The organism is Pleomorphomonas sp. T1.2MG-36, assembly GCF_950100655.1.
Classification (GTDB): Bacteria; Pseudomonadota; Alphaproteobacteria; order Rhizobiales; family Pleomorphomonadaceae; genus Pleomorphomonas.
In genome coordinates this window covers 173015-627623 of the sequence record NZ_CATNLY010000012.1, presented here as the reverse complement: position 1 = coordinate 627623, position 454609 = coordinate 173015, and the positions used below count along the sequence as shown (strand labels likewise).

At 64.9% G+C, this 454609-nt stretch carries 400 protein-coding genes, 7 tRNA genes, 1 other RNA gene, 6 pseudogenes and 1 riboswitch (2 of these 415 cut by a window edge); of the genes and pseudogenes, 269 read left to right on the top strand and 145 right to left on the bottom strand.

What is annotated here, in order from left to right; genetic code table 11:
- Both QQZ18_RS09810 and QQZ18_RS09805 read right to left on the bottom strand, forming a co-directional pair.
- Positions 1-82: the start of a metallopeptidase family protein gene (locus QQZ18_RS09810; protein ID WP_284540548.1), read on the bottom strand. The gene continues 350 nt to the left of window position 1, outside the view; only the first 82 of its 432 coding nucleotides appear in the window; the start codon lies at positions 80-82; its stop codon lies beyond the left edge, outside the window.
- 75 nt (positions 83-157) lie between these two features.
- Positions 158-1285: a PA0069 family radical SAM protein gene (locus QQZ18_RS09805; protein WP_284540545.1), complete on the bottom strand. Its 1128-nt coding sequence runs from the start codon at positions 1283-1285 to the stop codon at positions 158-160.
- 193 nt (positions 1286-1478) lie between these two features.
- On the opposite strand from QQZ18_RS09805, the gene QQZ18_RS09800 reads away from it, so the two are divergent.
- The 3 genes from QQZ18_RS09800 to QQZ18_RS09790 all read left to right on the top strand — a co-directional run bounded on the left by QQZ18_RS09800 (position 1479) and on the right by QQZ18_RS09790 (position 4124).
- Positions 1479-2180 carry a glycosyltransferase gene (locus tag QQZ18_RS09800; RefSeq protein ID WP_284540544.1) on the top strand — a complete coding sequence of 234 codons (702 nt, stop codon included), beginning with the start codon at positions 1479-1481 and terminating at the stop codon, positions 2178-2180.
- Between the two features lie 103 nt (positions 2181-2283).
- Entirely contained in the window at positions 2284-2790 is a 507-nt protein-coding gene (locus QQZ18_RS09795; RefSeq protein ID WP_284540542.1) for a DUF1993 domain-containing protein, read from the top strand.
- 173 nt (positions 2791-2963) lie between these two features.
- Positions 2964-4124, top strand: coding sequence for a site-specific DNA-methyltransferase (locus QQZ18_RS09790; RefSeq protein WP_284540540.1), 1161 nt, complete (start codon positions 2964-2966; stop codon positions 4122-4124).
- 271 nt (positions 4125-4395) lie between these two features.
- Here the strand turns inward: QQZ18_RS09790 and mutY are convergent, their stop codons facing one another.
- Positions 4396-5505 (bottom strand): A/G-specific adenine glycosylase, encoded by a 1110-nt coding sequence (mutY, locus tag QQZ18_RS09785; RefSeq protein ID WP_284540538.1) that lies wholly within the window; start codon positions 5503-5505, stop codon positions 4396-4398.
- Positions 5506-5564: 59 nt separating this feature from the next.
- On the opposite strand from mutY, the gene QQZ18_RS09780 reads away from it, so the two are divergent.
- The 8 genes from QQZ18_RS09780 (at position 5565) to QQZ18_RS09745 (ending at position 13435) form a co-directional block, all read left to right on the top strand.
- A complete protein-coding gene (locus tag QQZ18_RS09780) occupies positions 5565-6092 on the top strand; it encodes a DUF721 domain-containing protein (RefSeq protein ID WP_284540535.1) in 528 nt (175 codons plus the stop codon).
- Positions 6093-6188: 96 nt separating this feature from the next.
- Positions 6189-6839 (top strand): DsbA family protein, encoded by a 651-nt coding sequence (locus tag QQZ18_RS09775; RefSeq protein WP_284540533.1) that lies wholly within the window; start codon positions 6189-6191, stop codon positions 6837-6839.
- A 141-nt stretch (positions 6840-6980) separates the two neighbouring features.
- Positions 6981-10439: a chromosome segregation SMC family protein gene (locus QQZ18_RS09770; RefSeq protein ID WP_284540531.1), complete on the top strand. Its 3459-nt coding sequence runs from the start codon at positions 6981-6983 to the stop codon at positions 10437-10439.
- A gap of 246 nt (positions 10440-10685) precedes the next feature.
- Positions 10686-11060, top strand: a complete 375-nt coding sequence (locus tag QQZ18_RS09765) for an AtpZ/AtpI family protein (RefSeq protein ID WP_284540529.1) — start codon at positions 10686-10688, stop codon at positions 11058-11060.
- 69 nt (positions 11061-11129) lie between these two features.
- Positions 11130-11888, top strand: a complete 759-nt coding sequence (locus QQZ18_RS09760) for a F0F1 ATP synthase subunit A (protein ID WP_284540528.1) — start codon at positions 11130-11132, stop codon at positions 11886-11888.
- Positions 11889-11953: 65 nt separating this feature from the next.
- Complete coding sequence (locus tag QQZ18_RS09755) at positions 11954-12181, top strand: F0F1 ATP synthase subunit C (RefSeq protein WP_026789496.1); 228 nt, start codon at positions 11954-11956, stop codon at positions 12179-12181.
- Positions 12182-12326: 145 nt separating this feature from the next.
- On the top strand, positions 12327-12941 hold the full coding sequence (locus QQZ18_RS09750) for a F0F1 ATP synthase subunit B (protein WP_284540524.1): 615 nt from the start codon (positions 12327-12329) through the stop codon (positions 12939-12941).
- Between the two features lie 11 nt (positions 12942-12952).
- Positions 12953-13435 carry a F0F1 ATP synthase subunit B family protein gene (locus tag QQZ18_RS09745; protein ID WP_284540522.1) on the top strand — a complete coding sequence of 161 codons (483 nt, stop codon included), beginning with the start codon at positions 12953-12955 and terminating at the stop codon, positions 13433-13435.
- 51 nt (positions 13436-13486) lie between these two features.
- Here QQZ18_RS09745 and QQZ18_RS09740 read toward each other — a convergent pair whose 3' ends face one another.
- On the bottom strand, positions 13487-14179 hold the full coding sequence (locus tag QQZ18_RS09740) for a ribonuclease HII (RefSeq protein ID WP_284540520.1): 693 nt from the start codon (positions 14177-14179) through the stop codon (positions 13487-13489).
- Positions 14180-14326: 147 nt separating this feature from the next.
- Between QQZ18_RS09740 and aroC the strand changes: the two genes are divergently transcribed.
- The 3 genes from aroC (at position 14327) to QQZ18_RS09725 (ending at position 18334) form a co-directional block, all read left to right on the top strand.
- The gene (gene aroC / locus QQZ18_RS09735) at positions 14327-15445 is read left to right on the top strand and encodes a chorismate synthase (protein ID WP_284540518.1); all 1119 of its coding nucleotides are present in this window, start codon (positions 14327-14329) and stop codon (positions 15443-15445) included.
- A gap of 9 nt (positions 15446-15454) precedes the next feature.
- Entirely contained in the window at positions 15455-15982 is a 528-nt protein-coding gene (locus QQZ18_RS09730; protein WP_284540516.1) for a GNAT family N-acetyltransferase, read from the top strand.
- A gap of 222 nt (positions 15983-16204) precedes the next feature.
- Complete coding sequence (locus QQZ18_RS09725; protein WP_284540514.1) at positions 16205-18334, top strand: methyl-accepting chemotaxis protein; 2130 nt, start codon at positions 16205-16207, stop codon at positions 18332-18334.
- A gap of 91 nt (positions 18335-18425) precedes the next feature.
- Here QQZ18_RS09725 and QQZ18_RS09720 read toward each other — a convergent pair whose 3' ends face one another.
- Positions 18426-18884 (bottom strand): Lrp/AsnC family transcriptional regulator, encoded by a 459-nt coding sequence (locus tag QQZ18_RS09720; RefSeq protein ID WP_101289600.1) that lies wholly within the window; start codon positions 18882-18884, stop codon positions 18426-18428.
- A 167-nt stretch (positions 18885-19051) separates the two neighbouring features.
- Here QQZ18_RS09720 and ald point away from each other — a divergent pair, with 167 nt between their 5' ends.
- Positions 19052-20167 carry an alanine dehydrogenase gene (gene ald, locus QQZ18_RS09715; RefSeq protein WP_284540510.1) on the top strand — a complete coding sequence of 372 codons (1116 nt, stop codon included), beginning with the start codon at positions 19052-19054 and terminating at the stop codon, positions 20165-20167.
- Positions 20168-20254: 87 nt separating this feature from the next.
- Here the strand turns inward: ald and QQZ18_RS09710 are convergent, their stop codons facing one another.
- The 3 genes from QQZ18_RS09710 to QQZ18_RS09700 all read right to left on the bottom strand — a co-directional run bounded on the left by QQZ18_RS09710 (position 20255) and on the right by QQZ18_RS09700 (position 23638).
- On the bottom strand, positions 20255-21487 hold the full coding sequence (locus QQZ18_RS09710; RefSeq protein ID WP_284540508.1) for a class I SAM-dependent RNA methyltransferase: 1233 nt from the start codon (positions 21485-21487) through the stop codon (positions 20255-20257).
- Positions 21480-22214: a TlyA family RNA methyltransferase gene (locus tag QQZ18_RS09705; RefSeq protein WP_284540506.1), complete on the bottom strand. Its 735-nt coding sequence runs from the start codon at positions 22212-22214 to the stop codon at positions 21480-21482. Before QQZ18_RS09705 ends, QQZ18_RS09710 begins: the two co-directional genes overlap by 8 nt.
- A gap of 128 nt (positions 22215-22342) precedes the next feature.
- Complete coding sequence (locus tag QQZ18_RS09700) at positions 22343-23638, bottom strand: MFS transporter (protein ID WP_284540504.1); 1296 nt, start codon at positions 23636-23638, stop codon at positions 22343-22345.
- A gap of 216 nt (positions 23639-23854) precedes the next feature.
- Between QQZ18_RS09700 and QQZ18_RS09695 the strand changes: the two genes are divergently transcribed.
- Both QQZ18_RS09695 and QQZ18_RS09690 read left to right on the top strand, forming a co-directional pair.
- The gene (locus tag QQZ18_RS09695) at positions 23855-24274 is read left to right on the top strand and encodes a hypothetical protein (RefSeq protein WP_284540502.1); all 420 of its coding nucleotides are present in this window, start codon (positions 23855-23857) and stop codon (positions 24272-24274) included.
- 109 nt (positions 24275-24383) lie between these two features.
- Positions 24384-25223: an MBL fold metallo-hydrolase gene (locus QQZ18_RS09690; RefSeq protein ID WP_284540500.1), complete on the top strand. Its 840-nt coding sequence runs from the start codon at positions 24384-24386 to the stop codon at positions 25221-25223.
- A gap of 1 nt (position 25224) precedes the next feature.
- Here the strand turns inward: QQZ18_RS09690 and QQZ18_RS09685 are convergent, their stop codons facing one another.
- Complete coding sequence (locus QQZ18_RS09685; protein ID WP_284540497.1) at positions 25225-26007, bottom strand: DUF1499 domain-containing protein; 783 nt, start codon at positions 26005-26007, stop codon at positions 25225-25227.
- The gene (locus tag QQZ18_RS09680; protein WP_284540495.1) at positions 26004-26996 is read right to left on the bottom strand and encodes a DnaJ C-terminal domain-containing protein; all 993 of its coding nucleotides are present in this window, start codon (positions 26994-26996) and stop codon (positions 26004-26006) included. Before QQZ18_RS09680 ends, QQZ18_RS09685 begins: the two co-directional genes overlap by 4 nt.
- A 244-nt stretch (positions 26997-27240) precedes the next feature.
- Between QQZ18_RS09680 and pdxH the strand changes: the two genes are divergently transcribed.
- From pdxH to QQZ18_RS09620, 12 genes are all read left to right on the top strand, one after another.
- A complete protein-coding gene (gene pdxH, locus QQZ18_RS09675) occupies positions 27241-27849 on the top strand; it encodes a pyridoxamine 5'-phosphate oxidase (protein WP_284540493.1) in 609 nt (202 codons plus the stop codon).
- A 20-nt stretch (positions 27850-27869) separates the two neighbouring features.
- The gene (locus QQZ18_RS09670; protein WP_284540491.1) at positions 27870-28115 is read left to right on the top strand and encodes an exodeoxyribonuclease VII small subunit; all 246 of its coding nucleotides are present in this window, start codon (positions 27870-27872) and stop codon (positions 28113-28115) included.
- Positions 28116-29282: 1167 nt separating this feature from the next.
- Complete coding sequence (locus QQZ18_RS09665) at positions 29283-30203, top strand: carbohydrate ABC transporter permease (RefSeq protein WP_284540489.1); 921 nt, start codon at positions 29283-29285, stop codon at positions 30201-30203.
- Positions 30200-31054, top strand: coding sequence for a carbohydrate ABC transporter permease (locus QQZ18_RS09660; RefSeq protein WP_284540487.1), 855 nt, complete (start codon positions 30200-30202; stop codon positions 31052-31054). The genes QQZ18_RS09665 and QQZ18_RS09660 overlap by 4 nt, the downstream gene beginning before the upstream one ends.
- 64 nt (positions 31055-31118) lie before the next feature.
- Positions 31119-32399 carry an extracellular solute-binding protein gene (locus tag QQZ18_RS09655; protein ID WP_284540485.1) on the top strand — a complete coding sequence of 427 codons (1281 nt, stop codon included), beginning with the start codon at positions 31119-31121 and terminating at the stop codon, positions 32397-32399.
- Between the two features lie 62 nt (positions 32400-32461).
- Positions 32462-35173, top strand: a complete 2712-nt coding sequence (locus QQZ18_RS09650) for a sugar-binding domain-containing protein (RefSeq protein WP_284540483.1) — start codon at positions 32462-32464, stop codon at positions 35171-35173.
- On the top strand, positions 35170-36237 hold the full coding sequence (locus tag QQZ18_RS09645) for an ABC transporter ATP-binding protein (protein ID WP_284540481.1): 1068 nt from the start codon (positions 35170-35172) through the stop codon (positions 36235-36237). Before QQZ18_RS09650 ends, QQZ18_RS09645 begins: the two co-directional genes overlap by 4 nt.
- A gap of 222 nt (positions 36238-36459) precedes the next feature.
- Positions 36460-36918 carry a hypothetical protein gene (locus QQZ18_RS09640; protein WP_284540479.1) on the top strand — a complete coding sequence of 153 codons (459 nt, stop codon included), beginning with the start codon at positions 36460-36462 and terminating at the stop codon, positions 36916-36918.
- A 120-nt stretch (positions 36919-37038) separates the two neighbouring features.
- A complete protein-coding gene (gene dxs, locus QQZ18_RS09635; protein WP_284540477.1) occupies positions 37039-38961 on the top strand; it encodes a 1-deoxy-D-xylulose-5-phosphate synthase in 1923 nt (640 codons plus the stop codon).
- A 127-nt stretch (positions 38962-39088) separates the two neighbouring features.
- Positions 39089-39793 carry a GNAT family N-acetyltransferase gene (locus QQZ18_RS09630; RefSeq protein ID WP_284540475.1) on the top strand — a complete coding sequence of 235 codons (705 nt, stop codon included), beginning with the start codon at positions 39089-39091 and terminating at the stop codon, positions 39791-39793.
- 68 nt (positions 39794-39861) lie between these two features.
- The gene (locus tag QQZ18_RS09625; RefSeq protein ID WP_284540473.1) at positions 39862-41814 is read left to right on the top strand and encodes a bifunctional 2',3'-cyclic-nucleotide 2'-phosphodiesterase/3'-nucleotidase; all 1953 of its coding nucleotides are present in this window, start codon (positions 39862-39864) and stop codon (positions 41812-41814) included.
- Between the two features lie 177 nt (positions 41815-41991).
- On the top strand, positions 41992-43035 hold the full coding sequence (locus QQZ18_RS09620; RefSeq protein ID WP_284540471.1) for a helix-turn-helix domain-containing protein: 1044 nt from the start codon (positions 41992-41994) through the stop codon (positions 43033-43035).
- A 364-nt stretch (positions 43036-43399) separates the two neighbouring features.
- Here QQZ18_RS09620 and QQZ18_RS09615 read toward each other — a convergent pair whose 3' ends face one another.
- Positions 43400-44377, bottom strand: coding sequence for a magnesium transporter CorA family protein (locus tag QQZ18_RS09615; protein WP_284540469.1), 978 nt, complete (start codon positions 44375-44377; stop codon positions 43400-43402).
- Between the two features lie 211 nt (positions 44378-44588).
- Between QQZ18_RS09615 and QQZ18_RS09610 the strand changes: the two genes are divergently transcribed.
- Both QQZ18_RS09610 and QQZ18_RS09605 read left to right on the top strand, forming a co-directional pair.
- Positions 44589-44978 (top strand): DUF2946 family protein, encoded by a 390-nt coding sequence (locus tag QQZ18_RS09610; RefSeq protein ID WP_284540467.1) that lies wholly within the window; start codon positions 44589-44591, stop codon positions 44976-44978.
- A gap of 111 nt (positions 44979-45089) precedes the next feature.
- Positions 45090-45650 (top strand): copper chaperone PCu(A)C, encoded by a 561-nt coding sequence (locus QQZ18_RS09605; RefSeq protein WP_284540465.1) that lies wholly within the window; start codon positions 45090-45092, stop codon positions 45648-45650.
- Positions 45651-45904: 254 nt separating this feature from the next.
- On the opposite strand, the gene QQZ18_RS09600 is transcribed toward QQZ18_RS09605, so the two are convergent.
- From QQZ18_RS09600 to QQZ18_RS09580, 5 genes are all read right to left on the bottom strand, one after another.
- Complete coding sequence (locus QQZ18_RS09600) at positions 45905-46096, bottom strand: hypothetical protein (RefSeq protein ID WP_100081086.1); 192 nt, start codon at positions 46094-46096, stop codon at positions 45905-45907.
- A gap of 511 nt (positions 46097-46607) precedes the next feature.
- Complete coding sequence (locus QQZ18_RS09595) at positions 46608-47537, bottom strand: histone deacetylase family protein (protein ID WP_284540462.1); 930 nt, start codon at positions 47535-47537, stop codon at positions 46608-46610.
- A gap of 91 nt (positions 47538-47628) precedes the next feature.
- The gene (locus tag QQZ18_RS09590; RefSeq protein ID WP_284540460.1) at positions 47629-48618 is read right to left on the bottom strand and encodes an L-threonylcarbamoyladenylate synthase; all 990 of its coding nucleotides are present in this window, start codon (positions 48616-48618) and stop codon (positions 47629-47631) included.
- Positions 48619-48708: 90 nt separating this feature from the next.
- Positions 48709-49068 (bottom strand): DUF4406 domain-containing protein, encoded by a 360-nt coding sequence (locus QQZ18_RS09585; RefSeq protein ID WP_284540458.1) that lies wholly within the window; start codon positions 49066-49068, stop codon positions 48709-48711.
- Positions 49062-49676 carry an NUDIX domain-containing protein gene (locus tag QQZ18_RS09580; protein WP_284540456.1) on the bottom strand — a complete coding sequence of 205 codons (615 nt, stop codon included), beginning with the start codon at positions 49674-49676 and terminating at the stop codon, positions 49062-49064. Before QQZ18_RS09580 ends, QQZ18_RS09585 begins: the two co-directional genes overlap by 7 nt.
- A gap of 92 nt (positions 49677-49768) precedes the next feature.
- Here QQZ18_RS09580 and QQZ18_RS09575 point away from each other — a divergent pair, with 92 nt between their 5' ends.
- From QQZ18_RS09575 to QQZ18_RS09555, 5 genes are all read left to right on the top strand, one after another.
- Positions 49769-50524 carry a DeoR/GlpR family DNA-binding transcription regulator gene (locus tag QQZ18_RS09575; protein WP_284540453.1) on the top strand — a complete coding sequence of 252 codons (756 nt, stop codon included), beginning with the start codon at positions 49769-49771 and terminating at the stop codon, positions 50522-50524.
- Between the two features lie 178 nt (positions 50525-50702).
- A complete protein-coding gene (locus QQZ18_RS09570) occupies positions 50703-51653 on the top strand; it encodes an ImuA family protein (RefSeq protein ID WP_284540451.1) in 951 nt (316 codons plus the stop codon).
- Positions 51654-51672: 19 nt separating this feature from the next.
- Positions 51673-53148 carry a Y-family DNA polymerase gene (locus tag QQZ18_RS09565; RefSeq protein ID WP_284540449.1) on the top strand — a complete coding sequence of 492 codons (1476 nt, stop codon included), beginning with the start codon at positions 51673-51675 and terminating at the stop codon, positions 53146-53148.
- A gap of 15 nt (positions 53149-53163) precedes the next feature.
- Complete coding sequence (locus QQZ18_RS09560) at positions 53164-56523, top strand: error-prone DNA polymerase (RefSeq protein WP_284540447.1); 3360 nt, start codon at positions 53164-53166, stop codon at positions 56521-56523.
- 68 nt (positions 56524-56591) lie between these two features.
- On the top strand, positions 56592-57227 hold the full coding sequence (locus QQZ18_RS09555) for a LysE family translocator (protein WP_284540445.1): 636 nt from the start codon (positions 56592-56594) through the stop codon (positions 57225-57227).
- Positions 57228-57241: 14 nt separating this feature from the next.
- Here QQZ18_RS09555 and QQZ18_RS09550 read toward each other — a convergent pair whose 3' ends face one another.
- The 3 genes from QQZ18_RS09550 to QQZ18_RS09540 form a co-directional block, all read right to left on the bottom strand.
- The gene (locus QQZ18_RS09550) at positions 57242-58729 is read right to left on the bottom strand and encodes a UxaA family hydrolase (protein WP_284540443.1); all 1488 of its coding nucleotides are present in this window, start codon (positions 58727-58729) and stop codon (positions 57242-57244) included.
- Positions 58730-58855: 126 nt separating this feature from the next.
- Complete coding sequence (locus QQZ18_RS09545) at positions 58856-60325, bottom strand: tagaturonate reductase (protein WP_284540441.1); 1470 nt, start codon at positions 60323-60325, stop codon at positions 58856-58858.
- Between the two features lie 16 nt (positions 60326-60341).
- Positions 60342-61355: a zinc-binding alcohol dehydrogenase family protein gene (locus tag QQZ18_RS09540; protein ID WP_284540439.1), complete on the bottom strand. Its 1014-nt coding sequence runs from the start codon at positions 61353-61355 to the stop codon at positions 60342-60344.
- Between the two features lie 225 nt (positions 61356-61580).
- Between QQZ18_RS09540 and QQZ18_RS09535 the strand changes: the two genes are divergently transcribed.
- The 3 genes from QQZ18_RS09535 (at position 61581) to QQZ18_RS09525 (ending at position 63090) form a co-directional block, all read left to right on the top strand.
- Entirely contained in the window at positions 61581-62090 is a 510-nt protein-coding gene (locus tag QQZ18_RS09535) for an HXXEE domain-containing protein (protein WP_284540437.1), read from the top strand.
- 134 nt (positions 62091-62224) lie between these two features.
- On the top strand, positions 62225-62707 hold the full coding sequence (gene fldA / locus QQZ18_RS09530) for a flavodoxin FldA (protein ID WP_284540436.1): 483 nt from the start codon (positions 62225-62227) through the stop codon (positions 62705-62707).
- Positions 62686-63090, top strand: a complete 405-nt coding sequence (locus tag QQZ18_RS09525; protein WP_284540434.1) for a DUF2023 family protein — start codon at positions 62686-62688, stop codon at positions 63088-63090. The genes fldA and QQZ18_RS09525 overlap by 22 nt, the downstream gene beginning before the upstream one ends.
- Positions 63091-63099: 9 nt before the next feature.
- Here QQZ18_RS09525 and QQZ18_RS09520 read toward each other — a convergent pair whose 3' ends face one another.
- The 3 genes from QQZ18_RS09520 to QQZ18_RS09510 all read right to left on the bottom strand — a co-directional run bounded on the left by QQZ18_RS09520 (position 63100) and on the right by QQZ18_RS09510 (position 66691).
- Positions 63100-63819: an LrgB family protein gene (locus QQZ18_RS09520; protein ID WP_284540431.1), complete on the bottom strand. Its 720-nt coding sequence runs from the start codon at positions 63817-63819 to the stop codon at positions 63100-63102.
- Complete coding sequence (locus tag QQZ18_RS09515) at positions 63816-64202, bottom strand: CidA/LrgA family protein (protein ID WP_284540429.1); 387 nt, start codon at positions 64200-64202, stop codon at positions 63816-63818. The genes QQZ18_RS09520 and QQZ18_RS09515 overlap by 4 nt, the downstream gene beginning before the upstream one ends.
- A 107-nt stretch (positions 64203-64309) precedes the next feature.
- Positions 64310-66691, bottom strand: coding sequence for a putative bifunctional diguanylate cyclase/phosphodiesterase (locus QQZ18_RS09510; RefSeq protein WP_284540427.1), 2382 nt, complete (start codon positions 66689-66691; stop codon positions 64310-64312).
- Between the two features lie 260 nt (positions 66692-66951).
- Between QQZ18_RS09510 and QQZ18_RS09505 the strand changes: the two genes are divergently transcribed.
- The 5 genes from QQZ18_RS09505 to QQZ18_RS09485 all read left to right on the top strand — a co-directional run bounded on the left by QQZ18_RS09505 (position 66952) and on the right by QQZ18_RS09485 (position 70119).
- On the top strand, positions 66952-67305 hold the full coding sequence (locus QQZ18_RS09505) for an ArsR/SmtB family transcription factor (RefSeq protein ID WP_079403087.1): 354 nt from the start codon (positions 66952-66954) through the stop codon (positions 67303-67305).
- A 121-nt stretch (positions 67306-67426) separates the two neighbouring features.
- Positions 67427-67765 (top strand): rhodanese-like domain-containing protein, encoded by a 339-nt coding sequence (locus tag QQZ18_RS09500; protein ID WP_284540424.1) that lies wholly within the window; start codon positions 67427-67429, stop codon positions 67763-67765.
- A 135-nt stretch (positions 67766-67900) separates the two neighbouring features.
- On the top strand, positions 67901-68701 hold the full coding sequence (locus QQZ18_RS09495) for a transporter substrate-binding domain-containing protein (protein WP_284540423.1): 801 nt from the start codon (positions 67901-67903) through the stop codon (positions 68699-68701).
- A gap of 7 nt (positions 68702-68708) precedes the next feature.
- Positions 68709-69533 (top strand): amino acid ABC transporter permease, encoded by an 825-nt coding sequence (locus QQZ18_RS09490; RefSeq protein ID WP_284540421.1) that lies wholly within the window; start codon positions 68709-68711, stop codon positions 69531-69533.
- A 73-nt stretch (positions 69534-69606) separates the two neighbouring features.
- Positions 69607-70119, top strand: coding sequence for a dihydrofolate reductase family protein (locus tag QQZ18_RS09485; RefSeq protein ID WP_284540419.1), 513 nt, complete (start codon positions 69607-69609; stop codon positions 70117-70119).
- Positions 70120-70281: 162 nt separating this feature from the next.
- On the opposite strand, the gene QQZ18_RS09480 is transcribed toward QQZ18_RS09485, so the two are convergent.
- The 4 genes from QQZ18_RS09480 to panE all read right to left on the bottom strand — a co-directional run bounded on the left by QQZ18_RS09480 (position 70282) and on the right by panE (position 76365).
- The gene (locus tag QQZ18_RS09480; RefSeq protein ID WP_284540417.1) at positions 70282-71901 is read right to left on the bottom strand and encodes a methyl-accepting chemotaxis protein; all 1620 of its coding nucleotides are present in this window, start codon (positions 71899-71901) and stop codon (positions 70282-70284) included.
- Positions 71876-72400 carry a PAS domain-containing protein gene (locus tag QQZ18_RS09475; protein WP_079402874.1) on the bottom strand — a complete coding sequence of 175 codons (525 nt, stop codon included), beginning with the start codon at positions 72398-72400 and terminating at the stop codon, positions 71876-71878. The genes QQZ18_RS09480 and QQZ18_RS09475 overlap by 26 nt, the downstream gene beginning before the upstream one ends.
- A 283-nt stretch (positions 72401-72683) precedes the next feature.
- The gene (locus tag QQZ18_RS09470; protein ID WP_284540414.1) at positions 72684-75128 is read right to left on the bottom strand and encodes a GH36-type glycosyl hydrolase domain-containing protein; all 2445 of its coding nucleotides are present in this window, start codon (positions 75126-75128) and stop codon (positions 72684-72686) included.
- Positions 75129-75441: 313 nt separating this feature from the next.
- Positions 75442-76365 (bottom strand): 2-dehydropantoate 2-reductase, encoded by a 924-nt coding sequence (gene panE, locus QQZ18_RS09465; RefSeq protein ID WP_284540412.1) that lies wholly within the window; start codon positions 76363-76365, stop codon positions 75442-75444.
- Between the two features lie 216 nt (positions 76366-76581).
- On the opposite strand from panE, the gene QQZ18_RS09460 reads away from it, so the two are divergent.
- Complete coding sequence (locus QQZ18_RS09460; protein ID WP_284540410.1) at positions 76582-77421, top strand: aldo/keto reductase; 840 nt, start codon at positions 76582-76584, stop codon at positions 77419-77421.
- Positions 77422-77517: 96 nt separating this feature from the next.
- Positions 77518-78687 carry an AI-2E family transporter gene (locus QQZ18_RS09455; RefSeq protein ID WP_284540407.1) on the top strand — a complete coding sequence of 390 codons (1170 nt, stop codon included), beginning with the start codon at positions 77518-77520 and terminating at the stop codon, positions 78685-78687.
- 29 nt (positions 78688-78716) lie between these two features.
- Here QQZ18_RS09455 and QQZ18_RS09450 read toward each other — a convergent pair whose 3' ends face one another.
- Positions 78717-79313 (bottom strand): deaminase, encoded by a 597-nt coding sequence (locus QQZ18_RS09450; RefSeq protein WP_284540405.1) that lies wholly within the window; start codon positions 79311-79313, stop codon positions 78717-78719.
- A gap of 140 nt (positions 79314-79453) precedes the next feature.
- Positions 79454-79789 carry a hypothetical protein gene (locus QQZ18_RS09445; RefSeq protein WP_284540404.1) on the bottom strand — a complete coding sequence of 112 codons (336 nt, stop codon included), beginning with the start codon at positions 79787-79789 and terminating at the stop codon, positions 79454-79456.
- On the opposite strand from QQZ18_RS09445, the gene QQZ18_RS09440 reads away from it, so the two are divergent.
- The gene (locus tag QQZ18_RS09440; protein ID WP_284540401.1) at positions 79775-80608 is read left to right on the top strand and encodes a sensor domain-containing diguanylate cyclase; all 834 of its coding nucleotides are present in this window, start codon (positions 79775-79777) and stop codon (positions 80606-80608) included. The genes QQZ18_RS09445 and QQZ18_RS09440 overlap by 15 nt on opposite strands.
- A gap of 115 nt (positions 80609-80723) precedes the next feature.
- Here the strand turns inward: QQZ18_RS09440 and QQZ18_RS09435 are convergent.
- Positions 80724-80798 (bottom strand) — tRNA-Gln (locus QQZ18_RS09435).
- A 220-nt stretch (positions 80799-81018) separates the two neighbouring features.
- Here QQZ18_RS09435 and QQZ18_RS09430 point away from each other — a divergent pair.
- A tRNA-Pro gene (locus QQZ18_RS09430) sits at positions 81019-81095 on the top strand.
- 210 nt (positions 81096-81305) lie between these two features.
- Here the strand turns inward: QQZ18_RS09430 and QQZ18_RS09425 are convergent.
- Positions 81306-82097 (bottom strand): sugar phosphate isomerase/epimerase family protein, encoded by a 792-nt coding sequence (locus QQZ18_RS09425; protein ID WP_284540399.1) that lies wholly within the window; start codon positions 82095-82097, stop codon positions 81306-81308.
- A 295-nt stretch (positions 82098-82392) separates the two neighbouring features.
- Positions 82393-83730: a guanine deaminase gene (gene guaD, locus QQZ18_RS09420; RefSeq protein WP_284540397.1), complete on the bottom strand. Its 1338-nt coding sequence runs from the start codon at positions 83728-83730 to the stop codon at positions 82393-82395.
- A 166-nt stretch (positions 83731-83896) separates the two neighbouring features.
- Here guaD and QQZ18_RS09415 point away from each other — a divergent pair, with 166 nt between their 5' ends.
- Both QQZ18_RS09415 and QQZ18_RS09410 read left to right on the top strand, forming a co-directional pair.
- A complete protein-coding gene (locus QQZ18_RS09415) occupies positions 83897-85570 on the top strand; it encodes a formate--tetrahydrofolate ligase (RefSeq protein ID WP_284540395.1) in 1674 nt (557 codons plus the stop codon).
- 113 nt (positions 85571-85683) lie between these two features.
- A complete protein-coding gene (locus tag QQZ18_RS09410; RefSeq protein WP_284540393.1) occupies positions 85684-86070 on the top strand; it encodes a winged helix-turn-helix transcriptional regulator in 387 nt (128 codons plus the stop codon).
- 16 nt (positions 86071-86086) lie between these two features.
- Here QQZ18_RS09410 and QQZ18_RS09405 read toward each other — a convergent pair whose 3' ends face one another.
- The 3 genes from QQZ18_RS09405 to QQZ18_RS09395 form a co-directional block, all read right to left on the bottom strand.
- A complete protein-coding gene (locus tag QQZ18_RS09405; protein ID WP_284540391.1) occupies positions 86087-86395 on the bottom strand; it encodes a PilZ domain-containing protein in 309 nt (102 codons plus the stop codon).
- A gap of 98 nt (positions 86396-86493) precedes the next feature.
- Entirely contained in the window at positions 86494-87423 is a 930-nt protein-coding gene (locus QQZ18_RS09400; RefSeq protein ID WP_284540389.1) for a carbohydrate kinase family protein, read from the bottom strand.
- A gap of 97 nt (positions 87424-87520) precedes the next feature.
- Positions 87521-88789: a D-amino acid dehydrogenase gene (locus QQZ18_RS09395; RefSeq protein WP_284540387.1), complete on the bottom strand. Its 1269-nt coding sequence runs from the start codon at positions 88787-88789 to the stop codon at positions 87521-87523.
- Between the two features lie 252 nt (positions 88790-89041).
- Between QQZ18_RS09395 and QQZ18_RS09390 the strand changes: the two genes are divergently transcribed.
- Positions 89042-89632: a DUF1131 family protein gene (locus tag QQZ18_RS09390; RefSeq protein WP_284540385.1), complete on the top strand. Its 591-nt coding sequence runs from the start codon at positions 89042-89044 to the stop codon at positions 89630-89632.
- 98 nt (positions 89633-89730) lie between these two features.
- Here the strand turns inward: QQZ18_RS09390 and xylA are convergent, their stop codons facing one another.
- From xylA to QQZ18_RS09370, 4 genes are all read right to left on the bottom strand, one after another.
- A complete protein-coding gene (gene xylA, locus QQZ18_RS09385) occupies positions 89731-91047 on the bottom strand; it encodes a xylose isomerase (protein ID WP_284540383.1) in 1317 nt (438 codons plus the stop codon).
- Between the two features lie 37 nt (positions 91048-91084).
- Positions 91085-92548, bottom strand: a complete 1464-nt coding sequence (xylB, locus tag QQZ18_RS09380) for a xylulokinase (protein ID WP_284540381.1) — start codon at positions 92546-92548, stop codon at positions 91085-91087.
- Positions 92549-92596: 48 nt separating this feature from the next.
- Positions 92597-93619, bottom strand: coding sequence for a LacI family DNA-binding transcriptional regulator (locus tag QQZ18_RS09375; protein ID WP_284540379.1), 1023 nt, complete (start codon positions 93617-93619; stop codon positions 92597-92599).
- Between the two features lie 177 nt (positions 93620-93796).
- On the bottom strand, positions 93797-95182 hold the full coding sequence (locus QQZ18_RS09370; RefSeq protein ID WP_284540377.1) for a M20/M25/M40 family metallo-hydrolase: 1386 nt from the start codon (positions 95180-95182) through the stop codon (positions 93797-93799).
- A gap of 707 nt (positions 95183-95889) precedes the next feature.
- Here QQZ18_RS09370 and QQZ18_RS09365 point away from each other — a divergent pair.
- Positions 95890-96600, top strand: a complete 711-nt coding sequence (locus QQZ18_RS09365; protein WP_284540375.1) for a helix-turn-helix transcriptional regulator — start codon at positions 95890-95892, stop codon at positions 96598-96600.
- Between the two features lie 158 nt (positions 96601-96758).
- Positions 96759-98405: a helicase HerA-like domain-containing protein gene (locus QQZ18_RS09360; RefSeq protein ID WP_284540373.1), complete on the top strand. Its 1647-nt coding sequence runs from the start codon at positions 96759-96761 to the stop codon at positions 98403-98405.
- Positions 98406-98459: 54 nt separating this feature from the next.
- On the opposite strand, the gene QQZ18_RS09355 is transcribed toward QQZ18_RS09360, so the two are convergent.
- The 3 genes from QQZ18_RS09355 to QQZ18_RS09345 form a co-directional block, all read right to left on the bottom strand.
- Complete coding sequence (locus QQZ18_RS09355) at positions 98460-98924, bottom strand: GNAT family N-acetyltransferase (RefSeq protein WP_284540371.1); 465 nt, start codon at positions 98922-98924, stop codon at positions 98460-98462.
- Between the two features lie 16 nt (positions 98925-98940).
- Positions 98941-100926 carry a 4-alpha-glucanotransferase gene (malQ, locus tag QQZ18_RS09350; RefSeq protein ID WP_284540369.1) on the bottom strand — a complete coding sequence of 662 codons (1986 nt, stop codon included), beginning with the start codon at positions 100924-100926 and terminating at the stop codon, positions 98941-98943.
- Positions 100927-101117: 191 nt separating this feature from the next.
- On the bottom strand, positions 101118-101777 hold the full coding sequence (locus QQZ18_RS09345) for a haloacid dehalogenase type II (protein WP_284540367.1): 660 nt from the start codon (positions 101775-101777) through the stop codon (positions 101118-101120).
- 202 nt (positions 101778-101979) lie between these two features.
- On the opposite strand from QQZ18_RS09345, the gene QQZ18_RS09340 reads away from it, so the two are divergent.
- Both QQZ18_RS09340 and QQZ18_RS09335 read left to right on the top strand, forming a co-directional pair.
- A complete protein-coding gene (locus QQZ18_RS09340; RefSeq protein ID WP_284541020.1) occupies positions 101980-102837 on the top strand; it encodes a branched-chain amino acid aminotransferase in 858 nt (285 codons plus the stop codon).
- Positions 102838-102938: 101 nt separating this feature from the next.
- Complete coding sequence (locus QQZ18_RS09335; RefSeq protein WP_284540365.1) at positions 102939-103250, top strand: hypothetical protein; 312 nt, start codon at positions 102939-102941, stop codon at positions 103248-103250.
- 3 nt (positions 103251-103253) lie between these two features.
- Here QQZ18_RS09335 and QQZ18_RS09330 read toward each other — a convergent pair whose 3' ends face one another.
- From QQZ18_RS09330 to QQZ18_RS09305, 6 genes are all read right to left on the bottom strand, one after another.
- Positions 103254-104015: a response regulator gene (locus QQZ18_RS09330; RefSeq protein WP_284540362.1), complete on the bottom strand. Its 762-nt coding sequence runs from the start codon at positions 104013-104015 to the stop codon at positions 103254-103256.
- Between the two features lie 193 nt (positions 104016-104208).
- The gene (locus tag QQZ18_RS09325; protein ID WP_284540360.1) at positions 104209-104805 is read right to left on the bottom strand and encodes a superoxide dismutase; all 597 of its coding nucleotides are present in this window, start codon (positions 104803-104805) and stop codon (positions 104209-104211) included.
- A 153-nt stretch (positions 104806-104958) separates the two neighbouring features.
- Positions 104959-107046, bottom strand: coding sequence for a S9 family peptidase (locus QQZ18_RS09320; RefSeq protein WP_284540358.1), 2088 nt, complete (start codon positions 107044-107046; stop codon positions 104959-104961).
- An 83-nt stretch (positions 107047-107129) separates the two neighbouring features.
- Positions 107130-107483 carry a DUF1491 family protein gene (locus QQZ18_RS09315; RefSeq protein WP_284540356.1) on the bottom strand — a complete coding sequence of 118 codons (354 nt, stop codon included), beginning with the start codon at positions 107481-107483 and terminating at the stop codon, positions 107130-107132.
- A 102-nt stretch (positions 107484-107585) separates the two neighbouring features.
- Complete coding sequence (locus QQZ18_RS09310; RefSeq protein WP_284540354.1) at positions 107586-108488, bottom strand: peptidoglycan-binding domain-containing protein; 903 nt, start codon at positions 108486-108488, stop codon at positions 107586-107588.
- 3 nt (positions 108489-108491) lie between these two features.
- Positions 108492-110399: a sensor histidine kinase gene (locus QQZ18_RS09305; RefSeq protein ID WP_284540353.1), complete on the bottom strand. Its 1908-nt coding sequence runs from the start codon at positions 110397-110399 to the stop codon at positions 108492-108494.
- A 379-nt stretch (positions 110400-110778) separates the two neighbouring features.
- Here QQZ18_RS09305 and QQZ18_RS09300 point away from each other — a divergent pair, with 379 nt between their 5' ends.
- Complete coding sequence (locus tag QQZ18_RS09300) at positions 110779-111153, top strand: DUF5330 domain-containing protein (protein WP_284540351.1); 375 nt, start codon at positions 110779-110781, stop codon at positions 111151-111153.
- Between the two features lie 161 nt (positions 111154-111314).
- Positions 111315-111731, top strand: coding sequence for a SufE family protein (locus QQZ18_RS09295; protein WP_284541019.1), 417 nt, complete (start codon positions 111315-111317; stop codon positions 111729-111731).
- An 82-nt stretch (positions 111732-111813) separates the two neighbouring features.
- Here QQZ18_RS09295 and QQZ18_RS09290 read toward each other — a convergent pair whose 3' ends face one another.
- Complete coding sequence (locus tag QQZ18_RS09290; RefSeq protein ID WP_284540349.1) at positions 111814-112233, bottom strand: MucR family transcriptional regulator; 420 nt, start codon at positions 112231-112233, stop codon at positions 111814-111816.
- Between the two features lie 470 nt (positions 112234-112703).
- Entirely contained in the window at positions 112704-113837 is a 1134-nt protein-coding gene (locus tag QQZ18_RS09285) for a DUF2336 domain-containing protein (protein ID WP_284540347.1), read from the bottom strand.
- A gap of 480 nt (positions 113838-114317) precedes the next feature.
- Between QQZ18_RS09285 and QQZ18_RS09280 the strand changes: the two genes are divergently transcribed.
- Positions 114318-115193, top strand: coding sequence for a hypothetical protein (locus QQZ18_RS09280; RefSeq protein ID WP_284540345.1), 876 nt, complete (start codon positions 114318-114320; stop codon positions 115191-115193).
- Between the two features lie 9 nt (positions 115194-115202).
- Here QQZ18_RS09280 and QQZ18_RS09275 read toward each other — a convergent pair whose 3' ends face one another.
- Genes QQZ18_RS09275 through QQZ18_RS09265 form a run of 3 tightly spaced genes read right to left on the bottom strand, consistent with a single transcriptional unit; the run spans position 115203 to position 118558 of the window.
- Entirely contained in the window at positions 115203-115739 is a 537-nt protein-coding gene (locus QQZ18_RS09275) for a hypothetical protein (RefSeq protein WP_284540343.1), read from the bottom strand.
- Positions 115736-116320, bottom strand: coding sequence for a DUF1214 domain-containing protein (locus QQZ18_RS09270; RefSeq protein ID WP_284540341.1), 585 nt, complete (start codon positions 116318-116320; stop codon positions 115736-115738). The genes QQZ18_RS09275 and QQZ18_RS09270 overlap by 4 nt, the downstream gene beginning before the upstream one ends.
- Before the next feature lie 12 nt (positions 116321-116332).
- Positions 116333-118558, bottom strand: coding sequence for a transglycosylase domain-containing protein (locus QQZ18_RS09265; RefSeq protein ID WP_284540339.1), 2226 nt, complete (start codon positions 118556-118558; stop codon positions 116333-116335).
- 81 nt (positions 118559-118639) lie between these two features.
- Between QQZ18_RS09265 and QQZ18_RS09260 the strand changes: the two genes are divergently transcribed.
- Positions 118640-119146 carry a YcgN family cysteine cluster protein gene (locus QQZ18_RS09260; protein ID WP_284540337.1) on the top strand — a complete coding sequence of 169 codons (507 nt, stop codon included), beginning with the start codon at positions 118640-118642 and terminating at the stop codon, positions 119144-119146.
- Positions 119147-119242: 96 nt separating this feature from the next.
- Here the strand turns inward: QQZ18_RS09260 and QQZ18_RS09255 are convergent, their stop codons facing one another.
- On the bottom strand, positions 119243-119452 hold the full coding sequence (locus QQZ18_RS09255; protein ID WP_284540335.1) for a TOBE domain-containing protein: 210 nt from the start codon (positions 119450-119452) through the stop codon (positions 119243-119245).
- 258 nt (positions 119453-119710) lie between these two features.
- On the opposite strand from QQZ18_RS09255, the gene QQZ18_RS09250 reads away from it, so the two are divergent.
- Both QQZ18_RS09250 and QQZ18_RS09245 read left to right on the top strand, forming a co-directional pair.
- A complete protein-coding gene (locus tag QQZ18_RS09250) occupies positions 119711-120328 on the top strand; it encodes a YitT family protein (protein ID WP_284540333.1) in 618 nt (205 codons plus the stop codon).
- Positions 120329-120472: 144 nt separating this feature from the next.
- Positions 120473-121507: a serine hydrolase domain-containing protein gene (locus QQZ18_RS09245; protein WP_284540331.1), complete on the top strand. Its 1035-nt coding sequence runs from the start codon at positions 120473-120475 to the stop codon at positions 121505-121507.
- Between the two features lie 159 nt (positions 121508-121666).
- Here QQZ18_RS09245 and QQZ18_RS09240 read toward each other — a convergent pair whose 3' ends face one another.
- Positions 121667-122413: a helix-turn-helix transcriptional regulator gene (locus QQZ18_RS09240; protein WP_284540329.1), complete on the bottom strand. Its 747-nt coding sequence runs from the start codon at positions 122411-122413 to the stop codon at positions 121667-121669.
- 2087 nt (positions 122414-124500) lie between these two features.
- Positions 124501-124752 (bottom strand): YdcH family protein, encoded by a 252-nt coding sequence (locus tag QQZ18_RS09235; RefSeq protein WP_284540326.1) that lies wholly within the window; start codon positions 124750-124752, stop codon positions 124501-124503.
- A gap of 248 nt (positions 124753-125000) precedes the next feature.
- Between QQZ18_RS09235 and QQZ18_RS09230 the strand changes: the two genes are divergently transcribed.
- From QQZ18_RS09230 to QQZ18_RS09170, 13 genes are all read left to right on the top strand, one after another.
- Positions 125001-125390, top strand: a complete 390-nt coding sequence (locus QQZ18_RS09230) for a PepSY domain-containing protein (RefSeq protein WP_284540324.1) — start codon at positions 125001-125003, stop codon at positions 125388-125390.
- A gap of 15 nt (positions 125391-125405) precedes the next feature.
- On the top strand, positions 125406-126068 hold the full coding sequence (locus QQZ18_RS09225; protein ID WP_079402956.1) for a response regulator transcription factor: 663 nt from the start codon (positions 125406-125408) through the stop codon (positions 126066-126068).
- Positions 126065-127447 (top strand): sensor histidine kinase, encoded by a 1383-nt coding sequence (locus tag QQZ18_RS09220; protein WP_284540321.1) that lies wholly within the window; start codon positions 126065-126067, stop codon positions 127445-127447. The genes QQZ18_RS09225 and QQZ18_RS09220 overlap by 4 nt, the downstream gene beginning before the upstream one ends.
- Before the next feature lie 164 nt (positions 127448-127611).
- Positions 127612-128073 carry an RT0821/Lpp0805 family surface protein gene (locus tag QQZ18_RS09215; protein ID WP_284540319.1) on the top strand — a complete coding sequence of 154 codons (462 nt, stop codon included), beginning with the start codon at positions 127612-127614 and terminating at the stop codon, positions 128071-128073.
- Positions 128074-128224: 151 nt separating this feature from the next.
- Positions 128225-129622 carry a hypothetical protein gene (locus QQZ18_RS09210; RefSeq protein WP_284540318.1) on the top strand — a complete coding sequence of 466 codons (1398 nt, stop codon included), beginning with the start codon at positions 128225-128227 and terminating at the stop codon, positions 129620-129622.
- 132 nt (positions 129623-129754) lie between these two features.
- Positions 129755-130867 (top strand): c-type cytochrome biogenesis protein CcmI, encoded by a 1113-nt coding sequence (gene ccmI / locus QQZ18_RS09205; RefSeq protein ID WP_284540316.1) that lies wholly within the window; start codon positions 129755-129757, stop codon positions 130865-130867.
- A gap of 8 nt (positions 130868-130875) precedes the next feature.
- A complete protein-coding gene (ccmE, locus tag QQZ18_RS09200; RefSeq protein WP_284541018.1) occupies positions 130876-131346 on the top strand; it encodes a cytochrome c maturation protein CcmE in 471 nt (156 codons plus the stop codon).
- Positions 131347-131459: 113 nt separating this feature from the next.
- The gene (locus tag QQZ18_RS09195) at positions 131460-133442 is read left to right on the top strand and encodes a heme lyase CcmF/NrfE family subunit (protein ID WP_284540313.1); all 1983 of its coding nucleotides are present in this window, start codon (positions 131460-131462) and stop codon (positions 133440-133442) included.
- Between the two features lie 13 nt (positions 133443-133455).
- Entirely contained in the window at positions 133456-133929 is a 474-nt protein-coding gene (locus tag QQZ18_RS09190) for a cytochrome c-type biogenesis protein (protein ID WP_284540311.1), read from the top strand.
- Positions 133930-134069: 140 nt separating this feature from the next.
- Entirely contained in the window at positions 134070-135590 is a 1521-nt protein-coding gene (locus QQZ18_RS09185) for a Do family serine endopeptidase (RefSeq protein WP_284540308.1), read from the top strand.
- A gap of 117 nt (positions 135591-135707) precedes the next feature.
- Positions 135708-136427 carry a response regulator transcription factor gene (locus tag QQZ18_RS09180; RefSeq protein WP_079402970.1) on the top strand — a complete coding sequence of 240 codons (720 nt, stop codon included), beginning with the start codon at positions 135708-135710 and terminating at the stop codon, positions 136425-136427.
- Positions 136406-137815: a HAMP domain-containing sensor histidine kinase gene (locus QQZ18_RS09175; RefSeq protein WP_284540305.1), complete on the top strand. Its 1410-nt coding sequence runs from the start codon at positions 136406-136408 to the stop codon at positions 137813-137815. The genes QQZ18_RS09180 and QQZ18_RS09175 overlap by 22 nt, the downstream gene beginning before the upstream one ends.
- 191 nt (positions 137816-138006) lie before the next feature.
- Positions 138007-140955 (top strand): bifunctional [glutamine synthetase] adenylyltransferase/[glutamine synthetase]-adenylyl-L-tyrosine phosphorylase, encoded by a 2949-nt coding sequence (locus QQZ18_RS09170; RefSeq protein ID WP_284540304.1) that lies wholly within the window; start codon positions 138007-138009, stop codon positions 140953-140955.
- A 3-nt stretch (positions 140956-140958) separates the two neighbouring features.
- Here the strand turns inward: QQZ18_RS09170 and QQZ18_RS09165 are convergent, their stop codons facing one another.
- Together QQZ18_RS09165 and pepN are read right to left on the bottom strand one after the other, a co-directional pair.
- Complete coding sequence (locus tag QQZ18_RS09165; RefSeq protein WP_284540301.1) at positions 140959-143406, bottom strand: sensor histidine kinase; 2448 nt, start codon at positions 143404-143406, stop codon at positions 140959-140961.
- A 273-nt stretch (positions 143407-143679) separates the two neighbouring features.
- Complete coding sequence (gene pepN / locus QQZ18_RS09160; protein ID WP_284540300.1) at positions 143680-146325, bottom strand: aminopeptidase N; 2646 nt, start codon at positions 146323-146325, stop codon at positions 143680-143682.
- A gap of 353 nt (positions 146326-146678) precedes the next feature.
- Here pepN and QQZ18_RS09155 point away from each other — a divergent pair, with 353 nt between their 5' ends.
- The 4 genes from QQZ18_RS09155 (at position 146679) to QQZ18_RS09140 (ending at position 153113) form a co-directional block, all read left to right on the top strand.
- Positions 146679-148889, top strand: a complete 2211-nt coding sequence (locus QQZ18_RS09155; RefSeq protein ID WP_284540298.1) for an anthranilate synthase component I — start codon at positions 146679-146681, stop codon at positions 148887-148889.
- Between the two features lie 885 nt (positions 148890-149774).
- Positions 149775-151109, top strand: coding sequence for an NAD(P)-dependent oxidoreductase (locus QQZ18_RS09150; RefSeq protein WP_284540296.1), 1335 nt, complete (start codon positions 149775-149777; stop codon positions 151107-151109).
- A gap of 17 nt (positions 151110-151126) precedes the next feature.
- Entirely contained in the window at positions 151127-152434 is a 1308-nt protein-coding gene (gene preA / locus QQZ18_RS09145; RefSeq protein ID WP_284540294.1) for an NAD-dependent dihydropyrimidine dehydrogenase subunit PreA, read from the top strand.
- 124 nt (positions 152435-152558) lie between these two features.
- Positions 152559-153113, top strand: coding sequence for a class I SAM-dependent methyltransferase (locus tag QQZ18_RS09140; RefSeq protein WP_284540292.1), 555 nt, complete (start codon positions 152559-152561; stop codon positions 153111-153113).
- A gap of 57 nt (positions 153114-153170) precedes the next feature.
- On the opposite strand, the gene QQZ18_RS09135 is transcribed toward QQZ18_RS09140, so the two are convergent.
- Positions 153171-153842: a TetR family transcriptional regulator C-terminal domain-containing protein gene (locus tag QQZ18_RS09135; RefSeq protein WP_284540290.1), complete on the bottom strand. Its 672-nt coding sequence runs from the start codon at positions 153840-153842 to the stop codon at positions 153171-153173.
- Between the two features lie 87 nt (positions 153843-153929).
- Entirely contained in the window at positions 153930-154478 is a 549-nt protein-coding gene (locus tag QQZ18_RS09130; RefSeq protein ID WP_284540288.1) for a cupin domain-containing protein, read from the bottom strand.
- Between the two features lie 189 nt (positions 154479-154667).
- Here QQZ18_RS09130 and QQZ18_RS09125 point away from each other — a divergent pair, with 189 nt between their 5' ends.
- The 10 genes from QQZ18_RS09125 to QQZ18_RS09080 all read left to right on the top strand — a co-directional run bounded on the left by QQZ18_RS09125 (position 154668) and on the right by QQZ18_RS09080 (position 164281).
- Positions 154668-155987, top strand: coding sequence for an aspartate aminotransferase family protein (locus QQZ18_RS09125; RefSeq protein WP_284540286.1), 1320 nt, complete (start codon positions 154668-154670; stop codon positions 155985-155987).
- 149 nt (positions 155988-156136) lie between these two features.
- A complete protein-coding gene (locus tag QQZ18_RS09120; RefSeq protein WP_284540284.1) occupies positions 156137-156517 on the top strand; it encodes a VOC family protein in 381 nt (126 codons plus the stop codon).
- Between the two features lie 173 nt (positions 156518-156690).
- Positions 156691-156921 carry a hypothetical protein gene (locus QQZ18_RS09115; protein WP_284540282.1) on the top strand — a complete coding sequence of 77 codons (231 nt, stop codon included), beginning with the start codon at positions 156691-156693 and terminating at the stop codon, positions 156919-156921.
- Positions 156922-157178: 257 nt separating this feature from the next.
- Positions 157179-158429, top strand: a complete 1251-nt coding sequence (locus QQZ18_RS09110; protein ID WP_284540280.1) for a Zn-dependent hydrolase — start codon at positions 157179-157181, stop codon at positions 158427-158429.
- Positions 158429-158917, top strand: coding sequence for a GNAT family N-acetyltransferase (locus QQZ18_RS09105; protein WP_284540279.1), 489 nt, complete (start codon positions 158429-158431; stop codon positions 158915-158917). Before QQZ18_RS09110 ends, QQZ18_RS09105 begins: the two co-directional genes overlap by 1 nt.
- Before the next feature lie 3 nt (positions 158918-158920).
- Positions 158921-160375 carry a dihydropyrimidinase gene (hydA, locus tag QQZ18_RS09100; protein ID WP_284540277.1) on the top strand — a complete coding sequence of 485 codons (1455 nt, stop codon included), beginning with the start codon at positions 158921-158923 and terminating at the stop codon, positions 160373-160375.
- A 297-nt stretch (positions 160376-160672) separates the two neighbouring features.
- Positions 160673-161452 (top strand): ABC transporter ATP-binding protein, encoded by a 780-nt coding sequence (locus tag QQZ18_RS09095; protein ID WP_284540275.1) that lies wholly within the window; start codon positions 160673-160675, stop codon positions 161450-161452.
- Between the two features lie 30 nt (positions 161453-161482).
- On the top strand, positions 161483-162382 hold the full coding sequence (locus QQZ18_RS09090; RefSeq protein ID WP_284540273.1) for an ABC transporter permease: 900 nt from the start codon (positions 161483-161485) through the stop codon (positions 162380-162382).
- A complete protein-coding gene (locus tag QQZ18_RS09085; RefSeq protein ID WP_446728633.1) occupies positions 162379-163251 on the top strand; it encodes an ABC transporter permease in 873 nt (290 codons plus the stop codon). Before QQZ18_RS09090 ends, QQZ18_RS09085 begins: the two co-directional genes overlap by 4 nt.
- Positions 163252-163297: 46 nt before the next feature.
- A complete protein-coding gene (locus QQZ18_RS09080) occupies positions 163298-164281 on the top strand; it encodes an ABC transporter substrate-binding protein (RefSeq protein WP_079403012.1) in 984 nt (327 codons plus the stop codon).
- A gap of 107 nt (positions 164282-164388) precedes the next feature.
- Here the strand turns inward: QQZ18_RS09080 and QQZ18_RS09075 are convergent, their stop codons facing one another.
- The 4 genes from QQZ18_RS09075 to QQZ18_RS09060 all read right to left on the bottom strand — a co-directional run bounded on the left by QQZ18_RS09075 (position 164389) and on the right by QQZ18_RS09060 (position 167661).
- Positions 164389-164712, bottom strand: a complete 324-nt coding sequence (locus QQZ18_RS09075; RefSeq protein ID WP_284540272.1) for an ArsR/SmtB family transcription factor — start codon at positions 164710-164712, stop codon at positions 164389-164391.
- 479 nt (positions 164713-165191) lie between these two features.
- Positions 165192-165707 (bottom strand): transglutaminase-like cysteine peptidase, encoded by a 516-nt coding sequence (locus QQZ18_RS09070; protein WP_284540269.1) that lies wholly within the window; start codon positions 165705-165707, stop codon positions 165192-165194.
- Positions 165708-166280: 573 nt separating this feature from the next.
- On the bottom strand, positions 166281-166898 hold the full coding sequence (locus QQZ18_RS09065) for a PilZ domain-containing protein (RefSeq protein WP_284540267.1): 618 nt from the start codon (positions 166896-166898) through the stop codon (positions 166281-166283).
- 97 nt (positions 166899-166995) lie between these two features.
- The gene (locus tag QQZ18_RS09060) at positions 166996-167661 is read right to left on the bottom strand and encodes a PAS domain-containing protein (RefSeq protein WP_284540265.1); all 666 of its coding nucleotides are present in this window, start codon (positions 167659-167661) and stop codon (positions 166996-166998) included.
- 483 nt (positions 167662-168144) lie between these two features.
- On the opposite strand from QQZ18_RS09060, the gene QQZ18_RS09055 reads away from it, so the two are divergent.
- The 3 genes from QQZ18_RS09055 to QQZ18_RS09045 all read left to right on the top strand — a co-directional run bounded on the left by QQZ18_RS09055 (position 168145) and on the right by QQZ18_RS09045 (position 169867).
- Entirely contained in the window at positions 168145-168876 is a 732-nt protein-coding gene (locus QQZ18_RS09055) for a rhomboid family intramembrane serine protease (protein WP_284540263.1), read from the top strand.
- Between the two features lie 125 nt (positions 168877-169001).
- Positions 169002-169436 (top strand): CBS domain-containing protein, encoded by a 435-nt coding sequence (locus QQZ18_RS09050; protein WP_284540261.1) that lies wholly within the window; start codon positions 169002-169004, stop codon positions 169434-169436.
- A 224-nt stretch (positions 169437-169660) separates the two neighbouring features.
- Complete coding sequence (locus QQZ18_RS09045; RefSeq protein ID WP_284540259.1) at positions 169661-169867, top strand: hypothetical protein; 207 nt, start codon at positions 169661-169663, stop codon at positions 169865-169867.
- A 65-nt stretch (positions 169868-169932) separates the two neighbouring features.
- Here QQZ18_RS09045 and QQZ18_RS09040 read toward each other — a convergent pair whose 3' ends face one another.
- The gene (locus QQZ18_RS09040; RefSeq protein WP_284540257.1) at positions 169933-170199 is read right to left on the bottom strand and encodes a hypothetical protein; all 267 of its coding nucleotides are present in this window, start codon (positions 170197-170199) and stop codon (positions 169933-169935) included.
- A 271-nt stretch (positions 170200-170470) separates the two neighbouring features.
- On the opposite strand from QQZ18_RS09040, the gene radA reads away from it, so the two are divergent.
- From radA to QQZ18_RS09000, 8 genes are all read left to right on the top strand, one after another.
- A complete protein-coding gene (gene radA / locus QQZ18_RS09035) occupies positions 170471-171886 on the top strand; it encodes a DNA repair protein RadA (protein ID WP_284540255.1) in 1416 nt (471 codons plus the stop codon).
- Positions 171887-172008: 122 nt separating this feature from the next.
- A complete protein-coding gene (locus QQZ18_RS09030) occupies positions 172009-172704 on the top strand; it encodes a CvpA family protein (protein ID WP_284540253.1) in 696 nt (231 codons plus the stop codon).
- 284 nt (positions 172705-172988) lie between these two features.
- Entirely contained in the window at positions 172989-174461 is a 1473-nt protein-coding gene (gene purF / locus QQZ18_RS09025) for an amidophosphoribosyltransferase (RefSeq protein WP_284540251.1), read from the top strand.
- A 22-nt stretch (positions 174462-174483) separates the two neighbouring features.
- Entirely contained in the window at positions 174484-175215 is a 732-nt protein-coding gene (locus tag QQZ18_RS09020) for an SDR family NAD(P)-dependent oxidoreductase (RefSeq protein ID WP_284540250.1), read from the top strand.
- Positions 175212-175967, top strand: a complete 756-nt coding sequence (locus tag QQZ18_RS09015; RefSeq protein ID WP_284540248.1) for an N-acetylmuramoyl-L-alanine amidase — start codon at positions 175212-175214, stop codon at positions 175965-175967. The genes QQZ18_RS09020 and QQZ18_RS09015 overlap by 4 nt, the downstream gene beginning before the upstream one ends.
- Positions 175968-176116: 149 nt before the next feature.
- Positions 176117-176719 (top strand): lytic transglycosylase domain-containing protein, encoded by a 603-nt coding sequence (locus tag QQZ18_RS09010; protein WP_284540246.1) that lies wholly within the window; start codon positions 176117-176119, stop codon positions 176717-176719.
- A gap of 420 nt (positions 176720-177139) precedes the next feature.
- An RNA gene (rnpB, locus tag QQZ18_RS09005) (RNase P RNA component class A) lies at positions 177140-177520 on the top strand.
- A 285-nt stretch (positions 177521-177805) separates the two neighbouring features.
- Positions 177806-178360, top strand: coding sequence for a flavodoxin family protein (locus tag QQZ18_RS09000; protein WP_284540244.1), 555 nt, complete (start codon positions 177806-177808; stop codon positions 178358-178360).
- A 220-nt stretch (positions 178361-178580) separates the two neighbouring features.
- Here QQZ18_RS09000 and QQZ18_RS08995 read toward each other — a convergent pair whose 3' ends face one another.
- The gene (locus QQZ18_RS08995) at positions 178581-179489 is read right to left on the bottom strand and encodes a uracil-DNA glycosylase (RefSeq protein ID WP_284540242.1); all 909 of its coding nucleotides are present in this window, start codon (positions 179487-179489) and stop codon (positions 178581-178583) included.
- A gap of 213 nt (positions 179490-179702) precedes the next feature.
- Here QQZ18_RS08995 and QQZ18_RS08990 point away from each other — a divergent pair, with 213 nt between their 5' ends.
- Genes QQZ18_RS08990 through QQZ18_RS08980 form a run of 3 tightly spaced genes read left to right on the top strand, consistent with a single transcriptional unit; the run spans position 179703 to position 182737 of the window.
- On the top strand, positions 179703-181376 hold the full coding sequence (locus tag QQZ18_RS08990; RefSeq protein WP_284540240.1) for an electron transfer flavoprotein-ubiquinone oxidoreductase: 1674 nt from the start codon (positions 179703-179705) through the stop codon (positions 181374-181376).
- A 34-nt stretch (positions 181377-181410) separates the two neighbouring features.
- Complete coding sequence (locus tag QQZ18_RS08985) at positions 181411-182094, top strand: LuxR C-terminal-related transcriptional regulator (protein ID WP_284540238.1); 684 nt, start codon at positions 181411-181413, stop codon at positions 182092-182094.
- 40 nt (positions 182095-182134) lie between these two features.
- Positions 182135-182737: an NUDIX hydrolase gene (locus tag QQZ18_RS08980; RefSeq protein ID WP_342398916.1), complete on the top strand. Its 603-nt coding sequence runs from the start codon at positions 182135-182137 to the stop codon at positions 182735-182737.
- A gap of 95 nt (positions 182738-182832) precedes the next feature.
- Here the strand turns inward: QQZ18_RS08980 and QQZ18_RS08975 are convergent, their stop codons facing one another.
- The 3 genes from QQZ18_RS08975 to QQZ18_RS08965 all read right to left on the bottom strand — a co-directional run bounded on the left by QQZ18_RS08975 (position 182833) and on the right by QQZ18_RS08965 (position 187115).
- A complete protein-coding gene (locus QQZ18_RS08975; protein ID WP_284540236.1) occupies positions 182833-183483 on the bottom strand; it encodes an HD domain-containing protein in 651 nt (216 codons plus the stop codon).
- Between the two features lie 200 nt (positions 183484-183683).
- Complete coding sequence (gene glyS, locus QQZ18_RS08970) at positions 183684-185723, bottom strand: glycine--tRNA ligase subunit beta (RefSeq protein WP_284540235.1); 2040 nt, start codon at positions 185721-185723, stop codon at positions 183684-183686.
- Between the two features lie 156 nt (positions 185724-185879).
- Positions 185880-187115 carry a cell wall hydrolase gene (locus tag QQZ18_RS08965; RefSeq protein ID WP_284540233.1) on the bottom strand — a complete coding sequence of 412 codons (1236 nt, stop codon included), beginning with the start codon at positions 187113-187115 and terminating at the stop codon, positions 185880-185882.
- 228 nt (positions 187116-187343) lie between these two features.
- Here QQZ18_RS08965 and QQZ18_RS08960 point away from each other — a divergent pair, with 228 nt between their 5' ends.
- Positions 187344-188339 (top strand): MDR family oxidoreductase, encoded by a 996-nt coding sequence (locus tag QQZ18_RS08960; protein WP_284540232.1) that lies wholly within the window; start codon positions 187344-187346, stop codon positions 188337-188339.
- Positions 188340-188438: 99 nt separating this feature from the next.
- Complete coding sequence (locus QQZ18_RS08955; protein ID WP_284540230.1) at positions 188439-189329, top strand: DMT family transporter; 891 nt, start codon at positions 188439-188441, stop codon at positions 189327-189329.
- 3 nt (positions 189330-189332) lie between these two features.
- Here the strand turns inward: QQZ18_RS08955 and QQZ18_RS08950 are convergent.
- From QQZ18_RS08950 to apbC, 6 genes and pseudogenes are all read right to left on the bottom strand, one after another.
- Positions 189333-190275: pseudogene (locus tag QQZ18_RS08950) on the bottom strand (IS481 family transposase); the annotation flags it as partial.
- Between the two features lie 34 nt (positions 190276-190309).
- Positions 190310-191002: an IS630 family transposase gene (locus QQZ18_RS23795; RefSeq protein ID WP_446728622.1), complete on the bottom strand. Its 693-nt coding sequence runs from the start codon at positions 191000-191002 to the stop codon at positions 190310-190312.
- Positions 191003-191165: 163 nt separating this feature from the next.
- Positions 191166-191255: pseudogene (locus tag QQZ18_RS23790) on the bottom strand (helix-turn-helix domain-containing protein); the annotation flags it as partial.
- A gap of 579 nt (positions 191256-191834) precedes the next feature.
- Positions 191835-192791: a class I SAM-dependent methyltransferase gene (locus tag QQZ18_RS08940; RefSeq protein WP_284540228.1), complete on the bottom strand. Its 957-nt coding sequence runs from the start codon at positions 192789-192791 to the stop codon at positions 191835-191837.
- 156 nt (positions 192792-192947) lie between these two features.
- Positions 192948-193891: pseudogene (locus QQZ18_RS08935) on the bottom strand (IS630 family transposase).
- Positions 193892-194040: 149 nt separating this feature from the next.
- Positions 194041-195168 carry an iron-sulfur cluster carrier protein ApbC gene (gene apbC, locus QQZ18_RS08930; RefSeq protein ID WP_284540226.1) on the bottom strand — a complete coding sequence of 376 codons (1128 nt, stop codon included), beginning with the start codon at positions 195166-195168 and terminating at the stop codon, positions 194041-194043.
- A gap of 113 nt (positions 195169-195281) precedes the next feature.
- Between apbC and mobA the strand changes: the two genes are divergently transcribed.
- From mobA to QQZ18_RS08910, 4 genes are all read left to right on the top strand, one after another.
- Positions 195282-195929 carry a molybdenum cofactor guanylyltransferase MobA gene (gene mobA, locus QQZ18_RS08925; RefSeq protein ID WP_284540224.1) on the top strand — a complete coding sequence of 216 codons (648 nt, stop codon included), beginning with the start codon at positions 195282-195284 and terminating at the stop codon, positions 195927-195929.
- A gap of 285 nt (positions 195930-196214) precedes the next feature.
- Positions 196215-196994, top strand: coding sequence for an ABC transporter substrate-binding protein (locus QQZ18_RS08920; protein ID WP_284540222.1), 780 nt, complete (start codon positions 196215-196217; stop codon positions 196992-196994).
- Between the two features lie 138 nt (positions 196995-197132).
- Positions 197133-197843 (top strand): ABC transporter permease, encoded by a 711-nt coding sequence (locus tag QQZ18_RS08915; RefSeq protein WP_284540220.1) that lies wholly within the window; start codon positions 197133-197135, stop codon positions 197841-197843.
- Positions 197843-198670, top strand: a complete 828-nt coding sequence (locus QQZ18_RS08910) for an ABC transporter permease (protein ID WP_284540215.1) — start codon at positions 197843-197845, stop codon at positions 198668-198670. The genes QQZ18_RS08915 and QQZ18_RS08910 overlap by 1 nt, the downstream gene beginning before the upstream one ends.
- Before the next feature lie 111 nt (positions 198671-198781).
- Here QQZ18_RS08910 and QQZ18_RS08905 read toward each other — a convergent pair whose 3' ends face one another.
- Positions 198782-199057: a glycine zipper domain-containing protein gene (locus tag QQZ18_RS08905; protein ID WP_079403050.1), complete on the bottom strand. Its 276-nt coding sequence runs from the start codon at positions 199055-199057 to the stop codon at positions 198782-198784.
- A 175-nt stretch (positions 199058-199232) separates the two neighbouring features.
- Between QQZ18_RS08905 and QQZ18_RS08900 the strand changes: the two genes are divergently transcribed.
- Both QQZ18_RS08900 and QQZ18_RS08895 read left to right on the top strand, forming a co-directional pair.
- Positions 199233-200102, top strand: a complete 870-nt coding sequence (locus QQZ18_RS08900) for an NAD(P)-dependent oxidoreductase (RefSeq protein ID WP_284541015.1) — start codon at positions 199233-199235, stop codon at positions 200100-200102.
- 229 nt (positions 200103-200331) lie between these two features.
- Positions 200332-200504: riboswitch (yybP-ykoY riboswitch) on the top strand.
- Positions 200461-201072, top strand: coding sequence for a manganese efflux pump MntP (locus tag QQZ18_RS08895; RefSeq protein ID WP_342398915.1), 612 nt, complete (start codon positions 200461-200463; stop codon positions 201070-201072). (Overlaps the previous riboswitch by 44 nt.)
- A gap of 7 nt (positions 201073-201079) precedes the next feature.
- On the opposite strand, the gene QQZ18_RS08890 is transcribed toward QQZ18_RS08895, so the two are convergent.
- From QQZ18_RS08890 to QQZ18_RS08875, 4 genes are all read right to left on the bottom strand, one after another.
- Positions 201080-202258, bottom strand: coding sequence for an MFS transporter (locus QQZ18_RS08890; protein WP_284540212.1), 1179 nt, complete (start codon positions 202256-202258; stop codon positions 201080-201082).
- Positions 202259-202317: 59 nt separating this feature from the next.
- On the bottom strand, positions 202318-202863 hold the full coding sequence (locus QQZ18_RS08885; RefSeq protein ID WP_079403053.1) for a helix-turn-helix domain-containing protein: 546 nt from the start codon (positions 202861-202863) through the stop codon (positions 202318-202320).
- 42 nt (positions 202864-202905) lie between these two features.
- Positions 202906-205623, bottom strand: a complete 2718-nt coding sequence (locus QQZ18_RS08880; protein ID WP_284540209.1) for a DUF2339 domain-containing protein — start codon at positions 205621-205623, stop codon at positions 202906-202908.
- Between the two features lie 116 nt (positions 205624-205739).
- Complete coding sequence (locus QQZ18_RS08875) at positions 205740-207281, bottom strand: sensor histidine kinase (protein ID WP_284540207.1); 1542 nt, start codon at positions 207279-207281, stop codon at positions 205740-205742.
- A 217-nt stretch (positions 207282-207498) separates the two neighbouring features.
- Between QQZ18_RS08875 and QQZ18_RS08870 the strand changes: the two genes are divergently transcribed.
- Positions 207499-207984 (top strand): Lrp/AsnC family transcriptional regulator, encoded by a 486-nt coding sequence (locus QQZ18_RS08870; RefSeq protein WP_079403056.1) that lies wholly within the window; start codon positions 207499-207501, stop codon positions 207982-207984.
- Positions 207985-208355: 371 nt separating this feature from the next.
- Complete coding sequence (gene moaA / locus QQZ18_RS08865; protein WP_284540202.1) at positions 208356-209363, top strand: GTP 3',8-cyclase MoaA; 1008 nt, start codon at positions 208356-208358, stop codon at positions 209361-209363.
- 33 nt (positions 209364-209396) lie between these two features.
- On the opposite strand, the gene QQZ18_RS08860 is transcribed toward moaA, so the two are convergent.
- Entirely contained in the window at positions 209397-211001 is a 1605-nt protein-coding gene (locus tag QQZ18_RS08860; protein ID WP_284540200.1) for an ABC transporter substrate-binding protein, read from the bottom strand.
- Between QQZ18_RS08860 and QQZ18_RS08855 the strand changes: the two genes are divergently transcribed.
- From QQZ18_RS08855 to QQZ18_RS08835, 5 genes are all read left to right on the top strand, one after another.
- Positions 211000-211149, top strand: a complete 150-nt coding sequence (locus QQZ18_RS08855; RefSeq protein ID WP_158522091.1) for a hypothetical protein — start codon at positions 211000-211002, stop codon at positions 211147-211149. The two genes, QQZ18_RS08860 and QQZ18_RS08855, sit on opposite strands and share 2 nt — an antisense overlap.
- Positions 211150-211289: 140 nt before the next feature.
- Positions 211290-211967 carry a phosphoribosyltransferase gene (locus tag QQZ18_RS08850; protein WP_284540196.1) on the top strand — a complete coding sequence of 226 codons (678 nt, stop codon included), beginning with the start codon at positions 211290-211292 and terminating at the stop codon, positions 211965-211967.
- A gap of 110 nt (positions 211968-212077) precedes the next feature.
- Entirely contained in the window at positions 212078-212470 is a 393-nt protein-coding gene (locus QQZ18_RS08845) for a COG4315 family predicted lipoprotein (RefSeq protein ID WP_079403060.1), read from the top strand.
- A gap of 9 nt (positions 212471-212479) precedes the next feature.
- A complete protein-coding gene (locus QQZ18_RS08840) occupies positions 212480-212986 on the top strand; it encodes a sigma-70 family RNA polymerase sigma factor (RefSeq protein ID WP_079403061.1) in 507 nt (168 codons plus the stop codon).
- Positions 212983-213762, top strand: a complete 780-nt coding sequence (locus QQZ18_RS08835) for an anti-sigma factor family protein (RefSeq protein ID WP_284540191.1) — start codon at positions 212983-212985, stop codon at positions 213760-213762. The genes QQZ18_RS08840 and QQZ18_RS08835 overlap by 4 nt, the downstream gene beginning before the upstream one ends.
- Positions 213763-213811: 49 nt before the next feature.
- On the opposite strand, the gene QQZ18_RS08830 is transcribed toward QQZ18_RS08835, so the two are convergent.
- Positions 213812-214051: a hypothetical protein gene (locus QQZ18_RS08830; protein ID WP_094182690.1), complete on the bottom strand. Its 240-nt coding sequence runs from the start codon at positions 214049-214051 to the stop codon at positions 213812-213814.
- A gap of 149 nt (positions 214052-214200) precedes the next feature.
- Here QQZ18_RS08830 and QQZ18_RS08825 point away from each other — a divergent pair, with 149 nt between their 5' ends.
- Both QQZ18_RS08825 and QQZ18_RS08820 read left to right on the top strand, forming a co-directional pair.
- Positions 214201-214815 carry a TetR/AcrR family transcriptional regulator gene (locus QQZ18_RS08825; protein WP_284540187.1) on the top strand — a complete coding sequence of 205 codons (615 nt, stop codon included), beginning with the start codon at positions 214201-214203 and terminating at the stop codon, positions 214813-214815.
- Positions 214808-215983 (top strand): DUF418 domain-containing protein, encoded by a 1176-nt coding sequence (locus tag QQZ18_RS08820; RefSeq protein ID WP_284540185.1) that lies wholly within the window; start codon positions 214808-214810, stop codon positions 215981-215983. Before QQZ18_RS08825 ends, QQZ18_RS08820 begins: the two co-directional genes overlap by 8 nt.
- A 110-nt stretch (positions 215984-216093) precedes the next feature.
- On the opposite strand, the gene QQZ18_RS08815 is transcribed toward QQZ18_RS08820, so the two are convergent.
- Positions 216094-216178 (bottom strand) — tRNA-Tyr (locus tag QQZ18_RS08815).
- A gap of 213 nt (positions 216179-216391) precedes the next feature.
- Here QQZ18_RS08815 and QQZ18_RS08810 point away from each other — a divergent pair.
- From QQZ18_RS08810 to QQZ18_RS08765, 10 genes are all read left to right on the top strand, one after another.
- A complete protein-coding gene (locus tag QQZ18_RS08810) occupies positions 216392-217231 on the top strand; it encodes a TrmH family RNA methyltransferase (protein ID WP_446728632.1) in 840 nt (279 codons plus the stop codon).
- 62 nt (positions 217232-217293) lie between these two features.
- A tRNA-Thr gene (locus QQZ18_RS08805) sits at positions 217294-217368 on the top strand.
- Between the two features lie 556 nt (positions 217369-217924).
- Positions 217925-218551, top strand: a complete 627-nt coding sequence (locus QQZ18_RS08800; protein WP_284540180.1) for a hypothetical protein — start codon at positions 217925-217927, stop codon at positions 218549-218551.
- Positions 218552-218973: 422 nt separating this feature from the next.
- Positions 218974-219963, top strand: coding sequence for an ABC transporter permease (locus QQZ18_RS08795; RefSeq protein ID WP_284540179.1), 990 nt, complete (start codon positions 218974-218976; stop codon positions 219961-219963).
- On the top strand, positions 219960-220787 hold the full coding sequence (locus QQZ18_RS08790; RefSeq protein ID WP_284540177.1) for an ABC transporter permease: 828 nt from the start codon (positions 219960-219962) through the stop codon (positions 220785-220787). Before QQZ18_RS08795 ends, QQZ18_RS08790 begins: the two co-directional genes overlap by 4 nt.
- A complete protein-coding gene (locus tag QQZ18_RS08785; protein WP_284540175.1) occupies positions 220784-221566 on the top strand; it encodes an ABC transporter ATP-binding protein in 783 nt (260 codons plus the stop codon). Before QQZ18_RS08790 ends, QQZ18_RS08785 begins: the two co-directional genes overlap by 4 nt.
- Positions 221563-222345, top strand: coding sequence for an ATP-binding cassette domain-containing protein (locus QQZ18_RS08780; protein ID WP_284540173.1), 783 nt, complete (start codon positions 221563-221565; stop codon positions 222343-222345). The genes QQZ18_RS08785 and QQZ18_RS08780 overlap by 4 nt, the downstream gene beginning before the upstream one ends.
- Positions 222342-223379, top strand: a complete 1038-nt coding sequence (locus QQZ18_RS08775; protein ID WP_284540171.1) for an aminotransferase class V-fold PLP-dependent enzyme — start codon at positions 222342-222344, stop codon at positions 223377-223379. Before QQZ18_RS08780 ends, QQZ18_RS08775 begins: the two co-directional genes overlap by 4 nt.
- A gap of 37 nt (positions 223380-223416) precedes the next feature.
- Positions 223417-223490: transfer RNA gene (locus QQZ18_RS08770), tRNA-Gly, on the top strand.
- A gap of 442 nt (positions 223491-223932) precedes the next feature.
- On the top strand, positions 223933-224937 hold the full coding sequence (locus QQZ18_RS08765; protein ID WP_342398914.1) for a VirK/YbjX family protein: 1005 nt from the start codon (positions 223933-223935) through the stop codon (positions 224935-224937).
- 19 nt (positions 224938-224956) lie between these two features.
- Here the strand turns inward: QQZ18_RS08765 and QQZ18_RS08760 are convergent.
- Positions 224957-225061 (bottom strand): annotated as a pseudogene (locus QQZ18_RS08760) (IS5/IS1182 family transposase); the annotation flags it as partial.
- A gap of 476 nt (positions 225062-225537) precedes the next feature.
- Positions 225538-226188 carry a TetR/AcrR family transcriptional regulator gene (locus QQZ18_RS08755; protein WP_284540167.1) on the bottom strand — a complete coding sequence of 217 codons (651 nt, stop codon included), beginning with the start codon at positions 226186-226188 and terminating at the stop codon, positions 225538-225540.
- A gap of 92 nt (positions 226189-226280) precedes the next feature.
- On the opposite strand from QQZ18_RS08755, the gene QQZ18_RS08750 reads away from it, so the two are divergent.
- The 3 genes from QQZ18_RS08750 to QQZ18_RS08740 all read left to right on the top strand — a co-directional run bounded on the left by QQZ18_RS08750 (position 226281) and on the right by QQZ18_RS08740 (position 228536).
- Positions 226281-226973: a DAPG hydrolase family protein gene (locus QQZ18_RS08750; RefSeq protein ID WP_284540165.1), complete on the top strand. Its 693-nt coding sequence runs from the start codon at positions 226281-226283 to the stop codon at positions 226971-226973.
- Positions 226974-227314: 341 nt separating this feature from the next.
- The gene (locus tag QQZ18_RS08745) at positions 227315-228136 is read left to right on the top strand and encodes a hypothetical protein (RefSeq protein WP_284540163.1); all 822 of its coding nucleotides are present in this window, start codon (positions 227315-227317) and stop codon (positions 228134-228136) included.
- 7 nt (positions 228137-228143) lie between these two features.
- Positions 228144-228536 carry a hypothetical protein gene (locus QQZ18_RS08740; protein ID WP_284540161.1) on the top strand — a complete coding sequence of 131 codons (393 nt, stop codon included), beginning with the start codon at positions 228144-228146 and terminating at the stop codon, positions 228534-228536.
- 68 nt (positions 228537-228604) lie between these two features.
- Here the strand turns inward: QQZ18_RS08740 and QQZ18_RS08735 are convergent, their stop codons facing one another.
- Positions 228605-229033: a MucR family transcriptional regulator gene (locus QQZ18_RS08735; protein ID WP_284540159.1), complete on the bottom strand. Its 429-nt coding sequence runs from the start codon at positions 229031-229033 to the stop codon at positions 228605-228607.
- Between the two features lie 483 nt (positions 229034-229516).
- Between QQZ18_RS08735 and QQZ18_RS08730 the strand changes: the two genes are divergently transcribed.
- Positions 229517-229675: a DUF3563 domain-containing protein gene (locus tag QQZ18_RS08730; RefSeq protein ID WP_284540158.1), complete on the top strand. Its 159-nt coding sequence runs from the start codon at positions 229517-229519 to the stop codon at positions 229673-229675.
- Between the two features lie 124 nt (positions 229676-229799).
- Here QQZ18_RS08730 and QQZ18_RS08725 read toward each other — a convergent pair whose 3' ends face one another.
- A complete protein-coding gene (locus QQZ18_RS08725; protein ID WP_284540155.1) occupies positions 229800-230111 on the bottom strand; it encodes a VHL beta domain-containing protein in 312 nt (103 codons plus the stop codon).
- A 325-nt stretch (positions 230112-230436) separates the two neighbouring features.
- On the opposite strand from QQZ18_RS08725, the gene QQZ18_RS08720 reads away from it, so the two are divergent.
- A complete protein-coding gene (locus tag QQZ18_RS08720) occupies positions 230437-230595 on the top strand; it encodes a DUF3563 domain-containing protein (RefSeq protein WP_284540153.1) in 159 nt (52 codons plus the stop codon).
- Positions 230596-230881: 286 nt separating this feature from the next.
- Complete coding sequence (locus QQZ18_RS08715; RefSeq protein WP_284540151.1) at positions 230882-231034, top strand: DUF3563 domain-containing protein; 153 nt, start codon at positions 230882-230884, stop codon at positions 231032-231034.
- Between the two features lie 259 nt (positions 231035-231293).
- Here QQZ18_RS08715 and QQZ18_RS08710 read toward each other — a convergent pair whose 3' ends face one another.
- Positions 231294-231716 carry a hypothetical protein gene (locus tag QQZ18_RS08710; RefSeq protein ID WP_284540149.1) on the bottom strand — a complete coding sequence of 141 codons (423 nt, stop codon included), beginning with the start codon at positions 231714-231716 and terminating at the stop codon, positions 231294-231296.
- A 519-nt stretch (positions 231717-232235) separates the two neighbouring features.
- Here QQZ18_RS08710 and QQZ18_RS08705 point away from each other — a divergent pair.
- The gene (locus QQZ18_RS08705) at positions 232236-233855 is read left to right on the top strand and encodes a sensor domain-containing diguanylate cyclase (RefSeq protein WP_284540147.1); all 1620 of its coding nucleotides are present in this window, start codon (positions 232236-232238) and stop codon (positions 233853-233855) included.
- A gap of 82 nt (positions 233856-233937) precedes the next feature.
- Positions 233938-234609 (top strand): TIGR02117 family protein, encoded by a 672-nt coding sequence (locus QQZ18_RS08700; protein ID WP_284540145.1) that lies wholly within the window; start codon positions 233938-233940, stop codon positions 234607-234609.
- 175 nt (positions 234610-234784) lie between these two features.
- On the opposite strand, the gene zwf is transcribed toward QQZ18_RS08700, so the two are convergent.
- The 3 genes from zwf to QQZ18_RS08685 all read right to left on the bottom strand — a co-directional run bounded on the left by zwf (position 234785) and on the right by QQZ18_RS08685 (position 239706).
- Complete coding sequence (gene zwf / locus QQZ18_RS08695; RefSeq protein ID WP_284540143.1) at positions 234785-236182, bottom strand: glucose-6-phosphate dehydrogenase; 1398 nt, start codon at positions 236180-236182, stop codon at positions 234785-234787.
- A gap of 1 nt (position 236183) precedes the next feature.
- Positions 236184-237179, bottom strand: a complete 996-nt coding sequence (gene gnd, locus QQZ18_RS08690; protein ID WP_284540141.1) for a phosphogluconate dehydrogenase (NAD(+)-dependent, decarboxylating) — start codon at positions 237177-237179, stop codon at positions 236184-236186.
- 334 nt (positions 237180-237513) lie between these two features.
- Positions 237514-239706 (bottom strand): putative bifunctional diguanylate cyclase/phosphodiesterase, encoded by a 2193-nt coding sequence (locus QQZ18_RS08685; RefSeq protein ID WP_284540139.1) that lies wholly within the window; start codon positions 239704-239706, stop codon positions 237514-237516.
- A 435-nt stretch (positions 239707-240141) separates the two neighbouring features.
- On the opposite strand from QQZ18_RS08685, the gene tuf (QQZ18_RS08680) reads away from it, so the two are divergent.
- The 47 genes from tuf (QQZ18_RS08680) to QQZ18_RS23785 all read left to right on the top strand — a co-directional run bounded on the left by tuf (QQZ18_RS08680) (position 240142) and on the right by QQZ18_RS23785 (position 282443).
- On the top strand, positions 240142-241332 hold the full coding sequence (tuf, locus tag QQZ18_RS08680) for an elongation factor Tu (RefSeq protein WP_284540137.1): 1191 nt from the start codon (positions 240142-240144) through the stop codon (positions 241330-241332).
- Positions 241333-241539: 207 nt separating this feature from the next.
- A tRNA-Trp gene (locus QQZ18_RS08675) sits at positions 241540-241615 on the top strand.
- A gap of 93 nt (positions 241616-241708) precedes the next feature.
- A complete protein-coding gene (gene secE / locus QQZ18_RS08670; RefSeq protein WP_284540135.1) occupies positions 241709-241906 on the top strand; it encodes a preprotein translocase subunit SecE in 198 nt (65 codons plus the stop codon).
- Positions 241907-241932: 26 nt separating this feature from the next.
- Positions 241933-242463 (top strand): transcription termination/antitermination protein NusG, encoded by a 531-nt coding sequence (gene nusG / locus QQZ18_RS08665; RefSeq protein WP_100083497.1) that lies wholly within the window; start codon positions 241933-241935, stop codon positions 242461-242463.
- Between the two features lie 167 nt (positions 242464-242630).
- A complete protein-coding gene (gene rplK, locus QQZ18_RS08660; protein ID WP_284540132.1) occupies positions 242631-243059 on the top strand; it encodes a 50S ribosomal protein L11 in 429 nt (142 codons plus the stop codon).
- A 5-nt stretch (positions 243060-243064) separates the two neighbouring features.
- Positions 243065-243766, top strand: coding sequence for a 50S ribosomal protein L1 (gene rplA / locus QQZ18_RS08655; RefSeq protein WP_284540131.1), 702 nt, complete (start codon positions 243065-243067; stop codon positions 243764-243766).
- A 418-nt stretch (positions 243767-244184) separates the two neighbouring features.
- Positions 244185-244703 carry a 50S ribosomal protein L10 gene (gene rplJ / locus QQZ18_RS08650; protein WP_284540130.1) on the top strand — a complete coding sequence of 173 codons (519 nt, stop codon included), beginning with the start codon at positions 244185-244187 and terminating at the stop codon, positions 244701-244703.
- Positions 244704-244760: 57 nt separating this feature from the next.
- On the top strand, positions 244761-245138 hold the full coding sequence (gene rplL, locus QQZ18_RS08645; protein WP_134179838.1) for a 50S ribosomal protein L7/L12: 378 nt from the start codon (positions 244761-244763) through the stop codon (positions 245136-245138).
- A gap of 213 nt (positions 245139-245351) precedes the next feature.
- The gene (gene rpoB / locus QQZ18_RS08640) at positions 245352-249488 is read left to right on the top strand and encodes a DNA-directed RNA polymerase subunit beta (RefSeq protein WP_284540128.1); all 4137 of its coding nucleotides are present in this window, start codon (positions 245352-245354) and stop codon (positions 249486-249488) included.
- Positions 249489-249760: 272 nt separating this feature from the next.
- Positions 249761-253981, top strand: a complete 4221-nt coding sequence (gene rpoC / locus QQZ18_RS08635; RefSeq protein WP_284540126.1) for a DNA-directed RNA polymerase subunit beta' — start codon at positions 249761-249763, stop codon at positions 253979-253981.
- 328 nt (positions 253982-254309) lie between these two features.
- On the top strand, positions 254310-255539 hold the full coding sequence (locus QQZ18_RS08630) for a sensor domain-containing diguanylate cyclase (protein WP_284540123.1): 1230 nt from the start codon (positions 254310-254312) through the stop codon (positions 255537-255539).
- A gap of 601 nt (positions 255540-256140) precedes the next feature.
- The gene (gene rpsL / locus QQZ18_RS08625) at positions 256141-256512 is read left to right on the top strand and encodes a 30S ribosomal protein S12 (protein ID WP_026782429.1); all 372 of its coding nucleotides are present in this window, start codon (positions 256141-256143) and stop codon (positions 256510-256512) included.
- A 67-nt stretch (positions 256513-256579) separates the two neighbouring features.
- Positions 256580-257050 carry a 30S ribosomal protein S7 gene (gene rpsG / locus QQZ18_RS08620; RefSeq protein WP_284540120.1) on the top strand — a complete coding sequence of 157 codons (471 nt, stop codon included), beginning with the start codon at positions 256580-256582 and terminating at the stop codon, positions 257048-257050.
- Between the two features lie 21 nt (positions 257051-257071).
- A complete protein-coding gene (gene fusA, locus QQZ18_RS08615; RefSeq protein WP_284540118.1) occupies positions 257072-259147 on the top strand; it encodes an elongation factor G in 2076 nt (691 codons plus the stop codon).
- A 51-nt stretch (positions 259148-259198) separates the two neighbouring features.
- Positions 259199-260389, top strand: a complete 1191-nt coding sequence (gene tuf / locus QQZ18_RS08610; RefSeq protein ID WP_284540116.1) for an elongation factor Tu — start codon at positions 259199-259201, stop codon at positions 260387-260389.
- A 65-nt stretch (positions 260390-260454) separates the two neighbouring features.
- Positions 260455-260763: a 30S ribosomal protein S10 gene (gene rpsJ, locus QQZ18_RS08605; RefSeq protein ID WP_026782425.1), complete on the top strand. Its 309-nt coding sequence runs from the start codon at positions 260455-260457 to the stop codon at positions 260761-260763.
- 29 nt (positions 260764-260792) lie between these two features.
- Complete coding sequence (gene rplC / locus QQZ18_RS08600; RefSeq protein WP_166900302.1) at positions 260793-261500, top strand: 50S ribosomal protein L3; 708 nt, start codon at positions 260793-260795, stop codon at positions 261498-261500.
- Positions 261500-262120: a 50S ribosomal protein L4 gene (gene rplD, locus QQZ18_RS08595; protein WP_100080740.1), complete on the top strand. Its 621-nt coding sequence runs from the start codon at positions 261500-261502 to the stop codon at positions 262118-262120. Before rplC ends, rplD begins: the two co-directional genes overlap by 1 nt.
- Positions 262117-262410 (top strand): 50S ribosomal protein L23, encoded by a 294-nt coding sequence (locus QQZ18_RS08590; protein WP_284540110.1) that lies wholly within the window; start codon positions 262117-262119, stop codon positions 262408-262410. The genes rplD and QQZ18_RS08590 overlap by 4 nt, the downstream gene beginning before the upstream one ends.
- A gap of 19 nt (positions 262411-262429) precedes the next feature.
- Positions 262430-263269: a 50S ribosomal protein L2 gene (gene rplB, locus QQZ18_RS08585; RefSeq protein ID WP_284540108.1), complete on the top strand. Its 840-nt coding sequence runs from the start codon at positions 262430-262432 to the stop codon at positions 263267-263269.
- 15 nt (positions 263270-263284) lie between these two features.
- The gene (rpsS, locus tag QQZ18_RS08580) at positions 263285-263563 is read left to right on the top strand and encodes a 30S ribosomal protein S19 (RefSeq protein WP_026782420.1); all 279 of its coding nucleotides are present in this window, start codon (positions 263285-263287) and stop codon (positions 263561-263563) included.
- Between the two features lie 3 nt (positions 263564-263566).
- Positions 263567-263947, top strand: coding sequence for a 50S ribosomal protein L22 (rplV, locus tag QQZ18_RS08575; protein ID WP_284540106.1), 381 nt, complete (start codon positions 263567-263569; stop codon positions 263945-263947).
- Entirely contained in the window at positions 263947-264726 is a 780-nt protein-coding gene (gene rpsC / locus QQZ18_RS08570) for a 30S ribosomal protein S3 (RefSeq protein ID WP_284540086.1), read from the top strand. The genes rplV and rpsC overlap by 1 nt, the downstream gene beginning before the upstream one ends.
- Positions 264727-264748: 22 nt before the next feature.
- Positions 264749-265162 (top strand): 50S ribosomal protein L16, encoded by a 414-nt coding sequence (gene rplP / locus QQZ18_RS08565; protein ID WP_284540084.1) that lies wholly within the window; start codon positions 264749-264751, stop codon positions 265160-265162.
- Between the two features lie 88 nt (positions 265163-265250).
- A complete protein-coding gene (gene rpmC, locus QQZ18_RS08560) occupies positions 265251-265451 on the top strand; it encodes a 50S ribosomal protein L29 (RefSeq protein ID WP_284540082.1) in 201 nt (66 codons plus the stop codon).
- An 11-nt stretch (positions 265452-265462) separates the two neighbouring features.
- The gene (gene rpsQ / locus QQZ18_RS08555) at positions 265463-265705 is read left to right on the top strand and encodes a 30S ribosomal protein S17 (protein WP_284540080.1); all 243 of its coding nucleotides are present in this window, start codon (positions 265463-265465) and stop codon (positions 265703-265705) included.
- 446 nt (positions 265706-266151) lie between these two features.
- The gene (gene rplN, locus QQZ18_RS08550; protein WP_026782414.1) at positions 266152-266520 is read left to right on the top strand and encodes a 50S ribosomal protein L14; all 369 of its coding nucleotides are present in this window, start codon (positions 266152-266154) and stop codon (positions 266518-266520) included.
- A 2-nt stretch (positions 266521-266522) separates the two neighbouring features.
- Positions 266523-266840: a 50S ribosomal protein L24 gene (rplX, locus tag QQZ18_RS08545; RefSeq protein ID WP_284540076.1), complete on the top strand. Its 318-nt coding sequence runs from the start codon at positions 266523-266525 to the stop codon at positions 266838-266840.
- Positions 266833-267390, top strand: a complete 558-nt coding sequence (rplE, locus tag QQZ18_RS08540; protein WP_284540074.1) for a 50S ribosomal protein L5 — start codon at positions 266833-266835, stop codon at positions 267388-267390. Before rplX ends, rplE begins: the two co-directional genes overlap by 8 nt.
- Positions 267391-267410: 20 nt before the next feature.
- Entirely contained in the window at positions 267411-267716 is a 306-nt protein-coding gene (gene rpsN, locus QQZ18_RS08535) for a 30S ribosomal protein S14 (protein ID WP_101286921.1), read from the top strand.
- 13 nt (positions 267717-267729) lie between these two features.
- Positions 267730-268125 (top strand): 30S ribosomal protein S8, encoded by a 396-nt coding sequence (rpsH, locus tag QQZ18_RS08530; protein WP_251725449.1) that lies wholly within the window; start codon positions 267730-267732, stop codon positions 268123-268125.
- Between the two features lie 26 nt (positions 268126-268151).
- A complete protein-coding gene (gene rplF, locus QQZ18_RS08525; RefSeq protein ID WP_284540068.1) occupies positions 268152-268688 on the top strand; it encodes a 50S ribosomal protein L6 in 537 nt (178 codons plus the stop codon).
- 10 nt (positions 268689-268698) lie between these two features.
- Entirely contained in the window at positions 268699-269058 is a 360-nt protein-coding gene (gene rplR / locus QQZ18_RS08520) for a 50S ribosomal protein L18 (RefSeq protein WP_026782408.1), read from the top strand.
- Between the two features lie 30 nt (positions 269059-269088).
- Positions 269089-269667 carry a 30S ribosomal protein S5 gene (rpsE, locus tag QQZ18_RS08515; protein WP_100080729.1) on the top strand — a complete coding sequence of 193 codons (579 nt, stop codon included), beginning with the start codon at positions 269089-269091 and terminating at the stop codon, positions 269665-269667.
- A gap of 66 nt (positions 269668-269733) precedes the next feature.
- The gene (gene rpmD / locus QQZ18_RS08510) at positions 269734-269937 is read left to right on the top strand and encodes a 50S ribosomal protein L30 (protein WP_284540063.1); all 204 of its coding nucleotides are present in this window, start codon (positions 269734-269736) and stop codon (positions 269935-269937) included.
- A 28-nt stretch (positions 269938-269965) separates the two neighbouring features.
- On the top strand, positions 269966-270436 hold the full coding sequence (gene rplO / locus QQZ18_RS08505) for a 50S ribosomal protein L15 (protein WP_284540061.1): 471 nt from the start codon (positions 269966-269968) through the stop codon (positions 270434-270436).
- Positions 270437-270706: 270 nt separating this feature from the next.
- Positions 270707-272041 (top strand): preprotein translocase subunit SecY, encoded by a 1335-nt coding sequence (gene secY, locus QQZ18_RS08500; protein ID WP_284540059.1) that lies wholly within the window; start codon positions 270707-270709, stop codon positions 272039-272041.
- Positions 272038-272616 carry an adenylate kinase gene (locus tag QQZ18_RS08495; RefSeq protein WP_284540057.1) on the top strand — a complete coding sequence of 193 codons (579 nt, stop codon included), beginning with the start codon at positions 272038-272040 and terminating at the stop codon, positions 272614-272616. The genes secY and QQZ18_RS08495 overlap by 4 nt, the downstream gene beginning before the upstream one ends.
- Positions 272617-272938: 322 nt before the next feature.
- Positions 272939-273307, top strand: a complete 369-nt coding sequence (rpsM, locus tag QQZ18_RS08490; protein WP_284540055.1) for a 30S ribosomal protein S13 — start codon at positions 272939-272941, stop codon at positions 273305-273307.
- 251 nt (positions 273308-273558) lie between these two features.
- Positions 273559-273951 carry a 30S ribosomal protein S11 gene (rpsK, locus tag QQZ18_RS08485; protein ID WP_026782401.1) on the top strand — a complete coding sequence of 131 codons (393 nt, stop codon included), beginning with the start codon at positions 273559-273561 and terminating at the stop codon, positions 273949-273951.
- Between the two features lie 115 nt (positions 273952-274066).
- Positions 274067-275089, top strand: coding sequence for a DNA-directed RNA polymerase subunit alpha (locus tag QQZ18_RS08480; RefSeq protein WP_026782400.1), 1023 nt, complete (start codon positions 274067-274069; stop codon positions 275087-275089).
- 90 nt (positions 275090-275179) lie between these two features.
- The gene (gene rplQ, locus QQZ18_RS08475) at positions 275180-275614 is read left to right on the top strand and encodes a 50S ribosomal protein L17 (RefSeq protein ID WP_284540048.1); all 435 of its coding nucleotides are present in this window, start codon (positions 275180-275182) and stop codon (positions 275612-275614) included.
- Between the two features lie 132 nt (positions 275615-275746).
- Positions 275747-277168, top strand: coding sequence for a DegQ family serine endoprotease (locus QQZ18_RS08470; RefSeq protein ID WP_284540046.1), 1422 nt, complete (start codon positions 275747-275749; stop codon positions 277166-277168).
- Complete coding sequence (locus QQZ18_RS08465; protein ID WP_284540044.1) at positions 277165-278478, top strand: replication-associated recombination protein A; 1314 nt, start codon at positions 277165-277167, stop codon at positions 278476-278478. The genes QQZ18_RS08470 and QQZ18_RS08465 overlap by 4 nt, the downstream gene beginning before the upstream one ends.
- Positions 278479-278707: 229 nt before the next feature.
- Positions 278708-279673, top strand: coding sequence for a hypothetical protein (locus tag QQZ18_RS08460; protein WP_284540042.1), 966 nt, complete (start codon positions 278708-278710; stop codon positions 279671-279673).
- A gap of 320 nt (positions 279674-279993) precedes the next feature.
- A tRNA-Val gene (locus QQZ18_RS08455) sits at positions 279994-280068 on the top strand.
- Positions 280069-280343: 275 nt separating this feature from the next.
- The gene (locus QQZ18_RS23785) at positions 280344-282443 is read left to right on the top strand and encodes a CRISPR-associated endonuclease Cas3'' (RefSeq protein ID WP_446728621.1); all 2100 of its coding nucleotides are present in this window, start codon (positions 280344-280346) and stop codon (positions 282441-282443) included.
- On the opposite strand, the pseudogene pdxR reads toward QQZ18_RS23785, so the two are convergent.
- A pseudogene (gene pdxR, locus QQZ18_RS08445) lies at positions 282428-283828 on the bottom strand (MocR-like pyridoxine biosynthesis transcription factor PdxR); the annotation flags it as partial. The gene QQZ18_RS23785 and the pseudogene pdxR sit on opposite strands and share 16 nt — an antisense overlap.
- A 219-nt stretch (positions 283829-284047) precedes the next feature.
- Positions 284048-284719, bottom strand: coding sequence for a pyridoxamine 5'-phosphate oxidase family protein (locus QQZ18_RS08440; protein WP_284540036.1), 672 nt, complete (start codon positions 284717-284719; stop codon positions 284048-284050).
- Between the two features lie 770 nt (positions 284720-285489).
- Here QQZ18_RS08440 and QQZ18_RS08435 point away from each other — a divergent pair.
- The 13 genes from QQZ18_RS08435 to QQZ18_RS08375 all read left to right on the top strand — a co-directional run bounded on the left by QQZ18_RS08435 (position 285490) and on the right by QQZ18_RS08375 (position 301709).
- On the top strand, positions 285490-286539 hold the full coding sequence (locus QQZ18_RS08435; protein WP_284541013.1) for a methyltransferase domain-containing protein: 1050 nt from the start codon (positions 285490-285492) through the stop codon (positions 286537-286539).
- A 46-nt stretch (positions 286540-286585) separates the two neighbouring features.
- Positions 286586-287770, top strand: a complete 1185-nt coding sequence (locus QQZ18_RS08430; protein WP_284540034.1) for an FprA family A-type flavoprotein — start codon at positions 286586-286588, stop codon at positions 287768-287770.
- Between the two features lie 14 nt (positions 287771-287784).
- Positions 287785-288057, top strand: a complete 273-nt coding sequence (gene moaD / locus QQZ18_RS08425) for a molybdopterin converting factor subunit 1 (protein ID WP_284540032.1) — start codon at positions 287785-287787, stop codon at positions 288055-288057.
- A gap of 400 nt (positions 288058-288457) precedes the next feature.
- Positions 288458-289306 carry an XdhC family protein gene (locus QQZ18_RS08420; protein WP_284540030.1) on the top strand — a complete coding sequence of 283 codons (849 nt, stop codon included), beginning with the start codon at positions 288458-288460 and terminating at the stop codon, positions 289304-289306.
- A gap of 41 nt (positions 289307-289347) precedes the next feature.
- Positions 289348-292107, top strand: coding sequence for a molybdopterin-dependent aldehyde oxidoreductase (locus QQZ18_RS08415; RefSeq protein ID WP_284540027.1), 2760 nt, complete (start codon positions 289348-289350; stop codon positions 292105-292107).
- A gap of 112 nt (positions 292108-292219) precedes the next feature.
- The gene (locus QQZ18_RS08410) at positions 292220-294556 is read left to right on the top strand and encodes a pyridine nucleotide-disulfide oxidoreductase/dicluster-binding protein (protein ID WP_284540025.1); all 2337 of its coding nucleotides are present in this window, start codon (positions 292220-292222) and stop codon (positions 294554-294556) included.
- Positions 294553-294756 carry a DVU_1557 family redox protein gene (locus QQZ18_RS08405; protein ID WP_284540023.1) on the top strand — a complete coding sequence of 68 codons (204 nt, stop codon included), beginning with the start codon at positions 294553-294555 and terminating at the stop codon, positions 294754-294756. The genes QQZ18_RS08410 and QQZ18_RS08405 overlap by 4 nt, the downstream gene beginning before the upstream one ends.
- Positions 294753-295424, top strand: coding sequence for a DVU_1556 family methyltransferase (gene trsM / locus QQZ18_RS08400; RefSeq protein WP_284540021.1), 672 nt, complete (start codon positions 294753-294755; stop codon positions 295422-295424). Before QQZ18_RS08405 ends, trsM begins: the two co-directional genes overlap by 4 nt.
- Complete coding sequence (locus QQZ18_RS08395; RefSeq protein WP_284540019.1) at positions 295421-295876, top strand: DVU_1555 family C-GCAxxG-C-C protein; 456 nt, start codon at positions 295421-295423, stop codon at positions 295874-295876. The genes trsM and QQZ18_RS08395 overlap by 4 nt, the downstream gene beginning before the upstream one ends.
- Complete coding sequence (locus tag QQZ18_RS08390; RefSeq protein WP_284540017.1) at positions 295873-297039, top strand: DVU_1551 family NTP transferase; 1167 nt, start codon at positions 295873-295875, stop codon at positions 297037-297039. The genes QQZ18_RS08395 and QQZ18_RS08390 overlap by 4 nt, the downstream gene beginning before the upstream one ends.
- Positions 297036-298430, top strand: coding sequence for a radical SAM (seleno)protein TrsS (gene trsS, locus QQZ18_RS08385; RefSeq protein WP_284540015.1), 1395 nt, complete (start codon positions 297036-297038; stop codon positions 298428-298430). Before QQZ18_RS08390 ends, trsS begins: the two co-directional genes overlap by 4 nt.
- Positions 298427-299731 (top strand): DVU_1553 family AMP-dependent CoA ligase, encoded by a 1305-nt coding sequence (locus QQZ18_RS08380; RefSeq protein ID WP_284540013.1) that lies wholly within the window; start codon positions 298427-298429, stop codon positions 299729-299731. The genes trsS and QQZ18_RS08380 overlap by 4 nt, the downstream gene beginning before the upstream one ends.
- 376 nt (positions 299732-300107) lie before the next feature.
- Positions 300108-301709 (top strand): helix-turn-helix domain-containing protein, encoded by a 1602-nt coding sequence (locus tag QQZ18_RS08375; protein ID WP_284540011.1) that lies wholly within the window; start codon positions 300108-300110, stop codon positions 301707-301709.
- A 51-nt stretch (positions 301710-301760) separates the two neighbouring features.
- Here QQZ18_RS08375 and QQZ18_RS08370 read toward each other — a convergent pair whose 3' ends face one another.
- Positions 301761-302471, bottom strand: a complete 711-nt coding sequence (locus tag QQZ18_RS08370; protein ID WP_284540009.1) for an HAD family hydrolase — start codon at positions 302469-302471, stop codon at positions 301761-301763.
- Positions 302472-302569: 98 nt separating this feature from the next.
- Between QQZ18_RS08370 and moaC the strand changes: the two genes are divergently transcribed.
- Both moaC and QQZ18_RS08360 read left to right on the top strand, forming a co-directional pair.
- Complete coding sequence (moaC, locus tag QQZ18_RS08365; RefSeq protein ID WP_284540007.1) at positions 302570-303085, top strand: cyclic pyranopterin monophosphate synthase MoaC; 516 nt, start codon at positions 302570-302572, stop codon at positions 303083-303085.
- Positions 303082-304287, top strand: coding sequence for a molybdopterin molybdotransferase MoeA (locus QQZ18_RS08360; protein WP_284540004.1), 1206 nt, complete (start codon positions 303082-303084; stop codon positions 304285-304287). The genes moaC and QQZ18_RS08360 overlap by 4 nt, the downstream gene beginning before the upstream one ends.
- A gap of 6 nt (positions 304288-304293) precedes the next feature.
- Here the strand turns inward: QQZ18_RS08360 and QQZ18_RS08355 are convergent, their stop codons facing one another.
- A complete protein-coding gene (locus QQZ18_RS08355; RefSeq protein WP_284540003.1) occupies positions 304294-305112 on the bottom strand; it encodes a HesA/MoeB/ThiF family protein in 819 nt (272 codons plus the stop codon).
- Positions 305113-305260: 148 nt separating this feature from the next.
- Positions 305261-307453: a methyl-accepting chemotaxis protein gene (locus QQZ18_RS08350; protein WP_284540001.1), complete on the bottom strand. Its 2193-nt coding sequence runs from the start codon at positions 307451-307453 to the stop codon at positions 305261-305263.
- 452 nt (positions 307454-307905) lie between these two features.
- Here QQZ18_RS08350 and QQZ18_RS08345 point away from each other — a divergent pair, with 452 nt between their 5' ends.
- Positions 307906-308391: an MgtC/SapB family protein gene (locus QQZ18_RS08345; protein WP_284539999.1), complete on the top strand. Its 486-nt coding sequence runs from the start codon at positions 307906-307908 to the stop codon at positions 308389-308391.
- Positions 308392-308550: 159 nt separating this feature from the next.
- Positions 308551-309189 (top strand): DUF6766 family protein, encoded by a 639-nt coding sequence (locus tag QQZ18_RS08340; protein WP_284539997.1) that lies wholly within the window; start codon positions 308551-308553, stop codon positions 309187-309189.
- Between the two features lie 4 nt (positions 309190-309193).
- Here the strand turns inward: QQZ18_RS08340 and gph are convergent, their stop codons facing one another.
- Positions 309194-309862 (bottom strand): phosphoglycolate phosphatase, encoded by a 669-nt coding sequence (gph, locus tag QQZ18_RS08335; protein ID WP_284539995.1) that lies wholly within the window; start codon positions 309860-309862, stop codon positions 309194-309196.
- 372 nt (positions 309863-310234) lie between these two features.
- Between gph and QQZ18_RS08330 the strand changes: the two genes are divergently transcribed.
- Together QQZ18_RS08330 and gor are read left to right on the top strand one after the other, a co-directional pair.
- The gene (locus tag QQZ18_RS08330; RefSeq protein ID WP_284539993.1) at positions 310235-310741 is read left to right on the top strand and encodes a DUF2059 domain-containing protein; all 507 of its coding nucleotides are present in this window, start codon (positions 310235-310237) and stop codon (positions 310739-310741) included.
- A gap of 71 nt (positions 310742-310812) precedes the next feature.
- On the top strand, positions 310813-312180 hold the full coding sequence (gene gor, locus QQZ18_RS08325) for a glutathione-disulfide reductase (RefSeq protein ID WP_284539991.1): 1368 nt from the start codon (positions 310813-310815) through the stop codon (positions 312178-312180).
- 40 nt (positions 312181-312220) lie between these two features.
- Here the strand turns inward: gor and QQZ18_RS08320 are convergent, their stop codons facing one another.
- The 7 genes from QQZ18_RS08320 to QQZ18_RS08290 form a co-directional block, all read right to left on the bottom strand.
- Positions 312221-313048 carry an AraC family transcriptional regulator gene (locus tag QQZ18_RS08320; protein ID WP_284539989.1) on the bottom strand — a complete coding sequence of 276 codons (828 nt, stop codon included), beginning with the start codon at positions 313046-313048 and terminating at the stop codon, positions 312221-312223.
- A gap of 135 nt (positions 313049-313183) precedes the next feature.
- Complete coding sequence (locus QQZ18_RS08315) at positions 313184-314185, bottom strand: ABC transporter ATP-binding protein (RefSeq protein ID WP_284539988.1); 1002 nt, start codon at positions 314183-314185, stop codon at positions 313184-313186.
- A gap of 5 nt (positions 314186-314190) precedes the next feature.
- Entirely contained in the window at positions 314191-315249 is a 1059-nt protein-coding gene (locus QQZ18_RS08310; protein WP_284539986.1) for a Gfo/Idh/MocA family protein, read from the bottom strand.
- Positions 315246-316085 (bottom strand): carbohydrate ABC transporter permease, encoded by an 840-nt coding sequence (locus tag QQZ18_RS08305; protein ID WP_284539984.1) that lies wholly within the window; start codon positions 316083-316085, stop codon positions 315246-315248. Before QQZ18_RS08305 ends, QQZ18_RS08310 begins: the two co-directional genes overlap by 4 nt.
- Positions 316086-316096: 11 nt before the next feature.
- Entirely contained in the window at positions 316097-317047 is a 951-nt protein-coding gene (locus QQZ18_RS08300) for a carbohydrate ABC transporter permease (RefSeq protein WP_284539982.1), read from the bottom strand.
- A 92-nt stretch (positions 317048-317139) separates the two neighbouring features.
- On the bottom strand, positions 317140-318396 hold the full coding sequence (locus QQZ18_RS08295; RefSeq protein ID WP_284539980.1) for an ABC transporter substrate-binding protein: 1257 nt from the start codon (positions 318394-318396) through the stop codon (positions 317140-317142).
- A 49-nt stretch (positions 318397-318445) separates the two neighbouring features.
- Positions 318446-319348 (bottom strand): N-acetylmuramic acid 6-phosphate etherase, encoded by a 903-nt coding sequence (locus QQZ18_RS08290; protein ID WP_284539978.1) that lies wholly within the window; start codon positions 319346-319348, stop codon positions 318446-318448.
- Between the two features lie 233 nt (positions 319349-319581).
- On the opposite strand from QQZ18_RS08290, the gene QQZ18_RS08285 reads away from it, so the two are divergent.
- Genes QQZ18_RS08285 through nagA form a run of 3 tightly spaced genes read left to right on the top strand, consistent with a single transcriptional unit; the run spans position 319582 to position 322396 of the window.
- The gene (locus QQZ18_RS08285) at positions 319582-320466 is read left to right on the top strand and encodes a BadF/BadG/BcrA/BcrD ATPase family protein (protein ID WP_284539977.1); all 885 of its coding nucleotides are present in this window, start codon (positions 319582-319584) and stop codon (positions 320464-320466) included.
- A complete protein-coding gene (locus tag QQZ18_RS08280; protein ID WP_284539975.1) occupies positions 320463-321227 on the top strand; it encodes a GntR family transcriptional regulator in 765 nt (254 codons plus the stop codon). The genes QQZ18_RS08285 and QQZ18_RS08280 overlap by 4 nt, the downstream gene beginning before the upstream one ends.
- Positions 321228-321253: 26 nt before the next feature.
- The gene (gene nagA / locus QQZ18_RS08275) at positions 321254-322396 is read left to right on the top strand and encodes an N-acetylglucosamine-6-phosphate deacetylase (RefSeq protein ID WP_284539973.1); all 1143 of its coding nucleotides are present in this window, start codon (positions 321254-321256) and stop codon (positions 322394-322396) included.
- A 9-nt stretch (positions 322397-322405) separates the two neighbouring features.
- Here nagA and coaA read toward each other — a convergent pair whose 3' ends face one another.
- The 3 genes from coaA to hisF all read right to left on the bottom strand — a co-directional run bounded on the left by coaA (position 322406) and on the right by hisF (position 324565).
- A complete protein-coding gene (gene coaA / locus QQZ18_RS08270) occupies positions 322406-323359 on the bottom strand; it encodes a type I pantothenate kinase (protein WP_284539971.1) in 954 nt (317 codons plus the stop codon).
- A gap of 97 nt (positions 323360-323456) precedes the next feature.
- A complete protein-coding gene (locus QQZ18_RS08265) occupies positions 323457-323786 on the bottom strand; it encodes a phosphoribosyl-ATP diphosphatase (RefSeq protein WP_284539969.1) in 330 nt (109 codons plus the stop codon).
- Between the two features lie 5 nt (positions 323787-323791).
- Positions 323792-324565 (bottom strand): imidazole glycerol phosphate synthase subunit HisF, encoded by a 774-nt coding sequence (hisF, locus tag QQZ18_RS08260; RefSeq protein ID WP_284539967.1) that lies wholly within the window; start codon positions 324563-324565, stop codon positions 323792-323794.
- Positions 324566-324983: 418 nt separating this feature from the next.
- On the opposite strand from hisF, the gene QQZ18_RS08255 reads away from it, so the two are divergent.
- Positions 324984-326459 carry a methyl-accepting chemotaxis protein gene (locus QQZ18_RS08255; RefSeq protein WP_284539965.1) on the top strand — a complete coding sequence of 492 codons (1476 nt, stop codon included), beginning with the start codon at positions 324984-324986 and terminating at the stop codon, positions 326457-326459.
- Positions 326460-326622: 163 nt separating this feature from the next.
- On the opposite strand, the gene QQZ18_RS08250 is transcribed toward QQZ18_RS08255, so the two are convergent.
- Positions 326623-327495 (bottom strand): SDR family oxidoreductase, encoded by an 873-nt coding sequence (locus tag QQZ18_RS08250; RefSeq protein ID WP_284539963.1) that lies wholly within the window; start codon positions 327493-327495, stop codon positions 326623-326625.
- A 158-nt stretch (positions 327496-327653) separates the two neighbouring features.
- Here QQZ18_RS08250 and hslV point away from each other — a divergent pair, with 158 nt between their 5' ends.
- From hslV to QQZ18_RS08235, 3 genes are all read left to right on the top strand, one after another.
- Positions 327654-328208, top strand: a complete 555-nt coding sequence (gene hslV, locus QQZ18_RS08245; protein WP_284541012.1) for an ATP-dependent protease subunit HslV — start codon at positions 327654-327656, stop codon at positions 328206-328208.
- 66 nt (positions 328209-328274) lie between these two features.
- Positions 328275-329570 (top strand): ATP-dependent protease ATPase subunit HslU, encoded by a 1296-nt coding sequence (gene hslU, locus QQZ18_RS08240; protein ID WP_284539961.1) that lies wholly within the window; start codon positions 328275-328277, stop codon positions 329568-329570.
- A gap of 341 nt (positions 329571-329911) precedes the next feature.
- A complete protein-coding gene (locus QQZ18_RS08235) occupies positions 329912-330994 on the top strand; it encodes a LacI family DNA-binding transcriptional regulator (RefSeq protein ID WP_284539958.1) in 1083 nt (360 codons plus the stop codon).
- A gap of 67 nt (positions 330995-331061) precedes the next feature.
- Here the strand turns inward: QQZ18_RS08235 and QQZ18_RS08230 are convergent, their stop codons facing one another.
- Complete coding sequence (locus QQZ18_RS08230) at positions 331062-332111, bottom strand: aldo/keto reductase (protein ID WP_284539956.1); 1050 nt, start codon at positions 332109-332111, stop codon at positions 331062-331064.
- Between the two features lie 152 nt (positions 332112-332263).
- Here QQZ18_RS08230 and QQZ18_RS08225 point away from each other — a divergent pair, with 152 nt between their 5' ends.
- Together QQZ18_RS08225 and gmk are read left to right on the top strand one after the other, a co-directional pair.
- Positions 332264-333148, top strand: a complete 885-nt coding sequence (locus QQZ18_RS08225) for a YicC/YloC family endoribonuclease (protein ID WP_284539954.1) — start codon at positions 332264-332266, stop codon at positions 333146-333148.
- A 5-nt stretch (positions 333149-333153) separates the two neighbouring features.
- Positions 333154-333798, top strand: a complete 645-nt coding sequence (gmk, locus tag QQZ18_RS08220; RefSeq protein ID WP_284539952.1) for a guanylate kinase — start codon at positions 333154-333156, stop codon at positions 333796-333798.
- Between the two features lie 3 nt (positions 333799-333801).
- Here the strand turns inward: gmk and rsmA are convergent, their stop codons facing one another.
- The 6 genes from rsmA to QQZ18_RS08190 form a co-directional block, all read right to left on the bottom strand.
- Complete coding sequence (gene rsmA / locus QQZ18_RS08215) at positions 333802-334644, bottom strand: 16S rRNA (adenine(1518)-N(6)/adenine(1519)-N(6))-dimethyltransferase RsmA (RefSeq protein ID WP_284539950.1); 843 nt, start codon at positions 334642-334644, stop codon at positions 333802-333804.
- Positions 334641-335669, bottom strand: coding sequence for a 4-hydroxythreonine-4-phosphate dehydrogenase PdxA (pdxA, locus tag QQZ18_RS08210; RefSeq protein WP_446728620.1), 1029 nt, complete (start codon positions 335667-335669; stop codon positions 334641-334643). The genes rsmA and pdxA overlap by 4 nt, the downstream gene beginning before the upstream one ends.
- Positions 335670-335680: 11 nt before the next feature.
- Positions 335681-336646: a SurA N-terminal domain-containing protein gene (locus QQZ18_RS08205; protein ID WP_284539946.1), complete on the bottom strand. Its 966-nt coding sequence runs from the start codon at positions 336644-336646 to the stop codon at positions 335681-335683.
- A 105-nt stretch (positions 336647-336751) separates the two neighbouring features.
- Positions 336752-339130, bottom strand: a complete 2379-nt coding sequence (locus QQZ18_RS08200; RefSeq protein ID WP_284539943.1) for an LPS-assembly protein LptD — start codon at positions 339128-339130, stop codon at positions 336752-336754.
- A gap of 2 nt (positions 339131-339132) precedes the next feature.
- Positions 339133-340227, bottom strand: a complete 1095-nt coding sequence (lptG, locus tag QQZ18_RS08195) for an LPS export ABC transporter permease LptG (protein WP_284539941.1) — start codon at positions 340225-340227, stop codon at positions 339133-339135.
- Positions 340224-341375, bottom strand: a complete 1152-nt coding sequence (locus QQZ18_RS08190) for an LptF/LptG family permease (protein ID WP_284539939.1) — start codon at positions 341373-341375, stop codon at positions 340224-340226. The genes lptG and QQZ18_RS08190 overlap by 4 nt, the downstream gene beginning before the upstream one ends.
- Positions 341376-341605: 230 nt before the next feature.
- Here QQZ18_RS08190 and QQZ18_RS08185 point away from each other — a divergent pair, with 230 nt between their 5' ends.
- The 9 genes from QQZ18_RS08185 to cimA all read left to right on the top strand — a co-directional run bounded on the left by QQZ18_RS08185 (position 341606) and on the right by cimA (position 351261).
- Complete coding sequence (locus QQZ18_RS08185; protein WP_284539937.1) at positions 341606-343099, top strand: leucyl aminopeptidase; 1494 nt, start codon at positions 341606-341608, stop codon at positions 343097-343099.
- A gap of 55 nt (positions 343100-343154) precedes the next feature.
- The gene (locus QQZ18_RS08180; RefSeq protein ID WP_284539936.1) at positions 343155-343607 is read left to right on the top strand and encodes a DNA polymerase III subunit chi; all 453 of its coding nucleotides are present in this window, start codon (positions 343155-343157) and stop codon (positions 343605-343607) included.
- Between the two features lie 85 nt (positions 343608-343692).
- A complete protein-coding gene (gene gltX / locus QQZ18_RS08175) occupies positions 343693-345069 on the top strand; it encodes a glutamate--tRNA ligase (protein ID WP_284539934.1) in 1377 nt (458 codons plus the stop codon).
- A gap of 31 nt (positions 345070-345100) precedes the next feature.
- Entirely contained in the window at positions 345101-345874 is a 774-nt protein-coding gene (locus QQZ18_RS08170) for a GDSL-type esterase/lipase family protein (protein ID WP_284539932.1), read from the top strand.
- A gap of 90 nt (positions 345875-345964) precedes the next feature.
- On the top strand, positions 345965-346486 hold the full coding sequence (locus QQZ18_RS08165) for a CreA family protein (protein WP_284539930.1): 522 nt from the start codon (positions 345965-345967) through the stop codon (positions 346484-346486).
- A gap of 280 nt (positions 346487-346766) precedes the next feature.
- Positions 346767-348131: a cysteine--tRNA ligase gene (gene cysS / locus QQZ18_RS08160; RefSeq protein ID WP_284539928.1), complete on the top strand. Its 1365-nt coding sequence runs from the start codon at positions 346767-346769 to the stop codon at positions 348129-348131.
- Between the two features lie 28 nt (positions 348132-348159).
- A complete protein-coding gene (locus QQZ18_RS08155) occupies positions 348160-348639 on the top strand; it encodes a GFA family protein (protein ID WP_284539926.1) in 480 nt (159 codons plus the stop codon).
- A 3-nt stretch (positions 348640-348642) separates the two neighbouring features.
- Positions 348643-349593: a prolyl aminopeptidase gene (gene pip, locus QQZ18_RS08150; protein WP_284539924.1), complete on the top strand. Its 951-nt coding sequence runs from the start codon at positions 348643-348645 to the stop codon at positions 349591-349593.
- 63 nt (positions 349594-349656) lie between these two features.
- Positions 349657-351261, top strand: a complete 1605-nt coding sequence (gene cimA, locus QQZ18_RS08145; RefSeq protein ID WP_284539922.1) for a citramalate synthase — start codon at positions 349657-349659, stop codon at positions 351259-351261.
- Between the two features lie 6 nt (positions 351262-351267).
- Here cimA and QQZ18_RS08140 read toward each other — a convergent pair whose 3' ends face one another.
- The gene (locus tag QQZ18_RS08140; RefSeq protein WP_284539920.1) at positions 351268-351870 is read right to left on the bottom strand and encodes an LOG family protein; all 603 of its coding nucleotides are present in this window, start codon (positions 351868-351870) and stop codon (positions 351268-351270) included.
- Between QQZ18_RS08140 and QQZ18_RS08135 the strand changes: the two genes are divergently transcribed.
- The 3 genes from QQZ18_RS08135 (at position 351851) to QQZ18_RS08125 (ending at position 355953) form a co-directional block, all read left to right on the top strand.
- Entirely contained in the window at positions 351851-352063 is a 213-nt protein-coding gene (locus tag QQZ18_RS08135; protein ID WP_284539919.1) for a hypothetical protein, read from the top strand. The genes QQZ18_RS08140 and QQZ18_RS08135 overlap by 20 nt on opposite strands.
- A gap of 233 nt (positions 352064-352296) precedes the next feature.
- Positions 352297-353910: a LysM peptidoglycan-binding domain-containing protein gene (locus tag QQZ18_RS08130; protein ID WP_284539917.1), complete on the top strand. Its 1614-nt coding sequence runs from the start codon at positions 352297-352299 to the stop codon at positions 353908-353910.
- Between the two features lie 123 nt (positions 353911-354033).
- Complete coding sequence (locus tag QQZ18_RS08125; RefSeq protein WP_284539915.1) at positions 354034-355953, top strand: ABCB family ABC transporter ATP-binding protein/permease; 1920 nt, start codon at positions 354034-354036, stop codon at positions 355951-355953.
- Positions 355954-355970: 17 nt separating this feature from the next.
- On the opposite strand, the gene QQZ18_RS08120 is transcribed toward QQZ18_RS08125, so the two are convergent.
- On the bottom strand, positions 355971-356183 hold the full coding sequence (locus QQZ18_RS08120) for a hypothetical protein (protein WP_284539913.1): 213 nt from the start codon (positions 356181-356183) through the stop codon (positions 355971-355973).
- Between the two features lie 226 nt (positions 356184-356409).
- On the opposite strand from QQZ18_RS08120, the gene QQZ18_RS08115 reads away from it, so the two are divergent.
- Together QQZ18_RS08115 and QQZ18_RS08110 are read left to right on the top strand one after the other, a co-directional pair.
- Entirely contained in the window at positions 356410-357444 is a 1035-nt protein-coding gene (locus QQZ18_RS08115; protein ID WP_284539911.1) for a YeiH family protein, read from the top strand.
- Positions 357445-357460: 16 nt separating this feature from the next.
- Entirely contained in the window at positions 357461-358375 is a 915-nt protein-coding gene (locus QQZ18_RS08110; protein WP_284539909.1) for a LysR family transcriptional regulator, read from the top strand.
- Here the strand turns inward: QQZ18_RS08110 and QQZ18_RS08105 are convergent.
- Positions 358365-358565, bottom strand: a complete 201-nt coding sequence (locus tag QQZ18_RS08105) for a hypothetical protein (protein ID WP_284539907.1) — start codon at positions 358563-358565, stop codon at positions 358365-358367. The genes QQZ18_RS08110 and QQZ18_RS08105 overlap by 11 nt on opposite strands.
- Before the next feature lie 264 nt (positions 358566-358829).
- Positions 358830-359009, bottom strand: a complete 180-nt coding sequence (locus QQZ18_RS08100; RefSeq protein ID WP_284539905.1) for a hypothetical protein — start codon at positions 359007-359009, stop codon at positions 358830-358832.
- Between the two features lie 182 nt (positions 359010-359191).
- On the opposite strand from QQZ18_RS08100, the gene QQZ18_RS08095 reads away from it, so the two are divergent.
- The 3 genes from QQZ18_RS08095 to QQZ18_RS08085 all read left to right on the top strand — a co-directional run bounded on the left by QQZ18_RS08095 (position 359192) and on the right by QQZ18_RS08085 (position 362012).
- Positions 359192-359626: a DUF1489 family protein gene (locus QQZ18_RS08095; RefSeq protein ID WP_284539903.1), complete on the top strand. Its 435-nt coding sequence runs from the start codon at positions 359192-359194 to the stop codon at positions 359624-359626.
- Between the two features lie 497 nt (positions 359627-360123).
- A complete protein-coding gene (locus QQZ18_RS08090; RefSeq protein ID WP_284539901.1) occupies positions 360124-361506 on the top strand; it encodes a class II 3-deoxy-7-phosphoheptulonate synthase in 1383 nt (460 codons plus the stop codon).
- Between the two features lie 77 nt (positions 361507-361583).
- On the top strand, positions 361584-362012 hold the full coding sequence (locus tag QQZ18_RS08085; RefSeq protein WP_284539899.1) for a GNAT family N-acetyltransferase: 429 nt from the start codon (positions 361584-361586) through the stop codon (positions 362010-362012).
- A gap of 6 nt (positions 362013-362018) precedes the next feature.
- On the opposite strand, the gene QQZ18_RS08080 is transcribed toward QQZ18_RS08085, so the two are convergent.
- A complete protein-coding gene (locus tag QQZ18_RS08080) occupies positions 362019-363290 on the bottom strand; it encodes an NAD(P)/FAD-dependent oxidoreductase (RefSeq protein ID WP_284539896.1) in 1272 nt (423 codons plus the stop codon).
- Between the two features lie 475 nt (positions 363291-363765).
- Between QQZ18_RS08080 and eno the strand changes: the two genes are divergently transcribed.
- Positions 363766-365043 (top strand): phosphopyruvate hydratase, encoded by a 1278-nt coding sequence (eno, locus tag QQZ18_RS08075; protein ID WP_284539894.1) that lies wholly within the window; start codon positions 363766-363768, stop codon positions 365041-365043.
- Positions 365044-365129: 86 nt separating this feature from the next.
- Here eno and QQZ18_RS08070 read toward each other — a convergent pair whose 3' ends face one another.
- The gene (locus QQZ18_RS08070) at positions 365130-367181 is read right to left on the bottom strand and encodes a methyl-accepting chemotaxis protein (RefSeq protein WP_284539892.1); all 2052 of its coding nucleotides are present in this window, start codon (positions 367179-367181) and stop codon (positions 365130-365132) included.
- Between the two features lie 273 nt (positions 367182-367454).
- Here QQZ18_RS08070 and QQZ18_RS08065 point away from each other — a divergent pair, with 273 nt between their 5' ends.
- From QQZ18_RS08065 to QQZ18_RS08055, 3 genes are all read left to right on the top strand, one after another.
- Positions 367455-368033 (top strand): DJ-1/PfpI family protein, encoded by a 579-nt coding sequence (locus tag QQZ18_RS08065; RefSeq protein ID WP_284539890.1) that lies wholly within the window; start codon positions 367455-367457, stop codon positions 368031-368033.
- Between the two features lie 65 nt (positions 368034-368098).
- Positions 368099-369940, top strand: a complete 1842-nt coding sequence (gene recJ / locus QQZ18_RS08060; RefSeq protein ID WP_284539888.1) for a single-stranded-DNA-specific exonuclease RecJ — start codon at positions 368099-368101, stop codon at positions 369938-369940.
- Between the two features lie 143 nt (positions 369941-370083).
- A complete protein-coding gene (locus QQZ18_RS08055) occupies positions 370084-375561 on the top strand; it encodes an alpha-2-macroglobulin family protein (RefSeq protein ID WP_284539886.1) in 5478 nt (1825 codons plus the stop codon).
- Between the two features lie 109 nt (positions 375562-375670).
- Here QQZ18_RS08055 and QQZ18_RS08050 read toward each other — a convergent pair whose 3' ends face one another.
- The gene (locus QQZ18_RS08050) at positions 375671-376828 is read right to left on the bottom strand and encodes an iron-containing alcohol dehydrogenase (RefSeq protein WP_284539883.1); all 1158 of its coding nucleotides are present in this window, start codon (positions 376826-376828) and stop codon (positions 375671-375673) included.
- Between the two features lie 192 nt (positions 376829-377020).
- Between QQZ18_RS08050 and QQZ18_RS08045 the strand changes: the two genes are divergently transcribed.
- Positions 377021-378016 (top strand): aldo/keto reductase, encoded by a 996-nt coding sequence (locus QQZ18_RS08045; RefSeq protein ID WP_284539881.1) that lies wholly within the window; start codon positions 377021-377023, stop codon positions 378014-378016.
- 9 nt (positions 378017-378025) lie between these two features.
- Here QQZ18_RS08045 and QQZ18_RS08040 read toward each other — a convergent pair whose 3' ends face one another.
- Together QQZ18_RS08040 and QQZ18_RS08035 are read right to left on the bottom strand one after the other, a co-directional pair.
- Positions 378026-379036 (bottom strand): LLM class flavin-dependent oxidoreductase, encoded by a 1011-nt coding sequence (locus tag QQZ18_RS08040; RefSeq protein ID WP_284539880.1) that lies wholly within the window; start codon positions 379034-379036, stop codon positions 378026-378028.
- A gap of 119 nt (positions 379037-379155) precedes the next feature.
- On the bottom strand, positions 379156-380556 hold the full coding sequence (locus QQZ18_RS08035) for an amino acid permease (protein ID WP_284539878.1): 1401 nt from the start codon (positions 380554-380556) through the stop codon (positions 379156-379158).
- Positions 380557-380915: 359 nt separating this feature from the next.
- Here QQZ18_RS08035 and QQZ18_RS08030 point away from each other — a divergent pair, with 359 nt between their 5' ends.
- Positions 380916-381542 carry an exopolysaccharide biosynthesis protein gene (locus QQZ18_RS08030; protein ID WP_284539873.1) on the top strand — a complete coding sequence of 209 codons (627 nt, stop codon included), beginning with the start codon at positions 380916-380918 and terminating at the stop codon, positions 381540-381542.
- Between the two features lie 6 nt (positions 381543-381548).
- Positions 381549-382418 (top strand): lipid kinase, encoded by an 870-nt coding sequence (locus QQZ18_RS08025; RefSeq protein WP_284539865.1) that lies wholly within the window; start codon positions 381549-381551, stop codon positions 382416-382418.
- Positions 382419-382436: 18 nt separating this feature from the next.
- Here QQZ18_RS08025 and QQZ18_RS08020 read toward each other — a convergent pair whose 3' ends face one another.
- The 3 genes from QQZ18_RS08020 to QQZ18_RS08010 form a co-directional block, all read right to left on the bottom strand.
- Positions 382437-383564, bottom strand: a complete 1128-nt coding sequence (locus QQZ18_RS08020; protein WP_284539861.1) for a tlde1 domain-containing protein — start codon at positions 383562-383564, stop codon at positions 382437-382439.
- A 127-nt stretch (positions 383565-383691) separates the two neighbouring features.
- The gene (hemG, locus tag QQZ18_RS08015) at positions 383692-384249 is read right to left on the bottom strand and encodes a menaquinone-dependent protoporphyrinogen IX dehydrogenase (RefSeq protein WP_284539859.1); all 558 of its coding nucleotides are present in this window, start codon (positions 384247-384249) and stop codon (positions 383692-383694) included.
- A 123-nt stretch (positions 384250-384372) separates the two neighbouring features.
- A complete protein-coding gene (locus QQZ18_RS08010; RefSeq protein WP_284539857.1) occupies positions 384373-385449 on the bottom strand; it encodes a GNAT family N-acetyltransferase in 1077 nt (358 codons plus the stop codon).
- Between the two features lie 146 nt (positions 385450-385595).
- Between QQZ18_RS08010 and aat the strand changes: the two genes are divergently transcribed.
- Positions 385596-386279, top strand: coding sequence for a leucyl/phenylalanyl-tRNA--protein transferase (gene aat, locus QQZ18_RS08005; RefSeq protein ID WP_284539855.1), 684 nt, complete (start codon positions 385596-385598; stop codon positions 386277-386279).
- Positions 386280-386369: 90 nt separating this feature from the next.
- On the opposite strand, the gene QQZ18_RS08000 is transcribed toward aat, so the two are convergent.
- The 4 genes from QQZ18_RS08000 to QQZ18_RS07985 form a co-directional block, all read right to left on the bottom strand.
- Positions 386370-386978, bottom strand: a complete 609-nt coding sequence (locus tag QQZ18_RS08000) for a DUF2155 domain-containing protein (RefSeq protein ID WP_284539852.1) — start codon at positions 386976-386978, stop codon at positions 386370-386372.
- Positions 386979-387075: 97 nt separating this feature from the next.
- Positions 387076-388020: a nucleoside hydrolase gene (locus QQZ18_RS07995; RefSeq protein ID WP_284539850.1), complete on the bottom strand. Its 945-nt coding sequence runs from the start codon at positions 388018-388020 to the stop codon at positions 387076-387078.
- Positions 388021-388216: 196 nt separating this feature from the next.
- Positions 388217-388609, bottom strand: coding sequence for an NADH:ubiquinone oxidoreductase subunit NDUFA12 (locus QQZ18_RS07990; protein ID WP_284539848.1), 393 nt, complete (start codon positions 388607-388609; stop codon positions 388217-388219).
- A 119-nt stretch (positions 388610-388728) separates the two neighbouring features.
- Positions 388729-389451, bottom strand: coding sequence for a response regulator (locus QQZ18_RS07985; protein WP_284539846.1), 723 nt, complete (start codon positions 389449-389451; stop codon positions 388729-388731).
- Between the two features lie 665 nt (positions 389452-390116).
- Between QQZ18_RS07985 and QQZ18_RS07980 the strand changes: the two genes are divergently transcribed.
- The 10 genes from QQZ18_RS07980 (at position 390117) to ligD (ending at position 410125) form a co-directional block, all read left to right on the top strand.
- On the top strand, positions 390117-393821 hold the full coding sequence (locus QQZ18_RS07980) for a vitamin B12-dependent ribonucleotide reductase (protein WP_284539844.1): 3705 nt from the start codon (positions 390117-390119) through the stop codon (positions 393819-393821).
- A 699-nt stretch (positions 393822-394520) separates the two neighbouring features.
- Positions 394521-397148: a S1C family serine protease gene (locus QQZ18_RS07975; RefSeq protein ID WP_284539842.1), complete on the top strand. Its 2628-nt coding sequence runs from the start codon at positions 394521-394523 to the stop codon at positions 397146-397148.
- Positions 397149-397433: 285 nt separating this feature from the next.
- Complete coding sequence (locus tag QQZ18_RS07970) at positions 397434-398330, top strand: alpha/beta hydrolase family protein (protein ID WP_284539840.1); 897 nt, start codon at positions 397434-397436, stop codon at positions 398328-398330.
- A 476-nt stretch (positions 398331-398806) separates the two neighbouring features.
- Positions 398807-399961 (top strand): efflux RND transporter periplasmic adaptor subunit, encoded by a 1155-nt coding sequence (locus QQZ18_RS07965; RefSeq protein ID WP_284539839.1) that lies wholly within the window; start codon positions 398807-398809, stop codon positions 399959-399961.
- 12 nt (positions 399962-399973) lie between these two features.
- Entirely contained in the window at positions 399974-403096 is a 3123-nt protein-coding gene (locus QQZ18_RS07960) for a multidrug efflux RND transporter permease subunit (protein ID WP_284539836.1), read from the top strand.
- On the top strand, positions 403093-403791 hold the full coding sequence (locus QQZ18_RS07955; protein ID WP_284539835.1) for a response regulator: 699 nt from the start codon (positions 403093-403095) through the stop codon (positions 403789-403791). Before QQZ18_RS07960 ends, QQZ18_RS07955 begins: the two co-directional genes overlap by 4 nt.
- Complete coding sequence (locus QQZ18_RS07950; RefSeq protein WP_284539833.1) at positions 403781-404863, top strand: sensor histidine kinase; 1083 nt, start codon at positions 403781-403783, stop codon at positions 404861-404863. Before QQZ18_RS07955 ends, QQZ18_RS07950 begins: the two co-directional genes overlap by 11 nt.
- Complete coding sequence (locus QQZ18_RS07945) at positions 404860-406641, top strand: ABC transporter ATP-binding protein (RefSeq protein WP_284539831.1); 1782 nt, start codon at positions 404860-404862, stop codon at positions 406639-406641. Before QQZ18_RS07950 ends, QQZ18_RS07945 begins: the two co-directional genes overlap by 4 nt.
- A gap of 110 nt (positions 406642-406751) precedes the next feature.
- On the top strand, positions 406752-407585 hold the full coding sequence (gene ku / locus QQZ18_RS07940; RefSeq protein ID WP_284539829.1) for a non-homologous end joining protein Ku: 834 nt from the start codon (positions 406752-406754) through the stop codon (positions 407583-407585).
- A gap of 2 nt (positions 407586-407587) precedes the next feature.
- A complete protein-coding gene (gene ligD, locus QQZ18_RS07935; protein ID WP_284539826.1) occupies positions 407588-410125 on the top strand; it encodes a DNA ligase D in 2538 nt (845 codons plus the stop codon).
- A gap of 6 nt (positions 410126-410131) precedes the next feature.
- Here the strand turns inward: ligD and ku (QQZ18_RS07930) are convergent, their stop codons facing one another.
- The 4 genes from ku (QQZ18_RS07930) to QQZ18_RS07915 all read right to left on the bottom strand — a co-directional run bounded on the left by ku (QQZ18_RS07930) (position 410132) and on the right by QQZ18_RS07915 (position 413608).
- The gene (ku, locus tag QQZ18_RS07930; RefSeq protein ID WP_284539825.1) at positions 410132-410941 is read right to left on the bottom strand and encodes a non-homologous end joining protein Ku; all 810 of its coding nucleotides are present in this window, start codon (positions 410939-410941) and stop codon (positions 410132-410134) included.
- A 90-nt stretch (positions 410942-411031) separates the two neighbouring features.
- The gene (locus tag QQZ18_RS07925; protein ID WP_284539823.1) at positions 411032-412615 is read right to left on the bottom strand and encodes a copper resistance CopC/CopD family protein; all 1584 of its coding nucleotides are present in this window, start codon (positions 412613-412615) and stop codon (positions 411032-411034) included.
- Positions 412616-412667: 52 nt separating this feature from the next.
- A complete protein-coding gene (locus tag QQZ18_RS07920) occupies positions 412668-413192 on the bottom strand; it encodes a YcnI family copper-binding membrane protein (protein ID WP_284539821.1) in 525 nt (174 codons plus the stop codon).
- A gap of 11 nt (positions 413193-413203) precedes the next feature.
- Positions 413204-413608, bottom strand: coding sequence for a hypothetical protein (locus QQZ18_RS07915; protein ID WP_284539819.1), 405 nt, complete (start codon positions 413606-413608; stop codon positions 413204-413206).
- Positions 413609-413833: 225 nt separating this feature from the next.
- Between QQZ18_RS07915 and QQZ18_RS07910 the strand changes: the two genes are divergently transcribed.
- From QQZ18_RS07910 to QQZ18_RS07885, 6 genes are all read left to right on the top strand, one after another.
- The gene (locus tag QQZ18_RS07910) at positions 413834-414778 is read left to right on the top strand and encodes a lysylphosphatidylglycerol synthase domain-containing protein (RefSeq protein WP_284539817.1); all 945 of its coding nucleotides are present in this window, start codon (positions 413834-413836) and stop codon (positions 414776-414778) included.
- Positions 414779-414893: 115 nt separating this feature from the next.
- Positions 414894-415136: a hypothetical protein gene (locus QQZ18_RS07905; RefSeq protein WP_284539815.1), complete on the top strand. Its 243-nt coding sequence runs from the start codon at positions 414894-414896 to the stop codon at positions 415134-415136.
- Between the two features lie 141 nt (positions 415137-415277).
- Complete coding sequence (locus tag QQZ18_RS07900; RefSeq protein WP_284539813.1) at positions 415278-415865, top strand: acetate uptake transporter; 588 nt, start codon at positions 415278-415280, stop codon at positions 415863-415865.
- A gap of 120 nt (positions 415866-415985) precedes the next feature.
- Positions 415986-416936, top strand: coding sequence for an AEC family transporter (locus QQZ18_RS07895; protein WP_284539811.1), 951 nt, complete (start codon positions 415986-415988; stop codon positions 416934-416936).
- Positions 416937-417151: 215 nt separating this feature from the next.
- Complete coding sequence (locus tag QQZ18_RS07890) at positions 417152-419650, top strand: FAD-dependent oxidoreductase (RefSeq protein WP_284539809.1); 2499 nt, start codon at positions 417152-417154, stop codon at positions 419648-419650.
- A 173-nt stretch (positions 419651-419823) separates the two neighbouring features.
- Positions 419824-421122, top strand: a complete 1299-nt coding sequence (locus QQZ18_RS07885; RefSeq protein WP_284539807.1) for an NAD(P)/FAD-dependent oxidoreductase — start codon at positions 419824-419826, stop codon at positions 421120-421122.
- A gap of 70 nt (positions 421123-421192) precedes the next feature.
- On the opposite strand, the gene QQZ18_RS07880 is transcribed toward QQZ18_RS07885, so the two are convergent.
- A complete protein-coding gene (locus QQZ18_RS07880) occupies positions 421193-422557 on the bottom strand; it encodes an amino acid permease (RefSeq protein ID WP_446728631.1) in 1365 nt (454 codons plus the stop codon).
- A gap of 177 nt (positions 422558-422734) precedes the next feature.
- Positions 422735-424123 (bottom strand): tryptophanase, encoded by a 1389-nt coding sequence (locus QQZ18_RS07875; RefSeq protein WP_284539803.1) that lies wholly within the window; start codon positions 424121-424123, stop codon positions 422735-422737.
- A 413-nt stretch (positions 424124-424536) separates the two neighbouring features.
- Between QQZ18_RS07875 and QQZ18_RS07870 the strand changes: the two genes are divergently transcribed.
- Complete coding sequence (locus QQZ18_RS07870; protein WP_284539800.1) at positions 424537-425250, top strand: helix-turn-helix transcriptional regulator; 714 nt, start codon at positions 424537-424539, stop codon at positions 425248-425250.
- A gap of 106 nt (positions 425251-425356) precedes the next feature.
- Here the strand turns inward: QQZ18_RS07870 and gtfA are convergent, their stop codons facing one another.
- The 6 genes from gtfA to QQZ18_RS07840 all read right to left on the bottom strand — a co-directional run bounded on the left by gtfA (position 425357) and on the right by QQZ18_RS07840 (position 433267).
- Positions 425357-426820, bottom strand: coding sequence for a sucrose phosphorylase (gene gtfA / locus QQZ18_RS07865; RefSeq protein ID WP_284539798.1), 1464 nt, complete (start codon positions 426818-426820; stop codon positions 425357-425359).
- Between the two features lie 207 nt (positions 426821-427027).
- Positions 427028-428125 (bottom strand): ABC transporter ATP-binding protein, encoded by a 1098-nt coding sequence (locus QQZ18_RS07860; protein ID WP_284539795.1) that lies wholly within the window; start codon positions 428123-428125, stop codon positions 427028-427030.
- Between the two features lie 85 nt (positions 428126-428210).
- Positions 428211-429302, bottom strand: a complete 1092-nt coding sequence (locus QQZ18_RS07855; RefSeq protein ID WP_284539793.1) for a carbohydrate ABC transporter permease — start codon at positions 429300-429302, stop codon at positions 428211-428213.
- Entirely contained in the window at positions 429302-430420 is a 1119-nt protein-coding gene (locus QQZ18_RS07850; RefSeq protein WP_284539791.1) for a carbohydrate ABC transporter permease, read from the bottom strand. Before QQZ18_RS07850 ends, QQZ18_RS07855 begins: the two co-directional genes overlap by 1 nt.
- A gap of 348 nt (positions 430421-430768) precedes the next feature.
- On the bottom strand, positions 430769-432094 hold the full coding sequence (locus tag QQZ18_RS07845) for an ABC transporter substrate-binding protein (protein ID WP_284539789.1): 1326 nt from the start codon (positions 432092-432094) through the stop codon (positions 430769-430771).
- A gap of 90 nt (positions 432095-432184) precedes the next feature.
- Positions 432185-433267, bottom strand: coding sequence for a LacI family DNA-binding transcriptional regulator (locus tag QQZ18_RS07840; RefSeq protein WP_284539787.1), 1083 nt, complete (start codon positions 433265-433267; stop codon positions 432185-432187).
- Between the two features lie 566 nt (positions 433268-433833).
- Here QQZ18_RS07840 and QQZ18_RS07835 point away from each other — a divergent pair.
- Positions 433834-434769 (top strand): hypothetical protein, encoded by a 936-nt coding sequence (locus QQZ18_RS07835; RefSeq protein ID WP_284539785.1) that lies wholly within the window; start codon positions 433834-433836, stop codon positions 434767-434769.
- Between the two features lie 9 nt (positions 434770-434778).
- On the opposite strand, the gene QQZ18_RS07830 is transcribed toward QQZ18_RS07835, so the two are convergent.
- A complete protein-coding gene (locus QQZ18_RS07830) occupies positions 434779-435906 on the bottom strand; it encodes an MFS transporter (protein ID WP_284541011.1) in 1128 nt (375 codons plus the stop codon).
- Between the two features lie 182 nt (positions 435907-436088).
- Here QQZ18_RS07830 and QQZ18_RS07825 point away from each other — a divergent pair, with 182 nt between their 5' ends.
- From QQZ18_RS07825 to QQZ18_RS07810, 4 genes and pseudogenes are all read left to right on the top strand, one after another.
- Positions 436089-436973 (top strand): LysR family transcriptional regulator, encoded by an 885-nt coding sequence (locus QQZ18_RS07825; protein ID WP_284539782.1) that lies wholly within the window; start codon positions 436089-436091, stop codon positions 436971-436973.
- A 172-nt stretch (positions 436974-437145) separates the two neighbouring features.
- Positions 437146-438750 carry an ABC-F family ATP-binding cassette domain-containing protein gene (locus QQZ18_RS07820; protein ID WP_284539779.1) on the top strand — a complete coding sequence of 535 codons (1605 nt, stop codon included), beginning with the start codon at positions 437146-437148 and terminating at the stop codon, positions 438748-438750.
- Between the two features lie 594 nt (positions 438751-439344).
- Positions 439345-441168: pseudogene (locus QQZ18_RS07815) on the top strand (phosphoenolpyruvate carboxykinase (GTP)); the annotation flags it as partial.
- 712 nt (positions 441169-441880) lie between these two features.
- Positions 441881-443176 (top strand): SAM-dependent methyltransferase, encoded by a 1296-nt coding sequence (locus tag QQZ18_RS07810; protein ID WP_284539778.1) that lies wholly within the window; start codon positions 441881-441883, stop codon positions 443174-443176.
- Between the two features lie 57 nt (positions 443177-443233).
- Here the strand turns inward: QQZ18_RS07810 and QQZ18_RS07805 are convergent, their stop codons facing one another.
- The gene (locus tag QQZ18_RS07805; protein WP_284539775.1) at positions 443234-444037 is read right to left on the bottom strand and encodes a TrmH family RNA methyltransferase; all 804 of its coding nucleotides are present in this window, start codon (positions 444035-444037) and stop codon (positions 443234-443236) included.
- 93 nt (positions 444038-444130) lie between these two features.
- On the opposite strand from QQZ18_RS07805, the gene QQZ18_RS07800 reads away from it, so the two are divergent.
- The 4 genes from QQZ18_RS07800 to rpsI all read left to right on the top strand — a co-directional run bounded on the left by QQZ18_RS07800 (position 444131) and on the right by rpsI (position 446692).
- Positions 444131-444484: a DUF423 domain-containing protein gene (locus tag QQZ18_RS07800; protein WP_284539773.1), complete on the top strand. Its 354-nt coding sequence runs from the start codon at positions 444131-444133 to the stop codon at positions 444482-444484.
- Between the two features lie 93 nt (positions 444485-444577).
- Positions 444578-445525 (top strand): ACP S-malonyltransferase, encoded by a 948-nt coding sequence (gene fabD, locus QQZ18_RS07795; RefSeq protein WP_284539771.1) that lies wholly within the window; start codon positions 444578-444580, stop codon positions 445523-445525.
- A 225-nt stretch (positions 445526-445750) separates the two neighbouring features.
- The gene (gene rplM, locus QQZ18_RS07790; protein ID WP_251725712.1) at positions 445751-446212 is read left to right on the top strand and encodes a 50S ribosomal protein L13; all 462 of its coding nucleotides are present in this window, start codon (positions 445751-445753) and stop codon (positions 446210-446212) included.
- A 3-nt stretch (positions 446213-446215) separates the two neighbouring features.
- Positions 446216-446692, top strand: a complete 477-nt coding sequence (rpsI, locus tag QQZ18_RS07785) for a 30S ribosomal protein S9 (protein ID WP_284539767.1) — start codon at positions 446216-446218, stop codon at positions 446690-446692.
- Positions 446693-446779: 87 nt separating this feature from the next.
- Here the strand turns inward: rpsI and QQZ18_RS07780 are convergent, their stop codons facing one another.
- Positions 446780-447703, bottom strand: a complete 924-nt coding sequence (locus QQZ18_RS07780) for a pirin family protein (RefSeq protein ID WP_284539765.1) — start codon at positions 447701-447703, stop codon at positions 446780-446782.
- A gap of 675 nt (positions 447704-448378) precedes the next feature.
- Here QQZ18_RS07780 and proS point away from each other — a divergent pair.
- From proS to hflX, 6 genes are all read left to right on the top strand, one after another.
- Positions 448379-449701, top strand: coding sequence for a proline--tRNA ligase (gene proS / locus QQZ18_RS07775; protein ID WP_284539763.1), 1323 nt, complete (start codon positions 448379-448381; stop codon positions 449699-449701).
- Positions 449702-449900: 199 nt separating this feature from the next.
- On the top strand, positions 449901-451169 hold the full coding sequence (locus QQZ18_RS07770) for a lipoprotein-releasing ABC transporter permease subunit (RefSeq protein ID WP_284539761.1): 1269 nt from the start codon (positions 449901-449903) through the stop codon (positions 451167-451169).
- Positions 451170-451177: 8 nt separating this feature from the next.
- Positions 451178-451882 carry an ABC transporter ATP-binding protein gene (locus tag QQZ18_RS07765; protein WP_284539759.1) on the top strand — a complete coding sequence of 235 codons (705 nt, stop codon included), beginning with the start codon at positions 451178-451180 and terminating at the stop codon, positions 451880-451882.
- 38 nt (positions 451883-451920) lie between these two features.
- Positions 451921-452784 (top strand): D-amino-acid transaminase, encoded by an 864-nt coding sequence (locus QQZ18_RS07760; protein ID WP_284539757.1) that lies wholly within the window; start codon positions 451921-451923, stop codon positions 452782-452784.
- A gap of 197 nt (positions 452785-452981) precedes the next feature.
- On the top strand, positions 452982-453224 hold the full coding sequence (hfq, locus tag QQZ18_RS07755) for an RNA chaperone Hfq (protein ID WP_026791804.1): 243 nt from the start codon (positions 452982-452984) through the stop codon (positions 453222-453224).
- Between the two features lie 107 nt (positions 453225-453331).
- Positions 453332-454609: the 5' portion of a GTPase HflX gene (hflX, locus tag QQZ18_RS07750; RefSeq protein ID WP_446728619.1), read on the top strand. 123 nt of this gene lie beyond the right edge of the window; the window shows 1278 of its 1401 coding nt (coding positions 1-1278); its start codon is at positions 453332-453334; the stop codon falls past the right edge of the window.

Below are 454609 nucleotides of genomic sequence, written 5' to 3'. Positions count from 1 at the left end.
CTGCCATCGTCTCGAAATCATCGAGCTCGGGCGCCTTGAGGTCTTTCCAGTCGAACTTGGCGCTCCCGCCGAAGAGTCTCATCGTTCTCTCCCTTGCCTTCCGTTGCCCTCACAAGTGTCGGCGGCGGAGGAGGGCGTCAAGGGGAGAGGCGCTCTTTCAGAACAGGCTCAGCTGAACGCCGCCGTTGCCCGGCTTCAGGAACTTCTCCGTATCGAGCTTGATCCGATGCTTGTTGAGGCCGAGGCGCTTGGCGGTCAGCTCGAACCTACGGCCGATCTGCCAGGCATAAGGACCGGTTCCGCGCATGCGCTTGCCCCATTCGGCATCGTAGTCCTTGCCGCCGCGCATCGACTTCAGGACGTTCATGACGTGCCGATAGCGGTCGGGCAGTTCGCGCAGCAGAAACTCGCGGAAGATCTCCGAGACCTCGAGCGGCAGACGCAGCAGCACGTAGCCGGCTTCGCGGGCGCCAAAGGTGTGGGCCGCTTCCAGGATGCGTTCGATCTCGCTGTCGGTAACTGCCGGGATGACGGGCGCCACCATGACGCCGACCGGAATGCCGGCTTCCGTGAGCTTCTGGATGGCGTCCAGGCGACGCTGAGGGCTGGAGGCGCGAGGCTCCATGGCGCGCGCCAGGCGGCGGTCGAGCGTGGTGATCGAGATCGCCACCTTGACGAGGCCCTGGGCGGCCATCGGCTGAAGAATGTCGATGTCGCGCAGGACGAGTGCCGACTTGGTGATGATCAGCGCCGGATGCTGGGTCTTTGCCAGCATCTCCAGCACGCGCCGGGTGACCTTCTGCTCCTTCTCGATCGGCTGGTAGGCATCGGTGGCCGTGCCGATGGCGATCACCTTGGGCTGGTAGGACGGAGCGCCGAGCTGGCGTTCCAGCACTTCGGCGGCATTGGTCTTGGCGTAAAGCCGGGTTTCGAAATCGAGCCCTGGCGACAGGCCGAGATAGGCGTGGTTCGGTCGGGCGTAGCAATAGATGCAGCCATGCTCGCAGCCCCGATAGGGGTTGAGGGACCGATCGAAGGCGATGTCGGGGCTGTCGTTGCGGGTGATCACCGATCGCGCCGGCTCGATCTGCACCGTCGTCTTGAACGGCGGCAGCTCCTCACCGTCGCCCCAGCCGTCGTCGAAGCCCGTCCGGGCATAAGCCTCGAACCGACCCGATGGGTTGATGCCCGCGCCCCGGCCGCGCCGGCGCCCGGCGACAATCGCCGTGTCGGCGATCTCCGGCGCCGGAATGGGCTCAATGGGGTGTTGGCATGCGATGTTCATGGTTTGATCTTATGCCCGAATGAGAACAGGTCAAGAACATTCTCGAGGTATCCACGGCCAAGGGTGCTTGGGAGGTTTGACGCCGGCCGTCTGTCGTTCGGGCGCGGGCGTCACGGCTCTGCCGGAGGCGGCTATTGCCTGTCAGCGTTAGGACGGGCTCGCACTTCCCAGGAAAACCAGCTAGAACGAAAGTATGATTTCGGTCGTCATTCCTACCCGGAACAGCGAGGAGGCCCTCGCGCGCACGCTTTCGACGCTGGTTACCGCCGCCGCCGACGGTACGGTGCGCGAGGTGGTCGTGGTTGACGGCGGCTCCGACGACCAGACGCGCCTCGTCGCCGAGGGGACGGGCTGCGATCTGATATCCGGTTCGGGCGGTGCCTGGTCGCGTTGCGCCATCGGTGCGGCCGCCGCCCAGCGTGGCGACTTTCTGATGTTCCTGCGTCCCGGCGTGCTGCTCGATCCCGGTTGGGAGAGCGACTTCCAGGCGATGGCCGAGCGTCGTCTCCGGCATGGCGATAGCCGTTTCGCCGCCGTTTTCCGTCTCGCGTCCGACGATGACACGCTCGGCGGAAGCCTGAAGCACTATCTTCTGCGTCTGTTCAGCCGCTGCGCCGGCGTGACGCACCCCGATCAGAGCCTGATCATTTCCCGGAGTTATTTTCGGGAACTCGGCGGGTTCAGCCGTCGTGACGGTCTGGCTGGCGTCGATCTTATTCGTCGCGTCGGGCGTCGGCGCCTTTTGCGCCTCAGGACGCCGATCGTGCGAGTGACCGCCGATGGACAGAGCGATACGCTGACGGGCGGCGGCGCCGCCGGCGCATTGGCGGCCTTGCTGCTCGCCATCCGTCTGCCGGTCGGCGTCGTCGCTGGGCTCACCGGCCGGCGGGCCTGACCCCCTCTCCGAGAGTTGACTGGTTATGACGGCGGCGGCTCGCTAATCAGTCACACCGAACCGGGCGCCTATTGAAGGCGTTCCGCCAGCCGGGGGGAATCCCATGACCATCGAACTCCATGCCATCTCCGCGCCCATCTTCACGGCGCGTCTCAAGTCCCTTGTCCATCTCCTGAAGATCGGCGAGGCCGAAGGTCCGGCTCGCGGCCTGTCGGAAGAGGCGCTGCTCGGCGCCCGGCTCGCTCCGGATATGTTCGAGTTGAAGCGGCAGGTTCAGATCGCGACGGATCACGCCAAGGGCGCCATGGCCCGTCTCGCCGGGCTCGACGTTCCCTCCTTCCCAGATAACGAACAGACCTTCGCCGAGCTTTACGCCCGCATCGACAAGACACTCGCCTTCGTTGCATCGGTTCAGGCGACTTCGGTTAATGGCCGCGAGGAAACGATCGTCACGCTGAAGCTCCGGCAGGAAACGATGGAGCTTACGGCGATCGATTATCTTCAGGGTTTTGCCTTGCCCAACTTCTATTTTCACCTGACTACCGCCTACGACATCCTGCGGCATCTCGGCATGCCCGTAGGCAAGCGCGATTTTCTCTGGCGCGAGTGAGGGGAGGGCGCCTGCCCGCCCCGGACGTCGGATATGGTTAACAAACCATTGAAATAATTAATCAATGACGAGACTCGTCGCTTAACTCCGAATTTACCCTGCCGGAGCAGATTGGTTTCCGGCAGGGGCGTGAAGACCCCCTCCTGTTTGTTTTGCGTCGGAGTGGGAGAGCCATGAGTGTACTGCGTCAGCGGGCGGCTGCGTCGTCGTCCGAGGTTTCTTTCCACTCCCCTGCCGCGTTCGCCGCGCCCGACTGGCTCGACAGCGTCATCGTCGGCGACTGCGTCGCCGCGCTGGAACGCCTGCCGAAGGCATCGGTCGATCTGATTTTTGCCGATCCGCCCTACAACCTGCAACTCGGCGGCGACCTTACCCGTCCCGACCAGTCGAAGGTCGATGCCGTCGACGACGACTGGGATCGCTTCGACAGCTTCGAGGCGTACGACGCTTTCACCCGCGCCTGGCTGCTTGCCTGCCGTCGCGTGCTGAAGCCGACCGGCACCATCTGGGTAATCGGCTCGTATCACAACATCTTCCGTGTCGGTTCGATCATGCAGGACCTCGGGTTCTGGGTGCTCAACGACATCATCTGGCGCAAGGCCAACCCGATGCCCAACTTCAAGGGCAAGCGCTTCACCAACGCGCATGAAACGCTGATCTGGGCGTCGCGCGACCGGGAGGCCAAGGGCATCACGTTCAATTACGAGGCCATGAAGGCCTTCAACGACGACCTTCAGATGCGCTCGGACTGGCTGCTGCCGATCTGCACCGGCGGCGAACGGCTGAAGACGGCCGATGGCGACAAGGTCCATCCGACACAGAAGCCGGAAGCGCTGCTCTGGCGCGTGCTGACGTCATCGTCCAAGCCCGGTGACGTCGTCCTCGATCCGTTTCTCGGCACCGGCACCTCGGCTGCCGTGGCCAAGAAGCTCGGCCGCCATTACGTCGGTGTCGAGCGCGACAGCACCTATGCCAATTTCGCCAAGGTGAGGATCGCCTCCGTCGAGCGGGCGCCGGACGAGGGGCTCGCCGTGGTCACGCCGAAGCGGGCCGAACCGCGCATCCCCTTCGGTTCGCTGATCGAGGCGGGCCTGATCCGTCCGGGCGACAGGCTGTGCGACGCCCGCCGCCGCCACGTTGCCACGGTTCGCGCCGATGGCTCGATCTCAGCCGGCACCGTCGCCGGGTCTATTCACAAGGTGGGCGCGTCGCTGCAAGGGCTCGAAGCCTGCAATGGCTGGACCTACTGGCATGTCGAGACCAAGGGCGCGCTGGTGCTGATCGACGAGTTGCGCGGTCGCATCCGCAGCGAACTCGCGGCTGCCGGCGCCTGAAGAGAGCCGTTAACGAAAGAAGGCTCCCCGATCATTCGGAGAGCCATTTCTTTAATGGCGCCTGTTTTTCAAACCCGTGCCATTCGGCATGCGGGGTTGGCATACCCTCAAAATCTGTATCGTTCGACCTGTCACGCCGGATTAGCCCAACCCGACGCGGGCCGACCTAATGACTGTCGGGTCACGCCCTAATGTCGAGAATTATCGCACTTCTGCGGTTAATCTCAAAGTAACCTTTTATGCAACAATGGTCGTAGTTAATAGCAATTATTCAACCCTCAGGTGAGAGCTTGAGCCGGGGCGCTATCGTGGGGCGTCGCAACACCCGCCGCGCCGGCACTCCCGTCGCCGCCTCGACAACCTTGCGCATGACCGTTGGCAGGGCCTCGCCCGCCACGGCAGCGGCATCGAGCCAGAAGCAGTCCGCAGGCGGCGGGCGGTCGCCCACCTCGGTGGCCTTGACCGTCAGCACGAGATGGAAGTGCGTGAAGGTATGCTCGATCTCGCCGACGGTCTTCCAGGCGGCCTGAAACGGCTCTGCGGTCTCTGGCGCCGCCCCCTCGCACCATTCGCCACCGGGTACCTCCAGCATGCCGCCGAGCAGTCCCTTGTCGGCTCTGCGGCGAACGAGGAGCGCGCCGTCGTGCCGGCGGGCGACGAAGGCGACGCCGTGACGGGTCGGCCGCTCCGGCTTGGCCCGTCGGCGAGGCAGGGTCTCGGCATCGCCGCGTCGGCGAGCCATGCAGGACTCCGACCACGGACACAAAGCGCAAGCCGGTCGCTTTGGCGTGCAGATGGTGGCGCCGAGGTCCATCATCGCCTGGGCGAAGTCGCCCGGGCGCTCGTCCGGCGTCAGCGTTGCGGTCAGGCGGCGGATCTCCGGCTTGACGTCCGGTAGCGGCGTCTCAAGGGCGAACAGGCGGGCCACCACGCGTTCGACGTTGCCGTCGACGACCGCCGCCGGCACGTCGAAGGCGATGGCGGCGATCGCCGCCGCCGTGTAGGGGCCGATGCCGGGCAGCTGCGACAGGCCGTCCACCGTATCGGGAAAGCGGCCGCAATAGTCGCGGGCGACCGCCTCGGCGCAGGCCTTGAGGTTGCGGGCGCGCGAATAGTAGCCAAGGCCAGCCCAGGCGGCCATCACGTCGTCGCGTGGCGCGGCGGCGAGCGCCCGCAGGGTCGGCCAGCGTTCCAGAAAGTCTAGGAAATAGCTTTTGACGGCTGCGACCGTGGTTTGTTGCAGCATCACCTCCGAAAGCCAGACCCGGTAGGGATCGGGCAATATGCCCAGCGCCCTGTCTTCCGGCGATACGCGCCAGGGCAGTCGGCGGGCGTGGACGTCGTACCATTCGAGAAGGGCGGTGGCGGACGGCGCCGGCATGTGGGATAAACTGCGGTTCGAGGAACAGTCCCGATGGGATGCTGGAGGTTCCATAGCAGATGGCGCGCTTGAGAAAACCGGCTTTCGTCTACAAGGGAGTGCGGCCGCTCGCCGACATCATAGCCGCGCCGCTCAATGCCGCCTGCCGCAAGCGCGGTTTTGCCACGCTCGATCTCGTCGCTCACTGGCCTGATATCGTCGGTCCCGTCTATGCCGAAACGACGGCCCCCGACCAGCTCTCATGGCCGCGTCGGCCGAAGGGACTGATCGAGGAAGAAGAGCACGAGCCCGCCGTTCTGACGGTGCGCTGCTCCGGGGCGGCGGCCATGCGCCTGACGCTCGAGGCGCCGCAGCTGATCGAGCGCATCAATACCTTTTTCGGCTACCGCCTTGTCGGTCGCCTGAAGCCGCTGCAGCTTCCGCCGGTGAAGATCGGCCCAAGGCCCCGCCCGAGACCGGGGCAGCTTTCTCCCGAGGCCGAGGCCAGGGTGCAAACCCTCGCCGCCGGCATCGCCGACGATGGCTTGAAAGCGGCGGTGGAACGGCTGGGGCGGGCGGTCAGCGGCGATATCCGCGGTCGTCGATGACAGGAAAAAGCACTTCCTCTTTCCAATGACGTGGGCTTGCCATAATTTGCCGCCAATGACGGACCCTGTGGGGCCGGTTATCCGAAAGGGAACGACATGTTGACTCGCCGCCGCTTCCTCACGACCACAGCTGTAGCCGCGGCCGGCTTTGCCGCGCTTGCGTCTTTCCCCGGACTGGCTTTTGCCCAGGAACCGGCGGCCACCGTCGACGTGACCGAGCTGATGAAACCGGGCGTGCTGCCCGACATGGCGCTCGGTGATCCCAACGCCAAGGTGAAGATCGTCGAGTATATGTCGATGACCTGCAGCCACTGCGCTGACTTCCACAACAAGACCTTCGATGAGATCAAGACCAAGTATATCGACACCGGCAAGGTCTATTTCGTGATCCGCGAGTTCCCGCTGGATCCACTGGCCGCCGCCGGCTTCATGCTGGCGCGCAACGCACCTGGCGGCAAGTATTTCGAGGTCGTGTCCTATCTCTTCAAGACGCAGCGCGAATGGGCCTTCGTCGAAGACCCGCTCTCCGGTCTGCGCAATGTGTCCAAGCAGTTCGGTTATTCGCCCGCGACCTTCGAGGCGACGCTGACCGACCAGAAGCTGCTCGACGACCTCAATGCGACGCGCAAGCGTGGTGGCGACGAGTTCGGCATAACCGGAACGCCGACCTTCTTCATCAACGGTCAGCGCGAGGTCGGCTTCATGTCGGTCGACGAGCTGTCGGCCAAGATCGACCCGCTTCTCTGATTCTCAACTGGTGATAACCGCCGGATATCAACAGGGCCGCGATGCCCGCCCCTTGCCGGGGCGGCGTCGCGGCCTTCATGATATGGTGGTCCATGGTACGGTCACACTCTATGAATAGGGTGCTGCCGAAGCGGATCGCCAATGCAGTTCGAGCGGTTGAAGATACAGGGCTTCAAGTCCTTCGTTGATTTCTCCGAGTTCGTCATCGAACCCGGCCTGACCGGCGTGGTCGGGCCGAACGGCTGCGGCAAGTCCAATCTCGTCGAGGCCATGCGCTGGGTGATGGGCGAGAGCTCGTACAAGGCGATGCGCGCTTCCGGCATGGACGACGTCATCTTCTCCGGCTCCGGCAAGCGTCCGGCCCGCAATGCCGCCGAAGTGACGCTGGTGCTGAGAAACGATCTGCGCACCGCGCCTCCCGCCTTCAACGATGCCGATCTTCTGGAAGTCACCCGCCGCATCGAACGGCAGGCGGGTTCATCCTATCGCATCAACGGCAAGGACGTGCGCGCCCGCGACGTGCAGCTCCTGTTCGCCGATGCGTCCACCGGCGCTCGGTCGCCGGCCATGGTGCGGCAGGGGCAGATCGGCGAACTGATCGCCGCCAAGCCGACGCAACGGCGCACCATCCTGGAAGAGGCGGCCGGCATTTCCGGCCTGCATTCCCGCCGGCATGACGCGGAACTGCGTCTCAAGGGCGCCGAAACCAATCTCACGCGCATGGAAGACGTGTTGCGGGAGATCGAGACGCGGCTCGAAGGCCTGCGCAAGCAGGCCCGGCAGGCGGCGCGCTACCGCAATCTGTCCGCCGACATCCGCAAGGCCGAGGCAACCGTCGCCTACCTGCGCGTCGGCGACCTGATGACCCAGGTCGAGGAAGCCGAAGCGCAGATGACGGACAGCTTCGGCGCCGTCGCCGACGCCCAGGCCGCCCAGACCGAGGCTGTCCGCCGGCAGGCGATCATCGCCCACGATCTGCCGGGGCTACGCGACCGGGCCGTGGAAACGGCCGCCGCGTTGCAAAGGTTGCGGATCGCGCTTGCCGAATCCGAGGCCGAGGAGCGGCGCGCCCGCGAACGGCTGGCCGAACTCTCCCGCCGCGCCGAGGAGATCGCCCGCGACCGCGCACGCGAAGCGGCGCTGGTGGCCGAGAACGACGAGCGTCTCGCCGCCCTTGCGGACGAGGCCGAAGCGTTGGCCGGCGAGGAGCTCGGTGAGGAAGAGCGGCAGGCGGAGGCGGAGGCATCCGCCTCGGAGATCGCGGCACGCCTCGCCGACGTCGACGCCGAGCTGACCGCCGCCACGGCCGCCGAGGCCGAAGCTGCCGCGCTGAAAGGCGCGCTCGAACGCGAGATCCGCGAGGCGGGTCTTCGCCTCGATCGCCAGCTTCGCGAGCTTGAGGGGCTCGATGCCGAACTGGCGGAGCTCGATGAGCGACTCAACGCGGACGACGCCATCGCCGAGGCCCGCGAGGAGATCGAACTGGCGGCGGCCATGGTGTTCGAGGCCGAGACGGCGGTTGCCGATGCCGAGGCCGGGCGCCGCGCCGCCGAGGAGGAACGCCTCGCCGCGTCGGGGCCGTTGGCCGAGGCGGAACGCGAGCTTCAGAAACTCGATACCGAGGCGCGGACTCTCGCCAAGATGCTGGACATCGAGCACGGCCAGCTGTTTCCGCCGCTGGTCGATCGTCTTGCTCCGCAAAAGGGCTTCGAGACGGCGCTGGCCGCCGCCCTCGGCGAGGACATCGAGGCGCCGATCGACGATCGTGCGCCGGCCTACTGGACGATGCCCGGCGACGACGCCGACGACCCCGCATTGCCCGAGGGCGTTCCGGCGCTGGCCAAGTTCGTCGATGGCCCCGACCTCATCGGGCGTCGGCTGCGGCAGATCGGCGTCGTCAAGGCGGAGGATGCGGCTCGTCTGCAGCCGCTGCTCGCCACCGGCCAGATTCTGGTAACGCTCGAAGGCGCGGTCTGGCGTTGGGATGGCTACGCCGCCGCCGCCGATGCCCCCACTGCCGCCGCCCGCAGGCTCGCGGCCCGCAACCGGCTTGCCGAGATCGATGCTCTGCGCGAAACGGCGGGCGAACTCTGCACCGCGCGGCGTCAGGTGCTCGACGGAGCCGAGGTGCGCTTGCGCGAGGCCGAAGCTGAGGAACGCGCCGCCCGAGAAGCGGTCAAGGTCGCCGAACGGGGCGCTGCCAACGCGCGCGACCGGCTGCTGGTCGCCGAACGGGCGCTGGCGGAAACCGTCGCCCGCCGCGCCGCCGCCGCCGGCCAGCGCGAACGCCTCGCAGCCGATGCGGAGGATATGGCGGCGCGCAAGGCCGAGGCCGAGGAGAGATACGGCGAGCTCGCCGATGCCTCCGAACTGTCGGCCCGCGTTCACGCCCTGCGCGGCGAGGCGGCCGACACGCGCGCCCGCTTTTCGGAGGCGCGCGCCGCCGTCGACATGATCCGCCGCGAGGGGGAACTGCGCAAACGCCGCATCGAGGCGATCGAACGCGAACGCGCCGGCTGGGGCGACCGCGTGCGTCACGCCGCCGCCCATCTCGAGGAACTGGATGACCGCCTCGCCCAAGTGGAAGACGAACGGGCCGAGCTGATCGACCGCCCCGACGAAATCGTCGAGGCCCGGCGCGGCCTGATGCGGGCGGTTGCCGCGGCCGAGACTGCCAGTGCGGAGGCTTCGGACCGGCTCCGCGAGGGCGAGATGCAGGCCGGCGAAGCCGATCGCGCCGCTGCCGAGGCGCTTGCCCGCCTTTCGACCATTCGGGAAGGCCGCGTGCGTGCCGAAGAGCGGCTCGCCGCCGCCAAGCAGCGGCTTGAGGTGTATGCCGAGGAGATGCGTGATCGTTTCGATACGCCGCTCTACGCCTTGCGCCAGCTTGCCGAAATCGACGAGGCGGCGCCGCTACCGGATCTGGCTGGCGTCGAGACCCGGCTCGAAAGGCTGAAGGTCGAGCGCGACAAGCTCGGCGGCGTCAATCTCCAGGCGGAGGCGGAACAGGCCGAGCTGGAGGAGCGGCTGGATACCCTAGTCAACGAGCGTGAAGATCTGATCGAGGCGATCCGTCGCCTGCGCCAAGGCATCCAGAACCTGAATCGCGAGGCGCGCGAGCGGTTGCTCAATGCCTTCGGTATCGTCAATGCCCACTTCCAGCGCCTGTTCGTCCATCTGTTCGGTGGCGGCACGGCGGAGCTGCAACTCGTCGACGCCGAGGATCCGCTGGAAGCCGGCCTTGAGATTCTCGCTCGCCCGCCCGGCAAAAAGCCGCAGACCATGACGCTGCTCTCCGGCGGCGAACAGGCGCTGACGGCCATGGCGCTGATCTTCGCCGTCTTTCTGACCAATCCGGCGCCGATCTGCGTGCTCGACGAGGTCGACGCGCCGCTCGATGATGCGAACGTCGAGCGCTACTGCGATCTTCTCGAAGAGATGGCCCGTTCCACCGAGACCCGCTTCGTGGTCATCACCCACAATCCGATCACTATGGCGCGCATGAATCGCCTGTTCGGCGTCACCATGGCCGAGCGCGGCGTGTCGCAGCTCGTCTCCGTCGACCTTGAAACCGCCGAATCCTTCCGCGAGGCGAGCTGAACCGCACCTGCTTTCCAGGCCGTGTTGCGAGGCAATGGCAGCTTAATCGATTACGCCCGCCTCGACTAAAGTCGCAGTCTGGGAATGGCGGTGGTCTCACCGGTGGAAATGGCATATAAATCAATGAAATGTATAGGCCGTCGCCAATCTTGACAGGCATCCGTGTGAACACTATGGTGCCCGCCAAATCAGGGATTACCCCGATCTTGCAGGGCCTTGGCGACTGCGTTCTCGAGGATGCCGCCGATGGGTCAGAACGACGAACGGCCGGACGCCGCCGGAAGCGATCCCCGCCTTAGGGCGCTGGGTGAGAAGCTGGCCGAAGCCCGGCGTGGTCCGTCGACACCCGAGGGTGGTGCCCCGCAGTCGTCTGGACTGTCCGGTATCGGGCAGGCGATGAAGGTCGGCTCGGAATTCGTGGCCGGGGTGATCGTTGGGTTTGTGATCGGCTATACGATCGATCGCCTCTTCGGAACGACTCCGTGGGGCATGATCGTGTTTCTGCTGCTCGGCTTTGCGGCGGGAACGCTGAACGTGATGCGTGCGACGGGCGTGGCGAAGGATCCTTTCGCCGCCAAGGGGGGCAAGTCCTCACGTCGGGCGCCGGACGGCGAAGAGTGAGTTTGAACGGCCGGGCGTTTTGGTTCCAGGTCGTGTTGCGGGCGAGATCGAGCGAGGGAGCTCCTCAAGGTGGCTGACGTAAGAACCGATCCCATCCATCAGTTCGGCATCCACAAGCTGGTGGACATCAACATCGACGGATACGACGTCTCCTTCACCAACTCCTCGCTGTTCATGGTCCTGACGCTGGCTGCCATCGCGCTGGTGCTTCTGTGGGGCACCTCGTCGCGAGCCGTGGTGCCGGGCCGCGCCCAGACGGTAGCCGAGCTCTCCTACGAGTTTGTCGCCACCACGCTGAGGAATGCTGCCGGCGAGGGTGGCATGCGCTTCATGCCGCTGGTGTTCTCGCTGTTCATGTTCGTGCTGACGGCCAACATCTTCGGCATGGTGCCGTATTTCTTCACCGTCACCTCGCACATCATCGTCACGGCGGCGCTGGCGTTGCTCGTCATCTTCACGGTGACCATCTACGGTTTCTACAAGAACGGCACCCACTTCCTGAAGCTGTTCGTTCCCTCGGGCGTTCCGGCGGCGATCGTGCCGTTGGTCACCCTGATCGAGATCATCTCCTTTCTGTCGCGGCCGCTCAGCCTCGCCGTCCGTCTGTTCGCCAACATGCTGGCTGGCCACATCACCCTTAAGGTGTTCGCGGGCTTCGTGGTGACGCTGACCGGGCTCGGCGCCTTCGGCTTCCTCGGCGCGCTGCTGCCGCTGGTCATGGTGGTGGCCCTGACCGCCCTCGAATTCCTGGTGGCATTCCTCCAGGCTTACGTCTTCACGATCCTTACCTGCATGTACCTCAACGATGCCCTGCACCCGGGGCACTGAGGCCGGATCGACGAAGTTCACCCCATCAAAACCATCCAGGTCTTTGTTTCTCAAGGAGCATTACAATGGAAGCTGAAGCCGCGAAGTACATCGGCGCTGGCCTTTCGACCATCGGCATCGCCGGTGCCGCCATCGGCCTCGGCAGCATCTTCGGCAACTACCTGTCGAGTGCCGTCCGCAATCCGTCGGCCGCCGACGGCCAGTTCGGTCGCCTGATCCTCGGCTTTGCCGTGACCGAAGCGCTCGGCATCTTCTCGCTGCTGATCGCTCTGCTGCTGCTGTTCGCCGTCTGATCGCGAGACAGCCGAAGCGGGCCCTTTGGGCCCTATGCATGTCGCCGGCCGGTCTCCGGCCGGCCGAGACGAGCCGGCGCCTTGCGAGGTGGTTTCTGCCTCGGGGCGCCGCTTGGTCGTTATCATCCATGGAGCCTGAGCGTCGATGAGCTGGTTCATCAGCCAAGCCAACGCACAAGAGCCGGCGGTCGTTCCGGCGGAGGACGGCCACGCGCCGACGGACACCGCCGGCACGACGGTGGCGCACGGGGGCGGCGAGCACGGCGGCACCTTCCCGCCGTTCGATCCCTCGACCTTCCCTTCACAGCTCTTCTGGCTGGCCATCGTCTTCATTGCGCTCTACGTCCTGATGGCCAAGAAGGTCATCCCGCAGATTGCAGGCATTCTCGAAGCGCGTGCCGCGAAGATCGCTTCCGATCTGGTCGAGGCCGAGAAGGCCAAGGCGGATACGGACGCTGCCATTGCCTCCTACGAAGCGTCGCTCGCCGCCGCTCGCAACAAGGCCAATGCCATCGCCCACGAGACGCGCAGCAAGGTTGCCCGCGAGATCGACGGACGACGCCATGCGGCTGAAGCGCAGCTCACCGCTAAGCTGTCCGACACCGAAAAGCACATTGCTGACGTCAAGAGGATAGCGCTCGATCACGTGTCGACGATCGCTACCGAGACGACCGAAGCGGTTGTCGAGGCGCTGGTCGGCAAGGTGAGCCGTGACGAGGCCGCCGCGGCTGTTGCCGCCGTGTCGGTCGGTAAACACTGAGGAGAGGCCCGATGCTCGACAACACCACATGGGCCTTTGTCGGTCTGGTCCTGTTCTTTGTCGTGCTCGCCTATTACGGCGTGTTCGGCATGGTTGGGCGCATGCTCGACAAGAGGGCCGAGGAAGTCACGGCCGAGCTCGACGCGGCGCAGCGCCTGCGGAGAGAGGCGGAAGCTCTTCTGGCCGAATACCAGCACAAGCGGGTCATCGCCGAGCAGGATGCCGCCGAGATCATCGCCCATGCGGAAGCCGAAGCCAAGCGCATGACGGCCGATGCCGAAGTGGCGCTCAAGGAGCTGATCGAGCAGCGGACGCGCACGGTCGAGGCCAAGATCGCCCATGCCGAGGCGGCAGCGGTCGCCGAAGTCAGGGCCGTCGCCATCGATATGGCGATTGCCGCTTCGAAGAGCCTGCTTGCCGAGAAGGTGCAGGGCAAAGTGGCCGCGGATCTGATCTCCAGCGGCGTGGACGAGGTCAAGGCACGGTTCGGCTGAGTTTCCCGCCACAGGACCGATCCGGAACGAGGGGCCTTGGCGGCCCCTTTTTCATGGCCTCTGTCCGCCGGCTCTCGCCTCGATGCATTCGCGTACGGGCCGGAAGCTGCGGCGATGGATGGGCGTAGGCCCCAGCTCGGCAAGAGCCTTCAGATGCTTCGCGGAGCCGTAGCCGACATTGGTCTCGAAGCCGTAGCCGGGAAACTCGGCGGCGTGCAGCTCCATCATCCGGTCGCGCATCACTTTGGCGACGATGGACGCGGCGGCAATGGCGGCGACGCGGGCGTCTCCCTTCACGATGGCCGCTCCCCGATAGCCGGCTGCTGTCAGTGCCGAGGGTACGTCCCGGCCATCGACCAGCACGCCCACAGGCTGTTCGGCCAGGGACCGCACGGCGCGATCCATCGCCCAGAGATTGGCGGCGAGGATGTTCATCGCGTCGATGCGGGCGGCCGACGCCGAGGCGACGGCGACGATATGATCGCGGCAGATGACCTCGAACATCTGCTCCCGCGCGCCCGGCTTGAGCTGCTTGGAATCGGTGAGCCCTTCGGGCAGCGGCGCATCCGTGAGAATCACCGCCGCGGTCACCACCGGGCCGGCAAGCGGACCGCGGCCGACCTCGTCCACCCCGGCAACGGGGCCGCCCCAACGGCGCGCGAAATCCACTTCCATGCGACGGTCGCAAGCCTCGACGATGAGGCCGGCAAGAAGGTCGGGGGCAGGGGAGGCAATGCGGGGCATGGGCTCGGATCGGGACGGCGAATCGGTGTTTGGGCCATGATACGGCAGATTGGCGCCGCTGCCGCCATTTGACGTCGGCTTCCGCGCCCCATAAGAGAAATCCCAGACTGTCGCGGCTGCCGCCGCTCTTCAATTTCAGGCAAACCGATGTCGCACAACAGCTTCGGACATCTCTTCCGCATCACCACCTGGGGCGAGAGCCACGGCCCTGCATTGGGCGTCGTCGTCGACGGTTGCCCTCCGGGATTGCCGCTGACGGCCGAGTTCATCCAGACCTTTCTCGACCGGCGCAAACCCGGCCAGTCGCGCTTCGTGACGCAACGGCGCGAGGATGATCTCGTCGAGATACTCTCGGGCGTGTTCGAGGACGACCGCACCGGCGGTCCGGTGACCACCGGGACGCCCATCTCTCTCCTCATCCGCAACACCGACCAACGGTCCAAGGATTACGGCGACATTCGCGACAAGTACCGGCCCGGCCATGCCGACGTCGCCTATGATCTGAAGTATGGAGTTCGCGACTATCGCGGCGGCGGCCGCTCTTCGGCGCGCGAGACGGCGGCGCGCGTCGCCGCCGGCGCCGTTGCCCGCAGGGTGATCGATGGCGTCACCATCCGTGGCGCTCTCGTTCAGATCGGCACGGAAAAGATCGATCGTGCCAACTGGGACTGGAGCGCGGTCGACGACAATCCGTTCTTCTGCCCTGACCGCGAAGCCGTGCCGCGTTTCGAGGCCTACCTCGATCGCGTGCGCAAGGCCGGATCGTCGGTCGGCGCGGTGGTGGAACTGGTGGCCGAGGGCGTGCCGCCCGGCTGGGGCGCGCCGATCTACGGCAAGCTCGACCAGGACCTCGCCTCGGCGCTGATGTCGATCAACGCGGTGAAGGGCGTCGAGATCGGTGAGGGATTCGCCGCCGCCGAACTCACCGGCGAGGAGAATGCCGACGAGATGCGCATGGGCAACGACGGCGCCATCCTGCACGCTTCGAACCATGCTGGCGGCGTTCTCGGCGGCATCTCCACCGGCCAGCCGGTGGTGGCCCGCTTCGCCGTCAAGCCCACCTCATCCATTCTGACCGATCGTCGCTCGGTATCGGCAGCCGGCGAGGATGTCGACGTGATGACGCGCGGACGCCACGACCCCTGCGTCGGCATTCGCGCGGTTCCCGTGGGCGAGGCGATGATGGCCCTGGTCCTAGCCGACCACAAGCTGCGCCACCGTGCCCAGACCGGTCGCGACGGCGCCATCGCATTTCCGTTGCGCTGACATGTCGGCATGATTTCGTCCCCGGCCAGTCTTGCTGCGCTGCATCCGGCAGACGATTTCGCAGCTGTCGAGGCCGTCTATCGTGAGGCCGCTGATTATCTCCTCCTCGAAAGCGGCCTGACGCCGGAGGTGGCCGCGCGCGCGTTCTTCGAGGATCGACCGCCGACGGGTGATGAAACACCGCTGAAGTTCGGCGTCCTTGGCAACGCGGGAGACCTTGTCGCCATTGGCGATCTGGCATTCGGCTACCCCGAGAGAGGCGATGCCTATCTCGGCTTGCTCCTTCTGGTGCCCACCGCACGCGGCCAAGGCTTGGGCCCGGCGATCGTCGACGAGGTGAAACGCCTCGCTCGGGCGCGCGGAGCGACGCGCCTGCTGCTTGGCGTCCTCGATGGCAACGAAAGGGCGCGTGTCTTCTGGGAACGCCTGGGTTTCAGGTGGGTCAAGACCGGCGGGCCGCAGATTTTCGGTGAGCGGCAACACGTCGTGCACCGGCTCGAACTGCCACTGGCAGGTCCTTGGGAAGATCGCATATAGCGAATGCTTTTCCCTGGGATATCGCGAATTCTTCGTATTCGCTTTACGGCCTGTTTACGCGCGACCGCGCACAAACTCATACGAAAGTATCATTCGTGGCGGGAGCAGGTGTCGGCGAAAGCCGGGCCGGTCAGCCGATTCCGGATGGCGCCTTGGTGGTGTCATTCCGGCCTCGGTGTCGCAGAAACCGGCGGTCCCGCGCCAGTATTCGCGGGGACAGGTATGCTCAGATCGTTCACGGGGAGAATAGTTTTCGTCGTGCTGGCGTCCGCTTTGGCGCTCGCTGCCGTCCTGACGTTTGCGACGCAGCGGATGGCCGAAGAGACGGTCACCGACCTTTCGAGCGAGGCCATCGTCACGGCGGCCGGTGCCCGCGCCGCCGCGCTTCAGTCCTGGATCGACAGCCTCTCCAGCCAGGCGGCCGCCGTCGCATCCGCCTCCGCTTTGCAGGCGTCGGCTCGCGAGTTCAAGAGCGCCTGGAATCAGCTTCTGGACGACGATCCGGGCGCCCGGCTGCGCCAGGTGTTCGTCGACGCCAACCCGAACCCGCAGAATCGCGAAGAGATGGGTGCGGTGGACGACACCTCGGAGCGTTATTTCATCTACCACGCCATCGGCCACAAGGCGGTGGCCTCCGCCCTGAGCGACACCGGTTTCGACGATCTCGTCCTCTTCGATGACAGCGGCCGTGCCTACTATTCCTACGTGAAGGACGATCTGTTCGGCCGTCGCATCGCCGATGCCACCGGCAAGTCGGCGCTGGCCGACGTGGTGAAGGCGATGATCCCCGCGCCCGGCGCCAAGCCGGCCGACCTCAAGCCCGCCTTCACAAGCTTCATGCCCGACCCGTCCACCTCCGTCGGTCTCAGCGGCTACTTCGTCGCGCCGGTGATTATGGAAGGCCGCTTCGTCGCGGTCGTCGCCCTCCGGGTCAAGATGGCCCAGGCCACCAAGACCCTGACCGACAAGACGGGGCTCGGCGCGGCCGGCCGTTCCTTCCTGATCTCGTCCGGAACGGGCGCGGGCTTTACCTTCGGCCAGACGGCGAAAGGCGACATGCTGGTGGACCTCTCCGCCAACCCCTTGCTCAAGTCGCCGCAAGGCACCGCCTTCGAGATCGAGCTCAACCCCGGCGTGGTCGAGCTGGCGGCTCTGGCGCCGGTTCGTCCCGGCTGGCAGGTCTTGTCGCTGCATGACCGCAGCGCGGCCCTGGCTCCGGTGAAGCGCCTGACGTTGATCCTCATCGCGGTCGCCGCCGCAGTTCTGCTCCTGGTCGGCGGTCTCGCCGTTCAGCTCACACGCCGCCTGACACGACCCCTGGCGACACTGGCCTCCGACGTCCGCCGTCTCGGCGCCGGCGAGCTGGACACCGAGCTGTCGGGCCGGGATCGTAAGGACGAGATCGGCGACCTTGCCCGAGCCGTCGACGTGTTCCGCGCTGCCGCCATCGAGCGGTTGCGGCTTGAGGAGCAGCAGATCGAGGAAGGACGTCGGCGTGAAGCGCGGCAGCAGGAGATCGATCGTCTGGTCATCGAGTTCCGGGCCGAGGTACACAACACCATCGAGGCCGTCACGCGCCGCATGGCCGACATGACAGCCACCGCCGCCGACTTGACGCAGGTCGCCGAGGAAACGACGGTCCGTACCGGCGAGGCCTCGCATGCCTCGTCGACGGCCTCCGGCTCGGTCGGTTCGGTTGCCGCCGCCGCCGAGGAACTGGACGCCTCGATCCGAAATCTGGGCACCCAGGTCAACGCCGCCCGCGACGTGGTCGAGAGCGCCACCCAGGGCGCCAATGCCGCCAACGCCAAGGTCGGCGGCTTGCGTGTCGCTTCCGAGGAGATCGGCAAGATCGTCACGCTGATCCAGTCGATCGCCGGCCAGACCAATCTTCTGGCGCTCAACGCCACCATCGAGGCGGCACGAGCCGGCGCAGCGGGCAAGGGCTTTGCCGTGGTCGCCTCCGAGGTGAAGAACCTCGCCGGCCAGACCGCCAAGGCCACCGAGGAAATCGCCCACCAGATCGCCGCGATCCAGACCTCTTCGGAAGAGGCGGCCGAAGCCATCCAGGCGATCACCGACACCATGGCGACCGTCAATCGCTACACTGTCGCCATGGCCGACGCCATGGCCCAGCAGAGCGAGGCCACCACCTCGATCAGCGGCAACGTCCATGCCGCCGCCTCCGCCACCGGTTCGGTGCTCGGCATCGTCGAGCGCGTGGCCAGCGCCGCCGATGCCACCACCCGCTCGGCGCTGTCGGTGAAGGACAGTGCCGCCGAGGTCGAGCGCGAGACCAAGGCGCTGGAGGATCTGGTGGCCGGCTTCCTCACAAAGGTAACGGCCGCGTAAGACGATCTCGATCCGCCTTCTCAGGCCCGGAACAGCGTCGACCCGAACGGTCGATGTCCGTTCCGGGCCTTTCGCTTTTGAGGCGAAGCGTTCAGATCGGCAGCTTGGTGGAGCGCTTGACCGTCCGGAGCGTCAACTGCGACTGGACGCGTACGACGCCGGGCAGCGGCGTCAGGATCTCGCTGTGGATGCGTTCGAGGTCGGCGGCATCGCGATAGACGACGCGCAGAAGATAGTCGTGCTGGCCGGCCAGAAGGTAGCACTCGGTGATCTCGGGAATGGCGCGCACGGCGGCCTCGAACTTGTCGAGCGAGGCGCGGCCCTGGCTGTCGAGCGTCACGGAAACGTAGGCGGTGCCGGGTACGCCGGCTATTCGAGGATCGAGAATGGCGACGAAGCGGGCGATAAGGCCGCTTTCCTCAAGGAGGCGTGTGCGCCTCAAGCAGGCCGAGGCTGAGAGGTGGACCCGATCCGCGAGCTCGGCGTTGGTCGGTCGGGCATTGTCTTGCAAGGCGGTCAGGATCGCACGATCCGTCACGTCGAGGCGCATGGGCTGAATTTCCTGCGTTTCAAGGGGCGAATGGCAGAATTTTATGCTGTTTTCCGCCCATAGTCTGCTGAATCTGTGCAAGAAATTGCGCCAAGTTTGGCCAAATATGCATCATCTTGCCAAGCCGGGAGTCAACCCGGCGGCAGAACCAGCAGGGGACTATCGAAATGCTTGTCGGTACGCCGAAAGAAATCAAGGACCACGAGGACCGCGTCGGCCTCGTGCCCTCCTCGGTGCGCGAACTCGTCGCCGCCGGACACAAGGTCATCATCGAGAAGAACGCAGGCGCGGGGATCGGGATCGCCGATGCCGCCTACGTCAAGGCAGGCGCCGCCATCGTCGATGGTCCCGATGAGATATTTGCCACGGCCGATATGATCGTCAAGGTGAAGGAGCCGCTGGCCGTCGAGCGCAAGAAGCTGCGCGAGGGACAGACGCTGTTCACCTATCTCCACCTCGCGCCCGATCCGGAACAGGCCGAGGATCTCATGAAGTCTGGCGCCACCTGCATCGCCTACGAGACGGTGACGGCGCCCAACGGCTCGCTGCCGCTGCTCGCCCCGATGTCGGAAGTGGCCGGCCGCATGGCGCCGCAGGTTGGTGCCGCCGCGCTTGAGAACGCTGCTGGCGGCATGGGCATCCTGCTCGGCGGCGTTGCCGGCGTTGCTCCGGCTACGGTGGTCATTCTCGGCGCTGGCGTGGCCGGGACCAATGCCACCCACGTCGCGCTCGGCATGGGCGCCGACGTGACGCTGGTCGACAACTCGATCGACGCGCTGCGTCGCGCCATCGCCACCTTCGGCGTTCGCATCAAGACGGCCCATTCCAACAAGGACACGGTGGCCGACCTCGTCACCGGCGCCGACCTCGTCATTTCCACGGTTCTGGTACCGGGCGCCGGCACGCCCAAGCTGATCAGCCGCGAACTGATCGCTGCCATGAAGAAGGGCTCGGCCTTCGTCGACGTCGCCATCGATCAGGGTGGCGCTTCGGAAACGTCGCGCGCCACCACGCACTCGGATCCGACTTACATCGAGAGCGGCGTCGTTCATTACTGCGTCGCCAACATGCCCGGCGGCGTCGCCCGTACGTCGACCTTCGCGCTCAACAACGCGACGCTGCCCTTCGCTCTGGCGCTGGCCAACAAGGGCTGGAAGCGGGCTTGCCAGGATGACATCCATCTCGCCCATGGCCTCAACGTCCATGCCGGCAAGATCACCTACAAGGCGGTCAGCGATGCGCTCGGCTTCGCCTATCTCGACCCGGCCAAGGCGCTCGCCTGATTAAGGCAGCCGTCGCGACATCAAAAGGCCGGAGCGGGGAACCGCTCCGGCCTTTCGCATGGCGACCCCTCGTCCTTGCCGCCGACCTCATCGCCTGAGGGCAGCGACCACCTCGACGTGGCTGGACCAGAGGAACTGGTCGACCGGCGTGACGGTGTCGATGCGGTAGCCGCCGTCGACCAGCGTCCTGAGGTCGCGGGCGAGCGTGGCGGGATTGCAGGACACCGCGACGATCGTCGGCACTTTCGAGCGCGACAACCACTGGCTCTGCTCGGCGGCCCCGGCGCGCGGCGGGTCGAACACGATGGCGTCGATCTTCTCGAGCTCCTTGTCGATCAGCGGCCGGCGCGCGAGGTCGCGCCTTTCGGCGCTGATCCGATGGCGACCGGTCATGCTGCGCGCGGCCCGGTCGAGGGCCGCGACGGCTCCGGCTTCACCTTCGAGGGCCAGTACCTCGGCATGGCGGGCCAATCGTAGCGCGAAGGTGCCGACGCCGGAATAAAGGTCGGCAACTCGCTTGGCCTTGGCCGGAACGGCGGCTGTCACCAGTTCGCCCATGATCGCCTCGGCTTCCTCGGAAGCCTGCAGGAAGCCGCCAGGCGGCAGCGTGACCATGATGCCATCGATGTTGATCGTGGCGGCCCGGCGTTCGACGATCGCCTCGCCGCCGGCCGACAGACGGGCGAGATCGAAGCGCGCCGCAAGCTCGATGAATGGCAGGCGTAGCCGATCGACGTCGCGCGCGGCAATGCCGGCGACCGATACGTCCAGGCCGCCGGTGGTCAGCGTCACCGTGAGGTCGAGCCCTCCCTTGCGAGGGGCGATGAGACCTGTCAGCGCCGTCAGGGCTGGAAGCGCTGCGAGGATATCCGGCTTCATCACCGGACACTCGTCCAGGCTGACGAGGCGGTGGCTGGCCCGCTCGTTGAAGCCGACAAACGGGTGTCGACCGGCCATGATGCCGGCGAATGTCGCACGGCGGCGGGACTGTGCCGGCACGAGACGCGTTTCGCCGACCTCGGGCGTCAGGCCGCGATCGGCCAGCGCGTCGATGACCAGACGCCGCTTGAAGTCGCCATATGGCGCCGGTGCGACATGCTGCAGCATGCAGCCGCCGCAGGTGCCGAAATGCCGACAGGCGGCCTCGATGCGATCGGGCGAAGGGACGACGACGCGGTTGAGCCGCGCCGTTCCCCCTTGGAGGTCGACATCGACGGTTTCGCCGGCCAGCGCGTAAGGCACGAACAGCGACTTGCCGTCCGGCTGGAGGACCACACCGTCACCGCGGTGGCCGAGACGGTCGATCACGAGTTCAGTCAAGGCTCGCTCCAAGTAGGTATTCATGGTTGCCGTCGCCGCCGAGAATGGGCGACGGGACGAGATCGTGGACGCGCCAGCCATCGCGGCCGTCGAGCCAGGTCCGCACGCGTTCGGCGGCGATCCGGCCGGTCGCTTCGTCGACGAGCCCCCCCTTGCCGATCGCCTGCCGGCCCGCCTCGAACTGTGGCTTGACGAGAAAGACGCCGAACGCGGGCCGGCGTGTCAACGTCAGAGCCGGCGGCAAAGCCAAGGTCAGCGAAATGAACGAGACGTCGGAGACGATCACCTCCGGCCGAAAGGGCAGGTCGGTGGATGCGAGTTCGCGCGCGTTCATTCCTTCGATGTTGATGACGCGCGGGTCGGCGGCAATGCGGGGATGCAACTGGCCGTGACCGACGTCGAGCGCCACGACGCGGGAGGCGCCCCGCTGAAGCAGCACTTCGGTAAAGCCTCCGGTCGAGGCACCGATATCCAGACAGTCGTGACCGTCGACCGCAAAGCCGAAATGGTCGAGACCGGCGACGAGCTTCAGGGCGGCGCGCGAGACATAGGCGGCGGCGGGATCGGAAACTGAAAGCTCGGCATCCTCGTCGACGGTCAGGCCGGGCTTGTCGGCCACCCGCCCCGCCACGGTCACGTGGCCGCGCAAGATGGCGTCGCGGGCGCGAGCGCGGCTGTCCGCGAGGCCGCGGGCGACGAGAAGCTGATCGAGACGGATCCTTGCCATGGGCATGCTTTGGGGCAGGCGCCGGTCTTTGGCAAGGCCCGTTGGCGCATCGGGTCAAAAAGTCGACGGCGGCCGACAGCTCGGATGCGATTGCACCGGACGGGATTTCCGTCCGGAGCCTCGGCGAGCTAGGGAGAGTCCGCTTCCGCCTGCGCCTTGGGCTCGGGCGCCGGCACGATCGGCGTTTGAAGAATGGGATCGTCCGGCGACGGCGCCTCGGGCGGAATGGCGCCACCGACCGGGGCTGTGGAGTAGAGTTCGTAGGCTTCCTTCGGGTCGTCCGGCCGCGAGGGGCGGATACGCCAACGCAGCGCGATGAACGCGGCAAGCAGCAGCTCCACGACGGCCATGAACACGAACAGCGATCCGTCGCCCCAGCTCTCCATGGCGAAGGAGGCAATCAGCGGCCCGAACACCGCCCCGACGCCGTTGGCAAGCAAAACGCCTGTCGCCATCTCGACATAGGCGGACTTCTCGGCCCGATCGTAAGCGTGGGCGGCGGCCACCGAGTAGCTGGTGAGCACGACGGTGCCGAGCAGGAAGGCCATGACGAACAGGCCGGTGCCGCCGAGCGGCAGCAGGACAGTCATAAGGCTGGCTCCCGCCGACAGCACCATCACCCCGGCGAGCACCAGGCGTCGGTCATGGGCATCCGACAGCCTGCCCACCGGCCACTGCATCAAGGCGCCGCCAACCACGGCGATCGAGAGAAAAATCGCGGCTCCGTTCGCCGAGAGGCCGCGCCCGATGGCAAACACGGTGACCAGGGACCAGAAGGCGCCATTGGCGACGCCGATCATGAAGGTGCCGGCAAGGCCGACCGGCGCCATTTTCAGAAGCCGAAGAGGCCGGAACTGCACGATGGCGATGGGCGCCGGCTGCGCCGACGTGGTGAGCGCCACGGGGACGACGGCAAGCGACACCAGGAGAGACGCCGCGGCGAACAGCTCGAAATGCTGGATGGGCGCCAGCAATATCATCAGCTGGCCGGCGGTGGTGGTGAGGAAGTTGACGACGATGTAGACGCTCATGATGAGGCCGCGATTGTCGTTGGTGGCGCGGTCGTTGAGCCAGCTTTCGATGATGAGGTAGAGGCCGGCGAGACAGAAGCCGGTGATGGAGCGCGCGCCGATCCAGACCAGCGGATCGACGACCATCGGATGGACCAGCGTGGTGGCGGCGGCGAGCGAGACCAGCGTCGAATAGGCGCGGATATGGCCGGCTCTCAGGATCAGGTAGGGGCAGGCGAGACAGCCGACCACGAAGCCCAGATTGTAGGACGAGCCCATGAGGCCGATGATGACCGGCGTGAAGTGCTCGTAGAGCCCGCGAAGCGGGATCATCGTGCCCAGCAGTGCGTTTCCGCACAGCAGGAAGGCGACACCGGCCAGGAGCGAGACGAGTGGGGCAAAGGTCTTGGACAAGGACGAACTCGTGTGCAGGCGGATGGACGGTGGCTGCCGGCCGAGACCGACCGCGATAGCTGCGCCGACATCGGTATACCCGACCTCTGAGCGCGCAAGTTCGCGAACCTCTACGGCTTTTCCATGAACTTTGTATTTTGAATCGGTTTGAGGCAGTTCGTGTGGAAATGCAAGCAGGGCTCGGCCATATTCGGCCGGTTGTCGGGAGACTGCGACATGACGACGACAGCTTGGGCGACCGCTGACGGACAGTTCGAGGACGGCGACGGCCGCCGTCGGCCGGCGAGGGCGGAGCTTTCCCTCGACGGGCTCGCCATCTTCGCTCCGGAGGGACAGGCGATCGTCTCCTGGCGGTCGAAGGATCTCATTCGGACGATGGGTCCGGACGGCTTCATGATTGGCGCCCGGTTTCAGGCCGGAGCGTTCGTCTTCGACCCCGACGAGGGCGCTGACCTGATCCGGGTGTTGGCCTCGGTCCCCGATGCCGATGCACCGGTGATGCCCCGCGCCCTGGTCTGGACGATGGTGACGATCGTCGCCTTGTCGCTGGCTTCGATGTTTGCCCTGGGCTGGGGCTTTTTCTGGTTGATCGGCTGGCTCACGGCGCCGGGCGCCGGCACGGGGACACCGGGATGAGGGAGTCCATGCGGGGTCATCGGGAGTCAGGACGATTCATGCGATGTGCGGGGGAGTCATGTCAGCCCATGAGCCGACATGACGGCCCGCCGAAGCCGGGGAGGACGGCGTGAGCGACGATATTGCCCTTGAGTACGGGCCGGCATATGGCGTCGCCGAACCGGTCGCCAAGAGCCTCCGCCGGCTGACGGCCCGCAACGGCGGGCCGCTGACCTACCGTGGGACCAACTGCTATCTGCTGGGCGAGCGAGAGATCACGGTCATTGATCCCGGTCCCGACGACGAGGACCACATATCGGACCTTCTGGCGGTCGCTGGCGCACCGGTCCGGCGGATCGTCGTGTCCCACGGTCACGCCGACCACGCCGGGGCCGCGCGCCGCCTGTCCGCGTTGACCGGGGCCGAGGTGATCGGCGCCGCGCCCGACGCCACGCGTTCGTTCTATCGGCCGGACCGGGTGCTGGCCGACGGCGAGGTGGTGGAGACGGAGGTCGGATCTCTCAGAACCGTTGCCACACCAGGACATACGGCGGGGCATCTTTGCTACGACCTTGCCGGGCTGGACCTGCTGTTCTCCGGCGACCATGTCATGGCCTGGTCGACCAGTGTCGTCGTGCCTCCGGATGGAAGCATGGCCGACTACATGGCGTCCCTCGATCGTCTCGCAGCCATCGGGGCGCACATCTACCTGCCCGGGCACGGCGGTCCTGTGGTCGACGGCCCGTTCCGGGTGGCCGAACTCAAACGCCATCGGGAAGGACGCGAGGCGGCTATCCTGCGGGCGCTCGATGGCAAGGAACGAACCATCGAAGAGATCGTCGCCGCCGTCTACATCGGTCTCGATCCGGCGTTGGCCGGGGCGGCGGCGCTGTCGGTCAAGGCTCACGCCGACTGGCTGGAGGACCGTGGCCTCGTCAGGACGAGGGAGGGCCGGCTGGGCCGAAGCTGAGTCAGTTGGCCGCCTGTCGCCGCGACACATCGCCGAACCGGGCGATGAAGTCGCCGACGTGGCGGGCGTTCTCGCCAAGGTCGGGCATGGCGATCCGGCTCAAGGATCGAACGTCGATGCGGCTGCCGCTGTCGCCGGGGCGAATGCGGACGACGACGTCTTCCTGCGTGCCGAGCACCAGCGATCGGGCCTCGGCCTCGATGCGGCCGCTCGCCGCCTCGGTGTCGGGCTCCTCGGCCAGTCGGATCACCCAGCCGAGATCGTCGATGGTCTGTCGGGCCAGCGCATAGGCCTCGACCGTGGAAAGGTCGGCGGCTTGCGTCGTCAGGTCCGGATAGGCGTCCTCCTGCAAGGCCGCCGCTTCGCTGGGAGCGGCGCGCAGATCGATCGGCAGGACCACTTGCGAAAAGCCGGCCGGGGTGGCGGGCGGATCGTCCGTGTCGGTCGAAACGCTGTCTATGGCCGGGTAGGCCACATAGGCCGCAGCCGCGCCGATCAGTGGCGAGAAAGCGGCAATGATCAGCAGCAGAGTGCCGAATGCGCTGTCGGCACCGCCTCGTCCCTCTTGCCAGACGTCGCGGATGGTCATCGCCAGCACACCGAATGCCGCGAGGCCGAGCACGAGGCCGGTGCCGACCGCCACGTACATGGTGCCACTCGATATCAGATCGAGATGGCGGGAGACGATCCCCACCATCATCACCATGAAGGCGAGGCTGGCGACGAAACGCGCGGTACGGGCACCGCGCGCCGGCGGCAATGGCAGCGGGGGCAGGCGGCTCATGAAGAGAATTCCGGCCCGCGTACGTCGTAGGGGCGCACCTCGCGCCAACGCTCCATCAGCTTTTCGAGGCCGGCGTCGGCGCCATCCGGCAGTACGATGCGCGGCGTGACGAAGATATCGCCCCGAACACCCTTCTTGTCGGGCAGGCCCTTGCCGCGCAGACGGAAAGCCTTCGAACCGGTGACGCCGGCCGGAATGGTCATGTCGACGGCGCCCTCGAGCGTCGGCACCCGCACCTTGCCGCCCAGCACCGCCTCATCGAGTGTGACCGGCAGGTCGAGGCGCAGGTTGTAGCCGTCGGGCCGGAACAGGGCGTGCGGTTCGTAGACGAGAATGGCGATGGCGTCGCCCGGCGGCGTGCCTTCGCTGCCCTGGCCTTTGAGACGAAGCTGCTGGCCGGGCTCGAAACCGGAGGGTATCTTGGCGTCGAGCGACTTGCCGTTCGGCAGGGTGATGCGCACCTTGCCCGAGCCGACGATGTCTTCGAGGCGGACGCGCGCCGTCACCATGACGTCGGCACCCTTGGTCGATCCTGCGGCACCCGCGCCCGGGCCGGCTGCGCCGGCGTTCGCGAAGCCTTCAAATCCCGAGAATCCGCCGCCACGCCGGCTTCCGCGTCCACCGCGAGCGGCACCACCGCCAAAGTTGGCGAAGGCATCGCCGAAGATGTCGTGCAGGATGTCGTCGGTCGGCCGGCCGCCGGCCTGGCGGAACCCGCCGCCCATGCCGCCCGCACCGCCGAAGCCTTCGAAACCAGTGAATCGCGGCTTGCCATCGGCGTCGATCTCGCCGGCGTCGAACTGGCGGCGCTTGTCCTTGTCGCCCACGATCTCATAGGCCGAGTTCAGCTCGGCAAAGCGCTCCTTGGAGCGCGGATCGTTCTTGTTGGCGTCCGGGTGGTGCTGCTTGGCGAGCTTGCGGTAAGCCTTCTTGATCGTCGCTTCGTCCGCGCTCCTGGGCACGCCCAGGACCTCATACGGATCACGCATGCTGGTTGGCCCTCTTCAAATGGATGATGGCGCCCAATGGCGCCAAGGTTCTGCCAAGCATGTAATGCCCGATCACGTTCCGTTCCAGAGTGTGCCATTATACGGGTCGGACGACTTTGACAAAATCTTTTCAGGGGGCAGGCGCCCAAGAGGTTGTCGCCAGCCGGGATGTGGCTATATGCCGTCCGAACGCTTGCCCGAATCTGGCCGCCGGCCAGCCAGCATGACGAGGCGTCGACGAGACATGTCCAGTTCCGAGCCAGATTTCACCGGAGCGTCAGAACCGTACCAGTTGTTCGTCAGCTGGATGAAGGACGCCGAAAAGAGCGAACCGAACGACCCCAACGCCATGGCGCTCGCCACTGTCGACGAAGATGGCATGCCGGACGCGCGCATGGTGCTGCTGAAGGGGTTCGACGAGCGCGGCTTCGTCTTCTACACCAACTTCGGCTCTGCCAAGGGCGAGCAGATCCTGAAGAGCCGCAAGGCAGCACTGCTGTTTCACTGGAAGAGCCTCAAGCGGCAGATCCGCATACGCGGCGACGTTTCCGAGGTGTCGAAGGACGAGGCGGATGCCTATTTCCAGAGCCGCGATCGCGGCAGTCGCATCGGCGCCTGGGCGTCCAAGCAATCCCGCCCGCTCGAAAGCCGCTTCGCGCTCGAGAAGGCGGTTGCCGAATGGGGCTTGAAGTTCGGCGTCGGCGCCGTGCCGCGCCCCGACCATTGGTCAGGCTTGCGCATCGCGCCGACCGCCATCGAGTTCTGGCGCGATGGGTTGTTCCGCCTGCATGACCGCGTCCGCTTCCTGCCCGACGGCAATGGTGGCTGGACGCGCACCCGCCTCTATCCCTGACCGACGAAAGGCAGCCGAGAATGACCAACGCCATCGACGTCAGCAACCTCAGCTTCGAGCAGGCCCTGAAGGAACTCGAAGGCATCGTCGCCCGCCTCGAACAGGGTTCGGTGCCGCTTGAGGAGAGCATTTCCATCTATGAACGTGGCGATGCGCTTCGCAAGCATTGCGACGGTCTGCTGAAGGCGGCCGAAGCCAAGGTGGAGAAGATCCGAATTGCCGGTGACGGATCGGCTGCTGGCGTCGAGCCGCTCGACAGGGAATGAAAACGGGCAACGGGGAGATCGTCTGGAGTTCGCCATCGTAAGAGGGGGGGACTCCAGAACGGAGCCGGTCCCGGCCCCCGAGCTTCCGCCGGCTTGGCGGAGGCGCCGCTATCGGCAGCATTGAACGTGCGGGCGACCGCCCGGCATCGCTTGGCGAAGGGCTCGATCGGGGGCTCATCGTTCAGCCGGTTTGGACTGCGGGGCGCGGCGGCGCGCTGGATCGCGCCCCTGAAGAGCTCTAGGTCGATTACTCCTCATCCTCTGACGCGATGCCCTGATGTCAGAGGATACTCCATGCAGACCATCGCTTCGCCTGTCCTGCCAAAGCGGCAGGTCTGGTGCTCGAATGCAGGTCCATCTCGGGCTGCGGAGCGAGGAAACCCACCATGGGACGAGTCGATCTCTCCGTAACGTCAAAACCGCTGGCCGGTCCGTCCGACGCCGGTTTGGCGCGGTCGTTGATCTCATGTGCGCGCCGACCGCCGTTATCGGCGACCCGAGGGCGCTCCTCCGCACTCCAGGTCCATCCAGAAGAGACCATCGCGACAACTCCGGCAAGACCGACCATTTCTCAATTTTGCCGCTTGCCATGCACTCGCTGTCGGCTTGGAGGGGCTATCTGATTTCAGCCCCAGAGGCCGTAGATGATGGGCGCGCCGTGTGGGAACAGCTTGTGTTCCTCGTGGACGCTCGCTCGATCGGCTGAGGATGGTCCGCTGCTCGCATTGCATGATTTGCCTAGGCTTTCAGGTCATGTCGAGCTTTGCCGTCAAACGCATGCCGAGGGAGATCCGCTCCGGAAAGGGGGTGATCAAGGATCTGCCAGCCTTATCGTTGCCGTCGCCGGCTCAGGGGGCTTGGTCCGCCAGAGTCGCAAGCTAGGTCGCGCGGCCCCATAGAATCATCCATGCCGCTCAGTGTTTACGTCATTCCAGCTGCTCCGGGATTCGCTTAAAGAAGAACGTCGACACTGCGATCAAGCGCCCTCGCTTGGTCGCAAGCTTCGGTGAACCGTTGCTGTGGATCAAGCTTTGCGGGGCTCGAAGGTCTGAAACGGCGAGTCCCGGTCTATCGCGGCGGTGACTGACGGCTCGGAGAAGGCCGCGCGAACGGTGCGTCATCGCATCGCAGTGTCTATGAGATCCGAGGTCTCGGGAGGGGCGCCATATGGTTGAAACGGTAAGCCGAACACCAGCTTCCCAGTGGCGGCGCAACAGCGCCTTCTATATCTCGGTGCTGCCGTTCTTCACCATTTTCCTGGCCTTCTCCGTCTTCCCGGTGGTGTTCTCCTTCTACCTCGGCTTCTCGCGTTGGGATGGCTTTGGTTCCCCGGTCTTCGTCGGCCTTCAAAACTACGTCCGTGCCCTCCACGATCCGGTGTTCCAGAAGGCGGTGGCCAACACCATCTACCTGTGGTTCTGGTCGACCCTCCTGACGATCTCGCTTGCCCTGGCCCTCTCGGTCGCCATCAACGAGTATGTCGCCGCCGGCAAAACCTATTTCCGCATGGTGTTTCTGGTGCCGCTTCTGGTGGCGCCTGCGATCGCGGCGGTGGTGCTGCGCCTGTTCTTCTCGGCCAACGGCGGGCTCGTGAATCTCTTGACGGGGGCCGTGACCGGCACCCCGAGCTATTTCGACTGGCTCGGGTCGGAGGTCTGGATCAAGCCGCTGGTCGTCCTTCTGGTCATTTGGCGCTGGACCGGATGGTACATCATCATTTTCCTCGCCGGCCTGCAGTCGATCTCGCGCGACATTTATGAGGCGGCGCGCATGGACGGCGTCGGTCGCTGGGCGATCCTGTCCCGGATCACGCTGCCGCTGCTGATGCCATCCATCGCCTTTGCGGTCATCACCGCGACGCTCGGCGGATTGCAGATGTTCGACGAGCCCTTCGTGCTGACGCAGGGCCTCGGCGGCACGAACAACAGTGCCACCACGGTCGGCATGTATCTTTACGCCACCGCCTTCACCCAGCTCAATTTCGGTCTCGGCTCCGCCGTGTCCTGGTACATCTTCGCGGCAGTCGTCGTCCTTACGCTGGTCTACAGGGGCCTCATGCGCCGCACCAAAGCGGGAGAGGGAGCATGAGCAAAGGCATCCTCGGGCGCATGTCCAATCGCGAGAAGCGCTTCAACATCGGCGTGACGGCGGCGCTGGGTCTGTTGTCGCTGTTCTTCCTGCTGCCGATCTATCTGACGGCGGTCTTCGCGACACGGACGCTGAACGAAGTCTTCCAGTTTCCACCGCCCCTGTGGTTCGGCGACAATATCGTTCAGAACTATGCCAACATCGCCAACGTCTTCCCGCCGTTCCGGCCGATCCTCAACAGCCTTGCCGTGGCCCTGCCGAAGACGGCGGGACTGGTGCTGGTGAGTTCGCTCGCCGGCTACGGGCTGTCGCGCTACACGCGTGCGCCCGGTCACAAGACGTTGCTGGTGGTGACGTTCGCCACCTTGTTCTTCCCGCCGTCGCTGGCCCTCATTCCCTTTTTCCTGCAAATGAATGCCATCGGCTGGCTCAACACCTTCTGGCCGCTGATCGTGCCTGCGGTGGCGTCGGGATTCGGCGTCGTCTGGATGTACACCTATGTCGGCTCGACCGTTCCGCGCGAACTCTACGAAGCGGCGGAGATGGACGGCGCCGGCGGCATCGCGGTGTTCTTCTTCGTCGTTGTTCCGATCATCCGGCCGGGACTGGCCGCGCTGGCGGTCTGGACGCTGATCAGCACGTGGAACGACTTCCAGCTGCCCCTGGTGGTTCTCGGCGACGGAACCAAGTTCACCGTCCCGCTGGCGCTTACGACGCTGTCGACCACGCATTACTCGGACATGCCGGCGGTCATGCTGGCGACGCTGATGGGGCTCGTTCCCGTGTTCGTGCTGTTTGCGCTGTTGAGCAGGCAGTTCATCGCCGGCCTGACATCGGGCTCGGTGAAATAAGGCGGTCGCGTCGCGGACGGCAGGAGAAACGCCCCGGCAGCCGATTCAAGTGGAGGAGAGAACAATGGCAAAGGGACTGAGAATACTCGCCGCGGCGGCGCTGGCCGTGTTGGCCTCGACGTCGGCCTATGCCCAGGAGGCGCCTGACAGGACCATCTCAGGTTCCATCAGCGTGCTGACCTGGCCCAACAACGATCGAACGTTCCAGGCCCTGCTGCCGGCCTTCAATGCGGCCTATCCCAACATCAAGGTCAACGTGCAGGGCATCCCGCAGGCCAACAACGCCTATCTCAACGCCGTGCAGCGCGCGCTCCTGAGCGGCAACGGCGCCGACGTCGCCTGCGTCGAGATCGGCATGATGGCGCTTCTCCGGGACAAGGATCAGTGGGTCGACCTCGCCGAGGCGCCTTACGGCGCCAAGGAGCTGATGGCCAACTTCGCTCCGTTCACCGCCGCCAACTCGACGCTGCCCGACGGCCGCATCACCACGCTGCCCAAGCACACCGGCCCGGGCGGCATGTTCTATCGGCAGGACATCTTCGCCGAGGTCGGCCTGCCGTCCGACCCGAAGGCGGTGGCGGACCTCTTCAGCGACTGGGACGCCTTCATCCGCGAAGGCAAGAAGCTGGTCGTTCCGAACCAGCGCTGGGTCATCGGAAACGGTGAGGAAATCGTCCGCGCCATGATGGCCCAGGCCGGCGTCAGCTATTTCAGCGCCGACGGCAAGCTGCAACTCGACCATCCCGTCTTCAAGGCGGGGCTCGAGAAGGTGAAGGAAGCCTCCGAGGCGGGGCTGATTTCGCCCTTCTCGGCCTGGAGCCCGGAGTGGCAGGGCGCCTTCCAGCGCGGCCAGTTGACGACCGCGCTTTACGGCAACTGGTTCGGCGGCCTGCTCAAGCGCGCCTACGCCACCGACCAGGCGGGCAAGTGGTCCGTGACCTCGGCGCCCGCCTTCGAGGGCAAGCGCGCCTTCAATAGCGGCGGCGACTATCTCGGCGTTCTCAAGAGCTCGCAGAACAAGGAAGCGGCCTGGGCCTTCGTCCGCTGGCTGGTCACCGACAACGAGAGCCTGAAGCAGCAGTTCTCGGGCGACGACCTCTATCCTGCCTGGACGCCGGCAAGCAAGGCCGACTGGCTGAACGCGCCCGACGCCTATTACGGCGGCGAGAACGTCAACGCGGTGTTCGCGCCCGTGCAGGCGGAGATGACGCCGTTCACCCTCAACCCGCTCGACAGCGTCGCCTATACCGCCATGGGAACGGCGATCAATAACGTCGCGCGCAACGTCATGAGCGTCGATGAGGCCCTCGCGGGCGCAAAGGCCGAGATCGAAGCCCGGATGTAAGCGACCGGACAGGAACTCTCTCCGCGGGCGCCGCTGGTGCCCGCCCTTTTCCAGAGGCCGACATGCTGTTTTCGATTCCCCTTGAGGGACAATGGTCCTTTGCGCTCGATCCGACCGGCAGAGGCGAGGCGGAGGCCTGGCATGTCTCCGGGCTGAACGACACGATCGCCCTTCCTGGGAGCGTCGACGAAGCCGCCAAGACGCCGCTGACGACGACGCGGACGATGGCCCATCTCAGCCGCCGCCATCCCTATGTGGGCAAGGCCTGGTATGGGCGCAGCTTCAGCGTTCCGGAGGGCTTGGAGGACCACTTCTTCACCATCGCGCTGGAGCGGCCGCACGGCGAGGTCAACATCTGGCTCGACGGCTACAAGCTCGGACGGGACGAGAGCTTGTCCACGGCGGTGCGGATGATGGCCGGTCCGCTGAGTGCCGGCGAACACCGGATCGTCATGATGATCGACAACGGCCGCTTCGAGGCCGTTGGTGACGCCATCGTTCGCGACAGCGCCATGATGAAGGCCGTCGCCCACTCGAACACCGATCACACGCAGACCAACTGGAACGGCGTCGTCGGCTATCTGCGCGTGGAGGCCGCCAGAGCATCGATCGCCCGGCTGGACGTGCGTGCGCCCGACCGCCACGTGACGGTCAGGATCGAACTCGATGCCTTCGATGCCGACAACCGCTTCCCGTCCTTCTGGAGCGACCCGCACGACGATCAGTTGGTCCTCGAATTCGCCCTGGAGGGCGTTGCCGAACCGATCGTCATCCGGAAACCCATTGTTGTCTCAAGCGGTTTCACCCCGATTACCATCGACGCGGACCTTCCCGCCGAGACCGGCGTCTGGGACGAGTTTTCGCCCGTCGTCCATCGGCTCACGGTTCGCTGGATGCGCGACGGTGTCGAACTCGACCGGCGCGCGACCAGCTTCGGCATCCGGAGCTTCGTGCGGGACGGCCGGTGCCTGAAGCTCAACGGCCGCCCCGTCTTCCTGCGTGGCACGCTCGACTGCTGCATCTTCCCGCTGACCGGCTATCCGCCGACCGATCCGGAGGGTTGGGAGAAGGTCTTCCGCACCGCCAAGGCCTACGGCCTCAATCACATCCGCTATCACTCCTACTGCCCGCCGGAGGCCGCCTTCGAGGTCGCCGACCGTCTCGGCATGCTGCTGCATGTCGAGACGCCGGTCTGGCCGATGCTTGGTGCCGATCCGGCCCTCGACCGCTATATCCACGTCGAGGCGGAGCGCATCGTCGCCAGCTACGGAAATCACCCGAGTTTCGTCATGCTCTGCGTGGGCAACGAGGTGAACGGATCAGGCGTCCACGCCTTCCTCGAACGCTTCATCGACGACTGGCATGCCCGCGACGACCGTCGCGTCTACACCGGCGGGTCCGGCTGGCCGACCATCCAGCGGGCCGACTACATCTCGAAGCCCGAGCCGCGCAACCAGCGTTGGGGCGAGGGCCTTGACGGTCGCCTCAACGCCCGGCCGCTAGAAACGCGCACCGACTGGAGCGACTGGGTCGACGCGGCTCCGATGGCGCTGGTCAGTCACGAGACCGGTCAGTGGTGCGTCTATCCCGACCTTGCCGAAATCAGCAAGTACGGCGGCGTTCTGGAGGCGCGCAACTTCATGATGGTGCGCGACGACCTCGCCGCGAAAGGGCGGGGCGCGCTCGCCCGACGGATGATGCTGGCCAGTGGTGCGTTGCAGACCCAACTCTACAAGGAAGAGATCGAGGCGGCGCTACGCACGCCGGACATGGCCGGAACTCAACTCCTTGGATTGCAGGACTTTTCCGGCCAGGGTACGGCGCTCGTCGGTGTTGTCGACGCCTTCTGGGACCCAAAGCCCTATGTCGATGCGGCGGAGTTCCGCGAGTTTTGCGCTCCGATCGTGCCGCTCCTGCGGGCCGACGGCTTTGTGAAGATTGCGGGCGAACGGTTTGTCGCGACCGTTCAACTGGCGCAGTTCGGTCCGACTGCACTCGAAAACCCGACGATCGTCTGGCAGCTCTGCGACGATCGTGGAACCGTGGTGGATGAGGGACATGTCGACGGCCTTCGGCTCGAAAGCGGATACCTGCATACGCTCGGTGACATCGAGATCGATCTGTCCGAACGTCCTGCGCCGGCTCGCTATGACATCGTGCTGACGCTCGAGGGGACCGACTATCGCAATCGCTGGGGATTGTGGGTGATGGGTGGCGCTGTCGCCACGGACCCCGTCCTGCCACTTGTCGAGACGCTCGACGAGGCCACGTTGGCGCGCGTCGCCGACGGCGAGACGCTGGTGCTATCACCGCCGCCGGAGGCCATGAAGCCGAACGCCGTCCTCGGACATACCGCCGCCTTCTGGAACACGCTCTGGACCAGCGGTCAGGCGCCTCATACGCTCGGACTGCTGGTCGAAGCCGACAACCGGCTTTTCGAGCATTTCCCGACAGCGAGCCATTCCGACTGGCACTGGTGGGAGCTGACCCACCGCCGCCGGGCCTTCGACACGGCGGATGTCGGCTTTGCACCCATTGTGCGGGTCATCGACGACTGGAACGCCAATCGCGATCTGATGCTGGTCGCAGAGGCCAGGATCGGACGGGGACGTCTCATCCTCTGCGCGGCCGACGTCGCGACCGATCTGGACGCCCGGCCGGTTGCGCGCGCCTTCCGCAAGGCGCTTGCCGAATATCTGGCGGCGCCGTCCGGCCCGGTGCCGACGTTGGATCAGGCAACGGTTCTTGGGTGGTGGAAGGCGGTGTCCGTATGAGCGCGATCGAGTTGCGGCAAATCACCAAGGCTTTCGGAGCGGCGAAAGTCATTCATGGCGTGGATCTGGCGATAGAAACGGGGGAGTTCTGCGTCTTCGTGGGGCCTTCCGGATGCGGAAAGTCGACGCTGCTGCGGATGATCGCCGGCCTTGAGGATGTGACGAGCGGCGACCTGCTGATCAACGATCGCATCGTCAACAATGTCGCGCCCTCCGAGCGCGGCCTCGCCATGGTGTTTCAATCCTACGCGCTCTATCCGCACATGACCGTGGCCGGGAACATGAGCTTCGGCCTGCGCATGACCGGGACGTCGAAGATCGAGACGGAGCGGCGCGTGCGGGAAGCGGCCGCCATCCTTCAGTTGGAGCCTTTGATGGGGCGCAAGCCGTCGCAGCTTTCGGGCGGTCAGCGGCAGCGGGTTGCCATAGGCCGGGCGATCGTCCGGCAGCCCACCGCCTTCCTGTTCGACGAGCCGCTCAGCAACCTTGACGCCGAACTGCGCGTCCAGATGCGCATCGAGATCGCCAAGCTGCATCAGCAACTCGGCTCGACGATGGTCTATGTGACCCACGATCAGGTCGAGGCCATGACGCTGGCCGACAAGATCGTCGTGCTGCGCGCCGGTGTGGTCGAGCAAATCGGCCGCCCTGTCGATCTCTATCGGGATCCGGACAATCTGTTCGTGGCCGGCTTCATCGGTTCGCCGAAGATGAACATGCTGCCTGCCACGATCCAGGCGGACAATAGCGCAGCGGTTGCCTCAACGACTGCGCGCCTGCGGCTTACGACGATGCCGCCGCTGGGCGCGAACGTGACGCTCGGTATCCGACCGGAGAGCCTGGGCATCGGCGACGACGCCGGCGACGTTGTTTTTCAGCTCGATGTGTCCGTCGTCGAGAATCTGGGCGGCGAGTCCATTGTCCATGGCCGCCTGGCCGACGGAACCGTCATTCGCTTCGCGCAGCGGGGCGATCACCGGTCCAGGGTGGGCGAAGTGCTGTCCTTGCGCTGCCGGGCGGATGACATACTCGTCTTTGACGCCGATGGTCGTCGGCTGCGCTGATACCGTTCCCCCAGCCACGATGGCCAAAGTTGGAAAGTCCGAGCCCGATGGCGCCGGATCGGCGAGTGGCGCCGAACCGCTCGACGGGAAATGAGGGCAGGCGAGGGTACGATTTTCCAATCGGCCTTTGCTTTGCCGTCTGGGTTGGAAAGGAATTCTCATCCCGCCTCTTGGTGCCGATCGATTCCCCGGTAGCTTGCCCAGAGAAGCAAGGGGAGCCGGATGAACATCGTCGAAACGCAGGACATGTGGGTGCTGAGCGCGGCCCGGAGGATTTGCATCCGGGACGTGGCGGCGGTCTCGGCCGAGCTGTCGCCGGTCATGATGGCCGAGGTGGAGGAGTTGGGATTGGTCGTCGCCGGTCCCTGGATTTTCATCGCCAACAACCTGCCGCGTGATGGAAAGACCCCGTTCGACTGGCGGATCTGCCTGCCGATCGAGCGGCCGCCGGCCTATTCCGGGCGGTTCGAACTGGCCCATCTCGAACCCATCATCGCCGCTTCGGCCCTGCATCGAGGCTCCCTGCGGACGCTGTTTTCAAAGGGTTATGGACCGCTGATCTCGGACATCGAGCGGTCGCGGCACGTCTTTTCCGGTGAAAGCCGGGAGGTCTATCATGACTGGCGGGGACCGGGTTCGCCCTACCATCTCATCGAGATCCAATTCGGTCTCGCTCGATGAGTGTCCCAGCATCTGCCGCAATTTAGCTTGATAAACACATCGCTTGCGAATTGAAGAGACTGTGATTGACTGGTATCTGAGGGTAAGGGGCTTGCCCTCGTAATTTCACGGATTTTTGGATTGCCGCGTCCCGCCACCCCGCTCCTCGACAAGGTGTCGTCGCCTGACGACCTCAAGATGCTGTCGATCACCGAGCTTGAGCAACTCGCCGCCGAGGTGCGCGCCGAGATGATCGACGCGGTGTCCGTGACCGGTGGCCATCTCGGCGCCGGGTTGGGTGTCGTCGAATTGACCGTGGCGTTGCATGCCGTATTCGACACGCCGCGCGACCGGCTGATCTGGGACGTCGGTCATCAGGGCTATCCGCACAAGATTCTCACGGGGCGGCGCGGCGACATCCGCACCTTGCGTCAGGGCGGCGGTCTCTCCGGCTTCACCAGACGTGCCGAGAGCGTCTACGATCCGTTTGGGGCCGGTCATTCCTCCACCTCGATTTCGGCCGGCCTCGGCATGGCCGTGGCGCGCGATCTCAAGGGCGACGACAACCAGGTGATCGCCGTCATCGGCGATGGCGCCATGTCGGCCGGCATGGCCTACGAGGCGATGAACAACGCCGGTGCCATGGACAGCCGGCTTGTCGTCATCCTCAACGACAACGACATGTCGATCGCTCCGCCGACCGGCGCCATGAGCGCCTATCTGGCGCGCCTCGTTTCCGGACCGACCTATCTGACGCTGCGCGAAGCCATGAAGCAGCTCGCCTTCAACCTGCCGAAGGGCCTTCGGCAGAAGGCGCAGCGGGCCGAGGAGTATGCGCGCGGCTTCCTGACCGGCGGCACGCTGTTCGAGGAACTCGGCTTCTACTACGTCGGCCCCATCGACGGGCACAATCTGTCCCATCTGCTGCCGGTGCTGCGCAATGTCCGCAATGCCAAGGACGGGCCGGTGCTTCTGCACGTCGTCACCAAGAAGGGCAAGGGCTATCCGCCGGCCGAGGCTGCGGCCGACAAGTATCACGGCGTAGGCCGGTTCGACGTGGTGACCGGTGCCCAGGTCAAGCCGAAGGCCAATGCGCCGAGCTACACCCAGGTGTTCGGCGAAACGCTGGTCGACGAGGGACGGCGCGACGAACGCATCGTCGGCATCACCGCCGCCATGCCGGCCGGCACGGGGCTCGATCTCTTCGCCGACGTCTTTCCCGACCGGATGTTCGACGTCGGTATCGCCGAGCAGCATGCGGTGACCTTCGCAGCGGGCATGGCGACGGAGGGGTTGAAGCCGTTCTGCGCCATCTATTCGACCTTCCTGCAGCGTGCCTATGATCAGGTCGTGCACGACGTCGCGCTGCAGAACCTCCCCGTTCGTTTGCCGATCGACCGTGCCGGCTTCGTCGGTGCCGACGGTGCCACCCATGCCGGCGCCTTCGATACGGCCTTTCTCACCTGCCTGCCCAACATGGTGGTGATGGCGCCGGGCGACGAGGCGGAACTCAGGCACATGGTGGCGACGGCGGCAGCCTATGACGGCGGCCCCATCGCTTTCCGCTATCCGCGCGGCGAGGGTGTCGGCGTCGATCTGCCGCTGCGCGGGCAGCCGCTTGAGATCGGTCGCGGTCGCATTGTCTCCGAGGGCGGCAAGGTGGCGATCCTGTCTTTTGGCACCCGTCTCGGAGAGGCGCTGAAGGCCGCCGAGGAACTGGCCACCTTCGGTCTCCCCGCCACGGTTGCCGACGCGCGTTTTGCCAAACCCCTCGATCGCGAACTGATCCGCCAGCTCGCCGCCAACCACGAACTTCTGATCACCGTTGAGGAAGGCTCCACCGGCGGTTTCGGCAGTCAGGTGGCGCAGGCGCTCATCGACGACGGCCGCTTCGACCGGGGCTTCCGGTTCCGTGCGCTGACGCTGCCCGACACCTTCGTCGATCACGACAGGCCGGAACGCATGTATGCCGATGCCGGCCTCGATGCGCAGGGCATTGTCCAGGCGGTACTCGCCGCGCTCGGGCGGAATCGGGTCCAGCTTGCCGGCGTGATCGGCAAATAGAGAGCCATTGCAAACGGCAGGCGCGTCGCGCGGAAACGCGAGACGGCTTTCCGCAAAACGATGTTACAACACAGAATTGAGCGGCGCCTTGCGCTCGCCGGATTGCGCGTTGTTCGGGGGGAAGGACATGGGCTTGCAGGAGATGACCGACCAGGGCGATCCCATCGGACAGGTGGTGGCGGGCTGGGTGCCGCGTCAGCGTCCGGCGCACATGGTGCTGGACGGTCGGACGGTTCGGCTCGAGCCGTTGTCCGTCGCTCACGTGCCGGATCTGTTCGCCGCCTACTCCGCAGACCAAGCCGGCCGGATGTGGACCTATCTGGCGGTTGGCCCCTTCGCTAGCGAATCTGAGTTGGCCGCCTGGGTCGGTCCTCTCGTGTCCTCGGAGGATCCGCTGTTCTTCGCGGCGGTCGACAGGTCGAGCGGGAAAGCGGTGGGCATCGTCTCCTACCTCCGCATCGATCCCGTCAACGGCTCGATCGAGGTGGGCTGGGTGACGTGGTCGCCGCTCATGCAGCGCTCGGCCATCTCCACCGAAGCGCACTACCTGCTCATGAAGCATGCCTTCGAAGGGTTGGGTTACCGCCGCTACGAATGGAAATGCAACGCCCTCAACGGGCCGTCGATGAAGGCGGCCGCGCGGTTGGGTTTTACCTATGAGGGCACTTTCCGCCAAGCCGTCATAGTCAAGGGACGCAACCGTGATACCGCGTGGTTCTCCATGATCGACAAGGAGTGGCCGACGCTGAGGGCCGCCTTCGAGGCTTGGCTGAAGCCGGACAATTTCGATGCCGATGGACGGCAGAGAAAGCGCCTGCAGGATTTCCGGTAGCGCGGACCCCGCGTCGTCGCCGGTACGTTTCGCCCGGTCGCGGGCGTTCATTTGGGAGACAAGTCGTTATGCCGATCCACCGTCTCAGCCGCCGCGAACTGCTTCTTGCTACCGCCGCCGGCGCGCTCGTCGCTTTTGTCCCCACGGTCGCCGCGGCCGCCGAACCTGCGGTTCGCCTTCGCCTGATGGCGACCACGGATCTTCACGTCAACGTCTACCCCTACGACTACTATCGCGACAAGGCCGACGACACCGTCGGTCTGGCCAAGACGGCGGCCCTGATCGCCGCCGCTCGCGACGAAGTGCGCAATGCCGTTCTGTTCGACAACGGTGACCTCCTCCAGGGCAGCCCGCTCGGCGACTACATCGCCTATGAGAAGGGGCTTGATGGCGGCAACAAGCACCCCGTCGTCGCGGCGATGAATGGCCTCGGCTACCTCTGCGGCACGCTCGGCAACCACGAGTTCAACTATGGGCTCGATTTTCTCGGCAAGGCGCTGTCGGGCGCCGAGTTCCCAGCCGTCTGCGCCAACGTTCTGAAGCCCGACGGCACGCCGCTCATCGAGCCGACCCGCGTCTTCGATGCCAAGGTGACCGATGCCACGGGCGCCGAACACGTGCTGCGCATCGGCGTCATCGGCTTCGTGCCGCCGCAGATCGTCCAGTGGGACAAGGACAACCTCGCGGGCAAGGCGACCACCATCGACATCGTCGATGCCGCGGGCAAGTATCTGCCGGCGCTGCGCAAGCAGTCGGACGTGGTCGTGGCGCTCTGCCACTCCGGCATTGCTGGCGGCGAACGGGCGGGGGGCGAGGAGAACGCGGCCCTGTTCCTGTCGCGGGTGCCGGGCATCGATGCGATCTTCACCGGCCATCAGCATCTGGTCTTCCCCGGCAAGGACTTCGCCGGCATCGACGGCGCCGACATCGAGAAGGGGACGCTCAACGGCGTGCCGACGGTCATGCCCGGCTTCTGGGGCAGCCACCTCGGCGTCATCGACCTCGATCTCGTCAAGGATGGCGAGGGCTGGAAGGTCAGTGGCTTCAAGGTCGAGGCGCGGCCGATCTACGAACGGACGGCCGACAAGAAGATCGTCTCGCGGGTGGATGCGATGCCGGCCGTGCTCGCGTCGGTGAAGGACGATCACGAGGCGACGCTGGACTATGTCCGCCGTCCCGTCGGCGAAACCTCGGCTCCGATCTCCAGCTACTGGGCGCTGGTGGCCGACGACCCGTCGGTGCAGATCGTCAGCCAGGCCCAGCTCTGGTATGGCGCCGCTCAGGCCAAGGCGGCGGGGCTGCCCGATCTGCCGGTCCTGTCGGCGGCGGCTCCGTTCAAGTGTGGCGGTCGCTCGGGGCCGGATTACTACACCTTCGTGCCCAAGGGGCCGATCGCCATCAAGAACGTTGCCGACATCTATCTCTACCCGAACACCATCCGCATCGTGAAGGTGACCGGGGAACAGGTGAGGGAGTGGCTGGAACGCTCGGCCGGCATCTTCAACCAAATCGATCCGACGAAGACCGACGAGCAGCCGCTGATCGACACGTCGTTCCCGTCCTACAATTACGACGTCATCGACGGCGTCACCTACCGCATCGATGTGACGCAGGAGAAGCGCTACGACAACGACGGCAAGGTGGTGGCGCCCGATGCGCACCGCATCGTGGACCTTGCCTACCAAGGCAAGCCGGTCCAGCCGACGCAGGAGTTCCTGGTGGTGACCAACAACTACCGTGCCGGCGGCGGCGGTCACTTCCCCGGCGCCGATGGCAGCACGGTGGTCTTCCAGGGACCGGACAGCAACCGCGACGTCATCGTCCGCTACATCATCGAGAACAAGACCATCAATCCGTCGGCGGATGGCAACTGGTCGATTGCCAAGTTGCCCGAGGGCGTCAATCTCATCTTCCCCAATTCGCCCAACGCGACGCTGGATACCGTGCCTGCCGGCGTGAAGGTGGAGAAAGTCGGCGATGCCGGCGAGGGATTTGCCAAGTATCGCCTGACGGTGGCCTGACGCGACCCCGATCAGGCTTGGAACCAGTTCGATCCGACGCCCGGCCTTGGAGCCGGGCGTTGTCACATGGGGTCGGACTCTGCCTTGCTCGGGCTGCTTGATATTCCGCCCTTGCCATGTATGGGTATTTCCCCAGATTGTCGGTTCCTACTCGACGAGCGGAGCGCCCGACTTCAGATGAGCGCGATATCCCCCGAAACGAAACTCCTTCGCTCTCGCTTCGACACCCGAGCCTTGCCGCCCCGCCTTGCGCAACCGGCCTGGGACGAGGCGATCGGCGTCATTTTCGATTCCCGTTTGCGAAAGAGCATCGAGGAAGGCTTCTTTGCCAATGTCGATGCGGCTTTCATGGGCGATGTCGCGCTCGGGCGCCTAAGAGGCACCGCTCAGGATTTTGACCGCTCACGTTACAAGATCGCCCGCGACGGCATGGACGGCTACCTGTTGCAGTTCTACCTCAGCGGACGAAGCGCTTCGCGCGGGGGCAGCAACTCGGAAGTCGCCAGCGAGGGCGACCTCTATGTCATCGACATGGCGCAGCCGCTTTCGACCACCACGACCGACCACGACCAGATCAGCTTCGTCGTTCCGCGCCGATTGATGGCGCCACGGCTCGAATGCGCGGATGCCGCGCATATGAGGGTCATTCCTGCGGGACAGCCGCTGGTCGCGCTGTTTCGCGAAAGTCTGAAGAGCTTTTACGGCCAGCTCGACAACATGACGCTTCGCGAGGCGGAGGTGGCGATTCCGCCGCTCCTCGATCTTGCCGCCGCCGCCATCAATGGACACGCGGACGAACGGGCCGCAGCCGGCGTGAACCTGGCCAGCTTCGTTGGTTTGCGCCGCCACGTCGACGACAATCTCCTCGACCCCGATCTCGGCCTCGACGGCTTGCTTGCGGCGTTCGGTCTGTCGCGACGGAAAGCCTACCGGCTGTTCGAGCCGGTTGGCGGCTTTGCCACCTACGTCAATCGGCGGCGTTTGCAGCGTGCCTTGCAGGCGCTGCGGTCGCCCGATTGGCGGCATGTGTCGATTGCCGAGATCGGCAGTGCCCATTGCTTCTCCAGTGCCGAGAATTTCAGCCGGGCCTTTCGCCGCGAGTACGGGCTGTCGCCTCGCGAGGTGCGGCATTTGGCCGATACGGGGCGAAGCTTGCCGGACGTAGCCTGGAAGCTGTCGGAAATGGGCTGGGCGCAATGGATCGAAAGCATCGGGCGATAGGCCGAGGTTCGATGGCACCCAGTCACGCCTTCATCGCGCGCGAAAAGCTGACACGGAATGCGGGATGACTGGCACGCGATGACCATTTGCGGGCTGCTACGTATTAGATCATAGGAATCCGCCGGGCTGCATGCGATGGAGCATCGGTCCCGAGATGATCGGGCTCATCGAGGCGGTTGATCACATGGCGATCCCTAAGAAGCCATTTTCAACGTAGATTTTTAAGTCTTACTTTCGGAATTTCGCCTGTCGCAAGCCCAAATCTGCGGGTGAGCCTGTGCAACCGCCTCGATTTCTTTTCTGGCCAGCGACGCGTCATAATATTCGTCGTTTGGGCTACCCTACATCAAACGCTACGCGCGCCTCATAGCCATCGTTTCCACCGGAAAAGGCCGTAGGTGCCGGCCGCCGACAGGATCATGGCGGCGATGCCCCAGAGATAACCGAAGGACCACTCGAGCTCGGGCATGTAGCGGAAGTTCATGCCGTAGAAGCTTGCGACCAACGTCGGCGGCATGAAGATCACGGCAAGAACCGAGAAGATCTTGATGGTGTCGTTCTGCTGGATCGAGATGAGGCCCAGCGTTGCATCGAGCAGGAAGGTGATGCGTTCTTCCTGGCCGCGGCAATGGTCGGCGAGCGCGGTCACGTCGCTCTTCATCGGCTTCAGGCGGGCCACGTCTTCCTTGGAATAACGCGGTCCTTCCATCTTGGCGGTGAGGAACAGGAGGAGGCGGGAGAGGGAGATCAGGCTCTCCTGAAAATGGCCGAGACGCAGGCCTTCGCGGCCGATGCGTCGCAGCGAGCTCTTGTAGCGGTCGCCCGACGGCGAGGTGCGCGAGTCGTCCTCGAATACCCGGCGGGCGATCGTCTCGATACGGGCGCCGGATTGCTCGATGACGTCTGCCAGCCGATCGATGGCGGCCTCCAGAATGGTCAGCAGCGCGCCATGCGGCGTCGTCACGTTGGCCCCCGCCGTCGTCACGTTCTTGATGGCAAGAGGGATGGTGCCCGGCTCATCGTAGCGCACGGTGACGAGATGCTTGTCGGTGAGCACGAAGGTGACGACGGTAATGCCCGGATCGTTGCTGCCGGCGCGGCAGGGCAGGGCGGCAGTGAGGTAGAGGACGTCATTGGCGACCGATAGCCGGCTCGACGGCTCGATCTCTTCCATCTCGGCGCGGGTGGGAAGCTCTGCGCCGATGAGCTGCTCGACCGCCAACTCCTCCGCGCGCGTCGGCGTCATCAGGTCGATCCACAGCGTCTTCTGGTCGGGCACCAGGGTGCCGCAATTGGGGGCGTATTCGAGTTTGTCGCCGACAGGATGAAACGTGTTGAGCATGGGCGACGTCCAGAACTCTGGCCTTCGCGAGGCCGGTTCGCATGGCGATGGGCAAATTCTCCGAATGCGGCGACTCCTGCCAAAAGAAGGAGGCGTTGCCGTCTGCCGCTTCTCTATACGCGGGCGTGCCGCTGGTCGAGTCTTTCCCGTTGGACATTGCACTGCCGAGACGATCTGGTAAGTGTTTCGTCGGATATGCCTGTGGGGAGCCATGACCGGTAACGATCGGCGGCAAGGGCTGGCGGGGTTGGCGTGCAGCCTGCTGCGCGTCCTGTTCGTCTATGCGCTTCTCTTGCAAGCGCTGGCCCCGCTCGCCATTGCGCGTGCCGAAGCGCGCGACGGTATCGGTGGCGACCTCGTCCTGTGTTCGGCGATGGCTGGAGCCGGTGCGGCGCAGCCCGGCGAAGAGCCGGCCCGGATCGCTCACGATTGCCTCTCCTGCTGTCTCGGCAGCATCGTCGCCGACCTGCCGGCGCCAGTCGGCTTGCCGGAACGGGCACGTTTTGCCTTCTGGCTTAGGCCTGCCGCGCCGGAGACCGTTCTTCGATTGACGCCAGCGGGTGGGCCTCCGCCGCAACGGGCGCCACCCGGCTTCGCCTGACTTTGCTGCCCGCCAAAGATAGGCGGCCTCTTTCATGCGACGGATCGACCCGCAACCGGGTATGCCGCGCCTTGGCAGGCGGCCGCAACACCATCATCTTCGAGGTTCCCCATGATCCAGTTTTCGTCCACCTTTCTGCGCGCCGCCCTGATCGCCGGCATTTTCTCGGTTTTGCCCGCCGCCGGCGGACTGGCAGTCGAACAGGCGTCGGCCCATGAATTCAAGGCCGGTACGCTCACCCTCAATCATCCCTGGACACGCGCCACAGCAAAGGGCGCCGAAATGGGCGGTGGCTTCGTCACCATCGTCAACACGGGCAACGAGGCCGACAGGCTGATCGGCGGCAGTTTTGCACTGGCCGGTCGCACGGAAGTCCATGAAATGACCATGGATGGCGATGTGATGAAGATGCGGCAGTTGGAGGATGGTCTCGACATTCCCGCCGGGGCCACCGTCGAGCTGAAGCCCGGGTCCTACCACCTGATGTTCATGAAACTAACGGCGCCACTCGAGGCGGGCACCAAGGTCAAGGGATCGCTGAAGTTCGAAAAGGCCGGTGAAGTTCCGGTGGAGTTCGCCGTCGAGGCGATGAGTGCCGGGGCAAAGGGCCACATGTCCGGTGGACACGACGCCATGCCCATGGGCGGCACCGGCATGAAGCACGGGGGCTGACCTCGGGCATTGCCGGCCAGACCGAGGTGTCTGGTCGGCAACCGACCTGACGCCCGCGAATCCAGGGTACACAAGGTACAAATGTCGACGGCCGAAGCAGAACGCTCCGGCCGTCGACGAATTCAGCGCCTTGGTCCAAAGACACGAGCCCTACCTCACGCGCCAGACCATGGCGGTCCGTCGCGCTGAGCCTTTGGAACAAGCCTGAAAGGGGATCATCGCCGGGCCGGCCGTAGCCAGCCCCGAACGATCGATCAGTCCTCGTACGAGAACATGGGCGCGGTCTGCTGGACCGTCGTGTAGTCCTTCTGCTGCACCTGGCGGCGCATTGCGCGTGCCGCAGCATTCACAGCGGGAATGCCGATCTCATGATATTGGGCATCAAGTTCCAGCTCGCTGCCTTGTTGGATCTGGCCCTTGTTAACAGCATCAGCCTGTTTGACCATCTGGGTACCGTCCTACCCCCGTTGCCGGGTACGTGGTTTGTCTTATGTATTCGTTCGGGAGTGCCGTGTCTAAATCACGTCTTCCACGATCATATATTAATCCTGCGAATGGGGCCGAACAAGGGCAGGCAGCATTCATGCGGTTCGGATTTCTCGCTACGTCGAACTAGATTTTTGACTGCGTGGCGAAAATGCGACATTTGCTTTGCCGAAAGCAGAGATCAAAAGCTGATCAAGTATTCAAAGCAGTGCACGACAAGTGATCACGCCAAGAAAATCTTAACATCTCGTTAAGCATAATTTGGGTCGGAGCTTGGATTGACCGCCGCTCGGAGCAGCACCTGACGACAAAACAAGGCCTTCGTCAGGCGAAGGTGGCGCTTGGCGCCCACCAAGTCCGCATGAATTCGGGCTGCATGGCCGCAAACACTGAACCTCGCCGGTGGGCTCGGATCGTTGAACTCCGGCGCCTTGTCGATTACGCGACGACCGAAGGTGTTGTTCGTTCGCCTCAATGCCCCATCAGCGCCGAGATGTGGGCGGCGGCCGAGAGGCCGAGGGCGTCGATGTCATAGCCTCCCTCGAGAAGGGAGACGATTCGGCCGCCACAGATGCGGTCGGCGGCGTCCACGAGTGTGCGGGTCAGGACGGCATAATCGCCTTCGACGAGATTGAGGTCGCCGAGCGGGTCGCGATAGTGGGCGTCGAAGCCGGCCGAAAGCACCAGAAGATCGGGACGGAAGGCGGTGATCGCCGGCACGATGGTTTCGGTTATCGCCGCGAGAACGACCGCGCCGTTGGCGCCTGCGCCAAGCGGCACGTTGAGGATGTTGTCGGCAACGCCCGTCTCCGACGCCTCGCCCGTGCCGGGGAATAGGTGCGCCTGGTGGATCGAGGCGTAGAACACCGTTTCGTCGGCATAGAAGATGTTCTGCGTGCCGTTGCCATGGTGGACGTCGAAGTCGACGATGGCGACGCGCTCCGCCCCATGTGCCGCCTGGGCGTGACGGGTGGCGATGGCGGCGTGATTGAAGAAGCAGAACCCCATGGCCTGGCGGGCGCTGGCATGATGACCGGGCGGACGGGCGGCGGAAAAGGCGTTATCGACGAGTCCGGTCATCACCTCGTCGACGGCGAAGCAGGCGGCGCCGGCGGCAAGCCGCGCCGCCTCGTAGGTGCCGTTCGAAAGGATGGTGTCGCTGCTGATCGACAGCAGCCCGTCGTGCGGCGCCTGGATGCGGATGTGATCGACATAGGCGGCCGGATGGACGCGCTGGATTTCCGTGTCGGTGACAGGCCGCGCCGTGTCGCGGATCAGGTTCTGGAACGCTTCGCCTTCAAGTTGTCGCTCGATGGCGACGATTCGGGCCGGCTGCTCGGGGTGGTTCTCCGGGGCGAGATGGTCGCGATAGCGCGGGTGGCTCAGGAAAAGTGTCCGCATGCACCGCTCTCCGCATGACGCCTCGCGGCGTCCGTGAAAATCCTGAGACAGAGGATGCCGCTACAACCGAGCCGTCAAGTAGCAGGAAGGTTTAGCGAGGTGCCGCGGCCCGCGTCAGCCGGTCGCGGATCGCTTCACCGAGCCCGTGGGGGGGGATCGGCGCCACGGCGATTCCGGCGACGTCGTCGCCATCGGCCCGGCGCAGCATGTCGAACAGATTGGCGGCCGCTTCTCGCAAGCTGCCCGACGGGCTGAGGTTGAAGATGCGCTTCGCCTCCTGGGCGCCATGGATCGAGGCGCCGCCAAAGGCAAGCAACGCCTCGTTGGGGTCGACGCGGCGGGCGTCGAGCCGGACGCGGGCGCGCGGCGCGTAATGGGAGGCGAGCATGCCCGGCGCCACCGGCGCGGCGGACGGATCGCCTTCCGATCGGACGACGGCGACACCGGCCGCTGCCTCGATGTCCTCGCGGGCGAGGCCGCCCGGCCGCAGGAGATAGGGAATGTCGTCGCGGACCTGCAGAATGGTCGATTCGAGGCCCACTTCGGTGCGGCCGCCATCAAGGATCAGCGGCACGCGGCGTGAGAGGTCGCCATAGACGTGGGCGGCGGAGGTCGGGCTGACATGACCCGAGGTGTTGGCGCTGGGGGCGACGATCGGCACACCGGCGGCGCGGATCAGGTCGAGCGCCACCCGGTGCGCCGGCATGCGTACGGCGAGCGTGTCGAGCCCGGCGGTGGCCAGCGACGACACCGGGCAATCCGGCCTTGCCGGAAGCACCAGCGTCAGCGGACCCGGCCAGAAGGTTTCGGCCAGCCGCCGCGACAGCGGATCGAAGACCACCAGCGTCTCGGCCATGGCAATGCTGTCGACATGGGCGATCAGCGGGTTGAAGGAGGGGCGCCCCTTGGCCTCGTAGATGGCGGCGACGGCTTGCCCGCGCGTCGCGTCGGCACCGAGGCCGTAGACGGTCTCGGTGGGAAAGGCGACCAGCTCGCCTTGCCGGATGCGTTCGGCAGCGAGACGGATAGACTCATCGGTTGCCGCTTCGATGCGGGCAAATTCTGGAGAACGGTTGGGCACGGAGGATCCTGGTGGTGGACAGTCTTGGCGCTTCGCCCGACCAAGCCTGTGTGAGACCAATCCGTGGCAACGTCAAGGCAGGGGGAAGGATCAGTTTCCGACCCCTGGCACGTCCTCCAGACGGTAGTAGATCGGCAGGCCCCGTTCCCTGGCCATGCGAACGTCATTGTCCGCCCCATTGGAGTCTCCCGGCAGGCGGAGAACCGCGTCGCACATCGACAACAGGCGCTCGGCGGCCGGATAGAAAATCCGGTCGTAGAGCGCGTCGCCGAGCGTTGTCCCGCCGGCCGACCGCCAGACGGGTAGGGCCACCCATTCGCCGATCATCGGAACGTGTCCGGCCTCGAACAGCGGCCAGGAGGCTTGCTCCAGGCGGCGGAGATTGTCGGCCATCTTCCGGGGATCGTCTCCGGTTCCGGAGCGGTAGGGGCCGGCGATGAGGATCAGCATGCGATGGTTGCCTTGTTCGGAACCGGTTGGGGGAAAAGATGGAGAGCGGCGTATTGCAGCAGCATGATCGTCTTACCGTCGCGAATGACGCCCGATCCGATCATCGACAGGGCCTCGTCGATGCCGACTTCGAGAACGGCGATATCCTCGCCTTCGATCTCGTTGCCGCCGCCGGCGGAGATCCTGTCGCCGGGTTCGTACCGGCCGACGAAGAAATGCAGCCGCTCGGTGACCGAGCCGGGGCTCATGAAGGCATCGAAGATCGGACGGACGTCGCGCACGCGAAATCCCGTTTCCTCTTCCGTCTCGGCGCGGATGCGAACCTCGGGCGCGGCGTCGTCGAGAAGACCGGCCGGCGCCTCGATCAGCAGGTCGTCGTGGCCGTTGACGAAGGCGGGATAGCGAAACTGGCGGGTCAGGATCACGGTGCGGCGGCTTGGGTCGTAGAGGAGGATCGTCGCACCGTTTCCCCGGTCGTAGGTCTCGCGCGATTGGCGCTGCCAGCTTCCGTCGCTGCGTCGGAAGGAAAAGGTCGTCTTCTTCAGGATGTACCAGTCGTTGGAGAGGACGGTGACGTCTTCCACGCGAACGCGATCGGCTATGCTCAAGATCGTATCCTTGCCTTCGAGGACTCTGGACCTGTTCTTAGTTTCGTGCAATATCGTGCATAGTCAAGAAATTTCGTGCAAACGAGGACTGCATGCTCACGTCGGAACGCAAGACCTTGATCCAACAGGTGTTGAGGCAGGAAGGCCGCCTCGTGGCCAAGGATTTCAGCCAGAGGCTGGGCGTGTCCGAGGATACGATCCGCCGCGATCTGCGCGAACTTGCCGGTGAGGGACTTCTGCAGCGCGTGCATGGGGGAGCCCTGCCGGCTTCGTCGGCGGTTGCCGATTTCGCCTCGCGCGAGCAGGTCGGCTCGTCGGTGAAGGCGCGGCTCGGACAGGCCGCCGCCCGCCTGATCCAGCCCGGACAGATCGTCTTTCTCGACGGTGGAACGACGAACGTGCAACTGGCGCGTCATCTTCCTCAGGATCTCAGGGCGGTCGTCGTGACCCACAGCCCGAGCATCGCGGTGGAACTCGTCCGCCATCCCCATGTGGAGGTCGAACTCATCGGTGGCAGGCTGTTCAAGCATTCCATCGTCGCGGTGGGGGCGACATCCGCCGAGGCGATCTCGCGCATCCGCGCCGATCTGTTCTTCATGGGTGCCACCGGCATTCATCCGGAAACCGGCGTCACCACCGGCGACCGGGAGGAGGCGGCGATCAAGCGCCTGATCGCCCGCCAGTCGGCGGAAACCGTCGTGCTGGCGACGCGCGAAAAGCTGGGGGCGGCGTCGCCCTACCAGATCATGCCGCTTGGCGATGTCGGCACTCTCGTGACGGTGTCGGACCTTGGCAAAGAGGTGCTCGCCCCCTTCAGATCCTCCCACTTGACCGTGGTCGAGGCATGAGCGCGGCTGCCAGGGAAGCGGCGATTTTCCGAGTCCGAACAGAAGGATCCCGATGGGTTTCCGTCGCATCCCCGTTGACTCTTCGGATGCCCCTCCTATACTGGAACATATAGAGAACAAAACCACGGAAACGGGGGTTTGAACCGTGCTCGCCAGCGAGTCGACGGACAGGATCGCTATGCTTCGACGGCAGGTCGCCCAATTGGAACGGGCGCGCGGCCGGCGCGAGGATCGTGCCGATCCTGAAACGGTGGAAGAGTTGGCCGGCGTGCCGGTGCACGACATCGCGCCCGCCACAATCCGCGCCGCGCCGACCTCCGTCTTTCGCGGTGGCCGGGTCGCGAACGCCTGGGCGGGCGCGGAGACGACGGCGCTTCCCTTCGGCCATCCGGAAGTCGATGCGGCAACCGGCGGCCTCAAACGTGGCGCGCTGCACGACGTGAGCCCGGTCGGTGCGCCCGACATGGCCTCGGCAACCGGCTTCGCACTGGCCTGCGCCGGACTGCTGCTGAGAGCGGCCGGGCGGGACAGTCTCTGGCTCTGGGTGCGCGCCGAGATGGCCGGGCGCGAGGCAGGCGAACCCTATGGCCCTGGCCTTGCCGCCTTCGGCCTCGATCCGTCGCGGCTCGTCGCGGTGACGGCCGGCGACACCGCCGACGTGCTGCGCGCCGCCGAGGAAGGTCTTGCCGCCCGTGCCTTCGCGGCGGTGCTGATCGAACCCTTCGGCGACGACCGCCGGCTCGATCTGACGGCCTGCCGCCGTCTGTCGCTGATCGCCGATGGCGGACGGGCCACCGGCATCCTGCTCAGGACGGGCGGCGTGCCGGGGCCGACCAGCGCCGTCACGCGCTGGTGCATCTCGGCCGCCCCGAGCAATGGCGGCGGCCGGCACCCCGGTAATCCGGTTTTCGCGGCCGACCTTGCGCGTAACCGTCTCGGTCCTGTCGGCGCGTGGATGATGGAGTGGCGTATCGATGAACAATCCTTCCGAGCCCCGCGCGCCAAGCCCAAGACCGAAGCGACCGGCCCCTTGGCAGTCCCGCTATCTGGTCGCCTGGCTGCCGCATCTGGCGACCGATCGTCTCGCCCGTCTGGACCGGGAGCGGTCGTCCCCTTCCGCATCGACTGAGGTCGCGGCGCGCCCGCCCATGGTGCTGACGGCAAAGCATCGGAGCGCCGCGCGTCTCGCCCATGTCGACGGGGCGGCGGTGCGGCTCGGGTTGCAGCCGGGGCTTGGGCTGGCCGATGCCCGCGCCCGCGTGCCCGGTCTTGACGTCCGCGCCGCCGATCCCGAGGCCGACGCCGCCTTCCTCGATCGCCTGTGCGATTGGGCGCAACGCTATACGCCGCTGGCCGGCCGCCGTATCGGCACGTCGTCCGTCGACCTGGAGTTTCCATATCCGGAGGATTTCACGCTGGTGCTCGACATCGCCGGCTGTGCCCATCTGTTCGGCGGCGAGGAAGCGCTGGCGGCCGACATGGCGCGGCGGCTCGAGCGGCAGGGCTTGACGGTCAGCATCGGCATCGCCTCGACCATCGGCGCCGCCCATGCGCTCGCCGCCTTCGGGCGAGGCGGGCGTTTGCAGGCCGGCGAGGAGCGGCGAGCGCTGGCGGGCCTGCCCATGGCGGCACTGCGGCTCGACGCGACGACTGTGGATGCGCTCGCCCGCGTTGGCCTCAAGCGCATCGGCGATCTGATGGACGGCCCGCGCGCGCCGCTTACCGCCCGCTTCGGCCGCACCCCGCTCATTCAGCTCGATCGGGCGCTGGGGCTGGCCGACGAGGCCTTCTCTCCACGGCTGCCCGTCGCCCCCTATTGTGCCGAGCGCCGCTTCTTCGAGCCGATCGCCCGTGAGGAAGACGTGCGTGCCGTCGCCCTGTCGCTGATCGGCGCGCTGGCCGAGCGGTTGGAGGCGGCCGGCGAGGGGGCGTTGCGTCTTCGCCTCAGCCTCTGGCGCGTCGATGGCGCGCTCGCCCATGTCGAGGCAGGTCTCAGCCGTCCGAGCCGCGAGGCGACGGTCATGCAGGATATTCTCTGCCGCCGGCTCGACAGCCTCGCCGAGGATTTCGACGCCGGTTATGGCTTCGACTGCGTCACCGTTGCCGTCACCGAGGCGAGCCGACGCGACGCCGAGGTGCTGTCGCTTGCCGGGCCCGACATGGCACTGGAGCTGACGCGCTTCGTCGACCGGGTCGGTGCCCGCATCGGCCGGGGCCGGGTGCGGCGTCTCAAGTTCTATGCCAGCCACATTCCCGAGCGGGCGAGCGGCGCAGTGCCGGCTCACGTGGCTGGGGAGGGGGCTTTTCCGGCAACCGAAGTCCTGCCCGGTGACCCGCCCGAGCGGCCGATCCGCCTGTTCGCACAGCCGGAACTGGTGGAGGCGATGGCCTCGGTGCCGGACGGCCCGCCGCTTCGCTTCCGCTGGCGGCGCGTCACCCATGAGGTGAAGCGCGCCGAGGGGCCGGAGCGGATTGCCGGTGAGTGGTGGCGGCAGGAGGCGCCGACGCGCGACTATTTCCGCGTCGAGGATGCCGAGGGGCGCCGCTTCTGGATGTTCCGCGAAGGCCTCTTTCAGGTCGAAACCACACACCCGCGCTGGTTCGTGCACGGGCTGTTTGCCTGAGGAGCGGAGGCGATCATGACCGCCTATGCCGAGCTTGCCGCCGTCACCAACTATTCCTTCCTGCGCGGCGCCTCCCATGCCCTGGAGATGGTGGGAACGGCCGGGCAGCTTGGCTATGCCGGCATCGGCATCGCTGATCGCAACACGCTGGCCGGCGTCGTGCGCGCCCATGTGGCAGCCAAGGAATACGGCGTGCGGCTCGCCGTCGGCTCCCGCCTCGTCTTCACCGACGGCACGCCGGATATCCTCGCCTATCCCAGGGATCGTGCCGCCTACGGCCGGCTCTGCCGCCTGCTGACCACCGGCAACATGCGGGCCGAGAAGGGCGATTGCATCCTGACGGCTGTCGATCTTCTTGAGTTTTCCGAAGGCCTCCGGCTGATCGTCGTGCCGCCGCGCCGCCTTCTGCCGGCCTTCGGCGCCCAGGTGAAAAAGCTCGCCGCCGACCTGTCCGGCCAGCTCTGGCTCGGCATCACCATGCCGCGCCTCGGTGACGACCGGCGCCGGCTTGCCGCCTTCGCGGCGCTGGCAAAATCGGCTGGTCTCAAGCCGATCGCCCTCGGCGACCCGCTCTATCACACTCCCGAACGGCGACCGCTGCAGGACATCGTCACCTGCATCCGCGAACACGTCACCATCGACGAGGCCGGCTTGCGCCTCGAACAGAATGCCGAGCGTCATCTCAAGCGGCCGGAGGAAATGGAGCGCCTGTTCGCCGACCTGCCGGAGGCCGTGAGCGAGACGGTGCGCTTTCTCGACGGGCTCGGCTTCTCGCTCGACGAACTCAAGTACGAATATCCGCGCGAAGCCTTCGCGGGCTACGCCACGGCTGCCGAGGCGTTGAGAGCCCTGGTCGAAGAGGGGGTGAAGCGACGTTTTCCGGAAGGAGTTGACGAGGCAATTCGCAAGACCATCGAGCATGAACTCGCCATCATCGCCGAGAAGGAATACGAGCCTTATTTCCTCACCGTCTACGACATCGTCCGCTATGCGCGCTCGCAGGGCATCCTCTGCCAGGGGCGTGGCTCGGCCGCCAATTCCGTCGTCTGCTATTGCCTTGGAATTACCGACGTGGACCCCAGGCGCGGCGATCTGTTGTTCGAACGCTTCATCTCGGTCGAACGTGACGAGCCGCCGGATATCGACGTCGATTTCGAGCATGGCCGGCGCGAAGAGGTGATGCAGTACATCTACCGGCGCTACGGTCGGGAGAAGGCTGGCATCGCCGCCACGGTGATCACCTATCGCGGCCGCAGCGCCGTGCGCGAGGTGGGCAAGGTGTTCGGCCTCACCGACGACGCGGTGACGGCGCTGTCCGGTTCGGTCTGGGGTTCGCCATCGAAGGGACTGAAGGACGACGACGCCCGCCGCACGGGCTTCGATCCCACCGAGGCGCGGCTTGCCATGGTGCTGAAATATTCCCGCGAGCTCTCGGGCTTTCCGCGGCACCTCAGCCAGCACGTCGGCGGCTTCGTATTGACGGCCGGCCGGCTCGACGAAGCCGTACCAATCGGCAATGCCGCCATGGACGATCGCACCTTCGTCGAATGGGACAAGGACGACCTCGACGCCCTGGGCATGCTGAAGGTCGATATCCTGGCTCTGGGCATGCTGACGGCGCTCGCCAAGGCATTGAAAATGCTCGGCGAGCATTATGATCGGCACTGGACGCTGGCCAGCCTGCCGGCCGAGCGGAAGGCGGTCTACGCCATGATCCAGCGCGCCGACACGCTCGGCGTGTTCCAGATCGAGAGCCGGGCGCAGATGAGCATGCTGCCGCGCCTCAGACCGAACCATTTCTACGATCTCGTCATCGAGGTGGCGATCGTTCGCCCCGGCCCCATTCAGGGCAACATGGTCCATCCCTATCTCAGGCGGCGGCAGGGGCTTGAGACGGTGAACTATCCTTCTCCCTCGCCCGAGCACGGCCCTAAGAACGAACTGGAACAGGTGCTTGGCAAGACGCTGGGCGTGCCGCTGTTCCAGGAGCAGGCGATGCGCATCGCCATCGTCGCCGCCGGCTTCACGCCGGGCGAGGCGGACAAGCTTCGACGCGCCATGGCCACCTTTCGCCGCATGGGCACCATCCACACCTTCCGTGACAAGATGGTGGAGGGCATGGCCGGGCGCGGCTACGACCGCACCTTTGCCGAGAACTGCTTCCGGCAAATCGAAGGTTTCGGCGAATACGGCTTTCCCGAGAGTCATGCCGCGAGCTTTGCCCTGCTGGTCTACGCCTCGGCTTTCATCAAGTGCTACTATCCGGACGTCTTCGCCGCCTCGCTGCTCAACGCCCAGCCGCTCGGCTTCTACGCACCGGCCCAGATCGTTCGCGACGCGCGCGATCATGGCGTCACCGTGCGGCCGCCCGACATCAACCTCTCGGATTGGGATGCGACGCTGGAGGCCGGCGCGCCGGAGGTGACACCGCATCCGCGCCACGCCTCGATGGCCGGACATATCCGGACGACCCATGCCCTCCGCCTCGGTCTCCGCGAGGTGGAGGGTCTCAAGGAGGCTGACGGCCGGCTGGTCGCCGAGCGCCGGGGCAGGGGATACGACTCCATCCGCGACGTCTGGCTCCGCACCGGCCTGCCGAGCTCGACGCTGGAACGGCTTGCCGACGCCGATGCCTTCGCCTCGCTCGGCCTCAGCCGCCGCGACGCGCTCTGGGCGGTGCGTGGTCTCGGTAGGGCCGGCGACAAGGACGACTTGCCGCTGTTCCTGGCGGCCGAGGAGGCGGGGCGCGAAACCGAGCCGGACATGCACTTGCCGCCTATGCTGCCGGGCGAGGAAGTGGTGATGGATTATCGCCACCTCCGGATGTCGCTGCGCGCCCATCCCGTCAGCTTCCTGCGCTCCCATCTCGACCGGTTGCGCGCCATGCCCTGCGACGATCTGACGCGCACCGCCGACGGCCGCCGCGTCACGGTGGCCGGTCTCATCGTGGTGCGTCAGCGGCCGGGCACGGCCAAGGGCACCATCTTCCTGACGCTCGAAGACGAGACCGGCATCGCCAACATCGTCGTCTGGGCCAAGGTGTTCGAGGCGCACAGGGCCATCGTGCTCGGCTCCCGCATGGTGTCGGTGACCGGCCGCATGCAGTCCGAAAGCGGCGTCATCCACGTGGTGGCCGATCGTATCGTCAACCTGACGCATCTGCTCGGCCATCTCGCGGCCGACAACGCGGCGGCGGCGCTGACCCCGCCCGGCGAGGCGGTCCGCGCCACCGACAAGGGCGGCGGGCTGCCCGACCCCATCTACCAGCCGCCGCACCCGGCCAACGCACCCCTGCCGCCCGAACCGGATGTGGCCGCCGACCTCGACGTGCCCGCCCGTGCCACGCGACACGTGCCGGCCCGGCGGCGGGCATGATGGCGTTTCCACATGCATTGCGGCTGCCGACCGGATAGATCTGAAGCCGTTAGGATATGGGGACGGACATGTTGGGCTACGATCTGGCGCACTGGGCGACCTTCTTTGCGGCGGCTTTCCTGCTGAACGTGTCGCCGGGGCCGGATATCGCCTTCATCCTCGGCCATACGGCGCGCGGCGGCCGCCGACAGGGGCTAGCCGCCATGTTCGGCCTGTGGGCCGGCGCCTTCTGCCATGTGCTGTTTGCCGCCATCGGTCTGTCGGCCATCGTCGCCACCTCGGCAGCCGCTTTCTCGGTCGTGAAATGGGCCGGCGTCGTCTATCTCGCCTACCTTGGCATCTCCGCCCTGCGATCGAAGGCGAGCGCCTTCGACGTCAAGGCGGCCAAGGTCGAGAGCCGCCTGTCGGCCGTCTTTCTTCAAGGCATGCTGGTCGACATCCTGAACCCGAAGGTGGCGATCTTCTTCCTCGCCTTCCTGCCGCAATTCGTCGTCGACGGCGCGGGGCCGGTACCGCTGCAGCTCCTGCTGCATGGCGTACTGATCATCGTCGTCGCGGCGACGGTGGAGCCGCTGGTGGTGCTCGGCGGCGCCTGGCTGACGGCGCGCTTGCGCGCCAGCACGCGGCTGGTCCTATGGCTCGACCGCTCGCTGGGCGCGCTATTTCTGGGCCTTGCGGCAAAGCTCGCCGCCCTGCAGCGATAAGCGGCTTTTCCCGCCTAAAGCGTGACTCCCGTTTTGAATATGACGATTTCCTTGATTTGGTTCGTTTCGTTTCTGGTTGGCTTTCCGGAGGCGATCTGGAGGACGGCGTCTGCGAAGCTGTCGCGGAGGCCCTCGACGGTGGTCTGTCCGGTGGCGATGGGGCCGGCGTCGAAGTCGATCCAGTGCGGCTTGCGCGTTGCAAGGTCGGAGTTGGTGGCGATCTTCATGGTGGGGACGACGCCGCCGAGCGGCGTGCCGCGTCCGGTGGTGAACAGCACCATGTGACAGCCCGAGGCGGCGAGCGCTGTGACGGCGACGCCATCGTTGCCGGGCGCCGACAGAAGGTTGAGGCCGGGCTTTGAGATCCTGCCGGTGTAGCCGACCACGTCGCGCACCGTGGAGAGGCCGGCCTTCTGCGTGCAGCCGAGCGACTTCTCTTCGAGCGTCGAGATGCCGCCCGCCTTGTTGCCCGGCGAGGGGTTCTCGTAGATCGGCTGGTTGTTGTCGACGTAGTAGCGCTTGAAGTCGTTGATCAGCGCCACCGTCTTGTCGAACACCTCGCGGCTTTCCGAGCGCTCCATGAGCAGCTGTTCGGCGCCGAACATCTCCGGCACCTCGGTCAGCACGGTGGTGCCGCCGATGCCGGTCAGCCAGTCCGAGAAGGCGCCGAGCAACGGGTTGGCGGTGATGCCGGAGAAGCCGTCCGAGCCGCCGCACTTGAGGCCGATCCTGAGGCGGTCGGCACCAACCTCGGTCCGCTGGTCGGCCTTCATCTTGGTGGTCAGCTCGCGGCAGAGGGCCAGCGCCTCGGCCATCTCGTCGCCGGCCTCCTGGCTGGTCAGGAAGCGGACGCGATCGGGGTCGGGCAGCTCCAGGCCTTCCCGGAAGTAGGCCTTGGTGTTGTTCTCGCAGCCAAGACCCAGCACCAGCACGCCACCGGCATTGGGGTGCGCCACGTAGTTCTGCAGGATGCCGCGCGTGTTGGCGAGGTCGTCGCCGAGCTGCGAGCAGCCATAGGGGTGGGAGAGGACGGTGACGCTGGAGCCCTCGGGCAGCATGCTCTCCTTCTCCACCGCCTTGGCGATGTTGTCGGCAAGGCCGTTGATGCAGCCGACCAGCGGTACGATGAACAGGTCGTTGCGGATGCCGATGTCGCCGTTTGCTCGCTCGTAGGCCGATATCGTCGGCACCGGACCGCCGTTCTGGGGACGGGCCGAGACATTGCCGGCGTAGCTGTAGTCGAGAATGTCGCCGAGCGCGGTCTTGAGATTGTGGACGTGGACATGCGCGCCCTTGGGAACCGCCTCGCGGGCGAGGCCGATCACCGCGCCATACTTGATCACCTTGTCGCCGGCGGCGATGTCCTTCAGGGCGAACTTGTGCGCCTGCGGCACGTCGTCGAGAAGCTTGAGACCGAAGGCGGGGATGTCGGTGCCCTTGGCAAGCGGCTCGAGGGCGACGGCGACGCTGTCATCGGGGTGGATCTTGAGAACGCGCGGCATGGCTGTCGTCCTGGGGTCTGAGGCAAGGGAGCCGGTGCGGGGAGGGCGCCGGCCATCTCTGGCATATGGGGGCGGAAGGCCGCCCCCATCAGTGGGGTTGTTCAGTGGCCTCGCCGAGCGACTCGCTCAGCGGGCGTCGATCAACTGGCCCAATCGTTCGATGCTCATCGGCGCGGCGGTGAGGTCGGCGACATCGGCGAGGACGGCTGCCCTGAGCGCCGGCGTGTCGATCGACCGGCCCCAGAAGGCGCTCTCGCCGAGATAGGCCGCAACCATCGCCTCGCGACCCTTCGGAGTGCCGTCGTCGAGGGCGCCGATCGCCGTGATCTTGGCGATGATGTCGGCGCCGTCACGCGGCGGATAGGCCTCCGAGCCCTGGAAGCGGCCGAGGTAGAACACCAGCCAGGAGGCGAGCGCCAGCGTCATCAAGGGCGCAGGCTTGCCGTGGCGATCGATGTAGGCGAGGAGCCGGTCGAGGTCGCGCGTCTGGTACTTGACGAGGCCGTTCAGCGAGATGTCGTACCAGAGGTGGCGGATGTAGGGATTGGCAAAGCGCCTCAGCACCGCATCGGCAAAAGCCTGGAGCTCGTCCCTGGGCAGGCTCAGGAAGGGAATGACCTCCTCGTTGAGCAGCCGGTCGAGGAACTTCGCCCCCACCTTGGTGGTCACCGCCTCGCCCACCGTCGCAACGCCGGAGATCAGGCTCAGGGCGCAAAGCGCGGTGTGGGCGCCGTTGAGGATCGCCACCTTGCGCGCCTTGTAGGGCGTGGCGTCGGGGACGACGACGGTGTCGGGATCGTGGATGGCCAGCGGCAGGCGCAGCTCCGGCTGGCCGGGCTGGCGCTCGATGACGAAGAAGTGGAACAGCTCGCCGGTGGTCATGAAGCGGTCGGTGTAACCGAGCTCCCGCTCGATCGCCTCGGCATCGGCGCGTGGGTAGCCCGGCACGATGCGGTCGACCAGGGTGTTGTAGAAGGCGTTGGCCTCCTTCACCCAGGCGATGAAGGCAGCCTCCAGCCCCCACTCCTCGGCGTGGCGCAGCACGATGCGGCGCAGTTCGTCGCCGTTGTGGTCGATCAGCTCGCAGGCGATCATCTGCCAGCCGGCATCAGGCTTGCCGCCGAAGGCCGTCCAGCGCTCGTGCAGGAGGCGCGTCATCTTGCCCGGGAAGGAGGCCTGCGGTGCGTCGGCGTACTTGACCGTCGGCACATAGGCGATGCCGGCGTCGGTGGTGTTGGAGATGACGACGGTGATCTCCGGATCGCGGGCGAGAGCCAGCACCTCGGTCCAGTGCTGGTGGGCGCCGATCTCCTTCAAGACCGAGCCGACGACGCGGGCCTCCGACACCTTGGAACCATCGTCGGCGACGCCGCGCGACAGCACGGTGTAGAGCCCGTCCTGCTCGTTCAGCCAGTGCGGGTTGCCCTCGGCGATCGGCCGGACGATGACGACGCCCCAGTCGAGGCCGCCGGCCTCGTTCATGCGGTCGATCTTCCAGTCGACGAAGGCGCGCAGGAAGTTGCCTTCGCCCCATTGCAGGATGCGGGCTCGCGGCCGGGGGCGGCCGTTGAGGGCGGATGCGTCGATGCTGTTCATGATGGTGTCCTCGCCCTCAGCACTCGATCAGGATCTTCAGGGTCGAGGCGCGGGCTTCTGTCCAGTAGGGCAGGGCCTTGTCGGCGTCCTTGAAGGGGAACACCTTGGAGATCAGGTCGTCTGGGGCATGGTCGAGCCCCTCGAGATAGGCGATCACCGCCTTGAAGTCGCCGATGGTGGCGTTGCGGGAGCCGTGGATGTCGAGCTCCTTCATGTTGAAGTACTTGGTGTCGTAGGTGACCGGCGCCTTGGAGTAGCCGATGTAGACGATCCTGCCGGCAAAGCAGGCGAGGTCGACGGCCTGGGTGAAGGTGGCCGGCAGGCCGACCGCCTCGATCACCACGTCGGCGCCGTCGCCGCCGGTCAGCTCGTTGACGCGCGCCACCACGTCGTCCTTGCCGGCGTCGATGGCGTGCCTGGCGCCGTACTTCAGCGCCATGGCCGTCTTGTCGCCGAGATCGACGGCGATCACCTCGGCGCCGCGCGCCACCGCGCCGGCCACCGCGCCCATGCCGATCATGCCGCAGCCGATCACCACCACGCGGTCGCCCGCCTCGACGCGGCCGCGGTCCACCGCGTGGAAGCCCACCGACAGCGGCTCGACCAGCGCCAGATGACGCGGCGCCAGGGTGTCGTTGAGGATCAGCTTGCCGTAGGGCAGCACGATCTTCTCGGCGAGGCCGCCTTCCTGCTGGACGCCCAGCGTCCGGTTGTAGCGGCAGGCATTGACGCGGCCCTTGCGGCAGGACGAGCAGGTGCCGCAGGCCGTGTAAGGCACGACGATGACCCGCTTGCCCGGCGCATACTCGGCCGGCACGTCCACCCCGGTGCAGACGATCTCCGCCCCGATCTCGTGGCCGGGAATGCGCGGCAGGCTCACCAGCGGATTGAGGCCGGAGAAGGTGTTGAGGTCGCTGCCGCACAGACCAACGTGCTTCACCGCCACCACAACCTCGCCAGCCCCCGCAACCGGCTCCGCGATCTCGTGAAACGAACTCAATCCACTGCCGTCGATCTTCAGTGCAAGCATGGCCGCCTCCCGCCGAAACGCGATCCGCCGGCAATCGATCATGGCGTGCGATTCTGTCTATTATCGATATCTAGACAAACTAACCTTGCGTTGTCAAAGCGTATTTTGGGGCGTTGGCCACCCCATTCGCTCTCTCGGGCTCAGCGTGCTACTATGGGCCGACGCCGCCAAGACCGCCGTCGCATCCTTCCGCCCGGCCGGTCAGGTCCAGCAAGGAGGTGTGTCATGACGCCCGCCGCGCTCTATTGGCTGTTTGCGCTTGCCATTACGGTTCACAATATCGAGGAGGGGCTGTTCCTGCCGACCTATGCGGGCAACACCTCGCGTCTGTCCGGTCGGGTCACCCCGTTCGCCTTCCGCTTCGCGTTGGTGGTCCTGACCGCCGCTACCTACGTGGTGGTGGCTCTCGCCGTCGCCGGCAGTCACCAGGCCACCCAACTGCTGGCCGGCCTCGCCGTGGTGATGGTCGTCAATGCGGTGGTTCCACACCTCGCTCTGACCGTGGCGTTCCGCCGCTATGCGCCGGGAACGGGCACGGCCCTATGCATCATGCTGCCGCTGTCGTTGCTCGTCATCGCCAACGGCCTTGCCGCCGATGCCATGAACGGAAGGAGCCTGTTGATCGCCGCGGTCGTGGTCGCCGTGGCGCTGATCGTGGCCATCCCCTTGCTTTTCCTGGCCGGACGCTTCGTCGAACGGCACGTTTCCTGGGTGTCGGCGAACGGGGCGGCGTAGCTCCTGACCGTACCGACCGCCTCGCCGGAGGGGACTCTGCGGGATTGCCCTAATTGCAAGTGCATCGCAACTGCAATTAGGTTTCATCAAGGTCGAGGCCGCAAGGCTCCGTCGCAGCAGAGAGGAAAAGGGAAATGACCGTTCACGTGATCTATGGGTCGGACTCCGGCCGCACCAAAGCGGCTGCCGGCAAGATCGCCGCCAAGCTCGACGCCAAGGTCATCAACATCGGCGATGCGACGGCGGCTGACTTCGAGGGGTGCGATCTCCTCGTGCTCGGCTCGCCCACCTACGGAGAGGGAGATCTCCAGGCGGATTGGGAAAGCGGCGTCGATGTGCTCGGGGAGGCCGATCTCTCGGGCAAGAAGGTGGCGCTGTTCGGTCTTGGCGACCAGAACACCTACCCGGACAGTTTCGTCGATGCCATGGGCACGCTCTATGACGCCGTGCTGGAAAAGGGCGCCGAAGTCGTCGGCTTCACCGACACCAAGGGCTATGAGTTCGAGGGATCGACCGCCGTTCGCGACGGCCAGTTCGTGGGCCTCGTTCTCGATCAGGACAACCAGGCGGGCAAGTCCGAGAAGCGGATCGCGGCATGGACCAGCCAGATTCTCTGACCTCCGTCAGCGGCCGTATCGTCAACCACTCCCTCTACGAGTTGGACAAAGGCGTGCGGCACTTGTTCATGCTGACCGTCTCCTGGGCGGACCTGCCGGGCGTCATCGCCCGGCTGGCCGCCGACCGGGTGGATCACTACGTCCACCGGCTCAACGACAGCCGCGTCAACCTGTTCTTCGGGCGGGCAGCCCTGGTGGAGACGGTCCGCCGCTTCGTCGACAAGCCGCTCTGCGAGCTGACGGCGGAGGAGGACTTCATGCTCGGCACGTTGCTCGGCTACGATCGCGAACAGCAGTGCCGCCGCTATCTCGAAAGGACGGCCATATCCGAGCGGCAGCCCTATGTCGGCGACGGGATCTCCGTATTGGCGCCCCTTTGCTGAGCGATAGCCTCAGCCACCGATCAGCGAAGCCGCCAGCGGCACCAGGACGGCCGTCAGTAGGCCGTTCAGGCTCATGCCGACACCGGCGAAGGTGCCGGTAAGCGGATGCACCTGGAAGGCGCGGGCCGTGCCGACGCCATGGGCGGCGAGGCCAACCGCGAAGCCGCGTGCCCGGCGGTCGGTGATGCGCAAGACGTTCAGCAGCGGTGTCGCCATGACGGCGCCGGCAATGCCGGTGGCAACCACGATGATCGCCGTCAGCGACGCATCGCCCCCGACCGACTGCGAGATGCCCATGGCGACACCGGACGTGGCCGATTTCGGCAGCGAAGAAATGGTGATCACCGCGGGAAGATCGAACAGCGCGGCGCAGACGATCACCGAGCCGATGGTCGCCGCCGAACCGACGACGAGCGCGGCGACGATGGGCACCAGCGAGCGCAGCACGACGCGCCGGTTTTCGTACAGCGGCAGGGCAAGGGCGACGGTCGCCGGTCCGAGCAGGAAGTGGATGAAGTACGCGCCGTCGAAATAGGTCTCGTAGGGCGTGCCGCTGGCCACGAGGATGACGCCGATCACCCAGACCGAGTGCAGGACCGGATTGGCGAGCGGGTTGCGCCGGGCCAGCAGCGAAAGACGGTCGGCGATCGTGTAGACGACGAGTGTCAGCGTCAGCCAGAGCAGTGCGCCGCCGGAAAGGTGGGCCCAGAGGCCTTCTATCGTACTCATTCCTGGCTCTCCGTGGGGGCGGGGAACCAGCGCGAAACGAACCGGAAGGTATAGGCCGTCACGGCGATCGAGAAGCCCGTGGTCACCACGATGATCGCGAGAACGCCAACGACGTTTGCCTCGAGAATGCCGAGGCGCTGCACGATGCCGACACCGGCCGGGACGAACAGAAGCGCCATCTGCTGCACCAGCGTTTCGCAGGTCTTGTCGATCTCCTCGCTGCGAAGCGAAAAGGGCAGCCATTCCCAGTGGTCCCGCACCAGAAAGAAGCCGAACAGCAGCACCAGTCCGACGACCGGAGCGGGGACGGGCAAATGCGTCAGATAGGCGAAAATTTCACCGAAGAGCTGGCAGAGCAGCACCACCGCGAGTCCGACGACCATGGGAGATCCTCAGGGCAGAATTCAACGTGCACCCGAATAGTCGACCTTGCCGATCTCGTCCAATGCGTAGTTTGCGACGCAGCCGCGCGTGCCCTGGCCCGGCGAGGTCAGGCGCCGCGCCCGATCGACTTCAGCACTTCCTCGCCCGTCAGCCGGGCGGGGCGGCCGAACAGGAAGCCCTGTGCCTCCTGACAGCCTTCCTCTTCGAGAATGCTGAGCTGGCCGGCCGTCTCGACGCCTTCGGCCAGCACCGGCACGTCGAGGCTGCGGCCCAGCGCCACCACCGCCTTGACGATGGCCCGCGAGTCTTCCTTCTCCTCGGCTTCCGAGAGGAACGAACGGTCGATCTTGATCTTGTCGAAGGGGAACGAGTTCAGCGTGTCGAGCGAGGAGTAGCCGGTTCCGAAGTCGTCGAGCGCCACGGTGATACCCAACGCCTTGAGCTGTCTCAGCACATGCAGGGCGTGCGCCTTGTCGCCGATGATGGTCGACTCGGTGATCTCAAGTTCGAGCCTTTGCGGCGCCAGGCCGCTTTCGAGCAGCGTCTCGTGAACCAGCTTGACGATGTCGTCGTTGGCGATCTGCACCGGCGACAGGTTGACGGCGACCCGGAGGCCGTCGCTCCAGGCCATAGCGTCCAGGCAGGCGCGCTTCAGCACCCAGCGGCCGATCGGCAGGATGGCGCCGCATTCCTCGGCAATGGGGATGAACACGTCCGGCGGAATGGCGCCGCGCGTCGGATGCGTCCAGCGGATGAGGGCCTCGTAGCCTATAGTTTCGCGAGAGCGGATGTTCTTCTGCACCTGATAGGTCAGGTGGAACTCCTCGCGGTCGAGCGCATCCCAGAGATCGCGCGCCATGGTCCGTCGCTCGCGCGAGGCCTCGTCCATGTCCGCTTCGTAGAAGCAGACGTTCTGCGTCACCGACCGTTTGGCGCGATACTTCGCGAGATCGGCGTTGTTGACCAGTTGCTCGGCGTCGATCGCGTCGTCGGGGTAGATGGCGACGCCGATCGACACGCTGACGGAAATATCGTTCTCCTCGACGCGTATGGGCGCCTGGAAGCAGCGCTCGAGGCGGCCGAGAAATTCGCCGACCTCCGTCTGAAGGCGGAACTTCTTGAGCGCGCAGTATTCGTCGCCGCCGATGCGACCGACGAACTCGCCGTCCTGCGCCGTTCTTTCCAGGCGGCGGCCGATCTCCACGAGAACGGCATCGCCGGCGCTATGGCCGCGCTGGTCGTTGATTTCCTTGAACTGATTGAGATCGAGGCCGATCGCGGCGAGCTTGATGCTGTTGTCGGCGGCCCAGGCGAGGTCCAGGGCAAGGCGATCGTTGAACTGCGTGCGGTTCGGCAGGCCCGTGAGGGCATCGAAGCGCGACAGATAGGCAAGCCGCGCTTCCTGCGCCCGGCGCTCGGTTACGTCTTCGACGGTGGTGACCCAGCCTCCCTCGCCGGTGATCACGTGCGTGAAGGAAATGATCCGGTCGCCGAAGGTGTCCTCGCCCGATACCGGCTCGGCCTGCGTGAACAGGCGGCCAAGATGACGGCCGAACAGCTCGGCGGTGGAAAAGTGGTGCTTGAGGTCGGGTGCCGCGGCGATCTGTTTGGCGATCAGGTCCTCGACGTCTTGCGCCGACAGCGTCGCCCCGAACGGGTCTTCGGCCAAGTCGAAGATCTCCAGGAAGCGTTCGTTGACCAGCAACAGACGGTATTGCGCATCGAACAGGGCGAGGCCCTGGGTCATCGCGCGGAGGGCCATGTCGAGGTTGCCGGTCGCCCGCTCGAGCTTGCGCAACGCGACCTCGTTGGTGGCCTCCAGCTTGTTCTTTTGGGCCAGGTTGTTTCGAAACACCACCAGCGCTTCGGACAGGTCGCAGATTTCGCGGGCGTGATCGACCGGTTCCGGCACTTCGACCAGTTCGCCCGCTGCAAGGCGGCGCGTGAGGCCGCTCAGTCTCTCAAGGGGGCTGACGACGATTACCCGCATCAGGAGCACGGCGAGCATCAGCACCGACAGGACGATGAAAGCGGCAAGCTGGATCCGGTCCAGGATGCTTCTGTGCCAGCCGACATAGTCGCCGCTGAGATCGATGCGCGCCGAGAAGAACCCGGAGATACGCTTGGCGCCGTCGTCGAGAACGAACCCGCGCCGTACGCCGAGATCGTTGTCGCCCCAGGCGACGATATCGTCGCTCGCTATGGCGGCTTGATCGCTGGCGGGGCCGCCGGTTTCGATTTGTATCGTTTCGCCTGGATGGTTGCGAGCATAAATGTCGGCGATGGAGCGAAGGGAACTCAGCGCGGCTTCCGCGTCGGGGCCGTTCTGGCCAGTCTCCGCCGTGCCGGCTGGAATGGCGGCGAGCAGATCGAGGCCGGCCTTCGCCCGATACATGGCGTCGGATTTTATGCCGTCAAGCTGCCGGGCGGTTTCTGTCACCCCCACGGCCAGTTGCAGGACAACCAGCATCAAGCCGACGATGGCCACCACGATCGCCTGCAGCGACAGGACGAGAGGCCTGCGAGACGGCCTTTCCTGAGGAGGCCGTATTTCCGACAACGTTTTCATTACAACGGCGCCCGCCACCCGACCGAGCTATCGGACGTCGAAAATAACCGGGTCTTTGATAATATTTCGCTAAGTCGCCAAGGCGGGGTTCTCTACTCGACCAACGGCCTCAGGATTCGAATTGCCAAATTGCGTATATTTGAATATTATGAGATTGCTAAAGCATGAGGGTGCACATCATGGCGGCTTCGGTCGAATCCAACCTTTGCGAACCGTTTGAAAATCCGGTCGAGGTCATGGAGTCGCGGGCCGAGGAGGCAGCGCGGCTGCTGTCGGCCCTGGGCCAGTCCAAGCGACTAATGGTTCTCTGTCGTCTTGTCGATAACGAGATGTCCGTGGGCGCGCTCGCCGAATCCGTGGGGCTTGGCCAATCGGCGCTGTCGCAGCACCTTGCCCGCCTGCGCGATCTCGGCATCGTGGCGACGCGCCGCGAAGCGCAAACCATCTACTATCGTCTCGCCTCCGACAACGCGCGGCGGCTGATCGGCCTGCTGTACGAACTCTACTGCGCCCCAACGGCCCAAAAGGGCTGACGCCGTCGGCGGGCACGATCTTCGGAAATGGACAGAGCGGATACGTGTTTTCCTTGACGAGCATATTATATTAGTATATTCGCACTTAATATAAAAACTCGTCATATGATTGGAGTTTCCCATGCTCTCCTTCTTTAGTCGTAACGCTGCCAAAACGCTGTCGCCGCAGGAGATCAAGGACCTGCTCGACAGCGATGCCATCCACCTCATCGACGTGCGCGAAGCGCACGAGTGGAACGAGGGGCACATTCCCGGCGCGGTTCATCGGCCGCTTTCGAACCTGTCCGCCTGGGGCGGCGAGCTGCCGACGGACAAGCCCGTCGTCTTCTACTGCGTGTCGGGAGGGCGGTCGGGCCAGGTACTCTCCTGGTGCAAGTCGTCCGGGCACGCGGCGGAAGGCCATCTGGGCGGCGGCATCAGCGCCTGGCGGATGCAGGGATTGCCAATAACGCGAGACTGACGAGAGTCGGTCATCGGCGGCGCCTAAAGAGAAGCAACCCCTTGCCAGCCTTGCGCGAAACAGCCAATAGTGGCCTTCACGCGCCGGTGACGGAGGGATCTCGTTCCGGCTACCTCAGCGACGGAGGATCCTTTCATGCAGATTGTTGCGAAGGCGGCTGTTGCCGCCACTGTTTTGCTGTCCGCTTTCGTGTCCCAGGCTGGCGCTGCCGAGCTCCCCGATCTCAAGGGACGCGCCATCATCGCGGTCACCGAGAATGCCTACGTTCCGCTCAACTTCGCCGATCCGAAGACGGGCGAGGGCATTGGCTGGGAATATGACGCCTTCAACGAGATCGCCAAGCGTCTCAACGCCAAGGTCGAGTGGAAGCTGACGTCGTGGGATGCGATGATCCAGGCGGTGCGCGACGGCCAGTTCGACGTCGGCATGGATGGCATCACCATCAACGACGAGCGCAAGCAGCAGGTCGATTTCTCCGAGCCCTACATGATCTCCGAGCAGCTCATGCTGGTGCGCGCCGACGAGAACCGCTTCACCGACGGTCCGTCCTTCGCGGCTCTCAAGGATGGCCTGGTCGGCGCCCAGCCCGGCACCACCAACTTCTACGTCGCCATCTACAACGTGCTCGATGGTGACGAGAAGAACCCGCGCGTCAAGCTGTTCGAAACGTTCGGCGCCTCGGTGCAGGCGCTGAAGGCCGGCGACGTCGACACCGTGCTGATGGACAAGACCTCGGCCGATGGCTACATCGGCGCCCAGCCCGGTGCCTTCAAGGTCGTCGGTGGTCCGCTTGGCCGCGAGGAGTTCGGCTTCATCCTCAAGAAAGGCTCCGACCTCACCGCCCCGATCAGCGCCGCCATCGCCTCCATGAAGGCCGACGGCACCATCGATGCGCTCAACAAGAAGTGGCTCTACGACTACAAGAGCCAGAACTGAGCCGACCTTGAGTTCCAAAGAGACCCGTCGCCGCGAGCTGCCCTTTTGGCTGATCGCGGCGATTCTCCTTGCCATCGCCTTCGGTCTCGTCATCGGTTCCGACGAGAGCTACCGCGTCATCTTCGGTGCCGTGGCGACCGGCATTTGGGTGACCGTCTTCGTGACGGTCATCGCCTATGTATTTGCCTGCCTGATCGGTCTCGGCGTCGCCTCGGCCAGCCTGTCGAAGCATCGCATTCTGCGCGAGGTCGCCACCTTCTACGTCGAGATCATTCGCGGCGTGCCGGTGCTGGTCCTCCTGTTCTACATGGCATTCGTGGCCGCGCCGGCGCTGATCGCCTTCTGGAATCTCATCACCGCTCCGTTGCAGGCCGCCGGACTCCTGGGGGCGGCCAGCGTCCGCGATTTCGATCTCCTGTGGCGGGCCGTGGTGGCGCTGGTCATTTCCTACTCGGCGTTCCTGTCGGAGATCTTCCGAGCCGGACTGCAATCGGTCGATCGCGGTCAGATCGAGGCGGCAAAGGCGCTCGGTCTCAGTCGCTTCAAGGTCTTCCGCCTCATCATCATGCCCCAGGCGTTCCGAACGGTGCTGCCGCCGCTCGGCAACGATTTCGTGGCGATGATCAAGGACTCGTCACTCGTCTCGGTGCTCGGCGTGCAGGACGTGACGCAGCTCGGCAAGGTCTACTCGTCGGGCACCTTCATGTTCTTCGAGACCTACAGCGTCGTCGCCTATGTCTACCTGCTGATGACCGTCTCGCTTTCGCTGGCCGTTCGCGGGTTGGAGAGCCGTCTGCAACGTCACCGCGATTTCATCGGCGACCGGCGCTGACGACGACAGGCTGCTGACGGGACCGGGCAAGGCTGTCGATATCATGCGGCTCCCGAAACCGGAGAGCCACACAATGATCTGCGGGTACATCGCTTCGACGCTCGACGGCTATATCGCCGCTCCCGACCACAGCTTCTCCTTCCTCGATCCCTATCCGGCCGAGGACGCCGGCTACGAGGAGTTCTACGCCGGCATCGGCACGCTGGTGATGGGGCGCATGACCTACGACGTCTGCCGTCGGACCATGCCGTCCTGGCCTTACGCGGGAAAGCGGCTGATCGTCGTTACCTCGAGCACGATAGCCGACTTGCCGCCCGATGCCGAAACCTGGTCGGCCGGCGTCGACGCCCTGATCGACCATCTCCGCGCCAACGCCAAGCAGGATGTGTGGATCGTTGGCGGCGGCCGGCTGCAACAGGCTTTCATCGACCGCGACGCGCTTGATCGGCTCGACCAGTTCATCGTTCCGGTCGTCCTCGGCGATGGCATCCCGCTTTATCCCGATGTGGCGCAGCCCCGAACGCTGAGGCTTGCCGAGGTCGGGCGCTTCGGCCAGATCGCCCACCTCCGGCTCGAGCGGCAGTGAACGAAAAACGGCGCCGAACAAGGCCGGCGCCGTCAATTCATTCTCTAGGCGCAGTTCCAGCAAAAGTGGGTACCGGTTTTGCGTCCGGAACTGCGTCTCGACAAGGAAATAGAGCTTTTCCAGCGAACCAGAGTTCACCGGAAAAGCTCTAGGCGGAAAATCTCAGGCTGCGTTCGCCATCGATCGGCCCTTGCCTACCAGGTAGCGAAGGCGGTTCGAGGCGGCCGCCGTCATTTCGGCGACCTTGAACTCGACGCCGATGTTGTCCTCTCGGATCCAGCGCACGGTGCCTGGTATGGCGATGTTCTTCTCGCCGGTGATATGCACCTCGTCGCCGACTTGCAAGGGCGGCAGTTGCCCGGCAAACCGGGCGCCGGTCATGGATATATCGACGCAGGTGGCTGTTCCCGTTCCCCTTGCCGAGGCGATGGTGACCGCGTGCCCGCCGGGTACGCGCTCGGCGGCTTGACGACGATCGAGCGGCCCGCGCCTCAACCTGACCAGGAACTCGCGGACGGTGACCGAGAGGCGATCGCCCTCGGCAGAGAGCGCGCCGGAGGTCGAGAACAGGCTCTGCGCCAGCGTCGACGTTTCGCGGGCGATGCCGGTGATGCCGGAAATCCGGTCGGACACCTGCCTCGTCCCCTCGGAGGCATTGCTGACGCCTTGGGCGATCTCCGTCGTGGCATGGATCTGCGCCTCGATGGAGCCGCGCATGTCTGCGGTGATGGCGTTGATCTCGGCGATGGTGCCGCCGATGCCGATGATGCTGCCGACAGCCGCGCGCGTCGCCGACTGAACGTCCGAAATATGCCGCGTGATCTCGCCGGTCGCGGCTGCGGTCTGCGAGGCCAGCGCCTTCACTTCCTGGGCGACGACCGCAAATCCCTTGCCTGCCTCGCCGGCTCGTGCCGCCTCGATGGTGGCGTTCAGTGCCAGAAGGTTGGTCTGGCCGGCCACTTGCTCGATCAGCCCGATGACGGCACCGATCTTCTCGGCGGCTTCCGACAGGCCGCCGACGATGCGCTTGGTTTCCTCGGCGCGGTTGACGGCGTCCTGGGCGATGGCCGCCGAGCGTTCGATTTCCCTGCCGACGTCACGCGCCGAACCGGTGAGCTGCGTCGCGGCATGGGCGACCCGCTGCACGTCGGAGGAGGCCATGTTCGAGCTGGACGCGGCGTCGCTGGCGCGCTGGTCGGTCGAGTTGGCGCCTTCGCCGAGGCGCGTCGCCGCACCGCCCATGTCGTGCGAGGCGTTGACGAGGCTATCGACGATCGAATTGATGGTGGCGCCGAACTCGTCGGTCGAGATCTCGAAGGCCTCGACGCGATCCTGGATCATGTCGGTGGCTTCGTTGATGGTCGAGGAGGCGCGGAGCAGGGCGCCTTCCATGCCGTTCGGCAGGATACGGCGGTAGTAACGATTGAGGCGGACGGCCTCCATGGCGGCGCTGGCTTCGCGCACGAAGGCATCGATGTGGTCGGCCATGTCGTTGATGGCTTCGGTGAGTTCGCCGGCTTGGCCCCACTGGTCGAAAACCAGGCCACGGGTCTCGAAGTCGCCCTTTCCGAGCGCGCGGGCCACCCGGATCGACCGCCCGACGGCCGCGTGAAGACGCAGGGCAATGACAAGGGCCGCCGCTGCGCCGACAATGCCGATGCCGATCAGCGCCAGCGCCAGGGTGGGCATGCCCGCTGCCAAGGCACCTGCCGCACCTGCGAGGAGCAGGATGACCGCCGTGCCGGGGGCGAACGCTTCAAAGCGAGAAGATGAGTTCGTCATAGCTGGCGGCTTTCGATTTCACGATGCTCATGAGCTGGGCGAAAGAGGCGACCAGCCCCTCCTTGGGGCTGGCATGGGCGGCTTCCGTTCGTAGCAATTCTCCATAAAGCGGCTCGATAACCTCACGCACGACGCGGCGATCGGGCACCCGTCGGCTGGAGTGGTAACCGGTCACTTTGCCATCGTTGTCAAACGACGGAGTGACATGAGCGAACACCCAGTAGAAGGCGCCGCTGCGCGTCATGTTCTTAACGTAGGCGAAGATCTCGCGTTCCTCGCCCAGCTGATCCCAGAGCAGCTTGAAGACGCAACGCGGCATGTCGGGATGGCGAATGATGGAATGCGGCGCATTCATCAGCTCTGCGCGGCTGTAGCCGCAAATCTTGGAGAACGTTGAGTTCGCGTAGGTAATCCGTCCCTTGAGATCGGTCTTGGAAACAATGATTTCGTTGGGAAGAAACGTGATTTCCTCGGAGGTCGGCTGAACGCGCGGCTTCATGAGCTGCACCTCGATGCACCAGGCTATAATCGCTCAACCATGGAGGGGTAGTCGTAAATAAAGAATAACACGCCAGAAATATGACGAATGATGGAGCGAAAAAGGTAATTTTGCGTATATATCCCTGCGTGTTCTTCTGGAGTGGTGCGCGGATATTTCCATCCGTTTAAATAACTACCCTCGCTACTCGTCCGCAATCGGGTGTTGAGCGAACCGGTTCGGCGCGCAAGAAAAAGGGCGCCGCGGAGGGCGCCCTTTCCGGGGTGGTCTTGAAGGTCGGTCGTCAGCCCAGAATGGCTTCGACCTTGACGGTCTTCACGCCCTGGGCCGGAGGCGGTACGATGTCGCCTTCGATCGGCTTGCCGTCGACCGTGAGCGACACCTTGTTGCCGGCGCCATTCCGCTTCACCGAGATATCGTAGGTGACGCCCCGGAAGGTGCGGCTCGCCGTGAAGTTGGTCCAGCGCTCGGGCACGACCGGCGCGACGCGCAGGCCGTTGTACTCGGGCCGAATGCCGAAGATCCACTGGGTGATCGCGTAGTAATTCCAGGCGGCGGTGCCGGTCAGCCAGGAGTTCTTGGCCTCGCCATGGGTCGGCGCGTCACGGCCGGCAATCATCTGGGCGTAGACGTAAGGCTCGAGCCGGTGAACGTCCGAGATCCCCTCGCGCGCCGACGGGCAGATGCGGCTGTAGTAGTCGAAGGCCGCGTCGCCGTTGCCCAGCACCACTTCGCCGATGATCACCCACGGATTGTTGTGGCAGAAGATGCCGGCGTTTTCCTTGTAACCGGGCGGGTAGGTCGAGATCTCGCCATACTCGATGTAGTAGCGGCTGTAGGCCGGCTGCTGCAGCACGATGCCGTGCGGCGTGGCGAGATGCTTGCGAACCGCATCGAGCGCCGAGCGGGCCTTGCCGTCGTCGATGCCGATGCCGGCCAGCGCGGCGAAGCCCTGGGACTCGATGAAGATCTTGCCTTCCTCGTTCTCCTTGGAGCCGATCTTGCGGCCGAAGTCGTCGTAGGCGCGAACGAACCATTCGCCGTCCCAGCCGTGGGTGCGGACGGTCTCGTCCATCTTCTTGGCGACGTCGGCGTAGAAGGTCGCGTCGTCAGCCTTGCCGATCTGCGCCGCCAGAGCGGACAGCTCGCGGGCCGACAGCACCATCAGCGCGCCGATGAACACCGACTCGGCCACCTTGCCGTCCTTGCTGGTGGTCGTCTGGAACGACTGGCCTGGCGTGTCGGAGAAGCAGTTGAGGTTGAGGCAGTCGTTCCAGTCGGCGCGGCCGATCAGCGGCAGGCCGTGCGGGCCGAGACGGTCGAGCGCATACTGGATCGAGCGGCGAAGATGCTCGTAGAGCGGCGCCTCGGTGCCCGGCTGGTTGTCGAACACCACCGGCTCGTCGAGGATCGAGAAGTCGCCCGTTTCCTTGAGATAGGCGGCGACGCCGATGATCAGCCAGTGCGGATCGTCGTTGAAATCGCCGCCGATGTCGTTGTTGCCCTTCTTGGTCAGCGGCTGGTACTGGTGGTAGGCGCCGCCGCTCGACAGCTGCGTGGCCGCGAGGTCGAGGATGCGCTCGCGGGCCCGCGACGGCACCATGTGCACGAAGCCCAGAAGATCCTGGTTTGAATCGCGGAAGCCGAGGCCGCGGCCGATGCCCGTCTCGAACGACGAGGCCGAGCGCGACATATTGAAGGTAGCCATGCACTGGTAGGCATTCCAGATGTTGACCATGCGGTCGGCATGTTCATCCGGCGAGGTCACCTGATAGACGCCGAGCAACTGGTCCCAGTGCTTGCCGAGGGCTTCGAAGGCCGCCTCGACGTTCTTGGCGTTGCGATACTTGGCGATGATCGGCTTGACGGTCGTCTTGTTGACGGTCTGCGAGCCCGGCGGGTCGAACTTCAGCTCGTTCGGGTTCTCGTGATAGCCGAGCACGTAGATGATCTCTCGGCTTTCGCCGGGGGCGAGCGTCATCTTCACGTGGTGCGAGCCCACCGGCGACCAGCCGTGCGCGATCGAGTTGCGCGACTTGCCTTCCTCGACGGCGACCGGGCGGTTCCAGCCGCGCCAGGGGCCGAGGAAGCTTTCGCGCTGGGTGTCGAAGCCGGCGAGCGGCTCCGAGCAGGAGAACCAGGCGAAGTGGTTGCGACGCTCGCGGTACTCGGTCTTGTGGTAGATGACCTCATCTTCCACCTCGACCTGACCGGTCGAGAGGTTGCGCTGGTAGTTGGTGGCGTCGTCGTTGGCTTCCCACAGGCAGAATTCCACCGACGAGAAGATCGACACATCGGCCGGCGTCAGACGTTCGTTGGTGATCGTCGTCTGCCAGATCTCCAGCGTCTCATCGAGCGGCACGAAATAGCGCGTGGCGGCGCGGATGCCCGAGCGCTTGGCCGAAATGGTGGAGTAACCCATGCCGTGCCGGCAGCTGTAGTCCTCGACATCCGACTGGGTCGGCATCCACGACGGCGACCAGTAATCGCCGGTGGCGTTGTCGCGGACGTAGACGTAGCGGCCGCCGAAGTCGGCCGGCACGTTGTTGTAGCGGCCGCGCGTCAGGCGGCGCAGGCGGGCGTCACGATAGTAGGAGTAGCCGCCACCGGTGGCGGACAGGATGCCGAAATAGCCCTGGCAGCCGATGTAGTTGATCCACGGCAGCGGCGTGTCCGGCCGCGTGATCACATACTCGCGGGCCTTGTCGTCGAAATAACCATACTTCATGGCGGCATCCTGCTTGTCGATGCTATGCTCCCGCCTGCGCGGGCAGAGAATTCGAGGCGAACGCCTCCTCCCCGGGCGCAACCCGGTCAGCGTTCGGGGCACCTCTTAGCACAGTTGCGCGAAAGGCAGAAGCGTAACGTTTCGAATTTGACAAACCTTAGGACTTCTACCGGGTCGTGTTTGCCTGAAAGCCTCCGGCGCCTTCCGGATTCGGCGGAAGAGGCGGAAAAACAGAACCGCCTCCGCCGTTGGCGAAGCAGACGTTTGCCAAGCTGCGTCCTGAACACTGGAAACGTTCAGGGTGGTGCCGCGCCTATTCGGAGCGCCGCCGGGCTGCGTAGACCCCGAGATGAATCGCCGCCAGATGGAAATAGGGCGTCTTCACGCCGACGGAGGCTGCGCGGTCGAGCAGATCGTCTATGATTTCATCGTTCTCGACCGGCAATCCCTTGACGAGGTCTCGATACATGGAGGCCGTCATCGGCGAGTCCGGGGTGGTGAGCAGTTTGCGCGTCGTTTCGAGGTAGGCCGGATCAGGCGCTTTTCCGTGCGCGGTGGCGACGGCGGTCACCTCGCCCAGCAGTGCCTCGATGAAGGCGCGTCCGCCCGGACGGGCCACGATGTCGCCGATCGTGCCGCGCATCAGGCAGGTGGCGGCTCCGAGGCTGGCAAGCAAGACCCATTTCTCCCACAGCTCGCGGCCGATGTCGTCGGAGAGACGTGCATCGAAACCGGCCCCCTTGAAGAAGGCGTCGATCGCTTCGATGCGGGGGCTGCGGCGGCCGTCATATTCGCCATAGATCAGGTCGTGCAGAGGGGACATCTGGACGATGCGGCCGTGGTCGTCGAGGCGGGCATTGATCTTGCAAAAGCTGCCGATCACCCGTTCGGCGCCGAAACGCTCCGACAGTACGTCGAAATGCTTGAGACCGTTCAGCACGGGCAGGATCAGCGTGTCGGGGCCGATCACCGGAGCGATGTCGTCCATCGCGGCCAGAAGCGAGTAGGCTTTCACGCTCATCAACACGAGGTCGTAGCTACCCCGAAGCGCATCGGCCGTGACGATTTTCGGCTCGATCCGGGTCTCGCCCTTGGGATCGGCGATGACGAAGCCGTTCTTGGCGATTTCGGCCGCTCGTTTGGGGCGGATGAGGAAGGTCACATCGCGGCCGGCGGCAGCCAGCCGTCCACCGAAATAGCCGCCGGTGGCGCCGGCGCCGACCACGAGAAGTCGCATGAAGCATCCTTTCAAGACAAACTGACGAGCGTGCAGGCGCGAAAGTGGCGGCAGGATAGAGGATTTCACCCGCCGCCGTCACGTGTTCGAAATCCGGCACCCAACGAAAACAGCGGCGATCGCCCATTGGGGCGAGGGGGCTGCTATACTTCTGGAGCGCTCGCCGATCAGGGTCGGATCGATCTGGCCGGCACATGCATTGACGAACCAAGGGAGATGCCGATGAAGACCGTCCGCTTGCCGAGTGGCGAAACCGTTCCGGCGCTGGGCCTCGGCACCTGGATGATGGGCGACGACCAGAGCCGGCGCGCCGAGGAAATCGCCGCGCTTCGTCGCGGGCTCGACCTCGGCATGACGCTGATCGACACCGCCGAAATGTATGGCGAGGGTGCCTCCGAGCGGTTGGTGGGCGAGGCGATCGCCGGTCGGCGCGACGACGTGTTCCTCGTGTCCAAGGTCTATCCGCACAATGCCTCCAAGGCGGGAACCGTCGCCGCCTGCGAGCGATCGCTCAAGCGCCTCGGTACCGACCGGCTCGATCTCTATCTGCTGCATTGGCGCGGGAAATACCCGCTTGCCGAAACGGTCGAGGCTTTCGAAGGGCTGAAGGCGGCCGGCAAGATCCGCCACTGGGGCGTCTCCAACCTCGACAGCGACGACATGGACGAACTGCTGGCCGTTCCGGGTGGCGAGGCGGTCGCCGCTAATCAGGTGCTCTACAATCTCTCGCGGCGCGGCATCGAATGGGATCTGCTGCCGTCCCTTCAGCGGCGCGGCATCCCGGTCATGGCCTACTCGCCGGTCGAGCAGGCCAAGCTCCTCAGGGAGCGGCGCCTGGCGGCGCTGGCCGCCGACCACGGTGCCAGCATTGCCCAACTGGCGCTGGCCTTCGTGCTCGATCGCGACGGCGTCATCGCCATTCCGAAAGCCGGGCGGGCCGCTCACGTCGAGGATAACGCCGGCTCTCTCGATGTGGTGGTCACCGACGAGTTGCGGGCATCGCTTGATGCACTGTTTCCGCCGCCCCGGCGGGCGACGCCGCTGGAGATGATCTGACGGATCGTTTACGGCGACGGGACGAGGTCATTGCGGCTTCCAAGGCAATGGCCCATAAATTCGGCTATCCTTGATACTCCGACGAGAAGTGCGCCCTTGACCGACCCGCGACATCCCCCGCAGAAAGATCAGCCGCGCTGGCTCGGCGCCGTATCCTCCGGCCGTGCTCCCATCGTCCCCCTGATCGCCGCCGCCCGCTGGCTGCTGTTGCTGGTCGTCATCGCCGGCATCTATTTCTTCAGCGGGTTCGTCGTTCCGGTACTTGCCGCGCTGGTCATCGGTTTCGCCACCTGGCCGCTGTTCCGCGACCTGACGCGGTTCTGCGACGGCAATACCAAGCTCAGCGCCTCGATCGCGCTCGTCTGCATCCTGCTGTTCCTGATCGTGCCAATGCTGGTGGCGGTCAGCTTCGCGCTGGAAGAGTTCAGGGGCTGGTTCAGCTGGCTTCTGGAGGCCAACCGCAGCGGCGTGGAAGTGCCGCCGTGGATTGCGACGCTTCCGATGGCCGGAGACTGGCTCGCCGAGCAATGGAAGCTGCATGTCGGCCCGCCGGGCGCCATCGGCGAACTCATCCAGATCGTGTCCGGCGCCAATATCGGCAACATCTACAGGGCGGTGATGACGGCCGGCGGCGAAGCCTTCCGGCTGCTGCTGCTGCTACTGTTCATGATGATCGCGCTGTTCTTCGTCTACAAGGACGGCAGCGCCCTCGTGGAGCAGATCGACCTTGTTGGCGAGCGCATCCTGCCCACCCGCTGGAGCCGCATTTCCCGTATCGTTCCGGCCACCATCAGCTCCACCGTGACGGGCATGACCCTGATCGCCATCGGCGAGGGCATCGTCCTTGGCATCGCCTACTGGATTGCCGGCGTGCCGTCGCCAGCCATCTTCGGCGTCGTCACCGGCGTCATGGCGCTGATCCCCGGCGGGGCTCCACTCAGTTTCACTCTGATCTCGATCTATCTGGTGGCCAGCGGGAATGTCGTCGAGGGCGCCGCGCTGTTCACCTGGGGAACGGTCGAGTTGTTCATCGTCGACAAGACGTTGCGGCCGCGCCTCGTCGGCGGTCCGATCAAGCTGCCCTTCCTGCCGACCTTCTTCGGGCTGATCGGCGGCGTGAAGACCATGGGGTTCCTGGGACTGTTCATCGGGCCGGTTCTGATGGCGCTGCTGGTGGCCATCTGGCGTGAATGGCTTGCCGAACTGCGCAACGAGGACAAGGCGCCCGTCCTGGCGCCGCCGCAAGAGCCGCCGACAGCGGCCTGACGGCCTGCCGTGCGGCTCTTTGGTTGCGGTCAATTTAGGGGAATGGCGTTTCCCGATTTGCCGCCCTGGTAGACGCCCGACAGTCTCGCATAATCCGCCCGGATGGCGTCGGCGCGCGTCTGGAACGCAGCCTTGGCCGTGTCGTCGCAGACGGCGATCAGGTCGGCGATGTGCTCGCTATGCCAGAACGCGTTGCTTCTTCGATAGCCACCCGGCTCCAGGGTGAAGACTTCCTTCAGTATCCTGAGGTCATGCGGGATGGAAAAGGCATCCCGCGAGTCCTCGTGGCTGAAGAAATAGAAGAAGTTGTCGAAGCCGGCCCAGGTGATCGCCGACAAGCACATCGAACAGGGTTCATGTGTCGACAGGAAAAGCAGGTCGCCCGGACCCGGCCGCTCCTTCATCTCGTAGAATTTCTTGATGGTATGCACTTCGCCGTGCCAAAGCGGGCTCTCGATCTCGTTGTTGGTTCCGGCGAGCACGAGGGAGTAATCCCTCTTGTCGAGCAAGGCGGCGCCGAACACCTTGTTGCCCGCGGCGACACCAGCGCGCGTCAGGGGCAGGATATGGCGCTCAATGGCTGCCAGCAGCGCGTCGACGAGGCGTTCCTGTCGTTCCTCAGTCATGTAGCTACCCCTCAATCTTCCGGACCTGCCGCGATCATCGCTCGTACCCTTCGAGAGCACAAGAAAGAGGTGGGCGTTCGCTTGCCCCCGATCCGGCGGACTGGTTCGCTTGGCTCCGGGCTTCTTAAGTTGAGTGCTATCTACAGGAAAGCATGGCGGATTGCTTGAAGCGAAAAGCATTTCTTGAAAGCAATATTATCCATCCAGCTTATTGCGTGCGGCAGTGGATTTTGTGAACCATGAATTGGTGGGGAAAAGCAAACTGACTGACCCATCAATACGTTATTCTTCTTACTTGGGGCAAAACTGCAATGCGCTGCAGGCTGAATGCAGGGGAGAGGCTGGAAGTCGGTTTTGGTCCATCCGAAGAGTTTGAAGAAGGTGAGGTGACCTCGCTGTGTCGCGACGCGGATGTCTTGCTCGAGAGAATTCGCTTCCTGGGGGACAGGGTCGACGCGCTGATGAACGTCCATCATGCGTCCATCCTCGTCATCGACCCTCGAACCGGAAAAATCATCGACGGCAACAAGGAATCCGTCGCTCGTTATGCCGGAAGCCGAGAGCGGCTCCTCTCGATGTCGGTCGGCGAGATCAATACGCTGTCCAGATCCGAGATTTCCGCCAGAATGAAGCAGGCCGTCTCCAACCGGCATCATTTCGAGTTCAAGCACAGGCTGATCACCGGCGTCGTGCAGGACGTCGACGTCTATAGCGGACCGATCATGTTCGACGGTCGGCAGGCCCTGATATCGTTCATCCACGACGCGACCCGCCGAAAGGCGACGGAGCGCAAGCTTCATCTGCTCACCACCACCGACCCGCTGACCAAGTGCTTCAACCACAGGCACTTTCTTTCGATCTTTAGCCGCGAGTTCCGGCTTGCCCGGCGACGGCAGGGCGCACTCGGTTTTGCCATGGTCGATCTCGATCATTTCAAGCGCATCAACGATACGTTCGGGCATCTGGTCGGCGATCGCCTGCTGCGAAAGATCGCCGATACGCTGCGAAAGCGGCTCGCCGGTCTGGGTGGGCTCGGACGGCTGGGTGGGGAAGAGTTCGGGATCGTCCTGTCCGAGGCGTGCCTGGGGCGTGCCGACAGCATTTTGAACGAGCTTCGAGCGATGGTGTGTGCCGTCGGCGTTCCAACCGACCGCGGGGCGGCCTCGTGTACCGTCAGCATCGGCGCGGCCTTGCTGTCGGCTGCCGACCAGAACGAGCTATCGCTCATGGGGCGAGCCGACCGGGCGCTCTACAATGCCAAGGCGGCGGGCCGCGACCGCGTCGCGATTATCTGACCTCACCTCGCTCTGCCGTTCGGAAACGATCATCGATTCCCGACCGTGCCTGGGCGCGGGGCGATTACGCTGCGCTGTCCGGCATTCGGCCGTCATCGGGTGGAAAAGAGGGAAATGGCTGGGGTGGCAGGATTCGAACCTACGGATGGCGGAATCAAAATCCGCTGCCTTACCACTTGGCGACACCCCATCCGGCGGCCTCGGCCGCAGTTCGCACGATATAGCCGCAACATCGGCGGACTGCAACAACGCCGGTACGACAGAATTGGAGGCACGTGGAGCTTCCGGGGCAGCCTCTCGGCTCATTTTGGGGCCTAAGCAAGGGGGCGCAAAATACCCGATCCACAAGTGTGATTTTGGGGCTTGCGGAGGCGGGGAGGGGACGCTATACACCGCCCCACCGACGGTTACGGAGTGTAGCGCAGCCTGGTAGCGCACCTGCTTCGGGAGCAGGGGGTCGCGTGTTCGAATCACGCCACTCCGACCAATCTTCCCGCAAAATCAGTATATTGCGAAAGTCTCGGCACTCAGTGCCGGAAGGCTTTTGTCGTGTCCGGCCCTGCCGGATGCTTTGACGCATTTGCAATTTGGTTTGGCGCGAGTTCCGGACTGGGGCGTTGCCCTCTTTCGTGGAGCCGCCTCCAACCGGGATCGTCGCCGTATGCCCGCAGGGGGAAGCCGGGCGTCGCACTGTCACCTATCTTGCTGGCGACGAAGGCTCCACCTTGGTCATGGCGGCAAACGTCCGCATGGCATCGATGCTCCGGCGTGCGAAGCGGTCGAAGTCGCTGGGATTATCGTGCTCGGCGACCAGTAGCGAAGCGCCGGCCGTGATGGCGGTTTTCCACAGCTTGGGCCAGGGGACGATGCCGGCTCCTATGTCCGCCCATCCGTCCTCGCCGGACCGGCCGCCGCGCGGAGCGATATCCTTGACGTGGATGGCGGCGATACGGCCAGCGTAGCCCTCCAGCCATGGCTGTGGATCTATACCGGCCAGTGCCACCCAGGCCACGTCGACTTGAAGATGTACGACCGGGTCGGCGGCGATGTGCTGGATGGGCATCGACCCGTCCCTGAGGGGGCGAAACTCGTAGTCATGGTTATGCCAGGCGAAGCCGAAGCCGCGCGACCGCAACAGGCGGGCGATCGCCGCCAGACGGTCCCCGAAGCGCCGCCACTCGTCGGTGACGACAGGGCGCGCCTCCACCGGCGCAAACGGGCAGACGAGAAGACGCATGCCCAACGTTTCGGCGATGCGGCATGCCGCATCCGGGTCGGTCTCCAGCATGTGCAGCGAGAAGTGGCCGCTCAAGGCCGTGAGATCGCTTTCATCGAGTGTTTCGCGCAGCGCCGAGGGATCGTCATAGAGGGCTTCGGTGGGTTCGACATTGGTGTAGCCGAGCGCGGCAAGGCGCGGCAGATGATCCGTCACCGGCGGGAACAGCCGCGCCGAATGCAGCTGAATCGAAAACGGCAGATCACGCGCCACATCGTCCTCCCACGAACGACCCGTTGCCCCGGAGCCGAACCTTGCTGGTCGCGATCCGGAAGCCTCCCCTCCCAAATCGCAACAGCAAAATCGAAACGTTGCCGAACGCTAGCCATCAATCGGATGGTGCCATCATCCGCGCCGAAGAGCGGAATCCTGGACTCCAAAATCCGGGCGAGCGCCGATTTCAGCAATCGATTTCATCGATGCTAACTTGGGGCGACGCACCGAGGCAAGCTATTCTTTGTAGGGGTCGAAAAAAGGGCGTCCGCTGGCGCGGCGTCCGCGCTTGTCGCTACGGGGTGGTCCGAAGGCCCTGCGCTTTTCCGCCGACGAACACCTCATGCACATTCCGTTCGCCACCCAGCGTCATGAGAACGAACAGTTCTTCCTCAAGGTCGCCGTTTCCGGCTGCCAGACGATGCGCCATTGCCGGCGTGGCGGCACTGTCGAGCACTACCAGATCGGCGTGTGCACCGGGAGCGATCCGCCCCAGATCCGGCTCGCCGAGCGCCTCGGCATTGCCGCGCGTCATCAGATGGAAGGCCTCGATGGCCGACAGCTTCTGCCCCCTGAGCTGCATCACCTTGTAGGCCTCGGCGGCCGTCGCGAGCATCGAGTAGCTGGTACCGCCACCGACGTCGGTGGCCAGCGCGATGCGAACGGGGTGCTCGCCGCCCTCGAGGCCTTTGTAGTCGAACAGCCCCGAGCCGATGAACAGGTTCGAGGTGGGACAGAACACCGCAACGGCGCTGCTGTCCGACATCCGCCGAACTTCGCGGGGCGTGAGATGGATCGCGTGCCCCATCAGGCTCTTGGGGCCTACGAGGCCATAGTGGTCGTAGACGTCGAGATAGTCGGTGCGGTCGGGGAAGAGGCGCCGGACCGTGTCGATCTCCTCCTGGTTTTCCGACAGGTGCGTCTGAACGAGGCAGTCCGGATGCAATCGCGCCAGGCTGCCCAGCGCTTCCAGTTGCTCCGGCGTCGAGGTGATGGCGAATCGCGGCGTGATCACCACCTTCTGGCGGCCTTGTCCGTGCCAGGTGGAGATCAGGGCCGCCGTATCGTCGAACGCCGAGCGAGCGCTGTCGAGCACCTCCGGCGGCGCGTTGCGATCCATCGCCGTCTTGCCGACGAACATCGCGGTGCCGCGCCGCTCGCTCTCGGCCAGCAAGGCCTCGGCCGATCCCTTGTGGACCGAGCCGTAGCAGACGGCCGTCGTGGTGCCGTTCCTAAGCAGCTCGTCGATGAAGAAACGCGCCTGGGCCGCCGCGAAGGCGGGGTCGCCATAGCGCGACTCGGCCGGAAAGGTGTACCTCGTCAGCCATTCGAGCAGGCGCTCTCCGTAGGAGGCGATCACCTGCGTTTGTGGAAAGTGGATATGGGTATCGATGAAGCCCGGCAGGATCAGCTTGCCGGAAAAGTCGTGCACGACGGCCCCTTCGCCGTCGCTCCGTGCGATAAGGCCGGCGTCGGCGACCTCGACCACTCTGCCGCCTTCGACGACGACGATACCGTCCTCGAAATAGGTGTAGGCGTCGGCATCGCCGGCGCCGTGCGGGCGCCGCTTGAAGCTCAGCACGCGACCGCGTACGAGGGTGCGGTCGGAAGGAAGTCGATCGGAAGAAGTCAACGGGGGCTCCGTCAGGGAGTGCGAGGGGCAGGGGCCGTCTCGCCGCCCAGAAAAGACGAGATGCCCGGTCGAGACAACAGAAAAGTCGGATCCGGCTACATCTTTTCACTTACCGGAGGCTGGATGGCGGAGTGGCCGTCGGTCGCTGGAAACCACGAGTGCGCCCATGCTTGACGACATCGAGATTGCTCGCGCTGCCCGCCTCAGGCCGATTGGGGAGGTGGCGGATCGTTTGGGCATCCCCGGCGACGCACTCATCCCCTATGGCCGCCACATTGCCAAGATCGAGCATGGCTTCGTGTCCGACGCGCGCCGTCGGCCGCGCGGCAAGCTGGTGCTGGTCACTGCCATCACGCCGACGGCGGCTGGCGAGGGCAAGACGACGACCACCGTCGGCCTGGGCGACGCGCTCTCCCGGCTCGGCCGCAGGACGAGCATCTGCCTTCGCGAACCCTCGCTCGGTCCGTGTTTCGGCGTCAAGGGCGGGGCGGCCGGTGGCGGTCATGCGCAGGTGGTGCCGATGGAGGCGATCAACCTCCACTTCACGGGCGATTTCCACGCCATCACCTCGGCCCACAATCTTCTGTCGGCGATGATCGACAATCACATCTACTGGGGCAACGAGCCGCGCCTCGACGGACGGCGCATGACCTGGCGCCGCGTCCTCGACATGAACGACCGCATGCTGCGTCACCAGGTCAACGGTCTCGGCGGCAGTGCCAACGGCTTTCCCCGCGAGGACGGCTTCGACATCACCGTCGCCTCGGAGGTGATGGCGATATTCTGTCTGGCGACCGACCTTGCCGATCTCGAGCGGCGTCTGAAACGCATCGTCGTCGGCGAACTCGATGCCCGCTCGTATGCGACGGCCGACATGGTCAACGCCGGCGGCGCCATGGCCGTGTTGCTGAAGGATGCCTTGCAGCCCAACCTCGTGCAGACGCTGGAAGGCACGCCGGCCTTCGTTCATGGCGGCCCCTTCGCCAACATCGCCCACGGCTGCAACTCGGTGATCGCCACCGAGACGGCGCTTGGCCTGTCCGATATCGTGGTCACCGAGGCCGGCTTCGGCGCCGATCTCGGTGCGGAGAAGTTCCTCGATATCAAGTGCCGCAAGACGGGGCTTCAGCCCGACGCGGCCGTGCTGGTCGCCACCATCCGCGCGCTGAAGATGCATGGCGGCGTCGCCAAGGAAGATCTTGGGATCGAGAACGTGGCGGCCCTGGAAGCGGGCTTTGTCAACCTCGACCGCCACCTGCATAACCTGCGCAAGTTCGGCCTCGACGTGATCGTCGCCATCAACCGCTTCGGCAGCGACACCGACGCCGAAGTTGCCCGTCTCGGCGCGCTGTGCGCCGAAGCCGGCGCGCCGGTGGCCCTCGCCACCCATTTCGCCGATGGCGGCCGGGGCGCGGAGGATCTGGCGCGGGCGGTTCTGGAGGTGCTCGATGCGCCGCGGAGCCGGCCGTTCGGTCTGCTTTATCCCGACGAGATGCCGCTTGCGGCCAAGATCGAGACCGTGGCCCGCGAAGTCTATGGCGCCTCCGCAGTGGAATACGATGGCCGTGCCGCGCGCAAGCTGGCCGAATACGGCGAGCGCGGCTTCGGCAACCTGCCCGTCTGCATCGCCAAGACGCAGTCCTCCTTCAGTGCCGACCCCCAACGCAAGGGCGCGCCGAGCGGCCATGTCCTGCCGGTGCGCGACGTGCGTCTGGCTGCCGGAGCCGAGTTCGTCGTTGCCATATGCGGAACAATCATGACCATGCCGGGTCTGCCGCGCGTGCCGGCCGCCAATCGCATCGGTCTCGACGCGGAGGGACGGGTGGTTGGCCTGAGCTGAGGCACGCACGCTCTTGTGATGAGGGGCGCGGCGGTTTGCGCTTTCGCGACAGGGGCTCAGCCCCTATTTCAAGGAATAACAGTATACTTTTCGGATGTGATTTGGAGAGTGCGATGTCTTTCGACCTGGGGCCTGAGTCCGCGCAGTCAGGCCGGCTCAACTGTTCGGTCGAGCTGCAGGAGTACCTTACCGTTGTCCAGCGTGGCCTCAAGGCCATTACCGGCAAGTGGAAGGGCGAGATCATGTGCCTTCTCTCGGAAGGCCCGAAGCGCTTCAACGAGCTGAGAAGGGGCATCCCCGGGGTGACCCAGCACATGCTGGCGGCGCAGTTGCGCGATCTTGAGAAGTCCGGCCTCATCATTCGCCACGACTACGAGCAGGCGCCGCCGCGCGTGGAGTACGAGCTGTCGGATGCCGGCAAGGCGCTGCGCGCCGTCGGTGATGCGCTGCACGACTGGGCAAAGGTCTACACGCCGGATTTCGAGCCCAACAGGCACTGATCCCTTCGCCGCCCGCTCACATGAAGCGGAAGCGGGCGTGCCTGGGATCGTGGCTTTCGTGGATGTAGATCGGGTCGCCGGTGAGTTGCAGCCCGAGCTCGTTCTCGCGCCGCCACATCACTTCGGCCCGACGCAGGGACTGTTCCGTCGGGTCGAAGATGAAGAAGTCCTGCGGTATCTCGCGGGCATGGTCGCAACGGATGCGCATGCCGCCCGAACTGGTGTCGCGCACGACGCAGTCGACGATATAGCGATAGTCGCCATAGACGATCTTCGCCGCTCTCAGCGTCCTCCGCCTGACTCCATTTCTCTGTTCAACCGACATCGCACATGTCCCACCTGTCGCAGGAATGTTCGCAGTCACAGGTTAAGATTTGCCGAAGCCCGCAAGCTCGTCGTGCGCAGGAGCTTTGCGCCGAACGACTATTCCTTGAGTTCGGCCCGCCACGGCGGGTTGGCGCCGGCACGCGAACAGGTGATGGCGGCGCAGCGCGTGCCGAAGGCGAGGGCGGCGGCGAGTTCGTCGCGGCTGATCGCCTCCAGTGCCGGCCGTGCGATTCGACCCGCTTCCTTGAGCGCCACCAGGAACGAGCCTTGGAACGTGTCGCCCGCGCCAATGGTGTCGACCACCTTGGTGGCGGGGGCCGGAACCTCGACGCGACCGGCCGTCGCGTGCCAGGCGATGACGCCGTCACCGCCGCGCGTGACGATGACCAGCGCTGCCCCGCCGGCCAGAATCTCCTGGGCCTTGGCTTCGAAGTCGTTGCCGCCGAACAGGAAATCGAAGTCCATGTCCGACATACGGACGATGTCGGCCGTTTTGGCGAACTCGGCCATGCGCGCCGTATAGGCGGCCTTGTCGTGCGTCAGCGTCGGCCGGCAGTTGGGATCGAAAGACAGCGTCGTCTTGCCCTTCGCCGCCTTGAACATCGCAAGATACTCGGATGCCACCGGCTCGTTGATCAACGTGGTCGATCCGACGTGCAGCACCTCGATGGCGGGGAAGGGGATGCTGCCGGGCTGGTAGGTCCAAAGGCGCGCGGCGGTCGTCTCGTCGTAGAAGGCATAGTGCGGCTCGTTGCCCACGAAGCGGACAAAGGCCAGCGTAGTTTCGTCGTCGGAGCGGCGAACATAGCGAAGCGACGCGCCCGAGGCCGCCAGATGATCGGCGATCATCGTTCCGAACATGTCCGAGGAGATGCCGCCGACGAAGCCGGTGAGCGCGCCGAGGCGCGACATGGCGACGGCGATGTTGAGGCAGGAGCCGCCGACGGCCGGCACGTAGGCATCCCGGCCGTCGGCCGACTTCACAGGCACGAAATCGATCAGCGCGTCGCCGCAGGCCAGTAACATGTGATTCCCCCGAGTGCTGCTGGGTATTCCGATCTCAGTGCTAGCCAATCGCCGGGGCGGCTTCAATCTCTCCGATGGGCATGGGGGGAACTTCTGATCACGTTGATGGGCGGCTCGTCCGGTAGCGGTCGATCGACAGGTCTTCCGTTTCGATGTCGGGCTTCCGTCCCGAAATCAGGTCCGAGAGGGCGCGCGCGGAGCCGCAGGCCATCGTCCAGCCGAGCGTCCCGTGGCCCGTGTTGAGCGAGAGGTTGGCATACCGCGTGGCGCCGATGATCGGTGTGCCGTCCGGCGTCATCGGCCTCAGGCCCGACCAGTAGCTGGCCGCCTTGAGATCGCCGCAGGGGAACAGGCTGCCGGCGACATGTTCCAGCGTGTCGCGCCGGGTGGGCGGTAGGTCGGCGCTATAGCCGCCGATCTCGGCCATGCCGCCGACGCGAAGCCGACTGCCGAGCCGGGTGAGCGCAACCTTGTAGGTCTCGTCGAGCACGGTGGATACCGGCGCGCGCGTCTCGTCGCTGATGGCGGCGGTCAGCGAGTAGCCCTTCACCGGATAGACCGGCAGCCTGAGGCCGATGTCACGGCCGAGGACGGCCGACCAGGAGCCGAGCGCCAGCACGTAGTGATCGGCTTCGATGCGTCCGTTGGAGGTGATCACCCCACGCACTGCGCCGGCGTCCGCATCGATCCGCGAGATCGAGGTGTCATAGCGGAAGCTGACGCCCAGCCCCTCGGCGATCTTCGCCAGCGCGTTGGTGAACAGGTAGCAATCGCCCGTCTCGTCGAGCGGCAGGCGGAGGCCGCCGACAAAGGTGTCCCTGACCGCCGAGAGAGCGGGTTCGGCCCGCGCTACGCCATCGCGGTCGAGCAGCTCGAAGGGAACGCCATCGGCGGCGAGCACTTCGGTATCCCGGCCGGCGTGGTCGAGCTGCTTCTGGGCGCGGAAGAGCTGTACCGTGCCTTGCGAGCGATGATCGTAGGCGATGCCGGTTTCCTCGCGCAGCGCAATCAGGCACTCGCGCGAGTAGCCGGCGACGCGCAGCATGCGGCTCTTGTTGCGGGTGTAGGCGGCCGACGTGCAGTTCGCGAGCAGAGACAGCATCCAGGGCAGCACATGCGGATCGAGCGTCGGCCGGAGGATGAGAGGCGCGTGCCGCATGAGCAGCCACTTCACCGCCTTGAGCGGGATGCCCGGCGCGGCCCACGGCGTCGAGTAGCCGGGCGAAATCTCCCCGGCGTTGCCAAAGCTGGTTTCCAGCGCCGGACCGGGCTGGCGATCGTAGACGGTGACCTCGTGGCCGGCCTTGGCAAGATAGTAGGCGGTTGTGGTGCCGATGACGCCGGCACCGAGCACGGCAATTTTCATGTGAATATCCCTGCTTCACAAGTTCTGACGCGGTGGGGTGGGGCGCGATCGCCGTCTTGTGCGGCGTCTCTTTCATCGCGCGGCTCGGCCGCCGCATGTGCCTGAAGTCTAGGTAGAAGGCCGGAGTGGGTCCACATGAAAAAGACTGCTGCTGGCGCTTGGGAGGGTTGCGCGAATTCACGGTCCGCACCGGATGTTGTCGGTGCCGTGCCCCTCGCTTCTATCGTTGAGGCGCCTGTGCTATCGAAGGGCATGATTCAAATTCGTGACCTTCTGCGCCTGTCCGGCGTTCTGATGTCGGCGGCCCTTGTTGGCTGCTCCATCCTCGGCTCCGACTCGGACTTCGCACCGCCGCCGTCGCGCGCCGCCACGTTCCGCATCACGTCCGCCGGCGTGCCGGGGCTGCCCCCCGGGACCGCCTTTTCCAAGAAGGCGATCGAGGCGCTCGAACCCGGCTATTCGGTGTCTTCGGTCACCATGGCGACCGAGCAGAGCGAGAGCGTCGCGGCCCTGGCCCTGTTCCGCGACGGCTTGCAGGTGTTGCAGGTGCTGCCCGGCCCCGGCGGGCGTATCGGCGCTGTTCATGGCGTGTCTGAGAGCCTCGTCGGCCCTGGCGGCGAACGCATCGGCATGACCTTCCGCGAGGCGCGCGTCGACCGCGCTTCCTGTCGGGAGGGGCAGGGGAACTGGCTCGGCATGCCGATCTGCACGGCACGCGGAGCCTCCAATGTCACCTTCGTCTTCGCCATTCCCGGCTATATCGCGGCTGGTGCGCTGCCGGACGACGGAACGTTGGCCGGCGCCACGCTGCAGCGCATCATCTGGGTGCCGCCGGTCGAGTGATCCCTCAACGCGGTGTGGTTCGGCGTTGAAATGACATCGAAATGAAAGAGGCCGGGACTGCCCGGCCTCTCGTGTTTCAAGCGACGCTCGCGCGCCGATCAGCAGAACTGGTTGACGAGCGCTTCCAGCTGTTCCTGCTTGCCGCTCTTCGGTTCGGGATTGATGTTGTTCTTGGCAACATAATCCGCGAGATCATCGAGCGAGCGCTTGCCGGCGAGGATGGCCTGTCCCTCGGCGCCCTTCCAGCCCGCGTAGCGGGTCTCGAGGTTCTTGGCGAGGCGGCCGTCCTCGATGATGGCGGCGGCGTTGAGCAGCGCCTTGGCGGCGGCGTCCATCGACGCGGCGTGCGCGATCACCAGATCTTCCGGGTCGAGCGACTGGCGGCGAACCTTGGCGTCGAAGTTGAGACCGCCGGTGGTGAAGCCGCCCGCCTTGATGATCTCCAGCATGGCCAGCGTCAGCTCGGGCACGTTCATGCCGAACTGATCGGTGTCCCAGCCGAGGCGATCGTCGCCGCGGTTGAGGTCGACCGAGCCGAAGATGCCGAGAGCGCTGGCGAGCGCCAGTTCGTGCTCGAAGCTGTGGCCGGCGAGGATGGCGTGGTTCTGCTCGATGTTGACCTTGACTTCCTTCTCAAGACCGTAGGCCTTCAGGAAGGAGTACACCGTGGCGACGTCGAAGTCGTACTGGTGCTTGGTCGGCTCCTTCGGCTTCGGCTCGATCAGGATGGCGCCGTTGAAGCCGATCTTGTGCTTGTAGTCGACGACCATGGTCAGGAAGCGGCCGAGCTGGTCCTGCTCCTGCTTGAGGTCGGTGTTGAGCAGCGTCTCGTAGCCCTCGCGGCCGCCCCACAGCACGTAGTTCTGGCCACCGAGCTCCTTGGTGATGTCGAAGACGTTCTTCACCTGCGCCGCCGAGTAGGCGAACACGTCCGGATCGGGATTGGAGGCGGCGCCCGCCATGAAGCGACGGTGGGAGAACAGGTTGGCCGTGCCCCACAGGAGCTTGATGCCCGTCTCTTCCTGCTTCCTGGCCAGGATGTCGGCGATGGCGCGGACGTTCTTGTTGGACTCGGCGAGCGTCTTGCCTTCCGGCGCGATGTCGCGGTCATGGAAGCAATAGAAGGGCACGCCGAGCAACTGGAACAGGTCGAAGGCCACGTCGGCCTTCACCTTGGCCAGCTCCAGTTCGTCGGAGCCGTTGAACCACGGGCGCAGGAACGTGCCGTTGCCGAACGGATCGCCGCCACCCCAGGCGAAGGAGTGCCAGTAGGCGACGGCGAAGCGCAGATGGTCTTCCATGCGCTTGCCGAGAACCACCTGGTCCTTGTTGTAGTAACGGAAGGCGAGCAGGTTGCGGCTTTCCGGCCCCTCATACTTGACGGGCTTGATGTTGCCCCAGAACGGGTGCGTCATAGTCTTTCCTCTCTTTTTGTAACTCTGATGGGGAAACTCAGGCGAGCGCGTCCCGGACGGCCGGGTAGAGCGCGCGATACTTGGCGTAGCGGTCGGCATAGGCGGCAACGAGCGTCTTGTCCGGCTCGACGGTGCGGGCAACCGGCGGCGGGGTCAGCGTCTCGAACGGATCGTCGCCAGTGGCGGCGATGCGGCCCATGCGGGCGGCGCCGAAGCCACCGCCGTAGTCGCCTTCGGCAGTGATGTCGAGCGGACGGTCGAGCACCGCCGCCATGATCTGCAACCAGGCTTCCGACCGCGAACCGCCTCCGACCGCGAAGGCGCGATCGATGTCGGTGCCGGCGTCGTTGAGCACGCGCAGGCAGTCGCGGAAGGCGAAGGCGACGCCTTCCAGCACCGCCTGCGTCAGCTCGGCGCGGCCGGAGGTGTGGCTGAGGCCGACGAACACGCCACGGGCGGCGGCGTCATTGTGCGGCGTGCGCTCGCCGGAAAGGTAGGGCAGGAAGGTGACGGGCGACGGCTTGGCTGGCTTCGGGTCGAGGCCCTTGGTCAGCTCCGGTGCCGGCGTTTCCAGAAGATGCGACAGCCACTGCAGGCTGTCGGTGGCCGACAGGATCACGCCCATCTGATGCCAGGTGCCGGGAACGGCGTGGCAGAAGGCGTGCACGGCCCCCTCGGTGTTGGGCGAGAAGGAGGCGTTGGAGACGAACAGCACGCCCGACGTGCCGAGCGAGGCGAAGGCGGCGCCGGGTTTGACGGCGCCCATGCCGACGGCGCTCGCCGCGTTGTCGCCACCGCCGCCGGCCACCACCGGCGCCTTGACGAGGCCCCAGCGCGACACCAGGTCGGCGCGCAGATCGCCCGAGGACTCCGTGCCTTCTACGAGGCGCGGCATGTGGTCGAGCGTGAGGTCTGTGGCGGCGAGAAGCTCCTTCGACCAGGCGCGCTTGCCGACGTCGAGCCACAGCGTTCCGGCGGCATCCGACATGTCGGACACATAATCGCCGGTCAGCCAGAGCCGGACATAGTCCTTGGGCAGCAGTACCTTGGCCGTCTTGGCGAACAGCTCCGGCTCATGCTTCTTTACCCAGGCGAGCTTCGGCGCGGTGAAGCCGGGCATGGCGATGTTGCCGGCGATGGCGCGCAGGTCGGGGCAGCGGGCCTCGAGCTCGCCGCACTCGAGGGCCGAACGCACGTCGTTCCAGAGGATGGCGGGCCGGAGCGGCTTGTCGGCCTTGTCGAGCAGGGTCGCGCCGTGCATCTGGCCGGAAAGGCCGATGCCGGCCACGGCGGAAAGCTCCTTGGGATGGCTTGCCTTGAGCTGATCGATGGCGCTTTGCGTCGCGGCAATCCAGCTGTCGCCGTCCTGCTCGGACCAGCCGGCATGCGGCCGCGATACTTCAAGCGAGGCCGAAGCGGTGGCGATGATCTTCTCGCCATCGCCGACGAGAACGGCTTTCACCGACGATGTGCCTATGTCGAGGCCGAGATAGGTGGTCATGGACTCCTCCCAATATTGCTTAAGATCTGGCGTGTTTCGGGGCCGGCGCTACAGGAGATTGTCGCGCAGGAAGATGTCGATGCGGATGCGCTCCTGCTCGTCGATGATCTGCCAGTCCGACGTCAGCGACAGAAGCACGCGGGCAGCCGACCGCACTTCATGACCGGGGTCCTGGTTGATCACCGCGTCGATGGTCCCTCTCACCAACGCTTCGCGGTTTTCCTCGATGAGCTCATGGGCGATGTAGACGATGTCGCGTGCCCGCCCGCTGGCTTCGAGCGCGGAGATGACGCCGGCATTGCCGGCGCCGGCATTGTAGATGCCCGCAAGGTCGGTGTGCTGGCGCAGAAGATCCTCGACCAGCTTGTGAACGCGGGTCGGGTCGTCCCGTCCTTCGCGCAGGGCGATGACGTGAACCTCGGGAAAGTCCTGGGCGATCACCTGTTCGAAGCCGAAGCGGCGCTCGGCGTGGTCGCGCAACGCCAGCGAGCCGGCCACCAAGGCCACCTTGCCGGTCTGGCTCGGCAGAAAGCGGCCGATCAGCGATCCGGCGGTCCGGCCGGCGGCGGTGTTGTCGATGCCGATGAAACGATCGCGCCGGGAGCTTGGAACGTCCGACACCAGTGTCACCACCGCGACCCCGTCGGACTTCAATGCGTTGATCGCCTCGCGCACGGCAGGGTGGTCAAGCGCTGCGACGGCGATGCCCGCGTAGTCATCTTGCCGAATTTCCCTCAACGCCTCGGCAAGGACTTCGCCGTCGAATACGTCGACATGACGAATGTCGAAGCTGGCCCCCTTGTAGGGCAGCCAGTCGCTCAGGCGTTGAATGGCCGTCTCCAGCGCTTCGAAGAACGGATTGTGGCCGCGCGGCAGAACGAAGGCGAAATGGCTGGTGGCCGGCTGCACGCGGCCGGCGAGGCTAGAAGGCGCGTACCCCAGCTGGCGGATGGCGCTTTCCACCTTCTCGATGGTCACCGAACGCACGCCGTCGCGCCTGTTCAGGACTCGATCGACTGTCGCCACACTCACGCCAGCCGCCTCGGCGACCGTCCGCAGGGTGATCTTCATTGAGGGGTCCAGCCTTCCAAATGATTTTTTTCACTCAATAAGGCTATGCAATTCCCTCGTCAATGCGCAATGAGCCGGTTCAAACACTCATCCTTTGAAAGACGGCCCGGGACGAAAGCCACGGGAGCGGCGCGGCTGACGCCGGCAAAAAGCATTGCCGGCGTCGCTTTCAAAGCCTCAGGAGGCGAGGGCGTCGAGGACCCGAACCCACGAGCGAATGCCGCCGTGGTAGCTCGACACCTCATATTTCTCGTTGGGAGAGTGGATGCGGTCATCGTCGAGGCCGAAGCCGATCATCAGGCTGTCCATGCCGAGAATCGACTTGAAATGACCGACCACCGGGATGGAGCCACCGGAGCCGACCAGCGCCGGCGCCTTGCCCCACTCTGCCTCCAGCGCGATGCGCGCCTTGCCCATGGCGGCGCCATCGAGGGCCAGATGAACCGCCGGGCTGCCGCCGTGCTCGCGGAACTCGACCTTGGCGTCGGGCGGCAGCCGATCCGTCACATACTGGCGGAAGGCGACGCGGATCTTGTCCGGATCCTGTCCGGCGACGAGGCGGAAGGATACCTTGGCTTCCGCCGTGGCCGGTAGCACCGTCTTGAAGCCGGGGCCGGCGTAGCCGCCGGCAAGGCCGTTGATCTCGCAGGTTGGGCGCGACCAGATCTTTTCGAGCACGGTGCGGTCGACCTCGCCGGCCGGCGTCGTCAAGCCGGCACCGCCGAGGAAAGCGGCGGCGTCGAAGCCGAGGCTGTCCCAATTGGAACGCAGCTCCGGCGAGATGTCGGTGACGCCGTCATAAAAGCCGGGAACCGTGACGCGGCCCTGGTCGTCGTGCAGGCCGCCGAGTATTTTCGTCAGCACATGCAGCGGGTTGAGGGCTGCGCCGCCGAAGGCGCCCGAGTGGAGGTCGTGGCTGGCGCACCGGAGCGAGATCTCCTCGCCGACCAGGCCGCGCAGCATGGTGGTGACGGCCGGCGTCTTGCGATCCCACATCTCTGTGTCGCAGACGAGCGCCACGTCGACGGAGAGCTCGTCCTTGTTGGCCTCAAGGAAGGGAATCATCGAGGGCGACCCCGATTCCTCTTCGCCCTCCGAGAAGAAGGTGACGTTGACCGGCAGCGCACCCGTCTCGGCGATCAGGGCCCGGCAGGCTTCCAGGAAGGTCATCAACTGACCTTTGTCGTCCTGTGCGCCGCGGGCGAGGATGCGCTCGGTGCCGTCGGCGAGCGTCTTCACCACCGGCTCGAAGGGCGGCGAATCCCAAAGTTCCAGCGGATCGACCGGCTGGACGTCGTAATGCGCGTAGAACAGCACGTGGGGCTTGTCTGGGCCGGCCTTGGTGTAATGGCCGACCACCATCGGATGCTTGGGCGTGGGCCGTACCGACGCATCGAAACCGAGTGCGGTCAGCTCGTTCACCAGCCATGCCGCGGCGCGAGCGCACTCGTCCTTGTAGGACGGGTCGGCGGAAATCGAGGGGATGCGCAGGAAGTCGAACAGACGGTCGAGGCTTTTGGGGAAGTCGGTATCGACGCGGGACAGAACGGAATGAATGGACATCGGTGTCTCCAACCAAGGTAGCCCCTTATAGGCCATTCCTCCTCGATGAGACGAGCCCCGAGAGGTGCAAAGGCGATCATAGGATCGGGAGCAGTGTCCGGCGTAGCCCACGTTTTGGCCGATAGATGTGTCCTGCGACAAGTCCGACTTGGCCGCCGTCGGTATAGAGACATGCCTGCGGGTAAGTTTTTCTACGCGATAGGCTTTACCACCCCCTGTCTTTCCAAAATTCTGGGTGGTAAAATGCATGAGTGTAATCAGAGGGCGTGTTTTCCAATCTGCGGAAATGGAAGGGGGCGGTCAGGTAATTGAAACTGGGTGCGGTGGGTTCATATATGCGGTTGTTTCTCGGATAATACATTTATAATTTTTTATGTAATCTATAGATAAATTTCAAGTCTCAAGTTGATACTGAGAAACAGTCTCGGAAAACTGTCTCAATTCCATTAAAAATGGAGCGATGCGAAAGTTTATATCCGGCCATTAGGTAGGATAAATGAATCCCAGGTGCATTTTTTGCGGGAAATGGCATAACAATTCGTGTGATATTGTCCGCTTTTGCTCGCGGAGCCTTTATCTGGCTTCCAATGTGCTCTAGAAGGAACCTGTTCGGGTGGTCATGCGTTTTAATGCGAAAAGCAGCATAAGGCTGTGAGCGCATATGCCGAACTAACGACCTTAAGGGCGCCTGGAGGTAGGTCGAAACCATGAATACGCCTGATGACATCCTCGCTGACGCAGTCGGTCTCCGCACATATTCGAGCGCGAACAAGATTTTCGAAGTCATCGAGCGCCGCCTTCTGGGGCATGGTGCCAGCCACGTGCTGATCTCCGGCCTGCCGATGCCTGGGCGACCCGTGGAGCCATTGGTGCTCCATATCCGCTGGCCGGACATTCGCTCCGAACGCGGGCAGCTCATCACGATCTCGAAGGGCGATCCCGTATTGGAGCGCTGCCGCGTCGCCCATCGGCCCTGCCTCATCGACGGCGTCAGCATCTCCGGGCATTCCGACCTGGTTGCCGCCGCCGGTCCCGAGGCGTCCGCTCGCATCGTGGCGGTACCGATTACCTCGATCCCGCCGTATCAGGCGGCGGTCATCGGTCTCGGCGAGGCTCTGTCGTTGACGGAACTCGATCTCGTTGCCTTCGACTTCCTCTGCAATCAGGCTTTCCGCCGCCTGAGGGCGCTCGGCTATCTGATGGACTCCCGTCCCGGCGACCTGTCGGCGCGCGAACGGCGGGTTCTGGAGCTGACGGCTCTCGGCATGACGGCCCAGGACATCGCGGAGAACCTCAACATCTCTCAGCGGACCGTGCATGCCCATCTCCAGAATGCCGGCGAGAAACTCGATGCCACCAACAAGACCCAGGCGGTCGTCGAGGCGTTGCGCTATGGGCAGATCTCGCTCGCCAGCTGAAGTCGTTTCGCGATAGCATGGCCAAGGCCCGCCGGTTCGCCGACGGGCCTTTTCGTTGGTGCCTGGAGGAACGCCTCCGTCCTTCGAGGGCGTTGAGAGGGAACCCCGGGCCGGATAAAAGCCCGTTCAGGGCCAAGCGTACCGGGAAGGAGCCGTGCATGCTGGAAGAGGGCAAGGTCTATCTGGGAACGGGCACGAAGCCGGAATATCTGACTCTGAAGCTCGCCAACCGGCACGGTCTCATCACGGGCGCCACCGGCACCGGCAAGACGGTGACGTTGCAGGTGTTGGCCGAGGGCCTGTCGGATGCCGGCGTGCCGGTGTTCTGTGCCGATGTGAAGGGCGATCTCTCGGGAATTGGCGCTCCCGGCGAGGCAAAGGATTTTCTCGAAGAGCGGGCGCGGTCGATCGGCTTCTCCGGGGAGTACCAGCTCAGGGCGGCCCCGGCCGTCTTCTGGGACCTGTTCGGGCAGAAGGGACATCCGGTTCGCACGACGGTGTCGGAGATGGGCCCGCTCCTGCTGTCGCGTCTCCTGGAGCTCAACGAGACCCAGGAGGGCGTACTCAATATCGTCTTCAAGGTGGCCGACGACGAAGGTCTCCTGCTGCTCGATCTCAAGGACCTGCGGTCGCTGCTCGTCTACGTCTCGGAAAACGCCGACGCGGTGGCGACGAGCTACGGCAACGTCGCCAAGGCGACGGTGGGCGCCATCCAGCGGCAGCTCCTGGTGCTGGAACAACAGGGTGGAAATCACTTCTTCGGCGAACCGGGCTTGCAGATCTCCGATCTGATGCAGGTGACCGGGGATGGTCGAGGCGCCGTCAACATCCTGGCCGCCGACAAGCTGATGCAGACGCCTCGCCTCTACGCGACCTTTTTGTTGTGGTTGCTGTCGGAACTGTTCGAGGAACTGCCGGAGGTCGGCGATCTCGACAAGCCCAAACTGGTCTTCTTCTTCGACGAGGCCCATCTGCTGTTCGACGAGGCGCCGAAGGCGCTGGTCGACAAGGTGGAGCAGGTGGTCAAGCTGATCCGTTCCAAGGGCGTCGGCATCTATTTCGTCACCCAGAACCCGCTGGATATTCCCGAGAGCGTGCTCGCCCAACTCGGCAACCGCGTGCAGCACGCGCTGCGCGCCTATACGCCGCGCGAGCAGAAGGCGGTGAAGGTGGCCGCGGAGACCTTCCGGCCCAACCCCGCCTTCGACACCTTCACCGCCATCACCGAGCTCGGGCAGGGCGAGGCGCTGGTCTCCATGCTCGAGGGCAAGGCCGTGCCGTCGATCGTCGAGCGTACCCTGATCAGGCCGCCGTCCTCGCGGCTGGGGCCGCTCAAGGACGAGGAGCGAGCGGCACTGATGGCGGCGAGCCCTCTCGGGGGCGTCTACGATGAGGCGGTCGACCGGGAGTCCGCCTTCGAGGTGCTGAAAGCCCGTGCCAATGGCGCCCAGCAGCGTCGCGAGCCGTTGGATCCACCACGCACGAAGCGCGAGAGCCCCGGTTTCAGCGTGCCCGACTTCGGCTGGAGCCGCAGTCGGCCGAGTGCGCCGGCACCGGACAGCGGCTATGACGAGCCTCGTCGGCCTCGTCTCGACGAATATGAAGGTGCTGCCGAGCGCCGGCGCCGCGAGGAGCGCGAGGAGCGCGAGGAGCGTGCCGCCCGCCGCGATACCTACGGCTATGGAGGCCGGCAGACGGTGGCGGAGGCGGCCATCAAGTCGGTGGTGCGCTCGGTATCGAGCCAGGTCGGCTCGCAGATCGGCCGGGCGTTGGTGCGCGGCGTGCTGGGAAGCCTGCTGAAGTAGAAAGCTTTCCCGAACGGAGACCCTAGCGCCGGCGCCGGCATGATCGGCGTCAGCCTATGCAGATACGGCGTAGACCTTGGAAATCATGCCGGATTGGCAACGATAGGTCCGAAAGTCCATGGCCTCGTAATAGGCAAGACCAAGGGCATTGGTCTCGTCGATCGTGGCATCGATGCTCGCCACCGCTGCGTCTCGGGCTGCCTGTCGCGTGGCCGCGAACAGGGCCTTCCCGAGGCCTTGGCGGCCTGACGCGAGTTTCACATAGGTTCCGATGATCCCCCAGCCCGGCGGCACGTTCCAGCCACTGCCGTCCCTGGCAAGTTTCAGGGATTGAAAGCCCAGAATGACTCCGTCGTCAGATACCGCGACCGAACACTCGATCCGGTCGGGATGGTCGACATAGAACGAGCGCATGTGCCCGGCCGAGCAGGGGCGGTCACTTTTCCAAAGGGCGAGGATTTCCTGAAGGACGATGCTCATGCCCTCGGAATCCGTCGGCTCGGCAGGCCTGACCTTCATGCCGCGCCTCCCTTGTCTACCACCCGGCCGGTGGCTCCTTGCGGGCCGCGACCAGCGTGTCGATCCGCTGGGCGGTTTCGGGTTGAGCGAGCAACTCCTCTAGCGGCGCCTCCATGCGGCGGCGCCAGTTGGGGTGCTCGTTGATGGTGCCGGGCAGGTTGGGTTGCTCCTCCAGCGCCAGGATGTCTTCAAGCGGTGCGAGGGCGATGCGCGAACGTGCCCGTCCGATGTGGCGGAGCGCCGCTTCGACCACCGGGGCCGGCTCCTCGGGCGCCGGGCGCGGCTCGCTGCCGCCGAATGTCGCCCATAGCAGGCCGCGATCCCAGGCGCGTCGCTCGTCTTCCCTTTCGCGATTGGAAGTGGCCGGAAGACGGCCAAGCTCGTCGGCCCAATCGAGATCGCGCCCGGTCCACCAGCCGGCGACGGTGGTGGTGTCGTGGGTACCGGTCATCGCGACGCTGTCCGGCGGATAGTCCTGCGGCCCGATGAAGCCATGATCGAGCGCCCGCTCGAACCATAGGACCCGCATTCCCAGCATGCCCGTGGCATCGATCGCCTCGGCAAAGCCGCCCGGCTTGGTGCCGAGATCCTCGGCCACGATCAGCGCCTTGGCCCGATGCGATTCGAGCGCCGCCAGACGCGTGAGGTCATGGAAGGGATAGGTGAGATAGGCGCCGTCGCTCGACGATCGGCCCTCCGGCATCACCCAGAGGCGAGACAGGCCGAAGGCATGGTCGATCCTGAGCCCGCCGGCCCGGCTGAGAGCCGATCGCAGCGTGGCGATCCAGGGCGCGTAGCCGCTCTCCTGGAGGCCGCGTGGCGAGAAGGTGGTGAGCATCCAGTTCTGGCCGAGAGGGCCGAGCGGGTCAGGCGGTGCACCGATGGTGAGGCCGTCGAGAAGGTGGTCGCGCAGGCTCCAGCTGTCGCTGCCGCCGGTGTGGACGCCGACGGCGAGATCGGCCAACAGCCCCACCGCCATGCCCGCCGCCTTGGCGTGGCCCTGCACGGCGGCAAGGCTCTCGTGGGCCACCCACTGGACGAACAGATGAAAGGTGATCTCGTCGGGGTTCTCGGCCGCGAACTGGCGGACGGCGGCGCCGTCGGGATCGTGAAAGGGTGCCGGCCAGGTTCGCCAGCCGTCGAGGCCGCGCGCCCGGAAACGAAGGTCGAGCGCATCGAAAAGGGCGTGACGGCGGAGCGCGTCGCCTCCGGCGAGACTGTCGCTGACGACGCGCGAGCGAAACTCGGGGCCGAGGGCGTCGAACACCTTCCTGAGCTGGGCGAGGCGCTTTGGCAATGCGCCTTCCCAATCGATAAGGGCTTCGCCATTCTCGCCCGGTGGCAGCGGCGGCAGGCCGACCAGGGCCGGATCTCCCATGGCGCCGTTGAGGAAAAGTCGGCTCGACGGCGAGTAAGGGCTGAAGCCGACGCCATGGCCGGGGAACAGGGCATGGACGGGGTTGATCATCACCACGTCGGCGCCACAGGCGGCGAACTGCTTCACCGCGTCGTCGAGATGGCCGAAATGGCCGAAGGGCTGCGGCACGCGGCCGCGCAGCGAGGGTATCTGGACCGATGGTCCCCAGAGGCGGCGATCGGCGTCGAGGCCGTGACAACGGGGCGGAGCGACCGCGAGCGCCACCTCATGCGCTCCGATGGCAAGACGGTAGTAGCCCGGCTCAGCGATGGGCGGCAGATGGGCGCCCTCGATCCGGAGCGCCTGGCTCGTGCCGTCTTCGGCAACGAGATCGGCACGGGCAAGGCTCAAGGGCAGGGGAATGGGCTGTCCCGCGTCGGCGACGAGCAGGGTCGGCGGTCGCCGCCGCTCTTCCTCGATCTGTGCGAGGCTGAGTGCTATGGCTGCCGCGCTGTCGGCGGGATAGCCGAGCGCGGTCGCAATGGCGCCGAGCGCCTCGTCGCTGACCGTCTGCGGTTTGCCGGCAACGTCCCACCAGTTTCGCACCAGGCCGATTGCCGCGGCGAGCGCGTGAAGCTCGGTCATGTCTGCCTCCCCTAGGCGGCGATGGAGCGGGCCCAAACCGCCGAACCCTTGGCCTGGAGCAGCCGTTCTTCGATCAGGTTGTTTCAACCTGGTCGGCGGGTGCTCTGGACGTTAGCGCATCGTCCGACCGGTGTGAAACGAGGATCGCTCGGATGATGCTTGCGAAACAAACTGCTAGAGCGCCGCTTTCTTCAGAGCTTGGTCAAGCCGGTAAGATCGGGCAGCTCTGCCGCCGGGCGCATGTCGGGATACTCGTCGAACGCGCCGGTCCGGTTGATCCAGACGGTGCGGAAGCCGAACTTCGACCCGCCGGCCACATCCCAGCGGTTGGACGACTGGAACGAGATGGCGCTGGGAAAGACGCGGAAATGCGTCGTCGCCATTTCGTAGACGCGCGTGTCCGGCTTGTAGCAGCCGATCGAATCCACCGACAGCACGTCGTCGATGATGTCGCCGAGGCCCGCGGCACGGATCGCCCGGTTGAGCATCAGCGGGCTGCCGTTCGACAGGATGGCGATACGGGTTCCGGCGATCTTCAGGTCGCGCAGAACGGCCGGCACCTCGGGAAAGCAGTCGCAGCTGCGATAAGCCTCGAGCAACGCTTCGCGCAGGTTCGGATCGACCTGAGGATAGACGGCGAAGGCCGCATCGAGCGCGTCCTTGGTCAGCGCCCAGAAATCCTTGTAGGCACCGGTGGTCGACCGGATCCACGAGTATTCGAGTTGCTTCGTCCGCCAGAGCTCGGACAGGCGCTGCGCGTCCGGCCCAAGTTCGGCGGCGTGTCGGCGGACGGCCGAGTGGACGTCGAACAGCGTGCCGTAGGCATCGAACAGGAAGATCGGATGGTACATGCCGCTGTCTCCGCTCTCAGCCGTCGATTCGTGAATCCAGCGGCTTTCGCAACTTTGGTATCGGATATATCGATTATCTGGAAACCGGCAAAACAGACATGCGGAAAAGCCTGCAGAGGGGCGGGTTTTCATCGGGCCGTTGCCGCGCCGTCGCGTTCGGCGACGACGGGGCAGCGGGCGCAGCGAGAAAAGGAAGGACAGTATCGTGGCTTGGTCTCAGACCTGGACGTGGTTGGACGGCGAATGGCACGAGGGTAACGTGCAGATCATGGGCGTCAGGACGCATTCGTCCTGGCTTGCCTCGTCGGTATTCGACGGCGCCCGCTATTTCGAGGGCGTGGCCCCCGACCTTGACCTTCATTGTCAGCGCGTCAATCGCAGCGCGCTCGCCATGGGCCTCGAAGCCCTGCGCCCGGCCGAAGAGATCGAGTCGCTGGCACGCGAGGGGTTCGCCCACTTCTCCAGCGATGCGGCGCTGTACATCCGTCCCATGTACTGGGCCGAGGACGGCGGCTTCATGGGGGTGCCCCCGGAGGCTGCATCGACCCGCTTCTGCCTCAGTCTCTATGAGGCGCCCATTCCCTCGCTCGACGAGGGCTATGCCGTCACCACCACGCGCTACCGCCGGCCGCTGCCCGAGACGGCGCTGGTCAATGCCAAGGCCGGCTGTCTCTACCCGAACAACGGCCGCGCCATGCTGGAGGCCAAGGCCAAGGGCTTCGACAACGCGGTGCTGCTCGACGTGCTCGGCAACGTCTGCGAGCTCGGAACGGCCAACCTGTTCATCGCCAAGGACGGGGTGGTCATGACGCCGGCTGCAACCGGGGTGTTTCTCGCCGGCATCACGCGGTCGCGCATCATCAAGCTCTTGCGCGACGATGGCTTCGACGTGCGCGAATGCGTTCTGAAGACGGAAGATCTGGCCGCGGCCGATGAGATTTTCGCGGCCGGCAACTATGGCAAGGTGACGCCGATCCTGCGCTTTGAGACCCGCGAGTTCTCGGTCGGGCCAGTCACCCGACGCGCGCGTGAACTCTACTGGGCCTATGCCCACGCCTGACCGAAGGCCATATTTCCTGGCACGTCCCCTTGAAAACGCCGCTTGCGCGGCGGATTTCAGGGGGATGCGGCGTCTGCCGCGCGGAATGCGAGGAGGAAAGCATGCGGACGGCAACGATTCTGGGATTGACGATCGCGCTCACGCTCGGTGCCGCCTCTTCGGCGACGGCGGCCTCTTTCATCGCCAGACCGACGGAACCTCAGGCCTGTCCGGGAGGAGCGGCCGGCTCAAATCTCTGGCAGGGATATTTCCACGGCCGCAAGGAAGTCGACAGCGGCTGGACCAGATATGAGGACGTCTCCGAGCGCTATTGCTTCAGGACGGAAAAGCTCTGCCGCAACTGGCTCTACAATATGCAGAGCGAGTACAACTACATGGTCTGGTCGGCCGTCTGCGCCCCTGGCGGCGGCTGACGGTCAGCCGTTGCGCGAGGGCTGCGACGGTCCGCGCGGTCGCTTGGAGCGCTTGACCACGACGGGAACGATCGGGTTTGCCCGCGCGCCCACGAGATCCCCGTAGACCGCCTCGTTCGTCCTTGGGCGGAAGTTGATGTGGGTGATGAGGAACCCTGGATTTTCCGGCAGTGGAAACTCCACCGGCGTCTCCGAAAGCAGGCCGCGGCTTCGCAGGGAAGCGGCTTCGCGCATGACGAGCAGTCGTTCCTCAGAGACGATCTCGGCCGGCTGGCCCGAGCGGCGCTCGGGGCCCCGATAGGTCGGATCGTTGCGCCGCCGACGATCGGGGCCGAAGTAGCCCGATCCGGTCTTCACGTAGACCCTCGGCCGCCCGAACACCGTCAGCAGCCGCTCGGCGAGATAGCTCGACGACATCGGCTTGACGGCGATCTCGTCGATGCCGGCCATCACCGCCTTCTGCACGTTCTGCCGGCTGGCGTGCCCGGTCATCAGAAGAACCGGCACCATGCGGTTGACGATGGCTCCGCCGTGACGGATGCGGTCGGCGAAGGCGAAACCGTCCATCGGCTCCATGCCGAGATCCGACATGACGAGATCGACGTGCCGGCCGGTCAGGAACTCGAAGGCGGCGTCGGTATCCGAGAACTCGTGAATGTCGTGGAAGCCGAACTCATTGAGCATGCCGGCCACGAAGCGCCTGAAGCGGGGGCTGTCGTCGACGATGACGATCGTGCGAGCGATGTAATCCGTCAGTTTAGGCATGGCGCCCCGTAAATCGTTGCTCAAGAGGAAACAATAACCTTGGTGCGAACCAGTCCGGTACCCACAACGATAGTGATAGTGGCTAGCGCTGCGTCGAACAACATATATCGCGCGAAAACGAATGGGGGCTCCGGACAAGCCGGAACCCCCAAAAACGTCGTGTCGCTCGGCCGTCGACGCGGCCGATGCCGGCTTAGCCAGCCTTGGCATAGAGCTCGGCGACGAACTCCCAGTTGACCAGATTGTCGAAGAAGGCTTCGAGGTACTTCTGCCGCAGGTTGCGGTAGTCGATGTAGTAGGAATGCTCCCACACGTCGACGCCGAGCAGCGGCGCGGCGCCGGCAACCAGCGGGTTCTCGCCGTTCGGCGTCTTGGAAATGACGAGCTTGCCATCCTTGAGCGACAGCCAGGCCCAGCCCGAACCGAACTGCGTCATGCCGGCCTGGATGAAATCGGCGCGGAACTTGTCGAGGCCGCCGAGATCCTCGTTGATCTTCTTGAGAAGCTCACCGGGAATGGAACCGCCGCCATTCGGCTTCATCCACTTCCAGAAATAGAAGTGGTTGTAGTGCTGGGCAACGTTGTTGAAGAGGGCGGGGTTCTTTCCGAAAGAGCCCTTCACCACGTCCTCGATGCTTTTGCCTTCCCACTCGGTACCCTTGATCAGGTTGTTACCGTTGTTCACATAGGCAAGGTGATGCTTGTCGTGATGGTACTCGAGCGTCTCGCGCGACATGTAGGGGCCAAGCGCGTCATAGGCGTAGGGAAGGTCATTCAGCTCGAAGGCCATGGTCGTCTCCTCTCGGGAAAAGTGAGCGTTCTAAAACTGAGCATCGCCGCCCAGCGGTGGTGCATGCGAGATAGATAGGAACTTTTCCTGATGGCGGCAATGAGCCACGAGTCGATTCATGGCTCCCATGCGCGTTTCGATTAGCAAAACGAGTTAGTTAGCCTTGCCCATCACCTTCAGGGCGAAGGCGTATTCGAGCGCCGTTTCCTTCAACTCGTCGAAGCGGCCGGATGCCCCGCCGTGACCGGCGTCCATGTTGATATGCATCACCTGCGGGTTGTCGTCGGTCTTGAGCGCCCTGAGGCGCGCGATCCACTTCGCCGGCTCCCAGTAGGTGACGCGCGGGTCGGTGAGGCCGGCCAGCACGAACATCGGCGGATAGTCCTGCGTCATCAGGTTTTCGTAAGGGCTGTAGGACGCGATCAGCTGGAAATCGGCGATGCTGTCGAGCGGGTTGCCCCATTCGGGCCACTCCGGCGGCGTGAGCGGCAGCGTGTCGTCCAGCATGGTGTTGAGCACGTCGACGAAGGGGACGGCCGCCAGCACGGCCCCCCAGAGCGAAGGCGCCATGTTGGCGACGGCGCCCATCAGCATGCCGCCGGCCGAGCCGCCATGAGCGACGATGCGCCCCTCCGAGGTGAAGCCTTCGGCGACCAGATGGTGAGCGGCGGCGATGAAGTCCTTGAAGGTGTTCGGTTTGTTCTCGCGCTTTCCGGCGAGATACCAGCGATGCCCCTTCTCGTTGCCGCCGCGGATGTGGGCAATGGCGTAGACGAAGCCGCGATCCACCAGCGACAGAATGCGGGTGGAGAACGAGGCGGGAATGGCGATGCCGTAGGCGCCATAGCCGTAAAGCAGGCAGGGCGCCGAACCGTCGAGCGGCGTGTCGGCCCGATAGAGCATAGTGACCGGCACGCTCTCGCCATCGGCCGCCGGCGCCATGATGCGACGCGTCACATAGTCGGTGGGCTCGTGACCGGACGGAACCTCCTGAGTCTTCCTCAGGAAGCGTTCGCCGGTGGCCATGTCGTAGTCGTAGACCTGCGCCGGCGTGGTCGGCGAGGAGTAGGTGAAGCGAACGACGTTGGTGTCGAACTCAAAGGAGCCCGACAACCCCAGAGAATAGGCCTCTTCCGGGAAGGCGATGGCGTGCTCGTGCCCGCTCGACAGCTCGCGGATCACGATGCGCGGCAGGCCGCCCACCCGCTCGAGCCGCACCATGCGTCCCTGGAAGATCGACATCGACAGGATGAGGCGGCCCGGCTCGTGGGCGACCACATCGATCCAGTTGTCCCGACCCGGGTTCTTGATCGGCGCGTTGACGATCTTGAAGTCTTCGGCGCCGTCGGCATTGGTCAGGATGTAGACGCGATCGTCGCCATCGTCCTCGATCGAATACTCGACCTCGGTTTCGCGCGCCGTCACGAGGCGAGGGGGGCTATCCGGCGCCGCGGCGTCGATCAGGCGAACCTCGGAGGTCTGGTGGTCGTGCGAATCGATGACGATGAAGCGGCCGGACTGGGTCTTGTCGACGCCGCAGAAGAAGCCCGAATCCTCTTCCACATAGACCACCGTATCCTCGGAGGCCGGCGTGCCGATCACGTGCCGCAGCACCTTCTCGGTGCGGTGATTGTCGTTGATGAACGTGTAGAAGAACGACCGGGAGTCGGCCGCCCAGGCGACGCCGCCAGAAGTGTTGGGAATCTCGTCGGCAAGATCGGCATCGGCGTCGAGATCGCGGATGCGGATGACGTGGAACTCCGAGCCGGTATCGTCGACGCTGTAGGCGAGCAGCTTGTGGTCCGGGCTGTGGGTGGCTCCGCCCAGGCTGAAATAGGACTTGTCGCGCGCCAGTTCGTCGGCGTCGAGCAACAGTTCCTCCGGTCCGCCATCGCGCAACGTGCGCACGAGGCGCGGATGCTGAGCGCCGGTAAGGTAGCGGCTGGCATAGGCGTAGGGGCCATCGGGAAGCGGAACCGAGGCGTCGTCTTCGAGGATGCGGGCGCGCATTTCGGCGACCAGCGCCGCCTGCAGCGACACGGTGTCGGCCATGTAGGCGTCGCAGAACGCGTTCTCGGCATCGAGATGGGCCCGGATGCCGGCATCGAGAAGGTCGGGATCGCGCAAGACGTCCTGCCAGTTGTCGGCACGAAGCCAGGCATAGTCGTCGACGAGATCGACGCCGTGCACGGTCGTCACGACGGGCCGCTTCTCGGCGCAAGGGGGCTTCATCTCGGTCATGGAGGCTCCGAAAACTGCAAAACGGCTCGAGGGATATCCCCAAAGATGCCGGCGGGGCAACAGGCAAACACGCGGCCTGACGGTCAGGTTCCGATGATATCGAGATCCGACGTTCCCTGTCGGTCCTCGGTTTCGACGATCCAGCAGTCGCTGTCGAAGCGCCGCTCGGACCGCAAGCGGGCGTCGATCTCGGCTTCCGGCGCGCTGGCGAGCAACTGTTCGAACACGCGACCGCCGGCCATCGATGGGTCGACGTCGTCCAGATAGATCTGCGGCACCGGCCCATAGAGATCGGCGGTGCCGTCGAGGCGCGATACCTTGACGAAGATGGCCCCGGCCTCGGCGGCGCCCCGGCCAACCACCGCCGTGAAGAAGCCGCCGTCGTTGCGACGACGAACATAGGCCGAGACGAAGAAATCGGACGTGATGCGGGCCATGGCCATGCTCGACAGCGGAAGCCGTCGTTCAAATCACGGCTTCGGACCAAGAGCAAGGCCTGCCCGGCCTCAACAGTTGCGCGAGAGGTGACAAGCGCGTGACTAGAGGCCGCCGACCTTGACGAGCTGGGCGACGAAGGCCTCGTCGATGGACCCGCTCTGCGGCAGGTTGTAGTAGGCCTGGAACCGCTTGATGGCGTCGCGCGTCTCGGCGGACATGACGCCGTCGATGGCGACGGGGCCGAATCCCTGCTGTGACAGCGAGCGCTGGATGCGCGCCAGATTGGCGTCGCCGGTGGTCGTCGCCGCTGGCGCGGCACTGGCGGCCGGCTTTGCGGCGGCCTTGGGCGGGGCGGCCGAGGCGATGAGATCGCCGATGCCATCCATCGACACATCGGCCGCCTGAGCTGCGGCCGGCGGGGCTTCGGCCGTCGCTGGCTGGGCAACGGTGGTGCCGGGCTTCGGCCAAGGCATGGGCGCGGCGCGGCCGTTTGCCGGCAACGAGGCCACGGTCAGCGGATCGGCCGCGACGGGGCTTTCGCCATTGAGGCTGGTCTTCGGCCGCACGGAACGAATGGCCAGCAAGACGTTGTTGGACGGCTCGCCGGTGGGGGTGAGGCGGAAAGCCCGTTCGAAGGCGAGAATGGCTTGCGAGGTCTGCGGACCGTCGAGACCGTCGACATCTCCCTTGTAGTAGCCGAAGTCCTTGAGACCCTGCTGTATGTCGGCGATCAGGCTATGGTCGGTAGCACCGACGGAGGACCCGTCGGAAGAGCGCAAGGCTGGCGGCTGCGCCACGGCAGGCGTTGCGAGCGCGACGGGGCGGGTGCCGACGAACAGCGGTGCCGGATGGACGCCCGGCTGCAAGGCGAGCGCGTTGGTCATGATGGCGATGGCGGTCGCCGTCATCATCAAGCCACCGGCGGTGGCCATCGGATTGCCGACGGCCCCCCGAAGCAGAAGGGCGACAAGTCCCGTTTTCTCAGGGGTCTTGCGTCCTGCCATGCGTCATGCCCTCCGCGCCACGCGCTGGATCTGGTCGACATCCAGAACGCGGGAAATCGGTTCGACGCCATCGCGCGATGGCTGCATCGGCAGGAGAACGGTAACGGTGGTTCCCTTGCCGAGATCGGAGTCGATCATCACCTGGCCGCCGTGCAGCGCAACGAGGCCTTTCACCACCGAGAGCCCGAGGCCGGTGCCGGCCTGCTTGCGGTCGTAGCCGGTCTCGGCCTGGAAGAACGGACTACCGACGCGGCAAAGATCCTTTTCGCCAATGCCGATGCCGTTGTCCCGCACGGCGATCGCTATGCGGCGCCCCTGGCGGCGGACCGAACACGTGACCTGACCGCCGCGATTGGAGAACTTCACCGCGTTGGAAAGGAGATTGAGCACGATCTGGCGGCAGGCGCGCGGGTCGGCAACCAGTTCCGGCAGGTTCGGCTCGATGTCCGAAGACAGCAGCACCTCGGCCTTCTCCGCCTGCGGCATCATCATCTGCCGGCAGCGATCGACCAGGGGACCGACGCGAAACGCCTCGGGATTGACGTCGAAGGACCCGCACTCGATCTTCGACAGATCGAGAATGTCGTTGACCACCTGAAGCAGATGTTCGCCGGATTCCTTGATGAGGCCGGAATACTCGCGCTGGCGATCGAACTCGAACTTGCCGAACAGTTCCTGGTTGAGAATGTCGGAGAAGCCGATGATCGCGTTGAGCGGGGTCCTGAGCTCATGGCTCATGTTGGCGAGGAAACGGGTCTTGGCCAGATTGGCCGCTTCCGAGTCGGCGCGCAGGGTGTCGAGCTCGGCTTCGTGCTGCTTGCGCTCGGAAATGTCGCGGGTGACGGTCACCACTGCGTCGTCGCCCAGTTGGTCGGGGAGATGACGCATGTGCGATTCGACCCAGATCCAGCCCTCGTTGTCCAGATCGTCGCCGCAGCGAAGGCGATACTCCACCCGCGCCGCGCCCTGGTGAAGCGCCACCGAGATGGCCGAGAGGTAGGCTGGGCGGTCGCCGATGTGAACGCGCCGGAACAGACCATCCGCGGCGAGGTCGGCCGGCCGCACCGATACGAGGCGCATGGCAGCGGGCGACACGAACGTGACGTCGCCGGAGGGATTGTGGCAGGTGACGAGATCGCTCATCGCCTCGGCAAGCAGGCGATAGCGCTGTTCCTGCTTGGCGATGGAGAGCGAGGTCGCGCGCTCGCGCCGTTCGATGCCGACGGCCACACCGGAGGCGTAGCCGAGGGCGACCACGCAGGCGAGGAAATTCATGGTCGTGCTGTCGCCGGCAAGGACGAAGGCCCGGCTTGCGCTGCCGGAGAGCGTGAGGAGCACGGTGAGCAGAAAGCCCGCGCCACTGATCAGTGCGGCGCCGGCCACCGTCGACCGGCGGCCGGACAACGCCGCCTCGATGGGCGCGATGGCGAACCAGACAACGGCGAACGAGCCCAGGCCACCGGTGTGGAGGGCAACCCAAACGGCCAGCGTGGTCAGGATGCACGCCGACAGAAGGTAGCCCTGAGCCAGCCGGCCGGTGCGGGAGACGAACAGCGCGACGAGAATCTCGAGCCCGAGAATGGAAAGCGCAGTCGCGGAGAACCCGGCCGACGACGGATCGACGGCAAGGGCCGGCGGAATGAGGCCGAATGCCGCGAAGCCGCTGACGAGATGCGAGCCTATGAATCCTCTGTGCCTGTCGACCTCGACCGGATCGTCGACCACCGAGCTATGCACAAGGTGATCAAACGAGCGCTCCAGCGCGGCTCTGATCTCACAGTTACGCAACACGCATCCCCATCGCAGGCGGGCCGGCACCGCCATGGGAATCCCCTGGGGCGCCTCCGACATGCTGGTCCTGAGTTTCCGAAACGGGCCGGTGGTGCCGGAGACGCTTCGGGGACGGACCATTTGTCTTTTCTGACACTACGGTGCCATGCGCCCCTTTATGGAATGTTGATGGGAAGCATGACGCGAGGGGGTGAGACGCCCTCAGAAAGGGATTTGGTCGGAAAGATCGAATTCACGGTTAAGCGCAGGTGAACAGGCGCTCCCTGTGCTTGGAAGCTCGCGATAAAGCTGACGAATCTCTCGCGCTGCTCGATGGAATGGGCCGATTGATAAAATTGGACTCAAATTTTCGTCGAATTTCCCTGCGATTTGAATGATCGGCCTAATTCGATCCTAAAACGTCCCTGCTAGAACCGGGAACATCGAACGGACAGCGACGGTTTCGGCCGCGAAAGATCCGGACGCCCTCCACGGGCGATGAACAACAGGGAAGTGCATTATGATGTTTCTCCTGAGGACGGCGTTCTGGCTGTCCGTTGTCATCTTTCTCATTCCCGTCGACCATGCCGCCGAGCAGCAGGCCGAGACCGCCAAGGTGCAGCCGATCGGCGCGCTGGAGGCTGCGAGCGCCGCCCAGGCGACCATCTCCGACATGAGCGGCTTTTGCGGCCGCAACCCCATGGCCTGCGAAATCGGTGGCCGGGTTGCCACCACCTTCATGCTGAAGGCCCAGACGGGCGCCCGCATGGTCTACGATTTCATCGATCGGTCGCTCGACGACAAGTCCGGCGCGAACGTCGATCACGGTACGCTGACGGCCACCGATCTCACGCCGGCCTGGCGGGGACCGGGCAAGGCGCCGCAAGGCATCTGATACGGCCGCGCCGGCCCGATGCCGGCGGCGAAGTTTCCCTGCCCGACGGCATCCGTCGGGAACTCGACCGCCGCGACCCCTGGGTCCGGCGGTCTCTTTCTTTAAGGCCGGTGCCGGTCTATACCGAACCGGCGCGACAGACATGGAGACCGAACGTGGCGGTGACCCTCGACGAAATCCGGGACAACTTCTCGTTTCTCGACGACTGGGAAGATCGCTATCGCTACGTCATCGAGCTCGGCAAGGAGCTCGAGCCGCTCGCCGAGGGCGACCACAGCGACGACTGCAAGGTGCGTGGCTGCGTCAGCCAGGTATGGCTCAAGCCGAGTCTCTCCGGCGACAAGACCGATCCGGTCGTCACTTTCCTTGGCGATTCCGATGCGTTGATCGTACGGGGGCTGATCGCCATCCTTCATGCCACGTATTCGGGCAAGCGGGCCTCCGAGGTTCTGCAGATCGATCCCGAGGCCATCTTCAACGAGCTGAACCTGCGCGAGCATCTCACGCCCCAGCGCTCGAACGGCCTGAGGTCGATGGTGGAGCGTCTGCGCAAGGTTGCTCAGGACGCGATGGCCTGAACTCCGACTTTCCTGAAGCGGCGACCAAAACGAAAAGCCCGGCGCAAGGCCGGGCTCGTCATGTTCCATCGGGCAAAAGCGATCAGCGGCTGCGACGACGCTGCTGGCCGAGACCCATCTTCTTGGCAAGATCCGAACGGGCAGCGGCGTAGTTGGGGGCGACCATCGGGTAGTCGGCCGGCAGGCTCCACTTCTCGCGGTATTCTTCCGGCGACATGTTGTAGTGGGTACGCAGATGGCGCTTGAGCGACTTGAACTTCTTTCCGTCCTCAAGGCAGATGATGTAGTCGTTGGTGACCGACTTCTTGACCGGAACGGCCGGGCGCACGGGCTCGGCTTCAACTTCCTGAGGAGCACCGCCCTGCACGCGATTGAGAGCGCCCACGACGTCGTAGATCAGGTTCGGCAGTTCCGCGGCCGGAACGGAATTGTTGCCGACATAGGCGGCGACGATATGCGCGGCAAGGTCGATTATCGTCAGGTCGTCTTCCATCTCGCTCATCTTTGTACCTGTCCTGCTTGAATTTGGATATTTCTGTTGCGTTTCGTTAACTGCTCCACCGGCCGAGAATTTTTCGATCAATTCTACCTGCGAAGCCGCAACAAACCCATGATCTGCTGTCGGACATGTCATTACAGCGCTTCAAAAATGAAAACAAGTGGAACTTGGACAAGAGTAACATCAATACGATGAAAACCGAATTCATGCCCTGCGAATGCTAGGAAAAGTCACGCAAGACGCTCGCAGCACACTAAAGTTGCCTATGGTTGATGGGGCACGCAGCATTGAGACTCTGGCTCACCTCCAAGCGAGGCGGTCCGTAGCGCCGAATACGGACGATTCGCACCAGCTTTCGGGGAGCCGTCTTGCAGACGAAGGCTGTGTCCTGATCAATCAAAGCTGAAGGTCAGGCAAAAGCGAGCGGGCGACGAGAACCGCCGTCGAGGCCCCGATCGGACGACCGTTCGACCTCAGGCGCGATCGCGCCTGACCTGGGGCATGGCTGCCGGCTGTTCGTCGCGGCCGGCTCCGGTCGCCGTCGACCGGATGGGCGTGCCAGCCTGTGTTTGCGGCACGTGAACCGGGGACCGCTTGACGGACGGGAGCACGCCGCGCCAACGGTCGGCAAGCAGGAGAGCTGAGCGGAGCGACACCATCTCGTAGAGATCGACGAGGCGCTTGACGTCGAAATAGTTGCGCGTGTCGTCGATGCCGGAGAACAGGATGACGCGGGTGGCAATGCCGCTGTCGAGGCCGGCGGCCTTGAGGCAGATCGATAGCGGCTCGCCGCCGGCGTCGGCAAGCAGCCGCACGAGAAACGGGGCATCGAGACCGGTAAGGTCCGACAAGATTCGCGACATGGCCTCGGTGTTGCGCTGCAGGCAGGCGCGCGCCAGCGTGGCCACCTTGTCGGGATCGGGCATTGGAACGCGCGGCAGCGGCCGGCGGGCGGCGAACTCCCTGAGCGCGGCGATTTCCAGCGCCTGGATGACGCGGCGGCGACCGCGGCCGTCAAGATCGAGAAACAGGTCGATCAGATCGGTGTCCTGCACGTCGTCCATGCGCGCGGCGAGCTGGCGAGCCAGCTTCGGATTGCCGTGGGCGTTTTCAACCAGATGGCTGACGGCGCTCTGCGACAGGGTGATGCTCGAATTGGCGGCCAGCGCCGAAAGGCCGTCGGCGCGCATGCGGCCGAGCAGGGCCTCCACCACGGGCGGCTGAAGGTTCTTTCGCGCCGCGATCATTTCGAGATGGCTCGGCGAGGCCGTGGCCACCAATGCCAGCAACTGCCCTTCGGAGATGCTTTTCGATTTCTCGATCATCACGGAAGATACGGGGAAGATGTCGTGCAGCAGCGCCCGCATGACGGACGCGGGAACCTCGTCATAATCGGCGAGCAGCGTGGCGATGCGGATCCGGTCCTGAAGCGCCGTCACCTTCAGCAGCTGCGCCACGAGTTCCTCGTACATTGCGACCTCGGAGCGCGTGTGCCCAGGCTCCGATACGTAGAGTTCGGTGGCTTCCTTGAGGAGCGAGCGGGACCGCGCGCCATCAGCGCCCTTGACCAGGCCGAAAACGCCACTTGAAAAGGGGGGCGACGCCATTTCACAGCCATCCCGAATAGGAGTGTCTCGCCCGCCGATTCCGGCAATAACGATCGGCGGCCACACCTGATGAGAATGCCGCTGAAATCGTAAACCATTTGTTAACTCTGACGGCCGAATGATGGTTTTGCGAGCGAAAGTACGCGGGAGGCGACAAACGCCCGGGTATGTTATTCGCCGCTAGCCGGTCCGGCCCTGGAGGGTGCCGTGGGTGACGTCGTCGCATTTGGTCTGCCTCCGCTTCGCGCACGTCGGAAATCCACCAGCGGTTTCTGCGAGGTAACCATTTTGCCGGCCCGCATCATCGAGAACCGGGACATCGCGCCGCAGCCCCAATCCCCCAAGCGCCGAGCCCCTCGGAAGCCGAATGGGCCACCGCGTCCGGCGGGCGTCGGCCTCAAGTAGCACCACTGAAATGGGCGGGCTTGCGCCGGCCCCGCGAATCCTGAAGACTCCGGCCGAAATGTCCGGAGAAGCATCGTGGCCGCGCGTTTGAATGACTTTAGGGCAGGCGCCGCGCTGGCTCTGGTTGCGCTGGCGGTCACCGCCTGCGGCCGGCCGACCGGAGATTTCGGGCGGGCCGAGCCATCCTTCCTGCACGACACGCTGCTGCCGGCGGCCGGCAATCTGACCGCGGAATACGCGCGAAAGGAGCCCGTTTCCGGCTTTCCGCTGACGGACGACGAGATCGAATTGCGCAATCGCGCTTGGGCCTTCGTGCGAGCACCGCATGTTCGCGACTGGTGGCTCGACAGTCTGGTCGAAGGCGAGCGGACGCGAATCCTGCCGATCCTCAAAGGCGGCGGCGCTCCATCGCCCGAGATCGTCGCCATGTTTCCCGAGATCGCACTGCCGCTCATCGCGCCGGCCTACGATCGGCGGCGCTATCACGGCTACCTGCTCTCGGACGGACGCATCTCGACGGAGACGCTGTGGGCGCGCGTGATCGATGACGCCGGTGCCGACACAGCGCTGATCCCGCCCTTCTGCGAGGTTGCTGCCCGCGTGCGCCGGGCCGACGTCGAGCGGCTGGGCGCGCTGAGGCGCCAGCGGCTCGTCGAGGCTCAACTGCATGAGGGAGCCGAGGCGCGGGTCTGGGAGAATGAGGAGACTATCGCCTGGGTGTGGCAAGCCCTGGGCTATCGGGCGGCGTCCTATCGCTATGCCATCGACCACTTCCAGGTCGAGGCGCCCTCCAACCAGCTGTTCGGGGCCAACCGCGCTTACGACACGCTGGTCTTCTCGAAATGCTTCGGCGCGCCGGGGATCCGCACCGCATTGCCGAGCGGACCGGGACGACATTCCCGCCTGATGAACGCCCCCGATCCCTTCGACGAGCCGGTGCCCCAGAAATAGCGACCGCCATCACTCCGACAGGGCGGGGCGGCACTCAAGCCCTTTGAAAGCCTCTTCGGCCAGGCTCCTATCGTCGAGGCCGCCGGCGAACAGGCGAAGCAGCACGAAGCCCTGGTCGACCGGCAGCGACATCGTATCGAGAGAGCCGAGGCCGGCCGACTGGCGGGCGGCGTCCAGCGTGGCGGTGCGGCCGATCATGAGATCGATGTCAGAACCGCGCAGGTCTTCCCGCGATAGCGTTGAGAGAATTCGTCCGTCGTCCGACATCGCCGCGATGGACCAATAGGTGCCGGGCATGGTGCCTGTCAGGCGAACCGGCCCGGTATCCTCGTCGAAGCGGCAGACGGCATTGAGAAAGGCGGGGTCCAGGTCGGCCGACGTATTGCTGTTGTCGACCTGCACGAGCGTGCCGTCGGCCGTGCTGAAGTCGATGCCGGTAAACGCGAGATCGCGAGAATGGCTGGGCGTCAGAAGAACGGCGCCGATATGGGTGAGTCCTGCGATGCACAGCGTCGCCGCGAACCAGCGGAGGCCGGTATCGATCATGATGCCGCTCCCTGTTCGCAGCCGAGTGGCGTCACCGACGGCAACTGGTCGGAGCCCGGCGCGCGGGCGGCTAGGGTCGGCGAATAGAGACGCAGGGTCAGCCGCAGGCTGGAAAGCCCGGTCGTCGCCACGAAGTCGCCCGGCCGAACCTCGCGGCCGATGGATATGTGAACCTGTCGCGCCGATCCGAACGCCATGGCGTCAAGCGAGGTAAAGCCGAAGCGGCGAGCTGGATTGGACGGCAGGTGCCCGTCGCGGTCGGAGACCGTCAGCGTCCAGAGTACGCCCTGGGGCACGGGGCCTGAGACGAGATAGGCGCAGGCGGCCTGCAGTGGCTTGTTGTCGGCGCTGACCTCGGTGATCAGCTCGATCCCCTCGCTTGGCCCGAGGCCGCCACCGCCGCGCCGGGCAGCCCTGGCTGCTTCATAGGGATTGGCCTTGGCGTTGTCCTTCAGAACGGACCATTGGCCGATGGTCTGGGCTCCATCGAAATGGAAGTTGCCGACGGCCCACCAGGCCGAACCTAGGCCGAGAAGGACGCCGACAAGCGTTACGAGGATGAGGCGTATCGTAGCGAACACTGGAACGACCGGTCAGCGAGGGGCCGCGGCGTCGGAAGCCCCGAGCAGCGAAAGACCATTGAGGAGATTGTTCGACCGCCCGGTGGCGGATGGTGTGACAAGGCTGAGCGCCTCGCCGTCGGCGGCCGGCACGAGCGCCGCCTCCCGTGCCTTTGCCGCCGGAATGCGGGCACGCATGCTGGCGCCGACGTCGCGGATCACCGCCGCCGCTGCCGGCGTCAGGGCCTGAGGCGAAACGGTCGCTTCGGGCGTGGCCGTTGCCACCTCCGCCGGCTTGCCGGTCGAGGCGAGGAGATCGGCCGACACCGGGACGCCGGGGATTGGCTTGAAGCTGAGGCCGGAGTGGATGGGTTCCATGATGGAGTGCCAGGTCAGGGCGGGCAGGCTGCCGCCCGTCATGTTGGCGGTCGAAGTGTAGTCGTCGTTGCCGAACCACACCGAGGCCGCGTACCAGCCGGTGTATCCGACGAACCATGCATCGCGATAGGCCTGTGTCGTTCCGGTCTTGCCGGCCTGCATCTGGCCGGGAAACTTCGCCTTGCCGCCGGTACCGCCGTTCACCACCGTCGACAGCACGCTGTTCATCTCGTAGGCGACCTCTTCCGGCAGCACCTGCTCGGGCGGCGGCTCCCGCGTCCGATCGTAGGTGATGACGCCGGCGCGCGTCTTGGTCCATTCGATCGCATAGGGGGTCGACTTGAGCCCGCCGGTGGCAAAACCCGAATAGGCGCCGACCATGTCGAGGGCGGTCACTTCGGCCACGCCGAGCGGCAGGGCGCGCGTGATCTTGAGCTCGGTGCGAATGCCGAGCTTATGGGCGGTTTCGACGATCTTGCCACGCCCGAAGCTTTCGGCAAGCCGGACCGGCACGGTGTTGATCGATTTGGCGATGGCCGTCCTGAGCGAAATCCGGCCGGCATAGGAGCGGCCATAATTGCGCGGGCTCCAGTTGCCGATGGTGATCGGCGCATCGGAGATCATGTCGTCCGGTGCAAAGCCGTTCATGAAGGCCGTGGCGTAGACGAAGGGCTTGAACGACGACCCCGGCTGGCGCAACGCGTAGACCGCGCGGTTGAACAGGCTTTCACCGTAGTCGGCGCCGCCGACCATGGCCCGCACTGCGCCGTCGAGGCTCTGCACGACGGTGGCCGCCTGCTTCACCTTATACTGTTGACCATATTGCCGGAGACTGTCGGCGATGGCCGTGTCGGCCGTCTTCTGAATCGCCGGGTCGAGCGTTGTGCGAACGGTGATGGTGCGGTCGCCGGGCGGGGCGATGCGCTTCACTTCCTCGAAGGCCCAGTCGAGGAACCAGTCCGGCGCATTGCCGTTTGCCGAGGGTACTGGTGTGGCGGGATTGCGACGCGCGGAGGCCACCTGGGCCTCCGTCATGAAGCCGGCCTCGACGAGGTTGGACAGGACCTGATTGGCCCGGGCACGAGCGGCGGCGATATTGTTGTTGGGCGAGTACTTCGTCGGCGCCTTGTAGAGGCCGGACAGCATGGCTGCCTCGGCCAGCGTCAGCGATTTGACCGATTTGCCGAAATAATACTCAGACGCTGCCGCAACACCGTGCGTGCCGCCGCCCATGTAGGCACGGTCGAGATAGAGCTTCAGGATCTCTCCCTTGGAAAGCTGCGCCTCGAGCCACAGGGCGAGGTAGGCCTCGTTGATCTTGCGCTGAATGGTGCGCTCATTCGAAAGGAACAGGTTCTTGGCGAGCTGCTGGGTGATGGTCGACCCGCCCTGGACGACGCCGCCGGCCTTAGCATTCGACATGATGGCGCGGACGGTGCCGAGCGGGTCGATGCCGAAATGGTCGTAGAAGCGCCGGTCCTCGGTGGCCAGCGTTGCCTCGATGAGATAGGGCGGCATCGCCGACAGCGGCACGCTGTCGTCGAGGAACATGCCGCGCCGGCCGATGATCGTGCCGGTCTTGTCCTCGAAGGTCACGGCGTAATCGCCGCGCGCGCGCCAGTCGCCCTCCGTCGCCTTGAAGGCGGGAATGGCGAACAGCAACAGGACGATGGAACCGGCGGCGCCAAGCGTCGTTCCCTCGGACGCCAGCTCGAAGAAGGCGCGCTTCCAGCCGCGCAGTCGGATCAGGCCGGAGTAGTCGACAAGGCTGCCCCAGAACCGCGAGAAACCTTTCGAGGCGTTCCAGGCGGCCGAGTCGACGAAGGCATCGATTCGGAGAAGCCAGAGGCGCCAGCGCGGATTGCTCTTGAATTCCGGCACGGTACAGCCCAAGCGTTAGGAATGTTCGGAAGCCGAAAACTAACCTTTTCCGGCACCGGTTACCAGATCGCAGAGAAAAAGATGGCGGACGCAACCGACAACGACGATGGACTGCCCTTCTGGCGCACCAAGACGCTCGAGGAAATGACCGACACGGAGTGGGAAAGCCTGTGCGACGGCTGCGCCCGCTGCTGTCTCAACAAGCTGGAAGACGAGGACACCGGACGCGTCGTCTACACCGACGTCGGATGCTCGTTGCTGGACGGCGAAAGCTGCCGCTGTTCCGACTACGCCCATCGCTCGGAAAAGGTGCCGGAGTGCGTGCGCCTGACGCCGCATGAGGTGCGCACGCTCACCTGGCTGCCGAGCACATGCGCCTATCGTCTCGTTGCCGAGGGGCGCGATCTCTACGATTGGCATCCGCTCGTTTCGGGCGATCCGGACAGCGTCCACAGCGCCGGAGTGTCGGTCCGCGGCAAGACGGTGCGCGAACAGGACTGGCCGGTGGAAGAGTGGCAGGACCGCATCGTCAGCTGGCCGACGCGGCTGCCGGGACTGTTGGGGCGCAAAAGACGCCGTCGCGCCTAGACGGAAAGCCGGCGCGCGCCCTTGGTCGTCCATGAAGAGTCATGGCGATTCATATGGGTTCATGGTGCGTCGCCAGCTATCCGCTCCGGCGGCGCCTCAGTCGATGGCGACGAGAACGTCCGATGCCTTGACCACGGCCTTGGCGGAATCGCCGACCTTGAGGCCGAGGTCGTCGACCGCCTCGTTGGTGATGGCGGCCGTGACCTTGGCGCCGCCGGCTACCTCCAGAACGACGTGGGCGGTCGTGGCACCCTTGGTGACCTTGACGACCTTGCCTTCGAGGACGTTGCGCGCGGAAATCTTCATGCTGATGTTCCCTATTCGAGCGGTCGCCGCTGGCGGACGTCGCTTCGCGGATCCGGTGCTCGCATCATGGACAATAGGCCGGACCAAGCTTTCCGCAATGACAGAAAGGTGGCAGTCGGACGCCGCTGGCGCGGCGCTTGCACAGAAGTTGACCAGCCTCGCGGCACGGATCGCGGCATCGTCACCGGCGCCGGTTGGTCCCGTTGGCGAAGGCCATGGCGGTGTGACAGAGGCGCGGGATTGGGAAGGGCTTTGGACATGGCGAGCATCGACAGAAGCGACGACGGCAGGCATGGGATCTGGGACGACGTTCAGGCCATCGCCATGGGGACGTTCTTCGCCGCCGTCGGCATCGAGTTCTTTCGCGATGCGCATCTCGGGACCGGCGGCACCGCCGGTGTCGCCTTCCTCATCCACTATGCCACCCAGTTCGGCATCGGCCCGGTGATCTTCTTGCTGAACCTGCCCTTCTATGCCTTCGGCTGGGTAACGCTCGGCCGGGAGTTCACGCTGAAGACCTTCGCGGCCGTGGCGCTCCTCTCCGTCGAAAGCTATTTCATGCACGACGCCTTCGCCATCGGCTATAGCGCCCCCTGGTTCTCGGCGATCACCGGCGGCGCGCTGACCGGGGTCGGCATGCTGATGCTGTTCCGGCACAAGTCGAGCCTCGGTGGCATCGGCATTCTCGCCGCCTTCGTTCAGGAAAAGCTGGGTTGGCGGGCCGGCAAGTTCCAGCTCGCCACCGATCTTGCGATCCTCGCGACGTCCTTCCTCGTGCTCAACTGGAGAAACGTGGCGTTGTCCGTGCTGGGCGCCGTGGTGCTCAACTTGGTCCTGGCCGTCAATCACAAGCCGGGCCGCTACAACGGCTACTGACCCACGACGCTGCCGCAGGAGGTGCCGGCGCAAGCGCGATCAAGCGCCAAACGGAGGGAAGGTTACAACGGGCCGGTCTCCCCGATGACCGCCCATGTCATCTGGAAGGCGCCACATGGGCAGCGTGCCCCGGAGGACCCACGGATGAGCAACACGGACGCATCGCCGACCAAGGCCTTTTCGGCGCTCGACACCAGATTGGAGCAAGCCCTTGCATCCGGCCACATCGCCGGTCTGCATGCCATGGTGCTGACCAGGGATGGCCGAACCATCGCCGAGCGCTATTTCATCGGCCGCGACTACACGTGGGGCGTTGATCTCGGCGTGGTCGACCACGGCGAGGATACGCTGCACGACCTGCGCTCGGTGACCAAGAGCATCGTCAGCCTGCTCTATGGCATCGCCCTGGAACGGAAGCTGGTGCCGCCGCCCGAGGCGCCGCTCCTCGACGCTTTGCCACGCTATGCGGACCTCGCCGACGAGACGCGGCGGCGGATCACCATCGCCGATGCGCTGACAATGAGCATGGGAACGCTCTGGGACGAGACCGTCCCCTATACCAGCGCCGCCAACAGCGAGATCGCCATGGAGCAATCGCCGGATCGCCTGCGCTACGCGCTCGACCGGCCCATCGTCGAGCCGCCGGGGCGGACCTGGACCTACAATGGGGGCGCGGCGGCATTGATCGGCGCCGTCATTGCCGAGGGCGTCGGGCTGCCGATCGAGGAGTTTGCCCGCGAGGTTCTGTTCAAGCCGCTCGATATCGATCGGTTCGAGTGGATCCGCAGTTGGGATGGCGTGGCCGCGGCGGCATCCGGCTTGCGTCTCACGGCCCGCGACCTCGCCAAGATCGGCAACATGATGCTGGCCGGCGGTCGTTGGAACGATCGAGCCATCGTTTCGCCCGACTGGATCGAGAGGGCGACGACGTCGCGGTTCGCCGCCAATCCGGACAATGGCTACGGCTATTTCTGGTGGACGGGGAGCTCGACGCTGCCCTCGGACGGCGATCCATTGCCGTGGTACGCCGGCTTCGGCAATGGTGGCCAACGTCTGCTCGTACTGCCCGCAGCCGGTGTCGTGCTGTCGACCTTCTTCGGCAACTATGACCAGCCGGAATTCTGGCTGCCGCCGGCTCGCTTGTGGTCCGACATCATCCTGCCTGCGCTCTCGGACTGAGAAACGGCGAGCCGCCAAACTTGGAGGCGCCGCGCCTGCGGCGCCCCCGAGCACCCGCCGATCAGGTTGAGTCAACCTGATCGAAAAGCGGCTGCTCCAGCAAGCAATCCTGGAGTCTTCGCTTGACGACCAAGTGCTTCAATTTGGTCGGCGAAGACTCTAGGCCGATTTCCGGCGTGGCACCGGCACGAGAGCTGCCGCGTCGGCCACTTCTCTCCAGGCCGGCTCGCTGCTCTCGATCTCCCGCCACTCCTTGAGAAGAACGCGACGGCGGCGCGGATAGCGGACGCCGAGGTCGGTGGCATCCGACATGCGGTCGACGCGGAAGTGACGGAAGTCGGCCCGGAGCTCGCACCAGGCGGTGAGGACGCGCACGCGCTCGAAGAAGGCGACCGCCATCGGCCAGACGACGCGGCGCGAAGCGAGACCCTTCTCGTTGACATAGGAGAATTCGAGTCGGGTCTCGTTGCGGATGGCGGCACGCACCAGCGACAGGTCGATGCCGTCGCGGTTGGCGTTCCAGGCCGGGGCGACGATCAGGCCGGTGGCGTCCATCCGGTCGGCGAGGTCGGGCGGCAGCACCGCCGCGATCTTGGCGAGAGCATTCTCCGCCGACGAGGCCAGACGCTCGTCGGCCCGCGTCGCGGCAAGCCGCGCGCCGAACACCAGCGCCTCGATCTCGTCCTCGGTGAACATCAGCGGCGGCAGCATGAAGCCGGGCCGCAGCACGTAACCGACGCCGGCCTCGCCGTCGATCGGCGCGCCCTGACCGATCAATGCCTGAATGTCGCGATAGAGCGTGCGAAGCGATACGCCGAGTTCGGCCGCGAGCTCCGCCCCGGCGACGGGGCGGCGACGGCGGCGCAAGGCCTGGACCAGGGTAAGAAGGCGCTCGGCGCGGGACATGGGAGGACCCAGAGTTCGGCAATGGATTCGGTCAGCAAATGCGAACCGATCATGCCAGCATGCACGGCCCGCGTCCACCATAATGATCTTGTTTTGTTCTGAACAGCCCTTTGAGGGCTGAACCGGCTCGCTTCGATGCCGGCGCTCCATGAACCGCGCGGAGAGGGGGGGGGCGACAGCGGCGCGAACGGAGCGATTCACCCAAACTCCGGCTCGCTGGGCTTCGCTCCGATCCCACTGATGACGCCGCCCGTCGGGAGCGCTGAGCGATGCTTCCGGGTGGTCACCGGAGGTCCGGCGTGCTCGCCGGTGGGTAAGCCATTGGGACTGATGTGTTTGAAATATTGACCACCAGCCGAAGGGCGAGGGGAGTCCCGTCCGCGCGATGCGGCGAGAGTGGACGGGCGCCGCCGGTGCCCCCTCGTGTCGGGCACGCGCTCTTTTGCCCTGATGGCGCGGCTGCCGCCGGACGTCCGCTTGTCCACTCCGGGCATGCGGTGGGGACCGCCTTGGTGCGGCATGCCACCTTCGCGACATCGCGACGGTGGCGTGACTGCCTGGCTTCTGCCTGAACGATCGGTCGTCTCGGACAAGTGTTGCTTTGGCCGCCAGACATGGTTATGCAACTTGAAGTGATAGGTGTTCGGTACTCGCTGGACGGCCCGATCACCAACCATGGTGCTTGTCGGCGACCCGTTCGAGTGCTTGTGATCGACGCCCCAACTTGCACAGGCGCGGCGACGTGCGAGTTTCCGGGGCCCGTGCCCCGTGCCCGGTGCCAGCAACGGGTTTGTCCTGTGCCGCCGACCGGTGCGATCGCTCTTCAAGTGGGCGCATGCCAAAGCCGCCAAACTCCCGAGGGGTGACGAAAAGCAGGTTGGATGTCCATGGGGCGAAGGGATGGGCCAGACAGGGGTATCCTGGAGTTAGCGCAGCCGCATTTGGCCTGATACGACGCACGCCGGTCTGCGCGGTTGATGTGGTCAAGGCCGGGTTTGAGCCATTATCGTCCGTGCCGAAGAGATAAGGTGCGCCAGCTGAATCACAGCATGAACCGCCGAAGAGGCGTATCAACAACACCCTGCAACAGATTCATAAGACTCGTGATTCCCGCTTCAAGCTGAATCAGAATCTCAGCAGGCATCGGACGCCTTGCGATCCATTTCTGAATCAGAATGTCAGCCGCCGGAATCGGTTTGCGAACTTGCTGACTCACTTCGCGAAGTCGCGGCAATCGGCCTGTAGCGCCAGTCTGCCGGTTCGGGCGGTTGCTTCGTTGCCGGTGATCCGTCGCCGGTCACGCGACCCGGCATGACGATCCGGGATCGATACGAGCGCCTGCACCCACCGGCCTCGATTTGTGTTCCACTCACCCTGACTTTCATCGTGAAGATGGACGAGAAATCGGTGCCCTTACTTTGCGGTGAGGGGTCGATCCAAGATGTCTGGCGGCGATCTCCGCCACTGGGCAAGGAGTGGTTGGAGAGCTTCTGCAAGGGGGGAGGGGCTGGCCCGTCGGCTCGTCTTGGGTGGGGTTGCGGCGAGCGATCGACGGGGCTGGCAACCGTGCATCGAAACATCGACTTGGTGATATACTCTTTTAGGTTGTAGTGAGCGGAGGCTCCAGCAAGCCGACTTTCTGATGCCAGCGACCGTCCGGCACTGTCATGTTGCGCATGTGTTGTCGATACCGGCTGGTGCTTGGGATCGAACCATTGCCTTCATTGATCGCGATGTGGCGCTTGCAAGCGATCGTCCTCGGCCGTACAAGACCTCACACCATGGAAGCTCGATATGCGACGGGAAGCGGTTCTCGCGCCGAGATCAAAAATCGGCTCAGGCGACGGTCCGACGAGGCGGGCACCTTCCGCTATATGTTTGATATAATGAACGGCACCATGGGCTGTTAGAAGAACTTGGCGCCCCGACGTTCGGCCAAGTCGCATGACGGATGCGCATGTTCGCGCCGCTCAGCTCGAACGCCGAGACCGCCTATCTGGTCGTGAGGTGAAGGAAGACGAAGCTAGCCCGCGCCGTCGGACGGGGACGGCGCGGGCTATAGCGCAGAGGCCCAACGAGGAGGGGTGTCAAGCCACGGCGCGTCTGGACGCGGCAACAGCGGCCGCGATTTCATCCTTGAGCAGAGACCGGTGACGCTTGAGATCGGCGAGGACGGCCGGTTCGGCCGGCTCCTCCAGCGACTCGATGCGGTAAATGCGCCGGTTGATCTCCTGATAGGCAGTGGCGAGGTCGCAGAAGACCGCATCGAACAGCATGAGCTGTTCAATGGTGTCCCAACTGCCGGGGAATTCCACGGAAAGCTCGTTCGGGATGCTCATGTCACTGCCCCCTCTTCACATCTTCCCAAGGCTAACCTCCTTGTCGCAACAAGGCCTTGAGGTGGATCAAAAGTCGTATGCGGGCGTTACACCAACAGGGATTTCCCTATGACGGTCTTCGGCTGGCATTGATTGCGATGGGAAAAATGCGTTTCACCCGTCCCGGCGAGGCCGAAGCAAGGGCCTCGACGCCGATCCTTTGAGCGGATGGGGGGCGCAGAGGGTGAAACGGGAGGGAGAGCCTGCCGGTGGGCGACTCGGATTTCGCCGGCCCGCGCATGAACGGCGAGCGCCATCGGTGTTCATGGACCATTCAGGCTCGGGTGGCTAATGTCCTGCTCATGAACACCAATCGCAAGCGATTCCCACTCGTCGTGGCGTGTTTCCTGGCGCTGCCGATCGTCATGGGACAAGCCGCCGAGGCGCGTTGTTTGACGCCCGCCGAGGCGCAGGCCGTCGTCGGCAAGGGCGCGGTTCAGAGGCTGAGCGTCATAGCGCGCGTGGTCGGCGGAGAGATCGTCGACGCGCAACTCTGCGAGGGGGGCGGGTTGCTGGTCTATCGGCTCGTCGTCATGCGCGAAGGGGGGCGGGTGGACAACGTCATGGTCGACGCGACGTCCGGTCAGAGGCTTCGTTGAATCGGGAACCAGAGCATGCGGATTCTTGTGGTCGAGGACGACCGTGACCTGAACCGGCAGCTTGTGACCGCATGCCGCGATGCCGGTTATGCCGTGGACGCTGCCTTCGATGGCGAGGAAGGGCACTTCCTCGGCGATACCGAGCCCTATGACGCGGTGATCCTCGATATCGGCCTGCCTAAGATGGATGGTCTCAGCGTGCTGGAAGCCTGGCGGCGGGATGGCCGGCTGGTGCCGGTGTTGTTGCTGACCGCGCGCGATCGCTGGAGCGACAAGGTGGCCGGCATCGACGCCGGGGCCGACGACTACGTCGCCAAGCCTTTCCATATGGAGGAGGTGTTGGCTCGCCTCAGGGCGCTGACGCGCCGTGCCGCCGGCCGTGCCTCCAACGAGGTGGAAGTCGGGCGCGTGAGGCTCGACGTGAAGGCCGGCCGCCTGACCGTCGACGGCAATCCCATCAAGCTGACGTCGCACGAGTTCCGTCTCATCCAGTATCTCATGCTGCACATGGACAAGGTGATCTCGCGGACCGAACTGGTCGAGCATCTTTACGACCAGGACTTCGACCGCGACTCCAACACCATCGAAGTGTTCGTCGGGCGGCTGCGCAAGAAGATGGGCATCGATCTGATCGAGACGGTGCGCGGCCTCGGCTATCGCATCGCGTCCGGAAAATGAACGCGCGCCTCAGAAAACTGGGCGAATGGTTGAAGAGCTCGCTGGCCCTGCGCCTGGTCCTGGCGTCGGCGCTCTGGGCGACCATCGCTTTGGCGGCTTTCGGCTGGCTCCTGACCGAACTCTACCGCGCCAGCCTCATCCGCTCCTTTGACGAACGGATCATCGTCTACGAAAAGACGCTGGCCGGCGTGGTCGCGTCGGCACCCGACGGCGCCGTGCCCGACCCTGGCACCATGGGCGATCCGCGGTTCGGCCGCTACCAGTCCGGCTGGTATTGGGTGGTGGTGGATGCCAAGTCGCAGTCGACCGTGGCCACTAGCCAGTCGTTGTTCGGCGAGGTGCTGTCGCTGCCGCCGCCGCCCAACAATGGCGCGGTGGTCACCAACGATGCCCGCGATCCGGCCGGCATTGCCCTGCGCCATGCGGCGCAACGCATCTTTCTCAGCAACGGGCGCATGTACGATCTTCACGTCACCGGCAACGTCGCCGAGCTTGCGGACGAGATCTCGACCTTCCGCTTCCAGGTGTTCGCCACGCTGGCGGCCTTCGCCCTCGGCCTCGTGGCCGCCGCCGGCCTGCAGGTGAGTTTCGGCCTGCGGCCGCTTGCGGCCATGAGCCGCCGCCTTGCCGACATCAGAGAGGGGCGCGCCAACCGCCTCGAAGGTCGTCTGCCGCGCGAGATCGCCGCTCTCGGCAAGGAGCTCAACGCCCTGATCGAGACCAACAGCGCCATCGTCGAGCGCTCGCGGACCCAGGTCGGCAACCTTGCCCATGCGCTGAAGACGCCGCTCGCGGTGATCCTGAACGAAGCGCGCGCCGAGGGCGGCCCGCTGGCCGACAAGGTGGTCGAGCAGGTGACGGTCATGCGGGACGAGGTCGACCGCTACCTCGACCGAGCCCGGCTGGCCGCCGACCGCAAGGTGATCGGCGCTGTTGCCGATGTCCGCCACTCCTTGGAAGGGCTGAGCCGCGTTCTGAGCCGGGCCTACCCGGACCGCAGCCTGCATCTGGAAGACGAGGGCGCCGGCCATCCCAAGGCCCGCATCGAGCGGCGCGATCTGGAAGAACTGGTCGGAAACCTGATGGACAATGCCTGCAAGTATGGCCGCGAGCAGGTGCGCGTCCTGCTGTCGGTCGACAGAACCGACCGCGACCGGCCGATGGTGAAGATCCGCGTCGAGGACGACGGCCCTGGTCTTCCGCCATCCGCCTATGCCGAGGTGCTCGGCCGTGGCAAGCGCCTCGACGAGACGCAGCCCGGATCTGGCTTCGGCCTCGCCATCGCGGCCGAGATCGCGGAAACCTATGGCGGATCGCTGGTCCTGGACCGGGCCGTGCTCGGCGGGTTGGCGGTGACCTTTCGCATTCCGCTGAGCTGAATTTCGTTGACAGGACGTCAGATGGTGGGAGCAGTAATCTGAAGAGGGAGGCCGTTTACGACAAGATTAAGTTGTAACCAAAATTCGGCCATGGTTTCAGGCCATTATGAGCAACAAGGGCGAATCGCCCAAACAATTGGTTCCATTCTCGGAGACCCGGTGAGATGTTGTTGAAGAAACTTGTGATCGTCGGCCTGGCGGCCTCCATGCTGGCAGGCTGCGCGACGGGCCCCAACCAGAACCAGACGCTCGGCACGCTGGCCGGCGCCGTCGGTGGTGCGGCCCTCGGTTCGGCCTTCGGCCAGGGCAGCGGCAAGGTGGCGGCGATCGCGGCCGGCGCGCTTGTCGGCGGCTTCCTCGGCAACCAGATCGGCGCCAGCCTCGATGCCGACTCCCAGCGCTACAACTATGCCGCCAGCGTCAGCGCGCTGGATAGCGGCTATCAGCAGCAGTGGCAGAACCCGCAGACCGGCGTCTACGGCACGGTCTCACCCGGCCCGGTCGCCGTTGTCAACAACCGCACCTGCCGGCCCTACACCAACACCGTTTACATCGACGGTCAGCCTCAGGTTGCCCGCGGTACCGCCTGCCGCAATCCGGACGGCAGCTGGCAGGTGGTTGGCTAAGCCAGGCCTGACTTCCCGGGTCATGTGATTGATGGGCCGGCTCGCAAGAGTCGGCCTTTTCGCATTGTGCGTTCCCGCAGCCTCTTCGTTACCAGTCATCAACCATCTTGCGGCAGGATCGTTTGGTAAAGAAGCAGTTACGGGAATCGTCATGGACGGACGCGCGGTGGTGACCGACAAGGCCGAAGCTTTCCTGCGCGGACTGACGCCGCGGGCGCGCGGCATGCTGGTTCGCCGGATGGAGAGCGACAGGGCGGCTCCCACCGAGCTCGAAGCTCGCCGTCGCCTCATTCTGGAAGCGGCCCGCGCCATCGCCGAGAGCCGCGACGCGGCCCGGCAGGCCATGGCCGGCCCGCCGGCGGACATGCGCCGGCTGGTGTTTGCCGCCTTCGAGCCTTACGTGATCGAGGAAAGGCTAGTGTTTCCGGCGCACGGGTTCGTCACCGCCGCCACGCTGTCCCACGTCTGGTCCTATGCGGCCAACGAGCTCCAGTGCGCCGAGATTGCCGCTTGGAGCGATCCCGAGACCGCGCCCTCGCTGCCCAACGATGCTGCCCGCCGGGAAGAGGCCGTCAAGCTGGAAGGTCGGCTGTTCGACATCCTGGCAAAGCATATCGCGGCGATCGCCGACGAACCGAAACTGCAACAGCGTTTCATGTCGCGCATCGGTGGCGAGGTGGCTCGCCGCGAGATCGATGACATGATCGCGGTGCGCGATCGCCTCCAGGACCTGCCGACACTGAGCGCCGCCATCGTGCATTTGCTCGACACCGGGCCGGCCGACATGGGGCTTCTCGAACAGATCGCCACCTATCTTGCCAAGTATCCGAATACGGCCGGCTGGGTCGCCGCCGGCGTGTTTCGCCGCCAGGCAACGGTGACGCCGCTGATCGCCTTTGCCAAGCTGCTGGCGCGCGGCGAAACGGCTCGTCGGGTTCGAGCCACGCCGGCGGCGACGGCCTTTGTCGATCTCGGGCTGGCCGCGGCCGACCGGTCCGCCTCGCGCTTTCAGACCATTCTTCGCGGCGGCCGCAACGCGGCCGATGCCATGGCCCAGATCGGCGTGTTCCGGTCGACCCTCAACGAACTCACCACCGGCCTGGACATCGACAACGACGGGGGCTGGCAGCCGCGCCTTGTCGCCATCAAGCGGCGCTTCTCGGACATGCTGTTCGTCGAGTTCGACAAGCTGCTTCCGGCCATGCGCCGCGCCTTCCGAGTTCAGGAGGCTCCCTATCCTGGCCCGGCCGATGGCGCCGAAGCGGCCTTTCTGTGCGCCCTGTTCGCGGCGACGGGCAAGTCGCGCGACATCCTGGCGGTCAATGGCCTGATCGGCCGCCTGACGCCGTTGGTCGATCAGGCGATCGAGCTCTACGCCCTCGATCTGCCGACCAAGTTGCGGGGCCTCGACGGCGAGGCGCGCGCGGCGGCACTGTCGGCGGTCGACTATCTGATCAAGGCTGCCGGCTTCCTCTACGGCGACGACTATGCCTCGCATCTTCGCCGAAGCAGGGAGCAGCAGCTCAAGTCGTCGAGGCCTGCGGCGTGAGGCCGGATCGCCTTTTCTAGAATCCTTCTCAAATTCGCCCAGAAGTCGATTGAGAAAGCGCCGATATTGCCCTATTCGGCTTGGGGCATCGGGGCGACGGCCTGTGCCGGCGGGTTCGGGAAAGAGCGACGGATGGTTTTCTGGATATTGCTGGCTTTGCTGACGGCGGCGGTCGTTCTTGTCCTCATCGCCCCCATGGCGCGCCCGGCGGGCGCCTTTTCGTCAGTCAGCGGCGAGGAAACCCGCGTCTACCGCGACCAGTTGAGCGAGCTCGACCGTGATCGGGACCGCGGCCTGATCGGCAGCGAGGAGGCGGACGCCGCCCGTGCCGAGATCGGACGCCGCTTGCTGATGGCCGCCAACGCGCCAGCGGAAGCGGGAATGCCCCGGCCCGCGGCCAACAGGATCGTGGCGCTGATCACCGTCGTCGCCATCCCCGCCATCGCCCTGCCGCTCTATCTCTTCGTCGGTCAGCCGGACATGCCCGACGCGCCGCTCGCCGAGCGCCTGACAGCGGCGCCCGCTGCCGGCAATGTCGCCGATCTGGTCGGACGTGTCGAAAAGCATCTCGCCGCCAATCCCGACGACCTCTCGGGATGGCGCATCATTGCCCCGGTCTACGCTCGTCTGGGCCGGCTGGACGATGCGGTGAAGGCTTGGGGCAAGTTGGTCGCGGCCGGCGAAGCGGACGCGGCGACGCTCGAGAACTACGGCACCGGCCTTGTCGACACCAATGACGGCATCGTCTCGCCCGATGCGCAGTCGGTCTTGGCGCGCGCCGTTGCCGCCGATCCCGAGCGGGCACGCGCGCGCTTCTACTACGCGGAGGGGCTTCGTCAGGCGGGCGCCTTCGACGAGGCACTGCAACAGGTCGACGAGTTGATCCGCCGCTCCCCGGCCGATGCCCCTTGGCTCTCGACGACGCGCGGAAAACGCGGCGAGATCCTCGCTGCGCTCAAGAAGCCGGCCGATACGCCGGAACCGCCGACCCTGCCGGCAGCAGCCGTGAACAACGAGGCGATCCAGGGCATGGTCGACGGCCTCGCCGCGCGGCTTGCCGCCGACCCCGGCGATCGCGACGGCTGGATCCGGCTGATGCGCTCCAATGTGGTGCTCGGCCGGAGCGACAAGGCGGGCGCGGCGCTTGCCGATGCCCGGAAAGCCTTCGCCGGCAACGCCGAGGCCCTGGCGGCGATCGATGCCGCGGCGGCCGAACTCGGCATCGCCAAACCGGAGGGACAATGACGATGGTCATGACGCGCAAGACGCGGCGCCTCATCCTGATCGGCACGGTGGGCGCGGTTCTCGCCGCCGCCGTCGGCCTCGTTCTCTTTGCCCTGTCCGGTGAGATCACCCTCTACAAGACGCCGACCGAACTGACTGAACAGCCCAACACCGAGGGGCGCCGCCTCAGGATCGGCGGCCTCGTCGAGGTTGGCAGCGTGGTGCGCAAGGACAGAGGACAGGTCGAGTTCAAGGTCACGGACACGGTGAACGCCGTGCCGGTGACCTATCGGGGATTGCTGCCGGATCTGTTCAAGGAAGGGCAGGGCGTCGTCGCCGAGGGAAAGCTCGACCAGGATGGCGTGTTCCAAGCCGATACCGTGCTGGCCAAACATGATGAACGCTACATGCCGAAGGAAGTGGTGGACGCGCTGAAGGCTCAGGGCGTCTGGGAAGAAGGCCAGCCGGGCGGACCGATGCCGCCGGCGGCGAAGAACTAGGGCATGTTGGCGAACTCTGGTTTGCCAACATGCTCCATCCAGTTTGTTTTCACGCAACTCCGGGCGCAGAACCGGTGCCCACTTATGCTGGAGTTGCTTTAGGCGAGGGCGGCATGATCGTCGAATTCGGCCATTTCGCACTGTTTCTGGCTTTGGCAGTCGCCGTCGCCCAATCGGTCCTGCCGATTGTCGGCTTCTTTCGCCGCGACCCGGCGCTGATGGCGGTGGCGCCGCGCGCCTCGATGATGCAGCTCCTGCTGGTCGTCATCGCCTTCTCGGCGCTCACCTATGCCTATTTGGTCTCCGACTTTTCGCTTCTCAACGTGGTCGAGAACTCCCATTCGGAAAAGCCGCTGATCTACAAGGTCTCCGGCGTCTGGGGCAACCATGAGGGCTCCATGCTGCTCTGGGCGCTGATCCTGGCGCTGTTCGGCGCGGCGGTCGCGGCATTCGGCGGCAACCTGCCGCAGACGCTGAAGGCCAACGTGCTGGCCGTCCAGGGCTGGGTCAGCACGGCCTTCCTTGCCTTCATCCTCACGACGTCCAACCCGTTCCTGCGCCTTGCCGAGCCGCCGATGGAGGGCCGGGATCTAAATCCGGTACTGCAGGATATCGGCCTCGCCATCCATCCGCCGCTCCTCTACCTCGGCTATGTCGGCTTCTCCATCGCCTTCGCCTTTGCCATCGCGGCACTGATCGAGGGGCGGATCGATGCCGCCTGGGCGCGCTGGGTTCGGCCGTGGGTGCTCGCCGCCTGGATCTTCCTCACCGCCGGCATCGCCATGGGGTCCTACTGGGCCTACTACGAACTCGGCTGGGGTGGCTTCTGGTTCTGGGACCCGGTGGAGAACGCATCGCTGATGCCCTGGCTGGTCGGCACGGCGCTGTTGCATTCGGCCGCCGTCATGGAGAAGCGCGAAGCGCTGAAGGTCTGGACCGTCTTGCTCGCCATCCTGGCCTTCTCGCTGTCGCTGCTCGGTACCTTCCTGGTGCGCTCCGGCGTGCTGACCTCCGTGCATGCCTTCGCCACCGACCCGACGCGCGGCGTGTTCATCCTGGGCATCCTCTGCCTGTTCATCGGCGGTGGCCTCGGCCTGTTCGCCTTTCGCGCCGGCACGCTCCGGCAGGGCGGCCTGTTCGCGCCGGTCAGCCGCGAGGGGGCGCTCGTCCTCAACAACGTGTTCCTGACGGTGGCGGCCGGCGTCGTGCTGTTCGGCACGCTGGTTCCGCTGATCGTCTCGGCCTTTGGCGGCGCCATTTCGGTCGGCGCGCCGTATTTCAATACCGTGTTCGGGCCGCTGTTCGGCGCAACGCTGCTGGTGGTGCCGCTCGGGCCGCTGCTCGCCTGGAAGCGCGGCGACCTGCTCGGCGCGCTGGAACGCCTGTGGGCGGTGTTCGCCATTGCCGCGCTGGTCGCCATCGCCACCGCCTGGATGAAGGGGGAAACGCACATCGTCGCCCTGTTCGGCCTCGGCGTCGCCGTCTGGGTGCTGGTCGGCGCCTTTGCCGAGCTTTGGACGCGCGCCCGCTTTCTGGAGGCTGGGCTTTCGGTCGGACTCCGGCGCCTCGCCGGGTTGCCGCGCTCGGCTTTCGGCACGGCGTTCGCCCATGCCGGCCTTGGCGTGACGCTGCTCGGCATCGTGGCGACCTCGGCCTTCCAGAGCGAGACCATCGTGGAGATGAAGCCGGGCGACACCGCCACCGTCGGCGCCTATTCCGTCACCTTCGATGGGCTGCGCAACGCGGGCGGACCGAACTACTCCGAGCTCGTCGCCACCATGACGGTCCGGGAGGGCGGGGTCGTGCGCTTCGTCATCGAGCCGTCGCGGCGGTTCTACACGGCGCGGCAGATGCCGACCACGGAGGCCGGCATCCGCACGCACGGCCTGTCGCAGTTTTACGTGACGCTCGGCAGCGAAGGCAGCGAGACCGGCTCGGTGGTGGTGCGCATGTGGGACAAGCCGCTGGTGACGCTGATCTGGCTCGGCGCGCTGGTCATGATGGCAGGTGGCGCCTTGTCGCTGGCCGATCGGCGTCTGCGCGTCGGTGCGCCGAAGCCGGCCCGACGGGCAGTTCCCGTGGCCCCCGCCGAGTGACAGAGGAGTTCCGATGCGCCTTCTTGCCATCCTTTCGCTTCTTGTCGCGCTCGTCGGTCCGGCCGTTGCCGCCGATCCGTCCGAGCGGTTGGCCGATCCGGCGCTCGAACAGCGCGCCCGCGCGATCTCCGAGGAGCTGCGCTGCCTTGTTTGCCAGAATCAGTCGATCGACGCCTCCGATGCCCAGCTTGCCAAGGACCTGAGGATCATCGTTCGGGAACGTATCGCCGCCGGTGACAGCGACGATGCGGTGCGCGACTTTCTCGTTGCCCGCTACGGCGAGTTCGTGCTGCTCCGGCCGCGCGCCCACGGCGTTGGCCTTCTTTTGTGGGGTTTGCCACCCCTCTTGCTGCTCATGGCCGGAGCGGGGCTGTTTCTCGCCTTCCGGCGGCGATCCGCCATTGCGGGCCTCGAAAGCCTCTCCGCCGAGGAAGAGGCGGCGCTGAAAGCGCTGTCGCAAGAAGGGGATGAGTCGCCAAAGCTTTGAAATAAGGCGACTTTTCGGCAGTCATTCTTACAAAAGTTTAATGCGGTCGCAATCTTCAGGTTAGGCTCGGCGGCGCTATATGACGCCATACAAACCGGATCGATAGCCGGTTCCCGAGTTCATCCCCTGGAGTTTCTCCCATGCTCAGGACTTCCGACAAGCCGACCAAATCCCGCGTCAAGGCTCTTATGCTGGGCTCAGTTTTCGCCCTGGCTCTCGGCGGCATCGTCGCCGGCGAGACCTCCCTCATCTTCGGCAACACGGCCCAGGCCCAGAACCTGTCGCAGCCCCAGACCCCGGCGGTGTTTTCCTTCGCCGACATGGTTCAGCGCGTGCAGCCGGCCGTCGTCTCCATCCGCGTCAAGACCGACGAGACTGTCGGACAGGGCGACAGCGCCAACGACGGTCTGCCGCCCGGCCTGACGCCCGACAGCCCGTTCTACGACTTCTTCAAGCGCTTCGGCATGCCGGGCATGCCCGGTGGTCGTGATCGCAGTCCGCAGCACCGCTACGGCCTAGCCCAGGGCTCCGGTTTCTTCATTTCGGCCGACGGCTACGTCGTCACCAACAATCACGTGGTGGAGAACGCCACCGACGTGAAGGTGGTGACCGACAACGGCACCGAACATGACGCCAAGGTGATCGGTACCGATCCCAAGACCGACCTGGCCCTGGTCAAGGTGACCGACGGCAAGGACTTCCCGCACGTCTCCTTCGCGGCGAACGAGTCGCGCGTCGGCGACTGGGTGGTGGCCGTGGGCAATCCCTTCGGCCTCGGCGGCACGGTGACGGCCGGCATCATCTCGGCGCGTGGCCGCGACATCGGCGCTGGTCCCTATGACGACTTCCTGCAGATCGACGCGCCGATCAACAAGGGCAATTCCGGCGGTCCGGCCTTCAACGCCGGTGGCGAGGTGATCGGCGTCAACACCGCCATCTACTCGCCGTCGGGCGGTTCGGTCGGCATCGGGTTCGCCATTCCGGCGCGGACGGCGCAACAGGTGGTCGCCTCGCTGATGGACCACGGCAAGGTGGTTCGCGGCTGGCTTGGCGTGCAGATCCAGCCGGTGACCGACGAGATCGCCAGCTCCATCGGCCTCGACAAGGCGCGCGGTGCGCTGGTGACAGAGCCGCAGACCGACTCGCCGGCCAGCAAGGCGGGCATCAAGGCGGGCGACACCATCCTCTCCGTCAACGGCCAGCCGGTCGATGACGCCAAGGATCTGGCCCGCAAGATCGCCGCTTTCCCGCCGAAGACGGTGGTCGACGTCACCCTGTGGCGCGACGGCAAGGAAGAGACCGTCAAGGTCGACCTCGGCGAGCTGCCGAACGAGCAGGTGGCGACGTCGCAGCAAAGCGGTGGCGGCTCCGATGAGCACACCTCGCTCGACGACTACGGATTGACGCTCGCTCCCGCCGATGCCGTGGGTGCCGGCGACAGCGGCGCCGTCATCACCGATCTCGATCCGAGCGGCAAGGGGTCCGAGCGCGGTCTGCGCCAGGGTGACATCATCCTTCAGGCCGGCGGCCAGACCATCGAAGGCCCGAAAGATGTGTCGAAGGCGATTTCCGGCGCTGAGAAGGCCGGCAAGAAGGCCATCCTGCTGCGCGTGAAATCCGGAGACAGCGTTCGCTTCCTCGCCCTCCCCCTGGGGAAGTGAGGTCTGATCTCCAACCGGTACCGGCGGGCTCGGCGCCCGCCGGTATTCTTTTTCCTTGCGCCGGTTCGTGCCGGCGCTAAACGTCTGTCGACGACCACCTTTGCGGGGCAAGGTGACATGCGCATTCTGGTGATCGAGGACGACAGGGAAGCGGCGGCCTATCTCGTCAAGGCACTGGACGAGGTCGGGCATGTCGCCGAACACGCGGCCGATGGCGAGGCCGGTGCCTTCATGGCCGAAGAGGGCGGCTTCGACGTACTGATCGTCGATCGCATGCTGCCCAAGCGCGACGGTCTCTCCATCATCGAAGGCATGCGCCGGCGCGGCGATCAGACGCCCGTTCTCGTCCTGTCGGCGCTGGGCCAGGTGGACGACCGCGTTCGCGGCCTCAAGGCCGGCGGCGACGACTACCTCACCAAGCCCTATGCCTTCACGGAGCTGCTGGCCCGCGTCGAAGCGCTGGCCCGTCGCAACCGGCCGGCCGAAGTGGAAACGACCTATCGCGTCGGCGACCTCGTGCTCGACCGTCTGTCGCATACCGTGACGCGCGCCGACACGGAGATACCCTTGCAGCCGCGCGAGTTCCGCCTGCTCGAGTATCTGATGCGCAACGCCGGACAGGTGGTCACCCGCACCATGCTGCTCGAAAACGTCTGGGATTATCATTTCGATCCGCAGACCAACGTCATCGACGTTCATGTGTCTCGCTTGCGCGGCAAGATCGACAAGGGCTTCGACAAGCCGCTGCTGCACACCGTGCGCGGTGCCGGCTACATGATCCGAGAGGCCGGCCCCGAGAGGGGCGGGGAGGCCACATGGGCGCGCTCGGGCGGCTGATCCGAACGACTGCGTTCAAGCTGTCGCTGGTCTATCTCGTCGTCTTTTCCGGCCTGACGCTGTTCCTGACCGCCTATATCACCAACAACACGGCCGAACTGCTCGACTCGCAGATCAGCGACACCATCGACAGCGAAATCAACTCGCTGTCCGACCAGTACGAGCGTGGCGGCCTTCGCCAACTGGTCAGCGCCGTCGATCTGCGCAGCCGCCGCCCCGGCGCCAGCCTCTATCTCGTCGCCGACTCCTCCGGCCGCACCGTGGTCGGCAATGTCGCCGATCCGCCGCTGTCCATCCTCGGCTTGTCGGACGGCGACACCACGTCGGTCACCTACCAGCGCCTCGATGGCGATGCCAGCCGCCGTTACGAGGCGATCGTGCGCGTGTTCGGCCTGCCCGGCGGGTTCAAGCTACTGGTCGGCCGCGACATCAGCGAGATCGGCCAGCTCCGCTCACTGATCTTCGAGGCGTCCCGCTACGCCATCATCGTCATCGTGGTGACGGGCTTCGTCTCCTGGTTTTTCGTCGGGCGCTCCGTCCTCAAGCGCGTCGAGAATATGGCCGAGACGTCGCGCCGGCTGATGTCCGGTGATCTCACCCATCGCCTCGCCGTCAAGGGCTCGAACGACGAGTTCGACAATCTCGCCCTGAGCCTCAACGAGATGCTCGACCGCATCGAGGCCTTGATGACCGGCTTGCAGGAAGTGTCCGACAACATCGCCCACGATCTCAAGACGCCGCTCAACCGCCTTCGCGGCCGCCTGGAGGAAACCTTGCGGCGCGGCGGCGAGGTTGAGGACTATCGCGAGGCCATCACGTCGGCCATGGAAGAGGCGGACAACCTCATCCGCATCTTCGATGCCCTTCTGAAGATCGCCCGCATGGAGGCCGGCTCCTCGGGGGACAGTTTCGAGCCGCTCGACGCAGCCGACATTCTCGACGAGATCGTCGAGCTTTACGAACCGGTGGTGGAAGACGTCGGTGGCCGTCTCGCGCTCGAAACGACGAGGCCGCTGCCGCTGAGCGGCAACCGCACGCTCCTGAGTCAGGCCCTGTCCAACCTGATCGACAACGCCATCAAGTATGGCCGGTCCGAGGGCGAAAACGGGCCCTCGATCGCGCTGGCCGGCGCCATCGAGGGCGATGATCTCTGTCTGACCGTGACCGACGACGGCCCGGGCATTGCCGAGGCCGACAGGCAAAAGGCGCTGTCGCGCTTCGGTCGCCTCGATGACGCCCGCAGCCGGCAGGGATCCGGGCTCGGTCTGTCGCTGGTGGCGGCGGTGGCGCATCTGCATGGTGGCCGCGTGACGCTCGGCGACGCCGGCCCCGGCCTCAAGGTCAGCCTACACTTGCCGATTCAACGCGCGTCGAGAGCGCCGGTCTGAGCCGATCAGACGGAAGAGTGCCCTAAAGTGTATCGCGGCACGCGTTAGGATTTATGCCAGAACAAGACGATAAGCTGGTTCGCGTATCCGTTTCGCCGGAGCCGCTTGCGAGAAGACTTGCTCGGCTGGCGGCTGATACCGGGGCAGGGCACGACGGGACGGCGGGAGTGGGCAAGGGGATGGAAGAAGGCATGACGCAGCGGACTGACGGCGCGCTCAAGGACCGCGTCACCATCGTTCCCCCCATCGGCCCGGATGCCGCGATCGCCGGCTCGCTGCTCGACGATTGCCTGGCCGGGCCGGGCGGCGAGGCGCTGGCCTCGGTGTTTGCCGGCGCACCGGCCGCCCGTGACCTGGTGCTTGCCGCCGCCTCCAACAGCGCCCATCTGCGCGAGGCGGCGCTGCGCGATGGCGAGCGTCTGACCCGCGTTCTTTCAAGCGATCCGGCGGCGCACGTCGCGAGCCTGATCGCCTCCCTGTCCGAACCCGTCGCCGACGAGGCGTCGCTGCGTCGACGCCTCCGCCGCGTCAAGGCGGAGGCGGCGCTCGCCATAGCCTTGGCCGACATCGCCGATCTCTGGGACGTCATGGAGGTGACGGGCGCCCTCACGCGCCTCGCCGACGCCAGCCTCTCGGCCGCCATCCGCTTTCTCCTGCTCGAAGCCGACGCAGCCGGCAAGTTGAGCCTGCCCGACCGCTCCGAACCGGAGAAGGGCTCGGGCTGGATCGTGCTGGCCATGGGAAAGCAGGGTGCCTTCGAGCTCAACTATTCCTCGGACATCGACCTCATCGTCTTCTTCGATCCCGCCGTGGTGCCGGCGGCCGACAAGGACGATCTGACGACGCTGTTCGTCCGCCTGACCCGTCGCCTCGTCGCCACCCTTCAGGAGCGTACCGCTGACGGCTACGTGTTCCGCACCGATCTGCGGCTCAGGCCCGACGCCGGTGCGACGCCGGTCGCCATGTCGACGACGGCGGCGCTGATCTACTACGAGAGCGCCGGCCAGAACTGGGAACGGGCGGCCATGATCAAGGCGCGGCCGGCGGCCGGCGACATCGCGGCCGGCGAGCGCTTTCTGGCCGAGCTCAAGCCCTATGTCTGGCGCAAGTATCTGGATTACGCCGCCATCCGCGACATCCATTCGATCAAGCGGCAGATTCACGCCCACAAGGGGCATGGCGAGATCGCCGTCGCCGGCCACAACGTCAAGCTGGGCCGTGGCGGCATCCGCGAGATCGAGTTCTTCGTGCAGACGCAGCAGCTCATCGCCGGTGGCCGCAACGTCGACCTGCGCGGCCGGCAGACGCTGGCCATGTTGGATGCCCTGGTGGTTCAGGGCTGGCTCGACGAACCGGCTCGCGATCTTCTGGCGGAGGCCTATCGGTTCCTGCGCCGCGTCGAGCATCGCGTCCAGATGCTGAACGACGAGCAGACGCACACGCTGCCCGATGATGCCGAGGGGCTGGCCCGCATCGCCCACCTGATGGGCTACGCGGAGACGGAAGCCTTCGCCGCTACGCTGAGGGCGTGGCTGGTTGCCGTCAGCGACCAGTATTCCGAGCTGTTCGAGGAGGAGGCCGACCTTTCCTCGCAGCACGGCAACATGGTGTTCACTGGCAACGACATCGACCCCGGCACGCTCGACACCTTCACCCAGCTCGGCTTCGCCCGGCCGGAAGATGCCATCCGCATTGTCGCCTCCTGGCACTTCGGCCGCTACCCGGCTATGCGGTCGTCCCGGGCCCGCGAGCTTCTGACCGAGATCACGCCGCGCCTCATCATCGCCTTCTCCGAAACCGAAGCGCCGGATGCCGCGCTGATCGCCTTCGACCATTTCCTCGCCCGCCTGCCGGCCGGCGTCCAGCTGTTCTCGCTGCTGTCCTCCAACCAGTCGCTGGTGACGCTGCTCGCCATGGTGATGGGCAACTCGCCCTATCTGGCTGAAACGGTCGCCCGGCGGCCGCACGTGGTGGACGCTCTACTCGAACCGCAGTTCTTCGGCACGCTGCCCGGCCGGGAGGAACTGACGCGCCGGCTCGACGCCTTCTTCGGCGAGGCGAGTGGCTACGAGGATATCCTCGACCGCGCCCGGATCTTCGCCCAGGAACAGAAGTTCCTGATCGGCGTCCGCGTCATCACCGGCACCGCCGCCGCCCGCCAGCTTGGCCGCAGCTTCTCGCGGCTCGCCGACTTGTTGCTCGAACGCGTCCTGGCGGCAACGGCGGCCGAACTTGAAGCTCAGCATGGCCGGGTGCCGGGCGGGCGCGTGGCGCTGCTCGCCATGGGCAAGCTCGGCAGCGAGGAGCTGACCGCGGCCTCGGATCTCGATCTGATCCTGCTCTATGATCACGACCGCGACGCGCTGCAGAGCGACGGTCGCCGCCCGATCTCCCCCAACCAGTACTACGCCCGGCTGACCCAGCGCCTCGTCACGGCGATCACCGCGCCGACCGCCGAGGGCACGCTCTATGACGTCGATTTCCGTCTGCGCCCGTCGGGCAACGCCGGGCCGCTCGCCACCCGCATCGACGCGTTCGAGCGCTATCAGCTGGAAGAGGCGTGGACCTGGGAGCACATGGCGCTGACGCGTGCCCGCGTCGTGTCATCGACGGGCGATCTCGGCCTGGAGGCGGAACGGGTGATCGCCGAGACGCTGTGCCGGCAGCGCGATCCCCAAAAGGTGCTTGCCGATGCGGCCGACATGCGAGCCCGACTGGAGCAGGAGAAGGGCTCGACCGACCCGTGGAACCTCAAGCGGGCGCCGGGCGGCCTCGTCGACCTGGAGTTCATTGCCCAGACGCTGCGCCTCGTCAACGACTGGCGGGAGCCGGCGATCCGCCTGCGCAACACGGAGGCGGTCCTGCTGTCGGCGGCGACGCACGACCTGCTGACGCCCGCCCATCGCGACGTGCTGCTGCCGGCCATTCGCCTGTTCGGCGACCTGACGCAGGCCCAGCGTCTCACGCTGCCGGTGAAGGCTTCGGTGGTCGAGGCGCCGCGCGGCGTTCATGACGTGCTCTGCCGCGTCGCGTCTGCCCCTTCGCTTCTCCAGCTAGAGGCCGAGCTGCGCGAGCGTCAGTCGGCCGTGCGCGAGGCTTTCGTGGAGATCGTCGGGCCGGTGGTGCGGCGCGCAGGCTGAGCGTCAGTGAACCGTGCGCCGTGGCTCGGTGAACACGCCGGGCGCGGCGACGACGCGCGGATAGGCGGTCGCAACGGCTGAGCCGGCCTGCGATGTCGCCACCGCGGCGGTGCCGTCGCTCGCCGTTGGTGCTGCAATGCGCGGCATCGATATGGTGACCGTCGTCCCCGACCCCTCCACCGACTCGATCGTCATCTGGCCGCCGTGCAACGCCACCAGCGATTGGGCGATGGCGAGACCGAGACCGGAACCGGGGTGCTTGCGCGTCAGCTGGTTTTCCACCTGCACGAAAGGCTTGGCGATCTGGTCCAGCGAGCCGGCGGGAATGCCGATGCCGGTGTCGCTCACCGAGAACAGGACGTTGTCGCCGAGTTGCCGCGTCCGCACCGTCACCGTGCCGGAGGCCGGCGTGAACTTCAGCGCGTTGGACAAGAGGTTGAGCGCCACCTGCTTGACGGCGCGGCGATCGGCCACCAAGGGCTCGGCGGCCTCGAAATCGGTGGCGAGGATGATCTGCCGGTTCTCGGCCTGCGACGACATGATGCGCACGCACTCGCCGAGAACCTCGTCGACCACCACCGACTCGAGCGTGAGATTGACCCGGCCGGCCTCGATCTTGGACATGTCCAGGATGTCGGAGATCACGTTGAGCAGGTAGATGCCGCTGTCGTGGATGTCGCGGCAGTAGTCGGTGTACTTCTCCGAGCCGAGATCGCCGAACATGCCGGACATCATGATGTCCGAGAAACCGATGATGGCGTTGAGCGGCGTCCTGAGCTCATGGCTCATCGAAGCCAGGAATTCCGACTTCGCCCGGTTGGCCGCCTCGGCGCGGGCCTTCTCCTCGGCGTATTTCTCAGCCAGCTCGACCAACTGGGTCGTCTGAAGCTGCATCTTGTGGCGGTGCTGGCGAAGGTCGGCGACGGTCGCCATCAGCTGCCGTTCGCTTTCGAGGAGGTTCTCTTCGTGGCGCTTCAGCTGAGTAATGTCGGTACCGACCGAGACGAACCCGCCGTCCTTGGTCCGCCGTTCGTTGATCTGCAGCCAGCGCCCGTCGTCGAGCCGCGCCTCGTAGGAGCGTTCGCCGCCGGTCATCGAGTAGCGCAGGCCCTCGCTCGACACCTTGGGCTGGCGGGCCGCCGCCATGACCTCGGCGTAGGGCGTCCCCGGTCGGGCGACGCTGTCGGGCAACTGGTGCAGGCTCTGGTATTTTGAGTTGCACATGACAAGGCGGTTTTCCGAGTCCCAGATGACGAAGGCTTCGGAGATGGTGTCGATGCCGTCGCGCAGGCGGATGGCAGCGGTGGCGTTCTCCTGGGCGAGGGTCTTCTGCTCGGTGACGTCGACGGTGATGCCGATGAGATGATGCGAGCCGTCGCGGTCGCGAACCACCTCGGCGCGCATCCTGAGCCAGACCCACTCGCCACCGGCGTGGCGAATGCGGAACTCCAGATCGACGGAGGGCTGGCCGGTTTCCAGCACTTCCTTGGCCAGTTCGTAAAGGTCGACGTCATCGGGATGGATCATGCCCTGCAGGTCGTTGAAACCCATCAGGTCGGAGTTGGGCTCCATGCCGAGGATGACGTACATGGAGGGCGACCAGAACAGCCGGCCCCGTGCGAGATCCCAGTCCCAGAGGCCGCATCGGCCGCGCCGCAGCGCGGTGTCGACGCGCGCCTGCGTGGCGTTGTAGATGCGGTCGGCCTCGCGCGCCCGGCTCATCTGGGCGAAGAAGGCGTAGACAACCGCGATCAGGATCAGGGACGTACCGACGAACAGCACGGCCGTCATGGTCACGTCGTGCCGCCAGCCGACATAGACCTGCGCCAGCGGTTGGTAGACGGCGACGGTGCCGCGATCCCCCGCGAGGTTGCGCACGGTGGCGAGGGCTTCTGTGCCGTTGGAAAGCGTCACGTCCAGCACGCCGGCGCGCTTGCCGAACACCAGCATCGGCTGATCGGCGCCGAACAGGTCCGCGACCGTGCCGTCACCGACGAACGCCCCCTCGGGGGCGGTGGCCCGGATGGTACCGTCGGTGGAGGCGAACACGATGACGCGTCCGTCGCTGGTCGCCGATGGCGGCAGGCTGTCCCGCAAGGCGGCCCGCATCACGCCGACATATCCGCCGTCGGCCTTTTCGAGCGAGGGATGAACCGAGAGATCGGCGTCCAGCGCCTCGGCCAGGAGCGCCACCATGTCGGAGGCCGAGCGATAGGTGTCTGTTCGCTGCTGCAGAAGATTGGAGACGTGAAAGATGCCGCCCACCAGCAGGAACGCGGAGATCAGGACGGGGATCGAGCGCCGAAACAGCGGCTCGGCCTGGAGAAGGCGGAGATAGGAGGGGCGGACGAGAAGGCCAGCGTGTCCCTTGATAAGCCTCTCCGTGTCGGCGTCGCCAAAAAAGCGCGCCTTCCACGTTCCCGACCCTCGACCGAGGTCGTTGCCCGCCATGTCGTTGCCCCGCCGCCGCATGTTGTTGGGGAACGCGAAACAACCCCCGAATCACGGGCAGTTTGAATCATCGGGAATCGCTCTGTCCATAGGTTAACGAGCGTTGAATCTTCTTTTTGAATCGTCGCGGCCGAATGGGGTGCCGTGTGACATTCCTGCCGAATCCGGTGGCAGGATTCGAGGTGTCAAGCGCGCATCCTTTCGGTTTGTCATCCCCTCCCGGCCCTCCTCCACAGGAGATATGGGGGAGGGGATGTCTGGGAAAAACGGCCGTCAGGCCAGGGTCCGCTCCAGGATGTCGGCGACGTCGCGCGACAGCTGCTCCTTGATCTGGATCGAGCGCAGGGCCGTTTCGGCGAGGGCCCGCCGCTTCGGTTCATAGGAACGCCAGGACCGGAAGGTGACGAGCAGCCGTGCGGCGAGCTGCGGGTTGGCCGCATCGAGCCGCGAGATGATGTTCGAGACGAAGCCGAAGCCCTTGCCGTCCGCCCGCCCGAACTGGGTGGGGTTCGAGGTGGCGAAGGCACCGACCAGGGCGCGCACGCGGTTCGGGTTGCCGAAGGAGAAGGCCGGGTGCTGCGTCAGCGCCATGACCTTGTCAAGCGTGTTGGGGAGCGGTGCCGACGCCTGCGCCGACAGCCACTTGTCGACGACCAGGGGCACATTGCCGAAGCGCTCGAAGAAGGTGGCAAGCGCCGCCTCGGCGCCCGCGTCTCCGCGATGGACGAGGATCGTCAGGGCCGCCATGCGGTCGGTCATGTTGGTCGCCGTCTCGAAACGCCGGCGCACCAGCGCCATGGTCTCGTGCGAGCCGGTGATCGACAGGAGATCGAGCGCCGTGTTGGCAAGCGCCCGGCGGCCGGCGCCGGCCGCATCCGGCACGTAAGGCTGCCCGGCAGCGGCGGCGTCGGCTTCGACGATCGCCTGGAGGCGCGCTCCGAGCCGGTCGGCGATGGTGCGCCGATAGGCCTGGTGGGCGGTCGCCACCGCGTCCGGATCGACATTCTCGGCCACTTCGCGGGCGACGTCGTTCTCGCTGGGGACGGCGATCAGCAGTGCCTTGAAGGCGGCATCCAGGGCTGGACCGTCGAGAAGGGCGCCGAGCGCGTCGATCGGCGCCAGCTCGAAGCTGGGTGCCTGCCCGGCGCGCACCTGTTGCGTTGCCTTGACCAGCGCCGTCATGGCCAGCGTCGTGCCGGCCTGCCAGCGGTTGAAGCTGTCGGTGTCGTTGGCGAGCAGGAAGATGAGGTCGGCGGACGAGAGCGATTGCCGCACCTTGACCGGCGCCGAGAAGCCGCGGAACAGCGACGGCACCGGGCGCGACGCCAGCCTCTCGAAGGTGACGGTATGCGAGGGCTGCGTCAGGATCAGCGTGTCGCCGTTCACCTCGGCCCCGGCGATGCTCGACGGCCGCATGTCCCCGCCATCGGGGCCGACGAGGCCGAAGCGCACCGGAATGACGCGCGGCTTCTTCGTCTGCTGGCCGGGCGTCGCCGGCGTCTCCTGCGTCAGCGTCAGGGTGAAGCGCCGCGACGCCTCGTCCCAACTCTCCTCGACGGTGACGACCGGCGTGCCGGCTTCCCGGTACCAGACCATGAAGGGTTCGAGATCGCGGCCAGATGCCTCGGCGAAGCAGGCGATGAACTGCTCGATGGTGGCGGCTTCGCCGTCATGCCGGCTGAAATAGAGATCCATGCCGCGCGCGAAGGCGTCGCCGCCGATCAGCGTCTTCAGCATGCGGATCACCTCGGCGCCCTTCTCGTAGACGGTCGCCGTGTAGAAGTTGTTGATTTCCTTGTACTGCTCGGGGCGCACCGGATGGGCGAGCGGGCCGCCGTCCTCGGGGAACTGCTGGCTCCTGAGCAGGCGGGCGTCAGAGATGCGCTTCACCGCCCGCGAGCGCATGTCGGACGAAAACTCCTGGTCGCGGAAGACGGTGAGGCCTTCCTTGAGGCAGAGCTGGAACCAGTCGCGACAGGTGATGCGGTCGCCGGTCCAGTTGTGGAAATATTCGTGGGCGATCACCGCCTCGATGCCGGCATAGTCGGCGTCGGTGGCGATCTCCGGATCGGCCAGCACGTATTTGTCGTTGAAGACGTTGAGGCCCTTGTTCTCCATCGCGCCCATGTTGAAGTCGGACACGGCCACCACGTTGAACACGTCGAGATCATACTCGCGGCCGAACACATCCTCGTCCCACTTCATGGAGCGCTTGAGCGAGTCCATGGCATAGGCCGCCTTCGGCGCGTTGCCCTTCTCGACGTAGACGGCGAGCTTCACCTTGCGGCCGTTCATCGTCGTGAAGTCGCCCTCGAAGGCGTCGAGGTCGCCGGCGACCAGCGCGAACAGATAGCTCGGCTTCGGCCAGGGATCGTGCCAGACGGCGAAGTGCTTGCCGTCATCGAGGTCGCCCGACGACACCGGGTTGCCGTTGGAAAGAAGGATCGGCGCCTCGGTTTTCGGCGCGGTGATCTTCACCGTGAACACGCTGAGCACGTCCGGCCGGTCGTAATAATAGGTGATGCGGCGGAAGCCTTCGGCCTCGCACTGGGTGCACCAGGTGCCGGACGAGCGATAGAGGCCCATCAGCTTGGTGTTGGCCGCCGGATCGAGACGCGTCGTCATCTCCAGATGGAAGGCGCCGTTGGGCGGTACCTTGACGGTCAACTGGCTTGGGCTGGCCTCATACTCGTCCTCCGACAGGTCCTTGCCGTCGATCACCACGCGAACGAGGGTCAGTTCGTCGCCATTGAGGACGAGCGGCTCGCCGAAGGTGCCGGCGCGCGGCGAGATGGCCAGCGTCGTGGCCACCAGGGTCGCTTCGGTCGTCAGGTCGAAGTCGAGGTCGACCTTGTCGATGGCGTAAGGGGTGGGCTTGTAGTCGGCGAGACGAATGATGGGGGAGGATTCCTGGGACACGGGCGCAACCTATTGTCGAAGCATGCGGCGCAAAACGCCGAAATCGGGTGGCCGACGATGGCCGGCGATGCAAGGGTTGTAAGATCGAACGGCGGAAATGCAAACTCCTCTTTGCGAATGTCTCGCGATGTTGATCTTCTTTACAAGCTCGCGCGCTTCGCCTATGGGAGAAGGCATGAACGGTTTTGTCGCCCTGAACGCTTCGTGGTGGTGGCGCTTCTCTTAAAGAGAGCGGCCGACGCGGTGTGTCCAGATGGGACGAAATGAGCGAGGGCTGCTCCGGGAGACCGGACCGGCCCTTTTTGTTGAGGTGTCCTAGGCGGTCTCTCTGAGTGGCGACAGGGGAGATTGCGATGGTCAACAGCGAAACCGAGGCCGGCTTGTCCGGCAAAAGAGAATCCTTCGTCACGGCCGGCGGTGTGGAGGTGGCGCGTAGCGCCCGACCCGACCACTACAAGACGGCGATATCTGGCTATTTCGACAAGCTCGATACGCGGCGCGGCGCCGTGCTGTCGTCCAACTACGAGTTCCCGGGCCGCTACTCGCGCTGGGACATCGCGTTTGTCGACCCGCCGGTGGCAATCACCGCCCGTGGTCGAAAGGTGACCATCGAGGCGCTCAACGCACGCGGCCGCATTCTTCTCCCCGCTTTCGTCGCTGCCGTGCGCGGCCCGGATCTTCTTTCCCTCAGCGTCGACGATGCGCTGATCTCGCTTGAGGTGACCACGCCCGAAGGTGGTTTTGCCGAGGAAGATCGTTCGCGCCAGCCCTCGGTCTTCTCCGTGCTTCGCCGCATCATCGCAAAGTTTGCGACGCCCGAGGACGACAAGCTCGGCCTCTGGGGCGCCTTCGGCTACGATCTCGCCTTCCAGTTCGACAGCGTCGACTTCAAGCTGCCGCGGCCCGACGATCAGCGCGACCTCGTGCTCTATTTCCCCGACGAGATCGTCGTTGTCGACCACCACCGTGCCGCCGCCACCGTCTATTCCTACGACTTCGTCGTCGAGGGGCGGCTGACCGTCGGCCTGCCGCGCGACGGCGCACCGCAGCCCTTCAAGGAGGCTGACCGCGATCCGGGACGCGGCGATCACCAGCCCGGCGAATACGCGGCATCCGTCAGCAAGGCGGTGGAGTATTTCAAGCGCGGCGACCTCTTCGAGGTGGTGCCGGGCCAGGTGTTCTACGAGAAGCCGTCCTCGCCGCCGTCGGCCATCGCCCGCCGCCTGCAGCAGATCAATCCGGCGCCCTTCGGCTTCATGTTCAATCTCGGTGCGTCCGAGTATCTGATCGGCGCCAGCCCCGAGATGTTCGTGCGCGTCACCAACGGCAAGCGCGTCGAAACCTGCCCGATCTCGGGCACCATCCGGCGCGGCCGCAACGCCATCGAGGACGAGGAGCAGATCCGCATTCTGCTCAACTCCAAGAAGGACGAAGCCGAACTGACCATGTGCTCGGACGTCGATCGCAACGACAAGAGCCGCATCTGCGAGCCGGGATCTGTGCGCGTCATCGGCCGCCGCCAGATCGAGATGTACTCGCGCCTCATTCATACCGTCGACCACATCGAGGGTCGGCTGCGCGATGGCATGGATGGTCTCGATGCCTTCCTGAGCCACGCCTGGGCGGTGACGGTGACCGGCGCGCCCAAGCTGTGGGCCATGCAGTTCATCGAGGACAACGAGAAGAGCTGCCGTGCCTGGTACGGTGGAGCCGTCGGCGCCTTCCTGATGAACGGCGACGTCAACACCGGCCTGACGCTCCGGACGATCCGCCTCAAGGACGGCATCGCCGAGGTGCGCGCCGGCGCGACGCTGCTCTATGACTCGGTGCCCGAGGACGAGGAGAAGGAAACCGAACTCAAGGCTTCGGCGCTGATTGCCGCCATCCGCGAGGCCGGAACCGCCCCGGTCGCCGCCGCGTCGGTGGCGCGTGAGGCGATCGGCTCGGGCACGCGCATCGTTCTGGTCGACCACGAAGACAGTTTCGTCCACACGCTGGCCAACTATTTCCGGCAGACCGGCGCCGAGGTGAAGACGCTGCGTGCCTCCAAGGGAAAAGGCATCGATACGGCTCTGATCGCTGCCGAGAAGCCCGATCTCCTCGTCATGTCGCCCGGGCCTGGAAACCCGTCCGATTTCCAGTGCGCGCGGACGATCGCGGCGGCGCGCCAGCTCGGTCTTCCGGTGTTCGGCGTCTGTCTCGGCCTTCAGGCGATGGTGGAGGCCTTCGGCGGCAAGTTGGCGCAGCTCGCGATCCCCTATCACGGCAAACCGTCGAAGATCGCGGTGTCCCCGAACTCTTTGCTGTTTAAGGGATTGCCGTCCGAGATCGTCATCGGTCGCTACCACTCGCTCCACGCCGACCGGGCCCTGTTGCCCGATGCGTTCCGCGTGACGGCGGACACCGACGATGGGGTGATCATGGCCATCGAGCACCGAAGCGAACCCTTTGCCGCCGTACAGTTCCATCCCGAATCGATCATGTCGTTGTCGGCGGATGCCGGCCATGTGATCATCGAGAATGCTATCCAGGGTTTAGTTCGTTTCAAGGGGGACGCCCAATAGGAGGGCTGCCTTCGATGATCGTCCAATGGCACGCACCCAATTAAGCATGTGTCGCGCTGGAGCATCACAACCGGTGCTCCAGTGCGACGCGAACGACGTGGATAGGTCGGCATTAATGCCTACTTAGGAATGGTTCCTAGTATGCAGACAGGCTGTGATGTAGATAAAGCTATTATATATCAATGATATAAATGAAATATGCAGCGCTGGGACGCTGAAATGTGGTCTGTTGCAAGGAAGTCGCACTTGTATGGAGATTTGAATGTTTCTGCTTTGTTGTAGGCGAAAATAGGGGCACGACACCTTTTGACGCTGGAAGATTGCGAGCGACGCGCTATCATAAAAATTGCGACAACGTTGCTGGCTCAACTCGTCGCGGGGTTAGTAGCCCCTTTCCGCGGTTTCGCGGACTAGCGGTCCAAACAACTAGAGGGCGCAAGCCCTCTTTTTTTGTCCTGATGCCAATCAAACTGCTTCCGGTAAGCAGCATGCCCGTTTGCCGCAGCGTTGCGTCTTCGTGGCGTCCCCATCCGACATACGAGTGTCGCCCGGCATGTCCTCCCGCGACTTGAACGATATCTCCGCATCCAGGATTGGGCGCGCTCCATTCCGCGCGCTTATCGAAGAGGCTCCGTCCCCGGCTTTCTGCTCAAATTTGCGCCTTGACCCCTCTATTTTTTTACCGAAAGATCAAGGAAACAGAAGGCGGAGAAAAACCGCCGGGGAATAGCGGACAAAGCAATCGAAAGATCCGGTTCGGGCTGATTTTGAGCGCCTTGAACTACGGTTGGATCAAGGACATCGGATGCGCCGAACCGGCCTATCCGGTGAACGGGAGCGTTTTGTCTTCGTCGTTACTGTGCACCAGCCACGGGACCAACATCCATGCCGGACATTTCTGCGGGACGCCTCGCGGCGGCCGATTACGGTAAGAATTTCTCCGACGTTCATCCTCCGCTCAGCGCGCATGAAGCGGTTGTCGAAAGCGACCGCTGCTATTTTTGCTTCGATGCGCCTTGCACCAATGCTTGCCCGACTTCGATCGACATCCCGCTCTTCATTCGAAAGATCGGAACCGGCAACGTCGAAGGGGCCGCCGAGACGATCTTTGCATCCAACATTCTCGGCGGCATGTGCGCCCGCGTCTGTCCCACGGAGACGCTGTGCGAGGAAGCCTGCGTCCGCAACGTTGCCGAGGAGAAGCCGGTGCGCATCGGTCTTCTCCAGCGCCACTCCACCGATCACTATCTCGAACGTCACTCCGCCTATGGCATTCGCGCGCCGGCCACCGGCCGCAAGGTTGCCGTCGTGGGGGGCGGTCCGTCGGGTCTCGCCTGTGCTCACGAGCTGGCGCTCAAGGGGCACGACGTGACGATCTTCGAGGCGCGCGGCAAGGCCGGCGGGCTTAACGAGTTCGGCATCGCCGCCTACAAGGCCACCGACGACTTTGCCCAGCGCGAGGTGGATTTCGTGCTCGGCGTTGGCGGCATCGCCGTCGAAAGCGGCAAGGCGCTCGGCCGCGATTTCACGCTGGCGGACCTCAGATCAAGCTACGATGCCGTTTTCCTCGGCCTCGGTCTTCAGGCCGTCAACGCCCTCGGCGTCGAGGGCGAGGAGAGCGCCGGTGTCGTCGATGCCGTCCGCTGGATCGAGGATCTCCGGCAGTCGCAGGACAAGTCGGCCATCGAGGTCGGCGCTCGTGTCGTCGTCATCGGCGGCGGCATGACGGCGGTGGATGCCGCCGTGCAGGCCAAGAAGCTCGGCGCCGACGAGGTGACCATCGCCTATCGGCGCGGGCCGTCCGAGATGGGCGCCAGCCGCTACGAGCAGGAGCTGGCCCAGGTGAACGGCGTGCGCATCCTGCATTGGGTGGCGCCCAGGCAGGTGGTGTCGGAAGGCAACGCCGTCGCCGCCGTCGACTTCGAGCGGACGGCCCTCGACGCTTCGGGGCGCCTGACCGGCACCGGCCGAAGCATGCGCCTTGCCGCCGACCAGGTGATGAAGGCGATCGGCCAGACCTTCGTTTCCGGACCCGTCGAAAGCGGAGAGACCGTGGCGCTGGATGGTGGCCGCATCGCGGTCGATGGGGATATGCGCACCTCGCTCGCCAATGTTTGGGCCGGCGGCGACTGCGTGCGCGGCGGTGAGGATCTCACCGTCCAGGCCGTCGATCACGGCAAGCGTGCCGCCCTGTCCATCCACGTCAGTCTTTCCGCCTGAACTAAAGGAGTCCCGACATGGCCGATCTCCGCACCAACTTCCTCGGCATCAAGTCGCCGAACCCCTTCTGGCTTGCCTCGGCACCGCCCACCGACAAGAAGTATAATGTCGAGCGCGCCTTCCGCGCCGGTTGGGGCGGCGTGGTCTGGAAGACGCTCGGCGAGGACCCCGCTGTCGTCAACGTCAACGGCCCGCGCTATGGCGCCATCCACGCCGGCGAGCGTCGCCTCGCCGGTCTCAACAACATCGAGCTGATCACCGATCGCCCCCTGGAGCTGAACCTTCGCGAGATCGCCGAGGTGAAGAAGGCTTGGCCCGACCGGGCGCTTGTCGTCTCGCTGATGGTGCCGTGCGAGGAGCGGAACTGGAACTCGATCGTCGCCCGCGTCGAGGAGACCGGCGCCGACGGCATCGAACTCAACTTCGGCTGTCCGCATGGCATGAGCGAGCGCGGCATGGGCTCGGCGGTGGGGCAGGTGCCCGAGTACATCGAGATGGTCGCCCGCTGGTGCAAGGCGGCGACGCGCATGCCGGTCATCGTCAAGCTGACGCCCAATATCACCGACATCCGCTATCCGGCCCGTGCCGCCAGGAAGGGCGGGGCGGACGCGGTGTCGCTGATCAATACCATCAACTCCATCGTCGCCGTCGATCTCGACAGCTTCGCCCCGGTGCCGACCATCGATGGCAAGGGCAGCCACGGCGGCTATTGCGGACCGGCCGTGAAGCCCATCGCCCTCAACATGGTCGGTGAGATCGCCCGTGACCCGGAAACCTACGGTCTGCCGATTTCCGGCATCGGCGGCATCGAGACATGGCGCGACGCGGCGGAGTACATCGCCCTCGGCTGCGGCACCGTGCAGGTCTGCACGGCAGTGATGACCTACGGCTTCAAGATCGTCGAGGAAATGATCGACGGCATGAAGAAGTACATGGACGGCCATGGCTTCTCCACCATCGAGGATTTCCGTGGTCTCGCCGTCAAGAACATTTCCGATTGGAAGTATCTCAACCTCAACTACATCGCCAAGGCCAGGATCGACCAGGATCTCTGCATCAAGTGCGGCCGCTGCCATATCGCCTGCGAGGACACCTCGCATCAGGCGATCACCCATCTGGTCGATGGTGTCAGGCATTTCGAGGTGAAGGACGAGGAGTGCGTCGGCTGCAATCTCTGCGTCAACGTCTGTCCGGTCGATGGCTGCATCACCATGGAGCCCATGGCGCCCGGTTCGGTCGATCCGCGTACCGGCAAGGTGGTGTCGGCCCAGTATGCCAATTGGACGACCCACCCGAACAATCCCTCGGCCGTCGCGGCCGAGTGAATCCGGCTCGAACCTACGCAATGATCCGGAGCGGCGGCGACGTGGTGGCGCCGTGGCGCTCCCCCCATTTGATGGACACCGACAGACGGGCCATAGGCTCGTCGTCGAATGGGGGGAGAAGCAAATGCCGCATCGTTGTCCTTGGTACCTTGGCTATTTCTTGCTCAATCCGTTGCGCAGGCTGGTTCAGCATCCGGCCCGACTGTTGGACCCCTATGTGAGACCGGGGTTCCGCGTGCTGGAGCCCGGGCCGGGCATGGGCTATTTCACGCTGGAACTGGCCCGTCTCGTCGGGCCAACCGGCAAGGTGCACGTGGTCGACATCGAGCCGCGCATGCTGACCGCGCTGGGACGCCGCGCTAGATCGGCGGGGTTGGAGACGCGGATCGACATGCGCCTCGGTCGCGACAGTAGCCTCGGCGTTGGCGATCTTCTCGGCGAGATCGATTTCGTTCTGGCCTTTGCCGTCGTTCATGAACTCGGCGACGTCGCTGGTTTCTTCAAGGAGGCGGCGTCGGCCATGAAGTCCGGCGCAAGGCTGCTTCTCGCCGAGCCGGCCGGCCACGTTTCCGAAGCATCGTTTGCCGAGGAGTGCGCGTTGGCGGAGGCCGCCGGTCTTGTCGCCGCCGATCGTCCGGCCGTCTGGCGAAGCCACGCCTCCGTCTTCACGAAGCCATAGGGCAGCGATCCGGCGCCAGCGGTGGGATGACTCGCCCGGCGGACGCGCCGATCCCGCTCAGTCGCGCGTCGGAAGTATGCCGCGCATCAGCACGCCGATCACCGTATCCGAGGCGGCGCGGAAGGTGGCGGGATCTTCGACGCCCCGGCCGAGAACCGAGCGGATCTGTGCGTCGAAGTCGGCGTAGTGCTGCGTCGTCGCCCAGATCATGAAGATGAGATGCACGGGGTCGACGTCGATAAGCTTGCCGTCCTTGATCCAGCGGCGGATGACCTCGGCCTTTTCTTCGACGATCGACTTGAGGTCGGTCCGGAGCACGCCGTCGAGGTGCGGTGCGCCGAGCAGCACTTCGCCGATGAACAGCCGGCTTTCCTGCGGAAAGTCGCGCGATGCCTCCAGCTTCTGGCGGATATAGCCGGTAAGCTCGGTCTCGGGATCGCCCTCCTCGGCCATCTCGCCGAACGGGGTGAGCCACATGTCGAGCGTGCGAGTCAGCACCGCCGTGTAGAGGTCGTGCTTGCGGCGGAAGTAGTAGAGAAGGTTCGGCTTGGACATGCCGGCCTTCTCGGCGATCTGGTCGACCGTGGCGCCTCGGAACCCGTAGCGCGAAAACACCTCCAGCGCCGCATCGAGGATGCGTTCCTCATTCTCCGCCTGAATGCGCGTCCGCTTCTTGGAGCCGCGCGCGCGGGCCAGATCCTGACTGTCGGTCGCTGTGTCGTAACTCATGGCGCGAATGTCCACGCATTCCCGAAGTTCGGCAAGCCCGGATCGGCGGCAAAACGCTGGTTGCGGTGGATGATTTTGTCCAAATGGTCAGAAGCTTGGCGGCGTGCAGACCGAAATCACTTCGCAGATGTCGTCGCCGACGTTGCGGAAGCGGTGGGGCTCGTTGCTCTTGAAGTAGTAGGCCTCGCCGGGGCCGAGCACCTGCCGCTTGTCGCCGACGATCACCTCCAACTGCCCCTTCAGCACGATGCCGCCTTCCTCTCCTTCATGGCGCAGATGGATGCGGCCGGAACTGCCGCCCACTTCGTAGCGCTCCGACAGGATCTGCAGCGCCTTGCCCGAGAGGTCGCGCCCCACCTGCCGGTAGGACACGCCGCCCCGGCCGATCTCCATCAGGTCGTCGGCCTTGAAGAAGATCTGCTCGGCCGCCGGTTGGTCCTCGGCGAAGAAGTCGGCCATCGGCACCGGCAGGGCGTCGAGGATGCGCTTCAGCGCGCCGACCGACGGGCTGATGGTGTTGGACTCGATCTGGCTCACGGTGGCGTTCGAGATGCCTGCCCGCCGCGCCAACTCGCGCTGCGACAGGCCACGCGCCTCGCGAAACCGTCTGAGCTTGCCGCCGAGATCGAGCGTCATGCCATTTTCCACTGTTTAGTTGTTCATTTTCCCGAACAGGTCGACACAAACCGCCTGCATTTGCAAGGGGTGCGATCTGCACAAGATAACTGCTTGTTCAGGAAACGGGCATGTCGTTATCTACGTGTCGATCCGGACGTTGCTCGACCGCTATTCAGGCTTCGCCGTCCGCCTCGCTCGGAGATTTTCATGAACGTTCCCGTTCCCAACAACCTCGAAGCCTTCTGGATGCCGTTCACCGCCAACCGGCAGTTCAAGAAGGCGCCGCGCCTGCTCGCCTCGGCCTCCGGAATGTATTACACCACCGTCGAGGGCCGGAAGCTGCTCGACGCGGCCGCCGGTCTCTGGTGCGTCAATGCCGGCCATGGCCGTCGTGAGATCGTCGAGGCGGTGGCATCGCAGGTTGGCGAGCTCGACTATGCACCCGCGTTCCAGATGGGCCATCCCAAGGCGTTCGAGCTGGCGGCGCGGCTGACCTCAATGATGCCGAAGCCGCTCGACCACGTGTTCTTCACCAACTCCGGTTCTGAGTCGGTGGAAACGGCGCTGAAGATCGCGCTCGCCTATCAGCGGGCGCGCGGCAAGGGCACCAAGACGCGCCTCATCGGTCGCGAGCGCGGGTATCATGGCGTCAACTTCGGCGGCATCTCGGTCGGCGGCATTCCCACCAACCGCAAGTTCTTCGGCTCGCTGCTCACCGGCGTCGACCACATGCGCCACACCCACGATATCGAGCGCAACGCCTATTCGCGCGGCCAGCCGGAATATGGCGCTGAGTTCGCCGAGGAGCTCGAGCGCATCATCTACCTGCACGACGCCTCCAACATCGCCGCCGTCATCGTCGAGCCGATGTCGGGCTCGACCGGCGTGCTGGTGCCGCCCAAGGGCTATCTCGAGCGGCTGCGCGATATCTGCACCAAGCACGACATCCTGCTGATCTTCGACGAGGTGATCACCGGTTTCGGTCGCCTGGGAACGCCGTTCGCCGTCGATTACTTCGGTGTGGTGCCGGACATGGTCGCCACGGCGAAGGGCATCACCAACGGCGTCATCCCGATGGGCGGCGTGTTCTGCTCCTCGGAGATCTACGACGCCTTCATGACCGGGCCGGAGCATGCCATCGAACTGTTCCACGGCTACACCTACTCGGCCCATCCGGTTGCCTGCGCCGCCTCGATGGCGACGCTCGACATCTATGCGAACGAGGGGCTCCTCAATCGCGGCCCCGAGCTCGCTCAGTACTTCGAGGACGCGCTGCACTCGCTGAAGGGGCTGCCGCACGTCATCGACATCCGCAACATCGGTCTTGTCGGTGCCATCGAGCTCAGGCCGATCGAGGGTGAACCAACCAAACGCGCCTTTGCCGCCTTCCTGAGCGCCTACGAAAAGGGCGTGATGATGCGCACCACCGGCGACATCATCGCCCTGTCGCCGCCGCTGATCGTCAGCAAGGCCGAGATCGACTACCTGGTGTCGGTGATCGCCGACGTGCTGAAGACGCTGGCCTGAGCGCGGCAGGCAAGCCGTTCATGAGCGACGCCGGTCGGGGGGAGGGCTCCCCGGCCGGCGTTTTGTCATTGAAATCGATTATTGTGATTGCAACCGGCGAATATCTGGTTCACGTTACGTTCTGTAGTGATAAATGACAGGAGGAAACCATGACAAAGCACGGCAACTTCTGCTGGAACGAGCTGATGACCCCGGATGTCGCCGCCGCCAAGGCCTTCTATGGCGCGGCCCTCGGCTGGACCTTTACCGACGCCGACATGGGCGAGAACGGAATTTACGCTCTGGCCTTCGTGGAGGGGCAGGAAAATCCGGTTGCCGGACTTTTCGAGTGGCCGGAGAGCCAGCCCGGCTCGCGCGACTGGTTTCCCTATGTCGCCGTCGACGACATCGACGCCACGGTCGGCAAGGTAGAGCCGGCCGGTGGGAAGGTCTTGCGCGGCCCCTGGGCGGTTCCGGGAGTTGGTAAGATCGCCATCGTGCTCGACGCGGCCGGCAGTTCCATCGGATACATGGAAGCCGAGCCGATGTGATCGGTCTCCCTGCGCACGCCGGCTCGCCCGCACTTCGGATGGGCTGGCGAACGGTTGGCCGCAAGTCGCGACAAAGTGAGCGGCGCCCACATACCTGATTGCCCGTTTGCCATTTTTCGGCCCAGCCTGCGATCGACTCTGTCGCAACCAAGCGGCAGGTCGGAGCACAGTTCATGACGCCGGTGACGGCCATTACCATCTTGATGGCAGCCTTTTGCGGGCTGTCGCGGCGGTTCGCCGCGTCGCTGGTCGGGGCGTTCCTGCTGCTGGCGCTGTGGAGTGCCCGCCTCGTGGAGCGGCAGCCCGCTTCGGTCCACCACATTCTGGTGCACGGATTCCATCTTCTGCTGGTCTTCAACGCCACCTATGCTGCCTTTCTGCTGGTGGCGGCCACCGTGTTATGAAGCTTTCGCGGGCGGTTGCCCCGGAGCGGTCAGGCACCTGCCGCAGCCTGCGGCAGGTTTTTGGGATTCGCCGAAAACTGAGGCTTTCTGGCGTTGCGTTGCCCAAAAATCACCCTTGACCAATTCGGGGGCAACTCCGACTATGTGTTTATCAATTGGTAAAAGTTTTGCCGATCCGCCGCCCGCGAAGGACGGCAGGAAGGCCGGGGATGTCGGGGCGGCTCAATCGGCTTTGCCCTCGCGATCAGGGGAACACGATGACGACGCCGACCGACAATTTGCGGGTCAATGGGGCGCGGCTGTGGGACAGCCTTGAGGAAATGGCGACGACCGGTCCGGGACTGCGGGGCGGCTGCAACAGGCAGACGTTGACCGACGCCGATGCCAAGGGCAGGGCGCTGTTCAAGGCCTGGGGCGAAGCGGCCGGCATGACGCTCGGCATCGACAAGATCGGTACGATGTTCTTCACCCGGCCCGGCACCGATCCCGATGCCTTGCCGGTCTATGTCGGCAGCCATCTCGACACCCAGCCGACCGGCGGCAAGTACGACGGCGTGCTCGGCGTGCTGGGTGCCCTCGAAGTCATCCGCTCGCTCAACGACCTCGGCGTCAAGACCAAGCATCCGATCGTCGTCGTCAACTGGACCAACGAGGAGGGCGGCAGGTTCGCGCCGGCCATGCTGGCGTCCGGCGTCTTCGCCGGCGTCCACACGCTCGACTACGCCTACTCGCGCAAGGATCTCGACGGCAAGGTGTTCGGCGACGAACTGAAGCGCATCGGCTGGCTCGGCGAGGAAGAGGTGGGCGCGCGCAAGATGCACGCCTACTTCGAATACCACATCGAGCAGGGCCCCATTCTCGAGGCCGAGGACAAGCAGATCGGCGTCGTTACCCACTGCCAGGGCCTCTGGTGGCTGGAGTTCACGCTGACCGGCAAGGAAGCGCACACCGGCTCGACGCCGATGGACATGCGCGTCAACGCCGGTCTCGCCATGGCGCGCATCTTCGAACTGGTGCAGAAGGTGGCGATGGACAGCCAGCCTAATGCCGTGGGCGGCGTCGGCCAGGTGAAGTTCTCGCCCAACTCGCGCAACGTGCTGCCGGGTGCGGTGATCTTCACCGTCGACATCCGATCGCCCGAGCAGGCCAAGCTCGACCGCATGCGGGCGATCATCGAGGCCGAGGCGCCCAAGCTCTGCGACCCTTTGGGCGTCAAGTGCGCCGTCGAGGTGGTCGGCCACTTCGACCCCGTCACCTTCGATCCGACGCTGGTCTCCCGCGTCCGTACCGTTACCGAGAAGCTCGGCTACAGCCATATGAACCTCGTCTCTGGCGCCGGCCATGATGCCTGCTGGGCGGCCAAGGTGGCGCCGGCCACCATGATCATGTGCCCCTGTGTCGATGGCCTCTCCCATAACGAGGACGAGAAGATCACCCAGGAATGGGCGGCGGCGGGCGCGGACGTGCTGCTGCATGCCGTGCTGGAAACCGCGGAGATCGTCGCCTGATGACGGGTGTGCTGCACGACATTGCGGTGGAAGCCCCCGATCGGCCCGACGTCGTGGCCCTGATCGAGGCATCCGACGCCTACTCGCTGGAGCGCTATCCGCCGGAAGGGCATTTCGGCACCGACATCGCCGGCCTGAAGTCGCCCGACATCAGCTTTGTCGTGGCGCGGCGGGACGGTGTGGCCGAGGGCTGCGGCGCCCTGAAGCGGTTCGGCGACGCCACGGGCGAGCTGAAGCGTATCTTCGTGTCGGATGCGGCGCGCGGTCTGGGGCTTGGCCGCCGCATCATGGCCCGCCTCGAGGCGATGGCGGCGGAGAATGGCTTGAAATGGCTCTATCTTGAAACCGGACCGCTCAACACGGAGGCGGTGGCGATGTATCGTCGGCTCGGGTACGCCGAATGTGGCCCCTTTGCCGACTACACCGCGAACCCACACAGTCTGTTCATGACAAGAAAGCTGACGGGCGAACCGTCCAACGAGGGTTGAACCATGTCGAAGGTCATCAAGGGTGGAACCATCGTCACCGCCGATCTGACGTACGAAGCCGACGTCCTGATCGAAGGCGAGCGCATCGTGGCGATCGGCCCCGATCTCAAGGGCGACGAGGTGCTTGACGCCACGGGCTGCTACATCATGCCCGGCGGCATCGACCCCCATACCCACCTCGAAATGCCCTTCATGGGCACCTACTCGGCCGACGACTTCGACAGCGGCACGCGGGCGGGCCTCGCCGGCGGCACCACCATGGTGGTGGACTTCATCACCCCGCGCCCCGACGAGTCGATGCTGAGCGCGCTGCAGAGCTGGCACAACCGGGCGAGCCGCGCCAACAGCGACTATTCCTTCCACATGTGCGTGACGTCCTGGAACAAGACCGTCTTCGACGAGATGAAGGTGGTCATTGAGGAAAAGGGCATCAACTCCTTCAAGCACTTCATGGCCTACAAGGGCTCGCTGATGGTCGACGACGACGAGATGTTCTCGTCGTTCCAACGGCTTGCCGAACTCGGTGGCTTGCCGATGGTGCACGCCGAGAACGGCGACGTCGTCGCCCAGATGCAGGCCAAGCTCTACGCCGAGGGCAACACCGGCCCGGAGGCGCATGCCTACTCGCGCCCGCCTGAGGTTGAGGGTGAAGCGACCAACCGCGCCATCATGCTGGCCGATATGGCCGGCGCGCCGCTCTATGTCGTCCATACGTCCTGCGAGCAGGCGCACGAGGCGATCCGTCGTGCCCGCCAGAAGGGCATGCGCGTCTATGGCGAGCCGCTGATCCAGCATCTGCTGCTCGACGACAGCGAATACCGCAACCCCGACTGGGACCATTCGGCCGTCCGCGTGATGAGCCCGCCGTTCCGTAACAAGCTGCATCAGGACAGCCTGTGGGCAGGCCTCGCCGCCGGCTCCCTGAGCTGCGTCGCCACCGACCATTGCACCTTCACTATCGCCCAGAAGCGCACCGGCCTCGGCGATTTCCGCAAGATCCCCAACGGCACCGGCGGCCTTGAAGACCGCATGCCGCTGCTCTGGACCTACGGCGTGCGCACTGGCCGCCTGACGATGAACGAGTTCGTCGCCGTCACGTCCACCAACAGCGCCAAGATCCTCAACATGTACCCGAAGAAGGGCGCTGTGCTGGTGGGGGCCGATGCCGATCTCGTCGTCTGGGATCCCAAGCGGTCGAAGGTCATCTCGCCGAGGACCCAGCAGTCGGTGATCGAATACAATGTGTTCGATGGCTACGAGGTGGTCGGCCTGCCGCGCTTCACGCTGTCGCGCGGCAAGGTCGTGGTCGAGGAAGCGACCATGAAGACCGAGGAAGGGCACGGCAAGTTCGTGCCGCGCAAGCCGTTCACGGCGGTGGCCAAGGCGCTCAGCCAGTGGAAGGAACTCGTGTCGCCGCGGCGCATCGAACGCGCCGGCATTCCGGTGACTGGCGTCTGAACGATGGCCCGGTCGGCCCGCTTCTTGCTTTGATTCCGGCTGGATAAGGCCGGTGGCAGGCGGCGTGGGCGTCCACCGGGCAAGGATTTGCATGATTGGACGTGCCGTCCCGGGAAAGCGGGGCGGCGGACAGGTGGTCGCATGGCGCGACCGGCCGAGGGGACGCTTGTCTCCGAATTCGAGTGGGGCGAAGTCGATCGAGCAGCAGGGACTTCCGCTTCGGTTTTCATCTTCACGCATCCGGTCACTCCGAAAAGTCTGCAACTTTTCGGGCGGATGCTCGGGGTGCCGGCAAGCATGAACGTCATCGACATCGAGGCGCTATCCCTGACTTTCGAGACCGGCGACGGGCCGGTGCAGGCGCTCTCCAACATCGACCTCAAGATCGCCAAGGGCGACTTCGTCTCGTTCATCGGTCCCTCGGGCTGCGGCAAGACGACGCTGCTGCGCGTCATCGCCGATCTCGAACGGCCGACCGGCGGTTCGATCTCCGTCAATGGCACCACGCCGGAGCTGGCCCGCCTCGATCGCGCCTATGGTTATGTCTTCCAGGCGCCGGCCCTCTATCCCTGGCGAACCATCGCCCGCAACGTGGCGCTGCCGCTGGAGATCATGGGGCTTACCCGCGCCCAGCAGGAAGAGCGCATCGCGCGCAACCTCGCCCTGGTCAACCTCACCGGTTTCGAGAAGAAGTACCCCTGGCAACTGTCCGGCGGCATGCAGCAGCGCGCCTCCATCGCCCGCGCGCTGGCCGTCGAGCCGGACCTTCTCCTGATGGACGAGCCCTTCGGCGCCCTCGACGAGATCGTCCGCGATCACCTCAACGAGCAACTGCTCCAGCTGTGGGCCAAGACCAGGAAGACGGTGGTCTTCGTCACACACTCCATCCCCGAGGCGGTCTATCTCTCCACCAGGATCGTGGTGATGAGCCCGCGCCCCGGCCGCATCCACGACATCGTCGAGAGCGATCTGCCGCGCGGCCCCCGGCCGCTCGACATCCGCGAAACGCCGGAATTCCTGAGGATCGCGCAGCGGGTGCGCGACGGCCTGAGAGCGGGGCACAGCTATGACGACTGATCTCGCCTCGCGGCCGGGGAGGGCTGCCGCATGAAGAAGCCGTCCTTCATGAAGGAAAGCGTCGGTCCGGTGTTGACGGTGCTCGCCGTCCTCGTGGCGCTCTGGTACGTCGCGGCCTTGTTCATGAACCACTCCATGGTCATCGCCGAAGCTGAGCTCAAGGGGCTGGCATTCACGCCCTCCGAGATCTGGCTGAAGTCGTGGGCGCTCGACAAGCCGCTGCTGCCGGCGCCGCATCAGGTGATCGCCGAGTTGTGGCGGAGCACGGCCGGCCTGTCGGTCGCCTCCAAGCGCAGCCTCGTCTACCACGGCTGGGTGACGCTGTCGGCGACGCTGCTCGGCTTCCTGCTCGGCACGCTGCTCGGCATCCTGCTCGCCATCGGCATCGTCCATCAGAAGGTGATGGACAAGTCGCTGATGCCCTGGATCATCGCCAGCCAGACGGTGCCGATCCTCGCCGTCGCCCCCATGCTGATCGTCGTGCTCAACGCAATCGGCATCTCCGGCCTGCTGCCCAAGGCGCTGATCTCCACCTATCTGTCCTTCTTCCCGGTGGTGGTCGGCATGGTGAAGGGGCTGCGGTCGCCGGAAGCCATCCATCTCGACCTGATGCGCACCTACAACGCCGACGATTTCCAGGTGTTCACCAAGCTGCGCTGGCCGGCCTCGGTGCCCTTCCTGTTCGCCTCGCTCAAGGTCGGCATCGCCATATCCCTGATCGGCGCCATCGTCGGCGAATTGCCGACCGGCGCGGTGGCCGGTCTCGGGGCGCGTCTCCTGTCGGGCTCCTACTACGGCCAGACTATCCAGATCTGGGCGGCCCTGTTCGCGGCGGCCTTCCTGGCCGGCCTGCTGGTGCTGGTGGTCGGGTGGTCGGAACGCCTCGTCATGCACCTGATGGGTTCTCGTCCCGAGCGGAGGGCAGCCTGATGCTTCCTCTCCTGTTGATCGCCATTCTCCTCGTCGCGCTCGGCATCTCCTGGCTCTGCGTCTACCTCGTCCATCTCGGCGAGAAGGTGCCGGCGGCGCGCCGCTTTTCCGATCTCGCGGTGCCGCTGCTGTTCGGCGTCATGCTCATCGCCGAGTGGGAACTGGTGACGCGCGGCTTCGGCGTTCCGGAAATCCTGCTGCCGGCGCCGTCCGTCATCCTCTACGCCGCCGCGAACGCGCTGCCGACGCTCTGGGAAGACGTGGTGCAGACCTTCGTGAAGTCGGTGCTGTCGGGCTACGTCGTCGGCTGCGGCCTGGGGTTTCTGGCCGCTCTCGTCATCAACCGCTCCGGCTTCCTGAAGCGTGGCCTGCTGCCGCTCGGCAACTTCGTGTCGGCGCTGCCCATCGTCGGCGTCGCGCCGATCGCCGTCATGTGGTTCGGCTTCGACTGGCAGTCCAAGGCGGCGGTCATCGTGCTGATGACCTTCTTCCCCATGCTGGTCAACACCGAGGCGGGCCTTGCCGCCGCCGGCCACATGGAGCGCGACCTGATGCGCACCTACGCCGCGACATGGGGCGACGAGATGCGCCGCCTGCGCCTGCCGGCCGCCTGGCCCTTCATCTTCAACGCGCTGAAGATCAACTCCACCCTGGCGCTGATCGGTGCCATCGTCGCCGAGTTCTTCGGCGCGCCGACCTATGGCGTCGGCTTCCGCATCTCCACCGAAATGGGCCGCATGAACACCTCCATGGTCTGGGCGGAAATCGGCGTCGCGGCCATCCTCGGGTCGGTCTTCTACGGCGTCATCGCGCTTTTCGAACGGCGCGTGACCTTCTGGCATCCGTCTGTCCGCAAAGGGCAGAGGTGAAACCGGCGACGGCAACCGCCGCCGGCAATCAAAAAAGGGGAACGACATGACCAACACCGTGACCAAGCTGGCGCTGGCCGGCGCCATGGCGCTGACGGCGTTCAGTGCCGAAGCCGCCGACAAGCTGACGCTGCAGCTGAAATGGGTGACGCAAGCCCAGTTCGCCGGCTATTTCGTCGCCAAGGACAAGGGCTATTACGAGGCCGAGGGGCTCGACGTCGACATCAAGCCCGGCGGCCCCAACATCGCCCCCGAGCAGATCATCGCCGGTGGTGGCGCCGACGTGATCGTCGACTGGATGGGCGCCGCGCTCGCCGCCCGCGAAAAGGGCGTGCCGCTGGTCAACGTCGCCCAGCCCTACAAGAACGCCGGCCTTGAGATCATCTGCCCGGTCGACAGCCCGATCAAGAAGGTGGAGGACTTCAAGGGCCACACCATCGGCGTCTGGTTCTATGGCAATGAGGTGCCGTTCTTCGCGCTGATGAACAAGTACGGCCTCAAGACCGAGGGCGGCGCCGATGGCGTCAAGGTTCTGCAGCAGAGCTTCGACGTGCAGCCGCTCATCCAGAAGCAGGCCGATTGCATTCACGTCATGACCTACAACGAACTCGGTCAGGCCTACGACGCCGGCTACACGCCCGAAAAGCTCACCGTCTTCTCCTATACGGAGATGGGCGACAACCTGCTCGAAGATGGCCTCTACGTACTCGAGCCGAGCCTCAAGGACGCCGCCTTCAAGGACAAGCTCGTCCGCTTCGTCCGCGCTTCGATGAAGGGCTGGTCCTATGCCAAGGACAATCCCGAAGAGGCCGCCGACATCGTGATCGAGAACGACACCACCGGCGCCCAGACCAAGGAGCACCAGCTCTACATGATCAAGGAAGTCGCCAAGCTTCTGGGCGACTCCAACGGCGTCCTCGACGAGGCGGCCTACGCCCGCACGGAGAAGGCGGTGCTCGACCAGAAGATCATCACCAAGAAGCCGGACGGCGCCTGGACGCACGAGATCACCGACGCCGCCCTGAAGTGACGGTTGTCGATATGTGAAAAGCGCAAGCCGCGCGAAGAGACGCTTCGCGCGGTTTTCGCGTGGTGTTCGTGCGAAGGTAGTGGAAAACGTCGTCGGCCGGGACCGGATCAGACGAGCAGGCGGTTCAGTCCGGCCAGAAAATCGCCGAGGCGCTGGCGGTGAGCACAGTAGTAGATGGTCCGTCCCTCGCGGCGGGTCAAAACCAAGCCGTCGGACCTGAGGCGGGCGAGCTGTTGTGATACCGCAGGTTGCGGAAGGTCCAGCTTCCGCTCAAGCTCTCCAACCGAGCACTCCTTGTGGGAAATATACACCAGGATGGCCAGACGCTGTTCGTGGGAGAGCGCCCGGACCGTTCGGCAGAGATCGTGAACCAACAACGGAATAACAGCGTTTCCGTCGTCACCTGAATCATTCTGACTTGTATTGTGCATGGCTCAGTTCACCTCGACGCGAGAGGTGCCTTCACTGACAATAAATCGTCAACTGTACGGAAACACAAGGCGAGTCAGAGCCGTTCAGTCGGCTACGATGAGGTAGTCCGATTGTAGATGGTAATTTTAGCGAGTAAATATAACTATGAGAAATAAAGCGAGCGATATGGTGAACAAATTATCAAATGAGGAACTTTCTGGTAGGATTTTAGAAACGGTGATTTTGCGGGAAATATCAACCCTGTAGGCGCCCACCATGTGACGGCGTTTTGCGTCATGCGCGAAATGCTGGGCCCTTCACATGTAAACTCGTAAAATCTGAGGTTGTTTTTGCTCTAGTAAAATTTCTTGAGGAAATCGTCGCGGCGGACTGACGTCGGCCTTACAGCCGAGCGAGGCACCGGTAACGTTTTCGATCGGGATAGAATCGAAACGTCGCCGTGTCCCGGGGGACGCGGCGACGTCAAAGCCGGCTTGGATCACTTCAAGGAGCCGACCAGCGAGGTCCGAGCGTCCTCGATGAGGTCCCAGGCATTGGGATCGCGTGTCGATTGGCGTTTCAGGTAGGTGTAGGGCGTGTCGGCCCACACGAGAATCTTGTCGGTCTTGTTGTCGAGCACCACGTCGCCCCGATTGGTCCGGGCCGTCAGGACGGCATGACCCGAGCCGGTCTCGTCACGCACGACCGTGATCAGCAGCGCGCTTTGCGGCCAGCCCGAGCGGATCAGTTCCCGCCGCTTCTCCAGGACGTAGTCTTCGCAATCGCCCGCCAGCTTGGGGTAGTCCCAGTGTTCCAGGACGCCGTAGATCTCCATGTCGGTGGCCGGCAGGACGGCGGTGTTGACCGCCGTGTTGATCTGGTTCAGCTGGTTCCACACCGCCTGGGTGAGGGAAACGACCTGATCGATGTCTCGCGCGGCCCGGCAATCCGCGGGGTAGGTGGCGCAGAACTGCACATAGCCGACAGGCGGAGCCGCGGCGCCGTGGGTGCTCATCAGTCTTTCCGCCGCCATCGCAGTATTGCTGGCAAGCAAAGCAAAAGCCAATAGAGCCGTTGTCTTTAGCGTCGCGATCTTTTTCATCGTCGTGACGTCTCCCTGTTGTTGTCAGGAGAATGGCACACTTGTTTTTCGGTCACGTGAAATCGCAGATTCAAAACGGACTTATCGAGGAAATGATCTGTTTACGAAAATTTTGATCTTGTTTTAGGGTTTGTTTATATTGTTATCTGTGGGGATATTTACTTTCTATCCACCATGGATCTACGCTCCGGCTCAGCTGTTAACGCATCAACGGTCGATGGGTTGCCCCCGCATGGGCCGGGTTCCGGGAACCTGTCCGACTTCGGCACGGCCGATCAGGGACGCTGCATTAACCTTGCCAGGCGCATGTGTTCGCCAATGGCACAGGTCGATCTGGTGACGGGGGGAAAAGAGGGACGGTACCGGGTTCGCGCGAGGCGCGGACGGGCCGTCATCGGTCCGGTCGAAAGGCGGCCGGACGGTGCGGAAATCGCGGCGTGGTTATCGAAGAGAAAACGGGGAGGGCGGCGGAGGCTCGCCTTCCCGTCAGAGGTTGTTCTTCAGCATGTCCTCGGACTGCAGCATCGCGAATTCCACGGCAATGCCGTCGCCGAAATGGCGGACCACGCGTGCGCGCATGCGACCGAGCGTGATCGAGGTACCGAGCGGCGGTTTGGCGCTGGTGGCGATGGCCGCGCCGGACAGGGACACGTCGATGATCTTGCAGCGGCTTTCCTGGCCGTCGGGCAGCACCAGGTTCGAGAACGGCCGCTGCGGCGTGATACGCTCGTGGCGGCGGTCCTCGGGCAGGCTCAGGGTGTCGCGGTTGGCGAGCCAAGTCAGTTGGGCGGCGAGCCTCTCGCGCTTGCCGGCCGTGGCGTTCACCGTCATGGCAAATCCGCCTTCGAACAGGCGCGTGATCTGCCCCTCGATGCGGCCGACGTGGTCGATATAGGCGACAACCCTTTGTCCGAGCTCGCCGGAAACCGGAGCGATCAGGGCCGCGCCGCCGGGCGACATGTCCTGAACCTGGCAGGGATACTCATTGCGGTTGGGCAACATGAAGCGGCCGAGCACATCGATCTTGACGCGCTGAAACCGCCGACGTTCCGGCTTGGGAAATTTGCTCGCACGAGGAGGCGTCGGAGCCGCGAGGGTTGCCATGCCGCTTTCCACTGGTCGGCCAGACGCGGCCGCTCAGTGCGCAACGCTACGCATCCAACCTTAAGATTGAGTTTAGTGGCCGGTTCTACTGACGTGTTCAGTCGGCCCGACCGCCTTCGATCACCCGGAAGTGACGGAAGGTTCGCCCCGGCAGCATGTGCGGCGCGGGACGACGGCGGTCGATGCTGAGCGCCGGTGGCTCGTGGCGTACCGGCGCGCGCGCATGCGTGCCGTCGACCTTTTCGCTGGTGAGCAGGAAGGCGGGCTTCTCGTCCGGCCAGATCAGCCTGAGGCTCTGCAGAGGCTGGCGGACCACCGGATAGAGGCCGAGCCAATAGGGTTGGTCCATGGGCGCAAAGCAGCCCAGGATGCGCGTGTGGTTCTGCCCCTGGTGCCGAAGCGGCAGGAACATGACCTCCACCGGCATGATCTGGCCGCGGTCGTTGGTGGCATTGAGCCCGAATACGGCGGCGGCGCCGTCCTCGACCACGGCCGCCAGCAGGCAGGCAATGGATTCCCGGTCCTTGCCCGACCAGAAGTCGAGCACGTTGCGCCCCTTCAGCTCGCGGCCATAGGCGGCGCAGATGCGCGTGCCGGCAAGGCGGAAGGAATAGTTATGGCGATCGAGCGCCTCGAGAATGAAAGTGTCGCCCAGAATGCCGCGGATGGCCGCCGGCTCCACTTCGTTGCGCTCCGGCGCCGCCCGATGGCCGCGCAGGTTCGTCCAATAGTCATAAAGTGAACGCGCGACGACGCTTTTCATCGAAATCCCCGCAAGACCAGACCAACCAGGCTTGAACCGCCTGGGGTGGACGAAGCGCCATGCCATTTCGGCACACGGGCAATCCGTCCTAACCCAACCTGACGCCCACAGAGCAGGCCTCGTGCCAGGAGAGGCCCGTTGTCCCCAATCTTCTGTCGTCGGCGGGGACCGGACGCTGACACGCGACGGCCCCTTGAATGGCCGTTTTCCGGCCTTTTGAGGGTAAAAGCGAGCAGTGGTACGGGGTTAACGCCGCTGGGCAGCCTTGGTTACCGGAGGGCCGCGTTTCGCGGCAATCGAGGTTTACGATTGGTTACCGCCGTGATTGCCTTTTTAGTGATTCCCTGATCCCCCGGGTGCCTGCCTCATCGCGGCACTGGCCGGCGCCCGCTGTCTCTTTTTGACGACGCACTGGCACGCCTTCCGCCTTTGCGATAAAGCGCTGTCGTGGCTCGCGGCAAGGCGGGCGTTGGGGAAGCCGCGATGCAAGGTGACAACGACAACCACGAGCCCATGTTCAACCTGCCGCGGGTGATCATGGTCTTCATCCTGCTGTCCGCCGGCATTTTCATTGGCCGGACGTGGTACCTCAGCGGCGACGGGGCGGCGACCTTCCTCCTCACGTTCTGCTTCACCCCGATGCGCTATCATTACCTGACCACGGGCGACGGGTTTCCGGGCGGCTGGGCGGCCGGCCTGTGGAGCCCCTTCACATACGTCTTCCTCAGTCCCACCTTGCAGAGCCTGATCTTCGACATGCTTTGGCTGGCCGCCTTTGGCACGGCGGTGGCGCGCCGGTTCGGGCCCTGGCGCTTCGTTCTCTTCACGGCGGCGGCCGCCGCCATCGGTGCCGGCTTGTTCTGGCTGTTGACCGGAAGCGGAGAGACGGTCCTGCTCGGTCCGAATTTCGTGGTCGCGGCCCTGCTTGGCGCCGCCATCCGCTTCATTTACTCGGCCGGGCTCGCCGGCATCCTGACCATGGGCGGCGACGCGTGGCGTCAGCCGGCCCTCGGCATCGTCGAGATGTGGTCGAACGTCCGCGTGCTGCAACTGCTCGGTTTCATCTTCGCCGCCAACGCGCTTTTCGCCATTCTCTATGCCTCTTCCGGCCTCGACGGTCGGGCGCTGTTGCAGAACGCGCTCGGCTATATTGTCGGCATCCTGCTGTTTTCCTTGTTCGATCCTCGGCCGACCGTCACCGATCGTGCCGGCTAAGGGAAAATCCTTAGATCTACCTTGCCATACCCTTCAATTCACTCCATCCTGTTCAAGGGACGACGGGGAAAGACCGCCGAACAATAGGCGGCCTCCTCGTCACGGAACAAGCTGGAGGGATGGAGATGACAACCGTCAGACAGATTCTGTCCGTCAAGGGCGAAGACGTGGTCACCGGCGACCGGTCGATGACGCTCGGGCAGGCGGTGGCGCGATTGGCCGGCAACAGGATCGGCGCGCTGATTTTCGTCGACGACGAACGCCACGTCATCGGCATTCTGTCGGAACGCGACATCGTCGCGTCTCTGGCGCTGCATGGCTCGCGCGTCCTTGAAGAGCTCGCGACCGCGCATATGACGCGCAAGGTCAGCACCTGCACGCGCGATGATATCGTCGAGGATCTCATGGACATGATGACCGCTGGCCGCTTCCGCCATCTGCCGGTGGTGGAGGACGGAAAACTGGTGGGCATGGTGTCGATCGGCGACGTCGTCAAGCATCGGGTGGCCGACATCGAGCATCAGGCGTCCGAGATCCGGAACTACCTTTTCACGACCTGAGTCCGCCGTTTTCCGGTGGATCCGGGCATGGTTTTCCACGGCTGCGACGCGGAGCCACGGTAAATGGAAAGAAATTCCGTTTTTGTGGCAGGCGGTTAGAACACCATCGCCTTATTACGCATGGCGGTGAGACTGAAATTGGTTGCGCTTCGGCAAGAGGTGATTAAGAATTCCTTCAAGCCCGATCGCTTGGGTGGGCGGCTTCGCAATGACGCGGCGGCCGCATGAACAACGGTTCCGCCGATGGCGGAGCTCATGAACAGGTTGAAACGTTCTGTTTCAGCGACCGTCCGGAAGACGATGCATTCGGCAACCGGCTGGTCGTGAAGACACGAAGGAGACCCGCGATGAGCCTAACCCGTAGCCTCAACACCCTCGTCGTCTGCGCGGCATTTCTGTTCGTCGTCGCCATTGTGGCCGGCGTGATCTGAAGGCGCAGTCCAGCCATTGAGAAGCCGATCGGCGAAGGCCCGCCGGTCGGCTTTTCCTTTGGCGATCAGGCGGCGATGATGATCCGCTCGACCTCGGCGCGGCGGGAGTCGAAGCGGCCGAAGATGCGCGCCGACAGGGCGCGCTCACCCTTCAGGACGATGGTGGCGTTGCCGTCGAACAGGCAGTCGACGGTGCTGATCGTGTTGGAATGCGTTTCGATGCGATCGAGTTCGGGCGCGTCGCCGCCGACGGCGAGGCTCCTCCAGGCCGGCGTGGCCTCGATCTGGAAGCGACGGAGGGCATCGGCGATCATGGTCTTGGTCGGGTTCATGGTGGATCCTTGGCTCCCGGCTACGGGAGAACACATACGCTAGAAGCGTTGTTTGTTGGCTAATGGCGACAAAACTAAGGCGTCGGAGCGCCCTGCGACCTTTGTCGCGCCCCGCGGCGGGCACCGCGCCCAACCCCTTGCCGAGATGCGTGTTTTTCTCTGCCTTGCACGATGTGACGATGTTTTTATGTGGACAAAACAGGAACGTTCGGTCATGTTTCGTCAACCCTCTCCGCAACTATCGCGGACGGAGGTCGGTACCGGAGACGTCATGGCCAAGCGCACCACTCAATTCGTCTGCCAATCCTGCGGCGCCGTCAGCCCGCGCTGGGTGGGCAAGTGCGAGGCGTGCGGCGCCTGGAACTCCTTCGTCGAGGAGGTCGGGGGCGGCGTCGGTATCGGTTCGGCCGTCTTCGGTCAGAAGGGCAGGCCGATGCGCAAGGGGCGCGTCGTTCCGCTGGTGGAGCTCTCGGGCGAGATCGCCCAGACCCCGCGCCTCGAATCGGGCATCGCCGAACTCGACCGCGTCACGGGTGGCGGCTTCGTGCGCGGCTCCGCCCTGCTTGTCGGTGGCGATCCCGGCATCGGCAAGTCGACACTGCTCATCCAGGCGGCGGCGACGCTGGCCCGCAAGGGCGCGCGCGTCGTCTACGTCTCCGGCGAAGAGGCCGTGGCGCAGGTGCGCCTCAGGGCCGAACGGCTGGGCCTTTCCGATGCGCCGGTGGCGCTCGCCGCCGAAACCTCCGTCGAGGACATCCTGACGACGCTGGCCAACGGCCCGGCGCCGGACCTAGTGGTCATCGACTCCATCCAGACGCTGTGGACGGAGGTGGTAGAATCCGGTCCCGGCACCGTGACGCAGGTGCGCACGGCTGCCCAGGCGATGGTCCGCTACGCCAAGGAAAGCGGCGCCACGGTCGTACTCGTCGGCCACGTCACCAAGGACGGTTCCATCGCCGGTCCGCGCGTCGTCGAGCACATGGTCGATGCCGTGCTCTATTTCGAGGGCGACGGCGCCCGACATTTCCGCGTGCTGCGTTCGGTCAAGAACCGTTTCGGCCCCACCGACGAGATCGGCGTTTTCGAGATGACCGGCGGCGGTTTGCGCGAGGTGCCGAACCCGTCGGAACTGTTCATGGGCGAGCGCGACGGCTCGTCGGCTGGCGCCGCCGTCTTCGCCGGCATGGAGGGCACGCGGCCCATGCTCGTCGAGATCCAGGCGCTGGTGGCGCCGACCTCGCTCGGAACGCCGCGCCGCGCCGTCGTCGGATGGGACGGCAGCCGCCTTGCCATGATCCTCGCCGTGCTGGAGGCTCACTGCGGCGTGCGCTTCGGCCAGCACGACGTCTACCTCGCCGTGGCGGGTGGGCTCCGCATCCAGGAGCCCGCGGCCGATCTCGCCGTCGCCGCGGCGCTGGTCTCCTCGCTGGCGGGGACGCCGCTCGGGCACGATTGCGTCTACTTCGGCGAGGTCAGCCTGTCGGGCGCCGTCCGGCCGGTAGCTCATGCCGCTTCCCGACTCAAGGAGGCCGAGAAGCTGGGCTTCGTTCGGGCCGTGGGGCCGAAGCTGACCAGCGGCGAGGCGCCGAACGGGCTGAAGCGGGCGGCCGTCGCCCAACTCGTCGATCTCGTCACGCGCATCGCGGCCGATGGCGCCGGCACGCCACGCCGAGAGCAGCGTGGATAAGCGAGCCGATGCTTCATGTCGTTGCCGTCGTTGATTGAATTTGCGAGTTGGGGCCATTACCGTTAATTCGGTAACGGCGTGAAGGAATCAGGGGCCGGGCTTCAGGCGCCAAAGGGGCAGAGATGTCGATTACGCTACTCGACGGGATCCTCATTGTGGTCATGCTGATCTCGGCGTTGCTCGCCATGATCCGTGGCTTCGTGCGCGAGGTGCTGTCGATCGCCGCCTGGGTCGCCGCCGCCATCGCCGCGTTCCTGCTCTACGACGACGTCCTGCCGTTCGTTCAGCCGCATATTTCGCAGAAGCAGCTGGCGCTGGTGGCGTCGGCCGGCGGCGTCTTCGTGCTGACGCTGATCATCGTCAGCTTCATCACCATGCGCATCTCCGACTACGTGCTCGACAGCCGCATCGGGCCGCTCGACCGCACGCTGGGGTTTGTGTTCGGCGCGGCGCGCGGACTGCTCCTCGTCGTCGTCGGCATGCTGTTCTTCAACTGGTTCATCCATGACGAGGCCTCGCAGCCGGCCTGGGTGGCGCAGGCGAAGTCGCGGCCCTTGCTCAACGCCCTCGGCGCCCAGTTGATGGCGGCGCTGCCCGAAGATCCCGAAAAGCAGATCCTCGACCAGTTCCAGAACCCGAGCGTCGACGACGGATCCGCCGTTCCCGATGGCGAGGACGCGCAGCCGCCAGCCGACGATGCGGCGCCCGGTGGTGCTGCCCCTGGCGCGGCCCCGGCTCCCAATGACGGCGCCTACCGGCAGGGCGAGCAGAACGGTCTCGATCAGCTCATCCAGTCGACCACGTCGCCCAAGCCATGAGCCGCCTTTTGGCAACGATATGCGAATGCGTCGGATCCGTCCGGCGCATTTGACGTTTTGAACACAGCGCCGAATGCATTATATGCCTGCCTGCGCGATGGTCTTCGGGCGTCCACGTCCTCTCGACGGGTTCGCGCGCCGCCGATGCGGAATCCGGCTGATCGAGTCGGCTTTTGCTTTTGCCTCTCGGAAAGTCCCGCCTGACGCCGGATTTTTCGGCATCCCCGGCCTTGCGAAGCAAGCCGCCGGGATCAGATGAAATCTCGAAAGTGGGTAGGCCGACCATGGACGATTTCACCCTCAGCCCATTCGCTGCCGCCGACGATGACGACCGTTTCCACGAGGAATGCGGCGTGTTCGGCGTGTTCGGCGTGGAAAACGCCTCGGCGCTCGCGGCGCTGGGCCTGCACGCCCTGCAGCATCGCGGCCAGGAGGCGGCCGGCATCACCACCTTCGACGGCAAGGAGTTCTATACCGAGCGGCATATCGGCCTCGTCGGCGACAACTTCACCAAGGCCAAGGTGCTTGCCCGCCTGCCGGGCGACCGGGCGATCGGCCACACCCGCTATTCCACCACCGGCGGCTCCGGCCTCAGGAACGTTCAGCCGCTTTACGCCGAGCTGTCGGCCGGCGGCTTCGCGCTCGCCCACAACGGCAACCTGACCAACGCCATGACCATCCAGCGCGATTTGCAGCGCCGGGGAGCCATCTTCCAGTCGACCTCGGATACCGAAACCATTCTGCATCTGGTGGCCACCAGCCAGAAGGCGGCGCTGGTCGACAAGGTGGTCGACGCGCTGCGCACCGTCGAAGGCGCCTATTCCATCGTCTGCATGAGCCAGGAGAAGATGATCGGCTGCCGCGATCCGTTCGGCATCCGTCCCCTGATTCTCGGCGATCTCGACGGCGCGGCCATTCTCGCCTCCGAGACCTGCGCCCTCGATATCATCGGCGCCCATTTCGTGCGCGAGATCGAGCCGGGCGAAATGGTGGTGATCACCGAGCGCGGCATCGAAAGCCTGCGTCCGTTCGACCGGCGGCCGTCGCGCTTCTGCATCTTCGAGTATGTCTATTTCGCCCGGCCGGACTCGGTCTACGCCGGCACGTCGGTCTATCAGGTGCGGAAGCGCATCGGCGCCGAGCTGGCTCGGGAGACGCCGGCCGATGCCGACGTGGTGATCCCCGTCCCCGACAGCGGCACCCCGGCGGCCATCGGTTTCGCCGAGGCGTCCGGCATCCCCTTCGATTTCGGCATCATCCGCAATCACTACGTCGGCCGCACCTTCATCTCGCCGACCGACACCATCCGCCACATGGGCGTCAAGCTGAAGCACAACGCCAACCGCACGGTGATCGAGGGCAAGCGCATCGTTCTGGTCGACGACAGCATCGTGCGCGGCACCACGTCGCTCAAGATCGTGCAGATGATGCGCGAGGCCGGCGCGGCGGAAGTGCACATGCGCATCGCCTCGCCGCCGACCACCGATTCCTGCTTCTACGGCGTCGACACGCCGGAAAAGGGCAAGCTCCTGGCGTCGCGCATGTCGATCGAGGAGATGACGCGCTACATCCAGGTGGACAGCCTCGGCTTCCTGTCGATCGATGGCCTCTACCGCGCCGTCGGGTCCGCCGCCCGCGACAACGAGATGCCGCAGTACTGCGACGCCTGCTTTACCGGCGAATACCCGACCGCGCTGACCGACGCCTCCGGTTCCGGCCCGGTGCGGCAGCTTTCGCTTCTGGCCGACGCCGGCTGACCGCGCACCTGAGGGGAAGAGGGTGACCGAAAAACGCATCGTTGTTGTGACCGGCGCCTCGCGCGGCATCGGTTACGAGGCAGCCCTGGCGCTTGGTCGCGCCGGATGGCATGTCGTCGCCGTCGCTCGCACTCAGGGCGGGCTCGAGGAACTCGACGACGCCATCCGCGATGTCGGCGGATCGGCGTCGCTGGTGCCGCTCGATCTTGCCGACCCCGCCCGCATCGACGAGCTGGGCGCCGCTCTCAACCAACGTTTCGGCCGTATCGACGCGCTCCTCGGCAATGCCGGCCTTCTGGGCGGCCTGGCGCCCGTCGGGCACATCGACCCGAAGAAGTGGGATCAGGCCTTCGCCGTCAACGTCACGGCCAATTACCGGCTGATCCGCTCTTTCGATCCGCTCCTTCGCCAGTCGCCGGCCGGCCGCTGCCTGTTCATTTCATCGGCCGCCGCCTGGAAGGGCGCTCCGTTCTGGGGGCTCTACGCCTCCTCGAAGGCGGCGCTCAACGCACTCGCCCTGGCCTATGCCGAGGAAGTCAAGAACTTCGGCATTGCCGTCAACCTCCTCAACCCCGGACCGCTTCGGACGCGCATGCGCGCCCAGGCCATGCCCGGCGAGGACCCGGACACGCTCGCAACCCCGGCCGACCTTGCGCCCCACATCGTCTCCATCCTGGAGGCGACCGACGGGCGGACCGGTGCGCTCTACGACTATCCGACGCTCTCGTGGATGAAGCTGCAGCCCCCGCAATGAGCCCACATGACATCGATCGCGCTTGGTCCTCGCCCAACTCCGGGCACAGGCCGCCGGGAAGCGCCATCGATCATCTGGTTCTGCACTACACCGGCATGCGCTCGGAGGAGGGCGCCCGCGACTGGCTGTGTGACCCGCGCTCGCAGGTCTCCAGCCACTACGTGGTGTTCGAGGACGGCCGCGTCTTCCAACTGGTCGACGAGAGCCGCCGTGCCTGGCACGCCGGTCGCTCCTTCTGGCGGGGCCTCACCGATCTCAACTCGCGGTCCATCGGCATCGAGATCGCCAATCCCGGTCACGAGTTCGGTTATCGTCCGTTTCCGGACCGGCAGATTGAGGCGGTAATCGGGCTTTGCCGGTCGATCTTCGCCCGCCACTTCATCCCTCCGCACCAGGTGCTCGCCCACTCGGATGTGGCCCCTGACCGCAAGGAAGATCCGGGCGAACTGTTCCCTTGGGAATGGTGCGCCGCCTTTGGCATCGGCCTTTGGGTACCGTCTGCTCCGCTCGACCACGGGGACGCTCCGGCACTCGGCGAGGAGGGTGGCAAGGTCCTGGAGTTGCAGACGCTTCTCGCCGATGTCGGCTTCGACGTGCCGCCGAGCGGCGTCTTCGATGACACCACCGAGACGGCCGTTCGCGCCTTTCAGCGCCACTGGCGGCCGGCGCTCATCGACGGCCGGGCGGACGCGTCGACGCTCGATACGCTGGCGCGCGTCGCCGCCGTTTTCGAGGCGTCCCGGGCGTCCTGAAGCTTCGCCGGCTGCGCGATCAATGCGGCCAAGATCGGGACCATTTCGCGGCTGCATGGCTGCCATGCGCCACATTGGCGGCCCTGCATGGCCCGATTTGTCGGTCAGTTCCTTGCCCACCGCTGGGAGGGCAATGGAATAGAGACCGCATGACCCCGATCAAGACGTTTGCAGCTGCCACCATTCTTTTCGGCATCTTCGTTCCGCCGGCCATGGCCGACACCGCACGCTCCGGCAAGGCCGATGTGCCAGCCGCCGCCACCGTTGCCGACGACGGCAAGCCCGACAACATCTACGAACTGCTGTTCGGCACCAAGGCCAAGACCGACACCGTCACGACCGAGACGTTCGACACCTCCGCTCCGAAGGGAGGGGCAAGCGCCGCCCTGCGCGGCCGCATCGCCGCCCATGCCAAGGCCGCCGGCCTGCCGCCCGAATTGGCCGAAGCGGTGATCCGCCACGAGAGCCGCTTCAATCCCAAGGCGCGTGGTCGCCACGGCGAGATCGGCCTCATGCAGATCAAGCCGCAGACCGCCCGTGGTCTCGGCTATTCCGGCACCGCTGCCGGCCTCTACGACGTCGAAACCAATCTCAAGTGGGGCATGGCCTACCTGGCCGGCGCCTACAAGCTGGCCGGCGGCGATACCTGCGGCACCATTCTCCGCTACAACGCCGGCCACGGCGCGACGCGCATGAACCGCACGTCCCGCGCCTACTGCTCGGAAGTGACCACCTACGTCGCCTCGCTCTGAAGCCGCGTCTTGCGGCTTCCGGCGCCAAGCGGCGCCCGCGCGCAGCGCGAAAGCCAAAGGCCGGAGGCCTGCCGGCGATTGAGGCTGATAACCGAAGCCGCGTCTTGCGGCTTCCGGCGCCAAGCGGCGCCTGCGCGCAGCGCGAAAGCCAAGGCGCGGAGCGCTGCCGGCGACTGAGGCTGATAACCGATGCCGCGTCTTGCGGCTTCCGGCGCCAAGCGGCGCCCGCGCGCAGCGCGAAAGCCAAGGCGCGGAGCGCTGCCGGCGATTGAGGCTGATAACCGAAGCCGCTTCTTGCGGCTTCCGGCGCCAAGCGGTGCCCGCGCGCAGCGCGAAAGCCAAAGGCCGGAGGCCTGCCAGCGACTGAGGCTGAGAGAACCAAGCTTGACCTTCCGGCGGGGGCATGCCACACGGCTCCCGCCAGTCGGTTGGACGACCGCGCGGACAAGGGGCGAAAGCCCGTCCGGGAGGAAAGTCCGGGCTCCACGGAAACACGGTGCCGGGTAACGCCCGGCGAGGGCGACCTCAGGGAAAGTGCCACAGAGATCGAACCGCCCCGGTGCGCCGGGGTAAGGGTGAAAAGGTGGTGTAAGAGACCACCGCGGGCCCGGTAACGGGACCGGCAGGGCAAACCCCACCGGGAGCAAGACCGAATAGGGATGACGCGGGCTTCGGCCCAGCCCGTTTCCGGGTCAGTCGTCCGGGTTGGTTGCACGAGGCGTTCGGCGACGGACGTCCCAGATGAATGGTCGTCGGGCGGGAAACCGCTCACAGAACCCGGCTTACAGACCGACTGGCCTTTTTCCTCATGTCTGCATTCGGAGCCGAGCATTGCCGGCTAGCCGGCTGCTTTGTTCACGCTTGATTGACAATGTGTTGACCGCGCCGGAGCATGGCTTCTCTTGAAGCCCGACCATCTCGAAACTATTCCTATATTCGCAATTCGGATTAAGCACTTTTAACAGGTTGCTTGATGGCGTTGCGCTGCGCGTTTGGCGCCGCGAGCCCTCCGGATTGCACCAGTCACGCGCCTAAGGGCGCTCATCGAATGACGGGGTCGTCACCCCGACAAGGAACAGGTTTGATATGGCCAAGGTCGCAATCGTCTACCACTCGGGATACGGACACACGGAAGTCGTCGCCAAGGAAGTCGCCGCCGGCGCCGGTGCCGAGCTGATTCCCATCGATGCCGAGGGCAACGTCAACGAAGCGGACTGGGCCAAGCTGGATTCGGCCGATGCCATCATCTTCGGCACGCCGACCTACATGGGCAACTCGAGCTGGCAGTTCAAGAAATTCGCCGATGCCACCTCCAAGGCCTGGTTCACGCGCAAGTGGCAGGACAAGGTGTTCGGCGGCTTCACCAACTCGGCCAGCCTCAACGGCGACAAGCAGGTGACGCTGATCGGCCTGCAGACGCTGGCCTCGCAGCACGGCGGCATCTGGGTGAGCCTCGGCCTGATGCCGTCGAACACCAAGGCGTCCACGCGCGATGACGTCAACAGCCTCGGTGGCTCCGTTGGCCTCCTGGTCTCGACGCCGTCCGATGCCGGCGCCAACGAGATCCCATCCGGCGACCTTGAAACGGCTCGTGCCTATGGCGCGCGCGTCGCCTCGGTCGCGGGCAAGCTGCTGCACTGAGTTTTCGTCGATATCGACAGGAAGGGCGGTGACCTCGACGGGGTTGCCGCCCTTTTCTCGTCTCATATTCGTTCCGCTTGATCCGGACTCGTCCGGCTCAAAACGGGCGGTTCAAAACGGGCGGCTCAAGCGAGTTTCGGCCTGACCGGCCAGCGCCCGGTCGGGCGCTTCCGCGTCCGTCAGGTTCCGCCCGAAAGGTCGAAACCAGACGGAAACGGTATCAGGCCGGCGGCAGCATGCCGCCGTTTTCGAGAAAGACCTTGGCCGTCAGGAAATCGCGCCAGGCTTCGCGCTTCTTGATCGGCGTCCTCAGAAGATAGGCAGGGTGGAAGGTCGGCAGCGCCTTGAAGCGCTTGGTTCCGATCTCCAGTTCGCACCAGCGTCCGCGCAGCTTGTTGATGCCTTGCTTCACGGCGTCGCCGCCAAGCAACGCCTTGGCCGGCTGCGCGCCCAGGAAGACGATCAGCTCCGGATCGATCAGCTCGATCTGCCTCAGGATGAACGGCCGGCAGATGGCGATCTCCACGTCGGAAGGGTCGCGGTTGCCCGGCGGCCGCCAGTAGATGACGTTGGCGATATAGGCGTTGTTGCTGCGGCTGTAGCCGATGGCATTCAGCATGCGATCGAGCAACTGGCCCGAGCGGCCGACGAAGGGGCGTCCCTCGATATCCTCGTCCCGGCCGGGCGCCTCGCCGATCAGCATCAGCTTGGCGGTGGGATTGCCATCGGCGAACACCGTGTTTTTCGCCGTGAGCTTGAGATTGCAGCCGTCGAAGGCCTGGATCAGGGCTTTCAACTCGTCGAGCGTCTTGGCCGATTGGGCGGCGGCGCGCGCCTGCATCACCGTGGCTTCGGTCGGCACCTGGGCCGTCTGGCCCGATGCGATGGCCGGCCGGGCCACTGCGCCCTGCGGCGACAGATCGATGGCCGGCATCGGGCCGCGCGGCACCGGCGCTGCCTGCCGCCGCGCCGCCTGGCTCTCGGCTGCCGCCCTGGCCTTGGCGCTTTCCTCGAACCGGTCGAGCGGCGCGTCGGCCAGAGTCACGTCGACGCCCATCGCCGAATACCATTCGAGAAGGGTCGCGGCGGCATCGAAGCCGGGAGGAAGGGACGTCGGATCGGACGGCATGGCCTTTCTATAGAGCAGGACGGCCGGCGAGGAAACGCCGCACCCCACCCAAGGCGGTCAAACCCCGCCCCGAAAGCGTTTGATCGCGTCAACGGATCGTGGTTGAAGGGCTGCGGTGGGCATGATCCGTGTTTTCCCCCAGGCGTTGCCGGGCGGCCTTGGCGCGGATGATGCACACGACATGCGATCCGCTGCCCGAAAAGAGAGACATTCATGACCACCGAGCTGCCCGAGCGCGAGTCCATGGAATTCGACGTGGTGATCGTCGGCGCCGGTCCGGCCGGCCTCGCCGCCGCCATCCGCATCAAGCAGCGCGCCGCCGAAACCGGGCAGGATATCTCGGTTCTGGTGCTCGAAAAGGGGTCGGAGGTCGGCGCTCACATTCTTTCGGGCGCGGTGGTCGACACCTCCGGCATATCGGCGCTCATCCCCGACTGGCGCGATGACCCGGATACACCCTTCAAGACGCCCGTCACCGACGACCGCTTCTTCTTTCTGTTCAAGACATTCGGCGTTCGCCTGCCGAGCATGCTGATGCCGCCGCTGATGACCAATCACGGTGCCTATGCCGTGTCGTTGGGCAACGTCTGCCGCTGGTTGGCCCAGAAGGCCGAGGCGCTTGGCGTCGAGATCTATCCGGGCTTCGCCGCCGCCGAGGTGCTGTACGACGACGATGGCAGGGTGATCGGCGTCGCCACCGGCGACATGGGCGTAAAGAAGGACGGCGCGCCAGGCCCCAACTACCAGCGCGGCATGGCGCTGCTCGCCAAGTACACGCTGTTCGCCGAGGGCGCGCGAGGATCGCTGTCCAAGAAGCTGATCGAGCGCTACCAGCTCGACGAGGGCAGGGAGCCGCAGAAGTTCGGCCTCGGCATCAAGGAGCTTTGGGAGGTCGCGCCCGACAAGGCGAAGCCCGGCCTTGTCCAGCACTCCTTCGGTTGGCCGCTCGGTGGCGGTACCGGCGGCGGTTCGTTTCTCTACCACCTCGAAAACAACCAGGTGGCCGTCGGCTTCGTCGTTCATCTCAACTACGAGAACCCGTACCTGTCTCCCTTCGAGGAGTTCCAGCGCTTCAAGACGCATCCGCTCATCCGCGACACGTTCGAGGGCGGCAAGCGCATTTCCTATGGCGCGCGCGCCCTCACCGAGGGCGGTTGGCAGTCGGTGCCCAAGCTCTGCTTCCCCGGTGGCGCGCTGATCGGCTGTTCGGCCGGCTTCATGAACGTGCCGCGCATCAAGGGCAGCCACAACGCCGTCCACTCGGGCATCCTCGCCGCCGACTCGGTCGTCGAAGCCATCGCCGCCGGCCGGACCGGCGACGAGCTGGCATCCTACGAAGCCGGCTGGCGGGCGTCCGCCATCGGCAAGGACTTGAAGCGGGTGCGCAACGTCAAGCCGCTGTGGTCGCGCTTCGGCACGCTTCTGGGTATCGGTCTCGGCGGCCTGGACATGTGGATGGAGACTTTGTTCGGCGTCTCGCCCTTCGGCACGCTCGGCCATGGCAAGGCCGATGCCGACTGCCTGAAGCCGGCGCGCGGCTTCCAGCCGATCGCCTATCCCAAGCCGGACGGCAAGCTCACCTTCGACCGGCTGTCATCGGTTTTCCTGTCGGGCACCGCCCATGAGGAGAACCAGCCCGTGCACCTCAGGCTGCTGGATCCGGACCTTCAGAAGATATCGGAACATGATGTTTTCGGCGGTCCGTCCGCCCGCTACTGCCCGGCTGGCGTGTACGAGTGGATAAACGAGCCAAATACCGGACCTCGTTATGTAATCAATGCCACAAACTGTGTTCACTGCAAAACTTGTGATATCAAGGACCCCAACCAGAACATCGATTGGGCGGTCCCGGAGGGAGCGGGGGGACCCAATTATCCGAACATGTAATGGTCATTTCGTTCCAGCGGGTAGGGTGGGATTGATGAACGAGCGGGTAGAAGACGCACAGCCGGCCGACGTCGGCCAGAATTGGACGGCGATCGTTGCCGAGGACCATCCGATCATCCAGTCGGCGGTGGTGCGCATCCTGAAGAAGCGCTTCGGTTTCAAACAGCCGATTCTCGCGACCAGCTATGACGAGCTCGCCGACGCCGTTCTCGACACCGGAGACAACACGCTGGTCATCACCGACCTCGTCATGCCCGGCATGCGCGGCCTCGACACGATCAAGCACGTTCGCTCGCTGGCCCCCAAGGCCTTCGTGATCGTCTATTCCTCCAACTCCGGCGAAGAGTTGGCGCAGGGCTGTCTCGATCTCGGCTGTCGGGCCTTCATCGGCAAGCGATCCTCGGAGGATATGCTGGCGGCGGCCATCGAGACCGTGCTCGACGGCGGCACCATCATCGAGGTGGGCGCCGACAACTCGGCAGTGTCGCAGGCGGTCCTGGAACGGTCCGCGCTGGTGGCCGAGCTGTCGCCGCAGCAGCTCAAGGTGTTCCAGCTCCTCGGCGACGGCCTGCTCAACAAGCAGATCGCCTATCAGCTCGGCATCTCCGAGGCGACCGTCAAGGCGCATGTCGGCAAGATCCTGGAAACGCTGAAGATCACCTCGCGCAGTCAGGCCGCGATCACCTCCGCCTGGATGGCCGAACACGGCCTGATCTGAGGCAATTCAGCAAAAGTGGGAACCGGTTTTGCGGCCCGAATTGCCTGACGACAAAGGGCAGGAGCGTGTTGGCGAGCCAGAGTTCGCCCAACGGGCTCCTGCGGTGGTGCGCACCATCGATAGCCGTATCGTCTACGAGAACCGCTGGATGCGCGTCCGCGAGGACGCCATCGAGCGGCCCGATGGCTCGCGCGGCATCTATGGCGTGGTGGAGAAGCCCGACTTCGTGGTCATCGCCGCCGTCGACCGGGCGCGCGGCCTGATCCATCTCGTTGAGCAGTATCGCTATCCCGTCGCCGGCCGCTACTGGGAGCTGCCGCAAGGCTCGTGGGAAACGCGGCCGGACGTGGCCCCCGAAGAGGTCGCCCGGGCCGAGCTCTCCGAGGAAACCGGCATCATCGCCGGCAAGATGACGAGGGTCGGCGATCTGTTCCTCGCCTACGGCTACTCGTCGCAGCGCTATCACATCTTCCTGGCGGAGGATTTGGTGCAGGGCGAAACGGCGCTGGAAGCCGAGGAGGCCGATCTGGTCTCGCGTGCTGTTCCGCTGGCCGAGGTCGAGGCCATGGTCGCGGATGGCACCATTCGCGACGCGACAACGGTTGCCGCGCTCGGGCTGATGCGGCTCAAGGGGCTGCTGTAGAGCGGCATCGGTGTTGCGTGACAACAATGAAATAGAGCGTGTTGGCGAACCAGGGGACGCCGGACATGCTCCAGGGAGGCGCGCCGCGTCCCTGTTCAGATCTCTTCCAGAAGATCATCGTAGAAGCGCTGCAATCGCGCATGCCGTTCGGCGGCCAGCCGGCGGCCGGTTGCCGTCTTGAAGCCCTCGCAGAGCTTGAACAGCTTGGTCATGAAGTGGTCGAGCGCAAAACGGCTGTCGTTGAGCGGCCGTTCCTCCGCGGAAGGGTCGCCGGCATCGTAAAGGTGGTTGTTGAGCCGACCCGCGACATAGAAACAGCGCGCCGCGCCGATCATGCCGATGGCGTCCAGTCGGTCGGCATCCTGAACGATGCGCGCCTCCAGCGTCGTCGGCTCGATGCCGCCGGAGAAGCTGTGCGCCTCGATGGCATGCGCCACCTTCTCGCGCCGCTCAGCCTCCCAACCGATGCCGGACAGGATCTCGCGCGCCTTTACGGCCGACAGGCGCGAAGCCCGAGGACGGTCCGGCGAGTTCTTCTCGACCGCGACGCAGTCGTGGAGCAACACGGCCGCCGCCAGGATCTCGGTATCGCCGCCCTCGTTGTCGCAGATCATGGTCGCGTTCTTCCACACCCGCAGGAGGTGGGAAAAATCGTGGCTACCGTCGGCGGAGCAGACGCAGGCGCCCGAATGGGGCAGGAGGAGGGAGGCAAGGCGATCATGCGGAGAGAACAGCGAAAAGGTCAACAGCGCTCATCCGGTTGGCGAAGATGTTGAAATCAGAATACGCCGAAAGTCGTATATGCCAAGCCTTTTCGCGAAATATGCGCGCAAAAAGAAGCAAATCGAGATTCGTAACGATTTCAAGTTGATTTGGTTCCGCGCGCGAACGAAAAAGCCGCCCGCCCAGAGGGCAAGCGGCTTGTATTGTCTGACTAATTTACCGGTCAGCCTTCGATCTTCGAGAAGTCCGCCACCTGATGGCAGGCGTCGCGCAGCACCGTCAGAAGGGCGAGGCGGTTGGCGCGCACGCGTTCGTCGGCGTCGTTGACCAGCACCTTGTCGAAGAAGGCGTCGACCGGCGCGCGCAGCGTGGCGAGAGCCTTCATGGCGCCTTCGAAGTTCTCGGCGGCGACGGCATCGTGGGCTGCCTGGGCGGCCGTCTCGATGGCGGCGGCAAGGGCCTTTTCCTCGGCTTCCTTGAACAGGTTGGCGTCGACGGCGTCGGCGACGGTGGTGCCCTTCTTCTCCTCGGCCTTCAGAATGTTGGCGGCGCGCTTGTAGCCGGCCAGGAGGTTCTTGCCGTCGTCGGTGGCGAGCAGGGCACCCAGCGCCTCGACGCGCTTGACGATGAGCAGGAGGTCGTCCTGGCCACCGAGGGCAAAGACGGCGTCGACGAGGTCGAACCGGTTGCCCTGTTCGCGGAGCTGCACCTTCAGCCGGTCGGCGAAGAAGTTGAGCAGATCGGGCGTCTTGCTGGCGTAGGCGTTGAGCGGCAGGCGCACGCCGTTGTCGAGAATGATGCGGATGACGCCCAGCGCGGCGCGGCGCAGCGCGAACGGGTCCTTGCTGCCCGTCGGCTTCTCGTCGATGGCCCAGAAGCCGACCAGCGTGTCGAGCTTGTCGGCCAGCGCTACAGTGATGGACACCGGCGCCGTCGGCACGCGGTCGGACGGGCCCTGCGGCTTCCAGTGCTCCTCGATAGCGGCGGCAACGGCGGCGTCTTCGCCGGCATGGGTGGCGTAGTAGCGACCCATCAGACCCTGCACCTCGGGGAACTCGCCGACGACGCCCGTCAGCAGGTCCGCCTTGGCCAGCAGGGCGGCGCGGGCCGCCTTGTCGGCATCGGCACCGACCAGCGGCGCGATCTCACGGGCCAGCGCCACGATGCGGCGCACGCGATCGCCCTGGCTACCGAGCTTCTCGTGGAAGGTGATGCCTTCGAGCTTGGGCACCAGCGTCTGAAGCGGAATGGCGAGGTCGCCGTCCCAGAAGAACTTGGCGTCCGACAGGCGGGCGCGGATGACGCGCTCGTTGCCGGCGATGATGGTGGCGCCGCCATCTTTCGCGGCCATGTTGGACGTCAGGATGAAGCGGTTGGCGAGGCGGCCCGTCTTCGGGTCCTTCAGCACGAAACACTTCTGGTTGGCGCGGATGGTGGCGCGGATCACCTCGTCCGGCACGTCGAGGAAGGCGGGATCGAAGGCGCCCATCAGCACGACCGGCCATTCGACGAGGCCGGCCACTTCGTTGAGCAGGCCTTCGTCCTCGACCAGTTCGAGGCCGGCGGCGAAGGCGAGGTTGCGAGCGTCGGCGAGGATGATGTCGTGCCGGCGGGCCGGATCGAGCACCACCTTGGCCTTTTCAAGCTTCTCGACGTAGTCGGAAAAGCGCTTCACCTTGATCGCCTCGGGGGCAAGGAAGCGGTGGCCGTAGGTGACGTTGCCGGAGCGGATGCCATCCACCTCGAAGTCGATGACCACCGGCTCTTCGGTCTCGGGGCCGAAGGTGCAGACGATCGAATGCAGGGGGCGCACCCAGCGCAGCGTGCCCGAACCCCAGCGCTGCGACTTCGGCCAGGGGAAGCCGCGAACGACCTGCGGCATCAGCTCGGCGATGATCGCCTCGGCCGTGCGGCCGGGTTTGACGAGGTCGGCGACGTAGAAATCGCCCTTCTTCGGATCGGACACGACGCGCGCCTTGGCGATGTCGTCGAGCCCGGCGCCGCGCAGGAAGCCCTGGATGGCGCCGGCCGGCGCGTCGGTGCGCGGGCCCTTCTTCTCTTCGCGGATGTCCGGCGAGCGGGTGTTGAGGCCGTGAACGGTGAGGGCAAGGCGGCGCGGCGTCGCGAAGGCGCCGGCGCTTTCGTAGGTGAGGCCGGCGTCCACCAGACCGTTCGTCACCAGAGCCTTGAGATCGTCGGCGGCCTTCGCCTGCATGCGGGCGGGAATCTCTTCGGAGAAGAGTTCGATGAGAAGATCGGGCATGGTGGTCCTCGGGTCTCCCGGCCTGTCGCCGGTCGTCTTGCAATGCTGCGTCTGATTAGTCGGTTCGGGGAAAAATGTCATCCCCGAATAGACGCGCAGGAAGACGGAACGACACGAGGGATCGCGGCGAAAAAGCCCGCAGCCCGGCGCGGTCGCTCAGCTCCAGCCACCATTGATGGTCTGGTAGAACACGTGCAGGCCGATCTTGGCTTTCTTGGTGAACACGCTCGCCCAGTTCGGCCGCACGTAGGTGGCATGATAGTGGGTCGCCGTGCCCACGTCGTCGAGCCACGCCGCGCCGCTGGTCACCTCGCCGGCCACCTGCTGCGCCCGCCGCCAGGCGACCTTGTCGTAGATGACGTCGCGCCGGCCGTCACAGGCGAACGAGAACTGGCATTCGTTGTACTTGTCGCGGTTCTGGTAGACCACCTTGCAGATGGTGTCCGGATAGGCCGGGTTCTTGACGCGGTTGAGCACCACCTGGGCCACGGCGATCTGGCCCTTGCGCGGCTCCGATCGGCTTTCGAAGTAGATCGCCTCAGCAAGGCACTTCTGCTCGCCGTCGTCCCAGACGCTGGCCGGCAGCGGGTTGGCGGCCCACCAGTGGTCGCCGGGGCGGACGACCGGCGGCGGTGGTGCCGGCTTGTCGCCCGGCATGGCGAACAGCGAGGCGAACATGTCCTGGCTCACCACCGAGCTGTCGGGCGCATAGGCGGCCAGCAGCGCCGAGGCGGCTGCGCCGGTTTCGGCCGGAGCGTAGGCGCGCGACGGGTAGCTCGCAGCCACCAGCATGGTCTGGTCGGGCTTGTGCAGCGGCAGGGGGATCGGCGCGAGATCAGCAACGGCGGTGGTCGGCTTGGGACCGATGAAGCGCGATATCGCCAGAACCGACAGCGGCGCCGAGGACGCCGAGAACGCCATGGTCGGAAGCACGGCGGGCGGCGTCAGGCGGCCGGCGTCGCCGAGCGTCAGCGACCCGGCGGAAAAGCCGCGCTCGGTCGACGGCGTGGTGATCGACATCGGAAGGTCGCCCTTCCAGCTGCGGTCGATGCGGTCCTCGTCGGGCACGAAGGCGGAGCTGCCGACCGCGCCGGTGATGACGTCGCCCATGCCTTCGATGACGATGGAGCCGCCGTTCATCTCGAGACGGGCCGAGCCGTCCTTGACGTCGCCGAGGCGGGGGGCGACCACCGTGCTTTCGCCGCCGGGGCCGACGCCGAGCGTCACCGCCCAGCGCGTCTGGGGACTGATGGAATCGACGACGAGACTGGCGATATCCTGATAGGCGATGGACGTGGGGAAGGCGACCGCGACGACGAACAACGCGCCTGCGGCGGCGAGCCCGACGCGCCCGTGTCCGGGCCGGACTCTGGTACGAGGAACGCGACGCATGGACTGACGGCCTCCGGCGGGAACAGGACTGTGACAAACGGCGACGGAGACGAAACTGCTCCCTTGCACGATGCTGCCCGATTAACCTTGAGAAGCCGTTAATGCCGTACGGCCGATAGGTCGCCAGTGGCGGAAATCCGGGAAAAACGTCGATCTCTGAACAGTTTGAGGGTACTGGCGAAGTCGCCGTCGTGGTAAACGGCGGAGATGAAAAGGAAAGGACGGACTATGACGGACTTCGCCGCGGTGCTGCTCGATCGGGATGGGGACGGACGAACTAAGGCGCGGTTCGGGCGCCTCGCCGAGGCCGACCTGATGGACGGCAACGTGATGCTGGCGGTGCGCGCCTCGGCGGTGAATTTCAAGGATGGCCTCGCCGTGACGGGTCGCCTACCGGTGGTGCGCCGCTGGCCGATGGTGCCCGGCGTCGACGTCGCCGCCACCGTGACGGGCTCGGACGATCCGCGTTGGCAACCGGGTGACGAGGTGATCCTGACCGGCTGGGGCATTGGCGAGACGCATCTCGGCGGCTGGAGCGAGAGGATGCGCGTCTCGGGCGACTGGCTGGTCCGCCGGCCCGCGACGCTATCGCCGGTGGACGCGATGGCGCTCGGCACCGCCGGCCTCACCGTCGCCGCAGGGCTCGACAGACTTCATCGTCTCGGCCTCACCCCGGTCGACGGTCCGGTCGTCGTGACGGGCGCGGCCGGCGGCGTCGGCTCCCTGGCGGTCATGCTGCTGGCGCAGGAGGGGTGGAGCGTCACCGCGGTGACGGGCCGGTCGGAGGAAACCGAGCGACTGCAGCGGCTCGGCGCGTCCGAGGTGATCGGCCGCGAGCCGTTTGCCGGAGCGGTGAAGCCGCTTGCCCGCGAACGCTGGACTGCAGCCCTCGATACGGTGGGCTCGACCATGCTCGCCCATGTGCTGTCGATGCTGAAGCCGGGTGGCGCGGCGGTCGCCTGTGGCAACGCCGCCGGCATGGACCTTCCGGCCAGCGTCGCACCGTTCATCCTGCGCGGCGTCAGCCTTGTCGGCGTCGACAGCGTCCGCATACCGACGGCGCGCCGCGAGGCGATCTGGAACCGGCTTGCCGACAACGTCGATCGCGACCGCCTCGCCGCCATGACGCGGGTGATCGGGTTGCCTGACGCGATCGACGCCGCCTGCCGGATCGTCGACGGCGGCATTGCCGGACGAACGGTGGTGGCGGTTCGCGATCTCTGAGACCGGTCTCCGAGACCGCCTGAGAACGATCGGCTTGCCGTGAATCGTTCCATGAACGATAGTGCGCCGAATCGACGCTCCAAAGGCAAACCTCACCCCATGACCGATTTCCGCGAGACGCTGCGCGGCATCGTTGCGATGCTGCTCTGTTGCCTGTTCTTTCTCATCAACGACACCATCGTCAAAGCGGTGGCGGACGACTTGCCGATCGGCGAGGTGCTTTTCATCCGGTCCTTCATTGCGACTGTCGTCGTGTTCGTCGTGGTCTGGCGGATGGGGCTGCTGCCGAGCGTGAGAACGCAGACGTCGCGCTTCGTCATCACGCGCTCCATCTGCGAGGGCTTTGCGACGGTGGTCTACCTGTCCGGTCTGGTGCATCTGCCGATCGCCAATGCATCGGCCATCTCGCAAGGGGCGCCGCTGGCCATCACGGCGGCCGGCGCCCTCGTCCTGGGCGAGGTCGTCGGCTGGCGGCGCTGGATGTCGGTGGTCGTCGGCTTCTGCGGCATCCTGATCATCGTCCGCCCCGGCCCCGAGGGCTTCAACAGCTGGGCGCTGCTGCCCCTCCTGTCGGTGGCCTTCGTCACCGTCCGCGAGCTGTCGACCCGCTTCATCGCCCCGGAGACCAACTCGGCGGTGGTGACGCTGGTCACCCAGGTCGTGGTCACCATCGCCTGCGGCCTCCTGTCGGCGACGGAAGTCTGGCAGGCGATGACGCTCATGCAGTTCGGCCTGATCGTAATCGCCGGCCTCACCTGCATTTTCGGCGTTCAGTTCTCGATCGACGCCATGCGGCACGGCGACATATCTCTGGTCGCCCAGTTCCGCTACTCCACCATTCCCTTCGCCATCGGGCTCGGCTGGATCATCTGGGGCGACGTGCCGGATCTTGTCACTCTGCTCGGCATCGCCATCGTCGTCGGCTCCGGCATCTACATCTTCTACCGCGAGCGCGTGCGGCATCAGTCGCTCGCCAGCCGGGCGGTCTAGGTGTTCAGTCTCAGCATTTTGTGGTTTGGATCGAGCCTGAACCTTTGTGGCTCGCTCGTTCAGCATTTGCTGATGAACTCGGAGGGGGAGGGCCTTTTAGTGTCCAGAGATGGCGCTCGAAGTTGTAGGCAGTGGCCAAGCTCTGCAGGTGATCCTGAGCTAGTCGTGATAATCATAGTGAAAGTGTAGCGGTTGACGGTCGCCTCTTTAAGCGTGCGGCGCTGTCCGCTTATTCAGGGATGCTTTGGCTTCGTCAGCCGGTGCCAGATGCCGTGTTCTCGGCAGGCGTATTCGAAGGGCAGGCTACACCATGTGGCGGTCGGCCCCGACCGGTTCTTCGGTAGACCGGCGATCTGGATGCCGTTTTCGGTCAGGACGACGTAGATTTTATAAGGAACGGCGCCGACCGGAGCCGTCCAGAAAGGTGCCGCGGGAGCTATGCTCTCCTTGTCGACCACTTGGACGGAGGCTAACTTCGAAGCTCGATCGATGCCGACTTTGAGGTAAAACTTGCCCTCCGCCGTCTGCAGCTTGGAGATGATATGGAAGTAGCCGATCGGACAGCTCTTTACTTGGCCTCGGGAGGCTTCCCGCCATTGATTTCATGCAGGCGGCTGAGGCTTGGCGCAGCAGAGAGCGATGATGGGGCGATCACGTGAGCGTCGGGATCGTGGGCTGTAGCTAATAGACAGTCGTCGAGCGGCAGCCGCGTGTGCCGGCAGAAGGCGACAATGACGGTCTCCTTTTCGACTGTCAGAACGGTTGAGGAGGGCGTCCTCGGTCCGGTCAGTAGATCAGCGACGGAATTGCGCTTCTTTCACTTCGCCATGGTCTTCGTGGTGATCCCATGGCGCTTCGCCAGAACCCTCAGTCTCTCTTGACTATGCAGTATCGCTCGACAGAATACCTCTGTCTTTGTGGTGCATCCATGAAAAATCCTGCCCATAGCGCACCCCTCCAACCATGTGATACCAGTTCTGTTAGGTCCTGACCTTTCTGATGTAGGGGTAGTCGGTGAGCAAAGCGATGCGCCCCGTTTCCGTCTTTAGGTCGTTCCAAGCCTTTGCGCAGGCTTCGACGATGGCGTGCTGGTCGTTGAAGATTCGGTGGGAAAGGAAGCGCTCCTTGAGGTAGAGCCAGAGACGTTCGACCGGGTTGAGCTCGGGGGAGTAGGCCGGCAGGTGAACGAGGCTGATGTTGTCTGGTGGTTTGAGCCGCTCGGTGACGCGCCATCCGGCCTTGTCGAGTACCAGCACGACACGGACATCGGCGGGCAGGCTTTGTGCGAAGGTATCGAAGTCGAGGCGCATCATCTCGGTATCGGCTCTGGGTAGGATCAGAGCGAAGGCGTCATCGGTGCCGGGATGGATGGCGCCGTAGATGTAGACAGATTTGAAGCGCTTGTCGGTGCGCATGACCGGTCGGGCGCCCTTCTCGAACCAGACATGGGCGTTGCGTCCTTTCTGTCCGACACGGGCTTCGTCCTGGAGCCAGAGCTGAATCTGTTTGCCTTCGTGCCGCTTGGCGATGCGCTTCACAGCTTTGGCGAGCCCCCCTTTTTGAACGCCTTCTGGGCGGCGGCATCGGCCTGAGGGTGACGCGGCCGGCTCTTCTGCCAGCTGAGGGTCGAGACCCTTCAGAAGATCGAACATGCCGCTGACCGAGTAGGTCACGCCGAAGCGCTCCTCGCAGAGGCGACAGATGTCGATCCAGGCGCCAGGCCGAAACGCCGTCGCGATCCGGATCGGGACCGCGCAGGACCATGGTCCGCAAGACCGCCTGCTGGCCTTCGTCCAAAAGCGGCTTCGGACCAGAGCGCTTGCGATCGCAAAGGCCGGCGATCCCTTCAGCGTTGAAGCGGATCACCCAGTCGCGCAATGCCTGCCGGTCCATCCCAGCCGCTCTCGCCGCCTCGGCACGGCTCATGCCGTCAAGGGCGTTGGCGATTGCCAGAAGCCGAGCTGCAACCCTGCCATCCCATTCAAGTCGCGCCCGCCGACGCAGCGTCTCCACGCTGATATCCGTCCGAATGATCAGTTTGCTCGGCATCATCAATCCTCCCCCAACGAGGAGGGAATCAGAGACAAACTGATTTGCATAGACCGTGAGTCAGCATCTGACGAAACCGGTATGAGAGGAGTGTACCATCAAAGCATGGGATCAAATACTCCTCGAGCAGGCGCTGGCAAAGCCAGAGTTTGGCACGGAACGGCGCCACCTTTCGAACCGGAAAGTGTGTCCGACCAACGGCTTGGAGGGATACGGGTGGTGACCGCCGACGCGCCGACGCAGCAAACTCAAACGGCGCGGTGCCGAACGAGCGCCGCGCTCCGGAATTCACCCAAGAATGAGCATCAGTTGTATAAAATGGCGACGACCTCCGGGGCATCGGTGTTCGACTTGTCGTACCGGTTAATGATTTTGACGAACTTCTCGCCCTTCAGCACCTTGACGGCGGTTTCGACGGTCTCCTAGCCGATTCCGATCGTTGAAAGGGCGTGAGGGTCAAGGCTTGCTAAAGATGACTGCGATTTGATCGCCTCGACCGATATCATTGGCTTTGCGGGCTTGGCTGTCAAATATAGACAACTGCTCAACAGTAAAGAACATCTCAACCCGCTGCTTTACTAACGGCACCCCTCTAAGATACAGTTCACTTGCCGAAAATACCCAGCCCGCTCCGTCGTCCACGAGGGACCGCAGGCTCAATCCACATCTTCCAGCCAATAACTCAATTCCTTTGCGAGATATAAGCGTAAAGTGCCTGGGGGCGTCGAGCTGAACCCATTTGGTACCGTATTTTTCCCACGCTTCCGAAGATGGTGTCGGGATGCGGATGAGACAGGCTCCCCCTGAATTAAGTCTTTCAGCGACACTTTTTAGTTCAATGAACGGGTCTGGCACATGCTCAAACGAATGATGGTACATGATTAGGTCGTATGTTTCGTTCAACTGCGAAACATACGATCTTTTTATTTCAACACCAGCATTTGTTTTGAAGTCACAAGGGGCAAACGGGTCTACACCGATAAGATTCTTGAATCCAATGGTGCGAAGATGGTTTAGTAATTTTCCATTTCCGCATCCAACGTCCAGAATTTTGCTTTCAATACTTATTCCTGTTTTTGCAATCGTCTCTATAAATGCATTGGGTTTCATCAATCTAAATATATATCCTGATATATCGAAAGAAAAATATGATTTATCTCGATGATGTCGAGCCAATCGTCTGGCTTTTTCTTTATATGAATCAGTTTTATCGGGAGTTGATATAAATGAATAGTACGTATCTGGGTAAAATTTTTTAATTTCATCTTGTGATAGAATTTCGCAAATCTGTAAACTTTCGCAGTTCGCACACTGTACATAAGAAAATTCATTGCCAAAACCAAACATCATCTCTTTTGCGGTGTAGGTATTCTTTTCTCTCTCTCCGCAGCAAACCCGACACACATAAGACATGTGAGCATCCTCCCCCTAGCGTCTTGTGAGGATACACCTAAATCTCCTCTAGAGTTGTTACTCAATTAGCTGTAACGGAGAGGTGCGGTTGCTGAATCGAAGTTCTTTTAGGAGATCGTATGGATGAGCAGGCTGTTCTCTTAGAGCGCGTCCGGCTTAATCCGGTTCATATCCGGCTGCTGCGAAGTAGTGAGCGCACTCATCGGACGTGAAGAGTGGGGTGGCGTCGCCGACGGCATCCCACAGTGCGCTTACGGTTCGCTCGGCCTTTCCCCTGAGAACGGCCTTTAGCTTGGAGAAGGCCATTTCGATGGGGTTGAAGTCGGGACTATAGGGCGGCAGGTAATGCAGCTCAGCGCCGATCTGCTCAATGGCCTGGCGGATGCCCTCGGTCTTGTGGGCGGGCAGGTTGTCCATCACCACGACGTCTCTGCGCGACAACGTCGGCACCAGCACTTGTTCGACATAGGCTCGGAAGGCAACGCCGTTCATGGCTCCGTCGAGAACCAGTAGCGCGGTCATGCCGTTGAGGCGCAAGGCGCCGACAAAAGTGGTGGTCTTCCAATGATCATGGGGAATGGCTGCCCGGCAACGCTCGCCGCGCAGAGACCGCCCGCGAAGACGCGACATCTTTGTTGAAAGGCCTGTCTCATCGATAAAGGCGAGGCGCGCCGGATCAAGGTCGGGCTGGCCATCGAACCATGCCTGACGTCGCTTCAGGAGATCTGCCCGCTCCTATTCCAGTGCATGGGCGGTCTTTTTTGAACGTCCAGCCGCGACGGCCGAGCCAAATACTCAAGGCACCGCGGCCGATCTGAAGGCCAACCTCATTGGCGAGGCGGGCAACCATCTCGTTGAGCGTGATGTCTTTCTGCGCTTCGATCATCTCGACCACGAAGCTCTCGTGTGGATCGAGGCGAGAGCCTCGACGCCAGCCCTGCGCTCGTGCCGAACGCTCGCCCAGCTTCGCCCGACCGATCCAGCGGATCGCAGTCGATACGCCAACCCCAAACCGGGCTGCCGCCTGACGAGCGGAAAGCCCGTCAGGCGGCAGCCTGCAAAACCCGGGATCGCAAATCGTCGCTCAGCGCTCTGGCCATCGTTCTCCCTCCTGTGAGGAGAACTTTGAATCAGACTCGCAGCCCAACGTCATTTCACATTCGATTCATCGATCGATGGATACTCTAGAAAGGAAAGGGCGCCCTGCCGGCTGGCGGAGGCGCCCTGATCTCTCGTTGGTCGGCCGATCTTACTCGATGACGATGCGCGGGGCGGCCCGCTCCGGCTTGCCGGCAAGCGTGTCGAGAACGCGCCCGGCGATCGCCAGATAGGATTCGGCGTGCGGGCCGTTCGGCTCGGTCGCCACCACCGGCAGGCCGGCGTCCGACGTCTCGCGGATCTTCATCTCCAGCGGCACTTCGCCGAGGAAGGGCACGCCGATGCGGCGCGCTTCCTGCGCGGCGCCGCCATGGCCGAAGATGTCGTGGTTGGTGCCGCAGTTGGGGCAGATGAAATAGGCCATGTTCTCGACGATGCCGAGCACGGGCACCTCGACCTTCTGGAACATGGCGACGCCGCGCCGCGCGTCGAGCAGGGCGAGATCCTGCGGCGTCGACACGATGACGGCCCCGGTCAGCGGCACCTGCTGGGCCATGGTCAGCTGCACGTCGCCGGTGCCGGGCGGCATGTCGACGACGAGAACGTCGAGCTCGCCCCAGGCGCTTTCGCGCAGCATCTGCGTCAGCGCGGAGACCGCCATCGGCGCGCGCCAGATCATCGGCGTTTCTTCGTCGACCAGGAAGCCGATCGACATCACCTTGAGGCCGTAGTTCTCGAGCGGCACCAGCGTGCGGTCCTCATTGACCTCCGGCTTGTCGCCCGACAGGCCCATCAGGCGCGGCACCGATGGGCCATAGATGTCGGCGTCGAGAATGCCGACCTTCAGGCCGCGCGCCGAGAGCGCCAGCGCGAAGTTGACGGCGGTGGTCGACTTGCCGACGCCGCCCTTGCCCGAGGCGACGGCGATGATCGACTTCACGCCGGGAATGCCGTTCTTGGCCGGCATGGCGTGGGAGTGCCCATGGCCATGATCATGGGAGGGCGCCGCCTTGGGCGGCGTGCTGCCGGGCGCCACCTCGGCGGTCAGCGCCACCGTGGCCTTGACGACGCCGGGGACGGATTTCACCGCCGCTTCCGCCGCGGCGCGGATCGGCTCGAATCGCGAGGCCTTGTCGGCTGGCACCGAGATCGACAGCATCACCTTGCCGTCCTTCTCGTAGATGTCCGAGACGGCGCCGGCCGCCACGATATCCTTGCCGGTCCCCGGCATGGTGATCTTGCTGAGGGCGGCTGCGACCTGTTCCTTGAGGTTTGGCATGGCGTGCTCCGAATTGTTTGGATCTTACCTAATCCATAAAGCGGACGATCGGGAGTGAATTTGCGGTAGGGCAAGCATGCGGACGACTTCGAGGGCTTGTTCGGTTTCCCCGGATGCCTTTCAATCGCGGCATGACGATGTTTGCCGGTCTCATCCTCGCCGGAGGGCGTTCGAGCCGCATGGGCGGAGGCACGCCCAAGGCCCTGGTCGAACTTGCCGGCGCCACGCTGCTCGCCCGCGTGGCTGCGACTCTCTCGCCCCAGGTGGTCGATCTCGCCGTCAATCCGCCGCCCGGCGTCGACTTTTCCGGTCTCGACCTTCCGGTCGTGCGCGACGGTACGCCGACGTTCGAAGGGCCGCTTGCCGGCGTTCTCGCCGGCCTCGCCCATGCGTCCGCTCTGTCGTCCGGTCCGACCCACCTCCTGACCGCGCCCGTCGACCTACCGTTCCTGCCCTCGGACCTGGCGGACCGTCTCGCAGCGGGCCTCATCGACGCGGACACCATCGCCTTCGCCGAGGGGCCGGCGGGCAGGGCGCCGCTCTGTGCCCTCTGGCCGCTGTCGGTGGCTGCCCGGCTTGAGGCGTTTCTTGCCGGCGGACCGGAGCGGCGGGTGGGGGCGTTTCTCGCCGGCGAACGAACGCGGGGCATCCGCTTCGCGCCGGTTCACGTGGGCGGCAAGGCCGTCGATCCGTTCTTCAACATCAACACGCCCGATGATCTCGCCTTCGCCGAGAAAATGATCGGCTCCGTTCGTCCGTGATCCTCCCGGCGTGCAGAATCCCAGCCGGCGCAATAATGTCCCCCGTTGCATCCGGTCGCGGAATAAGATGAAGATGCGGGCGGATCGCCGTCAGCACAAGGTTTAGGCAGGCGTCGGTTCGTCGGAAGGTTTGGGCGCAGAAGCCGGTTCAACCAAGGAGACAACTCCTAAGGCGGCGGCGCCGGAAACGAACAGGGGGCTGTCGGTCGGCAGCGTCGGTCGCCACGGGCGATTGTGCGCGCCGCACGCCAACGGCCTTGTCATAGGGGTTCAGAGGGGACAATCATGAAGTTTGCCAAGACACTCGTCACCGCCGCGGCCTTGCTTGCGCTGTCGCTCGGCGGCGCGGCGGCCAAGGAGTGGAAGAAGGTCGTCATCGGCACCGAAGGCGCCTATCCGCCCTTCAACTACGTCGACACCGACGGCAAGATGAAGGGCTTCGACGTCGATATCGCGCTGGCGCTCTGCGAGGAGATGAAGGTGGAGTGCGAGGTCGTCGCCCAGGATTGGGACGGCATGATCCCGGCGCTGCTCGCCGGCAAGTTCGACGCCATCATCGCCTCCATGTCGGCCACCGAGGAGCGCAAGAAGGTCATCGACTTCTCCGAGAAGTACTACAACACGCCGCCGGCCATCGTCGCCCCCAAGGACACCGACATCAAGGGCGTCACGCCGGAAGATCTCGCCGGCAAGACCATCGGCGCCCAAGTGTCGACCATGCACGCCGACTATGTCGAGAAGGTGCTGACCCAGAGCGAGCTCAAGTCCTATCCGACCGCCGATGAGTACAAGCTCGATCTCGCCAACGGCCGCCTCGACGCCGCCAACGACGACGTCGTCGTCCTCTCGGAGTGGCTGAAGACCGAAGCCGGCGCCTGCTGCAAGCTGGTCGGCACCATCAAGCCGGTCCTCGAGATCCACGGCCCCGGCGCCGGCATCGGCGTGCGCAAGGAAGACACCGACCTGCGCGACATGTTCTCGGCTGCCATCAAGGCGATCCGCGCCAATGGCAAGTACCAGGAGATCAACAAGAAGTACTTCGACTTCGACGTCTACGGCGGCTGAGTCGGAACGATCAGGGTGATCGAATGAAACGGCGCGGGACTTGCTTTCTGAAGGGCAGTCCCGCGCTTGTTGCAGGCGACGGATCGCGCGGGTCGGGAAGGCCGGCACGATAGAGGCGTGGACGGGGAGACGGGCCGGATGGCCAACTACATGGAACTGCTGTCTTTCGGCGACAGCGGCTGGGGCGACGAACTGGCAAACGGCGTACTGGTGACGGTGACGCTTGCGCTGGCCACCTTGCCGCTCGGCCTGCTCATCGGATTTCTGATCGCCGTCGCCAAGAACTCGTCCGAACCGCTTCTGCGCAACGCCGCCAATGTCTACACGACGATCTTTCGCGGCCTTCCCGAACTTCTGACGCTGTTCCTCATCTACTACGGCGGCCAGATGGCGCTATCGGCGCTCTGGCGCCTGCTGTTCGGCCACGCCTTCGAGGTCAACAGCTATCTCGCCGGCATGATCGCGCTGGCGCTGGTGTTCTCCTCCTACGCCAGCGAGGTTTTCCTGTCGGCCTTCAAGGGCATCACCCTCGGCCAATATGAGGGAGCCTACGCCCTCGGCCTGTCGCGGTCCCGCACCATGCTGCTGGTCATCCTGCCGCAGCTTATCCGCCTCGCGCTGCCGGGCCTGTCCAACCTCTGGCTCAACCTCCTCAAGGATACCTCGCTGGTGTCCGTGATTGGTCTCACCGATCTCCTGAGGAATACCAACATCGCGGTCGGCGTCACCAAGCAGGCCTTCTTCTTCTTCTTCGTGGCCTGTTCGCTCTACCTCGTCATGTCGATCATTTCCTCGTTCGGTCTTCGCCGTGTGTCGGTCTGGGCCGAGCGCGGGCAGGGGAGGCGCTGATGACCTACGTCGACGCTCCCTCCACCGAACGGCCGCCGGCCGCCGCCCGCCGCCGCTGGACCGGCGCACGCTTCACCGGCCTCATCCTGATGGTGCTGTGGATTCTCCTGGGCCTCTCCATCGTCTACATGCTGGTGGTTGGCTACGATCCCGCGAAGGTGGCGAAATACGGCCCGCGCATCCTGAGCGGCATCGGGGTGACGTTGCAGCTCGTGGTGATGTCGATCGTGCTTGGCGCGCTGATCTCGATACCGGTGGCCGCCGGGCGCCTGTCGACCAACCCCATCATCGGCGGCATCGCCTTCGGATACTCGTATTTCTTCCGTGGCACGCCGCTGCTGGCCCAGACCTTCCTGGTCTACTACGGCGCCGGCCAGTTCACCGACGCGTTGAAGTCGGTGGGACTCTGGGTGTTCTTCCGCGACGCCTATTTCTGCGCCGTGCTGACCTTCTCGCTCAACACTGCCGCCTATCAGGCCGAAATCCTGGCGGGGGCCATCCGGTCCGTCCCCTCGGGACAGTGGCAGGCGGCCGACTCGCTCGGTCTCCGTCCCTTCGTCACCATGTTCAAGATCGTGCTGCCGCAGGCGCTGATCACCGCTCTGCGGCCATACGGCAACGAGGTGATCCTGATGATCAAGGCGTCGGCCATCGCCTCGATCATCACCGTGCTCGATCTGATGGGCCAGACCCGCTACGCCTTCTCCAAGACCTACGATCTGCAGATCTACATCTGGGCGGCGGTGATCTATCTCATCACGGTGGAGGTGCTGCGCCGCCTGTGGGAAATGATGGAGCGCCGGCTCACCCGCCATCTCAAGCGATAGGGCACCCCCGGCGGCGAAGGCTCCGGGGCCGCAAACGACAAGGCCCGAAGCGGGTGCTCCGGGCCTTGCGAACTTGGAAGGTCGTGGGCGACGAGAGCCGCCCAGGTTGGATCAGCGGCAGGCCGTGCGATAGGGGCGGCCGTAGCGATCGTAGGCGATGCAGTCTTCGCGCGGCGCCGTGGCGCCGGCGATGGCTGCGCCGCCGATGCCGCCGATGGCAGTGCCGATAATGGCTCCCTTGCCGCCGCCGGCAATGGCGCCGACCGCCGCGCCGCCGAGCGCGCCGACGGCAGCGCCGGTGGTGACGCGCTGCTGGGTGGGCGTCTGGTTGGCACAGGCGCCGAGCCCGAGTGCCAGCACGGTAACTGCGATAGCGAGAACTTTCATGACTGCCTCCAAAACTGGTCCTGTCGGTGACTTCAACGCGTCAGCGGCGAAAGGGTTCCCCGCGCCGCGGCATCGCCGCCATCTGGTTTGCCGCCGCGTCATTTGATAGATGCGGCAGGAACAAGCGCCTGCAACAATAAGCGAAAACACTGCAAATGGATAGATGAGGTTCATGATGGCAAAGGTCGTATTTCTCGGGCTCGGCGTGATGGGCTACCCGATGGCGGGTCACCTCCGGACGCGGGGCGGGCACGAGGTGACCGTCTACAACCGGACCGGCGCCAAGGCGAACGCCTGGGTCAACGCGTTCGGCGGACGCGCCGCGCCGACGCCGCGCGAGGCGGCGGCGGGCGCCGATTTCGTGTTTGCCTGCGTCGGCAACGACGACGATCTCAGGTCCGTCGTGCTCGGTCCGGATGGCGCCTTTGCCGGCATGAAGGCCGGCGCCATCTTCGTCGATCACACCACGGCATCGGCCGGCGTCGCCCGCGAACTGCAGGAAAAGGCCGTCGCTCTCGGCCTCGATTTTCTCGATGCGCCGGTGTCCGGCGGTCAGGCCGGAGCCGAAAACGGCGCGCTGACCATTATGGTCGGCGGCAATGACCGGAGCTTCGCCGCCGCCGAGCCGGTGATGCAGTCCTACGCCAAGATGATCGTCCACCTGGGCGCGTCGGGCTCGGGGCAGCTCGCCAAGATGGTCAACCAGATCTGCATCGCCGGCGTCGTGCAGGGCCTTGCCGAAGCCATCCACTTTGCCAAGTCGTCCGGCCTCGACGTCGAGAAGACCATCGCCGCCATCTCCAAGGGAGCCGCCCAGAGCTGGCAGATGGAGAATCGCTGGCAGACCATGACGGCCGGCAAGTTCGACTTCGGCTTTGCCGTCGACTGGATGCGCAAGGATCTCGGCATCGTGCTCGACGAGGCGCGGCGGACCGGTGCCCGCCTGCCGCTCACCGCCCTGGTCGACCAGTTCTACGCCGACGTCCAGGCCTCCGGCGGCAACCGGTGGGACACGTCGAGCCTGATCTCCCGCCTGGAGAAATGACCGGCTGGCCGACGGCGGTCCGCCGCCGTTGGCCGCTTCCGGCATGGGTGCCATTCGCCTGTCGCAAGGCTGGCACCCACATGCCGCACCATGCACGGATGCCCGAATTGAGAAGGGCAGTATTGCCAAGGCGATAGCCATCATCGGACAATGATCGCCCAGTTGCAAATGAATGTCATTATCACATAAGTATTTGAAATTGCTTGATTTTGTGGGCGGTGGCCGGTATCCGAACCTCATCGGGGAGTAGCCACCGTCGCTTGAGACGGGACCGCGTCAACATGCTCGCACTCATTGCGTGGCGCGGTCGGCCGAAAGGTCCGGCAAGACCGTGGTGGCGCCATCTTACGGGCGAGATGTGACGACGCCATCCGGTTCTGTGCTCGACTGGTACCCGCCGATGTCTCCGATCTCCATCGCCGTGCTCGCCGTGGGCATGTCCATCGACAGCCTGCTCGCTTCGGTCGGCGGCGGCGCCAGCCTGCGGCGTCAGTGCCGTTTCTGCGATGCGATTTTGGTCGGCGCGGTCTTTGCCATCGTTCAGATGATCACGCCGCTGGTCGGCTGGGCGGCTGGCGCGGCCGCCAGTTCCTACGTGGCGAGCTTCGACCACTGGCTGGCCTTCGGACTTCTGACGCTGGTCGGCGGCCGCATGGTTCTCCTCGCCTTCCGGGCCGAAGAGGAGGGCGCGCCCGAAACAAGCTTCATCGGTACCCCGGTGACACTGGTGATGACCGCCATAGGCACCTCCATCGACGCCATGGCCGTCGGCGTCTCGCTCGCCTTCGTCAAGGCCAACATCGTCGTCATCGTGGCGGCGATCGGCGCCACCACCTTCCTGATGTCGGCCGGCGGCGTGATGATGGGGCGGTTGATCGGCAACAGGTTCGGCCGGTCGGCCGAGGTGGTCGGCGGCCTCGTGCTGATCGGCCTGGGTTGCCTGATCCTGCGCGAGCACCTGCTGGCGTAACCGCCCCTCAGCTCTTTCCGGCAAGTCGCTCTCCGAGCGCAAAGCCGGCGAGCGACAACACCGACAGCGCAGCCACCACCGGCGCTACCGTCGACCAGCCCCAGTGGCTCGCCACGTAACCGACCAGCGGCGGGCCGATCAACGATCCCGCCGCGCCGAACTGGGCGAACACGCCGTTGGAGGCGGTGACCAGCGACAGCGCCGCGCCGCTCCTGCGCAACAGCGCCGGAAGCCGGGCGAAGGCAACGGCGGCAACAAGGCCGGAGATGGCGTTGGCGGCGATCACGGCTGCCGCGACGGCCGAAGCCGACAGCTGGGTCGCAAGACCATTGCCCGGAAAGCCGACGAAGAACAGCCCCGCTGGCAGAGCGAGGCCGATGGCGATCAGCATCAACGGCCGCCGCGCTCCTTCGCCGGCCCCGATGAGACGCGCTGCCGCGAAGCTTCCGGCAATCGTCGCGGCCGAGGTGACGCCGGTGACGACGCCGGCAGTGGCGATCGAAAAGCCCCAGGCTTCCGAAAGATAGGCCGGCAGCATGCCGAGTACGCCGACTTCCAGCGTCGTGTAGAAGCCGAAACCCAGGGCGAGCGCCCATATGGTGGCCGGCGGCACCGCGAAGCCGGTCTGGCGGTGCTCGGCCATGGTCGGCAGGTGGAAGGTTCCGGGCAGGGTCACCAGCACGGCGAGCGCCCAGAAGACGAGGATCACGCGCCAGTCGATCAGGCTGGCGGCAAGGCCGGACAGGATGGTGCCGGCGGCGATGCCCACCGGCACGAAGGTACTCCAGAGGGCGAGCGCCGTGGCGCTGGCCCGGCCGGCTGCCATGGCGATCAGGCTCGGCGCGGCGATGACCACCATCAGGTAACCGATGCTTTCGATGAGACGGGCGGCATAAAGCAGCGCCGCGTCGGGCGCCGCCGCTCCGGCGAGACCGGCCGTTGCCACCAGAATCGATCCGGCGGCCAGAACGGCGCGGCCGGAGAAGCGCGCGGCCAGAATGCCGGCGATGGCGCCGAGGCTGGCGCCGCCCGCCTCGATCAGCGACACCATCAGACCGGCGCTCGACAGGGAGAGGCCGAGGTCGGCGCGGATCGCCGGCATCAGCGCCGCCATCTTGCCGAGCTGGGCTGCGGCCAGCACCCCGATGAACCAGAGAAGAATAATCGTCGGCCAGCGTCCGTTCATTGTCGTCAGTCCTTTTGGACGACGGCTAGCAACGCGTCACGCCGGATTCCACGCATGAATTATGCGGAGCGGTCGTAGAAGGAGGTGACGAGCCGGCCGGACGAGCCGTCCGAAAGCCGCACGCGTTCCCACAGCATCGGGCCGGGCCGAATGGGAATGTCGGGGTCGCCGTTGGCGCCGGTGTCGAAGGCGAGCGATCCGAGCCGGTCCTCGTACCAGCCCATGTCCTTGAGGCGGGCCTCCGCCGCCAGGATCTCGTCGGAGGCATAGACCAGCAGCGACCGTCCCAGATAGTCGTCGAGATCGACCCGCCAGTCGGCGGCGCGCGCGTGGGAGGCGGCGAGCAGCCGGTGCGTACGGTCGCAGATGAGATGGACCGGGCTGGTCGACGTCTCCACCAGCCGCTTCAGCGCCGCGTCCTGCGCCGGGTCGGGCCGCGCCGCGAAAATTGCCTGCAAGGCACGCGCCTGCTCCATGGTCAGTGGCAGGCTGCCGTTTTCCCAGCGCGACACCGTCGGCTGGGTGACGCCCATCAGGTCGGCAACGTGCGACTGCTTCATGCCGGCGAGGCGGCGCAGATGCCTGAGCGGCAGCGTGGGGACCATGGCGATGGGACTCGTTGAACGGGCCGAGAAGGTACGTCCGCCTCAGCCCTCCGGCAAGCTTTTCCGCTGGCGCCTCAGCACCGTCTGGTAGGCAAGGCCGATCGCCACCAGCACGCCGCCGAGGCCGATGAACGACAGCGCCCTGAGCGGGCCGGTGAGGCCGGAAGTGTCGATCAGGAACACCTTAGCCACCACACCGGCGACGATCACCGCCGCCACCGTGCGCACCGTCCGGCTTGCGGCAACGAAGCCGACGGTGAGGACGACGAGGCCGAGTACCAGCCAGACGGCCGAGTAGGCGTAGAGCTCGCCTTCCTCCACCCCGCCCCAGCCGAGATTGCCGCTGTGCCAGCCGGCGCGAACGGCCAGCGTTGCCCACATGGCGACCAGCAGGCCGCCGACCGTGGCGGCGATGGGCACGGCGTAGCGGGGCAGATCCTTGCGGCGGCGGGCCAGTCCGGCAATCAGAAGGGCCATGACGGCCGGCCCGAGATAGCCGAGAAGCAGCTTGCCGTCGAAGGCACCGCCATCGATCGGCTCGCCCGAAAGCACGGGGTTGTTGACGATGAGGAGGCCGATGGCCGCCATGATCAGGCCGAAGCCGCCGAACAGCGGCACGCCCCAGATCATCACCGGCGACGGCCGGCGGGCGCCGAGCCAGTTGAGGCCAAGCGAGATGGCCATCATCACCATGGTGAGGAGGCTTTGCTCGGCAAGGCTCGACACCGGGGCGAACAGGTCGCCGCCGTTCATGGCGTGATGGACTTCGATCGTTGCCGTCAGCGCCGTGAAGACGACGGCGAGCGCCTCGAAGATCGGCACGGGGCGTGGATCGTCCGGCGTGCGGCCGAAGCGCCAGGCGGCGTAGGCAAAGCACAGCGTCGGCACGCCGTAGCCGTAGAGAAGAGGATTGAACAGGATCGTCGTGCCGAGATCGTCGCCGACGATGCGTGGGTCCCAGACGACACGGGCGATCACCACGGCGGCCACGGCCAGCGCGGTTGGGCGCAGCGCGGCCACCGGGCGTCGTGTCTCGACCCAGGCGATGCCGGCGACCAGCAGCGCCAGCGAAACGGTCAGCATGCCCCGCTCGAAGGCGATGGTCAGCGCCGCGCCTAGCGCGGTGATGCAGCCGACAGCATAGGCGGCGATGGCGCCGTCGCGCCCCTTGGCGTCGACCGCGAGGCGACGGCCGAGATATTCGGTAACGGAGGCGAGATAGACGGCCGCCACCAGCGCCGCGACGGCGAAGGCCGGAGAGGCCGAGAGATCGCGACTGGTGTTGAGATAGGCGAAGGCGATCAGCCCCGGCGCCGCGAAGGCGCCGGCCACGGCAAGCTGCGGCCGGCCGCGCGCGGCGATGGCGCCGGCAAGGCCCGCCACGGTCAGGATCACCCCGAGCAGGATGCCGATGCCGAGATAGTCGCTGCCGGCGGGCGAGGCCAGGAGGTCGCCAAAGTCGGCGACGGTCGGTTGCCCGGTGACCGGATCGATGACGATGTTGGACACCGTCACGTTGAGAAGGCCGTAGGCGAGGAGGGTGACGACGAGCGCCGTCACCGCGAGGCCGCGCGCCGCCGGCCACTCCGAGGCGAGCGCCATCAGCACGAGCGCCATGATGGCGATGAGCGTGACGGTGAGCGCGCCCGTTCCGGCGGCGGCGACGAAGGCAAGAAGCGGCAGCGCGAACAGGCTGAGGACGGCGAGCGCCGTCCTGTCGAAGGCGACATCCGCCGTGCGGTCGCGCGGCGCGTGGCTGGTGACGAAGACCACGGCGGCGAGCAGCAGCGATATCAGGAAATGGGCGGCAACGTAGAGCTGGTCGGCGGCATGCCCGATGCTCACTACGGTGACCGACAGCAGCAGCGACCACAGGATGTTGGCGGCCGTCGCCGATACGGCGAGCCAACGCCACAGGCGCAGGCGGGCAACGCCATAGGTGGCGGCGGAGACCACGGCGAGATAGATCACCAGCGGCAGCAGCGCCGGCTCGCCGCTGGACACGAGAATCGGCGTCGCATAGGCGGCGAGCAGGCCGAGCGCGGCCAGCGCCGGTCCATGCCTGAGCGCCAGGGTCAACGTCGCCACGCCGACGGCGCCGAGGGCGATGAAGGCGAAGGCCGGCCCGATCAGGCCATAGAGGCCGTAGGCGGCATAGACCGAGGCGAAGGCCGACACCGCGCCGGCGGCGGCCAGCACGCCGGGCACATAGGCGCGCCGCGCCGGGCCATCCGCCTCGGCGAAGCCGGAGCGGCGCAGCCACTCGCCGCCGGCCAGCAGCAGGCCGGAGAAGACGAGACCGAGCAGCACTCGCGCCGCCGGTCCGAGCAGGCCGGCCTCGATCGAGTAGCGCACGAGGAAGATGCCGCCGAGCCCGAGCGCCAGTCCACCGACCCAGACGGCCCAGCGGCTGCCGATCTTCTCTTCCAGCGAGGTGCGGGCGGCGATCGGTTCGCCCTCGACCGGCGGCGCCGTCTCTTCCGGGCTTTCGACGTCGCCGACCGCATCCGGCGTTTCGGGGGGCGGGGAGGGGGCTTCGGGAGCGTCTTCGGCCGGAGCGGCCTCGGCTGCGGCTTCGGAAGCGGCGGCGGGCGCCGCCTCGGCGACCGGCTCGGACGTCCGGGCGGCGCGCAATGCGAACTCCAGCAGCTCTATGCGTTGCCGCAGCTCGCGGGTTCTGGCGAAGGCGACGATGCCGAGCACCGAACCGACGAGGATCGTAAAGACGATGAGGGCGGCAAAAAGCAGAAGGTCATCCATGGCGCGACTGTTTCCCGTTTGGAAAGCAGTGATAGCCGATTGAAATGCTTTTCGGAATGGTTCTCAGGTCAACTCCGGCGAAAGTGGCAGCCGGTTTTGTCGGACCCGGTTCGGCTTCAGCCGTAGCGGCGCTGCCCCGGCCGCTTTCCGCGCCCCGACGTGCCTTCCTCGATGGGCGGCATCACTTCCATGACGCGTGACGGCGGGAAGATGATGGTGACCTCGGTTCCCTCGCGCAGCTTGGACTGAAGGTCGAGAGTGCCGTCGTGCATCTGCATCAGCGCAACGCAAATGGGCAGGCCGAGGCCGGTACCCTGCTCGGCGGTCTGGATGGCGAGCGAGCCCTGGCCGAAGGCCTGGAGCACGATGGGGATTTCGCTTTCGGGGATGCCGGGGCCGTTGTCGCGCACCGACACATACTGTCCGCCGCCCGCCGTCCAGCCGAGGCGGATGAGGATTTCGCCGCCGGGCTGGGTGAACTTCACCGCGTTGGACAGCAGGTTGAGGATGATCTGCCGCACCGCCCGCTCGTCGGCCCAGATCTTTGGCAGGTCGGGCTCGAACTGCTCGGTGATGGTCAGGTTCTTCGACTTGGCCTTCAGCTTCAGCAGGTGGTGGCATTCCTCGGCGAGGAAGGACAGCGTCACCGCTTCCTCGTTGATCTGGTAGCGGCCGGCCTCGATGCGCGACAGGTCGAGAATTTCGTTGATCAGCTTGAGAAGGTGCTGGCCCGAGGTGTGAATATCGGCAGCATATCCCTTGTAGTGTTCGTTGCCGACCGGCCCGAACACCTCGTTCATCATGATCTCGGAGAAGCCGAGGATGGCGTTGAGCGGGGTGCGGAGCTCATGGCTCATGGTGGCGAGGAAGCGCGACTTGGCGAGATTGGCTTCCTCGGCCCGGCGGCGGCTCTCGTCGGAAATGACCTTGGCCTGTTCCAGCTCGACGATCAGCGCGTCCTTCTCGACGCGGAACTCCATCATCGTCAGCGTCGACTCGTAGAGGCGGTAGGCGAGCAGCACGAAGAAGACTTCCGCCAGCACCAGGAAGCTGGCCATCGAATAGTCGACGAAGCCCCGGCCCATGGCAAGCTTCAGGGCGCCGCCGATGGCGATCGGCAGCGTGCTGAACACCACGGCGCGCGGCAGGTTGCTCGCCACCATGGCCAGCACGGCGATGGCGGTGAGCAATGCGCCGAAGGCGAAGGTGCCCGTGCCGCCGAAGATGGCGCCCGGCAGGAAGAACAGCGAGGAGAAGACGAGACCGAACAGCGCCTCGGCGATCAGGAACTGCCGGCGCCAGTACTTGAGGTTCACCGAGCCGGCCGGCGTCTGGCTGAAGCGCCGGGCGGTGAGGCCGATCAGCGTATGGGCGATGAACACCGCGCCGGCCCAGATCGCGACGTACTGGTAGGTCATCCAGTAGGCGGCGGTGCCGCCGAGCGCCAGGATGAGCAGGCCGACCGGCAACCAGCTCGACAGGCGGTTGCGGGCGTACTCCAGCAGGATCTCGTAGTCGAAGGCCGGACGTGTGCCGGAGTCCGACGACAGGCGCTCACGCACGTCCCGGACCGCGCGCGTCACTTCGCGGCGACGCATCGATCGTTGCCTGTTCTGCTCCAGGCGAGCGGTCTGCGACTGGTCCGAGCCCAGGATCATGCTTGACGTCAACTTCCAGCCAATTGTTTGGCCACACTTAAGCCTGATTTTCCCTAACGCCCGGTGTGTTGATATGGTTAACAAGTGGTATGCGAAACCGGAAGGGAACCCGCCGTAACCGGGCAGCACTTGACAAAAGTGGGAAAAAATTTCTTATTTGGCGTCACATTGGCTTGCAAAATAGAAAGCCATTTCAGACGTAGATAGGCGCACGATCATGCTGGACCGGCTGGACAGGAAAATTCTATCGATCCTCCAGGAGGACGCCACCATTCCGGTGGCCGAGGTGGCCAAAAGAGTGGGCCTGTCGACGACTCCCTGCTGGCGGCGCATCCAGAAGCTCGAGGAAGACGGCGTCATCCTGCGCCGCGTGGCGCTGCTCGACCCCAAGTCGGTGAACACCAAGGTGACGGTGTTCGTCTCCATCGTCACCAACCAGCACTCGGAGGAGTGGCTTCGCCGCTTCGCCGAACTGATCCGCGAGTTTCCCGAGGTGGTCGAGTTCTACCGCATGAGCGGTCAGGTCGACTATCTCCTGCGCGTGGTGGTGCCGGACATCGAGGCCTACGACGCCTTCTACAAGCGGCTGATCGCCAAGATCGACATCTCCGATGTCTCCTCGGCCTTCGCCATGGAGCAGATCAAGTACACCACGGCCCTGCCGCTGTCCTATATTCAGCTCGACAAGGACAAGCAGCTCTGAGAGCCTAGCCGAAACTCTACTGGGGCGGGCATCCCTGGGCATCCGTCTGATCCGAAAAGTCTGCAACTTTTCGGACGGATGCCCTTGGCATAGAGTGCTGCGCTTCCGGTGCTCACGGACATTAGGTCCGCTGCGCTCCGGTTCTCGCGCTCGTCGCCATTTGCCGCGCCCCAGCGAATTTCGATCCAGGCTCTTGCGCTCGCGCGACACTCAACTGGGACGTCTGTCTTGGAAGACATGGGCGAACATCGCCCAGGCTCGGCGCATCAAAGCATCGTGAAACATGAGCGCCAGTTGGAGGTTTTCTCGGCCGGCCGGTTGGGCTATCCTCGACACCCCGGTCGTGCCGGGTTCGAGGTGAGCGCCGCCTTATGCAGTCCGTTTCCAACCTGATCGATCCGTTCGGCCGGCGCGTCGACTACCTGCGTGTCTCGGTGACGGACCGCTGCGACTTCCGTTGCGTCTACTGCATGTCCGGCGACATGACGTTTCTGCCGCACGGCGACCTGCTGACGCTGGAAGAACTCGACCGCCTGTGCGCCGCCTTCATCCGGCGCGGCGTGCGCCGCATTCGCGTCTCCGGCGGCGAGCCGCTGGTCCGACGCGGCATCATGGCGCTGTTCCGCTCGCTGAAGACCTATCTCGATGACGGTAGTCTCGACGAGGTGACGCTGACCACCAACGGCTCGCAGCTGACCCGTTTTGCCGACGAGCTGGCCGAGTGCGGCGTGCGCCGCATCAACGTGTCGCTCGACACCCTCGATGCGGAGAAGTTTCGCGCTGTCACCCGCACCGGCAACCTCGACAAGGTGCTCGCCGGCATCGATGCGGCGGTGCGCGCCGGCCTGAAGGTCAAGATCAACACGGTGGCGCTGAGGGAGGTCAACGAGTTCGATCTGGCCGACATGCTGGCCTGGGCGCATGGGCGCGGCTTCGACATGACGCTGATCGAGACCATGCCGCTCGGCGAGATCGACGGCGACCGCCTGTCGCAATACCTGCCGCTGACCGAGGTTCGGGCCACTCTCGCCCGCCGCTTCACGCTCGACGACACGGCTTACCGCACCGGCGGCCCGGCTCGTTACGTGACGGTGCGCGAAACCGGCGGCCGGCTCGGCTTCATCACGCCGATGACCCACAATTTCTGCGAAAGCTGCAATCGGGTGCGCGTCACCTGTACCGGCACCGTCTACATGTGCCTGGGGCAGGAGGACAAGGTCGACCTCCGCGCGCCGCTCCGCGCCTCGGAAGGCGACGACCTGCTCGACGCGGCGATCCTCCGGGCCATCGCCCACAAGCCGCGCGGCCATGACTTCGTCATCGACCGCACCGGCATCCCCTCGGTCAAGGGGCGGCACATGAACACGACGGGCGGGTAGGGCGCCCCATCTGCGAGGCGCCCCTGTATCAAATCAGCTCTTGAGAGCCACGTCGGCCCAGTTGGATACCGCCCAGCGCGGGTTGCTGGCGACGTTCTCGACACTGTCGCGCGCCACGGTGATGAAGCCCCACTCGGCGACGTTGATCAGCGGCAGGTCGGCGGCCACTTGTTTCTGGAACTCCTTGTAGAGCTCGGTGCGGGCGGCGGTATCCACCGTCTCGGCCGCCTTGTCGATCAGCGCGTCGAGCTCGGCGTTGGCGTAGCCGCCCTGGTTGGAGAAGGGCACGCCGTCGGGCGTTCCCGAGCGGACCAGGATGGTGGTGGAGATCGCCGGATCGCCACGGAATACCGGCGGCGCCACGGCCAGATCGAACGTGTGGTCGGTGTAGACCGCCTTCTGATGGCCGGCGGCGTCGTTGTTGACGATCACCGCGTCGATGCCTACGGCGGCGAGCGCCTGCCTGAGATAGTCGCCGAACTGGCGCGTCTCATTGAAATAGGGCGCCGGCAGCAGCTTCAGCTGGAAGCGCGTGCCATCGTCGCCCCGCTTGTAGCCGGCCTCGTCGAGCAGTGCGTTGGCCTTGTCGACGCTGAACTCGTAGGTCGGCACGTCCCCGGTGTAGAACTCCGGCGCGTTCTTCGGCACCGGGCCGGTCGCCGTCGCCGCGTAGCCGAGGAAGATGGTCTTGACCACGAAGTCCCTGTCGATGGCGTGGGCGATGGCCTGACGCACCTTGAGATCGGCAAGTTCCTTGCGGCGGTGATTGATCTCGACGACGAGCTGGTAGGTCAGCGCCTCGTATCCCTTGGAGATCACCTTGATGCCCGGCACCTTGGAAATGCGGTCGAGGTCGGCCAGAGGCACGGCCGAGAAGGCGGCGAGATGAACTTCTTCCGCTTCCAGCGCCGCGCCGGCGCCGGCCCGGTCGGGCAGCACGCGGAAGACGATCTCGTCCACCTTCGGCTCGCCCTTCTCCCAGTAGGTTTCGTTCTTCGACAACAGGTAATATTCGCCGGGCTTGTACTCGGTGAACTTGAAGGGGCCGGTGCCGATCAGCTTGTCGACGGTCGGCGCCGCCTTGAGGTCGGTACCGGCGAAGACGTGCTTGGGCAGCACGGCGGTGACGGCCGGCAGCGCGTTGCGGATGAGCTGGATCGGCGTCGGCTTTGAGAACTTGAAGACGGCGGTGTGATCGTCCGGCGTATCGACGGCCTCGAGGTGGGCGAACACCGAACGTCCGAGGTTCTGCAGCGGCTTCCACACCTCCAGCGCCGAGAAGGCGACGTCGGCGGAGGTGAAGGGCTGGCCATCGTGCCAGACGACGCCCTCGCGCAGCTTGAAGGTGATGGAGAGGCCGTCGTCGGCGCCCTCCCAGGACAGCGCGAGGCGCGGCGCAAGGCCGTTCTCGCCGTCGAAGGATGCCTCGGCCAGAGGCTCGATCACCTTGCTCGACAGGAAGAACACGCCGTTGGAGGCGACGACCGCCGGGTTGAGGTTCTTCGGCTCGCTGTCGGCGGCCACCACCAGGCGCGTCTTCTCCTGTGCCATGAGGCGGGTGGTCGACAGCGCCGTCGAGGCGGCGAGGAGCAGGGAGGCCTTGATCAGGCCACGGCGGGAAAGGACGGCAAAGGTCATGGGTAGCTCCGGCGAAAGCTTCGGCGATCGAACCGTCGCGGATGCGATCGTGCTGTCACTGTCGATCCGCGCGAGCGGATGTTACAGGGATGAATTTGCTGGCGGCAACGGCTCGGAGAACTATTTTTCGCGGGAGACCGATTTGTGACGCCATATTGGGCCAAAGCGGCAGGATCTGTCGTCATCGGCGCCAATTCTTTCCGAAATGATCTCGTCCTCCACACGCCACATGATGCTTTCCCTTGAGGCCGCTTGGCACTACATCGAAGGCATCAATCGGGGCTCTCCATGCAACCGCACGACTTCTGGCAGACCATCGATCCGGCCGGCACCCCTGACGACGGCGGTCCGCTCTCGGACGCCTATCCCGCCCGCCTCGCCGATGGCCGGCGGCTTCTCCTGCCGATCCGGGCGCTTGCCGACGGCCGGCACGGGCTGGCCTCGCTGATCGTCAATCAGGCGAGCTTTGAGGTGCTGTCGGCGCTGGCGGACGATCTCGCGGCCCGGCTCAGGCAGCACGCACCCGACGTGGTGGTCGGCCTGCCGACGCTGGGCCTGACGCTGGCCGCCGCCGTTGCCGAGCGGCTCGGCCATTCCCGCTATGTCCCGTGCGGTACGTCGCGCAAGTTCTGGTACGTCGAGGAACTGTCGGTGCCGATGAGCTCGGTCACCACCCACCATGTGAAGCGCCTCTACGTCGACCCGCGCATGTTGCCGCTTCTGAAGGGACGGCGGGTGGCGCTCGTCGACGACGTGATTTCCTCCGGCACCTCGATCGTCGCCGGCCTCAGCCTGATGGCGGCCGTCGGCGTCGAGCCGGTGGCGGTCGGCGCCGCCATGCTGCAGACCGACCGCTGGCGCGCGGCCCTCGCCGACCTGTCACCCGTCTGGCCCGATCGTGTCGTCGGCTCGCTGGCGACGCCGCTGCTGGAACGCGCAGGCGACGGCTGGCGGCCCGTCGCATGAGGGGCGGAAGCCGTCCCGCAAAAAAAAGACGGGGCCTACGGAATAAAACGTATCGGGGCGTGTTGTTGTCTTCGGGAGCTGGGTCCCTGCGTCTCCCGAGGAGTTACCCCATGAACAAGCTGATCGTTTCCGCACTGCTCGCCGGCCTTGCCACCGCCACCGTGCCGGCCTTCGCCGAGGACTATGCCTCCGGCGCCATCAAGACGATGGACACCGCCAAGGGTGAGGTTCTGACCGACGCCAAGGGCATGTCGCTCTATACCTTCGACAAGGATGCCGCCGGCGTCTCCAACTGCTATGGCGATTGCGCCGTCAAGTGGCCGCCGGTGACGGCCGCTGCAGGCGCCAAGGCCGCCGATGACTTCTCGCTGGTGACGCGCAAGGATGGCGCGCAGCAGTGGGCGTTCAAGGGCATGCCGCTCTACCTCTGGCAGGGCGACAAGAAGCCGGGCGACGTTCACGGCGATGGAATGGGCGGCGTCTGGCACCTCGCCAAGGAGTAAGCGCCAATTATGCCGGGCTTCCTGGACGACCTCGAAACGCTGGTGCCGGCCTTGCGACGCTACGCAAGGGCGCTCACCCGCAACACCGACCGGGCCGACGATCTCGTCCAGGACTGTCTCGAACGCGCGATTGCCAAGCAGAGCCTGTGGCGGCCGACCGGCCCGCTCCGCCCCTGGCTTTTCAAGATCATGATCAACCTCTACCGCAACGACCGCCGCCGCCAGCGCGGCTCGCTCGAACAGGAAACGCTGGACGTCCTGCCCTTCGAGCCGGCCACGCCGGCAACGCAGGGCGCACGGCTGGCGCTGGCTGAAACGGCCGCCGCGCTTCAGCGGCTTCCGGCCGAGCAGCGCGAAGCCTTGCTTCTCGTCGCGCTGGAGGGAATGAGCTATGCCGAGGCAGCCAGTGCCCTCGACATCCCCCAGGGCACGCTGATGTCGCGCATCTCCAGGGCGCGCGAGGCCCTTCGCGCCATGGTGGACGGACAGGGACCGAAACTGAGGTCGGTGAAATGAGAGACGACGACACCATCACCGAGGCCGACCTCAACGCCTATGTCGACGGCCAGCTGACGCCGGAACGGCAGGCGATGGTCGAGGCCCATCTCGCCGACGATTCGGGCGACCGGGAGCGCGTCGCCGCATGGCAGGCCCAGGCCGCGACATTGCAGGCGCTCTACGGCCATGTCGCCGACGAACGGCCGCCGGCCCGTCTGGCAACTTGGCGGCTTGTCGCCGACAGGCGCAGGCGGCTGAGCCGCATCGCCATGTCCATGGCCGCCGCGCTGGCGCTCGTGGTGCTCGGCGCCGGTGGCGGCTGGGTCGGTCGTGGCCTCGTCATGCCGGCGGCGTCGGAAATGACGCTGGTGAGCGAGGCGGAGGCCGCCCATGCGCTTTACGCGCCGGAGGTGCTCCATCCGGTGGAAGTGAGCGGCGAGGAGGGCGCACATCTCACCAAGTGGCTGTCCAAGCGCCTCGACCGCAGCCTGATCATCCCCGATCTCGCGTCCGAGGGCTTCTCGCTGGTGGGCGGCCGCCTGTTGCCGGCGGCGCAGAGCGCGGCGGCGCTCCTGATGTACGAGAACGGCGAGGGCGCCCGCGTCACCCTCTATGTCGTGCCCCAGGCCGGCGGCGAGACGGCCATGCGCTTCACCACCAAGGGCGACCTTACGGCAGTCTCCTGGCAAGCCGAAACGCTCGGCTGCGTGCTGGTGGGCAACCTGCCGCGCGACACGCTGATGAAGCTCGCCAAGACGAGCTACGGCAGCCTCGACGCTGGATCGAACATCTGAGAAAGGCCGGCCGAGCCTTGCGCGGTTCGGCCCCTCGCTCGATGGATCGCTATATCCTCGGCTCTTCCGAGCGCCTGCGGCTGCGCAGCTCGCGCCAGGCTTCCATGCGCGGCGCAATGCCCAGCGCCACGGGCACGGCGATGATGAAGGTCAGGCCGACCACCCAGGGCACATAAACCTCCGCCTGCTCCTCCAGCGGGGTCGCCATGACGATGACCATGCCGATGCCGAACAGGACACCCTGCACGATCAGGTAGATCAGCAACGTGATCATGATGCGAAGTCTCATCGTCGCCTCCTTGAAAGTCGTCCCTGCCTTCAACGCGGAGAGGGGCCACTTGGTTGCGACCGAGCGATGAGACCGGGGCTTGCGAGACATTGACGGCCATGCCATGAGCAATTAATAAACAGAGTGCGCGCTTTATTAATAGGAGCATCATGCGAACCGTCGATCCCGAAAAACATGCCGCGCAACGGCGAGCCGTTCTTCAGGCGGCCAAGGCCTGCTTTGCCAGGCACGGCTTTCACAAGACCAGCACCGAGGCCATCTGCGCGGAGGCAGGCACCAGCTCGGGCAAGCTGTTTCACTATTTTCCGACCAAGCGGGCGATCGTTCTCGCCGTGGTCGAAGACCAGTTGCAGGAAACGGCCGCTTATCTCGACAGCTTGTCACAGCAGCGGGACCTGTCGTCGTCTCTGCTCGACTTTCTCGATATCATCCTGCACTTGGCCTCATCGCCCGATGAGCGGCGGCTCGTCATGGAAACTGTCGCCGAGGCCGCGCGCGATGAAGACGTCCGGGCGCTGAACGACGCCGGCGACAAGCTGCTTGCCGAGGGGCTGACGGCGATCCTGACCGAGGCCATCGCGCGAGGGCAGGCCGATCCCGTCGTGCCGACCGAGCACGCCGTCCGCTTCCTCATGATGATGACGGACGGCATCTTCAGCCGCGCCTCCGTCGATACGGGCTTCGACCCATCCCGGGAGCGCGCGTCGCTTCGGAAAATCCTTGGCGAGACGCTTCGCTTGAGCGGGAGTTCCGGCAATGACTGACAGCAGTCGCATCACCAACATCGACGCGCTGCGCGGTTTCGCCTTGTTCGGAATACTGCTCGTCAACATCCTCGCCTTCTCGTCCGCCTATTACGGCACCGGTATTCAGCCGCCCAGTGGCCGGGCACCCCTCGATACTGTGCTGGCCTTTCTGATCTCGGCCATCTTCGAGCTGAAGTTCTATCTCCTGTTCTCGTTCCTGTTCGGCTACAGCGTCACGCTTCAAATGCAGTCGGCCGAAAAGGCGGGCGCGGCCTTTCTGCCGCGCATGCTGCGTCGGCAGGCTGGGCTGTTCGCCATCGGCGCCTTTCACGCCGTCGTTCTCTATTACGGCGACATACTGACGACCTATGCCGTCCTCGGCCTGTTGCTGCTCGTGCTGCGGGGGCTGAGCGATCGGGCGAAGATCGTCCTGGCAGCCTCGCTGATCGTCGCGACGGCGGCCCTGTGGTCCGGCCTGGCGCTTCTTCAGTGGAACGCCCCCGCACAGGACGATTCGATGCTGGTGGCGCAGCATGTAGAGATCGCACTGGCCGCCTATGCCGGCAGTCCTTCCGCCATCATAAGCCAGCACCTCCTAGACATCCGGTCGTTCCTGCCTTTGCTGCTGCTCCTGCAGGCGCCCTGCGCCCTGGCGATGTTCCTTGTCGGCTTCGTCGCGGGACGACGGAAACTGCTGCAAAACCGCGACTTCTACGGGCCGTACCTGCGCCGCGCGGCCGTGCTGGGCGTGGCGGTCGGCTTGCCGGGCAACCTCGCCTACGCCTATGCCACGCAGTTCCTAGCTGGCACATCGCTCGAAACCGCCTGTCTGGCACTCTCCATCCTGACCTCGCCCTTCCTGACCGCCGCCGTCATCGCCGCCATGATGATGGCCTTCGATTCGGGCCGGATCGAACGGTGTCGCGGCTATCTGGCGAGCGCCGGGCGGATGGCCTTGTCCAACTATCTCGGGCAATCGGCGCTGTGCGCCCTGATCTTCCACGGCTACGGCCTGGGCCTGATCGGCCATCTCGGCCTGGCGGCGACGTTGGCCATCGCGGCCGCCCTTTTCGGAGCGCAGCTCCTGGCCAGCCAATGGTGGCTCGCACGGTTCCGCTATGGCCCGGTGGAGTGGCTCTTGCGGGCGCTTACGATTGGCCACTGGCCACAGCTCAGGGCCGATTGAGCACGACCGAGAAACTCGCCGTCGACGATGGAAAACGCTTCGGCGGCCTTTTCGCGTACCCGTGAGGCTGCGACACGGACACCCAAACCCATGGACATGCAGGAAAGAGATGGTGGGAGAAGTAGGACTCGAACCTACGAAGGCCTAGCCAGCGGATTTACAGTCCGCCCCCTTTGCCGCTCGGGACATTCTCCCATCCCGCTCCGCCGGAGCCCGAAGGCGTTGGCTGAACGGGCGCTCTTATGGCGACCATGCCGGGCGCTGTCAACCCCATGGCTCGATTGTTTTGTCGACAATGCAGTTGGGCGCGGACGGAAGCCGGGAACGCCGTGGGAGCCATCGGTGACCGATACTGAAGAAAAGGCGGGGCCACTGGCGCGGGAAGGGCGTCGCGGCTATAAGCGCCGCATGTCCGACGATACCTCCTCTTCTTCCAAGCGCCCGCCTAGACGTCCCGGCCGCCCGCAGGGCCGGCCTGACGGCAAATCCGGCCCCCGCGACTTCCGCCCCCGTCCCAAGCGCGAGCGCGAGGCCGGCGAGGCGCTGTGGCTCTACGGCCTCCACACGGTGGAGTTCGCGCTGAAGAATCCGCGCCGCGTCGCCGTGCGCCTCCTCGCCACGCGCAATGCCCAGGCTCGTCTTGCCGAGCGCTTCCCCGAGGGCAAGCTGCCGATCGCCGCCGAGGAGGCATCTCCCTACGTGCTCGACCGGCTGCTTGGGTCCGAGGCCGTTCACCAAGGTTGTGCGCTGGAGGTCCAGCCGCTCAAGCCGCTGACCACGCTGGAAATGGCCGGTGCGCGCGTAGTGTTGGCGCTCGACCAGGTCACCGATCCGCACAACGTCGGCGCCATCCTGCGCTCGGCCACCGCCTTCGCGGTCGACGCCGTGCTGACCACGACGCGCCACAGCGCCGCCGAATCCGGTGTGCTGGCCAAATCGGCCTCCGGCGCGCTCGACGTGGTGCCGGTGACCACCGTCCGCAATCTCGGCGACACGCTGGAGGAAATGAAGGCGGCCGGCTTCACCGTGGTCGGCCTCGATTCGGAAGCGCCCGAACCGCTCGACGAGGTGCGCCTTGCGGCGCCGGTCTGTTTGGTGCTTGGCGCCGAGGGCAAGGGCCTGCGCCAGCGCACCCGCGAACTCTGCGACGTGCTCGCCCGCATCGACATGCCCGGCGAAATCAAGAGCCTCAACGTCTCCAACGCCGCCGTGCTATCGCTCTATCTGGTCCGCAAGGCGCTCGGCTGAGACACAGAAGGGGCGCGGTCAGGGTTGCACCGGACCGTGCCTTCGGCTATTCGAAAACCCGCGCCGGCGTAGCACAGCGGTAGTGCAGCGGTTTTGTAAACCGAAGGTCGGGAGTTCAATCCTCTCCGCCGGCACCATTTTATTCTCGGTCATAAAGAAGATCAGGGTTTCATACCGATCGACTGCGCCGTGCTGATGGATGCCGGTGCGGTAGGGCAAATCTGTATTGGGCGTAGAGATTCTGGCGTCGCCATCGGCGGTCAAGCTGACACAGAAATCTGCCCGGTGACCGGTTGCGTCCTAGACCTCGTAATTCTCGCGGTTGTCGATCACGGTCCAGGGGAAGGCAGACGCCCAGCTTTTCCATTACCGGCCTTCGTAAATTGCGCGGTGCAAAACCCAAGTAATTAGGAATGTGAAATGGTTCCCAGTGCACGCATTTGGTGCGATAGTTACCGGGGATTGCGTGGGTACATTTCTGCCGCCGCGGTCCGTTTTCCCAGGGCGTCATTGAGAGACGAAAATGACAGAGAAAAAGCCGGACAGGCCGCAACCCAAGCCTGACCTCAACATTCCGAAGAGGCCCATCAGAACCTTTGATGAAGGTGCGTCCACACCGGGAACCAGAATGCAGGCGCCGAGAGAGGCGCCTCCGCCGCCAAAATCGTCGAAAAAGCCAGGCGCATGAAATAAATGGCCGACGAAGAGACGCGGGCCGATATCGCGGAAAGCGAACCAGAGACTTCCGAACTCGATCTGCGGGTGCATAAAATCCGCTTCGATGCTCTTTGGAACGCGCTTTACCATACGGCGCGTCGGCGTCGGCTTGAGGCCCTCGACCGGTTATTCAATTTTCTCGTTATCATTCTGGGAACAAGCGCAGCGGCCGACCTGGGCAAGTTGTTCTCGGTTGTCCCCTCTTGGCTTACCCCAGTACTTGCTTTCGCCGCAGCGACAGTTGGAGCAGCCCAGCTCGTCTATTCCCCTGGAAGTCGAGCACGTGATCATCAACTCCTTCAGAGTCGCTACTACAAAATCCTCGCGCAAATATCTGAACAACAGGATTACGCTGACAGATGCGCGGGTTGGGAAGGTGCAACAAAGCGAATCGCGGGTGACGAGCCGCCTGGGAAACTCCTCCCGCAAGCTCAAGCATACAACTACGCCTCCAACACGCTCGGCTGCGCGCCAGATTACCTACTCGTTATCCCGCTTTGGCTGCATGTACTCGGCCATTTTCTTTCCTTCGACGGTGTCCACCTAGAAAGGCGTAGTGAAGTCGCGGAGAGGGCGGAAAAGCTAAAAAAAGCGAGGAGCTAGACGCTAGTCTTCGGTGACTCTGTGACCCACGACGCTTCCTTCGAACGCTTTCCGCGTTCGATCATCGCCTTAATTGCCTCGTTGATTTTGAGGATATTGCCGCTAGAAGCTCGATATCATCCATTCCGGCGTTACCAAGCTCCGGGGGCATCCTCGGAGCGCTGCACCACGACGAAATCGACGGGAAAATCCTGCGACAAGGCCCTCCAGCAACGGATCTTCGATACCCTCTACTGGGCCTCGGCGCATAGCTACCGTGGCCTCCGAAGCAAAAAGTCCGTTTGCCGGCGCGCAACACCACCGGCACTCCGCCGCCAGCAAAGAGATTATTTTTCCTTGCTTTCGGACTGCCGGCGGCCTTTCAAGGAAGCTATTCCAGATGCTGCGTCTTTACGCCGCAAGGCAGCCGGGAGACTTGAAGCGTGCGTCGCGCCCTGACCCTCGTCAGGCGGCGGGCCATCAGCGCCTTTCCCGTGCTGCTGATCGTCGTGGTCGCCACATTTCTGATGCTTGAGGCGGCGCCGGGCGACGCCGTCGACGCCTATCTGCTCTCCGCCGGTGGTGGCGACGCGGCTTTGGCCGCCAGCCTGCGCGCCCAATACGGCCTCGACCAGTCGCTCCTCTCGCGCCTCTTTCTCTACATCGCGGCGCTCGGCCGGCTCGATCTCGGCTGGTCCGTTGCCTTCGACCGGCCGGTGCTGGCGCTCATCGCCGAGCGTCTGCCGACGACGCTCCTTCTGATGGGCTCGGCCACCGCGCTGTCCTTCGGCCTCGGCTCGCTACTCGGCGTCGTCGCTGGCAGCCGCCCCGGCTCGTTCCGCGACCGGGCGCTCTCCATCGGCGCGCTGACGCTCTACGCCATTCCCGGCTTCTGGCTGGGGCTCGTTCTGGTACTGGTGTTCTCGGTGTCGCTCCGCTGGCTGCCCATCGCCGGCATCGAGACCATCGCCTCCGGCAAGCACGGCCTTGCCCGCGCCGTCGACATCGCTCGCCACCTGGCTCTGCCGGTGGCCGCCCTCGGCTTCATCTACCTCGCTCTGTTTCTCCGCGTGATGCGCTCGGCCATGGCCGAGATCTGGCGGCAGGACTTCGTGCTGGCGGCCCGCGCCAAGGGGCTCACGCGCCGCCGCATCGTCTGGCGGCACGTGGCACGCGCCGCGCTGTTGCCGCTCGTCACCGTGCTCGGTCTGCAATCGGCTGGCATGCTGGGGGGATCGGTGGTGATCGAGAGCGTGTTCGCCATTCCCGGCTTCGGGCGCCTCGCGCAGGAGGCGGTGGCCGGCCGCGACGCGCCGCTCCTGATCGGCATCATTCTGACGTCGGCGGTGCTGGTGATCCTGGTCAACCTTGCCGTGGATCTCGTCTACGCCGTGCTCGACCCGCGCATCGGTGCCTCGGAGGCCACGGGATGAGCTTCCTGCGCCGCCTCGTTTCCAGCCCCACCGGTGCCCTCGGCATGGTCCTGCTCGGCGTCATCGCCGCCACGGCGCTGCTCGCCCCGTGGCTGTCGCCCGGCGATCCCTTGCGCATCGCCGGTCCGGCGCTGCTGCCGCCCTTCACGGATCCGGCGCTACCCTTCGGAACCGACCGTCTCGGCCGCGACGTGCTGGCCGGCCTGCTGCACGGCGCCCGCACCTCGCTGATCGTCGGCCTCGCCGCCGCCGCCGCCGCGGTACTGATCGGCTCCATCGTCGGCACCATCGCCGGGTTCGCCGGCAAGCTCGTCGACGAGGCGCTGATGCGCGTCGTCGACGCCTTCCAGATCGTGCCCGGCTTCCTGCTGGCGCTCGCCTTCGTGTCGGTTGCCGGCGGCTCGCTCGGCACGGTCATCCTCGCCATCGCGCTCAGCGCCTGGGCGCAGCCGGCCCGCCTCGTGCGCGCCGAGGTGCTCTCCATCCGCGAGCGCGACTATGTGGCGGCCGCCCGCGTCATCGGCATGCATCCCCTGGAGATCGCCTTCAAGGAGATCCTGCCCAACGCACTGCCGCCGGTGCTGGCGCTCGCCGCCGTCATCGTCGCCGCCGCCATCCTCACCGAAGCGGCGCTGTCCTTCCTTGGCTTGGGCGATCCCAACGTCGTCACCTGGGGCTCGATGATCTCGGAGGGGCGCAACGTGCTGCGCGCCGCGCCGTTCCTGTCGGTGATACCCGGCATCGGCCTCGTCGCCGCCGTGCTCGGCGTCTACCTCGTCAGCGAGGCGGCCGGCGAAGCGCTGGGGCGGGGAGGGCGGCCGTGACAGCGCTTGCGACCATCGCCGACCTCTCGGTCACCTATCGCCGCGCCCCTCGGTCGGCATTGTCCGGCCTATCGCTCGACGTCGAGGCAGGCGAGATCCTGGCGATCATCGGCGAAAGCGGCTCGGGCAAGTCGACGCTCGCCCGAGCCGTCGCCGGCCTGCTGCCGGAGCGGACGCGCGTTGCCGGCCGTATCGACTGGCCCGGCCTCGACGGTGCGCCGCGCGCCGGCCGCGACATCGGCTACGTGTTCCAGGATCCCGGCTCCAGCCTCAATCCGGTGCTGCCCCTCGGCGAGCAGGTGGGGGAGGGCGCCCGCCGACACCTCGGGCTCGACCGCCGCGCCGCCGAGACGGAAGCGGTGCGGCTTCTCGGCCGCGTCCATTTGCCCGCGCCCGAGCGCATCGCCCGCGCCTATCCGCATCAGCTGTCCGGCGGCCAGCGCCAGCGCGTGGCGATCGCCGCCGCCATCGCCGCCCGACCGCGCCTTCTGATCGCCGACGAGGTGACCTCGGCGCTCGACGTGCTGGTGCAGGCGGCCATCGTCGAGCTGCTGGTCGAGCTGGTGCGCGCCGACGGCATGACGCTGGCCTTCGTCACCCACGACTTGGCGCTCGCCGCCGGCATCGCCGACCGCGTGGCGGTGATGGCCGGGGGACGCCTCGTCGAGGTGGGGCCGGCAGCCCAGGTGGTCGCGGCGCCCCGGGCGGTGGAGACGGCGGCCCTGATCGCCGCCCACATCGACCTTGCGACGCCGTCGCTGGTGGGAGGCACGCCATGACCGGGCCGCTTCTCGTCGCCCGTGACCTTCGCCGGACCTTCACGAGCGGTGACCGCCGCGTTGCCGCGCTGGGTGGCGTGTCGCTCGCCATCGCACCCGGCGAGACGCTGGGGCTGGTGGGGGGCTCGGGCTGCGGCAAATCGACGCTGGCGCGCGTCCTGACCCGTCTCGTGGCGCCGGAGGCTGGCTCCATCGCTTTCATGGGCGACGATTGGCTGGCGCTGGAGGGCGGCCGCCTGCGCGCCGCCCGCCGGCATTTGCAGATGGTGTTCCAGGACCCGCTCGCCGCCTTCAACCCGCGCGCCACCGTCGGCGGCGTTCTCTCTGATGCGCTGCGCATTCATGCCGTGGTACCCAAGGCCGAACGGCCCGGCGAGGTGGCGCGCCTCATCGATCGCGTCGGCCTGCCGTCCGATCTCGGGGGGCGGTCGATCCGCGAGATTTCCGGCGGGCAGCGCCAGCGGGTGGCCATCGCCCGCGCCATCGCCGTGCGGCCGCGCCTCATGATCCTGGACGAGGCGGTGTCGGCGCTCGACGTGTCGGTGCGCGGTCGTATCCTGGAGCTTCTCGTCGACCTGCAGCGGGAAACCGGCGTCGGCTACCTCTTCATCTCGCACGACCTCGCAGTGGTGCGCGCTGTTTCGCACCGTATCGCGGTGATGGCCGAGGGCCGCATCGTCGAGGAGGGACCGGCGGCCAGCGTCATCGCCGCGCCATCCTCGGGCGTCCTGAAAGACCTGATCGGCGCGGTGCCGCGCCTCAATGGAAAGCCAGCATGAGCACCTTCGATCCCGCCATTCTCCTGGATCCGCCGCCGTTCCCGGTCGAGCGCGTCGCCAGCCTCGCCGACCGCTTCGCCAAACTGATCGGCACCTCGGGCGACGTGCTGCTCATTCAGGCCGAGGCTGTGGTGGCGCTCGAGGCGGTGGCGGCGAGTCTCGGCCGCCCCGGCGTCAAGGCTATCAACATCATCACCAGCCCTTACGGCGTCTGGTTCGGCCGCTGGCTGCGCCGGGCCGGCGCCAGCGTGGTGGAGATTCGCGCCGAAGCGGCGCGGCCGGTCAGCGCGCGGGCGGTGGCGGCGGCGCTCGACGCCCACCCCGACGCCGGGCTCTTGGCGCTGGTGCACGCGGAATCGGCCAGCGGCATTCGCAATCCGCTTGAGGCCATCCTCCGTCTCGCCCGCGAGCGCGCCGTCGTCACCGTGGTCGATGCGGTCGCCTCGCTGGGCGGCCACGCCTTCGCCGCCGACAGGATGGGCGCCGATGTCGTCGTCGCCGGGCCGCAGAAGGCGCTGGCCGGGCCGGCCGGTGTCTCGGCCGTCGCCGTCTCCCAGCGCGCCTGGGCGGACATCGACCGGACGGACGCGCCGCAGACCTCGGCGCTGTCGCTCGTCGACCAGAAACGCCTGTGGCTCGATGCCGGGCGCGGCGCACTGCCGGGCACGCCGTCTCCGCTGGAACTCTGGGCGCTTGACGCTGCGCTTGATCGCGTCGAAGCCGAGGGCATCGAGGCCATCGTCGGCCGCCACGCCGAAGCCGCTGCGGCCGCCCGCGACGGCCTGGAGGCGCTGGGCCTCACGGCCTGGGCCGGGCCGGCGGACGCCTCCCACCTCGTCACCGCCTTCGCCCCGCCCGCCGATATCGACGCCGCGTCCTTGCTTGAAAGCCTCAGGGAGGCCGATCCCGAGTTCTCCCTCGGCGTCGGCGCCGGAGCGGACCGGCTCATCCGCCTCAACCACACCGGCCGCCGCGCCGATCCTCAGGTGGTTCACGCGATGATCTCGGCCATCGCGTCCGCCCTCCGCCGTTGACAAGCCGGCCGCGTCTCCCTAAACATCGCGCCTCGAAGCGGGTGTAGCTCAATGGTAGAGCAGCAGCCTTCCAAGCTGAATACGAGGGTTCGATTCCCTTCACCCGCTCCAGCTTCACGGATCTCCCCCCAGAAACTGTCCGATTGTATCGGTGTGTAACCGGATACGGTTCTTGCCGATCGGCTCGCCTTGCGCAACGTACAACGTGCGACTATAGGGCGAATCGTGGTTGATGCCGCGTTTCTCTGGGTAGAGGGGGCTGCAACTACTGAGATCATAAACTTCGTTCACCGTAGCAGATGCGTATTGCTCGCTGCTATCGAACGCACGCCGTCTCGATCATCGAGACTGATTGCTTTGATTTGCAGGTGAAAAGATGCTGCCGCTTCACCGCGCAGGGCGGACTCCTTTATCGCCATTCCTGGTCCGCGTTGGGGTTGCCCTGTGGAGCGGTCAGAAAATTCGATGGAAGTTTATTACGTGTCTCGTTAAAAGCCTGGGTTGTTTGTGTAAAACGCGCATGTTTCAACTTTAGATTGCTTTTTCGCAAATTATGAGTCTGACAGTAGAAACAAACCGTGACATTATGAAGCATTCTGTTCGTCGGGCCGTGCCAAGGTGGCTGCAGTTTGTCTGGGGGCACGTCCGAGTCTGGACGAAGTATCATGCGCGTCGGATCGTGTTCGGTCGCATTGTCCGAAAGCTTGAGCGCGGCATGAGCACCCCGCTGCTGCAGCGCATCCTTTCAGCCCGGCCTGACATTGCCGATAAGCCCATCCGTCCCTATCTGACGCGCCGCTTGCGGGCATCGGCGCGTGCGGATGCCATTCTCACCCACTATCAGACGATCGAGGAGAGGCTGTCGCCCGCGGCGGTCGAGCAGATCCATCTTTCGACGGTAACGCTTCTGCAGCTCAACACCGAGCGTGGCGTGGTGACCATCAGCCTCGGCGCCGCCGCTGGCTTTTATCGCGAAAGCGAGTGGGGCCTTACCTTGTCATTCGATGGGGCGCCGACGGCAGCAATGGGCCTGGCGATCGTCAAGCCCCAACATCTCGGTCTTGTGGGAGAGACCCCTTGCCTGTGGATCGGCATCATGAAGGGCTTTTCTAGAGACGAAGGGCTCGATCGGGCTCGATCGGCGACCAAAGCGCTGCGGGGTCTGCGACCGAAAGCGGCTCTTTTGCTGGCGGCTCAGGAGATCGCGAACGCCCTGCGACTGGAAAGCATTTACGCGACCTCGAACGAAGGGCACGTGTTCGCCGGCTACCAGGGGCTCAGAAAGCGTATACTGGCCGATTACGATCAGTTCTGGGAGGAATCCCAAGGTGAGCGCATGTCTCGCTTTGTGTTCCGCCTGCCCAGGACGAAGCCCGTGCGGGATCTGTCGACCTATCCCGCCAACAAGCGCTCGCAGATACGGAGCCGTCAGGCGCTGGAAGCGGAAATGACCACCGCGCTGTCGGCGACGCTGCGCAGCTTGATAACGCCGGATCAGCGCCTGGGTTACGACACCATTCTGGTGGTGTCGCCGCGGTCGGTGAGGCTTGAGATCTAGGATGAGAACTCATTGATCGGAGCCAGACGATGACGGCCACTGGGATACATATGGCCGAAAAGAAGGTGTGGGCGCATCGGTCGTAGCGCGTGGCGATGTGCCTCCAGTCCTCAAGTTTGGCGAAGAGGGGCTTGACCTTGGGGCGCGCTTGCATCTCAGGAGTCGGGGCTGTTCGGCGGTCCGAGATCTCGCCGTGCGGGAGTGAAACCGAGAGGCTTTCCGCGGTCGTTGCTAGAGGCCAAGCGGGGGCTGCCCGACGCTGAAATTCGATCATCGGGCTGCGTGCCATCACCATCGTAGGCCCCGTTCCCTCTTTCACCCTATATGCCCCAGGTTATACCGGACGGGCGCGGCATGGCCTCAGAGCCGGGATCTGAGCCACTGTCGGTCTCGATGCCGGTTTCTGGGGCGATTTCGGAGCCGGATGGCACAACGCTCGACCACCAAACCTTGGCTGGCGAGTTGAAGGAAGCCGCGGGCAGGGCACTGGCCAACTCCCCCGTACCTCCCGCAGCGCTTCCCTGCCGTCGCGTGATCTCGGACTGATCGCCGCTGCCTCACTGCGGGCCTGCGAGATCGAGGCGGCGTATCTTGCCGGCGTCAGCCTATCGCTGTCGGCGTCCCGGTCCGCCCGTGGGTTGCGAGGCGCACGGCGTCGGCGATGCGCGGGCTGATGTCGGAGGCGGGCAGCGGTTCGATCTCGCCGAGGATGATCTTGCGCAGGGGCTCGGCGATGACGGCCGAGAGCATGAGGTCGGCCGCACGCTCGGCGGCGATCGGGAGGCGGAGTTCGCCGGTTTCGGTCTTGCGGGTGAGCCAGCGGGCGAGTTCGGCGCGGGAGCGCTCGATGCCGTTCTCGTTGTAGGCCGGAAGAAACCGAGCCCTGAGATCGGCGTCGCTCGCCAGCATGCGGTAGAGACCAACGGCGTTCGGGCTGAGCACGGCGCCGGCGATGTCGCCGAGGAAACGCGTGAGGGCTGCCGGGGCATCTTCGCCCTCAGGGCCGACTTCGAAACCGCGGAAGATCGGCTCGATCCAGCTGCCCACCAGCAAGCCGATCAGGGCGGCTCGATCACTGGCGAAGCGGTAGAGCGTCTTCTTGGCAATGCCGGCCTCCGCGGCGACACGCTCCATGGTCATCGCCGCCGCGCCGCCGCTCGACAGAAGCCTCTGCGCCGCCTCGACGATGTTCCGCCGCACCACCGCGTCGGGAACGCTTGGCCGGCCACGACCCCGTTGCTCGCTTTCCATCGCGGTTCCCTTTCGAAGCTTGACAGCGCCACCCCTCGGACCTACCTATAATTAGGAAACGAAAATCGTTTCCTAATTATCGGAGATTGGAGATGTCCTTGTTTCCCGACACTTTTGGTATAGCCGCTGGCGCGCTCGACGCAATGCTCGTCCCGGCGCCCCTGCGTATCGAGTCCGGCATCGAGCGGCTGCCGAGCGGCGTGGTCAGGGTGGCCGTTCGTACCGACCTGCCCAACTGCAAGGGCCGGATGCTCGACTGGTGGTTCAAGGAGTTCGAAACCAATGAGCATCTTCTGATGTGGCACCCGGTCGATCACGTCGAGCATCGGGGCTGGGACGCGCAGTGGCGGAAGGGGCAGAGCTACGTCGGCGCGACGATCCGCGCCGTCGAGAGCCTTGGCGACATCCCGCCGGTGGCCGCCGTCATCCGCTTCCACGACCCGCGCGAGGCTTTCTCACCCGGAGCCTACGATGCGGCCTGCAACAGGGGCGACGCGTCCCTCGCCGTGATCGCGCGGATCGGTTTCGGCGACGACGTGGAGCTCGATGCGGCGGGCGATCCGCTGCAAGGCGCCATGGTCCACGTGGTGCGCGACACGCCATTCGGCGCTGTGCTCCGGAGTTGCTTCCTGCTCGGCCCGGCGCATGGGCATGTCGTTCCCGACGCCGTCGCCCTCGGGCTGCTCCAGCATTGCAGCAGCGAGTTCGGCTATCTCTCCCGCTGCCTTCCTTCGCTCTACTGGGCCGACCCGGCCAACCGCGCCGATGTGCCGACGATGTGGTAGGTTTGGCCTGTTCATCGCCCTGGTGCTGCGGGGAGCGCCGGGGCGATTGGGAGATCACACTCCCCGCGCCTTTTCAGCCGGCAGCCATATCCGCTCAAAGGCACCCGACACCCACGCTCAGGTCTCGTCCTGAGGTCCGTGCCTGCGTGAGGATGGCCGCCCGCCAGTTGCGAGGTCATCCCCTTCGCGCCACCGAGGCCAATCTCCCCGCATTCGAGTACGCCAACCCTCATCCCGTATGAATGGACAACACCGCTCGGGCGAGAACCCCTTGCAACGGTGTGCAAATTTCCATTGGGACGGGAGGCGGACATGCGGATTCGGGCAAGCGAGGGCGGGCGATGATCATTGCCGGCCTGATCGAACAGATGGCCGCCGCCGGTGCGCCCCTCGACGCCATCGTCATCGCCGTCCGGGCCATCGAGGAGGGGAGCGCCGTCGAGACCGAGCGTCGCGCCAGGGCGACCGAGCGCAAGCGCCGGGAGCGTGAAAGGGAGCGGGACAGGATGCGTGACGGTCACGCGACGGTCACGGGGCAGTCCCGCGACACCCCCCGTCCCCCCTCTTTCCCCCACACCCCCAAACACCCCCCTATATCCCCCCGGACCACACCGGACGAGGTGCGCGACGACGTTTCAGAACCGGGATCTGAGCCGGTGTCGGCCTCGATCCCGACGTCTGGGCCGACGCTCGGATCGATTTCGGAGCCGAATGGCGAAACGCTGGGTCGGGGGCTGGCCGATGCGGCAGGGAGGGCGCTGGCCGAACTGGCCTCGGCGCCGGGGCTCATCGTCCTGTCCGAGCCGATGAACTGGATCGCCAACGGCTGCGACTTCCAGGCCGACATTCTGCCGACGATCAGAGCTCGATGCAGCCGGGCTCGACCGTCGAGCATCCGGTCCTGGAGCTATTTCACCGAGGCCGTCTACCAGGCCCGCGACAACCGTCTGAAACCCGAACCGGAGGCTACCCTTGCCCAACAGTCCCGCTCTTTCCGAACGTCCCGTCCTGCCGCAACTTCGCCTCAAGACGCTATCCTTGCCGCATTCGCTCGCCGAGCTGGAGCGCACCTTGCGACCACAGGAGGCGGCGAGCCGGACCCCGACACTGAGCCGGGCGCTTACGGAGGACGAACGATCGATCTTGTCGCGGTTGGTGGATGAGGTTGCGTTGCTCGCCGAGGCCAAGCCCGACTCGATGATGGCACTTCAGGAGGCCGCGAGGCTCCTTGCCGTGTTCCCCGCGGGCAACATCAGCGAAGCCGTCCTGGACGCTCGCTCCACGGCCTATGAGACCGCCCTCGAAGATGTGCCGGCCTGGGCGGTCGCTGCCGCTGGCAAGCGCTGGATCCGGGGCGAGGTGGCCATCCTCGAAGACAGGCCGAACCTTTCCTTCCCGCCATCGCCACCCCAGCTGCGAGCGCTGGCCCTGGACGAGTGGGCGAAGGCGCGCGGCGCGCTATGGCGCTACCGGCGGCTGTTGGAAGGAAAGACGGAGCGGGTGGTGCCGCCGGAGGCGCGGAGGGTGCCGCCGAAGGCGATGCTTCCGGCCATGGGCGGATAAGGGGAGCCGATCGATAGACAAAGCCCCGCCGGTGAGGGCGGGGCTTTGGCGGTCCTGCTGCCGAAAGGTCAGGCGGGGCGCTTGCGCTGCTGGCCGAGGCCCATCTGCTTGGCGAGGTTGGAGCGCGCCTCGGCATAACTTGGCGCGACCATCGGGTAATCGCTCGGCAGGTTCCACTTCGCTCGGTACTCGTCCGGCGACATGTCGTAGTGGGTGCGAAGATGGCGCTTCAGCGACTTGAACTTCTTCCCGTCCTCAAGGCAGATGAGGAAATCCGGCGTGATCGACTTCTTGACCGGAACGGCGGGTTTGGCCGGCTCGGCCGGAGCCTCCTGGTTCTCGCCGGTGGTCAAGCCGCCACGGACCCGAACGAGGGCGGCGTGAACGCTGGCGATGAGCGCCGGCAGTTCCGGTGTCGGCAGGGAGTTGTTGCCCACATAGGCAGAAACGATACTCGCGGCTATATCGAGGGTAGTCAGATTGTCGTATTCATTCACTAGAATCTCTCCAAATCAAAGAAGATGCTTCAGATTAGGCTCATACCCCTCGTGTAACGCCAAATCAATGTAAAAAAGGATTTGAATGACAGGTGTCCCAAGGACGGTTTTGTATCGAGATCTGACAAAAGCATAGGACGCGCTGTGGACGAACACACAAAGAGGCCCATGGAGCGCCGTTCGATCTGAGTGAAAGAGATCGGCGCTCCAAGGCCTTGCTTGCGAAGCGTCGTCTTGTCGATCCTCGCTTCACTCCGGTCGAATGATGCTCTGGCGCGCCATGGCGACGTCGGCCGATGCGCGGGATGGCGGCAAGGGGCGCGCTGGGGAAGCGATCCCGCGCACCCTCTCTCCAAAGAGATTCTGAAACCGCCCTTCAGAACTTGCGATTAGGTCGCAAGCCCTTCCTCGCCTATATTGAGGGCGTCAAAGAGATGAGAGAAAGAGGCCGGAAACCTCCGGTCTGAAAGAAGGAAAACCGAAATGTTCGCCACCCTGAAGCGTACCGCCAAGCTCCTCCGCATTCCCAGCCAGGCCGAACGCGACATGGCCTACCTGAACGAGGCCGGCGACCGTTACGACCTCGAAGCTCGCGAGCGGACCCTCGGCCGCCGCAACCTCAACCGGACCCTCGGTCTCTGAGGACCGGACGGCAGCAAGCCCCGATACGACGTTGAGCGCTCGACCTGACCGGTTCGGGCGCTTTGTCTTTGTGCGGTGCTTCGTGAAGCGACCGAGGACTGGCTGGTTCAATTGCCGCGCCCGATCAGTAATCGCAATAACCGCCGTCCATGTCGATCATCCCCCGTTCTCCATCGAACATGAGGCGCATGTCGCAGGTTTCGGTGTCGGGGGCTGAAATCGGGCCGGCGCAGAGAGCCTCGTCCGACATGTAGAGTTCCGCATACCAGCGGTGATGCACATAAGTCTTGAAGCCGACCGACTCTTCGGGCTGAACCAGGCCGTAGTCCCTCAGTTGCCCATCGAAGTCCGTCCAATAGATGCGAACCGTATACTGGGTATCGTTGGTGAATCGGACGCCGGTCGGAATGTTCGTGGCCGGCGAGGGCGGCTTCATGTCTCCGCAACCCCCAGCGGATGCAATGGAGACCTGAAACGCAAGGATTGAGAAAACAACGGCGCCAAATAGAGATTTCGTCATGATCGGCCTTCCCCGAGGGCACTTGTCGACGCCGTATCGTCTGCATAAACGCTCAACAATGGCAATGGTCGGTATGCAAAATTACCCATGTCGCGATCACGGATGACCGACGACAAAGATTCTGAAACCACCCTTCAGAACTTGCGATTAGGTCGCAGGGGCTCCCGGGCCTATATTGAGGGTGTCAAAGAGATGAGAGAAAGAGGCCGGAAACCTCCGGTCTGAAAGAAGGAAAACTGAAATGTTCGCCACCCTCAAGCGTACCGCCAAGCTCCTCCGCGTTCCCACCCAAGCCGAACGCGACATGGCCTACCTGAACGAAGCCGGCGACCGTTACGACCTCGAAGCCCGCGAGCGCACCCTCGGCCGCCGCAACCTCAACCGGACCCTCGGCCTCTGAGGATCGGACGACAGCCAGCAAGCCCCGATACGACGTTGAGCGCTCGACCTGACCGGTTCGGGCGCTTTGTCGTTTTGAAGACCTGCGGCGCCATGTCGGTTGATGTGGTGCCCCATGCGCCAGTGCAGAGCAGACATGCGGCCAGGGCGGATCACTATAGATAATCTGAAAATGACCTTCAGAACTTGCGATTAGGTGGCGGATGCTTCCGGGCCTATAGTGAGGGCGTCAAGAGAGAAGAGAAAAGAGGCCGGAAACCTCCGGTCAGGAAAGAAGGAAAACCGAAATGTTCGCCACCCTCAAGCGTGCTGCCAAGGCCCTCCGCGTTCCGAGCGTCGAAGAGATGGAACTGGCCTACATCTACGAAGCCGGCGACCGCTACGATCTCGAAGCCCGCGAGCGCAACCTCACCCGCCGCAACCGCAACCTCGGCTTCTGACGGCACGGCGGCCCTATCGCCGCCATCGATCACGACGACGTCCAGCGCTCGATACCTGACCGGTTCGGGCGCTTTGTCGTATCCGGATCATGCCTGGGATGAAGAACGTTTCCGCATGGCCACAAATACGAAATCGGCCGCCCTCGCGGGCAGCCGATTTGCTGTGACTCCAGTGTTGTTCCGATCGGGCTGGGGGATGGCCGGCCGCTGGAGTCTACGGCCGGCCCCTCCCTCATCCGGGCTATCTCCTAGATCGAGATCAGCCGCGGAGGTTGTGTTCGGCTTCCTCGCTGGCGTTGCGGTAGAAGACCGGCTTCGGATAGCGGGCGGCGTCGGCCTTGGCAGCCTCGGCGTTGGCCGGGTTGTCGATCACGACATTGCTGCTGAACTGCGGGTTGTTGTCGCGGGCCGCCGGGTCGAAGGTCGTCACCACGCTGGCGCCGGTGGCCGAACCATGGGTGCCGATGACTGCGTCGGACTTCGTGGCCTGCGCGGCCTCGGCATAGCGGGCGGCATCAGCCTTGGCGGCAAGCGCGTTGGCGCTGTTCACGTTGAGCGGGGCGGCAACGAAGTTGGGATCGTTGGAGCCGGCGGCCGGATCGAAGGTGAGCGAGCCAGCGCTGGCGAGCGAGGGGATCAGAACGGCGGCGAAGGCGAGCGAGGCAATGAGGGAGGTCTTCATTTCAAAACTCCAGTTTCTTTATCAGCGTCTTGTTTCGTGGCTGGCAGCGGGGAGGTTTTGTTCGCTGCCGATGACTGTCATTTAGGTCGCCACCGTTCACGCTCAAATGGCCTTGGGATGACACTTGCGGGCGGTGGATTTGATGACTGGTCGCGTTTCCGTGTTCGCGATTTGAACGGCTCGCCTCTAAGCGGGCGCCCGCCGCCCAATCCCCCTCACGGCACCGGGAGGTGCCTTTCAAGGCAGCCACCGGCGCCCGCCTGCCCAGGTGGGAGTCGCCGGCGGTGCTGCGCCGAAACGGCAAGGCCGCCATGCGCCCGAAAACGGCGAAGTGATCCGCAACATATGGAAATTTAAGAGTTTCTTGGTTAAGTTGAGAGCTGTTGGACGCCAATTATTGGCCGCAGGGCGGCGCGTGCTGATCCCTGGTTGTGAGGTTCGGCGATGGACGAGCGACACTTGTCTCCTACGGAGGCGCGGGATCTGGCCTCCAGCTGTGCCAAGCCCGAGTGTAGCGGAATGCTGTTGCGCTGCCCGACCAAGAACGAAACCCGCTGCATTCTCTTCGACACGCTGTTCGGAACCAACTCGGCGCCGATCGTCCTGATCGATCCCGAGAACGATGGGGCCATCGTCGACGCCAACAGGAAGGCACTGGAGTTCTACGGCTACAGCCGCGAGGAGTTCAGGCAGCTTCACGTCTGGGACATCAACACCCTTGGCCGATCGGTGCTGACCGTCATGCGGGAGATCTCCTCCTGGTCGGGCGGGCACTATCCGCAGCGCTTCCGCCACCGTCTGGCCGATGGAACGGTGCGTGACGTGCAGGTCTACGCGGGCCCCGTCCAGCTCATGGACCAGAAGCTGCTGCTCTGCATCGTCCAGGACGTCACCCAGGTGATCGAGGCGGAGCAGTTCAACCGGCTGCTTCTCGAAAGCGTCAGCATCGGCGTTTGCGGCATCGACGACCAGGGCATGTTCACCTTCGTCAATCCCGAGGCGGTCAGGGCCTTCGGCTTCCGCCACGAAAGCGAAGTCATCAAGCTCGGCATCCATCGCTTTCTCGGCGGGGCCGACCATCCGGTGGAGGGCGAGGCGCATCGCGTTCTGCAGGCCGCCGCCAACGGAACGGCCGTGCAGAGACTGGAAAGCGTCATGCGCAGGGCGGACGGCACGCCGTTTCCCGTCAGGCTCGTGGCAAGCCCCATCCGTGTCGGCGATCAGGTGAAGGGCGCCGTGCTGAGCTTCACCGACCTGACGCGCGAGCGCGAGCGCGAGGAGCAGGTCGCCGACCTCATAGATGCCATCCCCGGCGTCGTGTTTCAGGCCGTGCTGCCGCCGAGCGGCAGGTTCGAGGTCACCTATTTCAACGGAGCGGCGAAGAGCTTCCTCGGTATCGGCGGCAATGACGATCCGACGTCGACCGACGTGTTGTCCTCCCTGCTGACGCGGTCCACCTGGATCGGCCTGTTGCGCAGCCTCAAGCGATCCGCCTTCCGGCTCCACTCCTGGGAGCGCGAATTCCAGATCAACGGCGGGGACGACGGCAAATGGCTGCTCGGCCGGGCCAGGACGCGCCGCCAGCCCAACGGCGACGTCGTGTTCAACGGCGTGCTTCTGGACATCACCGACCGCAAGCTCCTGGAGGCGCGTCTGGAGGACGCCGCCCTGACCGATCCGCTGACCGGTCTGCGCAACAGGCGGCATTTCGAGATCGTCCTGAAGGCCTCGGAAAAGCGTCACACCGCCGCCGGCAATCCCTACTCGCTGATGGTGATCGACATCGACCACTTCAAGCAGCTCAACGATCGGCATGGTCATAATGCCGGCGACGACATGCTGCGCCTCGTGGCCGACACCCTGCGGCTCCGCTCCCGCCAATCCGATTGTGTCGCCCGCTGGGGCGGGGAGGAGTTCGCCGTTCTGCTGCCGGGAACGGCGCTGGCGTTGGCCACGGCGCTGGCAAACGACATCCGTGGCGCCGTCAGCGCGGCCAGGCCGGCGGTGGATGGGCTCTCCGTCAGCATTGGCGTCGGCGAGGTCGCCCTCGGCGAGACCGCCACCGCTCTGTTCAAGCGCGTCGATGCCGCGCTCTATCGCGCCAAGGCGAATGGTCGCAATCGCGTCGAGCTGGCCTGAACCTGATCGCCGGGCCTGCTGAGAAATGGGCTGGCGCGGCGTTGGTCACCCCAGGGAACCGGACAGCGCAAGACGAGGCTTCATGAGATCCGTTCGGTTTGCCTTTGGCGGCCTGCTGCTGCTTCTGCTCCTTCTGGTCGGCGGGGCCGTAATTCCGCGGCCGCTTGTCGCACCGGTGGAGGCGTTTCCCGGTTCCGCCCTGCTACGGCGCATCCTCGTGCTCTCCGGGCCGATCCACACCGATATCGCCATCCCGCTCGATGACGCGACGCGGGCAGCGTTTCCCTTTCTCGCAGAGGCGGGCGTTCCCGTCGGGCACCCGGAGGCGCGATGGCTGATCGTCGGCTGGGGCGGCCGCGCCTTCTATCTCGAAACGCCGACCTGGGCCGACCTGAAACCGCTGCCGGTTTTGCGCGCCCTGACCGTCGATCGTTCGGTGCTGCATGTCGACGTCGCGGGAGAGGCCCTTGGGTCTCAGCCCGGCGTCGCGGCCTTCGATGTGGATGACAAGAGCCTTGCGAGGCTGATCGCCTTTGTCGCCGGCAGCTTCGCCTCGGACACCGGCGTCGTGGCGGCGATCCCGGGCGCCGGTTACGGAGCCCATGACCGCTTCTTCGAAGCCAGGGGCCTGTTCAACATCCTGATCGGCTGCAACACCTGGACCGCTGCCGCCCTGCGGACGGCCGGCCTGCGATCGGGGCTGTGGACCCCTTTGCCGCAGTCGCTGGTCATTTCTCTCCGGCTCTACAACTGAACACCGCTTCCCTCTGGTTTCGACCTTCTGGGCGAACCAGAGGCAAGCGAAGCGCCCGATCGGGCGCCGGCCGGTCAAGCCAAAACCCGCCTGATCTGGATGAGTCCAGATCACGCGGAACGGAAATGACTGCCGGAAAGCCGGATCGGCTTGTCGCGCCGATCCGGTGTCTCGGTCAGGTCTGCGGGTCGACCCAGCCACCGGCCGGCTCGAAGCCGGCCATGGCTTCCTTCGGCCCCCAGGTGCCGGGCTTGTAGAAGGAGGGCGCGGTACTCGCCTCGAGCACCGGCTCGACGATCTGCCAGGCGAGTTCGGCCATGTCCTCGCGGGTGAACAGCTGGCGGCGGCCGTTCATGGCGTCGCCGATCAGCCGCTCGTAGGGCAGCATGTTGTCCATGCCGTCGCTGACGGCGGTGAGCTCCACCGCCTCGCCGATCATGTTGCCGCCGTTGGCCTTGCGGCGGGCGCCGAGGCCGATCGAAACCTCCGGCCCCAGGCGGAAGCGCATGTAGTTGGCCTCGCCCGGCCGGAGCGGGTCGAACACCTCCAGCGGCGGCCGCTTGAAGCGGACCACCACCTCGGTGGCGCGTACCGGCAGGTTCTTGCCGGCCCGGATGTAGAAGGGCACGCCCTGCCAGCGCCACGTGTCGACGTAAAGGCGCACGGCCGCGAAGGTCTCCACCCGCGAATTGGGCGCGACGCCCGGCTCGTTGCGATAGCCTTCGAACTGGCCCCTGACGACGTCGCGCTCCTCAAGAGGCCGGATGGCCTTCAGCACCTGCACCTTTTCGTCGATCAGGTCGTCGGAGAGGGCGTTGACCGGCGGCTCGGTGGCGAGCAGCAGCAGCACGTTGACGAGGTGGTTCTGCACCACGTCGCGCAGCGCCCCGACCTCCTCGTAGAAACGGCCGCGCCCCTCGACGCCGAAGTTCTCGGCCATGGTGATCTGGACGCTGTCGATGTAGTTGCGGTTCCACAAGGGTTCGAGGAACGAGTTGGCGAAGCGGAAGTAGAGAAGGTTCTGGATGGCTTCCTTGCCGAGGTAGTGGTCGATGCGGAAGAGGTCGTCCTCCTTGAAGACCACGTGCAGGACGCGGTTGAGTTCCTGCGCCGACGCTAGATCGCGCCCGAAGGGCTTCTCGACCATCAGCCTTGCCCCGGCCGACAGGTTGGCCTGCTTGAGGCCGGCGGTCACCGAGGCGAACATCGAGGGCGGAATGGCGAGGTAGTAGAGCACCCGCCGCCGGTCCGACAGTGCCTCGCCGAGGCGCGTGAAGGTCGTCGGGTCCTGGTAGTCGCCGGGGACGAAGCGCATCAGGCCGGCGAACTTGGCGAAGGTCGGCTCGTCGATGGCGCCGCAGCTCGCCGCGATGGCATCGCGCGCCCGTTCCAGGAGCTTCTCGACGCTCCAGCCTTCGCGGGCGACGCCGACGATGGGTTCGTTGAGGTTGCCGCGCCGCACCATCTGGTACAGCGAGGGAAAGATCATTTTGCGGGCGAGGTCGCCGGTGGCGCCGAAGATGACCAGCGCGTCCGACCGGCCGTTGCGGGCTTCCTTGATGGCTCTCGGCATGTCACTGCCCCTCCTTGAGCTTTTCGACATGGCCGCCGAAGGCCTGCCGCATGGCGGACAGCACCTTGTTGGCGAACTCGTCGTTGCCGCGCGACGCGAAGCGGCTGAACAGCGCCGACGACAGCACCGGAACCGGCACGCTGGTGTCGATGGCCGCCTTCAGCGTCCAGCGCCCCTCGCCGGAGTCGGAGACGTGTCCCTGGTAGGAGGCGAGGTCCGGGTCGGCGGCCAGCGCCGACGCCGTCAGGTCGAGCAACCACGAACTGATGACGCTGGCATGTCGCCACACCTCGGTGATGGCGGCCACGTCGAAGTCGTAGCGGTAGTATTGCGGCTCGTCGAGCGGGCTGGTCTCGGCGTCGGCCTTGCGCGCAACGGCGCCGGCATTGGCCGATTTCAGGATGTTCAGCCCCTCGGCATAGGCGGCCATCATGCCGTACTCGATGCCGTTGTGGATCATCTTGACGAAGTGGCCGGCGCCGGCCGGGCCGCAATGAAGATAGCCGCGCTCGGCGGTGCCGAACGACGGGTCGCCGCCGGGCGCCAGCGCCGAGAAGATCGGGTCCAGCCGGGCCACGGCGTCGGCGTCGCCGCCGATCATCAGGCAGTAGCCGCGCTCGGCGCCCCACACGCCGCCGGACGTGCCGACGTCGAGCAGATGAATTCTGGCCGTGGCCAGTTCGCCGGCCAAATCGACGGCGTTGCGATAGTTGGAGTTGCCGCCGTCGATGACGATGTCGTCGGGCGACAGGCGCGTCGAAAGGTCGCGGACGGCGCCGTCGGTGACGGCGGCGGGCAGCATGAGCCATACGGCGCGTGGCGGCTTCAGCTTCGCCACCAGATCGTCCACCGAGGTGGCAGCGACGGCGCCTTCCGCCTCAAGGGCGGCGACGCTGTCGCGGTTGAGGTCGTAGGCCACCACCTCGTGGCCGCTCGCCATCAGCCGCCGGGCCATGTTGTAGCCCATCCGGCCCAGTCCCATCATTCCGATCTGCATAGTCATTCTCCGGAAAACCCTCGCGGATTTCGGCGGCTCGTCGTCCGAGGCCCGAGGCGGCGGCGGTGCGTCTTTGCTGAACTGCCAGTCCGTTGCGTTTGAATAAGTATATTACCTAGACCGGGAGTAAATGGCCTATGTGATCACGTTCGGAGGAGATTTCGGTGAGCGCGTGCGTTCGCGGCTGGCGTGGGCGGCCAGCCGGGCAGGGGAGGCGGTGGCGCCTTTCTCCAGAGTGGTTCCAGCAAAAGTGGGTACCGGTTTTGCGTCCGGAACTGCGTCTTAAAAAGGAGATAGAGCTATTTCCGGCGAACCCGAGTTCACCGGAAAAACTCTAGAGGGCAGCGGTCTCGGCGGCGTTCAGAACCTCGGACAGTTGATGGGCCGGCATCGGCCGTCCGAGAAGGTAACCCTGAAGCTCGTCGCAGCCGAAGGAGCGCAGGACCTCTCTCTGCTCGGCCGTCTCGACGCCCTCCGCCGTCGTCTTGAGGCCCTTGGCATGCGCCATGGAGATCATCGCGCGCACGATTTCCGCGTCGCCCTCGGATTCGGTGATGGACTTCACGAAGCTCTGGTCGATCTTGATGCGGTCGAAGTCGATGTCCCTCAGGCGCTCGAAGGTCGAGGAACCCGTGCCGAAGTCGTCGATGGCGATGGCGATGCCCGCCGCGTTCAGCGCCTTGATGTTCAGCATGCCGACTTCCTCGGTGCCGGCAAAATCCGTTTCCGTGATCTCGAGTTCGAGCCGGGTGGGCGGAAAGTCCAGCTTCCGAAGCGTGGCCAGCACGGTTTCGGCAAAGCCGATGGCGCATAGCTGGACGGGAGACACGTTGACCGCCAAGTGGTCGACGGGCCAGCCGATCGCATCTCGGCAGGCGATCTCCAGCACCCACAGGCCCAAATCGGCAATGAAGCCGGCCTCCTCGGCGATGGGAATGAACAGCGAGGGCGGAATGGCCCCCCGGTCCGGGTGGTCCCAGCGAACGAGCGCTTCCGTGCCCAGCATCCGGCTGCCATCGCCGGCATATTTCGGCTGGTAGACGACGGACAGCGCCGCCTTCGTCCGGAGCGCCTCGCGAAGCTCGGATTCGATGGCGGCCCGGTTCTGTATGGCGTCGTCCATCTGCGTGCCGAAGATCGAGAAGCGCCGGCGCCCGGCCGTCTTGGCATGGTAGAGGGCGACGTCGGCCTTGCGGTTGAGCTCCTGCCGGTCGGTGCCGTCGTAGGGTGCCATGGACACGCCGATGGACACACCGACGAAGGCGCGCCGCCCGCCGATCTCCATCGGCTCGGCCAGACTTTCGATGATCCGGCCGCACAGGGCCTCGATCTCGCGGCGCGTCCGATTGGGGATCAGGGCGGCGAACTCGTCGCCGCCGACGCGGTAGATCGGCGCATTGGCGGGCAGGATCTCGGTCATCCGCCGGGCGAACTCCACCAGAACGGCGTCGCCCACCTGGTGCCCCAGGATGTCGTTGACCTGCTTGAAGCGGTCGAGGTCCATGAACAGGAAGGCGAGAGGGTCGGACTGTTGGTGGTAGGAGAACTGTTCGATCAGTTCATCGGCCGCCCGTTCGTAGGCCGAGCGATTGTGAAGGCCGGTAAGCGGGTCGTGGGAGGCCAGATAGCGGATGTGCTCGTCGTTCCTGGTCCGGTCCAGCTTGCGCCGATAGGAGGCCGTCGAGATGATGAGCGTGCCGGCCAAGAGTGCCGAGCCCATCAGCACCAGCACCGGCGAAAGGGATGTCAGCAGTTGCCGACCGGGTTCGAAGGGCTTCCAGTGGAACTCGATGGCCACGTCGCCGGCGTCGCTGGTCAACGCCACGGAGGCGGTTCCGGACTTGCGCTCGCTGGTGGGCACGTACTTCAGGTCTGTGAGAACGTGCGCCTGACCGATCTTGTCGATGATGGCGCCTTCGAGATACTGAACGACGATGTGAAGGCTTATGGTGGAGAGCGGCTGTTCAACCCGTCCCGTGTCCGACATGATGGGTTTCAGGCTGACGATGGCGGGGTGCCCGGCAACATAAGCATAGTCCGTGATGCCGATGGACTCCTCCGTGCTTTCCCTGGCCGGACTCTCTCCGCTCGCCAGCTTCGATCGCAGCGCTTGCAGATAAGGGCGCAGCAGGTCGCGACGCGACTCGAAGAAGGCGGGCGACTTCAGCTCCGTCTCGGCGAAGGCATAGACCGGCAGATCCCGGCCATCGAGGATGTAGGCCTCGTCGATGCCGAAGAACGTATGCATCCAGCTGCCGAGGTTGTCGTCGATCCAGTCTTCGTTGCCGCCTGCTGCGGTTCTTTCGACGGCCTCATCCCAGAAGGTGGAGCTCTCCTGATTGTGCGCGAGGTTGCTGCGGATTTCCCTGAGGGCGTAGCCGGCGATCTCGGCCTGTCGCTCGATATCCTCGCGATCGACCGAGCGAGTGACCCACACCAGAAACGCGCCGATCGCGGAGAGGGCAACGACCATTGCCAGGGAGGATGCGACGACCCGGGAGAAAAACAGAGCGAGCTGTCGTTTCATCAAACCTTCCGAAATTCGAGTGGGCTCTGGTGCAGCTCCGGGCGCCGGCTCTCTTCCGAACCAGCTAAACGGGTTCACCATTAAGAACTAGTTATTTATCGTGTTAATGATAAACGCGTTCATGTAAAAGGGGCAAGACCGAGCACGTCAGCCGTCATTGTCGTCGGCGCGGGAGCGTCCTCCCCGCGGTCGACCTCCGCCGCCGAGCCCGTGTGCGACAAGACTCCCTTTAGTCCTGTGGCGAGCTTGAAATTTCGAGGAAAGCGGTCCATATGGCTCAGCCTTGGCGCCGATTGCTCTTTGCGGGGAGAGCGGCGTCATTCAGGGCTTGAACCTTGCGTTGAAAGGCACTATTCGAGCCGCCGACCGGCCGCCCCCCGGTTCGGGGGCAGCGCACGAAAAGGCCCCATCAAACCTTTCGAGAGAGACGAAGCGATGGCTAAGGAAAAGTTTTCGCGGACGAAGCCGCACTGCAACATCGGCACGATCGGCCACGTTGACCATGGCAAGACGTCGCTGACCGCGGCGATCACCAAGGTGCTGGCCGAGACCGGCGGCGCCACGTTCAAGGCCTACGACCAGATCGACGCTGCTCCCGAAGAGAAGGCGCGCGGCATCACGATCAACACGGCGCACGTCGAGTACGAGACGCAGAACCGTCACTATGCGCACGTCGACTGCCCAGGCCACGCCGACTACGTGAAGAACATGATCACCGGTGCTGCCCAGATGGACGGCGCGATCCTGGTCGTGTCTGCCGCCGACGGCCCGATGCCGCAGACCCGCGAGCACATCCTGCTCGCCCGTCAGGTCGGCGTTCCCGCCATCGTCGTGTTCCTGAACAAGTGCGACATGGTCGACGATCCGGAGCTGCTCGAGCTGGTCGAGATGGAAGTTCGCGAGCTTCTGTCGTCCTACGAGTTCCCCGGCGACGACATTCCGATCGTCAAGGGTTCGGCTCTCGTTGCCCTCGAGAATGGCGATCCGAAGCTCGGCCACGACGCCATCCTCGAGCTGATGACCCAGGTCGACGCCTACATCCCGCAGCCGGACCGTCCGATCGACCAGCCGTTCCTGATGCCGATCGAAGACGTGTTCTCGATCTCCGGTCGTGGCACCGTGGTGACCGGCCGTGTCGAGCGCGGCATCGTCAAGGTCGGCGAGGAAGTCGAGATCGTCGGCATCCGTCCGACCACCAAGACGACCGTGACCGGCGTTGAAATGTTCCGCAAGCTGCTCGATCAGGGCCAGGCCGGCGACAACATCGGCGCGCTGCTGCGCGGCACCAAGCGTGAAGACGTCGAGCGCGGCCAGATCCTGTGCAAGCCGGCTTCCGTGAACCCGCACACCAAGTTCAAGGCCGAAGCCTACATCCTGACCAAGGAAGAGGGTGGCCGTCACACGCCGTTCTTCACCAACTACCGCCCGCAGTTCTACTTCCGCACGACGGACGTGACCGGCGTGGTGACGCTGAACGAAGGCGTCGAGATGGTGATGCCCGGCGACAACGTGACGATGAACGTTCAGCTGATCGTTCCGATCGCCATGGAAGAGAAGCTCCGCTTCGCTATCCGTGAAGGTGGCCGCACTGTCGGCGCCGGCGTCGTCGCTTCGATCGTCGAGTGACAATGCTTATCCGGCGGCCTCGGCCGCCGGAATCCCCGGATTTCCGGGCTGATCCACAGCCAAGCCATTCGGGAGACAAAGAAATTGCCGTGCGGGGCTTGCTCCGCCGGCAGGAATCGGTAAGAAGGGCGCACCGAGTTTTTGGTGCTTGATCCGGAAGCCGGTTCGGCTATAAGCGAACGGACTGGCGTCCGCGAGTGGAAGTCTAGGGGTATAGCTCAGTTGGTAGAGCGGCGGTCTCCAAAACCGCAGGTCGCGGGTTCGAGCCCTGCTGCCCCTGCCATTTCCCTCTTGCGTGGACCTGTCGAACGCTATAGATAACGGTTCCTATCTCGTGGCGGGGGGGCCCGCGCCCCCGACCGTCATGAGTGGATGTATGGCCAAGTCTAACCCCCTTGAGTTTCTGCAGCAGGTTCGGACCGAGGCCGGCAAGGTCACATGGCCGACGCGGCGCGAGACTGCGATCACGACGACCATGGTGTTCATCATGGCCATCCTCGCGGCGATCTTCTTTCTTGTCGCCGACATGATCATGAACTGGGGTGTCGGGTTGCTGCTCGGCCTCAGCGGCTGACGAACGACCGCCTGGGGAGCATCGACATGGCAAAACGCTGGTACATCGTGCACGCCTACTCGAATTTCGAGAAGAAGGTAGCCGACTCCATCAAGGAGCAGGCGCAGCAGCGCGGTCTCGCGCACCTCTTCGAGCAGGTTCTGGTGCCGACCGAGAGCATCACCGAGGTGCGCCGCGGTCGCAAGGTGGCTGCCGAGCGCAAATTCTTTCCGGGCTATGTCCTGGTGCGCATGGACATGACCGATGAGGCCTATCACCTCATCAAGAACACGCCGAAGGTGACGGGTTTCCTGGGGTCCGACAACAAGCCGGTTCCCATCCCCGACCGTGAGGCCGAGCGCATCATGAATCAGGTCGAGGTTGGCGTCGAGCGGCCCAAGCCCTCCGTCAGTTTCGAAATCGGCGAGCAGGTCAAGGTTTCCGACGGCCCGTTCGCGTCCTTCTCCGGCCTCGTGGAAGAGGTGGACGAGGAACGCAGCCGCCTCAAGGTGGCGGTGTCGATCTTCGGCCGCGCCACGCCGGTCGAACTGGAGTACGGTCAGGTCGAGAAGGTCTGACGCACGTTTGCGGAGCCGGTTTCCGGCGCCGCGTTCGCCGTCCGGTTCGCCGGCCGGCACCCACCCCGTGGGAGAGGGGCCCCGGCCATCGCCGCTGGGACATGGCCCTCCGACCACGAACCTGAAGGCGGACCGGCCCTGCCGGGTGCGCCGACGAGGAGAAGAAAATGGCGAAGAAAATCACCGGCTACCTGAAGCTTCAGGTGGCGGCCGGTTCGGCGACCCCGTCGCCCCCGATCGGCCCCGCGCTCGGTCAGCGCGGTCTCAACATCATGGAATTCTGCAAGGCGTTCAACGCGCAGACGCAGGGTATGGAAAAGGGCATGCCGATCCCGGTGCTCTTCACCATCTATGCCGACCGCTCGTTCACCTTCAAGCTCCGCACTCCGCCGGTTGGCTACTTCCTCAAGAAGGCTGCCGGTGTGGACAAGGGCTCGAAGACGCCGGGCACCGGCTCCGCCGGCACCATCACCAAGGCGCAGTTGCGTGAAATCGCCGAGAAGAAGCTCGTCGACATGAACGCCGCTTCCATCGACGCCGCCATGCTCATGGTCGAGGGCTCTGCCCGCTCCATGGGCCTCCAGATCGCGGAGTGACCCACATGGCCAAGCTTCCCAAGCGCGTCGCCGCCAGCCGTGAAGGCATCGATCGCAAGAAGGTTTACCCGCTGACCGAGGCCCTCGGCCTGATCAAGGAACGCGCCACGGCGAAGTTCGACGAGACCGTCGAAGTCGCCATCAACCTTGGCGTCGATCCCCGTCATGCCGACCAGATGGTCCGTGGCGTCGTCCAGCTGCCGCATGGCACGGGCAAGACCGTCCGCGTCGCCGTGTTCGCCCGTGGCCTCAAGGCCGACGAAGCGACCGCCGCCGGTGCCGACATCGTCGGTGCCGAGGAACTGGTCGAGACGATCCAGAAGGGCGAGATCAACTTCGATCGCTGCATCGCCACTCCGGACATGATGCCGCTGGTCGGCCGTCTCGGCAAGGTGCTCGGCCCGCGTGGCCTGATGCCGAACCCGAAGGTGGGCACCGTGACGCAGGACGTCGCCGCCGCCGTCAAGGCGTCCAAGGGTGGCGCCGTCGAGTTCCGCGTCGAGAAGGCGGGTATCGTCCATGCCGGTGTCGGCAAGGCGTCGTTCACCGCCGAGGCGCTGCTCGACAACGTGCGCGCCCTCATCGATGCCGTCCAGAAGGCCCGGCCGACGGGTGCCAAGGGCACCTATCTGCAGCGCCTGTCGGTCTCCTCGACCATGGGCCCCGGCGTCAAGGTCGAAGTCGGCTCCCTGGGTGCCGCCTCCTGACGATGAATTCCGGCCCTTTCGGGTCGGCGCTCCAAGTTGGAGCAATGAGTTTCCCGTCGGCTCCGGCCGGCGGGATCGGTGGCTTCCGGAGGGGCTTGTTCCCAAGGGAGGTCTCCGACCCTGTCCGAGATTGTAGGTGTCCGGCATTGCCGCGACTTAAGCCGACGGACCGATCCCAGTCTCTGGGTGACGTCGGGGCCTGCATGAGACGGGAGTGAGATCCGTATGCATCCGAAGGGCGGTCCGCCGTTCTTCCCATGACGAGTACCGGTTCGAACTCTTCCCTCCAGCCATGCCGGTTCACCGGAACAGGCTGGCGGACAGGCCGCGAGCGCCGCGCACAAGCTTTCGGGTGAAGGCGTGGCAACAGCAACCTGACGATGGGGCGACAGCCTTGTCGTTTATCTGGAGACAGGCCGTGGATAGAGCGGAAAAGCGGGAACTGATCGACGCACTCAACGCCTCGTTCAAGGGCGCGGGCGTCATCGTCGTGTCCCACTACCAAGGCCTTACCGTCGCTGACCTGCAGGCGTATCGCGCCCGCATGAAGGAAGCTGGCGGCAAGGTCAAGGTCGCCAAGAACCGCCTCGCCAAGCTTGCTCTTCAAGGCACTGATGCCGAGCACATCGCAGACCTGTTCACAGGTCCGACCGTCATCGCCTATTCGGCGGATCCGGTCGCGGCGTCCAAGGTCACCGTCGATTACGCCAAGATCAACGACAAGCTCGTTGTGCTGGGCGGTGCGATGGGCACGACCAACCTCGATGCCAACGGCGTCAAGGCTCTCGCGAGCCTGCCGTCGCTGGACGAACTGCGCGCCAAGCTGCTGGGTATGATCAATACCCCGGCGACCCGCATCGCAGGCGTCCTGCAGGCGCCCGCGGGCCAGCTGGCCCGCGTGTTCGGGGCTTATGCCAAGAAGGACGAAGCGGCGTGAGGCCGTTCGACCTGAAACACAAATCTGGTTCGAACCGTTACTGAAGGAAGAAGTGAAATGGCTGATCTTGCCAAGCTGGTCGATGAACTGTCGGCCCTGACCGTCCTCGAAGCCGCCGAGCTGTCGAAGCTCCTCGAAGAGAAGTGGGGCGTGTCCGCCGCTGCTCCGGTCGCCGTCGCTGCCGTTGGTGGCGCTGCCGCTCCGGCCGCCGCCGAGGAAGAGAAGACCGAGTTCGACGTCATCCTGGTCGATGCCGGCGACAAGAAGATCAACGTGATCAAGGAAGTCCGTGCCATCACCGGTCTCGGCCTCAAGGAAGCCAAGGACCTGGTCGAAGGCGCTCCGAAGCCGGTCAAGGAAGCCGTGTCCAAGGACGAGGCCGCCAAGATCAAGAAGCAGCTTGAAGAAGCTGGCGCCAAGGTCGACGTCAAGTAATCGACCTTGCATTTCTAACGGTGGGCGGCTCGACAAAATCGGGCCGCCCAACGGTTGTTTTTGAGATGGCCTTTATTTGGCCCGAATCGGATCGAATTGGCTAAAGGCTTGGCCTGTCGGTCGACGGTCGGTTTGTCCCGAGCCCTTCGGCGACGTGGAAACGTTGCGCATCAGAGGGTTCCGGTCTGCCGATCACGGTGTACGAGGGAAGCAATGGCGCAAACGTTCAACGGCCGCAGGCGTGTCCGCAAGTTCTTCGGAGACATCCGGGAAGTTGCCGAGATGCCGAACCTGATCGAGGTCCAGAAGGCGTCCTACGACCAGTTCCTCATGGTGGAGGAGCCGAAGGGCGGACGTCCCGAGGAGGGCCTCCAGGCCGTTTTCAAGTCTGTGTTCCCGATTTCTGACTTCGCCGGCACGGCGTTCCTCGAGTTCGTTCGCTACGAGTTCGAAGCGCCCAAGTACGACGTCGACGAGTGCCGTCAGCGCGGCATGACCTTCGCCGCGCCGCTGAAGGTGACGCTGCGTCTCATCGTGTTCGATGTCGATGAGGATACCGGCGCCAAGTCGGTGAAGGACATCAAGGAGCAGGACGTCTACATGGGCGACATGCCGCTCATGACCGACAACGGCACCTTCATCGTCAACGGTACCGAGCGCGTCATCGTCTCCCAGATGCACCGTTCGCCGGGCGTGTTCTTCGACCACGACAAGGGCAAGAGCCACTCGTCGGGCAAGCTGTTGTTCGCCGCGCGCATCATCCCCTATCGCGGTTCCTGGCTCGACATCGAGTTCGACGCCAAGGACATCGTCTATGCGCGCATCGACCGCCGCCGCAAGATTCCAGTGACGAGCCTGATGTTCGCCCTCGGTCTCGACGGCGAGGAAATCCTCGACACCTTCTACAACAAGATCATCTACGAGCGCGCCAAGGACGGCTGGCGCATGCCTTACGATGCCAATCGCATGAAGGGCATGAAGGCCGTTGCTGACCTGATCGACGCCGACACCGGCGAAGTGGTGGTCGGCGCTGGCCGCAAGCTGACTGCTCGCGCCGCCCGTCAGCTCGCCGAAAAGGGCCTCAAGGCCCTGAAGGTGACCGACGAGGAGCTCGAAGGCCTCTACATCGCCGAAGACGTCGTCAACATGCAGACGGGTGAGATCCACGTCGAAGCCGGTGAAGAAATCACCGCCAAGATGGTGGCTCAGCTGGCCGAACTCGGCATCGACGAGCTGCCGCTCCTCGACATCGACCACGTCAACACCGGCGCCTACATCCGCAACACGCTGGCCGTGGACAAGAACGAGCTGCGCGAGAGCGCGCTGTTCGACATCTACCGCGTCATGCGTCCGGGCGAGCCGCCGACCATCGACACCGCCGAGGCGATGTTCAAGTCGCTGTTCTTCGACGCCGAGCGTTACGACCTCAGCGCCGTCGGCCGCGTCAAGATGAACATGCGCCTCGACCTTCAGTGCCCGGACACCGTCCGCGTCCTGCGCCGCGAAGACATCCTCGCCGTCATCAAGACGCTGGTGGAGCTGCGCGACGGCAAGGGCGAGATCGACGACATCGACAACCTCGGCAACCGTCGCGTCCGTTCGGTCGGCGAGCTGATGGAAAATCAGTATCGCGTCGGTCTCCTGCGCATGGAGCGCGCCATCAAGGAGCGCATGAGCTCGGTCGACATCGACACGGTCATGCCGCAGGACCTGATCAACGCCAAGCCGGCTGCCGCCGCTGTGCGCGAGTTCTTCGGCTCGTCGCAGCTCAGCCAGTTCATGGACCAGACCAACCCGCTCTCCGAGATCACCCACAAGCGCCGCCTGTCGGCCCTTGGTCCGGGCGGTCTGACCCGCGAGCGCGCCGGCTTCGAAGTCCGTGACGTGCACACCACGCACTACGGCCGCATCTGCCCGATCGAGACGCCGGAAGGCCCGAACATCGGTCTGATCAACTCGCTCGCTACCTTCGCCCGCGTCAACAAGTACGGCTTCATTGAGAGCCCGTACCGCATTGTCGAGGGCGGCAAGGTGACCGACAAGGTCGTCTATCTCTCGGCGATGGAAGAGAGCAAGTACACGGTCGCCCAGGCGAACGCCATCCTCGATGAGGAAGGCCACTTCGTCAACGACATGGTCATCTCCCGCCATGCCGGTGAGACGGCCGCCGTCGCCAAGGAACGCGTCGACCTGATGGACGTGTCGCCCAAGCAGGTCGTTTCCGTCGCCGCGGCGCTGATCCCGTTCCTTGAGAACGACGACGCCAACCGCGCCCTGATGGGCTCGAACATGCAGCGTCAGGCCGTGCCGCTGGTGCGCGCCGAGGCGCCGTTCGTCGGCACCGGCATGGAGCCGGTCGTCGCCCGTGACTCGGGTGCCGCCATCGCCGCCAAGCGCGGCGGCGTCATCGATCAGGTGGACGCCACGCGTATCGTCATCCGCGCCACCGAGGATCTCGAAGCGTCGAAGTCCGGCGTCGACATCTACCGCCTGATGAAGTTCCAGCGCTCCAACCAGTCGACCTGCATCAACCAGCGTCCGCTGGTGCGCGTCGGTGACATTGTCGCCAAGGGCGACATCATCGCCGACGGTCCGTCGACCGACCTTGGCGATCTGGCCCTCGGCCGGAACGTGCTGGTCGCGTTCATGCCGTGGAACGGCTACAACTACGAGGACTCGATCCTTCTCTCCGAGAAGATCGTGGCCGAGGACGTGTTCACCTCGATCCACATCGAGGAGTTCGAGGTGATGGCCCGCGACACCAAGCTGGGCCCTGAGGAAATCACCCGCGACATCCCGAACGTGTCGGAAGAGGCCCTCAAGAACCTCGACGAAGCCGGCATCGTCTACATCGGCGCCGAAGTGCAGGCCGGCGACATCCTGGTCGGCAAGATCACGCCGAAGGGCGAAAGCCCGATGACGCCGGAAGAGAAGCTTCTGCGCGCCATCTTCGGCGAGAAGGCCTCGGACGTTCGCGACACCTCCCTGCGCGTGCCGCCGGGCGTGACCGGAACCATCGTCGAAGTGCGCGTGTTCAACCGCCACGGCGTCGAGAAGGACGAGCGCGCCATGGCGATCGAGCGCGAGGAGATCGAGCGCCTTGCCAAGGACCGCGACGACGAGCAGGCCATCCTCGACCGTAACGTCTACGGCCGCCTGATGGACATGCTGATCGGCAAGACCGGCGTCGGCGGGCCCAAGGGCTTCAAGAAGGACACCGTTCTCGACCAGGAGAAGCTCGAGGAGTTCCCGCGCTCGCAGTGGTGGCAGTTCGCTCTCGAGAGCGAGCAGGCCATGGGCGAGGTCGAGGCCCTGCGCAAGCAGTATGACGAGAGCCGCAAGCGGCTCGAGCAGCGCTTCATCGACAAGGTGGAGAAGCTGCAGCGCGGCGACGAACTGCCGCCGGGCGTCATGAAGATGGTCAAGATCTTCGTCGCCGTGAAGCGCAAGATCCAGCCGGGCGACAAGATGGCCGGCCGTCATGGCAACAAGGGCGTCGTTTCGCGCATCGTGCCGGTGGAGGACATGCCGTTCCTTGAGGACGGTACCCACGTCGACATCGTGCTGAACCCGCTCGGCGTGCCTTCGCGCATGAACGTCGGTCAGATCCTTGAGACCCATCTTGGCTGGGCTTGCGCCGGCATGGGCCGCAAGATCGGCGAGATGCTGGAGGCCTACCGGCACAACAACGAGATCGAGCCGCTGCGCGAGCTGGTGATCGACACCTACAAGGGGTCGCCCAAGACCGAAGACATCGGCAAGTACACCGATGACGAGGTCCTGCTGCTCGCCAACCAGGTGAAGAAGGGCATTTCGATCGCCACGCCGGTGTTCGATGGCGCTCGCGAGCCGGACATCAACGAGCTTCTGGCCAAGGCGGGGGTGAACACCTCCGGCCAGTCGGTGCTCTACGATGGCCGTACCGGCGAGCCCTTCGACCGCAAGGTCACCGTCGGCTACATCTACATGCTGAAGCTCCACCACCTCGTGGACGACAAGATCCACGCCCGTTCGATCGGCCCCTACAGCCTCGTGACCCAGCAGCCGCTGGGCGGCAAGGCGCAGTTCGGCGGCCAGCGCTTCGGTGAAATGGAAGTGTGGGCGCTCGAAGCCTACGGCGCGGCCTACACGCTGCAGGAGATGCTGACGGTCAAGTCGGACGACGTGGCCGGCCGTACCAAGGTCTACGAAGCGATCGTCCGTGGCGACGAAGCCTTCGAGTCGGGCATCCCCGAGAGCTTCAACGTGCTGGTCAAGGAGATGCGGTCGCTCGGCCTCAACGTCGAGCTGGTCAACTCCAAGGAACATGCGGTCCTTGGCGACGAGCGTCCTCAGGACGCGGCGGAGTGATCCGGCGCGTCTAGCAACGGAAACGCCTTGAGCTGTCGGCGCGAAAGCGCCGGCAGTTCGGCGTGTCCCGAGCATTTCACGATCGGATGGACCATCCGATCGATAGGGAAATGCTCAAGAGTTTGAAGCCTGTGCGTATTCTCTTGGCTCGGATCCGAGCCGAATAGGCACAGGGAACAGCCGGCGCCGGTGGCGCCTCGAGAATTTTTCATGTGGCCCCCGCCGGCGAGGCGGACAGACGGCGGTCGGGCTGCATCACAGGAGAAGAGCCGATGAACCAAGAGGTCATGAACCTTTTCAACGCACAGGCTCCCGTGCAGGTCTTCGACCAGATCAAGATCTCCCTCGCTTCCCCCGAGAAGATCCTCAGCTGGTCCTATGGCGAGATCAAGAAGCCCGAGACCATCAACTATCGTACCTTCAAGCCCGAGCGCGACGGCCTGTTCTGCGCCCGCATCTTCGGGCCGATCAAGGACTACGAGTGCTTGTGCGGCAAGTACAAGCGCATGAAGTACAAGGGCGTCATCTGCGAGAAGTGCGGCGTCGAAGTCACGCTGTCGCGCGTCCGCCGCGAGCGCATGGGCCATATCGAGCTGGCCGCGCCCGTCGCCCACATCTGGTTCCTGAAGTCGTTGCCGAGCCGCATTGGCCTGTTGCTCGACATGCCGCTCAAGGACCTGGAGCGCATCCTCTACTTCGAAAACTACGTCGTCACCGAGCCGGGCCTCACGCCTCTCAAGCAGCATCAGCTCCTCACCGAAGAGGACTACATGCGCGCCCAGGAGGAATATGGCGAGGACACCTTCACCGCCCTGATCGGCGCCGAGGCCATTCGCGAGCTCCTGCAGTCGCTCGATCTCGCCAAGCTGGCCGAGAAGCTGCGCCAGGAGATCGCCGAGTCGACCTCCGAGCTGAAGCCCAAGAAGCTCGCCAAGCGCGTCAACATCATCGAAGCCTTCATTCAGTCGGGCAACAAGCCCGAGTGGATGGTGATGAGCGTCATCCCGGTCATCCCGCCGGACCTGCGCCCGCTGGTCCCGCTGGACGGCGGCCGCTTCGCGACCTCCGACCTCAACGACCTCTACCGCCGCGTCATCAACCGCAACAACCGCCTGAAGCGCCTCATCGAGCTGCGCGCGCCGGACATCATCATCCGCAACGAAAAGCGCATGCTGCAGGAGTCCGTTGACGCGCTGTTCGACAACGGCCGTCGCGGCCGCGTCATCACCGGCGCCAACAAGCGTCCGCTGAAGTCGCTCTCCGACATGCTGAAGGGCAAGCAGGGCCGCTTCCGCCAGAACCTCCTGGGCAAGCGCGTCGACTACTCCGGCCGTTCGGTCATCGTGGTCGGCCCGGAAATGAAGCTGCATCAGTGCGGCCTGCCGAAGAAGATGGCGCTGGAGCTGTTCAAGCCGTTCATCTACTCGCGCCTCGACGCCAAGGGCTTCTCCTCGACGGTGAAGCAGGCCAAGAAGCTGGTGGAGAAGGAGCGTCCGGAAGTCTGGGATATCCTCGACGAGGTCATCCGCGAGCATCCGGTCATGCTGAACCGCGCTCCGACGCTGCACCGTCTCGGCATCCAGGCCTTCGAGCCGATCCTGATCGAGGGCAAGGCCATCCAGCTGCACCCGCTCGTCTGCTCGGCCTTCAACGCCGACTTCGACGGCGACCAGATGGCCGTGCACGTGCCGCTCAGCCTCGAAGCCCAGCTCGAAGCCCGCGTGCTGATGATGTCGACCAACAACATCCTGCACCCGGCCAACGGCGCGCCGATCATCGTTCCCTCGCAGGACATCGTTCTCGGCCTCTACTACCTGTCGATCATGAACGACGGCGAGCCGGGCGAGGGCATGGCCTTCGCCGATTTCGGCGAGCTGCAGCATGCGCTCGACACCGGCGCCGTGACGCTGCACTCCAAGGTGCGCGGCCGCTTCAAGACCATCGACAAGGACGGCAACCCGGTCTCCAAGATTTTCGAGACCACGCCGGGCCGCATGATGATCGGGCAACTGCTGCCCAAGCATCACAACGTGCCGTACGATCTCTGCAACGAGCTCATGACCAAGAAGAAGATCTCGGGCATGATCGACGCCGTCTACCGCCACTGCGGTCAGAAGGAGTCGGTGATCTTCTGCGACAAGATCATGGCCCTCGGCTTCAAGGAAGCCTGCAACGCCGGCATCTCCTTCGGCAAGGACGACATGGTCATCCCGGAGACCAAGGCGAACCTCGTCGGCGAGACGCTGGCGCTGGTCAACGACTACGAGCAGCAGTACTCCGACGGCCTGATCACCCAGGGCGAGAAGTACAACAAGGTGGTCGACGCCTGGGCCAAGTGCACCGACAAGGTGGCCGAGGAGATGATGAAGCGCATCTCCGCCGTGCAGAAGGACGACGCCGGCCGCACCAAGCCGATGAACTCCATCTACATGATGAGCCACTCGGGCGCCCGTGGTTCGCCGGCCCAGATGAAGCAGCTCGCCGGCATGCGCGGCCTGATGGCCAAGCCGTCGGGTGAGATCATCGAAACGCCGATCATCTCGAACTTCAAGGAAGGCCTGAGCGTGATGGAGTACTTCAACTCCACGCACGGTGCCCGTAAGGGTCTGGCCGACACCGCCCTGAAGACCGCCAACTCCGGTTACCTCACCCGTCGTCTCGTCGACGTGGCGCAGGACTGCATCATCACCGAGACCGACTGCGGCGCCGAGGACCAGGGCCTCCGCATGCAGGCGATCGTCGATGCCGGTCAGGTCGTCGCCACGCTCGGTGCCCGTATCCTCGGCCGTACGGCCGCGGAGGACATCACCGTCGCCGCCACCGGCGAAGTGGTGGTGCCGAAGGGCAAGCTGATCGAGGAGCGCGACGTCGAGCGTATCGAGAAGTCGGGCATCCAGTCGGTGAAGATCCGCTCGGTGCTGACCTGCTCCACCAAGGTCGGTGTCTGCGCCAAGTGCTATGGTCGCGACCTCGCACGCGGCACGCCCGTCAACATGGGTGAAGCCGTCGGCGTCATCGCCGCCCAGTCGATCGGCGAGCCGGGTACCCAGCTCACCATGCGCACGTTCCACATCGGCGGCACGGCGCAGGTGGTGGACAGCTCGTTCATCGAGTCGACCATCGAAGGCACGGTCAAGATCCGCAACCGCAACGTCGTGCGCGACAGCGAGGGCAAGCTCATCGCCATGGGCCGCAACCTCGCCGTCGTGCTGGTCGACGAGGCCGGCAACGAGCGTTCGACCCATCGCGTGGTCTACGGCTCGCGCCTGCACGTCGACGATGGCGACAAGATCAAGCGCGGCCAGCGTCTTGCCGAGTGGGATCCCTACACCCGCCCGGTGCTGACCGACGTCGACGGCATCGTCGGCTCCGAGGATCTGGTCGAAGGCGCTTCGGTGTCCGAGACCACCGACGAGGCGACCGGCATCACCAAGCGTGTCGTCATCGACTGGCGCGGTTCGGCCCGTACGTCGGACCTCAAGCCGGCCCTGATCATCAAGGACGCCAACGGCAAGATCGGCAAGCCGCAGAAGGGTGGCGAGGCTCGCTACCTGCTCAGCCCCGACGCCATCCTGTCGGTCGAGCCGGGTTCGAAGGTGCATGCCGGCGACGTGCTCGCCCGTATCCCGCTCGAAAGCGCCAAGACGCGCGACATCACCGGCGGTCTGCCGCGCGTTGCCGAGCTGTTCGAAGCGCGTCGTCCGAAGGATCATGCCATCATCGCCGAGATCGATGGCACCATCCGCTTCGGCCGCGACTACAAGAACAAGCGCCGTGTGCTCATCGAGCCGCATGACGCCAGCCTTGAGCCGCGCGAGTACCTGATCCCCAAGACCAAGAACTTCCACCTTCAGGAAGGCGACGTGGTCGAAAAGGGCGATTACATCGTCGACGGCAACCCGGCGCCGCACGACATTCTGGCGATCAAGGGCGTGGAGGCACTGGCTGCCTACCTCGTCAACGAAATCCAGGAAGTCTACCGGTTGCAGGGCGTGGTGATCAACGACAAGCACATCGAGGTGATCGTTCGCCAGATGCTGCAGAAGGTTGAAGTCACCGAAGGCGGCGACACCGACCTGATGGGCGGTGATCAGGTGGACGCCATCGAGTTCGAGCAGATCAACGAGAAGGTGACGTCCGAGGGCAAGCACCCCGCGATTGCTCACCCGATCCTGCTCGGCATCACCAAGGCCAGCCTGCAGACCCGCTCCTTCATCTCGGCGGCGTCCTTCCAGGAGACCACCCGCGTCCTCACCGAGGCGGCGGTCAATGGCAAGGTCGACACGCTCGAGGGTCTCAAGGAGAACGTCATCGTCGGCCGCCTGATCCCGGCCGGTACCGGCTCGCTGATGAGCCGCATCCGCCAGGTGGCGATGCGTCGCGACGAGCTGATCCTCGAGGAGCGCCGCAAGGACGCTCTCGGCGAGGGCGGCGACGTTGCCATGGCGATGGAGCCGGCTGTCGCCCTCGACGCCGCGCCGAACGCCGACTGAGCGTGGACTGGCCGGGCTTCGGGCCCGGCCGTTACCGCTGTACAGTGACCAATGCGCTCCGGTTCGCCGGGGCGCATTTTCTTTTTAGGGCCTCATACGACCGAACCGACGCGGTCGTTGGGACGCATTTGTCGGCTCCAGATGACGCGCCGCTTTAACAGGTGAATGCGTCGCGTCTGAAGGGGGGCTTTCTTGATCGAGCGCAGTGCCTCGATCGCCGGAGAACTGGCTGCCGCGCGGAACAGGCGCTGCGAACTGCACCCATTTAACAATATGGAGACTGCCCCAGGCCTAGTATTGATGAAAATGATCGAGCCACGAGGTACGCATGGTCTACAAGACTAGAGCATGGACCGCAGATCGTGACCTGCGCCTCAGCGAGCTGTCATATGTGGAGGACAGTCGCCCGGCAAAATATGATGAGTTGCTCATCGGTAGGCCGATCTTCGACTACATGCATCCCGAAGACATCGCTGTGGTCCATGCGAACATGCTTTCCAGTAGCGGTGACTACAGGGCTTTCGGTGGCGCGGTATGCCGGTTCCTCCTGGGCGATGGCATCACCATCGTGGAGGAAATCAGCGGTTCGCCGATCTTTGACGATGCCAAAGGGTTTGTCGGCTATCGCGGAACCGCCCGGATGATCGGCGGCATTGCTCTCGGCAGCCTTGAGGCCTCCATTCTGCCGCTCGATACGGTCTATGCAAGAGCGCCCATGGCTTTGTGCGTCATCGACAGGAGCGGCCGGTTCCTGGCGATGAACGACCGCCACGCCAACCTGCTGACGTCGACCGTGGGCCAATCCCTCTCGGACCATCATCCGGCGAGCATGGAGAAGCTGAACGACGACTTCGCGCTCCTCGACCGCGGCGAGCCGGTGCCGGACCATGAAGCTCGGATCGATGACAAGATCTACGCCGTCTTGGTCAGTCCGTTGGCCGATGCGCTCGGCAACATCGTGGCGGTCTCCGTCGCGCATTTCGACGTGACGGAACGGCGCGGTCTGGAGGAGCAGTTGCGCGAGGCCAACGGTCGGCTGACGGAGATGGCCCTCAGGGATCACCTCACGGGCGTCTTCAATCGCCGCTATTTCGATATCTCCATCGCCGAAGAGGAGAGCCGGATCGCGCGCGTCGGCGGCGAACTGTCGCTGATCATGATCGATGTCGACCGCTTCAAGCTCTACAACGACACCCTCGGCCACCTTGCCGGCGATCAGTGCCTGATTGCCATCGCCAAGGCCATGTCGCGCGAACTCCACCGGAACGCCGACATGCTCTGCCGTTATGGCGGCGAGGAGTTCGCCGTCATCCTCCCCAACACGGCGCGCCGGGGCGCCGAAGTGGTGGCCGAGCGGCTGCGCAGGGCGGTCGAACGGCTGAAGCTGCCCCACGAGCCCAATGTGCCCTACGGTCACGTGACCATCAGTGTCGGCGTCGCGTCGAGAAGCCAGCCCAATCCGCACCAGGATGGAACCGAGGCTCTTGTGCTCGCGGCGGATGGCGCCCTTTATGAGGCGAAGACCTCCGGACGCAACAGGGTTGGCCTCGCGAACTGAGGACGGGTTTCGGTGGTGGAGCCGATCGATGATTCCCTCTGGGGCCGGGCAGGTTGAATCGGCCCAGGCGGGCTTGAGGATTCGCTCGTGACGCCGAGTCGAGGGTGCCGGCCTAAGTGATTTGACGATGCATCGATTGCATTTGTTGCGCTGGCGATGACACAAAGCCCGCTTTCGTGCCGTCCGGGCGTATGAGGGGCTTCACGGAACCGACATTTCCGCCTTTTTTGGTCCGCCGACTTGACGGTTGGGGATTGTTTGAGTAGTGTCCGCGCCACTTGAAGAGTTGGTCTGTAACGCGTGATCGATCACTGGTCCTTAAACTTTTGATCAAGCACCGTTAAACGCTACTCGCTCCACTGGTGGTGAAAGCTGTTGTACGCACGAACGGTGCCGTTTGGCATTGTTCCTCTGCTTTCCGCCGCGCCGGACGTGAGATTTCACGTTATCGGCGCGCTTCGTTTTGTGCGGGCGGGGTGCGGAGAGTTGCGAAATCGGTCAGGGAGCTGGCCTGTTGTCTTGGTTCTGGCAACGGTTGGCTCTGAAGGAAGTGTAGTTCCGGTCTCCATGAAGGTCCGGACGTTTGGATTGAAGGTGAAGGATGCCGACGATCAATCAGTTGATCCGTAACCCGCGCGTCGCGCCGGTTTACCGTGAGAAGGCCCGCCATCTTGAGGCTTGCCCTCAGAAGCGTGGCGTTTGCACGCGCGTCTATACGACGACCCCCAAGAAGCCTAACTCGGCTCTTCGTAAGGTCGCCAAGGTCCGTCTGACCAACGGTTACGAGGTCATCGGTTACATCCCCGGCGAAGGTCATAACCTTCAGGAGCACTCGGTCGTCATGATCCGTGGCGGTCGCGTCAAGGACCTTCCCGGCGTGCGCTACCACATTCTCCGCGGCGTGCTCGACACGCAGGGCGTCAAGAACCGCAAGCAGCGCCGCTCGAAGTACGGCGCCAAGCGTCCGAAGTGATCCCTGGCCGGATCTGCGCGGAAGCCGGATCCGGTCGGTCTTATTTTGCAATACCCGGAGACGAAGTATGTCCCGTCGTCACAGTGCAGAGAAGCGCGAGATCAATCCCGATCCGAAGTTCGGTGATATCGTCGTTTCCAAGTTCATGAATTCGATCATGCAGGACGGCAAGAAGTCGGTTGCCGAAGCGATCGTCTATGGTGCCTTCGACAGCATCGAGACCCGCACCCGCCAGAGCCCGGTCCAGACCTTCCATCAGGCGCTCCACAACGTGATGCCGCAGATCGAAGTTCGGTCGCGCCGCGTCGGTGGTGCCACCTACCAGGTCCCGGTCGAGGTTCGCACCGAGCGCCGTCAGGCTCTCGCCATCCGCTGGCTGATCACGGCCGCTCGCGGTCGCAACGAGAAGACGATGGTCGATCGTCTGTCGGGCGAGCTGATGGATGCCGCCAACAACCGCGGCACCGCCGTCAAGAAGCGCGAAGATACGCACCGGATGGCCGAAGCCAACCGCGCCTTCTCGCACTATCGCTGGTAATCCGGACAGGCGGAGACGAACATGGCTCGTACGCATAAGCTCGAGGACTACCGCAACTTCGGCATCATGGCCCACATCGATGCGGGCAAGACGACGACGACGGAACGCGTCCTCTATTACTCGGGCAAGTCCCACAAGCTCGGCGAAGTGCACGACGGCGCTGCCACCATGGACTACATGGAGCAGGAGCAGGAGCGTGGCATCACCATCACGTCGGCTGCCACCACGACCTTCTGGAACGGCAAGCGCCTCAACATCATCGACACCCCAGGCCACGTCGACTTCACCATTGAAGTCGAGCGTTCGCTGCGCGTGCTCGACGGTGCCGTCTGCGTGCTCGACTCCAACCAGGGTGTCGAACCTCAGACCGAGACCGTTTGGCGCCAGGGCGACAAGTATCACGTTCCCCGGATCGTCTTCTGCAACAAGATGGACAAGACCGGCGCGAACTTCGACCAGTGCCTGAGCGACATCAAGACCCGCCTCGGCGCCCGTCCTGTCGCGCTGCAGCTGCCGATCGGTTCCGAGGCGAACTTCAAGGGCATCGTCGACCTCATCCGCATGAGAGCGGTGGTGTGGGAAGACGAGCAGCTCGGCGCCAAGTACCACGACACGGACATTCCGGCCGACATGCTTGAGCGCGCCAAGGAAGCGCGTGCCGAGATGATCGAAGCCGCCGTCGAAATGGACGACGATGCCATGGAGGCCTACCTCGAGGGCAACGAGCCCGACGAGGCGACCCTCAAGAGGCTGATCCGCAAGGCGGTTCTGGTTTCGGCATGGTTCCCGGTTCTCGCTGGCTCGGCCTTCAAGAACAAGGGTGTGCAGACGCTGCTCGACGCCGTCGTCGACTTCCTGCCGTCGCCGGTCGATGTGCCGCCGACCAAGGGTATCGACCCGAAGACGGAAGAAGAGACCGTTCGCCTGTCGTCCGACGACGAGCCGCTCGCCATGCTGGCCTTCAAGATCATCGAAGATCCGTATGGCGTGCTGACCTTTGCCCGCGTCTACTCGGGCGTGCTGCAGAAGGGTTCGACCGTTCTGAACTCGACCCGCGAGAAGCGCGAGCGCATCGGCCGCATGGTCCAGATGCATGCCGACACCCGTGAGGACGTCGAGGAAGCCCGCGCCGGCGACATCGTCGCCTTCGTCGGTCTCAAGGACACCCGCACCGGCGACACGCTCTGCGATCCGCTGAAGCCCGTCGTCCTCGAGAAGATGGAATTCCCCGAGCCGGTCATCGAGATGGCCGTCGAGGCTGCCACCAAGACCGAGCAGGAGAAGCTTTCCATGGCTCTCCAGAAGCTGGCGTCCGAGGATCCGTCCTTCCGCGTCTCCACCGATCAGGAGTCGGGGCAGACGATCATCAAGGGCATGGGCGAGCTTCACCTCGATATCAAGATCGACATTCTCCGTCGTGCTCCGCACAACATCAAGGTGAATGTCGGCGCCCCGCAGGTTGCCTATCGCGAGACCATCCGCAAGTCGACCGAGATCGACTACACCCACAAGAAGCAGACTGGCGGTACTGGCCAGTTCGCCAAGGTGAAGTTTGTCGTCGAGCCGGGCGAAGTCGGTTCGGGCTTCATCTTCGAGAACAAGATCATCGGTGGTGTGGTTCCCAAGGAATACATCCCCGGCGTCGAGAAGGGCCTGAACTCGGTGATGACGTCTGGCCCGATCGCCGGCTTCCCGGTGGTCGACGTCAAGGTCACGCTGATCGACGGCGCCTATCACGAGGTGGACTCTTCGGCCATCGCCTTCGAAATCGCCTCCCGCGCCGCTCTGCGTGAAGCGATGGAAAAGGCCTCGCCGGCTCTGCTTGAGCCGATCATGAAGGTCGAGATCGTTTCGCCGGAAGAATACGTCGGTTCCGTCATCGGCGACGTCAACTCCCGTCGCGGCCAGATCCAGGGCCAGGACATGCGCGGCAACGCCAATGTCATCTCGGCCTTCGTTCCGCTCGCCAACATGTTCGGCTACGTGAACCAGCTCCGCTCGATGAGCCAGGGACGCGCCAGCTACACCATGCAGTTCGACCACTACGAGCAGGTCCCGGCTGCGGTCGCCCAGGAAGTTCAGGCGAAGTACGCCTGATTTCCCGACCGCTGACCTCACCCGCTTTCACGAGACAAAGGAAGATATCCGATGGCTAAGGAAAAGTTTTCGCGGACGAAGCCGCACTGCAACATCGGCACGATCGGCCACGTTGACCATGGCAAGACGTCGCTGACCGCGGCGATCACCAAGGTGCTGGCCGAGACCGGCGGCGCCACGTTCAAGGCCTACGACCAGATCGACGCTGCTCCCGAAGAGAAGGCGCGCGGCATCACGATCAACACGGCGCACGTCGAGTACGAGACGCAGAACCGTCACTATGCGCACGTCGACTGCCCAGGCCACGCCGACTACGTGAAGAACATGATCACCGGTGCCGCCCAGATGGACGGCGCGATCCTGGTCGTGTCTGCCGCCGACGGCCCGATGCCGCAGACCCGCGAGCACATCCTGCTCGCCCGTCAGGTCGGCGTTCCCGCCATCGTCGTGTTCCTGAACAAGTGCGACATGGTCGACGATCCGGAGCTGCTCGAGCTGGTGGAGATGGAAGTTCGCGAGCTTCTGTCGTCCTACGAGTTCCCCGGCGACGACATTCCGATCGTCAAGGGTTCGGCTCTCGTTGCCCTCGAGAATGGCGACCCCGTCCTCGGCCACGACGCCATCCTCGAGCTGATGACCCAGGTCGACGCCTACATCCCGCAGCCGGATCGTCCGATCGACCAGCCGTTCCTGATGCCGATCGAAGACGTGTTCTCGATCTCCGGCCGTGGCACCGTGGTGACCGGCCGTGTCGAGCGCGGCATCGTCAAGGTCGGCGAGGAAGTCGAGATCGTCGGCATCCGTCCGACCACCAAGACGACGGTGACCGGCGTTGAAATGTTCCGCAAGCTGCTCGATCAGGGCCAGGCCGGCGACAACATCGGCGCGCTGCTGCGCGGCACCAAGCGTGAAGACGTCGAGCGCGGCCAGATCCTGTGCAAGCCGGCTTCCGTGAACCCGCACACCAAGTTCAAGGCCGAAGCCTACATCCTGACCAAGGAAGAGGGTGGCCGTCACACGCCGTTCTTCACCAACTACCGCCCGCAGTTCTACTTCCGCACGACGGACGTGACCGGCGTGGTGACGCTGAACGAAGGCGTCGAGATGGTGATGCCCGGCGACAACGTGACGATGAACGTTCAGCTGATCGTCCCGATCGCCATGGAAGAGAAGCTCCGCTTCGCTATCCGTGAAGGTGGCCGCACTGTCGGCGCCGGCGTCGTCGCTTCGATCGTCGAGTAATTGATCGTTTCGAGGTGATACGGGGCGGGGCTCGCTCCGCCCACGTCTCCTCCAGAGGTAGAGAAATGAACGGTCAGAATATCCGTATCCGTCTCAAAGCGTTCGATCATCGTATCCTCGATGCTTCGACGCGCGAGATTGTCAACACGGCCAAGCGCACGGGCGCGCAGGTCCGGGGCCCGGTTCCGCTTCCGACGCGAATCGAGAAGTTCACGGTCAACCGGTCGCCCCATATCGACAAGAAGAGCCGCGAACAGTTCGAGATGCGCACTCACAAGCGCCTCCTGGACATCATCGATCCGACCCCGCAGACCGTGGACGCGCTGATGAAGCTCGACCTCGCGGCCGGCGTGGACGTCGAGATCAAGCTCTGAGAACAAGAGCCGGGTTGAGAGAGAACGCTATGCGCTCAGGTGTCATTGCACAGAAGGTCGGCATGACCCGCGTCTACAACGACGCAGGCGAGCATGTTCCCGTGACGGTTCTCAAGCTTGAGAACTGCCAGGTGGTTGCTCACCGTACCGAAGAAAAGAACGGCTATACCGCGCTCCAGTTGGGTGCCGGTACGGTCAAGGTTAAGAATGTCTCGAAGGCGATGCGCGGCCACTTTGCCGTGGCGCAGGTCGAGCCCAAGCGCGAGGTTGCCGAGTTCCGGGTGTCTCCCGAGAACCTCATCGAGGTGGGCGCCGAACTGACGGCCGACCATTTCGTTGCCGGCCAGTTCGTCGACGTTACCGGCACTTCGATCGGTAAGGGCTTCGCTGGCGCGATGAAGCGCTGGAACTTCCATGGCGGCCGCGCCACGCACGGTAACTCGGTGTCTCACCGCGTTCTGGGCTCGACCGGTCAGCGTCAGGATCCCGGCAAGGTCTTCAAGAACAAGAAGATGCCCGGCCATATGGGTGACGAGCGCGTGACCACGCAGAACCTCAAGATCGTGCGCACCGACGCCGATCGTGGTCTGATCCTGGTCGAGGGCGCGGTTCCCGGCGCCAAGGGCGGCTGGATTCTCGTCCGCGACGCGGTCAAGAAGAAGCTTCCGGAAGGTGTTCCCACCCCGGGCAAGTTCCGCAAGGCGGCGCCCGCTGCGACCGCGGAGGCAGGTGAGTGATGGAACTCGAAGTCAAGACCCTCGATGGCGCTGTTGCTGGGACGGTCGCGCTTTCGGACGAGATCTTCGGTCTCGATCCGCGCGCCGATATCCTGCAGCGCGTCGTGCGCTGGCAGCTCGCCAAGCGCCAGGCCGGTACCCACAAGACTCTGACTCGTACAGAGATCACCAAGACCGGCAAGAAGATGTATCGGCAGAAGGGCACCGGCGGCGCCCGTCACGGCAACAAGGCGGCCCCGCAGTTCCGTGGTGGTGGCAAGGCCTTCGGTCCGGTGGTGCGCAGCCATGAGCACGACCTGCCCAAAAAGGTTCGGGCCCTCGGCCTGAAGCTCGCCCTGTCGGCCAAGGCCAAGGGTGCCAATATCGTCGTCCTGGACGAGGCGGTCGCCGCCGAGGCCAAGACGAAGGCCCTGAAGACGAAGCTCGCCGCGCTCGGCCTCACCAACGCGCTGATCATCGACGGAGCCAATCCGCAGGATCAGTTCCGCCTGGCGGCCCGTGCCATCCCGCAGATCGACGTGCTGCCCGTGCAGGGCATCAACGTCTACGACATTCTGCGTCGTGACACGCTGGTTTTGACCAAGGCGGCCGTGTCGGCGCTCGAGGAGCGGTTCAAATGACCAGTCTCAAGCACTACGACATCATCCGCACGCCGGTGATCACCGAGAAGGCGACCATCCAGGCTGAGAACAACAAGGTGGTCTTCAACGTTGCCAAGACCGCGACCAAGCCCGAGATCAAGGCTGCCGTCGAGCAGCTCTTCTCGGTCAAGGTCAAGAGCGTCAACACGCTCGTGCGGAAGGGCAAGACGAAGCGCTTCCGGGGCATCATTGGCACCCAGTCCGACGTGAAGAAAGCGGTCGTGACCCTCGAAGAGGGCCATTCGATCGACATCACGACGGGCCTCTGATCCGAGCGGCAGGACGATTATGGCACTCAAATATTACAAGCCGACGACCCCGGGCCAGCGTCAGCTGGTCCTCGTCGATCGCTCCGAGCTTCACAAGGGCGCGCCGGTGAAGGCGCTGACCGAGGGTCTTAACAAGACCGGCGGTCGCAACAACCTCGGCCGTATCACCGCCTACCATCGTGGTGGTGGTCACAAGCGCTCGTACCGTCTCATCGACTTCAAGCGTCGCAAGCTCGGCGTCACCGCCGTGGTCGAGCGTCTGGAGTACGATCCCAACCGCACTGGCTTCATCGCCCTGATCAAGTATCAGGACGGCGAGCTGAGCTACATCCTGGCCCCGCAGCGCCTGGCCGTCGGCGACACCGTCGTCGCCGCCGTCGCCGCCGACGTGAAGCCCGGCAATGCGATGCAGCTGTCGGCTATCCCGGTCGGCACGCTGGTTCACAATGTCGAGCTGAAGCCCGGCAAGGGTGGCCAGATCGCTCGTTCGGCTGGTTCTTACGCGCAGATCGTTGGTCGCGACCAGGGTTACACCGTGGTTCGCCTCAACTCCGGTGAACAGCGCAAGGTGCTCGGCACCTGCTTTGCCACCATCGGCGCCGTGTCGAACCCGGACCACGCCAACGTGTCGATCGGCAAGGCCGGCCGCAATCGCTGGCTGGGCAAGCGCCCGGTCAACCGCGGCGTCGCCATGAACCCGATCGACCATCCGCACGGCGGTGGTGAAGGCCGCACGTCCGGTGGCCGTCATCCGGTTACCCCGTGGGGCAAGCCGACCAAGGGCAAGAAGACGAGGTCGAACAAGTCCACGGACAAGTTCATCGTCCGTAGCCGCCACGCGCGCAAGAAGTCGCAGTAAGAGAGAGGAACGACCGTGACTCGTTCGGTTTGGAAAGGCCCGTTCGTCGACGGCTACCTCCTCAAGAAGGCGGAAGTCAGTCGCGCCAGCGGACGCAATGAAGTCATCAAGATCTGGAGCCGTCGCTCCACGATCCTGCCGAATTTCGTCGGACTCACGTTCGGCGTCTACAACGGCCAGAAGCACATTCCGGTGTCCGTGAATGAGGACATGGTGGGCCACAAGTTCGGCGAGTTCGCGCCGACGCGTACCTACTATGGCCATGGCGCCGACAAGAAGGCGAAGAGGAAGTAACCCATGGGCAAGCCGAAGCGTGAACGCACGCTCGCCGACAACGAGGCGCAGGCGGTGACCCGCAACCTTCGCGTCTCGCCGCAGAAGCTCAACCTTGTCGCGGCTCTTATCCGCGGCAAGAAGGTCAACACGGCCCTGGCCGATCTCACCTTCTCGCGCAAGCGTATCGCCGGCGACGTGAAGAAGACGCTGGAGTCGGCGATTGCCAATGCCGAGAACAACCACGACCTCGACGTCGACGCTCTCGTCGTCAAGGAAGCTTTCGTGAGCAAGGGCCTCGTCATGAAGCGCTTCTCGCCGCGGGCTCGTGGTCGCGTCGGTCAAATCCAGAAGCCGTTTGCGAACCTCACCATCGTGGTTCGCGAAGTCGAGGAGACCGCCTGATGGGTCACAAAGTCAATCCGATCGGTCTTCGTCTCGGCATCAACCGGACCTGGGACTCGCGCTGGTTCGCCGGCAAGTCCGAATACGGTGCCCTGCTGCATGAGGACCTCGCCATCCGCAACTTCCTCTTCGAGGAACTGAAGGCGGCGGCGGTGTCCAAGGTCGTGATCGAGCGTCCGCACAAGAAGTGCCGCGTCACCATCCACTCGGCTCGTCCGGGCGTGGTGATCGGCAAGAAGGGTGCCGACATCGAGAAGCTGCGCAAGCAGATCGCCAAGTTCACCACCTCGGAAGTGCACCTCAATATCGTTGAAGTGCGCAAGCCGGAGACCGACGCGACGCTCATCGCCTCGTCGATCGCCCAGCAGCTCGAGCGCCGCGTGGCCTTCCGCCGTGCAATGAAGCGTTCGGTGCAGTCGGCGATGCGTCTCGGTGCCGAGGGCATCCGCATCAACGCCGGCGGCCGTCTCGGCGGCGCCGAAATCGCCCGCCTGGAGTGGTACCGCGAGGGCCGCGTGCCCCTGCATACGCTCCGCGCGGACATCGATTACGGCATTGCCACCGCCCACACCGCCTACGGCACCAACGGCCTCAAGGTCTGGGTGTTCAAGGGCGAGATCCTGGAGCACGACCCGCTCGCTTCCGAGCGTCGCGCGCTTGAGGGTGGCAATGACGGCGAGCGTTCGGGCGGCGACCGCCGTCGTGAGCGCGATCCTCGTGGCGACCGTGAAGGTCGTGGCCGCGGCCGTCGCGACCGCGACGCCGATGGTGCGCGCTAACTAGAGTTTTGGGAGAAGGAAGATGCTTCAACCGAAGCGCACCAAGTTCCGTAAGCAGTTCAAGGGCCGCATCCATGGCGTGTCCAAGGGCGGCACCGACCTGAACTTCGGCGCCTATGGCCTCAAGGCCATGGAGCCCGAGCGCGTCACCGCGCGGCAGATCGAGGCGGCCCGCCGCGCGATCACCCGCCAGATGAAGCGTATCGGCCGCGTCTGGATCCGCGTGTTCCCGGACGTTCCGGTCACCGCCAAGCCGACCGAAGTCCGTATGGGTAAGGGCAAGGGTTCGCCGGAGTTCTGGTGCGTCCGCATCAAGCCCGGCCGGATCATGTTCGAGCTCGACGGCGTGCCCGAGGAGGTCGCCCGCGAGGCGCTCCGTCTCGGCGCGGCCAAACTTCCGATCAAGACGCGCTTCATTCAGCGCATCGCCGAGTGATCCGCAAGGGCACCCGCCCGGCAGGTTCCTGACCTCCGCCAGCGGGTGCCGATCGGAAGACCGGCCTTACTGTTAGGACGAGAAAACGATGAAGGCGAACGACGTTCGGGCCATGACGCCCGACCAGCTCGAGGACGAGATGGCCAAGCTGAAGAAAGAGCAGTTCAACCTGCGCTTCCAGAAGGCGACGGGCCAGCTCGACAATACGTCCCGCGTGCGGGTCGTGCGTCGCGACATCGCCCGCATCCAGACGGTTCTGCGCGACAAGCGCGCGACTGCGAACGCTTAAGGAGAGACGAGTTGCCGAAGCGCATCCTGCAAGGCGTCGTCGTCAGCGACAAGACCGACAAGACGGTCGTAGTTAAGGTGGAGCGTCGCTTCACCCATCCGGTGCTCAAGAAGACCGTGCGCCGGACGAAGAACTACCAGGCGCATGACGAGACGAACCAGTACAAGGTCGGGGACCTGGTTTCCATCGAGGAAAGCAAGCCCATTTCGAAGACCAAGCGCTGGGTTGTGCTCTCCACCGCAAGCGAGAGCTGAGCGGGAGAGGCTTGCTTCCGGCCCCATCTGGGGCCGGCAAAGCAGAAAGTCGTTTCGGGGGACGCCGTCATTGGCCGTTTGCCCCGAAATAGCGTCCCCGGGTCATTGACTTCCGACCCGGAGAGGCTTATGCGGCAGACGCTGATTTCAGAACGGGATGGCATGTGATGCCGTTCCGTTTCGGATTGTTTCGTCGAGGCTGCCCGAGGGCGCCGCGACAAGACGGCGAAAGCGAGACATCCGGCCTTGTTTCCGGCCGCCTCACGAGGCGGCAGGGTAGGGGGCGGGCCTCCCGGGCTGCGGATACGGCCAGGGACTGGGATGAACTCGAAACGAAGGGTCCGGCACGCCGTACCCCCATTTTCCGAGTTCCAAAACAAAGTCGCTGCCCGCCTGCGCCATCCGGCGCCGGTGGGTGCATGCATCAAAGATAAGGCGGCCAAGTCATGATTCAGATGCAAACCAACCTCGACGTGGCGGATAATTCCGGCGCACGTCGTGTTATGTGCATCAAAGTGCTCGGCGGCGCGAAGCGGCGGTATGCCTCGGTGGGCGACATCATTGTCGTCTCCATCAAGGAAGCCATCCCTCGTGGTCGCGTGAAGAAGGGCGACGTGATGAAGGCGGTCGTGGTCCGCACGGCCAAGGACATCCGGCGTACGGACGGTTCGGTCATTCGTTTCGACAAGAATGCCGCCGTTCTCATCAACAACCAGAAAGAGCCGATCGGGACCCGTATCTTCGGGCCGGTTCCGCGCGAACTCCGCGCCAAGAACCACATGAAGATCATCTCGCTCGCCCCGGAGGTTCTGTAACCATGGCCGCCAAGATCAAGAAGGGCGACAAGGTCGTGGTTCTCGCTGGCAAGGACAAGGGCAAGACCGGTGAGGTCATCGAGGTCCGTCCGTCCGAGAACCGCGCTGTTGTCCGCGGCGTCAACATCGTTCGCCATCACCAGAAGCAGTCGGCCAAGTCCGAGGGTGGTATCGTCGCCAAGGAAGCGGCGCTCGACCTTTCGAACCTCGCCGTTGCCGACCCCAAGGACGGCAAGCCGACTCGCGTTGGTTTCAAGTTGCTCGACGACGGCCGCAAGGTCCGCTTCGCCAAGCGTTCCGGAGATGTGATCGATGGCTGATGCGGTCTACATTCCGCGCCTCAAGCGCACCTACGACGAGACTATCCGCAAGGCTCTCATCGAGCAGTTCGGCTACAAGAACGCGTTGGAAGTCCCGACCCTCGACAAGATCGTCCTGAATATGGGCGTCGGCGAGACCGTTGCGGACGGCAAGAAGATCAATTCTGCCGTCGGCGACCTGACCCTCATCGCCGGCCAGAAGCCGGTGATCACCAAGGCCCGTAATTCCATCGCCACGTTCAAGTTGCGCGAAGGCATGAACATCGGCGCCAAGGTGACTCTCCGCCGTCAGCGCATGTACGAGTTCCTCGATCGCCTCATCACCATCGCGCTGCCGCGCGTTCGTGACTTCCGTGGTCTGAACCCGAAGTCCTTCGATGGACGTGGCAACTTCGCCATGGGCATCAAGGAACACATCGTTTTTCCCGAGATCGAGTACGACAAGGTCGACCAGGTCTGGGGCATGGACATCATCGTCTGCACCACGGCGAAGACCGACGACGAGGCGCGTGCGCTTCTCAAGGCCTTCAATTTCCCGTTCCGGCAGTGACGAGAAGGGTTCGGATTTAAATGGCTAAGAAGAGCGCCATCGAGAAGAACAAGCGTCGCCAGAAGCTGGTGAAGCAGTTCTCCGCCAAGCGTGAGGCCCTCAAGGCGATCGCGAGCGACAAGTCGCTGACGATCGAGGAGCAGTTCGCGGCACGCCTGAAGCTTGCCGAGCTTCCTCGCAACTCGTCCGCGGTGCGTGTCCGCAACCGCTGCGAAGTCACTGGCCGTCCGCGGTCTTATTATCGCAAGCTCAAGATGAGCCGTATCGCCCTGCGTGAGCTGGGGTCGCTCGGTCTCATCCCGGGCCTTGTGAAGTCGAGCTGGTAAGGAGAGCGGTCCCATGCCGATGACCGATCCTTTGGGTGATATGCTCACCCGCATTCGTAATGCCCAGATGCGCAAGATGTCGAAGGTGTCTACGCCGGCTTCCAAGCTGCGCAAGAACGTTCTCGACGTCCTGGTCGCTGAGGGCTTTCTGCGCGGTTATGCCGAAGTGGCTGCCGACGGTCGCTCCGAGTTCGAGATCGAACTCAAGTACTACGATGGCCTTGGCGTCATCCGTACGATCGAGCGCGTGTCCAAGCCTGGCCGCCGCGTTTACGCTTCGGTTAAGAACCTGCCCCGAGTTGCCAACGGCCTCGGCGTGTCGATCCTCAGCACCCCGCGCGGTGTTATGGCCGACCACGACGCCCGCGAGCAGAACGTCGGCGGCGAAGTTCTCTGCCGCGTCTTCTAACCTTCGACTGGAAACGGGTTAATACCATGTCGCGCATTGGCAAGAAGGCTGTACCGGTCCCTTCGGGGGTCACGGCCGACATCGCTGGGCAGACCGTTTCGGTCAAGGGACCGAAGGGGACGCTCAAATTCGATCTGAACGAGCACGTCAACGTCACCAAGGCGGAAGACGGTTCGATCAAGATTGAGCCCAAGGACGAGACCAAGCTGGCCCGCGCCAGCTGGGGCATGTCCCGGACGCAGATCGCCAACCTGATCAAGGGTGTGACGGTCGGCTTCGAGAAGAAGCTCGAGATCTCCGGCGTTGGCTACAAGGCGGCGCTTCAGGGCAAGACCTTGCAGCTTTCGCTCGGCTATAGCCATGACATCGCCTATCCGGTGCCGGAAGGCATCGCGATCGTCGTTCCGAAGCCGACGGAAATCGTCGTCTCCGGCATCGACGCCCAGCGTGTCGGGCAGGTCGCCGCCGAAATCCGCAAGTACCGTCCGCCGGAGCCCTACAAGGGCAAGGGCGTGAAGTACGCGGGCGAGTTCATCGTCCGTAAGGAAGGCAAGAAGAAGTAAGGGGACGATCATGGCTCACCTCACCGGCAACGATCGCCGCCGCGCCCGCGTGCGCCGCGCGATCAAGGCGGCGGCCAACGGTCGCCTCCGGCTTTCCGTGCATCGCTCGTCGCTGCACATCTATGCTCAGGTTATCGATGACGTTCAGGGTCGTACCCTGGCGTCCGCGTCGACCCTCGACAAGGACGTCCGCGACACTCTGAAGACCGGGGCCAACGTGGCCGCGGCCGCCGTGGTCGGCAAGCTCATCGCAGAACGCGCCAAGGCGGCGGGGGTGACTTCGGTCATCTTCGATCGTGGACAGTTCCTGTACCACGGCCGCATCAAGGCGCTCGCGGATGCCGCCCGCGAGGGCGGACTCGACTTCTAAGGCCGGTCCCGATCGAGAGAGATAAAGACAATGGCTGAACGTGAACGCAATAACAGGGATCGGGATCGCAACGAAGAGCGCGACAGCGAGTTCGTCGATCGCCTGGTCCATATCAACCGCGTCGCCAAGGTGGTGAAGGGTGGTCGTCGCTTCGGCTTCGCCGCGCTCGTCGTCGTTGGCGACCAGAAGGGCCGTGTCGGCTACGGCCACGGCAAGGCGCGTGAAGTGCCCGAGGCCATCCGCAAGGCGACGGAAGCCGCCAAGCGTGCCCTCGTGCGCGTGCCGCTCAAGGAAGGCCGGACGCTGCATCACGACGTCGCCGGTCGCTGGGGCGCCGGTCGCGTCTACGTGCGCACCGCGCCGGCCGGTACCGGCATCATCGCCGGTGGCCCGATGCGCGCCGTGTTCGAGACGCTTGGCGTCCAGGACGTGGTGGCGAAGTCGCTCGGCTCGTCCAACCCCTACAACATGATCCGCGCTACCTTCTCCGCTCTCGCGAACGAAGATAGCCCGCGGTCGGTTGCCGCCCGTCGTGGTCTCAAGGTCTCGGCCTTGCAGTCGCGCCGTCGCGACATCGACCCGGAAGCTGCGGCGTCGGCCGAAGGCTGATGGATCGAACGGGGGGAGGGCAGCCTCCCTCCCCATTCGTAGACTGGCTTTCGTAAGGTGAACATCATGTCGGCCAACAAGAAGTCGAGCAAGACCGTCACGGTCGAGCAGATTTACAGCCCTTCCCGCCGTCCCGCCGACCAGCGCGCCACGCTGATCGGCCTCGGTCTCAACAAGATGCATCGCACCGCCACGCTGGAGGATACTCCGTCCGTTCGCGGCATGATCGCGAAGGTCCAGCACCTCGTCCGCGTCGTGGACGAGGCCTGAGATACCGCCGGTCGAAAGGATCGATGAAATGAAGCTCAACGAGCTCAAGGATAACGAAGGCGCGAACAAGCCGCGCATGCGCGTCGGTCGCGGTATCGGCTCTGGCAAAGGCAAGACCGCCGGTCGCGGCGTCAAGGGCCAGACCTCGCGGTCGGGCGTTGCCATCGCCGGTTTCGAAGGCGGCCAGATGCCGCTGCATCGCCGCCTGCCGAAGCGTGGCTTCAAGAACATCTTCGCGCTCGATCTCAACGAGATCAGCCTGACGAAGGTTCAGGCTGCCGTCGATGCCAAGAAGCTCGACGCCAAGGCCCCGGTCACTGCCGAGGCGCTTGTGGCGGCCGGCCTGCTGCGCCGTCCGCTCGATGGCGTCCGCGTGCTGGGTGGCGAGATCAAGACGGCCCTGACCTTCCAGGTCGCCGGTGCTTCGGCATCTGCGGTCGCGGCGATCGAGGCCGCTGGTGGCAAGGTGGTCGTTCCGGCCGCCGCCGCCAAGGAGTGATGCGTAAGCCCCCGGCAGGCGCCGTTTTCACGCGAACGTTTTCGTCTCGCGTGGGGTCGGTGTCGTCCGGGGGCTTATTTCGTTCGCGACTCGGGTCTATATAGCGGACGGACTGGAGCCGGTTGTCGAGACGTCCTCGACGGCCATCCGGGCAAGGGAGACGGCGTTTCGGGTTTCGACAGCGCCAGGGCCCCAATGACAAGGCGGAGCAACCTCATCCCGTGCGATGAGGAGGCGCGCATCCGGGATCCCATTCGGGCGGAGTGAGACATGGCCTCTGCGGCAGAACAACTCGCTGCAAATCTGAATTTCGGCGCGCTCGCCAAGGCGGAAGAGCTCAAGAAGCGGATTTGGTTCACCCTTGGCGCACTTCTGGTGTATCGCCTCGGCACCTACATCCCGCTGCCGGGCATCAACCTTCAGGCGCTGGCCGATGCCTTCAAGCAGCAGAGCCAGGGCATTCTTGGCCTGTTCAACATGTTCTCCGGCGGCGCCGTCGGCCGCATGGCGATCTTCGCCCTGGGCATCATGCCCTACATTTCCGCCTCGATCATCATCCAGCTGCTGACCTCGGTCATTCCGTCGCTGGAAGCGATCAAGAAGGAAGGCGAGTCCGGCCGCAAGAAGATCAACCAGTACACCCGTTACCTCACGGTGCTGCTGGCCGCCGTGCAGTCCTACGGCATCGCCGTCGGTCTGCAGGGGCAGGGCTCGATCGTTCTCCACCCCGGCCCGACCTTCGTCATTTCCACCGTGCTGTCGCTGATGGGCGGCACGATGTTCCTTCTGTGGCTCGGCGAGCAGATCACCTCCCGCGGCATCGGCCAGGGCACGTCGCTGATCATCTTCGCCGGCATCATCGCCAACCTGCCGCACGCCCTCGTCGGCATGCTGGAACTGGGCCGTCAGGGCGCCCTGGCGACACCGATCATCCTGGCCGTGCTGGTGCTGGCCGTGGTCGTCATCGGTGGCATCGTCTTCTTCGAGCGCGCGCAGCGCCGGTTGCTGATCCAGTATCCGAAGCGCCAGGTCGGCAACAAGATGTTCCAGGGCGAATCGAGCCACCTGCCGCTGAAGCTCAACACCTCCGGCGTCATCCCGCCGATCTTCGCCTCGTCGATCCTGCTGATTCCGGGCACCATCACCGGCTTCGCCGGCACCGGTGCCGCCGGCGGCTGGCTGCAGACCATCGGCACGCTGATGGCGCACGGGCAGCCGCTCTACATGCTGTCCTACGCGGCAATGATCGTCTTCTTCGCCTTCTTCTACACGGCCATCGTGTTCAACCCGACCGACACGGCCGAGAACCTCAAGAAGCAGGGCGGCTTCATCCCCGGCATCCGGCCGGGCGAGCGCACCGCCTCCTACATCGACTATGTCCTGACCCGCATCAACGTCCTCGGTGCCATCTATCTCGTCGTCGTCTGCCTGCTGCCTGAGTTCCTGATCTCCACCACCGGTGTTCCGTTCTACTTCGGCGGCACGTCGCTGCTGATCGTCGTCTCGGTCACCATGGATACCGTGTCCCAGATCCAGGGACACCTCCTCGCCCATCAGTACGAGGGGCTGATCAAGAAGAGCAAACTTCGGGGGAAGCGTAGATGAGGCTGATTCTTCTCGGGCCGCCGGGCGCCGGCAAGGGTACGCAAGCGCAGAAGCTGGTGGACCGATACGGTATCGTGCAGCTGTCGACGGGTGACATGCTGCGCGCTGCCGTCGCCGCCGGCACCGAGATCGGCAAGAAGGCGAAGGCCGTCATGGATGCCGGTCAGCTGGTGTCCGACGAGATCGTCATCGGCATCGTCTCCGACCGCATCGAAGAGCCCGACGCCAAGAACGGCTTCGTGCTGGACGGCTTTCCGCGCACCGTGGCCCAGGCCGAGGCGCTCGACAAGCTGCTCGCCGACAAGAAGCTCAAGCTCGACGCGGTCATCGAGTTCAAGGTCGACGCCGAGAAGCTCGTCGACCGAATCGTTCGCCGGGCCGAGGAGGCCAAGGCGGCCGGCCAGCCGGTGCGCAAGGACGACAACCCCGAGGTGTTCCGCAAACGCCTCGAGGAGTTCCGGGCGCTCACGGCGGCACTGACGCCCTTCTATGCCAAGAGCGGCCTGTTGAAGCCGGTCGATGGCATGGCGCCCATTGAAGAGGTTGCCGGCGCGATTCGCGCCGCCCTCGAGTGAGACGGACGCCCGGCGAGGAACCAGCGTTCCACAGCCGGGCGATCGGTCGCCGACCGGGCTTTCCGGCGGCGATTTCGGCGACAAACCCGTGTCCGAAAGGTTGACGGAGAGGCCGGTTCCGGCTATGAACCGCCACCTATCCACGGGTTCTTCGTGCGATGGCCCGTAGGCGCTTGCCATGTCTCATGGTGCGTTTTGGTTCTCGCGATAAGTTAACCCGGCCGGCGCCACCTCAAGGGGCCGCCGTCAAGACACCGACCTCCACGGCTCGATCGGGGGAGGGAGCGATCCAAAAGGGTCGCGACGACAGGAGTGAAGTGAAGTGGCCCGTATCGCTGGCGTCAATATTCCCACCGCCAAGCGCGCCCTGATCGCGCTGCAGTATATCCATGGCATCGGCCCGAAGTTCGCCGAGGAGATCCTGGAGAAGGTTGGCCTCGATCCGGCCAAGCGCGTCAACGAGCTTTCGGATGCCGAAGTTCTGCAGATCCGCGAAGTGATCGACCGCGACTACGTCGTCGAGGGCGACCTCCGCCGCGAGACCGCGATGAACATCAAGCGTCTCATGGACCTCGGCTGCTACCGTGGCCTGCGTCACCGCAAGGGCCTGCCGGTCCGTGGTCAGCGCACGCACACCAACGCCCGTACCCGCAAGGGCCCGGCGAAGGCGATTGCCGGCAAGAAGAAGTAATTCCGTTTCGTCGGTCCGGCCGTACGCCGGTCTGGCGAAAAGGTTCGGACATGGCGCCGGCTCCGCGAGCGATCGCGGTCGGCGCTTTGTCCATGGTGGAAGGTCCGGTAGGATCGTTCGCCGTTGGGGGAAGGGCAAGGGTGCCCCTCCTCAATTCGTTCCGGTGCGCGGGGTTTCTCCTAGAGGCATGCGCTCCGGTGTAGCCGCTGGCATTACGGCGGTGACGAGATCGAAACGAGAGAGTAGAGAGCATGGCCAAGGAAGCCGCAGGCCGCGTCCGCCGTCGCGAACGCAAGAACATCACGTCCGGCATTGCCCACGTGAATTCCACCTTCAACAACACGATGATCACCATCACCGACGCGCAGGGCAACACCATCTCCTGGTCGTCGGCCGGTACCATGGGCTTCAAGGGTTCGCGCAAGTCGACCCCGTACGCCGCCCAGATGGCTGCCGAGGATGCCGCTCGCAAGGCGTCCGAGCATGGCGTCAAGACCCTGGAAGTCGAAGTTTGCGGTCCGGGCTCCGGTCGTGAGTCGGCCCTGCGCGCTCTGCAGGCCGCCGGTTTCCTGGTGAGCTCCATCCGCGACGTTACCCCGATCCCGCATAACGGTTGCCGTCCGCGTAAGCGTCGCCGCGTCTGACGCTCATCCGCGAACGTCCGGCTGTCGCTCTGGCACCGGACATGGCCCGTCAAGGCGGTGGTCCCTGCGGGGGATGCGGCCCGCGGCGAACCGCTTCATATGAAAGGGTATCAACGTGAGCATCCAGAAGAACTGGCAAGAGCTCAAGAAGCCGAACAAGCTCGAGGTCATCCCGAGCCGCGATCCGAAGCGCTTTGCGACCGTCGTCGCTTCGCCGCTCGAGCGTGGCTTCGGTCTGACGCTCGGCAACGCGCTCCGTCGTGTCCTCTTGTCCTCGCTGCAGGGCGCAGCGGTGACGGCGGTTCAGATCGACGGCGTGCTGCACGAGTTCTCCTCGATTGCCGGCGTGCGTGAGGACGTCACCGACATCATCCTCAACATCAAGGAAATCGCTGTCCGCATGCAGGGCCAGGGCCCGAAGCGGATGGTCGTGCGCAAGCAGGGTCCGGGCGTCGTCACCGCTGGCGACATCCAGACCGTCGGCGACATCGAGATCCTGAACCCCGAGCTGGTTCTCTGCACCCTCGACGAGGGCGCCGAGATCCGCATGGAGTTCACCGTCGATACCGGCAAGGGCTACGTGCCGGCCGACCGCAACCGTCCCGAGGATGCTCCGATCGGTCTGATCCCGGTCGACAGCCTCTACTCGCCGGTGCGCAAGGTGTCCTACAAGGTCGAGAACACCCGCGAGGGCCAGGATCTCGACCTCGACAAGCTGACCCTGACCGTCGAGACCGACGGTTCGGTGAAGCCCGAGGATGCCGTCGCCTACGCCGCCCGCATTCTCCAGGACCAGCTGGCGATCTTCGTCAACTTCGAAGAGCCGCAGAAGGATACCAAGGTCGAGACCGTTCCGGAGCTCGCCTTCAATCCGGCGCTGCTCAAGAAGGTCGACGAGCTCGAGCTGTCGGTCCGTTCGGCAAACTGCCTGAAGAACGACAACATCGTCTACATCGGCGATCTGATCCAGAAGAGCGAGGCGGAGATGCTCCGTACGCCGAATTTCGGCCGCAAGTCGCTCAACGAGATCAAGGAAGTGCTGGCGCAGATGGGGTTGCATCTCGGCATGGAAGTTCCGAACTGGCCGCCTGAGAATATCGAAGACCTGGCCAAGCGCTACGAAGACCACAACTACTGAGCATCATGCTCGCCGGAGGGGACGCCTCTCCGGCTCGTTCCAAACAAACTGCCCGGCGTGAGCCGCGCGAAGACAAAATAGGAGTAGGCCATGCGTCACGGTAATGCGGGCCGTCGGTTCAACCGCACTCAGAGCCATCGCAAGGCGATGCTCGCCAACCTCGCCATCTCGCTCGTCGAGCATGAGCAGATCGTCACCACCCTGCCGAAGGCGAAGGACCTGCGTCCGATCGTCGAGAAGCTGGTGACCATCGCCAAGAAGGGCGACCTCGCCGCTCGTCGTCAGCTCGCTTCCGAGCTGCAGAACAACGAGATCGCCGCCAAGAAGCTGTTCGACGTGCTCGCCCCCCGCTACCAGGCTCGCGCCGGTGGCTACACGCGTGTGCTGAAGGCCGGCTTCCGCCAGGGCGACTCGGCTCCGGTCGCGGTGATCGAGTTCGTCGACCGCGATGTCGCCGCCAAGGGCGCCGCCGACAAGGCCCGCCAAGCTGCCGAGCCGGCCGAGGCCGAGACCGCCGCCGCCTGATAGGCGTTGGTTCGCTGAAAGTTGCGCAAGGGGCGGCCCATCGGGTCGCCCCTTGTTGTTTGGGCGTCCTTCCGTTGCCATATTCGACGGCGTAAAAGACGGCTTGTGGAACCGCGCTTCCGGAGACATGCGATGCGACCCAACGGACTGTCCCGCCTCATCCTGGCTTTCGGCCTTGCCGCCTCGGTGTCCCTGGGGGCCGTGGCTGCCGAACGGGCCGTGCCGGCGTCGGAGACGCAGGTCAGGCTGTCCTTCGCGCCGGTGGCCAAGGTGGCCGGACCGGCCGTGGTCAACGTCTACTCCACCAAGACCATCAAGGTCGCTTCGTCGCCACTGATGGACGATCCGTTCTTTCGGCAGTTCTTCGGCGACAACATGCCGGGCATCGGCCGGCAGCGCGAACGGCACCAGCAGTCGCTGGGCTCCGGGGTCATCGTCGACCCGTCCGGCCTGATCGTTACCAACAACCATGTCATCGAGGACGGCGACGAGGTGAAGGTGGCGCTGTCCGACCGGCGCGAGCTCGACTGCGACGTGGTGCTCAAGGATGAGCAACTCGATCTCGCCGTGCTCAAGGTGCGCAACCCCAAGGAAGCGCTGCCGACGCTGCCGCTCGCCGATTCCGACCAGTTGCAGGTCGGCGACCTCGTGCTCGCCATCGGCAATCCCTTCGGCGTCGGGCAAACCGTGACGCAGGGCATCGTTTCGGCGCTGGCCCGCAGCCAGGTCGGCATCTCCGACTACCAGTTCTTCATCCAGACCGACGCGGCCATCAACCCGGGCAACTCCGGCGGCGCGCTGGTCGATATCGACGGCAAGCTCGTCGGCATCAACACAGCCATCTTCAGCCGGGGCGGCGGCTCCAACGGCATCGGCTTCGCCATCCCCTCCAACATGGTGAAGGTGTTCGTCGACTCGGCCCGGCGGGGCGGCTCTGCCGTGGAACTGCCGTGGATCGGCGCCGAACTCCAGCCGGTGACGTCCGACATCGCCGAAAGCCTCGGGCTCGACCGTCCCTCGGGCGTGCTGATCACTTCGATTCTCCGCAAGAGCCCGGCCGAGGCCGCCGGTCTCGACGCCGGCGATCTCGTGGTCGCCGTCGACGGCATCGAGGTCAGCGATCCCCGCGTCTTCAACTACCGCCTCGCCACCAAGGGCGTCGGCAACGTGGCCAAGCTAACCGTCAACCGGGCCGGCAAACTGATCGAGGTGCCGGTGAAGCTGATGACGGCGCCGGAAACGACGCCGCGCGAGACCCTGACCATCGATGCCCGCTCGCCCTTCCAGGGCGCGACGGTTGCCAACGTGTCGCCGGCCGTCGCCGCCGAGATCGGGCTGTCCTATCGCGGCCAGACCGGCGTGGTCATCACCGCCGTGGCGCCCGGCTCGCCGTCCGACCGCATCGGCCTGCAGAAGGGCGACATCATCCTGTCGGTCAATGGCAACGACATCACCGCGACCAAGGCGCTGGCCGCCGTCGCCGGCTCCGATCCGATGTTCTGGCGCGTCGCCATCGACCGCAACGGCCAGATCCTGCGCATGGCCTTCCGATGAGCGATCTGTTCGGCGTCAGCACGGCGGACAACCGCGCCGGCCGGCCGCTGGCCGACCGTCTGCGTCCCGCCAGCCTGGCGGAGGTGGTGGGACAGGACCATCTGGTCGGGCCGAGCGGCACCATCACCCGCATGCTGGCGTCCGGCTCGCTCGGTTCGCTGATTCTCTGGGGACCGCCGGGTTCGGGCAAGACCACCGTCGCCCGCCTCCTGGCCCATGAGACCAACCTCGCCTTCGAGCAGGCCTCGGCGATCTTCACCGGCGTCGCCGACCTCAAGAAGCTGTTCGAAGCCGCCCGTCAGCGCCGGGCGCTCGGGCGCGGCACGCTGCTGTTCATCGACGAGATCCACCGTTTCAACCGCGCCCAGCAGGACAGCTTCCTGCCGGTGATGGAGGACGGAACGGTGACGCTGATCGGCGCCACCACCGAAAACCCGTCCTTCGAGCTCAACGCGGCCTTGCTGTCGCGCGCCCACGTGCTGGTGTTCAAGCCGCATGACGAAACCTCGATCGGCCAGTTGCTCGACCGCGCCGAGGAGGTCACCGGCAAGCCCCTGCCGCTCGACGAGGAGGCGAGGGCGGCGCTCGTCCGCATGGCCGATGGCGACGGCCGAGCCGCCCTGACGCTCGCCGAGGATGTCTGGCGCGCCGCCGGCGAGGGAGAGGTGTTCGACGCCAAGACGCTGCAGGAGATCGTCCAGCGGCGGGCGCCGGTTTACGACAAGGCGCAGGACGGCCACTACAACCTGATCTCGGCGCTGCACAAGTCGGTGCGCGGCTCGGACCCCGACGCGGCCCTCTACTACTTCTGCCGCATGATCGATGCCGGCGAGGACCCGCTCTACGTCATCCGCCGGGTGATCCGCATGGCGGCCGAGGATATCGGCCTTGCCGACCCCCAGGCGCTGTCCGTCTGCATTGCCGCCCAGGGCGCCTACGAGATGCTGGGGTCGCCCGAGGGCGAACTCGCCATCGCCGAAGCCGTCGTCTACGTGGCGACCGCGCCGAAGTCCAACGCCGTCTACACCGCCTTCAAGACGGCGATGGCGGCGGCCAAGGAGTTCGGCAGCGTCGTGCCGCCGCGCCACATCTTGAACGCCCCGACCAAGCTGATGAAAGGCGAGGGCTACGGGAGCGGCTACCGCTACGATCACGACGAGCCGGACGCCTTCTCGGGTCAGGACTATTTTCCGGAAAAGATGGGGCGTCGCTCCTTCTACCGCCCGGTCGAGCGCGGCTTCGAGCGGGAGCTCAAAAAGCGCCTCGACTATTGGGCGCGCCTGCGCCGCGAGCGACAGGACGGGGGCTGAGGTTAACGCCGACGATCTTTGCGGGACGGAGTTGCGAAGCGATTGCCGATATTCCGGCCGATTCTGGGACGGTCCGCTCCGACAAGGCGCCGCCAGGGCCCGCAAATCCTTGAATGTGCTCGTTAACCATGTGTCTTCAATGCTTTTTTAACCCGTTCCCTTAAGCTCGAAGTCGGAATTGTGGTGTAGCGTCATCTTTGACGGCAAACCACCGGGGGAGCGGGAGACCATGACCGACAGCGGAAGGACGATAGCGCCCAGCGCCGCGCCGCTCGACGCGGTCGTTCGCCTGCGCGCCGCCGTCTATGCCGACGGCGGGGTCAACGCGGAAGAAGTCCGCCATCTCTGTCGTCTCGCCGCCGAGGAAGGCTTCCCGACGGCGGCCGGCCGTCAGCTCTACATCGAGACCCTGACCGACCATGTCGCCTTGCAGACTGCCCCGAGTGGCCATGTCAGCGAGGAGATGGCCCGCTGGCTGATCGGCGTGCTGTCGGCCGACGGCATCACCACCGATCTCGAGATCGATCTTCTGGTCAACATCATGCGCCGCGCCGATTCGGTGCCGGTCGAGCTGTCCGCTTTCGCGCTGGCCGAGGTGTCGCGTTCCGTCTTGAACGGGGCCGAGGACGGCGAGGGCGGAGTGATCTCCGCCGCCGATGTCGAGCGCATTCGCTCCATCCTCTACGCCTTCGGCAACGAACGCTCCGTCGGCATCAGCCGCGAGGAAGCGGAGGTGCTGTTCGAGCTCAACGACCGCAGCCGCGAGGCCGACAACGACCCGGCCTGGTCCGACCTGTTCGTCAAGGCGATCGCCTCCTTCCTGATGGCCGCGCGGGGATACACCTTGCTGTCCCGCGAGGAGACGCTCGGCCGCGACGCCTGGCTCGACGCGCCGTCCGGCGGCGTCACGGCGCTGTTCGGCGACATGCTGTCGAACATGCTGTCCAACGGTCTGCGCGGCGTCTGGTCAGCCTGGCGTCAGCAAGACGAGACATCCTCGAAGCCGATCGAAGCTGGCGAGCCGCGCATCCGCGAGGCGGAGGCGGTCACTTCCGAGGAAGTGAAGTGGCTGGCCGACCGCATCGGTCGCGATGGCGTCATCCATGCCAATGAAAGAGCGCTTTTGAAATTCCTGTCCGAGGAAAGCCCGGACATTCATCCTTCGCTGCGTACTTTGCTCGACACCGCTGCCTGACCCGGTCGAGAGCGCTTCCCCTACGCAGCGCCCTGCGCGCGGCGCCCGGAGATCCCCCCGGGCGCCGCGGAATTTTTTGAAGCGGGCGCTCCCTTGGCCGGGCGCCATTCATCGGTGCGAAGGGCAACTTCCTGCCCGTCCATACTGTCCCCAGCCATTGAATTTTCGTCCCCCTGACGCCTTGACTTGCCCCGCCGACCACCCTTATATCGCGCCACCGCACGATGGTTCGGGCGCGTCGCTCAGCGGAAGAGCACTTGGTTTTGCCAGTGCAAGCTTCCTTGAAAAACGCGATCGTACCCTGTAGTAGGTTGGTTCAAGGTCGCTTAGCTCAGCGGGAGAGCATCGCATTCACACTGCGGGGGTCGTAGGTTCAATCCCTACAGCGACCACCATCCAACAAAAGGCCCTGCTGGCGACAGCGGGGCCTTTGTTTTGGGCACTCCTCGCAAACCCACCAATGAGCTGATCGACATGTCGCGCGCTTTGGCCCCGCACCAGTTTCGTGCGGGAAGTTGACGCTGCGGCAAACTCCAAACGGTTCGCCTCCGATTCCAGGAAGCGTACGCAAGGCATTCGACCAAAGTAAGCGGTGCGGAACGGACCGAACCCTGTCCAGCCTCGTTGACGCAGATTGAGTGCGGCGCTCAAGATGCTCGCGGGGGTTTAAATGCACTACGCGCATTCCACCGGCGACTCCGGTCGCGGTGATTGGCAGACGCTGCCCGACCATCTCGATTCCGTCGCTCGCATCGCAGGTGTGATGGCGTCGGTGTTCGGCATGGAGGGCGCCGCTTTTCTTGCCGGGGGCTACCATGACATAGGCAAGGCGACCGAGGGCTTCCTCCGAAGGCTCAAGGGCGGCCCGTCGGTCGAGCATTCGCTGGCCGGCGCCTACCTTGTCCGCAAGCGCAATTGGGCCGGGATCGACCGGCTGATGGCCGACCTCGTGGCCTATGCCATCGCCGGCCATCACGCCGGGCTTCCCGACTGGTCCGGCGACGGTAACTCGCTCAATGCACGCCTCGCCGAGTTCGATCTCGGTAGTCTTGATCCGGCGTGGACGAGCTACATCCCGCCTCTGTTGGAAAGCCTTGCTCCGAACAGGAAGCTCAATCCCGACGGCGAGTGGGGCTTCTCGCTCGCCATGCTCGGCCGCATGCTGTTTTCCTGCCTCGCCGACGCCGATTTCCAGGACACCGAGCAGTTCTACGCTCGTGTCGAAGGGCGGACCATCGACCGCACGTGGCCTGGTCTGGCCGATCTGCTGCCCGGCTTCATTTCCGGCTTCGACGCCTATATGGCGAAGAAGGTAGCCTCGGCGGCCGACAACCCGGTCAATCGGCTGCGGGCCGACGTTCTCTCCCATGTCCGTGCCCGCGCCGGTGACCCGCAAGGCCTGTTCACCCTGACGGTGCCGACCGGCGGCGGCAAGACGCTGACCTCGCTCGCCTTCGCGCTGGAGCATGCCCGTGCCCACGGGCTCGACCGAATCATCTACGCCATCCCCTTCACGTCGGTGATCGACCAGACGGCCGACATCTTCCGCGAGGTGCTCGGCGACGACGCTGTTCTCGAACACCATTCGGCGCTCGACGAGGAAGGGGAGAAATGCCGCGCCGACCGAGACAAGCTGAAGCTTGCGCGCGAGAACTGGGACGCGCCGGTCGTCGTCACCACCAACGTGCAACTGTTCGAGAGCCTGTTCTCGCACCGACCGTCGCGCTGTCGCAAACTGCACAACATCGCCCGTTCGGTGATCGTGCTCGACGAGGCGCAAACGCTGCCGCGACCGTTCCTGATCCCGATCATGCGGGCCATCAAGGAACTGGCCAACAACTACGGCACATCCGTGGTGCTCTGCACGGCGACGCAGCCGGCGCTCGGCGATCAATCGTTCAAGACGCACCGCCTCTGTCTCGAAGGGCGCGAGCTGGCGCCGAACCCGGCGGTGCTGAGCGAGAAGCTGCGCCGCACCCGGCTGGAACTTGTCGGCGAGATGGACAATGGCGCGCTGGTCGCGGCGCTTGCCGCGCGGCCTCAGGCCCTGACAATCGTCAACAGCCGCGCCCACGCGCTCGACCTTTTCAACGAGGCACGTGAGGCCGGGCTTGACGGCGTCATTCACCTCACCACCCGCCAATATGCCGTCCACCGCCGCCGCATCCTTGCCGATGTGCGCCGGCGCCTGAAGGATGGGCGGCCCTGCCGGCTGATCGCCACCAGCCTCGTCGAGGCGGGCGTCGACCTTGATTTTCCTTGCGCTTTTCGTGCTGAAGCGGGGTTGGACCAGCTTGCGTGCGGGGGCGTGGATCGAAACGCAACGACGATGACGCCGCCGACAGGATACCCGCCGTCGCTCCCCGTGCGGGGGCGTGGATCGAAACTGTACAAAACCGACATTGACATAGGGGCGAGCATGTCGCTCCCCGTGCGGGGGGCGTGGATCGAAACAGCGCCAAGGCGGCGCCGGCCACGCTGCGGGCTCGTCGCTCCCCGTGCGGGGGGCGTGGATCGAAACAGCTTGTCGGCCAGCACCGACCAGGCTGCGGAGGCAGTCGCTCCCCGTGCGGGGGCGTGGATCGAAACGATAGCTTTTTTGCCAGCGTCGAGCCGCAATGCCAGTCGCCTTCCGTGCACCCCTCCGTTTCAGCGCCCCGTGCGCTCCACGTCGATTTCGCTGCGGAAGGACGACAGCAAGTCGAGGCCGCGGCTGATCTCGGCCTCGTTGAACGAGGAAAAGCCGAAAAGCAGTCCCGGTCGGGCCTGATCGGTCATGAAATAGGGCGACAGAGGTCTGAGCACGAGCCCGCGTTCGGCGGCGCGTCTTGCCAGGGACACATCGTCGCATCCGGCCTTGAGCGGAAGCAGAAGATGGGTGCCGCTGTTGGGCGTGGCGGCGCGGCAGCCGCCGCCGAACAGCGCCTCGATTCCCGACAGCAGCTGATTTCGCCGCGCCTGATAGAGGGCGCGCATGCGGCGGATGTGCGAGGCGAACAGGCCGCGGTTCATGAACTCGGACAGCACCATTTGCTCGATCAGCGACGCATGCCGGTCGACCACGGCGCGGGCGCGGGCGAAGGCGTCCCGAAAGTCGGCCGGCACCACGAGATAGCCGAGCCGGAAGGACGGTAGCAGCACCTTCGAGAACGTGCCCATGTAGATTGTGCGCGCGGTGCGGTCGCTGCCTGCGATCGCCGGGAGGACGTTGCCGTCATAGAGGAACTCGCTGTCGTAGTCGTCCTCGAAGACGAAGGCGCCGCTGCGTTCCGCGACATCCAAGAGCGCCATCCGTCGGGACACGGCAAGCTGGGCGCCGAGCGGGTACTGGCGCGACGGCGAGACGCAGACCAGGCGGGGAACAGGGAACTGGCCAGCGGCGTCGTCGACGCGGAAACCTTCGCCATCGACCGGAACCGGACAGATGACGCCGCCATTGGCGCTGATGATCGAGCGCGTCCCGATGTAGCCAGGCTCTTCGATCCAGACGGGATCGCCGGCATCGAGCAGCATGCGGCAGACGAGGTCGAGCCCCTGCTGGCTGCCGGTGGTGATCACCACCTGGCGATAGTCGCAGAGGATGCCGCGCGCAGCCGACAGGTGCTGGGCGATGGCCCGGCGTAGCGGCTCGTAGCCGGCATTCGACGTTTCGCCCAGGATCTGGCCGGTGAGCCGGCCGGATGTCTCGTTGAGAAGCCGCAGCCAGTTGCGGATGGGAAACTCCCGGAGGTCGGGCAGATCCGGCATGAAGGGGGTCGGCCGTTCGGCGAACTCATCGGTTGCCGAAGCGACCAGCGCCTTGCCTCGCCACGACAGCGAGCGGAATGGGGAGGCTTGGCGCTCTTCACCGCCATCGGCGACCGGCATTTCCCCGGCGAACGGATCGACCAACTCGCGGACGAAGGTACCGGCGCCAACCCGGCCGACCAGCAGGCCGGCGTCAGTCAACCCCTCGAACACCTTCAGCACCGTGTTGCGGGAGACGCCCAGCTCCTCGGCGAACACCCGCGTCGACGGCAACTTGGAGCCGGCAGCGAGCTTGCCGGTCTCGATGGCGCGCTTCAGGGCAAGGGCGATCTGCTGGTAGACCGGCGTCTTGCTCTCCTTGTCGACACCGATGCTCACGAGCGAACCGGTGATGGCCGTCTTGGGCATATGCGCCTCTCCAAAGTGGCGCCTCGATTGGTGCCGCTGACAGTTCCAAAATGGCTCTCGCCCGAAGTCTCGGGCGCGTCGAGACATTTTCATGCATTGCCGGTGGGGTGCAACGCCTATCGCGCTTACAGAAAGCGAGACCTCCCCGATGCGTTTGAACGCCACGGCAGGGGGTGCCATGGCGTCGCGGATGCATCGCCATGCCCGGCGCCGGGGTTGTCAGCGCAGACCGGCGTAGCGGAAGGCCGTGACGAAGTCCGGAGCGTCGATGCCTGCCTTCAGCTTGGCGTCGGGCACCGGCGCCCCCTGCGTCAGCGTCAGCGGCACATGCCCGGCCCAGAGGTCGGTGGCGTAATCGGCCTCGTCTTCCTCGGGCAGGCCGGAGGCGACCTTGGCCGAGACCTCGTCGAGCTTCAGGCGGAACACCTTGACGGCGCGCCATTCCCGCTCGCTCGGCGGCCGGGCATAGGCCCAGAGCCCCGGCGCCAGCCGGTCGGTGAAGGCGGCGAGCGCCGCCTTCTTGTCGGCATCGTCGAGCAGTTCGGCCGTGCCGAAGGCCATCACCGAGCGATAGAGAATGTTGTGGTTGAAGGCGGCGCGCGAGAAGACGACGCCATCGAGATGGGTGACGGTGAAGCAGACTGGAACGCCCTGGTCCAGCGTCTTCATCATCCGGCTCGCGGCCGACCCGTGCCAGTAGACGCAGTCGTCGATCCGCCAGTGGCAGGTGGGCGTGACGAAAGGCGAACCGTGGAAGACATAGCCGATCTGCGACACGATGCCGGCGTCGATGATGTCGTTGATGGTGTCGCGGTCGTATTTGGCCAGCCAGTGATAGCGGCGAACGCGGGTGCGGTCGCTGGGCGGGCCAGGCGGTGTCGGCGTGGTCATGTCTCGAACCTCGGTTAATCGGTCGCCGAGGGTGTACGGGCATTCAGGCAGGCATCAGCAGAGCCATTTTGAAATTGGATAGGGAGCCATTCGCGCGCGGCATCCTTGCGCAAGGCGATGAGGAGCAACTGCGGCGGCTCTCCTCCCGCCATGCCCGTAGTCGGTGCGAACCTGAAGCGAGGCGGAAAGCCCCCGGCAGGTTCGCACCGGAGGCAGATCATTGATATCGTGCGTGTTCGTTGGCCCGCGTCAGGCAGCCGGGCGCACTTGAAAGGCGCCACTCCGTCCTTCGCGCCACCCCCCAGCTTTTGTTCGTCAACACAACAGGATAAGAGCTGACGGTCGCTCCCCGCGTGGGAGCGTGGATCGAAACCTTGCGCTTCCAGATTTTGCGCGGCGAGATTTCCGTCGCTCCCCGCGTGGGAGCGTGGATCGAAACAGCACTTCAGCAACAGATATCGCTTGCCAGATGCGCGTCGCTCCCTGCGTGGGAGCGTGGATCGAAACGGCACTGTTGATTTCCCGACGATAATCACCGTTGTCACCCCCCGTGTGGGAGCGCAGATCAAGACATCGGCCTCTCTGGCGGCCGGCTGCGGGTGTGATACTCGAACAGGCTTTCTGGCTTGCGGGAGGTCGCGGTTCCACCGCCGGCCGCCATTTTCGCCTTTTGTCTTCTACGTGACAGACCCGGTCACAGTCCGGCGCGATGATCTTGCCCGGGTTTGGGCGTTCGACTGGATGCCGGCGCTCCAGGGAGTGGGATCGTGATGGATCGGGTGACGGCGGTGGTTCGCGACTATTACGGAACCCGTCTCGGCGGGACGGCAGACCTCAAGACCGGCGCCTGTTGTTCTCCGGCGCCGCTGTCGCCGCGGTTGCGGTCGATCCTTGAGACGATCCACCCGGAGGTCGTCAATCGCTTTTACGGCTGCGGGTCGCCCATGCCGGACGATGTCGAGGGACTGACGGTGCTCGACCTCGGCTGCGGCACCGGGCGCGACGTGTTCATGGTGTCGGCGCTCGTGGGCGAGGGCGGCCGCTCCATCGGCGTCGACATGACGCCGGAGCAACTGGCGGTGGGCCGCGCCCATCAGGCCGAGCAGGCGCGCGCCTTCGGTCATCGCGCCTCCAACGTCAGTTTCATCGAGGGACGGTTCGAGGATCTCGCCTCTCTCGGCATCGCCGACGGGTCGATCGACGTGGTGATCTCCAACTGCGCGCTCAACCTCTCGCCCGACAAGGCGAAGGTGTTCGCCGAGATCTACCGGGTGCTGAAGCCCGGTGGCGAGCTGCTGTTCTCGGATGTGTTTGCGAGCCGCCGCCTGCCAGCCAACGTCGCCTCCGACCCACTGCTGGTGGGGGAATGCCTGGGCGGTGCGCTCTATGTCGAGGACTTCCGGCGCCTGATGGCGGCAACCGGCTGGGCGGATTTCCGGCTGCTCTCCAGGCGGACCATCGCCATCGGCCACCCCTATGCCGAACTCCTGGTCGGCGACACCACCTTCTGGTCGATGACGGTGCGCGCCTTCAAGCTCGCTGGCCTTGAGGATTGCTGCGAGGACTACGGTCAGGTGGCGACCTACCTAGGCACTATGCCCGACTGGCCCAACGCCTTCGTTCTCGATGATCATCACCGCTTCATAGCCGGAAAGCCGATGCTGGTCTGCGGCAACACGGCCGCCATGGTCGGCGAGAGCCGCTTTGGCCGGCATTTCCGGGTCGATGGCAGCCGAGAGGTGCATTTCGGCCGGTTCGACTGTTCCCCGCCCGGCGTCGGCGCCGAGGGCGGCGCGGCCACGGCGCCCGGGTGCTGCTGAACCCTTCACCCATTTTTTCGAGTCTTCAAATGAAAGGTATCCGGAGATGATCCCGCAAAAGGTAACGGACGGCATATATTCCTACCGGGCGATCGATTGGGATCGCAAGCTGTTCGACGAACTGGTGCCGCTGCCGGAAGGCACCACCTACAACGCCTATCTCGTCGAAGGCAGCGAGAAGACGGCGCTGATCGACACCATCTATCCGCCAAAGACGGCCGAGTTCATCGCCGCCCTCAAGAAGTCCGGCGTCAAGCGCATCGACTACATCGTCGCCAATCATGCCGAGCAGGACCACTCGGGCTCCATTCCGGCTGTCCTGGAGCTGTTCCCCGAGGCCAAGGTGGTGACCAACGCCAAGTGCAAGCGCTTCATCATGGACACGCTGCCGGTGGACCGCGACGCCTTCATCACCGTCGGCGACGGCCACAGCCTGTCGCTCGGCGACAAGACGCTGAAGTTCCTTATGACGCCCTGGGTCCACTGGCCGGATACCATGTGCACCTACGTGCCGGAGGCCCGCACCGTCTTCACCTGCGACTTCCTCGGCGCGCATCTCGCCACCACCGACCTGTTCGCCGACGACGAGGCGCGGGTCGAAACGGCGGCCAAGCGCTACTACGCCGAGATCATGATGCCCTACCGCAGCTTCTCCAAGGAGGCTGTCGACAAGGTCGGCGCGCTCGATCTGGCGTATATCGCGCCGAGCCATGGGCCGATCTACGCCCGCCCGGGCTTCATTCTCGACCTCTATCGCACCTGGACCTCCGACGAGCCCAAGCCCTTCGTCGTCATCCCCTATGTGTCGATGTACGAGAGCACGGCGCTGATGGTCTCCTACCTCACCGACAGGCTGGTCGAGCGTGGCATCGGCGTCAAGCCGATCAACGTCGTCGATCTCGACACCGGCGAGTTCGCCATGAGCCTCGTCGAGGCGTCGACCGTGGTGTTCGCTTCGCCCACCGTGCTGTCCGGGCCGCATCCGGGCGTCGCCTACGCGGCGCTTCTCGCCAACGTGCTCGGTCTCAAGGCCAAATACGCGGCGGTGATCGGTTCGTTCGGCTGGGAGGGCAGCCTGCCGGACATCGTCCAGTCGATGCTGCCGAAGCTCGGCGCCACCTTCTTCGAGCCGGTGATGGTCAAGGGATTGCCGCGCGAGGCAGCCTTCGCCGAACTCGACCGTCTCGCCGATGACATCGCCGCCGCCCACGCCGCGCCCGCGGCCGCTTGACGCCGGAGGGAGCGATGGAAAGACCGGACCGCGAGGTCCGTCTCGTCTACTTTGCCTGGGTCCGCGAGCGCATCGGTCTGTCCGAGGAGCGCGTCAGCCTGCCCGGCAGCGTCCGCACAGCCGGCGAGATGATCGCCTGGCTGGCGGAACGCGGCGACACCTACGCCTATGCGCTGGAAGCGCCGTCGACCATCCGCGTCGCCGTCGACCAGTTGCACATCGAGCAGGATGAACCGCTCGGGAGCGCGACGGAGATCGCGCTGTTTCCGCCCATGACCGGCGGCTGATCGGCCGCTGTCGCCAGTGGTCGGCACCTCGACACGAGGTGTCCGACCCCGGCGGCGGGCTGCCGTCCGAACCGATGCGCCGGCGGCGCGACACATTCCCTGCGTGGTCATACGTATGGGCCGGTCCGCCTCCGTCGAAAGGCCAGAAATGGCGGTTTTCCGCCGAATTCATCCCCATCCACCCATTTGAATCGTCCGAAACCGTCGTGAGGGCGACAGCGATTTTCCCGTCCCGAGTCCTGCACCGGACAGATTTCACCCTCGGGAAGGCTGACTCTCCCCACCATGGACAGGTCGCCGCTCGGCGCCGCCCCCGAGGAGGAGATTCGGGTTCGGCGGACAGACATGGAGACGGCCGGCCGTCCGAAGCGCTGCGCCCGAAAGGCCGCCGGAGGACGACATGGATATCTACAGGGAACTCATCCGGGAGCGCGATGCCGGCCGCCGTTCGGCGCTCGTGTCCATCGTGACCCAGTCCGGCTCGACGCCTTCGGCGACGGCGGCCAAGATGCTGGTGCGGGCCGACGGCACGATCGCCGGCACGGTCGGCGGTGGCGCGGCCGAGGGCAGGGCGATCATGGTCGCCCGCGAGGTGATCGCGACGGGCCTGTCGCAGATGCTGGCCATCGACCTCCACAAGAACCCGACGCTCGATCTCGGCATGATCTGCGGCGGCAACCTGCAATTCTACATCGAGGCGATCATGCCCAGCCGCACCGTCTACATTTTCGGCGGCGGTCACGTCGGCCTGATGACCGAGGCGATCTGCCGGACGCTGGGGCTGGAGACGGTGGTCGTCGACGACCGTGAAGAGTTCGCCAATCCCGGCCGCTTCCCGAATGCCGCCGGCACCCACGCCGGCCCGCTCGCCGAGGCCACGGCGCATCTGTCGCCCAATGCCGCCTCGCTGGTGTTCATCGCCATGCGCGGCCACGCCCTCGACCAGGAGGCGCTTGCCTGGGCGCTCGGCACGCCGGCCGGCTACATCGGCATGATCGGTTCCAAGCGCAAGGTGCTCACCGTCTACCGGAACCTCGTGGCCGCCGGCTTCTCGCCGGATGCGTTCGCCCGCGTCCGCGCGCCGGTCGGCCTCGAAATCGGTGCCGAGGGCCCCGAGGAGATCGCGGTCTCCGTGACCGCCGAAATGATCGCCCACATCCGAGGTGCCGACACGGCCTGCCCGCTGTCGCGAACCATGGATTGGTGCGGGACGGCCGAGGAAGGAAAGCCTCTCTCCGTCGCCAGCTGACAGGGCACGCTGCGACGGACGCAACACTCTAGGAGGAAGACATGAAACGCATTTCCGTGAATGTGAACGGCGTGGAGCGCTGGGTCGTTGCCGACCCCAAGCGGTCGCTCGCCGACGTGCTGCGCGAGCAGATGATGCTGACGGGCTGCAAGGTCTGCTGTGCCGACGGCCAGTGCGGCTCCTGCACCGTACTGATCGACGGCAAGCCCATCCGCGCCTGCGTGACGCCGATGGAGAAGCTCACCGCCGGTTCCAAGATCGTCACCATCGAGGGCATCGGCACGCCCGAGAACCTGCATCCGCTGCAGATCGCCTGGATGGCCCACGGCAGCGCCCAGTGCGGCGTCTGCTCGCCCGGCTTCATCATGTCGGCCAAGGCTCTGCTGGACAAGACGCTCACCCCGACGCGTGAGGAAGTCCGCGCCTGGTTCCATCGCAACCGCAACCTCTGCCGTTGCACCGGCTACAAGCCGCTGATCGATTCCGTGATGGACGCCGCCGCCATCATGCGCGGCGACAAGACCATTTACGATGTCATGCCGAAGGCCAAGGAAGACGGCTCCATCCTCGGCACTGAGTACATCCGTCCGTCGGCGGTGGCCAAGGTCACCGGCACCTGGGACTTCGGCGCCGACGTGGCGCTCAAGATGCCGGCCGGCACGCTGCGCCTCGCGCTGGTGCAGGCAGAGGTGAGCCACGCCCTGATCAAGGGCATCGACACGGCCGAAGCCGAGAAGATGCCCGGCGTCGAGCGGATCATCACCTGGAAGGACGTTGGCGGCAAGAACGCCATCACCGGCCTCATCACCTTCCCGACCAACAAGGGCGACGGCTGGGATCGCCCGATCCTGTGCAAGGAGAAGATCTTCCAGTTTGGCGATGCCATTGCCATCGTCGCCGCCGATACCGAGGAGCATGCCCGCGCCGCCGCCAAGAAGGTCAAGGTCGACCTGGAAGTGCTGCCGGCCTACATGTCCGGTTTCGCGGCCCTGGCGCCCGACGCCATGGAAATCCACCCCGGCGTTCCCAATGCCTATTACGAGCAGGGCGTCGTCAAGGGTGCCGACACCAAGCCGCTGATGGCCAGTGCCGCCGCGGTCGTCGACATCACCACCTACTGCTCGCGCCAGCCGCATCTGCATCTGGAGCCGGACTGTGGCGAAGCCTTCGTCGATGACGACGGCGTGCTGACGATCCTGTCGAAGTCGATCGGCGTGCACCTGCATCACGCCATGATCTGCCCCGGCCTCGGCATTCCTCCCGAGAAGCTCCGGCTGATCCAGAACCCCACCGGCGGTACCTTCGGCTACAAGTTCTCGCCGACCATGGAGGCGCTGCTCGGTGTTGCCGCGCTGGTCACCAAGAAGCCGGTGTCGCTGGTCTACGACCAGTACCAGAACATCACCTATACCGGTAAGCGCAGCCCGGCCAACATCAACATCCGTCTGGCTTGCGACAAGAACGGCATGCTCACCGCCATGGAAACCGACTGGTGGCTGGACCACGGCCCCTACTCGGAATTCGGCGATCTGGTGACGCTGCGCCAGGCCCAGTTCACCGGTGCCGGCTACCACCTTGAAAACATTCGCGGCAAGGGCAAGACGGTGGCGACCAACCACGCCTGGGGCTCGGCTTTCCGTGGCTATGGCTCGCCGCAGGCCTTCCTGGCCGGCGAAATCGCCATGGACATGCTGGCCGAGAAGATGGGCGAGGATCCGCTCGAGTTCCGCTACAAGAATCTCTACAACGAGACGTCGACGACGCCGACCGGGCAAAAGCCCGAGGTGCTGGTCCTGAAGCAGTTGTTCGACCTGATCCGGCCGAAATACCTGGAAGCCAAGCAGCGGGCCGCCAAATTGTCGACTCCCGAGACCAAGCGTGGTGTCGGTATTTCCCTCGGCATCTATGGTTGCGGTCTCGACGGTCCTGACAGCTCGGAAGCTCGTGTCGAGATGACGCCGTCCGGCTTCATCGTCCATTCGGGCTGGGAAGATCACGGCCAGGGTGCCGATCTTTCCGCTCAGACCATGGCCCACGAGGTGTTGCGTGTGGCCGGCGTCAAGCCGGAGCAGATTGGCCTGGTCATGGCCGATACCTTCGGGCCGAACGGCGGACCGGCTGGTGGCAGCCGCTCCAACGTCTTCTGCGGCAATGCCATCCGTGTCGCCGCCGAGATGCTGCTCAACGCCATGAAGAAGCCGAATGGCGGCTATCGCACCTACAAGGAGATGGTGAGCGAGAACATTCCGTTGTCCTACGACGGCAAGTGGGTGGCGGCGGCCTGCACCGACTGCTCGCCCGATACCGGCCAGGGTAACCCGTTCCCGATCTACATGTACGAAGTGTTCATGCCGGAGGTCGAGGTCGACGTGGAGACCGGCAAGGCGACCGTGGTCAAGCTGACGACGGCCATCGACGTTGGAACCATCATCAACAAGGCCACCGTCGACGGTCAGGTTTATGGCGGTCTTGCTCAGGGTCTTGGTCTTGCCCTGACCGAGGACTTCGAGGATCTGGACCTGCACACCACGCTCAAGGACTGCGGCATCCCCTATCCGAAGGATGTGCCGGACGATATCGAGATCCTCTATCTCGAAACCGCCCGCCCGCTCGGTCCCTTTGGTGCCGCCGGTGTCGGCGAAGCGCCGCTGACAGCGCTTCATCCGGCGATCCTCAATGCCATCTACAACGCCTGTGGCGTGCGGATATTCCGCATTCCCGCTCTACCGGAGGCGATCAAGATGGGGCTTGAGGCTCAGGCAGGAGCGGCCGCGGCCAAAAAGGATCTCCAGCACCACTGAGGTCCCGTAAACGGGGAGTCTCTCCCGCCCAACTCCCCGAAGCGCGGGCGGCCCGTCCTCTCCCGGGTCGCCCGTACCCAATTCGGATCAATGACAACCTATCGAGACCACCATGGATGGCGACCAAGTCAAGGCATGGGAAGCGCTCTGCATCGAGGAACAGCCACCGGCATGCGCCGCCGCCTGTCCGCTGCGTGTCGATGCGCGCGGCATGGCCGAGAAGATGGCCTCCGGTGATTTTTCCGGCGCCATGGCCCTTTACACCCGTGTCGTTCCCTTTCCGGCAATCATCGCCCATATTTGCGAACATCCCTGCGAGGCCGTTTGCCGCCGGGCAGAGGCTGGTGGCGCTGTCCGCCTCGGCGCGCTCGAACGGGCGCTCGTCGAAGAGGCCTATCCGACAATTCGCCGCACGGCTCAACGAGCACGCAAGCCCAAGACGATTGCTGTCGTCGGGGCCGGGCTCGCCGGCCTTGCGGCGGCTTTCGACCTGACAATGAAGGGGCATGCCGTTACGGTTTTCGAAGCCGAGGCCCGACCGCTGGAGCGCCTCCGGCACGACGGCTATCCCTCCGTATTGCCGCCGTCGGCGATCGATGCCGATCTCGGCGCGCTCACCTCGCTCGGCATCGATATTCGCTGTCGGCAGAGGGTGACCGGTGAGGCTGCTGGTTTCCCTGCGCTTGATGACCTCATTGCCGGTCACGATGCCGTTCTTCTCGCGATCGGTGCCGGCCCTGCCGTCCACTTCGCAGGGACCCTGCGCCTCACGTCGGCGGGGCGGCTCGATCTCGATCCGATAACGCTGGCGACCTCGCTGCCTGCGGTGTTTGGCAGCTGCCTTCATACCGGTGACGATGAAGCCTACTCGGCCATCCTGTCGGTACGCGACGGCCGTCGTGCGGCGGTGTCCATCGATCGCTTCCTGCAGGGCGCCTCGCTGACGGCCAACCGCGCCGACGATACGGCCACCGGCACCTGCCTTTACGTCGATACGGCCCGTCAAGCCGACGTGTCGCCCGTCCAGCCATCCGATCCCATTTCTGGCTACAGTCATGCCGAGGCGATGGAGGAAGCCGCGCGCTGCTTCCCATGCCATTGCCTCGAATGCGTCAGGGCGTGCGCCTATCTCGCCCACTACAAGACCTACCCGAAGCGGGCGGTGCGCGAGATCTACAACAACGACTCGATCATCATGGGCAACCGCAAGTCCAACCGGATGATCGACAGCTGCGCCCTGTGCGGCCTGTGCGAAACGCTCTGTCCGAACGACCTCGCCATGGGCGACGTCTGCCTCGATGCGCGCCGGAGCATGGTCGAACGCGGCCACATGCCGGCGTCCCATCACGATTTCGCGTTGCGCGACATGGCCTTCAGCCGTTCGGGCGAGATCGCCTTCGTCCGCCATCAGCCCGGCCACGACCGAAGCGCCGTGCTGTTCTTCCCCGGTTGTCAGTTGCCGGCGTCGGCGCCGGGGCAGGTCGAGGCCGTCTACCGCCATCTCTGCGATCGGCTGCCGGGCGGCGTCGGCTTCATGCTCGATTGCTGTGGCGCGCCGGCGCACTGGTCGGGCCGCCAGGACCTTCACCGGGAGGTGCTCGATCATCTGCGCGCCGTCTGGGAAGAGCAGGGGCGGCCACGCATCGTCACGGCCTGCTCGACCTGTCTCAAGGAAATCGGCGAGTTCCTGCCGGACATCCCCGTCTCCTCGCTCTGGACGGAGCTCGCCGCCACCGGCCTGCCGGAGGCTACCGCGCCGAGGCCGGTTGCCCGGCCGCTCGCCATCCATGATCCCTGCACCAGCCGGCATGCTCACGACGTTCAGGCGGCGGTGCGGTCGATCGCCGCCGCCATGGGAGCGGAGGTTCGCGAACTGACCGGCGCCGAAAAGACCACCTGCTGCGGTTATGGCGGTCTGGTTTCCTTCGCCAACCCTGAGGTCGGCAATGCCTTCGTCGACCGTCGGATCGAGGAAAGCGACGACGATTTCCTCGCCTACTGCGCCATGTGCCGCGACAATTTCGCCCGGCGCGGCAAACGCGCCCTTCATCTCATTGACCTGGTCTTTCCCTGTGATGACGATCCGGCGGCGCGTCCCGACCCCGGCTTTTCCGGCCGTCGCGACAATCGGTTGCGCCTGCGCCGGCGCCTTCTGCGCGACCTGTGGGGAGAAAGCATGAGCAACCCCGTTCCACCCGTCACCCTCGTCATCGCCGACGCCGTTCGCGCCGACATCGAGCGCAAGTTGCTGCTCGTCGACGATATCGCCGAGGTGATCGCCGAGGCAGAGCGAACCGGGCGTCTGCTGAAAGACAGGACGAGCGGCCGCTATACCGCCTCCGGCCGCATCGGCACGATGACGACCTGGGTCGAGTACGAGCCGGTCGATGACGGCTTCGTCGTTCATCGCGCCTACGGCCACCGCATGCAGGTCGAGGTGAAGCCATGACCGCGACATCCGGCGTTCCCGATCTCGTCTGCGCCCGCTGCGACAAGCCGCTGGAAATGCGCAAGGTCGAGGCGAGCTATCTTGGCCAGACCTTTCCGGTCGAACTGCCCTGCTGCCCGTCATGCGGGTTCGTCTACGTCTCCGAGGAACTGGCGTCGGGCAGGATGCTGAAGGTCGAACAGGCGCTGGAGGACAAGTGACCGCGAAGTCCATCCCCATCTCCGGCCTGTTCGGCTGTGGTTGCGTCGAGGGCGCCGCCGGTGAACGGCTGCGGCCGGGCGACGGAGCGATCGTCGGGGAGTTGGTCGAGCGGGCGGGTCTTCGCCTCGGCGCGAAGGTGCTCGACGTCGGCTGCGGAGCGGGTGACAGCCTTGCCTGGCTTGAGCGCCACGGCTTCTCCGGCATCGGTATCGATCGGGACGAGCGGGTGCTGGCGATTGCCGCCTCGCGCGTCAACGCGGCGCTATTCCAGGGGGATGGCGCGCGCCTGCCGTTCACCGATGCCTGCCTCGACGCCATACTTTCGGAATGCAGTCTTTCGCAGATGGCGGACCGGCGCGCGGCACTCGGCGAGTGGCGGCGCGTGCTGAGGTCCGGTGGCCGCTTGCTGCTCGCCGATGTCGATTGGCCGGGCGACGACGGGCGCGACGGCCTCGTCGAGGATATCGGGCACGCCGGTTTCACCCTTCTCGTCGACGAGGACAGATCGGCCGTGCTTGCCGGCTTCGTCGCCCGTTTCATCTTTCACTACGGCTCGCTCGATCCGCTGTGGGGCGAACGCGATTGCTCTGCCGGTCGCCACCGGCCGCGCTATCGCCTGCTCGTTGCCGAGCGGACCGCCGAACCGACAGGGAGCGCAGGTCAATGAGCGAGGAGTCCTTCCGTGTCGCCGAGCTGCTGCTCGACGATTTCAAGTGCAGCCACATCCTGATGCGCCTCGCCCTCGAAGCGCAGGGGCGCGACGACCCCGATCTCATCCGCGCCATGTCCGGTCTCGCCCTCGGCATGGGGCAGGGCTTCAACTGTGGCGCGCTGTCGGCCGGATGCTGCGTCATCGGCTACTACGCCGGGCGCGGTGGTGACGGCGAGCATGCGCATCCCGAGCTTGGCGCCATGCTCGACGATTTCGCCGGCTGGTTTACGGCCGCCGCCACCGGTCAATATGGCGGCATCAACTGCTCGGACATCATGAAGTTCGACGAGGGGCTGAAACGGGAGCGCTGTCCGGCTCTCATCATCGCCACCTGGGCAAAGATCAAGGAAACGCTCGCCGACCATGGGGTAGACATCACGGTACCCCCTGAGGAGGAGAAACCGTGAGCGATCCGGTCAGGTCTCGGCCATCGAACATTGCCATCTTGGTGCTGGCCGCCGGCTGGTCGTCGCGCATGGGGGCCTTGAAACCGCTGCTGCCCTTCGGCAACGGCACCGTTCTGGGACATGTGCTCTCGACCATCGAAACCGCCGCCATCGGGCCGGCCTACGTCGTCGTCGGCAACGAGGCAGGACGGGTGGCCCCGGCGGCGGTGGCTCGTGGCGCGGTGGCGGTGGCCAATCCGGCTTTTGCCGAGGGCATGATGTCCAGCATCAAGGCCGGGATTTCGGCGCTGCCCGAGACGGTGGACGGGGCGATGATCCTGCCCGTGGACGTGCCGCTCGTTCGGGCCTCCACCCTCGAGCGGATCGCCGCATGCGCCGGAAGCGGCGACGCGGCCGTTGTTCGCCCGACCTTTCACGGCCGTGCCGGGCATCCGCCTTTCGTCAGTCGCCAGCTGTTCGCCGAGATTGTTGCCGCGCCGCCGGAGATGACGCTGCGCGACGTCATCGAGCGGCATCAAGGCGAGGCTCGGTCGGTCGCCGTCATCGACAGCGGCATCGTACGCGACATGGACTACCCCGACGACTATCGCCGTCTGGCCGCCGCGCTGCCCCATCGTCTCCATCCGGACGAGGCGGAGTGCGAGGCGATGCTGGAAGCCGCCGACACGCCGGAGCCGACACGCCGCCACTCTCGCGTCGTCGCGCGGCTGGCGGTCGATATCGCCGCCCGGCTGGCCGCCAGGGGGCATGCTCTCGACAGCGCCGCCGTTCTTGCCGGCGCGCTCCTGCACGACATCGCCAAGGGCGACCTCGACCACGCGGCGGCCGGTGCCCGGCGCGTTTCGGCCTTCGGCTTTGCCGAGGTGGCCGAGATCGTCGCGGTTCACATGGAATGCGCTCTCGAACCGGGGCAGACGGTCGATCCGCGCCACGTGGTGTTTCTCGCCGACAAGCTCGTCAAGGGCGAGCGTCTCGTCGGGATCGAGCAGCGATTTGCGCCGGCTTTCAAGGCCTTCGCGTCTGATCCCGCCGCGCTGGCCGGCGTCCGGCGTCGCCATGCCGCCGTGGCCGGCGTCCTCACGGCGGTGGAGGCGGTGACCGGACCTCTCTCCGAAGCTCACGGTCTTGCCGAACTTGCGATGCCGGCAGGGAGCGGAGAATGACAGGCCCCGTCCGTTTGTCCTTCGGCCGCACGCGCAGCGTCTGTCCCGACTGCCTCAAGACCATTCCGGCCGAACGCATCGCCGTCGGCGACACGGTCTATCTCGACAAGACCTGTCCCGAACATGGTCGCGTCGTCACGCCGGTCTGGAGGGGGCTCCGCAGCTACGACATCTGGTCCCGCAGTCGTCGCACCTCGTCGGCGCCGATCAGCGTGGCGACGGATATCGCCGAGGGTTGCCCCAGGGATTGCGGCCTCTGCGCCGATCACCGGCAGCAAAGCTGCTGCGTGTTGATCGAGGTGACCTCGCGCTGCGATCTCGTCTGCCCGGTCTGCTTCGCATCGGCCGGCCGGCAAGGCGTCGACATGCCGATCGGTGAGATCGCCGCCGCTCTCGACGAGTTGAGGGCGGGCAGCGGCCAGGTGCATATCCAGCTGTCGGGTGGCGAACCCACGGTGCGTGACGACCTGCCGGAGATCGTCGCCCTGGTACGGGCCAAGGGCTTCGATTTCATCCAGCTCAACACCAACGGGATCAGGATCGGGCGCGAGCCGGACTATCTCGCCGCGCTCGCCGCCGCCGGCCTCGACTGCGTCTTCCTGCAGTTCGACGGTGTCAGCGATGCCGTCTATCGGCGGCTGCGCGGCCGCGACCTGTTCGCGGCGAAGCGCCTCGCCATCGACAGTGCGCGCGCCGCTGGCGTCGGCGTCGTGCTGGTGCCGACGCTGGTGCCCGGCATCAATACCGGCGAGATCGGCGCCATCGTCGATTTCGCCAAGGGCGAGATGCCGACGGTGCGGGCCGTGCACTTCCAGCCCGTCTCCTATTTCGGGCGTAATCCGGGCGTTCCGGGCGACGGGGAGCGCATCACGTTGCCGGAGGTGATGGAGGCGCTGGTCGAGCACGCGGGCGGCAGCATTCGCCTCGAAGACTTCCATCCCGGTTCGGCCGAAAATCCATTCTGCTCCTTCAGCGGCCGTTTCAGCGTCGACCCGTCGGGCCGCCTCTGCGCCGATCCCGAGTCGGCGTCCGGCGACTGCTGCAGCCCTGCGGCGGAGACGGAAGGGACGGGGAGCTGTTGCGATACGGCCGCCTGGCGGTCGCCGGAGGTGGCCCGCGCCCAGCGCTACGTGGCAGGCCAGTGGAAGAGGGCGCCGCTGGATGAGCGCCCCGCCGCTGGGCTCGAAGCCTTCGACGCCTTTCTGGAACGCCAGGGCCGACGCCTGTCGCTGTCGGCGATGGCCTTTCAGGATGCCTGGACGCTCGACCTCGACCGCCTGCGCCAGTGCTACATTCACGTGGCGAGGTCGGACGGCCGGGTCATCCCGTTCTGTGCGTTCAACCTGACCGACCGCACCGGACGATCGCTCTATCGCGAGCCGTCGACATGACCGGATTGGGAACCCTCGACGCCTGGGTAGGGCGGACGATCGGCGTCGGGTGGTTGCCAACACGCCGCGACCTCGACGCCTACCAGCTTCGTTGCCTGAACGAGACCATCGGAAAGGCTCGGGTCGAGAGCCCTTTCTATCGGTCTCTGGCCGGCTGGCCGGAGACCTCGCACCTTGACGAGCTCAAGGACATCGACCGGTTCCCGTTGACCACGGCCGACGATCTTGCCCGCGGAGATCCCTCGCTCATCGCCCTGCCGCTTCGCGACGCGGTGCGTCTGGTGACGATCCCGACCTCGGGAACGTCGGGCCGGCAGAAACGCCTGTTCTTCACCGAGGCGGACATCGAGGCGACCGTCGCCTATTTCGAGCACGGCATGGCGACCCTTGTTCGCCCGGGCAGTTGCGTGGCCATCGCCTTTCCAGCCGAACGTCCCGATAGCGTCGGCGATCTCCTGATGCGTGGGCTCGACCGGATGGGAGCCATTCCCGTGGCCCTGCCGGTGGATGGACCGGTGGAGGCGCTCGTCGCCGCCTTGCGCGAGTTGCAGCCCGCCGCGATCGCCGGCATGCCGGTGACGCTCGGCGCCGCCGCCCGCTGCATGGCCGCCGACGGCGGTCCCCCGCTCCGGATCGAGACGGCGCTGGTCAGTGCCGACAGCGTGTCGCCGAGCTTCAGGACGGCGCTGGCCGTCATTTGGGGAACCGAAGTCTTCGAGCACTGGGGCATGACCGAAACCGGGTACGGTGGCGCACTCGGCTGTGACGCTCATGACGGCCTTCATGTCCGGGAAACGGATCTCCACATCGAAATCGTCGATGCCGATACGGGGCGCGTTCTGCCGGACGGCAGCGAAGGGGAGATCGTCATCACCACCTTGCGTCGCCGTGGGCTGCCGCTCCTCCGCTACCGTACCGGCGACAGCGGCAGCATAGCCGAAAGCCCATGCCGCTGCGGGTCCGTCCTCCGTCGGCTGCGCCTTGCCGGACGGATTGGCGAGCCGGTTGCGCTGGGGGACGGAAAAAGGCTGCGTCCCGAGGTCATCGACGACGCGATCTTCGCCGTGACCGGGGTCATCGATTTCCTGGTGGAGTTCAGATCCGGTCGGCACATGGTCGTCGGACTGGTGACATCGGATCCTCGAACGGTGGACGAGGTCCGTTCGGTTCTCCGATCTCACCCGGCCATCGGTCCGGCGTTGCGAGCGGCCGGAATTGACATCGCTGTCGAAATAGCGGTCGATCCGCCTCCTCCCCCCTGTCGAAAACGTAGGGTACTGGGAGTTGAGCATGTCGCTTAAAGAATTGAAAGAAATAAACAAAATGAGATCGTTATATAGCTATAGGTTATATCGACTGATGGATCATAACGATTTAGTTGGGCAGGGCTTATGATTGAATTCATGACAGGAAAGCCCACTTTTTTCTGAAATCCGGCCCGAGGGTCGCGTGGCTCAGACGGGAAAGTCCGATTGCCCGAAGCGCAAGAGACGTTCCTGGTTTTTCAGTGGTGGACGCGCCTGGGAGGGTGCTGAAATGGTCCTGCCTCAGCGGCTCGAAGCCGACACATGCGCAATACCGGCAGGCGGGCCAACCGCTTGCGGTACATGCAGAAGCATTTCGGGACGGCACGAGCGGAATGCGCGTCCCGGCCCGCTTCCCGATCAGGGGCGGCTGTTGGCCGTTCGCTCGAAGTTCATGGCCGACGGCATCGTGCCCGAGGGCATCCCGTTGCCCATCTTGCGCTCGTGGGAACGCAGCAGCCTGCACGGCCTTGCCAACGGGGCGTCGCGCCGACGGGAGACGCGCCTCACGGAGACGGCCCTCAAGGAGCTGAGAGAGAGAAACGAGGAACTGCTGGTTTCGGCGTGGGGTGAAATCGTCACGCTTTGCCGCGAGACGCAGCCGCTCGGCGGCGTGGTCGTGCTGACCGATCCCAACGGGGTGGTGCTGGTTCGCCTGGGCGACAACACGTTCAGCGACGAAGCGGAGCGGATCGGCCTGTGCGCCGGCGGCGACTGGTCGGAACAGGCGATGGGAACCAACGCCATCGGCACGGCCCTTTCCGAACGCTTCGCCCTGTCCGTCATCGGTGCCGAGCATTTCTGCAACGGCAACACCGACATCAGTTGCTCGGCGGTGCCGATCATCGACCCTTGCGGTGCCTTGGCGGGCATCATCGACCTGTCGACGTCGGTCTCCATCGCCCATGACTATTCGCTGCCGCTCCTGAAGCGGGCCGCGAGCGAGATCGAGCGACGCCTGTTCGAGCGGCGCTATGGCCGCTTTGAGCAGATGCACCTGCATTCGAACCCGCGCCTCCTGGGCAGCCCCGGCGAGGGACTGCTGGCCTTCGACAGCGATCGCCTTGTTGGCGCCAACCGGACGGCCGTGGAACTGATCGGCCTGAGCTGGTCGGCCATCGGCGTCATGCATTTCCGGCAGTTGTTCTCGGTTCAGCACGCCAGCGTCACACGCCAGGCATCGGCCGACGAGTGCGTCGTGCAGTCCGCGCAGGGATCGACCTTCTTCGCCCGCATGCAGATGCCGCGCAAGGGGCAAGCCGGCGCCGAGCCGGCGAAGACCATCGATCGCGAGCTCAAGCAGCCGGTGCTGGCCGAGCCCGCCGGCAGGGATGCGCTGCCGCATGTGGTGCTCGAGGCGCTTCAGGCCGATGGCGGCCCCAAGCTCCGCAAGATGAAGGTCGGGCACCTGGTCTATGGCGCCAACCTGATGGACGAGACGGGAGAGGCCATTCTCGTGGTCGCATCGGGTCGCTACCGGTGCTTCGCCTCGCACGAGGGCAAGGAGCTGACCCTGTTCACTATGGGCCCTGGCGACGCGGTGCCGCTCCAGCCGGAAATGGTGGTCGAGGTTCGCAAGGAGGGCGAGGCGGCGGTGATCCCGCGCACCCTGTTCCGGCGGCTGACCCGCGATCATCCCGAGTTCGGCATGTGCATCCTGCCGGCCGTCGAGAAGATGCTGAACCGGTCGCTGACCATGGTCGGCGAAATGGCCTTCCGCAGCGTGCGCTATCGGCTGATCCGCTACCTGTGCGAAATGGCCGAGCATGACGGACGCCAGACGTCGGCGGGTATCGTCATCGACGGTGCCCCTCATGGCGACGACCTTGCCATGGCCATCGGTGCGGCGCGCCAGTCGGTATCGACGGTTCTGGCAGAGCTCATCCGCTCGGGCGACATCCAGCGGCCGGCGCCGCGCACCTTCGTCATTCCGGATGTCGAGAGCCTCAGGGAGGAGTTGCGGATCTTGCGCTGAAAGGGTGCCCTGTCGCGACGGCGGGGTGTTCTGGCGGGCCTGATGCTCGGGTCATGCCGTCGTGCCGCCCGTAATGGCGGCGGCGAGCAGCAGGCTGGCAAGATGGCGTATGCTGTCCTCGCAGCCGCCCGGCAACACGATGTCGGCGGCCGCCTTGAGCCGGGGCGATGCGGTGCCGACCGCTGCGCGCAGCCCGCATCCCTCAAAGAGGGCAATGTCGTTTTCCTCGTCTCCGACGGCGACCACGCGATCGCGCGGCGCGCCAAGGCCGGCAAGGGCATGGGAAAGGCCGCTGCCCTTGTCGATGCCCGCCGGCAACACCAGAACCCGACCGCCGCAGCTAACCGTCCGGAGATCGTAGCCGCCCCGCTCGATCGTCGTTTCGACCCGTATGGCATTGCCCGCGTCGGTGGCCACCATCGACCGACCGACGAACAGCGGCTCGCCGGGAAGGTCCCGCGCGAGGTCGGCGAGGAACCGCTCGTCGACTGCCGGCGCGATCAATTGCTCGGTTCCGGTGCGAGGAGAGTAGGACACGGCGCCGTTCTCCAGGATCACCGTTTCGAACAGGTCGAGAACGCCGCAAATCGGAAGGATATTCCCGAGCCGCCGGCCGGAAACCAGAATCAGCCTGAAGTTGGCCTCGCGCAACGACCGGAGTGTCGCCTCCGTGACAGCGCTGACCCTGCCATGCTCGGCTATGGTGCCGTCGTAGTCGGCGGCGAGGACGCTGTGGAAGCGACCGTCGGGAATCTGTTGCATGCCGGGCGTCCCCTGTGCTTCTGCGACCGGAAGGGCGCGATGGAGAAGCCGATGGGCGAAATGGCCCAAGCCTCAGTGTTGCTGGAGAAAAGCACGCCATGAAGGATGGACTCAGTCACTTGGACGACAAGGGCGCCGCCCATATGGTCGACGTCGGAAAAAAGGACGTCACCCAGCGGGCGGCGACGGCCAGCGGCCGGGTGGTCATGAAGGCGGAGACGCTGGCGCTGATCGTCGAGGGCGGCATACCGAAGGGCGACGTGATCGCCACCGCGCGGCTGGCGGGCATCATGGCCGCCAAGAAGACGGCCGACCTCATTCCCCTCTGCCATCCGCTGGCGCTGTCGGGCGTCGTGCTGCAGCTCGACCCGGACCCGGCCTTGCCCGGCATCGTCGTGTCGGCGACCGTCCGTTGCTCCGGCAAGACGGGCGTCGAGATGGAAGCGCTGACCGCCGTTTCGGTCGCCTGCCTGACGATCTACGACATGGTCAAGGCGGTCGAGAAGGGCGTGCGCATCGAGGCCATCCACCTCGTCGAGAAGAGTGGTGGCAAATCCGGCCATTGGCAGGCGGGGCCCGACGGTTCGCCTGATCGCCGACAGGAGTTGTCATGACGTTGATTTCAGTGGATGCCGCCCAGACCGAACTCCTGTCCGCCGTTCGTCCGACCGGCAGCGAGCGGGTGCCGCTCGGCGACGCGGGCGGGCGGGTGCTGGCCGTCGATCTCAAGGCCCGCCGGACGCAGCCGCCGGTTCCCATTTCCTCGATGGACGGTTACGCCGTCTCGGCGGCCTCGGCAGGCGATGTCTGGCTGCGCGTCATCGGGGAGGCGGCGGCCGGTCATGGCTTTGCCGCCGACGCGCAGGCGGGGGAGGCCGTCCGCATCTTCACCGGCGCTCCGCTGCCGGCGGGGACCGACTGCGTCGTCATGCAGGAAGAGGCCGAGCGGGATGGCGACCGCGTCCGTTTCAAGTCGCAGCCGGTGTCCGGCCATTACGTCCGGGCGCGCGGGATCGACTTCAGCGAGGGCGATGTCTGTCTCAACGCCGGGGTGCGTCTCGGCTTCGGCACCTTGGGGCTGGCTGCGGCCATGAACCACGAAAGCCTGTCGGTCCGTCGTCGACCACGGGTCGCCCTGATCGCCTCGGGCGACGAACTGATGCCGCCTGGAAGCGTTCTCCAGCCTCACCAGATCGTCGCATCGTCTTCGGTGGCGCTCGCCCACCTGATCGCCGAAGCCGGGGGCGTTCCGATCGATCTCGGCATCGCCCCCGACGATCTCGGCATGTTGCGCCGGCACATCCGGCTTGCCCTCGATGGTGGCGCCGACGTGGTGGTGGTGATCGGTGGGGCCTCGGTCGGCGACCACGACTACACCCGCGCCGCGCTTGAGGCGGAGGGCGCGGCGATCGGCTTCTGGAAGGTCGCCATGCGCCCTGGCAAGCCGCTGATGCACGGTCGGGTCGGACAGGCCGAGGTGCTCGGCCTTCCCGGCAACCCGGTGTCGACCCTTGTCTGCGGCGTTCTGTTCCTGGCGCCGTTGATCCGCGCCCTCCTGGGGCGCTGCGACGTGCTGCCGGAAACCTTGCTCGCCGTGCTCGACGGGGCTCTGGGCCCCAACGATCTGCGGCGCGATTACCTGCGCGGTCACCTGGCGACGAAGGAAAGGCAGTTGCACGTAACGCCCTTCGCCAAGCAGGACTCGTCGCTGATGCGGACGATGGCGGCGGCCAATGCTCTGGTCATCCGGCCGGAGCACGCACCCGCCATTTCGGCGGGCGAGATGGTCGAGGTCATCCGGCTCGATCGGGATTGACCGGCGTCAGGGCTCTGAAGCCAACATCGGGGCCTTGTCGGCGCCCGCCCGTCCGCCCTTCACGGTTGGCGGCACCGTGTCGGGACGGCGCTTGTAGCCGATGCTGTCGACACGCATGTCCCGGATGTCGACCATCAGCAGCCTGCCGATCAGCGGCGTGCCGACGCCGGTGATGAGCTTCAGCACCTCGCAGGCCGCAAGCGTGCCGAGCACGCCGACCACGGCGCCGAGAATGCCCACCTGGGCGCATGTCGGCACGTCGCCTTGCGGTTCGTGCGGCATCAGGCAACGCCAACTCGGCAGGGGGCGGCCGTCGTCGCCAGACAGATAGGGCTGGAGGGTCGTCACCGACCCATAGAACTCCTGAACGGCCGCGGTCACCAGCGGCTTCTGGAGCGCATAGGCCGCATCCGCCACCAGGAAGCGTGTCTGGAAGTTGTCCGTTCCGTCGACGACGACGTCGAAACGCTCGACGATGCCGGCGACATTGTCGCCATCGAGGCGAACCGGAAAGAGCTCCGTCGTCACATGCGGGTTCAGCGCGGCGATGCGCTCGGCTGCGCTCTCCACCTTCGGCTTGCCGACGTTGGCGGTGGAGTGAACGACTTGCCGCTGCAGATTGGACAGCGACACCACGTCGTCGTCGACGAGCCCGAGCGTTCCGACGCCCGCAGCGGCAAGATATTCGATGATGGGAGAACCGAGCCCGCCGGCGCCGACGCACAGCACTCTCGCCGCCTTCAGCTTCTGCTGGCCGGGACCGCCGACGTCCCGCAGCAACAGATGGCGAGAATAGCGACGAACTTCGTCCTGGCTCAAAGTCATCGGTCGGATCCTTGGTGTGTCCGCTTCGGCAAGGCGTGCGGCGATGGATCATCGCGTATCGGCGCCGCGCTTTCCAGCGTCGCCGCAAAAGAAAGACCTGCGGGAAACCTTTCGGTCTCTCGCAGGTCGGTTGGCCTATGGGGCGGTCTCAGGCGGCTCTGACGGTCGTCAGGAAGGTGCTGACCTGCACCTTGAGCATGTCCGACTGCTGGGACAGCTCCGCCGAGGAACTCAGGACCTGCTCGGCGGCGGCGCTGGTCGCGGACGCTGCCTGGGTCACCAGGGCGATGTTGCGGGAAACGCCGGCCGTGCCCGTCGACGCGCTCTGGACGTTCTGGGCAATGCCTTGCGTCGTCGCCGCCTGTTCTTCCACCGCCGAGGCGATCAGGGCCGCGATCTGGTCCATCTGCTCGATCGTCTTCGAGATGCTGTCGATCGCTGTGACCGCCGTCTCGGTGGACGACTGGATCCCGGAAATCTGGGCGCTGATCTGCGCCGTCGCCTTCGCCGTCTGGTCGGCGAGGTTCTTGACCTCGGAGGCCACCACCGCAAAGCCCTTTCCGGCTTCTCCGGCGCGGGCCGCCTCGATCGTCGCGTTGAGGGCCAGAAGATTGGTCTGTCCGGCGACGTTGCCGATCAGGTCGATGATCTCGCCGATGCGCTGGGCGGCGTCGGAGAGCTCCTTCACCGTCTTGGCCGTTCCGATGGCTTCCTGCACGGCGCTTGCCGCCATCCTGGCGCTATCGGCCACCTGCCGGCTGATCTCCTGGACCGAGACCGCCATCTCCTCGGACGCCGCGGCGACCGTGTTGACGTTGGCCGAAGCCTCTTCGGAGGCGTGGGCGACTTCGGAGGAGCGCACCGAGGTGTCCTCGGCGTTGCGGGTCAGGGTCTGGGCGGCCGACTGCAACTGGGTCGACGCCGAGGACACCGAACCGACGATCGCTCCGACGGACCGCTCGAATTCGTCGGCCATCCTGGCCATCGCGGTCTTCCGCTCGGCAGCGATCCGCGCGTCATTGGCCGCGGACTGCTCGCTGGCCTCCCTGGCGTCGATGACGGCGTTGTCCTGAATGACGCCGACGGTTCGCGCCATCGCGCCGATCTCGTCCTTGCGGTTGGTGCCGGGCACGACGATGCCGGTCTGGCGGCCCGCAAGGCCTTCCATGGCGGCGGTCAGGCGCTGAATGGGCCTGCTCACCGATAGCGACACCAGCCACATGACGATGATGCCGGCGAAGGCGACCACCATCGACACAAGGATCTGGTTGCTGGTGCTCTCACTCTGCGCTGCGGCCGTTTCGGTCGCGAGCATGCTGGCGTCGGCCATGACGACGGAACGAGGAACTCCGATGATCACCGACCAGTTCATGCCGGTTCGGCCGAGGGGGACCGGCGCGAACACGCGCAGGCGATCGTTGGATTCGTCGTAAGTCACGAGCTGCTTGGCCGATGCGACCGTTTGCATGTCCTCTTGCCAGGACGCGTCGATTTTCGACATCGGCCCGCCGATCGCCGTCGGATCGAGGCTGGAGGCGACGACCAGACCCTTGTCGGTCACGATCGTGACGGTGCCCTTGCCACCATAGATCTGTCCGTTGACCGCTTCGGCGAGCTTCTGGATGGCCGACAGATCGAAGTCGGCACCGGCAACGCCCAGGAACTTGCCCTTGACGGTGATGGGAACCGACATCGTCGCGAGATACACCGCCTTGCCCTGCACGATATAGGGCAACGGCGCCAGGATGCTTTCCTTGCCGGTCTCTTGCGGGCCGATGAACCAGCCGCCTTTCATGAGACCGTTGCCATGGCTCTCGCGGCTGTCGTACTCGACCAGCGGCTGAAGGGCGATCTTGCCGGCGCCGTCACGCGTCCAGTAGGGCAGGGCGCGCCCGGTGTCGTCCGAGCCGATGGTCGCCTTGCCCTTGAATGCGGCGTCGTTGCCGTCGAGACCATCGGCGACCCACGCGCTGTAGGTGCCGTTGAAGCGAGGATTGTCCTTGAGGACGTTGAGCAGCGTGGCGTTGAGCTGGGCTCGACGCAGTTCCGCCGGCGTCGCGGACTGATCGTCCTCGACCATCATCTCGAAGGCGCGCGCCATGTTGCGGGCGGCGGCGAAGGCCGTATCCACTTCGGCCCGGATGTCTCCGGCCTGCGTGGTGGCGACGCCCAGGAGGGCTTCGCGCGATTTGGTCTCGAGCAGTTGGGATACGCTCGTGTTCGTCTGCTCATTGACCGTGTTGCTGGCGAACACGCCGTAGCCAACGACAGCCGCGACCGTCGTGACCAGGCAGACGACGGAGAGCGCGACGATCTTGACTTTAATCGATTGAATGCTCACTGGATCCCCCAGCTTTGACATCGCTGTCCGAGCGGCAGCTTCCCCCTGTCTAGTCGCCAACAGTTAACAACGAAAAAATATTCGCCGCACAATAAGGTCGATGTTCAGTGCATCTACCTTTGTCGTAATCGATAGGACTGGTGCGGTACAGGCGGCGGGTGTGGGGCTAGATTCGTATTTTTCTCAGATGTAGACTTTTGTCGTTTCGCGTAAACGTTGTGGAAATCACGTTTTTATTTCGAAAACTATGCCGGATTGGTCAGGTATTATCTTCGCGTATGGATCAGATCATCTCTGAACGCCAAGTAAAGGCTCGGTATAGAATGCAAAGCTGGCGGTAAACGCTACCGACAGTCCGCTTCGGCTCGTTGCTTCGGCCGCTACTTCTCCTCGAGGGCCGGAACCAATCTCCTCTTTGGCGCTTGTTTTGTCGGAGAACCGGGAGATGGGGTATGCCTCAAAGTCTTGCCGACGAATTCAGTTTCGAGTTTCCGTTGCCGATCGAGGTCCTGCTGCTGAGAACGCTTGGCGCCGCCCTTTTGTGCGGCCTGATCGGGCTTGAACGGGGCGCTCACAAGAATCCGGCCGGTCTCAGGACCAACATGCTGGTCGGGCTGGCCGTCGCCACCTTCTGCATGATCACCCTCTACATGATGGAGACGCTGGGCGACGGGAATGCCGCGATGCGGTTCGATCCGATCCGGCTGGTCGAGGCGGTTACCGCTGGGATTACCTTTCTGGCGGCCGGCGTCATCGTTTTCACCAAGGGCGACGTGAAGGGGCTGACGACCGGCGCCAGCATGTGGCTTTCCGGCGCCATAGGCCTCGCCTGCGGTCTCGGCCTGTGGCCGGTTGCGCTGCTGGCCAGCTTTGCCGGCATCGTCATTCTCTGGCTGCTCAGGCATCTGCAATCCGCGACCGGCCTCAAGGACGAGTGACACCTTCGGTTCCGCCACTCGGCCGGCGGCCACGGCCGGAACGAAACGAGCGAGCCGGCGTTTCCTTTTGGCGTTGCACGGCCGGGACCTGTCTCGAGGCAAGGGGCCGGCTCCGGCGCGGTACAGGCCGTCTCGCCGCTCGGCGGAAGGAGGGGAATCGTGAGAGTCTTTTTGCGGGACAATGGGCTGACGGTCGCTCTGATGGCGATGTTCCTGATCAGTGCCGTTGGCATGATCCTGGCCGGCCATGCCAGCTACAATGAGGAGCTCACGAACCACAACGTACCGGCCGTCGGCCTTCTTGCCTATCTCGGCACAGGCGCTTTCCTGTCGGCGCTATTCGAAAATTGGGAAAGCGAGTTCTTGCAGATGTCGGTCTACGTCATCCTGACGGCCATGCTGTTCCAACGCGGTTCGGCGGAATCGCGCGATCCCGACAATCCCGATCGACCGGGTGACGAGCTGCCGCCCGCGCTGCATCGGCGTCATCCCATCCTGTCCTGGCTCTATTCGAACGCACTCGGTCTCACGCTTGCCGCCCTGTTTGCGGTGTCCTTTTTCCTGCACTGGTGGTCGAGCTACGTGGCGGCCAACGAGGAAGCTGCCCGGCACGGTGGCGAGCTTCTGTCGTTCGGCGCCTATTTCCTGGATGCCCAGCTCTGGTTCGAGTCCTTCCAGAACTGGCAGTCGGAGTTTCTGTCGACCGCCGTACTGGTGGTGCTGTCGATCTTCCTGCGGCATCAGGGCTCGCCGGAATCGAAGCCGGTCGGCGCCTCCAACACCGAGACCGGAGCGTAGGGTCTCAACCCGGCAGAAGCGCGTCGATGGCCCCATCGAGCTCATCGTAATGACTTATGACGGCATCGGCGCCGAACTCGGTCGCCGGGCGCCCGCCGTAGCCGAAGGTGACGGCGACGACGGGGAGCGCGGCGGCGCGCGCGGTGGCGACGTCCGTTTCGCTGTCGCCGACCATCACTGCGGCGTCCGGCGTGCCACCGGCCCGGGCGATCGCCTCGAGCAGCGGCCGCGGATGCGGTTTCTGTTCCGGCAGGCTGTCCCCGCCGACCACCGCCGCAAACAGGGGCGCGAGACCCGTCCCCTTGAGTACCGCGTGACTGAGCGCCTCCCGCTTGTTGGTGCAGACCGCAAGGCCGATGCCACGCCGGGAGAGGCGGGCGAGCGCTTCGACGAGGCCCGGATAGGGGCGCGTTTCCACCGCGATCTCCGCTCCGTAGAAGGCGATGAAACGGTCGACCAGTTCGGGCAGCCGGGCATCGTCCGGCACGCGTCCGGAGCGGCGGAACCCTTCGCCGATCAGCGCCCGCGCACCGTGCCCGAACAGACCCGCCACGTCCGCACGGCCGAGGCCGGCCAGACCCTCGCCGTCGAGCGTTCGGTTGAGGGCCCTCAGAAGATCGGGGCCGGTGTCGAGAAGCGTGCCATCGAGATCGAAAACGACAACCGGGCGCATCGGCGGTTCCATGCTCCTTCTGCAACGATGAGAGGGATTTAGCATGCCGGGGCCTCGGAGCGAGCATTATCCGCCGCCCGGCAGGACCGAAAGGGCCAACAAAGGTCGCGTCGGGGCGCAACGGGCTTGCGACATTGCGCAGTTTGCGGCAAACCAGCGGGGGCCGTTTCGGGGGAAATGGGGCTTGATCGCGGCGGGCGCATCATTTCGCCAGAATTCGGTTTCACAGGCTGGGCGACGGCGCTTCGGCGCGATCGAAACCGCCGGCGATTCTGTGACGGAGTCGCCCTGGCGCAGGGGCCGATCGTGACAAGGGCCTGCCCTTCTGGACGAATGAAGCCAACGACGAAGTCGATATCGGAGATTTTGTTTATGCACCGGACCCTGAACCTTCTCCGCCGCCCGCTGGCGGCGGCCATGGTGATCGCCGCGCTGGCGTCTCCGGCACTGTCTGAGGACTTCACCGAGTCCCATCTCGCCGCGGCCCGTGAGACCATCGCCGCCGCCCATGCTTCCGAGCAGTTCAACGAAATCCTGCTCGTGCTCGCCGAGCAGACCAAGGCCTTGTTCCAGCGTTCCAATCCCGGAGCCACCAAGGACATCGAGGAAGTCGTGGGCGCCGTTGCCCTCGATCTTGCCAAGCGCCGCCCCGATCTCGATCGCGAGCTTGAGCGCGTCTGGGCCGGCCGGTTCAGCGAAGACGAACTGAAGCAGATCACCGCCTTCTTCAGCTCGCCGATCGGCGAGAAATACGGCCAGCTTGCGCCGGTTATCATTCAGGACTCCATGCGCTCGGCCGGCATCTGGCGCGACGCCCTGTCGACGGAGATCCTCACCCGGTCTCGCGACGAGCTGAACAAGCGCGGCTACAGCTTCTGAGGCAGGTCGATTGCCAACACGCACCAACGACATGATATGAGGACGTAAGTTCCTCGATATGGCGGTTGGTGATGGCATCCTTCGACTATGATCTCTTCGTCATCGGCGCGGGCTCCGGCGGAGTCCGCGCCGCTCGCATTTCTGCCGGCTACGGCGCGCGCGTCGCTATTGCCGAAGAGTCGCGCGTCGGCGGCACCTGCGTCATTCGCGGCTGCGTTCCGAAAAAGCTGCTGGTCTACGCCTCCCGATTCGCCGGCGAGTTCAACGACGCGGCCGGCTTCGGCTGGTCGGTAGGCGACCGGTCGTTCGACTGGGACGCGCTGAGGGCGGCCAAGGAGCGGGAGATCACCCGTCTCGAAGGCATCTATGCCGGCAATCTCGAACGGTCCGGCGTGGAGATCATCCGCGACCGTGCCGTCATCACGGGTCCCAACGAAATCCGCCTCGTGGCCGAGGGGAGGACCGTCACTGCCGGCCGCATCCTGATCGCCACCGGCAATCGCCCGGTGCTGCCGGATGTGCCCGGCATGGAGCACGCCGTCACATCGACCGACATGTTCGACCTGCCGGCCCTGCCGGAAAAGGCCGTGGTCGTCGGCGGCGGCTACATCGCCCTCGAGTTCGCGTCCATCCTCAACGGGCTCGGCGTTGCCGTCACCGTGCTTTACCGCGGAGAGCAGGTGTTGCGCGGCTTCGATCGCGAGGTGAGGGACAAGCTCGCCGACGCGCTCCGGGCGCGGGGCGTCGACGTGCGAACGGGCGTGCAGGTCCGGCGTATCGACAAGACGGCGGTCGGCTTCGCCGTCGAGCTAATGGATGGCGCCAACCTCGACACCGATCTCATTCTGGCCGCCACCGGCCGCAAGCCGAACACGACCGGGCTGGGCCTGGAGACGCTGGGCGTCACGCTCGATCCCGATGGCGCCGTCGTCGTCAACGCGCTGTCGGAGACCTCGGTGTCCGGCATCTACGCCGTCGGCGACGTCACCAATCGGGCGCAGCTGACCCCGGTGGCGATCCGCGAGGGGCACGCCTTCGCCGATACGGTGTTCGGCGGCCGGGAGAGCTTTGCCGACCACTCGAACATCCCGACGGCGATTTTCACCACGCCTGAGGTCGGCACGGTCGGCCTGTCCGAGGAAGCGGCCTGCGCCGCCTACAAGGCCGTGGATGTCTACAAGGCCGAGTTCCGGCCGATGCGCAGCATTCTCGCCGGCCGCGACGAGCGCACCTTCATGAAGGTGGTCGTCGATGCGGTCACCGATCGCGTGCTCGGGGTTCACATCATGGGACCGGATGCCGGCGAGATGATCCAGATCGTCGGCATCGCCATGACCATGGGGGCGACCAAGCGCGACTTCGATCGCACCATGGCCGTCCATCCCACTGCCGCCGAGGAACTGGTCACGCTGCGGACGCCATCGGTGCGCCACAGGTAACCTGAGGAGGGACGGCGGGATGGCAGTCCATCGAGCCGCCTCAGGCGACCGGGATCCAGATTTCCACCGTACCAACGCAGGTCTCGGCATCGAAACGGTCGTCGTAGAGCTCGAAGTCGGGCGTCTTGGCCGGCGTCAGACCGGCATCGGGCAGGCCCTTGTTCCAGACGGTGTAGACGGTCTTGTTGAAGTCCGAGATGTGGCCGACGTGCTTGAAGACGGCATAGCGGCTTGCCGGAATATCCACCGCGTCGAGACCGTCGGGCAGATGCGTCGCTTTGGTCGCGAGGCCGGCGACGTAGCGGAAGTGACCGTCGGCCTCCATGTCGCAGCAGACGCCATAGTAGACGTCGGGGACAGCCGCCGGAATGTCGTCCCGGTGATGGTCTAACTCGCCCCACACCTTTGAGATGACGGAGTTGGTCTCGAAGGTGCAACGGGTCGAAAGACCCATCACCCGGAACGCTTCGCGCTCCCGCAAATCGGGGGCGGCGATATCGATGATCATATCCTTGCGCATGGTCCATGGTTCCATCAAAGCGAGGGTTTCTGTCGTCCCGGCCTGTCGGACCGTACTCGGAAGCACGCCGAAACAGCCGACGAAGGCGCGGGTGAAGGCTTCATGCGAGCCGTAGCCGGCGTCGAGGGCGATCGGCAGGATTTCCCGATCGCCTTTTGCCAGCGCCTCGGCGGCGATCGCGAGCCGCCGCGCCCTCAGGTAGCTCATTGGCGCGAGGCCGACACTGCCCTGAAAGAGACGCGTGATATGCCAGGGACTGGCGCCGCAGCGATCGGCGAGTTCGGCGAGCGTAAACGGCCGCCCGACGTTCAGTTCCAGATACCAGATCGCCTTTTCCAGGACGCTCATCTCTTCCTCGCGACTCTGAGAGCGCTTCCTTGATGGCCGAAGCCCGAACGCTCCGCTTGATCGGAATTGCGGATCGCGCCGACAATAACGAAAACGCCGCCCGAAGGCGGCGTTGGCAAGAGCATGTTCCAGAGATCAGCTTGCGATCGTTCGGCCACTCTCGTCGAAGCGGTGGATCTTGGCTGGGTCGGGTGTCGCATAGACGATGTCGTCGGCGGCGTAGCGGTGCTCGCCGAACAGGCGAACGGTCACGAGGCCGGCGGTCTCGGATTCAAGATAGAGATTGGTGTCGGCACCGAGATGTTCGGCGTGGATGACCTTGCCCTTGAAGCGGCCTTCCGTGGGCGACACCGACAGATGCTCCGGCCGGATGCCGATGGTGGCGCCCGCCTCGCCGATGCGCGCGGCCTCGATGAAGTTCATCTGCGGCGAGCCGATGAAGCCGGCGACGAACAGGTTGGCCGGCCGATTGTAGAGCTCCATCGGCGAGCCGATCTGCTCGATGACGCCGCTGTTCAGCACGACGATGCGGTCGGCCAGCGTCATGGCTTCGACCTGGTCGTGCGTCACGTAGATCATGGTGGCGCCGAGCTGGCGATGCAGGCGGGCGATCTCGACGCGCGTCTGCACGCGCAACGCCGCGTCGAGGTTGCTGAGAGGCTCGTCGAACAGGAACAGCTCGGGCTCGCGCACCAGCGCGCGGCCGATGGCGACGCGCTGCCGCTGGCCGCCCGAGAGTTCGGCCGGCCGACGTTTCAGGTAGGGCTCCAGCGACAGCATCTCCGTCGCCTTGGCAACGCGGACGTCGATCTCGGCGGCCGGCGTGCCGGCCTGCTTGAGACCGAGCGACATGTTGTCGCGCACGCTGAGGTGCGGGTAGAGCGCGTAGGTCTGGAAGACCATGGCGATGCCGCGCTTGGCCGGTGGCGTCACGGTCACGTCCTCACCGTTGATCCGCACGGCGCCCGAGGTGACGTCCTCAAGGCCGGCGATCGAGCGCAGCAGCGTCGACTTGCCGCAGCCGGATGGGCCGACGAAGATGACGAACTCGCCGTCTTTCACCTGGAGGTCGATGCCCTTCAGCACCTCCTGCGCGCCGAAGGACTTTCTGATGTTCCTGAGTTCCAGCGATCCCACGGGGCTTATCCTTGCAATTTGATCGGCTTGCCGGTGCGGACGCTCTCGTCGGCGGCGAGGCAGACGGCCAGCGATTTCAGGGCGTCGTTCATGTGCTGGGTAAGGTCGATATCCTCGACGATCGCCTTCAGCATGTAGGCCTGTTCGAGCTCGCAGAGGTCCTGATGACCCGGCTCGCCGGACATGGTGTGGTCGACGTCGGGCGCAAGGAAGGCGCCGTCGGCACCGGTCGCCGCCTTGTGGACGCGGATGGTCGAGGTGCGGGTATGGGCGTCGACGTCGTCCGACTTGCCCTCCCTCATGACGATGGAGGCCGAGCCGTTGGGCGAGATGATATCCTTCACGAAGAAGGCCTGCTCGGACATCATCGGCCCCCAGCCGGCCTCGTACCAGCCGACCGAGCCGTCCGAGAACAGCACCTGCAGGTGGCCGTAGTTGTACATGTCCGCCGCGATCTCGTTGGAAAGGCGGAGGCCCATGCCCCGGACTTCCGTCGGCTCCGCGTCGGTCACCTGGCACATGACGTCGATGTAGTGCACGCCGCAGTCGACGATCGGTGCGGTGGTGTTCATCAGCGCCTTGTGCGTCTCCCAGGTCTTGCCCGAGGATTGCTGGTTGAGGTTCATGCGGAACACGTAAGGGCCGCCCAGCGCCCGCGCCTCGGCGATGAAGCGCTGCCAGGACGGGTGGTGGCGCAGGATGTAGCCGATGACGAGCTTGCGCTTGTTGGCGACGGCGCAGTCGATGATCCGCCGCGCGTCGGCCACCGTGGTGGCCAGCGGCTTTTCCACGAAGACGTGGCAACCCTGTTCCATGGCCATCACCGCGTAATCGGCGTGGCTCTCCGAGTAGGTGCTGATCGACGCCATGTCGGGCTTGAGCGCCTTGAGCGCCTCCGGGAAGGAGGGCGCGATCTCATAGCCCCGGAGCTCGTCCGGCAACGCCACCTTGGTGCGGTTGACGAGGCCGGCGATCTCGAAGCCGGGATTGCGATGGTAGGCGAGGGCGTGGCTCCGGCCCATGTTGCCGAGGCCGGCGGAGAGAACCCGAACGGGCGATGTCATTTGACCGCTCCCGAGGTAATGCCGCGGATGAGTTGCCGCGAGAAGATGACGTAGAGGATGAGCACCGGGAAGATGGCGAGCGACAGCGCCGCCAGCACGGCGTTCCAGTTGGTGACGAACTGGCCGATGAACAGCTGCGCGCCGAGCGTCACCGTCTTGGTGCTTTCGCCGGGTGCCAGGATCAGCGGGAACCACAGGTCGTTCCAGATGGGGATCATGGTGAAGACCGCCACCGTCGCCATGGCCGGCCGGACGAGCGGCAGCACCAGGCGGAAGAAGATGGAGTACTCGCTGAGGCCGTCGATGCGCCCGGCGTTCTTGAGGTCGTCCGACACCGTCCGCATGAACTCCGACAGGATGAAGATGGCGAGCGGCAACCCTTGCGCCGTGTAGACGAGGACGAGGGCGGTCAGCGTGTTGACGAGGCCGGTCGCCACCATGCCCTGCAACAGCGCCACCGTGCCCAGGCGGATCGGGATCATGATGCCGATGGCAAGATAGAGCCCCATCATCGTGTTGCCGCGGAAGCGATACTCAGCCAGGGCGAAGGCGGCCATGGCGCCGAACAGCAGCACCAGGAAGATCGAGACGACCGTGACGATGGTGCTGTTCTGGAAGTAGGTGACGAAGTCGCCCTGCTTCAGCACCGTCTCGTAGCCGATCAGGCTGAAGGTCGACGGGCCGGGCAGGCGGAGCGGCTGGCCGAAGATCGCCTGTTTGCTCTTGAACGAGTTGATGATGGTGAGAAACACCGGAAACAGCGCCACCAGCGTGTAGGCGATCAGCGCCACATGGACGAGGCTGGTGCGCAGCGTCGATTGTCTTGCCTTGGACATCCGCCCCTCCGTCAGAACTGGTAACGGCGGATGCGCCGCTGGATGCCGAACAGGTAGATGCAGACACCCGTCAGGATGATCAGGAACATGATGGTGGCGATGGTTGCGCCCATCGACTGGTCCCCGAGCTGAAGCTGGAAGCCGAAGAAGGTGCGGTAAAGGAAGGTGCCGAGGATGTCGGTCGCCTTGTCCGGTCCGGCCAGCGCCCCCTGCATGGTGTAGACGAGGTCGAAGGCGTTGAAGTTGCCGACGAAGGTGAGGATCGAGATGATGCCGATGGCCGGCAGGATGAGCGGCAGCTTGATCTTGAAGAACTGCCCCCAGCCGGTGATGCCGTCGATCTCGGCCGCCTCGATCACCTCCTCGGGAATGTTGAGGAGCGCGGCGTAGATCAGCATCATCGGAATGCCGATGAACTGCCACACCGAGACCAGCGACACGGCGATTAGCGCCGAACCCGGCTTGCCGAGCCAGGGGCCGAACAGCGCCTTCATGCCGACGAGATCCATCAGCCATGGGGCGACGCCCCAGATCGGCGACAGGATCAGCTTCCAGATGAAGCCGACGATCACGAAGGACAGCAGCGTCGGCAGGAAGAAGGCCGTGCGGTAGAAGGCGGCGAACCTCAGGCCCGGCAGCGACAGCAGCGCGGCGAGGGCGATGCCGATCGGGTTCTGCACCGCCATGTGGATCAGAAAGAACACGAAGTTGTTGCCGAGCGCGTTCCAGAAGTCGGCCGCCCAGCGCGGGTCGCCGAACAATGTCGCGAAGTTCGAAAAGCCGACGAAGACGTGCTCGCCGTCGACGACGTTGAAGAAGGACTGCCGCAGCGTCTCGAAGAGCGGCAGGATCATCACCGCCGTGTAGATGAAGACGGCAGGGGCGAGGAAGACGAGGATATGCCAACGCCGCGGCCGCCGCCGCGAGGCTTCCCCGCCCTGTTCGGGTGCAAGGTCGGTCATGTCAGTCTCTGTGGCGCCGGCGGCCGGTCGGCGATGGCCGACAGGCGGAAGGAACGGCGGCGCGGAGAGCCGCGCCGCCGCCGTGTGTCACGTCACTTGGCCGGCTTGTACCAGCTGTCGAGGCCGTCCTGCAGCTTTTTGGCGGCGACTTCCGGCGTGTCGGTGCCGTTGATCACGTTGGCCGATTCAGCCCAGGTCTCGTTCTCGAGGTTGGGCGTGCCGCGCGACAGGATCTGATAGGTCGAACGGATGGTCGGCTTGCAGGTCTCGCGCCAGGAGACGAACTCTTTGGCCAGCGGATCGCTCATCTCGACGGCCGTCGAGTTCAGGCTGAAGAAGCCCGGCAGCGCGTTGGCGTAGATCGAGGCGAACTCGGGCGAGGCCACCCACTCGAGGAACACCTTGGCTTCCTCCTTGTGGGCGCTGGCCGCGTTGAGGCCCATGGCGATGTCGTTGTGGTCGGAGATGTAGCAGGCATCCCCGTCTTTCGCGACCGGCGGCGGGAAGGCGCCGAGCTTCAGGCCGGCGGTGTTGAACAGCGAGATTTCCCAAGAACCGGCCGGGTAGATGGCGGCGCGGCCGAGCGTGAACAGGTTCTGGCTGTCCGGGTAGGTCTGGGCCTCGAAGCCATCGCCGAGGTACGGCTTCCACTTGGCGAGCACGCGATAGGGTTCGACCCACGGATCGTCGGTCAGCTTCTGGGTGCCGGCGATCAGCGCTTTGCGGCCTTCCTCGCCCTTCCAGTAGGTCGGCCCGATGTTCTGGTAGCCCATCGTGGCGGCTTCCCACATGTCCTTGGTGCCCATGGCCATCGGAATGTAGGTGCCGTCGGCCTTCAGCTTCTCGAGGACCGCGAAGAACTGGTCGACGGTCTTCGGAACCTCGGCGCCGACCTTCTCGAAGGCTTCCTTGTTGTAGATGAAGCCATGGATGACGGACGCCATCGGCACGCAGAAGGTCTTCGCGCCGTCGTCAGTGCTCCACGCGGACTTGGCGACGTCGGAGAAGTTCTTCATGCCTTCGAGGGCCGTCAGATCTTCGAGCTTGCCCTTGTTGAACAGTTCGAGCGACGTGTCGAACGGCCGGCAGGCGACGAGATCGCCGGCCGAGCCCGCGTCGAGCTTGGCATTGAGCGCCGCGTTGTATTCGGTCGGCGCGCTCGGCGAGAAGGTGACCTTGATACCCGGATGCTTGGCCTCGAAGGCCGGAATGATCTTTTCCTGCCAGATCTGAAGGTCGTCGTTGCGCCAGCTCTCGATGTTGAGCGTGACATCGGCCGCCATGGCCGTGCCGACGCCGGCGAGGATGCTCGATGCCAGCAGGATACCCTGCAACGTAGTGCGATACATCGTCCGTCTCCCTTTGCTCGCGTCCGAAGACGCGCGTTGAGAACCCCGATTATAGTTTTGCGACGAGCGACATCGCCCGACGCAGGTTTTGGCCGGCCTCGACGAGAGCGGCATTGGCCGCCTCGATATCTCCCGCGCCGGCGGCGAGCAGAATGGCGTGCTTGACCGAGCCACGGCTCTCCCGCAGGAGCCCTGTTGCCGTGTCGGTCGAAATTCCGGTGATGTCTGACACGATGCGGGCGGCGCGCGCCCTGAGCTTGTCGTTGTCGGCCCTGACGTTGACCATGTGGCCGTCGTGGACATGGCCGAGGTGGACGGCCATCAGCGTCGACAGCATGTTGAGGGCGATCTTCTGCGCCGTACCGGCACCCATGCGGGTCGAGCCGGACACCACTTCCGGCGGCGTCCTGAGCAGAACCGCCACGTCGGCGGCCTGAAGAAGCGGTGCACCGTCGTTATTGGCGATGCCGATCACCGTGGCGCCACGCTCTTTGGCGGCGTGGACGGCGGCGACCGTGTAGGGCGTCGAGCCGGAGGCGGACACGGCGATCACGCAGTCGCCCCGGTCGATGCCGGTGGCCGCGAGATCGGCAGCTCCCGCCTCGACATCGTCTTCGCCCGTTCCCAGCATGTCGACGAGACTGTCGCGGCCGCCGGCCAGAACGACGATGGCCTCGTTAAGGCCGATGCCGTAGGTGCCGGGCAGTTCCAGGCAGTCGGCAAGCGCCATCAGACCGGAGCTGCCGGCGCCGATGTAGACGAGGCGATGGCCCGACATCAATGCGGCGGCGGCGCGTTCGGATGCTTTGGCAATGGCGGGAATGGCGGCTTCGACGCTTCGCGCCGCGTTCACCTGGGCCGCGGCGAGCACTTCGAGTATCCGCGTCGGCGGCAGGGTGTCGAACCCCTTCGCATTGACATCGCGATCCTCGGTGCCGAGCTTTGCCGTCATTGTGCCATTCCCCCACCCGGGCAATAATGCCAAAAAGCTACCACTTGTCCAGAGGGGCAATCATAATTCATTCACTTTTGCGACCGGCACGGTTCTCCCAGAAGCTGGTCAGGTTGATTGTTCGATTTAAATCAATTAGTTGAGTATTCAGCCCCAAAAAAGCGGAGGGCTCGACCAATATGCCGATTGGCAAATGGTATTTTTTTGGTACTTTTGGGGGGAGGAGGGCCGCAATGGTGGATTTCGTGATCGGCGTCGACGGGGGCGGGACCGGCTGCCGGGCGGCTGTGGCAGGCCGCGACGGGCGCATCGTTGCCACCGGCGCCGGCGGTGCGGCCAACGTTCTGAGCGACCGAGCCGGCTCACTCCGCAACATCAGGACCGCCATCGATGCGGCTCTTGCCGCCGCCGGCCTCGACAAGGGCGCGCTCCAGCGTTCGGGCGTGCTGCTCGGTCTTGCCGGCAGCAACGTCGGCGATACCGCCGCCTTCGTCGCGGCTTCGCTGCCTGCCGGCCGGGTGGAGGTGGTCTCCGACGGTCTCATTGCGCTTGAAGGCGCCATAGGGGACGGCGACGGCGCGGTGGCCATTCTCGGCACCGGCTCGATTTTCTTTGCCAGACTGGGCGGCGCGGTGCGGTCCTACGGCGGCTGGGGCTTCGTCATCGGCGATTTCGGCTCCGGGGCGAGCCTCGGTCGCGTGGCCCTCTCCGCGGCGCTGCTCGCCCACGACCGCATCATCGCGGCCTCGCCGCTCACCCATCGGTTGATTGCCGAGTTCGGCGGCGCGCCCGGCCCCATGGTCGAGTTCGCGCGGACGGCGACGCCCGGCGATTTCGGCCGCTTCGCACCGGCGGTTTTTGCGGCGGCGGAGGAGGGCGATGCCGTTGCGCTCGACATCGTCACCAAGGCGGCCGCCTCTGTCGACCTGGCGCTGGATCGTATCGTTGACGACGGCGTGGACCGTATCTCTCTGCTTGGCGGCCTTGCGCCGCTCTATCCCGCCTATCTTGCCGCTCGTCACCGGCCACGTCTGATGTCGCCGGTCGGCAACGCTCTCGCCGGGGCGGTGGCGCTTGCCGCGCGGCGCTTCCTGGGCAGTGAGGGAGGCGCGCAATGAGCGGCGACATTTCCAGCATATTGCTCCCCGAACAGTTGCAGGCGACCGGTACGGGGCCGCTTTATCTGAAGCTGAGACAGGCCATCGAGGCGGCCATCAGCGGCGGGCGGCTCAAGCATGGCGATGCGCTGCCGCCGGAGCGCGAGATCGCCGACTTCGCCGGCATCAGCCGCGTCACCGTCCGCAAGGCGGTGGACGATCTCGTCGAGGCCGGTCTTCTGGTGCGCCGCCATGGGTCCGGCACCTTCGTCGTCAAGCCGGTCGAGCGGGTGGAACAGTCGCTGTCGCTGCTCACCTCCTTTACCGAGGACATGGCCCGGCGTGGCCTCAAGGCCAGCTCCCGCTGGCTCGATCGCGGGCTCCACCTGCCGTCGCCGGAGGAGGCGATGATGCTGGGGCTGGCCGGTGGCGGCCTCGTCGCCCGGCTCGAACGTCTGCGGATCGCCAACGATCTGCCGCTTGCCCTCGAACGGGCGGCGCTTTCGGCCGAGGTGCTGCCCGACCCCGCTTCCGTGGACGGATCTCTCTACGAGGCGCTGGCCCGGAGCGGCCATCGGCCCGTCCGGGCGGTGCAACGCATCTCCGCCTGCAACATTCGCGGACAGGATGCGGCTTTGCTCGGCGTTCAGGCCGGTGATGCCGGCCTGTCCATCGAGCGCATTTCCTATCTCGCTTCAGGCCGGGTGGTCGAATTCACCCGGTCGCTCTACCGAGCCGACGCCTACGACTTCGTCGCCGAGCTGACGCTTCCCCAGTCCTGATCCGTCACCATCAAGGAGACGTTCCGATGTCCGCCCTTCACATCCGTGGTATTCGCCTGTTCGACGGCAACACGTGGCACGACGACGCAGAGCTTGCCGTGGAGGGTGGTCGTTTCATTGCCCCCGACAACGTTCCGGTCGGCGCCGAGACGATCGATGCCGGTGGCCTGCTCGCGGTGCCGGGCTTCATCGATCTTCAGGTCAACGGTGGTGGCGGCATCAACTTCAACGACGAGCCGAGCGTCCCGACCATCGAGCGCATCTGTGCCGCCCACGCTCATTTCGGCACGACGGCGCTGCTGCCGACCCTGATCACCGATCGTCGCGAAACTCGCTCCGAGGCGGTTGCCGCCGGCAAGGCCGCGCGGGCGGCCGGCGTTCCCGGTTTTCTCGGGTTGCATCTGGAGGGGCCGCATCTTTCCGCCGCCAAGCGGGGCGTTCACGCTGCCGCCTACGTCAGGCCGATGGAGGAGACGGATATCAAGGAGCTCGTCGGGGCGCTCTCCGCCGGTCCGACCATGCTGACCGTGGCCCCAGAGTCGACGTCGGTCGAGGCCGTTCGCCGCCTTGCCGCGGCCGGCGCCATCGTCAGCCTCGGCCATACCGACTGCGACTACCACACGGCGCTCGCCTACATCGCCGCTGGCGCCAGCACGGCGACCCACCTCTTCAACGCCATGAGCCCCTTCGGCCACCGGACGCCGGGCATGGTCGGCGCGGTGCTCGACAGCGGAATTTCCGCCGGCCTGATCGCCGACGGGATTCATGTTCATCCGGCGGCGGCACGGGTGGCGCTCCGGGCGAAGCGCGGGCCCGGGCGGATCTTCCTGGTGACCGATGCCATGCTGACCATCGGCACCGATCTGCCGGACTTTGAACTCAACGGCCGGACCATTTTCCGCCGTGACGGCCGTCTGGCGCTTGCCGACGGCACGCTGGCGGGAGCCGACATCGACATGCTGTCGTCGGTGCGTTACGCGGCGGAGCATTTCGAGATCGGCCTCGACGAGGCGATTCGCATGGCCACCGTCTATCCGGCGGAGGCGATGCGCATCGGCAACCGCAAGGGGAGGGTGGCGCCGGGGCTCGACGCAGACTTCCTGCTGCTGACGCCGGATTTCGAGCTCAAGTCGACCTGGATCGGCGGAGCAAGGGTCTATTCGGCCTGAACCGTCCCTTCACAGCTTCCTGAGCATGACCTGCTCGATGGCGTGGCTGGTGCTTTTGCGCAGCACGAGGTCCGCCCGGAGACGGGTCGGCTGGATGTTCTCGCGAAGGTTGGCGAGGTTGATTCGCGTCCAGAGGCCGAGGGCGGTGTCCAGCGCCTCTTGTTCCGAGATCTCGGCGTAGCGGCGGAAGTACGACTGCGGATCGCGGAAGGCGGTCTGCCTCAGGCGCATGAAGCGTTCGACATACCAGCGCTGCAGGTCGGCCTCGTCGGCGTCGATGAAGATCGAGAAATCGAAGAAGTCGGAGACGAAGGGAATGGCCCGCCCGTCGCGCGGCAGTTTGCCGGTCTGCAGGACGTTGAGCCCCTCGAGGATCAAAATGTCGGGCTGGTCGACGACGATGCGCTCGTCCTGGACGATGTCGTAGACGAGGTGGGAGTAGACCGGCGCCCAGACGTTCGGCTTGCCGGCCTTGATGTCGGTCAGGAAGGAGAGGAGAGCGGCCCGGTCGTAGCTTTCGGGAAAGCCCTTCTTCTCCATCAGGCCCTCCTCGCGCAGCACGGCGTTCGGAAACAGGAAGCCGTCGGTGGTGACGAGGTCGACCTTAGGCGACGATGGCCAGCGCGACATCATCGCCCGCAGAATGCGCGCCGTCGTCGACTTGCCGACGGCCACGGAGCCCGCGATGCCGATGATGAAGGGCTTCTTGGCGTCCGAGCGGCCGAAGAAACGGCGCGTGGACGAGTGCAGCATTTGCGCCGATTCGACGTAGAGCGACAGCAACCGCGACAGCGGTAGGAAGATGTCCGACACCTCGTCGAGCTGCACCGGGTCGTTGAGCGAGCGCAGGCGGATGACGTCGTCGAGCGTCAGCGTCAGCGGCATGCCGGCCCTGAGCACGGCCCAGTCGGCGCGGGTGTAGACTTCGTAGGGCGACAGCGCTTTCCGCACGAACTGTTCCATTCGTCACCATCTCCGGATCGCCTCGGGCGATCCGCTGATCTCGGATACATGGCGGCAATCGGCCGCCGGCCTCGGCCGGCATGCCATGGTCGAGAGGTCAGTCGGCCGGGCGGCTGGCCTTTTCCTGCAGGCCGGACTGCGCCGTGCGGCGTTTGAGCTCGGCGAGCACGTCGTCGAGAGGCACGCCCTTCAGCGCCAGCACAACGACGAGATGATAGAGGAGGTCGGCGCTTTCGTAGGTCAGCGCGTCGGCGTCGCCGGTCACGGCGGCGATCACGCTTTCCACCGCTTCCTCGCCCAGTTTCTGGGCCGCCTTGGCGATGCCCTTCTCGGCCAGCTTGCGCGTGTAGGAGGTGGCGTCGCCGTTCTTCAGCCGATCGGCGACGATCGTCTCGAGATCGGAAAGTGTGAAGGTGCTGTCAGCCATGCCGATCATCCCTGGAGGCGGACGGGAACGCCGGCCGCGGCGAGATGCGCCTTGGCCTCGCCGATGGTGAAAGTGCCGAAGTGGAAGATCGACGCCGCGAGCACCGCTCCGGCGTGGCCGTCCCGAATCCCCTCGACGAGATGGTCCAGGGTGCCGACACCGCCCGAAGCGATGACCGGCACCGATACCGCGTCGGCGATGGTGCGGGTCAGCTCGAGGTCGAAGCCGATCTTGGTGCCGTCGCGGTCCATCGAGGTCAGCAGGATCTCTCCGGCGCCGAGCGAGACCACTTCCTGCGCGTATTCGACGGCATCGATGCCGGTTGCCTGCCGCCCGCCATGGGTGAACACTTCCCAGCGCGACTTGCCGTCCGAGGACACGCGCTTGGCGTCGATGGCAACGACGATGCACTGGTTGCCGAACTTCTCCGACGCGCGACGAACGAGGTCGCGGTCGCGGACGGCGGCCGACATGATGGACGCCTTGTCGGCGCCGGCAAGCAGCAGTTCGCGAATATCCTCGACCGACCGAACCCCACCGCCCACCGTCACCGGCATGAAGCAGCGCTCGGCCGTGCGCCGCACCACATCTAGGATGGTGCCGCGATTCTCGTGGCTGGCGGTGATGTCCAGGAAGCAGAGTTCGTCGGCGCCGGCCGCGTCATAGGCGGCGGCGGCCTCGACCGGATCGCCGGCGTCGATGAGGTCGACGAAGTTGACCCCCTTGACCACCCGGCCGTCCTTGACGTCGAGACAGGGGATGACGCGAGCTTTCAGCATTGGGGGCACCACGATTGAAATGCGCCCATTTCTTATACGGCTCCACGAACGGACGCCAGTCCCATGGCGCCGAACAGGCTTGCGGTGGGCGGGACGCGGCCGGCGGCATCCGTTGCCGTTGCCGTTGCCGATGGTCAGTCCGTTGTGCAGGTATCTTACGATAGACTTGGTTGCACTTGGCGTGCGGCCGATCAAGAATATGCAGCCAAGAGTAGAGTTTTTACTAGCGATGATTCCGCAAGGCATAAACTTCCCGTAAATCAGTAACCAATTAACTGAAGGGAATGGATGACGTAGCGGTCGCCGGACCGCAGAGTTTCTGGGCCGTTATCGTTGCATGTGCCATGCGTGGTTCCTTCGTCTTCCGAAGGGGAATGGTTGGCGATGCAGGTCGGCATATAGGGTAGGAACGAAGATCATGTGGCCCTTTTCAAATCACGAAGCTGCGGTGCTTGCCGCTCTCGACCGCTCCCTGGCGGTCATCGAATTCGACACGGCCGGTAAGATCATCACTGCCAACGCCAATTTTCTGAAGGTCATGGGCTACGAACTTGCCGAGATCGTCGGCAAGCACCATTCGATGTTCGTCGACCCCACCGAGGTGCAGAGCCCGGCCTACGCTGCCTTCTGGCGCGATCTGCAGGCTGGCCGGTACATGTCGGCCGAGTTCCGCCGTATTGCCAAGGGCGGGCGCTCCGCCTGGATTCAGGGTACCTACAATCCGCTGATCGACAAGTCCGGCAAGGTCTACCGCGTCGTCAAGTTCGCCACCGACGTCACCGATCGCAAGCTGGAGGACGTGAAGGTTCAGGGGCAGATCGCCGCCATCAACCGCGCCCAGGCCGTGATTTCCTTTGAGCCCGACGGCACGATCATCGAGGCCAACGAGAACTTCGAAAAGGCGCTCGGCTACAAGCCCTCCGAAATCGTCGGCAAGCACCACTCGATGTTCGTCACGCCCGAGGAGCGCAACAGTCCGGCCTACAAGAAGTTCTGGGACGATCTCCGCGCCGGACAGTTCAAGTCGGACGAGTTCCATCGTGTCGGCAAGGGAAACCGGGACGTCTTCCTGCAGGCGACCTACAATCCGATCTTCGATGGTGCCGGCCGGCTTGTTCGCGTCACCAAGTTTGCAACCGACATCACTGCCGTCATGGAGCGGCGGCGCAAGCGGCAGGCCGCCCAGACCGAAATCAACCGCGAACTCGCCGAGGTGGCCGATATGATCGCCCGCTCGAACGCCGAGGCGGCGGGCGCCAACTCGACGGCGGGGGTCACTGCTTCGAACGTGCAGGCGGTTGCCGCCGGCGCTGAGGAACTCGTCTCTTCGGTCGGCGAAATCAGCCGCCAGGTGAGCGTTGCGCTATCGGTCTCGCAGGATGCCGTGACGCAGGCCGATACCGCGACCAAGGTCGTGTCCGGTCTCGCGACGGCGGCCCAGAAGATCGACCAAGTGGTCGAGCTCATCAACACCATCGCCGGTCAGACCAACCTTCTCGCCCTCAATGCCACCATTGAGGCGGCGCGGGCCGGCGAGATGGGCAAGGGATTCGCCGTCGTCGCGCAGGAGGTGAAGCAGCTCGCCGCCCAGACGTCGAAGGCCACCGACGAGATCGCCAGCGAAATCGCGGCGGTGCAGACCATCTCGTCCAAGGCGGTGCAGTCCATCGACGGAATCACCTCCATCATCACCCGCATCAACGACATATCCTCGTCGATCGCCGCCGCCGTTGAAGAACAGGCTGCCGTGACGCAGAACATGTCCGGCAGCATGCACACCGCCGCGAACGGCGTCGAGGAAATCGCCAAGGCGCTGGCCGATATCAGCAGCTCGACGCAGTCGATCGACGACGCGGCCAACAAGCTGCAGAAGGCGGCGGCAACGCTCGCCTGATCGCCGCTTGGATCCATCATGGGAACCGCCCTGTTGCCCAAGGCAGCAGGGCGGTTTGCCGTTTAGAGCAGGCCCAGCAAAAGTGGCTACCGGTTTTGCGGCCGGACCTGCGTCTTAACAATGAGATGGAGTTTTCCGGCGAACCGGAGTTAGCCGGAAAACTCTATCGCCAGCTTCCCTCGGCCCACATGCGCGAGAAGGCGGTCCGGTAGTCCGGATAGGCGTAGGCGAGCCCGAGTTCGGACTTGCTCTTGAGATTGGCCACCCGCTTGTTCTCGCCATAGAAGCTGCGGGCCATGGGTGACAGCTCGGCCGTCTCGAAGTCCTGCTCCGGTGGCGGCGCCACGCCCATCAGCTCGGCGGCGTAGGCGACGACGTCCTGCGGGGGTGCCGGCTCGTCGTCCGTTATGTTGAAAAGACCGCTGGCGCCCGTCGCGAAGGCCCGCTCGACGGCGGCGGCGATGTCGTCGACATGGATGCGGTTGAACACCTGTCCCGGTTTGACGAGGCGGCGAGCGCTGCCTTCCGCGAGGTTGACAAGCCCGTTGCGGCCAGGGCCGTAGATGCCGGACAGGCGCAGCACGGCCACCGAGGCGCCGATGGTTTCGCCGAATGCCAGCCACTCGTTTTCCGCCTTCACGCGGGCGAGGGATCGTGCGCTCTTCGGCCGGCATTCCGATGTCTCGTCCACCCAGGCGCCAGCATGGTCGCCATAGACGCCGACCGTCGAGAGGTAGGCGATTGAGACGAGCGACTTCTCGTCTGCAAGCGCCTCGGCAAGCACCGGCAGGACGCGATCGCCGCCGTCCGGCCCCTCGGCCGGCGCGATGGAAACGAGAACGTGGGTGACGCCGGTGAGCGCCGGCCGCAGGGCCTCGGCCGCCTCTGGCGATCCATCGAACAGGCGCATCTCGGCGAGCGGCGCCAAGGCGGCGGCCTTTGCCGCCGAACGGGTGGTGCCGACCGCCTCTCTCGGGGCAAGGCGGCTGAGCGCCGCCGTGGCGCTATAGCCGAGGCCGAAGGCCATGAGCTTCATCGGGCGATCTCCTGAGGGTCGGGACGGTTTCGGAACCGTGATGCGGGCATTCGCAGAGGCAAGTTGCATAGAGGCATTTCCGTCCTACATAAAGGCGTCATTCAGGGACGGTTTCCACGCTTCGGGTGGGTGGCCGTTGCCGCAAGGAGCATCTCATGATGGAACATACCAATCCGTCCACCTGGTACGGCACCACGATCGTGACGGTCCGCAAGGACGGGAAAGTGGTGATTGCCGGGGACGGTCAGGTCACGCTCGGCGCCACCGTTATCAAGCACACGGCGCGCAAGGTGCGCCCGCTCGGGCGCGGCGACGTGATCGCCGGCTTTGCCGGAGCCACCGCTGACGCCTTCACGCTGTTCGAACGGCTGGAAGCCAAGCTCGAACAGTACCCCGGCCAACTGATGCGCGCCTGCGTCGAGCTCGCCAAGGACTGGCGCACCGACCGCTATCTCCGCCGCCTCGAAGCGATGATGATCGTCGCCGACGCCAACGTCACCCTGGTGCTGACCGGCACCGGCGACGTTCTCGAGCCCGAAGGCGGCATTGCCGGCATCGGGTCCGGCGGCACCTACGCGCTCGCCGCCGCGCGCGCTCTGGCCGACAGCGGCCAAGACGCCGAAACCATCGCCCGCAAGGCGATGAAGATCGCCGCCGACATCTGCATCTACACCAACGAGAACGTCGTCGTCGAAAGCCTTCCCAAGGCCTGAGTTCCATCCCTCCGGATCGCTGGCCCCCGCGCGCCACTCCGGATTGCTCCATCCGAGGATAAAGCCATGCCCGATTTCTCGCCGCGCGAGATCGTTTCCGAACTCGACCGCCACATTGTTGGCCAGAAGGACGCCAAGCGCGCCGTCGCCATCGCGCTCCGCAACCGCTGGCGCCGTCTTCAGCTCGACCCCTCGCTGCGCGAGGAGGTGCTGCCCAAGAACATCCTGATGATCGGCCCCACCGGCGTCGGCAAGACGGAAATCTCCCGTCGTCTCGCCCGTCTCGCCAACGCGCCCTTCGTCAAGGTCGAGGCCACCAAGTTCACCGAGATCGGCTATGTCGGCCGCGACGTGGAGCAGATCGTTCGCGACCTTCTTGAGGTCGGCATCTCGCTCGTTCGGACGCAGAGGCGCAAAGACGTCGAGGCCAAGGCCCATCTCGCCGCCGAGGAGAGGGTGCTCGATGCCCTGGTCGGCACGTCGGCCAGCCCGTCGACGCGCGACACCTTCCGCCGGAAACTCCGGGCGGGCGAACTCGACGACAAGGAAATCGAGGTCGAGTTGACCGCCACCGGCAGTCCGGGCGGCATGGAAATTCCCGGCATGCCGGGCGGGCAGGTCATCAACCTGTCCGAAATGATGCAGAAGATGATGGGCGGCGTGAAGAAGACCCGCCGCGTCAACGTCAAGGACAGCCACGACCTGCTCACGGCCGAGGAAGCCGACAAGCTGATCGACCAGGACAAGATCATCGCCGAGGCGATCGAGTCGGTGGAGAACAACGGCATCGTCTTCCTCGACGAGATCGACAAGATCTGCGCCAAGGACGGCCGCGACGGATCGGTGTCGCGCGAAGGCGTGCAGCGCGACCTCTTGCCGCTCATCGAAGGCACGACGGTGTCCACCAAGCACGGCTCGGTGAAGACCGACCACATCCTGTTCATCGCCTCCGGTGCCTTCCACGTCGCCAAGCCGTCGGACCTGTTGCCCGAGCTTCAGGGTCGCCTGCCGATCCGCGTCGAGCTGAAGCCGCTCGACAGGGACGACTTCCGTCGCATCCTGACCGAGCCGCAGGCCAGCCTGATCAAGCAGTATGTGGCCCTGATGCAGACGGAAGGGGTGACGCTCAACTTCACCGACGACGCCATCGACGCCATCGCCGAGATCGCCGTCCACGTCAACGCGACCGTCGAGAACATCGGCGCCCGACGCCTGCAGACCGTGCTTGAGCGCATTCTCGACGATATCTCCTTCTCGGCCCCCGACAGGTCCGGAGAGGAGATCACCGTCGATGGCGCGGCGGTCAGGGCCGCGCTCGGCGACCTCGCGCACAATACCGACCTCAGCCGTTTCATCCTCTGAGGTCCGCCCCTCGGGAGAGAGCCCGGTGCTCTTCCCCGGGGGACTTCGATGCCGACGTTCGCGAGATGCATAGTCCGGCGCTTCGGTGCGACCAATTGTTATGAAACGCAAGTTTCTTGTTGTTCTCAAGGGTTTTGCGTATATCGTTTCAACGAGATCGGTCGCATCAATGGAACTGATCGGTCTGCCGCTCGCCGGGGGGCATGGGTGGCGGACTTCCGGGCGACGCTTGCCGGTTGCAGACCGGTAGGCGTCGTGCGGATTTCGGTTGCGATCTCAGGAAGAGAGACGCCGTTGTCCCTCGTCAGTACAGCCGGGTACCCGGTGCATCGGACGGACATATGGGTGAAAGTTCAACTCCGCACAACAAGACCGTAAAACTGGCCGACGTGGCGCGGGCCGCCGGGGTCAGCCAGGGAACGGTTTCCAACGTCTTCAACCGTCCGGGCCTGGTTTCGGAGCAGTTGCGCGAACGGGTCGAGGAAGCGGCGCGATCCCTGGGCTATCGCGGTCCTGATCCGCGTGGGCGCCTGCTCAGGGCGGGACGCGTCAACGCCATCGGCGTGGTGACCATCGGCCCTCTCAACTGCTTCTTCGACGATCAATACACCCGAATGTTCCTGTCCGGCGTCGCCAGGGCCTGCGAGGCGCGCGGCGCCGGCATTTCGCTGGTGTCGGCGATCGACGACGAGATCGCCGCCTGGAACATCCGCACGGCTCTCGTCGACGGTTTCATTCTCAATTGCCTCAATGAAGGCAACACGCTGGTCGAACTGGCCAAGAAGCGCGGCCTGCCGTTCGTGGCGGTGGACTTCCCCGTTGGTCCCGGCTTCGATGTCGTCAGGATCGACGACTATCGCGGCGCTCGCGACTCGGCCCAGCACCTTCTGGATCTCGGCCACAGGCATTTTGCCGTCTTCACCTTCGAGACCGAGAAGGAAGTGCGCGTCGGCTTCGTTGACGATGTCCGGGCCGAGCGGGCTTCTTTCGAGGTGGTGCGTCGGCGGCTCACCGGCTATCGCGATGCGTTCAGGGCCGCTGGCCTGCCGCCCCAGCCGGTATTCGAGACTGGTTCCGAATTCGATGGCGTGCGGACCGGCGTCGATGCCGTGCTTGCCGCCAATCCGGACACCACCGCCTTCGTCTGCGCATCCGACCGCGTGGCGTTGCAGGTCATAGCCTATCTTCAGTCCCTGGGCCGCAGGGTTCCCGAGGACTTCTCGGTGATCGGATTCGACGGCATCGAGGAGGCTGCTAGTTCCAACCCGCCTCTCACCACCATTCATCAGCCGGCCATCGGCAAGGGTGAGGCGGCGGTGGAGCTCATCCTTGGCGACAAGCCGGACGATGCCGGTGGACGCGTGGTCGAACTGCCGATCGAGTTGGTGAGCGGCGGGTCGACGGCGCCTCCGCGCAAGGGATAGATCACCCGATGCTTCCGCACTGCGCCGTCGACGAGCCAGTCTCGTCGGCGGCGCAGTGGCGTTTTGGTCAGGGCGTCAGCCCGAACAAGCTGAGATCGGCCGGCCCCAGTCGATCTCTGGCAGTCTGAAGCTGGTGCCAATAGGGGTAGAGAAGGGGCAGTGCGCTGACCTCGTCGAGCCGTTTGCGTTCGCCCTCGGAAAGCTGGAGGCCGGCGGCCTTCAGGTTGTCGGCAAATTGCGCCTCGGTACGGCCGCCGATCACGAGCGACGTCACGCCCGGTCGACCGAGCAGCCAGGCAAGCGCCACCTGAGCCGCGCTGACACCGCGGGAGTCTGCGATATCCACCAGCGCGTCGACGATGGTCCAGAGTCGATTCTCGTCGCGGATGGGGGGCTCCGTCCAGCCAGCCAGCTGGCGCGTGCCCTCCGGCGCGGCGTTGCGGCGATGCTTGCCGGACAGGAGACCGCCGGCGAGGGGGCTCCAGACCAGGATGCCGAGCCCCTGATCGAGCGAAAGCGGAACCAGCTCGTATTCCGCCTCGCGGGCCTCGAGCGTGTAGTGGATCTGTTGCGATACGAAGCGCTGGCGATGCTCGGCCGCGGCGGCGCCGAGCGCCTTCATGACATGCCAGGCGGAAAAGTTGGAACAGCCGACGTAGCGGACCTTGCCGGCGCGGACCAGACTGTCGAGCGCTTCCATGAACTCCTCGACCGGCGTCAGGCCGTCCCATTGATGAACCTGGTAGAGGTCGATGGTCTCGGTCTTGAGGCGGCGGAGGCTGGCCTCGCAGCCGGCAACGATGTGATGGCGGCTGAGACCCCGATCGTTGGGGCCGGCGCCCATCGGAAAGCGAACCTTGGTAGCCAGCAGGACGCCCTTGCCCTTGCGCTCCTGCATGAGATCGCCGACGATTTCCTCGGAAAGGCCATCCGAGTAGACATCGGCCGTGTCGATCAGGTTGACGCCGGCATCGATGCAAAGGTCGATGAGCCGTGCCGCTTCGGTGAGGCCGATGGCACCGACCTTGGCGAATGCGCCCCGGCCTCCGAACGTCATGGTCCCCATGGTGAGCGTCGAGACCTTGAGGCCCGAACGTCCGAGAAGACGGTATTCCATTGGCTTTCTCCCTTGGTTCCGGCGCCGAACTTATGACACGAGCGGGGAGCTGTGAAGGCGATCGCCGCAAGGCGGCTTGGCCGCCGGCCGCATTTTTCTCTTGGCGCTTCGGCGGGCTGGTGTAAAAGCCGGACAGGACTGGAGATGAGACCATGCCCCTCAAGAGCATGACAGGATTTGCCCGGCTCGACGGCTCGGCGGCAGGCAACCGTTTCGCCTGGGAATTGCGCGCGGTAAATGGCCGGGGGCTCGACCTTCGGCTGCGTTTGCCGCCCGGTTTCGACGCTGTGGAAGCGGCGGTGCGCCGCAAGGCGTCGGAGGCACTGTCGCGCGGCAACGTGTCGATCAACCTGACGGTATCGCGCGAAACGTCGATCCAGACTTTCCGTATCGACGAGAACCTGCTTTCCGCCCTCATCGACGTGGCGCGTCGCCATTCGGGCACGCCGGGCATTCGTGACGCTTCGCTCGACGGCCTCCTCGCCATCCGCGGCGTTGTCGAGGTGGTCGACGCGGCGCCGGACGAGGAAAGCGCGAAGGCCTTCGAGGCCGAGCTCATCGCCACGTTCGGCAAGGTGCTTGCCGATTTTCAGGCGTCGCGTGCCGCCGAGGGCGTGGCCCTGGCCCGCATCCTGGGAGACCAGGTGAACGAAGTCGCCCGTCTCATTGACGAGGCGGAGGCCCTGCCGGCCCGCACGCCGGAAGCGATCCGCGATCGCCTTGAAGAGCAACTTGCCGTGTTGCTGGTCCGCGAAGATATCGATCCGCAACGCCTCCACGTCGAGGCGGCGCTCATTGCCACCCGGGCCGATGTGCGCGAGGAGATCGACCGCCTCAAGGCTCACATCTCCCAGGCCCGCGAACTCATGGCGAGCGATGCCGCCGTCGGCCGCCGGCTCGACTTCCTGGCGCAGGAGTTCAACCGGGAATCCAACACCCTCTGCTCCAAATCCAACGATACGGCCCTGACGCGGATCGGACTCGCCCTCAAGGCGGTCGTCGATCAGTTCAAGGAGCAGGTCCAGAACGTCGAGTGAGTCCCATGGCCGACCAAAGGCATGTCCGCTTTCCCCGCCGCGGTTTGATGTTCGTGATCTCGTCGCCTTCCGGGGCCGGCAAGGGCACGCTGTCGCGCAACATTCTCGATACCGACCGCGACATGACGCTGTCGATTTCGGTGACGACGCGCGACCGCCGCCCAAGCGAGATCAATGGCGTGCATTACCACTTCATCTCGCAGCAGCGCTTCCTGTCGATGCGCGACGGTGGCGAGCTTCTGGAGTGGGCCGAGGTGCACGGCAACTACTACGGCACGCCCCAGGCGCCCGTGGAGGAGGCCCTGGCGTCCGGGCGCGACGTGCTGTTCGATATCGATTGGCAAGGCGCCGCCCAGTTGCGCGAGAAGATGTCGTCCGACGTCGTCTCGGTGTTCATTCTGCCGCCGTCGATGGCCGAATTGCGCTCGCGGCTCACGCGGCGGGCGGAGGATGCGCCCGAGGTGATCGAGAAGCGGCTGGTGAACGCCAGACGGGAGATCGCCGAGTGGTCGAACTTCGACTATGTGGTGGTCAACGACGATCTCGACGCGGCCTTTGCCGACCTGACCGCCATCCTGCGCGCCGAACGCAGCCGCCGGTCGCGCGCGGCCGAGGGTATCGAGGGCTTCGTCGGAACGCTTCTGGCCTGAGTCCTATCGCATCGCCTGCCAGGCGTTTGTAATGTCGACGAACCCCTTGACCGGGATCGTCTCGGCACGGGCTGTCGGATCGACGCCTGCGGCGGCGCAAAGGGCAAGAGGATCGACACCGAGGGTCTTGAGGCTCTGCCGCAGCATCTTGCGACGCTGGCCGAAGGCGGCCGCGGTGACGGCTTCTAGATCGGCCTGAACGCAGGGCAGGGGCTCGGGGCGCGGCGCGAAATGCACCACCGTCGACGTCACTTTCGGCGGCGGCACGAAAGCCTTGGGCGAAATGTCGAACATCTGCGTGGCGTAGCTGCGCCAGCCGCAGAGCACGCCGAGGCGACCATAGGCATCGTCTCCGGCCGGAGCCGTGATGCGGTCGGCGACTTCCTTCTGGAACATCAGCACCATCGCCGTCCAGCGCGGCGGCCAGCTCGCCGGAGAAAGCCAGCCGGTAAGGAGTGGCGTCGCAATGTTGTAGGGCAGGTTGGCCATGATCACCGGCGGCTCATCGCCGAGAGCGGCGCTGTCCACCTCCAGAGCGTCACCTTCGATGATGTGCAGCCGGCCGGGATAATGGGCGGCAATCTCCTCAAGGGCGGCGATCGCCCGTCTGTCGCGTTCGACGACGTGGACGTGCGCCGCGCCGGCGGCCAGAATGGCTCGGGTCAGGCCACCGGGGCCGGGGCCGATCTCGACCACGGTCCGTCCGTTCAGATTGCCGGCAGCGCGGGCGATGCGGGCTGTCAGGTTGAGGTCGAGCAGGAAGTTCTGCCCGAGGCTCTTCAAGGCCGATAGGCCGTGCCGCTCGATGACGTCGCGCAATGGCGGCAGGTCGTCGATCTGGCTCATGCCGTCGCTCCGATCGCCGCCATGCGTCCGGCCATGCGGAGCGCGGCGATCAGGCTGGACGGATCGGCCACGCCCTGGCCGGCAATGTCGAGCGCCGTGCCGTGGTCGGGCGAGGTGCGGACGAAGGGCAGGCCGAGCGTCACGTTGACGGTCTCGTCGAAGGCGATGGTCTTCACCGGAATGAGGGCCTGATCGTGGTACATGGCGAGCACCACGTCATAGGTCTTGCGCGCGGCGGCATGGAACAGGGTGTCGGACGGCAGCGGCCCGCGCGCGTCCACGCCTTCGGCTCTGAGCTGGCTGACGGCCGGCGCGACGATCTCCATATCCTCGCGCCCCATGGCCCCGTCTTCTCCGGCATGCGGATTGACGCCGGCGACGGCAAGGCGCGGCCGTGCGATACCAAACTTGCTTTTCATTTCGCGGTCGACGATGCGGCCGGCCTTGACGATCATCTCGCCCGTGAGCGACTTCGGCACGTCGCGTAGTGCGATATGGACGGTGACCGGCACGGTGGCCAACTCGGGGCCGGCCAGCATCATGATCGGTTCATGGAGAGCGCCGGGCCAGAGCCTCTGGGACAGCTCGCCGAGGAACTCGGTGTGGCCCGGAAACTTGAAGCCGGCGGCATAGAGGTTGGATTTCTGGATCGGAGCGGTGACGATACCCGCTGCGCGACCGCCCCGAACGTGACGGACCGCCGTCTCAATCGCGGCTATCGTCGCTGCCGCCGTCACGCCCGACAATTCACCGGGCCTGTCTTCGACCGGGTGCCCCAGATCGAACACCGGCAGCGAGTCGGCGAAGACATCGCGCGCCGCCTCCGGGGTTGTCACCTGAAGGGGAGCCGCAAGCCCTACGCGGGCTAGGCGGCTCCGCACGAAGACCGGATCGCCTACCACATAGAAGGGCGGCAGATTCCTGTCCCGTCTCAGAAGCCACGCCTTGGCAATGATTTCCGCTCCGATGCCGGCAGGTTCACCAACCGAAACGGCGAGGGGAAGTCCCGGCTTGGTCGCAGACATATCGGCCATGCTCAGCGATAGATGATGTTGGCTTTCTGCCGCAGTTCCTGGGTCAGCTTCTTCGATGTCTCCTCGCCGCGCTTGTCGAGCGCCTCGGCATCGAGACCTGCCGCCACGGCGGCTTCGCCGGTCACCGCGATCTTGCTGCAGATCGCATACATCTCGAAGCCGAGGTCGGAGCGCTCCGGCGACGTCAGGCGGCCTTCGGCGGTTTTCTCGAGTTCGTCCTTCAAAGCCGGCGGCACTTCGCTCGCCAACTTGCGGCCGACGTTGACGACGGCCACTTCCCGGAGGCCCTTGGCAAGAGCCAGTCCTTCGGAGCAACTGCGGAATTTGCCCCGCAACGCCTCGGCCTCGGCCTTGCGGCGGTTGACCTCGGCCGGCGAGGCGCTTCTCTGCACGGCGAACACCACGCGCTGGAGCATGTAGTCGTTGGCAGTGATCGCGTCGGCATTCTTCTCGCGGTTTCTCATCTGCTGGATGAGGTCGGCCGACTCCGTCTTGATGTCCTGCTGGATCTTCGCGCGCACTATGCGTCCCCACACCATCTGCGCACGGATGCGATCCTTGAAGGTCTTGATGGGCACGCCACCCGAGCCGAGGGCACGCTCGAACTGGGGCAGGGTCATCTTTGAGCGCGATGCGATGCTGGTAAGGGCGGCAACCACCGCGTCCTCGCTGACCACAACGCCGCGCCGCGCCCCTTCCTGAAGGCGAAGTTGCTCGTCGATCAGTTCATCCTGCGCTGCCTTGGCGGCCGCGCCAGCCGGAAGATGCATGGCGAGCTGGAGCAGGCGGCCACGGGCCTGGACGTCCATCGTGGTGATCGCCTGATCGTTGACCACCACCTTGATGGTGCTTGCCGCCTGAGCGGGCGCGATCACGGCGAAGCCGGCGGGCGATACCGAGACCACCGCAGCAATGGTTGCGGCAAGCAGTGCGCTCCGCATGTTTCTCGCGATCGTCACGATGTGCATGTCTACCTTCTCCACCCGTTGCCATCCGAACCGTCGGAGCATTTACCAACGGAATTTGTCAAGTCGATGGTCCGTCAAATCGGAAGCGAACGGCAACCGGATGCACTATTTGTCGATGCCAAATGAGGAGCCGACCTCGCCCAGCGTCCGGAAGCCCGCACGAAGATAGAAGGTCTGGTCGCTCGGCGTGGTGGTCAGGTCGTTCGAATAGGAGAACGATACCGAGAATTCTTCCGCATCGTAGGCAAGGCCCAACGCATGCCGGACGAACTCGTCGCTGATGAGATCGTAGCGGCTCGAGCCGAACACGCGCCAGTTCTCCGAAAGCCGAAGGCTGGCGGAGGCTTGCAGTTCCGACCTATCGGTGTCGATGCCGAGGTCGGGCTGCGAGCGGATGTAGGCGTAGGTGAGGGCGGCGGTGAGCGGTCCGCCGATGCCGAGGATCTGGCCGTCGAAGCGGTTGACATCGAAATTCTCGTTGTCGAAGCGCACACCGCTGCTGGCAAGGAAGCCGGTCTTGGTGCTCAGGCTGAGGCCCGCGACATAGTCCGACACGTCCGACTCGAGGCCGGAATACGAACCGGTGCTGTACTGGGTCGCCTTGGCGAAGGAGTTGACCCCCGCGAGCTGGAACGACTGGCCGAAGGTGCCGCTAACGCCGAAACCGTGGCTGAAGGAGCCGGAGTAGCGAACGCCGATGTTGGCGCGGGTGCCACCCTCGACGCGGTCGTAACCGGAGAACTTGTCGTAGTCGAACAGGTTGTTGGCGTCGAAGACGAGGCTCTGGGCGTCTTCGTTCGGGATATAGGTCGCTTCCAGCTCGTTCGGACGGACGATCAGTTGGGCGATCGGCTCGATGATCTGGTTGCCGATCGGCGACGTGATCGCGACCGGATAGCTGTACTCCAAGCCCGCCGCGGGCATTCCGCGCACCAGCATGCCGCTGGAGGTCTCCGGCAGAACGCTGCTGTTGTGCGGGTTTGAGAAGATGGCATCGCCACGGAAGTAGAGGAACGGCGTCGTCACGCCGCCGGTCTGGTCGACCATGCGGCGGCGCCACATGGCGTCGATGCTGAGGCGATCGAATGTGCCGGCTGCCGCCCGCACGCGCGTCTTCTCGCCTGGATCCAGGACGCCATTGCCGTTGCTGTCGATCTCGTAGATGTCGTCCTTGGTGCGGGTAATGTTGGTGAGGTTGGTCGTCAGGGACGCTTCGCCGCCCCAGACCGGATCCTTGGCATAGACCTTGTAGTCGATCACCGGATAGACGAACGGCTGCTTTTCCTGAAGGTCATGGTCCTGCGCCAGCTTGGAGGTCTGCGAATCCTCCTGCTGCACGAAGAAGCCGTAGGCCGTCATGTCGAAGCGGTTCCGGTCGCGAACCCCGGTCAAGTAGAGCCTGTTCACCGCGACGTCCGAGTTGCCGGACTTGAGATCGTAGTCGTCCATGAAGGTGGTGTCGCTCGCCACCGCGGTTTCCCAGCCCCACGACCAGTTCTTGTTGATCGAGAACGATCCCTGCGACTCCACGGAGCCGCGCCACAGCTCATCACCGGACCGGCCGGCAAAGGCTTCAGGGGAACTCTGGCGGATTCCCGAAAGGGTAATCGAGTACTCGCCGGTCTCCAGACGCTGCCGCCAATCTGCCGAGAACAGCAGGCCCTGGCGCGAATAGACGCTTGGCGTCAGCGTCAGGCTGTAGCTCGGGTCGAGAGCGACGTAATAGGGAACCTTGACCGAGTAGCCGAGCGTCTTGCTGCTCTTAATGCTCGGCATCAGGAAGCCGGTCTTCTGCTTCACCGACGGGTCGGACAGGGACAGCACCGGCACCCAGGCGAGAGGCACGCCCAAAAACTCGAAGGTGGCATTCTCGAAGACGATCGTCTGATCCTTCTGCTTGTGCAGAATGCGATTCGCTTTGATCTGCCAGATTGGCTTCTTGCCCTTCACGCCGTTGCAGTCGACGCAGGGCAGATAGGTGCCTTCATTGAAGACGGTCAGGTCGCCATTGCTTCGCGTGGCATTCCGCGCCGTGAACGCGACACGCTCGGAGGTAACGAGTTCGATACCCTCGACGATGCCGTTGGCGAGGTCGTTGTCGAGATCGATTCGGTCGCCTCGGGCGACATTGCCAGAGGGATCGGTGATCTCGACGTGACCGGTTGCCGTCACGCGTTTGCTCTTGCGGTTGACGACAACCTCGTCGGCCACAACCACGTGATCGAGATAGTAGATGACGACGCGCCCCGTGGCCGTGACCGAATCGACGTCCATGTCGTAGGCCACCGTGTCGGCCTCGATCATCATCTTCTCGTCGGCGCTGGGCTGCTTGGCTGAGCTGATCATGCCCGTCAGTGAGCTGTCGACCGCGAACTGGGCAAAAGCGCCGACGGGCAGGAAAACGAGGATCGACACCGCCACGCCGCACAGAAGGCGCGCAACGGCTCTCGGTTCCGATGCCTGCGATACGACAGATCTACGCACGCTCACCCATCCTCGCGGAACAACAGAACCGTGGACCCCAACAGGATGGCCACGACAGAGGGCGCCCACGCGGCGAGAACCGGTGAAACCAGTCCCTCGCTGCCCAGCGAACGGGCAACCTCGATGACGACATAAAGCACGAAGCCGGCGACGACGCCACCGAGAATCATCTTCTCGCCACCGCCATATCGTGCAAATCCCAAGGACACTGTTGCAGCGATGAGCACCATCGACGCCAGCAGCAGCGGCCGTGCCATGAGCGATTGATACTGAAGGCTGAATCTGTTTGCCGGCAGCGACGAGGCGCGGGCCTGGGCGATCGCTGCGGGAAGCTGCCAGAAGGAGATGCTGTCCGGCGAGCCAAGGCCCCCCGCCACCTGCTCGGCGGTCAGCGCCGTTGGCAGGAAGTAGCTGTCGTGACGCTCGGGAACGCCGCTGCTCTGGGTAACCGTCACCTCGGAGAGATTCCACCGTCCCGGTTCGAGCTGCCCGATTCGCGCCTCGACGCGCTCGGCGAGCATGCCGTCGGCGCCGAATACCCAGAAGATCGGTTGCAGGATCGTCTGGCCGCCGTCCGAGATGCCTTCCGTATGCAGCACGGCATTGCCGTCACCTGTGCGCTGTCTCGTCCAGCTTGGCGTGGCCGATCCGGAAAATAGCGTCGTCATGACGCTGGCGCGCGAACCGACCAGCAAGTCGCCCGACAGATTGCGGGCAAATGTGGCGAGCGGATTATAGATCGTTGACGTCGCGATGCCGAGCGCGAGGGCAAAGGCCAGGGCAGGCAGCGTGAACTGCCAGACGGAGAGCCCCGCCGCCCGCACGATCATCAGTTCCGAGCCGCGGGACAGCGTGATGAAGGCGGCAATCGAACCCAGCAATACCGCGAAGGGCAGGACCTGTTCCATCAGCGCCGGCACGCGCAACGCCGAGGCGGCGAAGACGAGAGGCACCGAGATGTCGTTGCGGCCACCGGTGGAACGCAGGAGCTCGATCGAATCGATCAGGAAGACCAGCAGGAAGATGCCGACGAAAACGCCCAGGATCCAACCGGCGAAACGCAATGTGAAATAGGTGGCGAGCGACCGGCCCATCATCGAGCGGCCTCCTGTCTGCCGGCCATCGCCCGTCTCAGGCGATCGATCAGCTTGTCGGCAAAGCTGGTGGAAACCACCGGATGGACGCCGACGATGATCATGGCGGCGAAGACCGACATCAGCAGCGTCGGGGCGACGACGGCCATGAAGGAAATCTCCGGTGCCCCCTTGGAGATGCCCATGACGGCAAAACCGAGCACGCGGACCAGCGAGCCGACGATGATGGCCATGGTCACGGGCAGCGTCTGGCCGCGGCGATTGCTGGTCGGAAAGCCGAGGAAGAGAAATACGGCGAGCGTCTGCGCCAACGGATAGATCGGCTCGGCGATGCGGTTCATGATTTCGGGCATGATACCCGGGTCGTCGTCCGTCTTGCGCATGTCGAACAGTTCGCCAAGCGTCCGCTCCGACAGGCCGTAACTGTCGTTGCCGGCCTTCGATGTGAGCTGGCTGAGGTCGAAGGCGTAGGAACCGAAGGTTACGAAGGTATTGGCCCCGCTGTCCTTCGCCTTCCGTTCGACGGTTCCCTGTTCCATCACGATCATGGACCGCCCCATGACCTCGGCAACGCGGCCGCGCTTGGCAGAGTAGGTGTAGGAGAACTCGGGGCTGCGGTCGTCGACGATGAACAGATCGAGCAGCGATCCGTCTCCGTCACGATTGCGGATGTGGAAGGTCAGGCCGGCGTCGACCTGGGTGAAGCGGCCGGGCTGGATGACGTTGGCGACGATATCCGCCCGCACCGTCTGCATCATGTCGGAGACAGATCGCGAGGCGGTGGGGTTGAGCCAGAAGGCGAGGGTGGCGATGAAAACGGAGACCGTCAGCGCAGCACCGACGAAGGGCAGGGCGAAGCGCCGTTGCGATACGCCGGCAGCGGTGATCGCGACGATGCCGCTGTCCGCCTGAAGCCGCTGCAGCACCAGGACGAGAGCCACGACGAGCGCGAAGGGAGCGACAACCCCGAGGACGCGCGGCATCGAGAGCATGGTGAGGCCGAGATAGACGGCGATTGCCTGTCCCTTGGCGGTGACCAGATCGAACCGGCGCAGCGCCTGCGTCACCCATGCGATACCGGCGAGCGTCATCAGCACGCCGATGAAGGCGTAGAGCGTTCGCGAAAAAAGGTAGGTACCGAAACGCCGCATCGTGAACCCATGTCGAGCCTGCCGAGGGCAGGACAGCCGAGGCTAGCAGCCCTATAGTGAATTCTTCCTTCCCGAAAAGGGTAAATTTTCGGGTCCGTCGTCCCGCACCTGCCGGTGGTGGCTAAGTGGGATTGAACTCCAGTCTTGCTCTCTCTCCCATCAAGCGCCACATTCGGCCGGCATGTCCGGATCGCGCTCGCTGATGGGTGCCCGGCAATCAGGAAGAAATCATGGCGGCTGCTCCCTCTCTTTCCTTTTCCAAGACGCTCGAGGCCGATGCCCCGGTAGTGGTCATTCTCGTCGATCCGGACAACAGGGCCGGCGCCACTGGGAACGCCTTGATCGGCCAGACGACCGGAGGGTTCGAGCGAGCCGTGGCGGCCACCGGCTTTTCGGGCAAGCCCGGCTCCTTTCTTGATATCCTCGCTCCAGCCGGTCTCTCGGCCGGCCGGCTGATTCTGGCCGGCGTCGGGGCGGCGGCCGAATTCGATGACAAGGCCGCGCTGAAGCTTGGAGGCCAAGTCTACGGCAAGCTGAAGGAACTCAAGGTCAAGGCCGCGACGGTGGTCCTCGAAACCTCCGGCGGACCGCTCAGCCCCGAGCTGGGCGCCGAGTTCCTGCTGGGGCTTCGCCTGCGCGCCTACGAGTTCGACAAGTACAAGACGGCGAAGAAGGACGAGGCGACCGGCCCCGTTGCCGTCACCGTCGTCGCCGAGCACTCCGGCAAGCTCAAGAAGGCCTGGGCCGAGGTCGAGCCGGTGGCCGATGGCGTAGTGATCGCCCGCGATCTCGTCCACGAGGCGCCGAACGCGCTCGGACCGCAGGAGTTTGCCGCCGAGGCCGAGAAGCTGAAGAAGCTGGGCGTCGAGGTCGAGGTCCTCGGCGAAAAGGACCTGCGCAAGATCGGCATGGGTGCTCTGCTCGCCGTGGCCCAGGGCTCCGTCCGGCCGCCGCGCGTCGTCGTCATGAAGTGGAACGGCGGCAAGGATGGCGATCGCCCGGCCGTGTTCATCGGCAAGGGACTCGTCTTCGATTCGGGCGGCATCTCCATCAAGCCGGCGGCCGGCATGGAGGACATGAAAGCCGACATGGGCGGCGCGGCTGCCGTCACGGGTCTGTTCCGCGCGCTGGCGGGGCGCAAGGCGAAGGTCAACGCTATCGGTCTTCTCGGCATCGTCGAGAACATGCCCGACGGCGGTTCCTATCGACCCGGCGACATTCTGACCTCGCTGTCGGGGCAGACCATCGAGGTGGTCAACACCGATGCCGAGGGGCGCCTCGTCCTTGCCGACGTGCTGACCTACGCGGCCGACCGCTTCAAGCCGGTCTTCATGATCAATCTCGCCACGCTCACCGGCGCCATCGGGGTGGCGCTCGGTTCGCAGATGGCCGGTCTGTTCTCCAACGACGACCAGTTGGCCGGCGAACTCGTCAAGGCTGGCGAGGATACCGGCGAGCGCCTGTGGCGCATGCCGATGGGGCCGGAATACGACAAGCTGATCGACAGCCGCTTCGCCGACATGAAGAACTCCGGCGGCCGCAGCGCGGGTTCGATCACGGCGGCGCAGTTCCTGAAGCGCTTCGTCGGCGAGACGCCCTGGGCGCACCTCGATATCGCGGGTACCGCCATGTCCAGTCCCGAAACCGACATCAATCGCGCCTGGGCGTCGGGTTACGGCGTGCGTTTGCTCGACCGTCTGGTCCGCACCCGCTTCGAAGGTTGAGGAAGATGGCAGGCGCCATGCGCCGGCCTCTGCCGCTTGTTGGGCGAAATGATCGATGACCGAAGCCCTCTTCTACCACCTTGACGGCCAGCCGCTCGAGCGGGTTCTGCCGGTTCTCCTGCAGAAGTCGGTCGAGCGCGGCTGGCGCGTGGTGGTGGAAGCCGGCACGCAGGAGCGACTCGCCGCTCTCGACAGTCACCTTTGGACCTTCGACGATGCCGCGTTCCTGCCGCACGGCACCGCCGCGGACGGTCATTCGGCATTGCAGCCGGTCTACCTTGCCGCCGGTCCGGAGACGCCCAACGGCGCCACGGTCCGCTTCCTGGTCGACCGTGCGCCTCTGCCCGAGGATACCGGGCATTACGAGCGCCTTGTGCTGATCTTCGATGGCACCGACGAGACCGCGCGCATCGAAGCCAGGACCGCGTGGAAGACGCTCAAGGATCGAGGCACGGATGTCACCTACTGGCAACAGGATGGCGACGCACGATGGGTGCGCAAGGCATGAAGAAGGCAACGATGGCCCACTCCATCTGTTCATCTCCCGAAAAGACCTCTGACATTCGCTCATGGTCTCGGCTAGAACCACGCACATGAACACCGTCGTACGCTTCGCTCCGTCTCCGACCGGCAACATCCATATCGGCAACGCCCGGCCGGCGCTGTTCAACTGGCTGTTCGCGCTGAAAACCGGTGGCCACTTCATCCTTCGCTTCGACGATACCGACCGTGTCAGGTCGACGGAGGAATACGCGGCCAACATCGCGGCCGATCTTTCCTGGCTCGGCATCCGGCCGCACGCGTCTTTCCGCCAGTCCGATCGGCTCGACCGTTACCAGGCGGCCAAGGCCGATCTCGTTGCCAAGGGCTTGCTCTATCCCTGCTACGAGACCGCCGAGGAGCTGGAGTATGCCCGCAAACGCCGGCTGGCCCGCCACTTGCCGCCGATCTACGACCGGGCAGCGTTGAGGCTGACCGACGCGGACCGCGCCCGTCTCGAAGGGGAGGGGCGACGGCCGCACTGGCGCTTCCTGCTGCCCAATTTCGACGGCGATCCGCTGGCGCCGAGCCGCCACGTCGTGCATTGGCAGGACCTCTGCCGGGGCGAGGAGACGGTCGATCTCGCGTCGCTGTCCGATCCCGTGCTGATCCGCGAGGACGGCACCTATCTCTATACGCTGACCTCGGTGGTCGACGACATCGACACCTCCGTGACTCACATCATTCGTGGCGGCGACCACATCACCAACACCGGCGTTCAGATTGCCCTGTTCGAGGCGTTGGACGGCGCCGTGCCGATATTCGCCCACCATAACCTGCTGACCGACGCCACTGGCGAGGGGTTCTCCAAGCGCACCGGATCGCTGTCGCTTCGCACCCTGCGTGCCGAGGGCTACGAGCCGGAAGCGGTGGCTTCGCTCGCGGTCAACGTCGGGACCTCGCACGCCGTGGAGAAGGTAGGATCGCTGGCGGACCTCGCGGCGGACTTCGACCTCGCCGCCGTATCCCGTTCGTCGGCCCGCTTCGACCCCAGCGAGCTCAAGACGCTGAATGCCCGCATCGTCCACGGCCTGGACTTTGCCACCGTCAGGAAGCGGCTGACCGACCTCGGCATTCCCGCTCACCCGGCCTTCTGGCAGGCGGTGAAGGGCAACTGCACGCGCCTTGCCGACGCCGCCGAATGGTGGAAGCTGATCACGGGGCCGGTGGCGCCCTTGGTCGACGAGGCCGACCGCGATTTCCTTGAAGTCGCGCGCGATGTCCTGCCACCGGAACCATGGACCGACGATAGCTTCCGCGAATGGACGTCGGCGTTGAAGGCGAAGACCGGCCGCAAGGGGCGCGAGCTGTTCCTTCCGCTACGCAAGGCGCTGACCGGCTTGGACCACGGGCCGGAGCTGGCGCCGCTCCTGCCGCTGATTGGCGCCCAGGCCGTGAAGGATCGCCTTTCCGCCGCGATCGGAGGCTGAGCGTCACATGGTCAGGCGAAGCGGAGGCGCGTTGTGGGGGTGGCTTTGCCTGCCTGTCGTTCTCTGCCTTCTCGCTTGCCCCGAAGCTCGGGCGGACGAGGTGGGGTGCGACCCGCTTGCCATCGATCTCACCGTGACGCCGCAGCGGACGCTGATCTACGCGAGCCTCAAGGAGACCGTGAAGGTCCAGGCAGCCCGTCCCGAACGGGCCGACGTCGTTCTGATCGGCGATTCGTTGTTCGCGGGCTGGCGCACGGACCTGCCGGCGGCCTTCCCCTCGACGTCGATCTATGATTTCGCGGTGGGCGGCGACCGGGTGCCGAGCGTGCTGTGGCGGTTGGAGAACACCGACCTTTCCCCGCTTCGCCCTTCGGCGGTCGCACTTCTGATCGGCACCAACGATCTCGCTGCGGGCACGCCCGCCTGCGCCGTGGCGACCGGCATCGAGACGATCGTCGAACGGCTCCGGACGCTGTGGCCGAAGACGCCCGTTCTCGTGCTGACCATTCCGCCGCGCGGCGGCGACTTCCGCGCTCTCGACGATCGGCGTCTGGAGGTGAACGAAGCCATCTCCGCTCTCGGCCGCCGCCTGCCTGACGTACATGCCGTGACGATCGACGACGACGCCTTCACCTGCGGGCAATATCGAAAGTCGCGAGCCGCCGACAGCGACGCTTCGGCGAGGCTTTCCTGCGTCAATTACGCCGACGACAATCTCCACTTCTCGACGGCGGGATATGTCGTGCTGGGGCATGCCCTTCAAGCCGCGGCCGAAGCCGCGCTCGGCAAGGACGTCTTTCGCTGAACGGCCTTGGCCGGCCGCAACGGGCGCTTATATGACCTGCATGGCGGCCGAAGCCAGACCATGCCGCTGAACGTCGGGATGCCCCAGAAAATGCGTGATGTCGTGAAGTCGCTTTTGGGCCTCGTGGCCCTCGGTCTTGCCGCTGTCGTTCCGTCCCTCGCGTCGGCGTCCGACGATCCCGACCTGATCTTCAAGCGATCGACGGTCTGGCATTTCCTGACGCCCGATCACAAGCTCGCGGTCTACGCCATCGACGACCCCGTGGTGGACGGCGTCGCCTGTCATTTCACGCTGCCGGAAAAAGGCGGCGTCTCCGGCATGTTCGGCGTTGCCGAGGAAACATCGGACATCTCGCTTGCCTGTCGTCAGGTCGGCCCGATCAGCTTTAAGGAGAAGTTCGAGCAGGGCGAGGATATGTATCGCCAGAGCCGCTCGCTGTTCTTCAAGAAGATGCAGATCGTCCGTGGCTGCGATGCGAAGCGCAACGTTCTGGTCTATCTTGTCTATTCCGACAAGCTGATCGAGGGCAGTCCGAAGAATTCGACCTCCACCGTGCCTATCATGCCTTGGGGCGATGCGCCGGCGCTGAAGTGCGGCGACTGGCTGAAATAAGCCGACGCCCAATGCTGTTCGAAAACACGCCGTCCCCCAGCAGGACGGCGTTTTTTTATGGCTTCCCTTGACGGCGAACCGCGTTTCACGGCATATCGGCGACCATGTTTCGGGACGCGCGCATCACCATTACCGCTAGCATTATTTGTGGCTGAGCTTCACGCCGGCCGCGGATGTCCCCGTCACGATCTTTCCGAAGACCAGAACGGATGATGGCTTCCCCCGGCCGGCCCGGCGGTAACTCGCGTTTGCGCGTTCCATGGCAAGGGGAGACGGGCTTTTGGCACTCAGGCTCTACAACACGCTGACGCGTGGCAAGGACGATTTCGCTCCGATCGACGCCGGCAACGTCCGCATGTACGTCTGCGGCCCCACCGTCTACGACTTCGCCCATATCGGCAACGCCCGGCCGGTGATCGTCTTCGACGTGCTCTACCGTCTGCTGCGCCACCTCTATGGCGAAGCGCACGTCACCTACGTTCGCAACATCACCGACGTCGACGACAAGATCAATGCCCGGGCCGCCCGCGATTATCCCGGCGTGGCGCCCGTCGAGGCGATCCGCGACCTCACCGAGAAGACCTACGCCCAGTTCGAAAAGGACGTGTCCGAACTCGGCTGCCTCAAGCCGACGGTGACGCCGCGCGCCACCGAGCACATCGCCGAGATGATCGCCATCATCGAGCGGCTGATCGCCGGTGGTTTCGCCTATGTCGCCGAGGGCCACGCGCTGTTCCACGTGCCGGCCATGCCGGACTACGGCACGCTTGCCCGCCGTTCGCTCGACGACATGATGGCCGGCGCCCGCGTCGAAGTCGCACCCTACAAGCGCGACCCGATGGATTTCGTTCTGTGGAAGCCGTCGTCGAACGAAGAGCCCGGTTGGGACAGTCCGTGGGGCAGGGGACGCCCCGGCTGGCATATCGAATGCTCGGCCATGAGCTGGAAGCATCTCGGCGAAACGTTCGACATTCACGGCGGTGGCGTCGATCTCGTCTTCCCGCACCATGAGAACGAAGTCGCCCAGTCGCGGTGCGCCTTCCACAAGGACGTGATGGCCAACGTCTTCATGCACAACGGCTTCCTGCAGGTCGAAGGCGAGAAGATGTCGAAGTCGCTGGGCAACTTCTTCACCATCCGCGAACTGCTCGACGACTGGCCGGGCGAAGTTCTGCGCTTCAACATGCTGAAGACGCACTATCGCCAGCCGATCGACTTCACGGTCAAGGGGCTTGAGGAAGGCTGGAAGACTCTTGACGAATGGTACGCCATCGCCGCCGACGTAGCGCCGGGCCAGCCCTCCGAAGGACTGATCGAGGCGTTGTCCGACGATCTCAATACGGCAAAGGCGATCGCCGAGCTGCACGCTATCAAGGGCGATGCCGCGACGCTCTCGGCCTCCTTGCGGCTTCTCGGCTTCCTAAGTGAGAGCGCTTCGGACTGGGCGTCGCACCGTCCGGCGGCCGATATCGACGAAGCCAAGGTGAGGGCGCTGGTCGCTGCCCGTATCGAGGCGCGCAAGGCGAGGAACTTCGCCGAGAGCGACCGCATTCGCGATGAGCTCGTCGCCATGGGCGTGGTGCTGATGGACGGCAAGAACAAGGACACCGGCGAGATCGAGACCAGTTGGGACCTGAAGAGGTAGGCTTTTCATAGCATCGGGAGGAAACGCCATGACCATTCTGACCGGCGGTTGCCAGTGTGGCGCCATCCGTTTTTCCTGCGACACCGACAAGGTTTCTTCCGTATCGATCTGCCATTGCCGCATGTGCCAGAAAGCTGTCGGCAATTATTTCGCGCCATTCGTGGCTTTCGAGATAGGCGGTGTCAGATGGACGCGCGGGAATCGCAAGCTCTATCGCTCGTCCAACCACGTCTCGCGCGCCTTCTGCGCCGATTGCGGCACGCCGCTGACCTACGAGGCCGACGGCTATGAGCCGTCGATCGCCGCCGGCGCCTTCGACGATCCGGCGGCTCTGCCGCCGACCGTCCAATATGGCGTCGAGGCCGAACTTCCCTTCACCGAAGGCCTCGCTTCTTTGAAACGCGTTCGTACCGACGAGGGCTTCGAAGGCGCCGAGTTCGTCGCCGATGTCGTTTCCAACCAGCATCCCGACCACGACACCGCCGTCTGGCCGCTGCCGAAAGCCTGAACGATGACCGAGTTTCGCAGCTACTACCCCGAGATCGAACCTTTTGAGACCGGCATGCTCGATGTCGGCGACGGTCACCATGTCTATTGGGAACGTGTCGGCCGCAAGGGCGGCAAGCCGGCCGTCTTTTTGCACGGCGGTCCGGGCGGTGGTTGTTCGCCCAACCAACGGCGCTGCTTCGATCCTGCGAAATACGATGTGATCCTGTTCGATCAGCGCGGCTGCGGCCGGTCGACGCCGCATGCCTCACTCGAAGCCAACACCACTTGGCACCTCGTCGAGGATATCGAACGCCTCAGGACGATGATCGGCGTCGACAAGTGGCTGGTGTTCGGCGGTTCCTGGGGTTCGACGCTGGCGCTCGCCTACGCCGAGACGCATCCCGAGCGCGTCACCGAGCTGGTGCTGCGCGGCATCTTCGGCCTGCGCGACTTCGAGCTGAAGTGGTTCTACCAGTATGGCGCTTCGCTGATCCATCCCGAGAAATTCGAGCCGTTTCGCGAGCATATTCCCGAAGGCGAGCGTCACGACCTGATCGCCGCATACCGCCGCCGGCTGGTGTCCGAGGATCGCGCCACCCGGCTCGCCGCCGCTCGCATCTGGTCGCTTTGGGAGGGCTCGACGCTGACGCTCTTTCCCAATGAAGACGTGACGTCCGGCTTCATCGACGACGAGTTCGCCCTGGCTTTCGCCCGCATCGAGAACCACTACTTCGTGCATGAGGGCTGGATGCGCCCCGGCCAGCTGTTCGAGGACGCCGGCAGGCTGAAGGGGATTCCGGGTGTCATCGTCCACGGCCGCTATGACATGTGTACGCCGCTGCAGAATGCCTGGGACCTCCACAAGGCGTGGCCGGAAGCGGACCTTCGCATTGTCGAGGGCGCCGGTCACTCGCTGGTCGAACCGGGCCTGCTGCACGAACTGATCTCTGCCACCGACCGCTTTGCGGAGTGAGCTGACCGAAGCCCCGAAGGCGAACGAGAGCCGTTCGCCAGTTCCGAAAACGAGTTCGCAATCATGACGGACAAGGCCCGCCTTTATCTCTACGATACGACGCTGCGCGACGGTGCCCAGACTTCGGGCATCGACTTCTCCGTCGAGGAGAAGATCATTGTTGCGCGCCTCATTGAAGAGATGGGCTTTTCCTACATCGAGGGCGGATATCCCGGCGCCAACCCGACCGATGACGCCTTTTTCTCCGAAAAGCGGGTGACGAAGGCGCGTTTCGCCGCCTTCGGCATGACCAAGCGCCCCGGCGTGTCGCTTTCCAACGATCCCGGTGTCGCCGCGCTGCTTGCCGCGCCGGTCGATGCGGTGACCTTCGTCGCCAAGTCTTGGGACTATCACGTCGACATCGCCTTGAAGACGACGCCGGAGGACAATCTCGACTGCATCCGCCAGTCGGTCGAGGCGGCGGTGAAGGCCGGCCGGGAAGCCATCGTCGATTGCGAGCATTTCTTCGATGGCTACAAGGCCAATCCCGACTATGCGCTCGCCTGCGCCAGAACCGCCTTCGAAGCCGGCGCCCGCTGGGTGGTGCTGTGCGACACCAACGGCGGCTCCATGCCGCATGACGTGACGGAAATCGTGACGGCGGTCGTGCGATCGGTACCGGGCGATCATCTCGGCATCCACGCCCATGACGACACCGGGCAGGCCGTGGCTAACTCGCTCGCCGCCATTCGCGCCGGCGTACGGCAGGTGCAGGGCACGCTGAATGGCATCGGCGAACGCTGCGGCAACGCCAATCTCACCACCATCCTGCCGACGCTGGTCCTCAAGGACGAGTTCGCCAGCCGCTACGATACCGGCGTGACCGCAGAGCAACTGAAAACGCTGACCCAGGTGTCGCGGGCATTCGACGAGATCATCAACCGCGCGCCCAACCGGCACGCGCCCTATGTCGGCCTGTCCGCCTTCGCCACCAAGGCCGGCATCCACGCGTCGGCGATTCTGAAGGACCCGCGCACCTACGAGCACGTCAGCCCCGATAGCGTCGGCAATCGCCGTCGCCTTCTGGTCTCCGATCAGGCTGGCCGCTCAAATCTCTTCGCCGAACTCGATCGGCTCGGCATCGTCTACGCCAAGGACGATCGCCGGTTGACCGGCTTGCTGTCCGAACTCAAGGAGCGCGAGGCGCGGGGATATTCCTACGAAGCGGCCGACGCGTCCTTCGAACTTCTGGCACTGCGTCACCTCGGCAACGTGCCGCATTTCTACGACGTGATCTCCTACCGCACCATGGTGGAGAGCCGGATCAACGCCGTCGGCGAGCGCGTCGTCGTCACCGAGGCGGTGGTCAAGGTGAAGGTGGATGGCGAAGTCCTTATGTCGGTGGCCGAGGGCAACGGCCCGGTCAACGCCCTCGATCAGGCGCTGCGCAAGGACATCGGCAAGTATCAGGCGGAGATCGCCGCCCTGGAGTTGGTCGACTACAAGGTGCGCATCCTCAACGGCGGCACCGGCGCCGTGACGCGCGTGCTGATCGAAAGCCTCGACCGGGCGAGCGGCCGCCGCTGGTCGACGGTGGGCGTGTCGGCGAACATCGTCGAAGCCTCGTTCGAGGCCCTCGACGACTCGATCACCTACAAGCTCCTCAAGAACGGTCACGCCGGCGCCTGAGGCGACTTACATCCTGGCAATGGTCTCGGCGTCGCCGGCGACCACTTCGCCATTGCTGCCGGCCGCCGCAAGCACGGTCGGCAGGATGTCGGCGGCGGTTCGCGCCACATGATACCGGACATCGAAGCCCTCGCGGATGAAGGCTTCCCGGTTCATGTGGTTGATCAGCCCGACCAGCGGCTGCCAGAAACCATCGATGTCGGCGAGCACGATCGGCTTCTTGTGCTGCCCGAGCTGCGCCCAGGTGAGCTGTTCGACCACTTCTTCCAGCGTGCCGATGCCGCCGGGCAGCGTCACGAAAGCGTCGGCCGCTTCGAACATCATGCGCTTGCGGGTGTGCATGTCCGCCACGACATGCAACTCGTCGACACCGTCGAGCATCCGCTCGCGGCTGACCAGAAACTCCGGAATGATACCGGTCACCCGGCCGCCGGCGGCCATGACGGCGCGGGCGGTGGCTCCCATCAGGCCGACGTTGCCGCCGCCGTAGACGAGCCGGATACCGTGAGCGGCCATATCGGCGCCCAGACGTTCGGCTGCGGCCACATAGGCCGGGTTGCGGCCGTTAGCCGAGCCGCAGAACACACAGATGCTGTTGATTTCGATCATGTCTTTCTTGTCGCACCGCCGTATCGCGGCCGTCAAGCGTCTGGCTGCGCCGAAAGGAAGGCCGACGACGACGGTTGCTCGGTGGGCGCCCTGCCATCGAATGCGCGCAAAAGTGCGGCTTTCTTGCATCGGTTCCAAGGGAATCGGCAAGCTCGATCCGTTGGCCGAAACCTGTAAAGAGCCGCACTTGTGAGCCTAACCGTATGAGTATAAAGCATGAAAAAATCTGCCGCGTCATGTTTTGGCGTTGTCGGCACAAAAGAGCAGCCTTGAAGGTAGCTCAAATCATTGTGTTCGATTGGTCGCGACTCGGTGGATCATCCGACGTGACTGTCGGTGGTGGACGGATCGACCGACGGGTACCATTCGGTGGTCGGCCGATACGGTTGTTTTTGTCGGTGTAGCCGACGGGGGCGTGGACGGGTGATGAACAAGAGACTTCGCACTATTCTGATCGGCGCCGTCGGCGTGATCGTGATTCTTCTGGCCGGTCTGTTCTCAGGCGCGCTCGATAGCGTGCTGCGCCAGCTCAACCTCCAGATCGCCGGCCATCCCGCGCCGGTGGCCGATGCGGCTGCCTCGAGCGATGTCGTTGCGACGCCGGCCCCCGCCAAGGCCGATGCGGCTCCTGTCGCTGCCGCCAGCCCTGCCGAAACGGTCGTTCCGATTTTCGATCTCGTCCGCGTCGAACCCACGGGAGACGCGGTGATCGCAGGGCGGAGCGAACCAGACGCCAAGGTGGAAATCCTGTCCGGCAAGGACATCGTCGCCGACGGCAAGGCCAACGATGCCGGTTCCTGGGCGATCGTTCTCGCCGATCCGCTGAAGCCGGGCGCCCACGATCTGTCGGTTCGCGTGACCGACAAGGACGGCAAGGTTGCCTCCTCCGAGCAGTCGGTTGCCGTCTCGGTGCCCGAGGGCGGCAACGGTGACGTGCTGGTCGTCTTGAACCAGCCCGGATCGCCGTCGACCGTTCTGCAGGTTCCCGGCCTGGAAGAGGCACAGGCCAAGCTGGCCGATGCCGGCGTCGATCCCGCCGAGGCCGTCGTCTCCCAGACGGCCGCCGCCGAGGCTCCGGTCGCTGCGCCTGCCCCGGCTGTCGAACCCCCGACGTCCGCCAGCGCCACGGCGACGGCTACGGCCGGCAATGAGACCACGCCGGCAACGACCGCCGAGCCCGCCGCTCCGATCACGGCCGAGCCCGTTGCGACGCCGGCTGCCGCATCGGCGACGGTCGAGATTCCCGCGCCGCCGGCCGACATGCTTGTCGCCGCCGCCACTCCGGCGCTGACGCCTGCCGCCGAGGCCAAGCCTTCGGAGCCGGCGACAGCGCAGGCTGCGCCTCAGGCCGCCGAAACGCCCGCGGCCGCTCCGGCCGATGCCGCGCCTGCCGATGCTGCTCCCGCCTCTGCCGAGCCGGCTGCCGCGCCGCAGGCCGAACCGGCTGTTGTGCCGAAGGCCGAGCCCGCGACCGCGCCGAAGGTCGAACCGGCCGCGACGCCTGCGCCGGCCGTCACGATCGACGCCGTCGAGCTTGAGAACGGCAACAGCTTCTATGCCGCCGGCTCTGCCGCCAGCGGTGCCGTCATCCGGCTCTATGTCGACGACAAGGCGGTTGGCGACACCAAGGCCGACAAGGGGCGTTGGCTCTACCAGGGCAAGGTCGAACTCGCCCCCGGCAAGCATCTTGTTCGCATCGATCAGATCGGTGCCGGCGGCGCGGTGATCGCCCGTGCCGAGGTTCCCTTCCAGATCGCCGAGGATGGTCTTTCCGCCCCGACGCTGGCCTCTGGCATCGGTTCCGCCCAGGCGGGCGCCGGTTCGGCCGGCGAGGCCAAGCCGGCCGAGCCGGAAACGCTGATCATTCGTCGCGGCGACAATCTCTGGATGATCGCCAAGCGCCTCTACGGCAAGGGTATCCGTTACTCGACCATCTATCAGGCCAACACCGACCAGATCCGCAATCCCGATCTGATCTATCCGGGCCAGGTGTTCGTGATCCCGGAGGGCGACGCCGCCTGGAGGCCGATCGGTCAGTAACATTCCCGCCATCGGATGCCCCAACCATGGCACGCGGTGGAAAAAGAGACTATCTCAGTGATGGCAAGCCGCCCGGCGCGTTCGCGTCGGGCGGTTTTTTAAGCAACGTTTTTCCGGTGGACCATGAGCTCAGTCGATCCCCGCGCCGACGGCAAGGCCAAGATCAGCGGCGATACGTCGCTATGGACGACCCTTTCTCAGCTGTGGCCCTACATGTGGCCGGACGGGCGCGCCGATCTCAGGATGCGCGTGGTGCTGTCCATGGCGGCGCTGGTGCTCGCCAAGGTGATCACCGTCCTCGTGCCTTATCTCTACGCCTTCGCCACCGACGCGCTGGCGCCCAAGGCGAACGTGCCCGAGCAGACGCTGATGTGGCTCACCTATCCGGTGGCCATGGTCGTGGCCTACAACATCGGCCGCATCTTGTTGAACGGCTTCAACAACCTGCGCGATGCGCTGTTCTCCAACGTCAGCCAGTATGCCGTTCGCCGCCTTGCCAATCTGACCTTCGTCCACATGCACCGCCTGTCGCTGCGCTTCCATCTGCAGCGGCGCACTGGCGGCCTGACCCGCGTCATCGACCGTGGCGTCAAGGGCATCGAATCCATTGTTCGCTTCACCATCCTCAACGCCATGCCGACGGTGCTGGAGTTCGCGCTGTCGGCGGTCGTGATCGTCGTCAACTTCGGCTTCAGCTATCTGCTGGTGATCGGCGTCACCATCTGGCTCTACGTCTGGTTCTCGATCCGCTATTCCGACAAGCGCATCGCCATTCGCCGCCGCATGAACGACAGCGACACCGACGCCAATACCAAGTCGGTCGACAGCCTGTTGAACTTCGAGACGGTCAAGTATTTCGGCAACGAGAAGATGGAGGCCGCCCGCTTCGACGTCGCCATGGAACGCTACGAAGCGGCAGCCAACGAGACCTGGTATTCCCTGTCCTGGCTCAACATGGGGCAGGCGGTGATCTTCACCGTCGGCGTCGCCCTGTGCATGGTGATGTCGGCGCACGAAGTGGTGGCCGGCACGCAGACGCTCGGCGACTTCGTTCTGCTCAACACCCTGTTGATGCAGCTCGGCATTCCGCTCAACTTCATCGGCTTCATGTATCGCGAGATCCGCCAGGGCGTCACCGACCTCGAGCAGATGTTCGACCTTCTGAGCGAACCGGCCGAGATCATCGATGCGCCCGACGCCGGCCAGCTCAAGGTGCAAGGCGGTTCGGTTCGTTTCGAAGACGTGCAGTTTGCCTATGATCCCGATCGCCAGATCCTGAAGGGCATCACGTTCGAAATCCCGGCCGGCAAGACGGTCGCGGTGGTCGGTCCGTCGGGAGCCGGCAAGTCGACGCTGTCCCGGCTCTTGTTCCGCTTCTACGACGTCACGTCCGGCCGCATCACCATCGATGGCCAGGACGTTCGCGAAGTGACGCAGGAGTCCTTGCGCTCCTCCATCGGCATGGTTCCCCAGGACACCGTGCTGTTCAACGACACCATCTTCTACAACATCCGCTACGGCCGGCCGGATGCCGACCCCGAGGAGGTGCGCGAGGCGGCGCGGCAGGCCCGTATCGCCCATTTTGTCGAGGGATTGCCGGGTGGCTACGAAACGCCGGTCGGCGAGCGTGGCCTCAAGCTGTCCGGCGGCGAGAAGCAGCGCGTCGCCATCGCCCGCACCATCCTGAAGTCGCCGCCGATCCTCATCCTCGACGAGGCGACATCGGCGCTCGACACCAACACCGAACGCGAGATCCAGGCCGAACTCGACCGGGTTGCGGAGGGGCGGACCACCATGGTCATCGCCCACCGTCTGTCGACCGTGGTCAACGCCGACGAGATCATCGTGCTGGAGAAGGGGCGCATCGCAGAGCGCGGCTCGCATGCCGAACTCATCGACAAGGGCGGCCTTTACGCCACCATGTGGGCACGCCAGCGCGAGGCCGACGAGGCGGAGGCGCGTCTTGCCCGCGTCAAGGCCGAGGACGATCTCGGCATTCTCGGGTCGGGTAGCAAGAACGATCGGGCCGACCAGCCCGTGTGATTCCGGTTCGGCTCTCGTCAGTCGTCATAGCTGGCGGACATGGCGCGCGGGCAGCCATAGGTTGTTCGTCCGCCACGGCCGGCGCCTTGCCATCCGGTGGGAACGCTTCCGGTTGGCTGGCCGAGTGTCGCGAGCGCCCTGTATGGCAGTGCGGTGGCCCAGCGGCCCAGAGATGGAAACGCGGCGAGCAGCAGCATCGTGACGGCGATGCCTGCGAGAAAGCCCTTCATGATCGAAATCCCCCAAGTTGGTATGCCGGAGCCAGCATAGGTCCGACCGAGGCCGGGGATTCGATTGAAGCGGTCTCAATCTGTACGAAAGTGTATCGGCACGGAGCGACCGTTTTCCGAAACCGTTCGATCGAGGCGAACGGTTTGTGCAGGACAATGCGTTGGTTTGCGCGAAGCACCTGAGCGATAGGAAATCCATCGCAATGGATGGTCGCGTCAGGGTAAAATGTTCCAACAATCTGTCGATACGCCGAAACCGGTTCTCTTTCTTGGTTCCTATGGCGCCGTCGCCCGCGCACTGCCCGGCATCGGTGCCTGCGCGGCGATCGCTGGCCTTGCCTACGGCCTCAGGATGCTGCCCGGCGTCCATGATTTCAGCCCGATGATCATCGCCATTGCGCTGGGGATCCTGATCCGCAACACCATCGGAACCCACGGCGCGCTCACCGCCGGCATCGGCTTTTCGATGCGGCGGCTGTTGCGGTTGGCGATCATTCTGCTCGGCGTGCAGCTCACCTTTTCTCAGGTGGCCGAAACCGGCGTGCGGGGCGTTGCCATCATCCTTGTCGCCGTCGGCGCCACCTTCCTGTTCACTCTTTCCGTCGGCCGGCTCATCGGCGCCGATCCGCGCCTCACCCGTCTCATCGCGGCGGGAACGTCGATCTGCGGCGCTTCGGCGGTCGCGGCGGCCAACTCGGTGGTCGACGCCCGCGACGAGGACGTCGCCTATGCCGTCGCCTGCGTCACGGTGTTCGGCTCCATCGCCATGTTCGCCTATCCCTTGTTGCAAGGCATTCTCGATCTGGCGCCGCGCGACTACGGCCTTTGGGCCGGCTCCTCGATCCATGAGATCGCCCAGGTGGTGGCGGCAACCTTCGCCGTCGGACGCGAGGCCGGCGACTTCGGGACCGTCGCCAAGCTGACGCGCGTCATGACGCTGGCGCCGATGGTCTTCTCCATGGCCGCTTTCCTGCCGTCTCTTGGGGAAGCGGGGGGCGAGCGCCCCAAGGCGCCCCTGCCGCTGTTCGTGCTCGGCTTCATCGCACTGGTTGCCGTCAACAGCCTTGTCAGCATTCCCGCGCCGCTCAAAGCCGACACCAGCATGGTCAGCACCTTCCTGCTGACCATGGCGCTCGCCGCCATGGGGCTCGAGACAAGTGTCGTCAAACTGAAGGCGAGGGGCATGAAGCCGGCGCTGACCGGTGCGCTTGCCAGCCTTTTCATTGCCAGCCTGAGCCTGATCTTGATAAGGCTGACATGATCTCCAGGCTCCGGACATGACCCTCGAACAGCTTCGTATCTTTGTCGCCGTCGCCGAGCGCGAGCATGTGACCCAGGCCGCGCACGACTTGCACCTCACTCAGTCGGCGGTCAGTGCGGCCATCACCGCGCTGGAAGGCCGCTATGCGATCAAGCTGTTCGACCGCATCGGCCGCCGTATCGCGTTGACGGACGCCGGCCGTACCTTTCTGAACGAGGCGAGGGCCATTCTCGTACGCGCCGCCGATGGCGAGGCGGTGCTGTCCGACCTGGCCGATTTCCGCCGCGGCGAGTTGGCGATCGCAGCCAGCCAGACCATCGGCACCTACTGGATCCCACGCGTCATCCAGGCTTTCGCCGCCAGCTATCCCGGTATCCGCGTTACGCTCGAACTCGGCAACACGGAGTTTGTCGCCGGGCGGTTGCGCGAGGGCGCCGCGCTCGTCGGGTTCATCGAGGGGCCGGTGGACGAGCCGAGTCTTGCCGTCGATCGGCTGTTCGAAGACGAGCTGATGCTGGTGACCGCTCCCACCGATCCGTGGCTTGCCACGGGCGGCGGCATGGCGGAGCGTCTCGCGGCGGCTCGCTGGGTGTTGCGGGAAAAAGGGTCCGGAACGCGCGTCGCGCTTGAACAGGTGCTGGCCCATTACGGTTTGTCCGCGACCGAAGCCGATGTGGCGCTGGAACTGCCGTCGAACGAAACCGTCCGTACCGCCGTTGTGGCCGGCGCGGGTATCACCGTTCTTTCGCGCATGGCCGTCGGCGCCGCGCTCGCGGCGGGAACCCTGGTGCAGGTCGAAACGCCGCTTCCCGGCCGCAGCTTTCACGCCCTTCGTCACCGCGAACGCTATTTCGGCAGAGCGGCGGCGGCCTTCGTCGACCTCGTGCGGCCCGGTCCCTTCGGCGGGGCGCCGGTGCGCACTACACGCTGACGTCGACGAGGAGCCCCATGCCCTTGCCGACGGCAGCCGGGATCGGCTTAGCCGGAACGGGCTGGGCTTGCAGGAGCGTATCGTCGCGGTCACGATCCGGCTCCCGTTCGGACGGCTTGCTCTCCGCGCTCGCGGCTTGGCGCATGGCGGTGGAGATCTGGGTGCTCTGGGTGGCGCTGCCAATGTTCATTGTCGGCCTCCTGGCATGGTCTGGCGGTTCACCTTTCATGGACCGCCACACGTAATATGGCGCTGTCGACGCTCGGCGTTAAGCGCAAAAAATTGAAAAACATCAGTGGTTTGAAGGCTTCGGAAAGGCTCGGTTAATGGCCCTGCGAAATCGTGCCATCCCTTGCTCTTTCCAGTTACGCCAATGGTGGATATCCAGCTTCAAGAAAATACGCGCCGTGCGGGGGCAGGGCGCGTATCGATTGGGAACGCCGGTGAGGACCCGTTACGCGAGCATGTCCAGGAGTTGTCCGATGCCGGTGGCGAGAGATGACTTGGCCGGAGCAACCGCTCCGACGTCGTCCGCATCGCCATCGTGGTCCGGGCCCGACGCCTCGGCGGCTTCGCTTGGGCGCGGTGCGCCAAGGGCCGGTGTCGGCCGGTAGCTGACGGATGAGATGCTCATGCAATACCTCCAGACGGGCAGACCCATGGGGAGGTTCCGGGCTTGCCCGGCGGTAGGATGCATCAGCCGACCTGTCGAATGTCTGTCGGTCGTTTGGGAGAGCTCCTTGCTCTCGACGACTTGTATCGCCTGAGGTCGCAAACCATGATAGGCGGAACGGACCCGCGTTTTGGAAACCTGGAATGCCGCTTCACATCATCAAGCTCTGCGTCGGCGTCGAAACGGTCGAGGAGCTCGACCAGTGGTACCGCGAGGAGGTGCTGGTTCACGCCGCTCGTGGCGAGGGCTATGAGCGTATTCATGTCACGCGCATGTTTCCCAAGCGCGTCGACGAGATTCTGGACGGCGGTTCGCTCTACTGGGTGATCAAGGGCATCGTGCAGGTCCGCCAGCGGATTCTGGAGCTGCGGCCGATGCGCGGCGGCGACGGCATCGACCGCTGCGGCATCGTGCTCGATCCGGAGCTTCATCGCACCGAATACAAGCCCTGTCGCGCCTTCCAGGGCTGGCGTTACCTTCCCGACAAGGAAGCCCCCGCCGATATCCGGCAGTCGGAAATCGATGGAGAGATTCCCGAAGGCATGCGTCGGGCGCTGAGGGACCTGGCGCTGATCTGACGCTTCCTTGGTCGGACTCTAAGCGATTTTTCTTGACGTGATCGGCGCGCGATGGTTCTTGTCCGTCAACTTTGCTTCGGCAGTCTTTGCGGAAGCGACCCGTCGGACGATATCCATGTTGCGCACTCAGCACATCCGGACATCATTGACCGCCCCGCTTTCGCGGGCCGCGGTTCCGACCTCTTACGGCTTTATGGGCTTTTATGCGTGGCATGCCGCTTCGGCGTGGCCGGTTCCGCAGCTGTCTGACTGACAGGCCCAGCGCGAGAACGAGCCCCGCCGAAAGGCGGGGTTTTTGCATTTGGGGCTCAGTGATCGTCCGCCTCCGGCCCCGATGCCGGACCGGGCGGACCGGGGCCACCGCCTTCAACACCACCCCAACTGCGCATTGCGCATTAGTGGTGGTGCTTCACCGGCGCCTCATGTACAAGGCGCCAAATTCGGACTGCTCCGCGGCGGTTTCCGCGGGGCGACGCATCTAGAAGAAGAGTCGCGTCATGCCCACCACCTGGAAGCCCGATTCCTGGCGTGCCTTGCCCGTTGAGCAGGTGCCCTTCTATCCCGATCAGGCGGCACTTTCCGCCGTCGAGGCGCGTCTGGCGAGCTATCCCCCGCTGGTGTTTGCCGGCGAGGCCCGCAAGCTGAAGAAGTCGCTTGCCAAGGTGGCTGCTGGCGAAGCCTTTCTGCTGCAAGGCGGCGACTGTGCAGAGAGCTTCGCCGAGCACGGCGCCGACAACATCCGCGACTTCTTCCGCGTCTTCCTGCAGATGGCGGTGGTGCTGACCTACGGCGCCGCCCAGCCGGTGGTGAAGGTTGGCCGCATTGCCGGCCAGTTCGCCAAGCCGCGTTCCAAGTCGACCGAGATCATCGATGGCGTCGAGCTGCCGTCCTACCGGGGCGACATCGTCAATGGCATGGAGTTCACGGCGGAAGCGCGCATTCCCGATCCGCAGCGCCAGGAAATGGCCTACCGGCAGTCGGCGGCGACGCTGAACCTGCTGCGCGCCTTCGCCAGCGGCGGCTACGCCAATCTCGACAACGTCCACAAGTGGACGCTCGGCTTCGTCAAGGGCACGCAGTCGTCGCGCTATCAGGAATATGCCGACCGCATCACCGAGAGCCTCGCTTTCATGCGGGCCTGCGGCATTCATCCCGAAAGCGTCTCGGAGATGCGGACGACCGATTTCTACACCAGCCACGAGGCGCTGCTGCTTGGTTACGAGCAGGCGCTGACCCGCGTCGACTCGACCACTGGCGACTGGTACGGCACCTCCGGCCACATGATCTGGATCGGCGATCGCACCCGCCAGCCCGGCCATGCCCATATCGAATACTGCCGCGGCATCAAGAACCCGATCGGCCTCAAGTGCGGCCCGTCGCTGGCGCCGGACGAGTTGATCCGGCTGATCGATACGCTGAACCCGGACAACGAGCCGGGCCGGCTGACGCTGATCACCCGCTATGGCGCCGACAAGGTGGGCGACTATCTGCCCGGCCTCATCCGGGCGGTTCAGCGCGAAGGCCGCACGGTGGTCTGGTCCTGCGATCCGATGCATGGCAACACCATCACGCTCAATTCCTACAAGACGCGGCCGTTCGACCGCATCCTGAAGGAAGTCGGCGCCTTCTTCGACGTGCACGCTGCCGAGGGTACCCATCCCGGTGGCATCCATATCGAGATGACCGGGCGCGATGTCACCGAATGCACCGGCGGCGCCGTGGCCATCTCCGGCGAACAGCTGTCGGATCGCTACCACAGCCATTGCGATCCGCGCCTCAACGCCGATCAGGCGCTGGAGCTTGCCTTCCTGGTTGCCGAGCGCATCAAGAAGACGCGCGAGGGCCGCGAGCCCATGGAATGGGCGATCGCCGGCGAGTGACAGAGCCGCTCGAGGTGGGTTGAAGTAAGAAAGGCGCTCCGGAAGGGGCGCCTTTTGCATCTGTAGGAGCGTGATCGATGGCTATCGAACTGTCCACCGTGCCGCCGACGGCCGAGGAGTTTGTGGAGCTGCGCGCCGCCTGTGGCTGGGGCGCCGTCGAACCGGCCATCGCCGAGCGGGCGTTGGCGGCCGGGCTGTTGGGCGTCGCGGCGCGCGATGGCGACCGCGTCGCCGGTTTTGGCCGCGTCGTTGGCGACGGCGTGCTCTACTTCTATTTGCAGGACATCATCGTTCGCCCCGACTTTCGAGGGCAGGGTGTCGGCCGGCTGATCGTCGAGGCGCTGCTCGACGAGGTGCTGAGGCGGGCGCCGCATGGCGCCACGATCGGGCTGATGGCTGCCGAGGGCAAGGAAGGCTTCTACGAGAAGTTCGGCTTCACCCGCCGCCCGACCGACCGGCTCGGCGCCGGCATGACCCGCTTCGTGCTGGCCGAAAAGCCCGTGTGAACTTCTCTACCGGCCGTTCTCGTCCTTCAGCGTCTCCTTCTGGGTGATGAGGCGTGCGGAGTGCTGGCCGGACATGAAGATCCACAGCCAGCTCCAGGCCACGGCGAAGCGGCTGCGGGTGCCGATCAGGAAATAGATGTGGGCGATGCCCCACACCCACCAGGCAATGGCGCCTTTCAGCTTGATCCGGCCGAAATCGACGACGGCGGCGCTGCGCCCGATGGTCGCCAGGTTGCCCTGGTGCCGGTAGGCGAACGGCCCCGGCTCCGGCTTGCCGGCGAGTCGGCTTCGGATGACCCGCGCCACGTGGGCGCCTTGCTGCTTGGCGGCCGGCGCCACGCCCGGCACCGGCTTTCCATCGGCCGTCGTCACCGACGCCGTATCGCCGATCACGAAGATATCGGCCGCGCCGGGAACGGTGAGATCGCGTTCGACGATGGCCCGTCCGGCCCGGTCGGCCGGTGCGCCGAGCCACTCGGCGGCGCGCGAGGCCTGAACGCCGGCCGCCCACAGCACCGTCCTCGCCGGCACGAACTCCTCGCCGACGCGGACGCCTTCGGCGGAAATGTCCGTCACCGGCACTCCGGTCCGCACCGTCACCCCGAGCTTCTCCAGCGCCTTGGCGCCGTACTGCGACAGATCGGGGGTGAATGCCGCCAGGATGCGCGGCCCCGCCTCGATCAACAGGATGCGGGCGCTGCGCGTGTCGATCGAGCGGAACTCGTCGACCAGCGTGCGATGGGCCAGTTCGGCGATGATGCCGGCAAGTTCGACGCCGGTCGGGCCGCCGCCGATGATGGCGAAGGTGAGCAAGGCCTGCCGCGTCTCGGGATCGGTTTCCAGTTCCGCCCGTTCGAAGGCCAGCAGCACGCGCCGCCGGATGGTGGTGGCATCCTCAAGCGTCTTGAGGCCCGGCGCGAAGGCCTCCCACTCGTCGTGGCCGAAATAGGCGTGGCGGGCGCCGGTGGCCAGCACCAGCGTGTCGTAGGGCACGATGGTGCCGTCCCTCAGCCGCACGGTCTTCTCCTGTCTGTCTACGCCGGTGACATGACCGAGAATCGTCTTCACGTCCGGCCGGTCGCGGAACAGACGCCGGACGGGCCAGGCGATTTCCGACGTGGCCAGCAGCGTGGTCGCCACCTGATAGAGCAGGGGCTGGAACAGGTGGTGATTGCGCCGGTCGATCAGCGTGATGTCGACCGGAGCGCCCTTGAGGTCGAGCACCAGTTGCAGACCGGCGAACCCGCTTCCAACGACGACGACGCGATGACTGGCCATGATGCTCTCCGACTTTTCGTGACGACGATCCCGGCGAAGGCCGTGAAGTGGCAAGCATGGTCGAGGACCTCGCGGGGTCAAGAAAGTTCGCCTTCAACCCATTGTAAGTTCGGCTGAAAACCGGCGATACACCGCCGAAGGAAGGGGAGAATGGCCCCCGCGGCGGGATGGCCGCGACCAAAGTTGTAACTCCGGTGCGGGCCATGGGTTCAATGGCGAGGCGGAAACGAGGGCAACTTCGAGCACCGCCCATCCCGGGCTGCGGCCATGCCCTCTTCCAATCCCCGTCCGAAAAGGGTCTTCTGGACGCGGCCGGACAAGTCGATTCGAACTGTCGTCAAACGGTTCACCTAAACCAATTACAATCTTGACATCCGTGCCAGTTCGCATCTTTGCAGCGTCACACTGACGGTCTATAGAACGCTCGGGTTCTCTGAGGAATTCGACCCCAATCCAACTGGGAGTGCATCGCACAATGACAGCCATCATCGATATCGTCGGTCGCCAGATTTTCGACAGCCGCGGCAACCCCACCGTCGAAGTCGACGTCGTTCTGGAAGACGGCTCCTTCGGCCGCGCCGCCGTTCCGTCGGGCGCCTCCACCGGTGCCCATGAGGCGGTCGAGCTGCGCGATGGCGGCTCCCGTTATCTCGGCAAGGGCGTGACCAAGGCCGTCGCCGCCGTCAACGACGAGATCTACAAGGCGATCGCCGGCATGGATGCCGAGGATCTCCTGGCCGTCGACAAGGCCATGATCGAGCTGGACGGCACCCCGAACAAGGCCCGCCTCGGCGCCAACGCCATCCTCGGCGTGTCGCTCGCCGTCGCCAAGGCCGCCGCCGAGGCCGCCGGCCTGCCGCTCTACCGCTACGTCGGTGGCCCGAACGCCCACATCCTGCCGGTGCCGATGATGAACATCGTCAACGGCGGCGTCCATGCCGACAACCCGATCGACTTCCAGGAGTTCATGATCCTGCCGGTCGGCGCCGACTCCATCGCCGATGCCGTTCGTATCGGCACCGAGGTGTTCCACACCCTGAAGTCGGGCCTCAAGAAGGCCGGCCACAACACCAACGTCGGTGACGAGGGCGGCTTCGCTCCGAACCTCGGCTCAGCCGTCGAAGCGCTCGACTTCATCGTTGCCTCGATCGAGAAGGCCGGCTTCAAGCCCGGCAAGGACGTCTACCTCGGCCTCGACTGCGCCTCGACCGAGTTCTTCAAGGACGGCAAGTACCACTACGAAGGCGAAGGCAAGGTCCGCTCGATCGACGAACAGGTCGAATACCTCGCCAAGCTGGCCGCCGACTACCCGATCATCACGATCGAAGACGGCATGTCGGAAGACGACTGGGCCGGCTGGAAGAAGCTGACCGACAAGATCGGCGGCAAGTGCCAGCTGGTCGGCGACGACCTGTTCGTCACCAACACCCAGCGCCTCGTCCAGGGCATCAAGGCCGGTACGGCCAACTCGATCCTGGTCAAGGTCAACCAGATCGGTTCGCTGTCCGAGACGCTCGACGCCGTCGAGACCGCCCACAAGGCCGGTTACACCGCCGTCATGAGCCACCGCTCGGGCGAGACGGAAGACTACACGATCGCCGACCTCGCGGTTGCCACCAACTGCGGTCAGATCAAGACCGGCTCGCTGGCCCGTTCGGACAGAATCGCCAAGTACAACCAGCTCATCCGCATCGAGGAAGAGCTGGGCAGCCAGGCCAAGTACGCCGGCCGCAGCGTCGTCAAGGGCGCCTGAGCCTCTCTGGCTTCCCACGAGAATTGAGGAAAGGCCCGGTTCGTCCGGGCCTTTTCTTTTCCATCGATCCGGGTGGCATGAGCCGATCAGGCAGCCGTCGCGGAGAGAGGATCCGCCCGCTCCATGGCCTCCTTGATGATCTTCGGAACGTCGTCTCGCAGCGACTGCGAGGAGTGCTCGATCGTTCTGGTCACTTCGGTGACGTCGGAGGACAGCGTGTAGGTGCTTTCAACGGCGGTGTTGATGGCGCCAATCCGGCTGCCGACGTCGGCGACGGCCGTTTGCGCCTCGCGCAGCTTTTCCGTGAAGTCGGCGACGGTCGCTCTCTGCCCGTCAACGCGCTCAAGCATGTTGACGGTCGTGTCGCCCAGCGTTTCGACGGTGGCGCCGGCATCGCTGAGCGCTTCCGCGACACGGCGCGTCGTGTTCTGGATTTCGGTGATTTTCGACGTAACCTCGAAGGTCGATTTTTCCGTTTGCGACGCCAGGGCTTTGACCTCGCCGGCGACCACCGCGAAGCCTCGCCCCAGTTCGCCCGCGCGCGCCGACTCGATCGTGGCGTTGAGGGCAAGAAGATTGGTCTGCTTGGCGATGGTCGCGATCGTCCCGGCAATCTGATCGATGTCGGCGGCGGCGCGCGACAGATCGTCGACAGCCGAGCGGGCCGCCACCATCGAGGATAGCGCCGAGCGACCGGCGTCCGCGCTCCTGCGCACGTCGTCGGATATAGCGTTGATGGCGACGATCACCTGATCCGACAGATTGGCGGCGGTCGCGTTGAGACGGTGCGAGCGTTCCGCGGCCTCGGCGATCTGCTGGGAGGCGATCCGGACGTCGCCAATGACGTTCGTCATGCCGGCCGTCCGGGTTTCGAGGGACTCTGCTCCCTCAATGATACGGTCGAGGCCGGAGCCGGTCGACAGCTCCACTTCCCGCGCCATTTTTCGAAGAATTTCCCGTTTCTGCGTTGCTTCGCCGAGCCGTTCCTCGTTGCGCAGGCGCTCGGCCTCGGAGAGTTCCAGGGCCTGCTCCTCCAGCTTGCGCTGAAGGTTGGACTTGCTTGCTTCCGCACGCGCCCGGTTGCGGCGGATCAGCCACCAGATGATCGCTGCCACCAGCATTCCGGCAATGTCCGCGGCAAGGCCACCCCAGAACTGGTTGCGTATGTTTCGAACTTCGGAGCTGGCGTCGAACTCGGCATTGGGCAGGCCGACCCACAGCAGCCAGGGGTGTTCGCTGTCGGCAGTGGTCACCGGAACGACGAAGGAGGCGATGAGCGCCGGGTCGGGAATGCCCTTTTTGACAAACTCCAGAGACGCGTTGGCCTGGCCTGCTTCCTTCGGAAGGGCAACGTAGCCGTAGTCGGGATTGACCAGCGCGAAATGGGGGCTTGGCAGCATTTCGCCGATGACGTTGGACAGGATCACCGTCGATACGACGCCGCTGGCCTTCTTGTCGACGCCATAGATCGGCACGGAGAAGACCAGTCCCGACCGTCCCTTGTCGTCGCTTGCCGATGTCATCTGCGAGTTATCGCAGGTGATGACCTCGGGGCCGGACTGCAATGGGATCGCCAAATCGGAAATGTTCGCCAGATCGGAGTGTTGCGTTTTGAAAGACTCTATCTGCTTGGCAATCAACGCGTATTCCTGATCTTCCTCCTCGGGTACTCCAGTGACGCTGCTGGCCGCCGCAGTCTCGCTGGCCGCCTGCTTGCCGCTGTCGGTAATCAACTCGTCGAGCATCAGGGCCGGAACCTGGGTCTTCCCGGTGGCGGGGTCGACGTGGCTCGGATCGAACGGCCCCGGGATCAGATAGACTTCGGAAACGGCAACGCTGCTGGCGAGGTTGTTGTAGATCTGTTGGATCGATGCCCGGGCGTCGTCGCTGATCGTCGCGCTGGTCGGCGTCATGCGGCGAACGCTGGGCAGAAAGCTGATGGTCCGGATGTTGCGATAGATCTCGCCGATATGCTCGCCAATGCGCTCCTGGATCGGCTCGGCATCGGCCTTCATGGCGGCCCGATAGGTCACCTTCGCGTCGGCCAGATCGCTCCGTTCTCTCCCCACGAGGAGAACCAATAAAGCAAGGCCGCCAATCAAAATCAGCGCGTAGCCAGTAACGGTCGTTCTGCTCATGGTGCGTCCCATTCAGCAAGCACGACACTATGTTGAGGTGAGGCGTTAAATATTCATAACGAGGATCTTGTCGTTGTTTTTATTGTTTTGGAGTTGCCAAGTTGATTGCGGGATATTGAATAGTGCTGTTAGATTTACTTAGTTATTTATACGGTGGAATTGCGTCAAACGCCGAGAAAAGGACGCCCTGGGGGGCAAGAGCGCACGCTGCTGCCGCAAAGCGACACTGAAACGCGCGACAATGCCTCCACTCACTTCACGAAAGGACGGACCATGACCACCAAGCGCATCGCCATCGTGCTCGTCGACGAGTTCGCCGATTGGGAACTCGGTCTGTTTGCCGCCGCCGCCCGGGCCTGGCTCGGAGCTCGTGTCGACCACTATACGCCCGGCGGGCGTGTCGTGCGGTCGATGGGCGGCCTGAGCGTCACCCCGGAAGCGGCGCTGGAGACCCTCGCCGTAGACGACTTCGATGCTTTGGCCGTGATCGGCTCGTCGGTGTGGGAAACCGACGCTGCTCCGGATGTCGGCCCCGTGATCCGGGCCGCGCTGGCGGCTGGGCGTCCGGTTGGCGCAATCTGCGGCGGCACGCTGGCCGCCGCGCGGGCGGGCGTTCTTCAAGGGCGCCGCCACACCAGCAACGCCGCCGATTATGTGCGGGACCACGTGCCGGACTACGACGGGACGCTTTACGTGGAGACGCCGCGCGCCGTGATCGACGGCGGGCTGGTGACCGCGCCGGGTTCGGCACCGGCGAGCTTTGCCACCGGCCTGCTCGGACTGATCTGGCCCGATCATCCGATAATCGACCAGCTCTCGGCGATGATTTCGGCCGAACACCGCGCCGCGTGACAGGTCTGCCCGTTACGCGGGCCGTTTGGCTTTCGCGGCCGCCTCGCTTGCTCTATTGAGAAGCGATGACCGCTCCAGCCGAATCTGTTCCGCCGACCCTGCCGGCCGGGTGCCGCGCCGTTCTCGGCGTGACCCGGTCCGCGACTGATCGCCCGTGGCGCGACCGGCTCGATACACGGGGTGGAGCGCTTGCGCGCCAGATTGCCCAGGAGGTCGGGCTGCCGGATGTGGTGTCCCGGCTGCTCGCCGCCCGCGACGTGGCGGCCGAGAGCGCCGAGGCTTACCTCAACCCGCAGCTTCGCACGCTGCTGCCAGATCCCTCGCTGTTCACCGACATGGAGGCTGCCGCCGGCCGCATCGCCGATGCCGTCGAGCGGGGCGAGAAGGTGGCCGTCTTTGGCGACTATGATGTTGACGGCGCCACCTCGGTGGCGGTCTTCGTCCGTTATCTGCGCAGCCAGGGGCTCGACCCGGCCATCTACATTCCCGATCGCCTCGTCGACGGCTACGGCCCCAATCCGCGCGCCGTCGGCGAACTGGCGGCCGGTGGCGCCACGCTGCTCGTGACGCTGGACTGCGGCACATCGAGCTTCGAGGCTTTCGAGGAGGCGCGACGGCGCGGCTTCGATGTGGTCGCCCTCGATCACCATCAGGCGGGCGTCGAGCTGCCGCCGACGCTGGCGCTGGTCAATCCCAACCGGCAGGACGATCTCTCCGGGCATGGCCATCTCGCCGCCGTCGGCGTCACCTTCGTGACGCTGGTCGCCGTCAACCGCGAGCTTCGGCGGCGCGGCTGGTTCGACCGGCAGGGTACGACGCCCCCCGATCTCCTGGCGCTGCTCGATCTGGTGGCTCTCGGTACCATCTGCGACGTGGTGCCGCTTGTCGGTCTCAATCGGGCGTTCGTCGTCAAGGGATTGTCCGTGTTGAGAGCCCGCGGCAACCGCGGCCTCGCCGCGCTCGCCGACGTGGTCAAGCTCAACGGGCCGCCAACGCCCTACAATCTTGCCTTCATGCTGGGGCCGCGCATCAATGCCGGCGGCCGCATCGGCGACAGCGGTCTCGGCGCGCGCCTGCTGATATCCGACGATCATGTGGCGGCCGGCCGCATCGCCGTCGAGCTCGACCGGCTCAATCGCGAACGGCAGGCGCTCGAGGCGGAGGCGTTGGACGCCGCCGAGCTGATGGTGGTCGCGCGGCTCGGCGGAACCGCGCCGCCGGTGATCGTCGAGGCCTCGGCCGATTGGCATCCCGGCATCGTCGGCCTTGTCGCCGCCCGTCTCAAGGAGCGCTACCGCTGCCCGACCTTTGCCATTGCGCTTGACGGGCAGGGCGGGGCGGTCGGCTCGGGCCGCTCCATCCCCGGCATCGATCTCGGCGCCGTGGTGCGGCTCGCGCTGGAGCGCGGCCTGATCGCCAAGGGCGGCGGACATGCCATGGCGGCCGGCATTTCGATGGCGGCGGACGGGGTGGACGCGTTCCGTGCCTTCGTGTCAGCCGCCGTTGCCGACGGGGTGGCGATGGCGCGCGCCGCCGAGGCGCTGGAGGTCGACGCGGCTCTCACCGCCGACGGCGCCACACCCGAACTCATCGAGGCGATCGGGCGGGTGGGCCCGTTCGGCTCGGCCCAGCCGGAGCCGATGTTCGTCTTTCCCTCTCACCGGTTGCTCTATCTCGACACAGCCGGCCGCAATCACCTTCGCCTGACGCTGGCTTCCTCGGCCGGGACCCGCGTCAAGGCCATGGCCTTCCGCGCCGTCGGCCAGCCGCTCGGCGATTTCCTCGCCGCCAACCGGGGTGGCTCGGTGCACATCGCCGGTCATGTCGATCTCGACTGGTGGCAGGGCGCGCCGCGCGTCAACATCCGCGTGGTCGACGCCGCCGATCCCGCCAAGGCGCGTCCCTGATCGTCTTGCACAACGCGAACTTCGCCTTTGGCTGAGTTGCCGACGGTCGTTCCTGCCGCTATTGCTGGAGTAGGTGTTTTCATCCAGTTGCCGTTCTTTGATGTCATTATCCGGCCGACTGCCGGTTTCCGAGGGGAATATCCATGGTGTCCGTTCGGCGTTTGGCGCGGCTTCTCGCGCTCGTGTGTCTTTCCTCGGCGGGACTCGTTCTCGCCACGCCGGGCGAGGCGGCCGAACGACGGGCGATCATCACCGAGGGAGCCGATTATTTCGGCGAGGACATCGAAACGCTGAAGGGCGTCGAACTCGGCGATTGCGAGGCCGCCTGCGTCGATGACGACCGTTGCGTTGCCTTCACCTACAACACCAAGGCTCAGTGGTGCTTCAAGAAGGGGACCATGGGCGACCTCCGCACGTTCGCCGGGGCGGTGGCCGGGCGAATCGTCACCTCCGAGGCGACCGATCCCGCTCTTGCCGATACCCGCCGGGACGAGCTTGGCTTCATCGGCCAGAGCTACATCGACGAGGCCCGCAAGCTGGAAGGCGCCATCGCCGACGAGCCGGCGGAAGGCAAGCTCGACAAGCTGCTCGCCGCCGCCGACAAGGCGAGCGACGCCGGTGACAATCTCAAGGCGGCCGATAGCCTGCGCAAGGCCATCCGCCTCGATCCCGACCGCAACGACCTCTGGTGGCGCTATTCCGACCAGGCGATCCTGGTGCCGCAGGACAACGAGCGGCACGATACCTTCGTCCAGGAATCGACGGCTGCCGCCGTCAACGCCTATCTGCGCGCGGCGGATGTCGACGAGCAGGTCGCCGCTCTCAACTCGCTCGCCAACTCCTTCGTGACGCGCGAGAACTGGGATCTCGGCATCAAGACGCTGCGCCGCCGCCTGGTATTGCAGGACGATCCCGACTGGCGCTCGGCCTACGACGACTGGATTGCCCAGCACGGCTTCCGCGTCGCCGACAATTCGGTGGACACCCAATCGTCGACGCCGCGCATCTGCGTCGCCTTCTCCGATCCCATCGCCCGCAACGATCCGTCGATCACCGGCTACTTCGCCGTGGAGGGCGGTGAACGACTTGAGATCGAGGCCGAGGACAACCAGATCTGCGCCGCCGGTGTCGAGTACGGCAACCGCTATCACGTCACCGTCCGCAAGGGACTGCCCGCCAAGGACGGCGAGGAGACGCTGAACAAGACCGTCGACCTCGACATCTACGTGCGCGACCGCGATCCGTCGGTCCGCTTCGTCGGCAAGGCCTATGTGCTGCCCAAGACGCCGAACGCCACCATTCCCGTGGTGTCGGTCAACGTCGATACGCTCGACGCTCGCGTTCTGAAGATCGGCGACCGCAACCTCGTCAACGCCGTCGGCCAGGACCGCTTTCTGAGCCAGCTGGACAAGTGGAGCGCCGATGCCGTTGCCGACCGCGAGGGGCGCGAGATCTGGTCCGGCCAGATCGCCGTCAAGCGCGACACCAACCGTGAGGTGACCACGGCCGTTCCCGTGAGCGAACTGGTCAAGACGCTGGAGCCCGGCGTCTATGCGCTGGTGGTCCGCGACATCAACAAGAAGGAAGAGTGGTCAGCCGACGCCACGCAGTGGTTCGTGGTCTCCGATCTGGGCCTCGCCACCATGACAGGCAACGACGGCCTGCACGTGGTGATCAGGGGTCTCGGCGACGCCAAGGCCGTTGCCGGCGTCGAGCTGAAGCTGATCGCCAACGACAACGACGTGCTGGGATCGGCGACCACCGACGACCAGGGCTATGCGCGCTTCGATGCCGGTCTCGTCAAGGGCACCGGCGGCGCGGCGCCGCAGCTTCTGCTGGCGACGAAGGATGGCGACTTTGCCTTCCTCAATTTGCAGAAGGCCGCCTTCGATCTGACCGATCGCGGCGTCGAGGGGCGCGATCCGCCGAAGCCGGTCGACGTCTTCATGACCACGGAGCGCGGAGTCTATCGGCCCGGCGAGGCGGTGAACCTCACCGTGCTCGCCCGCGACCCGGCCGCCGCGGCGCTGTCCGATGTGCCGCTGACGCTGGTGGTGCGCCGTCCCGACGGCAACGAGTTCATTCGCCGCCTTGCCGCCGACGAGGGTGCCGGTGGTCGCGATCTCACCTTCGACCTGCCCGGTGGCGCGCAGCGCGGCACCTGGCGCGCCGCCGCCTACACGGACCCGAAGGCGGAGGCGCTGCAGGAGGTGACCTTCAAGGTCGAAGACTTCCAGCCCGAGCGCATCGACTTCGCGCTGAAGACCGATGCAACCCTGCTGCACGTCGGCGAAAGCGTGGATGCCACCTTGCATGCCGACTGGCTCTACGGCGCTCCGGCGGCCGGCCTTGCCATCGAGGGCGAGGTCTACGTGACGCCGGCGGCCGACATCCCCTCGGCGCCGGGCTATCGCTTCGGCCTCACCGACGACGATTTCACCTCGGCCGTTCAGGACGTCCAGTCGGACGGCACCGACGAGAATGGCGATGCCGCCGTCACGCTGGCGACGCCGGAGGTCGCGGATACCACCCGTCCGCTGCAGGCCGCCGTCCACGTTCGCGTGCTCGACACCAACGGCCGGCCGGTCGAGCGTCGCATGACGCTGCCGGTCTCCACCGGACACGAGCGGATCGGCGTGAAGCCGCTGTTCGACGGATCGGTGGAGGAGGGCGGCAACGCCGCCTTCGACGTCGCGGTGCTCGACGCCGATTATGCCAAGATCGGCGCCAAGGACCTTCACTGGACGCTGTCCCGCGTGCAGACGAACTATCAGTGGTACCAGAGCGACGGTTCCTGGGACTACCACGCCATCAAGACCTCGACCCGCGTCGCCGACGGCAAGCTCGATGTCGAGCCCGGCCAGCCGGCCCGCATCGAGGCGCGCGTCGAGTGGGGCGAGTACCAGCTCACCGTTACCAGCGCCGACGGCGCGCTCATTCCGGTGTCGACCGGCTTCGAGGCCGGCTGGTATGTGCCGACGACCTCGGAGGAAACGCCCGATCTCCTTAAGATCACACTGGACAAGCCGCGCTACGCCATCGGTGACACGCTGAAGGCCCATATCGAGCCGCGCTTTGCCGGTGTGGCCGTGGTGTCGGTGGTTGACGATCGGCTGATCGCAATGAAGACGGTTGAAGTGCCGGCCGGCGGCTCGACCATCGAACTGCCGGTCACGGCCGACTGGGGGCCGGGCGCCTACGTGACGGCGTCGCTGCTCCGCCCGCTGGACATCGCCGAAAAACGGATGCCGTCGCGGGCGCTCGGCCTTGCCTGGGCCGGCGTCGATCCCGGCGAGCGCCTGCTGGGCGTCGCCATCGACGCGCCAATGGACATGCGGCCGCAGACCGACCTCAATGTTGCCGTCAAGGTCGACGGTGCGAAGGCCGGCGAGGACGCCTACGTCACCATCGCGGCCGTCGATGTCGGCATCCTGAACCTCACGGAGTTCAAGGCGCCGGCGCCGGAGGACTGGTACTTTGCCCAGCGCCGGCTCGGCATCGAGTTCCGCGACCTCTATGGCCAGTTGATCGACACCACGCTCGGCGCGCTGGGCGAGGTCCGTACCGGCGGCGATGGCGGCGGCATTTCCAAGCTGATGGGGCCGCCCCCCACCGAGCGGCTGGTCGCCTTCTTCCAGGGCGTCACCAAGGTCGGCGCCGATGGGCTCGCCCATGCCTCCTTCAAGATGCCGGACTTCAACGGCACGGTGAAGTTGATGGCGGTCGCCTGGTCGAAGACTGGCGTCGGCCATGCCTCGCGCGACGTGCTGGTGCGCGACCCGGTGGTGATCCAAGCCTCCCTGCCGAACTTCCTCGCACCGGGCGATCGTTCGCGGCTCGCGCTCGATTTCACCCATGTCGAAGGGCCGACGGGCGATTTCTCGCTCGACGTGACGGCGGCCGGCGATCTCGTCGGTGTCGACGAGAAGCTCGCCAAGGCCAAGGTGTCCCTGGCCGAGAAGGGCAAGGCCCGCGTGCTGATCCCGATCACCGGCAAGGCCGTCGGCGATGAAACCATCACCGCCGCGTTGACGGCGCCCGACGGCACGGTGTTCACCAAGACGCTGACGCTCGGCGTGCGCGACAACGAGCCCACCGTCACCAGGGTCAGCGACATGTCGCTGAAGCCGGGAAGCGGCGAGCTGAAGCTCACGGCCGACATGTTCGCGGGTCTCAAGCCTGCGACCGGCGTTGCGACGCTGACGGTCGGCACGGTGGCCGGCATCGACCTGCCGGGCCTCGTCCACGCGCTCGATAAGTATCCCTATGGCTGCTCCGAGCAGATCACCAGCCGCGCGCTGCCGCTGGTCTATCTCGATGACGTCATCCTGGCGGCCGGTCTTGCCGGCGAGGCGCCGGTGCGCGAACGGGTGCAGAAGGCCATCGACGCGCTCCTGGTCAACCAGGGTTCGGACGGCTCCTTCGGCCTTTGGGGCCCCGGCTCGGAAGATCTGTGGCTCAACGCCTATGTCACCGACTTCCTGACCCGCGCCAAGGAGAAGGGCTACACGGTGCCGCCGGTCGCCTACGACATGGCGGTGACCGACCTCAAGAACCGTATCGCCTACGCGTCCGACTTCACCGATGGTGGTGAGGATGTCGCCTACGCCCTCTATGTGCTGGCGCGCAACGGGCGTGCGTCGATCGGCGACCTGCGCTTCTATGCCGAAACCAAGCTGGACTCCTTCGGGACGCCGCTCGCCCGGGCTCAGCTCGGTGCAGCACTTGCCCTTTATGGCGACAGTCAGAAGGCCTCGGGCGCGTTCCGCTCGTCCCTCGACCTGCTCGACGAAGGCCGGGACAGCGCGCGCGTCTGGCGCGCCGACTATGGCTCCGATCTCCGCGATGGCGCCGCCGTTCTGGCGCTGGCTTCGGAATCGAAGCTGTCCAGCTTCGACTATCAGGGCCTCAGCCGCGAGGTGGGCAAGCTCTACAAGGCCAGCGCCTATACCTCGACGCAGGAGAAGGCATGGATGCTTCTGGCCGCCCACGCCATGCTGAAGGATGGCTTGAAGCCCGAACTCGACGTCGGGGGCAGCCGGCATGACGGCGTCTTCACGGCGAAGTACGAGGCCGGAGACATCGCAAAGGGCCTGGCGGTGAAGAACGTCGGCAAGTCGGTCGTCGACGCCAGGGTGACGGTCACCGGCGTGCCCGAGACGCCGGAGCCTGCCGGCGGCAACGGTTATGAACTGACCCGCGCCTACTACGACCTCGACGGCAACGAGATCGATCCGTCGGCGGTCAAGCTGGGCGACCGCATGGTGGTGGTGCTCTCCGTCACCACGTCGCAGTCCGGCTGGGCTCGTCTCGTGCTGAACGACCCGCTGCCGGCCGGCTTTGCCATCGACAACCCGTCGCTGGTGCGCGCGGGCGACGTGGCAGCGCTCGACTGGCTGGCCCCGCTCGACAACGCCGCCCACACCGAATACCAGACCGACCGCTTCACCGTGGCTTTCGACCTGAAGGACACCACGGAGTTCCAGTTCGCCTACATGGCCCGCGCCATCGCGCCCGGCAGATTCAACCTGCCGGCCGCAACGCTCGAGGACATGTATCGGCCGGAACGGCAGGCCCGCACCGATGCCGGCCATGTGGAAGTGATCGGTCCGCTGCAGTGATCAAAAAAAGGGCGGTCTCAGCCGCCCTTTTTCCCAACGGGGTCGAGATCCATCGTTTTGTGAAGGATCCCGGCCAGTCTATTGATTCATCTTGGAAATAATTGGCGTCCTAAAGTGCCAGTTCCAGGATTTTCGAGGCAACCTCGGGCGTGACGTCGCGGTGCTCGCCAAGCGGCACCTGCCAGTGCTGGCGCAGCTTGTCCGCCACCTCCGGAATGACGCGAGCGTCGAGCCCGTAGTCGGCGAGGCGGGTCCTGACGCCCATCGCCTCGAAGAAGTCCCGTGTCCGCTCGATGGCGGCGTCGATGCGTTCGTCCTCGCTGCCACTGGTGATGCCGAGCACCCGCTCGGCATATTGCAGTAGCTTCTCCCGCTTCTGTGCCCGCTTCACCTTGAGCAGCGATGGCAGCACCACCGCCAGCGTCGCGGCATGGTCGAGCCCATAAAGGCCCGTCAGCTCGTGGCCGATGCGGTGCGTCGCCCAATCGCCTGGCACGCCACGCGACAGCAGGTCGTTGAGCGCCATGGTCGACGCCCACATCAGGTTGGCGCGAACGGCGTAGTTGGTCGGCTCGCTGAGCGCCGCCGGGCCGTCTTCCATGATGGTCAGCAGCAGTCCCTCGGCAAAGCGGTCCTGCACCTTGGCGCCGACCGGATAGGTGAGATACTGCTCCAGCACGTGCATGTAGCTGTCGACGACGCCGTTGGCTGTCTGGCGCGGCGGCAGCGAGAAGGTGGTCTCCGGATCGAGTACCGAGAAGCGCGGCATCACATGCACCGAGTTCATCGGCAGCTTGTCCTGCGTGCTGGCGCGCGTGATGACGGCGTTGCGGTTCATTTCCGAGCCGGTGGCCGGCAGCGTCATGACGCAGCCGACCGGCAGCGCCGCCCTGACGTTGGTGCCCCGCTCCACCAGAATGTCCCAAGGATCGCCCTCGAACAGGGCGGCGGCGGCCACGAACTTGGTGCCGTCGGCCACCGATCCGCCGCCGACCGCCAGGAGAAAGTCGATCTTCTCGGCACGGGCGAGGTCCGCCACCTTCACCAGCGTCTCGAAATGCGGATTGGCCTCGATACCGCCGAACTCGAACACCGTTCGGCCGGTCAGCGCCGCCCGCACCTGATCCATCACGCCGTTCTTCAGCACCGAACCTCCACCGTAGGTGACGAGCACGCGGGCATCGGCCGGCACTTCCTCGGAGATGCGGGCGATCTGCCCCTTGCCGAAGTGGATGCGGGTGGTGTTCCAGTAGGTGAAGCTCTGCATGGCGTCCTCGAACGATCTGAGACGCCGGTTTTATCGCGACGCGACCCGGCCGACAAATCGCCATTGCCGATGATTTCGGTCTATGCCGCCGATGAGCTTCCGGCGCACGGCTGGCCTGCCGGCAAGCACTTTTTCCATCGGGGCCGAACCTGCTAGGCTTGCCGCAAAATCGCATGGATCGAGGGGATTCCGATGGACTACACCAAGCTCGGCCGTACCGGTCTCGATATCTCGCGCATCTGCCTCGGCTGCATGACCTATGGCGTGCCCGAGCGTGGCGCCCATCCCTGGACCTTGCCGGAAGACCAGAGCCGGCCGCTGATCAAGCAGGCCATAGAGGTCGGCATCAACTTCTTCGACACCGCCAACAGCTACTCCGACGGCACGTCGGAGGAGATTGTCGGCCGGGCGCTCAAGGATTTCGCCCGCCGCGACGAGATCGTGCTGGCGACCAAGATCTACTTCCCGCTGGCCTTCAACGAGGCGCGCAAGGTGCCGAACGCTTCGGGTCTGTCACGCAAGGCGATCTTCGCCGGCATCGACGCCAGCCTCAAGCGGCTCGGCACCGACTACGTCGACCTGTACCAGATCCATCGCTGGGACTACGGCACGCCGATCGAGGAGACCATGGAGGCGCTGCACGACGTGGTGAAGGCCGGCAAGGCCCGCTACATCGGCGCATCCTCCATGTTCGCCTGGCAATTCGCCAAGGCACTGCATGTCGCCGAGCGAAACGGCTGGACGCGCTTCGTCACCATGCAGGACCATCTGAACCTGCTCTATCGCGAAGAAGAGCGCGAGATGCTGCCGCTTTGCCGCGACGAGGGCATCGGCGTCATTCCCTGGAGCCCGCTGGCGCGCGGCCGCCTGACGCGCGACTGGGACAGCGTCTCCCGCCGCCAGGAACTCGATGCCTTCGGCAAGACGCTCTACCACGGCACCGAAGACTCCGACCGCCAGATCGTCGAAGCGGTGGCGGCCATTGCCAAGGCCCGTGGCCTGCCGCGCGCCCAGGTGGCGCTCGCCTGGGTGCTTCAGAAGGCCGAGGTCTCGGCCCCCATCGTCGGTGCGTCGAAGCCTGGGCAGATCGACGATGCCGTGGCAGCGCTCGACGTTCGCCTGACGGCCGACGAGATCGCCGCCCTCGAAGGTCCTTACGTGCCGCACGCCGTGGCGGGGTTCAACTGAGGCGGAACGTCAGAGAGCCGCTGCCGTGGCGCCAACCGCCAAGCCGGCTGCCTCGGCGATCAGCGCGATGGATTTCAGCCGCTTGGCGTGATCGTAGACATCGGACACCAGCATGATCTCGTCGGCCCCGGTCTCGCCGACGAGATCGTCGAGACCGCGTCGCACCGTTTGCGGCGACCCGACGATCGAACGGGCCAGCATGCGGTCGACGACGGCTTTTTCTTCGGCTGTCCAGAAGCTGTCGATATCGTCGATCGGCGGCTTCGCCAGAGTGCGTGCGCCGCGTCGGATGCCGGCGAACGACATTTGCTGCGTGGTGAACAGGCGCCTTGCTTCCTCGTCGCTGTCGGCGGCGATGATGTTGACGCCGACCATGGCATAGGGGCGTTCGAGCGCCGCCGACGGCTTGAAGCGGCTGCGGTAGATGTCGAGCGCCGGCAGCAGCAGGTCGGGTGCGAAATGCGAGGCGAAGGCGTAGGGCAGGCCGAGTTCGGCCGCCAGCATGGCGCCGAAATGGCTCGACCCCAGGATCCAGAGCGGTATGCGCGTTCCGGCGGCGGGTACCGCCTCGAGTCGCTGTCCCTCGGCGGCCGGTTCGAAATAGGCCTGAAGTTCGATGACGTCCTCGGGGAAGTTCTCCGCCGCCTCGTGTGGGCGGCGGATGGCGCGAAGCGTCATCTGGTCGGTGCCGGGCGCTCGCCCGAGCCCGAGGTCGATGCGGTTGCCATAGAGGCGAGCTAGCGTGCCGAACTGCTCGGCGATGATGTAGGGGGCGTGGTTGGGCAGCATGATGCCGCCTGCGCCGACGCGGATGGTCGACGTGCCCGCTGCAATATGGGCGATCACGATCGACGTGGCGGCGCTGGCGATGCCGCGCATGTTGTGATGCTCGGCAACCCAGATGCGCCGGTAGCCGAGGCCCTCGGCATGGCGGGCGAGGTCGCGGGCGTTGTCGAGTGCGCCCTTGGCATCGGTATCTTCGGTGACGCGGGCGAGCTCGAGAATCGAAAGCGGCGGCATGGAGGTCTCCGTGCGGTGATCCTCTTATGTGCCGCCGCCTCTCATTCGCATCAAGGGGAAGCGGCATCATCGCCGATGACAATCGCGAGAGCGGCCATCGGCGAGAATGCCGGCGACCCTTACTCGGCCGGGACGACGGCCGTGTTGTCCGACAGCTTGCTGTGACGAGCCCCGTAAAGGAGATAGATCACGCCGCCGATGACGCTCCACACGACGAAGCGCACCCAGGTATCGAACGGCAGACCGGACATGATGATCAGGCTGCAGATGATGGCCAGCGGTGCGATCACCCAAGCCGCCGGACAGCGGAACGGCCGCTTCAGGTCGGGATGAGTCTTGCGCAGGATCAGCACGCAGGCCGATGTGACGATGAAGGCGAACAGCGTGCCGATGTTGCACATTTCGGCGACGATGCCGATCGGCGTGAAGCCGGAGATCAGGGCGATCATCGTTCCGACGAAGATCGTCGCGATGTGCGGCGTGCCGAACCTGGGGTGCACCTTGCAGATGCCCTCGGGAATAAGCCCGTCGCGGGCCATGGCGAAGAAGGCGCGAGTCTGGGCGTAGATCAGAACCAGGCAGACCGTGGTCAGGCCGGCAATGGCGCCGACGCCGACAATGGCCGAACCGAAGTTGTAGCCGATCTTGCGCAGCGCGTAGGTCACCGGCTCGGCATTGTTGAGCTCGGTATAGGGCACCACGCCGGTCAGCACGGCGGAAACGGCCATGTAGAGCACGGTGCAGGCGACCAGCGAGCCGATGATGCCGATCGGCATGTTGCGCTGCGGGTTCTTCGTTTCCTCGGCCGCCGTCGCCAGCGAGTCGAAGCCGATGTAGGCGAGGAAGATGATCGCCGCGCCAGCGGTGATGCCCTGCATGCCGAAGGGCAGGAACGGCACCCAGTTCTGCGGGGTGACGTGCGGCGTCGCCAGCAGCAGGAACAGGAAGATCGCGGCGAGCTTGATGAACACCAGAATGCGCGACAGGCGCATGCTCTCCTTTACCCCGAGCACCAGCAGGAACGTCAGGAAGGCGATGATCAGCACGGCCGGGAGATTGACGATGCCTCCATCGTGCGGCACGGCGGTCAGCGCGTGCGGCAGTTCGATGCCGCCAGACTTCAGGATGCCGACGAAATAGGCCGACCAGCCGGCGGCCACCGCCGACGCGCCCACGGTGTATTCCAGGATCAGGTTCCAACCGACCAGCCAGGCCACGAACTCGCCAGCGGCGGCATAGCTGTAGGCATAGGAGCTGCCGGCGGCCGGAAGCGCGGCGGCGAGTTCCGAGTAGGCCAGGCAGATGAAGGCACAGGCCACCGCCGAGAAGGCGAACGACAGGATGATGCCGGGGCCTGCGTAGGTCGCGGCGGCGACGCCGGTCATCACGAAGATGCCGGTGCCGATGATGACGCCGATGCCCATCAGGAACAGGTCGAAGGCGCCGAGCGTGCGCGGCAGAGACTTGCCGCCGACCTGCGCCATCAGTTCGGCGACGCTTTTCTTTCTAGAGAGGTTCAATCCAGCCCCCAGATATTTGGTTCTTGCTTGTCCGCCGGCCTGCTGCCGCGGAAAGTGGGTCTGAGCCCAGGAGCCATCGCTATTATCTTTACCGGACGGTCAAGAAAGATCGGGGAAATAACTAGAAGCATTTTGGCCCCACAGATTTCGCAAGATTTCTCGAAAGGCCCTCCGAAAGTCTCATTTGGAACCCGATGGCTTTCCCAACGTTCGACATGGGCGTTCGCGCCTCACCCGGTTTGAGAGGCGAACCGTCGTCGCAGCGTCGCTGTAATTGAATATACCTATCGGCATCCCAATATGGCATGAGCGGCGCCCTCCGGGTTGGGAGCCGAGTGCCCGGGAAGGAGATCCGACCAATGATGGCTGGCAGCGAAGCCCGCGGTTATGCCTCGTCGGTGCTTCATCGCATTGCGGCCGATATCTCCCACCGCGACCGGGTGTCGTTCGGCGAGCTGTTGCATCATCTGGGGCAAAGCGGCTTCGGCCTCGCTCTGATCGCGCTGGCTCTCCCGGCCATGATCCCCATCCCCGGACCGTTCGGCATGGCGACCGGCAGTTGCCTGGTGCTGATCGCCTTTCAGATGCTGCTGGGCTGGCAACGGCTTGCCCTGCCTCGCTTCCTCGCCGAACGGCATCTCGCCACCGATGGCGTGAGGGCGGTCATCATGCGGGCGTTGCCCTGGGTGAAGCGGTTCGAGGCCATGGTGAGGCAGGGACGCTGGCGTTCTCTGACTGGCCGGTCGAGCCACGTGCTGGTGGGCATTCCGGTGTTGCTCCTCGCCGTGGTTCTGGCGTTGCCCATTCCCTTCGGCAACGTCGGCCCGGTTGTCAGCCTTCTGGTGATCGGCCTGTCGCTGGTGTCCCGCGACGGCTTGGCTCTCATGGTCGGCCTTGTTCTGACGTTGGCGACCTTTATCTGGACGGGCGTGTTGATCGTTGCCGGCGCCCACATCCTGGCCTACCTCGGCAGCTTCTTTACCTGAGACCAAATGGAACGCGCCCTTATCCTTGCCAATCCGCACAGTCGCTCGGCCGGTGCCGGTGTCGATGCCGCCGCCGCCGAGCTGCACAAGGCGGGCATCGACGTTTTGAGACCGGCTTGGCGCGAGGGCGAGTCGCTGTCGACAGCCATCGAGCGCTGCGGCGACAAGGCCGATTTCGTGGTGATTGCCGGCGGCGACGGCAGCCTCAACGCGGCGGCGCCGGCGCTGATCGAAACCGGCTTGCCGCTGGGCATCCTGCCCGGAGGGACCGCCAACGATCTTGCCCGCACCCTCGGGCTGCCGCTCGACATGGTCGGCGCGGCGAAGGTGATCGCCGCCGGACGCATCCGCGCGATCGATGTCGGCGAGGTCAACGGCAAGCCCTTCTTCAACGTCGCCAGCCTTGGCATGAGCGCCAGCCTCGCCGATCGGTTGACCCGCGAGACCAAGCGTCGCTGGGGGCGGCTCGCCTACGCGCTGACGGCGACGGAAGTGCTGATCGAGGCGCGACGCTTCGGCGCCGTCATTCGCCCCGACGAAGGCGACGAGGTCACCGTTCGCTCGCTTCAGATCGCCGTCGGCAATGGCCGACACTATGGTGGAGGCATGGTCGTCGAGGAGTCGGCTCAGATCGACGACGGTCGTCTCGACCTTTACTCCCTCGAGTTCCGGGATGTCTGGAAGCTGCCCTTCATGGCGTTCGCCTTCCGCAAAGGCCGGCATGGGCTTGTCGACGACGTGCGGACGATGAGCGGTCCGGGCTTCGAGATCCGTACCCGCGAGCCGATGCCGGTCAACGCCGACGGCGAGATCGTCACCCAGACGCCGGCGGTCTTTCGCGTGCGGCCGGGTGCCATTCGGGTCTTCGTCCCTTAGCGTCTCGGCTGGGGGGGCTCAGCCGCCGAACCAGGAAAACAGCGAGGCGACCTTGGGCTCCGACTTGTTGCCCAGGCGAGGCACCACAACCATCTGCTTGACTTCACCCCGCTTGAAGGCGGTCAGGAAGCGCGCGTAGTCGCGGAACGACACGCAGCCGTTGGACTCGCCGGGCTTGCGCAGCATGTAGGTGTGGGCCAGCAGCCCGTCGCGGCCGAACGGCTTCTTTCCGTCGACGGGCGTCAGGCGGATCGCCTCGACGCCGTGGAACAGGCTCTCGCGCATGGTGAGCCTGTAGGTGCCCGGTGGCGTGGGACCGCGCATCTTGACGTGAATGTAGCGCACGTCATCCATGTAGGCGCCCAGGCCGGAGTGGGCTTCCAGCTTCTCGCCATTGGGCATGTGAACGATGCCGGCCGTGATGTCGTAGATCGCAACGCCCGGGCGGCCGAGGGGCGGCGCGGCGATGGCCACCTCGGCTCTCGGCTTCGGATCGACGAGGGCGGCGGCCGGCTTCTCCTTCTTCTCCGGCTCGGCCTGAGGGGCGGCAACCGTCGGTATGGCGGCGGCGACCTTCGGCGCTTCCGGGGCAACCTCAACCGGCTTGGCCGGAGCGGCTGGGCGCGGCACGGGCAGGGGCGCTTCGGCAACGGCCACCGGCACGCGTGGGCCGGCGTCGGGTGCCGCCAGGCCGTCATGCCGGACAGCCAGTTCGGTGCGGGCAGCCAGCGAGGCGTTGGAGAGGAAACGCGCCTCGAACTGCCTTTGCCGCAGTCCGGCTGCCGCTTCGGCAAGGCGCATGGCGACGGCGGCCGTCGCCTTGTTCTGCCGGGACAGCAGGATGGCGTCGGCAGAGAGGTCGGCGGAGGCAGGCCCGACGATGGCCGGCATTTTCTCGAACTTGGTGGGCTTCTTTGCTGGCGCCAGCGTTGACGGCAATGGACGGACCGAGAGGCCGGAATCGTAGATCGACTGCCGGGCCGTCGAAAGGCTCTCGCTGACGGTGCCGACGGCGGTGAGGCTAAGACCGATCCAGACGGCCGCGGCGACGGTCACCGCGGCGACGACCGGCAAGCCTGCGATACGGAACGGCAGTTTGATGGAAATCGGCTCGTAACCGCTTGAATAGGCTGCCAACGTCGCCATGCCAAAACTCACTCAACGCTTACCTTGACGGAGATTCCACCGCGCCGACCGCCCCCGTGACGGGGCGTCAAGGCGCGGAAAAGCTCCGTTCCAAGCTCAGGATCGCAAGTTATGGTAAGGAAAGTCTTTACAACGTGGCCTTGACGAGCACGGCCAGTTCCACGGCCAGCGATTCGACGGCTGCCCAGTCGGTGTACTCGATGACGGTCGAGGGATCGGTGGGGCCGCCGGAAATGGTCATGATCGCCCGGATCATCGTCCTGTCGAACCAGCGATAGGCTGGATAGTCGAGCTTGCCGGCCACCGCCGCCGCGAAGGCCGGGCTGAGACCGGTCCGCTTCAGCCAGTTGCGCAAATAGACGTTGCCTTGTGCCGTCTGCCGTCCGGGCTTGCGGGCCGTGAGATTGACCGAAACCACGCCGATTCGGCTGTCGGGTACCTCCGCCCGCAGCCGCTCGAGAAACCGTCGCGCATCTCGCAAGTGGAAGCCGTAGCGAATGGCGGCGGCAAGCAGCACCAGGTCCGCCTTGGTATCGATTGTCGGAGATGGACTTGCCGAAAGGTCGACGACGGAGGCGCCGACGCCATGCCCGGCGAGGTGACCGGCAAGGCGGTCCACGATCTTGCGCGTCTGCCCGTCGTGGCTCGCATAGTAAAGGGCAATTCTGGGCCGTTCCGGCATCATGGCTCGCGTTCCGATGGGCGCGACTCGCTGCCCGACAAAGCCAAGCCTAGAACAAAATGCCAGACGGCTGGACCGCAGTTCTACCCAAGCCCTTGTTTAATCGCGGAAACCTCTCTGGAGTTGTCAGCTTTTCGCCGACGCCCTCCCTCGCAGGCGCTGGACGAGTTCGAACAGACCAACCTTCTCAAGCAGGCGCTTGACCTTCGGTTTCAATGCGACAAGGGCGAGCGCAACGCGGCCACGGAGCGACAGGGGCTGGCGAAGATCGAACAGGCCGATGCTGTCGGCTCCGAACAACTGCTTGTAGCTCTCGTCGCCGATCGTCAGGTCGAAAACGGCAAGGCCCATCTTCTCGGCGGTGGCTATGCAGCTCTCCACCATCAGGAGGCCGGGCGCCCAGTTGGCGAATTGCGGGTTATAGGCGATGACCAGAACGTGGATGCCGGTCCCGTCGATCAGCCCGAGGCAGCCGGCCACCAGTTCATCGTCGAGACGCAGGCGGCCGACATGCGCCAGCTTCCCCTGGGAAATCAGGCGTCGATAGAAGGTGCGTTGGACGGCCGTCTCGTTGTCGTCGTTCACATCCTGAAAGCGCTGGCGGCGCCATTCGAGCAGGTGGTCGAGCTCGGGAAGGACGTCCGGCCCCGTCGCGAAGTCGAACTCCAGCCGCCCCTTGTGCTCCAACTTGCGACGATTCTTGACAAGCCGGCGGCTCGTAGACGGATCGAAGCGGCGCTCGCGGATCGTCTCGAAATCAGCGTCGATCGGCAGCGCATGGGCCGCATGGCGCGAGGGGCGCATGAGGTGGGCGGTGCCCATGCGCGCCGCGTTCTCGGGCAGAACCCGCTCGATCGACAGGATGTCGGCAGGCGGCAGCATTGCCACGAGAGCGCCCCATAGGCGGCCCATCGTATCACGGTCCGGCGTGAACTCCGGACTGACCAGCGCCGAATGATAGTCGCTGACGCCGCGATCGGGCAGGGTGAGCACGGTGAGCCCGTAGCACCTCTCCCGGACGAGCGGCAGCAGGAACAGCGGTTGGCCACCCTCTGCCTTGCGAATGACAGCGACGCAGCATTCGAGGCCCGACGGCTGGAACGTGGCGAACCAGGCATCGAACCAGGCGGGGGACTGGAATGAGCTTCGCTCGAGGCCGGGAGTGGCGAGGAGTGGGGCAATGGCAGTTTTATCAGAGAGCACTGCAATCTCGTATCCCGACAAGCCGCCCATCTCGTCCCCGCTGTGCTGTCCGATGCAGTAGGCGATAGACTAAGTTATACAACTGACCAAACGGTTTATAAACGCTACGGTCCCAATTGGTTGAGACGGTGGAGGAAAGCGCGGACATGGCGGATCGGACATCGAGCGTGCCGACGCTCACGGCGGATATTTTGCTCAAGGCCTACGCCGTAGGCATGTTTCCGATGGCTGAGAGCGCCGACGATCCCAACCTGTTCTGGATCGAACCGGAGTGGCGCGGCGTCATTCCGCTCGACGGCTTCCGGGTTCCCCACCGCCTTGCCCGCACGGTCAGGCGCGATGGCTTCGAAATGCGGGTCGACACCGATTTTTCCGGCGTGGTCGACGGCTGCGCCGCGCCTGCGCCGGGGCGTGAGAAGACCTGGATCAACGCCACCATCCGCAAGCTCTATGGCGAACTGTTCCGGCGCGGACATTGTCACACCGTCGAGAGCTGGCAGGACGGGCGGCTGGTTGGAGGGCTCTACGGCGTATCCGTCGGAGGCGCTTTTTTCGGCGAGAGCATGTTCTCGACGGTCACCGACGCCTCGAAGGTGGCTCTGGTGCACCTGGTGGCGCGACTGCGGGCGGGCGGCTACAAGCTGCTCGACACCCAGTTCGTCACCGAACATCTCGCCCGCTTCGGTACGATCGAAGTTCCGAAGCGCATCTACGCCCAGCGCCTGCAGGCGGCGCTCGCCGCGCATGGCGATTTCCATGCTTTGGGACCGTCGGTTTCCGGCGAGGAAGCGCTCCGCTTTATGCCGGCGCCGGAGTCGACCGCCCCCTGATGGCGCTGGCCGCCACCTCAACCTTCACGTTCAAAAAACGGCGCAACCAGCGGGATTGACTCGCTGAAAGGCGACTTCTCAAAAACTGGATCAGTCGAGAATCTGGCCGTCCGTGCTCTCGGCGGGCGCCGTTTCCGGCGGCGGCGCTTCTTCCATCATCATGCTGGGCATGCTGGGCTTGTCCGGCGGAAGCGGAATGCCGCCGACGAAGGTCAGCACCACCGGCGCTCCATCGTCGACGTTTCCGGCGCCGGCCCCGATCTGGTTGGAAACCGCGACACGCACGTCCGCAGCATTGGCCACCGGCGGCGGAACGTCGCTGTCCATGTGGCAGCCGATCAGCCAGACATCGTAGACCGGGTGCTCGACGGCGTTGAGACCGGGGCTCGCTGCGAACATCCAACCGGAGAAAATGCGCTTGATCTCGTTGTCGAGGGTGATCTCTTCCACCTCTACGAACCCGTCGGTCTCGGCGGCTTCCGTGGCCGGGCGGCTGTAGCAGACCTTCGGCGTCACGCGCAGCGTACCGAAGCGCACGGTCTCGTCGACATAGACGTCGAAATCGATCGTCCGGCCGGTAATCTTGTCGAGCCCGGTGAAGACGGCCACCTTGTTGGCGATCTTCTCGGCTGCGGCCGGGCCGGCGAGGGCGGTGGTCAGGCCAAGGGCGGCAAGCGGGAGAAGAAACTTGATCGTCATGAATGGGTGTCTGCTGGCGTGGCTGGGGCTCGCCGCGGTCGCGCGGGGCCTCGCGGCACCCAACACGCCAAATGCGGCGAGCTCTTGGCATCCCTTATCAGGGCAGACGCCGGAATGCTTCCAGAATCAGCTCGAAGAAGCCATCGGCGTCGATTTTGGTGATCCAGGTGGCATTCTTCTCGCGCCCAGTCACCGCCCAGCGATCGACCACGGTCTGGCCGAAGCACAGGCCGGGCGTCGTCTCGATCTCGACGTTGACGAACTTGCCTTCGAAGAGCTCGGGCTTGAGAAGATAGGCGATGGTGGTCGGATCATGCAGCGGACCACCGTCCGAGCCGTACTTCTGTTCGTCGAAGCGCTCATAGAACGAGAGGAGCCCGACGAATGCCTCGGCGGCCTTGCGCTTCAGCGCGGCAAGATCGGCGAGCCAGGACTTCCGGATCAACGCCTGATGGGTGACGTCGAGCGACATCACCACGATCTCGGCGCCCGAGCGGAACACCCTCTGGGCGGCATGTGGGTCGACCCAGATGTTGAATTCGGCCGCCGGCGTCGAGTTGCCGCCTTCGACATTGGCGCCGCCCATCAGAACGATCTTGTCGAGGCGGGTGGCGATGCGCGGCTCGCGGGCGATGGCCATGGCGATGTTGGTGAGCGGGCCGAGCGGCACCAGCGTCACCGACTTCTCAGGCCGGCTCATCACCGCCTCGACGATGAAGTCCGGTGCGAACTCCGGACGAAGCGGCGTCACCGGATCGGGGAAGGTCCAGCCGTTGAGGCCGGTCTCGCCATGCACATATTCGGCAGTCTCCAGCTTCACGGCGAACGGCGCCGACGCACCGGCAAATACCGGAATGTCGGTGCGGCCGACGAGTTCCAGGAGCTTCAGCGCATTGGTCGACGTCTTGGCGAGGCCGACGTTGCCCGCCACGGTAGTGATGCCCAGCACGTCGATCGCCTCGGGAAAGGCGAGCGCCAGCATGAAGGCGACGGCGTCGTCCTGACCGGGATCGGTGTCGATGATGATCGAGCGTGGAGACATCCGAACATTTCCTCCGTTCATCGCCAACTGACATGGCGGTTGTTCTAACCTCTTTGAATCGCAACCCTATCCGCATCGACTTGGGGAGTCCAACGGCGTCGGTCCCATCGCGTGGCTTTTCCGCCGCCCAATAAAAAACGGGACGGAGCGATCCGTCCCGTCGTCGGTCCAGTGGTGCTGCCCTCGGGCGCTCGCGTCAGGAGCCCGGTGTCCAGGCGTCGTAGTCGCCGGTGACCACGGGGCGTCCCTCGACCGAGGCGAGCGATCCCTTGGGGCGATAGGCGGCGGCCGTTCCGGTCATGTTGGGCTTATGCGGCTTCTGCCAATCGCGCCGGCGGTAGGTCTCGGCGGTCGGCGGCACATTGACGCGATGATGCATCCAGCCGTGCCAATCGGGCGTGATCTTCGAGGCATCGGCCTCGCCCTTGTAGATCACCCAGCGGCGCTCGCCACCTTTCGTCTGGTAGTAGACGTTGCCGAACTCGTCCTCGCCGACGCGCTGGCCCTTGCGCCAGGTATAGAAGCGGGTGCCGAGGGTCTGCCCGTTCCACCAGGTGAAGATTTCGATCAGCAGTTCCTTGAAGGTCATGATCTTCAAACCCATCGCACCGGCGCGGCCGAAGGGCCGCCACCCACGTAGTTGCGCGGACTATGGCGAGGCGGCGGGGTCTTGTCCAGAGCCGGCATGGCTTTTTGCGGCGGCTTTGATCACCCTCGGCGCTGTGCCGTCCAGGCCGGCTTGACCGCCGGCTTCGGTGCGGTGGCGCCATCGTCTGGCTTGAGGCCGGCCTTGCGTTCGAGCTGCTCCTTGGTGCGCAGGAATGCCTGCCACTGGTCGGCGGGCATGTTTCCGTTGCCCACCGTCTGGGGAGAGATGGGCGCCGGCGCGCTGTCCGGCTTGCGGGCGGGCTTGGTGGTCGCCGCCTTGCGCACGGCGGCGGCGCGCTCCTTCTGGGCCATCATCGTTTCGCGCACGCCCTCGATCTCGAAGGCGCCGCGCGGGCCGAGAACCAGTTGGCGTTGATCGCGCTGCAGCCAACTGATGCGTTCCTGCATGATCGCCGGTGAGATGGGCTTGACCACGATCAGGTTGGCGCCTGCGCCCATCGCCTTGTCGATGATGGCGCGAGTCGGCGTTGCGGTGAGGATGATGACCGGGACGTAGCAGAGCGGCTCCATGAAGCGGGCGCGCACCATGCGCAGCAACTGGTGCCCGCTGACAAGGCCGGCTCTCCAATCGCTGATGATGAGATTGGGCGGCTCGTGCAGCATGGAATGCAAGGCTGCCTCGGTGCTGTCGAACAACCGGACGCGCCGCACCTTCATGGCATTCAGCATGGAGCGGATGATGGTCTGCATGGTCTTGGAATCGTCGATGACCGCTACATCCAGCGCCTCGTTGGGAACGGCATAGGTGGCGTGATGCGGCATGTCGGGTCGGCTCCGGAACTCATCTGCGTCGGCGCGCGTTCTGAGACTGGGCGCACCGTGATTGGCAATGGGCCGAGCAGACCATAAAAGCCTCAAGAACCGTTGAATCGACATGGTTTAGGCTGTCTGAATCCTTTCTCTCGAAGCCTAGGAAAAAGCCCGTATTTCCTACATGTAGTATGGTTATATCAATTATACGCTACATGATGTTGTCATGGCGGCGCAATTGGCCTACCATCTTCCTCATGGCCACGGTGAGTCCGTCTCGTCTTTCGCAAGAAGGCGGAAACGCGGCCAGCGCAGGTCCTCGCCGAGCGATGGGCAGTGAGGAATCGGCTTCAGGTAGCGCGGCGAATCGGTTGCCGGCAAAGCTCCGTCAAGACGGAATCACTCATCGGGGCGTGAAAACCGAACTGGTTGCCGAAGCCTGTTGAAAGCTTCCGAAGTTTGGGGAAAACGCGTTAACACTTAATTTACGGAATCGGCGGAACCCTACATGTAGGGGCCAGTTGAACGATGTGGACACTAGATGAAGTGCGGAGCCGGCGAATGGCCGGAATTCCGCGCCATTCGGCAAATGATGTCCGCGGACGTAAAATGGACCGAATAGATCAACGGAGCGCGCCCCGAAGGTGTGTTTCCGGCAAATTTCAAGGGGCTAACCAATGTTGTTCGAGCGGCGCTTTACCAAGGAAGGGCACTCGCCATACGACGGAATCGAATTCCGCGTGGCGGTCAGCGAGATCCGCAATCCCGACGGGTCCGTCGTCTTCCGCGCTGCCGATATCCACGTTCCCTCTGCCTGGAGCCAGGTGGCGAGCGACATCCTCGCGCAGAAGTATTTCCGCAAGGCGGGCGTGCCGGCGGTGCTGAAGCGCGTCGAGGAGAACTCGGTCCCGTCCTGGCTGTGGCGCTCCGTGCCCGATGAAGAGGCTCTCGCAAAGCTGCCGGAGGGCGAGCGCACGATCGGAGAGACCGACGCGCGGCAGGTGTTCGACCGTCTGGCCGGCACCTGGACCTATTGGGGCTGGAAGGCCGGACACTTCTCGTCGGAAGAGGCGGCGCATGCCTTCCACGACGAACTTCGCTACATGCTCGCCACCCAGCGCGTCGCCCCGAACTCGCCGCAGTGGTTCAACACCGGCCTTCACTGGGCCTATGGCATCGATGGTCCGAGCCAGGGCCACTATTACGTCGACTTCAAGACCGGCAAGCTCGTCCGTTCGGCCACGGCCTACGAGCATCCGCAGCCGCATGCCTGCTTCATCCAGTCGGTTGAGGACGACCTCGTCAACGAAAGCGGCATCATGGACCTCTGGGTCCGTGAGGCGCGTCTGTTCAAGTACGGCTCCGGCACCGGCTCCAACTTCTCCAAGCTGCGCGGCGAGGGCGAGAAGCTGGCCGGCGGCGGCAAGTCGTCCGGCCTGATGAGCTTCCTGAAGATCGGCGACCGCGCCGCCGGCGCCATCAAGTCGGGTGGTACGACGCGCCGCGCCGCCAAGATGGTGGTGGTCGACATCGACCATCCGGATATCGAGCAGTACATCAACTGGAAGGTCAAGGAAGAGCAGAAGGTCGCGGCGCTGGTCACCGGCTCCAAGATCTGCTCCAAGCACCTGACCGCCATCATGGCGGCGATCAACGCCGAGGAGACGGCCGGCGACGATCGGTTCGATCCGCTGAAGAACCATGCCCTGAAGCGCGAGCTGCGCGCCGCCAAGAAGGCGCTGGTGCCGGAGAACTACATCCGCCGCGTCATCCAGTTCGCCAAGCAGGGCTACACCTCGATCGAGTTCCCGGTCTACGATACCGACTGGGATTCCGAGGCTTATCTGACCGTTGCCGGCCAGAACTCCAACAACTCCGTCCGCGTCACTGATGCCTTCCTGCGTGCCGTCGAGACCGGTGGCAAGTGGAATCTCACCGCCCGCAAGGATGGCCGCGTCGTCAAGACGCTGGAAGCGGCGGATCTTTGGGAGAAGATCGGCTACGCCGCCTGGGCGTCGGCCGATCCGGGCATCCAGTATCACACCACCATCAACGACTGGCACACCTCGCCGCAGTCGGGTGAGATCCGCGCGTCCAATCCGTGCTCGGAGTACATGTTCCTCGACGACACGGCGTGCAATCTCGCCTCCGTCAACCTGTTGCCCTTCCTCAACGCCGACAAGAGCTTCGACGTCGAAGGCTTCAAGCACGTCTGCCGCCTGTGGACGGTCGTCCTCGAGACGTCGGTGACCATGGCGCAGTTCCCCTCGCGTCAGATCGCCCAGCTCTCCTACGAGTTCCGCACCCTTGGCCTCGGCTACGCCAACATCGGCGGCCTCCTGATGTCGTCGGGCATCCCCTACGACAGCGCCGAGGGACGGGCCATTTGCGGCGCCATCAGTGCCGTGATGACCGGTGTCGCCTATGCCACCTCGGCCGAGATGGCCAAGGAACTCGGACCGTTCCCGGGCTACAAGAAAAACGCCCAGGACATGCTGCGCGTCATCCGCAACCATCGTCTCGCCGCCCATGGCAAGGCGACCGGCTACGAGAAGCTCAACACGCTGCCGGTGCCGCTCGACCATGGCTCGATCAAGGACGGGCCGCTGCTCGACGCCGCCGTCGCCTCGTGGGACGCCGCGCTCGCTCTCGGTGAGAAGCACGGCTATCGCAATGCCCAGGTTTCGGTGATCGCCCCGACCGGCACCATCGGCCTCGTCATGGATTGCGACACCACCGGCATCGAGCCCGACTTCGCGCTGGTGAAGTTCAAGAAACTGGCCGGCGGCGGCTACTTCAAGATCATCAACCGCGCCGTGCCGGACGCGTTGCGCACCCTCGGCTACACGGAAAGCCAGATCGCCGAGATCGAGGCTTACGCCGTCGGTCATGCCTCCATCGATCAGGCGCCGGCCGTCAACCCCGGCTCGCTCCGCGCCAAGGGCATGTCGGATGCCGCCATCGACAAGGTGAAGGGCAGCCTGAAGAGCGCCTTCGACATCAAGTTCGTGTTCAACCGCTGGACGCTCGGCGACGACGAGATGAAGAAGCTCGGCGTCAGCGATGCCCAGATGAACGATCCGTCCTTCGAGCTGCTCGCCCACATGGGCTTCTCCAAGGCCGACATCGAGGCCGCCAACACGCACGTCTGCGGCGCCATGACGCTGGAAGGCGCGCCGCACCTCAAGGCCGAGCACCTGCCGGTGTTCGATTGCGCCAACCCCTGCGGCCGCATCGGCAAGCGCTTCCTGTCGGTCGAGAGCCACATCCGCATGATGGCGGCCGCTCAGCCGTTCATCTCGGGCGCCATCTCCAAGACCATCAACATGCCGAATGACGCCACGGTCGAGGACTGCAAGGAAGCCTACATGCTGTCCTGGCGCTTGGCGCTCAAGGCCAACGCCCTCTATCGCGACGGCTCCAAGCTCAGCCAGCCGCTGAACTCGCAGCTTCTCGCCGATGAGGACGACGAGGCCGAAGACGCGGCTGAAATGCTGGCGTCCCTGCCGGCCGCGGCGCGCGCCGCGCTGATCTCCGAGAAGATCGTCGAACGCATCGTCGAGAAGCACGTGCGCGACCGCGAGCAGGAGAAACTGCCGACCCGCCGCAAGGGCTACACCCAGAAGGCCAAGATCGGCGGTCACACGCTGTTCTTGCGCACCGGCGAATACGATGACGGCCGCCTCGGCGAGATCTTCATCGACATGAACAAGGAAGGTTCGGCTCTCCGGGCTCTTCTCAACAACTTCGCCATCTCGGTCTCGCTCGGCCTGCAGTGGGGCGTGCCGCTCGAGGAATATGTCGACGCCTTCACCTTCACCCGCTTCGAACCGGCGGGCATGGTGCAGGGCAACGAGATGATCAAGAACGCCACGTCGATCCTCGACTACGTGTTCCGCGAGCTCGCCGTGTCCTATCTCGGCCGCTACGAGCTGGCGCACGTGGTGCCGGACGATCTGAAGCCGTCGGGCGGCGAGGGCAGGGACACCAGTGGTCGCGGTGGCGATGCGGTGGTCTCCAAGGGCCTCGTGCGCGGCAAGCAGCTGAAGCTCGTCTCCGCCACGCCGGAACCCAAGGGTTCGGCCGGTGCCGGCGCGACCGGTGCCACCGTCTCGGCCTTTGCCACGGCCCGTGCCAGCGCTGCGGTGACCGGCGTCGGCGGCTCTGCCGCCACCGCCTTCCGCCGCGACGCCGAGGAAACCCCGGCCCCGTCGTCGGTCGGCGCGACGCAGGCCCAGCCCGACTACGCGACCCGCGTCGCCCATGCCCGCATGAAGGGCTACGAAGGCGAGTCCTGCTCGGAGTGCGGCAACTTCACCATGGTCCGCAACGGCACCTGCCTGAAGTGCGACACCTGCGGCTCGACGAGCGGCTGCAGCTGAGACAGGGCGCATAGTGTTGGCCTGACGCGTCAGCCTATTTGGCCGTTACCTCAGGCAAGATGCCTCAAACGACGCGGGAAGTTGCCGCAGCCTAGTTTGAGTGGCTAGAAAACGAAGCGGAGGCTCTCTGGGGCCTTCGCTTTTTTCGTTCCGTCTTGTCTCTACGCTGATGCGCGATGGCCTCCGCCACATAAGGACGTAGCATGCATGTCAGCGCAGCATGTGACGCCCCCTTGCGGCTAGCCGGGTTGTGTGCCTTTCGAGACTCAGCCGTGGTGCTTACTCCGAAGCAGTTGGCCAACTATAGTCTGCCAAAATGACTCTGGCTCAAAAGAACGCTGCCTCCTGAAGGAGCGCTCATGCTGACGTTGCCCCCAGGAACTATCCAGTTTTGAGTCTGTTTCCGGCGATGGTTTTGTCCTTGTGGGCGGTGACAGCGGGCGTCAGCGCGGAGGTGCTCACCTGGCGGAGCGCCAGAGCCATTTGGGGGACGCGAGCGGTGACAACAGGCCTGTCGGTGTGCGCGGGACGTTCTTCGTTTGAAGACCTCTCGTCCGTTCTTACCGCCGGTCCACAAGGACCATCGATGCGTTGCCGTAGCGTCATCCATATTATCGTGGAGGTAACCCCGCACAGCTGGAAGTGGATGGCACCTCGTTGTAGGCTTGGTGATGCTGGAAGATAGTATGGGAGGAGGCGTTGTTTTTGAGCGTGCCGTTGGGGGCGGCCTTGCATCCGACCATTCATTTTCGTGGCCCTATTGCTCGTCGCCTTTGGCTGGGTTGGGCCATGAGCCTTCTGTTTTGCGCGCTTCTTTGGGCCACAGAGACTCCACTTAGGGCGGAAACGTTTGCTCCACCTCCCGGTGCCCATTGGATTGCCGTTGCGAGCACGCAGGACATAGATACTGCCATCGGAATTGCCCGCCTTTTTGGTCCAACCGCTCGTGTGATCCGCTCTAAATCGGGATGGCTGGCGGTTTCTCTGGAACCGCGCAAAGGCAGCCTTCAACAGATCGCCCAGACCATCACGTGGCCTCCGCTGCCAGGTGACGCGCTGCTTTCTTCTGGCCGCGACTACGTTGAAACCATTTGGAAGGCACCGGTCGCGCAACAAGCAAGTGCCAAAGTGAAGCGTGACAAGCCTGGCGTCATTAGCTTCGCCGCGCTTGAGGTAATGGTCACGCGTGAGCCGGCGGCACAAGGCTGGACAGCTCATGTCACGGCCCAAAGGGCAGGAAAGCAGGTACTGGACGTCCGCCATACCTTTGCAGAAGGGGAACCGGACTATGAGTCCAGTGTCATGGTTGCGGAGGTAGACGGCGGGAACGATACGCCTGAAATCTTCATCGACGCATACTCTGGCGGTGCCCATTGCTGCACTAGGACGGTAGCCCTCGACGCCGCAGGCCCAACGGAATGGACCACGGTCGATCTCGGCAATCGTGATGGTGAAGGGATCGAACTCGAAGACGTGGATGGGGATGGCGAAGCCGAGCTAATCCTGCCGGACGACAGCTTTCTATACACATTCGACTGTTACGCCTGCTCCACGCAGCCAATCCGCATCAGCAAGATCGGAAAGGCGACCGTTCGCGATGTCTCCGGAGACAAGAAGTTCCGTCACCGCCTCATTCAAGAGGTTCGCGGCATGGAGTTTCTCGCAAAGGTTATGCCAGACCGCTGGCACTCCAACGGTTTCCTCGCTGCATGGGTTGCCGCCAAGAACCGAATTGGTGAGGGTCAAGCAGCATGGGCAGCCATGACTGGCCTTTACGATCGCAATTCCGACTTTGGGGTTTACGCCTGCCGTAAACCTCAGCCGATCGAGACGTGCCCTACCGATCAGCAATATCGCTTGAGCTTTCTCGACGGGCTGCGCCGGCATATGGAAGAGCACGGCTACGGTTCAATCACTCTGGATGCCGAGGACACTGGAGCCAGCCCACCAGTCCAAGTTTCGCTTGAAGATGCCCGCGCGGCATTCATGGCGATGCCTGTCGAGCGACGCCGCGATATCCAGTTGCTTCTGGCGTCTCTCGGACATTGGCCGGCAGTGGCGGGAGATGGTTTCGGCAAGAACCTCTGGCAAGCCATCAAGGACTTTCAGAACGCAAACGGCAAAGTGTCCAACGGCGTCCTCTCGGTCGGTGATTATGACGAGCTACTGCGGGCAGCTTCACCGTTCCTGAGCATGTGGGACCTGTCGCGCGTCACCCATCCAGTGACCGGTACGCCCCTATGGATACCCAGAGGTTTGGCCAAGTCGACATTGGCGACGAACACGGGGGTCCGTTTTGGCGCTGCCAGCGAAGGCGCTATTGTGGACCTAGATTACTATCCCGGCGTCTCGCTTCAGGCCTTGTATGGGATAACGCAGGAGGTGGTGCGATCTCACGTCACCGACTATCAAACGATCAAATCGAAGTTTTTCGTCATCAACAGCCATGGTGAGGCGGCTACCCAGTATACGCGTTTTGAGGACATCGGCACTGGGGTAGTGGGGTTCACGCTCATTTGGCCGTCTGTGGCAGAGTTCCATGGCGACCGCTTAGCGACCGTGATGTCGGACCTGTTTCGGTCCGAGGTCGAACTGGGCATCCCTCGTTCCCCGCCGTCGCCTGTTGCGCCCATCGCGTCTGTACCGTCAATGCCTGCAGCAATTTCTCCGTCCCCGCCTCCGGCCGCCGTGCCCGAAAAGGAACGGGTTGTCTCAAGCGGAACCGGCTTCTTTGTTGCCGCCGACAGGCTGCTGACCAATGCCCATGTGGTCGCGGGCTGCGAGAAGGTGAACGTACTTATCGACGGCAAGGGCGTCGAAGGTGTCGTTCGTGGCCGAGACACGACTAACGATTTGGCGATCGTGGAGACCAACGACTATCGTTCGGCCACCTTCGCAAAGATGCGCCCCGGAGTTCGACTTGGCGAAGATGTTGCGGCTTTCGGCTTTCCTTTGTCTGGGGAACTGGCCAGCTCTGGCAACTTCACTCGCGGAGCCGTTACCGCCACCGCGGGACTCCGCGACGATATTGCCCACTTGCAGACGGACGCCGCAGTGCAACCCGGCAATAGTGGCGGCCCGCTCATCGATGTCTATGGCAACGTCGTCGGGGTCGTCGACTCGAAGCTAAACTCACTGGTCGCAACGGTCGCGAACAACGACATCCCGCAGAACGTGAACTTCGCTATCAAAGCCTCGATGGCGACGATGTTCTTGGAAGCGCAGTCTATTCCGTTTGAGATGGGGAGTGTCGGAACGCCAGTGTCGTGGCCGGACCTTGCCGACCGAGCCAAGGCGATCGCGGCGGAAATCACTTGCGAGCAATAGCAACGAATGCGCTCAATACGTCCTTGAGTTACTGGCCAGAACGAACTTCAAACCGGACTAGGAACAAGGGGCAACGTCAGGCGCCAAGGCGGACCGCCCCTCATGGAACCTAGTCGAAATAAGGGGATCGCCAACGGAAATCGTCTGAGCTAGGCTTGGTGGAAATGACAATCATCTCCGCTGCAATGCGCTGATTTAATTGAATTTCCACTTTTCCCAAAACTCTTGCCGCGTGTCGTTGCAGTCAGTGAATCCAACCGGCAAGGGCATTATCAGGAGCTGCTCATGCGCAAAAACGTGATTGCAACTTTTACCGCCCTGGCTTTGGCTTGCATCGCCTCGATTCCGAGCGCGCTCGCCGCTGAGCAGAACGTTACGCTTCAGGTCGATGGCAAGAAGGTCGTCGGGACCTTGAACATCCCTGACAATGTCAAGGCGCCGCCTGTGGCCCTCTTGCTGCACGGATTTACCGGTAGCCGTGACGAGTTGGCCATTCCGTCCGCCGACAACGAGGGCATCTTCCGGCGCACCGCCCGCATGTTCGCCGACAAGGGCATTGCGAGCCTGCGAATTGACTTCTTCGGGAGCGGCGAAAGCGAGGGCAGCTACGCCGATACGACACTGCAGGGGCAGATCGCCGACGCCATGGCTGCGGTGGACTTCCTTGCGGCTCGCACGGACATCGACACGAAGAAGATTTCGCTCGTCGGGTGGAGTTTGGGCGGCACCGTCAGCGCCGTCGTTGCCGGGCGCAGCAAAACGCCAATCGCCTCCGTTACGCTGTGGCAGCCGGCCAACAATCCGGCGAACGCCATGGCGTTCCTGATGGGCACGGATGCCGTGAGCAAAGGATTGGCGACAGGGGACGTTCCGCTGGACGTCAAACTGCCGTGGGGGTCGACTGTCAGCCTGAAGGAGCCGTTCTTCAGAAGCCTGACGCAGATTGATCCGGTTGCAGAAAGCGTTGCCTATCATGGCCCGTTGCTTGTGACCGCAGGCACCAACGATGTCATTGTGTTTCCTCAGCCGGAGTCCGCCCAAGTCTTCCTCGACTATCATCAGGGACCGGGAGAGCTCTGGACCCGTCCGATGGACCACTCGTTCAACTCCTTCCAGGACCACGTGACGGTTGACGAGCTGATCAACAAGACGGCCGACTTTATCGAGAAGGCCTCGAAGTAAGCGGTCAATCGGTTGCGCAGTCGCCCACCGGGGTATCCTTGGGGCATGCAGCGTGCAGATGCGCCGACGGACGTCCTGTGAGTTCCCGGACGTTCCGTCGGCTCAGGCATCGGATCCCCCATCTGGGGAAGAGACACTCCTCCGGCGCTGCCAAACAGGGCGTTCGGGGAGGGGCATTAGGCCGAAGCCAAGCGCTCCTGAGGGTGGGGCGGTACATCCGACTCCGCGTCTGAAGGCGCGACCGGACCCAGGGCTGGAAGGCGCGGAGGGCATATGCCCCCGTCTCGCGCTGAACGGCGGCGTCCGCCACCGAGCGCATCGCCTTTGGCAAGCTCGACAACGCGTCCCAGCCCTGACCCGCTTGGCCGGCAAGCCTGGGATTCGACCGGCCTCCACGAAACCTCCACAAAACCTCTACGATAAGCCGACGGACGGTTGTCATCGGGCATGGCAGATCTTGCTGATGGATGCCCGACATGATGCGCCCCCGCTTTCGGACCTTTTTTCTGCTCTGTCTGATGATCGTATTGCCTGCCCTCATGTCTCCCATGGGCTGGCGGAGCGTGAAGGCCGAGACGCCGGCCGAAGCGCCGATCCAGCTGACGGTGATGACGGCTGTACCCGAAAGGCTGATCGTTTCTGACGAACTGCCCGGTCGCGTCGCCGCCTGGCGTAGGGTTGAGATCCGGCCGCAAGTGGGCGGCCTCATCCTCGAGAGGCTGGTCAACGAGGGGACGCGGGTGAAGGCGGGGGATGTCCTGTTCCGCATCGATCCGGCGCCGCTCAAGGCCGACCTTGCCACGGCCGAGGCGGGATTTGCCCGTGCCGTTGCCACCGAGGCCCACTCACGGCGCGGCCTCGCCCGAGCCGACGCGCTCCTGGCGAAGGACGTCATCAGCGACGAGCGGCATGAAGCCGCCCGCAACGATCTGGCGTTGGCCGAGGCCAGTCTTGCCGAGGCGCGCGCCATCGTCGAACGGCGGCGGTTGGACGTGGAGTTCACCACCTTGCGCGCGCCTGTTGCCGGCTATGTCGCTGGCGGCCTTGCCGATATCGGCGGGCTGGCGGTGCCGGGCACCGAGCGGGCTCTTGCCGTGGCCCAGGATCTCGACCGCGTCTATGTCGATCTCCGTCTGCCGGCCTGGCGACTGGATGCGGTCGAGATTGCGGCCGCCGACGGGCTTGGGCTGGTCGAGATCGTTACCGAACGCGGCCAGACGCACCCGCAACAGGGGCGATTGAAGTTCTCGGACGTGATTGTCGACCCGGGAACCGGCAACGCTTCGGTCCGGGTCGAGGTGCCCAATCCGGATCTGGCGCTGCTGCCCGGAATGTATGTGCGCGCAAGACTGCCGCGCGGGCTGTTGCCGGACGCGCTGCTCGTTCCCGAAGACGCCATCCTGCGCAGCGGCGGCGGCAGGGCGCAGATCGTCGTCGTCTCGACCGATGGCACCGCAACGCGCCGCGATGTGACGCTCGGCGATGCCATCGGCGGGCGCGTGGTGATCGCCTCGGGCCTGTCGGCCGGCGAGGTCGTCGCCGTTCGCGGGCAGGACCGGGTGCCCGATGGGGTGACGGTGCCCGAGGTGTCGAAGGTGGCCGAAGACGCACCCGACAAAGACAGGTCCTGAAGGTTCAAAAACATGTCGCAGTTCTTCATCGAGCGCCCGGTCTTTGCCTGGGTCATCGCCATTTTCATCGCGGTGGCCGGCATCGTGGCCATTCCGCAGTTGCCCGTCGCGCGCTTCCCCGATGTTGCCCCGCCGAGCATCAGCATCTTCGCCACCTATTCGGGTGCCGATGTGCAGACCGTCAGCGACAGCGTGATCCGCCCGATCGAAAAGGAGCTCGCGAGCGTCAAGAACGTGCTCTACTACGAGTCTTCCGTTGACTCGACGGGTGGCGCCAACATCTCGGTGACCTTCAAGCCCGGCACGGACCCCGAGATGGCCCAGGTGGACGTCCAGAACCGCCTCAAGAATGCCGACGCTGTGTTGCCGGAACAAGTGCGCCGCGGCGGCGTCAGCGTCGAGGCGTCGGAGTCAGGCTTCCTGATGCTGGTCACGCTCAAGTCGATGACTGGCGACACCGACGAGCTGAGCGTTGGCGACTACCTCACGCGCAACCTTGGCGAGGAACTGAAGCGCGTCCCCGGTGTCGGTCGGGTGCAGCAGTTTGGCTCGGAACGCGCCATGCGGGTCTGGGTCGACCCGTCCAAGTTGGCGGCCTACGGTCTCACCATGACGGATGTCACCGAGGCGATCGCCCGCGAGAACGCAAGGACCGCCCCTGGGCGTGTGGGAGATGAACCGACGGTGCCCGGCACGCGCCTCTCGACCCCGTTGACCGTTCGCGGGCAGCTCTCGACGCCGGAAGCCTTTGCCGCCATTCCGCTGCGGGCGCAGGTCGACGGCGCGCGCCTCCTTCTGGGCGATGTGTCGCGCGTTGAGCTGGGCGCGCAGACCATGGCCTTCAGCGTCAGCAGCAACGGCAAGCCCGCCGCGGCGGCGGCGATCCAGATGTCGCCCGGCGCCAATGCGGTGCGCACGGCGGCCGCCGTCGAGGCGCGCCTGGCCGAGCTGCAGGTGGCCATGCCCAAGGACATGCAGGTGTCGGTCTCCTACAACACCGCGCCCTTCGTGAAGGTCTCGATCAAGAAGGTTGTCGAAACTCTCGTCGAGGCCATGGGGCTGGTCTTCCTGGTCATGCTGCTGTTCCTGCAGAAGATCCGCTACACGCTGATCCCGACCATCGTGGCTCCCATCGCCTTGCTCGGGACCTTCTCGGTGATGTGGCTCGCCGGATACTCGGTCAACGTGCTGACCATGTTCGGCATGGTGCTGGCCATCGGCATCATCGTCGACGACGCCATCGTGGTGGTCGAGAACGTCGAGCGCATCATGACCCGCCAGAGGCTGTCGCCGAAGGCCGCCACCCGGCAGGCCATGCACGAAATCTCCGGCGCCATCGTCGGCATCACCCTGGTCCTTGCCGCGGTCTTCATCCCCATGGGATTGGCGAGCGGCTCGGTCGGGGCGATCTATCGGCAGTTCACGCTGTCGATGGCCGTCTCGATCCTGTTCTCGGCTTTCCTGGCGCTCACGCTGACGCCCGCCCTCTGCGCCACCATCCTGAAGCCTGCCACAGAGCATGCGCCGCGTGGCTTCTTTGGCTGGTTCAACCGGCATTTCGACGCGTTGACGGCGCGCTACACCGGCTGGGTGGGCTGGGTGTTGCGCCGTGGCGGGCGCATGCTGGTGATCTATGTCGCGCTGCTCGCGGTTCTCACCGTCGGCTATGCGCGAGTTCCGACCTCCTTCGTGCCGGAGGAGGATCAGGGCAGTTTCTTCGCCATGTTCGAGCTGCCGGCCGGCGCCACGGCCGAGCGCACGCGCGATATCGTTGCCGCTTACGAGGCCCATACCGCGACGCGCCCCGACATCACCGAAAGCACGGTCATCCTCGGCTTCGGCTTCTCGGGGTCTGGTCCCAACGCGGCGCAGGCCTTCACCAGCCTCAAGGACTGGAGCGAACGAAAGGTATCGGTCGACGACGAGGTCGCCTCCGCCACCGCCGCCATGGCGACCATTCCCGAGGGGACGGCAATGATCATGAAGCCGCCGGCCATTGAATCGCTGGGTACCACGTCGGGCTTCTCGCTGCGGCTCGAAGATCGCGCCAATGCCGGTCCCGCCGCGCTCAAGGCGGCGGAAGACAAGCTGATCGCCCTGGCGTCCGCCAGTCCGCTTCTGGTCGGCGTCATCAGCGAGGGGTTGCCCGACGGAGCCAGCGTCGCACTCCAGGTCGACCGGCAGAAAGCGCAGGCCTTCGGTCTGTCCTTCACCACGATCAACGACACCATATCCACTGCGATCGGATCGGGTTACGTCAACGACTTCCCCAACCAGGGACGCATGCAGCAGGTGATCGTGCAGGCCGACGCGCCGGCCCGCATGCATGTCGAAGACGTCCTGAGGCTCGAAGTCCGCAACATCGAGGGCGGCATGGTTCCCCTGTCCGAGGTTGTGAAGCCGGTGTGGGAGAGCACGCCGCTGCAACTTGCCCGGTACAACGGTTATCCGGCTGCCCGCATCTCGGGCTCGGCGGCGCCGGGCGTATCGAGCGGCGCCGCCATGGACGAGATGGAACGGCTGGCCCAGTCGCTGCCGGCCGGTTTTGCGCTGGAGTGGACCGGGCAGTCGTTGCAGGAGCGACAGTCGGCCAGCCAGGCACCGATATTGCTCGCCGCGTCGATGCTGGTCGTCTTTCTCGTGCTGGCGGCGCTCTACGAAAGCTGGTCGATCCCGCTTGCCGTCATGCTGGTGGTTCCCTTGGGCGTGCTGGGGGCGGTTCTGGCCGTTCTCGCACGCGGCGCGGACAACGATGTGTTCTTCAAGGTCGGGCTCATCACCATCATCGGTCTTTCCGCCAAGAATGCCATCCTGATGGTCGAGTATGCCCGCCATCTGAGAGAGCAGGGCATGAGGCTGCCCAGGGCGATCCTTCAGGCGGCACGCCTGCGCCTCAGGCCAATCCTGATGACGTCGCTCGCCTTCATCCTGGGCGTGGTCCCGCTGATGCTGGCGCGCGGTGCCGGCTCGGAAATCCAGAACGCCATCGGCACCGGCGTCTTCGGGGGCATGGTGTCGGCGACGCTGCTGGCGGTTTTCTTCGTCCCGGTGCTTTATGTCGTCGTCAGCCGCGTGACCGGCCGCGCAAACGTGGGCCATCCGTTGGCCCATCAGACTCCAGAGACCACGTCATGACCAACGCCCTGATCCTGATCATCGAGGACGAGCCCGAGATCGCCGAGATCATCGAGACCTATTTTGCCCGGGAAGGGTTTCGCGTGATCTGCGCCGGCGATGGTCCGACCGGCCTCTCCCACCATCATCGCCTGCGCCCTGATCTGGTGGTGCTCGACATCAAGCTGCCGGGGCAGGACGGCTATGAAGTGCTGACCGCCATTCGCCGGCGCGACGATACGCCGGTGATTATGGTCACCGCGCTGGCCGAAGACCTCGACAAGCTGCAGGCGCTGCGCATCGGTGCCGACGATTACGTGGTCAAGCCCTTCAATCCGTTGGAGGTGGTCGCCCGCGCAAAGGCAATCCTGCGCCGCACGATGGGGCGCAGCCCGGGACAGGTGCTCCGCATGGGACCTTTGTCCGTCGATCCGCAAGCCTATCTGGCGACGATCGATACCGGCTCCGGACCCGTCACGCTGGATCTGACGCCAACCGAGTTCCGCATCCTCGCTCATGTGACCGCTTCACCCGGCCGTGCCTTCCTGCGCTCGGAACTGGTCGATGCCTGCCTGCCGGAAGGCGAGGCGCTTGATCGCACCGTGGACAGCCACGTCAGCAATCTGCGTCGCAAGCTGGCCGCTGCGGGGGCGGACGGCATGCTGGCCGGTGTGCGCGGCGTGGGATATCGCATGGACTTCCCCCATGGCCGGTAACCTGAACTCCCGCATCACCAGCGCCATGGTCGGCCTCACGCTGACGGCCTTCGCGGTCGTCTATTTCGGGCTGATGGCCTATTTTCTCTTCATCTATGAATGGCTCTATCCGGACGCGGCCTACGACGAGAGCTGGCGGCTGGGTGATGTCGTCATGGTCGGGTTCCTGTTGGCGATAGGCCTGTTGACCGCCTCGTTCATAGGCTGGCGACTGGCGCGCCGCATTGTCACGCCGCTGAAATCGGTGGCGCAGGCGGCACGCCTTGTTGCGACGGGGGACTTTTCCGCGCGGGCTGCGCTGCCTCCTGCCAGCTTTGGCGAGGCCGCCGAGCTGGTCGCCGATTTCAATCAGATGGCCGAGCGCCTCCAACGCGCCGAGGCGGAACTTGCCTATTCCAACTCCGCCATCGCGCACGAGCTGCGGACGCCCTTGACCATCCTGCGCGGGCGATTGCAGGGGCTGCTGGACGGCGTGTTCGAGCCCAATCCCCTGCTGTTCGAACGATTGGTCGCGCATGTCGACTCTCTTTCGGCCATCGTCGAGGAACTGCGCACTCTGGCGCTGAACAATGCGGGGCAGTTGGATCTGACCTGTATCGATCTGGACTTGGCCATCGAAGCCGGTGTCGCTGCGGATGCGCTGGAGGCCGAACTGGCGGGCGCGCGCATCAAGCTGACCCGCGTTCTCGGTTCCGCCGTCGTCACCGCCGACCAGACCCGGCTCCGGCAGTCGTTCGTGGCTCTACTGGAGAACTGTTGCCGCTATGCTCCGGGCAGCACTGTCCGGATCGAGACCGGAACCGAGGGCGATGATGTCTTCTTCCGCTGCAGCGATACCGGTCCCGGATTGCCCGAGGAAAGCCACGACCGTGCGTTCGACCGGTTCTGGCGCGCAGACGAGTCGCGTGGGCGCAGCCGGGGCGGCTCGGGCCTCGGTCTGCCGATCGTGCGGGCCATCGCCCGTGCCCATGGCGGAGAGGCGCTGATCCTCGCCCATGACGGCCCCGGATTGGCGATCGAGATCCGACTGCCGTGTCATGCGTCTCCCATTTCCAAGCGAGATCTTCCATGAGCCGCTTTCAGGACGATCCCGACGACTACGGCGATCTGGCGGCGCAGCACGTGTCGCTGCGCCGGGTGCTGGCGCTCTTCGCTCCCTATCGCACACGTATCGCCGGCGTTGTGGCGCTCATGGTTGTCGCTTCGGCCGTGGGACTGGCCGGGCCGTTCCTGTTGCGCGCGATCATCGACGTGGCGCTGCCGCTGCATGACATGACGCTGCTGGTCTCGCTGGTGGCGGGAATGATCGCGGTCGCCATGATCGCCGCCGTCGTCGGTGCCTGGCAGGTGGTGCTGACCTCCCGGATTGGTCAGGCTGTTCTGCATGACCTGCGCGTCAGGCTTTACTCCCATCTGCAAAGCCTCTCGCTGCGCTTCTTCACCGGCACCCGCACGGGAGAAGTGCAATCGCGCATCGCGGGCGACATCGCCGGTCTGCAATCGCTTGTGACCGAGACGGCCAGCGATCTCGGGCGCGCCTTGAGCTCCGTGATCATGACCGCCGTCGCCATCGTCATTCTCGATTGGCGCCTGGCGATGTTCGTGCTGCTGATCGTGCCGGGCACCGTTCTGATCAGCAGCCGCGTGGCCCTGGTGCGGGAGGCGTTGACCTTTCAGCAGCAGGCTCGCGCCGCGGACTTGTCCGTCGCTGTTCAGGAAACGCTCTCGGCCTCGGGCATCATTCTGGCCCGCACCATGGGCCGAGGCCCTCATCTGGCACAACGCTTCGCCCGGATTTCCGGCGACTTGGCAAAGCTGGAAGTCAAGTCGCACACGGCGGGCGAGTGGCAATGGTCATTGATCGGGTTCGCCTTGGCCGTGTTGCCGGCACTGACGCTGCTGGTGGGTGGTCTGTTGATGCGAACCGACAATCCGGCCACCGTCGGTACCCTGGTCGCGATGATCGCGTTGCAGGAGCAGTTGCTGTGGCCGTTCGAGCAACTGTTGGAGATCGGTCGCGACACCCGCAAGACGCGGGCGCTGTTCACCCGGATTTTCGAGTATCTCGACACGCCGGTCGAAATCACCGAGCGCGCGCAGCCGGTGGTCATCCCGCGCGCCGCGATGCGGGGGACGGTGCAACTGGACCATGTCCGCTTTGCCTACGCCGACGCCGACCGTCTCGCCGTCGACGATATCAGCATGACCATTCCGGCCGGCAGCCATGTTGCGATTGTCGGCCCAACCGGATCGGGCAAGACGACGCTCGGCTATCTGCTGGCTCGGCTCTACGACGTGGACGGCGGCTCCATCCGGTTTGACGGCGTCGATCTGAGGGAGCTGAGTTTCGATACGCTCTCGATGATGTTGGGCGTCGTGACGCAAGACCCCTATCTGCTGCATGCCTCCGTGGCCGAGAACTTGCGCTTTGCCCGCCCGGAGGCGACCGATGCCGAGTTGATCGAGGCGGCTCGGGTCGCCCAGATCCACGACCACATAGCGGCGCTGCCGGAGGGCTACGACACCCTCGTGGGGGAGCGCGGCTACCGCTTCTCCGGCGGCGAGAAGCAACGTCTGGCACTGGCCCGCACCATCCTGCGCGATCCGCCGATCCTGCTTTTGGACGAGGCGACGAGCGCTCTCGATACCCGGACCGAACGTGCCATGTCGCTGGCGCTCGACGGCATGTCCAGGGGGCGGACGACCATAACGATTGCACATCGCCTCTCGACCATCCGCCATGCCGATCTGATCGTGGTGATGCAGGCCGGTCATGTGGCCGAGCAGGGCAGCCATGAGGACTTGCTGGCTCGCGATGGGCTTTATGCAAGCCTCCTGCGCGGTGCGTGAGGCGGACGCATCGGGTGGGCGCTCTTCTTCGGAACCACCGTTCCCGCCCATGAGTTCCTGCTTTGGCAGACGGCGACGCTGCGTGTCCGTCTTCGAGAGCGGGAAAGATCATGGCACCACGGGCGAACTGGAAGGGCGTTCTGAAGATCGCTGAGGTCATCTGCCCCGTCTCGCTTTACACGGCGGCATCCACCTCGGAACGCATCGTCTTCCATACTCTCAATCGCGCCACCGGCAACCGCGTCGAGCGCCAATACGTCGATGCCGAAACCGAAAAGCCGGTCGATCGAGAGGACCAGGTCAAGGGCTACGAGGTCAGCGACGGCAACTACATCGAACTCACTCCCGAGGAGCTGAAGGCTGCCGTGCCGGAGAGCGACAAGACGCTGGCGGTGTCGGCCTTCATCGGTTGCGGCGAGATCGACGACGTCTATTTCGACAAGCCCTACTATCTTGCCCCCTCGGATCGCGTGGCCCAGGAAGCCTATGCCATCATCAGGGACGGCCTCAGGGAAAAGAAAGTCGCCGCCATCGCCCGGACCATGCTGTTCCGCCGCGTCCGCACTCTTCTGATCCGGCCTCACCAGGATGGGCTGATCGCCACGACGCTCAACTTCGACTACGAGGTCCGCGCTGCCGCCGACGAGTTTCGCGACATCCCCGATCTCAAGCTCAAGGGCGAGATGCTCGACCTTGCCGAGCACATCATCGATACCAAGATGGGCGAGTTCGACATCGCCGGGTTCGACGATCGCTACGAGGCGGCGCTGGCCGAACTGGTGAAGGCGAAGATCGAGGGCAAGAAGATCAAGCCGCGCAAGGCGCCCAAGGAAGAGAAGGTCATCGACCTGATGGCGGCGCTCCGCGAGAGCGCCGGGCTCGGCAAACCCAAGGGTAAGTCCGGTTCGGCGTCGCGGGCCGGCTCGCGCAGGAAGGCAGGCTGATCATGGCCCTCGAAACCTACCGCCAGAAGCGCAACTTCAAGTCGACGCCCGAGCCCGAGGGCAAGCTCGCGGCGGGCGAGGGCAAGGCTTTCGTCGTTCAGAAGCACGATGCCACGCGCCTGCACTACGATTTCCGCCTGGAAATGGACGGAGTCCTGAAAAGCTGGGCGGTGACCCGAGGTCCGAGCCTTGTTCCCGACGAGAAACGTCTCGCCGTCCATGTCGAGGATCATCCCCTGGACTACGGCGACTTCGAAGGCACGATCCCCAAGGGCCAGTATGGCGGCGGTACGGTCGTGCTCTGGGACCGGGGCACCTGGTCGCCGATCGGCGACGCTCGCAAGGGCTACGCCAAGGGGCACCTCGAGTTCGAACTGGCCGGCGAGAAGTTGACCGGGCGCTGGCATCTGGTGCGCATGCACGGCAAGCCGGGCGAGAAGCGCGAGAACTGGCTCTTGATCAAGGGCGACGACGAGTTTGCCCGTGGCGAGGCGGACATCGACATTCTGGAAGAGCGACCCGAGTCCGTGAAGACCGGGCGCAGCCTGGAGGAGGTGGCCGAAAACGCCGACGCCAAGCGGATCAAGCCGCGCAAGGCCAGGAAAACCACCGCCAAGCCCAAGCCGGATGTGGCGGCGCAAGAGGTAGAAACGCCAGATCTGGCCGGCGTGAAGGGCGCGAAGAAGGCGCCTATGCCCGACGTCATAGAGCCGATGCTCGCGACGTTGGTCTCCTCAGCCCCAACCGGCGAGAAATGGCTGCACGAAATCAAGTTCGACGGCTATCGCCTCCTCGCGCACATCGAGGCGGGGCGGGTCAAGCTGCTGACGCGCAGCGGCCTCGACTGGACCAAGAAGTTCGGAAAGGGTGTTCTCGCTGCCCTGCAGGACCTGCCGCTCGGTGCGGCCATTGTCGATGGCGAACTGGTCGTCGAAACGGCGTCAGGGGCCACGGATTTCTCGGCGCTTCAGGCCGATCTTAGCGCCGGCCGAACCGATCGCTTCGTCTTCTACGTCTTCGACCTCATCTATCTCGATGGCTATGACCTCAGAAGCTTGCCGCTGATCGAGCGCAAGACCCTGCTCGAAAAGCTCATTCCTCCCGGAGAGGGCGTTGTCCGCTTCAGTGCGCATCTCGACGAAAGCGGCGCCATGGTGTTGCAGCACGCTTGCCGACTGAGCCTCGAGGGCATCGTCAGCAAGCGGCGCGATGCTCCCTATCGTCCGGGGCGGGGAAAAACCTGGGTCAAGTCGAAGTGCTCGGCGCGGCAGGAGTTCGTCATCGGCGGATACGTGCCATCGACGGTCTCTCGCAAAGCCGTCGGCTCGCTGGCGCTCGGCGTGTTCGAGGAGGGCAAGCTCCAGCACGTCGGCCGGGTCGGAACAGGCTTCAGCGCCGAGGTTGCCGAGTCCCTGCAAACCCGGCTGGAGCGGCTGCGCACGGATGAAAAGCCGTTCGACAATGCCATGACGGCCGACGAGCGGCGAGGCGTCAGATACGTTCGTCCGGAGCTGGTAGCGGAGGTCGAGTTTCGGGCCTGGACCGCCGATGGGCATCTCCGGCACGCCTCTTTCCGGGGGCTGCGCGAAGACAAGCCGGCGAGCGACATCGTCCGCGAGGCGCCGAAAGCCGAGGCCAAGGCGCCGAAGCCCCAGCGCCGCACGGTCAAGCTTACCCATCCCGACCGGCTCTATTGGCCCGACGAGGGGATCACCAAGGAAGGCCTCGCGAACTTCTACGCCGATGTATGGCGGTTCATGGCCCCCTATGTCGTCGGTCGCCCGCTGGCCCTTCTTCGCTGCCCAAGCGGCATTGAGGGCGAGCGGTTTTTCCAGAAGCACGCCTGGAAGGGCCTGAACGCCAACATCGTGACCGTCCCCGATCCGGCCGATCCGGATGAGGATCCCTGGGTCAGCATCAACGATCTGGACGGAATGATGGGCCTCGTTCAGTCGGCCGCCCTGGAGATCCATCCCTGGGGGTCGACGGTTGCCGACTGGGAGCGGCCCGATATCATCATCCTGGATCTCGATCCGGGTGAGGACGTGCCGTGGCCGGCGGTGCTCGATGCCGCGCAGGAGGTCCGCCAGCGCCTTGTCGATGCGGGTCTCAACCCGTTCGTGAAGACCTCGGGCGGCAAGGGGCTGCACGTCGTCGCGCCGCTGAAGCCTTCGGCGGAGTGGCCGGAGGTCAAGGCCTTCACCAAGTCGCTCGCCGAGGCTATGGCGTCCGACAGTCCGGACCGGTTCGTCGCGACGATCTCGAAATCCAAACGGCGGGGCAAAATCCTGGTCGACTACCTGCGCAACCAGCGCGGCTCCACGGCGGTAGCCCCTTATTCGACACGCGCCCGGCCGGGCGCGGCGGTCTCGACGCCGATCAGTTGGGAGGAACTCGACCCCGGCATCGGCCCCGCCCATTTCACCGTCTCGAACCTGCCGGCCCGGCTGGCGGCGATGCGGGCCGATCCATGGGAAGAGTTCCGCGCCGCGGCGGTGCCGCTCGACGTTGGCAGGAAAAAGCGAGGGCAGGGCGCCTGAGGCGTCCTATCGGGACTTGCTCGCTTTCTCCGACGCCACGCTTTTTCTAAGCGCGTCCATGATGTTGACGACGTTGCCGGGCTTCTCTTCGACGCTCGCCTTGGCCTTTGCCGGGCGCTTCCGCTTTTTCTTCTTGGCCGAGATGATGTCGAGGAGCTTCTCCTGCACCGGGTCGGATACCATCTCGGGATCCCACGGCACGGTTTTCTTGTCGATCAGCTCCTTGATCAACTTCATTGCCCCGGGTTCGACCTTGTCGCCGTCGATCTTGTCGAAATAGTCCTTGTCGGGCCGCACCTCGTCGCCGTAGCGCAACGTCCAGACCACGATGCCCTTGCCGCGCGGCTCCAGCAGCACGGCTCGTTCGCGCCGGTAAAGCACGAGGCGGGAGATGCCGACCGTCTTGGTGGTCGCCATGGCTTCCCGGATCACCGCGAAGGCCTCTTCGCCGACCGGATCGCTCGGCAAGAGATAATGAGGCTTGTCGTAATAGACCCACGGCACGGAGTCGGAGGGCACGAACATATCGATATCGAGGGTGTGCGTGCTGTCGAGGGCGACCGCCTCGATCTCCTCGTCTTCGAGGAGGACATGCTTGCCGTCCTCATCGAGCGGATAGCCCTTGACCTCGTCGTCTTCCTCGATGGGCTTGCCCGTCTCTGCGTCGACATAGCGACTGATCACCCGGTTGCCTGTCTTGGCGTTGAGCACGTGAAACCGCACCTTGTCGGCTTCACTGGTGGCGGGTCGCATGGTCACCGGACAGGTGACGAGCGACAGTTTCAGATAGCCCTTCCAGAACGTGTGGGATGCCATTGCTGGTCCTCCGGTTGGCGATGAAACCACCGGACGGCACGCGCGGTTCCGCACGAGGCGACGGCTCGACCGATGCCACGCATCCCAGGATCAGGGAACCATCAGCGTTCCTTCTAGGGAGAGGCTGTCAAAATCGCTGACGAGGATGTTGAGCCGCAGGGTCCAGGCGCCTCCGATGGGGAGTGTTAGCTCGTCGACGCTCCAGCGCCCTTCTTCCACACGCGTTGCATGTCGTTGCAACGGCTCGATGCCTGAGGCGGGGTTAGCGAGGCTGACGCGTACCTCGCGTGCTGGCATCGGACGGCCATCGGCGCCGCTCAGGCGGATATCGAGGCTACCACGGTCGCCGAGCTCGATCATCGCCATGCCCCGGTCCGTGTGGATATGCAGCATCTGCCGGTGCCGCAGTGCGGCCTCCATGGCGGCGACGCTGCGGGGCGGCGGCGTGAAGCGCCAGCCCGCGACGACGGCGAGGACCGCCAGCAGAAGGCAGACATCCACGGCAAGCACGCGGCGCAGATGGCGGCCATACGCAGGCCCGTCCGTCGCAAGCCGTGGCACGAGAACGTGCCGGTTCAGAGCACCGAGAGCCAGCATGACGAGGACCAGCGCCAGCTTGCAGGCCAGCAGGCGGCCGTAGCCGGTCTCCATAAGGTTCGTCACGGTCACGCCTTGCAGGACGGCAAGCGTCGCGCCCGAAAGCACGAGGGCTGCGATGGTCGGCAAGAGGGCGGCCGACAGTCGCAATGCGGCAGGCGCGGCGCATTCGTGGCGTGTTGCGACGAGGATGAGCAAAGGAAGGAGCGAGCCGCCCCACAGCGTCGCGGCGGCGGCGTGCAAAGCTAGGGCGGGGCGTGAGACCCAGATGGGCGCCGCCGTGCCGGCGTGGCCGCTCAGCGTCATGGCGAAGGCCACCATCAGAAGCGATGCCGTGGCGAACCCCGTGGCCAATCCGCGCCTCCGGCAGCGAAGGGCGACGGCGGCGAGAAGGAGCGCCACGCTGCCGAGGCCGAGTGTCTCGCCATAGCGGGACTGCAGGCCGGCGCTCCAGACGGCCGTGCTGCCGAGGTCGGCAAGATTGCTGCCAAGCTCATCGAGTCCCTGGAGGCCGAAGGAAACGGCGGTGGCGATGGCTCCGAGGCCGAGCAGCGCGACGACCATGCGATCGGCCTGAGGCGGGCGCCGCCCGGCGATGACCGTCAGGAAGAAGGCGCCGCCAATCCCGCCGATCCAGCCCAAGTAGACGCCGATCCGTGCGAGCCAGATGGGGACGGCGATGGCCGGCGACGACGACGGGGCCGCTGCGGCGGAGCGGTGACTGGCATGACCCACGGAAAACATCGATGTGCCGCCGATCGGATGTCCGTCGGCGGAGGCAACGCGCCAGCTGAGTGCGTAGGTGCCCTGGTCGGTGGTGGCGGGAAGCTCCACGATCAAGTCGTTGTTCTGCGCCGATCCATGGGGTTCGACGCTTCGGCCGTCGGGGTAGAAGAGTTTCAGGGCAAGCGGGGTGACGGGCTCGTTGAAGGATAGCCGGATCGTATCGGGCGACGCGGCGACGACGCTGCCCTCGACGGGTTCACTGCCAACGAGGGCGGCATGCGCAAGGCACGGGCCGGCCAGAGCAGCGCAGCCGACGACGATCAGGGCGAGCCTGGCGAGGAAGCGGAGCATCGAAGCGTTCCTGAAAAAAGGGGCGGCGCAGCCTCCCGCGCCGCCCGCTCCATCACTTGGGGGCGACGATCCTGACGCCGGGCGCCGGCGCTTCGTAGTCGTCCGCGCTCTTGCCATCGGCCGGTATCTCGATCCAACGGTCGACCGCGCCGCCCTCGCACTCCTGCACGACAGGGAAATACACGTTGGTGCCTGCCGCGAACGCCTCGGTCAGCGTGCCGCGGAAGACGAACTCGTCATAGTAGTCGTCGGGCAGATTGCCGGTCCACGACAGCTCCTTCACGCCCTCGCTGACCGTGTTGCCATGCAGTTCGTAGCTGTTGGCATAGCTGCCCTTGACGGTGTCGAGAGTCCAGCCGGCCTTGGGCATCGGCTTCACGGCGATGAATCCCTCGGGGATATGCACGCGCACCTTCAGCGTCGCTGCTCCCGCGCAACCATGGGGCACGCGCAGGACGGCCTTGTAGGTGGAGCCGACCGCCGCCTCCGGCGCCTCCAGCGTGATGTGGGCGAGGGCCGTGGCAGGGGCGAGCAGCAGCGCGGCGGCTCCAAGAGCGGCCAGTGTGGTCTTGGTCATGTCTTTGTCCTTCAGAATCGAGTGATGGCTGTGATCCGATCACGCGAATCCGGAGGCGCCCGTGCCCCGACTGGGCCTCGCTGGGGAGGGGGAGTGCTGTGGCCGGGATCGGCGGTCGGGGTGATGACCGCCATGGGCAGGGCTGCCCGCTGCGGTATGCCGGCAACCCGGTCGAGAGGCCCCACCGCCGTTCCGAGCTTGCCGCAAAGCATGCACCAGTCGCAGCCGGCCTTGCCCGGTGGGGTCTCGTGCCTGTCACCGTGATCGGCAAGGGCCAAGTCCGAATGGCAGATGGCGGTCTGGCTGGCGTCCACCGCCGCCGCGTCGGCCGCTGGGGGCATGACGAGCTGCAGCGCCAGGGCCAAGGTGGCCGCCAGCGCCGTCATGCTCCTCGCCATCCGTTCCCAGCCGCTCACGACGCGTCCTTGGCTCCAGTTGCAAACAGGTCGCAATCTGCAGCAGGACGGTACGGGCTTCTTTGCTTTCTCGCAAACTCAAGTTTAAGGCCGACGTCGCGCGGCGATTTTCCGGTGCGCAAAGTTGAGGATTGATCCGGTCGCCCTGCCGCTCGTAAACTGAATGCTTCGCCGAGGTCCTTGGGCCTTTCATCGGTACGAGGTGACTGCGAGCGGCCGGAGCGAATGAAGCTGAAGCGTTATTTCTGGCCAATGGTGGCGACGGCGACGATCGTGCTGTCCGTTTGGCTTCTCCTCCGGGAACTCCGTGGGCTTTCCCTGGAAAACGTCGGTGATAGCCTCGCGGCAATTCCGACGCTCCACTGGGCCATGGCTGGCGCGTGTACTCTCGTCGCCTACGGCGCGCTGGCCGGCTACGATCGGGTGGCGCTCCTGCATCTCGGCAAGCGAATCAACTGGCTGTTCATCACCGTCTGCTCCTTCACCACCTACGCCCTGTCTCACAACATCGGGGCGTCGGTGGTGTCCGGCGGTGTCGTGCGCTACCGCGCCTATTCCACGAAGGGGCTGTCGCCGGCCGAGATCGGCCTGCTGATCGCCTTTTGCTCGTTTACCTTCATCCTGGGCACGGTGACGCTGATCGGCCTCGTGCTGGTGCTCGACCCCGACATCGTCAAGCGTTTCGGCGATCTCTTGCCCATGACGGCGTCCCGGGCGACCGGCGCGTTCCTGCTGTTCCTGGTGGCGCTTTATGTCCTGGGCAGCGTGATGCGGTTCAAGCCGTTGCACATCGGTCGCTTCGCCATCGTCTATCCGTCGCTGCATGTGACCCTGTCTCAGCTCGCGGTCGGCATATGCGAGCTGCTGGGGGCGGCGGGCATCATCTATTTTGCCCTGCCGGACGCCGGCAATCCCGGCTACTTCGTCGTGCTCGGCATCTTCCTGATGTCCTTCTCGGCGGCGCTGATCTCGCACGTTCCCGGCGGCCTTGGCGTGTTCGAGCTGGTTTTCGTCATGGGTCTGCCCGATATGGCCGACGCCGATGTGATCGCCGCGCTTCTGGTGTTTCGTCTCTTCTATCTCATCGTTCCCTTCATCATGGCCTTGGTGGTGGTGCTGCTGTTCGAACGCTCGCGCTTTCGTTCGGATCGGGCGTCTGAGGACACATGAGACCGCTCGCTGGAACATGAAGCTCGTTTTCAGGTTTCTCGTTTTCTTCCCGAGAATGCGCTATCATCGGCCTCTCCGATGACCTGACGTGGCGCCGGACGAAGGACGCGAGACGATGTCTATTTCCAGCCTGCCGCTTCTGGTTCGCTTCTTGATTCGCCATGCCGCGATCGGGTTCGGCGTTGCCATCCTGTTCGTCGGCCTGCTGCTCGCCTTGGATATCGGCGGCATCGCCACGCTGATTTTCGCCTCTTCCTCGGCGGGGCTGGCGCTGGCGATCCTCACCTTTTCGGTGGGGCTTACCTTTTCCAGCGTGCAGATGGGCTTTGCGGTGATGTTTCTTCGCGATGACGGCTGACGGCGCCAAGGCCGGTATGCGTCTTTCCCAACTCGTTTTTCCAGGCATCTCCTCTAGGGATGGCGCCGCCGGAGCTCGCGGCGGGCGTTGAGACGCTTCGGCGAGGTCCGCTCGTCTGCTTCTCCTGCCTGGATTCCCGCCATGAGTTCCGCCCATTCGACCGATGCCACCGCCAATCCCGCTCCGCTCGGGTTGATGGGCTTCGGCATGACCACCATGCTTCTGAACTTCCACAACGCCGGCTTCTATCCGATGGATACGATGATCCTGGCCATGGGCATCTTCTACGGCGGTATCGCCCAGATGATCGCCGGCATCATGGAGTGGAAGAAGGGCAACACCTTTGCGGCCACGGCCTTCACCAGCTACGGCATGTTCTGGCTGTCGCTGGTCGGGCTCATCGTGTTGCAGAAGACCTCGCTCGGCATTGCCGGTCCGTCGCCGGATGCCGCCATGCCGGCCTTCCTTGGCATGTGGGGCGTGTTCACGGCCATCCTGTTCATCGGCACGCTGCGCCTCAATCGCGCCTTGCAGGTCGTGTTCGGCTCGCTCACCGTGCTGTTCGCACTGCTTGCCATCGGCGACGCTACCGGCAACGAGGCCATCACCCGCCTTGCCGGCTGGGAAGGACTGTTCTGCGGTGCCTCGGCGATCTACGCCGGTCTGGCGCAGGTGTTGAACGAGGTCTATGGCCGCACCGTCTGGCCGATCGGCCCGGTGACCCCCTGATCGACGACGGCGGAAATGCGGAGAACTCTCCGCGTTGCCAACCGGATAAACAGTTCTACGACTGTTCAGATGGCTGGCCGCGCGAGCGATATTGTCTTTCCAAACTCGTAAGGGAACGCCATGTCGCTCGTCGGCCAGATTCTTCCCATCTTCTTGTTGATCGCCCTCGGCGTCGTCAGCCGCCTTTTCGGTTGGCTATCCGACGCGGCTGTCGACGGCTTGCGCCAGATCGTGGTGCGCATGGTGTTGCCGTCGGTGCTATTCCTGTCCTTTGTCGACATGAGCCTGTCGGTCGATCACCTTTCTCTGGTCGCAGTGGTGTTTCTGGCCTGCAGTGTCGGTCTGGCGCTTGGCTGGCCGCTGATCCGCCGCCTTTATCCTGCCGACCGGTTCACGCCCTTCCTGGCCGGCGGCTACGAGTTTGGCATGCTTGGCGTCAGCCTGTTCGCCGGTGCCTACGGCGCCGGCGCGCTGCCATCGATTGCCGTGGTGGCGCTGGGCCACGAGCTCTTCATCTGGTTCGTATTCTTTGCCTTGCTGATCGCCGCCCGCGACGGTTCGGCCCGGCCGGGCGACCTGATCCTCGGCTTTGCCCGTAATCCGGTCACGATGGCGATCCTCGCCGGCCTCCTTTGCAATGGCTTGGGACTTCGGACCGCGACGCTTGAAACCGTTCCGGGCATCGACGCCATCATCCACAGCCTGCGCTTCCTGGCTCCGATGGTGGTTCCCGCCGTTCTGATCGTGGTCGGTTACGGTCTCCGCTTCGAAGCTGTCGACGGCGGCAAGATCGTGCGCGTCATGGCCGCCCGGGCCATCGTGCAGGTGCCGCTGGCCGGCATCGCGGCGTTTCTGGTGCTCGGTCACCTGTTTGGTTTCGAGCTGCGTTATCAGGTGGCGCTGTTCACGCTGATGATCCTTCCTCCGCCCTTCATCGTGCCGCTGTTCATGCCCGACGATGCGGCGGCGACGGCCGAACGGCCTCTGATCATGCAAGTGCTGACGATTCACACGTTGGCGTCCCTGGCGATCTTCGCCGGCATCATCGCCGTCTTTCCATCGTTTGGCTGAGGCAGGGCAGGGCGTAGATCGACCTGCCGAAGATAGGCGAGATGGGGCGGCGCGCTATCGGCGGTGGTCAGGTGCGCGCGCCACGGTTTTCCGCCCGATGGTGCCCGGCAAGCCACATGAGCAGCTTCCCTGAGGGCGACGACATGATCCGTCTTCCTACGGCTTCCATAAATTAGTAAGTGCGTATATAACAACTTCAAGAAATGGAGTTGAGCATGAAGATCATCATCATCGGTGGCGTGGCCGGTGGCGCCACGGCGGCGGCTCGCCTGCGGCGCCTGGACGAAAGGGCGGAAATCGTTCTCGTCGAACGCGGTCCCTACATCAGCTTCGCCAACTGCGGGCTGCCCTATCACATCTCCGGCGCCATCGCCGAACGCGACAAGCTGCTGGTCACATCGGAAGCGATGTTCGAGGCGCGGTATCACGTCGATGTCCGCTCGCGCACCGAAGCCCTCTCCATCGATCGTGCCGCCAGGACGGTAACGCTGCGCAATCTTGAGAACGGCGAAGAGACGGTCGAGAGCTATGACCGTCTGCTGCTGTCGCCCGGCGCCGAAGTGCTGAAGCCGGCCATTCCCGGCATCGCATCGCCCCGCATCTTCACGCTGCGCAACGTGCCCGACCTCGATCGCATCATGTCTTCCCTGGCCGAGACCAAGCCACGCCGGGCCGTGGTGATCGGCGGCGGCTACATCGGCCTCGAGGTGGCAGAGAACTTCCACGAGCGTGGCCTGTTCACCACCGTCGTCGAAGGCGCCCCACATGTTCTGGCTCCTTTCGACGACGAGATGGCGGCCATCGTCCATGCCCATATGCGCGACAAGGAAATCGAGCTCCATCTCGATGACAAGGTCGAGCATTTCGAGGACCGTCCGGATCACACCATCGTCTTCCTCGCCTCCGGCAAGCGCATCCAGGCCGACATCGTGGTGCTGGCCATCGGCGTGCGGCCCGAGGTGAAGCTGGCGCGCGACGCCGGCCTCGAGTTGGGCGCCGTCGGCGGCATCAAGGTCGACGAGCATCTGGCGACCTCCGATCCCGCCATCTTCGCGGTGGGCGACGCCATCGAGGTGATGAACAAGGTATCCGGCCGCATGGCGCTGATCCCGTTGGCGGGGCCAGCCAACCGTCAGGCGCGCATCGTTGCCGACAACATGCTTGCGGCTGATCCGGCAAGCTACCGGAGCTATGGCGGCACGCTTGGCACCGCCATTCTCAAGGTGTTCGATCTCGCAGCCGCCTGCACCGGCCTCAACGAGACGGCGGTTCGGGCGCTCGGCATTCCCTATCGGGCCAGCATCACCCATTCCGGTTCGCACGCCTCCTATTATCCCGGCAGCCAGCAGATCAGCCTGAAGCTGGTCTATGGCCTCGATGGCACGATCCTGGGTGCCCAGGCCGTCGGCGTCGACGGTGCCGACAAGCGGATCGACGTCATTGCCACCGCGATCCGGGCCGGTCTGAAGGTGACTGACCTCACCGAGCTGGAGCTGGCCTATGCGCCGCCCTTCGGTTCGGCCAAGGACCCCGTCAACATTGCCGGCTATGTCGCCGAGAACGTGCTGAACGGCAGCCACGAGATCATCGGCTGGCGCGATCTCAGGGATCTGCTGCGGGACGATCCCGCCTCGGTCCAGCTCGTCGACGTGCGGACGCCCGAGGAGTTCTCGATCCGCACGCTGCCGGGCGCCCGCAACATCGAGCTCGATCATCTGCGCGAGCGGATCGGCGAGCTCGATCCGGAGAAGCCGCTCATCATTTTCTGCCAGGTCGGTCTCCGCGGTTATCTTGCCTACCGCATCCTGAAGCAGGAAGGCTTCAAGAACGTGCGCAACCTGACCGGCGGCTTCAAGACCTATGCCTGGGCCACCGAGAAGCAGGCGAGCCCCGACCTGTTCGACTACGAGGATATCCGCCGCCGCGCCCCATCGGAAATGGAGACGCAGAAGGGCGCTTGCCGCGTAGCCGTCGCGGGCAACGTGCAAATGCTCGACGCCACCGGCCTGCAGTGCCCTGGCCCGATCCTCAAGACCTTCCGGGCCATCGAGGCGATGGAGGCGGGCGATCTGCTGGAAGTGAAGGCGTCCGATCCCGCCTTCGGCCGCGACATTCGCGCCTGGGCCGACAAGACCGGCAACCAACTGCTCGGTGTCGGAACCGAGAAGGGCGTCATCACCGCCCGGATCCGCAAGGCGGAAGCACCGCCCGCGCGCACCGAAGGTACGGCCGTGGCCTCCCGTGATGGCACGACCCTCGTGGTCTTCTCGGGCGACCTCGACAAGGTCATGGCGTCTCTGATCATCGCCAACGGCGCGCTCGCCATGGGCTCGAAGGTGACGCTGTTCTTCACCTTCTGGGGCCTCAACGTGCTGAGAAAACCAGACGCCCCGAGCCCGCGCAAACCGATGATCGACGCCGCCTTCGGCTTCATGCTGCCCAAGGGCGCGCGCCGGCTCAACCGGCTGTCCAACATGAACTTCGGCGGCCTCGGCGGCCGCCTGATGCGCAAGGTGATGGGCGACAAGAACGTCGATACGCCAGCAAGCTTGCTGGCGTCGCTCGTCGACGGCGGCGCCACGCTCGTGGCTTGCCAGATGTCGATGGACGTCATGGGCATTCGCCGCGAAGAGCTGATCGATGGCGTCGAGATCGGCGGCGTTGCGACGTTCCTCGGCGAGGCGCAGCAGTCGTCGGCCACGCTGTTCATCTGAGCCGCCCAAAAATCGAGAGACCGGAAAAGGCCGTCACCCGTGTGGCGGCCTTTTTCACTGGCCTCTGAGCTTCCTTCTTCCTGACCAAAGTCGCATCGTCGTATTTCAAGAAAAGACGTATATTATAAAATACTAAATTATAGACCGGTGCATTCGGACAGGGGAGGGCGAGCATGTCGCATGTGGTGGTGCTGGGGGCAGGACTGGGCGGAACCATCATGGCCTACGAACTTCGCAAGGTTCTCGGCCGAGACCATCAGGTAACCGTCGTCAACCGGGGAGCGACCTACTCGTTCGTCCCCTCGAATCCCTGGGTTGCGGTCGGCTGGCGCGATCCGGCCTCGGTGGAGGTGGACCTCGCGCCGGTGTTTTCGAAAGCCGGCATTGCCCTCCGCCCGGAAGGTGCCGAGAGGCTGGTCCCGGAAGAAAACCGTATCCAGCTATCCAACGGAGAGAGTGTCTCCTACGACTATCTCGTCGTGGCGACAGGCCCCGAACTCGCCTTTGACGAGGTTCCCGGCCTTGGCCCGAAGGGCCATACGCAATCGATCTGCCAGGTCGGCCATGCCGTCGAGGCGAAGGCGGCTGTCGATCGGTTGATCGCCAACCCCGGTCCGGTGATCATCGGCGCGGCGCAAGGGGCGTCGTGTTTCGGTCCGGCCTACGAGTTCGCCTTCGTTCTCGACAAAGCCCTGCGAGACGCAAAGGTGCGCGATCGCGTGCCGATGACCTTCGTGACGCCCGAGCCCTATATCGGCCATCTCGGTCTGGACGGGGTCGGCGACACCAAGGGACTGCTCGAGAGCCAGTTGCGCAGCCATCACATCAAGTGGATCACCAACGCACGCATCGAAACGGTCGATGCCAGCGTGCTGCACGTCGAGGAGCTGACGGAGGAGGGCGCGCCCAAGGCCCGCCACGACCTGCCTTTCGCCTTCTCGATGATCCTGCCGGCTTTCCGCGGCGTCGACGCAGTGCGATCCGCCGCCGGTCTCGTCAATCCGCGCGGCTTCTTCACCATTGACCGGCACCAGCAAAATCAAGCATTTCCCAATGTGTTCGCCATCGGCGTTTGCGTCGCCATACCGCCCATGGGCAAGACGGCGGTGCCGGTCGGCGTTCCCAAGACCGGATTCATGATCGAGTCGATGGTGACGGCCACTGCCCACAACATCGAGCGGATGATCGAGGGCAAGGCGCCCAACGCCGAAGCGTCGTGGAATGCCATCTGCCTTGCCGACTTCGGCGACAACGGCGTCGCCTTCGTTGCCCAGCCGCAGATCCCTCCACGCAACGTCAACTGGTCGTCGTCGGGCTACTGGGTACACGTCGCCAAGGTCGGCTTCGAGAAGTACTTCCTGCGAAAGATCCGGACCGGCCAGTCCGAGCCCTTCTACGAGAAGCTCGCCTTGCAGGTCATCGGCGTCGACAAGCTCCGCTCGATCAAGTTCGACGACAACGCCGCAGCCTGATCCACCACCCTAAAACAAGACGGCGCGGCCCCAGGGGGACCGCGCCGTTTCGTCGTTCAGGGGGCGTCGATTATTCGGCGGCGACCGTCCTGGACCTGCTGCGGAACAGGAAGCCGACGTAGAGGACGATCAACCAGGCCGGCAGCACGAAGACCGCCATCTGCATCGATTCCATCTGAGTCATCATGATGATCACCAGGGCCATGAAACCGACGCAGAAGTAGTTGGCGATCGGGTAGAAGGGCGCCGGGAAGGTCAGTTTGGCGACATCGGCGGCATGCGCCTTGCGGAACTTCATGTGAACCAGCACGATCATCACCCAGGTGATGGTGGCGGCGGTGGTGGCAACGGCCATCACCTGCATGAAGGCACCTTCCGGGATCAGGTAGTTGATGGCGACGACGACCAGCGTGCAGGCCGACGAGAACAGGATCGCCACATAGGGGACCTTGTTGGCGCCGAGCTTGGTGAACACCTTCGGTGCGTTACCCTGTTCGGCCAGGCTGTAGAGCATGCGGCCGTTGGAGTAGATGCCGGAGTTGTAGACCGAGATCGCTGCCGTCAGCACCACGAAGTTCAGGATGTGGGCGGCCGAGCCGATGCCGAGCTTGCTGAAGATCGTGACGAACGGGCTGCCTTCCATGCCGACCTGGTTCCACGGGAAGATGATCATCATTACCGTGAGGGCGCCGATGTAGAAGATCAGGATACGCCACATGACCTGACGGATGGCCTGCGGGATCGACTTCTTGGGGTCGTCGGCTTCGCCGGCGGTGATGCCGATCAGCTCGGTGCCGCCGAAGGAGAACATGACCACCACCAGCGACAGCAGCAGACCCCACATGCCGTTGGGGAAGAAACCGCCATGGATCCAGAGATTGGAGAGGCCGGTCGCTTCGCCGCCGAGGCCGAAGAGGATCAGCACGAGGCCGAGCACGATCATGCCGATCACCGCCAGCACCTTGATGATGGCGAACCAGAATTCGGCTTCACCATAGAGGCGCACGTTGATCAGGTTGACCGCCGTGATCGTCACCAGAACGATCAGCGATGTCAGCCAGGCTGGGAAGTCCGGGAACCAGTAGGCGACGTAGATGCCCACCACCGTCAGTTCGGCCATCGAGACCAGGATATAGAGGAACCAGTAGTTCCAGCCGGCCAGGAAGCCTGCGAACTCGCCCCAGTACTTGTAGGCGAAGTGGCTGAAGGCGCCGGCCACCGGCTCTTCGGTCGACATCTCACCGAGCATGCGCATGATGAGATACATCACGAAGCCGCCGATGATGTAGGAAACGATGATGCCCGGTCCGACAAGCTGGATGGAGGCGGCCGAGCCGTAGAAAAGGCCCGTGCCGATTGCCCCGCCCAGGGCGATCATCTGGATGTGGCGGTTTTTAAGGCCGCGCGAGAGATGCGATTGCGTTTCTGAAGACATCATGTCCTCCCGTTGAACCGGATAGCATGGCGTAAGGCCGTATGAATATCCGGTTGGTCCCCCGTCGGAGCGGACGCCGTTCCCTCCTCGGATTACGGCGCCCGCCTGCTTGTGTCGGTCAGTTCGCCATCATTGGGCGACGACCTTGGTTTCCTCTTTGGTCTCCCGGCCGGTCGATCAGGCGATCGGCTCGAGGTGGGCCTGGAAGTGCCTGAGGATCGGCGGCTCCCAAGTGATGCGGTAACCGCGCTTGATGGTGTGGGCGCGCTTCTTGATCTCGATCAGGGCCTCGGCCATGATGTCGATATGAGCCTGCGTGTAGACCCGGCGCGGAATGGCGAGACGGGTGAACTCGAAATCGGCCTTGAGCTGCTCGCCCGTGTCCGGGTGATTGCCCAGCATGTAGGAGCCGATGTCGCAGGAGCGGATGCCCGCTTCCTTGTAGAGCTCGATGGCCAGGACCTGGCCCGGGAACTCGTTGTAAGGAATGTGCGGCAACATGGCGCGGGCGTCGACGAAGACGCCGTGGCCGCCGGCCGGAGTCTGGTAGCCGATGCCGGCATCGTCGAGACGAGCGGCGAGATACTCGACCTGACCGATGCGGTAACGCAGATAGTCGTTGTCGATGCCTTCGTAGAGACCGATGGCCAGCGCCTCGAGGTCACGGCCGGCAAGACCGCCGTATGTGAAGAAGCCCTCGAAGGAGATGCAGTTCGCCTTGATCTTCAGGATCAGCGGCGAGTTGGCATCCTTGACGCCGAGCATGCCGCCGATATTGACGATGGCATCCTTCTTGGCCGACATCGTGAACATGTCGCCGTAGGAGAACATCTCGCGGATGATTTCCTTGATCGACTTGTTCTGATAGCCGGGCTCGTCGCGCTGGACGAAGAAGGCGTTCTCGGCGTAGCGGGCCGCGTCGATGTTGAGCAGGATGCCGTTGGCCTTGGCAACCTCGGCCACCTCACGCATGTTCTGCATCGACACCGGCTGACCGCCGGCCGAGTTGTTGGTGATCGTCATGACGATCAGGCCGATGTTCTCGGCGCCCAGCTCGGCGATGGTCTTCTTCAGCTTGTCGACGTCCATGTTGCCCTTGAAGGGCGCACGATGCGACGGGTCCTTGGCGACCGCGACGACGCAGTCGATGCAACGGGCGCCGGTCAGCTCGACGTGGGCGCGCGTCGTGTCGAAGAACATGTTCGAGATTGCGAACTTGCCCTTACCGAGCAGGATCGGGAACAGCACCTTCTCGGCGGCGCGGCCCTGATGCACGGGCTGGATGTAGCCGTAGTCGAAGATATCCTTGCCCGCTGCGAGCAGCTTGTAATAGCTCGACGCGCCGGCATAGGCCTCGTCGCCGCGCATCACGCCGGCCCACTGCTCCTGGCTCATGGCGCCGGTGCCGCTGTCGGTGAGCAGATCGATGTAGCAATCCTCGCCGGCCAGATTGAAGAGGTTGTAGTGCGCCGCCGCGATCTTCGCTGCGCGCTCCTCTGCGGTCAGCATCCGAAGCGGCTCCACTGCCTTGATCCGGAACGGTTCGGGGAAATACTTGATAGCCATTGTCCGTTACCTCCTACAGACCATTGGGCACCCCGGTCGTCGCATGCGACAGGCGGACAGCGTCTCTAGGAATCTGCAAACATTTTTCCACATGAGCTGGATTGTGGCGCTCACGTGTCCATATCTGTGGCATTTGGCCGCAAAAGTGTCAATTAATTTACACTACACTAGGGTTCATGCGGATTTCTGGGCGTTAGTATGTGGATATTTTTGCAATTAACACGGGCGGTGGAAATTGTGTTGCGTCCAGCGCCTCTAAATTTGCCAACAATTGCGTCGTGAATGGAGACAGTCGGGAAATGTACGAAGATTCGGCTCGTTCAATCCGGCCGAGAGCCCGGATTGACAAAACCGATGCAACCGCAGCAAGTCTGGCGGCAAGGCCGGATGGAATCCGGCAGGGAGACGTGCGGATGCCGGGCAGTTGGATCCAACGCTACATGAAACTGACGGAGTTTCTTGGGTCTGTGCTCGGGCCGGATTACGAAGTGGTGCTGCATGACCTCGGCGACGCCGACAAGTCTATCATCGCCATCGCCAACGGCCATGTCAGCGGCCGCACCATCGGCGCTCCGCTCACCTCGGTAGCCTTGCAGTCGATCGTCAACCATTCCTACGAGACGCAGGACTATCGTCTCAACTATGTCGGCGTCGCCGGTACCAAGCTGCTCAGATCGTCCACCTTTTTCGTGAAAGACGAGGAGGGGCGCCTTGTCGGCATGTTGTGCATCAACTTCGACGACAGTCGCTATCGCGAACTTAGCGACCGGATCCTGAAGTTGCGCCACCCCGACATCTTCGTCGAGACCAACTTCGCCTACAATGAAGAGGCGGCCGCCGTGCAGGCAGCCCCGTCGCCGACCGAGGTCAGCGAGAGCTTTCCCAACTCCCTCACGGAACTGACCGATCACGTGCTCGATGAAGAGCTGCGGTCTCGCGAAGCCAATGGCGAGCGGCTGAGCCACCGCGAGAAGCTGGCGCTGGTCGAGATTCTCAATGCCAAGGGCATTTTCATGATGAAGGGCGCCGTCAAATACGTCGCGGACAAGCTCGGCTGCTCCCAGACGACGATCTATCGTTACCTCAACCGCATGAACGGCGGGCACGACGGCGGCGCCGAGGCCTGAGACCGCGGATCGCGGATCGCGGTGCAATCCTGTTCTGACGTCGTCGTATCCGGGATGGCTGGCAGCCACCCCGGCACATGTAACTCGCCTCTCGGCTCCGTCGCGCTTAGCCGACGACGAACTCGCCCCTTCCACCGGTACCCTGGTGCTTGATCGTAGCGGCCATGGTCTTGAAGTCGACCTCGAGCGTGGCGCTGTCGTCCCCCTTCGTCCAGCGTAGCACCAGCCGGCTGGTCGACGGCTGCTCCACGGCGAAGTCGCCGTCAAAAGCCGGGTGACTGTTGCGGAAGCGGGCGAGATCGAACAGCTTGCCGACCATCGGCTTGTCGATGGCGGCGGCGACCTCTTCCGGCGTGTAGTAGTGACGATTGATGTCGCGGCCGACCTTGGTGCGGTGGAGGAGGTCCATGTCGTTCACCCCGCCCAACAGGCCGATGTAGTAGACCTGCGGAATGCCGGGTGCAAAGAACTGCAGCGCGCGGGCGATGAGATACTCGCCATCGCGCTTTCCGAGGGCGTCATAATAGGTGCAGTTGACCTGGTAGAGGTCGAGGTTGGAGGCGGCGGCGCCCGTCGCCTGCCGGCTCTCGCCGCCGGATCGGTCGTGCATGGTTTCCACCAGCGCGTCGAGTGCGGCGGGCGCGAGCAAGCCTGCCCGGCCATCGGTCGCCGCGCCGACGTCGATGACGCCGATGCCATCATGGGTGTCGAGCACGGTGATGGCATTGCGCGGCGAGATCTTCAGCCACTCGGCGAGTGGGCCGGCTTCGCCCGTGAACAGCGCATGCAGCACCAGCGGCGGCAGCGCGAAGTCGTAGACCCGGTCGACCTTTTTGGCGATCTCGATCTGGTCGCGGTAGTAGCTGTGGATCTCGACAAGCACCTCCATGCCGAGCGCCCGGGCCTTGTCGGCAAGTTCGCCGAGGAAGGCATAAGTCTCCGGGATCATGAACGAACTCGTTCCCGGCTTCTTGACGGCATAGCCCGCCGCGTCGAGGCGGATGGCGGTCACGCCGCCCTCCTTGAAGCGGGCGAGGATGGCATCGAGATAGGCGGCGCCGTGCTTGGAGAAGACATCGATGTCAATCTGCTTCGGCGTGAAGGTGGTCCAGATGAGGCGCTTCGATCCGTCGCCGAAGGTCATCTTGTTGAAGGGGAAGCCGGGACGTGGCCGATAGATGGCCAAGAGGTCCTGCTCGCTGGCGCCGTTGGGGAACACCTTGCCGAAGGTCAGGAACATGTCGGCGAAGTCGGAGGCGTCACCCTTTTCGAGGAAGTCCTTGAAAGACGGCGAGTCGGCCGAGACATGGTTGACGATCATGTCGGCCATGATGTCGACGGAGGCCGACAGCGCCCGAACGTCGTTCCAGTCGCCGAGTCGCGGATCGACCATGGTGTGGTCGCTCGGGTCGAAGCCGGCGTCGGCGCCATCGATCGGGTCAAAGAAGGGCAGGGGGTGGACGCCGCCGACGACGCCCTTGAGGGGACCGTCAACCAGCGCCTTGAGGTCGGAAAAGCCGCCGGCAGTGAGCCGGTCGACATAGGTGATGAGCTGGACCTGGTTCTTCACGATGCTGTCCTCCTGGGAGCGTTCGCCGGTCTGATCGAAGGCTCAGGTCGGCAGGCGTCGCTCCAGACTTCGGGCGGGGCGTTCGACCGATTCGAGCCGAGCCGGCCCGAAGGCGGATGCCCCGGAGGAGAAACGAAAATCACTTCCGGGACGGCCCGGAAGTGATCTGATGGGAATGGCCGTCGCCGGTGGCGGCGGTCGGTTCTGTCATTCAGGCACGAACCCGCGGGGGTAGGCGACGCCCTGTGCGTTGAACAGGTGGCAGTCGGTGCCGGAGAAGACGAACTGGCGCTGCTCGCCGGCCTTGACCGGCACGTCGCCGTCGAGCACGGCGATCAGCGACGTCTCGTCGTCGCCGCGATGGGCCTGGACGATGGTCTGGTGGCCCAGCCGCTCGACGAAGGTGACGGTGACCGGTAGGCCGCCCTCGGTGCCGAGCTTGATGTGTTCGGGACGAATGCCGAGCGTCAGGTCCTCGCCGACGCTGGCGCCGGTGGAGGTCACCGCCACCTTGAGCGTCGGAACGCCGTCGCCGGCAACCGTGATGCCATCGGCGTCGACCGCGCTGGACTTCACCTTCAGGAAGTTCATCTTGGGCGAGCCGATGAAGCCGGCGACGAACAGGTTCTGCGGCCGGTGGTAGAGTTCGAGCGGCGCGCCCACCTGCCGGACGTTGCCGGCCTCCAGCACGACGATCTTGTCGGCCAGCGTCATGGCCTCGACCTGGTCATGCGTCACGTAGACCATGGTGGAGCCGAGGTCCTCGTGCAGCTTGGCGATCTCGGCGCGGGTCGAAACGCGCAGGGCGGCATCGAGGTTGGACAGCGGCTCGTCGAACAGGAAGATCTTCGGCTCGCGGACGATGGCGCGGCCGATGGCGACGCGCTGGCGCTGGCCGCCCGACAGCTGGCCGGGCTTGCGGTCCAGAAGATGCTCGATGTGCAGGATCTTGGCGGCCTTGTCGACCTTCTCGGCGATCTCGGTCTTGGAGAAGCCGGCGATCTCCAGCGCGAAGGCCATGTTGGCGTAGACCGACTTGTGCGGATAGAGCGCGTAGGACTGGAACACCATGGCGATGCCGCGGTCCTTGGGGGCGATGTCATTGCACAGCTTGTCGTCGATCAGGATCTCGCCGGAGGTGATCTCCTCGAGACCGGCGACCATTCTGAGCAGCGTCGACTTGCCGCAACCGGACGGACCGACGAAGACGACGAACTCGCCGTCGGCAATGTCGAGGTCCACCCCCTTGATGATCTCAACCCGTCCGAAGCTCTTGCGCACGTTGCGCATCGTGAGGCTGGCCATGCGGTACTCCCTTGTTTCCCTAGACCCGGCGGGTTCCGACTTCCCGGAACCGCACGCGCGGGGTTGCTATCCCGTGTTCAGCCGATCACTTCACCGAGCCGGCCGTCAGGCCGCGGACGAAGTAGCGCTGGAGTGAGAAGAAGACGATCAACGGCAGCAGCATCGACACGAAGCCGCCGGCGGTGAGCAGATGCCAGTCGGAGCCGCGCGAGCCCACCATGTCGGCAAGCCGCATGGTCAGAACCTGCACGCCCGGCACGTTGCCGATGAAGATCAACGCCACCAGATAGTCGTTCCAGACCCAGAGGAACTGGAAGATGGCGAAGGAGGCGAGGGCGGGTGTCGACAGTGGCAACACCAGCCGCCAGAAGATCTTGAAATGCGACGCGCCGTCGACGATCGCCGCCTCCATGATCTCGCGCGGCAACGTCGATATGTAGTTGTAGAGCAGGAACACCGCGAGCGGCAGGCCGAAGCCGGTGTGGGCCAGCCAGACCGACATGTAGGTACCGTTGAGCTTCAGGTGAACGTAGTCGGTGAGCACCGGCACCAGCGCGATCTGCAATGGCACCACCAGAAGCGCCACCATCAGCGCGAACACCAGCTTGCGGCCGGGGAACCTCATCCAGGCAAAGCCGTAGGCGGCGAAGGCGGCCATCAGGATCGGAATGACCACGGCAGGGAACGTGACGGCCATCGAGTTGATGAAGGCGTCGGACATGTCCTCGCCCTTGCGGGCGGCTTCCTCGGCGTTGCCCTGGATGGTCACATCCTTGCCCGCCAGCACGTCGTGGTAGTTCTGCAGCGTCGTGGGCGGCATGCCGCTCCACTGCTTCTCCTGAACCTGGATGGTGCCGGCGCGCTTGTTGCCGATCCAGACGACGCGCTTGCCGTCGGCCGATTCAACTCCCTGGCGGAGCTGCTCGAAGGTGCCGGTCGCGCCCTCGAAGGTCATGACGCCGTTGCGGTCGATCGAGGGATCGGGGACGAAGGTCTCGGTGGTAACCCAGACACGATGCGGGATCACCGTCCACCATCCCGACGACATGATCTCGTCGCGCGGACGGAAGGAGGAGACAAACAGACCCAGCGTCGGGATCAGCCACAGAAGGCAGATGACGATGAGCGTGGTGTTGACGAACACCCGGGGGAAGGGGTTGCCCTTGGACTTGGCCATCACAGGGTCTCCCTCTTGTTGAACTGGCGCAGGTTGTAGACCATCACCGGGATGACGGTCAGGAGCAGGACGATTGCGATCGCCGAGCCGAGGCCGAAGTTCCGGTTGACGAAATACTGGTTGTAGAACTGGGTGGCGATCACGTCCGTGCCGTACTGGCCGCCGGTCATCACGAGAACCACGTCGAAGATCTTCAGCGTGAAGATGATGACGGTGGCCGACACCGTGACGATGGTGCCCATGATCGAAGGGATGATGATCGAGAAGAATATCTTGAGCTCGCCGGCGCCGTCGACGCGGGCGGCCTCGATGATGTCGGTCGGCACGGACTTGATGGCGGCCGAGAACAGCACCATGGCGTAACCGGTTTGCAGCCAGACGACGATGACGATCAGGAACAGGTTGTTCCAGGGCTGCAGCATGGCGATCCAGGCCTGCGGTTCGCCGCCGAGGGCGGTGACGATGGCATTGAGCAGGCCGATCTGTACGTCGCTCGGATCGCGGACGGCGTAGATGAACTTCCAGATGACGCCGGCGCCGACCAGAGAGATGGCCATCGGCATGAAGATGATGGCCTTGGCGAGATTCTCGAACTTGCTGCGGTCTGCCAGAGCGGCAACGAGCAGGCCGAAGATGATGGTGAAGCTCGCTCCGAACACGATCCACAGCACGTTGTTGCGGAAGGTGACCAGCATGAACGGTTCGGTGAACACCGTTATGTAGTTGGCGAGGCCGATGAAGTTGGAACCGTCACGGTCGTACAGGCTGGCGATGAAGGTCCGGATGGCCGGCAGCGCCAGGAAGTAGACCACGAAGGCGATCGCCGGCAGGACGAACAGGAACGGGGTGAGGCGCTTCTGCCACTTCGATGAGGTGAACTCGATCAGCTGATTGACGATCAGGTAGAGGATCGCCGTGCCGCCGCCGCCCCAGACCATGGCAAATAGCGCGGTGACCAGCTTCGGCGCCTGGCTGTCGCGCAGAACGAAGAAGCCCTCGAACAGCACGAGCGCCGCGACGATGCCGCTCAGAAGAGTGAGGATCGCGCGATTTCGCCGTCGACGGGCGCGCGCAAGTTCGGCGGAGTGGTCATCCGCGTCGGGATTGAGAAGCGTCATATCTGTCCCCCGGAGCGCGACCCCGTGATGGCCGGCTCGTCCTTATGCCCAGCGGCGTTTGAAAAACCGGGCGTTTCGACCAGACCTTCCCGGTCCGATGTCGACCCGATCGGCGGATCCGCACCATGCATCCGGCATCGAGCCGGAGCCGTTCAGGCAGGAAGCGATGCTTCGTCCCGGTGGACCCGCGTGAAAGGTCGGTCTGGAGGAAGACGCTTGCTGCAAGCATCGCCATGTTCAGGCCCGCCTTTTCAGGTCGCGGCCCCCACTCGCTGAAAGCGGGGGCACGCTTGTCGTCAGTCTTAACCGAAAGTCAACCTCGTTGAACAGTCGGATTAAGTCGAGGCCTTACTTCTTCGGCCAAGAAGCGTCGATGTCCTTGAGGGCCGTGTCGAGGTCGGCGGTGCCAGACACCCAGGCGGTCATCTGCTTCCAGAACGAACCGGCGCCGACTTCACCCGGCATCAGGTCCGAACCGTCGAAGCGGACGGCGGTCGCGCCGGCCAGAATGGCGGCAACGCCCTTGTCGACTTCGTTCTGGTACCAGGCGAGATCGGCGTCCTTCTGCGGGGCAATGGCGCCGCCGACGGCGAGCCAGGACTTCAGATGCTCGGCCTTCGCAAAGTACTGCATGACGGCCTTGACTTCCGGACGGTCGTTGAAGGCGCCCCAGATGTCGCCACCGACGAGAACCGGCTTGCCATAGGCTTCATCGATACCCGGCAGGTAGAAGAACGAGTAGTCAACACCGGCCTTGGCCTTCTCCGGGAAGAAGGCGGTGATGAAGTTGCCCTGCTTGTGCAGCCAGCACTTCGGCGGGTCGGAGAACATGTTGACCGGCGAGTCGCCGAAGCTGGTCGACACGATGCCCTTGCGGCCGCCGTAGACGTACTTCTCGTCGAGCCAGATCTTGCCGAGGGTCTCGGCGGCCTTCTTCACCTCGGGCGAGGAGAAGGGCAGCTTGCCTTCGGTCCAGGCATCGTAGTTCTCGAGCGAGGTCGTGCGGAGCATGAACTCCTCGAGCCAGTCGGTCGCCGGCCAGCCCGTGGCGGCGCCGGACTCGATGCCCACGCACCACGGCGTGTCGCCGTCGGCAACGATCTGGTCCTGCAGGGCCTCGAGCTCCGCCCACGTCGTCGGCACCTTGTAGCCGGCGGCGTCGAAGGCCTTCTTCGGATACCAGACCAGGCTCTTGACGTTCACGCGCTCCCACACGCCGTAAATGCCAGGATTGCCATCCTTGCCCTGCTTGGTCGCCATGTCCACCCAGCTCGGGATGTACTGCTGCAGGAAGTAGTCCTTGTTGCCCGAGAGATCGACCAGCTTGCCGGCCTTGGCGAAGTTGGCGAGCAGACCGGGCTGCGGGAAGTCGGCGATATCCGGAGGATTGCCAGCGTCCGAACGCGTGGCGATCGTCGCTTCGAACTGCTTCGAGCCTTCGTACTGAATGTCGATGCCGGTGGCTTCCTCGAACGCCTTGATGGTGTCGTTGAAGCGGACTTCGTCACCAGCAGTGAAGGGACCGAAGGCGGTGACCTTCGTGCCCTTGAACTTGCCGGCGAAGGCATCGGCCAGTTCCGGCGGGACGTTGTCCGCGGCGGCAGCGGCCGAGACGACGGCGAAAGCGGCGAAAGCCGACGCCATCAGACAGGCGTTAAGTGATCTCAGTTTCATCCAAACCTCCCAAATCGGGTCTTCCTAAAGAACAATCGCGCAACCCGCGCGATCTTGACGCCTCCCCCTCGACGGAAAGCGGCGGCGTCATCAGCGTGGCGGAGCAGTTGTCCGACGCACGATGAGCTCGACGGGCAACGTGTCGCAGGTCGGCCCCTTCTCCGGCTCCTCAATTCGCCTGAGAAGGGCCTCGACGCTGCGACGCCCGGATTCGAAAAGAAGCTGGCGAACGGTCGTCAGCCCCACAAAATCAGCCATTTCGATGTCGTCGTAGCCGACCACCGACAGGTCGCCGGGAACGTCCAGTCCCAGATCGCGCGCCGCCTCCAGCACGCCAAGTGCCTGGGTGTCGTTGGAGGCGAAGATCGCCGTCGGCGGTTCGGTGAGGCTGAGCATCCGCATGGCGAGGTCCCTCGCCACCTCGCGGCCGAAGCGGCCGTCGAGATGATATTCGGGACGAATTCCGATGGCCGCCTCGATCAGCGCGCGCCGGTATCCTTCGAAACGGTCCTCGCCGGCGGTGAAGTTGAAGCCGACCTGAGGAATGTCGCCGATGTAGCCGATGCGGCGATGCCCGAGATCGATAAGGTGGCGCGTCGCGGTCCGCCCCCCGGCAATGTCGTTGATAACGATACGATCAAAGGGCTCACAAATCGGATTGCCGACGTCGACGAAGACAACCGGAACGGATGAGCGCTGGAAGCGCGCGACATCCGGAAGCGTCGGCGGCAGGGAAATGACGATGACGCCATCCACCCGGCGCGGGTCCGGTACCGTCCGGAAATAGCGATCTCGCTTCTCGACCGCGTCGACATTGTAAATGACGACGTCATAGCCGTTTTCAGAAGTCGTTTCCTCGATGCCATGGAGACGTTCGACGAAGACCGAACGCGTAAAGAAAGGAGCAATGACCGCGATGCTTTGCGTCTTGCCCATGGAGAGGCCGCGCGCTGCCAGATTAGGAACGTAATTAAGGTCGCGTACCGCCCCCATGACTTTGGCGCGCGTCGTTTCGGATACGCGTGGATGGTCATTCAGCACCCGCGAGACGGTGCCGAGGCCGACTCCAGCTCTCTCCGCTATGTCCTTTATCGTCGGGCGCATGTGAGCAAACATGTTATGGAAGCGTTTCCATGGGGTAGCACAAGAGAGTGTGTTGAGCAATAGACGCAACATCGACTTATGTCCAAGGGGTCGTTTCGGACGGCTGGCGGTCTCCTGTCACGGGTTCGTTGAAAACTCGGCATTCTTTGCAAACGCCGACGAAAACGATACGACTAAAGGTCTAGGCCCATTCCTGGGTCGGATGCAAGCTCACCTTGGGTTTGTACTTAGGGAAAGTGGATTTCCCCATCCCAGTTGCCGCGATTTAAAGCGCTTTCAAGCCAATTCGGAGCGATGGGAGGTCCTCCGTGACGTCCGTGTAACCCGTCCGATTTTGGCTCGAACGGCTATTTGTGGATTTGAAACGTTGGCAGAGATGGCTATCGTTCGGCCGGTCGGGGGCGGGACGTTCTCGCGAGCTTGGCAAAAGTGCCGCTTCAAGGGTGCCGCCGCCTGGTGGTAGAATCGAACAGGTTCGGCAAGCGGAAGCCGACGACCACGCCTTGTCTGCGTTTGGGTGCAGGCTAACCGGCTAGTCGGTTCGATATCGGCGCCGGAGCAAGGCGAAGCCGGGGGGCGCCTCCGAGGGCGTCGGGGCCGGAACGGCGCATGCCCGTGGGCAGCGAAGGGAGAGTATGGTGTTCGGACCGTTCAGAAGACGTTCGCCGCAGCGCCCGGCCTGGAGCCGGCTTGATGCCGATGCCGATGACCTTCGGGAGTACGATGCGTTTGGCCCCTGGCTTTTGCAGATCGGGTCGGCCGCCGAGATGCCCCCCAGATTCCGTTCTGCCTACGACGATCTGCGACACGCCGACCATCTCATCAAGATCCCGCGCGCCATCGATCGGCGCGACGCGTTTCCCGGTGCCGACCTTTACGGCGCCGCCTTTGCGCTGGATAGCGACGGCATCACCTTGCTGACGGCCCCCGACGGCGCGGACGGGTTTGTTCGACGGCATTTGGCCTGGGACGAAGTGGCTGCCGTTCGGACCGTGAGCAACCTTCTGCACGCCGAGTTCGTTCTCTTGCTGAAAGAGGGCGACGCGCTGACTGTGACCTACAACTCCGTTTCGACCGACATGATGACCCGCGTCGTCGGGTTCATTCGCCAGCAGCTCATGGCGCCGGACGACTTCGGTCCGGCCCTGGTCAACGAGGCCGAGGAGTTCGAGGACTTCTTCTTCAAGGCCATGCTGGCCGAGGAACGCCACGGCGGCCAGTTCATGCTGCCCATCCATTTCGAGGCGCCGGGCAAGTCCTGCCGCAATGCCCAGAACCGTCGGCGCGTCACCACCGGTCTGTTGATCCTGCTGTCGGGAAGCGAGCTTGTGATCGTCGATCGCGATGCGCCGATGCGGCGGCGTTTCTTCGCTCACTATGCCTACCGCAAGACCTATGTCGGTCTGGCGGCGGTGCGCGGGTTCCGTCTGCAACAGCCGCCGGACAATGCCCCAGGCCGATTCATGGTGCTGGAGCTGATCATGGAACAGCAGCGCCTTGGCATTCCCTGTTTCAAGACGCCCCAGCGGGTCATCGATCTCCTGCGTCGGCGCGGCGTGGCCCGGCTTTGAAACTCCGCCTCATCCGGCTCTCCGCCGGACGAGGCTGGCGATCTGCAGCAGCGTGGCGAGAAGCCCGAACGCCGCGCCGAGCGCCGCCACCGCTGGCCAGCCGCCATGCGGCCAGGCCGCTCCGGCCAGGGCCGAGCCGGCGGCGCCGCCCAGGAACATCAGTCCCATGAACAGCGTGTTGATGCGCGCCCTCGCTTCCGGGCGGAGCGAATAGATGATGTGCTGGTTGGAGATCAGCGCGCTCTGGACCGCAAAATCGAGGACGATCACCCCGACGACGAGACCGATGATCGACGGCCAGAGACCGAAGATGGCCCAGGCCGCGAGCGTCAGGGCGGCGCCGAGGGCAATGACCCCATGAGGTCCGCGCCGGTCGGCGATGTGCCCCGCCAGTGGAGCTGCCAGAATGCCGACGAGCCCGACGATGCCGAACAGACCGGCGACGTCGGCGCCAAGTCCGAAACGCGGGTCCTCGAGGCGGAGTGCGAGAACCGTCCAGAAGGCCGAGAAAGCCGCGAATAAGAGCGCCTGGGTAGCCGCCGCCAGTCGCAACGCGGCGAACTCGCGGAACAGGTGGACGAGCGAGACCATCAGGCGGCCGTATCCGAGTCCGCTGTCGGGGTGGCTCCTCGGCAGACGGAGCCCCATCCAGGCAGCGGCGCCGAGCGCGACGGGAACGCCGAGCCAGAACATGGTGCGCCAGCCGGTGTGCTCGCCGACGAAGCCGGCCACCGTCCGGCTGAGAAGAATGCCGGCGAACAAGCCCGCCATCACCGTTCCCACTGTCGCGCCTCGCCGCTCCGGTGGCGCCAGATGGGCGGCGAGCGGCACCACCTGCTGCGCGACCGTGGCGGCGAGTCCGACGGCGAAGGAGGCGGCCAGCATGGGCGCGGCGCCCGGCGCCATCGCCGTTGCCGCCAGCGAGACCGCCAGCATGAGGAACTGCGCGACGATCAGCGCCCGCCGCTCCAGGATGTCGCCGAGCGGCACCAGCAGGAAAAGACCAGCCGCGTACCCGAGTTGGGTGGCCGTCGGAATGTAGGCGGTCAGCGGACTGCCGAGATCGCTCTGCATCACGCCGAGCAGTGGCTGATTGTAGTAGATGTTGGCGACCGCGAGGCCGGCGGCAGCGGCCATTGCCAGCGTAAGGCCGCGGGAGAGGGCGGCGGATGTGCCTTCAGTGGATGACTTGGTCACCTGAAACTCCATGCCGCTGGGCGGCTCGTCGAGAATATCGATTATGGAGGCATACTACCAATCGTAACGATATCGCGTATAGTGCGGCAGAGAGTTAAGTCCGCATAACGGATGCCGATATAATGGACATTGATTCCATTTCCGTTTTCGTTGAGGCAACCCGGGCCGGCAGTTTGGCTGGCGCCGCCCGTGAACTGGGGCTGGTGCCAATGGCGGCGTCGCGCCGGCTCGCGGCCCTGGAGGGCGAGCTGGGCGTTCGCCTCGTTCACCGGACGACGAGGGCGCTGGCGCTGACGGCGGAGGGAGAAGCCTTTCTGCCCTATGCCGAGGCAATGATCGAGGATGCGACCAACGCCCGCGCCGCCGTCAGGCCGTCGGGGCCGTGCGTCGCCGGTCTCCTGCGCGTCACTGCGTCGGAACCGTTCGGGCGAAAGGTGGTGAGCGCCATGCTGCCGGCCTTTCTCGCCGCCAATCCCGATCTTCGCGTCGATCTGCTGCTCACCGACACTGTCGTCGACATCGTCGCGGCCGGTGTCGACGTCGCCATCCGCATCGCGCCTCTTCGCGATAGCTCGTTGGTCGCTCGCCGTCTCGCCGACAGCCCGCGCCACCTCTACGCTTCGCCGGCCTATCTCAAATTTGCCGGAACGCCGAGCCGGCTCGCCGACCTGGAACGGCATCAGTGCCTGCTGCTGTCCGGCGCCACGCACTGGGCCTTCGCCGCCGGAGACCGAACCCGGCGTGTGCGGGTGACCGGGCGCTATGCGAGCAACTCCATCGAGGCCCTCCACGAGGCGTGTCTCCGGGGACTTGGTCTCGCGTTGCTCTCGGAGTGGAACGTCGCCGCCGATGTTGCCTCCGGCCGCCTGGTGCCGGTTCCGCTCGAAGGCGCGGAGCCGGAGGCGCTTGGAATCTGGGCCGTCTATCCGTCCGCGCGGCTCGTGCCGCCCAAGGCGCGTCTGTTCGTCGAGGCACTGGCGCGACAACTCGATCGGGGCGGTGAATAGCAGCCGACGGATGAGACAGTACGTTAGAATTTTGTTAAGCCCACTTGCGCGGCGGCGGCCACGGGCCTATATCGCCGCGCTCGGGCGGCCCTGCCCGGACCAGATGGAATGACGGCAATGAATGACAACCTGATCGCAGACCTTATTTTCCCTGCCATCAGGACTCGCATTCATGCCCGCTTCCATCACGCTTTCCGGTCTCAGCTATTCTACGCCTGACGGCCGTCTTCTTTTCGACAATCTGAACATCGCCTTTGGCGCCGAGCGCACCGGCCTCGTCGGGCGCAATGGCGTGGGCAAGTCGACGCTTCTGCGCCTTGTCTCTGCCGAGCTGTCGCCGCGATCCGGTGCGGTGTCCGTCGCCGGCCGGGTGGCCGTGCTGCGCCAGATCGTGGCGCCGCCTCCGGACATGACCGTGGCCGATCTGTTCGGCGTGACGGACGGGCTGGCCCTGATCGATCGCGCCGAGGCGGGCAGGGCCAGCCTCGCGGAGCTGGCCGAGGCCGATTGGACGCTGCCGTCGCGTTTGGAGGCGTCGCTTTCGCGGCTGGGGCTCGGCATTCGGCCGGACAAGCCGCTCGCCGCGCTGTCGGGCGGCGAGATGACGCGGGCGGCCTTGGCGGCGCTCACGTTCGACGAGCCCGACATGTTGCTGCTCGACGAACCGACCAACAATCTCGACCGCGACGGGCGACGGGCTGTGATCGAGCTTCTCGCCGGCTGGCGCGGCGGCGCCGTGGTGGTCAGTCACGACCGCGAGTTGCTGGAGAGCATGGATGCCATTGTCGAGCTCACGTCGCTCGGCGCCAGCCGCTATGGCGGCGGCTGGAGCGCCTACCGGGCGCGCAAGGCCATAGAACTCGCCGCCGCCCGACATGACTTCGACGACGCCGAGAGGCGGTTCGCCGGCGAGAGGCAGTCGGCCCAGGCCCAGGCTGAAAAGCAGGCGCGACGGGCCGGGGTCGGGGCGCGAAAGGCGGCGAGGGGCGACATGCCCAAGATCGTCGCCGGCGGCCTCGAACGCAAAGCCGAGGAAACGCGTGCCGCCGACGCTAGGCTCGCCGAGCGCCGCATGGCCGCCGCCGCTTCGGCCGTCGACGAAGCTCGCGGCAAGCTGGAGGTTCTCATTCCCTTTTCGGTCAGCTTGCCGCCGTCCGGCCTCGTTGCCGACCGTCTGGTGCTGAGGCTGGACGGGGTTTCGGTCGGTCACGGCGACAGGGTGCTCGTCCGCGACCTGTCGCTGGACATCAGGGGGCCGGAGCGAGTCGCGATCACCGGACCGAACGGCTCCGGAAAGACCACGCTGCTGGGAGCGATCACCGGCGGCCTGCCACCGCTCTCGGGCACCGTCGATCGGCGCGTCGACTTCGCCTTTCTCGATCAGCGGGTCTCGCTTCTCGACGAAGCCGAAACGATCCGCGACAACTATCGCCGCCTCGATCCCGGCGCCAGCGAGGAAGCCTGCCGGGCGTGTCTCGCCAGGTTCAGGTTCCGAGCCGATGCCGCGCTTCGAACCGTCGGCAGCCTGTCGGGGGGAGAACGTCTGAGGGCAGGGCTCGCCTGCGTCCTCGGCCGTGCCCGCCCGCCGCAATTGCTCGTTCTCGACGAGCCGACCAACCATCTCGATGTCGAGTCGATCGAGACCGTGGAAGCGGGGCTTCGGGCCTATGACGGCTCACTTCTGGTTGTAAGCCACGACGAGGCCTTCCTGGAGGCCATTGGAATAGGCCGGCGCGTCGAGCTCGCGTCACCCGATGGAACGACGCGTCTCGCCTGACCCGTGCGGGAGGCTGCCCGGTATGGGAATCGTAATCGATTGAATGCTGTCGAACCGGGCGTTTCCGGTATCGAATCTCGCGCCGGAAACCGCTCGCGCAACGCTATTCCAGATTTCTTAGTACAAACTACGTATTCGATACGTAGTGGCACGTAGAACTTTGGGCGAAATTCGTAACCGGATCGGAGAAGACAGGAAAAATCCCGGAAATAAGCCGAAATGCTCAGTTGACTGGTCTCTCGATGGTCTTCTGTTCCTATTATGTTCCGTTATTTTGAGGGTCGTATCTATACCCTCGTACGGTCTTACAACGATTGATCCCTCATACTTCAGTCGGTATTGTCTTTTTCAGGAACGCTAATCCGGGCCGCTCGGTTATGGGTGCCGGGCGTTGGAGAGACTGGCAGGAGAGTTGACCGTCATGGGGTTGTCTGATGGGGCCGTAAGGTTCCCGATGCTGCTCTTTTGTGGTGTAGTCGCCACAGCGGACGTCTCTTTATTCAGGCTGCGAACCTTACCCACCCCTGTCGGCGCATCGTCTCATAAGTCCTCTCTCGCGAATGAGACCGGAACGGGCGGCGATATGTCCATCGGAGAAAGCTGATGTCACAAGCTCCTACCAAGAATGCCAAGCTTATTGCCTGGGTCGAAGAAGTCGCCAAGCTGACGACCCCGGACCGCATCTATTGGTGCGATGGTTCGCAGGAAGAGTATGATCGTCTCTGCCAGGAGCTGGTCGACGGCGGCACCTTCACCCGTCTGAACGACAAGAAGCGTCCGAACAGCTTCCTCGCCCGTTCCAATCCGTCGGACGTTGCCCGCGTCGAGAGCCGCACCTTCATCTGCGCCAAGACCAAGGAAGAAGCCGGCCCGACCAACAACTGGGCTGATCCGGCCGAAATGCGCGCCACCATGATGGGCCTGTTCAAGGGCTGCATGAAGGGCCGTACGATGTACGTGATCCCCTTCTCCATGGGTCCGCTCGGTTCGAAGATCGCCCAGATCGGCGTTGAGCTCTCCGATAGCGCCTATGTCGCCGTCCACATGCGCATCATGACCCGCATGGGTACCAAGGTGCTCGACGTGCTCGGCAACAACGAGTTCGTGCCCTGCATCCACTCTGTCGGCGCCCCGCTCGAAGCCGGCCAGAAGGACGTCGCCTGGCCCTGCAACGACACTAAGTATATTGTCCACTTCCCCGACACCCGCGAGATTATGTCGTTCGGTTCGGGTTATGGTGGCAACGCCCTGCTCGGCAAGAAGTGTCTCGCCCTGCGTATCGCGTCGGTCATGGCCCGCGACGAGGGCTGGCTGGCCGAGCACATGCTCATCCTCGGCGTCAAGAACCCCAAGGGCGAGAAGTCTTACGTCGCCGCCGCCTTCCCGTCGGCCTGCGGCAAGACCAACTTCGCCATGATCATCCCGCCGAAGGCTTATGCCGGCTGGGAAATCACCACCATCGGCGACGACATCGCCTGGGTGAAGCCGAACGCCGATGGCGAACTGCGCGCCATCAACCCCGAGAACGGTCTGTTCGGTGTTGCCCCCGGCACCAACGAAGTGTCGAACCCGAACGCACTGCGTACGCTGCATGCCAACAGCATCTTCACCAACGTCGCGCTGACCGACGACGGTGACGTGTGGTGGGAAGGCATGACCGATGAGGCTCCTGCGCACCTGATCGACTGGACTGGTAAGGACTGGACCCCGGATTGCGGCCGCCCGGCGGCTCACCCGAACAGCCGCTTCACCGCTCCGGCGAGCCAGGTGCCGTCGATCGATCCGGACTGGGAGAATCCCGCCGGTGTTCCGATCTCGGCCTTCATCGTTGGCGGCCGCGTTGCCACCGCCTTCCCGCTGGTCATGCAGTCGTTCAGCTGGAGCCACGGCGTCTATCTTGCCGCCACCATGGGCTCCGAGCAGACGGCTGCGGCCGAGGGTACCGGCATGCGTCGCGATCCCTTCGCCATGCTGCCGTTCTGCGGCTACAACATGGGCGACTATTGGGCGCACTGGCTCCACATGGGCCGCAACCTGCCGAAGGCGCCGGGCATCTTCCGCGTCAACTGGTTCCGCAAGGACGACAACGGCAAGTTCATTTGGCCGGGCTATGGCGAGAACATGCGCGCCCTCGAGTGGATCGTCGGCCGTGTCAAGGGCGAGGCTGACGCCGTCGAGTGCCCCTACGGCCTGGTGCCGCGCTACGATGACCTCAACATGAACGGCCTCGACTTCTCCAAGGCCAAGTATGATGCCATCCTCAAGGTCACCAAGACCAAGGCGCTTGCCGAGGCCGAGGACCAGGGCAAGTACTTCGCCCAGTTTGGCTCTCATCTCCCCAAGGAAATGGAGCTTGAGCGTCAGCTGTTCACGGCCCGTCTCGAGCGGTCGCCCGACGTGTGGGAAATCAAGGGCTGACCAGCTTCTGGTAAGTTCGAGACTTTTCTGACGACATGAAGGACGGCCCTCGGCAAACGAGGGCCGTTCTTTTTGAGACCCTACGTCGAACCCCCGATGGCAGTCCTTGCTGACATCTTCTGTCGTCTCCTCGGGAATAGACAGGGAAGATCAAGAGTGGGGTAGGTTGTGAGCATACTCAATCGCGCGTGGCATGAAGCGAACCCCATGCCGAAAAATCCCAAGCCGGAACAGCGTATGACCTGGCACGCCGGGCACGCCGCAAACTGCGGTTGCCGCCCGATTCCCGCCGGTGTGATCCGTCTTTTCGTCGAGCGCGGTTTGCCGGTCCCGGCCGAGACGGTGCGCTTGGAGGCCGCCGAGCGGAAGGGGTGAGCCGTGCGACGATGCGGGCCTCCGCCATCTCGCGCCGGCAGATTTTTGATCGATCAGCCAGATAGGTCGCGCAGTCGTGATCGCCGGATTCTGCGCGGCGTTAGGTTTTTTCTGGAACCTTTTTGAGTTTCGATCATATTTATGAACGGGCCGCCGACAGGGGCCGTCGTCCGCCGCTGGCGGACCCCGGCTCCGGACCGGACTTCATTTCAGTGGCGACGATCCTCTACGGCCTCGGTTGCAGTTTCAGTTGGCGCCATCGGACGTTTACGATTTCGGCCTTGTTGAAGACCGCAGAACCGATGCCGCCGCGATAGCGTTGGTGGGGGACCATGCGATGGTCTGGGCGGAAAATATTCTCCGCGGCCTGCTGAACAAGCTGGTGACGCGGGGATCGTTTGAAGTTGAACTCTACAATGGAACACGCTGGACGTTCGGCGATGGCAGCGGCAAACGCGTCGTAGCCCGCATCGCCGACCGTGGGGTCGCCTCGGAGTTGATCCGCGATCCGGAAGTCCGGTTCGGTGAACTCTATATGGACGGCAGGCTCGATGTCGTCGAGGGTACGCTCTACGAGCTTGTCGAACTGCTGCTCCAGCATGGCGTCGGCATGCGCCAGTTCACCGGTCGGAAGCTGTTCCTGATGGCACGCAAGATCAGGCACTTGCTGGTCGGGCGCAACACGCTGCTGCGGTCGCGCCGCAACGTGGTCCATCATTACGACCTCAATGCCGCCTTCTACGATCTGTTCCTGGATTCGGACCGACAATACTCCTGCGCCTATTACGCCGCGCCGGACATGACGCTCGAGGAGGCGCAACGCGCCAAGTGCCGGCATCTGGCCGCCAAGCTCCTCATCGATCCTGGCATGAGCGTGCTCGATATCGGTTCCGGCTGGGGCGGGCTCGGGCTCTACCTCGCCGAAGCCGGCAAGGCTGGCCGCGTCAAGGGTATCACGCTGTCCGACGAGCAACTGGCCATCGCCAGAAGGCGAGCTGCGGACAAGGGCTACGACCACGTCAAGTTCGAGCTCGAAGACTATCGCAACATGCGCGGTAGCTTTGATCGCATCATCTCGGTCGGCATGTTCGAGCACGTCGGCCCTCAGAACTACGACACCTTTTTTCGCAAGACGGCCGACCTCCTAGCCGACGACGGCGTGTTCATGCTGCACACCATCGGCCATACCTCGACGCCGGGGCTCACCAACGGCTGGATCACCAAATACATCTTCCCCGGCGGTCACTTGCCCGCCTTGTCCGAAGTGGTGACCGCCGTCGAGAAGTCCGGGCTGATGATGGCGGACGTGGAAGTGCTGCGCCATCACTATGCCGACACGCTTCGCGAATGGCGTTCGCGTTTCACGGCTCGGCGCGACAAGGCGCTGGCCCTCTACGACGAGCGCTTCTGCCGGATGTGGGAATGCTATCTCGCGCTCTGCGAGGCGGCGTTCCGCTTCCTCGACGTGGTGGTCTACCAGTTCCAGCTTACTCATCGGAACGACGTGGTCCCGATCACCCGCGACTACATTGCCAAGCGGGAGGCCGAGCTGTTTGCCCGTGAGAAGGCCTTGGGCGAGCCGACGGCGGCACGCTCCTGGCGGGACATGGCCACAGTCATCACGGGGGGATAGCGCAGGGTGTTGGAGCACCTTCCGGCGTCCGGCCTGCGGCAGGCGAGGGAGGCCGGTTCAGCCTCTCTCCGTCATCCTGCGCGTCAGCTCGTAGAGCGCGATGCCGCTCGTGGTCGCGACGTTGAGGCTGTCGAACCCGCCGGCCATGTCGATACGCACCGTTTCGGCGTGGGCCATCTCGGCATCCGGCAGACCAGGGCCCTCCGTCCCGAGGAGCAGGGCTACCGGTCGGTCGGTTGGGACCTCATGCAGCCGCATGGCCCCGCGTGGCGACAATGCGAGCACCCGATAGCCAAGGTCGCCCAAGGCCGCCGCGACGCCTGTGTCCGTATCGAGCCGTGTGAACGGCACGTTCAGTACGCCACCGACCGACACCCTTATCGCTTTCCGATAAAGCGGGTCGCACGAGGTCGCGTCGAGCACCACCGCTCCCGATCCGAAGGCGGCGGCGTTGCGAAAAATCCCGCCCATGTTGTCGTGATTGGCGATGCCGACAAGGCCGACGACGACTCGCGGGCGGCTTGCCAGCAGATCTGCGAGGCGTGGGGAGGGCGCGCGCCGGCCGAGACCCAGAAGCCCCCGGTGAATGGGGAAGCCGACGACCCTGTCCATAAGCTCTTGGTCGGTAACGTAGATGGGCAGGTCGTCGGGCGGCGCCCACGCCAACGCGGTGTCGATCCGGTTGCCGGCGACCAGAAGTGCCTCAGGCCGGAAGCGCGCCCCCTTCGACAGAAAGACCGCCAGCACGCTTTCGCCCTCGGCGATGAAGGCGTCGCCATGGGTTTGTCGAAGATCGCGATCGCGGACGTTCATGAACGGGGCGAGACGCGGGTCGGCCGGATCGGTGACCGGAATGATCATGGGCTTGTCTTCCGCTTCTTGACGGGGGGACACGGGACACCGTTATTAGCTGAGAGGCGTCGAAGCCAGAGGGCACGCCGAAAGGATTGCGGGATGTTTCATCAACGACTGACCGGAGTGTTCGCGGGCCTTGCCGGCGCGGCCGGCGTGGCGACGCTCGCCGTCGGCGCCCACGCCGTCACCGGCGCCAACCTGGACGTCGCCGGAAACGTCCTTCTGTTTCACGCCGCGGCGCTGCTGGCGCTCGCCAACGCCGTCGATCGACCGCTGATAAGGCTGTCGGCCCTGCTGTTCGTCGTTGGGTGCCTCCTGTTCTCGGGTGATCTGATCTTCAAGGCGGCGATGGCGAGGAGTCTGTTTCCAATGGCGGCGCCTTCGGGGGGCGTCGCGCTGATCCTCGGCTGGTTGGCGGTCGCCGCCGGGGCGTTGCTTCCGCGGCGGTCGTGAAACCCGCCGTCCCCGGATCCCGGCCGCGCGGCCTTGACTCTTGCGCGGCCAAATGGTCGTGTCCGGCCGAATACCATTGAGGAAAAACAACAGATGACCAACGCCTTCGTGTTCCCCGGTCAGGGCAGTCAGGCCATCGGCATGGGCAAAGCCCTCGCCGATCATTACGCCGCCGCGCGGGCGGTGTTCGAAGAGGTGGACGACGCTCTCGGCGAGAAGTTGTCCGACATCGTCTTCAACGGTCCCGAGGATCAGCTGACGCTGACCGCCAACACCCAGCCGGCTCTGATGGCCGTCAGCCTTGCCGCGCTGCGCGCCCTGGAGGCCGAGGGCATCACCATCAAGCAGCACGCTGCCTTCGTGGCCGGTCACTCGCTCGGCGAGTATTCGGCCCTGGCTGCCACGGGCGCCTTGTCGGTGACCGACGCCGCCCGCCTGCTGCGGACGCGCGGCAACGCCATGCAGAAGGCCGTGCCGGTGGGCGAGGGCGCCATGGCTGCGCTGCTCGGGCTCGATTTCGATGCGGCCGTGGCCGTTGCCAAGGAAGCCGCCCAGGGCGACGTCTGCGAGGCGGCCAATGACAATGCTCCTGGCCAGGTGGTGGTGTCGGGTGCCAAGCTCGCGGTCATCCGTGCCGTCGATATCGCCAAGAGCAAGGGCGCCAAGCGGGCCATGCTTCTCAACGTCTCCGCTCCCTTCCATTGCCGCCTGATGCAGCCGGCGGCCGAGGCCATGGCCGAGGCGCTGGCCGCGGCGACCATCAACGCGCCGATCGTGCCGATCTTCGCCAACGTCACGGCCGTCTCGACATCCGACCCCGAGGCAATCCGCAAGCAGCTCGTCGCCCAGGTCACCGGTACCGTCCGCTGGCGCGAGAGCGTGTCGGCCATGGCCGGTGCCGGCGTCGACAAGTTCGTGGAAGTGGGGGCGGGCAAGGTGCTGTCCGGCCTCATTCGCCGCATCGCGCCCGGCGAGGGTGTGATCGATTTCGGCAAGCCCACGGATATTGCCGACGTCAAGGCGCTGCTCGGGCTCGCCTAAAGACGGAAAATTCATGCGGTATCATGCTACCGTCTAGCTTAAGCTATTGATTTTTATGAATATGGTGCCGCTCGTTATGCTTGACAAACGAGCGGCATTTCCATATTTGAAGGCGCGACGGCGGCGCCCGGTAACGGGAGCCGCCCTTTCGCATCGGCAACGGTGCGAAAGAGATGACGAACCGGCCGCCTTTTGGGGCGGCCCAACCGGAAGACGGTAACGCCCATGACGACCTATACGGCGAAGCCGGCGAACATCGAGAAGAAGTGGGTCTTGATTGACGCCGAAGGCCTCGTGGTCGGCCGCCTCGCGACTGTGATCGCGATGCGCCTCCGCGGCAAGCATAAGGCCACCTACACCCCGCACATGGACGACGGTGACAATGTCGTCGTCATCAATGCGGACAAGGTGGTGCTGACCGGCCGCAAGTACACCGACAAAACCTATTACTGGCACACCGGCTATATCGGCGGCATCAAGGAGCGCAAGGCGCGCCAGATCCTCGAAGGTCGCTTCCCCGAGCGCGTGCTCGAGAAGGCCGTTGAGCGCATGATTCCCGAGGGGCCGCTTGGCCGTCGCCAGCTTTCCAACCTCCGCGTCTACGCTGGTGCCGAGCATCCCCATGCCGCCCAGCAGCCGGAAGTCCTCGACGTCAAGTCGATGAACAAGATGAACACGAGGCCTTGATCCATGGCTGAGCTCTCCTCCCTCGCTGAACTCGGCACTGCCGACGTCGCCCCGGTGGCCGAAGCCCCGGTGCACGTCCAGAAGCTGGACAAGTTCGGCCGCGCCTATGCCACCGGCAAGCGCAAGAACGCCATCGCTCGCGTCTGGGTCAAGCCGGGTTCCGGCAAGATCGTTGTGAACGGTAAGGAGTTCAACGCTTACTTCGGTCGTCCGGTGCTCCAGATGATCGTCCAGCAGCCGATCTACGCCGCTGCTCGCGACGGCCAGTTCGACATCATCGCCACGGTTGCCGGCGGCGGCCTCTCCGGCCAGGCCGGTGCGCTGCGCCACGGCATCTCCAAGGCGCTGACCTACTACGAGCCGGGCCTGCGCGGCGTGCTCAAGAAGCTCGGCTTCCTGACCCGCGACAGCCGCGTCGTCGAGCGCAAGAAGTACGGCAAGCGCAAGGCTCGCCGCAGCTTCCAGTTCTCGAAGCGCTGATCCGGTTTCGGATTCGGAATATGGAAAGGGCGGTGCCATTGGCGCCGCCCTTTTCGTTGGTGCATTCAGCTTGGAAGGCTGCTGACGTCAGTCCTTGATCCTCAGCCCCACTGGGTCGGGCGGGAGAGGGATGAACTCCGTCTCGCCGACGATCTCCGGAAAGCGCCGGGCGCGCCAATCCGCCTTGGCGGCCTCGATGCGCTCCTTCGATGAGGAAACGAAATTCCAGTAGATGTGTCGCTTCTCCGGGAAGGGCTCGCCGCCGATCAGCACGAGACGCGTCGGCTCCGTCGCGACCAGGATCACCTCGGCGCCGGGGCGGAAGATGACGAGCTGGTTCGGCGGGAACACGCCATCCTGCCCTTCGATGCCGACGCCGCCATGGATGACGTAGGCGGCCCGCTCGACATGGTCCGGCGGCACCTTGAAGCGCGTGCCGGCTTCGAGGTGGACATCGGCATACATCAGGTCCGAGTAGACCGGCACCGGCGAGCGAACCCCGAAGCCTTCGCCGGCCACCAATGTCATTCGCATGCCGGTATCGGAGAATACGGGAAGCACGGCCTTGTCATGATGGCTGAAGAGAGGGGCGATCTCCTCGCTTGCCTTGGGCAGCGCCACCCAGATCTGGGTGCCGAACAGGTTCCCTCCGGCGGCATGCACGGCCGCGGGGAAACGTTCGGAGTGGACGATGCCGTTTCCGGCCGTCATCCAGTTGACCTCGCCGGCTCGGATCGTCTCCTTGTGACCGGCGCTGTCGCGATGGATCATTTCGCCGTCGAACAGGTAGGTCAGCGTCGACAGGCCGATGTGCGGATGCGGCCGCACGTCCTCCGCCTCGCCGGCGCCAAACATCACCGGCCCCATCTGGTCGAAGAAGATGAATGGCCCGACCATGCGGCGCTGCGCCGACGGCAGGGCGCGACGCACCTTGAAGCCGCCGAGATCGCGGACGTTCGGAAGAATGATCTCCTCGATGCGGTCGTTGCCGCCCTTTCCGGGAATGCTCATGATCTGTCCTTTTCTGTTGATGGACAGGATAAGGGCTTCTGCGGATGAGCGGTAGCCGCCGTTCGTTGAACGGTGTTTTTCATCCCGATGGTGAAAGGCCGCCAGAGCAGGGGTGTCATCTTGCAAGTATAAATAAAAAAGCAGGGCCGAAGCCCTGCTTTCTAGTTCCGCGTGTCAGCCCATAAAGCCTACAGATAGAAAGACCTCCCAATCCATCCGCCGGCGGCAGCGTTTTCCGCGCCTATATGGGTTTTCCCTCCCAAGACTCAGACCGCGATGACTGGATGGCATTCTACTTTTGCCTATTTCGACGGCTTCATTTACTGAAGCATTTTGTCTTTTGGCTGTGCCGTCCTTGTTTATGGCGGGTACCATACACTGCGTTTTTTGGTTTGTCATCCATTTGTGCATAGGCTGCATGCTTGTTCGGCATGGGCCGTTTCGTTCGGCGCCCTTACGATCTGGATTGGGAAATATCGCCATATCAATAGGTTGGCGGAGGCTTCTGGATCCGTTCCGAATTGTCGCTCCATCCGTGATTTGCCCCATAGACTAAAGTCATAGTGAGTGCTGCCGCATGTCGTTGCTTTCGGACGATCGGTGACCGATCGATCTTGTTTTTTCAGGGTCGATGCGCTTTGAGTAGCGCGCTCACACAACGCGCGAGAGGATTCCATGCGTCTCAGCCGGTATTTCCTGCCCATTCTCAAAGAGGCGCCCAAGGAGGCGGAGATCGTCTCGCATCGCCTGATGCTGCGTGCTGGCATGATGCGCCAGCAAAACGCCGGCATCTATTCCTGGCTGCCGCTCGGCCTGAAGGTGCTCAAGAAGATCGAAGCCGTCGTCAGGGAGGAACAGGACCGTTCCGGCGCCGTCGAAATCCTGATGCCGTCCATCCAGCCGGCCGATCTCTGGCGCGAAAGCGGCCGCTATGACGCCTACGGCAAGGAAATGCTGCGCATCATCGACCGCCATGAGCGCGAGATGCTGTACGGCCCGACCGCCGAGGAGGTCGTCACCGACATCTTCCGCACCTATGTGCGCTCCTATCGCGACCTGCCGCTCAACCTCTACAATATTCAGTGGAAGTTCCGCGACGAGGTGCGTCCGCGCTTCGGCGTGATGCGTGGCCGCGAGTTCCTGATGAAGGACGCCTATTCCTTCGACGTCGATCAGGCCGGTGCTTTGCGCGCCTACCACAAGATGTTCGTCGCCTATCTCAGGACCTACAAGCGCCTGGGCCTCACCGCCATCCCGATGCGCGCCGATACCGGCCCGATCGGCGGCAAGCTCAGCCATGAGTTCATCATTCTCGCCTCCACCGGCGAGAGCGCGGTGTTCTGCGACAAGGATCTGCTCGATCTTCCGGTTCCCGGCGAGGACATCGACTTCGATGGCGATCTGTCGCCGGTCGTCGACATGTTCACCAGCCGCTACGCCGCCACCGACGAAATGCACGACGAGGCCGCCTTCGCCGCTCTGCCGGAGGAACGGCGCGTGTCGGCGCGCGGTATCGAAGTCGGTCACATCTTCTCCTTCGGCACTAAGTATTCCGAGCCGATGGGTGCCAAGGTGGCCATGCCGGACGGCAGCGAGCAGCCCGTGATCATGGGCTCTTACGGCATCGGCGTGTCGCGTCTCATCGGCGCCATCATCGAGGCGAGCCACGACGACGCCGGCATCATCTGGCCGGAAAGCGTGGCGCCCTTCGGTGCCGGCGTGATCAGCCTGCGCCCCGACGACGCGGCCGTGACCGCCGCCTGTGAGGATGCCTACGCGAAGCTCGTCGCTGCCGGCAAGGATCCGCTCTACGACGACACCGCCGCCCGTCCGGGCGCCAAGTTCGCCTCCATGGATCTGATCGGCCTGCCGTGGCAGATCATCATCGGTCCGAAGGGGCTGGCCGACGGCGTCGTCGAGCTGAAGCGCCGCGCCACCGGCGACAAGGAACTGGTGTCGCTGGAGTCGGCGATCGCCCGCGTCACAGAAAAGGCCTGATTGTCGCTGAAGAGGGGCGGTCGCATGCCGCCCCTCGCGGTTGTCCGATTCCGTCTGGAAAACCCGGAAAGGACGGCATGCCTGCGGACGGAATTTGCTACTCTCAAGCGTTGCCGCCCGGTAGCGTGCGAGTCGGCCACCGATCATCGTGGCCTTGGCGTGGAATTCCTATGTTTGGCCGGCGTTTGGAGGTCTTTGGATGAGCGAGGCGAAAGCGGGGCGTCCCTTCGCCCCCTTCGAGTGGAAACTGGCCGGCCGCTATCTGAGGTCCCGTCGCAAGGAAGCGTTCATTTCGGTGATCGCCGGCTTTTCCTTCGTCGGCATCATGCTGGGCGTCGCCACACTGATCATCGTCATGGCGGTGATGAACGGCTTCCGCGGCCAGCTGATGGACAAGATCCTCGGCATCAACGGTCACGCCGTGGTCCAGCCGATCGATAGCCCGCTCACCGATTATGCATCCGTGGCCGATCGCCTTGCCGGCGTCGATGGCGTCCGGGTCGCCATGCCCTTCGTCGAAGGGCAAGTGCTGGCGTCCGGTCCGTCCGGCGCTTTCGGCGTGCTGGTTCGCGGCGTGCGCAGCGCCGATCTCCAGAAACTGCCACTGGTCTACAATACCGTGCAGATCGGCTCCTTCGACAAGTTCGACGACGGTATCGGCATCGCCATCGGTCAGCGGCTTGCCGAAAGCCTTGGCGTCACGGTCGGTGACAAGGTCACGCTGGTCAGCCCCAAGGGTAACGTTACCGCTCTCGGAACGACGCCGCGCGTCAAGGCCTATCCCGTCTCTGCCATCTTCAAGATCGGCATGAGCGAATACGACAGTACCTTCGTGTTCATGCCGATCGCCGAGGCGCAGAAGTACTTCATGATGGAGGACAAGGTCACCGCCATCGACGTCTTCGTCAACAATCCCGATGACATCGGAACCATCAAGGAAAAGCTGACGATCGATGCCGGACGGCCGGTGCTGATCACCGACTGGCGGCAACGCAACGTCACCTTCTTCTCGGCGCTGGAAGTCGAGCGCAACGTCATGTTCATGATCCTGACGCTGATCGTGCTGGTGGCGGCGCTCAACATCGTTTCCGGCATGACCATGCTGGTGAAGGACAAGAGCCACGACATCGCCATTCTGAGGACGATGGGCGCGAGCCGGGGCTCCATCCTGCGCGTCTTCCTGATCACCGGCTCGGCGATCGGCGTGGCCGGCACCATTGCCGGCTTCGGCCTCGGTCTCTTGGTCTGTCTCAACGTGGAAAAGATCCGGCAGTTCGTGTCCTGGCTGACCTCCACCGAGCTGTTCTCGCCGGAGCTCTACTATCTCAGCCAGTTGCCCGCCGACATGCAGATGCACGAGACGGTGAGCGTGCTGATCATGGCCCTCGTGCTGTCCTTCGTCGCCACCATCTATCCCGCCTGGAAGGCGGCTCGTCTCGATCCCGTCGATGCCCTGAGGTACGAGTGATGCCGGCTATGGAAACCCTCATCACCGGTGTCGAGGACCCGGTCCTGAAGCTCGTCGGCATCGAGAAGTCCTACAAGGAAGGATCGGGCACGCTGCCCATTCTGCGCGGTTGCGACTTCAACCTGTTCGCCGGGGAACTGACGGCGCTGGTCGCCCCGTCCGGCGCCGGCAAGTCGACGCTGCTGCATATCACCGGCCTTCTGGAGAAGCCCGACGCGGGCGATGTCGTCATCGGCGGCAAGACCTGCGGCAAGCTCGACGACGCCACCCGAACGCGGCTTCGCCGCACGGAGATCGGTTTCGTCTACCAGTTTCATCATCTTCTGCCGGAGTTCTCCGCGCTTGAGAACTTGATGATCCCGCAGATGATCGCCGGCCTCGACAAGAAGGAAGCCGCCATGCGCGGCAACGACCTTCTGGCCTACATGCGCCTCGAGAAACGCGGCACGCATCTGCCGTCGCAGCTTTCGGGCGGCGAGCGGCAGCGCGTCGCCATTGCCCGTGCCGTCGCCAATGCGCCCAAGGTGCTGCTCGCCGACGAGCCGACCGGCAACCTCGACCCAAAGACCTCGCATTACGTGTTCGACGCCCTGGCAGCCTTGGTCAGGGCCACCGGTCTTGCCGCGATCATAGCCACGCACAACATGGCGCTGGCCGAACGCATGGATCGCCGCATCACGCTCGACGAAGGGCGGATCGTCGAGCTGGAATAGCCCTGATCGCCGTGTCGCATTGTCCCTGGAGAGCTGCCATGAGTTCCCGCGTCACCTACGTCAACGGACGCTACGTTCCATCCAGGGAAGCCGTCGTCAGTGTCGAGGATCGCGGCAATCAGTTTGCCGACGCCGTCTATGAGGCCTGCCAGATCAAGGACGGAGCGATCATCGATCTCCGCCGCCATCTCGACCGGCTCGATCGGTCTCTGGCCGAACTCAGGATTGCCGCGCCGATGAGCCGGGCGGCCATGACCCACGTCCTGCGTGAGGTCGCCCGGCGCAACCGGGTCCGGAACGGTTACGTCTATTGGCAGATCTCGCGAGGCGCCGCGCCACGCGACCATGCCTTCCCCATTGGCGTGAATCCCACTTTTACCGCGACGGCCAAGTCGCTCGATGTAGCCGCGGCGGCGCTCCGCTATGAAACAGGCGTGCCGGTGATCACCCTTCCGGACAATCGCTGGGAGCGCGTGGACATCAAGACCGTCGGCCTGCTGCCCAATGCGCTCGCCAAGCAGGCGGCGCGCGAGGCCGGCGCCTTCGAGGCGGTGTTCGTCGACGATGAGGGGTTCGTCACCGAAGGCTCGTCCGCCAACGTCTGGCTGGTCGACGGCGAAGGGCGGCTCGTCACCCGTCCGGCCGATCGCGGCATTCTCCGAGGCATCACCCGCTCGGTGCTGATGGAGGTGGCGGCAGCCGAAGGCGTACCGGTGACGGAACGGCGATTCACCGTCGCGGAAATGAAGGCGGCGCGCGAAGTATTCCTGACGTCGGCCGGGGCGATTCTCTGTCCGGTCGTCAGCGTGGATGGCGAGACGGTGGCCAACGGTGCCCCCGGCAGCGTTGCTGCCCAGCTCAGGCGGCGTTTTCACGAGCTCGCGGAACGGACGCCGATTTGACGGCCGGCGTCATGCTTGGCAAAATTGTCACATCCTTGTCGAAACACGGATAGCACGAGCCTGCCGACCGCGACACGCATTCGAAATGGACTGGTAATTTCCGACGCGCCCGGCGTAACCATAACAACGGGCGACGCGTGGCGTCGGTGTGGCGTTTGCCCCTCACAAAAAAACGAAGTCGAAAAGGCCGAGAAAAAATGGCGGACAAAGCCCAAAATCTTCAGGACACCTTCCTCAATCACGTCCGTAAGAACAAGATTTCGCTGACGATTTTTCTGATCAATGGCGTCAAGCTGCAGGGCGTGGTCACCTGGTTCGATAACTTCTGCGTCCTTCTGCGGCGCGATGGGCATTCCCAGCTCGTCTACAAGCACGCCATTTCCACCATCATGCCGGCCCAGCCGCTGGCCCTTTTCGAGGGCAGCGAGGAACCGAACTGAGTTCGGTTTGTTCCGTACGTGTCCGCTTGTGGAGGTACATCTCCCAGGCGGGCGGTTCGGAGATCATCGCATATTGACCGCCAATGTCGCGGTTTTCGGGAGGGCCAGTGACCGACGATCAAGATCTTGAAGAGGGTGGCCGTCCTCGCAAGAAGGGTGTCGATCGCATCGAGGAACCGGCAAGGGCCTTGGTCCTTGTTCCGGACTTGCGTCAGCGGGCCGCCAGGGACGAAGCTGCCGCAACGACCCAGCGCGACCTCGAAGCCCGTATTGAGGAAGCTTCGGGTCTGGCGCACGCCATCGATCTCGACGTTCACGCCACCATTGCCGTGCCGGTGAACCAGCCCAAGCCGGCGACCTTGTTCGGTACCGGCAAGGTGGAGGAAATTGGCGTGACGGTGAAGGAGGAGGGGATCGACCTCGTCATCGTCGATCACGCCCTGACGCCCATCCAGCAGCGCAATCTCGAGAAGGGCTGGAAGACCAAGGTCATCGACCGGACCGGCCTGATCCTGGAGATCTTCGGCGAGCGCGCACGCACGCGCGAAGGGCGGCTGCAGGTGGAGCTTGCCCACCTCAAATATCAAAAATCGCGTCTCGTGCGGTCATGGACCCATCTTGAGCGGCAACGCGGCGGTTTCGGCTTTCTCGGTGGCCCTGGCGAGACGCAGATCGAGGCCGACCGCCGGCAGCTCCAGGAGAAGATCACGCGCATCGAGGCGGATCTGGAGCAGGTGAAGCGCACGCGCGACCTGCACCGCCGCCAGCGGCGCAAGGTGCCTCATCCGGTCGTGGCGCTTGTCGGCTACACCAATGCCGGCAAGTCTACATTGTTCAATCGATTGACCGAGGCGGATGTCTTCGCCAAGGATTTGCTCTTTGCGACACTCGATCCGACGCTGCGCCGCATCAAGTTGCCCCACGGCACCGACGCCATATTGTCCGATACCGTGGGCTTCATCTCCAATCTGCCGACCCACCTCGTCGCGGCCTTCCGGGCGACGCTCGAAGAGGTGATCGAAGCCTCGATCATCCTGCATGTCCGCGACATTTCGCACAAGGATACCGAGGCTCAGGCAAGCGATGTTGCCGATGTGCTCAAGCAGCTTGGCCTCGATCCGACGGATCGCGATCGGATCATCGAGGTCTGGAACAAGATCGACCTCGTGGACGGCGGGCGCAGGGATACCCTTCTCGCCCAGGCCGGCACCGAGGCGCCGGGAGGGCAGGAGCGACACGTCGTCTCGGCCGTGACGGGCGAGGGGCTGCCGGAGCTGCTGGCGGCCATCGAAGCGCGCCTGCTTGGCGGCCGTCCCGTGCACGAGCTGACCCTCGAGTCGTCCGACGGAGCGGGACTCGCCTGGCTCTACGATCACGGCGAGGTT

Coding starts and splice junctions, on each gene's coding strand:
- QQZ18_RS08190 (WP_284539939.1), bottom strand. CDS start 341,375: ATGCGGCGTTTCGGTACCTACCTTTTTTCGCGAACGCTCTACGCCTTC.
- fldA (WP_284540436.1), top strand. CDS start 62,225: ATGACCGTTCACGTGATCTATGGGTCGGACTCCGGCCGCACCAAAGCG.
- rplK (WP_284540132.1), top strand. CDS start 242,631: ATGGCGAAGAAAATCACCGGCTACCTGAAGCTTCAGGTGGCGGCCGGT.
- QQZ18_RS23785 (WP_446728621.1), top strand. CDS start 280,344: ATGCACTACGCGCATTCCACCGGCGACTCCGGTCGCGGTGATTGGCAG.
- QQZ18_RS08685 (WP_284540139.1), bottom strand. CDS start 239,706: ATGAAACGACAGCTCGCTCTGTTTTTCTCCCGGGTCGTCGCATCCTCC.
- QQZ18_RS09165 (WP_284540301.1), bottom strand. CDS start 143,406: ATGGCGGGCAACGACCTCGGTCGAGGGTCGGGAACGTGGAAGGCGCGC.
- ku (WP_284539825.1), bottom strand. CDS start 410,941: ATGGCATCCCACACGTTCTGGAAGGGCTATCTGAAACTGTCGCTCGTC.
- QQZ18_RS09285 (WP_284540347.1), bottom strand. CDS start 113,837: ATGGCGTCGCCCCCCTTTTCAAGTGGCGTTTTCGGCCTGGTCAAGGGC.
- panE (WP_284540412.1), bottom strand. CDS start 76,365: ATGCGACTTCTCGTGGTCGGCGCCGGCGCCACCGGCGGCTATTTCGGT.
- QQZ18_RS09320 (WP_284540358.1), bottom strand. CDS start 107,046: ATGACCGAGATGAAGCCCCCTTGCGCCGAGAAGCGGCCCGTCGTGACG.
- QQZ18_RS09565 (WP_284540449.1), top strand. CDS start 51,673: ATGGTGCTGACGGCAAAGCATCGGAGCGCCGCGCGTCTCGCCCATGTC.
- QQZ18_RS08495 (WP_284540057.1), top strand. CDS start 272,038: ATGAGGCTGATTCTTCTCGGGCCGCCGGGCGCCGGCAAGGGTACGCAA.
- nusG (WP_100083497.1), top strand. CDS start 241,933: ATGGCAAAACGCTGGTACATCGTGCACGCCTACTCGAATTTCGAGAAG.
- apbC (WP_284540226.1), bottom strand. CDS start 195,168: ATGCCAAACCTCAAGGAACAGGTCGCAGCCGCCCTCAGCAAGATCACC.
- xylB (WP_284540381.1), bottom strand. CDS start 92,548: ATGACCACCTATCTCGGCCTCGACATAGGCACATCGTCGGTGAAAGCC.
- rplO (WP_284540061.1), top strand. CDS start 269,966: ATGAAGCTCAACGAGCTCAAGGATAACGAAGGCGCGAACAAGCCGCGC.
- QQZ18_RS07825 (WP_284539782.1), top strand. CDS start 436,089: ATGGACATTGATTCCATTTCCGTTTTCGTTGAGGCAACCCGGGCCGGC.
- QQZ18_RS07875 (WP_284539803.1), bottom strand. CDS start 424,123: ATGGCTATCAAGTATTTCCCCGAACCGTTCCGGATCAAGGCAGTGGAG.
- QQZ18_RS08470 (WP_284540046.1), top strand. CDS start 275,747: ATGCGACCCAACGGACTGTCCCGCCTCATCCTGGCTTTCGGCCTTGCC.
- QQZ18_RS08955 (WP_284540230.1), top strand. CDS start 188,439: ATGACCGATTTCCGCGAGACGCTGCGCGGCATCGTTGCGATGCTGCTC.
- moaD (WP_284540032.1), top strand. CDS start 287,785: ATGGAAAGACCGGACCGCGAGGTCCGTCTCGTCTACTTTGCCTGGGTC.
- QQZ18_RS08800 (WP_284540180.1), top strand. CDS start 217,925: ATGGCCGACGAAGAGACGCGGGCCGATATCGCGGAAAGCGAACCAGAG.
- QQZ18_RS09405 (WP_284540391.1), bottom strand. CDS start 86,395: ATGTCGGTTGAACAGAGAAATGGAGTCAGGCGGAGGACGCTGAGAGCG.
- QQZ18_RS09615 (WP_284540469.1), bottom strand. CDS start 44,377: ATGCTCAACACGTTTCATCCTGTCGGCGACAAACTCGAATACGCCCCC.
- QQZ18_RS07900 (WP_284539813.1), top strand. CDS start 415,278: ATGAGTTCCGCCCATTCGACCGATGCCACCGCCAATCCCGCTCCGCTC.
- QQZ18_RS09105 (WP_284540279.1), top strand. CDS start 158,429: ATGACGGGTGTGCTGCACGACATTGCGGTGGAAGCCCCCGATCGGCCC.
- rplD (WP_100080740.1), top strand. CDS start 261,500: ATGGAACTCGAAGTCAAGACCCTCGATGGCGCTGTTGCTGGGACGGTC.
- trsS (WP_284540015.1), top strand. CDS start 297,036: ATGACAGGCCCCGTCCGTTTGTCCTTCGGCCGCACGCGCAGCGTCTGT.
- QQZ18_RS08360 (WP_284540004.1), top strand. CDS start 303,082: ATGACGTTGATTTCAGTGGATGCCGCCCAGACCGAACTCCTGTCCGCC.
- rplA (WP_284540131.1), top strand. CDS start 243,065: ATGGCCAAGCTTCCCAAGCGCGTCGCCGCCAGCCGTGAAGGCATCGAT.
- QQZ18_RS08730 (WP_284540158.1), top strand. CDS start 229,517: ATGTTCGCCACCCTGAAGCGTACCGCCAAGCTCCTCCGCATTCCCAGC.
- QQZ18_RS07955 (WP_284539835.1), top strand. CDS start 403,093: ATGACCAACGCCCTGATCCTGATCATCGAGGACGAGCCCGAGATCGCC.
- moaC (WP_284540007.1), top strand. CDS start 302,570: ATGAAGGATGGACTCAGTCACTTGGACGACAAGGGCGCCGCCCATATG.
- rpmC (WP_284540082.1), top strand. CDS start 265,251: ATGAAGGCGAACGACGTTCGGGCCATGACGCCCGACCAGCTCGAGGAC.
- QQZ18_RS09560 (WP_284540447.1), top strand. CDS start 53,164: ATGACCGCCTATGCCGAGCTTGCCGCCGTCACCAACTATTCCTTCCTG.
- QQZ18_RS08370 (WP_284540009.1), bottom strand. CDS start 302,471: ATGCAACAGATTCCCGACGGTCGCTTCCACAGCGTCCTCGCCGCCGAC.
- QQZ18_RS08080 (WP_284539896.1), bottom strand. CDS start 363,290: ATGGCCAGTCATCGCGTCGTCGTCGTTGGAAGCGGGTTCGCCGGTCTG.
- QQZ18_RS08835 (WP_284540191.1), top strand. CDS start 212,983: ATGAGAGACGACGACACCATCACCGAGGCCGACCTCAACGCCTATGTC.
- gnd (WP_284540141.1), bottom strand. CDS start 237,179: ATGCAGATCGGAATGATGGGACTGGGCCGGATGGGCTACAACATGGCC.
- QQZ18_RS09015 (WP_284540248.1), top strand. CDS start 175,212: ATGAGCCCACATGACATCGATCGCGCTTGGTCCTCGCCCAACTCCGGG.
- QQZ18_RS09400 (WP_284540389.1), bottom strand. CDS start 87,423: ATGTTACTGGCCTGCGGCGACGCGCTGATCGATTTCGTGCCTGTGAAG.
- QQZ18_RS08250 (WP_284539963.1), bottom strand. CDS start 327,495: ATGAAGCTCATGGCCTTCGGCCTCGGCTATAGCGCCACGGCGGCGCTC.
- QQZ18_RS08850 (WP_284540196.1), top strand. CDS start 211,290: ATGCAACCGCACGACTTCTGGCAGACCATCGATCCGGCCGGCACCCCT.
- QQZ18_RS08840 (WP_079403061.1), top strand. CDS start 212,480: ATGCCGGGCTTCCTGGACGACCTCGAAACGCTGGTGCCGGCCTTGCGA.
- QQZ18_RS09110 (WP_284540280.1), top strand. CDS start 157,179: ATGACGACGCCGACCGACAATTTGCGGGTCAATGGGGCGCGGCTGTGG.
- QQZ18_RS08265 (WP_284539969.1), bottom strand. CDS start 323,786: ATGGCTGACAGCACCTTCACACTTTCCGATCTCGAGACGATCGTCGCC.
- QQZ18_RS09575 (WP_284540453.1), top strand. CDS start 49,769: ATGCTCACGTCGGAACGCAAGACCTTGATCCAACAGGTGTTGAGGCAG.
- QQZ18_RS08915 (WP_284540220.1), top strand. CDS start 197,133: ATGGCCAACTACATGGAACTGCTGTCTTTCGGCGACAGCGGCTGGGGC.
- QQZ18_RS07850 (WP_284539791.1), bottom strand. CDS start 430,420: ATGACGCTTCTCAATCCCGACGCGGATGACCACTCCGCCGAACTTGCG.
- secE (WP_284540135.1), top strand. CDS start 241,709: ATGGCCAAGTCTAACCCCCTTGAGTTTCTGCAGCAGGTTCGGACCGAG.
- QQZ18_RS07870 (WP_284539800.1), top strand. CDS start 424,537: ATGCCGGGCAGTTGGATCCAACGCTACATGAAACTGACGGAGTTTCTT.
- QQZ18_RS09040 (WP_284540257.1), bottom strand. CDS start 170,199: ATGAACCCGACCAAGACCATGATCGCCGATGCCCTCCGTCGCTTCCAG.
- QQZ18_RS07985 (WP_284539846.1), bottom strand. CDS start 389,451: ATGCCGCATCACGCCACCTATGCCGTTCCCAACGAGGCGCTGGATGTA.
- QQZ18_RS08125 (WP_284539915.1), top strand. CDS start 354,034: ATGAGCTCAGTCGATCCCCGCGCCGACGGCAAGGCCAAGATCAGCGGC.
- QQZ18_RS09775 (WP_284540533.1), top strand. CDS start 6,189: ATGTTGACTCGCCGCCGCTTCCTCACGACCACAGCTGTAGCCGCGGCC.
- QQZ18_RS08630 (WP_284540123.1), top strand. CDS start 254,310: ATGGTCTACAAGACTAGAGCATGGACCGCAGATCGTGACCTGCGCCTC.
- QQZ18_RS07800 (WP_284539773.1), top strand. CDS start 444,131: ATGTTTCATCAACGACTGACCGGAGTGTTCGCGGGCCTTGCCGGCGCG.
- QQZ18_RS08430 (WP_284540034.1), top strand. CDS start 286,586: ATGATCCCGCAAAAGGTAACGGACGGCATATATTCCTACCGGGCGATC.
- QQZ18_RS07860 (WP_284539795.1), bottom strand. CDS start 428,125: ATGGCCAGCCTCACGATGCGCAACGTGCGCAAGAGCTTCGGACGGGTT.
- QQZ18_RS08710 (WP_284540149.1), bottom strand. CDS start 231,716: ATGAAGACCTCCCTCATTGCCTCGCTCGCCTTCGCCGCCGTTCTGATC.
- QQZ18_RS09800 (WP_284540544.1), top strand. CDS start 1,479: ATGATTTCGGTCGTCATTCCTACCCGGAACAGCGAGGAGGCCCTCGCG.
- zwf (WP_284540143.1), bottom strand. CDS start 236,182: ATGCCGAGAGCCATCAAGGAAGCCCGCAACGGCCGGTCGGACGCGCTG.
- QQZ18_RS09130 (WP_284540288.1), bottom strand. CDS start 154,478: ATGACGCTCGATCTCGGCGGCAAGCTCAGACGGTTTCGCGAGGCGCGT.
- QQZ18_RS08105 (WP_284539907.1), bottom strand. CDS start 358,565: ATGAACATTGGCAGCGCCACCCAGAGCACCCAGATCTCCACCGCCATG.
- QQZ18_RS09190 (WP_284540311.1), top strand. CDS start 133,456: ATGCGCCTTCTTGCCATCCTTTCGCTTCTTGTCGCGCTCGTCGGTCCG.
- QQZ18_RS08985 (WP_284540238.1), top strand. CDS start 181,411: ATGAACGAGCGGGTAGAAGACGCACAGCCGGCCGACGTCGGCCAGAAT.
- QQZ18_RS08165 (WP_284539930.1), top strand. CDS start 345,965: ATGCGTGATGTCGTGAAGTCGCTTTTGGGCCTCGTGGCCCTCGGTCTT.
- QQZ18_RS09665 (WP_284540489.1), top strand. CDS start 29,283: ATGGTTGAAACGGTAAGCCGAACACCAGCTTCCCAGTGGCGGCGCAAC.
- QQZ18_RS08000 (WP_284539852.1), bottom strand. CDS start 386,978: ATGACGATCAAGTTTCTTCTCCCGCTTGCCGCCCTTGGCCTGACCACC.
- coaA (WP_284539971.1), bottom strand. CDS start 323,359: ATGGAACAGTTCGTGCGGAAAGCGCTGTCGCCCTACGAAGTCTACACC.
- QQZ18_RS09725 (WP_284540514.1), top strand. CDS start 16,205: ATGCTCAGATCGTTCACGGGGAGAATAGTTTTCGTCGTGCTGGCGTCC.
- QQZ18_RS09070 (WP_284540269.1), bottom strand. CDS start 165,707: ATGAGCACCCACGGCGCCGCGGCTCCGCCTGTCGGCTATGTGCAGTTC.
- QQZ18_RS09060 (WP_284540265.1), bottom strand. CDS start 167,661: ATGAAAAGCGTCGTCGCGCGTTCACTTTATGACTATTGGACGAACCTG.
- QQZ18_RS09375 (WP_284540379.1), bottom strand. CDS start 93,619: ATGAAGATCACCCTGCGGACGGTCGCCGAGGCGGCTGGCGTGAGTGTG.
- lptG (WP_284539941.1), bottom strand. CDS start 340,227: ATGATGGGCCGGTCGCTCGCCACCTATTTCACATTGCGTTTCGCCGGT.
- QQZ18_RS09210 (WP_284540318.1), top strand. CDS start 128,225: ATGGACGGACGCGCGGTGGTGACCGACAAGGCCGAAGCTTTCCTGCGC.
- QQZ18_RS08320 (WP_284539989.1), bottom strand. CDS start 313,048: ATGAGCGTCCTGGAAAAGGCGATCTGGTATCTGGAACTGAACGTCGGG.
- QQZ18_RS09695 (WP_284540502.1), top strand. CDS start 23,855: ATGACGACGACAGCTTGGGCGACCGCTGACGGACAGTTCGAGGACGGC.
- QQZ18_RS08045 (WP_284539881.1), top strand. CDS start 377,021: ATGGACTACACCAAGCTCGGCCGTACCGGTCTCGATATCTCGCGCATC.
- QQZ18_RS09055 (WP_284540263.1), top strand. CDS start 168,145: ATGCAAGGTGACAACGACAACCACGAGCCCATGTTCAACCTGCCGCGG.
- tuf (WP_284540137.1), top strand. CDS start 240,142: ATGGCTAAGGAAAAGTTTTCGCGGACGAAGCCGCACTGCAACATCGGC.
- hslU (WP_284539961.1), top strand. CDS start 328,275: ATGCCCGATTTCTCGCCGCGCGAGATCGTTTCCGAACTCGACCGCCAC.
- QQZ18_RS09460 (WP_284540410.1), top strand. CDS start 76,582: ATGCCGATGAAGACCGTCCGCTTGCCGAGTGGCGAAACCGTTCCGGCG.
- QQZ18_RS09180 (WP_079402970.1), top strand. CDS start 135,708: ATGCGCATTCTGGTGATCGAGGACGACAGGGAAGCGGCGGCCTATCTC.
- ccmE (WP_284541018.1), top strand. CDS start 130,876: ATGACGCGCAAGACGCGGCGCCTCATCCTGATCGGCACGGTGGGCGCG.
- QQZ18_RS09470 (WP_284540414.1), bottom strand. CDS start 75,128: ATGAAGTATGGTTATTTCGACGACAAGGCCCGCGAGTATGTGATCACG.
- rpsK (WP_026782401.1), top strand. CDS start 273,559: ATGGCCAAGGAAGCCGCAGGCCGCGTCCGCCGTCGCGAACGCAAGAAC.
- hslV (WP_284541012.1), top strand. CDS start 327,654: ATGGAACATACCAATCCGTCCACCTGGTACGGCACCACGATCGTGACG.
- QQZ18_RS07830 (WP_284541011.1), bottom strand. CDS start 435,906: ATGGCCGCTGCCGCCGGCCTCGCGGTCGCCAACATCTACTACAATCAG.
- QQZ18_RS09225 (WP_079402956.1), top strand. CDS start 125,406: ATGCGGATTCTTGTGGTCGAGGACGACCGTGACCTGAACCGGCAGCTT.
- QQZ18_RS09185 (WP_284540308.1), top strand. CDS start 134,070: ATGCTCAGGACTTCCGACAAGCCGACCAAATCCCGCGTCAAGGCTCTT.
- fusA (WP_284540118.1), top strand. CDS start 257,072: ATGGCTCGTACGCATAAGCTCGAGGACTACCGCAACTTCGGCATCATG.
- QQZ18_RS09330 (WP_284540362.1), bottom strand. CDS start 104,015: ATGCCTAAACTGACGGATTACATCGCTCGCACGATCGTCATCGTCGAC.
- QQZ18_RS08300 (WP_284539982.1), bottom strand. CDS start 317,047: ATGACCGACCTTGCACCCGAACAGGGCGGGGAAGCCTCGCGGCGGCGG.
- QQZ18_RS07950 (WP_284539833.1), top strand. CDS start 403,781: ATGGCCGGTAACCTGAACTCCCGCATCACCAGCGCCATGGTCGGCCTC.
- QQZ18_RS08755 (WP_284540167.1), bottom strand. CDS start 226,188: ATGGAAAGCGAGCAACGGGGTCGTGGCCGGCCAAGCGTTCCCGACGCG.
- QQZ18_RS08345 (WP_284539999.1), top strand. CDS start 307,906: ATGCCTCAAAGTCTTGCCGACGAATTCAGTTTCGAGTTTCCGTTGCCG.
- rplL (WP_134179838.1), top strand. CDS start 244,761: ATGGCTGATCTTGCCAAGCTGGTCGATGAACTGTCGGCCCTGACCGTC.
- QQZ18_RS09030 (WP_284540253.1), top strand. CDS start 172,009: ATGTCGATTACGCTACTCGACGGGATCCTCATTGTGGTCATGCTGATC.
- QQZ18_RS09660 (WP_284540487.1), top strand. CDS start 30,200: ATGAGCAAAGGCATCCTCGGGCGCATGTCCAATCGCGAGAAGCGCTTC.
- QQZ18_RS08180 (WP_284539936.1), top strand. CDS start 343,155: ATGACCGAAGCCCTCTTCTACCACCTTGACGGCCAGCCGCTCGAGCGG.
- ku (WP_284539829.1), top strand. CDS start 406,752: ATGGCACCACGGGCGAACTGGAAGGGCGTTCTGAAGATCGCTGAGGTC.
- hydA (WP_284540277.1), top strand. CDS start 158,921: ATGTCGAAGGTCATCAAGGGTGGAACCATCGTCACCGCCGATCTGACG.
- QQZ18_RS09080 (WP_079403012.1), top strand. CDS start 163,298: ATGACCAACACCGTGACCAAGCTGGCGCTGGCCGGCGCCATGGCGCTG.
- QQZ18_RS08790 (WP_284540177.1), top strand. CDS start 219,960: ATGAGCTTCCTGCGCCGCCTCGTTTCCAGCCCCACCGGTGCCCTCGGC.
- QQZ18_RS07925 (WP_284539823.1), bottom strand. CDS start 412,615: ATGCTCCGCTTCCTCGCCAGGCTCGCCCTGATCGTCGTCGGCTGCGCT.
- nagA (WP_284539973.1), top strand. CDS start 321,254: ATGTCCGCCCTTCACATCCGTGGTATTCGCCTGTTCGACGGCAACACG.
- eno (WP_284539894.1), top strand. CDS start 363,766: ATGACAGCCATCATCGATATCGTCGGTCGCCAGATTTTCGACAGCCGC.
- QQZ18_RS09155 (WP_284540298.1), top strand. CDS start 146,679: ATGGTCAACAGCGAAACCGAGGCCGGCTTGTCCGGCAAAAGAGAATCC.
- QQZ18_RS09240 (WP_284540329.1), bottom strand. CDS start 122,413: ATGTCCCGCGCCGAGCGCCTTCTTACCCTGGTCCAGGCCTTGCGCCGC.
- QQZ18_RS08100 (WP_284539905.1), bottom strand. CDS start 359,009: ATGAGCATCTCATCCGTCAGCTACCGGCCGACACCGGCCCTTGGCGCA.
- QQZ18_RS09120 (WP_284540284.1), top strand. CDS start 156,137: ATGACAAAGCACGGCAACTTCTGCTGGAACGAGCTGATGACCCCGGAT.
- QQZ18_RS08910 (WP_284540215.1), top strand. CDS start 197,843: ATGACCTACGTCGACGCTCCCTCCACCGAACGGCCGCCGGCCGCCGCC.
- QQZ18_RS08920 (WP_284540222.1), top strand. CDS start 196,215: ATGAAGTTTGCCAAGACACTCGTCACCGCCGCGGCCTTGCTTGCGCTG.
- QQZ18_RS08410 (WP_284540025.1), top strand. CDS start 292,220: ATGGATGGCGACCAAGTCAAGGCATGGGAAGCGCTCTGCATCGAGGAA.
- QQZ18_RS09515 (WP_284540429.1), bottom strand. CDS start 64,202: ATGGTCGTCGGACTCGCGGTGGTGCTGCTCTGCCAGCTCTTCGGTGAA.
- QQZ18_RS09550 (WP_284540443.1), bottom strand. CDS start 58,729: ATGCCGCGCGTTCTCAAGATCCACCCCGATGACAGCGTCGCCGTCGCC.
- QQZ18_RS07770 (WP_284539761.1), top strand. CDS start 449,901: ATGAGCGAGGCGAAAGCGGGGCGTCCCTTCGCCCCCTTCGAGTGGAAA.
- QQZ18_RS09655 (WP_284540485.1), top strand. CDS start 31,119: ATGGCAAAGGGACTGAGAATACTCGCCGCGGCGGCGCTGGCCGTGTTG.
- QQZ18_RS09805 (WP_284540545.1), bottom strand. CDS start 1,285: ATGAACATCGCATGCCAACACCCCATTGAGCCCATTCCGGCGCCGGAG.
- QQZ18_RS09000 (WP_284540244.1), top strand. CDS start 177,806: ATGGCCAAGGTCGCAATCGTCTACCACTCGGGATACGGACACACGGAA.
- QQZ18_RS09670 (WP_284540491.1), top strand. CDS start 27,870: ATGACCAACGCCATCGACGTCAGCAACCTCAGCTTCGAGCAGGCCCTG.
- QQZ18_RS09610 (WP_284540467.1), top strand. CDS start 44,589: ATGACCGGTAACGATCGGCGGCAAGGGCTGGCGGGGTTGGCGTGCAGC.
- rpmD (WP_284540063.1), top strand. CDS start 269,734: ATGTCGGCCAACAAGAAGTCGAGCAAGACCGTCACGGTCGAGCAGATT.
- QQZ18_RS09520 (WP_284540431.1), bottom strand. CDS start 63,819: ATGAGTACGATAGAAGGCCTCTGGGCCCACCTTTCCGGCGGCGCACTG.
- QQZ18_RS08940 (WP_284540228.1), bottom strand. CDS start 192,791: ATGTCTTATGTGTGTCGGGTTTGCTGCGGAGAGAGAGAAAAGAATACC.
- QQZ18_RS08310 (WP_284539986.1), bottom strand. CDS start 315,249: ATGACATCGCCCGTTCGGGTTCTCTCCGCCGGCCTCGGCAACATGGGC.
- QQZ18_RS07820 (WP_284539779.1), top strand. CDS start 437,146: ATGCCCGCTTCCATCACGCTTTCCGGTCTCAGCTATTCTACGCCTGAC.
- pip (WP_284539924.1), top strand. CDS start 348,643: ATGACCGAGTTTCGCAGCTACTACCCCGAGATCGAACCTTTTGAGACC.
- QQZ18_RS09795 (WP_284540542.1), top strand. CDS start 2,284: ATGACCATCGAACTCCATGCCATCTCCGCGCCCATCTTCACGGCGCGT.
- QQZ18_RS08875 (WP_284540207.1), bottom strand. CDS start 207,281: ATGATCCTGGGCTCGGACCAGTCGCAGACCGCTCGCCTGGAGCAGAAC.
- rplC (WP_166900302.1), top strand. CDS start 260,793: ATGCGCTCAGGTGTCATTGCACAGAAGGTCGGCATGACCCGCGTCTAC.
- QQZ18_RS09115 (WP_284540282.1), top strand. CDS start 156,691: ATGACGCCGGTGACGGCCATTACCATCTTGATGGCAGCCTTTTGCGGG.
- QQZ18_RS09365 (WP_284540375.1), top strand. CDS start 95,890: ATGAATACGCCTGATGACATCCTCGCTGACGCAGTCGGTCTCCGCACA.
- QQZ18_RS09625 (WP_284540473.1), top strand. CDS start 39,862: ATGCCGATCCACCGTCTCAGCCGCCGCGAACTGCTTCTTGCTACCGCC.
- aroC (WP_284540518.1), top strand. CDS start 14,327: ATGTCGCACAACAGCTTCGGACATCTCTTCCGCATCACCACCTGGGGC.
- gmk (WP_284539952.1), top strand. CDS start 333,154: ATGGCCGACCAAAGGCATGTCCGCTTTCCCCGCCGCGGTTTGATGTTC.
- QQZ18_RS08070 (WP_284539892.1), bottom strand. CDS start 367,181: ATGAGCAGAACGACCGTTACTGGCTACGCGCTGATTTTGATTGGCGGC.
- rpoC (WP_284540126.1), top strand. CDS start 249,761: ATGAACCAAGAGGTCATGAACCTTTTCAACGCACAGGCTCCCGTGCAG.
- QQZ18_RS09195 (WP_284540313.1), top strand. CDS start 131,460: ATGATCGTCGAATTCGGCCATTTCGCACTGTTTCTGGCTTTGGCAGTC.
- ccmI (WP_284540316.1), top strand. CDS start 129,755: ATGGTTTTCTGGATATTGCTGGCTTTGCTGACGGCGGCGGTCGTTCTT.
- QQZ18_RS08440 (WP_284540036.1), bottom strand. CDS start 284,719: ATGACCACGCCGACACCGCCTGGCCCGCCCAGCGACCGCACCCGCGTT.
- QQZ18_RS07890 (WP_284539809.1), top strand. CDS start 417,152: ATGAAGATCATCATCATCGGTGGCGTGGCCGGTGGCGCCACGGCGGCG.
- QQZ18_RS09505 (WP_079403087.1), top strand. CDS start 66,952: ATGGCGGCTTCGGTCGAATCCAACCTTTGCGAACCGTTTGAAAATCCG.
- QQZ18_RS08030 (WP_284539873.1), top strand. CDS start 380,916: ATGATGGCTGGCAGCGAAGCCCGCGGTTATGCCTCGTCGGTGCTTCAT.
- pdxA (WP_446728620.1), bottom strand. CDS start 335,669: ATGTCTGCGACCAAGCCGGGACTTCCCCTCGCCGTTTCGGTTGGTGAA.
- QQZ18_RS09125 (WP_284540286.1), top strand. CDS start 154,668: ATGAACGTTCCCGTTCCCAACAACCTCGAAGCCTTCTGGATGCCGTTC.
- recJ (WP_284539888.1), top strand. CDS start 368,099: ATGACCGCTCCAGCCGAATCTGTTCCGCCGACCCTGCCGGCCGGGTGC.
- QQZ18_RS07845 (WP_284539789.1), bottom strand. CDS start 432,094: ATGAAACTGAGATCACTTAACGCCTGTCTGATGGCGTCGGCTTTCGCC.
- QQZ18_RS08880 (WP_284540209.1), bottom strand. CDS start 205,623: ATGGATGACCTTCTGCTTTTTGCCGCCCTCATCGTCTTTACGATCCTC.
- QQZ18_RS09765 (WP_284540529.1), top strand. CDS start 10,686: ATGGGTCAGAACGACGAACGGCCGGACGCCGCCGGAAGCGATCCCCGC.
- QQZ18_RS07980 (WP_284539844.1), top strand. CDS start 390,117: ATGTTGTTCGAGCGGCGCTTTACCAAGGAAGGGCACTCGCCATACGAC.
- QQZ18_RS07990 (WP_284539848.1), bottom strand. CDS start 388,609: ATGACCTTCAAGGAACTGCTGATCGAAATCTTCACCTGGTGGAACGGG.
- QQZ18_RS07855 (WP_284539793.1), bottom strand. CDS start 429,302: ATGGCCAAGTCCAAGGGCAACCCCTTCCCCCGGGTGTTCGTCAACACC.
- QQZ18_RS09215 (WP_284540319.1), top strand. CDS start 127,612: ATGTTGTTGAAGAAACTTGTGATCGTCGGCCTGGCGGCCTCCATGCTG.
- QQZ18_RS09570 (WP_284540451.1), top strand. CDS start 50,703: ATGCTTCGACGGCAGGTCGCCCAATTGGAACGGGCGCGCGGCCGGCGC.
- QQZ18_RS08095 (WP_284539903.1), top strand. CDS start 359,192: ATGCCGCTTCACATCATCAAGCTCTGCGTCGGCGTCGAAACGGTCGAG.
- gor (WP_284539991.1), top strand. CDS start 310,813: ATGGCATCCTTCGACTATGATCTCTTCGTCATCGGCGCGGGCTCCGGC.
- QQZ18_RS08280 (WP_284539975.1), top strand. CDS start 320,463: ATGAGCGGCGACATTTCCAGCATATTGCTCCCCGAACAGTTGCAGGCG.
- QQZ18_RS09345 (WP_284540367.1), bottom strand. CDS start 101,777: ATGTACCATCCGATCTTCCTGTTCGATGCCTACGGCACGCTGTTCGAC.
- QQZ18_RS08130 (WP_284539917.1), top strand. CDS start 352,297: ATGAACAAGAGACTTCGCACTATTCTGATCGGCGCCGTCGGCGTGATC.
- QQZ18_RS09770 (WP_284540531.1), top strand. CDS start 6,981: ATGCAGTTCGAGCGGTTGAAGATACAGGGCTTCAAGTCCTTCGTTGAT.
- QQZ18_RS07760 (WP_284539757.1), top strand. CDS start 451,921: ATGAGTTCCCGCGTCACCTACGTCAACGGACGCTACGTTCCATCCAGG.
- QQZ18_RS07810 (WP_284539778.1), top strand. CDS start 441,881: ATGGTCTGGGCGGAAAATATTCTCCGCGGCCTGCTGAACAAGCTGGTG.
- QQZ18_RS08750 (WP_284540165.1), top strand. CDS start 226,281: ATGTCCTTGTTTCCCGACACTTTTGGTATAGCCGCTGGCGCGCTCGAC.
- QQZ18_RS09745 (WP_284540522.1), top strand. CDS start 12,953: ATGCTCGACAACACCACATGGGCCTTTGTCGGTCTGGTCCTGTTCTTT.
- QQZ18_RS09140 (WP_284540292.1), top strand. CDS start 152,559: ATGCCGCATCGTTGTCCTTGGTACCTTGGCTATTTCTTGCTCAATCCG.
- rpsI (WP_284539767.1), top strand. CDS start 446,216: ATGGCTGAGCTCTCCTCCCTCGCTGAACTCGGCACTGCCGACGTCGCC.
- QQZ18_RS07780 (WP_284539765.1), bottom strand. CDS start 447,703: ATGAGCATTCCCGGAAAGGGCGGCAACGACCGCATCGAGGAGATCATT.
- QQZ18_RS08285 (WP_284539977.1), top strand. CDS start 319,582: ATGGTGGATTTCGTGATCGGCGTCGACGGGGGCGGGACCGGCTGCCGG.
- QQZ18_RS07910 (WP_284539817.1), top strand. CDS start 413,834: ATGAAGCTGAAGCGTTATTTCTGGCCAATGGTGGCGACGGCGACGATC.
- QQZ18_RS09450 (WP_284540405.1), bottom strand. CDS start 79,313: ATGACTGAGGAACGACAGGAACGCCTCGTCGACGCGCTGCTGGCAGCC.
- QQZ18_RS07945 (WP_284539831.1), top strand. CDS start 404,860: ATGAGCCGCTTTCAGGACGATCCCGACGACTACGGCGATCTGGCGGCG.
- QQZ18_RS09620 (WP_284540471.1), top strand. CDS start 41,992: ATGAGCGCGATATCCCCCGAAACGAAACTCCTTCGCTCTCGCTTCGAC.
- QQZ18_RS07960 (WP_284539836.1), top strand. CDS start 399,974: ATGTCGCAGTTCTTCATCGAGCGCCCGGTCTTTGCCTGGGTCATCGCC.
- rplM (WP_251725712.1), top strand. CDS start 445,751: ATGACGACCTATACGGCGAAGCCGGCGAACATCGAGAAGAAGTGGGTC.
- QQZ18_RS09390 (WP_284540385.1), top strand. CDS start 89,042: ATGATTCAAATTCGTGACCTTCTGCGCCTGTCCGGCGTTCTGATGTCG.
- rplE (WP_284540074.1), top strand. CDS start 266,833: ATGGCTGATGCGGTCTACATTCCGCGCCTCAAGCGCACCTACGACGAG.
- hfq (WP_026791804.1), top strand. CDS start 452,982: ATGGCGGACAAAGCCCAAAATCTTCAGGACACCTTCCTCAATCACGTC.
- QQZ18_RS09300 (WP_284540351.1), top strand. CDS start 110,779: ATGATGTTTCTCCTGAGGACGGCGTTCTGGCTGTCCGTTGTCATCTTT.
- QQZ18_RS08825 (WP_284540187.1), top strand. CDS start 214,201: ATGCGAACCGTCGATCCCGAAAAACATGCCGCGCAACGGCGAGCCGTT.
- ligD (WP_284539826.1), top strand. CDS start 407,588: ATGGCCCTCGAAACCTACCGCCAGAAGCGCAACTTCAAGTCGACGCCC.
- QQZ18_RS09260 (WP_284540337.1), top strand. CDS start 118,640: ATGGCGGACGCAACCGACAACGACGATGGACTGCCCTTCTGGCGCACC.
- QQZ18_RS07905 (WP_284539815.1), top strand. CDS start 414,894: ATGTCTATTTCCAGCCTGCCGCTTCTGGTTCGCTTCTTGATTCGCCAT.
- QQZ18_RS09605 (WP_284540465.1), top strand. CDS start 45,090: ATGATCCAGTTTTCGTCCACCTTTCTGCGCGCCGCCCTGATCGCCGGC.
- QQZ18_RS09410 (WP_284540393.1), top strand. CDS start 85,684: ATGTCTTTCGACCTGGGGCCTGAGTCCGCGCAGTCAGGCCGGCTCAAC.
- QQZ18_RS09545 (WP_284540441.1), bottom strand. CDS start 60,325: ATGAACAGCATCGACGCATCCGCCCTCAACGGCCGCCCCCGGCCGCGA.
- QQZ18_RS08065 (WP_284539890.1), top strand. CDS start 367,455: ATGACCACCAAGCGCATCGCCATCGTGCTCGTCGACGAGTTCGCCGAT.
- QQZ18_RS07765 (WP_284539759.1), top strand. CDS start 451,178: ATGGAAACCCTCATCACCGGTGTCGAGGACCCGGTCCTGAAGCTCGTC.
- QQZ18_RS09220 (WP_284540321.1), top strand. CDS start 126,065: ATGAACGCGCGCCTCAGAAAACTGGGCGAATGGTTGAAGAGCTCGCTG.
- rpsJ (WP_026782425.1), top strand. CDS start 260,455: ATGAACGGTCAGAATATCCGTATCCGTCTCAAAGCGTTCGATCATCGT.
- QQZ18_RS09075 (WP_284540272.1), bottom strand. CDS start 164,712: ATGCACAATACAAGTCAGAATGATTCAGGTGACGACGGAAACGCTGTT.
- QQZ18_RS08140 (WP_284539920.1), bottom strand. CDS start 351,870: ATGATCGAAATCAACAGCATCTGTGTGTTCTGCGGCTCGGCTAACGGC.
- rpoB (WP_284540128.1), top strand. CDS start 245,352: ATGGCGCAAACGTTCAACGGCCGCAGGCGTGTCCGCAAGTTCTTCGGA.
- xylA (WP_284540383.1), bottom strand. CDS start 91,047: ATGACGCACCCGTTCTGGGGCAACATCAAGCCCGTCAAGTATGAGGGG.
- QQZ18_RS08420 (WP_284540030.1), top strand. CDS start 288,458: ATGGATATCTACAGGGAACTCATCCGGGAGCGCGATGCCGGCCGCCGT.
- QQZ18_RS09050 (WP_284540261.1), top strand. CDS start 169,002: ATGACAACCGTCAGACAGATTCTGTCCGTCAAGGGCGAAGACGTGGTC.
- QQZ18_RS09495 (WP_284540423.1), top strand. CDS start 67,901: ATGCAGATTGTTGCGAAGGCGGCTGTTGCCGCCACTGTTTTGCTGTCC.
- QQZ18_RS08960 (WP_284540232.1), top strand. CDS start 187,344: ATGACGGACTTCGCCGCGGTGCTGCTCGATCGGGATGGGGACGGACGA.
- QQZ18_RS08380 (WP_284540013.1), top strand. CDS start 298,427: ATGACCGGATTGGGAACCCTCGACGCCTGGGTAGGGCGGACGATCGGC.
- preA (WP_284540294.1), top strand. CDS start 151,127: ATGGCCGATCTCCGCACCAACTTCCTCGGCATCAAGTCGCCGAACCCC.
- QQZ18_RS09555 (WP_284540445.1), top strand. CDS start 56,592: ATGTTGGGCTACGATCTGGCGCACTGGGCGACCTTCTTTGCGGCGGCT.
- QQZ18_RS09705 (WP_284540506.1), bottom strand. CDS start 22,214: ATGGCAAGGATCCGTCTCGATCAGCTTCTCGTCGCCCGCGGCCTCGCG.
- fabD (WP_284539771.1), top strand. CDS start 444,578: ATGACCAACGCCTTCGTGTTCCCCGGTCAGGGCAGTCAGGCCATCGGC.
- QQZ18_RS08715 (WP_284540151.1), top strand. CDS start 230,882: ATGTTCGCCACCCTCAAGCGTGCTGCCAAGGCCCTCCGCGTTCCGAGC.
- QQZ18_RS09065 (WP_284540267.1), bottom strand. CDS start 166,898: ATGGCAACCCTCGCGGCTCCGACGCCTCCTCGTGCGAGCAAATTTCCC.
- QQZ18_RS08820 (WP_284540185.1), top strand. CDS start 214,808: ATGACTGACAGCAGTCGCATCACCAACATCGACGCGCTGCGCGGTTTC.
- QQZ18_RS08855 (WP_158522091.1), top strand. CDS start 211,000: ATGGGTAGCTCCGGCGAAAGCTTCGGCGATCGAACCGTCGCGGATGCG.
- rplQ (WP_284540048.1), top strand. CDS start 275,180: ATGCGTCACGGTAATGCGGGCCGTCGGTTCAACCGCACTCAGAGCCAT.
- QQZ18_RS08435 (WP_284541013.1), top strand. CDS start 285,490: ATGGATCGGGTGACGGCGGTGGTTCGCGACTATTACGGAACCCGTCTC.
- QQZ18_RS07920 (WP_284539821.1), bottom strand. CDS start 413,192: ATGACCAAGACCACACTGGCCGCTCTTGGAGCCGCCGCGCTGCTGCTC.
- glyS (WP_284540235.1), bottom strand. CDS start 185,723: ATGCCCGATCTTCTCATCGAACTCTTCTCCGAAGAGATTCCCGCCCGC.
- QQZ18_RS08900 (WP_284541015.1), top strand. CDS start 199,233: ATGGCAAAGGTCGTATTTCTCGGGCTCGGCGTGATGGGCTACCCGATG.
- rplR (WP_026782408.1), top strand. CDS start 268,699: ATGGCTCACCTCACCGGCAACGATCGCCGCCGCGCCCGCGTGCGCCGC.
- QQZ18_RS08330 (WP_284539993.1), top strand. CDS start 310,235: ATGCACCGGACCCTGAACCTTCTCCGCCGCCCGCTGGCGGCGGCCATG.
- QQZ18_RS09325 (WP_284540360.1), bottom strand. CDS start 104,805: ATGGCCTTCGAGCTGAATGACCTTCCCTACGCCTATGACGCGCTTGGC.
- QQZ18_RS09585 (WP_284540458.1), bottom strand. CDS start 49,068: ATGCTGATCCTCATCGCCGGCCCCTACCGCTCCGGAACCGGAGACGAT.
- QQZ18_RS08705 (WP_284540147.1), top strand. CDS start 232,236: ATGCTGTTGCGCTGCCCGACCAAGAACGAAACCCGCTGCATTCTCTTC.
- QQZ18_RS08255 (WP_284539965.1), top strand. CDS start 324,984: ATGTGGCCCTTTTCAAATCACGAAGCTGCGGTGCTTGCCGCTCTCGAC.
- rplF (WP_284540068.1), top strand. CDS start 268,152: ATGTCGCGCATTGGCAAGAAGGCTGTACCGGTCCCTTCGGGGGTCACG.
- QQZ18_RS08590 (WP_284540110.1), top strand. CDS start 262,117: ATGACCAGTCTCAAGCACTACGACATCATCCGCACGCCGGTGATCACC.
- QQZ18_RS08020 (WP_284539861.1), bottom strand. CDS start 383,564: ATGGCGACGTTGGCAGCCTATTCAAGCGGTTACGAGCCGATTTCCATC.
- QQZ18_RS08405 (WP_284540023.1), top strand. CDS start 294,553: ATGACCGCGACATCCGGCGTTCCCGATCTCGTCTGCGCCCGCTGCGAC.
- rplV (WP_284540106.1), top strand. CDS start 263,567: ATGGGCAAGCCGAAGCGTGAACGCACGCTCGCCGACAACGAGGCGCAG.
- QQZ18_RS08295 (WP_284539980.1), bottom strand. CDS start 318,396: ATGTATCGCACTACGTTGCAGGGTATCCTGCTGGCATCGAGCATCCTC.
- QQZ18_RS09750 (WP_284540524.1), top strand. CDS start 12,327: ATGAGCTGGTTCATCAGCCAAGCCAACGCACAAGAGCCGGCGGTCGTT.
- rpsC (WP_284540086.1), top strand. CDS start 263,947: ATGGGTCACAAAGTCAATCCGATCGGTCTTCGTCTCGGCATCAACCGG.
- rplP (WP_284540084.1), top strand. CDS start 264,749: ATGCTTCAACCGAAGCGCACCAAGTTCCGTAAGCAGTTCAAGGGCCGC.
- pdxH (WP_284540493.1), top strand. CDS start 27,241: ATGTCCAGTTCCGAGCCAGATTTCACCGGAGCGTCAGAACCGTACCAG.
- QQZ18_RS09720 (WP_101289600.1), bottom strand. CDS start 18,884: ATGCGCCTCGACGTGACGGATCGTGCGATCCTGACCGCCTTGCAAGAC.
- QQZ18_RS08120 (WP_284539913.1), bottom strand. CDS start 356,183: ATGAAGGGCTTTCTCGCAGGCATCGCCGTCACGATGCTGCTGCTCGCC.
- secY (WP_284540059.1), top strand. CDS start 270,707: ATGGCCTCTGCGGCAGAACAACTCGCTGCAAATCTGAATTTCGGCGCG.
- QQZ18_RS07885 (WP_284539807.1), top strand. CDS start 419,824: ATGTCGCATGTGGTGGTGCTGGGGGCAGGACTGGGCGGAACCATCATG.
- QQZ18_RS08135 (WP_284539919.1), top strand. CDS start 351,851: ATGCTGTTGATTTCGATCATGTCTTTCTTGTCGCACCGCCGTATCGCG.
- QQZ18_RS08845 (WP_079403060.1), top strand. CDS start 212,078: ATGAACAAGCTGATCGTTTCCGCACTGCTCGCCGGCCTTGCCACCGCC.
- QQZ18_RS08965 (WP_284540233.1), bottom strand. CDS start 187,115: ATGCGTCGCGTTCCTCGTACCAGAGTCCGGCCCGGACACGGGCGCGTC.
- QQZ18_RS09540 (WP_284540439.1), bottom strand. CDS start 61,355: ATGCTTGCACTGAAGATCGACGGCAGTGGATTGAGTTCGTTTCACGAG.
- QQZ18_RS08155 (WP_284539926.1), top strand. CDS start 348,160: ATGACCATTCTGACCGGCGGTTGCCAGTGTGGCGCCATCCGTTTTTCC.
- QQZ18_RS09485 (WP_284540419.1), top strand. CDS start 69,607: ATGATCTGCGGGTACATCGCTTCGACGCTCGACGGCTATATCGCCGCT.
- QQZ18_RS09355 (WP_284540371.1), bottom strand. CDS start 98,924: ATGAAGGTCAGGCCTGCCGAGCCGACGGATTCCGAGGGCATGAGCATC.
- QQZ18_RS09395 (WP_284540387.1), bottom strand. CDS start 88,789: ATGAAAATTGCCGTGCTCGGTGCCGGCGTCATCGGCACCACAACCGCC.
- QQZ18_RS09335 (WP_284540365.1), top strand. CDS start 102,939: ATGCGGACGGCAACGATTCTGGGATTGACGATCGCGCTCACGCTCGGT.
- QQZ18_RS09600 (WP_100081086.1), bottom strand. CDS start 46,096: ATGGTCAAACAGGCTGATGCTGTTAACAAGGGCCAGATCCAACAAGGC.
- QQZ18_RS09640 (WP_284540479.1), top strand. CDS start 36,460: ATGAACATCGTCGAAACGCAGGACATGTGGGTGCTGAGCGCGGCCCGG.
- QQZ18_RS09645 (WP_284540481.1), top strand. CDS start 35,170: ATGAGCGCGATCGAGTTGCGGCAAATCACCAAGGCTTTCGGAGCGGCG.
- purF (WP_284540251.1), top strand. CDS start 172,989: ATGGACGATTTCACCCTCAGCCCATTCGCTGCCGCCGACGATGACGAC.
- rpsN (WP_101286921.1), top strand. CDS start 267,411: ATGGCTAAGAAGAGCGCCATCGAGAAGAACAAGCGTCGCCAGAAGCTG.
- QQZ18_RS09525 (WP_284540434.1), top strand. CDS start 62,686: ATGGACCAGCCAGATTCTCTGACCTCCGTCAGCGGCCGTATCGTCAAC.
- QQZ18_RS08085 (WP_284539899.1), top strand. CDS start 361,584: ATGGCTATCGAACTGTCCACCGTGCCGCCGACGGCCGAGGAGTTTGTG.
- QQZ18_RS09630 (WP_284540475.1), top strand. CDS start 39,089: ATGGGCTTGCAGGAGATGACCGACCAGGGCGATCCCATCGGACAGGTG.
- QQZ18_RS09235 (WP_284540326.1), bottom strand. CDS start 124,752: ATGAGCATCCCGAACGAGCTTTCCGTGGAATTCCCCGGCAGTTGGGAC.
- QQZ18_RS09175 (WP_284540305.1), top strand. CDS start 136,406: ATGGGCGCGCTCGGGCGGCTGATCCGAACGACTGCGTTCAAGCTGTCG.
- QQZ18_RS08205 (WP_284539946.1), bottom strand. CDS start 336,646: ATGCACATCGTGACGATCGCGAGAAACATGCGGAGCGCACTGCTTGCC.
- QQZ18_RS08885 (WP_079403053.1), bottom strand. CDS start 202,863: ATGGTCCCCACGCTGCCGCTCAGGCATCTGCGCCGCCTCGCCGGCATG.
- QQZ18_RS08890 (WP_284540212.1), bottom strand. CDS start 202,258: ATGAACGGACGCTGGCCGACGATTATTCTTCTCTGGTTCATCGGGGTG.
- QQZ18_RS09445 (WP_284540404.1), bottom strand. CDS start 79,789: ATGATGGACGTTCATCAGCGCGTCGACCCTGTCCCCCAGGAAGCGAAT.
- QQZ18_RS07880 (WP_446728631.1), bottom strand. CDS start 422,557: ATGTCTTCAGAAACGCAATCGCATCTCTCGCGCGGCCTTAAAAACCGC.
- QQZ18_RS07805 (WP_284539775.1), bottom strand. CDS start 444,037: ATGATCATTCCGGTCACCGATCCGGCCGACCCGCGTCTCGCCCCGTTC.
- QQZ18_RS08995 (WP_284540242.1), bottom strand. CDS start 179,489: ATGCCGTCCGATCCGACGTCCCTTCCTCCCGGCTTCGATGCCGCCGCG.
- malQ (WP_284540369.1), bottom strand. CDS start 100,926: ATGACCGAGCTTCACGCGCTCGCCGCGGCAATCGGCCTGGTGCGAAAC.
- QQZ18_RS07965 (WP_284539839.1), top strand. CDS start 398,807: ATGATGCGCCCCCGCTTTCGGACCTTTTTTCTGCTCTGTCTGATGATC.
- QQZ18_RS09415 (WP_284540395.1), top strand. CDS start 83,897: ATGCTTGACGACATCGAGATTGCTCGCGCTGCCCGCCTCAGGCCGATT.
- proS (WP_284539763.1), top strand. CDS start 448,379: ATGCGTCTCAGCCGGTATTTCCTGCCCATTCTCAAAGAGGCGCCCAAG.
- QQZ18_RS09535 (WP_284540437.1), top strand. CDS start 61,581: ATGACGCCCGCCGCGCTCTATTGGCTGTTTGCGCTTGCCATTACGGTT.
- QQZ18_RS09790 (WP_284540540.1), top strand. CDS start 2,964: ATGAGTGTACTGCGTCAGCGGGCGGCTGCGTCGTCGTCCGAGGTTTCT.
- QQZ18_RS08830 (WP_094182690.1), bottom strand. CDS start 214,051: ATGAGACTTCGCATCATGATCACGTTGCTGATCTACCTGATCGTGCAG.
- QQZ18_RS08040 (WP_284539880.1), bottom strand. CDS start 379,036: ATGCCGCCGCTTTCGATTCTCGAGCTCGCCCGCGTCACCGAAGATACC.
- QQZ18_RS09740 (WP_284540520.1), bottom strand. CDS start 14,179: ATGCCCCGCATTGCCTCCCCTGCCCCCGACCTTCTTGCCGGCCTCATC.
- QQZ18_RS09255 (WP_284540335.1), bottom strand. CDS start 119,452: ATGAAGATTTCCGCGCGCAACGTCCTCGAAGGCAAGGTCGTCAAGGTC.
- QQZ18_RS08775 (WP_284540171.1), top strand. CDS start 222,342: ATGAGCACCTTCGATCCCGCCATTCTCCTGGATCCGCCGCCGTTCCCG.
- QQZ18_RS08355 (WP_284540003.1), bottom strand. CDS start 305,112: ATGACTTTGAGCCAGGACGAAGTTCGTCGCTATTCTCGCCATCTGTTG.
- hisF (WP_284539967.1), bottom strand. CDS start 324,565: ATGCTGAAAGCTCGCGTCATCCCCTGTCTCGACGTCAAGGACGGCCGG.
- QQZ18_RS09305 (WP_284540353.1), bottom strand. CDS start 110,399: ATGGTCCGTCCCCGAAGCGTCTCCGGCACCACCGGCCCGTTTCGGAAA.
- QQZ18_RS09150 (WP_284540296.1), top strand. CDS start 149,775: ATGCCGGACATTTCTGCGGGACGCCTCGCGGCGGCCGATTACGGTAAG.
- QQZ18_RS08465 (WP_284540044.1), top strand. CDS start 277,165: ATGAGCGATCTGTTCGGCGTCAGCACGGCGGACAACCGCGCCGGCCGG.
- gltX (WP_284539934.1), top strand. CDS start 343,693: ATGAACACCGTCGTACGCTTCGCTCCGTCTCCGACCGGCAACATCCAT.
- QQZ18_RS09310 (WP_284540354.1), bottom strand. CDS start 108,488: ATGGCAGGACGCAAGACCCCTGAGAAAACGGGACTTGTCGCCCTTCTG.
- QQZ18_RS09245 (WP_284540331.1), top strand. CDS start 120,473: ATGAGCAACACGGACGCATCGCCGACCAAGGCCTTTTCGGCGCTCGAC.
- QQZ18_RS08745 (WP_284540163.1), top strand. CDS start 227,315: ATGATCATTGCCGGCCTGATCGAACAGATGGCCGCCGCCGGTGCGCCC.
- QQZ18_RS08225 (WP_284539954.1), top strand. CDS start 332,264: ATGCCCCTCAAGAGCATGACAGGATTTGCCCGGCTCGACGGCTCGGCG.
- rplX (WP_284540076.1), top strand. CDS start 266,523: ATGGCCGCCAAGATCAAGAAGGGCGACAAGGTCGTGGTTCTCGCTGGC.
- QQZ18_RS09010 (WP_284540246.1), top strand. CDS start 176,117: ATGACCCCGATCAAGACGTTTGCAGCTGCCACCATTCTTTTCGGCATC.
- mutY (WP_284540538.1), bottom strand. CDS start 5,505: ATGCCGGCGCCGTCCGCCACCGCCCTTCTCGAATGGTACGACGTCCAC.
- QQZ18_RS09360 (WP_284540373.1), top strand. CDS start 96,759: ATGCTGGAAGAGGGCAAGGTCTATCTGGGAACGGGCACGAAGCCGGAA.
- QQZ18_RS09095 (WP_284540275.1), top strand. CDS start 160,673: ATGAACGTCATCGACATCGAGGCGCTATCCCTGACTTTCGAGACCGGC.
- QQZ18_RS08725 (WP_284540155.1), bottom strand. CDS start 230,111: ATGAAGCCGCCCTCGCCGGCCACGAACATTCCGACCGGCGTCCGATTC.
- QQZ18_RS07995 (WP_284539850.1), bottom strand. CDS start 388,020: ATGTCTCCACGCTCGATCATCATCGACACCGATCCCGGTCAGGACGAC.
- QQZ18_RS09135 (WP_284540290.1), bottom strand. CDS start 153,842: ATGAGTTACGACACAGCGACCGACAGTCAGGATCTGGCCCGCGCGCGC.
- QQZ18_RS07895 (WP_284539811.1), top strand. CDS start 415,986: ATGTCGCTCGTCGGCCAGATTCTTCCCATCTTCTTGTTGATCGCCCTC.
- QQZ18_RS08765 (WP_342398914.1), top strand. CDS start 223,933: ATGAGTCTGACAGTAGAAACAAACCGTGACATTATGAAGCATTCTGTT.
- mobA (WP_284540224.1), top strand. CDS start 195,282: ATGCCTTTCAATCGCGGCATGACGATGTTTGCCGGTCTCATCCTCGCC.
- QQZ18_RS09480 (WP_284540417.1), bottom strand. CDS start 71,901: ATGACGAACTCATCTTCTCGCTTTGAAGCGTTCGCCCCCGGCACGGCG.
- QQZ18_RS09500 (WP_284540424.1), top strand. CDS start 67,427: ATGCTCTCCTTCTTTAGTCGTAACGCTGCCAAAACGCTGTCGCCGCAG.
- QQZ18_RS08090 (WP_284539901.1), top strand. CDS start 360,124: ATGCCCACCACCTGGAAGCCCGATTCCTGGCGTGCCTTGCCCGTTGAG.
- rpsE (WP_100080729.1), top strand. CDS start 269,089: ATGGCTGAACGTGAACGCAATAACAGGGATCGGGATCGCAACGAAGAG.
- QQZ18_RS08395 (WP_284540019.1), top strand. CDS start 295,421: ATGAGCGAGGAGTCCTTCCGTGTCGCCGAGCTGCTGCTCGACGATTTC.
- QQZ18_RS08305 (WP_284539984.1), bottom strand. CDS start 316,085: ATGTCCAAGGCAAGACAATCGACGCTGCGCACCAGCCTCGTCCATGTG.
- QQZ18_RS09595 (WP_284540462.1), bottom strand. CDS start 47,537: ATGCGGACACTTTTCCTGAGCCACCCGCGCTATCGCGACCATCTCGCC.
- gph (WP_284539995.1), bottom strand. CDS start 309,862: ATGCGCCCGGTTGTCGTTTTCGATCTCGATGGCACGCTTCTCGACACC.
- cimA (WP_284539922.1), top strand. CDS start 349,657: ATGACGGACAAGGCCCGCCTTTATCTCTACGATACGACGCTGCGCGAC.
- QQZ18_RS09170 (WP_284540304.1), top strand. CDS start 138,007: ATGACGCAGCGGACTGACGGCGCGCTCAAGGACCGCGTCACCATCGTT.
- QQZ18_RS09250 (WP_284540333.1), top strand. CDS start 119,711: ATGGCGAGCATCGACAGAAGCGACGACGGCAGGCATGGGATCTGGGAC.
- radA (WP_284540255.1), top strand. CDS start 170,471: ATGGCCAAGCGCACCACTCAATTCGTCTGCCAATCCTGCGGCGCCGTC.
- hemG (WP_284539859.1), bottom strand. CDS start 384,249: ATGATGCCGGAACGGCCCAGAATTGCCCTTTACTATGCGAGCCACGAC.
- QQZ18_RS08460 (WP_284540042.1), top strand. CDS start 278,708: ATGACCGACAGCGGAAGGACGATAGCGCCCAGCGCCGCGCCGCTCGAC.
- QQZ18_RS09090 (WP_284540273.1), top strand. CDS start 161,483: ATGAAGAAGCCGTCCTTCATGAAGGAAAGCGTCGGTCCGGTGTTGACG.
- QQZ18_RS08990 (WP_284540240.1), top strand. CDS start 179,703: ATGACCACCGAGCTGCCCGAGCGCGAGTCCATGGAATTCGACGTGGTG.
- QQZ18_RS08110 (WP_284539909.1), top strand. CDS start 357,461: ATGACCCTCGAACAGCTTCGTATCTTTGTCGCCGTCGCCGAGCGCGAG.
- rpsG (WP_284540120.1), top strand. CDS start 256,580: ATGTCCCGTCGTCACAGTGCAGAGAAGCGCGAGATCAATCCCGATCCG.
- QQZ18_RS08055 (WP_284539886.1), top strand. CDS start 370,084: ATGGTGTCCGTTCGGCGTTTGGCGCGGCTTCTCGCGCTCGTGTGTCTT.
- ald (WP_284540510.1), top strand. CDS start 19,052: ATGCTTGTCGGTACGCCGAAAGAAATCAAGGACCACGAGGACCGCGTC.
- rpsL (WP_026782429.1), top strand. CDS start 256,141: ATGCCGACGATCAATCAGTTGATCCGTAACCCGCGCGTCGCGCCGGTT.
- aat (WP_284539855.1), top strand. CDS start 385,596: ATGGCGGATCGGACATCGAGCGTGCCGACGCTCACGGCGGATATTTTG.
- QQZ18_RS08780 (WP_284540173.1), top strand. CDS start 221,563: ATGACCGGGCCGCTTCTCGTCGCCCGTGACCTTCGCCGGACCTTCACG.
- QQZ18_RS09275 (WP_284540343.1), bottom strand. CDS start 115,739: ATGATCGATACCGGCCTCCGCTGGTTCGCGGCGACGCTGTGCATCGCA.
- QQZ18_RS09730 (WP_284540516.1), top strand. CDS start 15,455: ATGATTTCGTCCCCGGCCAGTCTTGCTGCGCTGCATCCGGCAGACGAT.
- QQZ18_RS09290 (WP_284540349.1), bottom strand. CDS start 112,233: ATGAGCGAGATGGAAGACGACCTGACGATAATCGACCTTGCCGCGCAT.
- QQZ18_RS08905 (WP_079403050.1), bottom strand. CDS start 199,057: ATGAAAGTTCTCGCTATCGCAGTTACCGTGCTGGCACTCGGGCTCGGC.
- QQZ18_RS08025 (WP_284539865.1), top strand. CDS start 381,549: ATGGAACGCGCCCTTATCCTTGCCAATCCGCACAGTCGCTCGGCCGGT.
- QQZ18_RS08230 (WP_284539956.1), bottom strand. CDS start 332,111: ATGGAATACCGTCTTCTCGGACGTTCGGGCCTCAAGGTCTCGACGCTC.
- QQZ18_RS09475 (WP_079402874.1), bottom strand. CDS start 72,400: ATGAAGCCGCGCGTTCAGCCGACCTCCGAGGAAATCACGTTTCTTCCC.
- QQZ18_RS09680 (WP_284540495.1), bottom strand. CDS start 26,996: ATGCGTGATCCGTATGAGGTCCTGGGCGTGCCCAGGAGCGCGGACGAA.
- rpsH (WP_251725449.1), top strand. CDS start 267,730: ATGCCGATGACCGATCCTTTGGGTGATATGCTCACCCGCATTCGTAAT.
- rsmA (WP_284539950.1), bottom strand. CDS start 334,644: ATGAGCCAGATCGACGACCTGCCGCCATTGCGCGACGTCATCGAGCGG.
- tuf (WP_284540116.1), top strand. CDS start 259,199: ATGGCTAAGGAAAAGTTTTCGCGGACGAAGCCGCACTGCAACATCGGC.
- QQZ18_RS09315 (WP_284540356.1), bottom strand. CDS start 107,483: ATGGCCCGCATCACGTCCGATTTCTTCGTCTCGGCCTATGTTCGTCGT.
- QQZ18_RS09650 (WP_284540483.1), top strand. CDS start 32,462: ATGCTGTTTTCGATTCCCCTTGAGGGACAATGGTCCTTTGCGCTCGAT.
- QQZ18_RS08870 (WP_079403056.1), top strand. CDS start 207,499: ATGCTGGACCGGCTGGACAGGAAAATTCTATCGATCCTCCAGGAGGAC.
- QQZ18_RS07835 (WP_284539785.1), top strand. CDS start 433,834: ATGGTGTTCGGACCGTTCAGAAGACGTTCGCCGCAGCGCCCGGCCTGG.
- QQZ18_RS08810 (WP_446728632.1), top strand. CDS start 216,392: ATGTCCGACGATACCTCCTCTTCTTCCAAGCGCCCGCCTAGACGTCCC.
- QQZ18_RS09685 (WP_284540497.1), bottom strand. CDS start 26,007: ATGAGCCGCCTGCCCCCGCTGCCATTGCCGCCGGCGCGCGGTGCCCGT.
- QQZ18_RS08860 (WP_284540200.1), bottom strand. CDS start 211,001: ATGACCTTTGCCGTCCTTTCCCGCCGTGGCCTGATCAAGGCCTCCCTG.
- QQZ18_RS08700 (WP_284540145.1), top strand. CDS start 233,938: ATGAGATCCGTTCGGTTTGCCTTTGGCGGCCTGCTGCTGCTTCTGCTC.
- QQZ18_RS08720 (WP_284540153.1), top strand. CDS start 230,437: ATGTTCGCCACCCTCAAGCGTACCGCCAAGCTCCTCCGCGTTCCCACC.
- QQZ18_RS07970 (WP_284539840.1), top strand. CDS start 397,434: ATGCGCAAAAACGTGATTGCAACTTTTACCGCCCTGGCTTTGGCTTGC.
- QQZ18_RS08415 (WP_284540027.1), top strand. CDS start 289,348: ATGAAACGCATTTCCGTGAATGTGAACGGCGTGGAGCGCTGGGTCGTT.
- rplB (WP_284540108.1), top strand. CDS start 262,430: ATGGCACTCAAATATTACAAGCCGACGACCCCGGGCCAGCGTCAGCTG.
- QQZ18_RS09370 (WP_284540377.1), bottom strand. CDS start 95,182: ATGTCCATTCATTCCGTTCTGTCCCGCGTCGATACCGACTTCCCCAAA.
- moaA (WP_284540202.1), top strand. CDS start 208,356: ATGCAGTCCGTTTCCAACCTGATCGATCCGTTCGGCCGGCGCGTCGAC.
- QQZ18_RS09780 (WP_284540535.1), top strand. CDS start 5,565: ATGGCGCGCTTGAGAAAACCGGCTTTCGTCTACAAGGGAGTGCGGCCG.
- QQZ18_RS08185 (WP_284539937.1), top strand. CDS start 341,606: ATGGCGGCTGCTCCCTCTCTTTCCTTTTCCAAGACGCTCGAGGCCGAT.
- QQZ18_RS09755 (WP_026789496.1), top strand. CDS start 11,954: ATGGAAGCTGAAGCCGCGAAGTACATCGGCGCTGGCCTTTCGACCATC.
- QQZ18_RS08235 (WP_284539958.1), top strand. CDS start 329,912: ATGGGTGAAAGTTCAACTCCGCACAACAAGACCGTAAAACTGGCCGAC.
- QQZ18_RS09045 (WP_284540259.1), top strand. CDS start 169,661: ATGAACAACGGTTCCGCCGATGGCGGAGCTCATGAACAGGTTGAAACG.
- QQZ18_RS09440 (WP_284540401.1), top strand. CDS start 79,775: ATGAACGTCCATCATGCGTCCATCCTCGTCATCGACCCTCGAACCGGA.
- QQZ18_RS08115 (WP_284539911.1), top strand. CDS start 356,410: ATGTTCCAACAATCTGTCGATACGCCGAAACCGGTTCTCTTTCTTGGT.
- rplN (WP_026782414.1), top strand. CDS start 266,152: ATGATTCAGATGCAAACCAACCTCGACGTGGCGGATAATTCCGGCGCA.
- QQZ18_RS08290 (WP_284539978.1), bottom strand. CDS start 319,348: ATGACGGCAAAGCTCGGCACCGAGGATCGCGATGTCAATGCGAAGGGG.
- QQZ18_RS08050 (WP_284539883.1), bottom strand. CDS start 376,828: ATGCAGAGCTTCACCTACTGGAACACCACCCGCATCCACTTCGGCAAG.